Genomic DNA, 461,373 nt, shown 5'->3' on the forward strand with positions numbered 1-461,373 from the left:
AGTGAAGAAGGAATTAAACAATTACTTCAGAAAACCGAAAATCAATACATGCAGGATAACAAAAGAGAAATGCACAAGATTGATGAGGCATTGTATTTTGTTATTGAAGAAAAAAACAATCAGGTTGAATTGACCGATAACGGAATTAAATACCTTTCTGGAGATACTGATGCTGACTTTTTTGTACTTCCGGACATTGGAACTGAAATTGCCGCTATCGAAAAGAAAAAATTAGATAAAGACACTGAAGCCGAAGAAAAAGAACAATTGTTTCAAGATTTTGGAGTGAAAAGTGAGCGTATTCATACTTTGACACAACTTTTGAAAGCCTACGCTTTATTCGAAAAAGATGTTGAATATGTAATCATGGACAACAAAATCATGATTGTAGATGAGCAAACAGGTCGTATCATGGACGGTCGTCGTTATTCTGACGGATTGCACCAAGCGATTGAAGCCAAAGAAAATGTAAAAATCGAAGCTGCAACTCAAACATTTGCAACCGTTACGTTACAGAATTATTTCAGAATGTACAACAAACTGGGAGGAATGACTGGAACTGCAGTAACTGAAGCGGGTGAGTTATGGCAAATATATAAACTTGACGTTGTAGAAATTCCTACGAACAGAGGAATGGCCAGAAAAGATAAAGAGGATTTTATTTATAAAACTACTCGTGAAAAATTCAATGCCGTTATCGAAGACGTAACTGAATTATCTAATGCAGGAAGACCGGTTCTTATTGGTACAACTTCTGTAGAGATTTCAGAATTATTAAGCCGAATGTTGAAAATGAGAGGCGTTGCACACAATGTCTTGAATGCAAAAATGCACAAACAAGAAGCGCAAATTGTTGAAGAAGCCGGAAAACCTGGTGTAGTAACGATTGCAACCAACATGGCTGGTCGTGGTACCGATATTAAATTATCTGCCGAAGTAAAAGCTGCTGGTGGATTAGCAATTGTAGGAACAGAGCGTCATGATTCCCGTCGTGTTGACCGTCAGTTACGTGGTCGTGCAGGACGTCAAGGTGATCCTGGAAGTTCTCAGTTTTATGTTTCTCTTGAAGACAACCTAATGCGTTTGTTTGGTTCTGAAAGAGTGGCTAAAGTGATGGACAGAATGGGATTGCAGGAAGGTGAAGTGATTCAGCATTCTATGATGACTAAATCTATCGAACGTGCTCAGAAAAAAGTAGAAGAAAACAACTTTGGTGTTCGTAAACGTTTATTGGAATATGATGATGTAATGAACGCACAACGTGAAGTGGTTTACAAACGTCGTCGTCATGCATTGTTTGGAGAGCGTTTAAAATTAGATATTGCAAACATGCTTTACGATACTTGTGAATTGATCGTTGACCAAAACAAAGCATCAAATAATTTCAAAAACTTTGAATTCGAATTAATTCGCTATTTCTCAATCACATCGCCAGTTACTGAAAGTGAATTCAGTAAATTGAGTGAAATGGAATTAACCGGTAAAATATACAAAGCTACGCTGGAATATTATACAGAGAAAACCGAAAGAAGTGCCAGAGAAGCATTCCCAATCATAAAAAGTGTTTACGAAGATAAAAACAACCAATTTGAACGTATTGTAGTTCCTTTTACAGATGGAATTAAATCATTGAATGTGGTTACTGATTTGAAAAAAGCCTACGAAACTGAGGGAGCTCAACTTGTTGCTGATTTCGAAAAAAATATCACTTTATCTATTGTAGATGAAGCTTGGAAGAAACACTTACGTAAAATGGATGAGTTGAAACAATCGGTTCAACTTGCGGTTCACGAACAAAAAGATCCATTACTTATTTACAAACTGGAAGCATTCAATTTGTTTAGAGCAATGATTGACAATGTAAACAAGGAGGTGATTTCATTCTTGTTCAAAGGTGATTTACCGGCTCAAGAGAATCAACAAATTCAAGAAGCGAAAGAAGTTCGTCAACAAGAAGACTATAAATTAAGTAAAGACGAAATTCCAAATAGTGAAAGTGCTAATCGTGAAGCGGGAGAAACGCAACAACGACAAGTTACGGAAACTATCGTAAGAGATATGCCAAAAATTAATCGTAATGATAACGTAACGATTCAAAACGTGGCAAACGGACAAATACAAGAAATGAAATACAAAAAAGCCGAAAGCTTAATCGCTTCAGGACAATGGGTTATTGTTAACTAATAACCGTTTCAATTCCTTAAAATTAAATTCCCCAATTACAAAAGTAAGTTGGGGAATTTTTTTTATCCTGAATTTAATCCTGAATTTATTTCAGGATCTTTTTCAGGATCTTTTTAAGGAGCAATTCCCGCCCTACGCTGCAAGCTATTTGGTTTCAAACCCTTTTTCTAGCCGCTGTCAGGAGCTTCTCCCGAAGTGTCGGGATTCGCTCTGCCATCAGCAGAAAAAAGTGATTTTCAACCGGCATAGGCTTTCCGCTGCTGTCGGGGCTAGGGATTTTGTGATAAATAACTCTGTTTACGGTTTCCCGTAATGATCCTGTAATCAAAGAATACATCTTTGAGAATAAATAATCACTAATTCTTATTTATAAGATTTTTCAGCGATTTTATTTATATATTTGAAAATAAAATATTGTGTGATGTAACACACGCATATACAAGTTGTATCCATTTATGAAAAACATATTCTACACATTCATTTTAACATTCATTTCATATAACAATTATGCTCAAAATGAAATTGTCAATAATGATGATATCCCTAAACTAAATACAATTATTAAATCTTTGGAAAAAGAATACAGAGAAAGTAAAACTCAATCCTTTAAATCACTGCCACAAACATCGGCGAACTATTTTAAAATTATTACAAACAATCCTACTGATTTCCTAAAGTCCTTAAACAGTGCTGTAAATTTCGAACAGTTGGTTAAGGAAAATCCAAGCCTTCAAATTGATAGAGATGTACTAATTATTAAAAATGTATATTCCAATTACAACAAAGAAAAAAAAATTGAAGTCAAATCTTTTGAAATAGGTCAAAGTCGAAGTCATTTAATTGAAATAAAGTATAGTGATTCTATAAATAATAGTAATATTAAATTTCTATATTCAATACATAAAGAAACTTGGAGCAAGTACAAAGAAGCTTCAATCATTCAAGGATTTTATTTAATTAATGAATTTAAGTCGATTGACATTCCAGAAAAATATGTAGACTGGATAAACTATACAGATATTATCGTAAAACCAGAAACATCAATTTTTTATGACATCAAAGAAAAATCAAATGAATTATTAAGCTATAAAAAAACTATTATTGACTCTTTGATTAATTACTACGAAACTAAAACTAACAAACCACCTTATCAAAAAGAACAAGACTATATTACTCGCAGAAAGGAACAAGATGAATGGCAATCAAAAAAACAAACGTTTTCCGATAGTTTATATAAAACGGATAAACATTTTAAAAAGCTTTTAATTGAAGCCTTATCATATGCAGAAGTAAATAAAGTTTCAAATGGCGATTTGGAAGATTTTACATCTCAATTAATTTCTAAAAATAGAGCTTTAGAGTTAATGCGACAAAATCAACAAGTTGGTTCTTGCAGTTTTGATAATGGTCCAAATATCCAACAAAAAAGAATCGCTTCAATGGCAGCTCAAACTCAGAATTGGGATGTTTTTATAAAATCCTTCTTAAATGTTATGAATGATAACGTTTCAAGAATTGCAAATAGCAATATTGCATCTGAAGCAAGGGAAACCTACATAAATGAACTTGCAATATTAAATTTAGATATAGACAAAATTTTATTGGGTTCAAATTTAAGAGTTCACGATACTGTCAAAAAACACTATTTTTCTGACGGTAGTAAAATAGCAAAAGCTTATGCAAATTTAGACTCAAAAAACCAGCTATATTTTGAAAAAACAATCCTGAATATTATTCGTGACAAATCAATGGATCCTTTTAATAAACTTCACTTTTATAACACTTATAAATATTATCAATATTTTATAGAAGACAGCCTCAAAAAAAAGGATATAGATAAAAATATTGAAAAATTGATTCCTTTACTACCAATTGAAATAAAGTCAAGAATTGAAAACCCTAATAAGCAGCTTTGTGATTTACTCTATAAAGAAAAAAGTGAATTAGACAAATTTGAAATTAAATCTTCAATAATAGGCAGTATATACTCATACAGCTATGATGGTGATTGTTGGCAAGCGGAATTATCAGACAAAGGTTCAAATGGAAAAATAATTTATGATTTAACTATGGCACTTGGAGAAGAAGTGACACCTCTACAAAAATTTCTCGACAAAAAAGATGAATTGAAATCTCGTGTTAATAACCATTATTTTTTACAAGAAATCATTAATAAAAATAGTGAAAACAAATTGTATGTAAATTTTACAAACGACAAGTCATTTGCAAATTTCAAAAATAAGGTAACTAAAGAAATGCCAGAAGAATTAACTTCAAAGTTGGATTTCGATAATGCAATTTCTTTGTACGTATCATTCCCAAATCGAATGTATGTGCGCTTCATTTTGTTAAGCAATAATAACTTATTGACTTTAGATATCCCACAGGGTTTTGAATTACCAGGTTATAAATTTGAAGAATTAATGACTAAAAAGGAAAAAACTTTCTTAGAAACTTCATATAAAAGTTTTAAATTATTTGATGAAAAAGGAAAAATGTTGAATTAAAAAACTGCCCTCGCTCCGCAAAGTATCCCTGAAATCAAATGAATTTTTCGTAAATGCTGCGCAAATGTCTCTGACTTTACGCAATTTTTATAATTTGAGAGTATATTAAAACGTCATAAAGTAGTTGACCTTCATGAATCTCATAGAAAATCTAACGAAAAGAAAATGAGTATGGTAATAAGTCCAGAAAATAAAAAGATTATACTTTTATTAATTCTTCTATTTGGAGGAGTAATTCTTAAATGGTTGTGGTTCGAAATGAAACGTCGGCATAGACGTGATTATTACAGAAATACATATCTAAAATCAGATGTATGGCAACGAAAACGAGCAGTTGTTTTTAAAAGAGATGATTGGCGTTGTGTGTATTGTGGTGGAAAAGCTACTCAAGTTCATCACAAAAGATACGCAAAAAGGAATATCGGAAAAGAGCCAATAGAATGGTTAGTTTCAATTTGTAACTCTTGTCATGAAAAGCAACACAGATGAAAGAAAATACTAGATGTGATTGCTTTCGCCACGGCGAACAGGTCGTTCCTCGCAATGACTCAGCAAACCGTTACAATCTAATTTATGCGTTCGGTTACACTATCTTGGATTTTCTTCAAAATAGCGTGCTTCAATACGCTTGATGTCTTTAATGGAACTCTTCGCCCAAGCCAAACGTTTCTCCAAGATTTCATTTTCGGATAAATGCCAGTCAATTTCGGAATCGCGCAATCGATTCGTCAAGTTTTGAATGATGATTGCCGCCGAAACCGATATATTCAAACTCTCGGTAAAACCAACCATCGGGATTTTTAGAAAACCATCGGCGCGTTGTAAAATTTCTTCGGATAATCCGTCTCTTTCGGTTCCAAAAAATAAAGCACTCGGTTTAGAAATATCAAAATCTTCCATCAGACAATCATTCTCATGTGGCGTCGTGGCAATGATTTGGTAGCCTTTACTTTTTAATGTATCCACACAATTAGAAATACTGTCGAAGGTATTGATGTCAACCCATTTTTGAGCACCCATCGCAATTTCCTTATCGATACTTTTTCCGTAACGCTGCTCGATAACATTCAATTCCTGAATTCCAAAAATCTCACAACTGCGCATCACTGCGCTTGTATTGTGCATTTGAAAAATATCCTCAACAGCAATCGTAAAATGCTTGGTTCTGTTTTCCAATACTTTCAGGAATTTTTCTTTGCGGTTATCCGTTAAGATATTTTCAAGAAAATTAAGGTAATCGATATCAATCATTGTGGGTTATTTTTTTGGCAAAAATACTAAAAAAGAGTAGTTTTATTTTTTAATAAAAGCTAAAATAAAATAGAACACAGATTTAACGGATTTAACGGATTTTCACAAATCACTTTAAATAAATTTTAAAAAATCCGTTTTAATTTGTTTAATCCGTGTCATCTGTGTTCCTTAATATTTAAAAATAATGAAAAAGAAATTAGTGGTTTTGACTGGTGCCGGAATCAGTGCCGAAAGTGGTATAAAAACTTTCCGTGACAGTGACGGACTTTGGGAAGGCCATAACGTTATGGATGTTGCAACTCCCGAGGGCTGGCATAAAAACCCGGCTTTGGTGCTGGATTTTTACAATCAAAGACGAAAACAACTCAAGGAAGTAGCACCCAATTTGGGTCATCAAATTCTGGCTGAATTAGAAAATCATTTTGAGGTTTTTGTAATCACGCAAAATGTGGATGATTTACACGAACGCGCCGGAAGTACTAATGTGTTGCATTTGCACGGCGAATTATTAAAAGTGAGAAGTACCAAAAATCCAAATTACATTCTGGACTGGCAGGAGGATTTGAATTTTGGCGATTTCGATGAAAACAAAAATCAATTGCGTCCACATATTGTTTGGTTTGGTGAAGAAGTTCCTGCGCTTGATGAAGCAATAAAATTAACTCAAAGTGCGGATTATTTTGCCGTAATTGGAACTTCGTTACAAGTCTATCCTGCGGCAGGATTAATCGATTTTACAGCGCGAGAAACCCCTATTTTTTATATTGATCCAAAACCCATAAAAATCCCAAATCTTAGAAATCCATTGGAAGTAATTCCTGAAGTGGCTTCTGAAGGAATGAAAATACTAAAAAAGAAGCTTACAGCGTTTATTTAAAAACCATTCGTTTTCTAATTTGTCTCGAAAGGTTTATATTTGTGCCTTTCGAACAAACAACAAAACAATGACTACTTTAAACGAATTGAATGCTATATCGCCAATCGACGGAAGATATAGAAACAAGACTATTTCTCTGGCTCCATTTTTCTCTGAAGAAGCCTTAATCAAATACCGCGTATTGGTTGAAATTGAATATTTTATTGCTTTGTGCGAAGTGCCTTTGCCACAATTAAAAAACGTAAACCCAAATTTATTCGAAAGCTTACGTAACATCTATAAAAACTTCTCTACTGAAGATGCACTTTGGATAAAAGAAACAGAAAAAGTAACCAACCACGATGTAAAAGCGGTGGAATACTTTATAAAAGATGCTTTTGAAAAATTAGGTTTGTCAGAATACAAAGAGTTCATTCATTTTGGATTAACTTCCCAAGATATTAATAATACGGCGATTCCGCTATCTACAAAAGAAGCTTTCGAGAAAATATACATGCCTTCTTTGATTACTTTAACTTCAAAATTGAAAGATTTAAGTGTAGAGTGGAAAGACGTTCCAATGCTTGCCCGTACACATGGACAACCGGCTTCTCCAACGCGTTTGGGTAAAGAAATTGGGGTTTTTGTAGAACGTTTAGAAGAGCAAATGCGTTTGTTGTTTAATGTTCCTTTTGCGGCTAAATTTGGTGGCGCAACAGGAAATTATAATGCACATCACGTGGCGTATCCTCAAATTGACTGGAGAAAATTTGGAGGGAAATTTGTAGAGGAAAACCTTGGTTTACACCACTCCTTCCCTACTACGCAAATTGAACATTACGATCATTTCGCAGCCTTTTTTGATGCGTTGAAAAGAATAAATACGATCATCATTGATTTAGACCGAGATATTTGGACGTACGTTTCGATGGAATATTTCAAACAAAAAATCAAAGCTGGAGAAATAGGTTCTTCGGCAATGCCACACAAAGTAAACCCAATTGATTTTGAAAATTCAGAAGGAAATTTAGGAATTGCCAATGCGATTTTCGAACATTTATCTGCTAAATTACCATTGTCAAGATTACAACGTGATTTGACTGACAGTACGGTTTTGAGAAATATTGGCGTACCAATGGGACATACTTTAATCGCTTTTGAAGCTACTTTGAAAGGATTAAACAAATTGTTATTGAACGAACCAAAATTCCACGAAGATTTAGAGAAAAACTGGGCTGTAGTTGCGGAAGCGATTCAAACAATTTTACGTCGTGAAGGATATCCAAATCCGTATGAAGCGTTAAAAGGATTGACCAGAACCAATGAAGCGATTGATAAAAATGCAATTCACGGTTTTATTGCAACCTTAGAAGTTTCGGATGAAATTAAGGCTGAATTGATGCAAATCACACCAAGTAATTTCTTAGGAATATAAATTTTAAAAGATTATTCCATTTTATAAAATCCCGTTGAAAAGAATTCTTATTTCTTTTCAACGGGATTTTTATTGCTAAAAAAATCATAAAAAGCTGTATTCAGCTGCAATTATACTTCAAAAATTAAAGTTTTTTTATATCTTACCAATATACACAAAAACCTTAAAAATCAGTAAACGCCTATGAATACCGCAGAAACAGTAGCAAATGTATCACACCACTTACAACCTCTAATTAGTGATTTAGGATTAATCCTGATGACAGCTGCAGTGGCAGTTTTGTTATTTAAAAAAATAAAACAACCGCTGGTTCTGGGGTATTTAATTGCCGGATTTTTGGCAGGAAATCATTTTGATTTTTTCCCTTCCGTAAAAGATATTAAAAGTGTAGAAGTTTGGGCAGAGATTGGTGTAATCTTTTTATTATTTAGTTTGGGACTGGAATTCAGTTTTAAGAAACTGATGAAAGTGGGTGGAACCGCATCGATTACTGCTGTAACACAAATTATTGCGATGGTTTCCATCGGATATTTAGTGGGACAATGGATTGGCTGGAAACCGATGGACAGTATCTTTTTAGGAGTTATACTTTCGATTTCATCCACTACCATTATCTTAAAAACATTTGATGAATTGGGCGTAAAAACCCAAAAATTTGCGGGAATCGTTATTGGTTCACTTATCGTTCAAGATATAGTTGCCATTTTGATGATGGTATTGCTTTCTACAATTGCAGTAAGTCAACAATTTTCAGGAAGTGAATTGTTATTATCCGTTCTTAAACTAATCTTTTTCTTGACCATTTGGTTTGTTGGCGGTATCTTTTTTATTCCGACTTTACTTAAAAAAGCCAAAAATATATTAACGGACGAAATGCTGTTAATCATCTCACTTGCATTGTGTTTAATGATGGTTATTCTGGCTGCCAATGTTGGTTTTTCTCCTGCATTGGGCGCTTTCATAATGGGCTCCATCATTGCCGAAACAACTCAGGCGGAACACATAGAACATTTGGTAAAACCTGTTAAAGACCTTTTTGGTGCCGTTTTCTTTGTATCCGTTGGAATGTTGATCAATCCGGGAACTTTATATGAATATGCCTTGCCTGTTGCTATTCTGACGTTCGTAGTGATTATAGGACAATCTGTAAGTTCAACAATTGGAGCTTTACTTTCGGGACAACCACTAAAACAATCCGTACAAACTGGAATGAGTTTATCGCAAATTGGGGAATTTTCTTTTATTATTGCAACATTAGGAATGACACTCAATGTAACCAGTAATTTTCTATATCCAATTGTGGTGGCAGTGTCAGCAGTGACCACTTTTACGACTCCTTTTATGGTGAAATTTGCCACTCCTTTTTCAGAATATCTGGAGAAAAAACTACCTAGAAAATGGATTAAAAAAATTGAACGCTACAGTGCCAATGCACAATCCATAAAATTAGTAAGCAACTGGCAAATCGTTGTTCGCGCATTTCTGACTCAAGTAATTATCCATTCCGTGATTATAGTGGCCGTCATTTTACTTTCATCAAAATTCATTTTACCTTTAGTTCAAGGATCACAATTTGGAAACATATTCGCCGCATTAATTACATTAGTGATACTATCCCCTTTCTTATGGGCACTTTCTTTGCGTCGCATTGCAGTTAAACAAGTGGCTATTTTAAGGGAAGAGCGCAAATATCGAGGGCCAATACTAATGATGATTTTACTGCGAATGATATTGACCCTCATTTATATTGGATTTTTATTGAATATCTTTTTCTCTCCTGTAATCGCTTTTTTAGTACTGATTGCAGCTGTAGTAGTCTATTTTGTTTTTCCAAAAAAATTAAATGCACAGTACCACAAAATTGAAAATCACTTTTTGCAAAATTTAAACGCCCGAGAAATTAAAAAAGCGGTAAGAAGTCGTAGTGATTTGACACCTTGGGACGGACACATGACCACTTTTGAAATTGCTCCAACCTCAAATATTGCTGGAAAAACATTAGAAGAATTAAGTATTCGCGAGCAATTAGGAATTAATATCGCATTTGTTAAGCGAGGAGAAATCACGATTAATATTCCTAGTAGAAACGAAAGACTTTTTCCAGGCGATGAAATTTGTGTCATTGGTACTGATACCCAGGTGGCAGCATTTAAAAAATACTTGGACCAAAATGAGATTGATGTTTCACCATTGGAAACTGAATCTGATATTGTATTACAACAGTTAGAGCTCATCAACGAAGCATTTATTGGAAAAAGCATCCGTGATTCTGAATTACGTGAAAAAACTCGCGGCTTGATTGTTGGCTTGGAAAGAGGAGGAAAGAGAATACTCAACCCAGAATCAAAATTGATTTTAGAAAAAAATGATATTCTTTGGATTGTGGGCAGCAAAAAATTATTAGCCAATCTTTCCAAAAATTAAATAAGAGCATTTTTTTCACAATCCATTTTGATTGAATTAATACAATCCTGAATTATAGATTCTAAATACATCCCGTCTGAACGAAACTTTAGATTTTGTTTAGCGGGATTTTTTGTTTATCGTTAAAAAAAATATTTGAATGATAGTAAATTATTAAGATTAAGCAATATTTTATACCTTAGAGCAGTTTTATTTTCATAAAAACAGTGTAAATCAACACAATAATTCTTTTAAATAGTTAAAATAAATTTATGCCAAAAAATAAAATCTTAATCCTATTTTCACATCCGCTATTCGAGAAATCTCATGCGAATAAAGCTTTGGTGGAAAACATTCCCGATTCAGAAAACATCACTTTTCATGATTTGTATGAACATTATCCTGATTTTGATATTGATGTAAAATTCGAGCAAGATTTATTAAGTCAGCATGACATAATCATTTGGCACCATCCCATGTATTGGTATAGTTGTCCGCCATTAATGAAACAATGGATTGATATGGTACTGGAACATAACTGGGCTTATGGAAAAAAGGGAAAAGCATTACAGGATAAAATTATTTTTCAGGTGATAACTACTGGTGGCGACAAGGAAAATTATTGCGAAACGGGTAGTGATCGTTATAGTATTCTTGAATTATTGGAACCTTTTAATCAAACTGCAAAAGTGTGTAATATGATCTACTTACCTCCTTTTGTAGTACATGGAACACATAATATGACCGATGAAGATTATGAAAAAAATGGTTTGATTTATGGCTATTTTCTGGACTATTTAGAGAATCATGATATAGATACGGATGAAATTTTGCAACACCATTACTTGAATGAATGGTTTGCAACAATACTGACATAATATGGATACTAATTTTTTGCTTCAGGCAATCATTTATTTAACTGCTGCCGTAATTTGCGTACCAATTGCTAAAAAATTAGGCTTGAGTTCTATTTTAGGCTATTTATTGGCGGGCATAATCATTGGTCCTTTTGTACTTGGTTTTATTGGTCAGGAAGGTCAGGATATAATGCATTTTGCAGAATTTGGTGTGGTAATGATGCTTTTTTTAATTGGTCTTGAATTAGAACCAAGCAAGTTTTGGAAAATGCGGAAATTCATTCTTGGAATGGGCTCCATGCAATTAATTGGAACGACAATTATACTATTTCTAGGATGTCTCTTTTTTATGGACTGGAGATGGGAAACTACATTAGCGATTTCACTGGCGCTGGCATTATCTTCTACTGCTATTGTATTGCAAACCTTAAAAGAAAAAGGATTATCAAATACTTCAGTAGGGCGCTCCTCATTTGCAGTTTTACTTTTTCAAGATATTGCCGTAATCCCAATTTTAGCCTTTTTACCTCTTTTGTCAACCGTAAATCTTGAGGCTACAAATGATGCGCCACAATCATTAATTACAGGTTATGCGAGCTGGTTGCAAACGGTAATCGTAATCGGAATTATCTCGACAATTTATTTTGCAGGCCGTTTTTTGTTTGTTCCTTTATTGCATATAATCGCAAAAACCAGATTACAAGAATTGTTTACTGCTTCTGCATTACTCCTCGTCGTTGGTGTTTCGTATATGATGCAATTAATTGGATTAAGTCCTGCGTTAGGTGCTTTTATGGCTGGTGTCGTATTAGCCAACTCTGAATTTCGCCATGAATTAGAAGGCGATATTGCACCATTTAAAGGATTGCTTTTGGGATTGTTTTTTCTGGGCGTAGGTGCCTCAATAAACTTTCAATTAATTATTGACAATCCATTATTTATTTTTGCTTTTGGAGCGATTCTAACATTAGTGAAATTCATCGTTCTATTTTTTACCAGTCGGTATTATAAAAAGAAACTAGACCAAAATTTACTGTTTGCATTTGGTTTGAGTCAGGCTGGAGAATTTGGTTTTGTAATCATGAGTTTCTGCATGCAATTGAATATTATACCCAATATTTTAGCCAATCAAATTATGGCAGTCATAGCCATGAGTATGGTTGCAACTCCTTTTCTGTTACTAATAAATGAGCGAATAATATATCCAAACACCCGAATTCAGGAAAAAGAAATAAAAAAAGACAATGATTATATTGACGAGGATAACCCTGTTATTATAGCTGGTTTTGGGCATTTTGGAAGCACAGTCGGTCGATTATTGAGAGCTAATCAAATAAAATCAACTATTCTTGATTATGATTCAGACCGAATCGATTTATTACGAAAAATGGGTTTTAAAGTCTATTATGGAGATGCAACCCGATTGGAATTACTGAAAGCTGCCGGTTGTGAAAATGCTAAAGTTTTCATCGCTGCTATAGATAATCCAACCGTAAATCTTCAAGTCATAGAAACCTTAAAGAAGCACTTTCCAAATTTAAAAATTTTAACACGTGCCCGAAACCGAAATGACGCCTATGAATTAATCGATCATAAAGTGGAACATATTTACAGAGAAACTTTATACAGTGCTGTGAATATGGGTGTTGATGCATTAGTAGAATTAGGACTTAGAAAATATACGGCAACCAGACAAGGGCAACAATTTATAAAATACGATGAAATTACCACACGTAAATTAGCCGAAAAACGCCATGATAAAATGGCGTACCTGATTACAATTAAAGAAGAAATTGAATTACAGGAACAGTTATTAAAGAGTGATATTTATTCCCAAGTTGCAGCAACCAATCACAGTTGGGACAGCCAACATTTAAAAAACAATCTGGCTGACTTGTCTGACTCCTCTGAATTGCAGGACTAAAGTTTAAAGCAATAAAAAAGCATAATTAAAACCCTAAAACGGAATTAATTATGCTTTTTTTTTATGATTTTAAAACTATAAATTATCTAGAATAATTAGGAGCTTCTTTTGTAATAGTTACATTATGAGGATGACTTTCGTTGATTCCGCTTGCGGTAATACGAACAAAACGACCTGTATCTTGTAAAGTAGGAATATCTTTTGAGCCACAATATCCCATTCCGGCACGAAGACCACCAATGAATTGTTGCATGCTTTCGTTCAATTCTCCTTTATAAGGCACACGTCCTACAATTCCTTCCGGTACTAATTTCTTAACATCATCTTCCACATCTTGGAAATAACGGTCTTTTGAACCTTCTTGCATCGCTTCAACAGAACCCATTCCACGGTATGACTTGAATTTTCTTCCTTCGAAAATAATAGTTTCACCAGGAGATTCCATAGTACCAGCCAGTAATGAACCTAACATCACACAATCAGCACCTGCAGCAATCGCTTTAGGAATATCACCTGTGTAACGAATTCCACCATCAGCAATTACTGGAACGCCAGTACCTTTAATCGCTGCAGCAACTTCAAGTACTGCAGAAAATTGAGGAAAACCAACACCCGCAACAATACGAGTTGTACAGATAGAACCAGGTCCAATCCCTACTTTTACTCCATCTGCGCCATTTTCAACTAAATATTTAGCTGCTTCTGCAGTGGCAATGTTACCAACAATAACGTCTAAGTCAGGAAATTTAGCTTTCACTAATTTCAGTACATCTACCACTCCTTTTGTATGACCGTGAGCGGTATCGATTATAACTGCATCTACTCCGGCATTAACCAAAGCTGTAGCTCTTTCAACAGCATCTGCAGTAACACCTAATGCAGCAGCAACACGTAAACGTCCGTATTTGTCTTTGTTTGCATTTGGTTTTTGAGTCAATTTAGTGATGTCTCTGAACGTAATCAAACCCACTAATTTATAATCAGCATTTACTACTGGAAGTTTTTCAATTTTATGACCTTGCAAAACTACTTCTGCTTGTTCCAGAGAAGTACCTTCGGCAACAGTTACTAAGTTTTCACTGGTCATTACCTCAACAATAGGTCTTGAACTATTTTTTTCGAAACGCAAATCTCTATTGGTAACGATTCCTTTTAATATTTGGTTTTCGTCTACAATTGGAATACCTCCAATACCAAATTCTTTCATTGCACTTTTAGCATCTGCAACAGTAGAAGTCAGTGGCAAAGTAACCGGATCGATAATCATTCCAGACTCCGCACGTTTTACTTTTCTAACTTTCGCAGCTTGTTGCTCGATAGTCATATTTTTATGCAAAACACCAATTCCGCCTTCTTGCGCCATAGCAATTGCCATTGCACTTTCGGTAACTGTATCCATAGCAGCAGATACAATAGGAACATTAAGTGTAATATTTCTTGAAAATTTTGATTGAATACTCACTTCGCGAGGAAGCACATTTGAGTAGTTGGGAACTAATAGAACATCATCGTAAGTTAATCCTTCACCGATAATCTTAGAGTTGTGTGCGATCATTGCAATTGTAGTTGGAGTTTAATTGCGTGCAAATATAGACAATCTTATGCAAAAAAACGAGTAAATTTTATAATAAATGATTAAATTGCACTATGGAGTTTTCTCTAATCCAACTTCTTCCGTTTTTATAATCTGTGAAATTTGATTCATTTATTTTTTGCTATGAAAGAACCGCAACAACAAATAAAAGGACTTTCAAATGATGAAGTCTTGCAATCAAGAGCAAAACATGGAGCAAATTCCATAGCGCATCAGGACAAAAACAACTTCTTCACTTCTTTAATCGAAATGGTTAAAGAACCTATGTTTTTATTGCTTTTGACCGCTACCAGCATTTATTTTATCACAGGCGATTTTGGCAACGGAATTTTTATGGCTGTTGCTATTGTAATGGTTTCTACGATATCACTTTATCAGGAATCAAAAAGCAGAAATGCAATCGAAGCTTTAAAAAAACTATCTCAACCCAAAAGTAAAGTCATTCGCAATAGCGAAATTATAGAAATCCCAAGTGAGGAAATTGTCTTGGGTGATCTCATTCAAACCGAAGAAGGAACCTTTATCCCCGCAGATGGTATCATTATCAAGTCTAATGATTTTTCCATAAATGAATCCATTCTTACCGGTGAATCGCTGGCTGTCTTTAAAAATGAAACGTCTGAAAATAATCAGGTATATCTTGGAACAATTGTCACCAGCGGCTTAGCCATTTGTGAAGTAACAGCCATTGGGAACCAAACCCAATTAGGCAAAATAGGCAAAAGTCTGGAAACGATTATCGAAGAAAAAACGCCTTTGCAAATACAAATTGGGAACTTTGTAAAAAAGATGTCTTTTGTGGGACTGGCAATTTTTGGTATCGTCTGGATTATTAATTATTATAATTCCAAAGATGTTCTAGACAGTTTATTAAAAGCCTTGACCTTGGCAATGAGCATCATCCCTGAAGAAATTCCAGTAGCTTTTACCACTTTTATGGCACTTGGTGCTTGGCGCTTGATGAATATGGGAATTATTGTCAAACAAACGAAAACGGTAGAAACCTTGGGCAGTGCCACCGTAATTTGCACCGATAAAACAGGAACTATCACCGAAAACAAAATGAGTTTGGCGCAATGGTACACTTTTTCATCGAATGAAATATCTAATCCAAAGAAACAGCTAAGTAATGACGAACTCGAATTATTAACGCTTTCCATGTGGGCCAGTGAACCTATTCCGTTTGACGCCATGGAAATTGCATTACATGAAGCGTATTCAAAATTAGAAATTCCAGATGAACGAGCCCAATTCAAATTGACACATGAATATCCATTATGCGGAAAACCTCCCATGATGACCCATATTTTTGAAAACCAAAATGGAACCAAAATTATTGCTGCCAAAGGTGCGCCCGAAGCCTTAATTGCATGCTCTAATCTATCCGGAAAAGAAACGCAACAAGTACTTGCCGCAATGACAACTATGGCTCTGAAAGGGTTTCGCGTTTTGGGTGTTGGCGTTGCTGAATTTTCAGGAACAAATTATCCCGAAACGCAACAGGAATTTTCTTTTGATTTCAAAGGACTGGTCGCTTTTTATGACCCACCAAAAGAGAATATAAAAGCCGTTTTTGAAACATTTTATAAGGCAGGCATTCAAGTAAAAATAGTTACTGGTGACAATGCAGCGACAACAGCCACTATAGCCAAACAAATTGGTTTTCGAAACGTAGAAAAAACACTCAATGGAGATGAATTAATGGCGATGGACGATGCCACTTTGAAAGAAAAAGTAATGGAAACTGCCATTTTCACAAGAATGTTTCCTGAAGCCAAACTCAAAATCATAAAAGCGCTGAAAGATAACAATCAAATTGTAGCCATGACTGGTGATGGCGTAAACGACGGACCCGCATTAAAATCAGCGCACATAGGAATTGCTATGGGCAAAAAGGGAACCGAAATTGCCAAACAAGCCGCCAATCTTATCCTTATTGAGGATGATTTTTCAAAAATGATTGACGCTATTGCCATGGGCCGAAAAATATATAACAATCTAAAAAAAGCGATTCAATACATCATTTCGATTCACATTCCAATTATCATGATTGTCTTCATTCCTTTGGCTTTAGGATGGATTTATCCCAATATTTTCTCTCCGGTTCATGTCATTTTTCTGGAAATAATTATGGGACCTACCTGTTCTATAATTTATGAAAATGAACCTATGGAACGCAATTTGATGCTCCTAGAACCAAGACCATTTACCACGACCTTTTTTAAACTGAAAGAAATAACGATAAGTATTATTCAAGGGTTTGTCATCACTTTGGGACTTTTATTTGTCTACCAATATTGTGTTGCTGACAATTGCTCCGAAAGCGCCACAAGAACTGTTGTATTCCTCACTTTGATTGCCTCCAATATTTTCTTGACACTCACCAACCGCTCTTTTTACTATTCAATATTTACAACTTTACGTTATAAAAATAATTTAGTTCTAATGATTATTGGCGCAACCATTCTAATTACTGTTTTATTGCTATTTGTCCCCTTATTTGCTCATTTTTTCGAGTTCGAAAGGGTTTCTGGGTTACAAATTTGTCTGAGTATTTTAGTGGGATTTGTCTCGGTACTTTGGATAGAAATTTACAAAGGATTTAAACGACAAAGACTCAAATAAAAACCAATATTATTTTTTACTATCCTTAAAAATAACATTAAGACCTAGCTGAAAAGACAGACTATTGGCTTTAGTGACATCCCTATATTCCAAAAGATTATCGGCAAGAACATAGAAATTAACCGGTCCAAACATACTGGACAAACCCAATCCTATATTTTTATAGGAATAAGAATCTATGGTATAAGTTGCTTTCATTTGCAACGAATTGAAAATTTTTCTTCTGTAATAGGTCGTAAAAGCTACTAAAGGTGTTCTCGGGGTAGACATTACAAATAATTGAGCACCTACAGCACTTTTATAAATAGTTTCAGGATCATAATTAAGACAATTACAATCTTCGGAGACTTCTTCTTCGAATGAAAACTGAATGGAAGTATTGAGTTTTGTAGGTCGCCAAGTTGTATAATCAGCATACAAGGTGTCTAAAGGAACGGCATCCTTAAATTCTTGATAGCCATCTTCTGCTGAATTTCCAGAACTGAATTTGGGAATAACTCCTTCGTATTTATAAGTTCCTTTGAAAGTCAAACTTTCTACTTCATTAGTATGTTTTATAAAACCAAAATCTATCACACTTGCAGTAAATTGAATATTTTTCTTTGGATAATAAGTTAAACCGGCATCAAATCCCAAACCTAAATTACCGCCTAGAAGGGCTCTTTTAGTAATATCTTTTACCACATTTGGATCATAATCTTCATCATCATATTTAGCAACCCCTGATGTATTGAATTGCAAATCCGAATAAATCATTTGCTCATAAATACCTTGTGTGGAGGGAATTGTATAAATATATCCTGAATTATTAGTGGAGTTAACATTATAAATACTGGAATAAATCTTTCCTCGCGCTCCTAGAATTAATTTTTCATTTATCTTTTTATGAAATCCCAGATGAAAAACCGATAGCATTTCTGCTTTTAGATTCAAATCGCCTAAATTGAATACTTTTCCCAAATAATCTCTATTCCCGTCCAAAACCAAAATTGCAATATCTTTAGGAACATAGCTCATAAAATCAAATTCTTGGTACATACCAAAAGAAACATAGGAATCTCCTTGTTCTCCAGCTATTTTAAAACCGCCATTAAATAATTCTATTTGTTCGTTTATGGCCATTCTGTCTTTTCTTGTAGTGGAGAATACTACATTTCTCAGTTTCACATTAAAGTCGACTCCGTTATCTGCAAATAAATCATACGCCGAAAATCCACTGGAACCTACATTTATGGAAATACCAGACAACAAAGGAATCCCAAAATACCAATTGTACTTGACATCAGACCCAGGATTAGTCAGCAAAGACTGAGGCACTGAAGTGAAATTATATAGAATTTGTTTGTTCTGTGAAAAGCAACCTATTGTTAGAAATAGAGCAAAAATTAAAATTATTTTTCTCATTCTACTACAAAATAAGCGGTTACTCCTGAACGTAATTTTAAATTTCCTACACTGCTTTCGCTTAATGGAGGACCTGCTAACATGGTGAGCCTAAAAGTAATTTTAATTGTTCTTTTTAATAAATCCAGTGAAGCATTTTGAAATGTTTCATTTTTAGTAACTATATTTTCTGCACCGGAGTAAGCAGGTACGAAAAAATTTGAGGAATGAACTGGCTGATTATTTCTATCCAGAAACACTAAGTCTATTCTGTAACTTCTATTTATGGTATTGTTAATTTCAAAAAAAAGATCGATTCTATTTAACTTTTCCGTGAAAAATTTTTCGCTGAACACATCGACAGTTGGGGCATCAAAAATTACGTTTTGTTCTACTCCGCCAGTTACAAACTGATTTGCCTCAACATCAAAATAAGCTAAATTTGATATAATTACAGGTTCTAACTTTATATCATTTACTTGATTGTAATCTAAATCACTTGCGCATGAAGACGAAAATAAGATTAGAATTAGTACACTTAGGATTCTATGAATGGTCCGTAGTTGCATCATATTAGTCTATTAAAAGTAAATTGGGGAACTGTATAACTAACGTATCATTCATAAACTTATTATTTTCAAGATTAGAGTTCAAGTACAATTATCATTTTTTAATTTTAATGAAACTCACCAAATAACTTAGAAGCCTCATTGTAAGCACTTTCAAAACTCATAGGACTCATGTCTGTTTTTTCTTTTTGCGAAGTAAAATAAGATAATAACTTCTCCGTAGGCATATTACCCGTTAAATCATCTGTTGCCATCGGACATCCGCCAAAACCTTGAATAGCACCATCAAAACGACGGCAACCCGCTTTATAAGCCGCTTCAATTTTCTCAAACCATTTATCAGGCGTAGTATGAAGATGCGCACCAAATTCTATTTTGGGATATTTCGGAATTAGATTCGAAAACAAATACGAAATCACATCTGGTGTTGAACTTCCTACCGTATCCGAAAGTGACAAGATTTTAACTCCCATTAATGCTAATTTCTCAGTCCATTCGCCTACAATTTCAACGCTCCAAGGATCACCGTAAGGATTACCAAATCCCATAGAAAGATAGGCTACTACTTCCTTATTTGTCCTATCGGCAATTTCAAGGATTTCATTTAATGTAATTAACGATTCGGCAATCGTTTTATGGGTATTCCGCATTTGGAAATTCTCAGAAATCGAAAAAGGAAATCCTAAATACTGTATTTCGGGATGATTTGAAGCCAGAGTTGCTCCTTGCGTATTGGCAATAATTGCCAATAATTTGCTTTTGGTTTGAGATAAATCCAGTTGTGCCAATACCTCTGCTGTATCTTGCATTTGCGGAATCGCTTTAGGCGAAACAAAGCTTCCAAAATCTATGGTATCAAAACCTACACGTAACAAAGACTGGATGTAAGTCACTTTTCTTGCCGTAGGAATAAAAGGCTTTATGCCTTGCATGGCATCACGTGGACATTCTATAATTTTTATTGGCTCCATAGAAAGCCAAAGATAGAAAAACAATTAAGAATTTTTAAATGATGCGTTTCAAATTTTCTAAAATTGACATTATTACATATTTCGGTAATAAATTAAAATATTAGGCAATTTGGTAACAATTTGATATTAAACTTTTAGAATTAAACTTGATTTTTAAATTATAATTGAATTATCATACGTTTAATCAAAGGAGACATTATTAAATCTTGAAAAGTACCTTCAAAAATAAAATATTACAATCTTTCTAAAATCTTTTTGTTTATGGCTTTCACCAAAGCCGGACCTTCATAAATAAAACCAGTGTACAACTGAACTAAACTTGCTCCTGCATCTAATTTTTCTATTGCATCTTCCGCAGAATGAATTCCTCCTACTCCAATAATTGGGAAGGCTTTATTGCTTTTTTGAGATAAAAAACGGATGACTTCAGTAGAACGATGCGTTAATGGTTTACCAGACAAACCGCCCATTTCTGTTTTATTCTCGGATTGTAATCCTTCACGAGAAATGGTAGTATTTGTGGCAATAACGCCCGCAATTTTAGTTTCTTTGATAATATCAATAATATCAAGCAACTGTTCATCTGTCAAATCCGGAGCGATTTTTAAGAGGATTGGTTTTTGCTTTGGCTTAGCCAAATTCTTATTTTGTAAGGTTTGCAACAATTGTGTCAACGGTTCCTTGTCTTGTAACGCTCGAAGATTTGGCGTGTTTGGGGAACTTACATTCACCACAAAATAGTCCACATAATCATATAATGCATCAAAACAGATTTCATAATCCAAAGTGGCTTCTTCGTTTGGTGTCAACTTATTTTTACCAATATTCCCCCCTATTAAAACGCCTTTATTTTGTTTCAAACGTTCCACCGCTTCTTGAACACCGCCGTTATTGAACCCCATTCTATTAATGATTGCGCTATCTTCTTTCAGACGAAACAATCGTTTTTTAGGATTTCCTTCCTGACCTTTTGGAGTTAACGTTCCTATTTCAATAAAACCAAAACCAAAATTGGACAATTCTTTATACAGCCTGGCATCTTTATCAAACCCAGCAGCAAGTCCAACTGGATTTCTAAATTTTAAACCAAAAACTTCAGTTTCTAATCTTGAATCTTTTACTTCGTAAAGCAATCTAAAAAGGCTAGTAAAACCTGGAATTTTGGACAAAAATCGAATCAATGAAAAAGTAAAATAATGAACTTTTTCCGGATCAAACAAAAATAGAAATGGACGAATGAGTAATTTATACATGGTTGTAGTGTTGTTGGTGCAAAAATAGAACTATCTAATCGATAATTAAATATTTCGAAAAAAAATTATACAGCAACATTTGATTTGGCTTCAGCCAAAGAAGAAATAGTTAAAATAAACAGTAGTTAAATAAAGCACAAAAACTTTACACCAATAAAAAACAAACGATTGACTACTAGTGATTTAAAATTAAAAAATATTGACTCAACATCCTCAACACAAAATAAGAAATGATTTTTTCAATGATTTTTCTTATCTTGTAATAAATAAATTAGTGTTGAACATCAATTTTCATCAACTTAAAAACACATAGCCATGAATATAAAATTATTTCTCACTGTAGTATTGCTTTCTAGTTTTCAACTTTTCTTTGCTCAAGAAACTAAATCAGACACGATAAAGTTAGCCACAAAAACTACGATTACTACGGTTACAACAATCAAAGACACCATAAAAGTTGCTCCAGAAGTAGCAGCAAAATTAGCAACGACTGCCGAAAAAGAAGCATTAAAAAAAGAAGCTAAAGTACTCAAGGACAAAATGAAATTGGAGAAAAAAGCGCTAAGAGAAGCTAATAAAATTGAAAAAGAGCAGAAAGATTTTGAAAAAAAACAAAAAGCTTTTGATAAACGACAAGACAAAATTCTTTCGAGTGAGAAATCGATTAGTAAGATAAAAACAAAAATCTCAGATGAGGAAAGATATTTAATAAAACTCAAAGAAAAATTTGAACAGAGAAAATCAAAAGGTAAACTTAGTTCTACTGAAATTGAAAAAGAAAATATCAAAATCAGTAAGCGACAAATAAAAATAAATAAGCTGGAAGGCGATCTAGATAAAGCAGAAGAAAAACTGCATAAAATGAGAGATTAATTTGAACCACCTTCGGGTGGTTTTTTTATGTAAAAAAGTTGATTTTGACCCAAAAACAGCATTGTTTATTGCTGTTTATACAATGCAATTATTATTTTTAATTTGCAAGATTTAGTTGCTGATTAACTTCAAAAAGCTCCTGAAAAAATGTTTATATTTGCATTAAAACAAATTTAAAATGCAACATATAATTGACCGTTTCATCAGTTACGTAACTATTGATACTGAATCTGACCACAAATCAGAAAGTACGCCAAGTACAGCAAAACAATGGGATTTAGCCAATAAACTGGTTGAAGAACTTAAAACAATTGGATTGCAGGACGTAACAATTGATGAAAAAGCATATATCATGGCTACTTTGCCAAGTAATGTAAATCATGAAGTTCCTGTAATTGGATTTATTTCTCATTTTGACACTTCCCCTGATTTTACTGGAGCCAATGTAAAACCTCAAATTGTATCGAACTATGATGGTAAAGACATTGTATTAAATGCAGAAAAAAATATTGTGTTATCACCAAGTTATTTCAAAGATTTATTGCTTTACAAAGGGCAAACTTTAATAACTACTGACGGAACAACACTCTTGGGCGCTGATGACAAAGCCGGAATTACCGAGATTGTTACTGCAATGGAATTCCTTGTTAACAATCCTGAAATCAAACACGGAAAAATCAGAATTGGTTTTACACCTGATGAAGAAATTGGCCGTGGTGCGCATCATTTTGATGTAGAGAAATTTGGAGCGGATTGGGCGTATACAATGGACGGAAGTCAAATAGGCGAATTAGAATATGAAAATTTTAATGCGGCTGGCGCTAAAATCACTTTCAAAGGAAAAAGCGTGCATCCTGGCTATGCAAAAGGAAAAATGATCAATTCTATGTTGATTGCCAATGCTTTTATTAATGAACTTCCAGCAGGAGAAACTCCTGAAGAAACTAAAGGTTATGAAGGTTTCTTTCACGTACATCATCTGAATGGAAGTATTGAAGAAACCGTATTGGAATTAATCATCCGCGACCACAACAAGAAAAAATTTGAAAAGCGCAAAGAACTAATCGAGAAAATCGCTCGAAAAATCAATAAGAAATTTGCAAAACAATTTGGTGAAGACATCGTTATCACTGAGATTAAAGATCAATATTACAATATGAAAGAAAAGGTTTTACCTGTGAAACATATTGTGGATATTGCTGAAAAAGCAATGAAAGAAATAGGAATTAAACCGCTTATAAAACCTATTCGTGGTGGAACTGACGGTTCTCAATTATCCTATAAAGGGTTGCCTTGCCCAAATATTTTTGCCGGCGGACACAATTTTCATGGAAAATATGAATATGTTCCTGTAGAAAGTATGCAAAAAGCAGTTGAAGTAATTGTAAAAATTGCTGAATTGACAGCTACAGAAGATTCTTCTAAAAAATAATCTATTTGGAACCTTCAAAAACGACTCATATCTGGGATAGAAATAACAGTTGGTCAGAAGAATTAGAACTTCTAAAATCAGTTATTGTCAAAACGGAACTTGTGGAAACAACCAAATGGGGCGGTATTGTTTATGTCTTGAATGGTAAAAACGTACTCGGAATTGGAGGATTCAAAAATTACTTTGCGATTTGGTTTTTCAATGGTGTTTTATTGCATGATAAAAAAAAGGTTTTGGTTAATGCGCAAGAAGGCGTTACCAAATCATTGCGACAATGGCGATTTTCATCAAAAGAAGAAGTCAATGAAGCAGCAGTTTTAGATTACATTCATGAAGCGATTGCCAATGAAAAACAAGGAAAGAATAGTAAACCACAGAAAAAAGAACCTATCGTTTCTGAACTTCTTCAAAAGGAATTAGATGCAGATGCCAATTTAGCAGATGCTTTTCTAAAATTCTCTCCTTACAAACAATATGAATTTTTAGAATATATTGAAACTGCAAAACGAGAAGAAACCAAACGTTCCAGGATTGAAAAAATCAAACCGATGATAAAAGAAAATATTGGTTTGAATGATAAATACCGATAAAATTAAGTCCCAATTCTGAAACTCAGAGTTGGGACTTTTTTTTGTTCAAAATCATATTAGAATAGCTCTTTGTTCTCCCATAATCTTTTACACAATCTCTTTCTTTAAAAAAAGAAAACACTTCCTCCCTAGGTTACTATTTGTTGTAAAACAGAATAAATTAGCTAAATCGTTCTGAAAAACTTAACATTGACCAGTCTATTAAATCACTATATTTACTTACAACCACGTAACAATTTAGTAACACCAGAATAACTATTCGTTTAATTGCATAAAAACTAATACTATAAATTATGATACCAAAGAAAGAAGCGGAAACTGATCCAGTATCTCCGGCAAAACCTGAAATTGTTAAGCCAGTTAGAGCTCGAAGAACAAAAGTTGTTAAACCTGAAGTGGAACCCGCTGAAATTATAGTTCCTGTAATTGAAGAAATCATAACAGAAACTATAGAAATTTCGACTATTGATCTAGAAGACAATGATGATAGTGACGTTTCAAATCAGAAAAAAAGTAAAAACAAGATTAAAACCAAAGTAAAGATGAAAGATAAAGACAAGAAAAAGGCTAAAAAAGCCGACGCAAAAGAGAAAGCTAAGCAAAAAGCGAAAGCAAAAGTCAAAAAGGCAAAAAAAGCCAAAAAGGATAAAGCTAAGAAAGCAAAAGTTAAAGCCAAGATAAAAGCTAAAAAAGCCAAAGCAAAATCAAAAAAAGCGAAGAAGAATAAAAAGAATAAAAAATAAGGATATTTTTTATCCAAAAAAAAGTCCCAATCCGAATAATCGGTTGGGACTTTTTTAATTCATTAAAATGAGAATTATTTTTTGTTCAATACTGCACTCATTTCCATAGAAATAGCAGAACGCTCCATTTTCAATTTTCCTGACATCGTTTCAACAACAACAGTTGTATCCGCTAACTCAGAAACTTTTCCGTGAAGACCACTTTTTGTGATGATTTTATCACCTACTTTTAAGCTGCTTTCAAATTCTTTTTCATTTTTCGCTCTTTTCTGTTGTGGTCTGATCATGAAGAAATAGATTACCACAAACATTAATAAAAACGGTGCAAATTGAGTTAATTGTTCCATAATTTAAATTCTTTTTTTATTAGTTAATTATTACATTAAACCACGACCAGCTTTAATGATTCTTTTGCTGGCTTCCAGTTCTTTTACTAAATTGTCTAAAATTCCGTTGATAAAAATACTACTTTTTGGCGTAGAATATTCTTTGGCAACTTCTAAATATTCGTTAAGAGTTACTTTTACTGGTATAGATGGGAATTTCAAAAATTCACAGATTGCCATTTTAAGAATAATGGTGTCAATTTCGGCAATTCTTTCAGTATCCCAGTTTGGTGTTTTATCAAGGTATTCTTTGGCTAATTCCGTTTCGTTTAAGACCGTTTTTCTGAACAAATCTTTAACAAAATCCTTATCCTCATTGTCTTTATACAATTTTGGAACTCTGAAATTATCATCTTCACCAGACTTAATGGCTTTCAATTGCTTGATAATATGCGTATTCACTAATGGAATATCATCAACCCAAGTTAACTTATCATCCTCTAAATATTCGTATAATTTTTCATTTGGAACAATTACATCCATGAATAAATCAACGATAAATTGTCTGTCTTCTTCAAATGTACTCACTGAATTACTCATGTAATCCGCATACAATTTACTTGCTTTTACGTCATTCAAAAGCAGTAAAATATAATCGTCGTTTAAAGACCAATTATTGATTTTACGGTTTTCCAGCGCAATACTTAATGAATTGTTTTCGGCAAGGATTTGAAAGATTCTGTTTTTGATGAACTTTTCGTTGGGTTTACGTTCCTCAGGAGTTGCAAGATGTTTCAAACTAGATTTATGTAAAAAGACAGTCTCTGTTTTACAAATTTCAATCAGGGAAGAAAGCATTATAAGGTATAAATCTTGAATATTGTCGATACTGTAAAAAAGGAATTTTTCTTCTTTTTCCAGATTATCTGAACCGCTTTGATGCATCGCATAAATGGATTGCATTACTTTAACGCGAATGTGTCTTCTATTTACCACCTTGTAAGAACTTTTATTAATTAGTCTGCAAAAATAAGTATTTCATTTTTTAAAATAAAATATATAATCGCTTATTTTAAAGTTTTCAATCAGCAGCATTCAGTGAACGGCAATAAATTGCTCACTGAATACTGATAACTGAGTACTATTTTTTACTTTTTACTGTTTTCTATTTTTCTTTGATTGATGCGATTTTGAGCAATAGTCAAAGCAGCATGATGTGTTGTCATCTTGTTAGCAATGGCAAAATCAAATATTTCTAATGTAGTGTTATAGATATTTTCTGTTTTACGCATAATCTCCGCTTTGTCATAATGCGCTAATTCAGCATACACATTGATAATTCCACCTGCATTAATCAAGAAATCCGGAGCATAAAGAATGCCTCTTTCCTGTAGAATTGCACCATGAACATTCTCATCAGCCAATTGATTATTAGCAGCACCAGCAATTACTTTTGCTTTGATTTTATAAACTGTATTGTCATTTAATGTTGCTCCCATCGCACAAGGCGCATAAATATCAACATCTGCACTGTACAAATCTTCTCCTCTGAAAATTTCTGCATTGTACTTCGCTCCCACTTCATACAATCTATCTTCATTGATATCCGAAATGGTTACTATCGCTCCCTCTTTTGTCAAATAATCAACTAAAGTTTCGCCAACGTGACCAATTCCTTGAACCAAAACTTTCTTGCCACTCAAAACATCAGAACCAAATTGTTGTTTTGCAGCCGCTTTCATACCTAAATACACACCGTAAGCTGTAACAGGTGATGGATTCCCAGAACCACCTCTTGATTCAGAAATTCCGGTAACATAAGGCGTTACATCTCTAACGATATCCATATCTGCGGTTTCCATTCCTACATCTTCAGCCGTAATATATCTTCCGCTTAAAGAATGTACAAATTCACCAAACTTACGCATCAACTCAGGAGTTTTTTGCGTTTTAGCATCTCCAATAATCACTGCTTTTCCTCCACCAATATTCAATCCTGTAATCGCTGCCTTATAAGTCATACCGCGAGAAAGACGCAATACATCGTTCAATGCTTCCCATTCATTTGCATAATTATACATTCGAGTACCACCTAAAGCTGGTCCCATAACCGAATTATGAATACCAATAATTGCTTTTAAACCTGTATCTTTGTCGTTGCAAAATACAATTTGTTCGTGATCATCAAATGATAATTGACCAAAAACGGGATCCATTTTTTGAAGTTCCTTTCCAGTTGTGAAAGCTGCATTCATAGTGTAAGTTTTTATAGTGATAAATTACGAATTCGTCAAAAAGACAATCCAAATTTAAACAAAAAATGAATATGTATTGATTTTTTGTTTAAAAATTATCAAATCAATAATTTAGCTCGCTAGCAATTCAACATTAAAATTATTAAAAAATACAATTATTTTAAAAAATAAAATCATTTCAACATAGAATATCTTAAAAAATGAAAGAATTACGTTATTTAAATAAATATTTCGTCAAATACAAATACAGCTTCTTACTGGGAATTATTTTTACCATTATCGCACAAATATTCATGCTTTTCACACCCAAGTTGATTAGCAAATCATTCAAGGTCATTGAGGCTTTCGCCAAAGATAAAACCGTAGCCAAATCAGTTATTCACGAAGAATTAATTTCGAATATCCTATTGATTATTGCTACTACAATTATTGCCGGGTTTCTTACTTTCTTAATGAGACAAACTTTAATTGTGATGTCACGCCACATAGAATTTGATTTAAAAAACGAAGTATTCCGTCAATATGAGAATCTTTCGCAGAACTTCTACAAGCAAAATCGAACTGGAGATTTAATGAACCGAATCAGTGAGGACGTTTCTAAGGTAAGAATGTACGTTGGACCAGCCGTAATGTATACCATAAATACCGTCATTCGTTTTGCAATAGTAATTGTCTATATGTATAATGTATCGCCAATATTGACTTTATACACATTACTTCCTTTACCAATTTTATCATACGCTATTTTCAAACTGAGTTCCGAAATCAATGTAAGAAGCACCATTTTTCAACAATATTTATCTAAAGTTTCCAGTTTTTCACAAGAAATATTTTCAGGAATCCGAGTGATAAAAGCCTATTCATTAGAAAACCAACATCAAAATAATATGGTGAATTTAGCCAATGAAAGCAAAAGTAAAAGCTTGAATTTGGCCAAAGTGCAATCCTTATTTGGACCGTTAATGTTGGCACTGATAGGAATCAGTAACTTAGTTGTAATTTATTTTGGTGGTTTAATGTACATCAACGGCTCTATAAAAAGCATTGGAACAATTGCCGAATTTATTTTGTACGTCAATATGCTTACTTGGCCTGTAGCATCTTTAGGTTGGGTTTCTTCAATGGTTCAAGAGGCCGAAGCTTCTCAAAAAAGGTTGAATGAATTCCTTAAAATCGAACCGGAGATAAAAAATAAAAATCTGAATAAATCAGTGATTGAAGGTTCTATTTCTTTCGAAAATGTAAGCTATACTTACGAAGATACTAATATCAAAGCGTTGCAAAACATTTCTTTCACCGTAAAAAAAGGAGAAACTTTAGCTATTCTAGGAAAAACAGGCTCCGGAAAATCTACTATTTTATCCCTAATTTCCAGAATGTATGATGTAACAGATGGAAAAATAACCATTGACGGAAGCGAAATAAGCACCGTTAATCTTTTTGATTTGCGAAACAGCATTGGTATCGTTCCGCAAGATGCGTTCTTATTTTCAGACAGCATCAAGAATAATATCATGTTTGGCAAAGAGAATGCGACTATGCAAGAAGTGGAATCAGCCTCTAAAAGTGCCGTTGTCCATGACAATATTATGGGCTTTAATAAACAATACGAAACCATTCTTGGCGAAAGAGGAATTACACTTTCCGGAGGTCAAAAACAAAGGGTCTCTATTGCAAGAGCAATTATTAAGAATCCTCCTATTTTACTTTTTGACGATTGTTTATCTGCAGTAGATACAGAAACCGAAGAAACTATATTAAACAACTTGTATGAAATTTGCAAAGACAAAACAACTATAATTGTAAGCCATCGTGTCTCATCTGCTAAAAATGCCGATAGAATAATCATCATCGAAAAGGGTGAAATTATACAACAAGGTTCTCATAATCAATTGATAAATCAAGAAGGCTATTATGCCGCTTTGTATTTGAAACAACTTTCAGAAAAAGAAATGCTATAATTGTTGGATAATACATATATTTTTTAGATTTTTGGATACTACTTAACAACCATAAATTGATAGAAAGGATTATGAGAGAACATGACATGTTAGAAAAAGAAGAGATATTTTCTAAAGTTTTAAGAGCTGGAAGAAGAACTTATTTCTTTGATGTGAGAGCGACAAAAGCAGATGATTATTACATTACCATTACCGAAAGCAAAAAATTCACTGAAGAAGATGGATCATTCCATTTCAAAAAACATAAAATCTATTTATACAAAGAAGATTTTGCTGCTTTTGCAGAGATTCTTGGCGAAATGACTTCTTATGTTTTGAACCACAAAGGCGAAGAAGTAATTTCAGAAAGACACCAAAAAGATTTCAAAAAAGAATATGCATCTGAGAAATCAGATGATGAAATTATACCACAAACATCAACGTTCACTGATATTGAATTTGATGATATTTAATTTTTAGTTCCCTACTTACAAAAGTAAAAAGTCCAAAAGTCATTTGATTTTTGGACTTTTTTTGTACATTTAAAAAATAAATGATGCCAAATGAAAAACGTTTCTCTTTTTGTATTGCTGTTCTTTTTCGGGTTTACTATATCAGCTCAAAAACTAGAATATACAACACAAACCAATCTTCCTTATTACACAGAAGCCATCAATAAATCAGATGCATACATAAAAGAACGATGTGTACTAGACGTATATTACCCAAAAAATAGTCCGGGATTTGCAACCGTGATTTGGTTTCATGGCGGTGGATTAACTGGTGGAAACAAAGAACTTCCTGAAGGACTAAAAAACCAGGGAATAGCAGTTATTTCAGTCAATTATCGCTTGGGTCCAAAAGTAAGTGCCCCAAAATATATTGAGGATGCGGCAGCTGCTGTAGCTTGGGTTTTTAAAAATATCCCTGCATTTGGTGGAGATGAATCTTTGATTTTTGTATCCGGTCATTCTGCAGGTGGATATCTGGCAAGCATGATAGGTTTAGATAAAAAATGGCTGAACACTCAGGGAATCGATGCCAATAAAATAGCGGGTCTTATTCCTCTTAGCGGACAGGCAATTACTCATTTTTTAGTTCGAAAAGAACGCGGTATTGCAGATACGCAGCCGGTAATAGATGATTTAGCACCACTTTTTCACGTTCGCGCAGATGCTCCTCCTTTATTACTAATAACCGGAGATCGTGAATTAGAAATGTTAGGCCGTTATGAAGAAAACGCTTATTTAATGCGCATGATGAAAATTGCTGGACACAAAAACACGAAACTATATGAATTAGACGGATTTGGTCACAACATGACAGAACCCGCTTTTCCTTTATTGCTTAATGAAGTCCGAAGAATTACTAAGGAAAAGAAACACTAAAACAAATGACAGAACCAATCATAAGTGTCGCATGGCTTCAAGCTAATCTTAAAAATCCAAATGTAATAATCCTCGATGCCAGTTTAAAAGAGAATCAATCCAATTTAAAAACTGGCTTAGAAAATATCCAAATTAAAGGTGCCCGATTTTTTGACATAAAGAACACCTTCAGTGATACTGCCAACCCATTACCCAATACACTTCCGAGTCCCAAGCAGTTTGAAACAGAAGCTAAAAAACTAGGAATTAATAAGAACAGTACTATTGTAGTCTATGACAACTTGGGTATTTATTCGAGTCCAAGAGCTTGGTGGCTGTTTAAAATAATGGGACATCAAAATGTTGCTGTTTTAGATGGCGGGTTACCCGAATGGGTAAAAGAAAGTTATTCTGTTGAAGAAATACCGAAAAATCCAATCTATGCCCTTGGAGATTTTGAAGCCAAATTTATCCCAGAATTAGTAAAAAGTAAAGAACAAATTCTAGAAAACATACAAACCAAAGATGCGATTTTGATTGATGCACGTGCAGAAAACCGATTCAAAGGAATTGGCGATGAGCCCAGACCTGGATTACGAAGCGGTCATATTCCCGGTTCTATAAATATTCCGTACACACAGCTTTTACAAAACGGAAAATTTTTACCAAAAGAAGAATTAGTTACTATCCTAAAAACTGACGATAAACCGCTAATATTCACTTGCGGTTCCGGAGTTACAGCCTGTATTGATTTAATTGCCTACGAATTGATTGGTAAAAATCCGAAATCAGTCTATGATGGTTCTTGGACAGAATGGGGACAACTGGAGAATCTTCCAATAGAGAAATAGCCTAACTTTTTTAAAATATGGAACCAAAATTATTGATCCTAACAGGACTTGGAGATTCAGGAGAGAATCATTGGCAAAGTTATTGGCTGCGAAAATTTGACAACTCAACTAAGCTTATTCAGGATAATTGGGAAGAACCTCAACTTAATAACTGGCTTACTAATCTCAATAAAACAATCCAAAAATTAGACACTCCAACTGTTTTAGTAGCGCATAGTCTAGCGGTTTCAATGGTTGTACATTGGGCTTCCGCCAATAGTAATCAGAATATTATAGGCGCTTTGCTCGTTGCTCCTGCCGATGTTGATTCGGCTGAACATACACCTGAGGTAACTTGGAACTTTTCTCCTATACCAAAATCAAAACTTAATTTCCCTTCGATAGTCATCAGCAGCGAAAACGACCCTTATATTTCAATCGAAAGAGCCGGATATTTAGCCCAAAAATGGGGCAGTGATTTTATCAACGTAGGCCAAAAAGGACACATCAATTCTGAATCTAATTTAGAATATTGGGAAGAAGGACAGTTGATTTTGCAACAGTTACTAAATAAAACGAATTCCTAGTTTACCCAATTCGCAATCCATTTTCTATTTTAAAATCAGGAGCCAGCAAAATCACATCCCCTTCATCTCCTACTGCTCCCAACACCAAGCACTCGCTCATAAATTTTCCGATTTGTTTTTTAGGAAAATTGACTACGGCAACCATTTGTCTGTTGAGTAAATCTTCTTTTTGGTAACGTTTCGTTATTTGTGCAGATGTTTTTCGGATTCCGATTTCAGAACCAAAATCAATCGTCAATTGATACGCTGGCTTTCGGGCTTCAGGAAAATCATTAACTTCCAAAATAGTTCCTACACGCATTTCTACTCTTTCAAATTCAGACCAAGTTAGTTCCATAGATTTTATTTAGTGTTACATTTAACAATTTTAAAAAACTAAATTAAGGTTTTTAAAAATAATAAAACAGCCTTAACTTAAAAAACAAAGATTTTAAGGACACAAAACCGCATTAAATAAATTCACGGAAGAAAGTGTCATTCCTGAATTTTATTTAAAATTTGAACTTTTAGGAGTGATTGTAAATAATTTTAATACTTCAAGAGTCAAAAAAAACCTTAAAAACAACACGCCAATTTATTCGTAAAAAGACATCGAAAACTCTATTTTACACGGCAAAAAAAATCCCAAAACTTTCGTTTCAGGATTTTTTAATTTTATATGAATCGTTTAAACTATTTAACGTCCATTAACTCTACGTCAAAAATCAAAGTAGCATTTGGTGGAATTGCTCCTCCAGCACCACGAGATCCGTAACCCAAATGAGCCGGAATCACAAAACGTGCTTTGTCACCTACGCGTAACAAGGCAATCCCTTCGTCCCAACCTTCAATAACGTTACCTCTTCCTAATGGAAATTCAATTGGTTTTTTACGAGGATATGAACTGTCAAAAACTTTTCCGTCAGGAAGTTGCCCTGTATAATGTACAGAAACTGTTTTTCCGTTCTCTGCTTTTTTACCTTCACCTCTTTGGATGAATTGGTAACGCAAACCGCTTTCAGTTTTTTCAAAACCAGCAGCCAATTTTTCCATAGCCGCTTCAGCATCTGCTCTTAAAGCTGCATCACGCTTGTTACGAGCTCCTTTGAAAGTGATAAAAGCTTCGATTGCATTCCAATTTTTAGCTTCTTCTCCTACTCTAACAATCTCTAAAGACTCTAAAACATCCCCTTGAGCAACAGCATCAACAATATCTTGACCTTCTACCACGTGTCCAAAAACAGTATGTTTGTTATCCAACCATTCTGTTGGGATGTGTGTAATGTAGAATTGAGAACCGTTTGTTCCAGGCCCTGAATTAGCCATTGCCAAAACTCCCGGACGATCGTGTTTCAAACTTGGATGAAACTCATCATCAAATTTATACCCTGGATCTCCAGTTCCTGTTCCTTGTGGACAACCACCTTGAATCATGAAATCAGGAATTACTCTGTGGAATTTTAATCCGTCATAAAATTTAACCCCTTGTGGTTTTACTTTATTTTCTAAATTTCCTTCTGCCAATCCTACGAAATTCCCCACTGTACCAGGAGTCAAATCGTGTGTTAGTTTTACTAAAATAGCACCTTTAGAGGTGTTGAATTTAGCATATATTCCGTTTTCCATGTTTTTTAATTTTTATTGAAGGGCAAATTTACGAAATTAATTTTAAAAAGGGAATTGGGAGATTCGTTGATTTGACTATTTGAAAGTTTGCAAATTATTTAGACTTTTTTAGATAATTATAATCTTTTCCGCTACGCAAATTAGGTTCTTTAAATCTCCTAATTCCACTACATCCTAGCCCAGATTGAAACAACATCCTTTTCTTGCTTTCTTTAAGCAAGGAAAGATAGCGTGTAAAGCTGGAAATAGCTCCTGAACTAAATTCAGAATAAATCCTAAAAAAAAATGACATCCTTACGAATGTCATTTTAATTATTTATACCAAAATTTTATTATTTCACTAATAAACCCGCGTTTCTCAAATACGGTTCTATTTGCATGTCATGCCCAATAAAATCCTTGAAGGCTTTGTTTAAATCGACACTATTACCCACTGATAAAATGTATTTCCTGAAACGCTCACAATTGGCTCTTGTCATACCACCATTGGCCTGCATCCAATCGAAAGCATTATAATCTAATGTTTTTGACCAAGTATACGCATAATATCCTGCTGAATATCCTCCGCCCCAAATGTGGGCAAAATAAAGCGTGTGGTATCTTGTTGGAACTTCATTTACCAACAAACCGTATTTTTGCAACGCTTCTTTTTCGAAAACTAAAGTCGGTTTGAAATCCGATTCTTTTTCGACACTATGCCAAGCCATATCTAGCGTTGCCGCTGCTAAAAGCTCCGTTACTACGTATCCTTTATTAAAGGTATCGGCTTTTTTAATTTTATCAATTAACTCCTGAGGAATGGCTTGTTTGGTTTGATAATGTATTGCATAGTTTTTTAAAACCAAAGGATCCAATGCCGCATGCTCATTGATTTGGGAAGGAAACTCCACATAATCACGCGGTACAGATGTCCCTGAAAGCGTTACATACTGCTGGTTTGCAAACAATCCGTGTAAAGTATGTCCGAACTCATGAAACAGTGTAGTTACATCATCAAAACTAATCAAGGATGGATTTCCTCCGGCTGGTTTTGAGAAATTATAGACATTGACAATAACTGGTTTTTGCTTTAAATAATGCGACTGATTCACAAAATTACTCATCCAAGCACCACCGTTTTTATTGTCTCGGGTGTAAAAATCTAAATAATATATCGCAATTGATTTTCCGTCATTATCATATACTTCATACACTTTTACATCCGGATGATAGACCGGCAAATCATTCCTTTCTTTAAACGTGATGCCATACATTTGTTGTGCTGCGAAAAACACGCCTTTTTCTAAAACAGTACTAATTTCGAAATACGGTTTTATTTGGCTTTCATCTAAATCATATTTTGCTTTACGCACTTGCTCTGAATAAAAGTTCCAATCCCAAGGCTCTAATTTAAATCCTCCGTTTTGTGAATCAATCAAATCTTGAATTTCCTTGGCTTCTACTTTTGCTTTTACAACTGCCGGACCTGCAATTTTCGCCAATAAATCCATCGCTGGTGCTGGTGATTGCGCCATTTGATCTTGTAATTTCCATTCGGCGAAACTTTTCTTACCCATTAAATTTGCTTTTTGCAAACGCAATCTTGCCATTCGTTCTATTACTTCACGAGTATCACCATCATCATTTTTTTCGGCACGATTCCATGATGCCTTGAATATCTTTTCTCTTGTGGCTCTATTAGTAAGACTTTGCAATAATGGTTGCTGTGTCGTGTTTAACAATCCTATTAAATATTTTCCGTCTTGCCCCGCTTCTGTAGCTTTTGCTTTTGCAGCAGCGATTTCATCAGCACTTAAACCCGCTAAATCATTTACATTGTCAAATAAAACGGCTCCGTTTTTTCGGGCAATCAATAATTTATTACCAAAGAGCGTGCTCAAACTCGCTAACTCTTCATTGATTTTTTTCATTTTATCTTTATCCGTAGCTGATAAATTTGCTCCGGCTAATTCAAATTGTTGCAAATAATACTGTGTCAATTTTTTATCCTCTCCTTTTAAAGCTGCAATATTCAATGCCTTAAAACGATTGTACAGCTTACTGTTCAAATAAATTTTATCATTATGAGCCGAAAAAATTGGAGCGTATTCCTCATCAATCGCTTGTAATGTCGGGTTAGTATTAGACCCCGTTAAATTATAAAAAACACCTGTTGCTCTCCCTAAATCCACACCACTGGTTTCTAATGCCAATACTGTATTTTGAAAAGTTGGTTTCGCCGGATTGTTTGCAATCTTTTCAATTTCTTGATCATGAATTTTTAAACCATATTCAAAAGCAGGTTTAAAATGTTCGTCTTTGATTAAATCAAAAGTCGGTGCTTGATACTGCAACGTACTTTTTTGTAAAAGAGGATTTGTCATCTTAACAGATTTGTTTTGTGCATAGAGTGTTTCAGTTTGTATAGAAGCGACTAAAAACAAGGAACTAGCAACAATTATTTTCGAAAAAATTTGCATAATTAAGTGGTTTATTTTTAAGACATAAAAGTAGTTGAAAAAAGCATAGTATGAAATAGTGCACTAAAGAATTAATCCCTGTTAAAAGTATCATTAGCTCAGCAAAAAACTAAAATAGTGTCTAAAAAAGTTTAATCATTGATTTGGTTATTTGAAAACCTCTGCAACTTTGTACCTTTGCACCTTTCAATCTAAGATTCAAAATTATGCGCATCGATATTGTTACCGTCCTCCCAGAATTATTGCGAAGTCCGTTTGAGGCTTCAATCATGAAACGCGCTATTGACAAAGGTTTAGTAGAGGTTCATTTTCATAACTTACGGGATTACACCACAAACAGACAAAAAAGTGTAGATGATTATCCCTATGGCGGTGGTGCTGGAATGGTCATGACGGTGCAACCTATTGATGCTTGTATTACCCATTTGAAAAGTGAAAGAACCTACGACGAGATCATTTATATGTCGCCGGACGGGGAAACCCTGAACCAGAAAATGGCGAATACGATGTCAATGTATGAAAATATCATTATCCTTTGCGGACATTATAAAGGTGTGGACCAACGCGTACGCGATCATTTTATCACCAAAGAAATATCAATTGGTGATTATGTATTGAGCGGAGGTGAATTAGGAGCTTTGGTATTATCGGATGCATTAATCCGATTGATTCCTGGTGTTTTAAGCGATGAAACCTCAGCATTGACCGATAGTTTTCAGGATGGATTATTGTCAGGACCTATATATACAAGACCAGCTGATTACAATGGATGGAAAGTTCCGGAGGTTTTGACCAGTGGGAATTTTGCCAAAATTGATAAATGGCGTGAAGATATGGCGTACGAACATACAAAGAACAGACGACCTGATTTACTGGAGGAGTAAAAATTTGTTTAAAGTTTTAGGTTTAAAGTTGGTATTCAAGAACTTCTAAACTTTAAACTAGAAAAACTTTAAACTTTAAACTTTTTTATTTACTTTTGCGCCCACATTAGTTCAACCTCTGGCGAGATCCGTGAATGTTGATTTAATACAAACCATAATTAAAAAAATTATCATGGCAGATTTAATGAAATTCGTTCAAGACGAATTCGTAACAAGAAAAGAATTCCCAGTTTTTGCAGCTGGAGACACTATTACCGTTTACTACGAAATTAGAGAGGGTGAAAAAACTAGAACTCAGTTTTTCAAAGGAGTTGTTATTCAAAGAAGAGGTTCTGCTAATACAGAAACTTTTACTATCCGTAAAATGTCAGGAGCTATTGGAGTTGAGCGTATCTTCCCAGTAAATCTTCCTGCTTTACAAAAAATTGAAATCAATAAGAAAGGTGCTGTACGTAGAGCTAGAATTTTCTACTTCAGAGAACTTACTGGTAAAAAAGCTAAAATTAAAGATAAAAGAAGATAGTTTACTGTCTCTTTATTATAAAAGTCCCAACATTGTTGGGACTTTTTTTGTTTAATATTTTCCTTATAAATTCCTAATTTAGGATTATTGAACCCATAAAACTAACAATATAAGAATAACAAGTTAGTAATCTTAAAATTCGTATTTTTCTACATAAAATCCACCTTCTATTACATCTGATTTTCATATATTTGTCCGCCTTATTTTAAGTGAAATACCTTATATAAGCTACATTTAACCGTGATTCGATTATAAAAATAAAAAAATGACACAGAAATCAAAAATTTTTTACACACTTACTGATGAAGCGCCTTTATTGGCAACTTATTCATTTTTACCTATTGTACAAGCATTTACATCAACTTCTGACATTGAAATTGAAACTAGAGACATTTCTTTAGCCGGAAGAATTTTAGCAAATTTCCCTGAATTTTTGACAGACGATCAAAAAACAGGAGATGCTTTATTAGAACTTGGACAATTAGCTACAACCCCAGAAGCTAATATCATAAAATTACCAAATGTATCGGCATCTGTTCCTCAATTAAAAGCGGCTATTGCTGAATTACAATCTCATGGTTATAATTTACCAAACTTCCCTGAAGAACCGCAAAACGAAGCAGAGACAACCATCAAAGCTAAATACTCAAAAATATTAGGTTCAGCTGTAAACCCTGTTTTACGCGAAGGAAACTCTGATCGTAGAGCTCCAAAAGCAGTAAAAAACTACGCTAAAGCAAACCCACATTCTATGGGAGCTTGGTCTGCTGACTCAAAAACACACGTAGCCTCTATGGAAAGCGGTGATTTTTACGGAAGTGAAAAATCAATAACTCTTGCAGATGCAACTGATGTAAAAATCGAATTCGTTGCTAAAGATGGCTCAACAACCGTCTTAAAAGCGAGTACTCCACTAAAATCAGGTGAAATAATCGATAGTTCAGTAATGAACTTGAACGCTTTAAAAACGTTTATTACCAAAACAATTGCAGAAGCAAAAAAATTAAACGTTTTACTTTCGGTTCACCTGAAAGCTACTATGATGAAAGTTTCTGATCCTATTATTTTTGGAGCAATCGTAGAAGTATATTTCGCCGCTGTTTTCGAAAAATACGCTGCCTTATTTAATGAATTGAATATTGATACCAGAAACGGTTTGGGTGATGTATATGCAAAAATTGCAGGACAACCAATGCAGGCTGAAGTAGAAGCTGCATTAAACCAAGCAATAGCAAACGGACCAGCATTGGCCATGGTAAATTCAGAAAAAGGAATTACTAATCTTCATGTTCCTTCGGATGTGATTGTGGATGCTTCTATGCCTGCCATGATTCGTACTTCAGGACAGATGTTCAATAAAGACGGAAAACAACAAGATACCGTAGCTATTATACCAGACAGAAGTTATGCTGGTGTTTATACTGCAACTATTGATTTTTGTAAAAAACACGGCGCTTTTGACCCAACTACCATGGGAAGTGTACCAAACGTAGGTTTGATGGCACAAAAAGCAGAAGAATATGGTTCTCATGACAAAACTTTCCAAATGACTGCTGACGGAGTGGTGCGTGTTGTAGACACGAATGGAAACGTTTTAATGGAACAAGCTGTTGAAGCTAAAGATATTTTCAGAATGTGTCAGGCAAAAGATGCTCCAATTCAAGACTGGGTTAAATTGGCTGTAAACAGAGCGCGTTTATCTAATACTCCCGCTATTTTTTGGTTGGATAATAATAGAGCACACGATAGAGAACTTATTGAAAAAGTTACAAAATATTTAAAAGATCACGATACTACCGGTTTAGACATTCAAATCCTGAATCCTATTGAAGCAACAAACTTCACATTGGAAAGAATCGTAAAAGGACTGGATACTATTTCTGTAACAGGAAACGTATTACGTGATTATTTAACAGACTTATTCCCAATTTTAGAAGTGGGAACATCAGCAAAAATGCTATCAATTGTTCCATTAATGAATGGTGGTGGTTTGTTTGAAACTGGTGCAGGTGGATCAGCTCCAAAACACGTTGAGCAATTTACTGCTGAAGGATATTTACGTTGGGATTCTCTTGGTGAGTTTTTGGCTTTAGGTGCTTCATTAGAGCATTTAGGACAAACTTTAAACAATTCTAAAGCAATTGTTTTAGCGGAAACTCTTGATGTTGCAACGGAGAAATTCTTAGCAACTGATAAATCCCCAGCACGTAAACTAGGAGGAATTGACAACCGTGGTTCTCATTTTTACTTAGCAATGTATTGGGCAGAGGCTTTGGCAGCACAAGATAAAGAGGCTGGATTAAAAGCGATCTTTACTCCTATTGCAGCAGAATTTACTGCAAATGAAGCCAAAATTAACGCCGAGTTAATTGCAGCACAAGGGAAACCACAAGACATTGGTGGTCATTACCAACCAAATCCTGAATTAACAAGCAAAGCAATGCGTCCAAGCGAAACGTTCAATACAATATTGGCAAAAATCGCTTAATAATTGCTTTATAAGTAATACTATTGAAAAGACGACTGGAAACGGTCGTCTTTTTTTTATATTAGCAATACCTTAACATCTGTTATAATGCAATTGAATTTCTATTTAATGTAATTTGCATTTCTTCCTTTCGATAAAATTTAAACAATGACTCCAAAGAAAATTATTACCTTTTTAGTTGTATTATTATCCTCGTTCTTTTCTTTGCCCAAGAGAAATTTACGCTAAGCGGAACTATTATTGATGCCAACAGCAATGAAACTTTAATAGGTGTCAATGTTGTAATTCCAGAACTAAAAACAGGCGTAACCACCAATGAATATGGATTTTACTCCATCACTGTTCCTCAAGGAAAATATACTGTACAAATAAGCTATTTGGGATATCAGACCATCGAGGAATCAATAAATCTGAACCAAAACATAAAAAACAATTTCAATTTATACAGTAATGAAACAGCATTGAAAGAAGTTATCATTACCGATAATAAAACAAAAATAGACATCAAGAAACCCGAAATGAGCGTTAATAAACTTTCTATTTCAACCATCAAGAAAATGCCTGTTGTTTTGGGTGAAGTCGATGTTTTAAAATCTATTTTATTACTTCCCGGAGTTACTAATGCTGGCGAAGGTGCCTCTGGTTTCAATGTTCGTGGTGGTGGAGCCGACCAGAATTTGATTCTATTGGACGAAGCAACTATATTCAACTCTTCGCATGTTTTTGGTTTTTTCTCTGTTTTTAATCCAGATGCCATCAAAGATTTAAAATTATACAAAGGAGGAATTCCAGCGCGTTATGGAGGAAGAGCTTCATCTGTTTTGGATATTTATCAAAAAGACGGCAACAGCAAAGGATTTCATGTCAATGGCGGAATCGGATTGATTTCCAGCAGGATTTTGGCCGAAGGACCATTGGTAAAAGACAAAGGTTCATTCCTTATTGGCGGTAGAAGTTCCTATGCGCATTTATTCCTGAAATTATCCGAAGAACAAAAAAACAACTCGGCATATTTTTATGATTTGAATACCAAGTTGAGTTATAAATTGGATGCTAACAACAGCCTGTATTTATCCGGTTATTTTGGACGGGACGTTTTCAGCCTGAATAAAAGCTTCACCAACATTTACGGAAATGCGACTTTAAACCTTCGTTGGAACCACTTGTTTTCTGAAAGATTATTTTCGAATTTATCTTTAATTTACAGCGATTATTATTACGGCCTGGATTTGGATTTTGTAGGTTTCAAATGGGATTCTGGCATTAAAAACTACAATATCAAATACGATTTCAAGAATTATATTTCGGATAAATTCAAATTGAATTACGGGATAAACGGAATTTATTACGAGTTCAACCCGGGAACTATTCAGCCATCTGATGCTGACTCTGGAATAAATTTTGATCAATTGGATAAAAAATATGCTTTTGAACCGGCACTTTATATCAATGCCGATCACGAAATATCCAGTAAAATAACACTTTCCTACGGACTTCGCTATAGTATGTTTTATCGCTTAGGACAATCTACCGTGAATATTTATGAAAATGACAATCCGGTAATCTTCAATTCAGAATTACAGATTTATGAAAAAGCAACTCCAATTAGCACCAAGTTCTACAATAGAAATAAAGTTATTCAAAGCTATAATTACTTGGAACCGCGATTTTCATTGGCGTATCAAATCAATGAAGACCAATCTGTAAAAGCAAGCTACAACAGAATGGTACAGTATTTACAACTAATTTCGAATACCTCATCACCTACTCCGCTTGATGTCTGGACGCCAAGCGATAGTTTTATCAAACCACAAATTGCCGATCAAGTGGCTTTGGGCTACTTTAAAAATTTCGAAAATGATATGTATTCACTTGAAGTAGAAACGTATTATAAAGAAGTGCAAAACCGATTGGATTATATTGATGGTGCTGATTTGATTGCCAATAAAGCCATTGAACAAATAATCCTGAACGGTCAATTAAGATCCTATGGTTTAGAAATTATGTTCCGAAAAAATGAAGGGAAATTTAACGGCTGGATTTCGTATACGCTATCCAAATCAGAGCAACAAACTCCCGGAAGAACGTCAATAGAAACCGGAATCAACAACGGTCAATGGTACAATTCAGTATATGACAAACTGCATAATATTGCCATAACCACTTCTTACAATTGGAATGAAAAATGGTCTTTTGGAGCTAATTTCGCCCTGCAAACCGGACAACCGGTAACGTATCCCGTTGGGCAATATGAATACTTAGGAATCAATGTACCCAGTTACGGACTGAGAAACGAGAATCGTCTTCCGGCATACCATCATCTGGATATTGCCGCTACTCTGACTCCAAGAAAAAACAAAAACAGAGAATGGAAAGGAGAATGGGTTTTTAGCATTTACAATTTGTACAATCGGAAAAATGCAGCCTCTATCAATTTTAGACAAAACTCAGATACCGGAAGCAATGAAGCTGTAAAAACTTCGATTTTTGGTATTGTTCCTGCGGTGAGTTATAATTTCAAATTTTAAGCTTCGAATTCAATAAAGCAAAGAAATAAAAAATAAAATCATGAAAAAAATAACACTATATCTGGTACTTTTCATTGCTGTTTTTTCGGCGAGTTGTGAAGATGTTGTCGAAGTAGATTTAGACAATGCACCACCAAAACTGGTTATTGAAGCAGCAATCAATTGGAGAAAAGGAACTTCAGGAAGCCAACAGAAAATAAAACTAACCACTACCACCGGATTTTACAGCACTGAAATTCCAAAAGTTTCCGGAGCAACAGTTTCCATTAAAAACAGCGCTAATGTAGTTTTCAATTTTTCCGAAATCCAAAAAACAGGCGAATATACTTGTGCTACTTTTGTACCGGTAATCAACGAAACCTATACACTGACAGTGATCAGCAATGGCAATACCTACACTGCTACCGAAACGTTGAAACCCGTTACGCCCATAACAAAAATTGTTCAAAACAACCAAGGTGGTTTTACTGGCACAGATATAGAAATTAAAACATTTTATCAAGATCCAGCAGGTGAATCGAATTATTACCTCTACAAATATGTGTATTCAAACCAAGTAAAATCAAACTATTATGTAGACCAAGATGAGTTTTTTAACGGAAACGAATTCTTCAGTATCTCGCAAAATGATGATTTAAAAAAAGACGATAAAATCGAAATAAGCCATTTTGGGATTTCTAAAGCATATTACAATTACATGAGTGTTTTAGTAAGTATTGCCGGTAATAATGGCGGCGGACCGTTTCAATCTCCGCCAGCAACCGTTAGAGGAAACATCATCAACACCACTGATGCGGCTAATTATCCATTAGGCTATTTTTCCCTTAGTGAAGTCGATATTAGAAATTACACTATCGAATAAGTATATTTGCATGTAATTTTCAATTCATAATTCATAATTAACCATTCATGTCTTCACATCATATCGTTCGCGACGACCAAGAACCTGCTTTAATCATTGCCAACGGCGCTTCCTGCAACCCGGAACTATTGGGTCAATTACTGGAATGGTCGCCACTTGTGGTAGTATTAGATTCGGCTATGGTGCGTGTTATGGAATTAGACATAAAAGTCGATGTGCTTTTAGGCGATTTTGACAGAGGATTTGATCCTGAAATTTACAGAACATCTCAATTTCCAATCGAAATCATTCATACACCGGACCAAAATAAAACCGATTTAGAAAAAGCTTTTGACTATTTAATCGAAAGAAAAATTCCCGCAGTAAATGTGGTTTGGGCAACTGGACGAAGAGCCGATCATACCATTACCAATCTTACCAACATCACACGATACAGAAATCTATTGAAAATTGTGATTCTGGACGATCACTCGAAAGTGTTTTTATTGCCTAAGAAATTCGAAAAATGGTACACGGCAAACACTCCTATTTCTTTAATTCCCATCGGTCACGTTACTGGAATTCATTCGGATAATTTATTTTATCCTTTGAAAGATGATAGTCTGACCATTGGTTACAGAACCGGAAGCAGCAATCATGTCATCAAGGACGGCATCGTAACAATAGAACATGACGAAGGCGATTTATTGATGATGGAATGTCTGGATTAGGACTTATTGAATAGTCAACAAAGCATTTCTCACAATTTCATAATGACTCCACGGGATAAAATGATTCGCTTTTTCGATCGTTATTGTATCCATTGATTTTGCATTGACAAACTTTTTTTGAATAAAGGCAACATTACTGTACGGTACCAAAACATCTTTAGTTCCATGAATAACGGTAACATCGCTAGTAATGTTTTTCAGTTCTGGCTCTAAGCCTACTAAATCTTGTTTCAGCCACCACAACTCATCATTAGACGGGCGCAATGCTCCGGGAATCAAATACCGCAAAGGCGAAACCTTGATAACGGTTCTCCATTTTTCTGGGTTTTCAGCTTTTGGGTCCAATGATCCAGCCAGAATTACTAATCGTTTGTACCAAGTTGGATTATCTACAGCTAATTTAGCCACAACTGGTCCGCCAACGGAATGTCCTACCAAAATTAGCGGCTTTTTATTATCGATTTTTTTTATAAACTCCGAAATTCTTTTAGATTGTACACTTAAATTTTGAGCATCCCCAAAATCACTGTACCCAAAACCAGGTCGATCAATAGCAATCATTCGGTATTTTTTCAACAATAAAGTGTCTTTAAGATATTCTTTAAAGGCATTCCAACTTCCTGGCGAACCGTGTACAAAAAACAATGTCGGATTTTGCGCATTACCCGTTTCTACATAATGAATTTTATAGCCTTCAAAAGCAATTGTTTTATCCTGAAATTCTATTTTTGATGGCGTAAAAAAAGTGATGGTTTCTTTATTCGAAAATCGCATCATCATACAAGACTGACACATTATGATATAGAAAAACATAAAACTGTAAGCTATGTATCTCTTTTTGAATTTAAATGAAGCGGGCATAAAAGTCATACTATTTGTATTTTTTATAAAAGTAACCGTTTTTATGTCTCAAAAAAGCGGCAATATTCTAATTTTATGATTTATTTTTTATTCGTTTAATAGGTCAAAGTCGTCTTTATGCGTTTACAAAATAGTTATGCCTATCTTTGCATCGAAATATAGAAAATGAAACCGAAAACGATTACCGAAAAGACTAATTTACATCCCAGAAATCTTGACAGATTTGGATATAATTTTGAGCAATTAATAGAAAAATCTCCTGAACTGCAGCATTTTGTTTCTATCAACGAGCATAATATCGAGACTATTGATTTTAGTAATCCTGATGCTGTAAAATCACTCAACAAAGCGTTATTATTATCGCATTATGACATTCAAAACTGGGATATTCCTAAAAATTATCTTTGCCCTCCCATTCCCGGAAGAGCGGATTATATTCATTATATCGCCGATTTATTAGCTTCTGGCAACAACGGAATCATTCCTGAAGGAGAAACTGTTCAAGGTTTAGACATTGGTGTTGGTGCGAATTGCATTTATCCTATAATTGGTAATTCAGCGTATGGATGGAGTTTTGTAGGAACTGATATCGATTTACAAGCAATTGAAAATTGCAGCGCCATCATTGAAAACAATCCAAAATTGATTGATGCCATCAGTTTACAACAACAAACGGAATCTCGTTTTATTTTTAAAAACATAATCACTCCCGAAGACAAGTTTACATTCACCATTTGCAATCCTCCTTTTCATGCTTCACAAGATGAAGCCACAAAAAGCACCGTTCGCAAAATAAATAATTTAGAAAATACCAAAACTACAACCCGAGGCGCAGCCGAAAGAAGCGAAACTAAACCTGTTTTAAATTTTGGTGGTCATAATGCTGAATTGTGGTGTGAAGGCGGCGAATTAGGTTTCGTTACCCAAATGATTTACGAAAGTGCAAAATATCCGATGCAGTGTTTATGGTTCACGACTTTAGTGTCTAAAAAAGAAAATCTTTCCAGTCTTTACAAAACATTAAACAAGGTTAGTGCTGTCGAAGTTAAAACGATTGATATGGCTCAAGGCCAAAAAACAAGCCGAATTGTAGCTTGGACTTTCCTGAGTGAAGCACAACAAAAAGCCTGGAAGTTCGAATAAAACTCCTATTCCGTTTTAGTATTCTATCCCACAATCATTCTTGATAGTCGGGATAATCCATATATTCCAATACTTTTTCACATTATTTACCTTAAATTATTTATTTAAAATCAAGGCATTAAAAAAAACCTCCATTATTAAATCTATAATTAAACTTCTAAAAATTTATTTTCTCGAAAAAAAAATACGTCTATCTATAAATAGTTGTATTTCTTCCTATTTTAAAGAACAAAAATGAATTTTAACATAAATTTGCGTAAATTTGGTAAAGAAATCTTTAAATAATTAAAAAGAAATTTCTTTTACGATGCATCAAAAAGCTAACTGAAAATCGTAATTCTCAAACCAAAAAAGCGCTTAAAATAAGATACTAACACCCCATTATTATTCTTTTTTATTTTATTTTTTTGGCATTTAATATCAAAAATACGTGTATCAAAATTTCGCATAAAACCAATGAACTAATTCAAAACAAATTGTGAAAAAGCAACTCTTACATACCGAAATACTTGAGGACTCCACACTTTGGAACAGCCTGAAGGAAGGGAATGAAAATGCTTTTTCAATACTTTTTAAAAGACATTATTCTCATTTAGTGCGTTATGGAAATTCATTTCTTCCTTTTCCTGAAAAAGTACAAGACTGTGTTCAAGATGTTTTTACAGATATTTGGATTTACAGAGACAAACTGAGTGATAAAGTGGTTGTAAAAGCCTATTTACTGGCGTGCGTTCGCAAGCGAATTATAAGATCACAAGAACGAGATCGTATTTTTCGCCTCAGTACTTCTATAGATACTGTTGAATTTTTATTTGATTTCTCCATTGAACACAACCTTATCTCAGATGAAACGACAGCTTCTAAAGTTTCGCATCTCAATCATCTGATAAATGATTTACCTTCTCGACAAAAAGAAGCCTTATATCTTCGTTATTCCCAAGAACTTACCGTAGACCAAATTGCCGATACACTTGACATTAATTATCAATCAGCAAACAACCTTTTACACCGCGCTTTGTTGAGCTTACGCAAAGAATGGAAAGGAAATATCTTCCTTATTTTAGTGCTGTTTTCATTTGCATTTTAAGCTACAAAAAATAAATTCAAAAAAATTTACGTTTTAGTGAGTATCAATTAAAGAAATGGTCCTCTATATAATTGTAACCCCTTTTTTTGATGCAACACCGTAATAATTATACCGAGATAGAACACTTTTTAGCTGATGAATCATTCCGATTATGGGTGTGTTTCAAAGACGACCAACAAGAATGGGAAGAATGGACTTTAGAGAATTCTAGTCGTGCTAAATTGGTTGAAGAAGCCAGATTATGGTTGTTAGCAATGAAAGTCCCTGCTGATAATTTAGCTGCGGATGACGTTCAACATGCTTTGGAAGCTACTTGGGAAAAAATTGAAAGAGCAGAAGAAAATAAAAAAGACACCGAAAAACCAGTTCTTAAACTTTTGAGAAAAAAATGGTTTAACGGAGTTGCCGCAGTTTTGGTTTTAAGTCTTTTATCCGGCTGGTTGTACAATCAAAGTACCAGTTCTGAAAACTCCGCTTTAAGTTATAGTGAATTGATCAATGAAAATGAAGAAGGTCTGGTTGAGCAAACTAATAATTCAGACAAACCACAAATTATAACCCTATCCGATGGTAGTTCTGTTTTATTACAACCCAACAGTAAATTAAGTTATCCAAAAATATTTGTGGGCAATGAAAGAAAAGTATACCTCTCCGGTGAAGGCTTTTTCGAAATCAGTAAAGACCCTAAAAAACCGTTTTTTGTATTTGCAAATGAAATCGTTACTAAGGTAGTTGGAACCAGTTTTAAAATAAAAGCATACGCTAATCAACCAAATGTAGAAGTGGTAGTTCGAACTGGAAAAGTAAAAGTAAGATCTAATGAATTAATCTCAAATACAAAAGACGAATTGATTGTTTTATTACCGAATCAAGCCTTACGATTCGTTCGAAAAAACTTAAGTTTCAATAAAATTACGGATATAACGCAGGACGAATCATTGAGTCGTTCGACCAGCAATATAGAGCAATTGGGATTCGAATTCACCGATATTCCTGTGGCGCAAATTTTCAAAACTATTGAGCAGGCGTATTTAGTAAAAATTGATTTCCCTCAAACAAAATTAAAAGACTGCTATCTCACCACGTCTTTAAGCGATCAGCCTTTGCCTGAGAAACTAAAAATTATTTGTAAAAGTCTTGGAAACAATACGAGTTATGAAATGAATGGCAACCAAATTATTATTATATCAGATGGATGTAACTAACAGTAACTCGCCTATGAATTAAAGTATACCATAAAAAAGCGCCGAAAATGCTGTAACATTCCCGACGCCTTGAATAAAATCAATTCACTCTCTGTAAAGAGTAATTGCTGTGTTCTACCAATACCCTAACTAACGAATATTAATAAAAACAGACCAAAACTATGAAAAAAACCGTCCTTAAACAACGACTACTAATTCGAATTATGAAAATAACCTTATTTCAATTTGTTTTAGCCCTTGTCTTTTCAAGTGTAACAATAGCGAACAATATCAGAGGTCAAAAAAAGCTGGACACAAAGGTAACTATTACCGTGACCGACTTGAACTTAGATACTGCGCTGACTAAACTTGAAAAATTGGCACATGTGAAATTTTCGTATAATTCGAGAATGTCACAATTGAATCAAAAAGTGAGTGTCTATGCTAATAATGAAGCATTATCAAGCGTACTTACCCGCATTTTAAAACCACTAAAAATTAATTACACTGAAGTAAGCAATCAAATTATTTTACAAAAGGAAGGAATTGCCAAAACAGGAATTAATGGAGAAGTTTTCTCGACTTTAAATCAAAACGCAATGGCTGAAATTATTAAAGGCCGCGTAGTTGATGAAAAAGGAGAATCTTTACCTGGTGTAACGATTCTTGTAAAAGGAACTACAAAAGGTACAACAACTGATATCGATGGAAACTATACCATTAGTGCCGAGATTGGGGATGTTTTACAATTTTCTTATGTGGGACTTGAAACTAAATCGGTAACTGTAACTGGGACTACATTAAACGTTACTTTAACGGGAAGTGGAGAAACATTACAAGATGTTGTCGTGATTGGTTCCCGTAATCCTGCACGAACTGTAACAGAATCTGCTGTGCCTATTGATGTGATTTCTATGAAAGAAATTGCTTCACAAGGAGCTCAAGTAAACTTAAACCAAATTTTGAACATGGTTGCACCATCGTTTACATCAAACACTCAAACGGTTGCTGATGGAACGGATCACATTGACCCTGCACAATTAAGAGGTTTAGGACCGGATCAAGTATTGGTTTTAATAAATGGAAAAAGAAGACACACTTCTTCATTAGTAAATATTAACGGATCTCCAGGTAGAGGATCTGTAGGAACAGATTTAAATGCTATTCCTGCTTTTGCCATAGAAAAAATTGAAGTATTAAGAGACGGAGCTTCTGCTCAATATGGATCTGATGCTATTGCTGGTGTAATCAACATTAATGTTAAGAAAAACACGAACAAATTAGAAGTAAACCTTTTTGGAGGTGGAAATCTTTCTAAAGGTGCTAATGATCATGATGGTGGTTTCGATGGTGGTAACTATCAATTAGACTTAAACTACGGAACAAGTCTTGGTAAAGAAAAAAGTTTCATTAATGCTACTGGTAGTTTCCAATTGCGTGATGCTACAAGTAGAGCAAAAGATGTAACCGGAACTTTATTCAATGGGTACAATGCTGTTGAACAAAGAGCTGCTGAAGCTGGAACAAATATTAATGCATTGTTTGGAAACATAACAAATACTCCAAATACAGCTCAAATTCTTACTACAATAAAACAGTATGCTCCAGGCGTATCTTATTTTACAGGTGCACAGCAAACTGCAATACTTGGTGCAACTAGTATTTCTCAAATGCAAACAGCATTAAATTTTGATGCTACTGCAGGTGAATTAGCTTACAGAGGTCTTGAAAGAAAAGATTTTAATATGAGAGTGGGACAATCTTCCTTGCAAAGTGCCCAGTTCTTTTTGAATGCTGCTTATCCTATAAATGACAAATTAGAAGCATATGCTTTTGGTGGAACTAGTTACAGAAATGGTGAAGCCGCAGGTTTTTACAGAAGACCGAATCAAGCAAGATCATACACAGGATTATATTTAAACGGTTTTTTACCGGAAATTCATTCTACAATCAATGACGTCTCAGTTGCTGCTGGACTTAGAGGTATGCTATTCGAAAATTGGAATTTTGATTTAAGCAATACTTTTGGGAAAAATGCTTTTGATTACAATATTGAAAATACAGTAAACGCTTCTTTAAGAGAAAATTCAGCAACTGAATTTGATGCAGGTGGATTGGCTTTCGCCCAAAACACTACTAATTTTGACATGAATAGAAAATTTGATGTTCTGAAAGGATTGAACGTTGCTTTTGGTGCTGAATACCGTCATGAAAATTTCCAAATCAATGCAGGTGAGCCTGATTCTTACAATCAATACGACATTAATGGAGGTGTAGTAACAGGAACTACCGCTGCAAATATCAGAGTTACTGACTTTTTTGGAGCAGCAAGACCAGGAGGAGCTCAAGTCTTTCCAGGTTTCAGACCAGCAAATGCTATTGATAAAGACCGTAACAGTGTGGCTCTTTATACTGATTTAGAATTAGACGTTACTGACAAATGGTTATTAAACGGAGCAGTTCGTTTTGAGAATTATTCTGATTTCGGAAATACAACTAATTTCAAGTTGGCGACTCGTTATAAACTAACAGATAATATCAATTTACGTGGTGCAGTTTCAACTGGATTTAGAGCGCCATCATTACACCAAATCTATTTTAATTCAACCGCTACACAATTCGTAGGTGGTGTGCCATTTGAGGTAGGAACTTTCAGTAATGATTCACAAGCTGCACAATTATTAGGAATTCCTAAATTGAAACAAGAAGAATCTCAAAGTGCCAGTGTTGGTTTTACAGCTAAAATACCAGACGCCAATTTAACCTTGACTGCTGATGCTTACATTGTAAAAATAGACGACAGAGTGGTTCTTACTGATCAATTTTCTAGACCGGGTGGAACTCCTGCAGCTGGATCTCCAAATGCAGTTTTGAATGGATTATTTGATACAGCCGGAGCAACAGCAGCAACTTTCTTTGCTAATGCAATTGACACAGAATCAAAAGGAATTGATGTTGTAATAAGCCATAAAACAAGTTTTGGAAATAATATTTCTCTAAAAACAGATTTATCAGGAACTTTTTCTAAAACCTACAGAGTGGGCGAAATTCACGCTTCACCAGTATTAGAAGCTGCCGGTCAAATCAACAGATACTATTCTGAAGCAAGTAGAGTGTACTTACAAGAAGCAATTCCAAGAGTTAAAGCTAATTTAACCAACTCAGTTACTTACAAAAAATTCGATTTCTTCTTGAGAAACGTTTATTTCGGTAAAGTTACTGATCCAAATACTGCTGACGTAAATGGAGATGGAAGAGTTGAAGGTGTTATTGTAAATGGTCAAGCAGTAGAAATTGAGCACCCAATCTGGGGAGCTAAAATTATTACTGATTTGTCTGTTGGTTTCAAAATTACTAGTGCTGCAAAAATTGTTATTGGAGCTAATAATATTTTTGATATTTATCCAGATATGAATCTTGGAACGCAAACTGCAATCAGACCTAGATTAGTATCAGGAGCTATTGATTATACAGCTGCTCCAGCTACAATCGATTTATCAAATGCAAATCAATTTGTATATTCAAGAAACGTGTCACAATTTGGTCAAAACGGTCGTTTTGTTTTTGCCCGATTGAACTTCAGTTTCTAGAAAAACATTTTTATATTATGGAAAGCCATCAACAAAAAGTTGATGGCTTTTTTTTGGCTTAAACTTTGGTAAAAAAAGAATTCAAACTTTGTACCTTTGCAGTTCTAAAACTTTGCCCCTTAATTAAATGAATTTCCAAGTAGTATCCGATTACCAGCCCAAAGGCGACCAACCGCAAGCGATTGAAAAATTAGCTCAAGGAATTATTGATGGTGATAAATTCCAAACACTTTTAGGAGTTACCGGATCTGGAAAAACATTTACAGTGGCCAATGTGATTCAGGAAGTACAAAGACCAACTTTGGTTTTGGCACACAATAAGACTTTGGCAGCACAACTGTATTCGGAATTCAAGCAATTTTTTCCGAATAATGCCGTGGAATATTTCGTTTCGTACTACGATTATTATCAGCCTGAAGCGTTTATGCCCGTAACAGGCGTTTTTATCGAAAAGGATTTATCCATAAATGAAGAACTGGAAAAAATGCGAATGTCAACCACTGCTTCGTTGCTTTCCGGACGAAGAGATATTTTGGTTGTGGCATCGGTTTCCTGTTTGTACGGTATTGGAAATCCGATAGAATTTCAGAAAAACTTGATTCCGATTGAGAAAGGACAAATCATTTCCCGAACCAAATTATTGCATCAACTGGTGCAAAGTTTATATTCCAGAACTGAAGCCGATTTTAATCCCGGAAGTTTCAGAATAAAAGGCGATACAGTAGATGTTTATCCAAGTTATGCAGATGAAGCGTATAGAGTCCATTTTTTTGGTGATGAAATCGAGGAAATAGAAAGTTTTGATACGAAGAATTCTCAGGTCATCGAAAAATTTGACAGACTGACGATTTATCCTGCTAATATGTTCGTGACTTCTCCGGATGTTTTGCAAAATGCCATTTGGGAAATACAACAGGATTTAGTGAAACAAGTCGATTATTTCAAAGAAATTGGAAAACATTTAGAAGCAAAACGATTAGAAGAACGAACCAATTTTGATTTAGAAATGATTCGTGAACTTGGTTATTGCTCCGGTATTGAAAATTATTCCCGTTATCTAGATGGGCGTTTAGCTGGAACAAGGCCTTTTTGCTTGCTGGATTATTTCCCGAAAGATTATTTAATGGTGGTCGATGAAAGTCACGTGACACTTTCCCAAGTCAGCGCTATGTATGGCGGAGACAGAAGCCGAAAAGAAAACTTAGTGGAATATGGTTTTAGACTTCCGGCAGCAATGGACAATCGCCCTTTGAAGTTTGAAGAGTTTGAAGCCATGCAAAATCAAGTCATTTATGTTTCAGCAACACCCGCTGATTATGAATTACAAAAAACCGAAGGAGTTGTTGTGGAGCAAGTGATTCGTCCGACAGGATTATTGGATCCAATTATTGAAATCCGTCCAAGCTTAAATCAAATTGATGATTTAATTGAAGAAATTCAGGTTCGAGCCGAAATTGATGAACGTGTTTTGGTAACGACTTTAACCAAAAGAATGGCGGAAGAATTAGCCAAATATTTAACAAAAGTTAATATTCGTTGTCGCTATATTCACTCTGAAGTAGATACTTTGGAACGAATAGAAATCATGCAAGATTTACGAAAAGGAATTTTTGATGTGTTAATTGGTGTAAATTTACTTCGTGAAGGTTTGGATTTACCCGAAGTTTCATTGGTAGCAATTTTAGATGCAGACAAAGAAGGTTTTCTACGTAGTCACCGTTCGCTTACGCAAACAATTGGTCGTGCAGCGAGAAACCTTAACGGTAAAGCAATTATGTATGCGGATAAAATTACGGCAAGCATGCAAAAAACCATTGACGAGACGAATTACCGCAGAACCAAACAAATTAATTACAATACAGCCAATAATCTAGTTCCTCAAGCATTAAACAAAAAAATAGAAAGCGCCTTTACCAAAAATCCTTTAGCAGATTATGAATTAGGCTACACGCTATCAACTGCCGCCGAACCTATTACTGAATATTTATCAAAACCAGATATTGAGAAACGCATTCGAGAGAAACGAAAAAACATGGAAAAAGCGGCAAAAGAATTAGACTTTATGCAAGCTGCAAAATTACGTGATGAAATAAAAGCGTTGCAAGAGCAACTGTCATAAAAATTAACTACTATTCCTAATTCTTTCTTTAATATAGTTCCAACTCCTTAAGAAATAAGTGCTTTTAGAAATTTTGTATAAAGTATACTTCGTGCTAATCTAAAATCTATATAAAAGAAAAAGAGCTGCAAGATGTTTTTTGCAGCTCTTTTTAATGTTATTTTCCCTAATAAACGTTTACATTTATAAGGCAAAACAAAAATTTTATTCTACAATCAAAGGTTGAACTCTCCAAATATCAGTATAAGGATAAGAGTATGCTGATTGTTCTTGAGTTATGTTGTTTGAAGAAATTCTAGCAAAAACATTTCCTATTTTACTAGCCGCTTTGTCTGGTTGACGTGCACCAGCAGTAGAAGAAAAATATATGTTACCATCAACACCCCAAAATGGTTGAGTTTCATTAGAATCCCCACTTGTAATTTGAGTTAAAGAAGTACCATTTATTTTCATTACAAAAAGATGGCTAAATTTATCTTTTGTACCAATGTATACAATATGTTTACCGTTAGGAGAGTAAGCACCATTAGTAGAGTTTTGTTCGCCGGTAGTTATTTGAGTACTTTGAAATGATTTCAAGTCTAATTCAAATAACTGGAAAAAATCTCCAGAAAGTTTTGTGTAAAGTAACTTATCTCCTTTTGGGCTCCATTTTGGATTTATCCCTTCAGAAAGTACTGTAAAACTGCTTCCATCTTTATTCACAAGACAAATATTTCTTGTATCTTGAAGAGTAGTTGTCAATACAATTTTTTTATTATCAGGAGATAGACTAGCATCAGCATCGAAATCACCATAAGCATTTTGACCGATATAAGTTAACCCAAGTTTGTTTACACTTGTCACTGCAATAGTTGGTTTAGAAGCATAATAAGTAAAAATAAAATTCTCATTATCAGTCCATGACGGTCTATCTGTTTTATTACCAATTAATGGAGTAAAACCTGGTAACATTACATCGTTCTTTAATCTAATACTCCATTTACTGAATCCAGTATTTGCATCATCTCTAATTACGTATAATAATTTTTTACCATCAGGAGATAAACATGGCTGAAATTCAGGCACTACATCATCCGTTATTCTAACTAATTCTTTAGCACTTGCGGTAACTTGTGGCCCAGATAACTTTACTACTGGAGCTTTAGAAGCACACGAATAAAGTAAAAATAAACAACCTAAACCTGATAAAAGAGTAATTTTTTTCATAAGCATTTTATTTGTTGATTTACAAATATAAATGTTTTATTAAAAAAAAAAATGATAATGTTAAATTTTTGCAAAAATTTGAAATAAATAAGATTTTTATTTCAAATTATTTTTTAGAGAAATCCTAATTAATTAGTTCTTAATAAAAAAATTCAAATAACTAATAATCAGTGTAGTATATTTAATAAAAATTTAATTATGTTGTTCCTGAAAAACATTCAATAAAATCTCACCATCAATAATAGCATTTGGTGCTTCATTCATCAATTTAAGAATTCGTTTTGTCGCTATAGGATTAAGTCCCATATCAATTGCAATTTGCTGAATCGTAATCATTTCTTTTTCATGCAAAATCCCATCACAATACATTAACAACGCCAGTCTATAAAATTGTTGAATACGCAAAAACTCTGTTTTAATAGGCAATTGTGGTAATTCCTGATGAAACAAATCTTTAAAAACTGCTACATCAAAACTCAATTCCCTGGCAATAATTGCTAAAAAATCATATTCCCTCTTATGCAAATGTCCATCAACAGTGGAAAAAGCAATCATCTCTAAAAGTAAACTCCTCTTTTCTTCGAATGTATTCATCAAATTATTATTTTTAGCTAAAATATTGTTTTTAAATCAAAACACAAAAACTAATAATGATTCGACCACAGTTCCTACTACTAGTTTTCTTTTTTACAATAGCAAAAATTGCTGCTCAAGACTCTAACGAGTCAAAAAAAAGCACTGCTTCAAAACAAGTTTCCACTTTTACTATTGAAGCGCCACAACTGCAAATGACAAAGAAAATTTGGGTGTATTTGCCAGAAAATTATGCAACCTCCAAAAAGAAATTCTCAGTAATTTATATGCATGATGCTCAGAATTTATTTGATGCTAAAACTTCCTATTCGGGTGAATGGAATGTGGATGAAAAACTGGACAGCCTAAAAGCGCCTGTTATTGTAGTAGGAATCGAACATGGAAATGATAAACGAATCGATGAATTAACACCTTTCAAAAATGAGAAATATGGTGGTGGAAAAGCAGACAATTATTTAGAATTTATCGTAAAAACATTAAAACCACAAATCGACAAAACGTATCGAACAAAAGCTAAAAAGAAAAACACTATAATCATGGGAAGTTCCCTCGGTGGACTTACTTCTTATTATGCCATTTTAAAATACCCTGAAATATTTGGAAAAGCGGGTGTGTTTTCTCCTTCGTTTTGGTACAGTAAAGACATTTATGATTTGACTGAAAAATCTAAAAAGATAAAATCTAAAATCTATTTCCTATGTGGAGATCATGAAAGTGACGATATGGTTTCGGATTTGAATAAAATGGAATATTTATTAAATTCAAATCGATGTTATTGTCTTAATTTGAATGAAAAAAAAATTATAAAAGGCGGACAACACAATGAAAAACTCTGGCGTGATAATTTTGTAAAAGCAGTGTTATGGCTTGGTTATTAAATTTCCCGTTTAAAGAAACGTATTAATTTTAAGTGCAAAATCAGATTCAAATGAAACTAATATTAAGAGAATACAACCTCAAATTAAAACATACTTTCACGATCTCGAGAGAATCGATAGACTTTCAACCTTCTTTGATTGTAGAGTTGCAGCTTGACGGCTTTTCAGGTTTTGGCGAAGCAACTTCTAATCCGTATTACAAAACAACTGTTCCGATGATGATGCAGGATTTAGAAAAAATTAGAAGCATAATCGAAAACACTACAGATGAAACACCTGAAGAATTTTGGGCAAAAATTCATCCTTATTTAAAAGACGATATGTTTGCATTGTGCGCTTTGGATATGGCATATAATGATTTATACGCACGCAAAAAAGGAAAGAAATTGTACGAATTGTGGAATTATACTATCGATAAAAATCCATTGACCGATTATACAATTGGAATTGCATCCATTGAAAAAATGGTTGCAAAAATGAAGGAATTGCCTTGGCCGATTTATAAAATAAAATTGGGAACCAAAGAAGATATTGCCATTGTTACTGAACTTAGGAAACATACGAATGCCATTTTTCGAATTGATGCCAATTGTGGTTGGGGCGTAGAAGAAACCATAAATAATGCCGTTGAACTAAAAAAACTAGGAGTAGAATTCTTGGAACAACCCATGAAAGCAGATAATTGGGAAGGACACAAGGAAGTTTTCAAACACTCGGTTTTACCAATAATTGCTGATGAAAGTTGTATCATTGAAGAAGATGTCGCCAAATGTCACAACCATTTTCATGGTGTCAATGTAAAATTGGTAAAATGTGGCGGACTAACTCCTGGAAGACGAATGATTCAGGAAGCCAAAAAATTAGGTTTGAAAACCATGGTGGGTTGCATGACCGAATCAACTGTAGGGATTTCTGCGATTGCCCATTTATTGCCGCAACTGGATTATGTAGATATGGACGGCGCATTACTTTTGGCACAAGATATTGCAACTGGTGTAACCATAGATTTTGGAAAAATAAACTATTCTGACTTAAATGGAACCGGTGTAACTTTAATGTAGTTTTAAATGAAAGTCAGCCAATTTCCAGATCGAATAATTGAAATAGACAACGAAGAATACCTCTATTTTGGAGGGACGGCTTATTTGGGTTTACCAACGCATCCCGAATTTCAAAAACTGCTTATTAAAAATATTTTGCAATGGGGCACGGCTTATGGAAGTTCGAGAAGTGCCAATATTCAGCTAACCGCCTACGAAAAAGGTGAACAATTTTTAGCCAATTACATCAAAGCAGATGCTACACTTACCCTTTCTTCTGGTATGCTGGCGGGAAAATTAGTTATTGAAGCATTAACACCTGAAACCGATTGCTTTTTTCATTTTCCGGATACGCATACTGCCATCAAAGCACAAAACAGTCTTCCTTTTTTTATTGGAGAAAAATTAAATCCTCGTTTGCTGGATAACGCAACTGAAAAAATCACGATTCTTACAGATTCAGTTCCTTCATTTCATATTAAACCAATCGATCTTACTATAATAAATTCGATTCCGTACAATAAAGAAATTACTTTGGTTATTGATGAATCACATTCGCTTGGAATTTTGGGTATGAATGGTTGCGGAATTTTTTCGACTATCAATCTTCCCAATATTAAAAGAAAAATCATGGTATCCTCTTTAGGAAAAGCCTTTGGATTGACAGGAGGTGTAATTGCCAGTGATGCGGAATTTATTAATCAAATGACAACTCACGATACTTTTGTTTCCAGTGCCGGAATGAATGCTGCATTTGTACAGACAATCGCTGATGCGGACAATATTTATTTGCAACAGCATCAAAAACTAAAAGACAATCTTCAATATATAGATGTAAATTTGATTAAAAACAAAGCGATTCATTTTGATTCAAATTATCCTTTAATTTATCCCGAAATAGAAGGCTTAAATGAAATTTTTACAGCGAATAAAATTATCGTAACCAATTTTAAATACCCGACCGACAGTAAAAATCTAAATCGAATTGTAATTACTGCGAATCACCAAAAAGAAGATTTGGATACAATAATTCACATTCTGAACCAAAATCAATTCTAAATCTAAAATTGTGGTCCAATTGCTTTTAAACCGTACCTTTGTAAAAAATTAGAATATGATGACAAATAACGATATCTTTAAAAAACTTCGTGTGGCTTTAATGCTACGTGACGATCAAATAGTTGAAATATTAGAATTGGTGGATTTCAGAATCACCAAATCAGAATTGGGTGCTTTTTTCCGTGATGAAAAACATGAAAATTATATGGAATGTGGCGACCAAGTGTTGCGTAATTTCCTAAACGGATTAGTAATTCACTTGCGTGGAACAAAAGAAAATCCAAAAAACCCAAATGATGTTTTAGCCAAACACAAAGCTCAAATTCCTGTAAAAGAAGGCGCTTCTGAAAGAACTGAATTTAAAGCAAAGCCAAGAGACGAAGAGAAATCAAGAGGTGACGAAAGTCCTTCAAAATCGAAACCTGCTGCTAAGAAACCGTTCAAAAAGCAATTTACAAAAGGAACTCCAAAAGTTCAAGTTGTAGAGAAAGTGAAATTTAATTTCGGTAAGAATAAAAAATCGTAAATAGTAGCGAATCACTGCAGTGCATTGCTAAATAAGTCAAAAAAACCTGTTCGCCGTGGCAAACAGGTTTTTTTTTGTATATTTAATTCATCATTACTACTTTATCCCTTGAAAAATGAAATTTATTCTCACCTTCTCTCTATTATTTTTTACTACACTCTTTTTTGGACAAAACAATAAAACTGAAGAACCAGCCATGTTTTTTGATTCAACCTTACTTTCAATAAATACAATGGAATATATTGAGCCAAATGAAATTGAATCTATAAATGTTGTCAAAAAAGACACCATAATAAATGGTGTTTTGTATCGTGGCCAAATTAACATTACTTCCAAAAACCCTAAGAAATATGATTTTATAAGTTTGGAACAAATTAAATCTGAATTTACCAAAATCAAAAGTAACGATGTCATTTATATGGTAAATGGAGCATTTATAAAAGACAATATTGAAACTTTCAAATTAGATCGAAACTATATTTTAGAAGTTGAAATCACTAATTCAGAAGAATTTTATAACTTAAGAAAGAGCGATACCAAATTTGACATCATCAACATCTTAGGGAAAACCAAAGAAAATTTAGAAAATAAAAACAAGGTTTTATTAAGAGGTCATGAAGCAATAGGTGTTAAATAGATTCTGTTTTCAATAGTGTTTAAATCTAATTTAAGAACTACAGCTTAACATAGAACATCCCACTTTATCTCTCGCCCAATCGGGTCTTTTGGCAAACCATTTTTGCAAATTCGGTTGTTCGTCATAAGGATTTTTAAGCATTTCAAATAATTCGTTCAGCAACGAATAATCTCCCTTATCCGCGTCATCAATACACAACTGCGCCATGTAATTTCGCAATACATATTTTGGATTCACTGTATTCATTTGCTCTTTTCTTTCAGAATCAGAAAGTGTTTCTTCATTGATTCGAATAGTGTATTTCTCAAACCAATCGTGCCAATCTTTCAATATTGCTTCATTCAAATCCTTTTCATTATAGAAGGCGTCTTTTATGGTATTGAAAGCATTTATTACAATATCCGCTTTGGTAACAGTACTCAGGTTCCTAAAGAAAATAGTCATATCTGTTTCTACTCGTTCCAACAATTGAGTCAAACTCTGAATCAAAACTACATCTTGTTCTTTTTTGATTTGGAAACCAAGCTTATTTTGCATCATATTCAAATACTCCTTTTCGTACTCTACACTAAAAGCATCTAAAATAGTTTCCAGCGGTTTCGCTTCCTTTATCAAAGGATACAATGCATTTGCCAATTGATACAGATTCCAAAGCGCAATTTCAGGTTGATTGCCAAAACGGTATCTTTTATGCTGTATATCGGTTGTATTGGGCGTCCAGCTGGAGTTGTAATCGTCTAACCAACCGTAAGGACCGTAATCAATGGTGATGCCGTGAATAGACATATTATCGGTATTCATAACTCCATGAACAAAACCTACGCGTTGCCAATGAACAATCATCTTGAGTGTAGTTTGGGTAACTTCTTGAAAAAAAGCCAGGTATTTTTCGACACCTTCTTGTTGAATATGAGGAAAATGATGTTTAATGGTAAAATCCGCCAATAATTTGAGATTAATATGATCTTCCCGAGCTGCAAATAATTCAAAACTTCCAAAACGAATAAAAGAAGGAGCCACTCTACAAACAATAGCGCCTTTTTCATAGGCAGGATTTCCATTATACAAAACATCACGCAATACTTGATCTCCAGAAAGCATTAGCGAAAGCGAACGCGTTGTTGGAACTCCCAAATAATGCATTGCTTCGGCACACAAATATTCTCGAATGGAAGAACGCAATACGGCAAAACCATCTGCAGTTCGGGAATATGGTGTTGGCCCTGCTCCTTTTAGTTGCAAAGTGTATGTTTTATTATCATGAACTACTTCGGTAAGATTGATAGCACGACCATCTCCTAATTGTCCAGCCCAATTCCCAAATTGATGTCCGGCATAACACAAGGCAAAAGGTTTTGTTTCCGGAAAAACAGTACTTCCTGAAAAAGTATTTAAAAAATCAGCGGAAACAATATCTTCCTGAGAAAGACCAATAGCATTAGCCACTTCAATCGAAGCGTGAATCAGCGATGGATTTGAAGGCTTTTTTGGCAAAACAAACGAATAACAAGCTTGTTGCACTTGCCTTGGCATATTGATATCACTCGTATCAGCAGGTAACTCGGCTATAAAATTATTTTGCAAATGAAGTTTCATAATATTTAAAAAAGAATTTTTTACAATAGTAAAGGTAACGGTTGTAAGTCAGTATTATTTATACTTTTATTTATTTTTATGATTTTTAGGTCCTAAAAATTCTAGCTATAAAAAAACATGTCCCATAAAAATAGATTTCAAAAAACAAAAAATCTACAGGTAAAAACAAAAAAATCCTGAGCTTTCACTCAGGATTTTTTAAATATATATAACAATTTTCTAATTAAGAAAGTGCTGCTTTTACTTGGTCAGCTGCTTCTTGAAATTCAACAGCAGATAAAATTGGCATTCCCGAATTATCAATTAATTCTTTTGCGATAGCTGCATTTGTACCTTGTAAACGAACAATGATTGGTACTTTAATTGCGTCACCCATATTTTTGTAAGCATCAACAACTCCTTGCGCCACACGGTCACAACGAACGATTCCACCAAAAATATTAATCAAAATTGCTTTTACGTTTTGATCTTTTAAGATAATACGGAAAGCAGTTTCAACACGTTTTGCATCAGCAGTTCCACCTACGTCAAGGAAGTTAGCAGGCTCAAAACCAGCATACTTAATTAAATCCATAGTTGCCATAGCTAAACCAGCTCCGTTTACCATACATCCTACTGTACCGTCAAGATCTACATAGTTTAAACCTACTTCTTTTGCTTCAACTTCGATTGGGTTTTCCTCACGAACGTCACGCATGTCAGCATATTTCTTTTGTCTGTATAAAGCATTATCATCGATATTTACTTTAGCATCTACAGCCATAATTTTATTGTCAGATGTTTTTAAAACCGGGTTGATTTCAAACATCGAAGCATCAGATCCAATATAAGCATTGTATAAAGAATCGATGAATTTCACCATTTCTTTGAAAGCATTTCCAGAAAGACCTAAGTTAAAAGCAATTCTTCTTGCTTGAAAACCTTGTAATCCAACAGAAGGATCAACCTCTTCAGTAAAAATTAAATGTGGAGTGTGCTCCGCAACTTCTTCAATATCCATTCCACCTTCAGTAGAATACATAATCATGTTACGACCTGTAGCTCTATTCAATAAAACAGAAACATAAAACTCAGAAGTTTCACTTTCACCAGGATAATAAACATCTTCAGCGATTAAAACTTTGTGTACTTTTTTACCCTCAGCAGAAGTTTGAGGAGTTATCAATTGCATTCCGATGATTTGCTCTGAAATCTCTTCTACTTGTTGTAAATTTTTGGCAAGTTTAACTCCACCACCTTTTCCACGTCCACCTGCATGAACTTGGGCTTTTACAACATACCAACTTGTACCAGTTTCGGTAGTTAATTGTTTTGCAGCAGCAACCGCTTCTACTGGGCTATTAGCAACGATTCCGCGTTGAATGCGAACTCCGTAGCTAGCTAAAATCTCTTTTCCTTGATATTCGTGTATGTTCATAATATAGAATTTGTCTGGATTCTGAATTTATTTCAGAATAAAAGTGGCACAAAAATAGCAAAATTAAACTTAACTGTTATTTTTTTTTCAATTTAAATGGAGTCTAAATTTAGATATTTTAAACCTGGCAATAACAGGCATCAAATTATAAAAAATATAAAAATTAATTACTAATTTGTTATAAATATTGAAGAAAAACCATCAGTAAAATATTTCTCTCAAAATTCTGGGCTTTATGGCTCAAATTTCATTTTGTTTTTGTCGAAAAATCAAATCAGATGTCCTTAAATCTTATTATTGTGATTTATTTAACCTTTTTCTATTAGAACTGTAAAAACAAGGCGTTTTTAACTTTTAAGCCTGTTATATGTTACTAAATCTTTAATTTTGTAAAAAAAAATATTAAGCATGAAAGTTAAAGAACAAGGCCTTTATTTGCCCGAATTTGAACACGACAATTGCGGAGCAGGATTCATTTGTAATTTGAATGGAATTAAATCAAATGATATTATACACAAAGCACTGGACATTCTAATCAAATTAGAACATCGTGGTGCTGTGAGTTCAGATGGCAGAACTGGAGATGGAGCTGGAATATTATTTGATATCCCTCATGATTTTTTTAAGAAAGTATGTGATTTTGAAATCCCAGAAGCTAGACAATATGCAGTAGGAATGGTTTTTATGCCAAAAAGTCCCAACCAAGTAGCGTTTTGTAAAACAACTTTTGAAGCATCAATACGTGATCAAAATTTAGAAGTTTTAGGATGGAGAGATGTCCCTGTAGATGTTTCTAATTTGGGTCAAATTGCTGCCGAAAAGGAACCAACCGTTAAACAAGTATTTGTTGGTAAAAATGGATTAGACCTTACAGAACAACAATTTAACGCCAAAATGTTTGCGGGAAGAAAAATTGCTGAACATACAATCAGGAATTCACGAATTTCAGAAAGTTACAGATTCTATTTTTCAAGTTTCTCCACTACAACCATTATATACAAAGGTTTGTTGATGCCGGAAGACATCAGTAGATACTATACTGATTTGTTAGACGATGACTTGGTAACCAGATTAGCTTTGGTTCACCAACGTTTCTCTACCAATACATTTCCATCTTGGGAATTGGCACAACCTTTCCGTTACATGTGCCACAATGGTGAAATCAATACACTTCGCGGGAATATTAGCCGTATGCGTGCTCGTGAAGAACTTATGAAAAGTGATGTTTTTGGTGATGACATCAAAAAATTATTCCCAATTATTTTAGAAGGAAAATCAGATTCGGCTTCTATGGATATGGTAATTGAACTGTTATTGATGACAGGTCGTTCTCTACCGGAAGCAATGATGATGGTTGTTCCTGAAGCTTGGGAAAAACACCAAACCATGTCGGAAGACAAAAAAGCGTTTTACGAATACAATGCATGCATCATGGAACCATGGGACGGACCAGCTTCTATTCCTTTTACAGATGGTAACGTTATTGGTGCTTTATTGGATAGAAATGGATTACGTCCATCTCGTTATACATTGACTAAAAGTGGTTTTGTAATTATGTCTTCAGAGATTGGTGTTCTTGACATCAAACCCGAAGATGTGATTCAACACGGTCGTTTAGAACCCGGAAAAATGTTTTTGGTTGACATGAACGAAGGTCGTATCATTGAAGATGATGAGATTAAAAATGCGATTGTAACCAAACGTCCTTACAAACAATGGTTGGATGAAAATTTATTGCAATTAGCAAAAATCCCTTATACTGACAATCCAATCCCTACGGAAAATATTGATTTCGAAACAAGACAACGTTTGTTTGGTTACACAATAGAGGATTTAAAAACAATCATAAACCCAATGGGAGCTGAAGGTGCAGAAGCATTAAGTTCTATGGGTAATGATACTCCGCTAGCTGTTTTATCTGATCAGCCACAACTGTTATACAACTATTTCAAACAATTATTTGCTCAGGTTACCAATCCACCTTTGGATGGTATTCGTGAAGAAATCATTACTGATATTAGTTTAGCGATTGGTGGAGATTTTAATATTTTTGATATTGAGCCTAAGCATTGTAAAAAATTAAAAATACAAAATCCTGTAATTTCAAACGAGGATTTAGATAAAATAAGAAATATTGATCATGCTGATTTCAAATCAGTCACTATTTCTACATTATACGATATAAAAAAAGGAGTAAACGGGCTAGAACGCGCTTTGGAAAGAGCGGTTCAGGCGACTTTCAAAGCAGTTTCAGAAGGTTGCAACATTGTGATTCTTTCGGATAGAGGAGTAAGCGAAAAAATGGCTCCAATACCAATGTTATTGGCGTGTTCTTACATTCATCATTCGCTTAACATTCTGAAAGTTCGTTCTAAATTTGGAATTATAATCGAATCCGCAGAACCTCGCGAACCACATCATTTTGCCTTACTATTTGGTTATGGTGCCAGCGCAATCAATCCTTACATGGTAAATGAAATTATTCATGACCAAGTTAACCAAGGTTTTATCACTGGTGTAAAAGCAGATTATGCTATTAAAAACTATAATAAAGCTATTGCAAAAGGGATTCTGAAAATCATGAACAAAATTGGTATCTCTACTTTACATTCGTACAGAGCGGCACAAATTTTTGAAATTTTAGGATTAAACAAAACATTCACTTCTAAATATTTCCCCTACACTCCTTCCAGAATTGAAGGAATTGGGCTAATGGAAGTGGAAAAAGAAATCAAGAAAAGATACCAAAAAGCATTTCCAAATTCAAAAGTCAGCAATTTATTGCCTTTAGAAATTGGAGGTATTTACAGATGGAGAAGATCAGGAGAAAAACACATGTTTAATCCAACGACGATTTCAAAATTGCAACAAGCAGTACGTTTAAACAGTCCTGAAAGTTATAAAGAATACTCTAAAATGGTCAATGATCAAAGTGAAAACTTGATGACCATCAGAGGTTTATTTGAATTCAATAACTTAGATCCTATTTCAATTGAGGAAGTGGAGCCTTGGACAGAAATTGTAAAAAAATTCAAAACTGGCGCCATGTCTTATGGATCTATCAGCCAAGAAGCTCATGAAAATCTAGCGATTGCAATGAACAGAATTGGTGGAAAAAGTAATTCTGGAGAAGGTGGAGAAGATTCTAAACGTTTCCAAAAAGACTTAAATGGTGATTCTAGAAATAGTGCCATTAAACAAGTTGCTTCTGGAAGATTTGGGGTTTCTATCAACTATTTGACAAATGCCAAAGAGATTCAAATAAAAATGGCTCAGGGTGCAAAACCTGGAGAAGGTGGACAATTACCTGGCGAAAAAGTAGTGCCTTGGATTGCTGAAGTAAGAAATTCTACACCTTATGTTGGATTAATTTCACCTCCGCCACACCATGATATTTATTCTATTGAAGATTTATCACAGTTAATTTTTGATTTAAAAAATGCTAATCGTGAAGCTCGAATTAATGTAAAATTAGTTTCTGAAGTGGGTGTTGGAACAATCGCTGCCGGTGTTGCTAAAGCAAAAGCCGACGTGATTTTGATTTCAGGATACGACGGAGGAACTGGAGCTGCACCATTAACATCACTTCAACATACGGGTATTCCTTGGGAACTTGGATTAGCAGAAGCACAACAAACATTAATTCTAAATGATTTAAGAAGTCGTGTAGTTTTAGAATGTGACGGGCAATTGAAAACAGGACGTGATGTTGCTATCGCTGCATTACTTGGAGCTGAGGAATTTGGTTTTGCAACCGCTCCTTTAGTAGCATCTGGTTGTATTATGATGAGAGCGTGTCACTTGAATACGTGTCCTGTAGGTATTGCAACTCAAGATCCTGAATTGAGAAAAAATTTCAAAGGAACACCGGAACACATCATCAACTTCATGTATTTTATTGCTGAGGAGTTGAGAGAAATCATGGCACAACTTGGATTTAGAACATTAAAAGAAATGGTGGGACAATCTCAAAAATTGAATGTCAATAAAGCCATCAAGCATTATAAAGCAAGTGGATTAGATTTATCTACTATTCTATATAAACCAGAAAAAGCTAAAGAAGTTCCAAACCACAATACGACTACACAAGACCATGCTTTAGACCATGTACTTGATTTTGAAATTATAAAAGCGGCTATTCCTTCTATTTATAGAAAAGAAAAAACAAGAGTTACTTTTGATATCAAAAACACAGACCGTTCCGTTGGAGCTATATTGAGTAATGAAATTTCAAAAATATATGGTGCACAAGGTTTACCTGAGGACACAATATTAGTTGATTTTACAGGTTCTGCCGGACAAAGTTTTGGTGCTTTTGCAACAAATGGTCTTTCTTTTAAAATACATGGAAACTGTAATGATTATTTAGGAAAAGGACTTTCTGGAGGTAAATTAATTATAAAAGTCCCTCCTACTGCCACTTTCAAACCAGAAGAAAATATCATTATTGGTAACGTGGCACTTTATGGAGCAATCACTGGTGAAGCTTATATAAATGGTATGGCTGGAGAACGTTTTTGTGTGAGAAATTCTGGTGCAACAGCTGTTGTAGAAGGGATTGGAGATCATGGATGCGAATACATGACTGGAGGAACTGTAGTGGTTTTAGGAAAAACAGGAAGAAATTTTGCTGCAGGAATGAGCGGTGGTATTGCTTATGTTTTTGATCCAAATAAAAAATTCGATGCTACATTATGTAATATGGAAATGGTCGCTTTTGAAACATTGGAAGATGATGACTTTACCAAACTGAGACGTTTGATAAAAAATCATTCTATGTATACCAATAGTCCTTTGGCAAAAAGGATTTTAGAAGATTGGGAAAACCAACGCAACCATTTTATCAAAGTAATGCCTACTGATTACAAAAAAGCATTACAGAGATTGGCAGAAGAAAAAAAAATTGAAGAACTAATAGCACTATAGTCATGGGAAAGATAGGAGGATTTAAAGAATATACTAGAACCGACGAAAGTAATGTTGCTGTTCCAGAAAGAGTATCGAATTATGATGAATTTACAATTCCGTTAACCAAAGATAAAATCAAAGAACAAGGATCCAGATGTATGGATTGTGGGATTCCATTTTGCCACAGTGCCTGTCCATTAGGAAATTTGATACCAGATTTTAATGACATGGTACATCAGGAAGAATGGGAAAGTGCATTGAAAATATTGCAATCAACCAATAACTTTCCAGAATTCACAGGCCGTTTATGCCCTGCTCCATGTGAAAAATCATGTGTATTAGGAATTATAAGCGAGCCAGTAGCTATCGAGAATATTGAAAAAAATATTATCGAAAGAGGTTTCGCTGAAGGTTGGATTAAACCACAACCACCAGAAGTTAGAACAGGAAAAACAGTAGCTGTAATAGGCTCTGGCCCTGCTGGCTTAGCGGCTGCACAACAATTAAATCGTGCAGGACATACTGTTACGGTTTTTGAAAGAGACAATGCCATTGGTGGATTACTACGTTATGGGATTCCAAATTTCAAATTAGAAAAAGGAATTATCGACAGACGTGTTGCTGTTTTAGAAGCTGAAGGAATTACTTTTAAAACTAATGTAAATGTTGGCGTAAACTATAGTGTTGAAGAATTAAATTCTTTTGATTCTATCGTATTATGTGGTGGTGCAACCGAAAGACGAAGCTTGCCTACCAAAGGAATAGAAAGTAAAGGAGTTGTACAGGCAATGGACTTTTTAACGCAACAAACTAAAGTATTGTACGGAGAATCCATTCCAGATCAAATTAAAGCAACTGGTAAAGATGTTATCGTTATTGGTGGTGGAGATACAGGTTCAGATTGTATTGGAACTTCAAACAGACACGGTGCAAAATCAGTTACTAATTTTGAGATTTTACCAAAACCACCAGTTGGAAGAAGTGAAACTACTCCTTGGCCATTTTGGCCATTGCAATTAAAAACATCTTCTTCACATGAAGAAGGTTGTAATAGAAACTGGCTAATCAATACCAAAGAATTTATTTCTAATGAAAAAGGAGAACTTGTTGGTTTAAAAACCGTTGAAGTTGCTTGGAAAATGACACCTGGACAAAGACCTGAACTGATAGAAAAAGAAGGTTCTGAAAAAATTTGGCCTTGTGATTTAGCTTTATTGGCACTTGGATTTACAGGTCCGGAGAAAACTTTAAGCGATCAATTAGGATTAGAAATTGATATGAGAAGCAATTTTAAAGCGACTAATTATCAAACTAATGTTCCTCATATATTTACTGCTGGTGACATGCGAAGAGGACAATCTTTAATTGTATGGGCAATATCTGAAGGTCGTGAAGCTGCCAGAGAAGTTGATAAATACTTGATGGGTTATACCAATTTACCTACCAAAGGAAATGGTGATTTACCCAACTTATAGGTTTGAATAACATTTTATAACCCTTGATAGAAAAATTTGTCAAGGGTTATTTTTTTATAAAATTTCAAATAAATGTTTAATTTATAACTTTTTGTTAGAATTTGTTAGAATTCATCTATTAGCTTGTGGGACTAAATAAAGAATAATAAATTTGCTCAAAATTAATAATCATGCAATCAAAAGACTTACTACAATTAGCAGAACAATTTGGCAGTCCATTATACGTTTATGATGCCGAAAAAATACAATCTCAATACAACAGATTAACGAAAGCTTTTTCAAAGGTAGATAAGTTGCGCATCAATTATGCAATGAAGGCTTTGTCTAATGTTGCTATACTTCAATTATTGAAAGAAATGGGGTCAGGATTAGATACTGTTTCAATTCAAGAAGTATTATTAGGACTTCATGCCGGCTACGACCCAGACAAAATATTTTATACTCCAAATGGTGTTTCTCTTGAAGAAATTGAAGAAGTATCGGCGATGGGAGTTCAAATAAATATTGACAACTTATCCATATTAGAGCAATTTGGTACAAAATACCCAAATGTACCTGTATGTATCAGAATAAATCCGCACGTAATGGCTGGTGGAAATGCTAATATATCTGTTGGTCATATCGATAGTAAATTTGGTATTTCTGTTCACCAATTACCTCATTTAGTTCGTATTGTTGAAAATACTAAAATGAACATTGTCGGAATTCATATGCATACCGGCTCTGATATTTTAGATATCGAAGTATTTTTATATGCTGCCGAAATATTATTTGATGCCGCTAGAAACTTTAAAAACCTTGAATTCTTAGACTTTGGAAGTGGATTTAAAGTACCTTATAAAAAAGACGATATCGAAACTGACATTGAAGAATTAGGTAAAAAATTATCCAAAAGATTCAATGCCTTTTGTACTGAATACGGGAAAGAATTAACATTAATATTTGAACCTGGGAAATTTTTAGTAAGTGAAGCAGGTTTCTTTTTAGCTAAAGTAAATGTAGTTAAACAAACTACTTCGACTGTTTTTGCAGGAATAGATAGTGGTTTTAACCATTTGATCAGACCAATGTTTTATGGTTCACAACATCATATCGAAAACATATCACATCCAAAAGGGAAAGAACGTTTCTACTCTGTGGTAGGATATATTTGCGAAACCGATACTTTTGCTAATAACAGAAAAATTGCTGAAATAAAAGAAGGTGATATTTTATCTTTTAGAAATGCAGGAGCTTATTGTTTCTCTATGGCATCCAACTACAACTCTAGATACAAGCCAGCCGAAGTATTATGGATGAACGGTGAAGGTCATTTGATAAGAGCGCATGAAACCTTTGAGGATTTATTAAAAAATCAAATTCCGCTGCCAGTTGCAGCAACAACAGCATAAATAAAAAAATCCCATTCGCTAATGCAAATGGGATTTTTTGATAATACGCAATACTATTATTTCTTATCTAACAGCGTATCTAAAACTTCAGATTCAGTTCCATTAGGAAATGGAATTTTCAACATTTGTGAAAGGGTTGGTGCTATTTGAGTAATGAATTTTTTAGTGTGCAATTCTCCTTTTGGAACTTGCCATCCATAAAAAAGCAAAGGCACGTGTGTATCATAACTATTTGGTGAACCATGAGTAGTTCCTGTGGCTTGATATTGCATATAGCCTGTTTTATCAAGTATAACAATATCACCATTTTGTTTAGGATCATAGCCTTTAGAAATAAAACTTAAAAAATAGTCATCTCCTGACGAAGCTAAAATTTCTTCTTCAGTATACACTCTTTTAACTTGTTCTTGCGTCATCAAAAAATCTTTAAAACTTTGCTTCACTTTTGCTAATTCTAAACCTTTCTGTTTAATAATTTCTTTATTGAAAAAAAGATTAAAGTTAGAATAATCTAATATTAAATCAGCGCCGAAAGTTTCGTTAGAATGTTTTTTTAATGCCTCTACAATGTCTTTAGAAGGAATATTTTTCACATTATATTTATTATCTTTTAGATAATTTGGATTTTCAGCACCAGCGTGATCAGCAGTCAAAAAAAGCAAGTAATTATCCTTTCCAACCGTTTTATCTAAATAGTTTAAAAACTGAGCCATCGTCTGATCTAAACGCAAATAAGTATCCTGCAACTCCATTGAACGTGGTCCAAAAGTATGTCCAACATAATCCGTTGAAGAAAAACTAACCGTCAAAAAATCCGTAATTTCATCTTTGCCTAACTCTTCTTTTTCTATAGCTTTCATGGCCAATTCCGCCAAAATATCATTCCCAAAAGGGGTAGTTCTCAAAACATCTGCTCCTTTTTCTTTATACATTTTACTTAAATCGTAAGGAAAAACTGGCGCATTAGCTTTATCTAACTTTCCTTCATAAGGATTATCATCAGGAAGACTTTCATTATAAGTTGCTATGGGATTCAATAAATTCCATCCTTTATTAATGTAATTCATGTATCGTTTTTCTTGATTAAATTCAGTTACCCAATTCGGTAATGCTGAACCATAAAAAGTGCTTGAGATAAAAGCTCCAGTTTTACTGTACCAAAATGCCCAATTAGCAAAATGTCCCGCAGGCAAAATTGCTCCACGATCTTTGACACTCATCCCAATTACTTTCCCTTTAAAATTTGTCGCCATTCGCAACTCATCTGTAATGGTGGTGCTTAACAAATTTTTTGGAGACATTGCTCCCTCTTTTTCTGTTCCGTCACCTACTGTTTTAACTGAAGCATCATCAGTACAATACATATCTTTTCCAGTAGCTTTATTAAACCAATCATTCCCTACGATACCATGAGTAGACGGAGTAGTTCCAGTATAAATACTCGCGTGACCCGGTGCAGTATAAGTAGGTACATAATTATAATGCATATTGTGAAAAGTATAGCCATTATTCATTAATCTTTTAAAACCATTCGCAGAAAAGTCATCTGAAAAACGATATAGATATTCCATTTTCATTTGGTCTACCACTATACCTACCACTAATTTTGGGCGTTGTTGAGCTTGTGAGTTTAAAGACATAATAAATGTCAAAAACAAAATAATTCTTTTCATATTATATTTTTATATAGTTTAGCAAAAATACAATTTAATGTTTAAAAATTGTACGGAACAAAACTTAAAACCTATAAATTAATCTTCTCTTAACTCGGTTAAAACCAAATCTAAAAAAATATGAGCACTTAAAATATAAAGGCTCTTCAGATTAAATTATGACAGATTAAATTTTAAATTTGAATTAGTTTAAAATAAAGTAGTTATGGAAATGTATGACAATGAAAATACTGCACACAAATCATTTGATGAAAATTATTTATCCGAAGAGTTGTTGCAGGCTCAATGGGCTGAATTCATAGAACTAAAGAAAGTAATTACCGAAATATTCCTTAAAAAAGGAAGTCCAATAACCATCTTAGACATAGGAATTGGAAATGCAAGAATAGTAAAACATTTATATGCAATACCAGAAATGTGGGATATGATTGAATTCTATGACGGCACTGATAATGCCGAAACATGTGTTATTTTATCCCGCAACACAATAAAAGAATTAAATATTGAAGACAAAGTAAGTGTTTATTTTTTAGATGCAGTAAATTTAAATCAATTACAAAAGCATTATGATTTGATTATTACAACTTGGTTTACAGCAGGTAATTTTTATCCTGAAAACTTCCCTTTTGAAAATTATAATTTATTATCCAAAAAACTTGATTTATCAAAAAATGAAAAATTTGATACTATTTTCACCTTTGCCTATAAAATGCTGAATGTAAATGGAGAAATTTTAATTGGAGCCTGCTATATTGACAACGAGAATACAAGAAAAAAGCAAGAACTATCGTATCAGAAAATGGGAATGACAGTAATAACTGATGCAAAAGATAGTTTTACGGCTACTAAAGAAAGATTTTGGTCACAACGATTTACAAAAGGAAAAATACACAGCTATTTTCAATTTGTGAAACAGGAGAAAATATCATTTACACCACTTGATCCTTATAATTATGCCATGCAAATAAGGATAAAAAAATGATAACAATCCTCTAAATTCGAACATTACAATAATAAAATATTGATTTATAACAAAAAAATCCTCATCAAATAAATGATGAGGATTCTTCAAAGAAAGGCGACGACATACTCTCCCACATAACTGCAGTACCATCTGCGCAGGCGGGCTTAACTACTCTGTTCGGGATGGGAAGAGGTGAGCCCCGCCGCAATAACCACCTTAAGAGGTTATAATTGCTTTGGGCAATTATTGTAACAATTAAAAATTTATCATTGATAATTAATTACATAATATCTTAACATACTGAGATAAAGAAAATAAAAAGTATTAGAAAGTTTCTTCTCCCGTCCCGAAAGACGGGAGAAAAGCGTACATAAGCTTACGGGTTATTAGTACTACTCGACTATGACATTACTGCCTTTACATCTATAGCCTATCAACGTGGTCATCTCCCACGACCCTTAAAAGAAATCTCATCTTGTGGTGGGTTTCGCGCTTATATGCTTTCAGCGCTTATCCCTTCCAAACGTAGCTACTCTGCGATGCCACTGGCGTGACAACAGATACACTAGAGGTTTGTCCAATTCGGTCCTCTCGTACTAGAATCAGATCCACTCAAATTTCTTGCGCCCACAGTAGATAGAGACCGAACTGTCTCACGACGTTCTGAACCCAGCTCGCGTGCCACTTTAATGGGCGAACAGCCCAACCCTTGGGACCTTCTCCAGCCCCAGGATGTGACGAGCCGACATCGAGGTGCCAAACCCCCCCGTCGATATGAGCTCTTGGGGGAGATCAGCCTGTTATCCCCGGCGTACCTTTTATCCTTTGAGCGATGGCCCTTCCATGCGGAACCACCGGATCACTATGCTCTACTTTCGTACCTGATCGACCTGTATGTCTCTCAGTCAAGCTCCCTTATGCCATTGCACTCTACGCACGGTTACCAAGCGTACTGAGGGAACCTTTAGAAGCCTCCGTTACTCTTTTGGAGGCGACCACCCCAGTCAAACTACCCACCAAGCAATGTCCCCCGCATAACGGGGTTAGGCCTCAGATAAACAAAGGGTTGTATTTCAACAATGACTCCACAACGCCTAGCGACGCCACTTCACAGTCTCCAACCTATCCTACACATCATTTATCCAAGGTCAATACTAAGCTATAGTAAAGGTGCACAGGGTCTTTTCGTCCCACTGCGGGTAAGCGGCATCTTCACCGCTACTACAATTTCACCGAGCTCATGGCTGAGACAGTGTCCAGATCGTTACACCATTCGTGCAGGTCGGAACTTACCCGACAAGGAATTTCGCTACCTTAGGACCGTTATAGTTACGGCCGCCGTTTACTGGGGCTTCAATTCAATGCTTCTCCGAAGATAACATCTCCTCTTAACCTTCCAGCACCGGGCAGGTGTCAGGCCCTATACTTCATCTTACGATTTTGCAGAGCCCTGTGTTTTTGATAAACAGTCGCCTGGACCTCTTCACTGCGGCCAGCATTGCTGCTGGCGACCCTTCTCCCGAAGTTACGGGTCTATTTTGCCTAATTCCTTAGCCATGAATCTCTCGAGCACCTTAGGATTCTCTCCTCGACTACCTGTGTCGGTTTGCGGTACGGGTACTTATTACCTGAAGTTTAGAGGTTTTTCTTGGAAGCCCTTAGGCGCACTATCTCTTTGTCCGAAGACTCCGAGTACTATCGTATTTCCCCAAGCCGCGTGGATTTGCCTGCGCAGCTTATAGGTAGGTACTTCAACGAACTATTCCGTCAGTTCGCGGCGCTTTCATCACTCCGTCACCCCATCACAGTAATAACTAGTACGGGAATATTAACCCGTTGTCCATCGACTGTCCCTTTCGGGTTCGCCTTAGGTCCCGACTAACCCACAGCTGATTAGCATAGCTGTGGAAACCTTAGTCTTTCGGTGTGCGGGTTTCTTGCCCGCATTATCGTTACTTATGCCTACATTTTCTTTTCTAACCAGTCCAGCATGCCTTACGACACACCTTCTACCCTGTTAGAATGCTCCCCTACCACTTGTAATAAATTACAAATCCATAGCTTCGGTAATATGTTTATGCCCGATTATTATCCATGCTCGTCCGCTCGACTAGTGAGCTGTTACGCACTCTTTAAATGAATGGCTGCTTCCAAGCCAACATCCTAGCTGTCTGGGCAGACAAACCTCGTTCTTTCAACTTAACATATATTTGGGGACCTTAGCTGATGGTCTGGGTTCTTTCCCTCTCGGACTTGGACCTTAGCACCCAAGCCCTCACTGTTATGAAACATTATATAGCATTCGGAGTTTGTCAGGAATTGGTAGGCGGTGAAGCCCCCGCATCCAATCAGTAGCTCTACCTCTATATAACTTTACGCATAACGCTGCACCTAAATGCATTTCGGGGAGTACGAGCTATTTCCGAGTTTGATTGGCCTTTCACCCCTACCCACAGGTCATCCGAAGACTTTTCAACGTCAACCGGTTCGGACCTCCACACTGTGTTACCAGCGCTTCATCCTGCCCATGGGTAGATCACACGGTTTCGCGTCTAACACTACTGACTAAAGCGCCCTATTCAGACTCGCTTTCGCTACGGATCCGTGGCTTAACCACTTATCCTTGCCAGCAACGTTAACTCGTAGGCTCATTATGCAAAAGGCACGCCGTCACCCCACTAAAGGGCTCCGACCGCTTGTAAGCGTATGGTTTCAGGATCTATTTCACTCCGTTATTCACGGTTCTTTTCACCTTTCCCTCACGGTACTGGTTCACTATCGGTCTCTCAGGAGTATTTAGCCTTAGCGGATGGTCCCGCCAAATTCAGACAGGGTTTCACGTGCCCCGCCCTACTCAGGATACCACTATCGTTATCTTCTATTACTTATACAGGGCTATCACCTTCTTTGGCTCTACTTTCCAGTAGATTCTAATTCTATCCGCAACAAATAACGTGGTCCTACAACCCCAACATTGCCGTAACAACATTGGTTTGGGCTAATCCGCGTTCGCTCGCCACTACTTACGGAATCACTTTTGTTTTCTTCTCCTCCGCCTACTTAGATGTTTCAGTTCAGCGGGTTTGCCCACCTATCGGTGTACTATGTCTTCAACATAGTGGGTTGCCCCATTCAGGTATTTACGGATCGTATCGTGTGTGCCAATCCCCGTAACTTTTCGCAGCTTATCACGCCTTTCATCGCCTCTGAGAGCCAAGGCATCCCCCATACGCCCTTATTTTGCTTATTGTACCAATCTCGTTAATTAAAACGAGACCGTTTCTTTACTTGTCTAATGATAAACAAGTAAAAATGCTTTCTACTTTTTATTATTTTCTTATCTCAATATGTCAATGAACTTTTTTCTAGTGATTAGCCCTTAGTAATTAGTGATTAGTTTTTGACTAATTACTTTTTACTCTTTACTATTCACTCGAATAGTGGAGAATAACGGAGTCGAACCGTTGACCTCCTGCGTGCAAGGCAGGCGCTCTAGCCAGCTGAGCTAATCCCCCAATCTAATTATGAATTGTGAATTATGAATTATGAATTTATATTTCATAACTCCTCAACTCTAGAATTTCTTCTTTTATTTAAGTCTAAAATAGTTGTCTCGGACAGACTCGAACTGTCGACCCCTACATTATCAGTGTAGTACTCTAACCAGCTGAGCTACGAGACACTCTTATTCTTAAATGGTATTATTTGAACTAACAGCAAGAGTAATAAAACGTTGGGGTTTGCTTCCAACTTGAACTTTCGTCTTCTTTCTTTAGCGTGCATATAGCTAACACTAAAGCTCTAGAAAGGAGGTGTTCCAGCCGCACCTTCCGGTACGGCTACCTTGTTACGACTTAGCCCTAGTTACCAGTTTTACCCTAGGCAGCTCCTTGCGGTCACCGACTTCAGGCACCCCCAGCTTCCATGGCTTGACGGGCGGTGTGTACAAGGCCCGGGAACGTATTCACCGGATCATGGCTGATATCCGATTACTAGCGATTCCAGCTTCACGGAGTCGAGTTGCAGACTCCGATCCGAACTGTGACCGGCTTTGTAGATTCGCTCCTGGTCACCCAGTGGCTGCTCTCTGTACCGGCCATTGTAGCACGTGTGTAGCCCAAGGCGTAAGGGCCGTGATGATTTGACGTCATCCCCACCTTCCTCTCAGTTTGCACTGGCAGTCTCGTTAGAGTTCCCGACATGACTCGCTGGCAACTAACAACAGGGGTTGCGCTCGTTATAGGACTTAACCTGACACCTCACGGCACGAGCTGACGACAACCATGCAGCACCTTGTAAATTGTCTTGCGAAGGGTCTGTTTCCAAACCGGTCAATCTACATTTAAGCCTTGGTAAGGTTCCTCGCGTATCATCGAATTAAACCACATGCTCCACCGCTTGTGCGGGCCCCCGTCAATTCCTTTGAGTTTCATTCTTGCGAACGTACTCCCCAGGTGGGATACTTATCACTTTCGCTTAGCCACTGAGATTGCTCCCAACAGCTAGTATCCATCGTTTACGGCGTGGACTACCAGGGTATCTAATCCTGTTCGCTACCCACGCTTTCGTCCATCAGCGTCAATCCATTAGTAGTAACCTGCCTTCGCAATTGGTATTCCATGTAATCTCTAAGCATTTCACCGCTACACTACATATTCTAGTTACTTCCTAATAATTCAAGTCCTACAGTATCAATGGCCGTTTCCCCGTTGAGCGGGGAGATTTCACCACTGACTTATAAGACCGCCTACGGACCCTTTAAACCCAATGATTCCGGATAACGCTTGGATCCTCCGTATTACCGCGGCTGCTGGCACGGAGTTAGCCGATCCTTATTCTCACAGTACCGTCAAGACATTACACGTAATGTTGTTTCTTCCTGTGCAAAAGCAGTTTACAATCCATAGGACCGTCATCCTGCACGCGGCATGGCTGGATCAGGCTTGCGCCCATTGTCCAATATTCCTCACTGCTGCCTCCCGTAGGAGTCTGGTCCGTGTCTCAGTACCAGTGTGGGGGATCTCCCTCTCAGGACCCCTACCCATCGTTGCCTTGGTAAGCCGTTACCTTACCAACTAGCTAATGGGACGCATGCTCATCTTTCACCGTTGTGACTTTAATTATAAAGTGATGCCACTCTATAATACTATGAGGTATTAATCCAAATTTCTCTGGGCTATCCCTCTGTGAAAGGTAGATTGCATACGCGTTACGCACCCGTGCGCCGGTCTCTAGTTCCGAAGAACTATACCCCTCGACTTGCATGTGTTAAGCCTGCCGCTAGCGTTCATCCTGAGCCAGGATCAAACTCTTCATCGTATATTGTGTGAGATCAGATAAATCTTCTCTCTTTGTTTATTCGACTAAATTCTAGTGGTTTTTTCAAATCTCTCGATTCTATTACTCTCATTCTTTTGTTTTGAAATCTCTTTCAAAACGGCTGTCAATTCAATATGTCTAGGAACGTGTTCTTCTTTGTTTTTCCCTTCGTCAACACTACTTAAAGTGTTTCTCGAAGCGGGTGCAAAAGTACAACTTCTTTTTTAACTGGCAAGAAAATTTTGAAGTTTTTTTTGGAAATTTTTATCTCCGTTTTACTACCGTTTTCTTATCAGTTTGTCAAGGAACTTTGCGCGTTTTGCGGGGTGCAAATGTAATAAGCTCTTTCTAATCTCACAAGCTTTTCTGAATCTTTTTTTGAAAATAAATTTCCTCTCTCAATCCAGTTTACTTGTCAGTCTTCTAAAGAACGTCTGCGTCATTGCGGGTGCAAAAGTAGCACCTTTATTCGCTTTTACAAGCTTTTTTAAACCTTTTTTTTCATGTTTTCTTAACCCAATCTTTAACTCGCTGAAAACATGATTCTTGAATAGTAAAGTTTTTTATACTATTCAAAAGAAAAATCAAAAAACACACCAGATTCTCCTTTTATCAAGACTATACAATATATACGTACCCATAATCTTTATTCACTTTTTTAATTAACACCCCTAATTACTCCCTATTTCGGATGATTTAAGCAGGATACGACTAACCAAAACCACTCTCCTAGCCCCGATAGCAGTGAAAATCCTTTTCTCTCGTTTCTTTACGAGAGAAAAGATTACAACGAATAGCGGGAAACAGCTCCTAATTATAACACTCCTACTAAACTCATATGCTATAATAACTCTTCTTTTAGTTTTTAGACCTATTTATGATAACAAACCTTATATATATATTGTATGTATTTTTGTAATGGTCTATATTTGCATTCTTAAAATAATAAATGATGATTAAGATTACTTTGCCCGATGGGTCAGTTAAAGAGTTTGCTCCTGGGATTACTCCTATGGATGTAGCCAAGAGCATTAGTGAAGGATTTGCCAGAAATGTTATTTCGGCTTCTTTTGATGGTACAACTGTGGAAACAACAACTCCTTTGACGACGGACGGCAGTCTTATATTATATACTTGGAATGACGAAGGCGGAAAAAAAGCTTTTTGGCATTCTACTTCACACGTAATGGCACAAGTTCTTGAGGAAATGTTTCCTGGTATAAAATTAACTCTTGGACCAGCAATCTCTAATGGCTTTTATTACGATGTAGATTTTGAAGACCAAAAAATCACTGATGCTGACTTTAAAAAAATTGAAGATCGTGTTCTTGAAATTTCTAGAGGTAAGCATGAATTCAAACTACGTCCCGTTTCTAAAGCTGAAGCTTTAGAACTATATAAGGACAACGTTTACAAAACAGAGCTTATTAGCAATCTTGAGGACGGAACAATTACGTTTTGTGATCACGATACGTTTACTGATTTATGTCGTGGTGGGCATATTCCAAATACTGGAATAATCAAAGCGATGAAAATAATGAGCGTTGCAGGAGCATACTGGCGTGGTGACGAGAAAAACAAACAACTGACTCGTGTTTATGGAACTTCATTCCCTAAACAAAAGGATTTAACGGAATACTTAGAATTACTGGAAGAAGCAAAACGTCGTGACCATAGAAAACTAGGAAAAGAACTTGAACTTTTTGCTTTTTCTCAAAAGGTAGGCGCAGGTTTACCATTATGGTTGCCTAAAGGAGCCGCTTTAAGAGACAGACTAGAACAGTTTTTGAAAAAAGCACAGAAAAAAGGTGGATACGAGCAAGTGGTTACACCACATATTGGTCAAAAAGAATTGTATGTAACTTCAGGACATTATGCAAAATATGGCGCCGATAGTTTCCAACCTATAAGCACTCCAGCTGAAGGCGAAGAGTTTTTATTAAAACCTATGAACTGTCCTCATCACTGCGAAATATACAATGTACGTCCTTGGTCATACAAAGATTTACCAAAGCGTTATGCTGAATTTGGTACTGTTTACAGATACGAACAAAGTGGAGAATTACACGGTTTAACTCGTGTAAGAGGGTTTACTCAGGATGACGCGCACATTTTTTGCACTCCTGAACAACTAGACGAAGAGTTTAAGAAAGTAATTGACTTGGTACTTTATGTATTTGGTTCATTAGGATTCGAAAACTTTACCGCTCAGATTTCACTGAGAGATAAAGAAAACAGAGATAAGTATATAGGTACTGATGAAAACTGGGAAAAAGCGGAAAATGCAATTATTAACGCTGCAGCCGACAAAGGTCTAAATACTGTAGTAGAATATGGCGAAGCAGCTTTCTATGGTCCAAAATTGGATTTCATGGTAAAAGATGCCTTGGGAAGACAATGGCAATTAGGAACGATTCAGGTTGATTACAACCTTCCAGAACGTTTTGATTTAACCTACAAAGGATCTGATAACGAATTGCATAGACCAGTAATGATTCACAGAGCACCTTTTGGTTCAATGGAACGATTTATCGCTATTTTATTAGAACATACAGCAGGAAATTTCCCTCTTTGGCTGATGCCTGAACAAGCTATAATATTGTCTTTGAGCGAGAAATATGAAATATATGCGAAAAAAGTTTTAGATTTGCTAGAAAATCACGAAATTCGCGCCCTCATTGACAATAGAAACGAGACAATCGGGAAGAAAATTAGGGATGCAGAAATGCAAAAAACCCCATTTATGTTGATTGTAGGTGAGGAAGAAGAGAAAAATGGGACTATTTCTATCCGTCGTCATGGACAGGAAGGAAAAGGAAATATCAGCGTTACAATAGAAGAATTTGCTGCTATTGTAAACGAAGAGATCAATAAAACATTAAAAGTATTTACAGTTTAACTTAAATTATAAAGTCATAGCAATAAGAAGCAACAGAGGTTACCAACCTCGCGTAGAAAAAAAAGATGCCCACAGAATAAACAGCCTTATTCGTGGTGTACAAGAAGTAAGACTTGTAGGTGAAAATATTGAACCTGGAGTTTTTAAACTTTCGGAAGCTTTAAGATTAGCTGACCAATTTGAATTGGATTTAGTTGAGATTTCACCAAATGCAGATCCACCGGTTTGTAAAATCATGGATTATAAGAAATTTGTTTACGAGCAAAAGAAACGTGATAAAATCCTAAAAGCGAAATCTACACAAGTAGTCGTTAAGGAAATTCGTTTTGGACCTCAAACAGATGAGCATGATTACGAATTTAAGAGAAAGAATGCTGAGAAGTTCTTGAAAGAAGGTGCGAAATTGAAAGCATTTGTTTTCTTTAAAGGACGTTCGATTATCTATAAAGATCAAGGGCAAATCTTATTATTAAGATTAGCTACAGATCTTGAAGAATTTGGTAAAGTGGAAGCGATGCCAGTTCTAGAAGGAAAGAGAATGATAATGTTCATTGCCCCTAAGAAAAAGAAATAAGTCTTAAAGTCAAAAGTCTTAAAGTCAAAAGTTGAATACTTTTGACTTTAAGACTTTAAAAACTTTCTGACTAAAGAAGATAAGTAAGTAAGAATAAATTAAAACACTAGGAAAAAATGCCTAAAATGAAAACCAAATCTAGCGCCAAGAAACGTTTCAAAGTTACTGGTTCTGGAAAGATTAAAAGAAAGCATGCTTTTAAAAGTCACATCTTGACTAAAAAGTCTAAAAAACGTAAATTAGCTTTGACACATTCAGCGCTAGTTCACAAAACAGATATGAAAAGCATCAAACAACAATTAAGAATTATTTAATTAAGTCTTAAAGTTTCAAAGTCAAAGGTCTTAAAGACTTTCGACATTAGACTTTAAAAACTTTTGACTAAATAATCTTTAGGTTAAAACAATTTCAAATAACCTTGGAGTATGGCCATTAAGTGCTTTTGATTAAATTCAAGCCGCCTGCTACAAAAAAACAGTAAAATTATGCCAAGATCGGTAAATTCAGTTGCTAAAAGAGCAAGAAGAAAAAAAATAATGAAGCAAGCCAAAGGTTTCTTTGGTAGACGTAAAAACGTTTGGACAGTTGCTAAGAATGCGGTAGAGAAAGCAATGTGCTACGCTTACCGTGACAGAAAAGTGAATAAAAGAAATTTCCGTGCTTTATGGATTCAACGTATCAACGCTGGAGCTAGATTGGAAGGAATGTCTTATTCTCAATTCATCGGGAAATTAAAAGCTAACAATATCGAATTGAACCGTAAAGTTCTTGCCGATTTAGCAATGAATCACCCAGATGCTTTCAAAGCAATACTTAACAAAGTAAAATAAACGTTTTATAAACTCAATTTAGATTACTTACTTATATAGAAACCTCAATCGAAAGATTGGGGTTTTTTTGTTTTTAAAATTTATTCTAATTAAAAAACATGCAACTAATATCAAAATTTTATTCTATTTTCGTAAGGATTTTCAAAAAATCAGACGTGATTCCTATCATTTTTCATTAAACTCAAATACTATGACTAAATTGAAATCCACACTGCTTCTTTCTTTAGTGCTTTTATTTATTACAAGTTCTACATTCGCTCAAGAAAAAAACAATCGTAAGAAGAGAAACAAAAAAGAGATTGCAGCTGCAAAATCTGATAGTATTAAGAAGAAAAAAACTGCTACCGTTTCTATAAATGATAAAATAAAAAGCGCTAAAAAAATTGAAGGCTTGTTTACCATGTATCAGGATACCGTTACTGGAAACATGCAACTTTACATTAAGAAAAACCAACTGGATAAGGAATTTATTTATCAAAGCTATTCCATGAATGGACCAACGGCTTTGTTTTTAAATCAAAGTATGCATCGTGCAACAAGTGTTTTCAACATAAAGAAAGCCAATGACAAAATTGAATTTGGATTAGTAAACACCGCTTTTTATTACGACAAAACAAATGCTGTTAGTAAAACTGCGGGTACTGATATTTCGGAAGCAATTTTTCTGGCTGAGAAAATTGTAGCACAAGACAGTACTGGTTTCTTAATTGTTGCTGATGGACTTTTCTTGAGTGAAAAATTAGATCCAGTAAAACCTACGATGCCACCAGGAATACCTCCTGGAGCAATTTTCAACCTGGGTAATTTCAATTCAGCTAAGTCAAAATACCACAGCATCCGATCTTTTCCTAATAATACTGATGTAGTTGTAGATTTGGCTTATGATAATCCAGCACCTTTAAATGGCGGTGGAAATGACATTACTGATGCACGATATGTTCGTGTACGTATGCAACATACGTTTTTAGAAATTCCTGAAAATAATTTCAAATCCAGACAGGATGACCCTCGTATTGGATATTTTGGACAAACTATTAACGACCAAACCAGTATAAAACCAACACCTTATAAAGACATTATCAATCGATGGTATTTGACAAAAAAGGATCCTACGGCAGCTATCAGTGAACCTGTAGAACCCATTGTTTGGTGGGTTGAGAACACAACTCCCGTTGAATATCGTCAAACTATTGTTGAGGCAGGTAATCGTTGGAATCAAGCTTTTGAAAAAGCAGGTTTCAAAAATGCTGTTGTAATGAAAATACAACCAGACTCTGTTGATTGGGATGCAGGAGATGTGCGTTATAACGTTATCCGTTGGGTTGCTTCTGCTAATCCAAATTATGGTGCAATTGGCCCAAGTTTTGCCAATCCACGAACAGGACAAATTTTAGGTTCTGATATTACAGTGGAATGGAGTTCAGGAAGCAGATCTCCAATATATGATGAATTATTTTCGGCGAAAAGCATTCAAAATCAAAATAATCTCAACACCTATTTCCATTCAGATGGGCACCTTTGTACCATGGCAAGCGAACTAAAAAGTCAGTTTTTGACTGGTGCAACTATAGCAGAAGCTTATGATGAAGATCCAAAAACTATTTTAAAAGTTCATAAAGAATTTTTATATTATTTGATCTTACATGAAATGGGTCATACTTTGGGACTAAATCACAATATGAAAGCGAGTCAAATGTTAAGTCCTTCTGAACTTAATGATACATCTATTACAGAAAAAATTGGTTTAATTGGTTCAGTAATGGATTATCCTACTATTAATCTTTCATTGGATAGAACAAAACAAGGAAACTATTTTACAACAAAACCTGGACCATACGATCTTTGGGCCATTGAATATGGATACAAAGAATTCGATGAAAAACTGGAAGACAATGAGTTAAATAAAATTCTTAGCAGAAGTACTGAACCGGGTCTTGCTTTTGGTAATGATGCCGATGATATGAGAGCATCTGGAAAGGCGATTGATCCACATGTAATGGTTGAAGACTTAAGTAGTGATGCAATAGGATATGCCGAAGGCCGATTTAAATTAGTCAACACTGTAATGCCTAAACTTAAAGTAAAATATAGTAAAACTGGACAGAATTATGCAGAAATGCGTTCACGATATAGTATGCTAAATGGGCAAAGAAGAAACATGATTGCTGTGGTAAGCCGCTATGTTGGCGGAGTGTATGTTGACCGAAGTTATGTAGGCCAAAATACAACTGAAAAACCATTCACCCCTGTATCTGAAGCTGAGCAAAAAAGAGCTATTGAAGTATTGAATAAATATGCATTTGCACCAAATGCATTTGACGCTGATGCTTCTTTATATCCGTATTTACAATTGCAAAGACGTGGATTTGGATTTTTCTCTTCTACAGAAGATCCAAAATTGGGTGGTATCTATCTATCAATGCAAACTGATGGAGCGCTTTCACACATTCTCCACCCTACAACATTGCAACGAATTTCTAATACAAGTCTGTACGGCAATACGTATTCAGTAGCAGAGGTTATGAATGATTTAGTTAGCGGAATATTCAAAGCTGATTTAGTTGGAAAAGTGAATATGCAAAGACAATACCTTCAAACTTATTTTGTTAAACAAGCTGTAGAAATTTCGGATATAAATTCTTCCAGAAACTCTTATGATGATATTTCGAAAGCTGCCGCAAGACAAACATTGAAAAAAATTAAATCAATGCTGCTTACAGCAACTTCCATAGACGAAAGTACACGGGCACATCGAGGCAACCTCATTTTCTTAATCGATAATGCTCTTGCCATAAAATAATTTTTTTGAACCATAAAAAACTCTCATTTAGATTCTAAAAAATCGGAATGGGAGTTTTTTTTATGGGATAATTTAGCTTTAAATAATACTGTATAATTGGTTTTAATGGTTTCCCATATAAAGGATGGAATCCGGGATATGAAAATACTCCTAAAAATTAATCAAAATAATAAAACTAGAGTTTATAAACTATAAATTATTACTTTCGGGGAAAGTTATCTTTATGATGCGTTCCCCGATTTTTATATTCCTATTCTCGATATTTATCTATTCTTGTCAAAATGATTTAAAAAACGAATCAGCCTCCAATAAAGGAAATAATATCAGTAAAAATGCTATTCAGGCACGCGAACTATTAGATACAGGCGATAAGTTCTTAGCACTTCAAAAATTTGACAGTGCTTTTCATTACCATAACCGTTCAAAAATACTATATGAATTAGAAAAAGATAGTGCGTCAGTAACCTACAATTTAATTCAAATGGCGCATAGCCAACAAACCTCTGGTGATTATGTTGGAAGTGAAAAAAATTTAATTGAAGCTTTATCCTTTACAGAGCTAAACTCGACTTATAAATCAGCAGCATACAACCTTCTTGGCATTTCTTCAAAAGAACTGTTCAATTATGAAGATGCTTTGTATTATTACAATAAAGCCAAAACTGAAACTAATGATTCGATAGGAAGAATTACTTTTGAAAATAATATTGCTACGGTTTACATCAAAATGAAAAAATACGACTCTTCTATTAAGATATTAGAATCCATTTTGAAATCATCTTATTTAAACACGAACAATAAAAGAAAAGCCAGAGTTCTAGACAATCTAGGCTATTGTTACTTTAAAACAAAACGTAATTCAGAAGGATTACAATTGATGACAAAATCACTATTCATCAGAAAAAGCAATACAGATTTCTATGGAAGTATTGAAAGTAATTTACATTTAGCCGAGTACTATCAAGGAATAAATCCGCAATATGCTAAAACATACGCCAAAGAAGCCTATATAACTGCTACAAAACTCAACAGTATTGATGAAAGATTGAGATCATTGTCTTTTTTAATATCAAATAATTCTGAAAAAAGCACTACTAACTATGCTTTAGACTACATCAGACTTAATGATAGTATTATAAAAGTTCGTAATAATGCCAGAGATCAGTTTATAAAAATCAAATACGATAGTGATCAAAACAGAGAAGAAAATCTAAATCTAAAAACACAAAAGGCAGAAAATGCACTTCTGTTAGAACAACAAAAAAACAGAAATTTATTATTATACTTAGCCGTTGGAATTATAATAATGATAAGTGTTTTTGTCTATAATTATCTGGTAGCAAAAAATAAAAGAGAAAAAATAAAAACCTCTTACAATACTGAAACTCGTATTGCTAAGAAACTTCATGATGAATTAGCTAATGATGTATATCATACAATGGCATTTGCTGAAACTCAAGATTTATCTACCACCCAGAATAAAGAAATATTACTGACCAATCTGGATACTATTTATTCCCGAACACGCAATATATCCCGAGAAAACAGCACCATAGAAACAGGAACATTATTTGTATCTCATTTAAAAGAAATGATGTCCGGATTCATTACGGATAAGGTGAATGTTTTAACCAATGGAATGGATTCAATTGATTGGTTGGTAGTAGAAAGTAATAAAAAAATCATCATTTACCGTGTTATACAAGAATTGCTTGTCAACATGAAAAAGCATAGTCAATGTAGTTTAGTAGTACTGACTTTGAAACAAAATGGAAACAAATTACAGATAGACTACACAGATAACGGAGTTGGGGCAACATTAGAACAATTAAATTCAAAAAATGGACTTCAAAATATTAAAAACCGTATTGAGGCTATAAAAGGAATAATAACTTTTGACACTAAATCAAGTAAAGGATTTAAAGTGCAATTTATCATTCCAATATAGTATTCGGTTCTATGTTTCGTAAAGTTTTAACTAAATTAAAACAATGCAACCATTTAAAACACTGAGGATAATTTAATTGACACATCGAAACTGAAAACTCTAACTCTTCCTGTAAAACTATACTCTAAATTGCTTAGGAGATATATTCAGTATTTTAATTAATTTCTGTATTTTCGGGAAATGATAACAAAAAATCTATGCAAATATATTTCAGTACTAACTATCTTGATCTTCTTGCAATCTTGTGAGAAGAAACAAAATTCTTGGAAAAGATCAAAAGCAGATCGAGTCGAAACGGACAGATATATAGATGCAGGAGATAGCCTTTTAAAAAAATGGGATTACGATAAAGCCTATTACTATTATTCTAAAGCTAAATTATCTGCTGAATCAAAAAAAGACACTTCTCGAATGATTCTTTCATTAATAAATTTAGCAACAATCCATTATACCCAAACTGATTATAGTGGAGCTGAAACTGTAGTGATTGAAACTATTCCATTACTTGAAACAAAAAAAGATCACTCTTACAACTTTGACTTAAACCTAACTTTAGGAAATATTTATTCAAACACTTTCGATTATGAGAATGCTATATATTGTTATAATAAAGCATCACTTATCAAAACAACAACTCCTATTGAAAAATTAGTTTCTTTAAATAATATTGCAGTTGTATATCTACAAATGAAAGAATTTAAAAAAGCGATTACTATACTAGAGCCTTTAATTACTAAAAAAGAAATCTTGAATGACTCCTCTAACTATTCAAGAATTTTGACAAACTTAGGGTATTGTTATTTTAAAACAGGTAATGCTAAAGCGTTAAATTATTTAAACAAATCACTTCAAATAAGACTTAAAAGAAATGATATTGGTAAAATATCAAGCTACGCTTATCTATCCGAATATTACCAAAAAACGAATAAAAATTTAGCAAATGAATATGCATTATTAGCGTATGATGCTGCTACAAAATTAAAATGCCCAGATGACCGTCTTTACAGCTTAAAATTATTAATACAAAACAGTTCAGCAAATAAATCAAAAGAATATTCTCTAAAATACCTACATATTAATGACAGTATCACTAAAGTAAGACAAAAGGCTAAAAATCAATTTGCTAAAATCAAATACGATTCAAAAAAAGAAAAAGATGAAAATCTGAAATTAAAAGCCCAAAAAACACTTCAATTAGAACATCAAAAAAAGAGAAATCTAGTGTTATATACAGTTGTGGGAATCATTATTGCAATAAGTATTTTTATAACTAATCTCCTTTTAGCCAGAAATAAAAGAGAAAAAATTAAAGCTTCCTATACTACTGAAATTCGAATTGCTAAAAAACTTCACGATGAATTAGCAAATGATGTATATCATACCATGGCATTTGCTGAAACTCAAGATTTATCAACAACACATAATAAAGAAATATTAATTTCCAATCTAGACACCATTTATTCAAGAACTCGAAATATCTCCAGAGAAAACAATGCTATGGAAACTGGACCGTTATTTATATCTGATTTGAAAGAAATGATGTCCGGTTTTAATACTCAAGAAGTAAATGTGATAACTAATGGAATGGATTCTATCAATTGGATGAAAATAGAAAGTAACAAAAAAATCATCATTTATCGTGTTATCCAAGAATTGCTAGTCAACATGAAAAAACATAGTCAATGCAGTTTAGTTGTTCTAACTTTTAAAAAAATAGGAGACAAATTACAAATAGACTACACTGATAACGGGGTCGGAGCAACTATAAAACAATTAAATTCAAAAAATGGACTTCAAAATGTGGAAAACCGTATTCAGGCCATAAAAGGATTAATTAATTTTGACACTAAATCAAATAAAGGATTTAAAGTGCAATTTATTATTCCAATATAATACTCGATTCTATGTTCCATAAAGTTTTAATAGCCGAAGATTTAGACAGTATTAGTATAGCAGTTGTTCAAGCTCTGGAAGAAATTTCTATCTTAGAAATTAATCATGCCAAATACTGTGATGATGCTTTTTTAAAAATAAAAAAAGCACTTCATGACAATCAGCCCTATGACTTATTAATTAGTGATTTATCATTTAAACCTGACCATCGAGAAAACAGACTAAACTCAGGCGAAGAACTAATTGAGGCAGTAAAAAAAGCACAACCGGATATCAAGACTATAGTATTCTCCATAGAAGACAAATCTTTCAGAATAAAATCACTATTCAATAACTTGGGAATTAATGCCTATGTATCTAAAGGGAGAGACAGTATTCCTGAGCTAAAGAAAGCGATACAACGCATTTATAATAATGAAGAAATTAAACCTTCAGCTGAAATATCTCATGCATTAAGAGACAAATCGCTATTTGAAATTGAATCCTATGACATTTCACTATTAAAATCATTATCTAAAGGTTTGACTCTTGAAGATATTTCATCAGAATTTAAACATTCAGGAATCATCCCAAATGGTAGCAGCAGTCTCGAAAAACGAATCAACAGATTAAAAATATACTTCAAAGCCAGTAATAATGTGCATCTTATTGCTATTACCAAAGATTTAGGCTTAGTTTAAGCTAATTTTTCTCCAATAAAAACGGTGCAACAATCAATAAAATTCGTTAAAGAAAATCGCAATTTCAAATCTTAGAAATTGGATATCATTTAATTTTTTAAAATAATTACCTCTTTTACGGTTTCCCGTAAAGAAATGGTTTTTAAAGATATTAGGTTTGGCTAATAAAACTTTAAATCATATAAAATGGCAGATTTCACGAGAGAAGACTTAGCATTTACTGGATATTCACAAACTATAAATGCTGACGATTATCCTAAAACTATCGAAGTTCTTGATAGGATTTATGTTGATAAAACAGAAGAATTTGAAGTAATTCATTTCTGTAATCAGTTTCTAAAGAAATATAAAGTTCCTCAAACCAAAGCAAGTTTTCAAAAAGCAGAAAGCTTTTTACAACATCCCTCTTTGGAAAATGAAATCTACCGATCTCAATTATTAGACTGGATTGCAAGCAATTGGATAAAAATATAATAGCCGTTTATTTCAATGCACTAAATTCAGAATTTCAGAATATTTTATAAGCACGAGAGCTTATAAAGTATTGTGGTGTTTTTTTCAATGGTTTACGGGTTCCCGTAAGGTAATCTCTTTTATCAAACTTACTTTTGAGAAGATAAAAAATCCAAATCATTTTCAAAAAAATAATTTTTAGGTCATGACGAGAAACGAAACTATATCCATTCTGAACGTATCAGAAAAAAATAAAGAGGAATTAATTCTAGATAAATGGGATGAAAAACTAAATGACTATGATAATTATGTCAAAGAATATCTCATACATTATAAAAAATCTCTTAAAGGGAATATGGCTTCATTATCAAAATACCCTTATTTAAAAGTAAAATCTGAAAGTTTAAGCAAAAAATTGAATAAAGGAATCAAGAAAGAGTTATTGACGAAAAAGCAACTCACAAAGGTTTTTAAAATTCGAGAAAAAATCGTGAATGCATGTTGTAATTAATATAGTCTTTAAAAACAAATGAAAAAAATTATAATTCTAGGACTCTTGTTATTCATAGCATTATTCTCTTATACTTCAAAAAAACAACCCGAAAAACAAAGGAATACACAAAATAAATATGATGCTAATGAAAGGCAACTGATAATCAATAGAAGGGATTATCCATTAAATAAATTTGATGAGTCAATAAAAAGCACCATAGACATTTCTGCTAAAAAACATCCTGTAAAACATTTTTCCAGACATCGAAAAGGAAAAATTATCTACATAAAAAACCAAACAAAAACTCATACTATTGATATTAAATAAAGCGGTTTTTGTTTTTTATCTCAAATGAGGAAAACCGTAAAATAATATTTTTTTAAGCATGTAGTTTTAAACTAATAAAAATTAAATCAATGAAGTCATTACTTATTTTGAAATCTAATCTATTATACGCTGCACATATTGCAATAATTCTTTTTGGCTCTATATGCATCATCTATTTAGTCTACAAAATTTGGAAAAGGAGATAAGAATAAAAGAAATTTTATTTTTATCGTTAAGGTTTATAAAAGGAAGATTCATTAAATTGTAAATTTAAAAGCTTAAAATTACATAACAAAAATTTCAAAGTTATTTCACTATTTTTGCTATTAAATCAGTTTAGTCAGAAAGGTAATAAAGAGAAAAATCAAAGCAAAATATACTCTATTCATAATTTAATATGAGCTCCAACAATTGCTGACAGTTAATTTCGTTATTGTTTAACTAAATAACTTAAAAATACAATCCCCTAAAATTGAAATCCCTCTTTTCTCTACTACTATTTCTTATTTCAACCTTTTGTTTCTCACAAACCAAACTCCTTTCTTGGAACATAGAAAACCTTGGTAAATCTAAATCAGATGAAACGATAAACTATATCGCCAATACACTTCGTGATTACGATATCATTGCAATCCAAGAGGTTGTAGCGGGTTATGGCGGTGCTCAAGCAGTAGCGCGATTAGCAGATGAACTCAACCGCAAAGGAGCCAAATGGGATTATGTAATCAGCGACCCAACCAGTAGTAGTGCATACAAAACGGAACGCTATGCTTTTATATGGAAAACGAGCAAATTGAAAAAGATAGGTAGCGCTTGGCTCGAAAAAAAATACCATTTAGAGATTGATAGAGAACCGTATTTTTGCACCTTTCAATATGAAAACAAACAATTTACTGTCGTTAATTTTCATGCTATCACTAAAAATAGGCAACCTGAAACCGAAATAAGATACTTTAAGTTTTTACCCGATGAATATCCTAACTTGAATTTAATATTTGCAGGAGATTTCAATTGTCCGCAATCGCACACGGTTTTTAATCCTTTGAAAAAAATGGGGTATCAATCGATTTTAGTCAACCAGAAAACCTCTTTGAAACAAGAATGTAAAAATGGTAAATGTCTAGCATCTGAATTTGACAATATGTACTACAGAACTTCAAAAATTAATACTATAAATTCAGGAATTATCCCTTTTCATAAAAACTTTAATTCATTAAAAGAAGCTAGAATAATATCAGATCATATTCCTATTTGGTTTGAATTTTCTTTGAATTAAATTAATCGAAAACTTCAAAATTATCTCCGTCAAAACTGGCAAAAACCATACTAGGATGTGAATCCTGATGAAACATATTTCCCTTATTATCGATAGCAATTGCACCAGCAAAACCATCATAAGGCTTTAATTCATTGAATGTTTTAGTAAAGGCATCTTGCAATGTAAAACCATCAGTAACACGAGTCACGATTTTGGTAGCGGTGGCATTACTCACAATATCCTCTCCTACTCCTGTCAAGCTCACTCCACAAAATGCATTGGCATAATTTCCCGCTACTGTAGCCGAATCTGAAATGCGTCCCGGAATTTCAAAACCTTTACCTCCTGTGGAAGTAGCAACAGCAATTTTTCCATTAGTATCCAAAGCTACACAACCCACAGTCCCGGTTCCTAGAGATTTTAGCTTTGCTTCATATTCAGCTCGACGTTGTGGAATCTCAGTTGAAAAAGCTTTGAAACCATTCTCCCTTGCAAAATTCGTTGCTCCGCTTCCACCTAAAACCCTATCGTCATAATTCATCAATATTTGAGCAACCTGAACTGGATTTTTAACTTCTTCAATATTGATAACACCGCTCATTTTCTGAGTTACTCCATCCATAACAGCAGCGCTCATCCTGATTTTTCCGTCACTTTGAATTTGGGAACCAATTCCCGCATTAAACAATTCATCGTCTTCCAAAAGTGACACTGCATAAACAACCGTTTCCAATGCCGAATGTGTTTTTAAAAAATCGTACGAATCTTTTACAATTCGCTCTAATGCATTTTGTTTGGCAACTTTTGTTTCGTGATTGGTAGATGATTCCGAAAAAAAACCTCCGTGTATAATTAGTTTCATAATGTATCGGGTGCAGCTTCCAGATTTCGACAGTTATCTAAATACAGAAAGGCTTTCTTATTTATACGTAGTGTGAAGATTGAATGTGCATTTTATGCGTTTCGAGATTGTAAGTGTCAAATTTACTCATAACGTGCGTTACCAAATGTGAGATTGATATGGGCTGACCTAATTCAACTTTTGTCAAATTAGTGTCTTTTATTTCACGACCATCCACCAAAATAACTAATCCGGAACCTATAGCTTCCATTTGGGTATTATTGGTAATTAACAAACCAGTATCTTCTCCAAGTCCTATTCCCAATACTCTTGGATTACCAACAACAGCTTGAAAAAGCCTGCCAATTCTACCACGCTGTACAAAATGGGTATCGATAATAACACCATCAATTAAGCCTAATCCACTTGAAATTTTCACTTCGCCTTTCAATAAAGCTTCAGAACTGCTGCCTTGATAAATCATATTATTAGATGCCGCAGCTGCTCCTGCTGAAGTTCCTGCATAGATAAACTCTTCATTATGGTATTTATCCAGTAAAATATCATGAAATGGTGTTCCGCCAAGAATGGATGTCAATCGCAATTGATCGCCTCCGGTAAACATAACAATATCTGCAGCTTTTAATCGGGCTAAAACTTCCTCATCAGCTGCTTGTTCCCGTCTTTCTATAGTAAGTATATCTACATTTTTAGCATTCAAATATTCAAATGCCTTAACATATTCTGGACCTATTTCGCGCGGAATAATTGAAGCGGTTGTAATGACTTCTATTCGTGAATTCTCTTTGTGTTTTGACTCGTTTAATATCCTTTTTAAAATGCCTGCTTCAAAAAAGTTTAAATTGCTAGTTGCATTTTTATCTAAATCAGTTTCAGTAAAACTTCCTTTATCTACCGCACCTCCTATTATTATTAGTTTTCCTAGTATATTCATTTTGTAAAAATAACCAAAAAGATAAAAGAAGCTATTGAACTAAGCTTTTTTTTTAAATTATCACAAACTCAATATTTATTGTTTATTTTTAAGGTAATAAATTTTGATTCCTATTTTTAAAAAACTACTTTAGTTGGATTCTATACTTTTTTTTAAAAAAAATACCGTCTCAAATCAGCTCTTTTCCTAAGTTAGAATCTATTTCATTTAAAATTAAGTCATTACATATCCATTTTTTAGTTCAAAAATAATCTTTCCGTTTTATGAAAATAATTAAAGTACAAGCACTTCGTGGCCCCAATATTTGGAGTATCCAAAGAAAAAAATTAATCCAAATGCGATTGGATTTGGAAGAAATGGAACAGTTTCCTACTAATAAAATAGAAGGATTTAGAGAACGCATCGAAGCTATGTTTCCTACGATGATTGAGCACCGTTGTTCCGAAGGGTGTCGTGGCGGATTTTTTTCCAGAGTAGAACGAGGTACTTGGATGGGACATGTTATTGAGCATATTGCCCTTGAAATTCAGTCTTTAGCTGGCATGGAAACTGGTTTTGGAAGGACTCGTGAAACCAAAACTCCCGGAACCTATAATGTAGTCTTTAGTTATACCGAAGAAAATGTGGGGCTTTTTGCTGCAGAATCTTCTGTTGCTATTGCTGAAGCATTAATTGCCGGAACTGATTATGATTTGAATGCCGACTTACAGAAAATGCGTGAAATACGTGAACGCGTTAGACTAGGACCAAGTACAGGAAGTATTGTAGAAGAAGCCGTTTCCAGAAATATTCCTTGGATACGATTAGGAACAAATTCTTTGGTTCAATTAGGATATGGAATTAACCAAATGCGTTTTCAGGCAACAATCACCTGTAAAACAAGTAGTATTGCGGTTGATATTGCCTGCAATAAAGAACTTACCAAAAAAATGTTGGACATGGCATCCATTCCTGTTGCCAGCGGAAGTATATGTGTTGACGAAGACGACTTGGCTGAGACCATAAAAAAAATTGGTTACCCAATCGTGTTAAAACCATTGGATGGAAACCACGGAAAAGGTGCCTCAATCAATGTTACGAATTGGGAAGATGCCGTTTCAGGCTTGGCTTTCGCCAAAGAATACAGCAAACGAATCATTGTTGAGAAATTCATCACTGGCTTCGACTTTAGAATATTGGTAATTGATAATAAATTAGTTGCTGCTGCAAAACGAGTTCCTGCTCATGTAATTGGAAACGGAACGGATACTATTCAGCAATTAATTGAAACTACGAATCTGGATCCAAGAAGAGGTTACGGTCATGAAAATGTACTAACACAAATTGATGTCGATAGAGATACCGAAGATTTATTGGAAAAACTAGGCTACACATTAGAAACCATTCCTAGAATTGGTGAAATTGTATTCTTAAAATCTACAGCAAATTTAAGCACTGGCGGAACTTCTGTGGATGTTACCGATATGATGCACCCTGAAAATATATTTCTTGCCGAAAGAATTTCAAGAGTAATTGGACTCGATGTGTGTGGTGTCGATATTATGGCAGAAAATTTAACCCAACCATTAAAAGAAAATGGCGGTGTAATTCTGGAAGTCAATGCAGCTCCTGGATTTAGAATGCACCTTGCTCCTTCTGAAGGATTACCAAGAAACGTTGCCTTGCCCGTAATTGATATGTTATACCCACCGGGAAAATCCTGTCGCATTCCTATAATTGCTGTTACAGGAACCAATGGAAAAACGACCACTACCCGACTTTTGGCTCATATTGTAAAAAATAATGGATTCAAAGTAGGATTCACCACATCCGATGGGATTTATATTCAAAACCATATGATGGAAAAAGGTGATACTACCGGGCCTATCAGTGCTGAATATGTTTTGAGAGATCCAACTGTAGAATTTGCCGTTTTAGAAACCGCTCGAGGAGGAATCCTTCGTTCCGGTTTGGGTTTTAGCAGTTGTGATATTGGAATTATTACTAACATTCAAGAAGATCATTTGGGTTTAAGTGACATTCACACGTTAGATGATTTGGCAAGGGTAAAAGCTACGGTTGTCAAAAGCATCAAGAAAAATGGTTGGGCAGTTTTGAATGGAGACGATGAACATTGTGTGAAAATAGGTCAAGATTTAAATTGCAATGTCGCTTATTTTAGTTTGAGCGAAGACAGTGATTTTATCAAAAAACTTTCTGCCGAAGGTAAAACAGTTGCCGTATATGAAAATGGATACATTACCATCAAAAAAGGAGAATGGAAAATCCGAATTGAACGCGCCACTCATGTTCCATTAACATTAGGCGGAAAAGCAAAATTCATGATAGCCAATGTCCTTGCTGCCACTTTAGCGAGTTATTTGTGGGGATTTAAAACCGAAGATATCAGCCTGTCACTACAAACTTTTATTCCAAGTGCTGCACAAACTCCGGGTCGTATGAATATATTTGAGTTCAAAAAATTCAAAGTATTGATTGACTTTGCCCACAATGCTTCCGGTTATAAAGGTGTTGAAGAATATTTACAAAGTGTTGAAGCTACCAAAAAAATTGGAATTATTGCCGGTGTTGGAGACCGTCGCGACGAAGATATCAAAGAATGTGCTTCGATTGCCGCCCGAATGTTTGACCATATTATCATTCGACAAGAAAAATATCTGAGAGGAAGAACCGAAGATGAAATCATTAATTTAATCCTTGACGGAATTAAAAAATCAGGCAAAACTGTTACCTATGAAATTATCCCTAAAGAAACTGAAGCGATAAAACACGCCATAAATTGTGCCGAAGAAGGAAGTTTCATCACCGCATTAAGCGATGTTGTTACTAATGCCATCGACATTGTACAAGAATATTTAGACAAAGAAAACGAAAACGGAATCGTGTAGTTTTTTCAGGAGCTAATCCTGCTGTCCGTTATATCTTTCTCAGCCTAAAAAGGCAAAGAAAGGATGTCACTGCCATCAGGGCCTAAAAACACAAAAGCCAATCGATTACGATTGGCTTTTGTATTATACTACGTTTTCAATTTTTTCTTTCTCGCTGCAGGAAACAATACATTATTCAGAATCAAACGATATCCCGGCGAATTAGGATGCAAATCCAAAACCGTTGGTGGATCGCCCACTTGGTGCTGAAAATCTTCTGGGTCGTGACCACCATAAAAAGTGAACATTCCCTTCCCTTTTTGACCATGAATGTAACGTGCTTCACCATTAACCTCGCAAGTACCCATCACCAGAATATTCGATTTAATTAAAGGAATATCAAATGCGGTGGTTTGCCCCATGAACCCTTTTACGAGTTGGGTATGATTTTGACAAAGCATACTAGGAATTGGATCCCATTTTGCCGAAAATTCCATTAAAGTAAAATAATCTTTCTCCATAGGAACTCTTCGTTTCGAAGTCATATCAATATCTGAAAATTCATATTGTTCCGGTCTTCTTTCTAAAGTAAAATCTTTGAAAGCAAATGAATTACTGTAATTCATTTTTGATTGGTAATTTCCTTCACTCGGGTCTCCATCAAACATGGTTTCACAAATATCAACACCATCCGCTGCCAAAGCAATATCAAAACTATCCGTTGCAGAACACATGGCAAACATAAACCCACCACCTATGACAAAATCCCTGATTTTTTTAGCAACAGCTCCTTTTTCTTGAGACACTTTAGGAAATCCTAATTTACTTGCCAGTGTTTCTGAATCTTTCTTTTGCTCGATATACCAAGGTGCATTTTTATAAGCGCCATAAAACTTACCATATTGTCCCGTAAAATCCTCATGATGCAAGTGTAGCCAATCATATAGCAACAATTGATCACTCAAAACTTCTTCATCATAAATTGGAGTAAAAGGAATTTCGGCATAAGTCAGTACCATCGTAACTGCATCGTCCCAAGGTTGTTTTCCTTTTGGGGTATAAACAGCAATTTTAGGTGCTTTTTCCAGTACAACAGATTCCATATTTTGGGAAGGACTGGATATTTCATTCAGGATTGCCAATTCATCACCATCGGAAATAACCTCAAAACTCACTCCCCTAATTTGACATTCTTTGCGAATTTCCTCCGCATCAGGTAATAAAAAAGAGCCACCTCGATAGTTAAGCAACCAACTGGCTTTATAATTTTTATCCAAACACCAGTATGTAATTCCGTATGCTTTTAGATGATTCTGTTGACTCGTTTCATCCATTGGCAACAAAATAAAAGAGGCTTTTGCTGTTATACTCAGCAAAAAAATAAGAATATATAGAAATGGTTTCGACATCGATTTTTAATTTTTATACCTCAAAGATAGAAAGTAAGCTATTCAAATTCATGAAATTTAACGATTAAATCTATTCTAAAAATAAGTTTATAGACAAAACACGTAAAAATACGCATAGCCAAACAATTTCCTATTCCTAAATTCGCAGATATCCTATAATCAATGAAGATGAAAAATTTAACAATGAATTCTACCGAAAAAAATAGACCTGTCAATATTAAGAATCTTATAAAAAATGTCGCAATAGTATTTTTAATAATACTTATCATTACTTTCTATGTTTTGTGTTATCAGCTTATTTTCAATTAATATTTCTTTTAAGTTATAAATACAATACCCCATTATTGTGAAAAATTATTACACAACTTTATCAGAAGAAATTCTTTCTCTTGCAAAATCAGGGAAAGATACTGTCACCTTGCGGAGACAACTTTTTTACATCAGACAAGCAAAACTTGAAAAAAGTTTAAATACAGATGATTTAAAAAAGACTTTTTGGATAAATATCTATAATGCTTTTTACCTCATCAACTTAAAAGAAACAAAACAAGGAAAAGAAATTTTCAATCTGAAAAGAATCAAAATTGCACGCGCCATATTTTCATTAAATGATATTGAACACGGTATTTTAAGAAAATACAAATTTAGAATTGGTTTTGGATATATTACAAATCCATTCTACTCTGATTTTATAAAAACCTTAGCTGTAAACAAAGTCGATTACAGAATCCATTTTGCATTGAGAAGTATTAATTTGGAGAAAAAAACTATTGATTATTTCGATTGTGAAGAAATTGAGAAACAACTTACTATCGTTACCAAAGATTTTATTCGTCTGGAAACTGAATTTGATAATGAGTCTAAAACAATTAGAGCTTCCGATTTTTTATTGTCTTATTTGAGAGATTTTGGTGGAAAAAAATCTGTAAAAAAATTATTGGAAACAGTTTTCGAAAGGGATTTAAACGAATACAAACTACGATTTAAAACCTACAAAAGAACAGAAAAATTACAGAGGGTTTCTTGATACAAACATTGAAAAAAAGAAATTAACTTCACGATCCCTTTATAGAATTAATCGTTCAGCAACATCAATTCGTTCTGAACAGCATAAACCACTAAACCGGCAATGTTTCTGGATTCGGTTTTCAGCAACAAATTATTTCTATGTCCTTCTACTGTTCTCGGACTTATAAAAAGTTGTTCAGCAATTTCCACCGTACTTTTTTGAATACAAATAAGTTTAAGCACTTCAATCTCTCGTGGACTAAGAAAGTTGCTGTCAAAATTACTCTTGGTCTTCTTATTAGTCAATACATCAGCCTGAATTATTTTCATGACATAATCCGTGTAATAAAATCCCTTTGAGGTGACTTCTTTAATTGTAGTCAGCAATTCTTGTGGCGTTGCATTTTTTATCAAATACGAAACAGCTCCTACATCAATCATATTAGCCACAAAAGATTTAGAATCATAACTGGTCAGTGCGATGATTTTTAGTTCCGGAAATTCCTTTCGAATAATCTTAGTTGCCTCAACTCCATTTATTATTGGCATTTTTAAATCCATGATAATAATATCAGGATGATTATTTTTATTGTTTTGGAGAAAAGAAATCAATTCATCTCCATTAGAAGCTTCAAAAATAATCTCAATATTTGTTTCGCGTCCCAATAAAAAAGAGATTCCTTTTCTAAAAAGAATCTCGTCATCCACTAATATTATTTTTATAGTTTTGTTCATTCTTTAAAAATTAAAAACTACTGAAATACCTTTATTTATTGATGATTCCAAGGTCATTTTACCGTTTAAAAAAGCGATTCTGCTTTCTATATTTTTCATTCCCAGACCTTTCTGATTTTCATTGTTTTTCATTTCAAAACCAATTCCGTCATCCGTGTAAAAACACCAATTCTTTTCATTCTTATTTTCAAAAACAATCGAAATAAAGGATGCTTTTCCATGACGCAACGAATTGTTCATCAGCTCTTGTAAAATTCTAAATACATGTAAATGTTTATCATTGTCAGTAATATCAAAAGCAGTTTTATTTTCATAATTTACTTTTACAGCTTTGGAACTGCTAAATTCCAAACACAATTCTTCAACACCCGCATGCAATCCAAATTTTTCCAATACTGGAGGCAACAAACCGTGTGCAATTTTCCTTGAATTATCTAATGCTTTGGTCGTAAGATTAATAATATTGGTGGTGATTTCAGCTACCTCATTTTCGGTTAAATTAGGTGTGGTAAGCAAATGACTGTTCAAAGAAACTATATTCAGTTTAGAACTAATATCGTCATGCAAATCCTGGGCAATACGCTTGCGTTCCTCTTCCTGAGTAATAATTACAGCGCTCAAAAGTTCTTTTTGATACTGAATTTCTAAATCTTTTTTTTCTAATTCCTTTTGAATAATTTTCTTTCTTGAAAAATAGAAAAACAATATCAAAACAAATCCCATTAAAAGAAAAGCGACACAACTATAAATTACGATTTCAATTATTTCACTTTCTTGTAGTGTGTTTACTTTCATAAAGCGGTATTAATTTCCTTTTTATAAAAACTTTTTTTCCATTCTATTAAAATAAAAAATTGATTTATAATAATAAGCAAAGCATTCAATATCCAGGTGAACAAACTCATTTTTGGGCTTAAAATAGCTGTCAAATTGCCAACAAGAAATAAAATCGTGCTTCCTAATAAATATATCAGAAGTCCAACATTAACATAATAAAATTCCTTTTTTTCATTCAACATATTATAAAAATGAATGGTGGCATAAATGATTAGCAAAAAAGAGGTGATGAATATTTCGAATAAATTGAATTTAAAAAACAGGCTGGTATCATACGCATATTGTATAGATAAAGCCAATAATCCTATAACCAAACCCGCTTTCACCAGCTTCTTTTGAAACTCTTCTTTTAGAACCGTTATATAAAAAAAGCTCAATAAAATAAATTGGCCAATAAAATAGAAATGAGACAAGAATAAGTTGTTAGTATTCATTCTCATAAAGATATTCGATATGATTTGTATAGTAAAAACCACTCCCAAATACCAAGTGAAGATTTTATAAGCTTTACCTTGATTGGCAAAACCTTTTATAAATAGTATCAGATTAAAAAATAAAATTAAATAACCAATATTTACAAGTACATAATACATTTTAATTATACATTTAAAGGACTTTCAGGATCCCCCGCTGGTGGGCAAGGCGTTGAAAAATCATAAATATTATCTTCCTCGGCAGTCGCATTCCCTACCCCAACGGTAATCATGTCTACATAAATTTTTGTTACAGGATCGTATTTAGTACCTACGATCATCAATTTCTCTACATTATTATCATCTATCCCAATGTAAGCTCTAACGGCATCAACGCCTTCAGCCAATACTTCCAGTAAATCTACTTTTGGAATCAAAAAAGCATTAACATGATGGTGTTTGTTGTAATCTCCTTCTTTTTTAGTCCAACGTTTGGCCCATTTTTGTGCAGTTTTTAAAGGAATTGCATTTACAGTTTTTGTTTGTTTATGGTTTTCAGAAGTAGTTTCTTGTGACATAGGTTTTAGGTTTTGGTCAACACTATATTTAAAATAAAAATCGATAGCTAAACTACTACTTTTTATTGTTTTAACAAAATACATCCTATGTATTGCAAATTAAAAAGCCTAAATCATTCATTTGATTCAGGCTTTTTAATTTTATATTCTAAAAACAATATCTGACTTGTTTAATTTTCTAAAACGGAACGTCACTGTCATCATCCAAATCATTCAAATTACTTCCAAAAGCTTCATTAGCCGAAGGGAGATTTTTAGTGATAAAAGGATTATCTTCTTGGTTCATACTAGACGGTAAATCATCATAACCACCGCTGAAATCTTCCAGATTATCAAACTTACCTAAATGTCCAATAAACTTTAAACGAACGTTTTCAATACTACCATTACGGTGTTTAGCAATCATTATTTCTGCCTGTCCAGTTGTAGGGGAAGCTTCATCATCATCCCATTCATCAATTTTATAATATTCAGGACGGTATAAAAACGATACAATATCGGCATCCTGCTCAATCGCGCCCGATTCACGAAGGTCAGAAAGCAAAGGTCTTTTACTAGAACCACGGGTTTCCACCGCACGCGACAATTGAGAAAGAGCAATAACCGGAACATTTAATTCCTTTGCCAATGCTTTTAAGTTTCGGGAAATCGTGGAAATCTCCTGCTCTCTATTTCCCCCTCCTTTTCCGTTTCCTCCGGCAGTCATCAATTGCAAGTAATCGACAATGATAATTCGGATACCATGCTGTGAAACCAAACGTCGCGCTTTAGCCCTTAAATCGAAAATAGACAAGGAAGGCGTATCATCAATAAACAAAGGTGCTTTTTCTAAATTCTTAACTTTGGTACTCAATTGTTCCCATTCGTGTTTTTCCAGTTTTCCAGTACGCAATTTCTCAGAAGACAAACCAGTTTCAGAAGAAATCAAACGGGTAATCAACTGAACCGATGCCATCTCAAGAGAAAACAAAGCAACTGGCATTCCAAAATCAATTGCCATATTTCGTGCCATCGATAATACAAATGCGGTCTTACCCATCGCTGGCCTCGCTGCAATAATAATTAAATCACTTGGTTGCCAACCTGAGGTAATCTTATCTAATTTATCAAACCCTGTTGCAACACCACTCAGTCCTTCCTGACCTGCAATTTCCTCGATTCTTTTCTTGGCTTGCAATACTAAACTTTGGGCAGTTTCAGAACTACGCTTAATGTTTCCTTGCGTTACTTCGTATAATTTGGATTCAGCTCTATCCAATAAATCAAAAACATCTGTTGTTTCATCATAGGATTCTTCGATGATTTCTGAAGATATTCGAATCAAACTACGCTGAATAAATTTTTGTAAAATGATTCTGGAGTGAAATTCAATGTGTGCCGAAGAAGAAATCTTCTGCGTTAGTTGAATTAAGTAAAAATCACCACCTGCCAACTCTAATTTTGCATTTTTCTTAAGCTGGGCTGAAACGGTTAATAAGTCAATAGGCTGTGTTTCTGTAAACAGTTGAACGATAGCCTCAAAAATATGTTTGTGTGCATCTTTGTAAAAAGCATCAGGTTGTAAAATGTCAATCACATCATCAACCCCTTTTTTATCAATCATCATGGCACCCAGCACCGCCTCTTCTAAATCGAGAACCTGAGGAGGTAATTTCCCTTTTTCTAAGCTTATAATTGTTGTTTTATCCACCTTTACAGGGTTTATATTTCTGAAGTTTTCCATAGAGCGAAAGTAGCAAAAATTAAAAAATTATTATCAATGAGTTGTTACAAATAATTGTTCATAAGTAACTATTTTTTGTTTATAACCAAAAAAAAATCCGAAACGGTAAGGCTTCGGATTAAAGATTAATTTGTAAGATTTTACTCTTTATATTCGCCCATTTTACAGTATTTATCCATTCTTTGGGCTATTAATTCTTCTGTTGATAAGTCTTTCAATTCATTAAATCCTTTCATGATATACTGCTCCACTGTTTTGAAAGCAGTCTCTCTATCATAGTGTGCTCCACCTAAAGGTTCCGGAATGATATCATCCACTAATTTTTGTTTTTTCATGTCAGCAGAAGTCAATTTTAATGCTTCGGCAGCTTGTTCTTTGTATTCCCAGCTTTTCCATAAAATAGACGAACAAGATTCTGGTGAAATAACAGAATACCACGTGTTTTCCATCATGTATACTTTGTCACCCACACCTATTCCTAATGCTCCTCCAGAAGCTCCTTCACCAACAATTACTGTGATAATAGGCACTTTTAAACGAATCATTTCAAATATGTTTCTGGCAATCGCTTCACCTTGTCCACGTTCTTCTGCTTCCAATCCCGGATAAGCTCCCGGAGTGTCAATCAAAGTCAAAACAGGAATACCGAATTTCTCTGCCATTTTCATCAATCGCAATGCTTTTCTATATCCTTCAGGATTTGCCATTCCGAAATTACGGAACTGACGTGTCTTAGTGTTAAATCCTTTTTGTTGACCAACAATCATAAATGACTGTCCGTCAATTTTACCTAAACCGCCAATCATGGCTTTGTCATCTTTAAAACCTCTGTCACCGAAAAGCTCCAAGAAAGTATCACCGCATAAAGCACGCACATGATCCATTGTATAGGGACGGCTTGGATGCCTTGATAGCTGGACACGTTGCCAAGCTGTCAAGTTTTTATAAATATGTCTTTTAGTCTCTTCTAACTTTTTGTTGATTTGTTTGCAAGTATTCGTTACATCAACATCCGATTCTTGACCAATAATAAGACATTTGTCTAACTGTTCTTCTAGTTCTTTTATTGGAAGCTCAAAATCTAAATATTCCATAGGATTTTTGCGTTTTTGTTTTTATTTGGAACCGCAAATATAAAATTTTAAATCGTTCAAAAAGGTAAATTTTATATTTATGTGTAAAAGTTTGCTTCTCAAAACGTTGAGAAAGTTATTCTTATTTGTCCTTTTGATAGTGTTTTATAACTCCGTTCAGGATTACAGTGATTACAATTATTAGTGCTCCGATATAAAACTCAAAGCTCATTTTCTCTTTTCCGCCAAGGATAAAATAGGCCAAAACAATCCCGTAAACCGGCTCTAAATTTGTAGTCAGCATTACAGTGTAGGGCGTTAGTTTTCGCATTACTTTTACAGAAGCGGTAAACGCATAAGCCGTACAAATAGAAGCCAAAATAAGTATTAAAACCCAATTATTAGCTGCCAGTATAAAGAAGTCCGCAGTGAATTTTTGTTGGAACAAAAAGTAAATCGTAATAAAGAAAACGCCTGCCAGAAATTCGTAAAAAGCAATTACTGGAGGTTCGTGCTTTTCTATCAATTTTCCATTCATCAGCGTAAACAAAACACCTAATATAATCGATGCCAAGGCATATAGCATTCCGTCCAAATAGTTAATTTCGACTTTCATAATCAATGCCAGACCAGCAATAATAATAAGACCAAAAAATACTTCGTACCACAATACTTTTCGACCATAAAAAACAGGCTCTAAAATGGAAGCAAAAAACGCTCCCAGCGAAAAAACGGATAGAGTAATGGATACATTAGAAACATGAATGGCTTTGAAGAAGAAGATCCAATGCAAAGCAATCAGCAATCCCACAAAAATCAATTTCAAGAAGGATTTTAAAGGGATTTTAAATGATATCTTCTTGAATGCAATAAACAAAGCTAAAAACAGCCCTGCAAAAAACATGCGATACCAAACTAAAGCATCGGCGGTAATGGTGATTAAAGCTCCTAAAATGGCGGTAAAACCCCATATAAAAACTATCAAATGAAGATTTAAGTAACTCTTTAATTTATCGTTTTGCATTACGTAACAAATAAATGGCTAAAATTCCAAAAGCAATATTAGGCAACCAAACGGCTAACATGGGTGGAATACTCGATTTTTCGGCCAATACGCCAAAGATTTTATCAAAAAATACAAAGGCAAAAGCCAATGCAATTCCTATGGCTAAATTAGTTCCCATTCCTCCTCTTCGCTTCATGGCGGAAACGGCAACAGCAATAATGGTAAGAATAAATGCCGATACCGGAACACTATATTTTTTATACAAAACCACCAAATACACATTGATATTAGAGGAACCTCTTTCTCTTTCTTTTTTAATAAAGGCATTTAATTTCCCTAAACTCAAGGTTTCTGCAATGTAAACCACCGGTGTTAAATCCTCCAAATCAAAAGTGAAAACAGCGTCTTTTTGAGGTGCTTTTTCAATCTTATCATTCAGTTCACCCACCGTTCTTTTGGTATAATCATACATGGTGTAAGTGCTGTCCTTTTGATTCCATTTGATTCTGGTAGCGGTAATTTTATGGACTAACTTTTCGTTTTTAAACTTTTCAAGTGAAAAACTAAAAGCAGTTTTAGACTCCGCGTTAAAACTGTTTACATAGATAAACTCATCATCACTAATTTGTCTGTAAACGTCCGTATTATCGCCACGCATCGCTTCTTTTCCGCCACCTTTCAAGTACGTATATCTAAAATTATTGAATCCTTCACTGGCTGCAGGAACCACAAAGAAACCCATCAGCAATACAAAAACGGAAACAATGGAAGCGCCTATTATATAAGGCCTTAGAAAGCGCGTAAATGAAATCCCAGAACTTAAAATCGCGATAATCTCCGTGTCATTTGCCAGTTTTGAAGTAAACCAAATCACCGATAAAAACAAAAATATCGGGAAAAGGGAATTTGCAAAATAAATCGTAAAATTGTAATAGTAAAGTGCAATCTCTAAAAACGCAACTTTATTTTCGAGCATTTTATTGATCTTCTCCGATACATCAACAACAATTCCTATGGGGATAAACAACAACAGCATCACCGCAAATGTGGCTAAATATCTTTTTAGGATGTATTTGTCTATTATTGTAAGCATAGTAAAGTTTAATCGGTTATTTGTTTAATCGTTTAACCGAATTAACGATTAAACGATTAAACATTTTTAAAGTCTTTGGCTCATATTTTTCACCATCATTTCTTTCCAAGGTCTGAAATCGCCCGCTAAGATATGTTTTCTCGCTTCACGAACCAACCACATATAAAAACCAAGATTGTGTATCGTGGCAATTTGTTTTCCAAGATATTCATTGGCAGCAAAAAGGTGACGCAAATACGCTTTTGTATATTCGGTGTCCACGTAAGTGATTCCCATTTCGTCAATTGGCGAAAAATCATCTTCCCACTTTTTATTTTTTATATTTATTGTACCATTTGCTGTAAATAACATTCCGTTTCTGGCGTTACGCGTTGGCATCACACAATCAAACATATCGATTCCAAGAGCTATATTTTCTAGAATATTTATCGGAGTTCCCACGCCCATCAGGTAACGCGGTTTGTCTTCCGGTAAAATTTCACAAACCACTTCGGTCATGGCATACATTTCCTCCGCAGGTTCCCCTACTGAAAGTCCGCCAATCGCATTTCCTTGTTGGTTTGAATTCGCAATATATTCCGCTGATTGTTGGCGTAAATCTTTATAACAACTTCCCTGAACAATTGGGAAAAACGTTTGTTCGTATCCGTATTTAAAAGGCTGCGTGTCTAAATGATTGATGCAACGGTCTAACCAGCGATGCGTCATTTTCATCGAACGTTTTGCGTAGTTGTAATCACATGGATATGGCGTACACTCATCAAAAGCCATGATAATATCAGCACCAATAGTACGTTGAATTTCCATCACATTCTCTGGCGTAAAAAAGTGGTACGAACCGTCAATGTGCGATTTGAACTTTACTCCTTCTTCCTTAATTTTTCGGTTTGCCGAAAGGGAATACACTTGGTAACCTCCGGAATCCGTCAAAATATTACGATCCCAGTTCATGAATTTATGCAAACCACCCGCTTTCTCCAGGATTTCGGTTTGTGGTCTCAAGTATAAATGGTAAGTATTTCCCAAGATAATATCAGGGTTTATATCGTCTTTCAATTCGCGTTGATGCACCCCTTTTACAGAACCTACGGTTCCTACAGGCATAAAAATTGGGGTTTCAATCACACCGTGATCAGTGGTAACAGTTCCCGCTCTGGCTTTGGACTGCGGATCTTTTTTTAATAAATCAAACTTCATAGTAACGTATTTCACCCGATTGTTCGGCTGGCAAAGATAGGTTAATTTGAAAATTAGATAATTACATAATTTAAAAATTTATTTAAGATTTGGGAAAAACGTTTTTCAAGTTTCAAAAACAGCATTTAGAACCTAATTCCAATGTTTTTTTGGGGCGTGCCCAAGCCTTCACTAGCGTTACGACCTGGTCGGGCTATTCGTTATAATCTCCCGAAGAAAAATCGGGAGGATTTTCACTACTATCCCTCACGCAAATCAACTACAATGCAATTCCAAAAATCAATTTCAACTTCAAACCAAAGTCCGAATTTGTACTATTATTTTTATATATTTGAGAAATATAAATATGATATAAATCATACATATCTACCCAAATTGAGGATGCTTTATATGATTTTGTCATACATATATACAAGTTATGCACAACTTTAAAAGACAACCTGAGTAAATTCAACAACTTAATGGAAGAAATTATTTATAAAATTGACAATTGGACAATTGTGAAATTACTCGGTGGAACAGCCGTCATACTTACGAGTTGCTTTCTGTTTTTATCAAAGGGAATCTCTGCAAAAATTGAAAAAGCTATAACTCATAGTTATGATAAAAAAGTACTAAATATTAAAGGTGAAATTGATAAAAATAATAGCATCTTAAATTCTACGATTGAAAATTATTTTTCTTCATCACAAAAAATATTAGATAAGAGAATTTTAGCTTATGAATTAGTTTGGAATTCGATTTTAGAAATACGGAAAAAAATCCCTAGCGGTGTATTATTAATTCACCAAATAATGCTTGATAGTGAACTTGAAGATGTGAATGCTTTTGATAAATTAGATAAAAATTTAAAAATTGGGCCTTTACTTAGATCTTATGACAGCGGAGTAGAAGTTTTAAAAATGGTTAGTGATGATGAATTTTTAAAATACAAACCATATCTAAGTGATTTCACATATAAATTATTTTTCACTTACCGTTCTCTTCTTGGTAGAGTTACACATAGCTTTCTTTACAGTTACAGTAAAGGTGAAATATATCAATGGAAAAAAGATAAAAATTTAAAGCAAATATTGAATATAACTTTAACAAATGAAGAACTCGATTACATTTTTAAAATTAAAGTTGATTCACTTACAAATATTATTGATTTGATAGAATATAAGATTTTACAAGATTTCAGAAATAGTCTTAATATAAAAGAATCAACAAATGATTCAATTGATTATTTAAAAGATATAGAAAGAATTTTAAATATTCCAAAATAAACACAAAAAGCTGTGCATAACAGCCACTACAACGGATTTGGGCAATTGGCTTAATGGAAAAATGGTTTTGTATTTGGGATGATTTGGCAAATCCGAATAATGGGATTAATTCATTACCAAACTCGCTGTAGTATCAGAACGTTGGCGGTAATGCACAAGCAGAAATAAGAATGATGAATAAATTTTCAATTTTCAAAAAAACGAAAAAATTCTATTGGAGCGTCAATAAAATATATTATTGCAGTTTATTCTCTATTTTAGGTTTGGGCTACATTTCACAACAAATATTCAAACCAGTTGAATCTTTTTTCCAATGGCTTGCAATTATTGGAATGATAGTCGGGCTTATCTTCAAATTTAAAGGGATTACTCAAATCGAACCTTCAAGAGGTAAATTACAAGGATATTTAGTTTTTGAAAAAGAATCGATAAATATAGAAGGGAAATTATATTCGCTAGACGAAATTAACAAAGTTAAAATATCAAATGATGATTATATTGGAAAACTAATTAATACATCTAAAGGGAATATTGGCCCTGCTTTATCAAATGGGACTAATAATTCGATAATCATTTTTTTAAAGTCAAAAGAAACTATTCACGTTCAATTTGAATTAATAAATTCTAATGATTTTCAAAACATTAGACCAATTTTAATAAAATATTATTTGAAGGGGAAAATTGATTTTGACGAAATAAAGAATTTATTAGGAGCAAAAAGCTATTCTGAAATTAGAGAATTAAAAGACGAAATAGCAGAAATAAGCACTACCGCCAACAGCTAATACAATGAATTTGGGAAATTGGCTTAAAGGGAAATTGCTTTTGTATTTGGGATAATTTGCTTCGCCTGTTCGCTATCGCATTCTATGATGAAAAACAAGTAAAAATTGTTAAAACTACGATGCAAATTTATACGTGTTTATATATGAAGTTTCTCTGTTAATGACAGCAAAAACCCTGCTTATAAGTTTGCATCTAATATTGTTTAAAACAAGCATAGAATTTTTTCCTTCAGCCTTTTTCTTATTGTAATATTCTTTTAATTGAGGATCATACTTCAATGTGGTCATAGCGCACATTTGCAGCAAGGATTTTATTTTTTTATCAGCCATATGATTTACTTTAGTCCTGCCTTTTATACTAGAGCCGGAGCTGCATTCAAATGGGGCAACTCCAGAATAACAGGCAAATTGTCTCCAATTTTTAAAAGCCGTAAATCCTTTTGTGGCAATGATTAAATATATGCTGGTTTGTTCCCCTATTCCAGGAATGGTTCTGATGAGTTGAGTCTGTTTGTTCAACTGAGCATTTGCTTTGATGATTTCTTTCATCTTGGTTTCTATTTTGCGGATAGCATTTCTAATGGTTTTGGTTAAACTTTGATTGATTGATGATACTTCCTTGAAAACTTCTTTACTTGCAAAACCCTTATTTTCCTTAGTTGTTTCTAAAAGCAATAATGATTTAAGCATTTTTTCTCTTTCGGTATACAGAATTTTTAGTTTTTGAATGTCTATAGCTGTCAAAGTAAAAAGTTTGAGTTTGTCAATATTTCTATAGCTGTAATAGGCAATATCTTTAGCGTCTGATTTATCGGTTTTTCCTCTTGAAATCCCCTTTGATCTTTTTATTTCAACGGCTGGGACAATCCATAAATCTAACTTTAAATCCATTGAAGCAGACGAAAGATGATTGGTATAAACCCCTGTGTTTTCACAACAAAAAAGAGTTTGATTTATGTCAATCTTCTTGCTTAGATTTTTGACAAACAGACTAATGCTTTTTATGTTGTTTTCAACAACAAAATGTTCCGATTTCAAAGAAGAAACATCAAGAATAGTGATATCTAATTTTAGTTTTGAAATATCAATACCCACATAAAATAAATAGTTTTTCATAACTTTGGATTTAGGATAAACAAAAATGTTGAACTTCTTTAGAGCCTTTATTAGACCTTGATGTCTATCATTCTATTTGAAGCAATTCAACGGGTTCAAGGAGAAGGCAGAGGACTAATGCGATAGTTAAGTCTTAAGCTTAGCTCGGGTGAAAGTTCACCTCTGCTTTCCTTTGAATAAATTTAATGTTTTTTACTCTAACACAAAGTAAAGGCTCGGGTGGTAAATCCGAATAATGGGCTTGATTTATTACCAAACTAACGGTTGCAAGGAAAAGTTAGACAACATATTAACCGAAAAAAATCAAAATGAAAAAAATGAAAAAATTAACATTAGTACTTTTAATTTTTATTTCAGCGAAAGGTTTTTCACAAACAAAAAATTTCATTGACTTGCCATATATTGAAACTTCTGCAACAGCAGATACTTTGTTGTTGCCTAATAGGATTCATCTAAACATAATAGTATCTGAAAAAGATACAAAAGACAAATATTCCGTTGAAGAATTAGAAAATTTAATGGAACAAAAATTAAAAGGATTAGGAATTGACACATACAAAAATTTAAGTTTAAATGATATAGTGGAAAAACCAGTCAAATTGACCATCCTATTCCAGTGCAAATTGACCACCAGTTTCGGAGCAAACTGACCACCACTTTCCAGTTCAAATTGACCACCTAATTTTGGGGTACAATTGATCATCAAAAACTACTTACTTTTTCATGTTGTTAGCACCATACATTCGTTAAAAAAAGACGGATTATGGCAAACAAAATAACAGACATGAGTAAAATTAGAAAAGCAATTAAGTTCTACTGTAACGGAAAAAGTAAGTTATTCATAAGTAAGTACTTATCTCTTTCTAGAAATACGGTAAAGAAGTATATTTCTTTATTTGAAGTGCTAGGATTAAGTTTTGAAGTAATTAGTGAAAAAACTGATGCTGAGTTAGAACTTTTGTTCTCACACACTACCGTGGAATCAATCAGTCCCAAACTGCAGCTTCTTTATGATTTTTTTCCTAAAATGGAACGCGAACTAAAAAAAGTTGGCGTTACCATACAGCACATGTGGGAGCAATATATTGTCCTAAATCCTAATGGTTACCGAAGCTCGCAATTTGGACATCATTATAAAATATGGAGCAAACGAGTCAATCCAGTGATGCACATGAATCACAAAGCGGGTGATAAAATGTATGTGGATTATGCTGGAAAAACACTCTCCATCATTGATAAAGACACGGGAGAAATTAAAGAAGTACAATTTTTTGTAGCCATATTAGGAGCCAGTCAATACACCTATGCCGAAGCTTCCATGAGCCAACAAAAGGAAGATTTTGTTACATCGGTAGAAAATGCTATGCGTTTTTTTGAAGGTACTCCTGCGGCAATTGTTCCGGATAATTTAAAATCTGCAGTGATAAAAAGCAGTCGTTTTGAACCCACCATTAATGAAACCTTGGCTGATTTAGCCGAACATTACCAAACTACAATCTTGCCTGCCAGGGCTTATAAACCCCGAGACAAATCATTGGTTGAAGGAGCTGTTAAGATCTTGTATCGAAGGATTTATGTAAATCTAAAAGAAACTAAATTCTTTTCTCTGGAAGAATTAAACCAGCAAATATGGGATTTATTGGATGCTCATAACAGTCGAAAACTCACAGGACGTCCGTACTCTCGGATAGAATTATTTTTAGAAGATGAACAACAAAAACTAAGTCCATTACCACAAGAACGTTTTGAAATCAAATACCAATCCTTTGCAACAGTAATGCAAAATGGGCATGTTCAATTAAGTCAGGACAAAAATTACTATAGCGTTCCGTATCAATATGTCAAGAAAAAAGCGAAACTATTGTATACCAAATCAACGGTAGAGATCTATCACAAATACAATCGAATAGCCATCCATCCAAGGAATTACAAACCTTATATCTATACCACAATCCCGGAACATATGGCTAGCACGCATCAATTTGTAGCTCAGTGGAGTGCTGCCCGCTTCATTGATTGGGCCAGTAGTATTGACGAGTCAGTAGCAGAATATATTATGCAAATAATTGAAAGTAGAAACCATCCTGAACAGGCTTATAAAAGTTGTTTGGGAATATTAAACTTCGAGAAAAAGGTAGGGAAAGAGCGATTAATAAATGCCTGTAAGCGGGCACTTGATTTTAAAATTTACAATTTTAAGACCATTCAAAATATTTTAGAAAACAACTTAGATCATATCGAATTTGAACAAGAACCTGAGCAGGAACTTCCAATTCACGCTAACATAAGAGGAAAACAGTATTATAATTAAATTAAAACACAGTAATCATGAATGAATCCACAGTAACAAAAATGAAACAAATGAAGCTTTACGGCATGCACAATGCTTTTAAAACAGCCATTGAAAGCGGAAAAACAGACCATTACACGCTCGATCAGTTTGTATCGATGCTTATTGATGCCGAATGGGATGAAAGGCACAATCGGCGTATTGCCCGCAGTATCACCAACGCCCGATTCCATTACAAATCAAATATTGAAAGTATCAATTTTGACCAAACCCGTAATCTGGATCGAAATACCATACTGCGTCTGGCAGAATGTGAATTTGTCGAAAAAAATGAAAACATTTTAATAACGGGAAGCACTGGTGTAGGCAAAAGTTATTTAGGCACAGCATTAGGTTATCAAGCCTGTATCCAAGGTTTTAAAGTAAGTTATTTTAATACTTCGAAGCTGTTTGCTAAATTAAAAATGGCCAAAGCAGATGGTTCTTACCTGAGAGAATTGGCCAAAATAGAACGGCAAGATGTTATTATATTAGACGATTTTGGACTCCAAGCTTTGGATAGCAGTAACCGAATTACCCTTTTAGAGATCATTGAAGACAGGCATAATAACGGTTCTATCATTGTAACCTCACAAATCCCAGTGCAAGGCTGGTATGACATCATTGGAGAAAAAACCATAGCTGATGCAATTTTGGATAGGCTGATACATCAATCTCATCGACTCGAATTACATGGAGAATCTATGAGAAAAAAAAGAGGGATAAACAAAGGATAATATTTAAGTATATTTGAACACTAATTAACAGATGAAAAAGAGTAGTTTTTAATGAAAAATGGGGTGGTCATTTTGCCCCGGAATTGGGTGGTCATTTTGAATTGGAATCAGGTGCTCACTTTAAATTGGAATTGGGTGGTCAATATCACTGGAATTTGCAGTACAATACCGAACCCAAATCCGAAGAGCAAATGGTAGCAATTATTGCAAAAGGAAAAAGTGATTTTGAACCAAACAGCAAAGCAGATTATAGCAATTCAAATTATGTTTTGTTGAGTTATATTCTTCAAAAAGCATACAAAAAACCATACGCAGCTATTTTAAAAGATAAAATTACAAAGCCATTAGGCTTAAAAAATACTTACGTAGGAGATAAAATAAGCCTTCAAAACAACGAATCTAATTCTTATAAATTTTCAGAAAAATGGATAAAACAAACAGAAACGGATATGTCAATCCCAATGGGTGCTGGTTCAATTGTTTCTAATCCGACTGATTTGACCATTTTTATTGACCTTTTATTCTCGAATAAAATAATCAACGAAAGCAGTTTAAAACAAATGATCACTTTGCAAGACAACTACGGCATGGGGATTTTCCAAATTCCGTTTTATGATAAAAAAGGATTTGGCCATAATGGAGGAATTGATGAATTCAGATCTGTGTTGTATTATTTTACAGAGGACAAGATTTCCGTTGCATTAACATCAAACGGAAAAACATACGACAATAATGATATCATTATCGCTGCTTTAAGTAGTTACTTCAACAAGCCGTTTGTAATTCCTACTTTTAAAAATTTCGAACTCAAAACCGAAGACTTGGATCCTTATTTAGGAGAATATTCAGATGCTGGATTTCCCATGAAAATTACAATTACAAAAGATAATTTAAAACTTTTTGCACAAGCAACCGGACAATCAGCATTTCCGCTAGAAGCAACTGAGAAAGATAAATTTGAGTTTTTAGCCGCTGGAATACAACTAGAATTTAAGCCAAATGAAAAACAAATGATTATAAAACAAGGTGGTGGAGCATTTAAATTGACAAAAAAATAAAAAATGGAAAATTTAAAACCCAACGGCCAAAGAGCAAAAATTGCTATTATGCTATTATGGACTGTACTAACTGTCGAAATAATTTCACTCCTTTCTGATTATTTGCAATATGACTTATTAGAAACTGTTGCAAATGGTGGACAAATAACAACTGAAGCAGCCACTGATAATGATTTAAGACAAAAAATCATAGGCCTAATTTATTTGACAGTATATGTGATTTCGGGAATTACTTTTATACGATGGTTCAGGAGAGCCTACTACAATCTTCATATAAAAGCCGAAAGTTTATCCTTCACCGAAGGATGGGCCGCTGGTTGCTGGTTTGTACCAATCATTTCTCTTTATAGACCCAACCAAATCATGAAAGAGTTGTATCTGGAAACACAAAGTTTACTATCTAAAAAGGATGAAAATTATGCTCAAAATCTAACGACCCATTTCATTGGATGGTGGTGGGCATTATGGATTATTTCTTCATTTTTAGGGCAATTCATTTTTAGATATTCCATGAAGGCGGAGACACTTGAAGAGCTTACTACGACTACAATTGCCAGTATTGTTGCTTCAATAATTGGTATTCCTCTAGCCATAATTACTGTAAAAGTAATTAAGGATTATTCTGAAGTAGAACACTTACTTTATGAATTGAAGGATGAGGAAGAAGAAGTTAAACTTATACCTGATACTGACTTACAACCATTAGAAAATTAGTTTCCCATTAAAAGCCCAAATAACAACGCGAATGATTCCCGAAAACCTAATTGAGACTAAAGAGCTTGTATTTGACAAATGTGGTTTTGACCTCCGAAATCTTGAAATAGAAAAAGAAAGTGCCGAATATTGCGCCTGTAAATTTGACCTTGACACCATTAAAATACTCTTTCGTCTTGCAAAAATTACCCCTACAAAGATTGGGCAATTTGTCACTTTTTGGAAGAGAAGCGAAAATGGACCTATCGAGCCTTATGCGGTTTCAGACGATATTGATTTTTTTGTTATAAATACTAAAAGCAACGATAAATTTGGTCAATTTATATTTCCAAAGTCGGTACTTTGCCAACAAGGAATTATCAGTACCAACTTAAAAGAAGGAAAACGAGGAATTCGGGTGTATCCGCCGTGGGACTTGACAGAAAGCAAACAAGCGCAAAAAACCCAAAAATGGCAACTGGAATATTTCTTAGAAATTCCGTTGAATAAATCCGTAAATTTAGATAGAGCAAAACAGCTTTATGCTATCATAGATTAATAATCTTTAAAGAACAACAAAATGGAAGTAGCAAAAATAATTAAAGAAAAACTGGGAACCATAGTCGATGTACGTTCCTATGATGAGTTTATGGGCGGTCATGTTGCTGGTTCCATAAACATTCCTTTGAATGAGATACCACATAGAATGCAGGAAATACAAGAACTTAAAGCCCCATTAATTCTTTGTTGTGCATCGGGAAATAGAAGTGGACAGGCACAAGTGTTTCTAACGGCACATGGAATTGAATCTTATAATGGCGGTTCATGGCTGGATGTGAATTATCATCAGTCACAAACCACTTAAAAAGACAATCCAACGGCTATTCAAAACTAAAATCAGAACATTAATTTCTTTAAAAAATCATACATTTCGTATTTACAATTAGTTAATTAACAATTGATTACATTTTAATATGTTTAATTTTACCCTACTTGAAAATTAAATAATGAGTTTGTTTAAGAGAATATCATATTTAATATTTTTCATAAAAAATTAATCTTAAAAAACTAGTGTTATGAGAACTGAAATGGGTAAAAGCGAAAATAGTAAAGGAGCTGTACAAGCAAATGCAGCACATGGATTGAGAGATTTATTTGAAGTTGGATTGAAAGATATTTATTGGGCAGAGAAAGTGTTAACTAAAACATTGCCAAAAATGATGAAAAACGCATCATCACCAGAATTAGTTAACTCTTTAAAAAACCAATTGAATGAGACGCAAGAACACGTTTCACGTTTGGAAAAAATATTTGAAGCAACTGGTGTTGAAGCGACTGCCAAAAAATGCGAAGCAATGGGAGGCATATTGAAAGAAACAAATAGCTTGATCAGACAAACTGATATTGGCGTTGTTCGAGATGCCGGAATTATTGCAGCAGATCAAAAGGTAAAACATTATGAAATTGCAACTTATGGAACCCTCCATGCTTTTGCAAAAACTTTAGGAGAAGATAAAGCGGCAAATCTATTGGCGATGAGTCTTGATGAGGAGAAAAAAACAGATGCGGTATTAACTGGAATCGCATTAACTGCTATCAATAATCAAGCGCACAGAGCTGATGCAATTACGAACACTTAACTATAATTGTAATTGGAGAATATACAAATATTATATGTTTCTCCATTCACAAAAAAGCCCGCCAAATGCGGGCTTTTTTGTGAATTATGCAAACTTATGCCGGTAATTTTATTCAACTTAAATTCTAACGGAATCTTACATTAAATATTCCTAAAAACTTTTGCGGTAACCCTAAATAAAAATTACATTTGCAGCAGTTTAACTTTTACACACAAAATGAAGCCTAACACACAACAATTAAACGATTTAACAATCCAAGTCAGAAGAGATATTCTTCGAATGGTACACGCTGTCAATTCAGGTCACCCAGGTGGTTCTCTAGGTTGTACTGAATTTCTGGTAACCTTATACCAAAACATAATGGAACGCAAAGAAGGTTTTGATATGGACGGTATTGGAGAAGATCTTTTCTTCCTTTCAAACGGACATATTTCTCCTGTTTTCTACAGCGTTTTAGCGAGAAGCGGTTATTTCCCGGTATCGGAATTAGCAACTTTCCGTTTGATCAATTCAAGATTGCAAGGTCACCCAACTACTCATGATGGTTTACCTGGAGTGAGAATTGCGTCAGGTTCTCTTGGACAAGGATTATCAGTAGGAATTGGTGCTGCTCAAGCTAAAAAATTAAATGGTGACAATCATATAATTTACACGCTTCACGGAGATGGTGAATTACAAGAAGGTCAAAACTGGGAAGCAATCATGTATGCTTCTGCAAAAAAAGTAGACAATCTTATCGCTACAATCGATTTAAACGGAAAACAAATTGACGGAACAACTGATGAAGTTTTAGCAATGGGAAGTATCCGCGCTAAATTTGAAGCTTTTGATTGGGATGTTTTAGAAATTGAAAAAGGAAATGATATTGAAGCTATTATTGCTGGAATGAATGATGCAAAATCAAGAACTGGAAAAGGAAAACCAGTTTGTGTGTTGTTGCATACTGAAATGGGTAATGGTGTAGATTTTATGATGTACAGTCATGCTTGGCACGGTAAAGCGCCAAATGATACGCAACTTGAAATTGCTTTAGGTCAAAATTATACTGAAGGCGAAAGCGACTACTAGAAAGTGTTCAGAGCTCAGTAATTAGTGTTCTGTAGAATACTGCTAAAAATCTAAATTGAAAAATGAAAAAATATACAAATACAGGAAGTAAAGACACTCGTTCGGGTTTTGGAGCGGGAATGACTGAATTAGGTCAAAAGAATGAAAATGTGGTTGCACTTTGTGCGGATTTAATAGGTTCTTTAAAATTTGACGATTTCAAGAAAAATCACCCGGAACGTTTTTTCCAAATTGGGATTGCAGAAGCAAACATGATTGGAATAGCAGCTGGTTTAACTGTTGGTGGTAAAATTCCTTTTACAGGAACTTTCGCTAACTTTTCCACAGGAAGAGTGTATGATCAAATCCGTCAATCAGTGGCGTATTCTGAGAAAAACGTAAAAATTTGTGCTTCACACGCTGGATTGACATTAGGTGAAGACGGTGCTACACACCAAATTCTTGAAGATATTGGATTAATGAAAATGTTACCGGGAATGACTGTAATCAATACTTGTGATTACAATCAAACTAAAGCGGCTACTTTAGCATTAGCAGATCACCATGGCCCAGCTTACTTGCGTTTTGGTCGTCCGGTTGTGCCTAATTTCATGCCTGCTGATGAGCCTTTCGTAATAGGAAAAGCGATTGTTTTAAGCGAAGGTTCTGACGTAACAATTATTGCTACTGGACATTTAGTTTGGGAAGCGCTAATTGCTGCTGAAGCTTTGGAAGCAAAAGGTATTTCTGCTGAAGTAATCAATATCCATACGATCAAACCATTGGATGAAGAAGCGATTTTGAAATCATTGGCAAAAACAAAATGTATCGTTACTGCTGAAGAGCATAATATTCTTGGTGGTCTTGGCGAAAGCGTTTCCAGAGTCCTAGCATTGAACAGTCCAGCTCCACAAGAGTTTGTCGCGGTTAATGACAGTTTTGGAGAATCTGGAACACCAGAACAACTAATGGAAAAATACAAATTGAACAATCAAGCGATTGTTGAAGCTGTAGAAAGAGTAATGAAAAGAAAATAATATTTTCATTTTACACCAAAAAAAATCCAGTTCAATTGAACTGGATTTTTTTTTGAATTTATTTTTTAATTACACTTTACTAAGTGTCTTTTTACTCTAGCCGGATCAGTAGTATTACCATCACAACTCGGTATATCTGCAAAAGGAATTAAAACACCATTAGCTCCTGTAATTTCTGTTTTTGTACTAACTCCATCTCCATCATCGTCAGCATCTAAAAAGTTAGGAATACCATCTCCATCAGTATCATCAGGATTCACAACGCCTGTTGCCAAAATACGCATGTAACCGTCTCCGTTTACATCCTCTTGAAAGTTCATAATTCCATCATTATCAGAATCTAATCTGCTAATTGCAAATAATTTAAAACTAAAAACTAAAGGAGCATAAGCTGGAATACTGGCACTTCCTGAATTGTAATATCCAAGTCCTGAAGGAATAAACATAATTCCTGCTCCAAAATCATTATAAGAAACTGTACCGTCAGCATTAGAAGAATACGTTCCCACCTTAAACTCAGGAAAAGTTTCACCCCATCCTGTTATTGTACTAAATAAACTTAAAAATTGTTGTGGATTCTTAGCTTCTTCAAATTGGGTTGCCGTTAATGCCGTAACTTCAGATACCGTTTGACGATCTAAATAATCTCCTTTGTAAGCGGCTAACACACCATCAACATTAGAAGGTTTCTCTCCTACTCCTTCTCTTAACACTAAATAATACAACTTGTAAGTTATATCATGAAGTTTCACCTCTTTACTCAAAAGTTTAGGAAAAGTGGCACTATTCAAATAGGAATAAATAGAGGGTGCTGTTCCTCCTGTTGGAATTTTTGTAAAAGTAACATCTTGATCATCAGCAAAACCAGGATGATTAAGAACAGTTATAGAATAGGTTTTTAAATATTCTTCAATATCAGTTAAATCAGTAGCAAGTTGTGCTGCATAATCTCTAGGTGGTTCAATTTCAGCAGCATCATCCTTTGAACATGAAAATAAAGAGACGGTTGTAATTAATAGAATAAAATAATACTTAAATTTGTTCATTATAGCTAAATTTTTAAGTGCGCAAGATACAATATTGATTGATTTTTGTAAACTATTTAACTCCGATTTTAGAAAATTTATGAGAATAGATAAATATTTATGGTGCATGCGGTATTACAAAACCAGAAATATGGTTACCGAGGCCTGTAAAAAGAATCATGTGACTGTAAATGGTCTTGTTGCCAAGCCATCAAAAGAGGTTTTTCCTACTGACAAAATTACGTTCAGGAAAGACCAAATTACCCAAATCATCACCGTTCTGGATGTACCAGAGAATCGTGTTGGCGCTAAATTAGTTGATATCTACCGAAGAAATGATACTCCAGCAGAAGCCTACCAGCATTTAGAATTACTGAAATTATCAAAGGAGCATTACCGAAAAAATGGCACCGGAAGACCTACCAAAAAAGACCGAAGAGATATTGATGAATTTGGGAATGAAACAACCACCGATGAAGATGATGAGTAAGCCTAAAACGTTACTTGTTTAAGTTACCAAAATGATCCTTTGAATTTTAAACTGTAAATGGTTAAATAACAAACTAAAAATAATGAGCAAAAATATTATCTTAACGAATCAAGAAATCGAGCATAAAATAAAAAGAATTGCTTACCAAATCTATGAAACATTTGTAGATGAAGAAGAAATTGTAATTGCAGGAATTGCCTCTAACGGTTTTACATTTGCAAAAAAAATAGCTTCAATCTTAGAAACCATTTCTCCTCTCAAAGTTTCGCTTTGCGAAGTACAAATCAATAAGCAAAATCCCGAATTACCAATTCACACTTCCTTATCAAAAGAACAGTACGCTAATAAAGGCTTAGTTCTTGTTGATGATGTATTAAATTCAGGCACCACATTAATCTATGCAGTTAGGCATTTTATAGACGTTCCTTTGAAAAAGTTTAAAACCGCAGTACTTGTGGACCGAAACCACAAAAAATACCCTGTAAAAGCTGATTTCAAAGGCATCTCACTTTCTACATCATTATTAGAACACGTACAAGTCGTTTTTGATGAAAACAATGACAATTATGCTTATTTAAGCTAGAATTGCAACGATATCGAGTACCGTCTGATCGATTGTCTTATCATCAACATTCACTTTATATTGTGCTTGATTGTAATAAAAACTTCTATCAAAAAGATGTTTCGCAATAAACTCTTTCATCTCAGCGTCACTTTTATTTGCAATAAGAGGGCGCTTGCTTTTATTATGGCTCAATCTATTGAACAAAGTATCTATAGAAGCTTTAAGATAAACTGACACCACATTATCGCCTTTTAGCAACTCATGATTATTGGCATAACATGGAGTTCCTCCACCTAAACCGATGATTAATTGTTCAGGCGAATGCAATAATTCGATAAAAACTTCATGTTCTAACTTTCTAAAATAAATTTCTCCGTGCTTTTCAAAAATAGCATTTATAGATAAATTTACCTTCTCTTCAATCTTTTTATCTAAATCCACAAAAGGAATTCCGATAAGTTTTGACAATTTATTTGCAATTGTGGACTTACCACAGCCCATATAACCTAATAATATAATTTTTTTCATCTGAATAAAACCTTACAAATTAAGGTGTTGAGTGATTTTGTTAAAAAAAGACAAATTTATAATAAAATTGCTTGGAAAACTCCAAAATAAGTCCTTATATTTGCACCCGCATTCAAGGAAAGAATATGACTCGATAGCTCAGTTGGTAGAGCACATCACTTTTAATGATGGGGTCCTGGGTTCGAGCCCCAGTCGGGTCACAATTTTAGTGATCAACACATAATTTCCTTGAAGCATTGACTCGATAGCTCAGTTGGTAGAGCACATCACTTTTAATGATGGGGTCCTGGGTTCGAGCCCCAGTCGGGTCACAAAAGGTCGAGTAATTTATTACTTGACCTTTTCTTTTTTTAGGCCACGTGGAGAAACGGTAGACTTGCCAGCTTGAGGGGCTGGTGCTCGCAAGGGCGTGCGGGTTCAAATCCCGCCGTGGTCACGAATAAATAAAAATGCTTCAAAAATAATCAAGCTTACTTGGAATTATTTTTGAAGCATTTTTGTTTTCAAAGCTGGGCTTTGTTGGGAAAGGCAAAGTAAATCCGCTTTAGTTCCTTTTATTTTTCATCCTAACTCTTATTCATTATTTATATATCTAAAATCATAATTTAACAAGAACGATTCAGTGGCAATAAAAAGATGTTTTGCAAACAATAACACATTTACATTTAATCGAAAATTATACATCATAAAAAAAGCGCCTTGACATATTATCAAGGCGCTTTTTATTGTTTTAGAATACGTTTATTTCATTAACTGCTGCAAAGGCTTCAATTGCTCTAAATCAATATTAGATTGCTGTAAAACGCTCATCATAGTCATAACACTAGTAGGATTCATATCCTTGCCTAAAATTCGAACAACAGCAAAACCATTTTCCTTTTTATTCGCAAAAAAAACAAACTCTTCAATATGCTCATCAGTTCCTACGAAGCTCACCGAAGCACCTTCTTTACCAGAACCAAACTTCATAAGCTGTTGGTACTTTTTGTCTTTTAAAATCAAATTAACCTTAGCACGTTCAATTTCAAATTCCGCTTTATTCTTATCGTTTAATTTGAAAGCCAAAACATTCATCTTGTCAAAAGACTTTAAAGCATCACTCTGTGCAATTGACAATTTTGTTTTATCAACGTTCAGAATATTAGGTGACACATCAAGAGCGATAAAATTTTTGTTTTCGGTATTTTCCACAAAATACTTTTGCAAGGTCGGTTCCGAGTTACAGCTCACGAGAAACAAACTCAATAGCAGCGCTAATCCAAAAACTGTTTTCATCTTACTTTTTTCCTTTAGTTGCTTTCTTCAAATCTTCTCCACCAGGAATTTTCATCTTATTGGTAAGAACTGAAATTTCATTCAAATCGAAATTACCTTTCAAAGACATTAAAACCGTATCGTCATTTTTGGCACCTTCAATGAACATAAACAACTCTCTTATTTGAGAATCACTCGCTCCTGATTTTACTAGAATTTTAATGCTTCTGCCATCTTCATTCACACGCATCAGTTCTTCTAATCCTGCCGTTTTTATGTATTTATCAGCCACAACTTTCATTTCGCCTTCTATTCTGGCGCTTTTAGTGGTAAACACTTTCAAATCATCCAGTTTCTTTATCAAACTCAAGTACTGTTGTGTTTCTTTATCTGAAGCATCCATTTTTACTTTGCTCATCAAATCAAACATTTTTTTATTGACAATGATTGATTTTACGCCTTCTTGCCCGTCGAATTTATCAAAAATCGCTTGTGCAAAAAATGTGCTTGAAACTAATGTAAATACTAATGTTAGTATAAACTTTTTACTCTTATTAAAATTACTGTTCATTTTGTTATTATTGATTGTTGATTTCATTTTTTTAAATTGTTATGGTTTAAAATTATTTTTTTGTTTTTTACTGTTTACTCAAGGCAATTAAGAACCACCAGACTGTTTTTTAGTACTAATGAATATTTTGTCTTTTGTGGTTTGATATTCTTGAATATACAGTACACTTTCTATGCCAACATTTACATTATCTGATAATAATGATAATGCTTTTTGAGTTGCTCTGAAAGCCTCTTCAGGATCATCATACGTTCCTAAATCTTGGTTTTTGTTAACAACATCTGCACTATAATAAGCATAGGTTCCTATTCCCAGCAAAACAACAACCGAAGCCGCAATTGATATCCACGCAACATTACGTTTTTTATCCCGAGGCCTCGGGAGTATTGGAATTTCTGGCGTAAACTGATGCTCTTTTGCAAGAGAGAAATACCCAAATAAAGGTTTGTATTGTTCTAAATGCTGCGCAACATTCGATGAAGAAAAATAATTACGTAATTCATTTTCTTCTGCAATACTGGTTTCTCCCTGAAAGTATTTTTCTAATAAATCTTCTATTTTAACTAATTCCATAATTGTGTGTTTCTGTCATATAATCCCGTATCGTTTTCCTTGCTCTTGAAAGCGCCACCCGAATCGCACTCTCATTCATGTCGAGTATTTTTGCGATTTCTTCAAATTCGTATTGTTCAACATCCCGCATTTGAATAATTAATCTTTGTTGAACGGGCAATTTATCCATTATTTTCTCCACCCAATCCAAACTGTCTAAGTCTTCCATTTTCTTATCGAGACCCGGTTCTTTATCTACATAATTTGTATGAACGATTTTGAGGTTTCCTGTTCTTTTTGATTTTAGCTGATCCAAACAATAATTTTTGGTCATTGTCATTGCAAATGCTTCTACACTGCTGTACGCTGCTAAATTTCCATTTTTACTCCATAATTTGACCAAAATTTCCTGAGTTGCGTCTTCGGCTTCTTCAGTACTTACGAGCAATCGCTTAGCCAACCTAAAGACTTTGTCTTTAAAAGGAGTGACGAGTTGCACAAACTCATTTTGGTTCATAAAAAATTTGGTTTTTAAACTGGTTATATAATCTAGACGACTCATTTTTATTTTTGTAACAAAAAACATAAAATAAAACTAAAGTTACTATTTTTACGTTAATTATATTAAAACCTACATATGAGAACAAGTTTCAAAATTACGCTTTTATTATTTATAGCAGTTTTCACTTTCCAAAGCTGTCAAGATAATGATGATGTTGCCCCACCAGCCAGTTTAGACATACAAGATTTTATTTGGAAAGGGATGAACCAATATTACTTATGGCAGGCAGATGTTCCAAATTTATCAGATGATAAATTTGCAGACCAAACTGCATTAAATACGTTTCTAAGAGGATACCCTGTTCCTGAAGAGTTGTTTGACGCGCTTAGAGTTGACAAAACCATAGACCGTTTCAGTTGGATTGTGGATGATTATTTAGAGCTGGAAGGAACGCTTCAAGGAACAACTAAAAACAATGGTGTTGATTTTGGTTTAAGCAGAAAGCCCGGAAGCACTACTGAAATATTTGGTTATGTACGTTACATCATTGCAAATTCAGATGCGTCGAACAAGAACATCAAGCGTGGTGATTTTTTTACTGCCGTAAATGGAACTCAGCTTACTTTGAGTAATTATGAATCTCTATTATTTGGTTCAAACGAAACTTACACATTAAATCTGGCAGATTATAACGGAACTACTATTGTTGCCAACGGAAAATCAGTAGAGTTAACAAAAACCGTTTTATCCGAAAATCCAATTTTAATCAACAAAGTAATCACTTCCGGTTCACATAAAATAGGGTATTTGATGTACAATGGTTTTTATGCTAATTATGACACGCAATTGAATGAAGCTTTTGCTTCTTTAAAATCACAAGGAGTTACGGACTTAGTTTTGGATTTACGTTATAACGGAGGTGGTTCTGTGCAAACGGCTACACGTTTAGCGAGTATGATTACCGGACAATTTACTGGACAGGTATTTGCTAAACAACAATGGAATGCTAAAATCAACGCGTATTTCGAAACTAACAATCCCGGAGCTTTAATAAATAATTTTACTGACAAAATTGGGACTACCGCAATAAACAGTTTAAACTTGACTAAAGTCTATATATTGACTACTCAAAGCACAGCATCGGCAAGTGAATTAGTAATCAACGGATTAGAACCTCATATCAATGTAATACAAATTGGTGATGTAACTGTAGGGAAAAATGTTGGGTCAGTTACACTATATGACTCTGCTACTTTTGGTTCCGAAAACAGAAACCCAAATCACAGATACGCCATGCAGCCGATTGTATTGAAAATTGTGAATTCAACCGGTTTTGGAGATTATTTCAATGGACTACAACCTGATTATTTATTAAAAGAAACTATTAGCACTTATGGAGTTCTTGGAGACACTTCAGAACCTTTATTAAGTACCGCTATTGGAAAAATAACAGGAACAACCAGAATGTTGAAACAAAATACAGGAGTAGATTTTGAGTTTTTCAAAGATGCAAAATCAATCAAAGGAATCCAAAATCAAATGTATATTGACAAAGCTCCAGAAGGACTTTTGAAAGCATTGGAATAATATTAATTTCAAAAATTAAACTAAAAAGAGGCTTTCATTACTGATAGCCTCTTTTTTTTATCATTATAAATCAAAGAATCCGATTTTCTCCAACAAAAAACCCGCTCCAAATTAGGAACGGGAATTAAGACTAAAAACTAAAACATACTCTTTTAGAATAAGAAATTTAAACCTAATTTAAAGTTTCTTCCTCTTGTACTGTATCCGCGACTTTCAACAAAATCTTTATCCAAAATATTATCAACTGCACCAAAAACATTCAATCTGTTTTTGATCAATTCATAACGAGCATTGGCATTTACTAATTGATAGTCTTTCAAAATTTCTGAATTTAAAACAGGATCATAAGTTGGCTCCGGATAAGTCGTGTATTCTAAATATCTGTCTGATACAAACTGATACGCCAGATTAAAAGCAAGGCGTTCTGTTGCTTGCACATCCACAGAAGCATTAGCTTTATGTTTCGGGTTTAGAATGCGAGATTGTTTTTCTAACTCCGTAAAAGTATAATTGGCATTGAATTTTACTTTATCATTAAAAGCATAAGAAATCATTGTTTCAAGACCTTTGGCTTTGTTTTTACCATCTACATTAAAGTATTTATAAGTCATCAAATCAAACCCTATTGCATCTTCTTCTTCTCTTTGAAAAACAACAGCATTTAAAACCACTTTCTTATCTGCCAAACTTACTTCAAAACCAACTTCGGCAGTTGCATCTTTCTCTGGAGATAAATCCAAATCACCATACGGAGAGTACAATTGGTACAAACTTGGAGTAACAAATGCTGTGCTATAAGAAGCCAATACTTTCAATGATTCTGAAAAGCTATACGATGGATTAACATTATAAACTAAATTATTCCCGTATTTACTATGAATGTTATAACGTGCTCCTGCATTTAAGTTTAATCCAAAACTAGAATTATAAACTGCCGTTACATAAGGATCAATCATATTGAATTTTGCCATATCAGTTGTAATTGCATCATACTCGCTTAAGTTTGACATTTCGTGAAACTGAAATTGTGCTCCTGTAACCACAAATAGCTCAGATGAAATTTCATATTTATTAAAAGCATCAACATCAACACTTCTTGACTTTGCCTGGAATAAAGAGCCATAACTAAAGATGTCGCGATTGATTACATTTGCACCGGTATTGATTACCAATTCTCCTTTATTGTATTTGTATTTTGGAGAAAAACCAACTCTAAATTGCTCCGAAAGACTGAAATTTGTAAGATCATCTGAAAATGAACCTGCATCAAAACCGTTTTTCATTCGATCATAATTTGCAAAGAAATCAAATGATAATTTTTTAGTTGGCGTAAAGCCAATTTTTACCACCGAATTTAATCTTGAAAAATCATCGTTCTCAAATTTAGTATTTGAATTTAATGGTCTTGCCTCAGAAATCCCTGTAGTTTCAGTACTATTCAAAGAAGCAAAATAATTTACTTTTTCAAAACCACCGTTTACAGCAATTCCTTGACTGTAATCTTGTATGCTATAATTTGCATTTTTGGCAGCTGTTTGTGTACCAATATTCACGTATGCATTTCCAGCAATAGCTTTTTTACCTGCTTTTTTAAGTGTAATATTAATAACACCTGTAGCTGCTCCAGAACCGTACAAAGTACTTGAAGCACCTTTCATAATCTCAATACTTTCAATTTGCTCCACAGGAATCAATCTCAAATCATACGATAAGCTAATCCCGGAAGCATCCGTAACAGGAACCCCGTCAATCAAAATTAAAACCTGATGATTTCTTCCTCCACGAATGTAAAGTCCCAAATCCTTACCATTACGACTCTGATTCCCATTGATTTCAACACCAGCTACCGTACTTAAAATTGAAGCTACTGATTGTCCTGCTTTTTTCTTCAAATCTGCAGCAGTAATTTTCACGATAACTTTTCCTGATTTTTCTTTTGGCAAAGCAAATTTCGAATCGGAAACAACAACTTCATCAAGTTGTTTTGGTTCTTGTTCTTGTGCATACGTGTTCATTGCAAATAACAATGCAATCGCACTAAAGCGAATGAATTTTTTGTTCATTTTAAAAATGTAAAATTTAATAAATGGGGAGAAAAGCATAGAATGACCCATACCCAAACCTTTTTTCCCGAAAGTTTGATACTCGATGTAATAGGCAGGTCTCCTGGCTTGCGTCTTGTTGTTTACCTTCTCATTCGCTGCGGCGAACAATGGTTTTGTAGATAACAACAAGCTTGATAGCTTACAGTTGCGGGTACAGCTCAGGATTTTTGATTTAAGATTTAGGATTCTTGATTTAGGATTTAAATCCTGAAATCTGAAATCTAAAACTTGAAATCTATCACCTGATTCCCTTTTAATGTGGTTTGAAAAAAACAAACCTCAACCTCAATACGGCAGCAAAGATAAAATTATATTAAGTTAATAACCTAAATAATTGCGGATTTTATAATTCAATTTTAATTACAGCTCCAAAATCTACTTTATTCTGAAAAGCGTCTTTCAGCGGTAAATCCGAAATTTTACATAAAAAACTTCGTATCACTCCAGCATGGGCCACAATAATTACTGGTTTTGAATTCGTTCTTTGAAGTTCATTATGCATAAAATCAATTACTCGATTATGCAAATCCGTAAATGATTCACCGTTCGGCACACGAACATTTACAAAATCAGTCATCCAAGGTGTAAAATCATCAGGTGGAATTACATCCCAATTTTTCATTTCCCAATCGCCAAAATTCATTTCCATTAAACGGAAATCTTCGTTTACAGCAGTAATCTCTGAATTGTATTTGATATAATTTGCCAAAAGCACACAGCGAAGTAAAGGACTGGAATACAATATTGCATCTTGAGGCAATTGACCCAAAACAGACTGAAAAACAGCGTCATAAGGCTCCATGATTTTCACATCGGATTGTCCATAACAAATTCCTTTTTCGCAAACCGTTTCCGTGTGACGTACTAAATAAACTTCCATAATGCAATAACTGATATGTAAAAAACCACTTCGCAAACCTGTTGGGTTGCGCCCAAACAATCCCCTGTATATCCGTCAATCCATTTCTGAAAATAACGCGCCAAAAAGAATCGTGTCAGGAAAACAGGGATTAAAACCAACAGCATTTGCCACTGAAAATAAGACAAAATAACTAATGGAAGCAATCCAAAAAAGAACGCTCCTGCCACTTCTTTCCAAGAATAACTTTGTGCGATTGGTTTGCTTTTACTTGTAGCATCTTCTCGTGAATATTGATGGGTAAAAACAATTGAAATCGCTGCTAATCGACTGATGGAATGCGCAGAAACAAGAAGTAATAGAATTATAAATTGTGAATTATAAATTATAAATTTAGGATTATCCGAGACATCAATTAATTGAGTCAGCCCTTGAAATTTAAGCACTAACAACAGCACTAAACCAATCGCGCCATACGCACCAATGGCGCTGTCTTTCATAATCATTAGTATTTTTTCTTTGGTCCAACCGCCGCCAAAACCATCGCAAACATCAGCAAAACCATCTTCATGAAAAGCTCCGGTAACTAAAACGGAGGCAATCATAGAGAAGATTACCGCAATTTCAGGAGCAACTAAATAATTAAAAACACAATATACTCCAAAAGCCACACTGCCGACAATCCAACCAATCAATGGAAAATAACGGGACGCTTTATTCAAATAATCCGGATTATGATCGATGGTTGCAGGACACGGAATCCTGGTGTAAAACATTAATGCTGTAAAAAATATGTGTAGTTCTTTTTTCATTTTTGGAATTATTTTTTGTTTTATTTTCCTGTAGAGACGCACTGCAGTGCGTCTCTACAGGCGTCTCTACCGACCGCTAACCCCCGCAGATTCAAAACTCGCCATGTCATTCAAGAATGCTACAGCCGACTCAATTATAGGAAAAGCAATGGCGCAACCCGTGCCTTCACCCAACCGTAAATCGAGTCGCAACAGGGAACGAACTCCGAGGTAATCTAATATTTTTTGGTGCCCTTGCTCAGCGGAAGAATGGCAAAAAATAGCATTTTCAGTAATAGATGGATTCTTTTTAAAGGCAATTAAAAAAGCAACACTACAGATAAAGCCATCCACTAGAATCAACATATTTACTTCCTTAGCTTGAAGCATTCCACCTACCATTTGCATGATTTCAAATCCTCCGAAATAAGCTAATTTGCTCTCTAAATCATCTGAACCATTATAATTGGCAATGCATTTTTTAAGGATATTAATTTTTTGAATCAACTGTTCATCATTTACACCAGTGCCTTTTCCTACGCAATCTTCAATTTGCAATTCTAAAATAATGCTCATTAAAACCGAAGCTGTAGCCGTGTTACCAATGCCCATTTCGCCAAAACCAATACAATTACTGCCCGATTTTGCAATAGTGGTAACAATTTCGCTTCCTTTCATAAAACACAATTCAACTTCTGTTTTACTCATCGCAGGTCCTTGTAAAAAGGAGTTGGTTCCCTTCCCTACTTTAGCCGAAATCAAATCCGTATTCATAGGGAAATCATAATTCACACCTGCATCCACAATAGCTAATTGAATCTTATTTTGTTTACAAAACACATTGATAGCTGCGCCACCTATCAAAAAATTACTCACCATTTGTCTCGTTACATCCTGCGGATAAGCACTTACACCATGATTTGCAATTCCGTGATCCGCGGCAAAAACAACCAGATTAGGTTTTGTGATTTTTGGTTCCAAAGTTTGAAATACCATCCCGATTTGTTTGGCGAGTACTTCTAAAATTCCTAATGAACCCGTTGGTTTTGTTTTTTGGTCGATTTTATGTTGTAACGCATTTGCAAAAGCAGCAGCATCTATTTCTTTTTTAGCATCAAAAAATACTTTCTCCACCTTATTTTCATGCAAAACAGTGATTTCCTCAACTAGTGGAATTTCTTGCTTTTGTTTCCAATTCAGTTGTTGCAACATGGGTTGATTATCATAGTCAGTAGCTGGTTTTCCCACGCAAAAATACCCCAACGGCTCCATATTTTCAGGTAAACCTAATAATTGCTTGAACTGATAGTAATTCAAGATAGAAACCCATCCCATGGAATAGCCTTGCTCCGTTAAGGATAGCCAAATATTTTGCGCAGCACAAACAGAGCTGAACTTTACCGCTTCATTACTCCCGACAGTTCCAATCGTAAAATTATTTAAAACCGAGCGGTCATAACAAATGACCAATCCCAGCGGAGCTTCTTCTATAGCTTCTAACTTAAGGTCTTTGTACGCTTGTTTTTGTTGTTCATTATCAGTTAGCGAAATTGCTTTTTTATCATAATCTAAAAACAAATCTTTAATGGCTTTCTTCATTTCAGGCGACTTGATCAGATAATATTTTGTAGCATCAGTCAAACCCACTGAAGGCGCCCAATGTCCAGCTTGCAGTGCTTTTTCAAGAACAGCATCTGGTACTTGATCCTCCGTAAAATGACGGGTGTCACGACGGGATTTTAAAATTTCATCTAAATAAGTCATCTTAAAATAATTTTGTTTTTATACTTCTTCCCAAACGATGAAACAATAATTCTCATAGGTAATTCTGGTGAATTCAGGCAATTCAATCGCTCCAGAAAATAACGGACAGTTAATTACCAAAGTATGAAACTCCCCATTTTCACCACAAGGATCTATTCCTTTTTCATGTAATTCTTGTGCTAATTCTTTGGTCAAAATTTTACCCAGATAACGTTCTCCCATAATTGTATTGCAAGAAACAATCATCGTTACAATTCCGTTTTCAAGCATTTGATTTACCAAAGCAATTCGGTCTTGTTGCCACAAAGGTAAAATTGCTTTTAGCGATGCTGCGGCACATACTTTGTCTTCCCAATCTTTGTGCGGTTGCAAGTCAATGTCACCAAAAACGGCTGCTTCCAAATCATATTCAGCTTTTAGCATTTTCAAAACTGCTATAAACTTGGTTTCATAATCGCCCCAAGTTGCGGGAATACCTTGCAGAGGCAATCCCATTTTTTGAGCTTGTTGATTCAATATAGACAATGGCAAGCCATGAGAACGAGACACTTTCCCGTTTTCATTCATCATATTGAGTAACACTTTTGGAATAAATCCTTGCTGAATTGCTTGCATCATTGCATAACAACTGTCCTTTCCGCCACTCCAAGAAGTTACAAAATTCATATGTAGTTATTTATTGATTTTTAATTGAATATGTAATACGCTATGAGGCAATATTTCTTTGAATTTAATATTGTAAGATCATAGCCATTTCATTTTTTTTCTTTTATCGTTACAGGAATTCCAGAAACCATAAGCACAACGGTATCGGCAGTTGCAGCTATATATTGATTCATCCAACCTTGAAGTTCGGTAAATTTTCTACCAATATGAGTTTCGGCATGAATACCCATCCCTATTTCATTGGTTACAATAATAATTGTCGCATTTTCTTGATTGGCAATAGCATCAAATTCGGCTTTAGCTTCTTCTAAGCACAAGGGAACATCGTTTTTAGTATCCACGAAAAAGTTCGTTAACCAAAGCGTAACACAATCGACGATAGCTACTTTTCCCGAAAAATCAATTTCGCTCAAGTGTTTTTCTTTTTCAATATTAATCCATCGTTCGTCCCGATCTTTTTGATGGCGATCGATTCTCTTTTGGAAATCATCATCCCATTTTCGGGCTGTAGCCACATACATTGGTTTATCCGATAATTCTTTTGCTAAATTTTCGGCATAACTACTTTTACCGGAGCGTTCCCCGCCAGTTATTAAATATATCATTCTAATTGTAAATTATTAATTGTAAATTGTAGTAACATCTTTTATGCTAATTGAATAACTTATTTCTTGGTATCAACTTTTGCTTTAGTCGTTTTAATAATACTTGTTATAAGTTTTAATATTGATATTGCATCGTTATTTATATTTTCATATTCTTTCTCATTTAAATAATCCGTAGCTTTTAATAATTCTAACCAATAAACAACCTCATTAGCTTCTTTTTGTGCAATTGCAAACTTGTGAATAAAATCGTGCTTGCTCTCGGCATGTTCTGCTTCGCGAATCATAGCACCAATACTTGTCCCAGATCTTAATAGCTGCTTTGAAAGCACAAACTCTTTTTTATCACAACATAGATATTGATATAATCTAACTATTCGTACAGCAAAATCAAAACTCTTGGTTTTAACAATATTATCTTTCATCATTGATAATTTACAATTTATAATTATTTATACGGACAATGTCTACATCCATTGCCACAACAATTACCTCTTTTTAGATGAAACCAAGCTTTAAAAACATAGTTCCCATTTTCTAAATAATAGTCAATTCCTTCTATGAGATTCGTCGTTTTGGGTAAATCTTTGGCTTTATTATCCGTTGCAGTTTCAGAAGATAGTGTTGCAACATATTCGTCAATTTTAGTAGAGCAGGCAGTTGTAAAACAACTGGAACACAAGCAATCCACCACTTCTGACGGAGTAAAAATGGGTGGAAAATTGTTGCACCAGCATTTACTTCCTTCAGGTGTGTCCCCACAATTAAAAGGAGTTCCGCAAGTAGAACAGTTTTTGACTTTAATGCTATTCATTTCGTAAAGATAGTATTTGTTCAATTTTTTACTGCTAAAAATAAACAAGAAATTTTATAAATTTGGTATACCTTTGTCGCTATCGAAAAATTAAATCATGAAATTCACCTTTAAATTAATCCTTTTTGTTCTCTCTTTTTCAACTTTCGTTGGATGTAAAAAAAGCGAAAACCTAACCGTAAAAGAAAGTACTGATTCAAAAAATGCAATAGAATATGCCTCGGGACTTTCTATTAATAAATACGAAGGATATTCAGTAGTGACAGTTTCAAATCCTTGGCCTGAAGCCAATAAAAACTTCACTTATATATTAAAAGAAAAAAACGGCAGCATTCCTGATAGCCTGCAAAAATACACCACAATTTCAGTTCCTTTAGAATCAATCGTCGTTACCTCAACGACCAATATTCCTTTTTTGGAAATGCTGGGAGTTGAAAAATCACTGGTGGGTTTCCCTCATACCGATTATGTTTCTTCTGAAAAAACCAGAAAACTAATTGATGGTGGCGCTGTAAAAAACATAGGACAAAACGAAAAATTAAACATGGAGCAACTCATTGATTTGGTGCCTAATTTAATAGTAACTTTTGGCGTTGACAACAACAATCCGATGATTGATAATTTACAAAAAAGTGGTCTTAATGTACTCGTACAAGCGGACTGGATGGAACAAACTCCATTGGGTAAAGCAGAATGGATTAAGCTTTACGGTGCTTTATTTGGAAAAGAAAAAGAAGCCAAAACGCTTTTTGATGAAATCGTTAAAAATTACAATGACGCGATACAATTGGTTGCAACCCAAAAACCAACAGCAACCGTTTTGTATGGATCAATGTATCAAGAGCAATGGTATGTAGCAAGAGGAAATAGCTGGGTAGCCCAATTCATGAAAGATGCCAAAGCAAATTATTTGTGGGCAAATGTTAAAGGAACAGGAAGTCTTAGTTTGCCTTTTGAAAAAATATTAGAGAAAGCAAAAACGGCGCAATATTGGATTGCAACAGGTTCTTTTAAAAGTATTGCTGAATTCGAAAACAGTAATCCACATTACAGTCAGTTTGACGCTTCTAAATCTAAAAATGTGTATACTTTTGAAAGTAAATTAGGTGCAACAAGAGGAACTATTTATTATGAATTAGCACCAAGCAGACCCGATTTAGTCTTGAAAGATTACATTAAAATCTTCCATCCTGAACTGCTTCCAAATTATACTTTTACTTTTGCACAAAAACTAAATTAAATTGGCGAATCAAAAACGAAATACGATTCTATTTTTCTTGCTTACTTTAGGGCTTGTTCTATTGTTTTTTGTAAACATTAGTTTTGGTTCCATCACGATACCTTTTAAAGAAATTTATACTAGTTTAACTGGAGGTCAAGCGAGTAAATCCACCTGGGAATATATCATCATCAATTATCGTTTACCCAAAGCCATTACTGCAATTCTTGTTGGAATGGGATTATCTATAAGTGGTTTGCTGATGCAAACTCTGTTTCGAAATCCATTAGCAGGACCTTATGTTTTAGGGCTGAGTTCCGGTGCCAGTTTAGGCGTTGCTTTTGTACTATTAGGAGCGAGCTTACTTCCACCTTTTTTAAGTACCATTTTATTATCCTCTTATGGAGTGGTTTTAGCTTCAACTATAGGAAGTTCAGTTGTATTACTCGCTGTTTTGATGGTTTCCCAAAGGCTTCGCGATACAATGGCCATCTTAATTGTGGGATTGATGTTTGGTAGTTTTACCAGCGCAATAGTAGGCGTTCTTACGTATTTTAGTTCCGCTGAACAATTGCAGAAATTCACGTTTTGGTCTATGGGAAACTTAGGCAATTTGTCTTGGTCTTCTATATTAATTCTAACAATTTGTGTCGGGATTGGCTTATTATTAAGTCTATTTAGCATCAAGCCACTTAATGCATTGCTTTTGGGTGAAAATTATGCGCGTAGTTTAGGTTTGAATTTCAAAAAAACACGATTAATTATTATTTTTGCAACAAGCATTTTAGCAGGAAGCATCACGGCGTATGCAGGTCCAATTGCCTTTGTAGGACTGGCAGTTCCGCACATAGCAAAATTAGTGTTTCAAACCAGTAACCATTCGGTTTTGTATTGGAGTACCTTACTTTTAGGCGCTTCAATTATGCTTATTTGTGATGTAATTTCAGAATTGCCCGGATTGGAGATCACTTTACCAATCAATGCTGTAACTTCTATAATTGGAGCTCCAGTTGTGATTTGGCTATTGGTTAGTAAACGAAAAATGATTGCCTAATGGAAAACAAAATCATCTTACAAGCGTCTCAAATTAGCATTGGTTATTCTCATAAAAAAGAGAAAATCGTAGTGGCTTCGGATATTTCTATTGCTTTAAAAAAAGGAAAACTGATTGCTTTAATTGGTGCGAATGGCATTGGAAAATCAACGCTTTTAAAAACGATAACTGGAATCCAGAAACCACTTTCCGGTGCAGTTTTCTTGAATGAAAAGAAAATTACTGATTACGAACCTTTGAACTTGGCCCAAAACCTAAGTATCGTTTTAACCGAAAAATTGCCTCCCAGTAATTTAACCGTTTTTGAACTCATTGCTTTAGGAAGACAGCCCTACACCAATTGGATGGGAACTTTATCTGATATTGATATTGTTAAAGTTAACGAGGCCATGGCATTGACACAAATCAGTCATTTAGCCACAAAAAAACATTATGAAATTAGTGATGGGCAATTGCAAAAAGTATTAATTGCACGAGCTTTGGCACAGGATACTCCATTAATAATTTTGGACGAACCCACTACCCATTTGGATTTATTACATAAGGTGGCTTTATTCAAACTTTTGAAAAAGCTTACTCATGAAACCGGAAAATGCATTTTATTTTCTACTCATGATATTGATATGGCGATACAATTGAGTGACGAAATGATCATTATGACTCCAGAAACAGTGCTTCAAGACGAGCCTTGTAATTTTATTGCAAAAGGAAGTTTCAATACCTTATTCAAAGACGAACATATTGTTTTTGACGCTGAAAAAGGAAAATTCATGATTGTTTAGTTCCAACATTTTATTCCGTCCAAAATCGTACTAACCATTCCCTTTCAATAAATTTATACTCACTGTTGCAAGATTTGAGTCTGGGAATCTCCTAAAGAAATTAGCATCCGGATACAATCCCGCTTCAGCAGCGATTTTGTGCAAAACGGGAATTTCAACGATGTATTGATCCGAAAAACCATGCGTGGCATCATAAGCCGTAGCAGCCGTTTTGCCTAAATTAGCAGCAGTCAAATTTGGAGCAATCGTATGCAATTCAATCATTAATAACCCGAATTTCCGAACGTAAGGCGACCATTTGTTCAAATGTTCCAATAGATTATCTTCGACAAGACCATTACTGATTCGCTCTCCTCTATGCGCAAATGCTCCTGTTGAATGACTTACTCTGTCTTTGGTAACATGTTTTGGCATTTCCCAAATTCGGTTATGATCCAAGAAGGTTCTCACATTCAGTAAATCTTTCAAATCAATGTTATAATTTTCCAATAAGTCATTGGCTAACAAATCGGGTTGACCAATATCGCCCCAAATTACTTTGGCCCAAATATCGGCTTTGATTAAATTGGCTCGGGTTACTTTCAAGGCCGCCTGATTATAATCGGCACCAACCAAGAATAAAGGATAATCATCCAGCATTTTTCCGCGAAGGGTTTGTCGTTCGATTACATTATAAATATGTTCAATAAATGCTCCATTGCCACAACCCATATCGAGAATTCCTTTCGGCTGATCTTCTATTGGTAAATTGAATAATTTGATGATAATCTCATCTACGACTTTAAAATAAGTATCGTGCGCACCTCCGCTTCCCCAAACATTCATTTCTCGGTCCACATGAATTTCATCTTCGCCTTCAGCCACCGTTCGGAGTATATTTGGGTTACCAAAAATCAAATCCTCCATTTTACTAAATGTAGGCAAATAGGAAACCGTAACTCCATAAGCAGAAGCCCTTTTGGCAAAAAACAACCCCTTTTCCGTAAACTGGTAATTGCCTTTTTTTTGGGTAAACCAACCTAAATCTGCAAAGAAATCTAATATAATTTTGAAATTCTCGGGAGATTTATGAAATTCTTCAGGACGGAAGGAAATCTCCATAAAATACTTATGAAACATACCGCTCATACCCAGTCTTACTAATATTGGTCCAACCAAAGAACCTTCAATGTGCGTTAGAATCTGATGCTGAATTTCATTGGTCAGCGCATCATTCGAAAATGAAATTCCATAATTTTTTTTGTACAAATCGAAAATTAAACCCAATCGAACGAATGGAATATCGTCTAATAATCGCGTGCGAAATTGCATCGTGAAATGCAGTAAATCAAGCACGTCTTCATACAAATAGAACATAGGAAAAGCAATCGCGCTTTTTTCGTTTATGGCAAACGTAATTTGGTCTGTGGAAGTATTGATGTGATAATTCAGGAATCCTTGCGAACACAAAACACGCAAACCCACATTGAGATAACCTTCATTGGCTTTAAAGTGTTCCGAAAGTTCCGAAAGCGTGACTTCTTTTTTGTCAAGAATATAGGACAGTACCCCTTTTTCATACAAAACATGCGCAACGGGAGCGGTAACCAAACCGTCTAAATGTTTGAAAATGGTGCTTCTAAGAGTAATTTTATCAATCATAAAAAGTACGTTTTAAGGGAGAAAAAACACAATTAGATCCAGAATGACCTATTCAAATATATGAAATTTCAACCACAAAATAGCCTTACTTTTTTACAACTTTTAATTTACAATTCACAGTCTACTAGCTATTTGTCTTTTTGCTTCGCCAATGACAAACGCAACAGAATTTGCTATATTAAAACTTCTGATTAACGATGACATAGGAATTGTCAGATGGTTGGGGAATTCATTTAAAACAGCTTCACTCAAACCCTTACTTTCTTTTCCAAAAACCAACCAGTCTCCATCCTGAAAATCAGTCTCCAGATATGATTTTTTGGCATGGGAACTCATCAGGAAAACTCGGGATAAATCAGGAATTTGTGCTTTCCATTCGGCTACATTTTGATATTCAGTAACATCAAGATGCACCCAATAATCCAATCCGGAACGTTTCAGGTTTTTATCATTAATGACAAATCCAAAAGGATGAATTAAGTGCAAACGGCTTTCGGTGCCTACGCACAATCGGCCTATATTTCCGGTATTATTTGGGATTTCAGGTTCTACTAAAACGATGTTTAACATTGCAATTATTGTTATTTTTTATTGTTATTTTTCATTCGAATCGACTGCAAAATCAGATACTTCCAAAACTTCTCCTGCCTGTAAATCATTGAGATGTACGTTTCCTATTCGAACACGAACCAATCGTAACGTAGGGAAACCAACAGCGGCAGTCATTTTTCGGACTTGGCGAAACTTCCCTTCATTTACCGTTATCGAAGCCCAAGAAGTGGGACCGTGACGTTCATCGCGTATCTTTTTTCCTCTTGCGCCAAAAGCGGGAATTTCGTTTATCAAAAAAGCTTTACACCGTTTCGTGATGTATTTCGTGCCATTGAAACCTATTTCGACTCCTTTTTGCAATTGCTCAATGGCTTCCTGATTGATAATGCCATCGACTTGGACATAATATTCCTTGTCGACTTTTTTGCTTCGAATGATTTCGCTCATCATCCCGTCTGTGGTCAACAGCAACAATCCTTCGGAATCTTCGTCAAGACGCCCTATTGCCATCGTTCCTTTTGGGAAATCGTGCAATTCACCCAGCAGTTTCTTTTTTCTTTTTAATTCGTAAATAAACTGACTCAGATACCCGTAAGGCTTATGAATGATGAAATGAGAATGAGACATTTTAGTGTATTAGTTGTGCGTGCAAAGATAGTTTTGTTTTCTCTGGATTTAAAATAGTGTCGCCATACATTTATTGGTGTAAACCAAAAGCTATGTTAAATGATTGAATTCCTTCGTTTAAAAGGCGTAATCTTATATAAGCTAACAGTATTAGCTTTAAAATTAAAGAGTATGGAAAGCAATGATTTAGGTTCAAAAAAAACAAATAATAAGCAAAATATAAATGAAGGATTTAGCGGTCAGAATCTAGCCCAAAATACGAATCCTGAAGTATCACATTTAAAATCAGAAGTAGAAACTGATGCACATGGAAATCAAAAAATTGTCCAAAGAGCACGGAATATAGACGGAACTTTAGAACAAAATGAGGATAGTACTCCTATAAATTTAAGTTCTGATATTGCAAATGTCTCTGAAGAACAAGCTAAAAAAATGGTCGAAAATAAAGATCATAATTCTGATATCATTCCAAACCGTTATCCAAATTCCCATCCTGATAATAAGGAAGACCGAGGAAATATAAAACTGGATGAATAAAAGTTGATTATGTTGAAAAAGGCCAATACGAATCTAATTCCTATTGGCCTTTTTTATTTTCCCAATCCCTATGAATAAAGTTCCAAAAAAAAGAAAAGCCAGCAGCATAAAAAAACTGTTAATCAATACTTTGTCATAACCCAAAAGTATCACATCTATAAATGGATAGGGATAAAAACTAAAAAAAGCGCCCCGAATTAATGTGTAAACCAAATACACCGCAGGGAAAATTAACCACGGAAAAATGTCTTTGAATTCCAATGTTTTCTTAGGTACAAATAGAATCCAATAGAGTAAAACCAAAATTGGAATAACCAAATGCAACAACTCATCCACTACTTTTTGAGAACCCGTTGGCGCCCATAAAAATCTAAGAATTGCATTGTAAACAAGTCCTACAATGGTGATGTATAACGTAATTGCTGTTGTGTTTTTAGGTTTCGAAAAAAACAACCCCCATTTGGATTTTGGCTTCAGCCAAAGAAAAGTAAAACAAACTGCCACCAAAATATTCGTTTGAATGGTGAAAAAACTAAAAAACCGAACAATCGTTTCCGAAAGTGACACCACCCGATTGATAATGATAAGGTACAATTGTAATACAACCGCAAACCAACCGACAATAGCAATAATTGCAAAAAAACGAGAATTCAATTTTAAAGATTTATCCTGCATATTTTTTAAAGTATAAAAATTAATTGGCAACTAATTTTACAAATCCATGAATACTAAAACTTGAGATACTATTTTGATTTCCGAAAGGAAAGAAGGAAACTTTTGTTTATTTTTACAAACTTACAAAAAGAAATTTTATGTCAAATATGCTTCCGTTTTTATTGATTTTCATCGTTGCTCTCGCTATTGGTATTTTTATTGGCAAACTCATTTTCTCCGCCCGATTCCAATCGGAAAAAATCAGTTTAGAAGAAAAACTAATTGCTTTTACTTCCCAATTCAACCAACTAAAAGAGCAGATTGTCATTGATAAAACAACTTTTGAAAAGCAATTAGAAAATGCAAATGTCGAGAAAGAAAGCATTCGAAGTGAAAAAGACAGTTTGGCGATTCAGCTTTCTAAGAAAGAAGTTGATTTTGAGAATCTTTGGGAACGCAACAAAGAACAAAAAGAAGAAGTCGAGAAACTACAAGAAAAATTCACTAAAGAATTTGAGAATCTCGCCAACAAAATATTAGACGAAAAATCTAATAAATTTACGGAACAGAACAAGGAAAACATGAAAAATATCTTGTCACCTTTACAGGATAAAATTCAATTGTTCGAAAAGAAAGTCGAAGACACGCACAAAGAAAGCATTGATTATCATGCGGCTTTGCGCCAACAGATTCTGGGCTTACGAGAAATGAATATACAAATGAGCAAGGAAACCCTCAACTTGACCAAGGCTTTGAAAGGCGACAGCAAGATGCAAGGAAATTGGGGCGAATTGGTTTTGGAACGTGTTCTTGAAAAATCAGGATTAGAAAAAGGACGTGAATATGAAGTGCAACAAGCGTTCACTACCGAAGATGGAAATCGTGTTTTTCCTGACGTTGTCATCAATCTGCCGGACGGTAAAAAGATGATTGTCGATTCTAAAGTTTCTTTGACCGCTTATGAAAAATACATCAATGAAGAAGATGACGATGTAAAAGTTGGATTTTTAAAAGAACACGTTAACTCCATCAAACGCCACGTAGAGCAATTGGGCAATAAGAACTACCAAGATTTATATCAAATAGAAAGTCCTGACTTTGTCTTGTTATTTATTCCTATCGAACCGGCTTTTGCGATGGCTCTGAACGAGGATACGACTTTATACAACAAAGCATTCGAGAAAAACATAGTAATTGTTACTCCGGCGACATTATTAGCTACTTTGCGAACGATTGACAGCATGTGGACCAACCAAAAGCAGCAGGAAAACGCACTTGAAATTGCACGTCAAGCTGGTGCTTTGTATGACAAATTTGAAGGTTTTGTTGGGGATTTAATCCGAATTGGAAAGAAAATAGACGAAAGCAAAACTGAATACAGCGGCGCTATGAATAAACTCGTAGAAGGAAAAGGAAACTTAATCGTAAGTGTAGAGAAATTGAAAAAAATGGGAGCCAAAGCGAAAAAAGCACTTCCAGAAAGTATATTAAATAGAGCAGAAAAAGACGAAAATCAACTTTTAAACTAAACAAAAATGAGAAAATTTTTAATGGTTATAACTTTAATACTTATTGTATCAGTTGCCGGTTATTTCGCTTTTTTATACACTGCCACGTATAGCGAAGGAGTACGTTCAGGCGAATTAATAAAAGTGAGCCGCAAAGGAGTTGCATTCAAAACTTGGGAAGGTGAAATAAGTCAAGGGATTTCCGGGGCACAAATTTTCTCTTTTTCGGTATTGGACAGTGAGGAAAAAGTAATTACTGACTTACAAGAATTCGAAGGACAATATGTTCAGGTAGCTTATGTAGAACGCTACAGGACATTTCCTTGGTGGGGCGATACACGCTATTTTATAACAGAAGTCAAAAAAGTAAATTCTCCTTTTAAAATAAAATAAATGAACCGTACTTTTAAAACCGTTGCATCCTCAAATATTCGAATATCAGAATTGATGTTGCCGTCACACACTAATTTTAGCGGGAAAATTCATGGTGGTTATATTTTATCCTTATTAGATCAGATTGCATTTGCCTGTGCATCAAAATTTTCAGGAAATTATTGCGTAACAGCATCCGTGGATACGGTCAATTTCCTCAAACCAATAGAAGTAGGTGAACTCGTTACAATGAAAGCCTGCGTGAATTACGTAGGCAATAGTTCCATGATTATTGGCATTCGTGTAGAAGCAGAGAATATTCAAACGGGAAAAATTAAACATTGCAATTCTTCTTATTTTACGATGGTTGCCAAAGACAAAGAAGGCAATAGCATGCTTGTTCCCGGATTAATTTTATCTAATATGAGTGAAGTACGTCGTTTTTGCAATTGCATCAAACAAATCGCCTTGAAAAAGGAAAAAGACCTTCATGAAGAAAAGTTTGATTACACTTCAGAAGAATCATTAGAAAGCTTAAAAAAATACAACATAAAGTTAGAATTATAATTAAGTCAATCGATAACTAACACTTTTGTAAAAAATACTTTTCTACGAATATTACATTCCCAATTATACTTTAATTTCTGATTAAAAAAACCGAGAAAAATTAACTCATTTGGTGATTTTTTCAACCGTTCAATACTTTTATTTCATCGGTAAATTTCGTAACTTTAAGTAATTTAATTCATAAATCATTATGAAAAAAATTACTCTAATAGTACTACTCATTATTGCAATTAAATCTTTTGCACAAGATAAAATGGTGACTTATGGAGCAATCATACATTTTGAGGCTTCAATTCCCTTATTTGAAGAAGTAAAAGCAAGTAATGAAAAAACAACCTGTATTTTGATAACTAAAACAGGACAGATAGCCTGTTGGATGAACATTAAAGACTTCAAATTTCAAAGAAGCCTGATGGAAGAACATTTTAATGAAAACTACATGGAAAGCAAACGCTTTCCAAGAGCAGTTTTTAAAGGCAAAATTGAAAAATTTGATTTAAAAAACATCAATTCAGTTCCTAAACAATATCAAATCAACGGGAAAATCACCATTCATGGCAAAACAAAAAAAATAGGTATTAGTGGCATCCTAAAAAAAGTGGATAAGCGAATTGAACTTATCTCTGAGTTCCCCTTAAACACGGATGATTTTATGATTGAAATTCCTTTTATAGTTCGCAGCAAAATATCCAAAAGCGTCAACACACAACTCATTTGTGTCTTACAATAAATCTATTTTGTTAAACAATCCTTTAAAGCCTCTTCCAGATTTTTAAATTTAAATTGAAAACCCGTTTCTTCAATCTTATCAGAGGACACCCTTCTACCGGTCAAGACAATTACGGCCATTTCACCCATTACCAATTTTAATACCAAAGCAGGAACATTGGGCAACCAAATAGCATAGCCAAAAATACGAGCCAACGTTTTAGAAAAAATAGTATTGGTCGTATTATCATTTACTGCTGCGTTATATGCACCTTCCATATTAGGATTTAAAACCGCTTGAAGATAGATGTTACACAAATCATCTACATGAATCCATGGCATATATTGCTTACCAGAACCCAATGCAGAACCCAATCTAAACTTGAACAAGGGAATAAGTTTTTTTAAGAAACCATCATTTTTCCCTAATACTAATCCAGTACGGATTTTTACGGTACGAATGTTTAGGTTTTCTATAAAATCCAAAGCTCCTTCCCATTTCTGACAGGTATAACCCAAGAAATCATTTGCTGGTGGCGTGTTTTCTGAACAAATCTCTTCGCCATTTACGGCTCCATAAATACCTACAGCTGATGCTGAAATAAAAGCGTCCAGTTTTTTGTTGTTTTTTTTTATAACAGAATACAACAATTGAGTAGATTTTTCCCGGCTATCGATAATAGCTGCTTTACGTTTAACGGTCCATCTTTTTTCAGCGATATTTTCTCCTGCTAAGTGAATAATATAATCCGCGTTTAAAACGGCGCTTTCGTCAATAGTCTGATTTGCGACATCCCATTTGTAATAGAAAATGTCTCCTTTATTTTGTTTCTCACTTCTACTCAGGATAGATACTGAATACCCTTTCGCGATCAATAAACCTGTTAAATGGCTACCGATAAATCCCGAACCTCCGCTTATTAAAACATTTTTTTTCATGATAGTGTAAAGCTAATGATTTATAACGATATAAAATTATATTAAATTTTGTTTAACTTTATTAATATATAGTTAAACATTTCATACCTTTATACTTTAATTTGAAATATACTAAAAATGGCTGCTAAAAAAACAATACTAACAAAGGACAAAATAGTTTCACTTTATATGAACTATGTTCTCGATCATAGTGAAAAACCGAAATCCGTATATCATTTTGCAAAAATGAATGACTTTACGGAAGCGGAATTCTATTCATTTTTTGGAACAATAGAAAGCATCGAAAAAGAGATTTTTAAAATGTTTTTAGAAAAAACGGTAGAATTGCTCAACAAAAACAAGGAATATGAGATGTATGATATGAAAAGTAAAATGCTCAGCTTCTACTTTACTTTTTTTGAAATTCTAACTGCGAACAGAAGTTATGTCGTGCTCGTTTTAAAAGAACACAACAATCAATTAAAAAAACTGATGCAGCTTTCTGAACTTAGAAATAGTTTTAAAAATTATCTTATCGAAATAATCTCAGACGACTTTAGAACGCAACAAGAAAAAATTCAAAAATTCCAGGAGAAAGCGTTTCAGGAAACGTCATGGATTCAACTTTTATTGACGCTAAAATTCTGGTTGGATGATTCTTCACCAGCTTTTGAAAAAACTGATATCTATATTGAGAAGTCTGTAAAAGCCTCTTTTGAATTAATGAATATTGCACCGCTGGATAGCTTAATAGACTTTGGAAAATTTATTTTCAAAGAAAAAATATACAACAAGTAATGAAAACGATAGACTACATTCCTACCTCAAAAATTGAAAGGGCCACAAAACTGGTGCAAACCGGTGCAAAAGTTGGCGTCAATTATCTAAAATACTACGGAGAAAAAATGGTTAATTCTGATTTGACTCGTGATAAACTCAACGAAGATAATGCCGAAGATATTTATGACGGACTAAAAAGTTTGAAAGGAAGTGCGCTCAAAGTCGCACAAATGCTAAGTATGGACAAAAGTTTTTTGCCACAGGCTTATGTAGAAAAATTTTCATTGTCACAGTTTTCTGTTCCGCCACTTTCGGCTCCATTAGTATTGAAAACGTTCAAGACAAATTTTGGCAAAACACCGTATGAGATTTTTGATGAGTTCAACGCAAATTCCGTTAACGCCGCAAGTATCGGACAAGTTCATCTCGCAGTAAAAGACGGAAAAAAACTGGCTGTGAAAATTCAATATCCTGGCGTAGCCAATAGTATTTCATCTGATTTGGCTTTGGTAAAACCCATTGCAATCAGAATGTTTAACCTTCAAGGAAAAGATTCTGACAAGTATTTCAAGGAAGTGGAGGACAAATTGATTGAGGAAACCAATTATTTATTGGAATTAAAACAAAGCCAAGAAGTGGTTGAAGCCTGTAAAAAGATTGAGAATCTGGTTTTCCCAAATTACTATTCTGAATTTTCATCTGAGAAGATTATCACGATGGATTGGATGACAGGAATTCATCTATCGGAATTTACTAATAAAAATGACAATCAAGAAATCGCGGACAAAATTGGTCAGGCTTTATGGGATTTCTATATGTATCAGATTCATATTTTAAGAAAAGTACACGCTGATCCGCATCCTGGAAATTTCTTGGTAAACGATAAAAACCAATTAGTAGCATTGGATTTTGGTTGTATGAAACAAATTCCCAATGACTTTTATATTCCTTATTTCGAATTAATAAACAAAGAAGTGATTGACAACAAGAAACTTTTTAGTCAAAAATTATTCGAATTGGAAATCCTTAGAGCGGATGATTCCAAAGAGGAAGTGGAATATTTTACTCAAATGTTTTACGATTTGTTATCGCTGTTCACGAAACCTTTTCAAACCGAAACGTTTGATTTCTCGGACGCAGCATTCTTTGAAAGCATCGCACAATTGGGCGAACGATTTTCAAAAGATACCAATCTTAGAAAAATGAATGGCAATCGAGGTTCCAAACATTTCATTTATATGAACAGAACGTTCTTTGGGTTATACAATTTAATGTTTGATTTGAAAGCGACAATTGTTGTCAATGAATATCAAAAATACAACTAGTGAAAAAGGAAAATCTGCCTTCAAAAATGTGTTTGGTTTGTAACCGACCTTTTAGCTGGCGGAAAAAATGGGAAAAAGTTTGGAAGGAAGTCAAATATTGTAGCGAAAAATGCAAGAGAAACAAAAAGGGTTAGTTTGGTTTAGAAATGATCTCAGAGTCCATGATAATGAATCTTTGACAAATGCGATACAAGAAAATGACACAGTAATTGCCGTCTATTGTTTTGATCCAAGACACTTTGAACAAACAAGATTTGGTTTTAAAAAAACAGAAAAATTTCGAGCCAAATTTCTAATTGAGTCTGTGACAGTATTGAGACAAAATCTGGAAAAATTGAATATTCCTCTTTTGGTGTATCATCAAAAACCCGAAGATTCTATTCCGGAAATTGTAACTCAAAATGAAATCAATTCTGTTTACTTCCAAGAAGAATGGACGAGTGAAGAAATGGAAGTTTTATATAATATCAAATCGAAAATATCGGGTTCAGTATCGTTTAAAGCAACTTACAATCAGTTCTTATTTCATCCTGAAGACATTCCGTTTGAAATTCAATCGATTCCAAATGTTTTTACACAATTCAGAAATCAGTGTGAAAAATCGACAAAAGTCAGACCTGAATTTGCAGTTCAACAGATGTCTGAAGAAAATTGGATCGCAAATAAAACTGTAATTCCTACGATGGAAACATTAGGATTTACTGACTTTCAAATGGATTCCAGAACAGCTTTTCCTTTTCGTGGTGGTGAAAATGAAGCGTTACAAAGGTTGGAGCAATATTTTTGGGAAACCAAAAAACTAAGTGTTTATAAATTGACTCGCAACGGATTAATTGGCACTGATTTTAGTTCGAAATTTTCTCCTTGGTTGGCAAACGGTTCAATTTCGGCGAAAACCATTTATTGGGAGATTGTCAAATACGAGCAACAAATCGAGAAAAATGATTCTACGTATTGGTTGATTTTTGAACTGATTTGGAGAGATTATTTTAAATACGTTTCGATGAAAAACGGGAATTCGATTTTTAAAATTGGAGGGATTTTAGACAAAAAATACGATTGGAAAAACAATCCATTAGCGATAAAAAATTGGATTAACGGCACAACTGAAGAGCCTTTTGTAAATGCCAATATGATTGAATTGCAACAAACAGGCTGGATGAGCAATCGTGGCAGACAAAATGTAGGTTCCTATTTTGCAAAAAATCTCTTGTTAGATTGGCGCATAGGAGCGGCTTATTTTGAAGCGATGCTTATTGATTACGATGTACACAGCAATTACGGGAATTGGATGTATGTTTCAGGAGTTGGCAACGACCCAAGAGATAGAAAATTCAATATTAAGTTACAGGCCGAGAATTATGACGGGCAATCAAAATTCCAGAAATTATGGTTGCAACAACAATTATTTTAAAAATTAAATGAATACAAACAAGAAACATATCAATGTGGTTTGGTTTAAAAGAGACCTTCGTTTACAGGATAACGAAGCGATTTTTAATGCCCTAAAAACTAACACTCCTACTTTGTTGCTTTACGTATTCGAAAAATCTTTAGAAAATGATTCGCATTACAGCCCGAGACATTGGAATTTCATCAAACAATCGCTTGTAGATATCAACAAACAACTGGAACAATCGAATACACATGTTTTAGCGGTGTCTTCTGAAGTGCTTCCGGTTTTCAATACCCTACAAGAAATCTATAAAATAGACACGGTTTTTTCGCATCAGGAAACGGGACTAAAAATCACTTATGAAAGAGACAAAACCTTCAAACGTTTTTGTAAAAACAATCAAATAAATTGGGTTGAAAACACCAATAACGGAATTTTTAGAGCGTTAATAAACAGAACAAACTGGGTTTCAAAGTGGGAAAAATACATGAATGAACCACAATTCATTTTTGATTCGAAAGCAGAAAATTTCCTCGATACAGAAGCAATAACCGAACTCGAAAAAGCATTAGAAAAGACAAATTTAGAAACTGTTCCGGATACTATTTTTCAAAAGGGAGGTAGCACAATGGCTGGCAAATATTTACAAAACTTCTTTGACGAGCGCTATCATAATTATAGTTCGCATATTTCGAAACCTTTATTGGCTCGAAAAAGTTGCAGCAGATTATCCCCATACATTGCTTGGGGAAATCTATCATCCAGACAAGTTTTGCAAAAAGCAGCTACGTTCCGATTGACGTGCAGCCATAAAAAACAAATTGATTCTTTTATCTCCAGACTTACTTGGCAGGCACATTTCATTCAAAAATTTAAAATGGAAGAAATCATGGAGTTTGAAAGTGTCAATAAAGGTTTTCATTCGATGAAAAAGAAAGTCAATGAAAATTATATTGAAGCTTGGAAAACAGGAAAAACAGGATTTCCGTTAATCGATGCTTCCATGCGCTGCTTGAATGAAACCGGTTATTTGAACTTTAGAATGCGTGCCATGTTAGTATCGTTTTTTACACATAATCTATGGCAGCCTTGGCAAGAAGCCACACAACATTTATCACAAATGTTTTTGGATTTTGAACCTGGAATTCATTTTCCGCAGTTGCAAATGCAGGCTGGTGAAACCGGAATCAATATGTTACGTATATATAATCCAATAAAGAACAGTTACGAACACGATCCTGATGGTGAATTTATAAAAAAATGGGTGCCGGAATTACGCAATTTGCCACGAGGTTTTATACATGAACCATATAAAATGACCTATTTAGACCAGAAATTTAATGATTTCGAAATAGGCATCAGCTATCCGAAACCAATTGTAAATATGGAACGAACGAGGAAATTTGCCAGTGATTTTTTATGGAAAATGAAGAAAAATCCATTGGTAAAAGAGGAAAGTTCACGCATATTAAAATTACACACCATGGCCGATATTGGCGACAGTGAATAATTTTTCAAAAGCAATCTCAAAAACAAAAGCAATTTCAAATAAATAAAATATCGTGACTGTAAAAAAAGAACTTACCGATTTAGACAAAGACCGAATCATAGAAATGGCTTGGGAAGACCGAACCACTTTTGATGCGATTTTAATGCAATTTGGATTAAAAGAACAAGAAGTAATCGACCTGATGCGTACCGAAATGAAACCTTCGAGTTTTAGAATGTGGCGCGAAAGAGTGCAAGGCCGCAAAACAAAACATGAAAAATTGAGGGATTTTCGAGAAGGGCGTTTTAAATGTACGATGCAAAGACAAATTAACAACAACAAGATTTCTAAGCGATAAAAATTAGGGTTTAGCGAACCGTAATCTATTAAAACAACAACATATAAAAAATGAAAAACATAGTAATCATAGGTGGTAGTAAGGGAATTGGCAGTGCCATTTTGTTGCAACAATTAGAGACAAACATGGTGTACAACATCAGCCGAAACGCTCCAGATATCACACATCCCAATCTGAAACACTTTTCTGCAGATGTTTTGCAGGATGCACTTCCGGAAATTGAAACTATTGATACCTTGATTTACTGTCCGGGTTCTATCAATTTGAAACCCATCGGAAGTCTTAGTATCGATGATTTTAGAAATGATTTTGAAATTAATGTCATTGGCGCAGTAAAAGCCATTCAGAAATATTTACCTGTTTTAAAAAAGGGAACTAATCCATCGATTGTTTTGTTTAGCACCGTAGCCGCAAAATTAGGAATGCCGTTTCATGCTAGTATTGCTACCGCAAAAGCAGGAATTGAAGGATTAGTGAAATCGCTGGGAGCAGAATTGGCTTCGGTAGTACGCATCAATGCCATTGCTCCCACGATTACCGAAACATCACTTTCGGCAGGTATTTTAAGAAATGATCGAATGAAAGAAAATATGGTGGAACGCCACCCGATGAAAGGTTATTTGAAACCGGAAGAAGTAGCGAATATGGCAAACTTCCTGATTTCGGAAAATGCGAAATCAATCTCAGGTCAGATATTCGAGATGGATTACGGAATAGTGACTTTTAAAATCTAAAGAAGTTGTTATTTATCATCTAGAAAATAAGTTTTTAAACCATTAAGGAATTAAGTTTATTTAGAAAGTGTACTTAACTTTTCTTAATCTCTTAATGGTTTATAAAAAAAATTAAAAACATCCAATAAAATAATTAGCCAAACTTAATATTGAAAGACAGAACACCATGATAAAAGAAATGAAAAGTTACGAAAAAATCGAACAATACGATACTGAAATAACGGAAGCTTTAGCTGATAATTATAGAGTAATAATTGAAAATTTAGGAGAAGATGTAACTAGAGAAGGTCTTGAAAAAACACCGGAACGTGTTGCCAAAGCCATGCAATATTTAACTCATGGTTACGGATTAGATCCATTAGAGATATTAAAATCGGCAATGTTTACCGAAGACCATCAACAAATGATTGTGGTAAAGGACATCGAAGTTTACTCTATGTGTGAACACCATATGTTGCCGTTTTTTGGAAAAGCACATGTCGCTTATATTCCAAATGGAAAAATTGTAGGTTTAAGTAAAATACCAAGAGTCGTAGATGCTTTTGCCAGAAGAATGCAAGTACAAGAACGATTGACAGACCAGATTAAAAACTGTATTCAGGACGCTTTGAATCCACTTGGTGTAGCGGTTGTGATTGAAGCCCAACACATGTGTATGCAAATGCGAGGGATTCAAAAACAAAACTCAGTTACCACAACATCATCTTTCACCGGTGCTTTCGAAAAAGACAAAACCAGAAAAGAATTTATCAGTTTGGTTTCTAATAAACTGAGTTAATTTTTATCATTTAAACACAAAATCATGAAAATTCTCTTAACAGGCGCAACAGGTTATATCGGGAAGCGACTTTTGCCTTTGTTGGTGGCACAAGGACATGAAATAATCTGTTGTGTAAGAGATAAAAACAGGTTTTATTGTCCCATAGAATTTCAAAAAAGTGTTACCGTAATTGAAGTCGATTTTCTCAAACAAGAAACATTGACAGCCATTCCAGATGCAATTGATGCCGCTTATTATCTGATTCATTCCATGTCAGGATCCGCTAATAATTTTGATGAATTAGAAAGTGTATCAGCATTGAATTTTGTGCAACGATTGAATGAAACCAAAGCAAAACAAGTTATTTATTTGAGCGGCATTGTCAATGATAAATCGCTGTCCAAACATTTATCATCGAGAAAAAAAGTAGAAGAAATTTTAAATATTGGAACGTTTGCCACGACAACTTTACGAGCTGGAATTATTGTAGGTTCCGGAAGTGCATCGTTCGAAATCATTCGGGATTTAGTGAATAAATTACCCATTATGATTACTCCAAAGTGGCTCAATACAAAATGCCAGCCGATTGCAATTCCGGATGTTCTTGATTTTTTATCCAAATCTTTATTAAATCCGCTTACCTACAATCAGAGTTTTGACATTGGCGGACCGGATATTTTAACGTACAAAGAAATGCTTTTGGGTTTTGCAGAAGCAAAAAAACTAAAGCGATGGATTTTTACTGTCCCAATAATGACTCCAAAATTATCCTCTTATTGGTTGTATTTTGTAACCTCAACATCGTATAGACTCGCATCAGCACTGGTTAGCAGTATGAAAGTCGAAGTGGTTTGCAGTGATAACCGAATCAATGCTTTATTGAATGTTACACCTATGACTTACAAACAAGCGCTTTCCCGTGCTTTGATAAAAGTAGACGAAGACAAAGTAGCTTCAAGTTGGAAAGATTCCTTAATCAGCGGGCGTTTTAGCAGCAATATGTCGGAATATTTAAAAGTTCCAAAAAAAGATTGCTACATCGACCGCCGTAAAATGGAAATCATTGACCGCGATTTTACCATCAGCAGAATCTGGTCCATCGGTGGCGATTCGGGTTGGTATTATGGGGATTGGCTTTGGGATTTACGAGGTTTTATAGACAAATTATACGGTGGCGTGGGTTCCCGAAGAGGAAGAACGAATCGTCATGATATACATTCTGGTGATGCCTTAGATTTTTGGCGCGTTTTGTATGCCAATAAAGAAGAGGGAAAACTAATCTTATTTGCCGAAATGAAATTACCAGGTGAAGCTTGGTTAGAATTTAAAATTATCGGAAATACTTTGTATCAAGCGGCGACTTTCAGACCAAAAGGAATTTGGGGAAAATTATACTGGTATTCTGTTTTACCGTTTCATGGATTTATTTTCGAGGGAATGCTGAAGAAATTAATTCAATAGTAAACAAATATCCTTTTCTGTACCTACTGGAAAAAGGAAATACAAATTGAACAGGTTATCAATCTGTTCAATTTGTATCTTTTATTTTAAAATTCCGGCCTTGTAAGTTGCAATCGCTCTGTCTCTAGCCATGGCGTGTTCTACCATTGGTTTTCCATATCCTAAATCAAATTCTGGAATCCATTTTCGGATGTAGATTCCTTTTTCGTCGAATTTTTTTTGTTGAATTTCCGGATTAAAAACACGGAAATAAGGCGCAGCATCACAACCGGTTCCTGCTGCCCATTGCCAGTTTCCTACATTGGCAGACAATTCGTAATCCAATAGTTTTTGAGCAAAATAAGCCTCACCCCATTGCCACTGAATCAATAAATGCTTGCAGAGAAAACTCGCCACGACCATTCGGACTCTGTTGTGCATGTATCCTGTTTCATTGAGCTGACGCATTCCGGCATCAACCATAGGATATCCAGTTGTTCCCGAACACCATCGCTTGAAATCCTCTTCATCATTGCGCCACTGAATCCCATCATACGCTGATTTGAAGTTTTGCGTAACAACTTTTGGGAAACTGAATAAGATTTGCATGAAGAATTCTCTCCAAATCAATTCACTCAAAAAAACATCATTTTTATGAAATGCCCAATTGACTAATTTTCTGACGCTTACGGTTCCAAAACGCAGATGTGGCGAAAGATATGAGGTTTTGTCCAAGGCTGGAAAGTCCCTTATATCGTGATAATTTACAATGAATTTTAAATTGTGCGGCTTTACTTTTATTGGACTTTCTTCGAAACCTATTTGTTCCAATGTTGAAAAAGTAAAACTATTTTTATGAAAATTAGAAAACATATCCGTGGCATCGTATTCTGGAACCGGAGCCATTGATTTGTATTTTTCTAACCATTTATTTTTAAAAGGAGTATAAACCGTGTACGGCAATCCATCAGCTTTTGTGATTTCTTTCTCTTCGAAAATTACTTGGTCTTTAAAAGAATAAGTGATGGTATTGTTAGCTTCCAAAATCTCACAAATAACAATGTCTCGTTGTATTGCGTATGGCTCGTAATCTTTGTTGAAAAAGACTTCCTTAACATCAAATTCTTGAATCAGCGATTGCCAAACTTCCAGAGTTTTTCCCTTTTTTACCAAAAGAGAACTTCCTATTTCTTGTAATTGCGTGTTTATTTTCGAAAGTGATTCGTGGATGAAACCTACTCGAGCATCGTTTTTTGGTAAACTGTCTAAAATGGAATCATCAAAAATAAACAATGGAATAACCGGGCATTTGGATTTTAAAGCATGGAATAATCCAATATTATCTTCTAAACGCAAATCGCGTCTGAACCAAAAAAAAGATACTTCTTGTTTCACCATTATTTTGAGTTAAACATTTGATCTACCATAACACGTCTGTGATCAAAGATGGCTTTCAATTTATTCTTTACGATAAGTGTGTTCATAATGCGACCGATGAAACCCAAAGGCAACGCATAATGAACCAAATCAGTCATTTTCACTCCGTTTTCAGTAGCTTCAAAAAAATGTTTGTGATGCCACAGTGCGTAAGGTCCAAAACGTTGTTCGTCTATAAAATAACTATTCTCTTTTACGAATGTAATTTCAGTAACCCAAGGCAATTTCAATCCCAAAAGTGGTGACACTTTGTATTGTATTATTTGCCCTGCGTACATGGATTTATTATCGAAATCAGTGATTTCGAAACCCATCGTTTCTGGTGTGATTTTTTGAAGATTACGTGGACTGGAGAAAAAAGCCCAACATTCTTCTAAAGTTGCATTTACATGCTGAACGGTTTCTTTTTTATAGAGTTTCATCTAAAAATATTTAAGATTTTTGATTAACGATTCTTGATTTAAGATTTTCAAACGTGCTTTTAAGGATTTTCAGAAATCTGCTCCCGAAGCTTCAGGACAAAAATCATTAATCTTCATCCAAAAATCTCTTTAACTTTACGGAATTGTGCGTGAGGGATGGCAGTGGAGCTCTTTTTATAGGTGGTCTCGTTTTTTTGAACGAGACTACCTATAAAAAAGCGGGAACGTACAGCCCGACCAGCTTTTTCAGCGGGTCACGCCCAAATGGAATTGTTACATTTTATAATACTTGAAAGGCACAAATAACATTCCGAAACACTCGCCGTGTTCCTTACCCAAATGTTTGTGATGTACTTTGTGTGCTTTTCGCAAGCCTATTAAATACTTGTTATTGGTGTTTTTGAACCACTTAAATCGTTGGTGAATTAAGACGTCGTGAATCATGAAATAACAAAATCCATAAAATGTGATTCCGAGTCCAATGAAAAACAAATAATTCATTCCGCCTTGCACGCCAAAGTAGAAAAGAACGATGCTGGGAATGGCAAAAATCACAAAAAAAATGTCATTTCGTTCGAAAACATTGGCGTATTTAGGTTGGTGATGATCGGCATGAAAATACCACATCAAACCGTGCATAATGTACTTATGCGTAAGCCAGGTCACACATTCCATGAAAAGGAAAACACCCAAAAAGATTAAAAAGGAAATCATTGTTTTTTTATTTAATTAAAAATATACTTTTCAAAATTGGTATTATTTTATACCAATTTTAATTTATACGTCACAAAAGATTGCGCCAAAAGACCCGCTTTAGTATAATTAGAAACTCGAATTCTTGCATTTCCAATTTCATGACAAGGCGTGTTTTCTAATTTTTTCAATAGTTTTTTGTAATACACAAATGCGGTGTAAACGCCAAACTTAGCTTCAATTGGCAATTTCACAATTCCTTGATAGGCGACTTTAAAATCTTCTTCAATTTCATTGATGATTGCTGTTTTAGCTTTTTCATCGAATGAATTCAAGTCTACACCTGGAAAATAGTTTCGGTTCAAAACCAAATTATCATCTTTCAAATCTCTCAAAAAATTAACTTTCTGGAAAGCAGAACCCAATCGCATGGCTTCGTCTTTTAGTTGCTCATATCGATTATTATCACCGGCAACAAAAACCTTAAGACACATCAATCCAACCACATCAGCGGAACCATAAATATATTCATCATATTCGGCTTTGCTGTTGTAATCGGATTTGATTAAATCTAATTTCATACTTCTCAAGAAAGCTTGAATTAAATCATCCGAGATATTGTATTGTTTTACCGTTTGCTGAAAAGAATTCAAAATTGGATTCAGACTGATTCCTCTATCCATTGATTTGTAATACTCATCCTCAAACTCCGTGATTAAACTTTCTTTATCGAAACCGTGAAATGAATCTACAATTTCATCTGCAAAACGAACAAATCCATAAATACTATAAATGGCATCTCTTATACTTGGCGACAACATGTAAACCGCCATAGAGAAAGAGGTGCTATAGTTTTTTGTAACTAGCTTGCTACATTTAAAAGATACATCATCAAATAATTGCTTCATATTATTGCTCTGAAAATTGCTTATTAATTAATTCTGACACTAATTTTCCAGAAATTAATGCTGGCGGAACACCTGGTCCCGGAACGGTCAATTGACCTGTGAAATATAAATTCTTTACTTTTTTACTTTTTAATTTAGGCCTCAAAAAAGCGGTTTGCAATAATGTATTCGCCATTCCATATGCATTTCCTTTATAAGAATTGTACTCTGAAACAAAGTCGTTTTTGCAAAATGATTTTTTAAATATAATATTATTTTTCACGCTTTGCTGTGTTAACGTTTCAAAACGATCTATTATTTTTTCAAAATATTCTTCTCGTAATGCATCAGTATCATTGATTCCTGGAGCCAGAGGCACTAAGAAAAAGCCAGATTCCATTCCTTCGGGAGCAGCAGTTTTATCTGTCACTGATGGAAAATTGGCATAAAACAACGGTTCACTTGGCCATTGTGGTTCATCATAAATATCCTTGGCATGCTGATAAAAATCGACATCAAAAAACAACGCGTGATGCGAAATATTATCTATTTTTTTATTGAAACCAACATAAAACAATAATGACGAAGGTGCAAAAACTCTGCTGTTCCAATATTTCTCAGAATACGCACGATGTTCCTGATCCAATAATCTTTCAGTATGATGGTAATCGGCACCGCTCAAAATCAAATCAGATGCAATTGTTTTGCCATTTACCACTAAAGCCTTAGCTGTTTTATTCTCAACAATTATCTTTTCAATATTTGAATTCGTGTGAAACGTAACTCCTAATTCTCTTGCTAAACTTTCCATGGCACGAACCACATCAAACATTCCAGTTTTAGGATGCCAGGTTCCAAGACCAAAATCGGCATAATTCATAAAACTATAAAACGAAGGCGTATCGGATGGTTTTGCACCAAGAAACAAAACTGGGAATTCCAGAATTTGAATCAATCGTTCATTTTTAAATTTCTTTCGAACATCTTTACTGATGTTGCTGAAAAACTGTCCTACTTTTTTAGCCGTTTCAACGGTTATTAACTCCAGTGGAGAAACTCCCGGACGGTATACTAAATCCTTTATGGCAATGTCATAATTGCTTTTGGCCTCAGCCATAAAATCATTTAATATTTTTCCGCTACCTTTTTCAATCGCTTCAAAAGCAAATATTATATCGGTTAAATTATCCGCAATGGTAATGAAATCATCGATTCCGTAATACACACGATACGCCGGTGATAACTTTATTAACTCGTAATAATCAGAAGTTTTTTTATCAAAATCAGCAAAAAAACGATCGAACACATCTGGCATCCAGTACCAACTAGGCCCCATGTCAAACGTGAAACCCTCCATTTTTAATTGTCGTGCTCTTCCGCCAATTGTTGCATTTTTTTCATAAACGGTAACATCGTGACCGCTTTGCGCTAAATAACAGGAAGCAGCAAGCGAAGAAAACCCAGAACCTATAATTGTAATTTTTTTTATTTCTCTCATTTGTTTAGCAAATATACAAAAAGTTTAAACAAAAAATCAAATTTCATTCACTAATTCAGAAATGGAATTGAAAATTGATATTTTATCTGAAAGCCCTTCTTTGTTGATAAACTCCACCAAACGTCCAGTATACCATAACTCTGTATTCTCATCTAATAATTCATCTGCCATTTTTTGGATGTATTCATCCAAAATATCTCTTTCAGGTTGCACCGTGAAATACGAAATAAAAATAATTGAGTCAAAATGCTTTTTCAAATCTTTCAAATTACTGATAGGCATACTTTCACCCAGATAAATGGTTTTGTAACCCAGTAACAGAATTTCATAATTTAAATACATCAACCCAAGTTCATGAATTTCATTCATTGGCAGCGAAAGCACAAAAACTTTATCGTTTTTAGTTTGCTTCAAAACTTGAAGTTTCTCCGTATTAATGAGTAGTTTTTGCTTGATTAAATAGCTGATAAAATGCTCGTGGGCTGGTGTTATCGTATCAGATTGCCATAACAATCCCAGTTCATTCATCAAAGGGATGAAGACTTGAAGAAATACTTCTTTGAATGATTTTTCAGCAATCAACCAATTGTATGTATTGAAAAATAACTCTTGGTCAAAATTCATCATTGCCATCTTAAACTCACTGATAGCATGACTTTTGGCCGTTTTGTTCGAAATTATTTCTCGTACAAGAGAGGGTATTTTTTCTTGTGGATAAGTCGCTATTTTTGAAATTTTATAGCCATAGTCATGTAGCAAAGTAATGTTTAATAGTTTCTGCAAACTAGCCAAATCGTACAATCGGATGTTAGTATCAGTACGCATCGGTTGAAGAATATCGTATCTTTTCTCCCAGATTCGTATAGTGTGTGCTTTAATTCCTGAAAGATTTTCAAGATCTTTTATACTAAACACACTTTTTATATTGTTTATCATTTGTCTAAATTTAATAAACAAATGTAAAATAAATTTTATTATAAATTTGAAATAATTTGAAAACTATTGCATTAGTCTAAAGTGACGCTGTAAAAAGCATTTAATTTGTCTAAATCAAGAACTGTTTTTGAATTATCAGTACTTCGAGTGTACATAGGTTCAAATTTTGCTCCGTAGATAACTTCCTCAAAAGTATACGAAGTACGAATGGCAACCGTATTACTAAACATATCATCAAAGGTTTTTATAAAAACAAGGATTTCTCCATGGATACTATCAAAATCTTCTTTGGTTAAGTTATATAGCGGACTATTTTCGGTTATGGGATGAACCAAAGTCCAGCTTAAGGTTAATGCATTTATTCTTTCCAATTCTAAATCTAAAGAATAGAATTTATTTGTTTTTGCACCATTTTCTTCCACACTCATACCGAGTGTCATTTTGGCTTCAGCATCAGTAAAATTAGTGTTTTTAAAAGGTGTAATTCTTATCATTAAACCCTTTATTTCCCCATAAGGAGCAATCAGGGCATTGTGAGAAAATTTCAAAAAAGCGGTGGGCTTGCTAAAACGTCCAAAAAATAAACCGGTAGCAATGGCAAAACTCAGCAATCCTATCAAAGCCTCGGCAGCTGCTAATAAACTGGTCAAAAAACCGGAAGGACTAATGTGTCCGTATCCCACGGTTGTAAAAGTTTGCGCACTAAAAAAATAAGCCTGACCAAATTGAACCCAATTTGAACCTGAAGCATCAATCCCATTCAGATTTTCGATTCCAATGGCATAATACAGTAGCGCAAATAGAAAATTCATACCCACGTAGAACAACAAAAGAATCAACATGAATTTCCATCTTGGTAAATCAATCATGGTATGATACCAACTAATGCGATGCAAGAGATGCATGCCTCGTTTCTCTACATTAGCCGTTCCATTTTTATTCACAAAACGCCCACCATAGTTATTGGCATTTACTCCAAAACCAGTATTGGTATCTGCCTTAGCTTTTGAATTTATTTTCTTCATTGCAGTTATTGCTATTCATTTGTTGTGAGGTAAAAATAGCAAAAAAAACGCTTTGTAAATAAGAAGTAATTTTACCTTTCGTATATGTCATTCCTTAATCCAACTTGTTTTTATAACGCTATTCGTTCATTTGTACCCTCCTTTTTTTATTTATCACTAATGTTTCTTTTTAAGAACATTTTTTTGCATAACTGCTGTTTTTAATGCTAAAATATTTTTAAAACACAATTATAATTAATTGAAAATCAATACCTTTATGTGTGATTTATTCTTTCACACAAAACTTTAAGCTATGTTTGACGAGATCTTAAAAGATAGAATTGAGGCGGGTTTATTGCTTTCGGAAAAACTAAAAAAGTACCAGAATAGCAACACTATAGTACTTGCCGTTCCCAGAGGCGGAGTACCTGTGGGATATGTAATTGCTAAAAATTTGCACCTCCCTTTAGATATCGTTCTTTCAAAAAAAATAGGACATCCCAATAATAAAGAATTTGCGATTGGTGCCGTCTCTTCAGAATCTATGATTCTTGATGAACATCCAAATATCCCTAGAAAGTATATCGACAGTGAAATTATTCGGCTGCGGCAATTAATGAAACATAAATACGAGCTCTATATGGGCAATAGAAAACCGCTGGATGTAAAAGGTAAAAATATAATTTTAGTAGATGACGGCATCGCTACAGGAAATACTTTGCTTGCCAGCATAAATATGCTTCGAAAAAAAAATCCGGAAAAAATAATCGTGGCTACACCCGTAATACCCTATGAGAACGTGCCTGTATTTGAGAAAAATACCGATGAATTTATCTACCTGATAGCTTCGAAATATTTTACGGGTGTAGGCGGATTTTATGAAGTATTCAATCAAGTGGAAGATGCCGAAGTGATAGAATTGTTGCGACTTCCTATTAGCACAGAATAATGTCATTTTTAAAATACAGTTTCATATTTAAAACTTGAAATGATGGAAAAATTAGATTTAGACATTCCTTTATCATCTGTCACATTGAAGGGAGATTTGATAATTCCTGAAAACGCAAGAGGAATCGTTATTTTTTCTCATGGAAGTGGCAGCAGCAGATTCAGTTCCCGAAACAGAATGGTAGCTGAGTTGATACAAAAACAAAACATCGGCACATTCCTTTTTGACTTACTCACCGAGGAAGAAGATGAACTGTATGAGAACCGATTCAATATTGATTTATTAAGCGACCGATTAATCGAAACTACGCAATGGTTGATGGACTATAAAAGCACTACGGATTTACCAATTGGTTATTTTGGAGCCAGCACGGGAGCTGCATCGGCGTTGCGAGCAGCGGCTTATTTCAAGACAAAAATTAAAGCTGTCGTTTCCCGTGGCGGACGACCCGATTTAGCCATTATCGAATTGCCACAAGTAACCGCTCCCACTCTACTGATTGTAGGCGGTCTTGATGTTGCAGTTATCGGGATGAATAAAATAGCCTACGATCAATTAGAAACCGTAAAAGAAATGAAAATAATTCCCGGAGCCACCCATCTTTTTGAAGAACCCGGAAAATTACTTGAAGTAGCTGAATTAGCAATGGTTTGGTACAAAAGGTATTTAACAACAAAAGACGATTAATACCGATTATAAATTTGGAAAAAAATAAAGAAGCAAACAATCCTTTAAATAAAAAATATCATGGTAACAGTTAATACGTATATCACTTATAATGGGAATTGCGAAGAAGCATTCCTGTTTTACAAATCAGTTTTTGGTGGTGAATTTTCTTATTTTGGAAGATTCAAAGAAATGCCAATGTCAGAAGGCAAAACCTGCCCTCCCGGAGATGCTGAAAAAATAATGCATGTTTCTCTGCCTATTAGTGACGAAACAGCAATAATGGGAAGTGACAGCTTCGAATCTTTTGGGGCAAAAACTATTTACGGAAATAATTTTTCACTTTCCATCAATGCCGAAAGCAAAGACGAAGCCGATAAAATGTTCCAAGCCCTTTCAGCCGATGGAAAAGTCATCATGCCTATGGAAGATGCTTTTTGGGGTGGCTATTTTGGGACATTCACGGATAAATTTGGGGTAAACTGGATGATAAATTTTGAGAAAAATCAAGGGGAGTAAATCAATTCGTATACTGCAAGTAAAATTCCTTCATTGGGACTTTACTTGCTTTTTTTTCCTAAATTAGTTGAATCAAAATAAATGCTATGAAAAAACTAACCAAAGAAGATATCAGTCAGGAAGTATTTGACTTATACGATGATTACGCCCATAACAAAATTGAAAGAAGACAATTCGTCGAGAAACTATCCTTGTTTGCGGTAGGAACACTTACGCTACCGTCACTTCTGAGTTTTATGACACCCAATTATATCGATTCTATTTTGATAAAACCTGGTGACCCAAGGTTGAAATCAGAATTTATCACCTACGATTCTCCAAAAGGGGGAGGAAAAATAAAAGGACTTTTATCCCAACCCACAGGAACCAAAAAGAAATTACCGGGAATCATCGTCGTACATGAAAACCGTGGACTGAATCCGTATATTGAAGATGTAGGACGAAGAGCCGCTGTGGAAGGATTTATTACTTTGGCTCCTGATGCTTTATCGCCTTTGGGCGGTTATCCCGGAAATGATGATGCGGGAAGGGAATTACAAAAAAAACGTACTCGTGAGGAAATGCTCGAAGACTTTATTGCAGCATACGAATACCTAAAATCCCACAAAGATTGTAATGGCCGTATTGGCGTAGTAGGATTTTGTTTTGGCGGTTGGATTGCCAATATGATGGCGGTAAAAATCCCAGATTTATGTGCCGCAGTTCCCTATTACGGAGGACAACCCACTGCTGCCGAAGCCGAAAAAATAAAAACACCTATCCTAGCGCAGTATGCCAGTTTAGACACGCGCGTAAATGAAGGCTGGCCCGCTTTTGAAGCCATCCTTAAAAAGAACAAAGTAGAACATACCGCTTATTTCTATGAAGGAGTGAATCATGGTTTTCATAACAATACCACTCCCAGATATGATGAAAAAGCTGCTACTTTATCTTGGACAAGAACCATAGATTTTTTTAAGGAGAAATTGAAGAAGAAATAATTTCAGAATACTGCTATTTAAAAGTCCCGTGATTGGGGCTTTTTTTAGGTCTGGTGTTGAGTATTTTTTATATTGGTAATAAACCCGTTGGGGTTAATTAATAAATTGTTTAAAATATAACTTTTCAAGTTAAAATTACATCAAAATAGAAATAAAAATGTCAGTCTGAGCCTGTCGAAGACCAAAAAAGATACACTTCGACAAGCTCAGTGAGACAATCTTTATCAAATTGATCTTTAAAAAATAATTACACCCAACGGGTTTGGTAATAATTTTAAATTCAATAAAAATCCAATATCTTATTTGATTAAAAAATGTATATTTACATCTGATCAGTAAATAAAGCCCTATTTTAAAGGGTTTCTTATTTGACACTTATTTGACAATATGGAAGAAATCGAATTAAAATCATTAATAAAAGAGCTTGTAACCTTTTCTCAAGAAACCGAATGGGTTGAATTCAAGTTGAACTTTCATTCTAATGAAGAAATAGGAGAAAGAATTTCAGCCTTAGCAAATGGTGCTTGTTTAAATAATAAACAAAATGGGTTTTTAATTTTTGGAGTCGAAGACAAAACCCATACAATTAAGGGAACAACATTTAAAGTAAAATCGGCAACTCAAGGAAAAGAGGAACTTGAAAATTGGCTAATTCAACGTTTAGATCCCCGTATCGATTTTAAAACTTATGAATTTTTTTATTCGGAGAATATCCGAATTAGTATGTTTGTTATTCCTGCGTCTATTAATTGTCCCGTCAAGTTCCTTAATCAAGCTTACATTAGAATTGGTAGTTATACGAGATTACTTAAAGATTTTCCAGAAAAAGAAGCAAAAATTTGGAATAGAAAAACCAAAGATAAATTCGAGTTGCAATTAGCTAAAGAAAATATTGATGACGACACAATCATTTATTTACTTGATACTCAAACTTATTTTGATTTACTGAAACTTCCTTATCCATCTAATAGACAAGGAGTAATCGATAAATTCATTTCAGAAAACTTAATCATTAAGAAAACTACAAAATACTCAATTACAAATTTAGGTGCCATTTTATTCGCTAAAAACTTAGAAGACTTCCCGAATTTAAAAAGAAAAGCAATTAGAGTTATAGTTTACAAAAACAATAATAAGATTGAAACAATTCGTGAGCAAATTGGAGGAAAAGGATATGTATCAGGCTATCAAGGATTAATTGATTGGGTAAATAGTCAACTACCAGCAAATGAAGAAATAGGTAAAGCATTTCGAGATGATAAAAGAATGTATCCAGAAATTGCTGTGAGAGAATTATTAGCTAATGCAATAATCCACCAAGATTTTGAGGAAAAAGGATTTCCTATGGTTGAAATTTTCTCGGATAGGATAGAAATTACAAATCCCGGAATTCCCTTAATTACTCCAGAGAGATTTATTGATGAATACCAATCTAGAAATGATACCCTTGCAGATTTAATGAGACGATTAGGAATATGTGAGGAAAAAGGAAGTGGAATTGATAAAGTAATATCCTATAATGAAATTTATCAACTTCCGGCTCCAGAAATACTTATTCAAGAGAAGCATACCAAAGTAATTATGTATTCTTATAAAACTCTAAATCAAATGGATAAAAAAGATAAAGTAAGAGCTTGTTATCAGCATTGTTGTTTGAGATATGTTTCAAATGACAAAATGACTAACCAATCACTAAGAGATAGATTTAAAATTGAAGATAAAAATGCTGCAATAGCTTCTAGAATTATCAAAGAAGCTTTACTTGCAAAAGTTATCAAAGAAGATGATCCCGAAAGCAATTCAAGAAAATATAAAAAATACGTCCCTTTTTGGGCATAATTCTTATTTGATGGTTATTTGATAATTGATGACTTTAAAAATACAAACAACTGAAATTCAACAATTTTTTATTTGACATTTAACCCAACTTGCAGGGTTGAATGACGATAAAAGTTAATTAATTGTTAATTACATCATTTTAACAATCATTTCTGTAAGTTTTTATTTAAAAATTGGTATTTTTTGTATTCAAAACAGGTGTTTTTTAGGTAAATTCCGTTTTGTAGTCCCCAGCAAATCTTGTCTTTAATGGGGATATTTCCGATTTTTACTAAATGTATTTCAAATCTACTTTTCGTCGAAATCCTGAAACAGGCAAAATGGAATCCTACTACCGATTGGTAGAGAGTTTTCGTGATCAAAACGATATTGTTAGAAACAGAACTATTGTAACTGCTGGATTTATAGACCATTTAACGGCTGAGGAATTGAATTATATCCAGAAAAAATTGACTGAAAAACTCAATGGAAAAAACAGCTTGTTTGAAGATGATTTTCAAGAACATCTTTGGGAGTATATTGATGAATTGTATTCCAAAATACTAAAATCAAACAAAATAGATAATTCTCATTCTTCCCAAAAAGACATTCACAGTGTAGATTTGAACACACTAAAACACACTGAAGCACGTGAACTAGGAGGTGAATGGATGAGTTTGCAAACATTGAAGCAACTAAAAATAGACCAGTTTTTATTGGATAAAAATTGGCCGGAAGAACAAGTTCAATTGGCACTCACTCAAATTATAAGCAGAGCCGTTTATCCCGCGAGCGAAAACAGAACCAGTAAATGGATAAAAGAAAATTCGGCTATTTGTGAATTAACCGCTTATCCTATCAAAAAAATAACAAAGGATAAATTATATCAATCTGCCTTAAATTTGTATCAAGTTAAAGATGAGATGGAAAAATATTTGTCTCAAAAGACCAATGAATTATTTGATATTGAAGATAAATTTTATTTGTATGACCTAACCAATACCTATTTTGAAGGTCAGAAAAAGAACAGTGATTTAGCTCAGTACGGACGTAGCAAGGAAAAGCGAACCGATGCCAAACTAGTTGTTTTGGCAGCTGTTGTAAATGTAGAAGGCTTTTTGAAATATTCCAATATCTACCAAGGGAATATGGCCGATTGCAAGACCTTGTCCGATATGATTGATAGCCTTCGTGAGGCTACGAGTGAGTCCACAAAAAAGGCTTTGGTGATTATGGATGCTGGTATTGCCACTGACGAAAACTTGAAATTGGTGACAGAAAAAGGATATGATTATTTATGTGTAAGCCGTACTAAACCCAAAAAATATGCCTTAAAAAATGAAATCCCTACAATAGTTTATGACAAAAAAAATCAGAAAATAGAGCTGAATGAAATTGAAGGTGAAGAACAAAATCAGTGTGTTTTCAAGGTGAAAAGCGACATGAAAGCAATGAAAGAACGTTCAATGAATCGCAAATTTAAAACCCTTTATGAAGACACATTAACCAAACTTGCCAATGGATTAGCCAAAAAATCGGGGATAAAAAAGCAAGAAATTATAAATCAAAAAATAGGGCGATTGCAACAAAAATATCCCTCAATAGCCAAGCATTACCAAATTGATTTATTGGTTGACCAAAAAACGAGCAAGGTAACTTCTATGAAATGGGAGGTCAAAGAAAGTCAAATAAATCAGAAAAAAGAACATGGCGTTTATTTTATAAAAACGTCTCTAAAAGAAAGGGATGAGCAAACAATTTGGAGAATATACAATTGCATACGAGAAATTGAAAGTACTTTTAGAACGTTAAAAACAGACTTGGATTTACGACCTATTTATCATCAGAACGATGAGTCAACTATGGCACATTTAAACCTTGGATTGTTAGCCTATTGGATCGTAAATACGATTAGATATCAACTAAAAGTAAAAAAAATAAATCACGATTGGCAAGAAATTATGAGAATTGCAAATACTCAAAAGTTAGTTACAACAGAGATAAAAGATGTACTTGAAAACACAATCGAAATTAAGAAATGTTCAGAGCCAAGCCCTAAACTAAAGGAAATTTACTTAGCCCTAAACTATAAAAAATGTCCCTTTACCAGGAAAAAATTTGTAGTCCCCAAATCTGAAATCCTAAAACAAGATTTCCTTTTTAAACAAAGGTTTACAAGCTAAAGTCTGCAAGTTGGGTTAAAACTATTGACAAAATATAGAATTCGTTGGGATAAATGTCTCCGACTTTGACCCCGTAATTATTATCAAACAAGAAACACTATTCAACAAAAAAAGCCCCAAACGGGGCTTTTTCAATATATACATTCAAGTTTTATTTACTCAAATACATTTTTCTTCTGGAGTACAATTCGTAGAATTGATCGTCTTTCAAGTCATCAATAAACAAGATGCTTTCTCCTGTTGATTTCATTTCTGGTCCTAATGCTTTGTTTACATTTTGGAACTTGCTGAAAGAGAAAACTGGTTGCTTGATCGCATATCCTTTCAACTGTGGATTGAATTTGAAATCGGTTACTTTATTGTGACCTAACATTACTTTAGTAGCATAGTTTACATAAGGTTCTCCGTATGCTTTTGCAATAAATGGAACAGTTCTAGAAGCTCTAGGATTTGCCTCGATAATGTAAACCGTATCATCTTTTATAGCAAACTGAATATTGATTAGACCTACAGTTTTTAACGCTTTAGCAATTTTAACGGTATGATCTTTTATTTGTTGCATCACAAATTCTCCTAAGTTAAAAGGAGGCAAAGTAGCATTACTATCTCCAGAGTGTACTCCGCAAGGTTCGATGTGCTCCATAATTCCTATGATGTACACATTACCATCCGCATCACAAATTGCATCGGCTTCCGCTTCGATTGCTCCGGCCAAATAATGATCTAACAGCAATTTATTCCCTGGAATTGTTTTCAATAAATTGATAACATGCTCTTCCAACTCTTTCTTGTTGATTACGATTTTCATTCCCTGACCACCTAACACATACGAAGGACGAATCAATAATGGAAAGTCTAAAGTATCTGCTAAGGCAGAAGCTTCATCAGCTGTTTCAGCAATCCCGAATTGTGGGAAAGGAATATTCAGATCAGTTAACAATTCAGAGAAACGTCCTCTGTCTTCGGCTAAATCAAGTGCATCAAAGCTGGTTCCTATAATCTTTACTCCGTATTTAGAAAGCTTTTCAGCCAATTTCAAGGCTGTTTGTCCACCTAATTGAACGATTACACCTTCTGGTTTTTCATGCTGAATGATGTCGTAAATATGTTCCCAGAAAACGGGTTCGAAGTATAATTTATCAGCTGTATCAAAATCAGTCGAAACTGTTTCCGGATTACAGTTAATCATAATCGTCTCATAACCACATTCTTTTGCTGCCAAAACTCCGTGAACACAAGAATAATCAAACTCGATTCCTTGTCCAATTCTGTTTGGTCCTGAACCTAAAACAATGATTTTCTTTTTATCAGTTACAACACTTTCGTTATCTACATAACGTTCGCCGTTTGCTTTTTCGATTTCAGCCTCAAAAGTAGAGTAGTAATATGGTGTTTTAGCTTTGAATTCTGCGGCACAAGTATCAACCAATTTAAAGACGCGGTTGATGTTCTTATCCATACGCAACGTATGCACTTCACTTTCCAGACAGTTCATCATGTGAGCAATTTGTCTGTCAGCAAAACCTTTTTGTTTCGCTTCAAGCAACAATTCTTTTGGAAGATTCGAAACTTTATAGTTCGAAATTTCTTTCTCTAAAGTATAAAGTTCTTCGTATTGTTTCAAGAACCACATATCGATTTTAGTGATTTCATGAATACGGCTCAATGGAATTCCCATCGCGATAGCATCATAAATCACGAAAACACGGTCCCAACTTGCAAAAGTCAGTTTCTCGATAATTTGTTCGTAGTTAGTGTATCCTTTCCCGTCGGCACCCAAACCATTTCTTTTGATTTCCAATGATTGAGTCGCTTTGTGCAAGGCTTCTTGGAACGAACGTCCAATACCCATTACTTCACCTACGGATTTCATTTGAAGTCCTAACGTTCTGTCAGCTCCTTCAAATTTATCAAAGTTCCAACGTGGAATTTTAACAATCACATAATCCAAAGTCGGTTCGAATAAAGCCGAAGTCGATTTGGTAATTTGGTTTTGTAATTCATCTAAATTGTAACCTAAAGCCAGTTTAGAAGCAATTTTTGCAATAGGATAACCCGTTGCTTTTGATGCCAAAGCTGAGGAACGAGATACACGAGGATTGATTTCAATCGCTACGATATCTTCTTTATCATCTGGTGAAACGGCAAACTGCACGTTACAACCTCCTGCAAAATTTCCGATACTGCGCATCATCAAGATTGCCATATCACGCAACTTTTGAAAAGTCGTATCTGATAATGTCATTGCTGGTGCAACCGTGATGGAATCTCCGGTATGAATTCCCATTGGATCCATATTTTCGATAGAACAGATAATAACAACATTGTCATTTTTATCTCTCAATAATTCCAATTCGTATTCTTTCCAACCTATTAAAGCTTTATCAATTAAAACTTCATGAATGGGTGACATTTCTAATCCGTAGGTTAGTTTTTCGTCAAATTCTTCTTTGGTATGTACAAAAGCTGCTCCAGTTCCCCCAAGTGTAAACGAAGGACAAATTACTAACGGGAAACCAAATTCCTGTGCAATTTCTTTTCCTTCCAAGAAAGAAGTAGCCGTTTTTGCAGGTGCAGTTGGTACATTTATTTTTTGAAGCAATTGCTTAAATTGCTCTCTGTCTTCGGTAATATTAATGGCGTTTACATCAACCCCGATTAATCGTACTCCGAAATCTTCCCAAATTCCTTTTTCATCTGCCTCCAGACACAAGTTCAAAGCGGTTTGTCCACCCATTGTAGGTAAAACGGCATCGATTTGAGGATGTGCTTTAAGGATTTCAATAATTGACTTGGTCGTTAATGGCTTCAAATAAATATGATCGGCCATACTTGGGTCGGTCATAATCGTTGCCGGATTGGAGTTTATCAAAATAACTTCAATTCCTTCTTCACGAATAGAACGGGCAGATTGCGATCCCGCATAATCAAATTCGCACGCTTGACCAATAACAATAGGACCTGAACCTATTATTAAAACTGATTTTATAGATGTATCTTTTGGCATTGTATGGTATTATTGTGTTGTGTAGTTGTTGTCTTCAAAAGATTAAAGTTACTGAACTCAAACCCTTTAACTGTAAATCTTAAACTTTTTTTAACGAATAGGTATAAAAAAAGGCGATACTAAAAAAAGTAACGCCTTATTTATGTTTATAGAAACATTATTTTTTGTGTCTTGGTTCGCAAGAAACAGTCAATTTATGTCTTCCTTTAGCTCTTCTACGCGCAAGAACTTTTCTTCCATTTGCAGAAGCCATTCTGTCCATAAATCCGTGCTTATTTCTTCTTTTTCTTTTCGATGGTTGAAACGTTCTTTTGCTCATTGCTTTGTATCTTTAAAATCTTATTTATATGTCTTCCTATTTTTGAATAACTGTTATTCTAAAACCGAGTGCAAATATACAAAGACTTTTTTTTCTCACAAGCAGTTTTGTAAAAATATTTTCAATTCATTTTACTATATTTGTCATCTTAAAATAATCACACTATGTTTCACAGAAATATTAAACTTATTATCGCCGGACTAATTATCATTACTGGCATTTGGCAATTCACGGAAAGCAATATCGGTAATGGAATTTTCCTTATATTATTGAGTGCAATTCCTATTTTCCTTTACTTTAAAAACGAATTCATCTTATTAGCCTTCTTAAAATTAAGAAAACAAGATTTTGAAGGAGCCAAAAAATGGTTGGCTTACATCAAAAACCCGGAAACAGCTTTGGTAAGAAAACAACAAGGATACTTTAATTACCTACACGGAATCATGCTTTCGCAAACCAATATCAATCAAGCAGAGAAATTTTTCAAAAAAGCAATTGAACTGGGATTATCAATGGATATGGATTTGGCTGTAGCCAAATTAAACTTAGCCGGAGTTGCCATGACACGCAGAAGAAAATTAGAAGCTACTACGTTATTGAATGAAGCCAAAAAATTAGACAAACAAAACATGTTGAAAGATCAGATTGTCATGATGAAAGAACAAATGAAAAAAATATAATTTTTTTTATAATTATCGAAAAAGGGTCAAATGATACACATTTGACCCTTTTTTATTTGGTTATATCCTAAATTTTTGGAGAACAAAGCTACTCCCCATTTTTTATTAACCATATAAGAAATATAAGTTTTTACGTGGGTTATATTTCCTTAAATGCTTTATATAGTTTAAGAATAGTTAATATCCTTTTAACGGAATTTCGATTTGGTATTTTTTACCGGTATCATTTATTAGTTTCGTTTCTCTGAGCCAAGGGTTGTGAATTTTTAAAATCTTATAGTTAATCCCTTGCCCTTTTGCAAAATCAGCCAAATCTGTAATCGTACTGTCTATTTCGATTTTCTTGGTTGGTAACGTTGCATATAAATCTTCGGAAGCAATTGTAAATCCATATTTTACGGGATTCTCCATGATTTCTTTCAAGGCTAAAATCCTAAAAACATAGCGAGACGTTTCTTCGGTAAGCAACAAATCGTAATAATTCGTCACTTTTTGAATGTCAATTTGTTTATTGACACCCGTCATTCCTCCGTTATAAGAGGCTGCCGCCAAAGTCCAGCTTCCAAATTTTCCTTTGGCACTCAAAAAATAACTGCAAGCTGCTTGCGTTGATTTTTCTAAATCATAGCGCTGATCCACATTTTCATTGACTTCCATTCCGCGTTCTTTAGCCGTATCCGGCATGAACTGCCAAATTCCTCTTGCTCCTGCTGGGGAAACCACATTGACCAAGCCACTTTCTATAACTGCCAAATACTTAAAATCATCCGGAATTCCGTTCTTTTTTAAAATAGGCTCAATTACAGGAAAAGCACGATTCGCTCTTTTTATAGCCAAAATAGTAGAAGCATGCAGATTTACATTTACCAGCAATTCCCTATCCAAACGTTCTTTTACATCTGATATTTTTAAAGGTGTTTCCTCGCCTGCAAAATCTAATTTCACAGGAAAATCACCCGCTATTTCTTTTGCAACCTCTTTTTCCTCTGTCGGATTTTTAGCGGCAAAAATAAATACACTACTCGCAAAAATCACGGTAAGGATTATGGCAGCTTTATTAATCAATTTCATCTTTTCTTTTTTAGACCTTTCATATAGCTATAAAAGTGCGTTTACTTCTTTTCTGTTCCCAATATAATGGAAGGCAAATTTTCATTCAACCATTTGTACTTATTCAAAATCATAATGTGCGTCCCTCCTTTTACAACGACACAATTCTTGATATATTTTATAGGAAATACATCATCCATATCTCCATGGATGTGGATTACATTCTCGTCAACAACCGTTCTATCCCATAAAATCACCTGTTCCACTGCCCAATTCAAATAACGAATATCCCTAACCGAGAGAAATTTCTCGTATAGCTTGAGCCTTTGGTTTACTTTTTCGCCAAAGGAAAACTTAGCAAGACTTTCAATATTTGCTATCAGATTCATGGGAATTAATTTATAAGCTTTGGTAGTTTTAGCAATTTTCATTCTTCTGGGAAATTCCACATTACTTTTGACACTCGAAATAATAATTATTTTTCTGGCTTCGACATATTTAGCCATTTCCTGTACCAAAATACCTCCGAACGAAACCCCAATCAAAACCGGATTCGGATGCGTAATTTTATCTGCAATTCTCTTGGCATAATCCGTCAAAGACTCATTATTAAGAGGGATTTCCCACTCCAACAAGACTATTTCAAACATTTCTTCGGGAAGTGCAATTCGCTCAAAAATGGTTGTACTTGCCGCTAATCCCGGCATTAAATAAACTGCGATTTTACTCATAATTGTTTTAACTATTTTATAACAAAATTCAGTCTTTTTATGGCGAATTTTGTATAAAAATAATTTTTTTATTCAAACCCTATTCACTTTTCACTTTATATTATCAATAATTTATGACTACACAACTATTTAAATCAAATACAAGAGGCAAGGCCGATTTTGGATGGCTTAAAGCCAATTTTTCTTTTTCTTTCGGAAATTATTTCAATCCAGAACGCGTACAATTCGGAATGTTACGCGTTTTAAATGACGATACTATTGCGGGCGGATCAGGTTTTGGTACTCATGGCCATGCCAATATGGAAATCATCACTATTCCGCTCGAAGGCGGGCTGCAACATCGCGACAGTATGGGAAATGAAGGTGTAATTGGTTTTGGAGAAGTGCAGGTAATGAGTGCCGGATCTGGAGTAGAACATTCTGAAATGAATGCCAGCCAGAAAAACGAAGCAAAAACACTGCAATTATGGGTTTTTCCTGACACCGAAAACGTGGCTCCAAGATATGACCAAAAATCATTTGATATTGAAAATCAAATCAATACCTTTGTAAACATCGTTTCGCCAAAGGATAAAAATGACGGAAATGCACTTTGGGTTTACCAAAAAACCTTTTTCCATTTAGGCATTTTCGATAGCAATACCACCACTAAATATGAGGTTAAAATCCCTAAAAATGGTGTCTATTTATTTTTGATTGAGGGCGAAATAGAAGTGAATAATCAAACTTTGAAGGCAAGAGATGCCATGGGAATAACCGATTTTGATCAATTCGAAATTAAAATCAGTACCAAATCAAAAATACTATTGGTAGAAGTGCCAATGAATTAGCGTTAATTAGTATGGATACAGCAATCACTATGGAAATCAAAGACAATACTTTTTCAAGACAATTTGAAACTATAGTTGAAAAAGAATTAATCTCAGTTGAGTATTCTTTTCAGGAGAAAAAAATATTTCTGACAAAATTAAATGTACCGGAAACATTCAAAAACGAGGAATTCGTTTCTAATTTTCTAAAAAATATCATGGAAATTGCGATTGAACGAAAATTAAAAGTTGTTCCTATCCAGCCTAAAATAGTGGCGTTTTTCAAAAAAAATCCTGTCTACAAAGAGCTGTTGCCTCCTGGAATACGATTATAAAAAAAGGCTGTGTCATATAAAAACACAGCCTTTTTTATTTAATGAAAATTCAAAACCCGTATTAATTTCTATCCTTACCACGAGAAGGATTATTCGTTCTTTCCGGAGCCGATTTCTCCATAGGTCTTCTAGATGGAGCAGAACGAGCTCCTTCGTTTTGTTGACGACTTGACGGCGCATTGGATCGAGATGGACGTGCAGTTGCAGGATTATCTTGTCGGCTTCTTGGAGCCGGTTGGCGATTTGTTGGCGATGCAGGCCGAACAGGACGCGCTGATGAAGGGTTTTGTTGACGATTTTCTTCTATATTTTGACGTCTTGTAGGTCTCATGGGCTGATCCGAACGGGAGGTTCGAGGATTTACAGAACGGTCGCCTCTCATTTGTTCTCGAGTTCTAGGAAGAACTGTTCCTTGCGGTCTTGTAAAACTTCTTCCTTGATAGGTATCTCTATAAACATTATTGACTCTGTTTCTCCTTACCATCGGAGAACTGTTCCTTCTGGAATAATAATAGGAATACGCAAGCGGATATCGTACATATCCCACTCTGCGATAAAAATCATTTCTATAATAATGACGGTGGTAATCCCAATAATTATAGTAGTAAATGGGAGTCCATGCACGCCAATAAGACGGATAATAACCCCAACGCCACGGAGATATATAAACTACAAATGACGGAGAAAATAAATTGATTATTATTGGCCAATTGTTAACATATAAAACTCCATTCCAATAATTACCCGTGTACGTTCTTTCATAACCTAAATAGCCTGGATTTGGCGCATACCCATCCCCTGCTGAAGGTTCCAGAATATAATCTTCACCATACAATTCTTCATCGCCTATAATTTGAATAACAACCTTCCCGTATCTATTTTTATTGGCTTCTATAACGGCCACATCCTGATATTCAATTCTATTTACCGCTACGCGAAGGACTATTGAATAAGAATCGCCTTCTCTATAACTAACTACCTGAATATAATCGACATAGCCATCATTATTCAAATCAAGATTATTAACATTGGTATCTTTATCATTAATTGCTCTTTCAAATTCTTCTAAAGTTTTTGATTTTTGAAAAATATCTAATACAGCATAAAGATTAAGGTTATCACCCGGCATACCCAAAGCTACCGGTCTGTTGTCTATTTGTGAAAACAGAGGCACACTAAACAGCGTAGTAGCTAAAAAGACTAAGGATAAAATTAATTTTTTCATGACTAAAAATTTTATACATTGAAATTCAATTACTACACAAGGTACGAAAAATTTAAAATTAAATACTTAATAACAAGCACTTTAACCTTTTATATATAAAAAATTACATTCAAAAATCACTATCGTTTTACTGCAGAAAAACTACTCAAAAATTGACTTAAATAAAAACGGCATGCGTTATCCGCATGCCGTTTTAGTATTTATAAACTGTTCTTACCAAAGACTATTTTTCTATCTCTCGCATACTGTCCATTTTTTTATTTGCCAAGAAACCGGTAATATCTTCAAAATGCTCTACTACTCTTTTGTTTCCGAATTCGAAAACTTTAGTTGCCAATCCATCCAAGAAATCCCTGTCGTGAGAAACCAAAATTAATGTTCCGTCAAAATCACGCAACGCATCTTTGATAATATCTTTGGTTTTCATGTCCAAGTGATTCGAAGGCTCATCGAGAATCAATAAATTCACTGGTTCCAACAATAATTTAATCATTGCCAAACGCGTTTTCTCACCACCGGAAAGCACTTTCACTTTTTTGGTCACATCATCACCCTGAAACATGAAAGCCCCTAAAATATCTTTAATTTTAGTTCGAACATCCCCCACGGCAATATCATCAATAGTTTCAAAAATAGTAGCATTTTCGTCTAATAAAGAGGCTTGATTTTGGGCAAAATAACCAATTTGTGCATTATGACCAATCTCTAAACTTCCACCATTTATTTCGATTTCTTTCATAATGGCTTTGATCATCGTCGATTTTCCTTCCCCATTTTTCCCTACGAAAGCTACTTTTTCTCCTCTTTCGATAACCATATTTGCATTCGAAAAAACCACATGATCGCCATATGATTTTGACAAATCCTTTACAATTACCGGATATTGTCCGGAACGTGCAGCAGGCGGAAATTTTAGTTTCAAAGCCGAAGTATCCACCTCGTCAACCTGAACAATAACCAGCTTCTCTAACATCTTAACACGAGACTGAACGGCATCCGTTTTAGAAAATGTCCCTTTAAAACGATCAATAAAAGTCCTGTTATCAGCAATCATGCGTTGTTGCTCGTCATATGCTTTTTGTTGATGCACACGTCTGTCTTTTCTGAGTTCCAAATAATGAGAATATTTGGCTTTATAATCATAAATACGTCCCATTGTAACTTCGATGGTACGATTCGTAATATTATCTACAAAAGCCCTGTCGTGAGAAATTACCACAACAGCTTTGGCTGAATTAATCAAGAAATCCTCTAACCATTGAATACTTTCAATATCCATGTGGTTGGTAGGCTCATCCAGTAAAATTAAGTCTGGTTTTTGCAAAAGGATTTTGGCAAGTTCGATTCGCATTCTCCATCCTCCGGAAAACTCTGAAGTCTGACGGCTAAAATCTTCACGAACAAATCCCAAACCGATTAGAATTTTCTCTACTTCGGCTTCATAATTTATTTCTTCAATAGCATAAAATTTCTCGCTCAAGTCCGAAACTCTTTCGATCAATTTCATGTACGCATCACTTTCGTAATCAGTACGAATGGTTAGTTGCTCATTGATTTCATCGATTTCTGCTTTCATTGCAAAAACTTCTCCAAACGCTTTCGAAGTTTCTTCCATCACCGTCGCACCATCTGTAGTCAATAAATGCTGAGGCAAATAGGCCACAACAGCATCTTTTGGTGCCGAAATATTACCGGTTGAAGGCTTACTTTGACCCGCAATAATTTTTAGAAGCGTCGATTTTCCTGCTCCATTTTTACCCATAAGGGCAATTTTATCATTTTCATTTATAGCAAAAGAAACATCACTAAAAAGTGTCGTGCCACCAAACTGCACAGAAATATCGTTAACTGTAATCATTTAGATTTTTAGATTTTTAGACTGCTTAGATTATTAGACTTCTCAGCAAGTGTTTTTTAAAAGTGCAAAGATAGATTAATTCAGGAATTGGACAATTGAATAATTTATAACAATTTAAAATTTGAATAAAAGAAATATAAAATTTAAACAGCGCACAATAATAGTATTTTTTTATAGTTTTGCATTTGATAATTAGACGTTTAACTACAAAAAATATTTTCATTTGAAACAACATTAAATCTTAAAAACAACAAATCCCTAAATCATTATGAAAATAGTAATCCCTGTTTAAACAATGTAAAAACAGGAGAATGGTGTAGAAAATAAAACCGATGCGTAAACCGAAAACCTAACTTTTATAGGTTGAATGAAAATTTAAAAACTAGATCATGACAAAAACATTAACAATTATTCTCTTGTGCGCTTTCCAGTTTATTGCAGCCCAAAGCAATGAAGAAATTGTACAAAAAGCTTGCGAAGTACAAACAAAATGGGGCTTTAAAGCCAAAAATAAAAATATTATTACACTCATTGATTTTTCAAAATCAATCAACGAAGCAAGGCTCTACGTTATTGATTTAAAAAACAACAAAATACTTCTAACCAGTAATGTTGATCATGGTTCCGGCTCAGGAACAGGATTAACTCCCAGTTCTTTTAGCAATATTGAAGGAAGCAAAGCCACTTCATTAGGATGCTATCTTACATTACAGACCTATCAAGGGATGTGGGGATATTCTTTACGATTAGATGGGTTGGAAAATGATAAAAATTCGAATGCTTTGAAAAGAAATATCGTAGTCCATTCGTCAAAAAAGATGTTTAGTAAATTCAGTTGGGGATGTTTTTCAGTTCCGGACAATAATGCCAACACCTTGATTAACTTGATAAAAAATGGTTCGCTTATTTATGCCTATCAATAAAGGTTAACTTAAAATAAAAAGCCTCTATCAAGAGGCTTTTTTTATATCTAAAATGAGAAATTATTCTTTTCTCCACTTTTTTGATTCCTCAAAAACATGTTCAAGAATAGCGGCTTCTCTTTCGTCAAAATCTACGTTTCTACGACTCATCACTAATCGAGCCGTTTCAAAAGCTTTCTTGGTCACATAAGTGGTAAAACCAGAAGCGCCACCCCAAGAAAAGCTAGGCACAAAGTTGCGAGGAAATCCGCTGCCAAAGATATTAGCGCTTACGCCTACTACCGTTCCCGTATTGAACATGGTGTTAATGCCACATTTACTGTGGTCTCCCATCATCAATCCGCAAAACTGAAGTCCAGTTTTAGCAAAACCTTCCGTTTCATAACTCCACAATTTCACTTCTTCGTAATTATTCTTTAGATTAGAATTATTACTGTCGGCTCCAATATTACACCATTCGCCAAGAACAGAATCTCCTAAAAACCCATCATGCCCTTTATTTGAATATGCAAAAAGCACCACATTTTTTACTTCACCACCAATTCTGGAATAAGGTCCTACGGTTGTAGCACCATATACTTTTGAAGCCATTTTCACTTGTGCATTTTCGCACAAGGCAAAAGGTCCTCTGATTACGGAACCTTCCATGATTTCTGAATCTTTACCAATATAAATAGGACCTGCAGAAGCATTTAAAGTCACAAATTCTAACTTTGCCCCTTCTTCTATAAATATATTTTCAGGTGCAATGACATTGACACTTTTTGGTATTGGTTGTGATTTTCTATCCTCTGTCAGGTATTCAAAATCTTCTCGTATCGCAGCATCATTTTTAGAAAAAATATCCCAAGTATGCTCAACAGTCAAGCAATCATCAGTATATTCAATAATTTCATAGGTATCAAAATTTACTTCTTCCTGCTCATCATTGGTATAAAAAGCAATTACTTCGTCTCCTTTGAAAATAGCCTGATTGGGTTCCAGATTACTAACCATCTCTGCTAAAACATCATTAGGAAGAAAGGAAGCATTTATCATTACATTCTCTTCTAATTCTACCATTGGGAATTTCTCAGACAAATATTCCTCTGTCAATGTAGTTGTGGTAGAACCCAAACGCATTTCCCATTTTTGACGAATGGTCATGATTCCAATAAGAATATCCGCAACCGGACGCGTGAAAGTAAAAGGCAATAAAGCGTTTCTGGAAGGTCCGTCAAAAAGTATGTAATTCATAAAATTGTTTATTTGTTGATTCGGTTATTTGTTGATTCGAAAATTAATTTCATCAACCTGCCGTTTTAATAATATTGACACCAAAGTTACAAAGTTTTCAAATAGATAAAAATAAAAAAGCCTCCCAAAAAGGAAGGCTTAATTGTATTTGAAAACGAGTTAAAATTATTTAACGTGTTTAGCGTATTTAGTTTTGAATTTATCAATACGTCCTGCAGTATCAATAAGTTTAGATTTACCTGTGTAAAAAGGGTGAGAAGTTCTAGAGATCTCCATTTTCACAACTGGATATTCAACTCCGTCAACTGTTAATGTTTCTTTTGTATCTGCAGTAGATTTAGTGATAAAAACTTCGTCATTTGACATGTCTTTAAATGCAACTAATCTGTAATTTTCTGGGTGAATTCCTTTTTTCATCTTGTTAATCTTTTTTATTTGTTAATTATAATTAGTCTTGAAGCTTTTCTTCTAACAGAAAAGGTATAAACTCCTTATAACTTTTTGTTTTACAATATTATTTTGAGTTTGCAAATTTACAATTATTTTCCAATAAACAAATCTTTGTATCACTTTTTTTATATAATCGTAAAAAACGATTTTTAGCTACGAATATATTGGGAATTGTTATATTTGTGGATTAATTCTAAAACAACAACAATGATAAATGAAATTATTAAAAAGAATGGAATAACCTTTGGAGTAACAATTGGAATTGTTTCTGCATTAATTACTTCAACAATTTACGCTATTGATTTAAATTTGTTTACTTCTTGGTGGATTGGAGTTTTAAGTATTTTGGTTTATCTTACATTGGGAATTATTTTACTTTCGAAAACAAAAAAAGAGCTCAACAATGTTTTCTCTTTCAAAGATGCGTTTACAACTTACTTCATTGCTACACTAATAGGTATTTTAATTTCAACACTTTTTAATGTTCTTTTATTCAATTTTATTGATCCTTCTGCTAAAGAGACTTTAAGTGAATTAATGATTAAATATACTGTCAACATGATGCAAAAATTTGGTACACCAGCATCAGCCATTAACGACGCTATAGCAAAAATGAAAGAAAACAATCCTTATTCTACATTGGAATTACTAAAAGGATCTATTTTTAGTATTGTTTTTAGTTCAATTTTCGGATTAATTTTGGCAGCATTCTTTAAAAGTAAATCTACACAAGAATAAAAATTAATGAATTTATCTATACTCATACCGCTTCTTAATGAAGAGGAATCACTTAATGAACTATACACCTGGATCATCAAAGTGATGCAATCTCATAATTATACGTACGAAATCATTTTTCTGGATGATGGAAGTACTGATAATTCATGGACTATTATTGAAGGATTTGCACAAGAAAACCCTCATGTAAAAGGGGTTCGTTTCATGAAAAATTTTGGAAAATCACAAGCATTGCATGCTGGTTTTGCAAAAGCGCAAGGCGATGTAATTATTACTATGGATGCTGATTTGCAGGACAGTCCAGAGGAAATTCCGGGATTGTATGATATGATTACCAACGGTAAATATGATTTGGTTTCCGGATGGAAAAAGAAACGCTACGACTCCGTAGTGGCAAAAAACTTGCCTTCTAAATTATTCAACTGGGCTGCGAGAAAAACTTCGGGAGTTGAATTGAATGATTTCAATTGCGGACTGAAAGCGTACAAAAATGTTGTTGTAAAAAACATTGAAGTTTCGGGCGAAATGCACCGATACATTCCGGTTTTGGCAAAAAATGCCGGTTTTGGAAAAATTGGCGAAAAAGTAGTACAGCATCAAGCCAGAAAATACGGTGAGACCAAGTTTGGTATGGAACGTTTCATCAATGGTTTCTTGGATTTAATTACCATTTGGTTTCTTTCTCGTTTTGGAAAAAGACCGATGCATTTATTTGGTGCCATGGGATCGTTAATGTTTATTATCGGGTTTATGCTTGCCGGATATATTGGTATTTCAAAACTATATCATATGTATAATGACATGCGCTATAGTCTGGTAACAAATAATCCTTGGTTTTACATCGCACTTACGACAATGATTTTGGGAACACAATTATTTTTGGCCGGATTTCTTGGCGAAATAATTTTGCGAACAAAAAATAATGAAGAGCGTTATAAAGTGTCGAGTGAAGTTAATTTTTTATAAATTTAACTAAAACTAAATTTAAAGATAATAGTTATCGTTTACACTATAACTAGCCCTGATAACAGCGGCATCCTTTTTCTTTTTTTTCTTTAAAAAAAGAAAAAGATACAGCGAATAGCAGGATATAGCTCCTAAAACAAAACAACTGTATTTAAATTTTAATTACGAATTTAGAAACTAAAAACATATCGAATGGATATCAAACAAAACATTTTGGACGCAGTAAATGAGTGGCTTACGCCAACATTTGACACCGCTACGCAGGAAGCGATTAAAGAATTGATGACTACATCGCCTAAAGAACTGGAAGAGAGTTTTTATAAAAATCTTGAATTTGGAACTGGCGGAATGCGCGGAGTTATGGGTGTGGGAAACAATCGCATCAATAAATACACACTTGGAAAAAGCACGCAAGGACTTTCGGATTACTTGCATACTGCATTTCCTAACCAGCCTTTGAAAGCGGTTATTGCTTACGATTGTCGTCATAATAGTGATACGTTGGCCAAATTAGTTGCGGATGTTTTCTCGGCTAACGGAATTGAAGTGTATTTGTTTTCGGAATTGAGACCTACTCCAGAATTGTCATTTGCAGTGAAACATTTAGGCTGTCAGTGCGGAATTGTTCTTACGGCATCTCACAATCCACCGGAATATAACGGATACAAAGTGTACTGGCAAGATGGTGGACAAATTGTGCCGCCGGAAGATGAGGGAATCATCAATGTTATTGAAAATTTAAATTACAATCAAATCAAGTTTACTGCCAATGAAGATTTGATACACTATATTGATACAGAAGTTGATGAAGCTTTTATAAAATCGACTATCGAGAATGCGAGTTTTGGAACTTCGGCTGAAGCCAAAAAAAATCTGAATATTGTTTTCACTTCTTTGCACGGAACATCTATAAAATTAGTTCCTGATACTTTATCGCAAGCGGGTTATCCTAATGTGAATATTGTTGAAGAACAAAGAGTACCAAATGGTGATTTCCCAACCGTAAAATCTCCAAATCCTGAAGAGCCGGAAGCATTGACAATGGCATTGGCATTGGCAGACAAGACAAATTCGGATATCGTTATTGGGACTGATCCTGACTGTGACCGTTTAGGAATTGCCGTTAGAAATAACGATGGCAAAATGACGTTGCTTAACGGAAATCAAACCATGATTTTGATGACTGCATTTTTATTGGAACAATGGAAAAAAGCAGGTAAAATCAATGGCAAACAATTTGTGGGTTCTACAATCGTTTCTACTCCTATGATGATGGAATTAGCAACAAACTACGGTGTAGAATGCAAAGTTGGTTTGACTGGTTTCAAATGGATTGCCAAAATGATTAAGGATTTTCCTGAGTTGGAATTCATTGGTGGTGGCGAAGAAAGTTTTGGTTATATGGTAGGCGATGCCGTACGTGATAAAGATGCTGTTGCAGCTACTTTATTGATTTGCGAAGTTGCGGCTCAAGCCAAAGCAAAAGGAAGCACGGTTTACAAAGAATTACTGCAACTGTATGTTGATAACGGTTTTTACAAAGAATATTTAGTTTCATTGACCAAAAAAGGAATGGATGGCTTACAGGAAATTAATCAGATGATGATTGATTTGCGTGAAAATCCATTGAAAGAAATCAACGGACAAAGAGTTGTGATGGTAGAGGATTACCAATCTTCAATAGCTAAAAACTTGCTTACTGATGAGGAAACCAAAATGGAAATTCCAAAATCGAACGTATTGATTTATTATACCGAAGACGGTTCAAAAATTTGCGCCAGACCAAGTGGAACGGAGCCTAAAATAAAATTCTATATCAGTGTAAATACGGAATTGGATTCAGTTGAAGATTTCAACGAAGTAGAAAGCATTTTGGACAATAAAATAAAAAACATTATTACTTCAATGCAATTGAATTAATAAAAAAAAACAAAATTGATTTTTCAGACAGACCCGATAAGTTCTCCACTTATCGGGTCTTGATGATAAAAAAACAACTTAAATGGATTCAAATTTCAAAAAAATTATTCCTTTCACAAACCCGTACCGTTCTCATGTGGTTTGGAACGTAATATTCAATATTTTTTACGCACTCTTTAGCACCTTGTCTTTTATTGCATTAATCCCAATGATGGATGTCCTTTTTGGCACTACTGAAAAAGTCAATGAAAAACCTGTTTTAGAGTCAATTTTTGACATCATCAAATTTTCTAAAGAGTACTTATATTACAACATCACACTACTAACCGAAAAGAATGGTCCTGAATTTGCCTTACTGTTAGTTATTGCCATAGTGAGTATAACTTTCCTATTCAAAAATCTATTTAATTACTTAGCATCTAATCATTTGATGCATCTTAAAAATGGTGTATTGAAGGATTTAAGAAATTCAATGTATCACAAAATCATCAACTTACCTGTTTCCTACTATTCCGAAAAAAGAAAAGGTGATATTATGGCTCGAATGCTAGGTGATGTAAATGAGGTTCAAAATTCTTTTTTTTCTGTCTTAGAATTAATTGTTAAGGAGCCAATGACCATCATATTCACCCTCGTTGGTATGATTGCAATCAGTTTCAAGTTAACCTTGTTTGTCTTTATTTTCATCCCTCTTTCAGGACTATTAATATCAAAAATTGGTAAATCACTGCGCAGCAAATCCGAAAGAGTACAATATGAAAACGGTTATCTAATATCGATTGTAGAAGAATCGTTATCTGGACTAAAAGTTGTTAAAAGCTATAATGCCGAATCAAATTTTAAACAAAAATTTAATGATTCAGTTACCCGAGTTTTAAAATTGTCTAACAGTATAGGTAAAAAAAACAACTTGGCTACACCTTTAAGTGAGTTCTTAGGGATCATTACTATTTGCATATTACTTTGGTTTGGTGGAAAAATGGTACTTGTTGACAAATTACCTAATGGAAAAGCATTACTTGATGGAGCTAAATTCCTAGCTTACATGGGTCTTGCCTATAACATCTTAACTCCTGCCAAAGCCATTTCTAAAGCCTCTTATTCGGTAAAAAATGGACTAGCAGCAGCCCAACGTGTTTTTGAAGTTTTAGAAGTAAAAAATGAGATAACAGACAGCGAAAATGCAATTAAAAAATTAACTTTTGAAGACAGTATCGCAATTACGAATATTAATTTCAGATACGAGGACGAAAATGTTTTAAAAGACTTTTCGCTTCAAGTTAAGAAAGGACAAACTGTTGCTCTTGTAGGACAATCCGGTAGTGGAAAAAGTACGATTGCCAATTTATTGACTCGTTTTTATGATGTAAATGAAGGTACAATCGCTATTGATGGAATTGACATCAAAGACATGAACCTGCATTCCCTTCGTGATTTAATGGGATTAGTAACGCAAGACAGTATTTTGTTTAATGATACTATAAAAGCAAATATTGCTTTGGGAAAACATGATGCCACTGATACAGAAATCATTGAAGCCCTAAAAATTGCAAATGCTTACGAATTTGTGAAAGACTTGCCATTGGGAATTCATACAAATATTGGCGACAGCGGAAACAAACTTTCCGGTGGACAAAAACAACGATTATCCATTGCCAGAGCAGTTTTGAAAAATCCTCCAATTATGATTTTGGATGAAGCAACTTCAGCATTGGACACGGAAAGCGAAAAATTCGTTCAAGTAGCACTGGAAAACATGATGCAAAACAGAACTTCAATTGTTATTGCACACCGTCTTTCTACCATTCAAAAAGCCGATTTGATTGTGGTAATGCAAAAAGGAAAAATAGTGGAGCAAGGAAAACACGAGGAACTTATTGCAATGAATGGGACATATAATAAATTAGTTACCATGCAGTCTTTCGAGTAAGTTGCCATAAAATACACTTCAGACTGTTAAAATTACAGTTCAGTAAGAAATTTAAAAAAGGTTGAGTAACATCTAATATATTTACTCAACCTTTTTAATTTAATACTGAAAAATATGATTTTCAAAATTATCTTAACCATTCATATCATTTCCGGATTCACCGGATTACTGTTAGGAACGCTGCTTTTAATTCGCAAAAAAGGAGATGTCATTCATAAAAAACTTGGCAAAGTATTTACTTTAGCCATGGTTTCAACTGGTTTGTGCGCATTCTACCTTTCGTATGTACATCCTAACTTATTCCTTTTTATAGTAGGCGTGTTTACAATTTACCTGTCTATTTCAGGCTATCGAATGATTCATTTAAAAAAGGCTCATCTGGGTCAAAAACCTAAAATAGGCGATGCTTTTTTAACTATTCTAATGCTTATTTCCAGTATTATCTTCTTTTATATTGGGTTTAAATATATGTTAGCAAAACAAATTTTCGGGATAGTTTATATTCTGTTTGGAAGTATTAGTTTGCGATTATGTTCCGTTGAATACAAAGCTTACACCGGAAAAGTAACTGATAAATTATACGGATTAAAGAATCATATCGGTAGAATGACTGGAGCTTATATTGCAGCTTTTACAGCATTTCTTGTTATTAATAACACTTTTTTACCCGCAGTTTTAGCGTGGAGTTTACCAGGAATTATTGGTGGTATCTTCATCGGTCGAACATTACGAAAACTAAAATCTCAAAAATCAAATCAATACCAATGAGAAAAAATCTACTACTCTCAGTGCTCTTTTTAATATCTTTTTTAAGTAAAGCTCAATCTGTCAAAATTGATACAATTCCCTTTACTACTTCATCATCATTATTAGTTTTCAAGGGACAAATAAATGGTGTCGAAACTGATTTTGTGTTAGATACAGGTGCAGCTATTGGAGTTATTACATCTGCGAAAGCAAGTGATACTAAAATACGAATTGCTGGGAAAAAGAATATCACTGACAGCAATGAGAATGTAAACTCAATGTCAGAAGCCATGATTGAAACAGTAACAATTGGCTCTTTCGAAATTAAAAATATAAAAAGTGTCGTTTATGACATGCCGTTTTTGACTTGTAATAATTATTATTTATTAGGTGCAAATGCAATCAACAAGCTGAACTGGAAAATTGATTTTGAAAAAAAACTTTTATACGTCTCAAAATCAACTTTTGAATATTCAGACGAAATGCTCGAAATGCCCATTAATTATAAAAACAACCGACATTTCACTACTTTTAGCATCAATGAAACAGTATTCAAAAATTGCTTAGTAGACTTAGGATATAACGACTTTTTTGAAGTTTCTGAGAAAGAACCCTTTTTTAAAAAACTAAAACAAGAAAATCAAGATGCAATAATTTCTGGTTCGCGATTGACAATGAGTCTTTCAAATATGGAAATCAACAAGTACGAGACTTTAAGCTTTGATAATTTGATGATAGGCAACACAAGATTTGATGATTTAAAAATTGAAATCAGGGCCAATATTGAAAATAAAATCGGGCTCAAATTCTTTTCTCAATTATCCTCAATTATGATACTAAACAATGACAATTCTAAATATTATTTGAAACTTTCAAACAAACCTATTTCTTTACAAATGAGTTTTGATGCCGATTGTTTTTTGAAAAATGGCAAGTTAATAATAGTCGGTAAAAACAACAATTCTGAAAGTTCAGCAAAAGAATTAGCTACAGAAGAAGAAATAAAATCAATAAATGGTTTAACGGCAATTGATTTTAAAGACGAGTGTGATTTTTTATTGTGGAGAATTGAAAATCTTAAAAAAGACAGCTATGAAATAGAAAAGCTGAATGGACAAAAAATCATTATAAAAAAACAAGTCCTTAAATCATAATTCTAAAATAAATTGGTGAACTTTACGTGTCTTATTTACTTGTTGCCCCGACAATTTTTTAAATAATTTAAATGTACATCAATAATCAAAACATAAAACTACCTGAAGACCCAAATACTATTGTTTGGAAATATCTTGACTTATCTAAATTCTTAGATTTATTAATGTCTGAGAAGTTATTCATGTCGCGATCTGATAAATTTGAAGATCAATATGAAGGCACTTTTAGCGAACCCACTTTTGAGGAAATAAAAAAACTTTCCATTGACAATCCTGACTTTTTAAACTATTACAAAACACATCGGGAAAAAGTCGCGATTAGCAGCTGGCATATCAATGAATATGAATCGTTTGCTATGTGGCAGATTTTCACCCAAAATAGTGAAGGTTTGGCGATACAATCAACCATTGGCAGATTACAGGAATCTCTTATTCCGGAAACTAATTTCAATCAATATATTGGGGAAGTAAATTACATCGATTACAAAAAGGAACACATTCCGTTTGATGATATGTTTTTTCCTTTTTTATTCAAGCGAAAAAGTTTTCAATATGAAGGCGAAGTACGAATCATCACTGACATTGGTAAAAATGACATCAAAATCAATGAGGGACTTAAAATCAATGTAGATATCAATCAATTGATTGAAAAAATATACATTCATCCCAAATCTGAAAACTGGTATAAAAACCTGGTTATTCAATTAGTAAAGCAACTGGGATTTGATTTCACCATTGAAAAATCAGACTTGGAAAGTGATATTTTGATTTAGAATTAGTGTTACTAAACTGGCTCGTAACCAATAATTTTCCATTCCTTTTTTGACAAATCGATATAGTAGTAATTCACCACATCTTTCTTGTCAAACTCTCCGTTTTTATTAGTATCCTCAACGGTTCTGTAGTACAAACGATTTTTCGACCCTATCAATTTCCAATCTATTAATTCCTGAAAATCGGAAGATATTTTAGTGAATTTCTCCCCGCTGATTTCGCTTAAATACAATGCTTTTATATCACTTGTATCTAATTTTCCGTCTTTATTCGTATCCATGTCAACCATAGTATACACCATAATCTGGTTATTGGTTTTATCAGCAACCGATTTTAAATACGTAGCAGTTTGAATCAAAACAGGTTTGTCTGTCAATTTTCTGATGGAATCCGAATCAACTTTTTGAAATTTTAAATTCTGCAAAAAACCTGTGATTTCATATTCGCCATAATTAGATATAGTAAAACTCAAATCGTTCACACTGGAAGAACCATATCTCGATTTTATCCCTTTCTCGCGAATGCTTAAATCAGCTACGGGATGAATCAAATAATCCGTTCCTTCCATTTGAAGTGGCAAATCGGCAATTTGTATTTGGGTAGAATCCGCTTTGGCTAGTTCTTTAGCCCTACTCGCTCCATCGTAAGTAACTTTTGGTTTTTCAACCTCTTCTTTACAACTGGTTAAAAGCAGAATTGCGATTCCTAATATTGTGATATGTAGTTTTTTCATGTTGTTGTACTATTAAAATTCAAATGTAATCATTTTTAAAAATGGTAACGCCATTCAATACTTGATTTAACGAATTAAAATTGGGTTAAACTTTACCGCTTCTTAACGTTTATAACTTCGCAGTCAATTTTACATTAAAAACTCTGGTGGTCATATAATTAGGAATTGCATATTGATTTTTCGAATATACATCCCGAACCCAAGTATTCGTTATGGCATTTTGATTGTCAAAAAGATTAAAAATTTCTAATCCTATCGTCAACTCTTTAAAGTTTTTAAACCAACCCGTATTATTCTCTTTTTTTGTAGTATTATCTATAAAAACTTTGGAGAAACCAACATCTACACGGCGGTAATCATTCAATCGATTTTGGTATAAGTAAGGATCAGCATACGATGGCGAACCTCCCGGCAATCCAGTATTGTAAACCAAATTCAAGTACAATTTTATACTTGGAATATTAGGCATATAATCTTGAAACAAAAGCCCAAATTTCAATCTTTGATCCGTAGGTCTGGCAATATATCCTTTATCACTATTTTCTTCAGTTTTTAAATAACCAAAGCTAAACCAAGATTCTGTTCCGGGAACAAATTCCCCGTTCAAGCGAACATCTAATCCTTGAGCATAGGCTGTTGCATTATTATTGGCTGCGTAACGAATGCGAACATTGTCAATCGTGTACGTATTTACATCTGTCAGCGATTTATAATACAACTCCGAGACCAATTTAAAAGGACAATCCCACATCTTAAAACTATAATCATTCCCAAAAACAACATGCACCGATTGTTGCGCCTTAGTATTGGGTTGCACCATTCCATCCTCACCTCTCAATTCCCTGTAAAATGGCGGCTGATGGTATAATCCTCCTGAAAGTCTAAAAACCATATCTTTCTCCCAATCTGGTTTTATGGCAAACTGTGCTCTGGGACTAAAAGTAATTTGGGACTTTCCAGTTATAGCAGTACCTATAACTTCCCAATTGTGCATGCGCACGCCAGCATTATACCAAACTTCACTCGAACCAATATTCGATTTTAAACTCCATTGACCATAACCCGAAAATCTATTGATGGAGTTAAAATTAGTCGCTCGAATATTTTGATACGGAACAAGCGGTCCGGTGTAAGGCGAATACGGCTGATCATTTTTAGGCAAATCAATAATTGGTGGATTCAATGAAAAACCAGCCGAATCAATTACCTCCCACTCTATTATTCTGTCACGAATGGATTCCCGTGTATATTTAATTCCCCATTCAAATTGATTTTCTTTCCAATCGTGGAATCCTTTTATCTCGGTATTTACAATTAGTGCATCCAAATCATTTCTGGCATGACTCAGCTGCGAACCAATTCCTCTTGTAAAAGCGACTTCTCCAAAAGTTTCTGACCCAATACTGGAATCCACTTCGCCTAAACGGTATTGGGCGAAAATATCAAAATATTCTTGTTCTAAAGTATGAAAAACAGAACCGATGAATTTCAACGTAAAATTATCCGAAACATTGAATGTTGTTTTTAAAGCTCCAAAATAAGTATCGTATTTATCCTTTTCCTGACCTTCATAAAAAACAGTAAGTGCCATAGGATTATCTATGGTTCCAAAAGTAGTCTGTCTCGTCAATGGCTGATATTGGTATTTATTTTGAGAAATATTCCCCAAAAAACTCCACTGCCATTTAGCCGAAGCCTGATAATTTATATTGGTTTGAATATCTGCAAATGACGGCGTAAAATTCGTCTGCGTCTCTTGGCTTTTTACCAAAAGGCTGTTGTTTCGATATCGAACTCCCGTTACCGCAGACCATTTTTTATCTTTAGAAACCGCATCAACAGAAAGACTTCCACCAAGAAAACTCGCTTCAAGGCTTGCGCCAAATTTAACCGGTTTTCGATACGTAATATCTAAAACAGACGATAGTTTATCTCCAAATTTAGCTTGAAAACCTCCCGCCGAGAAATCCACATTTTGCACCAAATCCGTATTAGTGAAACTCAAACCTTCTTGCTGTCCCGAACGAATCAGGAACGGGCGATAAACTTCAATTTCGTTTACATAAACCAAATTCTCATCATAATTCCCACCGCGCACGGCATATTGTGTACTCAATTCGTTATTAGAGTTTACTCCCGGCAAGGTTTTTAAAATATTTTCGATACCGGCATTAGCTCCTGGAATTTTTCGGATAACCTCAGGCTCAATTGTAGAAATTCCTTGAATCAGCTTTCTATTATTGGACGTCACAATCACTTCCCCCATTTGTTCTTCCTGATCACTCATTACTGGGTTGAACTCCTTTTGCTCATTGGAATCCAAAGAAAAAGTTATTGTTATTTTTTTTAACGAAACATGCGTAAAAACAAGCGTTACTTTTTGGTTCGCAGGAACTTTTAGATCGTAAAATCCATTTTTATTGGATTGAGTGCCAATACTGGAATAAGAAACATTTACGTTACCTACGGGTTGATTGTTTTTGTCTAAAATAACTCCTTTTATTCTAGCCGTTTGAGCCAATAAAGATAGGCTTACGAAGAAGAAAAAGAAAACAAAAATTAATTTATTAGTACTCAAATGATTTGGTTTTTATTTTTTTTGGCTTCTAAAAAAACGAGTTTCAAAGGTAGTTGAATTTCCTACATTATCAATCACAACAACTTTTAAATCATTGGCACCTTCAGCAACAATTCCATCAGTAAAATAATGGGTTAGTTTTCTGGTTTTATTATCATATTCGAATAACACCCATTTTCCGTTTAAATAGCCATTGTATGATTTTATGCCAGACACGTCATCGTATATAGAAAGCTGAATTGTTTTTTGCTCGCTAATCCATTTCCCTTCAACAGGAACCGCCATAGTTATTTTTGGTGCAATAGTATCTGCAACCAAAGCATATTTACCTAAAATTTTAACCTTTGTGTTGAATATGCTGTCTTTTCTATAGGTTGGATTGTAATTTATTTTCTTTCCTTCTATTCTGCCAATGAACATTTTCTCTCTCTGCGCTTCAGTCGATTTTGTATCTTCAATTGAAACCGTAAAATTAGTGTGGGCAGGAACTGTATCGTCGTGTAAAAACAAAGTGTCATTTTTTACATCAAAATTCAAATCAAAATCTTCATAAAAAGTTCCCGCAGGAAAGAAAACCGACATATTTGCTAAAGCAAAATTGCTGTCTTTATTCGCTTTGACAAAATAGTTCGATTGAACTGGCTCAGGACTGATAGTTGTAGACAATAAATCATATTGAATAGGAATAGCTATTGTTTTTTTATTTCCAAAAAAATCCGAAACTTCAATACGATATAAAGATGCTAAATTTGGAGTTACCTGTAAAACTCCTTTATTTTCATCGGCTTGTATAATGCTCAGATTATACGGGTTTTTCATGAATAATTTCTGAACCCGTTGCTGCATTTTCTTATATCTCGAATAATCAATCAGCGCATTGATATAGCGCATTTCGTCAAATGAATAGGTATTGAATTCATAACCGAAATTTGGTTTTCCATTATAAAAAGACTGCACTTTATATACTCCGTTATTATTAAACGAAACATCATCAGTATCATAAGCCGATATACCAAAACCTATTGTACCGTTTGCAACTACTTTATCAGAAAGGTAAGTTCCATCTTTTTGCAAAGAAACATTTAGCAACAAAGGTCGTTTCGAGTGATTAACCGTAGTTTTCGAATCCAAAGGATACACATAAACTCCGGAAACGACAGGTTTCTTTGTATCTTTTAAAAATTTATCGTACCCAAAAAGCATCGGATTGATTATAAACTCTGTTTTAGTATCCCGAAATTCAAAATGTAAATGTGGCCCTTCTGAAGCTCCTGTATTACCGGAAAAAGCAATGATTTCTCCTTTTTTCACCACCATTTCATCAGGTTTAAAAAACATTTCGATTTCAAATGACGCTTCTTTATAATGCGTTTTCTTGATGTAGTTTTCTATTTCGCCATTGGCCATTTTTAAATGCCCATAAACTGATGTGTATCCATTGGGATGGTTGATGTAAATAGTTTTTCCGTTTCCAAAAGTTGAAATCTTTATTCTTGACACATAACCATCGGCCACTGCGTATACTTTTAATCCTTCTTTTTGTAGCGTTCTTAAATCAAAACCTGCATGAAAATGGTTGGGTCTCAATTCTCCAAAATTTCCTGATAATTGCATCGGAATATCTAAAGGAGATCTAAAATAATCTTTTGGATAGTCAACTTGTGCAAAAACAGAAGTACAAAAAAATAAAAAAAATACAGAAAATCTCATCGTTTACATTTTTGCTAAGATAAAAAAAGTATTCAAAACAGCGATAAAAAAAATGGTTAGTAACCATTTGTACAACTGATATTTAATTAATTTAATGCAAAAAAAATAATAAAATATTGCAAAATTAAAAAGGAATACTAACTTTGTATGATTATGTAATGAATAAGATATATAATGAGTGCAATTGCAGAAATTATTGATACTCTTGAAAGTAAGATTGAAAAACTTTTCACAAAAATGAAAGGTTTGGAGAAAAATAATCAAGATTTGAAAAACGAATTAACAAAAACTGCATCCATAATACAAACTCAGTCACAAGAGATTGAAGCGCTAAAAACGCAGTATGAAACACTCAAAGTAGCAAATACATTACTAGGCAGTGACGATAATAAAAGAGATACAAAGCTTAAAATAAATTCATTAATTCGCGAAATTGATTACTGTATAGCACAGCTATCAGATTAATAAAAGATATGGACGAAAAGCTTAAAATTAAAATATCAATCGCAGACAGAGTCTACCCGTTAACGGTTGATTTCTCTCAGGAAGAAGGCCTTAGAAGCGCTTCTAAAAAAATTGATACGATGATCAAGCAATTTGAAGAAAATTATGCTGTTCGTGACAAGCAAGATGTATTAGCCATGTGTGCTTTACAATTTGCCTCACAAACGGAACAAAAACAAATTGATAATGCGATAGATGGAGAAGCAACCATCGAAAGAATTAAAAAAATCAATGCGATTTTAGATCAATATCTCGACAAATAAACGTTCTTTACAAAAACTAAGATACTGCCTACATTAGTTCATATTTGGTAAACTCAACACTAACAATTTAGAATGAGCAAATCATCGTTACTATAGCAAGCCAATTCAGTTTGGAAGCTTGAACAACGAGTTAGCTCAAAACTTGTCTTTTCGAGTTTATACAAGCAATCTAATGTAGGCTTTTTTATATATAAATTTTAACAAACATGGACAACATATTAACGATTATTATTTCAGGAATTATAGGTATTGCGGGAGGTTTTGGGATCGCCAAATTGATTGAAAAAAGCAATATTTCAAACTTAATTAAAAACGCAAAAAAAGAAGCAGCATCCATATTAAAAGATGCAAATCTGGAAGCTGAAAACATAAAAAAAGATAAAATTCTTCAAGCAAAAGAAAAGTTTATTGAATTAAAATCAGAGCACGAACAAGTTATTTTATCCCGTGATAAAAAAGTTGCAGAAATAGAAAAAAGAGTTCGTGACAAAGAATCTCAAGTTTCTAATGAATTATCAAAAGCTAAAAAAGTAAATGATGATTTCGAATCTAAAACTTTAGAATACACCACTAAAATTGAAAACCTAGATAAGAAACAATCTGAAGTTGACAAATTGCATAAAAGTCAATTGCAACAATTGGAAGTTATCTCCGGTTTATCTGCTGAAGAAGCTAAAGATCAATTAGTAGAAGGATTGAAAGCTGAAGCAAAAAGCAAAGCGATGTCTCATATTCAAGATACTATTGAAGAGGCAAAATTGACAGCACAACAAGAAGCTAAAAAAATCATCATCAATACCATTCAAAGAGTTGGTACAGAAGAAGCAGTAGAAAACTGTGTTTCGGTATTTAACATTGAATCTGACGACGTAAAAGGTAGAATCATTGGTCGTGAAGGTAGAAACATACGGGCACTGGAAGCTGCGACTGGAGTAGAAATCATTGTAGATGATACACCAGAAGCAATTATCCTTTCTTGTTTTGACCCTGTACGTAGAGAAATTGCACGTTTGGCTTTACATAAATTAGTAACTGACGGAAGAATTCACCCAGCTCGTATTGAAGAAGTAGTTGCAAAAACTGCTAAACAAATTGACGATGAAATTATAGAAGTTGGTAAACGTACCGTTATTGATCTAGGAATTCACGGCTTACATCCTGAATTGATTAAAGTGGTAGGACGTATGAAATACCGTTCTTCTTATGGACAAAATTTATTGCAACACTCTCGTGAAGTTTCTAAACTTTGTGGAATCATGGCAGCTGAACTTGGCTTAAACGTAAAACTGGCTAAAAGAGCTGGTTTATTACACGATATTGGTAAGGTACCTGATGCTGAAAGTGATTTACCTCACGCATTATTAGGAATGCAATGGGCGGAGAAATATGGTGAAAAAGAAGAGGTTTGTAACGCTATTGGAGCACACCACGATGAGATTGAAATGAAATCATTATTATCTCCAATCATCCAGGTTTGTGATGCAATCTCAGGAGCAAGACCGGGAGCGAGAAGACAAGTATTGGATTCTTATATTCAACGTCTAAAAGATCTTGAAGAAGTAGCTTACGGATTCAGCGGTGTAAAAAACGCTTATGCAATTCAAGCTGGTAGAGAACTTCGTGTAATTGTGGAAAGCGAAAAAGTTTCTGATGAAAACGCAGCTAACTTATCTTTTGATATCTCTCAAAAAATCCAAACGGAGATGACGTATCCTGGACAAGTTAAAGTAACTGTAATTCGTGAAACAAGAGCGGTGAATATTGCTAAATAATTTATTTAAATTTACATATAAAAAAACTTCTCATCACTGAGAAGTTTTTTTTTGCATACTATATAGTTACTTTAAAAGATACTTTGTTATTTATCAACCCCAATTAACTAATCATTCAAACTGTCGTGAAAAACGATTTTAAAAGTAGTCCCTACTCCTACTTCACTTTCAACCGAAACAGTCCCTTTCATCGATTCTATTTGATTCTTCGTGATATGCAATCCTAATCCCCTAGCCTCTTCATGCTTGTGAAATGTTTTGTACATACCAAAAAGAGAATCTCCATATTTCTTCAAATCGATGCCTAATCCATTATCTGAAATCGATAAGGTCTTTTTACCATTTTCCAATGAGAACGAGTATTTTATCTCCACTGGTTTATTAGAATTCGAATATTTTATGGCATTTGTTGTAAAATTCAACAAAACACTTTCTAAGTATGCCGGATTAAAATCGACAGAAATACCTTCAGGAATCTCATTAATGATGGTAACTTGATTGTAATTTTTTAAATTCTTGATTAAGTCTAAAGTCTTATTTAAATAAAAATTCAAGTCTAATGATTTAATCGGAATGTTCGAATTACTTTGTATTAGCACCAATTGAGTCAAATTAGCAATTGTTTCGTTTAAATCATTCGAAACAGTGCGCAAATGAGCCAACATTTCTTTGTTACTCTCTAAATTATCATCCTCATCTATAATGTCTAATAGTGATTTAATATTTCCTGCTTGTGTATTTAAATTATGGGATACAATATGTGAAAAATTCAATAGTCGGCTATTTTGCTGACTAAACAATTCCATTGTTCGCACTAATTCTAGCTCTTTTTCTTTTTGCGAAGAAATATCAGTATGCGTGCCAATAACTCGCAATGGCTTCCCATCTTCATCACGCTCAATTACTTTTCCTCTGTCTAAAATCCATTTGTATTTCCCGCTGGAAGTTAAAACACGGTGGTAATTTTCATAAAAAGGTATTTTATTATCAAAATGATCATGGATTTCAGAGTAATATTTTTCTAAATCATCCGGATGCACAATTTCGTCCCAACGTTCCGGATTATCAAAAATATCCAAAGACTCTTGCTCCAGGATTTTCATCGATTGTGAGGAATAAAAAACTTTATTGGTCGTTAAATCCCAATCCCATACTCCTGCTGTAGAAGCTTCAAGAGCAAATTTAAATCGTTCTTCAGAAATTTTAAGCTTGATTTCCTGTTCTTTTAAGTCAGTTACATCTGAAATTCTTCCATAAAAAGCAATATTACCATCAGGATATAATTCTGGTTTTGATGAAACTTTAAGCCATCTCAATCCCTTTTCAGGTAATAAAACCCGAAACTCAAAATCCCATCTTGTAATATTCCTTTTTGCATTTACCAATGACTGAAAAAATGACAATCGGTCAGCTTCAAATATCCTGTTATAGATCACATATTTGTCACTGTCAACAAAATGATTTGAAGACAGCTCAAAAAAATCGTTTACCGATTTACTCACTAAAGGAAACAAATAGGTATTGTCAGGAGCAATCACAAATTCAAAAATTAAATCTGGAATCTCATTAAATAATTTACTGTAAAAATCATTTACCTCTTGGCAATTTCCGTTTTGGGGAAAATCAAAAACCATATTCTTTTATAACATTTAATACGTGAACAATTTAGATTATATTTTTTTATTTAACAGGCAAATTAACAATAAAATCCCACCAATTTGATGAGATTATAAACTGAATTTTCAGAAATTTAATTTTAGGCTTAATCCGTAAACCTTTTCTTTCTTAAATAATTCTAAATTTTAAATTATTAACAAAATGTTATTTTCTGGGATGAAATGAATTTAGAACTTGAGTCAGAAACGTTCTGTCAAGATGCACATATATTTCTGTCGTTGTTATCGATTCATGCCCAAGCATCAATTGTATAGAGCGCAAATCAGCCCCGTTTTCTAAAAGATGAGTAGCAAAAGAATGTCGTAAAGTATGCGGACTTATCGTTTTATTCAAATCTATTTTGACCGCTAAGTTTTTAATGATAGTAAAAATCATAGCTCTGGTTAACTGTTTCCCTCTTCTGTTTAAAAAGAGCGTATCCTCAAAACCTTTTTGAATAGTGATATGAGTTCTAATGGTATTCCTGTAAATTTGAATGTACTTCTGCGTTAAATCACTTATGGGTACAAAACGCTGTTTATTTCCTTTACCCGTTATTTTAACAAAACCTTCCTCAAAAAATAAATCCGAAATTTTCAAAGAAACTAATTCGGAAACCCGCAATCCACATCCATAAAGTGTTTCGAGCATGGCGCGATTGCGTTCGCCTTCGTTAGTGGTTAAGTCAATCGCAAAAATAAGACTATCAATCTCATCCACGGATAAAGTGTCCGGGAGTTTCCTGCCAGTTTTAGGAGTTTCAATAAGTTCTAATGGATTATCTACCCGATAATCTTCAAATATCAAATAACTAAAAAAACTTTTAAGCCCTGAAATGATTCTGGCTTGTGAACGTGGATTGACTTCCTTAGCTACACTATAAATAAATTGCTGAACTGTTTCTTCTCCAATTTTAATCGGTGAAACAACAATTTCATTTTTAGTCAAAAAAAGACACAACCGTTCAATATCGAAAGAATAATTATCTATAGTATTCTTAGACAAACCGCGTTCGATTTTCAAGTATGACTGATAGCTTTTGATACAGGAAATCCAATTCATAGTTACAAAGTAAAGCTTTTTTGAGCATAAAAAAAGCCTCCCAAATTGAGAGGCCTAAAATTATATATTTTTTAAAATATTAAAATTTGTATCCTAATGAAATTGACAACACACTGTTATTCAGCTTAGAATCATCACCAGAATCTGTTTTTGCGATATTAGATAAACCTAAATTATATCTTAAGCCAGCTGAGATATTATTTGTAAAGTCATATCCTGTACCAAAATTAAGTCCAAAATCTACCGATTCGAAACTATCTTTAACATCTTCTTCTCCCTCATTTCCATTTACCTCAGCTACTGTTTTTGCAGCTACTAAAAACCCAACTTGTGGTCCGATTTCTAGATTAAATTTTTCAGCAGCATAATATTTTAACATCAAAGGCACATTTATATAAGACAAATTAATCTTGGCTTCAGCTAAATAAACAGCATTATCAAATTCAAATTCAAACTCATCAATTTTTGTTCCTTGCATCGAATACAAAGCTTCTGGTTGAAATGTAAGTTTATCTGATAATTTAACCGCTACAAAAGCTCCAACATTAAATCCTGGCTTTAATTTTAGATCCAGACCATCAGTATCGCCCGTAAATGTAGAAAGATTTAATCCTCCTTTAAGCCCAAATTTTGCTTCTTGTGCATTTGCGAATCCAAATGCAAATACTGCTACTGCAGTTAAAATAATTTTTTTCATTTGATTGTTTTTTTTTTACAAACATAAGAAAAACCTCAAAATAAGTACTTTTTTCTTTAATAAAAAGTAAAAACTCATTGTAAGTTTATTTTGAAATATTTAATCAATTTTAATTAAATATATGAATTTCAATAATTTAATATCACTTCTCTCACGGAATTTAGTGAGTTTATTTTTTAAAACAATCCAATTAAATTTAACAATATAAAACTTATAAAAAAATAGATTGAAAGTTCATTTCAAGAAAATATCAATTTAATTACATAAAAAAACCTCCCAAATTGGGAGGCTTAGAATATAACTTTTTTAAAAATATTAAAATTTGTAACCTACTGAAATTTGAAAAACAGAATTTTTAGATTCATCTTCTCCAGGAAAAATTTCATCTTGCAAACGTGTCAAGCCTAAACTATAACGCACACCAATCATAAAGTTTGGCGTAATATCATATCCTGCACCAAAATTCAAACTTACATCGGTTGATTTAAGATCGTCCTTAACGTCCTCAGATTCTCCACCGGATTTAGCCTTGGCTGATACTAAAAATCCTATTTGAGGACCTAATTCAAGACTAAAAGCATCCGCTACATAATATTTAGCCATAACCGGAATAGTAATGTAATCTAATTTCAAATCTCCACTTATCCCCTCAAACTCTAATTCAGTTCCTTGCGCAGAGTACAAAACTTCAGGTTGAATCGCGAATTTATTACTAATCATAAATTCTCCAAAAAAACCAACATGAAATCCTACTAAAGATTTAGTATTTACTCCATCTACATCAGCATTAGTAATTGTGGAGATATTCAAACCTCCTTTAACCCCAAATGCCATATCTGCTTTTTCTTGAGCATTCACAAAACCAAAAGTGAACACCATAACTACCATTAAAATAATTTTTTTCATGATTCATCATTTAAAATTAATACTACCAAAGTTAAAAAAATCAAATAGGAGAAGGCTTATTTGAAAGAAAAACTCGTTGAGTATCAAATAAATCAGATTAAAAACAGTAAAAAATATATTTTATAACTATCTGACTATCATTATTTTATATTTTTAATAAATTTAAAAACATAAAAAACAAGTAAAAACAGAGCACTTAAAATTGCTTTTGTAATTTATTGGACTAATTTTTGCAAGAATTGGTTTTAAGAAAAATTAGACAATAATACTTAAACAAAATAGTTTTAAGTAAAAGTCCCAATTCAATTATTAATATAAAAAAACAAATTATGAAGAGAATAATTTTAGTAGCAGTAGTACTTCTTGCCGCGTCTGTAGACATGCAAGCTCAATTGGTCAAGTTTGGAATTAAAGCTGGTTTAAACTATGCCAATCAAACTGGAAGCGAAGTGACAATCAATTCGACAAATTACAATTCAACAGATGCTATCACCAGTTATCATGCTGGACTAGTAGCCGAGATTAAGTTAACCGATGGTTTTTCTGTTCAGCCCGAATTATTGTACTCTACTCAGGGTGCAACCTATAAGAATGCTGCTGAAGAATTCAAAAATGAATTAGGTTACCTGTCTATTCCTGTTTTAGCAAAATTTCATTTGAATAAAACAGTCAGTCTTGATCTTGGCCCACAAGCATCGTTTTTATTGAGCGAAAGAAATGATTTTGATATAGAAAACGCAGAAACTTTTGAGTTTGGTGTAGCAGGAGGATTAGGATTTAATATCACTAAAAACTTCTTTTTACAAGGTCGTTATGTACTAGGATTAACTGAAGCGTCAAAAGAGGCTGAAGTTAAAAACTCTGTGGTACAAATATCAGCTGGATTTACGTTCTAATTCCAATAAAAAAATTAAATTTATCAAAACCGTTCTTTAAATTAGAACGGTTTTTTTATTTTTACCAAAACTGGAATTATGAAAATTAGTATCATCAACGGACCAAATCTCAATCTTTTAGGAAAACGCGAACCAGAAGTTTATGGCAGCTTAACTTTTGAAGAATATTTTACGACTTTACAAATAAAATTTCCAACAATAGAATTCTCTTATTTTCAGAGTAATATTGAAGGAGAATTAATTGATAAAATTCAGGAATTTGGTTTCACCAACGATGGTATTATTCTAAATGCTGGCGCTTATACCCACACTTCCATTGGCATTGGTGACGCCATTAAAGCCATCACAACTCCAGTTGTTGAAGTCCATATTTCGAATACCTTTTCACGTGAAAGTTTCAGACATCAGTCCTACATTTCTGGAAATGCAAAAGGAGTAATCTTAGGTTTTGGTTTAAAAAGTTATGAATTGGCTATCCAATCTTTCGTGTAAGTCACATTTTAGAATAAAAATATTCTTATAAATGTTTAACAAATAATTAATAGCCTCTTTTTAAACTTCTTATATTTTTGTGAAAGAAAAAACTTTCATGAGAAAATACTACCTACTTCTAATTTCATTGGTATCGCTTACGAACCATGCACAAATAAAAGGAACCGTTTCTGACGAAAAAGGGAATCCCCTGCCTTTTGTGACTATTTTTCAAGAAGAAACCTATAATGGGACTACCTCAAATGAAGTTGGAAAATATGAGCTGAATTTGAAGAAAGCGGAAAAGCAAACAGTAGTATTCCAATTTTTAGGTTTTAAAACGCAAAGAATAACAATTCAAACGGATAAATTACCTTATTCATTTGACGTTAAAATGATTGAAGAAAGTTATTCTTTGAACGAAGTGGTTATTAACACTAAAATCAATCCTGCAATTGCTATCATAAAAAATGCGATTGCCAGTAAAAAAGAAAATACTGAAAAAACAGCACGTTTCAATGCTGATTTTTACTCCAGAGGAATTTTCAAACTAAAAAATGCCCCTAAAAAAATATTTGGTCAAAAAATTGGCGATCTGAATGGTTCTTTGGATTCTACAGGAACGGGAATTATTTCATTGTCTGAAACTTTTTCTAAAATTACTTTTGAGAAACCCAATAATTTAAGAGAAGTCGTAACTGCCTCCAAAGTAAGCGGAAGAGATAACGGCTACAGTTACAATACGGCCAGATCTTCGTTTTATGACTTCTATGATAATACAATTGACTTTGGGGTTAATATGATTTCTCCAATCGCAAATAATGCCTTCAATTATTATAAATATAAACTGGAGAGCACTTTTTATGATGCCAATAATCAAATGATTAATAAAATAAAAGTTACTGCAAAACGTGACAGCGAACCTGTTTTTGAAGGTTACATTTATATTGTTGAAGATTCTTGGGCCATATATGCCGTTGACTTGGATATTAAAGGTTATCGAATGAAAGAAGAATTTGTAGATGTAATGACCCTAAAACAAAACTTCAGTTACAACAAAAGCAACAAAATATGGGCAAAAAACACCCAAAGTCTCGATATTACAGCCGGAGCCTTTGGAATAAAATTCGATGGAAAATATACCTATGTCTATAGTAATTATGAATTTGTAAACTCATTTGCAAAAAAAACGTTTACAAATCAAATTACAAGTGTCGAAATAAATTCAAATAAAAAAGATTCTATTTTTTGGAATAGCAACAGACCCATTCCTTTAACCATTGAGGAAAGCAATGATTACATTCGAAAAGACAGTATTTATAAGGTTCGAAATTCTAAAAAATATTTAGATTCTATTGATGCAAAAGGGAATAAATTCAAACTGCTGAAAATCTTAACGGGTTATACTTATAGAAACAGTTCAGAGAAAAATTCCTTTAGTTATGAAGGATTACTAAATCTGGGTTCTCTAAGTTTCAATACTGTACAAGGATATAATTTTGATTCTGGATTTAGATACAACAATTGGAAAAATCAGGAAAACAAAGGAATATACACTTCTATAAGTACTAAACTCAACTACGGTTTCGCTGAAGATCGTTTGCGTATAACAGGACAATTTATCCATCGGTTCAACAACCAGAATTATGCCACTTTATACTTGACCGGAGGAAATACAGTGAAACAATTTAATGCAGAACAACCCATTAGTGCTACAATAAATTCGATAAGTTCATTGGCATTTAAGAACAATTATATGAAGCTGTATAACCTTGAATTTGCAACAATTGGCTATAGCCAAGATATTGCAAATGGCGTGAACCTAAATGGAAAAATAGAATACCAACAACGCAAACCATTATTCAACAATACTGATTTTTCTTTGTTCAGCAAGGACGATTTATATACTTCGAATAATCCTTTGGCACCGGATGATTTCACAACTCCAGCTTTTGAAAAACATCATTTGATGAAAGCGAATCTAAATGCAAGAATAAATTTTGGAAATAAATATTCTTCCCGTCCAGACGGAAAATATAATATTAGAAATGAAAAATATCCTACACTATTTTTAGGGTATGAAAAAGGCTTTGCTGCCAATGAAAAAAAATATGAATTTGACCACATAAATGCACGATTAACGTATGATTTAAAATTAGAAAATAAAGGAACTCTAGGAATGAATTTAAAAGCCGGGAAATTCCTGAATGCAGAAAATATCTCTTTTGTAGATTACAAACATTTCAATGGAAATCAAACACACATAGGTCAGACAGAACGCTACTTGAATGTTTTTAACTTATTGCCTTATTATTCTAACAGTACAAATGACCGTTATTTTGAAGCACACGCAGAATACAATGACGAAGGATATTTTATGAATAAAATTCCCTTGTTGAATAAATTAAAATCAACATTAATTCTAGGTGCTCATACACTTTCTACACCAAATGTTAAGCCATACACTGAGTTCACGGTAGGCTTAGACAATTTAGGATTTGGAAAATTTAAGATGCTAAGAATTGACTATGTACGTTCCTACCAAAATGGATTTCAAGGTGACGGAGTAGTTTTTGGACTTAAATTTTTAAATATTTTAGAGTAAAACTTCCACAAGAAAAAAAGGCACAAGAAGATTATTTCTTGTGCCTTTTTTAGCTTTTATAAATTTCAAAAATGAATTAAATTATAAAATTAATTCGGTTCTACATGAATTAAAACATGACCTAATTCAGGTATTTCCTCCCGCAACGTATCTTTCAATTTATGTGCTAAGTCATGCCCTTCTTTTACCGTAATATTCGAATCTACAATTGCATGCAAATCTACGTGATATTGCATTCCTGCTTTTCGAATAAAACACTTTTCGGTATCTATGATTCCGTCTACTTGAAGTGAAACTATTCTAATTTGCTCTATCAAATCATCGTATAAATGTTCATCCATGATTTCGCCCAAAGCGGGTCTAAAAATAAGATAACTGTTATAAAGAATGAATCCTGAAGCAAAAAGTGCTGCCCAATCATCGGCTGATTCGTATCCATTTCCTAAAATCAAAGCAATTGAAATCCCAAGAAATGCCGCTACAGATGTTATAGCATCGCTACGATGGTGCCAAGCATCAGCTCTCAAAGAGGAACTATTGGTTTGAATACTTCTTTTCATCACTACTCGAAAGGAATACTCTTTCCAAATAATTATTGCCCCTAGAACGATTAATGTCCATGGTTTTGGCAATTCATGTGGCGTACCAATATTGAGGATACTTTCATAAGCGATGATGGTAGCTGAAGTGATTAAGAAACCAACAACTAAAAAAGTGATTAAAGGCTCTGCCCTTCCATGTCCGTAAGGATGATTTTTATCTGCAGGTTTATTCGAATATTTTATTCCAAATAAAACTAAAAATGAAGCAAAAATATCCGTGGTAGATTCAATTGCGTCCGCTATTAAAGCATACGAATTTCCAAAAAAACCTGCCAGACCTTTAATAATGGCCAAAGATGTATTTCCAATAATACTAAAATAAGTGGCCTTTATCGCTGTTTGTTCCGTTGACATGCTCTTTTTCTAAAGATGAATTAAAATTAAAAACGTTTAAGTAAACCGTATTGAATGCTTAGATTCAAATCCTATTTGGTTTACTTAAACGATATTTTGTAATTATTTATTTGATTTATGCACGTACAATATTAGCTCCAATAGCTCTCAATCGTTCGTCAATGCGCTCGTACCCTCTGTCAATTTGTTCAATATTCTGAATGGTACTCGTTCCTTTTGCTGAAAGCGCTGCAATCAACAATGAGATTCCCGCACGAATATCTGGTGAAGACATTGTAGTGGCTTTCAATTGTGATTTGAAATCGTGCCCCATAACAACGGCACGATGTGGATCACACAACATGATTTTAGCCCCCATATCGATTAATTTATCCACAAAGAACAATCTGCTTTCAAACATTTTTTGATGAATCAATACATCACCTCTCGCTTGAGTGGCAACTACAAGAACAATACTCAATAAATCCGGAGTAAATCCAGGCCAAGGAGCATCTGCAATTGTTAAAATAGAACCGTCAATATCTGTTTTTACTTCATACCCATCTACGTGAGCAGGAATGTAAATATCATCTCCTTTACGCTCCAGGGTAATTCCAAGTTTTCTAAAAGTATTAGGAATTACTCCTAAGTTATCCCAACTTACATCTTTTATCGTAATTTCTGATTTTGTCATTGCAGCAAGACCAATCCAACTTCCTATTTCAATCATATCAGGAAGAATTCTATGCTCACAACCACCTAAACTTTCAACACCTTCAATAGTCAATAAGTTAGACCCAACACCTGTAATTTTAGCTCCCATGGAGTTTAACATCTTGCACAATTGTTGTAAATAAGGTTCACAAGCAGCATTATAAACTGTTGTTTTTCCTTTGGCCAAAACGGCAGCCATAACAATATTTGCTGTTCCGGTAACTGAAGCTTCGTCCAGTAACATATCGGCACCTTTCAATCCTTTAGGCGCTTCTACACCATAAAAATGATCTTCTCTGTTGTAACGGAATTTCGCTCCAAGATTTATAAATCCTTCAAAGTGAGTATCTAATCTTCTACGTCCAATTTTATCACCACCTGGTTTTGGAATATATCCTTTTCCAAATCGTGCCAAAAGTGGTCCAACAATCATAATAGAGCCACGAAGAGAACCGCCTTCTTTCTTGAATGCTTCAGTTTCTAAATACTGAATATTCACTTCATCAGCCTGAAAAGTATATGAGCCAGATCCTGTTTTTTGGATTTTAACTCCTAAGTTTCCTAAAAGTGTAATTAGTTTATTGATGTCAATAATATCAGGAATATTATTAATAATCACTTTTTCAGGGGTTAAAAGAACAGCACATAAAATTTGTAATGCTTCATTTTTGGCTCCTTGTGGCGTGATTTCTCCTTTAAGACTAATGCCGCCTTCTATTTTAAAAATTCCCATATTTTTTTACAATTATGAATTATGAATGAATAAACTATGAATTGATAAACTACGGTTTTTTAAACTCATAACTTATAATTGATACCTTATAACTAAATTTTACAACGGTTTTCTATTTTGATTTTTGTGAATCGGATTTGGTTTTCCAGTTTTTGTATTCTTATTACTTTGAATTTTTGGCGGACCAGCCGGTGAGATTTTATTAGAAACTCGCTTATTGGTTCGCAATAAATCAGTGGTATTAAGAAGCTCTTCGGTACTTTGAAGCAAATTCAATTTACCGCCTGACAATTCATATAAATGTTCGAAAATAACATCATCCTTAACAGTGTCTTTGTTCCAACTTAAATAGGATTTTTTCATGTGATTAGCAATAACTTTCACTAAAGCACTTTTCATTTCACCATCTTCCCATTTATTGGCTACATCAATCATGTATTTTATGTTGTTGCCATAATATCTGTATTTTGGAAAATTCTGAGGATAACTTAACACATCCGGTTTCAATTGTAATACTTCACGGGATGGAATTGGATATGGAGAATCAGCCACTAATTTAAAATCAGACATAATAAAAATCTGATCCCACAACTTGTGCTGAAAATCAGGAACATCACGCAAATGTGGATTCAAACTTCCCATAACCTGAATAATGTATTTTGCCGCTTTATTGCGTTCTACATCATCTTCAATTTTGGTCGCTTGATCAATTAGTTTTTGCAAATGGCGTCCATATTCTGGAATAATCAAATGCGATCTTTCCGCATTATATTCCAAATGATGCACCACATCGTTCGAGTTTTCTTTAATATATTTTGAATTCATATTCGAATGTATATTTTTTAATCTTACATGCTCTTTTTCGAAGATTTGCAATCATTCGATTGTATATGCATCAAAATTTAGTTTTATATCTAAAGAGAAATAATTCCCTTAATGGTAGAAACTTCTAGGTATTTATCTACTATTTCTTGTGAATCTTTCATGGTTACGTCAACAGATATACTGGTAAACTTACCCGTCTTAGATTTTGTCGTTTTTATGACCGCTCCCATACAATCAAAAGCCAGTTGAACACGTTCGATATTGTCCTCTTCAGTTGGCACAATAAACTTAAACAAGTATTCTGCAGGCCATGTATTGCTCATGTCCAACTCTACTTTTAATCTATCATAAAATTCTTGAGTGTTCTTATCCATTTTTCATTTAAAAATAAAGGCAAATATACTGTTTCAAACGTAAATTATGAATTTTGAATTATGATTTTTTACCTAATATTATTTTAACCGCAATCATTTTTTCAAATCCCAATAAGTTTAAGTAAATTTGCCCCTTATTTTTTAAAGGTGCAGAAAGAAATCATAGTTATCATTGGCGGTCCAGGAACAGGTAAAACAACTATCATCGATGGATTGATAGCCAAAGGACATTGTTGTTATCCCGAAATTTCACGGGAAGTAACTTTGGAAGCAAAAAAACAAGGAATTGAGCAATTATTCCTCGAAAAACCACTCTTATTCAGTGAATTACTCCTTGAAGGAAGAAAAAAACAATTTCATAATGCTTCCAAAGAGCCACATGAAATCGTTTTTATTGACCGAGGAATTCCAGATGTTTTGGCTTACATGCATTACATTGGCGATAGCTATCCTGCGTCTTTTGACATCGCTTGTCGCGAACATACGTACTCAAAAATCTTCATTCTTCCGCCTTGGGAAGAAATTTACATTAGCGATCATGAACGTTATGAAAACTTCGAACAAGCTAAACTTATTTATAATCACCTTACTGAAACATATCAAAGTTACGGTTACGAACTCATAGAAGTTCCTAAAAATACTCTGGATAACAGAATTCTTTTTATCTTAGATGAAATTTCTAAATAATTTTCGAGTTTAGAAGTTACAATTTGGGATTTTTTCTACGAATTGAAATCTGTAATCTATGCAAGAAGCGTTAGCTATTCTTCAAAAATATTGGAAACACGACAAATTCAGGTCGCTGCAAAAGGAAATTATTGATTCCGTTTTAAGTGGTCAAGACACCTTTGCATTGATGCCAACCGGAGGAGGAAAATCTATATGTTTCCAGATTCCGGCAATGATGAACGAGGGAATTTGCCTGGTAATTTCGCCATTAGTAGCGCTGATGAAAGATCAAGTTGCTAATTTGCAAAAGCGAAATATCAAAGCCATTGCATTAACTGGTGGCATCAGATCCGAAGAAATGATTGATTTGCTGGACAATTGCCAATTCGGTAATTATAAATTCCTCTATTTATCCCCGGAACGCTTACAGTCCGATTGGATTTTGGACCGAATAAAAAGCCTTCCCATAAACTTAATTACCATTGATGAAGCGCATTGCGTATCACAATGGGGACATGATTTCCGACCTGCTTATTTGAAGATTTCGGCATTAAAAAAACATTTCCCAAAAGTACCTTTCCTTGCATTAACGGCTACTGCAACTCCAAAAGTCAAAGAAGATATCATCACTGAACTTGGATTGCATGATGTACACGTTTTTGAGAAATCATTTGCAAGAGAAAATATTGCCTACATGGTTTTTGAAGTAGAAGACAAACTTTTCAGAATAGAACAAATCCTGAAGAAAAATCCAGAATCATCTATCATTTATGTTCGAAACAGAAAATCGTGTCTGGACATTTCGGCACAACTGAATTCGTTAGGATTTAAAGCAACGTATTATCACGGCGGACTTTCGTCCAAAGAAAAAGATAAAAACATGCAATCATGGATGAATGAAGACGTTCAGGTTATTGTGGCCACCAACGCCTTCGGGATGGGAATTGACAAAGCCAATGTAAAAACCGTAATCCACATTCAATTACCCGAAAATTTAGAAAATTATTACCAAGAAGCGGGACGCGCCGGAAGAAATGGAGAAAAAGCCTATGCCGTTTTACTAACAAGCCCTTCGGATATAATTCAGGCTGAAAACCAATTTATAAATATTCTTCCAGATAAAAAGTTCTTGAATCTCATGTATGTCAAACTCTGCAATTATTTTCAGATAGCTTACGGAGAAGGAATCAACGAGCAGTTTACATTCAATTTGAATCATTTTTGTTTAAAATATGAATTCCCCACATTGAAAACATACAATGCAATGCAATTTCTGGACAGACAAGGAATTATCAATTTGTCTCAAGAGTTTTCTGAAAAAATTACATTACAATTTCTTATTCCTTCCAAAGAAGTGATTCGGTATATGAGTTTGAATCCGAATGACGAAGAAATTATTTTGGCAATATTGCGAACCTATCCCGGGATTTATGAAATGCAAACCGCTTTCAACTTACAATTGATTGCCAAAAAATCAAATCATAAGGAAGCTGAAATACAAGCGGTCTTAAATAAATTGAAAGGAAAAGAAATTATTGAGTACCATTCGAAAAATAATGATTCCACATTAATTTTTAATGAAGTTAGGGAAGATGAAAGAACTATCAGCCGGGTTTCAAAATATTTAGAAAATCAAAATCAACTAAAGAAAGAACAACTTCAATCCGTTCTGAATTATATTACCGAAAAAAAGGTTTGTAAGAACAAGCTAATCTTGAATTATTTTGGAGAAAAAACGGATGTTGATTGTGGAATTTGTTCCTTTTGCATTACCAAGAAAAACAAGAAAAAAGACAACACGTCACTTTCTGCAGCAATCATAGCTTTATTACAGTCCGAAGATTTAAATTCGAGAGACATACAAAACAGAACTAAAAATAACCCTGACGAAGTTATCTTTGCACTTCAGAATTTATTAGAAAATAACACAATTTTGGTTAAACCAAATAATAAATATACTTTAAAATCATAATGGAAAAATTACGAATTGTTTTTATGGGAACGCCCGAATTTGCAGTGGGAATATTAGATACCATACTCAAAAACAACTACGAAGTTGTGGGTGTCATAACTGCCGCAGACAAACCTGCCGGTCGTGGACAAAAATTAAAATATTCAGCAGTAAAAGAATATGCGCTGGCTAATAATCTTATTTTATTACAGCCAGTAAATCTTAAAGACGAAACTTTTTTATCGGAATTGAAATCGTTGAATGCTAATTTACAAATCGTAGTTGCCTTTAGAATGTTACCAAAAGTAGTTTGGGAAATGCCAGCGTTAGGCACTTTCAATCTTCATGCCTCACTCCTACCGAATTATCGCGGAGCAGCGCCAATAAACTGGGCAATAATAAATGGAGAGACAAAAACGGGTGTGACTACTTTTTTTATTGATGACAAAATTGATACCGGTGCAATGATTTTAAGTGCCGAAACACCTATCAATGAAACCGAAAATGCAGGTCAATTGCATGACCGATTAATGGATCTTGGAAGCAAGACTGTTATTGATACTTTGGAGATGATTGAAAAAGGCAATGTATCCACAATTATTCAAAAAGACACTGCCGATATTAAAACGGCTTACAAACTTAATAAAGAGAATTGCAAAATTGACTGGACAAAACCAGCTTTAGAAATCAACAATTTAATTCGAGGTTTGAGTCCATATCCAGCAGCTTGGTGTTTCATTCAGGACAAAAATGAAGAATGGAATGTAAAAATATACGAAGCTAAAATTGTTTTAGAAGATCATAATTACAGCATTGGAAGTTTGATTTGTACCAAAAAAGAAATGAAGATTGCGGTAGAAAATGGATTTATTCAAGTGCTAAGTTTGCAGTTTCCAGGCAAAAAGAAGATGAATACGGCAGAATTACTTAATGGAATTGCATTTTCAGCTGAAGCAAAGGCTCATTAACATCAATAAAAACGGGCGTTTAATTGGTTTTAGTAAGAAATAACTTTCCAATTATTAACAAAAGAAATAAGTTATTAACAAAATAAACTAAAATCAAGCAAAACACTTGCAAGGAACGTATTTCCTACTAAATTTGTGTATTAACAATTTTTTTAACCAACAATTAATAACTAATTATTATGAACAAATCAGAATTAATCGATGCTATCGCTGCTGATGCAGGAATTACTAAAGCTGCAGCAAAATTGGCTTTAGAGTCGTTTTTAGGTAATGTAGGCGGAACTTTGAAAAAAGGTGGAAGAGTATCTTTAGTAGGTTTCGGATCATGGTCTGTTTCTGCTAGAGCTGCAAGAGACGGTAGAAATCCTCAAACAGGAAAAACTATTCAAATCGCTGCTAAAAATGTAGTAAAATTTAAAGCAGGTGCAGAATTAGAAGGTGCGGTAAACTAATTTTAGTTCCCCCAATATAATCAAAACCTTCCATCTGGAAGGTTTTTTTATGCGTTTCAACGATTTTATTTTGCATTATTATAATAAAAAACTTAAATTTAATAAAAAAACACATTCCGATGATTACAGATAAACTAAAGAAAGGATATTTGCTTATAGCAGAGCCTACGATAATTGGGGATCTATCATTCAACAGATCGGTGATTTTATTAGCTGATTACAACGAAGAAGGATCAGTTGGTTTTATAATTAACAAACCCTTGAAATATACTATACATGATTTAATTCCGGATATAGACGCGCGATTTAAGATTTATAATGGCGGTCCGGTAGAACAAGACAACCTCTATTTTATACATAACATTCCAGAATTGATTCCCAATAGCATCGAAATCTCTAATGGAATATACTGGGGAGGTGATTTTGAATCGACAAAGGAATTAATCAACAAAGGAGCCATTAACAACGATAACATCCGATTCTTTCTAGGTTATACAGGTTGGAATGAAAACCAACTAGAAAATGAAATGGAAAGTCATTCCTGGATTATTACCGCGAATAGCTACGAGAATAAAATAATTGGAAAATCAGCTACTCATTTCTGGAAAGAGCAAATCATGGAATTGGGAGGAGAATATATTATCTGGTCCAATACCCCTGAAAATCCATACTTAAATTAAATTGTACTGATCATTTCATTAAGTTTCGCTAACAATTCAACAGATACATTCGTACTGAATGCTTTTTTTCGGTATTGTGTTATCGGTTGAATTCCTTTTATGACATTTGTAATAAATAATTCATCTGCTTTTTGAAGGTCAAATGGTGAGATTACTTCCTCTACAACTTCTAAATTTCCTAGTTTTTTAGCCAAACTTAGAATTTGTTTTCTCATAACACCATTTAAGCATCCTTCAGAAACCGGAGGTGTAACTAATTTGCTACCCAATAGCATGAAGATATTACCCTGTAAAGCTTCTACAACATTTTTACTATCGTTCAACAGCAAACAATTATCTAGACCATTTTCATTTGCAAAAATGCTTCCTGTTATGTTTATAATTTTATTGGTTGTTTTAATAGACGAAAGCAATTGTTTTGTAATGTAAAAATCCTTGTATAAATCAACTTCATATTGCTTTTTTTCAATTGAATACAACGTATTTTCAAGCGCTATTGAATGAATAAGAAAAGATACCGAATTATTTTGCGGCAAATAATATCCACCGTCATTTCTATAAACGGTAATTCGAGCACGAGAAGAATTTAGCACTTGATTTTTTGCGACTAAAGAAAGTATTTGTTCTTCAAGGTATTCCATGGTGAAATTCATCGGAATTTCCATCCTAACAACACGCATTGAAGACATTAACCTAAAATAATGATCCTCGAGAAAAAGGATTTTATTGTTTACTATTTTAACCGTTTCAAAAACGGCATCGCCATATAAAAAAGCTCGGTTTTGTGTCAATATATTAGCATCCTCAGATACAATAGTTCCATTAAAATTAATCATAAAAAAAGCCCTAAATTTTATTCAGGGCAAATATAAGTTATAAAATACTATTTTACTATACGGAACCTATTAGATGTTTAAGGTCTGAGATTTGATTTTCCCACAATAATGTAGCCTCGTCAACCTCATCTTTCTCTGCAAAATCGACTACCATCAAAGAAACGTCTTTGGTAAGTTCATCCACTAAAATATGCAACTCAAAAAAGTATTCCGTGTCTTTACTATTCTCATCAACCCATTTGAATTTTACTTTTTCACCTGTTTTCTTTGAAGCAAGTCTAGCTTTCTCTTGGGAATCATTCCAAATGAAGGTAAAAAACTCACCACGAGAATTCACATTATCAGCAAACCATTCAGATAAACCTGACGGAGTCGATATATATTGATACAATAATTGAGGCGAAGAATTTATGGGAAACTCGATTTCGTAACGTACTTTTTGATCCATGAGCTACATTTATTTTTTTCGAAATATATAGAATATAACTCCGAAAAAAAAGCGTTTTTAAAAATATTTTTTTTTATTAAAAATATGCTTGCAAGCATTAATTTTATTTTTATATTTGCACCCGCATTCAGGGATGGTTATCCACCCGGAATCATGGCGAGATAGCTCAGTCGGTTAGAGCGCAGGATTCATAACCCTGAGGTCCCGAGTTCAAATCTCGGTCTCGCTACAGTCTTAAAGTCAAGGAAATCACGGATTAGTGTCAACTAATCCGTTTTTTTATGTCTAAACTTTTGTTACTTTTACTGGCAGTACACGATACAGTACACGATTTGCCAATGAAAACCAACTATTCTGAACCTAAAATCTTTACTGGAAAAGTCGATGTTTCCAAATGGAACAAACTTTCAAAACAAGAACAAAACGAGGCTATTTCGAAAGAATGGTACGTGTATTACTCATTCCGAAATCCTCAAACAGGAAAGTTGGAACGTCAAACTAATGTAAAATTAGAAGCCAACAGAATAAAAACTGCAAAAGAAAGGTTTGAGTATTTGAAAACGGTTCAAACTTATCTATCCGTTCTTTTGAAAAAAGGCTACAACCCTTTTCATGACAACTCTGAATTAACCAACAAATATTTCGGCAAAGTCAATCCAGTCAATACTGCTACTGAAGTCATTACAGAAAAAGAAATTATTCTCGAACAAGTATCAGTTGCTGTAAAAAAAGAACAAACCATCAGAGAAGCTTTTGAATTCGGTTTAAAAAACAAGATTAATGTTTTAGGAAAAGCTTCTTATAGCAATTATCAGGGAAGAATAAAACGATTTTTAGCTTGGTTAGACAATTATGAAATTACATCTAATAGTGGAATTTCAACATTGAATAAAAAGATACTGAATGAATATTTGAATTTTATCTTGGAGACTTCAAGAGCAACCAATCGGAATAACACTAGAGCCGATTTAAGTTCATTGATACAAGTTTTAGTTGATAATGAATTAATGAGTACTAATTTTGTAAAAAGTATTAGTATACTTAAAGCTACACCTGAGAGAAACAAAACTTATTCGGTAAAACAAGAAAGCGATATTCTAAATTATTTAAAATTAAACGATCCTATTCTACTTCTTTATACACAATTTATTATATATAATTTATTAAGGCCAATTGAAGTAAACAGGCTTAAAATCGATGATCTTGATATAGAAGGAAAAAAATTATTTGTGAGAGCAAAAAATAAAGCCGTTAAAGTTAAAATCATTCCACAAAAAATCATTGATTTATTGCCCGATTTTTCACAGATGAATAAAAACCATTATTTATTTACACCTACAAGAATTGGAGGAGAATGGGAAGCTGAAGAAAATAATCGAAGAGATTATTTTTCAAAAAGATTTAAAGTTGTTAAAGATCATTTTGGTTTAAATGATGATTACGGACTGTATAGTTTCAGACACACATCCATAACTAATTTGTACAAAGAATTCATCAAAACATTAACTCCTAATGAAACTAAAAGTAAATTAATGGAAATCACTGGGCATCAAACGATGCAAGCTCTAGAAAAATACCTCCGGGATATTGATGCAGCATTGCCAGAGGATTACTCCCATTTATTGAAATAAGAAGCCTTTTTAAAAGCCATTCTTTTATTTCCAAAATGAGGAAAGCCGTAAAGAAGTGTGTCAACAGATAACTACATTTGAAAACAGCAACAAATAGTCAGATAAATAGTATTGTCCTGATTGTAGTTGTCCTTTTTATATAGTAAGTTTGATAACTAAGAATTCTGAAATAAACTCATGAATACAATACTTCTAGAACCTCGTAAAGCACTGAACAAAGCTTTTCTTAAAATCAAACCAAACCGTACTCACATCGAGAGTTTTAAAACGAATTTGATACAGATTTTAGATTCAATCAATGAAAAGGAAAGCGAAGAGTTCCATAAAAACTTAGTGATTGATTTCTTGAAGAAAACTTATTACGATCCCAGCTATTCTGTGAATACAAAAGGACGTAATGATTTAGTGATTCACAACGGGAAAGATGCCAAAACGAATGTTGGAGTAATCATTGAAGCCAAAAGTCCTGTCAACAAAACAGAGATGATAACTGTTGCAAACCTAAACGGAAAAGCCTTACAAGAGCTGGTTTTGTATTACATGCGGGAACGCATCACACATAAAAACACGGAATTAAAACATCTGGTGGTCACTAATATTCACGAATGGTTTGTTTTTGACGCCCAACTCTTCAACAAATTATTTGCAGAAAACAAAGCTTTTACAAAACAATTTGTTGATTTTGAAGAAGGGCGATTATCTGGTAAAACAACGGATTATTTTTATAAAGAAATCGCAAAGCCTTTTATTGAAAACGTACAAAACACGATAGAATTTGCTCATTTTGACATTCGGAAATATGATAAACCGTTGCGAAATGTAGACAAGGAAGATGATAAACTCTTAGTAGCTCTTTTCAAATTACTTTCTCCGGAGCATTTATTGAAGTTATCTTTTGCGAATGACAGCAATTCACTGGACAAGAACTTTTATAGTGAGTTACTGCATATCATTGGTTTAACCGAAGTAAAAGAAGGAGGCAAAAAACTAATTGAACGCCACAAACAAGGAAAAAGAAACTCCGGTTCCTTACTTGAAAATGCTATTGAGCAACTGGATAGTCTGGATAAAATATCCAGATTACAAAACCCAAAACAATACGGAGATAATAATGAAGAACGGCTTTTTACCGTGGCATTGGAACTAACTATTACATGGGTGAATCGGATTTTGTTTTTAAAATTATTGGAAGCGCAACTGATTACCTACCACAAAGGAGACAAAAGTTATTCTTTTTTGAATTCCCATTTAATAAAAGACTACGACAACCTTAATAGTTTATTCTTTCAAGTTTTGGCAAAAAAACCAAAAGACCGAAACGAAAGAGTATTCACTGATTTTGCAAAAGTACCATACTTAAACAGTTCTCTGTTTGAACCAACAGATTTAGAGCATGAAACCTTGTTTATTTCACAACTGGAAGACAACAACACCTTGCCTCTACTCCCAGCAACAGTCATAAAAGACAATCAGGGTAAAAAAAATACAGGCACTAAAAGGGCTTTAGATTATTTTTTCTCCTTCCTTGATGCTTATGACTTTGCCAGTGAAGGAAGTGAGGACATACAGGAAGACAATAAAACCCTGATTAATGCCTCAGTCTTAGGATTGATTTTTGAAAAAATCAACGGCTACAAAGACGGTTCGTTCTTCACTCCTAGTTTCATTACGATGTATATGTGTAAAGAAACGATTCGTAGAGCCGTGGTACAAAAGTTCAATGAAACCAAAAATTGGGATTGCAACGATTTTGATTCCCTTTATGATAAAATTGAGGACAGAAGAGAAGCTAACAAAATTATTAACACCATCAAAATATGTGATCCTGCAGTAGGGTCCGGACACTTCTTAGTTTCAGCTTTGAATGAAATCATTGCTATTAAAAATGATTTACGGGTTTTGCAAGACCATAATGGCAACCGACTGAAAGAATACCATTTTGAAGTAGTCAATGATGAATTGATTGTTACTGACGAAGATGCCATTCCTTTCTCCTACAATCCTAAGAATAAAGAAAGCCAACGCATACAGGAAACTTTGTTTCACGAGAAGCAAACCATTATTGAAAACTGTTTGTTTGGCGTGGATATTAACCCAAACTCGGTAAAAATTTGCCGTTTGCGATTGTGGATTGAGTTATTGAAAAATGCATATTATAAAACCAATTCCAATGAACTGGAGACATTACCTAACATTGACATTAATATTAAATGTGGGAACTCTTTAATTTCTCGTTTTGGATTGGATGCTGATTTGAAGGAAGCTTTAAAAAAGAGTAAATTCTCTATTGATGTTTATAAAAATGCAGTAAACACATATCGCAATGCTGATAGTAAGGAACAAAAGCGAGAAATGGTAGAATTAATTGGCGAAATAAAAACCAATTTTAGAAGTGAGATTAATGCCAATGACCCAAAACTAATTAAACTTTATAAACTTAAGGGAGAATATCTTGTTCTTACCTCTCAAACAGGACTGTTTGAACTTAGTAAAAAAGAAGAGACAGAACGAAATAAAAAAGTAAAGGTTACAATAGAGGAAATAAAAAAAATTGAAATTGAAATTGAAGAAATAAAATCTAATAAAATTTATGATTACGCTTTTGAATGGCGTTTTGAGTTTCCAGATGTGCTCGATGATGATGGTGAGTTTGTAGGTTTTGATGTTATTATTGGAAACCCTCCTTATGTACAGCTACAAAAAATGGGAGAACACAGTAATAACTTAGAAAAAATGGGATATTCTACCTATGCAAAAACGGGGGATATCTATAGTTTATTCTATGAACTAGGGTTTAATATACTTCGAAAAGATGGAATTTTGACTTTTATTACTTCAAATAAATGGATGCGTGCTGCTTATGGTGAAAGTCTAAGGAAATATTTAGTAGAAAAGACCAATCCTATTATATTAATTGATTTTGGTGGAGTACAGGTTTTCGATACTGCCACAGTAGATACAAATATTTTAATGGGATTAAAATCTAATTATATTAATGAAACTCAAGCTTGTGTCTTTAATAAAGATTTTAATTCAACTTCCATAAATGATTTTATAAATGAGAATTCAACACAAACATTTTTTAAGAATGATAGTTGGGTAGTTTTATCTGCTATTGAAAAACAAATAAAAGATAAGATTGAAAAAATAGGAACTCCATTAAAAAACTGGGATGTTCAAATAAATTATGGTATCAAAACAGGTTACAATGAAGCTTTTATTATTGATGGAAAGAAAAAAGAGGAGTTAATAAAGGAAGATGCAAAAAGTGCTGAGATTATTAGACCGATTTTACGTGGCAGGGACATAAAAAAATATAGTTATGAATTTGCAGATTTATGGTTAATAAATACGCATAATGGTGTTAAAGAAAAAGATATAAAACCAGTCAAACATAAACGAATATCCTTCTATAAAGAAACATTTAGATTTATACTTGTCTCAATTAGAAAAAAGACAAGATAAGGGAGATACAATGGCTACAATTTAAGAAACTGTGCCTATACCGAGGATTTTTCTAAACAGAAAATTAATATATCCGGATATTACTCGAGAATGCCAAGTCAAGTTAACTTGCTTCAAAATTATCCCTACTTCTATTTAGATGCAGAAAATTTTTATGCTGAAGCCACAAATTTTATAATGACTGGAGCGAATATTGATTTAATATATTTATTTCTTTCTTCTGAATTAGGTTTTTTTGCATTCTCTAAATTTTATACTGGACCACAATTTGATGCTACTGGTTTTCGTTATAAAAAAGCATATTTAGATGAGACATATGTTCCGAAACTCAATAATCTACAAACATTAGCATTAAGAAACGTTCTTAATAATTTGAATAAAAAAGATATTGATCAAGAAATAAGTAAGGTATGGGCAAAAATAATTGGCTTGGATGATGAGGAAATCGCATTTATTAATTCCTATAAAAAAAACCTACTAATATCTTCCCGTTAAAAAGCATATATTAGTCTATTAGATTTAACGCAAGTTATTTAGAAACATAATTTCTTGTTCTGTAAAACCATAAATATTGTTTACAAATTCATTAATTTTAGATTGACCTAATAATGATGTTGCGGTCAATTCATTGTTGATTTCACTGCTTATAATTTTTGATTTATATCCATCTAATTTTGGAATTGGTAATAATTCCACATACTGCCTTAGCCATCTCCAACCGGTCTCGTCTAGACGTGTTGAAATCATATCTAGGTAAAATAAAACAGCTTTGCTATTCAAGAAAGCTAATAGATTATTGTACTCGGCGCTGGCTTCCGTGTTTCCATTCACCGTTAAAGCATATCCTGTATTACTTAACATATACCCTTTTTTGTCCAATGTGAAAGCATTTCCACTTCGAGCAATTTCTGCCCAAACAATTTTCGGTTTAGAAAAATCCTCGGTATAGGCACAGTTTCTTAAATTGTAGATTGTATCTCCCTTATCTTGTCTTTTTTCTAATTGAGACAAGTATAAATCTAAATGTTTCTTTATAGAAGGATATTCGTTTATGTTTACTGGTTTTATATCTTTTTCTTTAACACCATTATGCGTATTTATTAACCATAAATCTGCAAATTCATAACTATATTTTTTTATGTCCCTGCCACGTAAAATCGGTCATATAAAATACCCTATTTTTACCAATAAAATGATATACGGATACATTAGAGTAAGTACTGACAAACAGACTGTCGAAAACCAAAGATTTGAAATAAATCAATTTGCAATAAAAAACAATTTAGTTATAGAAAAATGGATTGAAGAGACTATTTCAGGAACAAAAGAAGTAGATAAAAGAACGCTTGGAAAGCTTTTGAAAAAAACAAAAAAAGATGATATTTTAATTTGTTCAGAATTATCAAGATTAGGACGTTCTCTCTTTATGATAATGGAAGTTTTAAACTTCTGCATGAAAAGAGAAGTTAAAATCTGGACAATAAAGGATAATTATAGATTGGGTGAAGACATTCAATCCAAAGTTTTAGCTTTTGCTTTTGGTCTTTCGGCTGAAATTGAACGAAATCTAATCTCCCAAAGAACAAAAGAAGCATTAGCTAGAAAAAAAGCCGAAGGAGTTATTTTAGGAAGACCTATTGGCAGTAAATCTACAAAAGTTAAATTGTCAGGCAAAGAATTACAAGTTCAGAAACTATTAAATAAAAATGTTTCTTATAGTGCAATTGGTAGGATTTTAGGAGTTAATAGAATTACAGTTACTAAATTTGCAAAAGAAAGAGTGTTAATAAATTGAACTAAAAAATTTATATATTTTTTTAAAAATTCTATTCTTCAATCAATAATATAATCCAAATTACCGCACCATGAAAAACCATTATCAAAGATTTTGCAATAATCAATCAATTCTTGTTTTCCCGCTATTTACATTATTCCTTCTCATTTCATCAAAATAGATTGCTCAAGAGAGTTTTCTACATGTTTATACTTTAACAGTTTTCAACTCCAAATTTTTTGATACAAACATTTTCCATTTTTCTTATTAACATTATTATCAGTAAAAAAGAAACCTGATAGTTACCGCTATCAGGTTATTATTTTATTTTGACGTATATAAATTAAATAATGCAAATATGATTTTTGATGAAAATTAAATGATGTCATATTCAAATTATTCTACTCTATATTCAATTAAGTAGTCAAGAAATAATTCATTAATATTTATAAGATGCTTTAAAAACGGTGTATTATCGAACAAGGTTTTATTAAAATCATTTAATTTTTTATTGAATAATTTTCCATTATCAAATTCTGAAAACATTAAATTCATTTGGAATCTAATATCGTTCAATTCATTTGTTTGACTTGCAAAGTTTGGTTCATTTGAGGCATCATCATTAGTTGCTTCTGCAAATTCAAAAGAAGCTAGTTTTATTGGTCGAAGTTCTTCTAGAAATGACTCAGCTTTTTCGATAAAAAATCCAGTTAGTTTCATAAATCTTTTAATTTGGTTGTTGTTTGACTGACTTAATTCTCCATATTAAGTTTTCATAAAAGTAATCTCTTTCTGCTATTTGCGAAAAACAAGTTACTAACATTTTTCCGTACGTTGTCTTTATTGTATTAATAATCTTAAATTGCATGAGTTAATATAAATTAACTGTAAAATGAAACCTGAACTAAAATATATTGGTAAACAGATTACGATAAAAACTCTGAAAGATTATATAGTTGATTGTAAATTAGAAGATAAGGTTATATTATTGAACAGTCAAAATTTTGACACCATCGTTTTGGAATATCGTGATTTTTATAATGAAAGCATGGAAATACCATATTCTATCATAGGAATCTTAATTACTGAAGATAACACCAAAAAAGTTCCACTTGATAGAATAGGATTAATAAATGATGATAATTTTGACCCTCAAAATCATATTCATGAAGAAACGTATGACTTATATGATGGTGAAGAAGCGCATCGTTGCGGATTTTGCGGTAATATCGTTGATGAAAACGGAAATGAATTGTATGACGAAGAACGAGCACGAATTATTAGATCCATTGAAAATTTTGAAAATCCAATTGTCAGCAAATCGCATGGAAAATGTTGTAGAGACGAGTGGTAATATTCTTTAATTAACTATTGGTACATTCAAGTATATAGGTATCTAAAATTATATAAATTGATTGGAGTGATATGAAATGACAATACTAATTTATTTTAATCAGAGAAAGAAAATCTACCGCTAAAAAAAATAGTAATATAATGGATACTAAACTAATATCAAGAATAGCTTACAGTGATATATTTAACAAATCTGAAAATATAAAATCCGTAATAAATAAAATAAACCCGGAAAAAGCAATAGTTTTATTAGCAATTATAAATAAATACCATCATGAAATACATAAAGGATTTAACTCTGAGTTAAAATTTATTTTAAATGAATGGCTTGTAAATTCCGATAAAGATTTAAAGTCAAAAGTGATTAATAGTTACTCAAAACTTGTTGAAAAAAGAGATATTAAAAATTATAACGAGATAGACCTATCATCTATTAACATTATTAATAGAATTGCTACTTTAAGAACTATTGAGCTATTAGTTTCTCAATCAGATTTAAATAGCGATGGTAATGATTATGAATCAATCACTTTAGAAAACGTATTTAAATTATACTTACTTGTTAATGATGAACTATCAGACAGACAGGAGAAGTTATTTCAAAAATGGTTACCCAACATTCACGAAAAAACAAAAGAAATTAGATTTCATTTATACTTGGGTTTATCACATGTTGATTTAACTTCAGAATCAATATCTAAAAAATTAATGTCAGAGGTATTAAAATTTGTTCAGTTTGAAAAATGGCTCAAAAGACAAAACGTACATCAAGATATTGTTAATACATACCTTAAAAATTTAGAGTCAAATGATTGGTATGATTTGTTTTCTAAAGTATTCCAATTAAACAAAATTGCAATAAATAATCATATAGTTTCTAAAGAAATGTATCCAGAATTATGGATAATATTAGAATATTTTTCATCTCATGAAGAAACTAGTAAAGAATGGAATGAATTGACAAATATTAGAAAAAAGCCACTATATAAATTAAAAAATCAGGACTATATAATTATAGATTTTAGTTTTTTACTAGATAAATTTTTCTCAGGAATTTATCATGATTTAATTGAGCTTTCAAAAAAAACTTATATAAACAATTTTCATCTGGATTACAGTAAAAACTTCGTAGAAGGTGTTCTATTAGTAAACTCTTTAAAATCAGTATTTGGAAAATCTTATATACAATATTCAGAGAATAGGATAAAATTAAATATTAAAAAAGGTATTGAAAATCTTGCCCTCCCAGATTATTATATTAGAAATGGTAGTAAAATATTTATATTTGAATGTAAAAACTCATTTCTATCAAATATCAATAAAATAAATCTTGATTGTGATCTTATTGAAAATGAAATAAAAGATAAATTTTTTGAAAGTTTAGGTAAAAAAAAAGCTATCAAACAATTATTAAATTTCATCAATCTTTCTGAAGATAAACAATATACTTTTTTTGACAATCTTAAAAAACACTCAAATCTCAAATATTATCCTGTTTTAGTTGTAACAGATAACACATTAACTTCAATCGGATTTAATAAACTTTTTCATGAATACTTTCAAAATGCATCATCTAATGTGAAATCAGATTTAGTCTCTAGAATAAAACCGTTAACAATAATCCATATTAATGATTTTTTATACTACAATGAATCTTTGAAAAAATTAGATGTAATAATTCAAGAATTCCATAAATATACCTCCAATAAAAATGCAATAGATGGAATGTTATCATTCAGTAATTTTATTGATTTTTTCAAATTTCCTGGCAAAAGAAAAATAAAAAGAGAAAGTATTGATCATATTTTAAAAGATTCATTACTACCATCTGAACACAAAAAATCGCTCTAAAAAGTTACATATCTGAAAGTTTGACAGAGAATTACAGATACTATTGAAAATGCAGGACGGTAAAATTTATTAGATGAATCTTAAGGACTGAGTAATCGAGTCGATTACAAAAGAAATGATAAAAGAGTTATTATTTTAAAAATAAATTTATGTTAGAAAAATCATATTTCACTAATGTTTTTTGTAAAATTTTCCAATGATTTCTAATCTGTTTTTTAATTTCAGGAGCGTTCATTTCCTCAGATGCACGGTAAACATATCGAATGTAATTACCTCTATATTTTTTTTCAAATTTTGAAACTACTAATTCCTGATTTTTAAATTCTGATTTTTTGGAAGATAATAATCTACTCTTACAACCTTTAAAGCTATATAAACGATAAATTTTTCTTTTAAATAAAGGAGATTTATCTAAAAGTAAATTTTCATTAATCTTACCTACTCTTTTATGCTTTCTTTTAATTGTATTTTTCATACGTCTATAAAATCCAGCAAGATTTTTTGATTTTATCAAAGTCTTATTTCCATAAAATTCAAAACCCAAATAATTCAAAGGCATATTTTTAATTAAATTATCGCCATCAATTTTGAATGATTGAAGTACATTATTATCTGTTTTAAATAGTGTTTTTTCAGTTTTCTCAAAAGAAATTACTAATTTAATTTTTTCAATTTGTTCCTTAACAAAATTTTCAATTTTTTCAACCTTATTTTCCTCACAAATAACAATTATATCATCGGAATACCTTCTATAAAAAACATTTTCCTTTTCAGTCAATTCTTCAATAATAGCCTCGTCAAATGGTAACATATAAATATTAGCCAATAATGCACTTATAGGAAGTCCCTGAGGTATACCAACCAACTTTCCTTTCTTATGTTTTTGATTTTTATGAATTACAATATTAGCTTCTAAAAGTTCTGTAATACTTTCAAAAAAGGTGTTTCTTCCAGTTTTTCGATATTTTGATAATTTTTTTTCATCAAAATGATTTTTTATAGTTTTCAAATCATTAAGTTTTACATATGAAAAATGAGTTGTTGTTTTAAAGATATTGTAATGATCTTTAGGTAATGACTTAAATCCCATCACTCTTGCCCAAATCATTTTTAATAGTCTATGATTTAAGCTAGGAAAGAAATTTTCAATATCATACGCAAGTACCACACAATCCCCCCTTCTTTTTACTTCATCAAATATATCCTTAGCAAAATGAACGTTATTTTTAAATTTCAAATTATCATCGGTCGATATTTGCCTGTAAGCAGAAACTGAATTAGATAGATTTGAATTACTATTTAATAATTTTTCATATTCAGGAGTGATTATTTTTTGAGAATAGTAAGAAAAAATATGCGCGTCCAAATGCGTTGCATAAAGTATTTCTCTAATTTTAGTATTAGAAACAATCTTAGTAGATTTTTTTTGTTTTTTATGAGAATGTCTTATTATACCATTTATTAAACTAGACTTATATCTTCGTTGCTTAATCTCTTTAAAAATTAATGGTAAGAATGAATGTTTAGCTACTTTAAACTTATTAGACACATAAATCTCACAATCTTTTCTGACTGATAAAGGAGTTTTATTAGAAAAATGAGGATAACCTCGGTCTTTAAACCAATCTTTTTGCTTCATAAGAAAATAAGAGTAAGAGAAGTCCTAGCGCGGATTTATAACGAAATAAAACTTACATCTCAATCTGAGATCAAACCATTAGCCGAGTTCTCGACTCCCGCTGTAATTGTACGTAGATTTGCCACTGGACAAAGAACTAATAATATATATAATCAACACCGTAATTATGGTCTTAAACACACACACTAGCCTTAGAAGGAAGCATGAAATATCTAAATGGTACGATACTATACTTAAATTTCTGAAATTAACAATAATTAAATCGATTTCTTTATTGTTAATGAAGAAATTGTTCAAATTTACTAATCCACATATTTTATTTATTCCCCGAAGGTCTGGACTAATTGAAACAAAATGTTCACAATAGTTTAACAAATGTTCTATTTCTTTAACTAAAACTTTCTTACTCTTGACAAATGTAGTAATTATTTTATACTTTTATTGAAATTTAAAAATATGCCGCAATTAATTAATGAATTCAAAGTAGGAGATATTGTCACACTTAAAACACATCCTCTTTTGAGCGATTTTTACATAAAGGGGGATGGGAAATATGTTCCGCCTTTAATGATGATTAAAGAAGTTTTCTTTGAAAACAAGCAGAAAAAGACATTTGACGAAACTTGTGGTAAAGAAATAGCTGAAAGAATAAAATATATTTGTGTATATTTTGACGACAATAAAAGTGAATTTGTAGAAGCTCATTTATATGAAAAAATGCTTCAAAATTTTTCGAATCTTAAAATTGCAAGTTTAAGTAGTAAAACCATTGACAATAATATTGATGTTATTACTGAGGTAACTAACTACCCTTTAAAACCACAATGTAACTATGGAGAAATTTTATATTTTAAAACAAAAAAATTAGAAATTTTAAAGAAAAGATCCTCTGTAAAAATCACAAAAGACAAGAAAAAAGAGACACTGGATGATATAAAGGAAATAATTCAATACGTTGTCAATTATGCGACACCAGACTTTATAGCTTGTGGCTTTAAAATAGAAGACCATAAGGATTTATTTTATAGTGACGGGGAAAACAAAAGACTCGTTTCAACTGAATCCATTAAGATTAAATGGTTTAATCCAATACAACAGAAATTCAGTGAACATTACTTACCTTCAGAATTCCTCACAGATATAGGACCGTTTAATTAACGTTTAATTTAAATAATAATTTAGAAAATCAATTTTTTATTTTTTGAAAAATGGCCGAATTTATTACCGATAAACAATTAGATGACAAACTAACTGACATCATCTGGAATGCAAAAAAAGAACTTATTATTCTTTCACCTTTTATAAGACTAGACGATTATTGCAAAAATGTAGTTTTCAAAAACCTTAAAAATAATCCTGAACTTGAAATCATAATCGTTTTTGGTAAAAATGAAGGAGAAACTCAGAGAAGTTTAACCCCTGCCGATTTAGAAATATTTAAAGAATTTAGTAATATATCAATAATTTATTGCAAAAATTTACACGCAAAATATTATGCTAATGAAAACGAAGCATTACTAACATCATTGAACCTTCTTGGAAAATCAATGACCGAAAATGTAGAGTATGGAATTTATTTTCAGAACTCAAAACTTAATTTAGAAAAATTATACACCGATTCCATTAGCTATACAAATCAAGTTATTACTGATAATCCTTGTGTTTATATTAAACGTTCTGTTTTTAAGAAAACAAACTTTGGTTTGACAAAAAAATACATCGAGTCTAAAGTTTTATATGACGTAACGGATTCACTTTATAAAAATAGAGATTTCGATAAAAAATACTATAATGATTTTGAATATGACATTCTAGAAACAGATATCAAACCAACAAGAGAGGAATACGTTCCTGAAATCAAAAATATAACACAACCACAGCACTATATAGCCAGTAGATATAAAGAAACCGAATTTGTTAGGGAAGAAACTGAAAATAAAAAATATTCAAATTCTAGATATAACCGGAATCAAAATGAAGAATATGGATATTGCATAAGAACAGGGATAAAAATACCATTTGACCCACAAAAACTATTTTCTTATGAAGCATATCAAACTTGGGCAATATTCGAAAACTGGAATTATAGAGAAAATTATTGTCATAAAACGGGCAGAGAATCTAATGGAAGAACTTCTATGGCAAAACCAGTACTTTAATGAAAATAGTAAAATGAAATATTTAAATTATTATAAAAATGAAATATTTTGGAATATTTGATCCTAAAATACTAGAATTATCAGATATAGAGATTGAAAATTTGATGTTAGAAAAAGGATTGCTTGTAAAAAATTTAGTTGGAACAGCAATAAGTATTGAGAATAATGTTTTGAACATGACTGTTCCTGACACTATTCATATCAATCCTAGTAAGGAACTAATAGATGAATACTATAAATTTATTATTGATTTATATCAGTCAGAAATTTTAGAAATAAAACTCCCCTTTTTTAAAATATTTAATGACGAGATTTATGGATTAGAACTAAAGGAGCAAAAAGAAAAAGCTCTGAAATATTACAAGGAAATTTATAATACCATTTATAAAGATGTTATGACAATTTATGACAAAAAAGTAAGTGATGACGGAATTATTCATACCCATAATTTTAACAAATTAAAAATGCTTTATTATCAATTGGAAGCAAATAAAAGCAATCTTTCCGATACAAGAACAAGTTTACATTATTTAATTGGGGACAGAAAATCTTATATAGATAGCAATTTTGTTGAAAATGAACTTGTTTCAGAAGTTTTGGAATTTGAGGCCTCGAAACAAATTGTTGTAGAACTCAATAGTCGTTTTGGTTTTGAAGAAGATTATTACTTTACCAATAAATTTCAAGATGATGTAAATTTTCAAAAATATAATAAAATTTTTAAAAAATTAAAATCGTATCAGTTCACAAACATTAAAATAAAAAATTTTAAGGATGATGAAAAAGCAAAAAGTGTTAGCTTATATCAGGTTCTAGTAGATAAGGATTTAATAACAAATAATAAAGACCAATTTAAGCGATTTATGAAAGTGGAATATGGTTATTCCCCATCGGAAATTGTTACTTATCAAAAAAATACTAATAGAACTCACGACGAAAGAGTTGCTAAATTTACTGAGGATTGGGAAAAATTTGACACGGAAAATTAGTCAAAATTGAAATTCGACATATCTGATCAATTTTCCGACATACATTTAATGATTTCCGACATACATCCGACATGTATTTAACTTGCTGTTAATTAGTTTATTACGTTTATTACTAACGTAATATTAAACAAAATTAATTATGACACAGCCACAATTTTTACAATCATTTGAGAATCTCAAAACAGAGGTTCAAGAACTCAAAACACTTCAACAAAGAGTTCTACTTTATTTAGAAAATCATAATGGTAGCCAAACAGAAATTCCTTTATTAATAGAGGAACGAATTTCTATAAAGGAAACTTGTCAAATTCTAGGCTGTTCCGAAGTCACACTCTGGAAACTCCGGAAAGATGGAACCTTACCCTACTCTCAACATAAAAGAACCATCCGTTTCAAAAAAATTGACATTCTTAATTATCTAAACCAAAAACGATAATTATGAAATCATATATTTTAAACGTGCGTATTCCTGAAAAATTGAGGAATATGCTAATCGATGACTCAGATCAAAAAGGTGTATCGTTATCCGACAATGTAAGAGACATCTTAACGACATATAGTGAGGAACTCCAAAGTGAAGAAATTGATAATCAAACTTTATTCGATAACAACTATCCAAATTCAAATGAATTCATATATCTAATCTCTTGGATATATGAAAAAAGTAGAGATCCTTACAACTGGGGATTAAAAAATGATTTGGAAGATCTAAAAAAAATTGTACTAGAGGTCATTAAGAATGATTGCTTTCCAAATGATCTAAAGCGAGAATTCGAAAAAGTACTTCTGGATATCCTACGATTGATAAGTGAATTTGGTACCGGAAACAATCAGTTTCGATTTTGCGAATTGTGTTCTAACGATGCTTTTGACTATGTAATCTTAAGGGACTACATCAATAACAGGGCATTTGAAAATAGAATTTACGTGTAATACACTTTGTGTTACAGATTGTATGACAAAACGTATTACACTTTGTCATACAATCTTTAACACAATAAAATAACCAACCAAAATGAGCACAAAAATCATAAATACATCAGATCATACAGCAGTATTGAAGTCAGAACTTGAAGCCGATTTAAAAATTAATTCTAACAATGTAAAGGTTAACAATTCTTCTGCCAGCAACTGCTTCAACATAAAACCAATGAATGAATGGATCGATGATGCTAAAAATCGTCCTATACCTAAAATGCTCTTTAGCGAGTTTTGGTATGAAAACGAAATCTGTATTTTATTTGCTGACACCAACCTAGGAAAATCAATATTGGCTCTTCAAATGTCTAATGCATTAAGTAAAGGAATTAGCATTGAAGGTTTCAAAATGGAGATATTGGCTCAAAAAGTATTGTATTTTGATTTTGAGCTATCAGATAAACAAGTAGAAAACAGATATTCTAATCAATTTTCTGAACATTATGTGTTCAGCCCAAATTTATTGCGAGTTGAAATAAATCCTGAACAAGAAATTCCTGCGGAATTTAAAGATTTTGATTCTTTTTTATGCCATTCCTTAGAACTAGCTGCAATAGAAAATGATATCAAAATTATTGTTATAGACAATTTAACGTATTTAAAAACAGACACCGAAAAAGCGAAAGATGCTTTGCCTTTAATGAAATTTTTAAATAGTATAAAGAAAAAATACAATTTATCAATATTAGTCTTAGCACATACTCCGAAACGGGATGCCTCCAAACCTTTAACTAAAAATGACTTATCTGGAAGTAAGATGCTAATGAACTTTTGCGACAGCTGCTTTGCTATAGGCGAAAGCGCACAAGGAACAGGATTGCGCTATATCAAGCAAATTAAACAACGAAATACAGAATTGATATACGATACACAAAATGTAATTGTATGCAAAATCGAAAAAAAAAGTAACTTTTTAGAATTTGTTTTTATTGGATACGAAAATGAACTTGACCATTTGAAGCCTAGAAACAATGAAGATCGGTTAAATGAAATTTTAGAACTTAAAAAACAAAATATTCCAAATACACAGATTGCTGAAAGACTTAGAATCAGTGAGGGAACTGTTAGAAATATTTTAAAAAAAGGAGAAAATAATTAATGACGGCAAATCTAGCATATCAAATAATAATGTCGCTCCCTGAAAACGAGCGTGAATTGCTATTTGAGATGATAGATCCCCACATGAAGAAATTTGACTTAGAGGAATTGCTTTCAGATGAGATCCCAAAAAAAATTTCAGAAAAAGAAATGATGTTGCGACTGATTGAAACTTGTTTTAGTAAAGTTAAAAACTCGTAACACTCGTAATATTCGTAACCTCTACGAAAATTACGAGTGTTACGAATTAAAAAATAAAATAAAAAAATGTATAAATATTCTCTTGATAAATCCAGTAAAAAATTTATCTGCCCAAATTGTAGTAAAAAAAAATTTGTGAAATATGTCGACAATGAAAGCAATGCGTATTTAGAAGACGGATCCGGTAGATGTGACAATGATAGCAGCTGTAAGCATCATCAATACCCTAATAAAAATTGTGTGATTTCAGAATTTATAAAACCAATAATCACAAGACAAGCCTCTACTTTACAATCTGATTTATTGGTTTTATGCGGCAGGAATTTTAATGAAAATAATTTGGTTCAATTTTTGAAAATTTATTTTTCAGAAGAAGAGGTTCAGTCAGTCATTTTACAATACAGACTTGGAACATCAAAGCACTGGCTTGGTTCAACAATTTTTTGGCAAATCAATCCTCACAATAAAATAATGACAGGGAAAGTGATGCTTTTTAATATTAAAACAGGCAAAAGAATAAAAACACCTTTCAACCATATTCACTGGGTTCATAGTCTTTTAAAGTTAAATGATTATGTCTTACAGCAGTGTCTATTTGGTTTGCATTTAATCAACGAATCGACGAAAAATAAAATTGCCATAGTAGAGTCAGAAAAGACGGCTTTGATCATGAGCTTATTTTTGCCAGATTATATTTGGATGGCAACAGGCAGTAAAAGTAATTTTAAAAAAGAATTATTAGAGCCTATTAAGAATTTCAAAATCATAGTCTACCCCGATAAATCGGAATATAATGATTGGAATAAAAAAGCTACACAACTAAATAAAGAAGGTTACCAGATAAGATGTAGTGATTATGTTGAAAAAAAGGACGTACCAGAAGGAACAGACCTTGCAGATATTTATTTTGAATCTAAAACTTCAGAAATAGTTGAAATTAAATATACAAAAACAGAAATTGAAGTAAATAGACTAGCGAAAATTAACCCTGCAATTATTAATCTTATTAGAACTTTTGACTTGCTAGATGTTGATCATAATGGGATTAGGAATATTGATTGAATAATTTCTGTAAAATTATTCCTTTTTAGTTTTGTAAGTCAACTGCAGTCAACGGTTTCTATGATCCTATTACTACAAGCGAATTATAACCTGCATTCTTTAATGAATAATCAGTAGAAGCAAGTAAATAGCTAAGTTTTGATGAAAATGTACTTTCAGAGAGACCTTGGTTGAACAATTGTAAAGGCAAAATCAGCCTTTTTGGCTTTATCACTTGAAGCAATAAATTTTGATTAATCAACTTTTGTGCGACTTATTATATTCGTTTTAAATAAGTGTTTGTTTGTATTCCAAACTTGGAATTTGACGGCATGTATTCAAACTTCATAAACTTCACTAACTGAAACCCCATGACTAGCTCCTCCTGAACTTATATGACACCCTTTTTTATTCAATAATAAGGGGTTCCACCTGTTCAATTTTTAAACTGGTCTATTCGCAGAACTCCCCCTATCCTTACAAACTTATTTTCGAGCTGGTTCCGTTCTGATTGTTAGCACCAATCGAATTCTATATCGATAAATGTTTTGTGTGTCCATCGCCATCGGGTCGAGTTTAAGCTCTTAGTAACTTTTTAGATTTAATAGCTTTTATTAAAATATAAATTCCCAAACGATTCCTTATTTCCGCTAAAACCGCACTAGTAACAATTCATTAACAATATCGTGTCTATTTGATAGTATTGAAAACTAGGGGTATTTCTCTTATTTTGACTCTTATTAGTAAAGGGAAATATTTATGTTGAAATTGAATAGAAAAGAGAAAAAATGTGTGAAATATCTCGTCAACGAAATGTCAAAAGCAGAGCGATCTGTATTTGAAATTGAAATGACTATAGATGATGAACTTCGTGCTGTTTTTGAAAATTATAAAATGATTTGGGTAAGTTATCCCGAATCCAAATTACCAATCCAAGGTAATTCTTTTAATCAAATTAAAAACCAGTATAGAAAACTGAATCACTCCACAAAGTCCACTTCATTTCTTTTCAGAAAACAGGCGGTTTTTTCTGTTGTAATCATTTTACTGATTGGTCTCGGTTTTTATTTTACCAAATCTACAAGCCAGGGATATGTTAATCATAAAATTGCTAAAGTTGGAGAACGTCTTACCGTTTTATTGCCAGATAGCAGTACAGTTGTTTTAAATTCAGGTAGTAATGTCAAGTTTTTCAGTGATTTCGGAAATACAAGGGAAGTTTGGTTGGTTGGAGAAGCCTTTTTTAAAGTAACACCAAATGAAAATTCTCCTTTTATAGTTCATACAGATGCTTATGATGTTAAAGTATTGGGAACGGAATTTAATGTCAATAATAATTCCATTAATAAAATTGTTTCCCTGGAAAAAGGGAAAGTAAAGGTATTGCTTAAAGAGAGTAACGACGAAATCAATCTATTACCAAGTGAAGAGTTGGTCTGGAATTCAAAGACTAAAGTAGTTACCAAAAGAAATTTTGACGTTAGTGAAATTTCAGCCTGGAAAGACAATATTCTGCTTTTAGATGATATAAAGCTTGAAGATGCTCTACCTAAAATAAATCAATTCTACGGGGTGAATTTTGTTATCAATGATAATGACATTGCAAATCAGCATATTAAAGGTGCTTTTAAAGATCAAAAAATTGATGAATTCATAACTTCATTAGAGTTTATATCTAATGTGAATATAGTCAAAACCAAGGTAAACACCTTTGAAATAACAAAGTATCATGAAAATTAACCAAATAAAAATCGGTTTTAGCGACAATGTTTCAGATGACTATTTATTTCAGCAAATACGAAATGGTCAGCAAGAGGCGATGGAACTATTCTTCAATAGATATTACACCCGATTGTGTCGTTTTGGACTAGGCTATGAATCGGATTCATGCCTTGTGGAGGAAAAAGTAGCTGATGCTTTTATTGAATTGTGGAATAACAGAAATACTCTTGATAAAATTAGAAACCCTAAATCATATATATATGTAGTAGTAAAAAATAGTTTGAAAAAAGTACAGAGATTTGAGTTATTTCATCAACAAATTGATGAAATAAAAGTAATTGATAGTGTAAGTATACCAAGTATAGAGGAAGAGATTATTGACGATGAGCAAAAGGAATTTATTAAGAATATGATTCGCGAAATATTAGATGTTATTCCAAAAAAGTCACGTCAAGTCTTCGAACTCAGTAGGATCGACGGGTTAAAGTACAAAGAGATTTCGGAAATTCTAAACGTCACTCCCAAAACGGTTGAAAATCATATTGGACTTGCTCTTAAATACATTAGTAAGGCTTTGATATCTTATAAAAAAAGAGGACTGCTTAACTCTATCTAATAATTAGTAGAAAAACTATCTTTTTTAAGGTCAGTTTTGGATGTTAAAAATTTTAAAAAAAATAATCACAGATAAAATGAGAAACAAAATTATAGTAACCTTATCCTTGTTACTTCAGTTCGGAATTGGTACTACTTATTCCAATACTCCAAAAGAACCTGAAGCGGTAGAAAATATAGCTAAAAATGAGAAGATCCGTTTAAATCTTAAAGACGTTTCGATACAGAAAATATTTACACTTATAGAACAACAAATAAACAACAAGTTTATTTACATGTCAGACCAAAAATTTCTTCAAAATAAAATATCCATTACCATTAATAATCAAGATTTAAATCAAGTATTAACTGTTTTAAAAACGAAAGTTAATCTTGATTTTAAGATAACTAATAATGGTATTCTAGTAAAAGAACTTATTAAAACTGTTCAAAAAACTACTCAAATAAAGGCTCAAGATACGAGAAAAATTGTAGGCGTCGTTTTAGATGAATCCAATTTACCTATTCCCGGAGCTTCTGTTTTTGTAGCAAGAACAGCCGTAGCAACCACTACTGATTTTAATGGAAAATTTACTATTAATGTTCCTGCAAATACAACGATTTTATCTGTTAGTTATGTAGGATTTGGGACGAAAGAAATCAATATTGAAAACAAGACGGAAATTAAAGTAGTACTTGTTCAAGACGAAACAGCTCTTAAAGAGGTGGTCGTGACAGCTTTGGGTATAAAACGTGAAGAAAAGTCACTAGGATACTCAGCTCAATCTCTTGGTGAAAATGCCGTAAAAGATGCCAAATCAAATAACTGGGTAAATTCTCTTTCTGGTAAAGTTGCAGGTTTAAATGTGCAGGGAACTGGATCGGGTCCAATGGGTTCTTCCAGAATAACTCTTCGCGGAGAATCATCACTTAACCTTGATAACAATCAAGCTTTGATTGTTTTGGATGGAGTGCCTGTAAGCAGTAAGATCACCGGTACCGGATTTTCCTCTCACCTTTCTCAGGATAGTCCAGTTGACTTCGGCTCAACATTATCTGATATTAATCCGGAAGATATTGAAAAAGTTACTGTATTAAAAGGTGCTGGTGCAACTGCTTTATATGGAGCTAGAGCAGCTGGTGGTGCAATTATTATTACTACCAAGTCGGGCAAAACTAAAGATAAAGGAATTGGTGTGACAATAAGCAGTAATTTTAGTTTTGATCAAGTGAATCGTTGGCCAGATTACCAATTTGAATATGGAGAGGGACGAACAGATAAATATTATTCGTACCTAGATAGTGCTGATGGACCAAATACAAGTACAAATGTAGCTGCAGGAAGGGCATGGGGGCCAAAATTTGATGGACAGTCTTATTTTCAATATAATCCTAACGCTGTAGATGGTAAACCTACTGAACGTACGCCATGGGTTTCTAATAAAAATTATATTTCTGGATTTTTTAGAACAGGTACTACACAATCAAATAGTATAGCTTTGGAAGGGGGAAATGAACAGGGGTCTACCCGCTTATCGATTACTCATCTTAAAAATGATTGGATTCTTCCTAATACTGGTTTTGAAAGATTAAATGCTTCCTTATCCGTAAATCAAAAAATCTCTGAGAAGCTTAAGATAAATGGTAAGGTGAATTATACTAATAAGAAAAGTGATAATCTTCCAGCAGCAGGATACAACAATCAATCTATCATGTATTTTCTTATGATAGGTACAGCTCCAAATATTAAACCGGAATGGTTTAAACCATATTGGCAGCCTGGACTTATTGGTGTCAAACAAAAAAACCCTTTCAACACGGGACCTGACAATCCTTATCTTGACCTGTATGAAATGCTCAACAAAATGAATAAACATGGGGTGATAGGAAACTTGTCAGCAACATATCAGTTTAATGACAAACTTGAATTTATGGTGCGTTCTGGTCTGGACATGTCAAATGAGTTCAGATCACAACAACGTCCTTTTAGTATGACTAAATATGCTCGCGGAATGTATAGAGAACAAAATGTATTTAGTTATGAAATAAATACGGATGCATTGCTAACCTATAAAAATGCACTAAATAATAATATCAATTATAACATTACTGCAGGTGCAAATTCAATGAGGCAAAACTATGATTTTGCAGGACTTTATGCGGATCAGTTATCTCAGCCAGGAATTTACCAAATATCAAATAGCTTAGATCAAGCAGTTGCAGATCCTCTAAAAACAAAGAAAGCGATTAATAGCTTTTATGGTTTAGCACAATTGTCTTATCAAGAAAAAATATTTTTAGATTTTACTGGACGTAATGACTGGTCAAGCACTTTGCCTTACGGTAACAATTCATTTTTCTATCCTTCGATTAGTACTAGTTTCCTAATCCACGAAATAACGAGCTTACCGACTGTTTTTTCTTTTGCTAAATTTAGATTATCGTGGGCACAGGTTGGTAACGACACAAGACCTTACCAAACAGATAAATATTATGACAGGATATATAGTAATAGCTTTACCAATACTTCAATATTATTCAATGCTAATTTAAAACCCGAGATAACTTCTAGTATAGAAACGGGTATTGATCTTAGAATGTTTAAAAACCGCTTATCAATTGATATCGCTTATTACAATAATAATAGTCGCAATCAGATTCTAGCAATTCCTCTAGATCCCGTTTCAGGATACTCAAATGCAATGGTAAATGCAGGTTTAATAAACAGTAAAGGAATGGAACTTGCTTTATCAGGAAAATTAATAGCAAAAAATAAATTCAAATGGAATAGCACCCTCACCTGGAGCAGAAATAGAAGTTATGTTAAAGAATTGGCTCCAGGCATAACAAACCAGGTTATTTACAGTCATGGAAGTAATGTTAGCATTGAAGCAAGAGTTGGTGGCAGAATGGGAGATATGTATAGTAGAGGTTTTCAGAGATCTCCTGACGGACAGATCATTTATACTTCAGCTGGTTTACCTGCTACATTGGATCCTGAGATGAAAAAAAGAGGAAATGCATTTGCTGACTGGAAAGCAGGACTGATGAATGAGTTTACAATCGGAAAAGTAAGACTGAGTGTACTTCTTGACGGACAAAAAGGAGGAAGTATATATTCACAAACTAATCATAAGAATAATACATTAGGAAAAACCAAAGTAACACTTCCAGGTCGTGATGGTGGGATTATAGGGCAAGGAGTCGTTTTACAATCAGACGGAACTTATCTCCCCAATACTGTTAAAGTAGCAGCAAGCTCCTACTATGATAATTATTACACAATCGGAAATGGGGAAACTAATATTTTTGACGCTTCTTATATTAAACTTAGAGAAGTTCGAATTGAATTTAATTTACCGAACAGCCTCTTGAAAAAGATAGGAATGAAATCTGCAAGTCTTGCTTTATATGGAAGAGACTTATTTAATTTTACTAAGTTCCCTGGTTTTGATCCTGAAGGAGGAAATCTAGATAATGGTACACTAACTCCTGGAGTAGAATTAGCTCAATTTCCTTCTACAAGAACTATAGGAACCAATCTTACTCTAAAATTTTAAATTTAAATTAATAGATCATGATAAAAATGAATAAAAAATATAGTTTTCTCCTTTTGGTTGTATTTCTTATATCCTCTTGTACAAAAGATTTTGAAGAGATTAATACGGATCCAAACCGTCCAAAACAAATAACTCCAGGAGTTATGTTGGGTCAGTTGCAGTATAGAATTGTAAATTCAAGTATAACTGCTTCTCGAAATTTCACACATCAGCTAATGCAGGTTGATGCGCCACGTTCAAGTCCTTCAGGAGAGGGACTACATAGATATGTAGTTAATCCAGGTTCGGCAGTTTGGTCTAACTTCTACGGTTACATGGCTGACATTGAAGATATATACAAAACCTCCGAAACTTTAGGGGAAGATAACTACAAAGCAATCTCTTTAATATATAAATGTTGGGCCTATTCTATTCTTACTGATTTGTATGGAGACGTTCCGTATTCAGAAGCAATTAAAGCATCTGAAGGCAACTTTAAACCTGCATTCGATAAACAAAAGGATATTTATATTAAAATTCTCAGTGATTTAGAAGAGGCAAATGCATTGCTTAATCCATCCAAAGCCTTGACTTATGGAGGAGATCTTTTATACAATTCCAATAGCCTTTCGGGAGGTACAAATCCTGGAATTGTTAAATGGAAAAAATTTTCCAATTCATTAAGACTTAGGTTACTGCTCAGATTGTCAAAACGGAATGGAGAAATCAATATCAATGAACAAATTACGGCGATTCTGGCTAATCCTGTAAAATACCCTGTATTTACAAGTAATGCTGATGATGCTATTTTTAAATATACGGGAACATTCCCCTATTACAACCCTTATTATAATCAAAGACAGCTGGAATGGAGAGATGGCACCTATGTTACCAAATTCTTTATTAACAAAATGAATACAGATAATGATCCTAGGCGAAACTTATGGTTTACTCCAATAAGTGTAGGGGGAGTAAATGTTTATCAGGGAATTGAAAGCGGATATCCAGTTACTACAGAATATCAAGTTGGGAAAAATACCAGTTATAATGATGGTTTGAAAACCCTACCACAATTGGGTATTATGATGACCTGGTCAGAGCTAGAGTTTATTAAAGCAGAACTTGCTTTAAAAGGTTTTAATACAGGTAAAAACCCAAAACAGCATTATGATACGGCAATTTCAGCTTCTATGGTACAATGGGGTGTAACAATGCCTACAAATTATCTAGCTCAGGAAGGTGTATTTTATGATCCCAACACCTCAACAGAAACTCAATTAGAAAGAATAATTACACAGAAATATTATGCTTCATTTTTTGTTGACTATCAATCGTGGTTTGAAAAAAGAAGAACTGGATATCCAATTTTACCAAGAGGATCTGGAATACCTGCTGAAAATGCATTTCCAAATCGTGTACCTTACCCAACATATCTACAATCGCTTAATCCTGAAAATCTTGCATTAGCTACAGCTTCAATTGGAGGGGATAACAGTAATACCAAAGTATGGTGGGATAAATAATCAATTCTAAAGTAAAAAAAATTAGACCCAATAAGGATAAAACTCAAAAACAGGAACGAGAAAATGCATGTTCAAGCCTGTCAGATTTTCAAATATTCAAGTTGGGTTAAATTAAAATTAAAACACAATCATTCTATTATGAAAATATCAAATAAAAGCTTCTTTATTTTATTATTGACTTTGCTTTTTGCAAATGCCATTTCAGCACAAACGGTCAGTAATAAATCTAATATTCGAACATTAATAGTATTCTTTGATGGCCTAAGACCGGATTATATAACTCCTGAATTAATGCCGAATTTATATTTATTCAGTAAAAAAGGAAGCTATGGTAAACAACATCACAGTATTTTTCCAACTGTAACCAGGGTAAATGCATCCTCATTATCTACAGGATGTTATCCAGGAAGTCATGGACTAATGGGAAACACGGTCTATTTTCCTCAAATAAAAGAGACAGCTGGTCTAAACACAGGTGATGCCGAGGAATTAAATAAAATCGCTGAAGCCACAGACAATCATTTATTGACTGCAGTTTCGCTAGGAGAGGTTTTAGAACAAAATGGTTCAAGATTATTCGTTTTTAGTTCAGGATCAACTGGACAAGCTTTAATGCAAAATCATAAAGTCAGTGGAGGAGCAATCATTAATACCACAATGATTCTTCCAGAGTCTATGAAAACTAAAATACTTGGTGAAATTGGCGCAGTTCCAGCCGGACTTGGAAAGCATAGATGGTTGACGGATGCAGTAATAAAATATGGTTTGACATTAGATGGTCCATTAGTAAGTACACTATGGTATGGTGACCCAGATGGAGCTGCTCATAAAAATGGAATAGGATCACCTGAAGCAGTTGAGTCTATAAAATATGTTGATGAACAGTTCGGAAGGATAATTAAATCACTGCAATTAAAGGGACTTGATAAAAATTTTAACATCGTTATTTCTTCTGATCATGGTTTTGTGACTCATGTTGGAAAACAAGGACTTGCAGATTTTTTAATTAGCAAAGGATTTAAAAAAGACAAGGAATCGACTGATGTAGTTGTAGCAGAAGGGGCCATATATGTGAAGAATCATGATTCACAGATTATAAAAAATATTGTTGCTGCATTGCAAGGACAGGACTGGGTAGGCGGAATTTACACAAAAAACCAAGATAATACAAATATCAAAGGTTCTGTTGAAGGTACCTTGTCATTTGAAACAATACGTTGGGATCATCCAGGACGATCAGGAGATATACTAGTTGATATGAACTGGAATGATAATAAAAATGGAGCTGGGTATGCAGGCACGAGTTTTGCAAGAGGTGTTGCAGGTCACGGTGGTTTTAGTCCGTATGAAATTCATATTGCATTACTAGCTTCTGGTCCAAGTTTCAAGAAAAAATTTAATGGTAACTTACCCACATCTAATATAGATATAATTCCTACTGTTTTACACCTCCATAATTTGACCATTCCCCAGCAAATGGATGGTCGGGTGATGTACGAATTGCTTAAAGGAAAAGCTCCAAAGGGCACCCCGAATAAGGCCAAATTAGAACTACTAAAAACAGAAGTAAATTTACCTTGGGGAGTTTACAAACTAGAATTAGAAAGATCTGTTTTAGGAAAATATAACTATCCAAATTATACAAAAGTAGTTCGGGACGGAAAAAAATAATAGCCACTACGATACAAAAGTAAAGATGGTGTCCTGGATTTAAGGACACCATCTTTTTTTTTCAAGTAAACAGCTTTAAAAAATAGGTGATATTTGTTTCGGATATCTCAAATTAAGTTTCTTACCGATGATCAAGGATTCAACTTGTAAATATTTCAAGTCACTGCAATGTCAGATTCCTTTTCCACTTGCTAAGTCGTTAGGCATTTTACTCCAGTATCTTCTTACGATTTTTAACTATCTAGTGATTTGACAGCAAATCTTTCCAATAATACCTCACATGTCTTTTGGGTAAATAAACAGCTTTATATTTTCTTCATAATTAGATTATAAATATTAATTAATTTTCATTAATTTAGCTTCAAATTTTAATATTAACCGTGCACGAATCCGTACACGATTACTTAATTTTCAAGTCCTGTAACAGCACATAAATAGGAATTTATTTGGTAAAAAATAAAATTCATAACCCTGAGGTCCCGAGTTCAAATCTCGGTCTCGCTACCAAAGCAAAAACCCTAACATCAATATGTTAGGGTTTTTTTATGCTTAAAATTTGAAATATTCTTCAGACCTCAACCCTAGGAGTGACGAAAAGGAGTGACGCTTATGTTCCTAAAACAGAAATTTTCAATGCCCCTTCTTCAATTACAGTTAAAATAGCTGGGTCAATATAATACCTTTCGAGTATCTCATAAGTTGAATGTGATGACAAAATACCCGTGTCTTTGTTCATTACTGCATTCACCCAAGATAAATAAGTCCTCCTTAAATTCTTAAAACTTACTTTTTATTAATATTTGCCATATTTTTATAATTAGTAAAGCCTTCAGACAAGTCGTTCATTATAATGTTTATCAATACCTCCCTCTCTGGAAAAAGTATAAAATCATTCGTTTGTTTTTTATCATTAAGGCACATCGTTTTTGGTTAAAATTAATTATCTTAAAAAATGCTACTTCAATTATAAAGAAACAATTGAACAGAGTGTAGTAAATTATTATGGAAAGGTAAAAAGCCAAACAATTTATTGTTAAATACTAACAACGAATTTTATTCTGAAGTAATTTTGCAAAATGAAATCAAGAAATTAGGTGCGCAAAGATTCATCAGCTTAGTAACAAGAATTAATCTAGCTGCCGTTTGTTTGTTTTTCAAGAGCATTGCCTCTTACGAATCATTATATCAATAAAATATTTGTTTGCATTATATCATCTACATAAACTAAATTCATGGATTCAGATACATTTATTTTCTGCCTCGAAGCCGTTCCCGATATAGAAACTGACACCGTTACTGAAGTAGTCAAAAACCTGGAGCAATTAGCCTTTGAACAAGGCATTACAAGTATTTATAAAACCTGTGATACTATTGAAGGACTAGAAGAAAGCTTAAATACATTGCTTTATGACGACCATAATTTTACCAATTATGAAATAATCTACTTAGTGATGCAAGGTGAAGGAAACAATATTTGCCTCAATGAATATTACTACAGTTTAGAAGAAATAGCCGAGCTTTTTGAAGGAAAAATGAAAGGAAAAATTTTACATTTTGCCAATGCAAAAGTATTGGACTTGAGCCAGGAAGAAGCACAATATTTTTTAGATATTACAGGAGCACGTGCTGTTTCCGGTTATGGGGCAAAATTCAATGCATTAACCAGCAGTAATCTTGACAAAGCTTTCTTTAGTTTATTTGAAGAACTAGATGATGTTGTTGAAATTGTAGAAGAATTATATCAAAAACATTATGCGCTGTGCAAACTACTTGATTTCAGGTTGTATTATTAAAATGAATCGTTTCTAAAATATATACTTTCCTATACTATCTACTGTAGTTAAAACAAATTCAATACAATAGCTTATATTGCAATACTTATAAATTCTGTCGCGATGAAAGATTTAAAAAAATACAGTAATAAAACAAAAGCCGCTTTTGTTTTACTGATTGTTATGTTTATCATCTTATTGAGTAATTTCAATACACTTCAAAACTCTAAAAAAACGAATGAGGATATCAATACGATCTATAATGACCGATTAGTTGTGGCTCGTTATATTTTTCAGTATGCAAATGAGCTTTATTTCATAAAAGCTAACGCAGTAGAAGCAAAACTAAATGATACTCAAAAAAAGAAACAAATCACGGCCGCTTTAAAAAACATTCAAAACATAGATAAATTATACCTGAAAACTGTTTTAACTCCCAAAGAAAAAACATCTTTAGTTGCATTTCTGGCTTCTTGTTCTGCGATTAATAAAGAGGCTCAAAATAAAAACTGGAATCAAGTAAATTACTCCAGTAATCAAGCTTTACAAACACTGGAACTGTTGTCGCAAATTCAAAGTAAAGAGGGTAAGTCTAAATTGACACACTCAAATACCTTGCACAACGACAATAATCTTCTTGGTCAACTTCAAATTGCTTTATTGGTTATTTTAGGCGGAATCACCTTATATTTATTGATGGCCAAGAAAAATAAGATAAATATCAAAATACCCGAACCACAAAGCATGAATTAACTATTGGCAAAAGTATTTTGATGCTAATCTAAAAACTATAAGATGAGAAGTATCATCCAGTCCTACTTCATCTTTATTACTATGACACCATTAGCACCTTGAGCTCCATAAATAGAAGCCGCAGCATCTTTTAATACACTTACACTTTTTACATTATTAGGAGAGATATAGTCTATACTTGATACAATAACGCCATCAACTACAAATAATGGATCTTCAATATTCCGAATGGAACTCACTCCTCTAATCGTAATTCTATTATCCCTTGTTACAGTAACTCCAGCTAAACGCCCTCTTATAAGGTCATATATAGTATTATAAATACTTGAATTTTTATCGTTTTGAGCATCTAAACTTTGTGCTGTATTAACTTTGTACTGTTTATCCACATCAGAATATCCGATAGAAATCTTATCTCCATTTTTAGCTCGATCTTTTATCGATTTTTGCGATTCCAAAAACATGAAATTCATTACATTTTCATTATTGAATTTAGAGGACAACAAACCATATTTATATGAGTACACGTTAATAACAGTAACTTTTTCAGGAAGTAAAACTTCAAAACCCCCTTTACTATTCGTAGTAACATTTGAATAAATGGAATCTAAATATATCCTGGCATTTGCCACTGGTTTATTCTTGTAATCCATAACCTTTCCGGTCAACTTATTTTGTGCATGACCAAAACCAACAAATACTAAGAATACAACTACCAATGTCCTGGAAATTTTCATAATGTCATAATTTATAAATTTTATTAAATATACTAAAAAAGTAATCTCAAAAATTTTTTTTCTAAAATAACTATTTAAATGAGTCGGTAAGTAATCATTAAATAACAGATTAAAACAATAAAGAATAAAAACTCAACTTATTTACTTTTGTTAAAATAATAAAACACACCAATAAAAAACAACTAATTCATTCTCAATAATCAGAGAATTTATTTTTCAGAAGGATAGAATATAATTTTATTTACAGCCATTTTAACTTATCACAAATCTATCAACAATAAATTAAATCTAAATTAAAGAAGACTATGTAACTATTTGTTAAGATTATCCTGAATAAAAAACTAAAAAAATGCATAATAATCTATTATAAAAAAGAAATTTTAATAATATAAATACCGCTTATATTCATTTTCATGATATTTTCATAATCGGTAAATGAAACAGAAAATCCGATAAACTACAGAAAATTATAACATTTCACCAACAAAATGTTGTTTCATAAAAAACAAACTAGTAGTTTTATTCCCTAAATATATTACTAGAAAATTTATGTCCCAAAATTACTTTTCAAGAAACACCGATTCTCTTAAATTTACAACAAATTCTCATCCTCTTTCCTTCCTTACTAATACAAAAGAAAAACAGCATAAAACCAAAACTTTATTTACTTTTTTAAGTCTGTTCCTTGTGCTATTCTTGGAAGGAAATTTGTCTGCACAAACCACTCTTTTTAGTTCAGGTTTTGAGACAACAGATACTGCATTTACATCAAGCATAACTACAGGTACAATTACACAACCATTTACAGGAAATGCATACACGGGTACAAAATCTGGGCAGATTACAAGTCCTTCAGGAGATACATATAGCGGTTCCATTATAACTCCAACTATAAATTTTGTTAACGGGAGATGGTATACAATTACTGTATGGGCTAATGTTATCCAATGGCAAGGAATATTGAGAATTGTTAAATCAACAAGTAATACAAATACATCAATGACAAGTGCTACTGGGGGAGACCAATTGCTTTGGCCAATTTCAAACAATGTTACCTCTGGCACATATAATCAGTATTCTGTTACTTTTCAAGCTACAGCTACAGAAACTAAATATATTGGCTTTTATATGAGTACAACATCTTCTGGTAATAATAAATTTGGAAAAATGAACATCGATGACATTAGTATTATTGAGAACACTACCCTCCCTATAACTTATTGCGCCCCCTCTGTAAGTAGCGGTCTCGAAACAACCAAATATATTTCAAAAATAAGCTTTATTGGCACGCTGAATGATGTAACAAATCAATCAACCTTCTCATCCATTACTCCAGGTTATCAAGATTTTACTAATCTATCCAACAAAGCTATACAAGCCCAAGGTGAGGGAATCAATGTGTTTTTTCAAAGTCCTAACTCTCAAAATATTGTTGCCTGGGTAGACTGGAACAAAGACGGAGACTTCTATGATACAGGAGAAAAAGTATATTCTTGTGATGCTTCCGGCTCAACTATTTATACTGCCTCTACAACTTTTGGGTTCGTTATCCCACAAACAACTGCTTCTGGTGATTATAGAATTAGAATAAGATGCGTTGCATACAATTCAACACTAACTGTCACTCCTTGTGGCAACATCAATACTAACGGGGAAACAGAAGATTATTTATTTACTGTAATTCCAAGTTGTTCCGCAACAATTACAAGTATAACAAATGGATTTAATTGCGGGACAGGGTCAGTTACATTAGGCGCAACAGCAACTACTGGTAGTACACAATACCGTTGGTATGATGCCCAAACAGGAGGAACATTAGTAGAAACTACAGCGTCAACCACATGGTCAACGCCTACTATTGCTGCCACAACAACTTATTATGTAACGGCATTTAATGGGAGTTGCGAATCTTTATTCAGAACCCCAGTCGTCGCAACTATAAAACCGGTACCAGCTTTAACTTTTGCAAATGCCAACCCTGAAGTTTGCGGCGAAAATAGCATTATATCACTACAAGCAACCGGAAGTAGTGAACAAGTTTACCTAATTGACGAAAATTTTGAAAGCGGTTCTTTAGGATCATTTTCAAACAACAATATTATATCAAACAGCGCATCTATTAACAATAGCTCAGCTTGGCAAATTAAATCCAGTACATTTGTTCCTGGGTATCCACCTTTTTATGTTTGGTTTCCTGCAATATCCTCTGGCTTTGGAACAAATAAGTTTGCAATGGCTGCTTCGGATGTTGGAGGTTCTCCAATACACAATGAACTACGTTCTACAACTATCAATGCTAGCAACTTTTTAAATTTAACACTTTCTTTACGAATTTATTTCTCAAGATACACCCCAGACAACACAAGCACAGCTTCTGAATATGTTGGCTTAGAAATTTCAGATGATAATGGTGCTTCTTGGGCTGCCATTAATCCTAATTACACTACCGACTTAGGAATCGGAACACGTTTTGACACCAAAACATATGTCTTAAACAGTTATGCTGGAAAATCAAATTTAAGAGTTAGGATTATATATTATGCTAATGGATGGTTTGATGGAGTAGCGATTGATGATATCAAATTATTTGGTGACAGACCATTATCCCCTTCATTCGAGTGGACAAGTGCTCTTCCTATCGATGCTTATACTAATGCCGCTTGTACTTTGCCTTATACTACCGGCACACCAGCATCAATTGTTTATGTAAAACCAACATTAGCACAACTGGAACAAAGTACCTATTCATTTACTGCAAAAGCAAATTTAGCAAATGGCTGTTCTACAAGTGCAATCATAAACGTAACTAACAAATCTAAAGTTTGGCAAAACTTAACCACCGACTGGAATAATGCAAACAACTGGAAACCAGTTGGAATTCCTACGGCAGATAATTGTGTTATTATTCCAAGTACGTCAATCATCCCAATTATTCCTAATCCTGGCGCTTTAGCAAAAAATTTAACAGTTAAATCAACCGGTAACCTAGAACTCTCAATTGGCAGTAATCTTACCGTTACGGATTTTGTAAAAGTGGAAACTAACGGCATTTTCAACATAAAAAACAAAGCCAGCTTGATTCAAAAAAATGAAACTAATACCAATACGGGAACCATTAACGTAGAAAAAACAACTTCACCTTTTGAAAAATATGATTATACCTATTGGTCAACACCGGTAACTTCTACAACTATCAGCACAACATTTCCTACATGGAGAACCGATTATGCTTTTGAATTTAAACCATCAAATTTTCTTGATGAATATGATTCTGAAACGGGTGCTAAAACACCTGACGGTTTTGATGATGATGAAAATGATTGGTTATATGCAGCCACAATGACTAGCGGTAAAGGATATATAATTATGGGACCAACTACAGGAACTTTTCCAAAAAGCGAATCTGTAGTTTTCAATGGAGTTGTGAATAATGGCGTTGTAAACACAAAAATTTTTAATACCCCTGGTACACCTACAGATGACGACTGGAATTTGGTAGGAAATCCGTATCCTTCAGCTATTTCTGCCGATGCTTTTATAAATGCCAATTCAAATAGTATTGATGCGACCTTATATTTTTGGACGCACAAGCAAGATATTTCCATAAGTAATCCAGGACCTGATTTATTAAATTTTTCATCAGATGATTATGCAATGTATAATTTGTCTGGAGGAATAGGAACATCGGGAAGTTTCATAGGTACTACAGAACAGTTAAATAAGCCATCAGGCAACATTGCATCTTGCCAAAGTTTTTTTGTAGAATCTAAAGTAGACAATGTTGATTTAATTTTTAACAACACAATGAGGTTAGGAACAACCAACACACAATTTTACAAAACATTACCAATCAATATCAAAGACGAGGAAAGAGACCGCTTATGGTTGAATATGGAAAACAGCGATGGGATATTTAGTCAACAATTGATTGGGTATTTTACAAATACGACAAATGACTATGACAATGGTTATGATGGATTGTTAAATGACGGAGGGAATTATGTTAATTTTTATTCGTTCATCAATGAAGACTCATATAAAATACAAGGACGAGAAACTTTCAATAATAATGATCAAGTCCGTTTGGGTTATTTTAGTGCTGTTGCTGGCAGTTTTAATATCAATATCGACTCCAAAGAAGGTGTTTTTAAGGATTCAAAAACAAATATCTATTTAGAAGATAAAGAACTGAACATAATTCATGATTTAAAAAAAGCACCTTATGTATTCAATACAGAAATAGGGGAATTCAAGGATCGTTTCTCCTTACGCTATACGGATAAAACTCTTGGTGTAAAAGATGTAATTTATGAGAATAGTATTCAAGTAGTCTTTACTCGTTCTAATAATGTTTTGAATATTACAAATGGATCAAATGAGAATACAGTAGTTAACGTGTCACTTTTCAACATTCAAGGAAAATTAATGTCTAAATGGGATGTTTCTGAAAAGGAGCAAACCAGCATTAAAATCCCAATTCAAAACAAAACATCAGGAGTTTATATTGTAAAATTAAAAACTACTAAAGGAAATATCAATAAAAAAATTATTATCAAATAATTTAAAATAATCCAACTTAAAAAAAGACTTCCCACAAACGGGAAGTCTTTTTTTTTATACTAAAATCAGTAAAAATAAATTTAACTAAAATTATAAATATGGAATTAAGAAATGTTCTTATTCAGGATTGAATTTTTTGGAAAAGTAAATACTATTCAAAAAACAAACCTATTTTTCCTTCATAATATTTTCATGAAATTTTTATAAAAAAATAACAATTAAATACTAATAAACTTACAATATTTAAATAAATACGTATTTTATCGGTTTTATTTGTCCTTAAGCTGACTAATCGCAATAATAAATTTAAATTTACGGAAACAATAAAAAAACTATCAAATACATTTCTACAAAAGATAAAAAACTGAACCATAATTAAATACAGTAATTAAAATATGAAAAAAATTACTTTAGCGAATAAAAAATTAGTTTTTACCATTAGCCTTTTTTTTATAACATTCTTTGGAATTTCACAAACTACGCAAACCTATAGCACTTCAGGCACTTTTACTGTTCCTGCAGGAGTGACCTCGCTACAAGTCGAAGCTTGGGGAGGGGGCGGAAAAGGTGGTAAAAAAACTAGTGGTAATAGCGCCTATGGTGGCGGTGGTGGCGGTGCTTATGCAAAAAAATTAATAACTGTTACACCAGGAACAACTTATACAGTTTCAGTTGGTATAGGAAGCATTACTCAAACCACTACTGCTGCTAGTGATTCATGGTTTGATAACAATACATTAATTCTAGCCAAAGGGGGTAATAGTGTATTAGATAATTCCACTTCAGGAGCTTCTGGTGGTTTATCTTCAAGCTGTATTGGAGATGTTCGCTTTAGCGGTGGTAATGGTGCAAATGGCGCAACTAACGGTGGTGGTGGTGGATCTTCTGCTGGAACTGCTTTAAATGGAACAGCAGCTACAAATTCAAACGGAGCAATTGCACCAAGTGGCGGTGGAAATGGTTCTTCTGGTTCTTCTGGTTCAGCTACTATTAGTGGTTCTTCTCCTGGAGGAGGTGGAGGAGGTGGTAAAAACACTGACGATGGAGCTTTTGGCGGAGCTGGTAAAATAAACATCACATGGACATGCCCAGTTTATAGCATAAGCACAACAACTGTTGCAACACCAATATGCTCAACCAACAGCGCAACAGTATTCGTTACTTCGTCAGCTACAGATTTACCAGTAGGAACTTATATTGTAACTTATAATTTATCTACTCCCAATACCGCAACAGGAAATACCTCAACTATGACAGTAACAAGTGCTGGAAACGGAAGTTTTACCACAAGCACATTAGCAAATTCCGGATCAACTACAATAACAATTACAAATCTGGCAAGTGGCGGAACTTCTCCAAATAATTGTAGTTCTTCAATCAGCATCAATAATTCAACAAACGTAACTGTAAATGCAACTCCAACAATTACGAGTACGGCTCCTGGTTCTAGAATTGGTTCTGGAACAGTTGTGTTGGGAGCTACAGCCTCTGCGGGAACAATTTCTTGGTTTGCATCATCAACTGGTGGAAGCGCCTTAGCTACAGGGACAAGTTTTACGACTCCCACTATTTCAACAACTACAACGTATTATGTTGAAACCACTAATGCTTCTTGTACTTCTTCAAGAACTGCGGTAACAGCTACCGTAAATACGCCAGAAATAAACATGCTTGGAAATGCGATTTCTATCATTGATGGTGATACCACGCCAAGTACCACCGATTGGACAAATTTTGGCTCAATGGAAACCAGTACGGGAATCATCACAAAAACGTTCACGATTCAAAATACTGGAAATGCACCATTAACTATAGGAGCGATAACTATTTCTGGCACTAACGCTGTCGATTTCATAGTTGCCACTAGCCCTAGTGCATCAATTGCTACGGGAGGCAGCTCTACATTTTCTGTTAGCTTTAATCCTAGCACCTTAGGTGTAAAAAACGCTTCAATTTCAATTGTAAACAATGACTCCAATGAAAATCCTTATGATTTTTCCATTCAGGGAACAGGAATCCAAACCTTTTTTGATAGCGATGGAGACGGAGTTTATGACAACTTTGACATTGATGATGATAACGACGGTATCTTAGATGCCACTGAGGAATTAAATTGTAACAACGCAAATGGCCGTAAAGTAGATTATAAATTTTTAAATGAAACCTTTGGAACAGGAGGAAAAACGTCCAGTTTTACTGCTGCCTATAATGCAACAACAACCTATTGTTATGAAGACGGAATTGTAGGTACTAATACAACCGAATGTCCTAGTCAATCAACTTGGATACTAGACGATGGTGAATACACGGTAGTCTCTAAAATAACAGGAACAGTTGCTAGCGATCCTGAAAATATTCATGGGGATTTAGCATGGTATAATGGCGAAGATCATACAACTGGGGATACTAATGGCAGGATGGCCGTTTTTAATGCCAGTTTTACTCCCGGCACATTTTATGAAACTACCATTACTGGAATCCTTTCAAATCTACCCATAACCTATAGTTTCTGGGTATTAAATATTATGGCACCCTCTACTTTCCCCGGTTCAATTTTACCAAATGTGACAGTAGAGTTTTATGATTTATCAAACAATCTTCTTACGACTTTCAACACGGGTGATATTGGCAGATGTTCTGGAAGCACCACTGATAATACATGCACTCAAGGAGTTTGGAAACAATTCACCACAAGTGTCAACTTAGGAAATGTAAATGCGTTTACCATTCGTTTTAAGAATAATGCTCCTGGTGGTGGTGGTAATGACCTTGCATTGGATGATATCCTAATTTCACAAACTTTATGCGATTTAGACAATGATGGTGTTGCTGATATGTTTGATTTAGATGCCGATAATGATGGTATTGAAGACGTTATTGAAGCTGGTTTAGGAAGTTTGAGTAATGCCAAAGGAAAAATTGATGTAAGTTGGGTCGATACTAACGGAAATGGGCTTCATGACAGTGGTGAATCAGTAGCAGCATTACCAGCATTAGATTCTGATGGTGATGGTGTTCCGAATTATATTGATTTAGATAGCGATAATGACAGTCTTTTTGATGTTGATGAGTCTGGAGCCGGAAATACAAATGCAGTTTCAGGATATCAAAATGGCGATGGGGATATCAATGGCGATGGTGTTGGTGATGGACCGGAATCAGAAACATTTAGAAGTAAAGACATCAATGGAGACGGAATAACGGAAGGTTTTGGAGACGGAATATTAGATCTTTATGATTATGGTATCGGAGCAACATTTAATACTCAATATGGAAATTCAGGACAAGGAATTGCAACTGCAAATCCTGCCACAACTTATTTAAAAGACACAGATGCAGATGGAATCCCTGATTATTTAGATCTCATGTCCAATGGAAGTACATTTGATATTGCTAACACATTATTAATCTATGATTACAAAACTTTAGACACTAATAATAATGGAATTATTGACGGTACAACGGACATTGATAAAGACGGAATACTAGACATTTTTGATACTAATACGGCTTCTTTTGGTTCACCAAGAGACATCCGCACAAAATTATTTCTAGATTTTGACGGACGAAATGATTATGGTCAAAGTACAGCAATTCTTGGTGGTTTAGCCAATGCATCACTCATGGCATGGATTAATTTAAACCCTGCATTTTCATCGGAAGGAGTAATAGTGGGACAAAATAATTTCCAACTACGAATTACTGCCAGCAAGAAATTAGAAGCTGTTGTTAATGGAACATCAGTTCTTTTTAACACCACTTTAAATGTATCACAGTGGTACAATGTTGGCGTAATCTATGATGGATCAAATATTAAACTCTATTTAAATGGTGCTTTGGTGACAAGTCAAGCTAAAACAGGAAGTATTCCAGCTGATGCATCACTCTTTACTTTAGGAAAAGATCCTAGCAGTAATACAAAATATTTTAAAGGAAAAATAGATGAAGTAAGAGTATTTAATTTGGCTTTGACCGAATCTCAATTACAAAGAATGGTCTACCAAGAAATTCAAGATGTTAGTTCACAAATTAGAGGTATGATAGTTCCAAAAAACGTAGCCTCCTCTCCTATTTCTTTGCCTTTTACTAATTTGCTTCGTTATTACAGAATGGATAATTACAAGGATGATATCATTGATGACCTAACAACTCCTGCAATTGATATCATTGGAACAAAAATATACAACCATAAAAACATTCATGTTCAGCAAGCCCCAATGCCATTTTTAACGGAACGAAATGGAAGTTTTGCAACAGCGGTAAACAGCCCTACAAAAGAAATAAGAGGTGAAGATATCATGGAACAAGACTGGTCGATTGTTCATGTAAAACACGACATAACAGAAACGGCTAACAATATTGATTTAGGAATGCTGGTAGATGCAGGGAAAAATATCATAATGAACAATGATACCAAAATACAAAATGATTGGTACTTAAAATTAGATGGAAAAATTGATCTAGTTGGGATGTCACAATTGGTGCAAACTGTAGAAAGTGATTTAGACGTTACAAGCTCTGGACATATCGAAAGAGATCAAAAAGGGCAATCTAATATATACAATTATAATTATTGGAGCTCTCCGGTAAGTCCAATAAATACGACAACAAATAACACTAACTATACCGTTTCAGGCAGCTTGAAAGACGGAACAAATCCTCTGGCACCAATAGCAATAAACTGGATTGGTGGCTATGACGGAGCTCCTACATTTCCTGTAAGCTTAGCCAGATATTGGCTTTATAAATTTGATGATTATACCAATGCTTATGCTAATTGGGTACAAATAACTGAAAATGATCCGATACGAGTAGGGCAAGGATTCACTTTAAAAGGAAGTGGTGGTGCATTAGGAACTCAAAACTATACTTTCATTGGAAAACCAAATAATGGATCAATAACAACAAATACTGTAGGTGATGATCAACTGTTATTAACCGGTAACCCTTATCCATCGGCACTGGATGCCGAAGCTTTCATAACAGCCAATATAAATTCAAATCCCTCCACAGATGGAACATTATATTTTTGGGAACATTATGACAGCAACAACACCCATACTTTACGTGATTACCAAGGAGGTTATGCCGTTAGAAATTTAACAGGAGGATTAGCCCCATCAGCGGCTGGTGTTGATTTTATCAGCCAGTCAGGAACTCCGTCAAGAGGTATTCCTAACCGCTATATTCCGGTTGGGCAAGGCTTTTTTGTAAATGGAAAAATTGGTTCTGGAGGAACGGTTATTTTCAACAATAGTCAAAGGGGTTTTCATAAAGAAAATGACGCTTTGAACTCAAATGTGATGTACAAAACTACATCCAGTAAAGAGAAAGCCTGGAATAACAATGATAATGATGTAGTAATAAATGATACTTATAAAAAAATTCGATTGGGATTCAATTCCCATAATGACCATCACAGACAGGTATTGTTAGGATTTATGGATGAAAAAGCGACCAGTGAAATGGATCACGGTTATGACGGTTTAAATATCGATGACTTTCCAAATGATATGTATTTTTTGAATGGGGAAAATCAACTGGTAATTCAAGGTGAAGGATTTTTTGACCTAGATGCTTCCTACCCTATCGGTGTAAAAACAGATGCTGCAGGGAAAGTAAAATTCATGATTGATGCTTTAGAAAACTTTGATGCAAACCAGCCTATTTTTCTATACGATGATGAGACTAAAATATACCATAATATCCGAAATGAAGCTTTTGAAATCAACCTTGCAAATGGCGAGCACCATTCTCGTTTTTCATTACGATTCAAAGACAAAACATTAGGTCTTAATGATGGAACTAGTATTGATGATGAAATAAAAATAGCCCATTCACAAAGTAAAAATACCATAATAATCAGTAATAAAGCAATAGACACAACTGTTGAAGAAGTGACTTTATTCAATATTATTGGACAATCAATCACCACTTGGAAAATTGAAAATCAAGGGCAGTATGACATACAGCTTCCAATCAAAAAAATAAGCTCAGGAGTGTATATTGTAAAACTAAAAACTTCCAAAGGAACGCTTAACAAAAAAATAATTATCAAATAATTTCTAGTTTAATAAACTTCAAAAAGAGAAAACTGTCTGCAAAGGCAGTTTTTTTTATATCTAAATCAATCCTGAAATAAGAAAAAAAGTAAACCTCGGAAATTATTTTTTTAAAACAAGTAGTTTATCGGGAGATAAAATCCTTTTATCGAAAAAAGGATTCTTTTCGACAAAAGACCATTATAAATACTTAATTTTAAGATTATTAAGTATCGGAAACCAAAAAAAACAATATATCTAATCCGAATAAAATCATAGCTGTTGTCATTTTTGAATATCAATTCTAAAATAAAACATAAAGAATAACAACAGCTTGATTCATTTTTTCATTGCAAATAATACCACTACAATAAACTTTATTTAACTTCTGTAAACGTCATAGATAATTTTCTAAATCCGGTTTACAAAATCATTAATTGTTTGATTAAAAAGTGTGCCTATTATGAAAAAAAACTACTCTAGATTCAATATAAATTCATTTTTTGTATTAATAAATTCGAAAACTTCTCTTTTGTTTTTTCTGATTGCTTTTCTGTTCTGTATTGATAGTTCTGCCCAATCCATATCGAGTTTTAATCCAATTAACGCCTGTAATAATTCTGGCGATTCAGTTATCATAACTGGAAATAATTTTACCGGAGCGACTTCGGTCACCTTTAATGGTGTGACTGCGACTTCTTTTACTATCGATAATGACTCCCAAATAACTGCAATACTGAGCGCAAGTGCCTCAACTGGATTTATTTCAGTAGTTACCCTTTTAGGAACCGCTACGAGTACTGGTGTTTTTACAGTAGATTCACCACCAACTGCAACTGCTGGTGGAACACAAACTATTTGTTCGAATGCAACGGCAACCGTAAGTGGTGCTTCTGCTACAAACGGAACAATCCTATGGACTGAAAACGGAGCAGGAACTATTACCGCAGGCGCTACAACACTAACGCCAACTTATACACCAACTGCTGCCGATGCGGGAACCTCTGTTACTTTGACAATGACTGTAACCAGCAACAATGCCTGCGCGCCACAAACTCAAACGGCAACATACACAATACTTGTAAATCCGTTACCAATAGCAATTGCCGGAGGATCACAAACCATTTGTTCGAATGCAACGGCAACCATAAGTGGTGCTTCAGCTACAAACGGAACAATCCTATGGACTGAAAACGGGGCAGGAACTATAACTGCAGGAGCTACAACACTAACGCCAACTTATACACCAACTGCTGCCGATGCAGGAAATTCTGTTACTTTGACAATGACTGTAACCAGCAACAATACCTGCTCACCACAAACTCAAACGGCAACATATACAGTAATTGTAAATCCGTTACCAACTGCAACTGCTGGTGGAACACAAACTATTTGTTCGAATGCAACGGCAACCGTAAGTGGTGCTTCTGCTACAAACGGAACAATCCTATGGACTGAAAACGGGGCAGGAACAATTACCGCAGGAGCTACAACACTAACGCCCACTTATACACCAACTGCTACCGATGCAGGAACTTCTGTTACTTTGACAATGACGGTAACTAGTAATAATGCCTGCGCACCACAAACTCAAACGGCAACATACACCGTAATTGTGAATCCGTTACCAACTGCAACTGCTGGTGGAACACAAACTATTTGTTCGAATGCAACGGCAACCGTAAGCGGTGCTTCTGCTACAAACGGAACAATCCTATGGACTGAAAACGGAGCAGGAACTATAACCGCAGGAGCTACAACACTAACGCCAACTTATACCCCAACTGCTGCCGATGCGGGAACCTCTGTTACTTTGACAATGACGGTAACCAGCAACAATGCCTGCGCACCACAAACTCAAACGGCAACATACACAGTAATTGTGAATCCGTTACCAACTGCAACTGCTGGTGGAACACAAACCATTTGTTCGAATGCAACGGCAACCGTAAGTGGTGCTTCTGCTACAAACGGAACAATAGCATGGACTGAAAACGGAGCAGGAACAATTACCGCAGGCGCTACAACACTAACTCCTACTTATACACCAACTGCTGCCGATGCGGGAACTTCTGTTACTTTGACAATGACGGTAACCAGCAACAATGCCTGCGCACCACAAACTCAAACGGCAACATACACAGTAATTGTGAATCCGTTACCAACTGCAATTGCCGGTGGAACACAAACTATTTGTTCGAATGCAACTGCAACGGTAAGTGGTGCTTCCGCAACAAACGGAACAATTGCATGGACTGAAAACGGAGCAGGAACTATTACCGCAGGCGCTACAACACTAACTCCTACTTATACCCCAACTGCTGCCGATGCAGGAACTTCTGTTACTTTGACAATGACGGTAACCAGCAACAATGCCTGCGCACCACAAACTCAAACGGTAACATATACAGTAATTGTGAATCCTTTACCAACTGTATCAATTGCAGTAAATCCGGGAAATAACATTTGCGCAGGTACCTCAGTTACTTTTACAGCTACTCCAGTTAATGGTGGAGCTACTCCTTCTTATCAATGGAAAGTAAATGGTATAAACGTTGGAACCAATATTCCAACATTTACTTCTACATCCCTTATGAATACCGATAAAGTAACCGTCGTGCTAACTTCAAGTACTGCTTGCACTTCTCCAGTTACCAGTAATTTAATTACAATGACTGTAAATGATGTTGTTGTACCATCTGTTAGCATATCAGCTTCCGCTACAACAATTTGCCCAGGCAACTCGGTAACTTTTTCTGCTTTGGCAACAAATGGAGGTACAACTCCTTCTTATCAATGGATGATTAATGGTATTAATACTGGCACAAATAGTCCTAGTTTTTCTACTTCATTACTTGCTGATGGTGATATAGTAACTGTTAGACTAACATCAAATGCTATTTGCGTATCGCCAATAACTGATATAAGCAACAGTATTCCAATTACAGTTAATCCCGCTACACCAGCAACTCCTGGAGTAATCTCAGGAACATCAACGGTGTGTCCTGGCATTTCAGGATTAACGTATAGCGTTGTTGCAGTAACCAACGCAACAAGTTATACTTGGTCAATTCCGACTGGATGGTCAATAACTGCAGGCGCAGGAACAAATTCTGTTACTGTGACATCTGGAAGCGCAGGACAGAATGGAAACATAAGTGTTACCGCTGGAAATAGTTGCGGTACAAGTGCTTCTGCCTCTTTAGCAGTTACTGTAAGTCCAGCAACACCCGCAACGCCAGGAGCAATAACGGGAACTGTTACACAATGTCCCGCATTAACAGGACAAATATATAGTATAACAGCAGTTCCTAATACTACAACTTATACTTGGACAGTTCCAACAGGATGGTCAATTACAGCAGGTGCAGGGACAAATTCAATAACAGTAACATCCGGTAATACAGGTCAAAACGGAAACATTAGCGTCACTGCAACAAATAGCTGTGGAACAAGTTCAGCAAGAACTTTGGCTGTAACTGTAAGTCCGGCAGCACCTGCAGCACCAGGAGTAATAACCGGAACTGGAACACAATGTCCGGCATTAACAGGGCAAACTTATAGTATTATTGCAGTAGCAAATGCTACAACGTATAACTGGACAGTACCAACTGGATGGTCTATAACTGCAGGTACAGGAACAAATTCTATTACTGTAACATCTGGTAGTACAGGCCAAAATGGAACTATTAGTGTTACTGCAACAAATAGTTGTGGAACGAGTTCAGCTAGTTCTCTTGGAGTAACCGTAAGTCCGGCAACACCAGTAACACCGGGATTAATTGCTGGAACACCGACTGTATGTCCGGCAATTATTGGATTAACATATAGTATAACAGCAGTTACTAATGCTACAAGTTATACTTGGACAGTTCCAACTGGATGGTCAATTACTGCAGGCACAGGAACAAATTCAATAACTGTAACATCAGGTAATACGGGCCAGAATGGAACTATCAGCGTTACTGCAACAAATAGCTGTGGAACAAGTTCAGCAAGAACTTTGGCTGTAACCGTAAGTCCAGCAACACCGGCAACACCAGGAGCAATATCAGGAACTGTTACACAATGTCCTGCATTAACAGGACAAACATATAGTATTGCTACTGTTGCAAATGCTTCATCGTATACTTGGACAGTACCAACTGGATGGACAATAACTGGAGGTGCAGCAACAAATACTATTACTGTAACATCTGGTACTGCGGGTCAAAATGGAACTATTAGTGTCACAGCAACAAATAGCTGCGGAACAAGTTTAGCTAATACTCTTGGAGTAACCGTAAGTCCGGCAACACCAGTAACACCAGGATTAATTGCTGGAACACCGACTGTATGTCCGGCAATTATGGGATTAACGTATAGTATAACAGCCGTTCCTAATGCGACGACTTATACTTGGACAGTTCCAACTGGATGGTCAATAACTGCAGGTGCTGGAACAAATTCAATAACTGTAACATCAGGTAGTACAGGCCAAAATGGAACTATTAGTGTTACTGCAACAAATAGCTGCGGAACGAGTTTAGCAAGAACTCTGGCTGTAACCGTAAGTCCAGCAGCACCAGCAATGCCGGGAGCAATAAGTGGCTCTATAGAACAATGTATAAGCAGAACAGGGCTTGTTTATAGTATATCCGCTGTTGCAAATGCTTCATCGTATACATGGACTTTACCGTCAGGTTGGAATATTACATCAGGTACAAATACAAATACAATTACTGTTTCAACATCAGGATCTGCGGTTGCTGGAAATATTACTGTGACTGCTAATAATTCATGCGGAACAAGTGGTGCTCAAACTTTTGCAGTTTCTGTAAATACTGCAATCCCAGCTACACCTGGACTTATTAATGGAGTAACCGTAATCTGTCCAACTAAAACACTAACATACTCAATAGCTGCCGTTTCTAATGCCAACAGTTATGTTTGGACTGTACCAACAAACTGGAGCATAACAAGTGGTCAAGGAACGACTTCAATAATAGTACAAGTACCTAATAATGCATCAAGTGGTTTTGTCTCAGTAATTGCTACCAATGTTTGCGGAAATAGCTCTCCAAGTATCTTGCAAGTAGATGTCAATACTAATGGAGGAGTATCTGCAGGAATTGACCGAATAGTTTGTTCAGGAACACCTCCAATAACTTTAGAAGGTTTAATTAGTGGTGTAATTAATAACCAAAATGAATGGGATTGGGTAGTTACTACCGGTACTATTAATTCGCCTAACTCATTGTCAAGTACTTACACGCTACCTCCAGGTTTCACCTCTGGAAACATTACAATAAGAATTGTTAGTAATCAAACAACTGTTGATTGCCCGGTAGTATCAGATGAAATGATTATCACAGTTCTTCCTAATCCTACAGCCAACATTAGTGTAACTGGAGCAAATCCAATTTGTAATGGATCTACATCTAATATAACATTCAATGCAACTCCTAATACAACTCTAACTTATACCGTTTCGGGTGTTGCCGGTTCATCAACAATAAATATTGGAGCAAGTGGAACAGCTACATTGACAACAGCGGCATTGACTTCAAACACAATATATACATTAACAAGTGTTTCCTATTCTTCAACTCCAACATGTATCCAAACTGTTTCAGGAACTGCAACTGTCACTGTAAATACAGCTCCAACCGTAAATGCTGGTGGGACTAATGTGGTTTGTCAATCACCTTCTCCTTCACCTATTACATTATCCGGAGCAACTCTTGGCGGAGGGGCCACAACTGGAGCATGGTCTATAACCTCAGGTGGCGGATTATTAAGTAGTACAGCACAAACCGCAACTCCCGCAACCGTTACCTATACTCCTGCTGCAAATTTCAGCGGAACAGTTATCTTGACTCTTACTACAAATGCACCAACAGCATGTTCTCCAGTAAGCGCAACAAGAACTATTACCGTGAATGCAACTCCAACGGTAAATGCTGGAGGAGCTGATATTGTTTGTCAATCAGCTACACCATCAGCCATTACATTAACTGGAGCAACTATTGGTGGCGGAGCTACAACTGGGGCATGGTCTATTACTTCAGGAGGTGGATCATTAAGCAGTACCCTCCAAACTGCAACTCCTGCAACAGTTACCTATACACCTGCCTCGAATTTCAGTGGGGTGGTAACATTGACCCTTACCACAAATGCACCAACTGCATGTTCTCCAGTAAGTACAACTAGAACCATCACTATAAATGCTGCTCCAACGGTAAATGCTGGAAGTCCTGATATTGTTTGTCAATCTCCAACACCATCTGCAATTACATTAACTGGTGCAACTGTTGGCGGAGGTGCCACAACTGGAGCATGGTCTATTACTTCTGGTGGAGGAACTTTAAGCAGTACCCTTCAAACTGCGACTCCTGCAACTGTTACCTATACTCCTGCAGCAAATTTTAGCGGAACCGTTACCTTGACTCTTACCACAAATGCACTTACTGCATGTTCTGCTATAAGTACAACTAGAACTATAACTGTCAATGCTACGCCAACTGTGAACGCTGGAGGCCCTAATACTGTTTGCCAATCGGGAACACCATCAGCAATTACACTAATTGGTGCAACCGTTGGTGGTGGAGCTACAACCGGAGCATGGTCTATCACTTCGGGAGGTGGATTATTAACCCAACTTGCAGGGTTGAATGACGATAAAAGTTAATTAATTGTTAATTACATCATTTTAACAATCATTTCTGTAAGTTTTTATTTAAAAATTGGTATTTTTTGTATTCAAAACAGGTGTTTTTTAGGTAAATTCCGTTTTGTAGTCCCCAGCAAATCTTGTCTTTAATGGGGATATTTCCGATTTTTACTAAATGTATTTCAAATCTACTTTTCGTCGAAATCCTGAAACAGGCAAAATGGAATCCTACTACCGATTGGTAGAGAGTTTTCGTGATCAAAACGATATTGTTAGAAACAGAACTATTGTAACTGCTGGATTTATAGACCATTTAACGGCTGAGGAATTGAATTATATCCAGAAAAAATTGACTGAAAAACTCAATGGAAAAAACAGCTTGTTTGAAGATGATTTTCAAGAACATCTTTGGGAGTATATTGATGAATTGTATTCCAAAATACTAAAATCAAACAAAATAGATAATTCTCATTCTTCCCAAAAAGACATTCACAGTGTAGATTTGAACACACTAAAACACACTGAAGCACGTGAACTAGGAGGTGAATGGATGAGTTTGCAAACATTGAAGCAACTAAAAATAGACCAGTTTTTATTGGATAAAAATTGGCCGGAAGAACAAGTTCAATTGGCACTCACTCAAATTATAAGCAGAGCCGTTTATCCCGCGAGCGAAAACAGAACCAGTAAATGGATAAAAGAAAATTCGGCTATTTGTGAATTAACCGCTTATCCTATCAAAAAAATAACAAAGGATAAATTATATCAATCTGCCTTAAATTTGTATCAAGTTAAAGATGAGATGGAAAAATATTTGTCTCAAAAGACCAATGAATTATTTGATATTGAAGATAAATTTTATTTGTATGACCTAACCAATACCTATTTTGAAGGTCAGAAAAAGAACAGTGATTTAGCTCAGTACGGACGTAGCAAGGAAAAGCGAACCGATGCCAAACTAGTTGTTTTGGCAGCTGTTGTAAATGTAGAAGGCTTTTTGAAATATTCCAATATCTACCAAGGGAATATGGCCGATTGCAAGACCTTGTCCGATATGATTGATAGCCTTCGTGAGGCTACGAGTGAGTCCACAAAAAAGGCTTTGGTGATTATGGATGCTGGTATTGCCACTGACGAAAACTTGAAATTGGTGACAGAAAAAGGATATGATTATTTATGTGTAAGCCGTACTAAACCCAAAAAATATGCCTTAAAAAATGAAATCCCTACAATAGTTTATGACAAAAAAAATCAGAAAATAGAGCTGAATGAAATTGAAGGTGAAGAACAAAATCAGTGTGTTTTCAAGGTGAAAAGCGACATGAAAGCAATGAAAGAACGTTCAATGAATCGCAAATTTAAAACCCTTTATGAAGACACATTAACCAAACTTGCCAATGGATTAGCCAAAAAATCGGGGATAAAAAAGCAAGAAATTATAAATCAAAAAATAGGGCGATTGCAACAAAAATATCCCTCAATAGCCAAGCATTACCAAATTGATTTATTGGTTGACCAAAAAACGAGCAAGGTAACTTCTATGAAATGGGAGGTCAAAGAAAGTCAAATAAATCAGAAAAAAGAACATGGCGTTTATTTTATAAAAACGTCTCTAAAAGAAAGGGATGAGCAAACAATTTGGAGAATATACAATTGCATACGAGAAATTGAAAGTACTTTTAGAACGTTAAAAACAGACTTGGATTTACGACCTATTTATCATCAGAACGATGAGTCAACTATGGCACATTTAAACCTTGGATTGTTAGCCTATTGGATCGTAAATACGATTAGATATCAACTAAAAGTAAAAAAAATAAATCACGATTGGCAAGAAATTATGAGAATTGCAAATACTCAAAAGTTAGTTACAACAGAGATAAAAGATGTACTTGAAAACACAATCGAAATTAAGAAATGTTCAGAGCCAAGCCCTAAACTAAAGGAAATTTACTTAGCCCTAAACTATAAAAAATGTCCCTTTACCAGGAAAAAATTTGTAGTCCCCAAATCTGAAATCCTAAAACAAGATTTCCTTTTTAAACAAAGGTTTACAAGCTAAAGTCTGCAAGTTGGGTTAAGTAGTACAGCCCAAACTGCGACTCCTGCGACTGTTACTTACACTCCTGCTGCAAATTTCAGCGGTACAGTCACGTTGACTCTTACTACAAATGCTCCAACTGGGTGTTCTGTAATAAGTGCAACCAGAACCATCACTATAAATACCGCTCCAACGGTAAATGCTGGAAGTCCTGATATTGTTTGTCAATCTCCAACACCGTCTGCGATTACATTATCGGGTGCAAGTATTGGTGGCGGAGCTACAACTGGAGCATGGTCTATTACTTCGGGAGGTGGGTCATTGAGCGATACAGCCCAAACTACTACTCCTTCGACTGTTACTTATACTCCCGCGGCAAATTTCAGTGGAACTGTCACTCTAACTCTTACTACAAATGCTCTAAGTGGCTGTTCAGTCATAAGTGCTATAAAAACCATTACTATAAATGCTGCTCCAACTGTAAATGCTGGAGGAACTGTAACTGTTTGTCAATCAACAATACCGTCTGCGATTACACTTTCTGGTGCAAGTATCGGTGGTGGAGCTACAACCGGAGCATGGTCAATCACTTCCGGAGGAGGGACTTTAAGCAGTACAGCTCAAACGGTAAATCCTGCGGCCATTACTTATACTCCTGCTGCTAATTTCAGTGGAACTGTTACGTTGACACTTACCACAAATGCATTAACTGCCTGTACAATCGTAAGTGCTACTAGAACCATTACTGTGAATGAAGCTTCAACCGTAAGTGCTGGAATAAATCAAACTATCTGCTCAAATACTACAGCTACAATGGCGGGTTCATTTGGAGGTGGTGCTTCTTCGGCTACTTGGAGTACAAGCGGAAGTGGTACATTTAATAACAATACACCAACTGCAATTTATAGCCCAAGTGCAACTGATATTAATTCAGGCACAGTTACTTTAACGTATTCTACTAATGACCCGGCTGGTCCATGTACAGCAATAACCGCAAATATCATTTTAACTATTAAAAAAGCAGTTGCAATTACAAATCAACCTTCGAATACAAGTATATGTGCCAGTTTTCCTGCAAGTCTAAGTGTAGTTGCCATTGGTGATGGCTTAACGTATCAATGGTATAAAGGCGCTGCTCCTACTGGTACAGCAATAGTTAATTCAGCTAATATCTCGGGTGCGCAATCTGCTAATCTTAATTTCAACCAAGCAAGTTTAAGCGATGATGGTAGTTATTATGTAGTTATTAACGGAGCATCTCCTTGTGCTGCAGTTACTTCAGCACAAAGAACATTGAATGTAGATCAAGCGATTATAGTATCTTCTCAACCTGTTTCACAATCACTATGCAATGGTTCTAATGTTACATTTACCGTAGTTGCTGATGCAAACGGAGATCCTTTATCGTATCAATGGAGAAAAAATGGTTCAAATATTATTGGACAAACAGCTTCAACTTTAACAATCAATTCTATTGCATCAGGAGATGCTGCAAACTACGATGTAGTAATTTCAGGGCCAGCTGGTTATACATGCTCCTCTGTACAATCAGCAATAGCAACATTAATGGTAACACAAATTCCGACAGTATCAATTAGTTATACAGGAAATCCATTTTGTAAAAATAATACCGTTGCTCAACCTGTAACAAGAACAGGAACAAATGCCTTCACTGGAGGTACTTACTCCTACTCAGCTGTTTCTGGGGGACCAACATTAAGTTTAGATACCTCAACTGGAGCAATAACTCCTAGTACAAGTAGCGCAGGTACTTATACTATAACATATACAACCCCTGTTACTGGAATTTGTGCGCCTGTAACGGCGACTACAACAGTTACCATAACTCCAATTCCGACGGCAACTATCAGTTATACCGGAACTCCTTTTTGTAATTCATCAAGTAGTGCTCAAGCGGTAAATTTAAGTGGCACAAATGCCTATACCGGAGGAACCTATTCTGCTCCAAGTGGATTATCAATTAACGCAACTACTGGAGCAATTATTCCTAGTACAAGCACAGCAGGGACATATACAATAACGTACACTGGTCCTGCCACTGGAGGTTGTACGCCAGCTTCAGCAACTACAAGTGTGACGATAACTCCAATTCCAACGGCAACTATCAGTTATACAGGAACACCTTTTTGTAATTCATTAAGTAGTGCTCAAGCAGTAAATTTAACTGGAACAAATGCCTATACTGGGGGAACTTATTCTGCTCCAAGTGGATTATCCATTAATACAACTACTGGAGCAATAACTCCTAGTACAAGTACGGCTGGAACTTATACTGTAACTTACACCGGCCCTACTATTGGAGGTTGTGCTCCAGTTTCAACAACTACAAGTGTTACAATAACTCCAATTCCAACGACATCTATCAGCTATACAGGAACTCCTTTTTGCAATTCGATAAATAGCGCACAAGCAGTAAATTTAACGGGAACAAATGCCTATACCGGAGGAACCTATTCTGCTCCAAGTGGACTAACAATTAATGCGACTACAGGAGCAATAACACCTAGTACTAGTACTCCAGGTACTTATACTGTAACCTATCGAATTCCAGCTTCTGGAGGTTGCGCTATCATAGCAGTTACAACATCGGTTACTATTAATCCGCTTCCTGTTGCTACGTTCAATTATGGTTCTGCAACTTTTTGCAAGAGTGCTACGAATCCATTGCTAACTTATACGGGAGGTGGAGTTGCAGGAGTATTTAGCGCGACACCTGCAGGATTGTCTATTAATTCCTCAACAGGAGCAATCAATTTGGCGGCAAGTACAGCAGGAACATATACAGTTACCAATACCATTGCAGCATCTGGTGGTTGTGTAGCGGTAACACATTCTCAAGTAATAACAATTCATCCGGTAACGATTGGTGGTTCAATAACTGGTTATTTTAGTGCTACTCCCACAATAATAAGCAATTTAATTACTGCCTGCCACTTAGGTAGTGGTACACTTACTTTAAGTGGTTTTGTTGGGAATATAGTACGATGGGAATACACTACTAATGGAGGCGTAACATGGGTGCCTATTGCAAACATAAGTGCTACAAATAATTTTACGAATATCAGCCAAACAACATTGTACAGAGCAGTACTTGATAGTGGAGCTTGTGGCTTGGCATATTCAGCTATAGCATATGTAAATGTCATTCCGCCAAATATCAAACCAGATCCTGTATCGGCATCACCTTCAACTTTATGCTTAGGAAGTTCCTCTTTATTTACATCCCAAAGTAGTTATGGTACAGGCCAATTTTTGCAAGGCGGAGATTTTCAAACAGGGCAATTGAATACGCAAGATCCTAGAGGATGGTTAGTAGATGGTTCTCCTGGAGGTTATACTGCATCTGCCAATAATACAAGTTCTAACCATTGGGCTGGTACAAACCCACATCCTTTTCCAGGCGGAATAATTTATGATTCTGGTGATCCAAAATTTGCAATTGCGAATGGTCCATTAACCACAACCTTACAAACACCTATATTTAATTCATTAGGTTTAACAACCTTTTCATTTGGATTTGACCAGGCCTATAAATTATTGGCTGGAGACCGCATACTCATTGAACTATCACTGAACGGTGGTGCAAGTTACACTGTTACATTACAAGATATTACCGGACCGGCTCAATCGGCCCTCTTTAATACCTTTGCGAATGACAATACTTCTTTCGATTTACAAAATTATATAGGTCAAACACAATTGAGAGTAAAATTCACTTTTATAGGTGCCAATACAAATAGTGCTTGGGCTTTAGATAATTTTAAATTTCCGGATGCACCACCAAATCAAACCATTGAATGGACTGATGAAGACGGAAATATAATTTCAACAATAAATACGGTGAATATAACACCTGTTTCACCAGGAGTTCAAGTTTATGGTGTTACAACTTTAATTAATGGATGTAGAAGTTCAGGAATAGACGGAACTGAATTTGTAACAGTTAATGTAAACTTTGCTTATGCTGGGAAAGATCTTGCAATTCCAGCTACAGATTGTGGAAATAATACGGTCACTCTTAATGCTTATGACAATAGACTTACCGCTGCACAAAATATAGCAAAAGGAGCTTGGGACAATAATTATGTAACCGATACTGCTATAGGTACTGGTGCCACTGGAAAATGGACCATTAAATCCAGTACTGCAATAAGCCCTTGTAATATAGCAACCTTTTTTCCAAATGATACTGATCCTAATGCTACGTTTACCGGTGATGCTGGAACTTATGTATTAACTTGGACTGCTGCCGGGTGTTCAGATGATGTTACTGTTGTTTTAACTGATTGCTCTACAATTAATTTCGATGGTACAAATGACAATATAACCTTCAAAGATAATTATGATTTTACTGCTCCATTTAGTATCGAAGTTTGGGTAAAACCCAATTCAGTAACTGGAACACAAACCATCTTTTCTAAACGCGATTCTAATAATCTGGCTACAGGTTATGATTTGAAATTGATAGGAGACAAAATTTCATTTAATTGGAATGGAACAGGAACAGTTGCCTCTAATTATGGCATTAGTACAAGCAGATGGTATCATATTGCAGTTACTTTGAGTGGTACAACGTATCGATTATATATTGATGGTGTTGAAGTGAAAAATGCATCAGGATCATTACCAGCAACTAATGACTTTGATTGTATTTTAGGAGCGATGAATAAATCTGGAAGCCAACCTATAAGCTATTTTAATGGATGGATGGATGAACTCCGAATTTGGAATAAAGCATTAACTCCAGAACAATTGCACCAAATTATGAATCAGGAAATTAAAAGCAACGGAGCTACCGTTGCAGGAGTAATCGTTCCTGTAGATGTAAACGGATTATCATGGACAGCCGATTTATTAGGCTATTACCAAATGAGCTCCATTAGTTGTGGTTATCTCAATCCAACAAAAGGAACTGCCATAGGTAAGTTAAGAAATATTACCAGCATACAAGATCAAACCGCTCCAATACCATATACTTCAAGAGTTAGTGGTCAAGATTGGAGTACTGATACTACTTGGACACACTTTAATGTTTGGGATGCACCAAATAGCTTAGGAGTTGATAATAGTACTCCAATTGATTGGAATATTGTACAAATATCACATAACATTAATTCTGGAAATAAAGACATTACAGTATTAGGTTTACTTTCAACTGCCGGAAAATTAACAATGGCTGATCCTGTTGTAACTAATCCAATTGAAAATAATGACGGTCAAGGTTTATGGATTACCCTTTATTTATTATTGAACGGTAATATTGATCTTGTAGGTCAATCACAACTGGTACAAAAGAGATATTCAGCATCCCAATACGATGACAGTATTTTAGATGAAGCTAGTTCAGGATATATTGAACGAGATCAACAAGGTCAAAAAAATAGTTTCAATTACAACTATTGGTCATCACCGGTAAGTATTCAAGGAGGTTTAAATAATTCACCATATGCAATTGCAAATATTCTAAAAGATGGAACGGATTCTTTAATTCCGAATAGTATCAATTTTGATGACGGTGCATTTTTTGCAGATGTAGTTTCAAGTCCTATAAAAATTAGTAACCGCTGGTTATGGTCTTACAACTCACAAACACTAAATTCGAATACAGATTTAAATGATTATCATCAATGGAAATATGTTGGCAGTACCGGTCTGATAAAAACTGGAGAAGCGTATACTATGAAAGGAACCGGTGGTATTGCTCCAATCACAGCACTACAAAACTATGTCTTTGTAGGAAAACCTAATTCAGGGACTATTACATTATCTTTACCTTATGACCAAACGTACTTAGTAGGAAATCCTTACCCATCAGCGCTTGACGCCGACGAATTCATAAGAGACAACTTAGCTGCTAGAAATGCACTAGGCAAAAATGTTTTTAATGGCGCACTTTATTTTTGGGATCATTTTGGTTTGTCAAACAATCACTATTTAGCTGAATATGAAGGTGGTTATGCTACCTATACATTAATGGGAGGAGTTGCCGGTATTGCTGACAGTTCTTTGACTGGAACTGGAGCTGGTACAAAAGTACCGGAACGATACATCCCCGTAGCACAAGGATTTTTTGTTGATGCCTATTTAGACTCTGACCTTTCAGGGACGATGATTCCAACAACAGTTGATGGTGGCAATTTAATTTTTAAAAATAGTCAACGAGTATTTGTCAAAGAAAGTGCAGGAAACTCGCTCTTTATGAAAACGATTGGAACAACAAAATCAAGTGCAAAAGATTCAGATGTTGAAACTGAAACGAGATCAAAAATCAGACTCGGTTTTGACTCTTCAATTGGTGCGCATCGACAACTATTACTTGGAGCCGATAGTAACACAACCGCAATGTTCGACATCGGTTATGATGCTCCAATGTTTGATTTGAGTGTAAATGATATGTTTTGGGAAATTAATAATATTGAATATGTGATTCAAGCCGTTACTGATTTTAATGAAAATCAAGTAATCCCTTTAGGACTTACTGTAGGAACCGAAGGCAAAATCAAAATAAAAATTGATGCTCTTGAAAACATATCTGGTACAACTCAAATTTACATCCATGATAACATAACGGGCATTTATCATGACATTCGTACTAGTGATTTTACAATTTCATTAGCCGTTGGCGACTACAGAAACCGTTTCTCACTTCGATTTACAAACAAAACACTTGATGTTGATGAGAATAATTTAAATGACGGACTTATAGTTTTATATTCCAATAATTATAAAGTCTTAATTATTCAAAATAAAGCTCTTGATTCAACCGTGAACGAGGTGCGTCTCTTCAATATATTAGGACAAGCTGTGGCAAATTGGGATGTGAAAAATGAAATTCAAACCAGAATTCAAATTCCAATCAAAAGTTTAAGTTCAGGAGTATACATCGTAAAACTGAAAACTTCAAAAGGAGATTACAGTAAAAAAATCATAATCAAATAAAATGTATGTTCCCAGTATTAGAATACTATTCAATTAAGTGAATATTAATCTGAATTTTAATAAATTGGTTTAAATTATTATTTATATTTGAATTATAATTTTGGATTTATATCCAAATAAAAAATGAAAACCATTTAAATTTATACAAATGAAAAAGATAATAGCATGTATAGCAATCGCATTTCTAACTGTGAATCTTAGTGCGCAAGAAAGTAAAACCGCTACAAAAGAAAAAGCAAAAAAAGAATCCTGTTGTGCTAAAAAAGATTCTAAATCAAAAGCGATGAGTGCTGATGAAATAGAAAAATGCCAAGCAAAATGTAAGGCTGAAGGAAAAAAGTGTGATGCATCAGCAAAAGCAAGTGGCAAAAAATGCTAGTCTAAACAATATAAATTTTAATTTCCTATAAAAAAACGCCTCTAGATTTAGAGGCGTTTTTCTATTTTTAGAAACAAACTACGTGTTTTTATTTGGCTCTTACACTCCATTCAAAATCCATTTCAGACACTTGAACTCCTTTTTCATCTGTTCCAATAGACTTCATCCAGAAGGTTTGTCCTTCTCCGGTAGCAATTGTTTTTTCAATTGCTTCTTCAATTAAATGACCATCTATACAGGTAAAAGTGATTCTACCAGTTGCCTTTTTGGTAAAATTTCCTTTATTGTTTGCAACAAGCATTGATATTTTTCTGCCGCTTTTTTGGATTTGAAACATCACCAAAGCTCCTGTAGAAAGCTCAGCAGCCATTGCTTGCACTGCAAAATACATGGAATTAAACGGATTTTGATTAATCCAGCGGTGTTTTACTGATACCACACATTTGTTTTCATCAATCTCTTTTACACGTACACCACAGATAAATGCCGACGGTAATTTAAAGAAGAGAAATTTATTAAGTTTTGACGCTGTAAGTTTCATATATAGCTAGGTTTTTTGCTAAAATACAAAAAAATACTATGCGTACATATTAAATTAATTTGTTAATTTTATGTTAATATTTGGTACTATGCGAAACAAGATACTGTCTTTTAGACATATATTTGCATAAGAAATTACTATATACTTTTAATCATGGAAACAACTACCGAAAAAAACACCGCAACATTTACTCATTTGAGTGCATTGACTCAATATTTTATTCCTTTTGGAAATTATATTTTTCCAATAATACTTTGGACTTCAAAAAAGGAAAGTTCAGAATTTGTGGATCACCACGGAAAACAAGTACTTAATTTTCAGTTAAGTTTACTATTGTATTCTTTAGTGTTGATACTAATTGCAGTTCCAACATTTTTAATTACACTGTTTAAAAATGTTCCTTTCGAAGCTGTAGTAAATGACCACGATTTTGTTTTTAGAAATTTTAACTTTGAAGGAAACATCGGAATGTTAACAGTAGGTTTAGTTGCTGTTTTAATTTTTGGACTTTTAAAAGTGGCTGAATTCTTTTTAATCATTTATGCTTCCATCAAAACATCAAATGGTGAAAAATACAAATATCCAATAACGATTCCGTTTATTAAGTAGGAGAAATAAAATGGATTAAAAGCGAACAAACGTAATAAATAAAGCGAACCAAACAGCAAGAAACAATTGCTTCATTCCTCGCAAAAACAAATCAATCATCAATCAAAAAATGAACCGTTTAATCAACACAAAATCAAAAAAAAGAAATTATGAACATTGAAAACACAAAAGCCCAGATGCGTAAAGGTGTTCTCGAGTTTTGCATCTTATCCGTATTAAAAGAAAAAGATGCATACACATCGGAAATATTGGACACATTAAAAAACGCAAAATTATTAGTTGTAGAGGGAACTATTTACCCGCTGCTAACCCGATTGAAAAATGATGGATTGCTCAACTATCGTTGGGAAGAATCCACATCAGGACCACCAAGAAAATATTATGGTCTAACAGAAATAGGACAAACATTTTTAAAAGAACTTAGTGGCACATGGACTGAATTATCCGATGCCGTAAACCTTATAACCAACCAAAAACAATAGTCATGAACAAAACTGTAAATATAAATCTAGGCGGAATGTTCTTTCATATAGATGAAGATGCATACCAAAAATTAACTCGATATTTTGATGCCATAAAACGATCTTTATCTAATTCATCTGGACATGATGAAATCATAAAAGATATCGAAATGCGTGTTTCAGAATTATTGAATGAAAAACAAATAAGCGACAAACATGTTGTGGGTTTAAAAGATGTAGATGAGGTTATTGCCGTAATGGGACAACCGGAAGATTACATTATTGAAGATGAGTTGAAAGGTTCTCAAACCTTTAGTGACAGTTCAAACAGAAGAACAAAAAAATTATACCGTGATAAAGAAAAAGGTATGATTGGCGGTGTTGCAGCTGGATTGGGTCATTATTTTGGAATTGATGCCGTATGGATCAGAATCGTTCTAATCCTATTAGTTTTTGCTGGATTTGGAACTGGAATCTTGGCTTATATCATTCTTTGGATTGTAACGCCTGAAGCCGTAACCACATCAGAAAAACTTGAAATGACCGGGGAACCGGTAAATATTTCGAATATCGAAAAAAAAGTACGTGAAGAGTTTGAAAGCGTTTCTGGCAAAATAAAAAATGTGGATTACGACAAATATGGCAATCAAATAAAAACGGGTGCCGGGAAAATAGGAAGCTCTTTTGGTGATTTTATCATGACTGTTTTCAAGATTTTCGCAAAGTTTTTAGGAGTAATTTTAATCATCACAGGAATTGCAACATTAGTTTCATTACTAATTGCTGTTTTCACTTTAGGCTCTTCAGATTTTATTGATGTGCCATGGCAGAGTTTCATTGAAGCAGGAAATTTCACGGATTACCCAATATGGTCTTTTGGATTGTTAATGTTCTTTGCAGTTGGAATTCCGTTCTTTTTCTTGACACTTTTAGGTTTCAAATTATTGTCACCAAGCATGAAATCAATTGGAAATATTGCTAAATACACATTATTGGCACTTTGGATTATTGCCATAACGATATTAATTTCAATAGGAATAAAACAAGCGTCAGAAGTGGCTTACGAAGGAAAAACAGTTCAGAAAGAAACGATTAATGTATTGCCAAATGACACTTTGTTTGTAAAATTCAGATACAATGAGTATTACACTAAAGACATTGATGACAGAGAAAGCTTCAAGTTTGTTCAGGATTCAGCTAACACTCAATTGATTTATTCCAATAATGTAAGTTTAGAAATTTTACGTACAGATGAGAAATTACCTTTCATCCAAATTGAAAAAATAGCAAGAGGTAAATCATTTCAAGATGCAAAACAAAGAGCTGAAAAAATAAAATACGCTATCAAAATTGAAGGAAATCAGTTAATTCTAGACAACTATTTATTGACAGAAGTAGCTAATAAATTCCGTGACCAGGAAGTGGAAATATTTTTATACGTACCAGAAGGAATTCTATTGAAACCTGATACTTCAGTACAAAATTTCGACAGATCTGACGATTCATTCTTCAACTTGCACTACAGTTCAGACAATTACATTTACAAAGTAGAAAATTCTCAAATAAAATGTTTAAATTGTCCTGCTGATGAAAATGAATATAATGATGTTGATGTAAATGAAAATGGTGATAATGTAGAAGTAAATATTACTGGAAAAGTAACAGAAAATGACAGTATTACAACTACTACTGTAAAAGTAAACGGAGAAACGGTTACAGTAAATGAAGCTGGAACCAAAAAAGGCTTATCAGTAAGCAAAAACGGTGTAATCATTAAAAATTAAAGCTATGTTAAAAATCATCACATTAATTACAAAATTTATTCTGGTTGCCTTAACTGCATTACTATTCGCATCGTGTAACCATTCCATTAATTTGAATTCAATTGAAGGAAGCGGAAATGTCACCACCGAAAGAAGAAATGTGGAAGGTGATTTCAAAAGCATAGAAGTTAGTAATGCCATCGATCTTGTCATTGAACAATCAGACGTAACCGAAATAGTAGTTGAGGCTGATGATAATTTGCAGAAGCACATCTTTACCAAAGTTGAAAATGGCACACTCGTTATTTATTGCGATAAAAATTCTTTTATCAATACGAAATCTAAAAAAGTAACCGTAAAAATGCCAGTTATTGAGCAATTAGAAGCAAATAGCAGCGCATCCATCACAAGCACAAACACTATAAAAGGAGAAAATATTACACTAAACACATCTAGTGCCGGAACTATTGACCTGAATATAGAAGCAGATGATATTACTTGTGATTCAAGCAGCGGAAGCAGCATCACCATTAATGGAATGGGATTAAAAATGAAAGCAAATGCATCAAGTGGAAGCGGAATTGACGCCAAAAACTTATTAGCAAATGAAGTTAATGCCGAAGCTTCCAGTGGAGCTACCATCAACATTCATCCAATTGTCAGTTTAGACGCCGAAGCCTCTAGCGGAGGAAGTATAAGCTATAGTAAAGTTCCGAAATCAATTCGAAAAGAAACCAATTCCGGAGGAAGTGTTCATCAAGAACAATAAATCATTGTACTAAAATCAAAAAATCATCCATCACAAGTGGATGATTTTTTTATATTTGTGTAGACTCTAATCCAAATGACTATGAAAAAACATACTGCTATACTCCTGCTCCTTTTATCAACTACATTGTTATTTGCACAGAAAAAAGAAAAAATAAAAGGCTCAAAAACAGTAACTGTGGAACAAAGGAAAGTTGGGGCTTTTGAGTCGCTTACTGTTGAAGACAATCTCGAAGTATACTTGGAAAGAGGCGAGCGAACAGAACTGAAAATTGAAGCCGACGAAAACTTACACGATATTATTTCTTTGGATTTAAGTGATAATCTATTGCGCATTTATACCACAAAACAAGCCACCAATTATAAGAAACTGATTGTTAGAGTAACCTATACAAATGATTTAAATATGGTTACGTCAAAAAATGAAACGACTGTAAATGCAATTCAGGAAATTTTAGTGAATGACCTCACACTTAAAGCACACGATGCATCCAAACTATTTTTGAATGTGAATGCCAAAAACTTCGTATTACAATCTGATGATAAATCAAAAACAGAACTCAATTTAAAATCAGAAAATACTACGATTGAATTAAGTAAAAACGCCTCTCTAAAAGCCTTAGTCACCACTACAGATTTAAAAGTGGATATGTATCAAAAATCAGATGCTACTATCGAAGGGGACGCAGCTAATGCCATCATTCGGTTGGATAATAACTCGAGCTTGACAGGAAATAAATTAACTGTAAAAAATGTTGACGTAACCACAGAAAGTTATTCCAATTGTAGTGTAAATGCGGTAACAACCGTTATTATAGACGCTGCTAATAAATCAGAAATCCAACTTGTGGGTGCTCCAAAAATTGAAATCAGAAAATTTGCTGATGAGGCTAAATTGATAAAAAAGTTGAAATAGAAATCCTCTAACCAACAAAAAGTCCCACTTGCTAAGGCAAATGGGACTTTTTTTATATTGAAATTTTATTACTGGTATTATTCTTTAGAAGCCAAATATCTTTCGGCATCAAGAGCGGCCATACAACCTGTTCCAGCTGCAGTTATCGCTTGACGATACACATGATCCGCTGCATCACCCGCTACAAAAACGCCTTCAACATTTGTTTTTGAGGTTCCAGGAGTATTGATAATATATCCCGTTTCGTCTAATGTGATATAATCTTTGAAAATATCAGTATTTGGTTTGTGACCAATAGCCACGAAGAAACCAGTTGCAGGAATATCAAAAACGTCATTTGTTTTTTTATTCAAAGCCTTTACCCCAGTAACCACTTGCTCATCTCCTAATACTTCAACAGTATCGTGATTCATTAATATGGTAATGTTCTCTGTTTTGCGAACGCGTTCTTCCATGATTTTAGAAGCTCTGAATTTTTCGCTACGCACTAACATGGTTACTTTTTTACAAAGTTTTGACAAATAGTGTGCTTCTTCACAAGCTGAATCTCCTGCTCCTACAATTACTACTTCTTGATTTCTATAGAAAAAACCGTCACAAACAGCACAAGCCGAAACTCCACCACCCATTTTCAAATAGTGTTGTTCTGATGGCATCCCTAAATATTTAGCTGATGCTCCAGTAGAAATAATTACTGTTTCGCAATGCAATTCTATGGTATCATTGATCCAAACTTTATGAACATCTCCTGAGAAATCAACTTTAGTTGCCCAACCATCACGTACATCAGTACCAAAACGTTGTGCTTGTGCTTGCAATCCTACCATCATTTCGGGACCAGTAATTCCTTCAGGATTACCAGGCCAATTTTCTACTTCATTAGTAGTTGTCAGTTGACCACCAGGTTGCATTCCTTGGTATAAAACAGGGTTCATATTTGCTCTGGCGGCATATATTGCTGCAGTATAACCTGCTGGACCAGAACCTATAATAAGACATTTAATTTTTTCGATTGTATCAGACATAGTAAGGTATATTATAATTTTTTAACAGCACAAAAATAAGTCATAATTACTGTATTATAGAACCTGAATAATCAGTTTTTGTTATTATACAATAAAAAAATCCCTTCTGTAGAGACAGAAAGGATTTTTAGTCGGGGTGGCAGGATTCGAACCTGCGGCCTCCTGCTCCCAAAGCAGGCGCGATAACCGAGCTACGCTACACCCCGAAAGCGGGTGCAAATATAGTACTATTTTTGGCTTATGCAAAACTATTTCAGAAATAAGGACTAAATTTATTTGGTTCGAAAATTAGTGTGGAAATCTAAAATAAATTTGTTTTTCCACAGCATTATTCAACCACTACTGCCCTAGCCCAGATGGTAGTGAAAAGCTTCGACGAGCTGCTCTTGATTTTTTCTTGACAGAAAAGAGCGACCAAAGGAAGCTCCTTTTATGGCTTTAGAAAAAACCGAGAGTAGCTCAAGTCCCGAACTATCGGGATTGAAGCGCACAGCTGGAATAGCTCTTGTAAAATGAAATCTGTTTTGAAAATGGGAATTGTCAAATAGCGACTAATCAAGCTTTAACAAATGTTAACAAAATAGATTTTTAGAAACCATAAATAATTGTATTTTTACGGTTCAAAATTTAGAAAAATAAATGGGCAAAATCATCGCGATTGCTAATCAAAAAGGTGGAGTTGGAAAGACGACAACGTCAGTTAATCTTGCTGCTTCACTGGGTGTTTTAGAAAAAAAAGTATTACTTATTGATGCTGATCCACAGGCAAATGCCTCTTCAGGATTGGGAATTGATGTTGAATCTGTTGAGATAGGTACGTATCAAATTCTGGAACATAGTCATACGCCAAAAGAGGCCATTATAAAATGTTCTGCTCCAAATGTGGACGTAATCCCATCTCATATTGACCTTGTTGCTATTGAAATCGAATTAGTCGATAAAGAAAACAGGGAATATATGCTTAAAAAAGCATTGGAAAGCATCAAGGACGAGTACGATTATATCATCATCGATTGTGCGCCATCTCTTGGTTTGCTTACGTTGAATGCTTTGACTGCTGCTGACTCTGTGATTATTCCTATTCAATGTGAGTATTTTGCACTAGAAGGTTTAGGAAAATTATTGAATACGATAAAAAGCATCCAAAAAATTCACAATCCGGATTTAGACATCGAAGGGTTATTATTGACCATGTTTGACTCGAGATTGCGTTTATCAAACCAAGTGGTTGAAGAGGTTCAAAAACATTTCAACGACATGGTTTTTGATACCATTATTCAAAGAAATGTAAAACTGAGCGAAGCGCCAAGCTTTGGAGAAAGTATAATAAACTACGATGCAACAAGCAAAGGAGCTACCAATTACTTACATCTTGCTCAAGAAGTTATAAAGAAAAACAGTAAATAGTTTTATGGCAAAAGCAATAAAAAAACAAGCCTTAGGAAGAGGATTATCTGCGTTATTGAAAGATCCGGAAAACGATATAAAATCCGTTGACGATAAAAATGCCGATAAAGTTGTAGGAAATATTATTGAGCTTGAAATTGAAGCAATTGAAATAAATCCGTTTCAGCCCAGAAGTAATTTCAATGAGGAATCATTGAGAGAATTAGCGACTTCTATTAAAGAATTAGGTGTTATTCAACCTATTACCGTACGTAAATTAGACTTCAATAAATACCAATTGATTTCGGGTGAGCGTCGTCTTCGTGCGTCAACTCTTGTGGGATTGAAAACAGTTCCTGCTTACATTCGTATTGCAAATGACAATGAATCATTGGTTATGGCATTGGTTGAAAATATCCAGCGTCATGATTTAGATCCAATTGAGATTGCACTTTCGTACCAACGTTTGATTGATGAAATTCAATTGACTCAGGAACAAATGAGTGAGCGTGTAGGAAAAAAACGTTCTACTATCGCTAATTATTTGAGACTTTTAAAACTGGATCCGATTATCCAAACCGGAATTCGTGATGGTTTTATCAGTATGGGTCATGGTCGTGCAATAATCAATATTGAAGACCAAGACATTCAAGCCGATATTTATCAAAAAATCGTGAGCCAAAATTTATCGGTTCGTGATACGGAAACTTTGGTGAAAAACTATCAGGAAAGTTTAAAACCAAAACCTGCCGGTAAACCAAAAGCAGCCTCATTTGAAATTGCAGATGCCCATAAAAGCGCTTTTACAAATTATTTCGGAACTAAAGTCGATGTGAAAGTAGCTGGAAACGGTAAAGGAAAAATCACTATTCCATTTCATTCTGAAGAAGACTTCAACAGAATCATTAAACTAATAAACGAGTAGTGCATAAAATCATTTTCATAGGTCTATTCCTTTTTATTGCAGGAAACACTACTGTTTTTGCCCAAACGAAAACAGAAGCGGTGCTTGTAGCTAAAGATACTTTGAAATCAAATGACATTGATCCGTTGACTCCTGCAAAAGCAGCTTTTTTTTCAGCAATTTTGCCGGGTTTAGGTCAGGCTTACAACAAGAAATACTGGAAAATACCACTCGTTTACGGAGCACTGGGAACCAGCGTTTACTTCTATATTGACAACAACAGGAAATACCATCAATACAGAGATGCTTACAAAAGCAGATTAGAAGGATACACTACCGATGATTTGGCTTTCTTAGATAACAATCGATTGATTGCCGGACAAAAATTTTATCAACGAAATCGAGATTTATCAGCTTTGGTAACTTTGGCATTCTATGCATTAAACATCATAGATGCTAATGTCGATGCCGCTTTAATACAATTCAATGTGGATGAAAACTTATCAGTAAGACCAGTTCTTTATCCAAATGATGTAACATTAAAGACTAATGTAGGACTAACATTTAATTATAATTTTTAGATCGAAAACAGATTGCTCGATTCATCTTTAAATTTTAATTTATAAATATAAAAAACAAATGAAAATTGCGCTTTTAGGATACGGGAAAATGGGTCAGGTAATTGAAAGAATTGCACTGGAAAGAGGACATGAAATCGTTTTGAAAAAAGATGAAAACAATACTTTTGATGGTCTTTCAAATGCTGATGTGGCTATTGATTTCAGTGTTCCAACAGCAGCAGTCAGTAATATCTCCAGTTGCTTCAATGCTAATGTCCCTGTAATTTCAGGAACAACAGGCTGGTTAGAACATTATGATGAAATGGCAGCACTTTGCACAGCAAAAAACGGTGGTTTTATCTCCAGTTCTAACTTTAGTTTAGGTGTAAATATTTTCTTCGAACTCAATGAATATTTGGCAAAAATCATGTCAAAATTTGACAGTTACTCAGTTGACATGGAAGAAATTCATCATACCCAGAAACTAGATGCGCCAAGTGGCACAGCAATTTCATTAGCCAAAGGAGTAATTGAAAACAGTTCATATACCAATTGGACATTGGAAAAACCAGAAACCAATCAAATTCATATCGAAGCAAAAAGAATAGGAACTGTTCCGGGAACACACACGGTGACTTACAATTCTGTTGTTGATGCTATCGAAATAAAACACACGGCACACAATCGTGAAGGTTTTGCTCTAGGTGCTGTAATTGCTGCAGAATGGATTGTAGGGAAACAAGGAATTTTCACAATGAAGGATGTTTTAAATTTAAAATAAATGTTATCCAGTTTATGATTACTCATTTGGCAATCATAAGCTCTAAACCTTAAACAAAAAATTATGTCAGTATATCAATGGTTTATATTTTTTCTGCTTGTACAAATAGTTCACTTTTTAGGAACCTGGAAACTATATGAAAGTGCAGGAAGGAAACGTTGGGAAGCCGCTATTCCAGTATACAATGCTATTGTCTTGATGAAAATAATAGGACGACCTACCTGGTGGACCATTTTACTTTTCATTCCAATTATCAATTTGATTATGTTTCCAGTAATCTGGGTAGAAACATTGAGAAGTTTTGGAAAACGATCTGGATTAGATACTTTTTTAGGAATTGTAACTCTTGGTTTTTACATCTATTATGTCAATTATACCCAAAAATTAAATTACATAGCTGACAGAAGTTTAAGTCCCGAAAACAAAGCTGCTGATACCGTTAGCTCATTGCTTTTTGCAGTTATAGTAGCTACTTTGGTTCACACCTATTTAATCCAACCGTACACGATTCCTACCTCTTCATTGGAAAAATCCTTATTGGTAGGTGACTTTTTATTTGTGAGTAAAATGAATTATGGTGCAAGAATCCCAATGACAACAGTAGCGTTGCCAATGGTTCACGATTCGATACCTTTACTTCAAAAAAAATCATACTTAACTTGGCCACAATTACCTTATTTAAGATTGCCGGGAATTCAGAATATAAACAGAACAGACATCGTTGTATTTAACTGGCCTGTTGATACCGTTTACAGGTTTTTTGACACTTCAAACAGACGTGCTTTAAAACCGATAGACAAGAAATCGAATTACGTAAAAAGATGTGTTGGAATCCCTGGAGATCACTTGTCTATAAAAGACGGTATGGTTTACATTGATGGCAAACTATTGGAATTACCAGAAAGAGCAAAACCACAATTCTCCTATAAAGTAGCATTAGACGGAAAAACGCCAATCGATTTTGAGCATTTACTTAAAGAGATGGACGTAACTGACCCTGTAATGGTTACTGATGAAACTCGAAGAGACACATTAATCTTTAGTGCTTTGACAGCTGCGGGAGCAGAAAGATTGAAAAACGTACCTGGTGTAACTGCTGTAATCAGACAAATATCTAGAGATGTAGATCAAGCAAATAATGGAAAAGGTGTTTTTCCGCACATTAATAAATGGAACAGTGATAATTACGGTCCAATCTATGTTCCAGAAAAAGGAAAAACTGTCGCTTTAACAACCGAATCATTGCCATTTTATAAAACCATAATTACTGATTATGAAACAAATGAAAATGGAGATAAAAACGACCTTAAAGTAACAGGAAACGAAATAAGAATAAACGGAAAAGTAGTTAAAGATTACACTTTCCAACAAAATTATTACTGGATGATGGGTGACAACCGTCACAACTCTGAAGACAGCCGTTACTGGGGATTTGTTCCTGAAAATCATATTGTAGGGAAACCTATTTTTATTTGGTTAAGTTGGGATACTAACGGTAAAGGTTTGAATAAAATACGTTGGGACAGGGTTTTCACAACTGTTAGCGGTGAAGGTCAACCTCAATCTTATTTTAAATATTTCCTAATTGCTTTAGCCGCATTTTTTATTGGAGATTATTTTTGGAAGAAAAGAAAAGAGGCAAAAAATTAGTCAAAAGTTTCAAGGTCTAAAGTCATAAAGTTGCTATTTAATCCAGCTTTATGACTTTCGACTTTATGACTTTAAAAACTTTAGACAATATGAACATTCTCATCCATCCTACCTATTTTCCATCGATTAGCCATTTTGCAGCGATTGTACAATCGGAAAATATTACCTTTGAAGTAGAAGATAATTTTCAGAAACAAACCAATCGCAACCGCGCTTATATTTATAGTCCAAACGGAATTCAGCTATTGAATATTCCTGTAAAACATTCTAAAGAAAATCATCAAAAAACAAAAGATATCAAAATTGAAACCGATTTTGATTGGCAAAAACAACATTTCAAATCATTAGAAGCTGGATACCGAAGTTCTCCTTTTTTTGAATTTTTCGAAGATGATATCAGACCCATTTTCGAGAAAAAATACACCTTTTTATTGGATCTAAATTTTGAGGTTTTTACCATTCTATCAAAATGTTTTCGTCTGAAACTGGATTACACGACCACAACAGAATACTTTCACGAAGTGAATACAAATACAATTACAGATTTCAGGGGTTTGGTAAACGGAAAAAAAGACCTTTCTGTATTCGAAAGTTACACGCAGGTTTTTGATGATAAACATGGTTTTATCAACAATCTTAGCGTTCTGGATTTGCTTTTTAATGAGGGGAAATATGCCATGGATTATTTAAAAAAACAAGAACTGATTTTAAAATAAAATTCCAAATTAGATTTTATTCCAAAGACAATCTTGCCATAATAGGAAAATGATCTGAGTTAATAAATTTTGGAAAATTCTCAAATTTCTTTACTTTCATTTTTTCGTCAGCAAAAATATAATCAATTCTGGCGGGATAATACCTGAATTTATAGGTCTCTCCAAAACCTTTTCCTACTTCTTCAAAGCTATCTTTCAATTTTCCTTTAATGCTACGGTACACATAAGAAAAAGCGCTATTATTCATGTCTCCGCAAATGATAATTGGATACGTACATTTCATTTTATGCTCCTTAAAAATCTCCGCTTGCTGTTGTTGTTGTTTGAATGCTTTACTGATCCTGATGAATAACATTTGTGATTTCTGCTGATTAATCGCATCGATATTTTCATCAATTTCATTGACATCAGGAGAAATTTTGATGGACTGTATGTGCATATTGTAAACCCTGATGATGTCTTTTCCCTTTTTTACATCCGCAAAAACAACATTATTACTGGAATTTGGAAAAACAATATTTCCTTGGTCAATAATCGGGAATTTAGAAAAAATCGCCTGGCCGGTTTTAATTTGGTTTCCATCAGTGAAAATATATCGGTGCGGATACACTTTCAAATCTATGTTAGCAGAAGATGAGTATTCCTGAAGACACAATATATCTGGGTTTTTATCATTAATGAAGGTAAGAATATCCGAAGGAACATCGTCTCTGTCAATCCATTTAAAAACATTAAACAGACGAACATTATAACTCATTACGGTAAAATCTTTTTCTTCTATTGGAAATTCAGGAGAAGAGAATTTATAAAATTTATTTATAAAAGTAATCCCTATCAATAAAACCAAACCCGAAACTATCAATTGCTTTTTGAATTGTATGGCCCAATACACAAAAAACAAGCCATTCAAGATAAAAAAAAGCGGCATAAAAAGTGTCAAAACAGACAAAAGAGGGAAAGATTTTGGCGCCAAAAAGGGCAAAACATAGGCTATAAAAGTCACAATAGTAAGGACTATATTCAAAAAAAACATTCCTTTATTAAACCATGAAAGATTTTTCATTTTCTATATTTTTTATTAAAACAATAGCTAAAATCTCATTGAAACTTATTTCCCTACTTTGAATAAGAATTCTTTTTCTTCTTTTGTCAAGCTATCATAACCTGACTGACTGATTTTATCTAAAATTTCATCTATCTGCTGCTGCGATTTATCTTTAGTAACTATTTTTGAAACACTTTTTTCCAAAGGCTTACTGTAATTTTTATGCACTTTCTTGAATGGTGTTGATGTATTTTTTTTGAACAAATTTGCAAAAAAATCTATAATACGAGTAACAACAGTACTTAAATCGGTTCCATTTTGAAGCAATTTAATAAAAATAAAACCAAAAAAAGCTCCAGAAAGATGAGAAATATGTCCACCCATATTTTCTGAACGCAATTGCATTAAATCAACTATTACAATTACGGCGGTTATATGCCACAACTTGACATTCCCAATAATCAACAAACGAAGATCCATCAAAGGATGATACGTAGTTGTAGCAACCAAAATAGCCATAATAGCGGCAGAGGCACCTACAATTGGAGCATTAATATTTAAAACGTAAAATACCAAAATATAACTAATTCCAGCAAAAATGGCACTCAATACATACAAACCCAATAATTGCTTAGACGTAAAATACGTCATAAATAGTCTGCCAGCAAAGTTCAAAACAATCATATTAAAAATAATATGCATGATTCCGCTGTGAAAAAAAGCATACGAAAGCAACGACCAAGGTTTCCAAAGCAAATGTGCCGGATTAGAAGATAAACTCACATAATGAATATAATCAATATTGACACCCAACAAAGATAAAAGTGCAAAAAGCAACCACGGAAGAACAAACAAAGCGGCATTCCAAAAAATTAGTCTGGTGACTATTCCTCCTATCTTGTATTGTAATTTCAGGTCGTCAATGATATTCATAATTTAATTGGGATTTAAGATCTGATATTTAGGTCGTACCACTTAAAAGTATTGCGTTTTTAATTCCAACGGTTTTTATTGAACTGATTTTTCTTCCAATACCACATAATAATAAAACCGAACAAAGCACCACCAACGTGTGCAAAATGGGCAATTCCACCACCACCAAAAATTGATTTTCCAGAAATACCTAAATACAAGTCAACCAAAACTAAACCTGGTACAAAATATTTTGCTTTTATGGGCACAGGAATAAACATCAAAGCCAATTCAGCATTAGGAAACATAAAAGCAAACGCCACTATCGTTCCGTAAATAGCCCCAGAAGCTCCAACTGCAGTACCAATATAAGCACCTGTGAAATTTTGAAAATCAGAAACAGATATAAATTGTTGCCATCTAGTATCTATTTTGCCTTCATTTAAAAGTTGTAAAATCTCTTGTTTAGGAAATCCATTAGCAATCAAAGTATTTAAACTATCTTGGAAATAGTAATAATTAACTCCAGTATGCAATAACGCAGCGCCTAAGCCACAGGAAATATAGAAAAATAAGAATTTCTTGCTTCCCCACATTTGCTCTAAAGCAGATCCAAAAGAATACAAAGCAAACATATTGAAAAAAATATGCATAAAGCCTCCATGCATAAACATGTGCGTCAACGGTTGCCACAATTGAAAATCAGGATTTTCCGGAAAATATAAGGCTAATATTCTATACGCTGGATTTGTGGGATTAAAATCCCCTAAAGCAAGTGTACCTACAAAAAACAATATATTTATAATAATTAATTGTTTTACTGTCTCAGTTACGTTTCTCATAATGCAAATTTTTTATCTAAATCTTCCACACGCATCGTGATGAAAGTGGGTTTATGAAATGGGGAAACATTGGGGTCTTTACAGGCAAAAAGTCCGTTGACCAAATTTTCCTGCTCTTTTTCTGTAAGGTGCGTTCCTGTTTTCACCGCTAAACTTTTGGCCATTGATTTGGCAATCGTATCATTCTGACTGAAACTGCTTTCAGGAATTCCGTCCTGCAAATCACTCAATAATTGTTCTAAAACCAATGAAACTTCGCTCTCCGTTACATTTACCGGTATTCCCGAAATAACAATATGATCGGTGTTATTTTCTTCAAAAACAAATCCGGTATTCATCAACGAAAGTTGTAGCTCAGCGATAAGATTCATTTCGCTTGACGAAAAAAACAAGTTCAAAGGAAATAATAACTGCTGGCTTGATGCCTGGTTCACTGTCATATTTACTAAAAACTGCTCATACAAAACACGTTGATGTGCGCGTTGCTGATCGACAATCACCATTCCTGATTTGATTGACGAAACAATGTATTTTTTATGAATTTGATAGGTTTTATGAACAGAATGCTCTACTTCTTCATCATTAAATAAAGAGGAAGTCACTTCTTCATTTTCGAAAGTCATCTGCCCTATTTCATCCGTATCTTGTTTTAAACCTACGTATAAACTTTCCCAATTAGCTGTTGCTTCCGGTTTTCTATAACTGGAAAATTGCTTGCTGGGTTTTTCTTCAGAGAAAGGATTAAAGTTGCCATCGACTTGAATGGTGGGCGTAGCGCCTTCTAAATCTTTATAATGATACGGCGTATCTAAATTAGAATCCCGATCAAAATCTAAAACTGGGGCTACATTAAATTGTCCCAAACTATGTTTTATGGAAGCTCTTAAAATAGCATATAAAGCATGTTCATCATCAAACTTAATCTCCGTTTTAGTGGGATGAATATTGATGTCAATAGTATTTGGCGGCACCGATAAATATAAAAAATAACTCGGTTGCGCACCATCTTTCAAGATCCCGTCATAGGCGGCCATAACCGCATGATGCAAATAACCACTTTTTATAAAACGATCATTGACAAAGAAAAACTGTTCTCCACGATTTTTTTTGGCAAACTCAGGTTTGCTCACAAATCCTTGAATCGTCACTATTTCTGTTTCTTCCTGAACAGGAACTAATTTTTCATTGGTTTTACCTGAGAAAATATTGACAATTCGTTGTCGCAAAGTAGATGGCGGCAAATTAAACATTTCGCTGCCATTGTGATAAAAGGTAAAATGTATTTTTGGATGAGCCAAAGCAACACGTTGAAATTCATCAATAATATGGCGGTATTCCACCGTATCCGATTTCAGGAAATTACGTCGCGCCGGAATATTAAAAAATAAATTTTTGACAGCAAATGAAGTTCCTTTTGGCAAAACAGCAACATCTTGTGACATAAACTTACTGCCTTCAATGACAATGTGCGTTCCTAGTTCTTCTTGATCTTGCCTGGTTTTCATTTCCATATGGGCAATCGCCGCAATAGATGCTAGTGCTTCCCCACGAAATCCTTTGGTATGCAAAGAAAATAAATCTTCGGCCTGACGAATTTTGGAAGTGGCGTGACGTTCAAAACACAAACGTGCATCGGTAACGCTCATTCCCAAACCATTATCAATCACTTGTACTAATGCCTTCCCTGCATCTTTAAGAATTAATTTTATATCTGTTGCTCTGGCATCAACTGCGTTTTCAAGCAACTCTTTGACAACTGAAGCTGGTCTTTGAACGACTTCTCCAGCAGCAATTTGATTGGCAACATGATCAGGAAGTAATTGAATTATACTCGACATTAAAAAAATGTTGTTTAAAGTTTAAGGTTTAAATTTTTTAAAACCAAGATGTACAAATTTAATGAATTTCTATTGGGAATGGTAGCTTATTTAATCATAAAAAAAACAAAAAACCTATACTATTTATGAGACAGTATAGGTTTAATAATTAGTGTTTTTATTATTTATTCCTTCAACTCTAAAGGTGTCCCTTCTTCTAATTGAATAGCTCCGGCAGACAATAAATGTTGGTTATCGATTTGATGTGACAACGAAGCCTGTTGACGAATATAGGCCATTTTGATAGCCGCAATAGCTGCTTCAGTACCTTTGTTACCGTGAATTCCTCCACTTCTATCAATAGATTGTTGCATGGTATTATCAGTCAAAACACAAAAAATAACCGGAATATCCGTTTGAACATTCAGGTCTTTAATTCCTTGAGTTACTCCTTCACACACAAAATCAAAATGTTTAGTTTGCCCTTGAATTACACATCCAATAGCAATGACAGCATCAACATTTTGTGTTTGCAACATTTTCTTTGAACCATATATAAGTTCAAAGCTTCCAGGAACATTCCAGCGAATAATATGCTGAGCTGGAACTTGGTTTTCTAAAAGGGCTTCAATAGCACCTCTATAAAGTCCTTCAGTTATAGCATCATTCCATTCTGAAACAACAATCCCAAAGCGAAAATCTTTCGCGTTTGGGATTGAATTTTTATCGTACTCGGATAAGTTTTTATTTACGGTAGCCATTTGATTTTAGAATTTTGATTTTAAAATTTTGATTTCAGATATTAAAGATAGCATTTTGAAATCAAAATTCCACAATCTTAAATCACCAATCTTATATCATTTTTTACTATTGTGCTAATCCTATCAAAACGTCAACTGAAGCAGCCTCTGGAGTTCCTTCAAAATTGTCTTTAATATCTGTAAAATATTTCAAAGCATCTGCTTTATTTCCTAAAGCCAAAGCTGTTTTTCCGGCTTTCAATAAGAAACGTGGCGTAGTGAAATCATTTTTATTTGATTCAGCAGCTTTTATGTAATTTTCTAAAGCTTCTTTCGGTTGGTTCTTTTGAGAATAAGCATCTCCAATTGCTCCTTTTGCCAAAGCTCCTAAAACAATATCATCTGATTTAAATTTACTTAAATAATCAATCGCCTCAGTATATTTTCCTGTGTTCAAATACGCAATTCCAGCATAATAATTAGCTAAATTTCCTGCATCAGTTCCAGAATATTCATCAGCAATTTTCAAGAATCCAAATTTACCTTCAGAACCATTCAAAGACAATTTATATAATGAGTCACTTGCTACTCCATCAGTTGCTTTTTGAAAATTTTGTTGTGCTACAAACATTTCATTTGCTGCTTCCTCTTGTTGTGGTGCAGCAACGAATCTTTGGTATCCTAAATAACCAATTGTAAAAATAGCGGCAGCGGCAACTAAACCAATAATAACTTTTTGGTTTTTAGCTACCCAATCCTCAGTTTTTGAAGCTGTTTCGTCTAATGTTGAAAAAACACCAGCTGTTGTGCTGTCTTTTTCATCAATTTGTACTGCTTCAACCGCGTCATTTACTTCTTTTTCTTTTGGTGCTTTATATCCTCTTTTACTGTAAGTAGCCATTTATTTTTAATTTAGTGAGTCGCAAAAATAAAATTTTTATTCAAATCTAAAAGCCATTTTTATCGATATTTTTCAATAATTTGCACCCACTTTGAAAAACCCGTTTAAAAACATCAAAGTTCTCAATACCAGCAAGCCTTACAGATGTATTTAAAAAAGATTTCATTATTCAATTATAAGAATTTTTCGGAAGCAAATTTCGATTTTGACAGCAAAATAAATTGTTTTGTAGGCAAGAATGGTATTGGAAAGACAAATGTGCTTGATGCAATCTACCATTTATCGTACGGAAAAAGCTATTTCAATCCATTAGCGGTTCAGAATATTAAACACGGAGAAGAATTCTTTGTGATTGATGCTGAATTTGAAAAAAACGAAAGAAATGAACAAATTCTTTGCAGCCTAAAAAAAGGGCAAAAAAAGATATTGAAACGCAACGGAAAAGCCTACGACAAATTCTCAGATCACATTGGTTTTATTCCTTTGGTAATCATTTCTCCTGCCGACAGGGACTTAATTGTAGAAGGCAGCGAAACCAGAAGAAAATTTATGGACAGCGTGATTTCGCAACTGGATTCCCATTATTTACAACAACTCATTCAATATCAAAAAGTAATGAGTCAGCGTAATGCTTTGTTAAAATATTTTGCATTGAACCATGTTTTTGACAATGATACACTCTCTATATATAATGAGCAACTTAATGGTTTTGGAGATTATATTTTTAAAAAAAGAAAAGAATTTATAAGTGAGTTCATTCCTATTTTCAACACACATCATCAAGCCATAACCGGTTCACAAGAAACGGTTCAACTGGTATATGAAAGTCATTTATTCGAAAAAGACTTATTGACTTTGTTACAGGAAAACATCAACAAAGACAGAGCTTTACATTATACAAGTGTAGGAATTCACAAAGACGATTTAGCATTTGAAATAGACCAACATCCAATTAAGAAATTTGGCTCTCAAGGACAGCAAAAATCATTTCTAATCGCTTTAAAACTAGCTCAATTTGAGTTTCTAAAAAAGCAAAGCGGTGTGAAACCCATTTTACTTTTTGATGATATCTTTGATAAATTAGACGAAAGTCGCGTTTCCAAAATCATAGAAATGGTAAACAGTGATACTTTTGGTCAACTTTTTATTTCAGATACACATCCGGAACGTACTGAAGCTATTGTAAAATCGACACATCAGACGTATAAAATTTTCAACTTATAACTTTTATTTAGTAATTTATACGGTTCGAAAATTGAAAAATTACCTATTTTAGCGTATTCAATTTTAAACTCGATTACAATGAAATTTCATTCAATATTCTTGGCAATAATATGCTTTGTTGTTTTATCCTGCAACGGGCAAAATTCTAAAGAAATCAAAACTATTGGTTCAAAAGCTTTTGCCGAAAAGATAGCTACAACTCAAAATCCACAAATTTTGGATGTACGAACTCCTGAAGAATTCACTTCTGACCATATTGACAATGCTAAAAATATAAATTGGCTTGGAACTACTTTTGTTGCCAATGTAGAAAAACTGGACAAATCACAACCCGTTTTTGTGTATTGCAAAAGTGGCGGGAGAAGTCAGAAAGCGGCTGAAAAACTAAATGAATTAGGTTTTAAAACTATTTATCAACTAGACGGAGGAATGTTAAAATGGGATGCTGCCGGTCTTTCAAAACCAAGTGCTACAATTATAGGTCTATCCGTTCCGGAATACAACAAATTATTAAATTCAGATAAAAAAGTATTGATTAATTTTTATGCTGAATGGTGTGCTCCCTGCAAAAAAATGACTCCTTATGTTTTGCAAATGCAAAAAGATTTAGCAGACAAAGTGACTATCATTCGATTGGATGCCGATAAAAATAAAACCTTAATTTCTCAAATGAAAATCAGCGAACTTCCTACTTTATTATTGTATGACAAGGCAGCAGTAAAATGGAAACATTCTGGTTTTATAAGTGAGGACGATTTAAAAAAACAACTACAATAGCTACAAGATGCTTTCAAAAGATACACTACAATTTCTGGATGATTTAAAAGCCAACAATAATAGAGATTGGTTTTTGGAAAATAAAAAACGCTACGAAGCAGTCAAGAAAGATTACCAACAATTAGTTGGGGATTTTCTAGATACCATGAAACCGCTCGATCCATCGCTGGAAATGTTGGAAGTAAAAAATTGCACTTTTAGAATCAATCGTGACATTCGATTTTCTAAGGATAAAACTCCTTATAAATCGCATTTAGGCGTTTGGCTTTCTTCGGGAGCAAAAGGCATGAATCGCTCTGGTTATTACCTTCATTTAGAAAAAGGAGCCAGTTTTATTGCCGGTGGATTGTATTGCCCCGAAGCGCCAGATTTGAAAAAAATGCGTAAAGAAATTGCCTATTTCCATGATGATTTAGAAGCTATTCTTAACGAAAAAGATTTCAAAAGGGAATTTAAAGATTTTGATAGAAATGAAAAGGATACGCTAAAGAATCCGCCACGAGGATACGAAAAAGAACATCCTGCTATTGAATTTTTAAAATTGAAAAGTTTCGAATGTTCTCAAAGAATTGATATCTCCGAAGTAACAAAAAAGGATTTTGTTGCTACAATGAGTAAAAAATTGATTGCGCTTAAACCATTGAACGATTTTATAAATCGAGCTTTAACTTCTGAGTAATTATAATTTTCACTGATGAAAAAAAAGAAAATACTTTTTCTGGGAGAATCCTACAGAGCCGATGCCATCACTTGGATGAACGGTCTGAAGGAATTTGGTAATTTTGAAATCATTACTTGGGAATTAAAAACACCCAGCAATTGTATTCATAACCGAATTTTAAGGATTTTCGAATTCGAATTGGCTATTTTTAAAATCAAGAAAATAATAAAAACCCAACAACCGGATATGGTAATTGCGGAAAGAACCACCAGTTATGGTTTTCTTGCTGCATTATCCGGTGTAAAACCTGTTGCAATTGCACAACAAGGCAAAACCGATTTATGGCCTGAAAAATCAATTTCATTACCCTTAAAAAGACTCATTCAGAATTACGCTTTCAAAAAAGCAGATTTAATTCATGCTTGGGGACCCGTGATGACTATTTCTATGCTGGAAGCCAATGTAGATATGAATAAAGTTTTGGTTTTACCAAAAGGAATTGATCTGACTAAATTTGGGAATCAAAACAAGGCCAATCCAGAAAAAATTTGTGCCATAGTCACTCGTTCTTTATTACCGGAATACCGTCATGCTATTATTTTAAAATCGTTTGCAATTTTAAACCAAAAGGGAATAGATTTCGTACTTACCATTATAGGGGACGGATCCCAACTTTCGAAATTAAAAGATTTAGCAAAAGATTTAGGTATTGAAGACAAAGTCAACTTTACCGGAAGAATCCCAAATACTGAATTACCAAAATTATTGCAACAATCTAATATTTACATTAGTATGCCAATAACTGAAGGTGTTTCGGCGTCATTATTTGAAGCTATGGCTACGAATTGTTATCCAATTGTAACAGATATTGCAGGAAATCAGAGTTGGATTAAGCACCGCGAAAACGGACAATTAGTTACCGTTGATGATTACAAAATGCTGGCAGATGAATTAATCTGGGCATTTGAAAACAATAAACATCGAAACGAAGCCGTTTTAAAAAATAGAATATTTTTAGAAAAGAATGCAGATTACAACATAAATATGAAAATTATTGCCAATAAATACCACGAATTAATTAACACAAATAGCCCCAATTAACTATGTGTGGAATTAATGGAATGTTGCACTTACAATCACAAAAAAAAATTGACGAACGCGTTCTTGTAAAAATGCGTGATTCGCTGGAACATCGAGGCCCTGATGATAAAGGATTGTTTATAGAAAATAATATTGGCTTAGGACACCGAAGACTTTCAATTCTAGATGTTTCACTTGCCGGACACCAACCTTTCCTATCAGAAGACGGAAGATATGTACTAGTTTATAATGGCGAAATCTACAATTTCAGAGAATTTTATCCCGAGTTAAAAAGCAATGGATTTGACATCAGAACCACTTCGGACACTGAGGTTTTGATGAAATTATTTCAATTACATGGTTTAAAAATGCTCAACCGCCTCAACGGTATGTTTGCGTTTGCTATTTGGGATAAATTAGAGAAAAAACTAACTGTTGTTCGTGACAGAATGGGTGTTAAACCGTTATATTATTCTTTTTATAACGAAACTTTTTATTTCGCATCCGAGCAAAAAGCACTTTTCACAGCTGGAGTTCCTCTCAAAATGGCACAAGACGGGCTGGAAGAATATATTTTTAACCGATTTGTTGCTGGTGAAAACACCTTGTATCAAAACGTAAAAAAAGTTTTACCCGGACACATCATGACCATTCATGAAGGCGGAAAAACCACTAACAATAACTGGTGGAGTTTAAAAACCGAAATTCAAAACCAACCCGAAATAAAAAATCCGGTAGAATGGTTTCGAGAAACGTTTGATGATTCTATAAAAATGCGAATGGTAAGTGACGTTCCTGTGGGCGTTATGCTAAGTGGCGGCCTGGATTCTTCCTCAATTTTGGCTTCGTTACACCACCAAAATTACAAAGACATACAAACTTTTAATATTGGTTTTAAAGAGAAAGAACATAACGAAGCACATCTAGCTAAAATGATGGCAGAGAAGTTCGATTATGGGTTTCAAACCATGCAATTAGAGGATAAAAATCTTTATGACCAATTAATAAATGCTACTTATTTTCAGGATGAACCAATCATGCATTTAAGCGAACCGCACCTTTTAGCGGTTTCACAAATGGCAAAACCTTCCGTCAAAGTGTTACTTTCCGGTGAAGGCGCCGATGAGTTGATGGGTGGTTATGTGCGCTACAAAGCCTTACAATATCCATCTTTATTGAATTCCATCGCTTCCATTGGGAATCTGGATGTTTTTACAAAACAACCACGGTACGAAAAATTAACACGTTACGCCCAAATCAATAAAAAATCTGATTTAGTAATCTATAATGGCTCCAATATTTTTCCAAATGATATTGCGGAGACTTTTGGAATTAACACACCTCCAAACAACGAATACAGAAAAAAAATCTATAAAGAAGCAAAGTCATTGTATCCTGATAATTTACGCCGACAAGCACTTTATTTTGACCAACACACCTATTTATGTTCGCTTCTGGACAGGAATGACCGCTGTACAATGGGCGCATCCATAGAATGCAGGGAACCCTTTTTGGACCCGAGATTAATTGTTGGATTAGGATCATTAGAAGACAAATGGCTTTTTACAGGAAAAAAATGGAAATTCATTCTAAAAAAAGCAATGGAAGAACGTTTGCCAGATGAAATTCTAAAATTCAGAAAAGTAGGTTTAAGCGCACCTTGGGGAGATTACATTACAAAAAGTCCCGCTTTTAAAGACGAATTAGAATCTTTCTCGAAAAGTGATTTATTTCAAATACCTTATTTTGAACACATAAACATTCAAAAACTTGTTCAGAATTTACAAAAAGGGGAAGCTACGATGACTCCATACATTATGCCATTGTTTATGATGCATATCTGGATGAAAACGTATGCAACTAAATTTTAATCGTTACTTTTGGTGCGGAATAAAACAATTCAAAAAGCACTTTCTTTTATGGAAATAGTACCTAATTTCTCTTTAAAAAAATACAATACTTTTGGCATTGAAGCCAAAGCAAAACAGTTTGTTGCCGTTCATTCTGTGCCGGATTTAAAAACTATTTTACAAGAAAATAAATCACAGAAAAAATTTATTTTAGGCGGCGGAAGCAATATGCTTTTGACAAAAGATATTGATGCCCTTGTTATTCACATCGATTTGAAAGGCAAAAAAATCATTGAAGAAAATGATGATTTTGTCTGGGTCGAAAGTCAGGCTGGTGAAAGCTGGCATGAATTTGTGCTTTGGACCATCGACCAAAATTTTGGTGGCTTGGAAAACATGTCACTGATTCCTGGAAACGTTGGAACTACGCCAGTCCAAAACATTGGAGCTTATGGTACGGAAATTAAAGACACTTTTGTTTCCTGTGAAGCAATGACGATAGAAAATCAGGAAATGAAAACGTTCACAAAGGATGAATGTCATTTTGGATACCGAGAAAGCGTTTTTAAAAATGAAGTTAAAAATCAATATATTATTACATCCGTTGTTTTTAAACTGACAAAAACGAATCATAAAATCAATACTTCTTACGGAGATATTTCATCAGAATTAGCCAAAAACAACATCACAAATCCTACTTTGAAGGACGTAAGCAATGCTGTAATTGCCATTCGACAAAGCAAGTTACCCGACCCAAAAGAATTGGGAAATAGCGGTAGCTTCTTTAAAAATCCAATTTTATTGAAATCGGATTTTGAGAAAATTCATCAGCAATTTCCTGAAATGAAATATTTCGATATTTCAGAAACCGAAGTAAAAGTTCCTGCAGGTTGGCTAATTGAACAAGCCGGTTTCAAAGGAAAACGTTTTGGTGATGCCGGAATCCATAAAAATCAAGCTTTGGTTTTAGTGAATTATGGCAATGCTACAGGACAGGAAATTTTGAATGTTTCTAAGGATATTCAGGAGACTATTTTTAAAAGGTTTGGCATTCATATTGAAGCCGAAGTGAATGTGATTTAGATTTTAGCTGACAGTGTTCAGTCGCAGTTTTCAGTTTAAAAAAAATCGGAATTACATATTAATTTCAGATTGTCAACAACAAAATAGTATTTCAAAACTCCTAAATCCTAATTTTTAAATTAAAGATGTACACTCCAGAAATCTACAAAAACGAAAATCAAGAAGAGATCAAAAAATTTCTTCAAGAGAATAGCTTTGGTATTTTAATCAATCAAACCAATGGGAAATTATGCGCCACACATATTCCTTTGGAACTGGACACTAATAAAGAAGGCAAGGATGTTTTATACGGGCACATTTCCAAAGAAAACCCACAATGGAATGGCTTCATAGACAATGACCAAATTTTAGCAGTATTTTCAGGACCTCACAATTATATTTCTTCCTCTTGGTACGATCATGAAAATGTACCAACATGGAACTACATTGCCGTTCATGTGTATGGAAAAATCAAAACTATCGAAGGAGAAGCCGTCATCGAATCCTTAAAAAAGCTAGTTGATAAGTACGAACAAAATTCTGAAAACCCAGCTCGCGTAGAAGATTTATCTAAGAAAACCATGATGCAAACTCGTGGCATTGTAGCATTTGAAATTGAAATCACTGAAATCCAAGCTACGAAAAAATTATCTCAAAACAGGGACGGAAAAAATTATCAAAACATCATTTCTGAGTTAGAAAAAGCGAACACAAATCAGTCCGTCGCTATTGCGAATGAGATGAAGAAATGTCCAATATAAATTCTTTCGAAATTCACAGATTGTATTTAACAATTCACAATTCTATTCATACCTTTGCACTCGATTTAAAAACTCATTAAACTCAGATGCTTATACTAATTCTTTACTTTTTTATTTTTATTGTTGTTGTTCAAATTTCGTACTATCTAGGTGTTTTTGGAAAATTTGCTTTCGCCAAAGCGCAGAAAACAACCCCAAAAAGAATCCCGATTTCGGTGATTGTCTGCGCCAAAAATGAAGAAGAAAATGTAGCTAATTTTATTCCTCTGCTTGCGGAACAAAACTATCCTGATTTCGAAATTGTTCTGATTGACGATGCTTCAAGTGACGCTACTTTGGATGTTTTTGAAGGTTTTGAAAAGCAATATCCTAATGTTCGTCTGGTAAAAGTGGAGAACAACGAAGCCTTTTGGGGAAACAAAAAATACGCATTGACTCTAGGAATAAAAGCCGCCAAAAAAGAGTATTTATTATTCACAGATGCTGATTGTTATCCAACTTCAAAAGAATGGATAACAGCAATGAGCTCTCAATTTACCATGCAAAAGACAATTGTTTTGGGTTATGGTAAGTATGAAAAAATTCCTAATTCATTGCTGAATAAAATAATTCGTTTTGAAACTTTATTGACGGCTATTCAATATTTTTCATGGGCAAAAATTGGACATCCTTATATGGGCGTGGGTAGAAATTTAGCCTATAAAAAAGAGGAATTTTTCAATGTAAATGGATTCATCGAACACATGCAGATTCGTTCTGGTGATGATGATTTATTTATAAACCAAGCCGCAAAAGCTAAAAACACAACTATTGCCTACACAGCGGAAAGTTTTACACTTTCTAAACCAAAAACCACCTACAAAGACTGGTTGACCCAAAAAAGAAGGCATATTGCTACGGCAAATTATTACAAACCTCTTGACAAATTACAGTTAGGAGCATTCTATTGTTCACAATTACTATTTATTATATTACCAATCATATTGTTAGCCTTCCAGTTTCAATGGATATTAGTTTTAAGCTTAATCGCGTTACGTTATCTTGTGGCATGGATTGTGGTAGGATTTTCGGCAGGTAAACTTAAAGAAAATGATATTAAATTCTGGTTTCCTATCGTTGAAATAGTACTTATCTTAACACAAATCAATATCTTTATAACTAATATATTCTCAAAACCGGTACATTGGAAATAAACAAACAAATAGAAAAAGCAAAACAAGGTGATCAGGTTGCCTTCACTTTTCTATTGGATTATTATTGGAATGAAGTGTATGGTTTTATGCTCAAACGCACCGAAAATGAAACTAATGCCGAGGACATTACCATTGAAACATTCTCTAAAGCGTTCGATAAAATAGCCACATACAACTCGGAATTCCAGTTTAATACTTGGCTTATTGCTATTGCAAAAAACGTACACATCGATTTATTACGAAAAAAAAAATCAAGTCTTTTTGTCGAAATTACCGATGAACAAGATCAGCAAGCCTACAATATTGCTGACACTACTCCATCAGCAGAAGATGAATTGATTACCGAGCAAAATCTTTCTCAGTTATTGCAATTCATCAAAGAATTGAAACCACATTATCAAGAAGTGATTCAGTTGCGCTATTTTCAGGAAATGAGTTACCAGGAAATTGCCAATAAAATTGATGAACCTTTGAGCAATGTTAAGATTAAATTGCTTCGCGCCAAAAAACTTCTGGCAGAAATCATTCAGAATAAAAGGTAGCTTTATTTTAAACTACATAACAAATCCCTTAGAAGTCAATCATTATATGTTTTATGCACACCAGCATAAGGAAATCCATTTCAAATACAAATTGGATTTAAATATGCTTTTTAAATCCTACTAACAGAATTATTTAATACAAGAACAAAGCGCATTCATTGATTTGGATGCGCTTTTTTTATGAATTAACCCAATTTTAAGGATTAACCAGATAAATCAATCAACGTTCTCGTTAAATAAATAAACATAAAACTAAATAAATCAAAAATAATTATTAAATTTATATACTAAAATTCTTATTTTACACGTTATAAAAATAAAACACCTATGCTTATGATTTAATTACTACTTAACCACTAAATCCATAAATTATGTCAAAACTAAGCATTTACGAGACCGGTTGGATTAACCTTGTTTTCCAAGACCGAAACAAAGAATATGGAGCGTATCAATTACGTCAGGAAAGTACTAAAACATCATTAACGGCACTTTTTATGGGTGTATTATTTTTATCGGGGGCTTTAAGTATTCCCGTAATCATTTCCTATCTGAATCCCAATAAAGGAATCACGATGGGTATTCCTGAACTTACGAATACTGTTGTCCAACTTACTGACATAATTCCGAATCAGCTTGAAGAAAAAAAGACTCTTCCTGAGATAAAAACTAAAGCTGTTGAAGTCCCAGTTACAAGCGAAAAACTTGTTAATCCTGTAATTGTTCAGGCTTCACAAGCAAATCAGGACATTGCAAAAAACACCGACAATACTAGCGTAACAAATACAAGCACTGAAGGAACTGGAACTATTGGTATAAACCCAACTTCTTCCTCGGGAACTGGAACTGAAAGCGTAACGCCCGTTGATTTGGGAAATACTATTGTAAACAGCGTTGCTTTGGATAAACTTCCTGAGTTCCCAGGTGGAATTAATAAGTTCTATACTTATGTGGGTAATAATTTTGAAAAACAAGAAATAGACGGTAGCGGTTCGATTCGGGTATATGTTTCTTTTGTAATTGAAAGAGACGGAAGCATGACTGACATTCAGGTAAAAAGAGATCCTGGTTATGGCTTGGGAAAAGAAGCCGTTCGTGTGTTGAAATCCTTGAAAACAAAATGGTCACCTGGAATGATTGATGGAAAAGCAGTACGAACTGCCTATAACCTTCCCATTACGGTACAGATGAATTAAATATAAAAAGAAAAGCTTCAATTAATTTTGAAGCTTTTCTTTTTAATACCTTTTTATTTTTTTTTACATTTTTTCCAAAACAACAAAAATTCTAATGTAGCCCTGATTACTTCACAAAACCTTTATTTAATTTAGGAGTTTAGTGAATTACACTTGCAGCGGTATCACATGCTCATTGCGAGAAACGCAGCGATTAGTGTGAATATAACGAAAAGCAGGAAGACTATTTCCTAAAAACAAGCAAATAGTATACTCCTAAAACATCCATTTCTCTTTCTTCAAATAAACAAATAAAGGAATCCACAAATAAACTACATTCCTTATCTTTGTGCTCTGAAAATTGATATATGGAAACTGTTTTAGAAAATACTTTACCTGTGGGGAAACCGAAATGGTTGAAGGTAAAACTCCCAATAGGCCAAAAATATACAGAGCTTCGCGGCTTAGTTGATAAATATAGTTTGAACACGATTTGTACTTCGGGAAGCTGCCCAAATATGGGTGAATGCTGGGGCGAAGGAACGGCTACATTTATGATTTTAGGAAATGTATGTACGCGTTCTTGTGGTTTTTGTGGTGTAAAAACCGGAAGACCAGAAACGGTGGACTGGGATGAACCTGAAAAAGTGGCGCGTTCTATCAAAATCATGAATATTAAACATGCCGTAATCACCAGCGTTGACAGAGATGACTTGAAAGATGGAGGCTCCATTATTTGGATTGAAACCGTGAAAGCTATCCGAAGAATGAACCCAAACACAACACTGGAAACTCTGATTCCTGATTTTCAAGGTATCGAAAGAAATATTGATAGAATCGTAGAAGCGAATCCTGAAGTGGTTTCTCATAATGTGGAAACGGTTCGCAGATTGACACGTGAAGTGCGCATTCAGGCCAAATACGACCGAAGTCTGGAAGTGTTGCGCTACTTGAAAGAAAAAGGAATCAACAGAACAAAGTCTGGAATTATGTTGGGCCTTGGCGAACAAGAAGAGGAAGTTTATCAAACGATGCGAGATTTGCGTGAAGCCAATGTTGATATTGTAACGATAGGCCAATACTTGCAACCGAGTAAAAAACACTTACCGGTAAAAGAATTTATAACACCAGAACAATTTGCAAAATACGAGCAATTTGGTTTGGAATTAGGTTTCCGCCATGTAGAAAGCGGGCCGTTAGTTCGTTCATCTTACAAAGCACAAAAACATATTTTATAAATAGTTTATTCGTTTATTTGTTTAATCGGTTAACCAAATAAACGAATAAACGAATAAACGAATCCATTTGAAAACAAGAATTGCCATAAATGGTTTTGGAAGAATCGGCAGGAATTTATTCCGATTACTTTTAAACCATACTTCTATAGAAGTTGTTGCCATAAATGATATTGCCGATAAAAAGACAATGGCGCATTTAGTAAAATACGACAGTATTCACGGTGTGTTACCATTCGCAGTCAGCGATGATGAAAAAGGAATTCTGGTCGATGGAAATCATTTTTTGTTTTTCCATGAAAAAAGCATTTCAAACCTGGATTGGAAAAGTTTAGATATTGATTACGTAGTTGAATCTACCGGTAAATACAAAACTTTTGAAGAACTGAATTCCCATATTATTTCTGGCGCCAAAAAAGTGATTCTTTCTGCACCTTCGGAAGTAGACACTATAAAAACGGTAGTGCTCGGTGTAAATGATTTTATTCTTGACGGCACTGAAACTATCATTTCGAATGCCAGTTGTACCACGAATAATGCAGCACCGATGATTAAAGTGATCAATGAGCTTTGCGGTATAGAACAAGCGTACATCACTACCATACATTCCTACACGACAGACCAAAGTTTGCACGATCAACCTCATAAAGATTTACGTCGCGCTCGCGGGGCAAGTCAGTCCATCGTACCCACAACAACTGGAGCGGCAAAAGCATTGACAAAAATTTTTCCTGAGTTTGAAGGTAAAATTGGCGGTTGCGGTATACGAGTACCCGTTCCTGATGGTTCTTTGACTGATATTACTTTCAATGTAAAACGAGCGGTGACTATAAATGAGATTAACAACGCGTTCAAAATTGCGGCACAAACAAATTTAAAAGGGATATTGGATTATACTGAAGACCCAATTGTTTCTGTTGATGTGATTGGCAATAAAAATTCATGTATATTTGATGCACAACTAACTTCTGTTATTGATAAAATGGTAAAAGTTGTTGGGTGGTATGATAATGAAATAGGTTATTTGTCCAGGATTATTGATTTAATTCTTTTAACAAAAAAATAAAATAACCCCAAGAAAAAATTCAGTTGTAAATGAAGTATTTTTTTGCTTTTATTGTTTTTTTTTACTCTTCATTGTATTCTCAACCCAATGAGGAAACAGACAGCACAGCATATTACAGCAGTTTAAGCAATTCCAATATTCAGACAAATAATTATAAAGAGGCGTTATTGCATACTCAAAAAGCAATAGATTACGCTGAAAAAAACAAGAATATTAAAGACCAAGCGCAGCAAACTTTTAATCTTGGAAAAATTTATTTTGATTTAAAAAAATACGATGATGCAATAGAAACGTTACTGAAAAGTGCTGCATTATTTTCGAATTTTGAACCCAGTTTAGAGCGTTCTGCAACCTACTATCATATTGGTTTGTGCTACATGCAAAAGCAAAATTATGACAGAGCTTCAATATATTTTGAGAGAGCAAAATCTATCAATGATAAATTACGAGTTCCTGATACTGCTGAATTATTTAACCTTCAAAAAGGGCTCATTTACAAATCAAAGAATAAAATAGATTTAGCATTATCTTCTTTTAAATTTATAATTGCAAAGCCTGACAATGCAGCTTTGACAAACACTAAAGCAGAAGCCACTTATCAAATAGGAAAAATTGAAGCCATTAGAAATAGGAACAACTTAGCTTTAAACTATCTGAATAAAGCATTAGAATTAAACAGTAAATCTGAAAATCTAGAACAGAAATCAAATATTTTGCTTGCCTTGAGTGATGTTTATGAAAAAACGTTAGATAAAAATAACGCCTATTTCTATTTAAAACAACATCTCAATTTAAAAGAAAATATAACAATTCTGAACAACGAAAGACTTGGTATAGATGATTACCAAAAGTTCAAAGAAACAGAAAAATTAAAAGAAATTGCACAAGCCAATTATGAAAATAAGGAGCAGGAAAAGGCCAATAAATTTTCTAAACTAATCAGTATTTTCGCCATTGCCTTAATTTCAATTTTATCTTTATTAAGTCTATCCTTGTACAAAAATAACATCATTAGAAATCAGTCTAATTTATTGTTGCAAGAAAAAAATAAAGAATTAGAAATTGCTAAAGACAAAGCAGAAAAAGCATCCAAAGCGAGATCTGAATTTCTATCAACTGTAAGCCATGAACTTCGAACTCCATTGAATGCCATCAACGGTATCACTCACTTATTATTGGAAGAAAACCCAAAGAAAAATCAATTGGACTACTTATCTTCCTTAAAATTTTCAGGAGATTATTTGACAAAATTCATCAATGAAATTTTAGAAATTAATAAAATTGATTCTCACAAATCAGAAATTGAATACACCAGTTTTAATCTGAAAAAATTATTGGAAGACATCAAACATTCTTTGAAAGAATTGGCTGTGGTGAACAACAACGATTTTAAACTTGAAGTTGATGCTGCTATTCCGGATTATTTAATTGGTGATCCAACAAAATTATCACAGATAATAATGAACTTGATCAACAATGCCCTAAAGTTCACAAAAAATGGAAACGTTACCGTTATCACCCATCTTGAAACATTAGAGGATAAAAAAGCTACTTTGTATTTTGAAATAACCGACACAGGAATAGGAATACCAGAAGACAAATTAAGTAGTGTTTTTGATAGTTTTTCGCAAGGCTCCATAGAAGTGAATCGCAAATATGGTGGCACCGGTTTAGGATTGACTATCGTAAAAAAATTAATCAAAATCCTTGGTGGACATATCAAACTTAAAAGTGTGGTAGGCGAAGGTTCTACATTTTCATTTAACTTAGAATTCCAAATAAGTCCGCAACAGGAATCTCAAATTGAGAAAAAACCAATGATAAAATACGATGCCGCTAAATTAGTAAATAAGAAAATCCTATTGGTTGAAGATAATAAAATCAACCAAATGATTACCCAGAAAATGTTGGATAATAAAGGAATTATCTGCGAAATAATTGACAACGGTGAGGAAGCAATCGATTTATTAAAAACTAATACATTCGATTTAGTTCTTATGGATGTTCACTTACCTGGCATAAACGGAACAATTGCAACGGAAACAATACGAACATTTGACAAGGTTACTCCTATCATTGCGCTTACTGCAATCTCATTACATGAAAACCGCGAAATGCTTTTATCGTTCGGAATGAATGAAGTAATCACTAAACCATTTGTGCCTGAGGAATTTTACAGTGTAATCGCTGAATATATTTAGATTTCTAATAGTTTAAAATCAATTCTTTAATAAGACTTCTTACTTTTGGCTCTGCATTTTTCGCTGCTTCCAATACTTCGTCATGTGAAATAGTCCCAATACTTTCTTCATTTCCCATATCAGTAATTACTGAAATACCAAATGTTTCCAAATCCATATGTCGCGCCACAATCACTTCGGGAACAGTTGACATTCCTACACAATCTGCACCAAGAATTTTTACCATTTTATATTCAGCCAAGGTTTCAAAAGTTGGTCCTTGTAAACCCAGATAAATTCCTTCATGAACTTCGATGTTCAATACTTTAGCCAGTTCAGTAGCTTTGGTAATCATTTTTCTCGAATACGGTTCACACATATTTACAAAACGAGGTCCAAAACGTTCGTCATTTTTTCCACGCAAAGGATGTTCAGGTGTCATATTGATATGATCTGTAATCATGACAATAGAACCCACTTTGTAACTTGGATTTACACCACCCGAAGCATTTGAAACTATTAATTTCTCAACTCCTAAAAATTTCATCACTCGCACCGGAAAAGTAACTTCAGTCATAGAATATCCTTCATAGAAATGAAATTGTCCTTGCATAGCAACAACTTTTTTATCTCCTATTGTTCCAAAAACCAATGCCCCTTTATGACCTTGCACTGTCGAAACAGGAAAGTTTAGAATTTCATGATAAGGCAACGTATACTCTACTTTCATTTCATCTGTAAAACTCCCCAAACCTGAACCTAAAATCACACCATATTCTGGTGTAAAATTGATTTTTCCTTTAATCTGACTTACCGTTTCTTGTACTTGTTCCCACATAATCTATAATTGTTTTATCAAAATTTTCACTTCCCGAAACGAAAGAACTTTGTATTGGTAAATAAAAAAGTTGTTCGCTTGGCAAACTTCCTTTTAATCGTACATAATCTTTTTCGGTAGTGATAATAATGTTATTTTGAGCTAAATTTTTAATTTCTAAAATGTCTTTATCGGTAAAATTATGATGGTCCGGAAAAGACAAACAGACATCATTGGTATCTTGCAAATAGGCAAAAAACGGTTCCGGTTTTGCAATTCCTGCCACCAGTAATTTAGCCGCCGATTGAATTTCATTTACATTTATCTTCCTATTCTCTGCGTAAATAAAATCTTCGTATGCAATAAAAGTAAAGTACAATTCCTGATCTTCAGAAACTTTTAATCTGTTCTTAATATCATACTGTTGTTCGAGCGAAAGATTAAAAGGACATTTGGTTACAATAATAACGTTCGCTCTTTTTGCTCCGCTTCGGCTTTCGCGCAAATTTCCGGTTGGCAACATAAAATCATCCGAATACAAATCACCGTAAGAAGTGAGTAAAATATAAAAACCCGCTTTTACTTTTCGATGTTGAAAAGCGTCATCAAGCAGAATCACTTCTGGTTTTTCTTGTTGCGAAAGCAATTGTTCAATTCCATTTTTCCTATCGGCATCAACTGCAACTTGGATAGTTGCAAATTTTTTATAGAACTGAAAAGGTTCATCGCCAAGAATGGCTGCATTTGAACTGGCTTCCGCCAAAATAAAACCTTTAGATTGCCTTTTATACCCGCGACTTAACGTAGCAATTTTATATTTATCCGTAAGCAAGCGAATCAAATATTCAATTTGTGGTGTTTTTCCGGTTCCGCCAACACTAAGATTTCCAACAGCAATAATGGGTAAATCAAAAGAATAGGATTTTAAAATCCCTTTATCGAAAAGAAAATTCCGAATACTCGTTATCAAACCATACAAAATGGCAAACGGAAACAGTAATTTTCGCAGTAAATTCATTATACGAAAGTAGAATATTTTATTTTAAAGTTGATTTGTTTATTCGTTAATTTGTTTATTCGAAATTCCAGAATTAAACAATCAAGAATCTGATGTTATGAAATCGAAGATTATTGCATCCGTTAGCCTTTTAGGCTAGGGTCACAAATACTAAAAAACTAAACGATGAGTAAAATCAAAGAAATAATTTCCGTACTCGAAGAAATGGCACCACTCGCCTATGCTGAAGATTTTGACAATGTGGGATTATTGGTAGGAGACCAAGAATCTGAAGCAACTGGAATTCTGGTTTGCCATGATGCTTTAGAAAATATAATTGAAGAAGCGATTGCAAAAAATTGCAATATGGTGGTTTGTTTTCATCCCATATTATTTTCAGGTTTAAAAAAAATAACGGGAAAAAATTATGTGGAGCGAGCCGTAATTAAAGCCATAAAAAATGATATTGCCATTTATGCCGTTCACACCGCTCTAGACAATCATCAAGAAGGCGTGAATAAAATATTCAGTGACGCATTAGGATTGATAAATACTAAAATCCTGATTCCGAAGGAAAATTTCATTCGGAAATTAGTGACATATACAATTCCTGAAAATGCAGAAGAGGTGCGAAATGCATTATTTGATGCTGGAGCGGGAACTATTGGAAATTATGAAAATTGCAGTTTTAATTCGAAAGGAATTGGAACCTACATGGGAAACGAACATAGCAATCCACAAGTTGGAGAACGATTTGAGTTTGTACAAGGCGACGAAATTAAAATCGAAGTCACTTTCGAAAAACATTTGGAAAACAAAATCCTAAAAGCATTATTCAAAAGTCACGCGTATGAAGAAGTGGCGTATGAAGTTTATGAGTTGCAAAACAAGCATCAAAATATTGGTTTGGGAATGATTGGCGAATTAAAAAATCCCATGAGTGAAAAAGAGTTTCTCCTTTTTACAAAAGAAAAAATGGAATGCGGTGGCATTCGACATTCTAACTTCACAGGAAAAGAAATAAAAAAAGTAGCCGTTCTTGGCGGAGCAGGAAGTTTTGCAATAAAAAATGCGATTCAGGCTGGAGCAGATGCGTATTTGACTGCTGATTTAAAATATCATCAGTTTTATGAAGCCGAAAATCAACTACTATTAGCTGATATTGGACATTTTGAAAGCGAACGCTATACAAAAAATTATATTGTTGAGTATCTTCGGAAAAAAATCCTTAATTTTGCAGTTATTTTATCAGAAGAAAATTCAAATCCAGTTAAGTACTTATAGAATATGGCGAATACGAAAGAATTAAGTGTTGAGGACAAGTTAAGAGCAATTTACGATTTACAACTTATTGACTCTAGAATTGACGAAATCAGAAACGTAAGAGGAGAACTTCCTTTAGAAGTGGAAGATTTAGAAGATGAAGTGGCTGGTTTAAGCACACGTTCAGAAAAATTGAAAAGTGAACTTGAAGTTATCGAAGATCTTATCAAGGTAAAAAAGAATGCAATTGATGAGCACAAAGAGGCTATCAAAAAATATACGAAACAACAAGAAACGGTTCGTAACAACAGAGAATTTAATTCGTTGACTAAAGAAGTTGAGTTTCAAGAATTAGAAATTCAATTGTCTGAAAAACAAATTAAAGAAATGAAAGCTTCTATCGAACACAAGAAAGAAGTAATTTCAAATTCAAAAGAAAGATTAGAAGCAAAATCTAATCACTTGAAGCATAAAAAATCAGAATTAGACGCTATCATGGCAGAAACTGCTAAAGAAGAAGCATTCTTATCTGAAAAATCAGCTGAATACCAAGGACTAATCGAAGAAAGATTATTAGCTGCTTACACTAGAATCAGAACTAGCGTTCGTAATGGTTTAGCAGTAGTTTCTATTGAAAGAGGTGCATCTGCAGGATCATTCTTTACTATTCCCCCTCAGACACAAGTAGAAATTGCTTCAAGAAAAAAAATCATTACTGATGAACATTCAGGAAGAATATTAGTAGACAGCGTATTAGCTGACGAAGAAAAAGAGAAAATGGAACAGTTGTTTTCTAAATTCTAATTACATTTAAGTCCCGATACACATCGGGACTTTTTTTTATGAAAAAAATATTATTTTTTATATTCACTAAATCTATTGGGATATACATTAACCTTTTGAGTTTTGTATTTCCAAAAAAAGCTTCGCAACTTGCGTATGCCTTTTTTAGTGAACCTCGAGATGGCAAATTATCAAAAACCAGTCTTCCGGAAATTCTACAAGAAGCACAATCTGAAACGTTTCACAATGGAGAACATTCCTTTCACACTTATACTTGGAAAGGGAATGACACCGTAATACTTTTAGTTCACGGCTGGGAAAGCAATGCTTCTCGATGGGGAAACTTGCTTCCGTATCTAAAAAAATCAGGAAGTACCATTATTGCAATTGACGGTCCTGCTCATGGATTATCCAGCGGAAAAGAATTTAGCATTCCTAAATATGCGGAATTTATTCATATTGCTGTCGAAAAATTCAAACCTCAATATCTTATCGGTCATTCTATTGGCGGAAAAACCTGTTTGTATTACCAATCTGTTTATCAAAATGACTCCCTAAAAAAAATGGTGATTCTAGGATCTCCTAGTGATTTCAATATCATATTAAACAATTACATTACGTTATTGAGTTTAAATGCTAAAATTTCAAAATCTTTAGAAGATCATTATCTAAATAATTTCAAACTCAGTCTGGAACAATTTTCAGGTAAATTATTTGCTTCTAAAATAAGTATAAAAGGACTAATTGCCCATGATATTGACGACACGGTAGTTTTATTCGAAGAAGGAAAAAAAATTGCCGGAGCATGGGAAAATGCAGTTTTTATTGAAACCAAAGGCTTAGGACACAGTATGCATGACGCCGAATTGTATCAAAAAGTATCTGATTTTTTATTTGAATCGGATAACTAAATAAAACATCTGCGAAATTTTTTACATATTTCCTGTTTTTACAAATAAACAAATAACCGCATAAACGATTAAACAATTTAGTACTACTTTTGCAGTATGGAAGAAAATTTAAAACGCCTCAATAAATTCATAGGAGAAACTGGGTATTGTTCCCGTCGCGAAGCTGATAAAATCATTGAAGAAGGTCGTGTGACCATCAATGGTGTCGTTCCCGAATTAGGCACAAAAGTTTCCCCAAATGACGAAGTGCGTATTGACGGTAAACTAATCCGTGAGAAAAATGAGAAACCAGTTTATCTTGCTTTCTATAAACCTGTAGGAATCGAGTGTACCACAAACCTTGATGTTCGTAATAATATTGTGGATTACATCAATTATCCCAAACGTATTTTCCCTATCGGAAGATTGGATAAAGCCAGTGAAGGCTTGATTTTCATGACTAATGACGGTGATATCGTCAATAAAATATTACGCGCGAGAAACAATCACGAAAAAGAATATACGGTAACTGTAAACAAACCTATCACCGATCGTTTTATCGAGAGAATGGGAAATGGAGTTCCTATTTTGGACACCGTTACCAGAAAATGTAAAGTGGAACAAATTAGTAAATTCACTTTCAAAATTATCTTGACACAAGGTTTAAACCGTCAAATTCGTAGAATGACAGAATATTTAGGATATGATGTTACGGCTCTAAAACGCATCCGAATTATAAATATTTCACTTGATGTTCCTGTGGGACGTTACCGTGATTTGACCGATGCTGAAATCAAAGAATTAAACGAATTGATTGAACCTTCAAGCAAAACTGAAGAAGCGAGTTTACCCAAAACGGAAGCGCCAAAAAGAAGGACTGAATTCATAAAAAGAGATGATCCCAGATTTAAAAAAAGAGGCGATTATTAAAAATATAAAAATCCCATCCGCCGCAGCTGATGGGATTTTTTTTTATTTATTAGTTTCCAAAAACTCAAAATAGAGCGATCTCGACAAAATTGTCTCATTTTGAACACGCGCTACTTGCCCTTCTTTATAATCATATTTATCTTCCACATTTTCCGGATGGAGTTTAAAATAATCATAATAGGCTTTATGATTAAAATTCAAACTTCTCAGAAAACGTTGTTCAACACCTTTGTTTACCGAAATATTATAATTGGTAATCAGATTTCCCCAGTTGACAAAACTGCATAGTAAGATTGTTCCGTAGAAATACCAAATCATTTGATTGAAAAGAAAAGCATTTGTTTTTTGCTTGGTGATTTTTATAAAAGAAATAACCAATCCAATTATGGCTAGAATCAAGAATGCATAAACACCCAATCTTTTATAAGTCAATCCGAAAAACGAAACGTATTCTGAATTTTTGATGATGGCACATAGTATTAAAATTCCGTTTAAAAGAATCCAAATCTTAGCTAATTTTTTAAGATTTTTTGCTTTTTCATCAAAATTAAATCCTCCTTTAAAATAGAATAAAATAACACCAACTGCCATTATAATTGAAAGAATAACGGCAGTAACTCTTTCATGTGTATCAGAACTTAATTTAGATTTTTTGACCACTTCAAAAAACTGTTCGTAATTATAAGTTGCAATGAAAATCAAAAGCAACGCATTTAAAAGAAACAACGTAATCTCACCACTTCTTCTTTCAAAATCAATATCCAGAAATGAAAATGAATTTTGATTTTGTGTTTTGGCTTCTTCCTTAAAATCATTGTCCAGTAAATCATTCTTTTCATAACAAACCTCAGGAATCCAATAATTCCAGAAAGTGAACGAAATAAAAAATCCTAAAGCGGTAAGTACAAATGCTTGCCACGCATCAAGATCTAAATAATAACCAGTAAACAAAGACGAAAAATGATCGCTTCCAAAAGAATATACGATTAAAAACAACCCAAGAAATAGGATTGGAATAACAAAATAAGCAATCAGTTTTTTAGCAAAACCGTTATTGACTTTTCGCTTAGGAAGATATTGACTGAACATCAATATGCGACCTAACGAAGCGATTCCGTTGATAAACACCAAAGGAAAAGCCTGTAACAATTTAAGTTTTGGCTCCTGGGTTTTGAATTGTAAAAAGATAATCGACAAAGCCATAGCTAAAAAGGATGGAAAATCAGCATACCAGGCAAACGCAAAACAAGACAGAACCGATGTAACCACTAAAACCAAATGCAACCTACTGGTAAATTTCTCTTGGAAGAAATAACATATTAAGGCGGTTTGCAACATCCCGAAAATGGCCCAATTAAGACCCAAATCTTCGTTGTAAAAAAGCAGTGTAAAAACCAAACTGCTGGCTAAAATAAAGTGTAGTTTTTTCATAATAAAAAATTTAAAAGTACTTTGCATTTCAAAGTATAAAGTTAAAAAAAAGGGTTATTTCGATTTGATTAATTTTTCTAGACTATTTAAGTGGGAAACAAAAGCTGCTCTACCCATATTGGTAACACGATACGAGGTTTTTGGTTTTTTACCTACAAACTCCTTTTTTACTTCTATATATCCTGATTTTTCCAATGCAGAAGAATGACTTGCTAAATTACCATCGGTAATATTCAATAAAGATTTCATTTCAGTAAAATCAATCCAATCGTTAACCATCAAAACAGACATAATGCCTAATCTGACTCGACTTTCGAAATCTTTATTTAATTTATCAATGATACTCATTTCTATTTGTATTTTTTGAACACAATTATTCCGTAAAGGATATGCAAAATTCCAAATCCTATTGCCCAAAAAACAAGTCCAAACCCAAGATAAAAAAGGGAAATACAACCTAAAATAATCTCACATGCACCTAAATATCTAATATCCGAAAAAGTATATTTACCAGCATTAATAAGTGCTAAACCATAAAACAATAAAGTGACAGGAGCAATAAGAGCAAATAACTGGTGGTACAAAAGTGCCATGCAAAACACGCCTCCAACCAATAAAGGAATCGCTAGATTCAGTAACATTTTTTTAGTAGTGTTAGTCCAAACCGGTAAATCAAACTTTTTACTTTTTCTCAAAGTAAAAAATATACCCGATCCTAATGCTAAGACCAAAATTGCCAAAGCAATGAATGCCAGTTCGATTATTAAATCATAACTGTAGCTTTTTTGCTTACCATCAAAATATTCAATGCCATTATACTTAAACAGCTGATAGGCATAAATTGACCCAGCCAATGCAAATAACCCGGCAAATACTCCTGAAAGGCCACTTAACGAAATAAATCTTGAAGAGCGCTCCATCATGGAACGAATATGTGATAAATCTTCTTGAAGCTTTTGACTCATAAATAAAGTACTTTGAATTACAAAGTTATTTATTATTTTTAGATTTCAAAATAGAAAGGGAATTATTTTTAATAAATATTTATTAAAAATAATTCCCTTTCTATTTAAAAGAAAAGATTGGTGTAAAAGATTCGTTTGCTCAGAATCTATTTTGAGCCTGCTTCCCAACCTCTTTGAATCTCACCAATAGTAGAATCCCAGTCGTAAATTGTCAGTATGATAAAAAGCGTAGCAAATCCTAAGAAAAACATTAGTACGTCTCTGTTTGAAATTTTCATTTTTATACTATTTAATTATTTGTTTAAATATAAAATTAATTAAAACAAAAACCGAAAAAAGTAAGATTATTATTAATTAAAAATCAAAACCATCTTTTTCTTTTGAACAAAAACACACCAAAAGCAGATAACAAAACGGATACAGAAATGACAATCCATATTCCATAGCGGTTATCTTCTAAATCATTAGGGACATTCATTCCATACAAACTGGCAATCAATGTTGGAATCATCAGAATTATCGAGATTGAAGTCATCTGCTTCATAATCGTATTCATATTATTAGAAATCACAGAAGCATACGCATCCATAGTTCCCGTCAAGATGTCGCTGTAAATATTAGTAGTTTCTTGTGCCTGACGCAATTCAATTTCAACATCTTCCAATAAATCCAGATCAAAATGTTCTTTTTGAGATTTTATATTCTTGATTCGATGCAACAAAATATCATTTCCTTTCAAGGAAGTCATGAAGAATACCAAACATTTTTCTATTTGTAGTAAAGCCTGCAATTCTTCATTCTTAATTGACTTTTCTAGATTGTCCTCGGCTAATTTTATTTTTTGGTTGACTTGCTTTAAATATTTCAGAAACCAAACACTGGAAGAAAGCAATAACTTCAACACTAAATCGAAGTTATCTTTAATGTTGATATTCTTGCGTTTTGTATATGTAACGAAATCCGTAAGCATTTCCGTTTTATGAAAACTGATAGTCATACAAACTTCTCCTTTAAAAACAACTCCGACAGGAATTGTATGAAAAGGTAATTTTACATCATTACTTTTCACAGGAATTCGCATGATTATCAAAGTCCAACCATTTTCAATTTCTATCCTTGGTCTTTCGTCAATATCTTCAATATCATTATAAAATGCTTCGGGAATTTGTAAGTCTTCGAGTAAATATTTTTTTTCTGCTTCGGTAGGACATTCAATATTTATCCAGCAGTTTGGAGTCCATTCTGTAGTGGCAATTAATCCGTTATTGTTTTTGTAAAAAGTTCTCATTTCAAAATTCTATAGGTTTATTTACAGCATCTTGAAAATAGTTCAAGAGCTATATTAGTTCAACATTTCCGAATAATAATCGTCCATTTTAAAGGTCTTTTTTTTAAGTGGTGCAAAAGTATTCTTTAAATTCCGTTTTAACATCAATTATCAGAATTTTATACATTTTAAAATAAAAAAAGCCTTAAACGTATGTTTAAGGCTATCAATTAAAAACTATTTTTTTATTTATTTCTTTTCATTTCCCTTGCCAAAAGCGTGTTTTTCAACAACATTGCAATGGTCATAGGCCCTACTCCACCTGGAACTGGAGTGATAAAAGATGATTTTTTACTTACATTTTCAAAATCAACATCACCCGTGATTACATATCCTTTTGGGTGTGAGGCATCTTCTACTCTGGTAATACCAACGTCAATTACTACCACTCCCTCTTTTACCATATCGGCTTTCAAATAATTCGGAACACCAAGAGCGGTGATAATAATATCAGCATTTTTGGTGTATTCTTCAATATTTTTGGTTCTACTATGCGTAAGTGTTACCGTTGAATCACCAGGATATCCTTTGCGACTCATCAAGATACTCATGGGACAACCCACAATATGACTTCGTCCAATAACTACGGTATGTTTGCCAGCAGTTTCTACTTTGTAACGCTCTAACAATTCCATTATTCCATAAGGAGTTGCGGGCAAAAAGGTTTCCATTTCCAAAGCCATTTTTCCGAAATTGGCAGGATGAAAACCATCAACATCTTTATCAGGATCAATAGCCATCAGGATTTTCTGCTCGTCAATGTGTTTGGGCAACGGCAATTGAACGATATAACCATCTAAATCACTATCTTCATTTAGTTCTTTTATTTTTGAAAGCAACTCTGTTTCAGTAATCGTTTCTGGCAATGCCACTAAAGTAGATTCAAAACCAATTTGCTGACAAGACCGCACTTTACTGCCAACATAAGTTAAGCTGGCTCCATTAGTACCAACAATAACGGCTGCTAAATGAGGTACTTTATCCCCATTGTCTTTCATTTTTTGTACTTCTGCAGCGATTTCAGTCTTAATATCTTCCGCTGTTTTTTTTCCGTCTAGTAGTTGCATTTTAATTTAGTTTATAGTTTTAAAGCCGAAAGTCTTAAAGTCATTACAACCTTAAGACTTTCGACTTTTGACTCATTTTTATCTCATTCCCGGCATTCCGCCTTTCATGCCGCCCATCATCTTCATGAGGTTTTTTCCTCCTGGGCCTTGCATCATTTTCATCATCTTGCTCATTTGTTCGAACTGCTTCATCAATTGATTTACCTGCTCAATTTTGGTTCCTGAACCTTTGGCAATTCGAGCTTTTCTTTTTACATCAATCAAAGCCGGCTTGCTTCTTTCTATTGGAGTCATCGAATGAATGATAGCTTCAATATGTTTGAAAGCATCGTCTTCAATCTCAACATCTTTCATGGCTTTTGAAGCACCTGGTATCATTCCAACCAAGTCTTTCATATTACCCATTTTCTTTACTTGTTGAATTTGAGAAAGGAAATCATCAAAACCGAATTCGTTTTTAGCAATTTTCTTTTGGATTTTTCTTGCTTCTTCTTCGTCAAATTGCTCTTGGGCTCTTTCTACCAAAGACACAACGTCTCCCATCCCCAATATTCTTTCGGCCATACGAATTGGATAGAACACATCAATTGCATCCATCTTTTCCCCAGTACCTACAAACTTGATTGGTTTATTAACAACCGATTTAATCGAAATTGCTGCTCCACCGCGCGTATCACCATCTAATTTGGTTAAAATAACACCATCAAAATTTAATCTTTCATTGAAGGCTTTTGCCGTATTTACTGCATCTTGACCTGTCATTGCATCAACAACAAACAAAGTTTCATTAGGTTGAATCGCTTTATGAACGCGTTCAATTTCGTTCATCATTTCCTCATCAACTGCTAAACGACCCGCAGTATCAACAATCACTACATTGAATCCATTTGCTTTAGCATGCTTGATTGCATTTTGAGCAATTTCTACTGGATTTTTATTTTCTGGTTCTGAATAAACCTCTACTCCTATTGAATCTCCAACAACATATAATTGTTGAATCGCCGCAGGACGGTAAATATCACACGCAACCAATAATGGTTTTTTATTCTTTTTTGTTAAAAGATAATTTGCCAATTTTCCTGAGAAAGTAGTTTTCCCAGAACCTTGCAAACCTGACATCAAAATAATCGATGGATTCCCTGAAAGATTGATTCCGGCAACATCACCACCCATTAATTCTGTCAATTCATCTTTCACTAACTTCACCAATAATTGTCCTGGTTGAAGGGTAGTCAATACATCCTGACCTATTGCTTTTTCTTTTACTTTAGTGGTAAAATCTTTGGCAATTTTAAAATTGACATCGGCGTCAAGCAAGGCACGACGAACTTCTTTTAGCGTTTCGGCTACATTTACTTCGGTGATTTTTCCATGACCTTTAAGTATATGAAAGGCTTTATCTAGTTTATCGCTTAAATTATCGAACATAGTATTGATTTATTTTGAGATGCAAATTTAAGCATTTGATTTTGAAGTTGTATTCATAATATTATAAAAAAAACAGCCTTTTTTGAGACTGTTTCTAAAGTTTTAGTAAATCGTTAAACGATATAAATTTATTTTTTTTCGAAAGTCAAATAATTGATTCCATCAACATTGCCAGATTTACTTTTTAACCGAACCTTAGTTTCCGTAATTTCAGTAACATCCCAATGCTGCGTTAACTCAATTAATTTATCCGGACTTGAAAACGAAATGGCAAAATCCAAATCATTATCTGGATTATCATCAATACTATTCGATTTTACAACGGACCAATTTCCAGTAAAAATATTTTCACCATTGCTGGAAGTCAAAATTTCATTCGTTCCAAAAGTAAAATTATATCCTAAATATTCACTGGTCATATTGCTATTTTTATCAAGAAAATAGCTCACTTTCCAATTTCCTTGACTTAGTATACTGTTTACCTGTGCCAGATTATTCTTTTCAACAGATACTACTTCGGGATCATCAGCACAGCATGTTCCGGCTACATTCAGCAAAAACAGACCAAACAAAAGCGGGTAAAAAAATATCTTTTTCATGATCAAAATATTTATTTGATACTAAATGTACCAAAAAAATATTATTTTCACAATGAATGCCTTAAAAAAATATTACATTCTCTCCGGAACGTTAATTCCTAACAATCTAAATGAGGCTGCAATAGTATCTGCTACTTTTTTAGACAATTGAACTCTGAAAATTTTCTTCTCTAAATCCTCTTCTCCAAGAATAGGAACAGCTTGATAGAACGAATTGTATTCACGAACTAAATCATAAGTGAAATTTGCAAGCAAAGCAGGACTGTGATGCTGCGCTGCATTTTGAATAACTTCAGGGAACAATTCTAACTGTTTTACTAGTTCTTTTTCTTTTTCATGAAGCACAGTCATTTTTGATTTATTCGAAAAGTCAAAATTTGCTTTACGAATAATCGATTGAATTCTGGCGTACGTATATTGAATAAACGGCCCAGTATTTCCAGCAAAATCTACCGATTCTTCCGGATTAAAAAGGATTCGTTTTTTAGGATCCACTTTTAAAATATAATACTTCAAAGCGCCTAAACCAATCGTGTTGTATAATTTTGCTTTTTCTTCTGGAGAATAGGAGTCTAATTTCCCTAAATCTTCTGCAATTTTTTGTGCTGTATCTGCCATTTCCTGCATCAAATCATCGGCATCAACAACAGTTCCTTCACGACTTTTCATTTTCCCCGAAGGCAAATCTACCATTCCGTAAGACAAATGGAATAAATTTTTAGACCAGTCAAAACCTAATTTTTTCAAGATAAGAAACAACACTTTAAAGTGATAATCCTGCTCATTTCCTACCGTATACACCATTCCGCCAACATCTGGATAATCTTTCACACGCTGAATCGCCGTTCCAATATCCTGCGTCATGTAAACCGCAGTACCATCTGAACGCAATACAATTTTACGATCTAAACCTTCTTCCGTCAAATCTATCCAAACCGAACCGTCAGGATCTTTTTCGAAAACGCCTCTGTCCAAACCAATCTGAACGACATCTTTCCCTAATAAATAGGTGTTACTTTCGTAATAAAAACAATCGAAATCAACACCAAGATTTTTATAGGTTTTAGCAAAACCATCATAAACCCATTGATTCATGGTTTTCCACAGTGAAATAACGGCTTCATCCCCAGCTTCCCATTTCAACAACATTTCCTGTGCTTCCAGAATGATTGGCGCTTGTTTCTTGGCTTCTTCTTCCGTTTTGCCTGCGCTCATTAATTGCGCTATTTCTTCTTTGTATGCTTTATCAAAAGCTACGTAATAATTTCCAACTAATTTATCTCCTTTTAAACCTGTACTTTCCGGCGTTTGTCCGTTTCCGAATTTTTGCCAAGCCAACATCGATTTACAAATATGGATTCCTCTATCATTAATGATTTGAGTTTTATACACTTTTTTACCCGAAGCTTTGATAATTTCCGCTACTGAATATCCCAAAAGATTATTACGTACGTGACCTAAATGCAAGGGTTTATTAGTGTTTGGCGAAGAATATTCCACCATTACCGCTTTGTCTTCTGTCCCGAAGCTTCGGGATGGAGTAACGAAACCAAATTTAAAATCATCTTTTATTTCTCCGAAGAAATCCAAATAGTAGTCATCTGAAATAACAATATTCAAAAATCCGGAAACCACATTAAAACGACTTACCTCAGCTACATTTTCAACTAAATAGTTTCCTATTTTATTTCCCAATTCTACTGGATTACTTTTAACAACTTTCAACAATGGAAAAATAACCATTGTAATATCCCCTTCAAATTCCTTGCGTGTAGTTTGAAATTCAACTTTATCAATAGTAACGTCGAACAAGACTTTTACAGCTTTTTCAATAGAGGGCGTAAGAATTTGTGGTAATGTCATTTCGTGTATTGGTTTTAAGGCTGCAAAGATAGTCATATTGCAGTAATTTGAAAATTGGAAAACAAGATAATTTACACCTAAAAATGAAGTCTTTAACCTTGTTCAAGGTAGAAATCCATATTTTTTTCAAAAATCGATGTAACAAAATCCATGTTCAGAAGTCTATTAAGTAAATTTTAATATTTCGTATTTGTTAAAAAATGTTAAATATTATTAAAAAAGGTATTATGTTTAACATAGTATTATATAAAAGAATATATTTGCATCATCAATCAATTAAATCAAACTCAATCATGAAACTTAAATTACTTTTAATCTGCTTTTTCGGAACGTTGTTTTCGATGCAGGCCCAAACTTCGGTCAAACCGACAATTCTGGAAAACTCTGGAATTATCTCTGGAAAAATCACTGACAAAAAGACTAACGAACCATTACCATATGTAAATATTGTGGTAAAGGAAAATGATAAAGTCATCACTGGCGGCATTACATCTGACAAGGGAACTTTTCAAATAAAAAATTTAGCTTTAAAAGATTACACCGTTGAAATCCAATTTATAGGTTACAAAACAATCTCAAAATCGGCAAAATTATCAGAAGATAATAGCATCAATTTTAATACAATTGCACTAGAAGAAGATGCCGTACAACTAAAAGGTGTAGAAATTGTAGCTGAACGTTCTACTATTGAACAAAAAATTGACAGAAAAGTAATCAATGTTGGAAAAGACTTGACTACTGCTGGTGCAACTGCATCCGAAATCATGAATAACATCCCTTCTGTAAATGTAGATCAGGACGGAAAATTATCCTTACGCGGCAACGAAAACGTACGTGTTTTAGTAGATGGACGTCCTAGCAATATTGAAGCTTCACAATTATTGAAACAAATTCCATCCACTTCTATTAAAAAAATTGAATTAATCACTAATCCAAGTGCCAAATACAATCCTGAAGGAATGTCTGGAATTATCAATATCGTTTTACATAAAAATGCAAATGACGGATTTAATGCCAGTGTTAATACGGGTCTAACATTTGCACAAACACCAAAGATTAGCAACTCGATTAACATGAATTATAGAACCGGTAAAGTGAACTTTTTCTCCACTTATGGGAATAATTTTGGTAAACGATTCAATGAAGGACAAATCTCAAGACTTGACGACAAATCTAATCAAATGTTTGATATTGTGAATGATAACAAATCTCATTTATTCAAAATTGGTATGGATTATTACATCAATGACAAAAACACTATTTCTGCCTATACTAATCAAAACATATTTGTTGGAGATGGTATTGTGGATGTGAACATTGTAAATCCTGATGCCTCACAAAATTTGCTACTGAATTCTAAATACTTTTCAGATAATACGGACGGTACTTATAATTTAGTTTACAAACATTTAACCAAAAAAGAGGGAGAAACGCTGGATTTAGAAATAAACCACAGTATCTATTCTGAAAATCAAAATGCTGACTTTAGAACTACTTTTAATAATCCAAGTATTCCTACTAGCTCTTATACCGATAATCTTGACGAAAAAAGAAGAAATTCTACTATCAATTTAGATTATGTAAATCCGCTAAATGACAAGACTAAGCTAGAATTGGGTGCCGAAAGCAGAATTGTAAGAACCGAAAATAATTACATCACCAACAACAGTTCTTTATCCAATTCTGATTACACCTATGATTTAGATATTTATTCGGCTTATGCTACCTTTGGACAGAAATTCAAAAAAATAGGATACCAATTGGGTGCTCGTTTTGAAAGTTACAAGGTAAGTGCAATGTTAAACGGCGCTACTGCTTACAAGGACGATTACTTCACTGTATATCCTTCGGCTTCGATGACTTATTCTCCAACCGACAAAAATCAGTTTCAAATCAGTTTCAGCCGCCGTGTAGACAGACCTAGCTTAGACCAAACTAAACCCATCAGAGAATTCAGCACACCAAGAGTAACCTCAATAGGAAATCCTGAATTAGATCCACAATTTACCAATTCGATTGAATTAAATTATACTAAGACAATTACTAAAGGATCATTCACCACAGGTCTTTTTGTACGAAGCATCAATAACGAAATCAACAGAATTCTCTATCCAGATCCACAAAATCAGGACCAACAAATTATGAGTTTTGATAACTTCGACAACAACACAGCCTATGGTTTTGAAGTTTCTTTAAACTACAAAATCAATAGTTGGTGGGACATCCAACCGGCAATAGATTTTTCTAGTATCAACCAAAAAGGATTGGTTTCAGTATTTAATTCAACAAGCAATTCATTTGATTTGGTTTCCAAAGAAGTTACTGCGTCAGCTTTCAATGCCCGTTTCAACAGTAATTTCAAAGCAACTAAAAGCCTTCGTTTTCTTTTATTCGGATTCTACAGATCTGGGGTTGACGGTGTGCAATTTAACGGTAAAGAAATGTATAAAATTGATGCTGGCGGACGTTATTCATTCCTAAAAGACAAAGCCACGTTAAGTTTTCGTTTCAATGATGTTTTCGACACTATGAAAGCTGGTTTTGATGGACAAAACCCTTATCCGCAAGTAGGTCAATTTACTTGGGAAAGCCAATCGGTTTATGTTGGTTTCAACTACATCTTTGGTGCAGGAAAAAACAAAAGTTTACAACGTAAACAAAGAGACAACAATACCAAACAAGACGGTGGAGGATTGTTTTAAACGAGAAATATAATGCTTATAAAAATTAGTTTTAATATTTTGTTGTAGCAAGAAAAACCCGGAGTATGCCAACTCCGGGTTTTTCGATTTAAAGAATTACTCTTTTACAATTATTGCAAATTAGCTTTCAACGCTTTTACTTCATTATCATTTGCTATTTCACTTGAGTCCGTTATAGCAGAGGAATGATAAAAAACAGCTTTCGTTTTTTCTTTTAATACTCCAATATTCGTGGAACGCAAACCCCCACCCGGCATGATGGTAATCCTATCATTTGCCTTTTCTTTTAATGTTGCCAATACATCAATTCCTTCAGTCACATTTGTTTCTACTCCAGAAGTCAAAATGGTTTTAAAATCACATTCAATTAGAGATTCTAGAGCTTGAAATTTATTTTTAATTCCATCAAAAGCACGATGAAACGTACACGGAAGTGGATTTGCCAACGCTACTAATTCTGCATTTTGTTCTTTATTAAGTCTACCGTCTTCTTTTAAAATTCCAAAAACAAAACCATCAACTTTTAGTTTTTTAAACTGCTGAATTTCAGTTTTCATTTGTTCAAATTCAAAATCAGAATAAACAAAATTTCCACCACGAGGCCGAATCATCACATTCAAATCGATAGACAGAATATCACGGACAGCTTTAGTTATTTCAAAATCTGGCGTTGTTCCTCCTTCTTTCATATTGGCACACAATTCTACTCTATCGGCACCATTTTCTTGAGCTATCCTAGCCGATTCAAGATTAAAACACGCTATCTCCAGTCTCCCTTTTTTCATTTATTTCAAAAAATAATCGGCATCAATTAATCGGTTTCCCGTTGCATCATTAACGGCGTAGTTAAAACCTCCTTGAATGCAATAGGAACCATATTCCCCTTTTTTATTCAAGGCGATGAAACCAACTTGAATGTCTTTTAGTTCTTTATTTCTATTCTTTGTTAATTTTACAATTCTGGCAACCGCTTCTTCACAAGCTTTTTGTGGCGATTTCCCCTGACGCATCAATTCGACAACCAAGTGGCAACCCGAAATACGTATCACTTCTTCTCCGTGACCAGTGGCAGTGGCAGCGCCAATTTCATTATCAACATACAAACCAGCTCCTATAATTGGTGAATCTCCTAAACGTCCATGCATCTTAAAAGCCATTCCACTTGTAGTACACGCACCGGAAAGATTTCCTTCAGCATCCAAAGCAATCATCCCGATAGTATCGTGATTTTCTATATTGGCAATCGGTTTATATTGACTGGTTTTCAACCATTCTTTCCATTCTTTTTCAGAATCTTCGACCAATAAATTTTCTTTTACAAAACCTTGGGATAATGCAAACTGTAACGCTCCATCACCCACTAACATTACGTGTGGCGTCTTTTCCATCACCGCTCGAGCCACAGCAATAGGATGTTTTATAAATTCTAAACACCCAACTGATCCAATATTTGCATTTTCATCCATAATACATGCATCAAGTGTAACACGACCATCTCTATCCGGTCTTCCGCCATATCCTACACTTCGTTCTTTTGGATCACCTTCGGGAACTTTAACTCCTGCTTCTACAGCATCTAAAGCTCTTCCATTATTTTTTAAAACTTCCCAAGCGGCTGCATTGGCTTGTATTCCAAAATTCCATGTAGAAAGTACAATGGGTTTACTCCCCTTTTTTGATGAAAAATCATTTTCTTCTTCTGGTTTCCCTTTAAATGAATTTAATGCTACAGCTGCAGAAGCAATCGCCGCTGTTCGTATAAAATTTCTACGGTTTGTCATATTTTAGATTTTATATTAGTTCTTTCTACTTTAATTTGGTTCCTCAAATCTAAAACATCATATTCAAATAAAAAAGTCTGCACAATGGATTGTGCAGACTTTGAATATTTTTATAAGAACAGTACTATTGAAATACTATTTTGTCACCGTTATTTACCATTTAATAATAGCACTTCCCCATGTAAAACCACTTCCAAATGCTGCCAGAACAACAGTATCACCTGATTTTATTTTTCCTTTTTCCCAAGCTTCAGTTAAAGCAATTGGAATAGAAGCTGCAGTCGTATTTCCATATTTTTGAATATTATTATACACCTGGTCGTCTGTCAAGTTAAATTTCTTTTGGATAAACTGTGAAATTCTCAAATTTGCCTGATGCGGAATTAACATATCAATATCCGAAACCTGTAAATTATTCGCTTGCAGTCCCTCATTAATAACTTCACTGAAACGAACTACTGCATTTTTAAATACAAATTGTCCATTCATATATGGAAAATAACTTTCGTCATCCGGATTATTGTCTGCCAAAATATCAGTCACCCAACGCCCTCCCATTCCTGGAGCTTTTACAATTAATTCTTCGGCATGTTGCCCTTCAGAATGTAAATGCGTAGATAAAATTCCCTTTGTCAAATCTTCTTCTCTACTCAAAACAGCTGCTCCTGCCCCATCTCCAAAAATTACCGAAACACCACGTCCACGAGTTGTCATATCCAATCCTGTAGAATGAACCTCAGACCCAATAACCAATATGTTTTTATACATTCCGGTCTTGATATATTGATCCGCAACAGATAAAGCATAAATAAATCCAGAACATTGATTTCTTACATCTAATGCGCCAACGGTTCTTAAACCTAAATCACGTTGTACTAAAACTCCTGGCCCAGGGAAATAAAAATCAGGACTTAATGTTGCAAAAACTACAAAATCAATATCCGCCGCAGCAACACCTGAACGTTCAATCGCAATTTTAGCCGCTTTCACGCCCATAGAAGTTGTTGTATCTTCTCCTTTTATAATGTGTCTACGTTCTTGAATTCCTGTTCGTTCCTGAATCCATTCGTCATTGGTGTCAATGATTTTCGATAAATCATCATTAGTCACCACGTTTTCGGGAACATAATAACCTAATCCTGCTATTTTTGAATGATACATACTATTGTTATTTTATTAAAATAAAGTTGCAAATTTAAACATACTAAAAAATATGAGCCCACAAATTACTACTTTTTTGTCAATTTACAAGTTTTACAATGTTAACAGCTGTTTCAAGCTATTCATTAGAAATAAAACTAATCATAAAGTACCCTTTTCAACATTATAAGCAAGCAGAAAAGAATTTTTGTGAAAATTTTGGCCAGCCAGAAACGTTAAAAAGTAATTTTTGTTTTCAATTGTAACAACATTCAATTAATTTAGACCAACAATTAAACATATTTAAACTAACCCAAAATATTTCTATCCATGAAATTAAAAGTCACACTATTTGTGTTTCTATGTATCGGTTTCAATGCCTTTGCCCAAGAAAATTTAAACTATCAAAAACCTTCCAAATCAATCGCTGATTTAGCTGATTATGAAAGAGCGCCTTCGGTATCAATGGACACCAAAAAAGAGTACATGCTGCTTACGTATAGAAACACGTATAAATCACTGGACGATTTAAACCAAGATGAATTGCGTTTAGGAGGATTGAGAATTAATCCAGTCACTAATATTTCGAGTACCGTTACGTATATCAACAACCTTAAATTACGTAAAATAAAAGAAAAAGAAGAAGTACAGGTTGCAGGTTTGCCAACAAATCCTCGTATCAGTAATATCTCTTGGTCGCCAAATGATAAAAAAATCTTGTTCTCACACACTACAGCTACTGGAGTTGAGCTTTGGTTTATCGACGTAGTTTCAGCGAAAGCTACCAAATTAACAGCCGCTACAGTAAATGCTAATCTTGGCAATCCATTCAGTTGGATGAATGACAACGAAACTATTTTGGTAAAAATGTTACCAAAAAACAGAGCAGCACTTTTGGATGCCAAAAAAGATTTGCCAACCGGTCCGATAATTTCGAATGCCGATGGTGCTAAATCTCAAAACAGAACGTATCCTGATATGTTGAAAAACAAGAATGACGAAATCAATTTTGAGAATATCATCACGTCTGAATTGTATAAAATAAACTTGAACGGAACGGCAACTTTGTTCAAAAATGCAGATATGTATGCCGGAGAAAGTTTCTCTCCTGATGGAAATTACATCATGCTGACAACCATTCAAAAACCATTTTCATACATCGTTCCATTGAACCGTTTTCCTTCAAAATCAGTAGTCTATGACAAAGCTGGAAACGAAGTAAAAGTTGTGAATGAAGTGCCACTGACTGAAATTATTCCTAAAGGTTTCATGGCTGTTCGCAAAGGAAAAAGAAACATGAGCTGGAGAGCAGACAAACCTGCAACATTAGTTTTTGCTGAAGCTTTAGACGCTGGAGACCCAGCAAATAAAGTAGAATTCAGAGACGAAGTTTTTCTTTGGAACGCTCCATTTGATGCAGCAGCAACTTCATTGGTGAAAACTCCGCAACGCTACAGCCGAATGATTTGGGGGAACGACAACGTTGCGATTGTTTCAGATGAATGGTATGATACACGTAATACTAAAACGTATTTAATCAATCCATCGAATCCTGGTCAGGCTCCAAAAGTAATTTCCGACAGAAACTCCCAGGATGTATATTCCGATCCAGGAAATTTTGAAACCAGAAAAAACCAATACAACAGATATGTTTTGGCTATCGAAAATGACAATGCGTATCTTATTGGGGATGGATTTACTAAAAACGGACAATTTCCTTTTATCAGTGAATTTAATTTGAAAACTTTACAGTCAAATCGTCTGTACACATCGACTTACACCGATAAAAAAGAAGATTTATTAGAGATTGAAGACTTCAAAAAAGGAACTGTTTTAGTACAAATCCAGTCTAAAAATGAGTACCCAAATTATTACCTTAGAAACATCAAACAAAAAAACAAGCTGACGCCAATCACAGCATTCAAAAATCCATTTGAAAGTATCAAAAACGTGAGTAAAGAAGTGATTAAATACAAACGTAAAGATGGTGTTGAATTATCTGGAACGTTGTATTTACCGGTTGGTTACGACAAGGCTAAAAAAGAAAAAATGCCATTGTTGATTTGGGCGTATCCAGCAGAATACAAAGACAAAAATTCAGCGGGACAAAGCACACAAAACCCGAATGAATTCACATTTCCTAGTTATGGTTCTTTCGTATATTGGGTAACCAAAGGATATGTAGTTCTTGATGACGCTGCTTTTCCTATTATTGGTGAAGGAACAACAGAACCTAATGATAATTTCATGACGCAATTAGTTGACAATGCAGAAGCTGCAATTAATGCGGTAGATGCTTTGGGATACATCAACAGAAAAAAAGTAGCCGTTGGTGGTCACTCGTATGGTGCTTTTATGACGGCAAATTTATTGACACATTCTAATCTTTTTGCTTGCGGAATTGCTCGAAGCGGTGCATACAACAGAACATTGACTCCGTTTGGTTTCCAAACTGAACAACGCAACTACTGGGAAACTCCTGAAGTGTACAATACAATGTCGCCATTCATGAATGCTGATAAAATGAAAACACCAATGCTTTTAGTGCACGGTGAAGCCGATAATAATCCAGGAACATTTACTTTGCAAACGGAACGTTATTTTCAAGCTCTGAAAGGTTTAGGTGCTCCGGCAAGAATGGTGATTCTTCCAAAAGAAGCACACAGTTATGTAGCCAAAGAAAATATTCTGCATTTGCTTTGGGAACAAGATCAGTTCTTAGAAAAGTATTTGAAGAATTAACTTCGAAAGTAGTGATCCGTGATCAGCTATAAGTGATCAGAAAGCAGAACATAGCACAAAACCCCGAAACCATATTGATTTCGGGGTTTTGTTTTTTTACGACAATACTGTTATAAAAGTTGAAAACGGCTTCGAATTCAGATAATTATCAGAAGTGGAAATCACTGATTACTGAACACTTGTTCTCAGGACAACATCAAGTACACTTCCTGATTGAATTCTAATTCCGAATCGTGTTCAAAGAAAATAGCTCGTCTCTCAAAAGCTGCTTTGACTAAATAATGGCTTCCTTTGAAATAGCATTGTTTCACAACTGCTTTCATTATAGCGTTGTCCACCACTTTCAATTGATGCGGATACAATAAAAGTGCTGCGTCTTCGTCATTCTCAAGGTCTATTAATTGAGATAATTTCAACTCATTCACTTCTCCAAAAAGAGAAGCAATGTATTTATTAGCCGGATTTTCATACAAGGCTTTTGAGTCGCCTTTTGCAACTACTTTTCCGTTTTGAACCACAATCGTTTCGTCAGAGAAAGACAAAGCATCCGTACTGTCATGCGTGGCAATAATACAGGTAACACCTTTGTCTTTTAAGTAACGGAATAAATTGCGACGCAAAGAATTCTTTCTGAAAGAATCAATTTGACTGAACGGTTCATCCAGCAAGATAATTTCAGGTTCCAAAGCCAAAACCCTTGCCAAAGCCACTCGTTGTTGCTGTCCGCCACTTAGGAATTTCGCTTTTACTTTTGCGAAAGCGGTCATTTCGACCATGTCCAATAACTCTTGAACACGGGCTTTCTTCTCCTCAGGATACATATTCGACAGGAACTTGCCTACATTTTCTTCGACAGTTATGTAGGGCATCAAATCGAAATCCTGTGCTAAATATTTAATGTAATCTTCTCCTGGAACGAGATTGTACTTGGGACCTAAAATAGGGTTTTCATTATAGGTAATTGCTCCGCTATCTAAATCATATAATCCGTATATGAGTTTTAGCAACGTACTTTTACCGCAACCGCTTTCGCCAATAATAGCGGTGTTTTGACCTTTGGCAATAGTAAAACTTACATTTTCAATAATGGGTTTGTCAATGTAAGTGAAGGAAATATCTTTTATCTCGAGCATCATCTGTATTTAAGAGTGCAAATTTACAATGTTTAATTCAAATTTAGGCACAAAAAAAGGCTGCTTCTTGACGAAACAGCCTTTGTTTATATAGTATTTTTTGCTTAGTTTTTCACTTCAGCTTCGGCATCTTTAATCATTTTCTCATTTGCTGTAATAGCAAATTCAACACGACGGTTTTGGCTTCTACCCTCAACTGTTTCATTTGAAGCAATTGGATCAGCAATTCCTAAACCAGTAACTTGAAATCTACTAGAAGACACCCCTTTACTAGCTAAATAATTTCTAACTGACGCTGCTCTTTCTCCTGAAAGTTTTAAGTTATAATCCGCTGGACCAGTACTGTCTGTATATCCGTAAATTGTGATATTAGTATCTGGATATTCTCCAAAAACAGGAACCAATTTATCTAAATTTGCTTTTGCAGTAGCAGTCAAAGATGATTTATTAGTATCAAAACGCACAGCATTTTCATTCAAAACTAATTTAATACCTTCTCCTACACGAACTACTTCGGCTCCTGGAAGTGCAGCATCGATTTCTCTTGCTTGTTTGTCCATTTTGTTACCAATAACTCCACCGGCAACTCCACCTACAACTCCACCTAATACAGCTCCTAGTGCGCCGTTACCACCTTTACCAAGATTGTTCCCAAGAACACCTCCAAGAACGGCTCCTGCAACAGCACCTATTCCTGCTCCTCTTTGTGTTTTATTCGTGTTTTTTACTGCTTCACAGCTCGTAAACATTGAACCTATAATCATTATTGTTGCCATTGCAACTATTGAAATCTTTTTCATATCTAAATTTTTTATTAATTAACTTTTTGAAATTGGTACACTACATTCGTCATTTTCCCTCCAACATCGATTTTATCAATCAATTGAAAAGAAGATTCTGTTTGATTCGCTACATATAAAATATAACCATCTCTCACTTTTCTTGCTTTTTCACCTGCATCAAGAATTTTTAAGATAAACTGACCATCATTATTAACAAACCAAGTAATTGGTGAGCTAAATGATACACAATTTGCTTTTGTCAAAGCCATATTTCCTTTATTGTTATTAGAAACAAATTTCCATGTACTTCCTACAAAACATTCCGAATCTGCAAGTTGAAAACTATTCACTTTAATATATTGTGAACCTGGATATGTTACAGAGCTGATTGTCCAATTTCCTTTCATAGCAACTTGAGCCTTTCTATCTGTATTCGTACTTGTCACTGATGTTGACTTACATGCGAACATCAAAACAGCTAACGTGCATACTAAAATTATTTTTCTCATTTTTTTAAAATTTAATGAATTAATACTTACACAAAGATACGATGCAAGAAAAAGAAAATTGTTTCAAAATTAAATTATTTTGTATCATAATTAACGCCTACGACAATTTGTCACTTCAATTGTAATTGGTATTCTATTTGAAAGAATCATATCCATTAAAATAAACTTAAAATTCAAAATATGACAACAGGTAAAATTAATGTTTCGGTAGAGAACATCTTTCCCTTAATCAAGAAATTCCTATACAGTGATCACGAAATTTTCTTGCGTGAATTAATTTCTAATGGAACGGATGCAACACTTAAATTAAAACATTTAACAAGCATTGGCGAAGCCAAAGTAGAATACGGAAACCCAATTATCGAAGTAAAAATTGATAAGGATGGTAAAAAATTACACATCATTGACCAAGGTCTTGGAATGACTGCCGATGAAGTGGAGAAATACATCAACCAAGTGGCATTTTCTGGAGCTGAGGAGTTTTTGGACAAATACAAAGATTCAGCTAAAGATTCAGGAATTATTGGACATTTTGGTCTTGGATTTTATTCTGCTTTTATGGTTGCCGAAAAAGTGGAAATCATCACTAAATCTTTCAAAGATGAACCAGCTGCACACTGGACTTGCGACGGAAGCCCGGAATTCACATTAGAACCAGCTGACAAAACTTCTCGTGGAACAGAAATCATTTTGCATATCGCCGAAGATTCTTTGGAATTCTTGGAAGAATACAAAATCAAGGAACTGTTGAACAAGTACAATAAGTTCATGCCTATTCCAATTAAATTTGGAACCAAAACAGAAAAAATAGAGCAAAAAAAGGGTGAAGAAGTTGCTGAAGAAGATAAAGACAAAACTTTCACTGAAGTTGAAGTAGACAACATCATCAACAACCCAAATCCGGCTTGGACGAAACAACCAACTGAATTATCAGCGGAGGATTACAAGAATTTCTACCATGAATTGTATCCAATGCAGTTTGAAGAACCGTTATTCCACATTCATTTAAATGTAGATTATCCGTTTAACTTGACCGGTATTTTGTATTTTCCAAAATTAGGTTCCGATTTACAGATTCAGAAAGATAAAATCCAATTGTACCAAAATCAAGTGTACGTAACGGATAATGTAGAAGGGATTGTTCCTGAATTTTTAATGATGCTGAAAGGTGTTGTTGATTCTCCGGACATTCCATTGAATGTATCGCGTTCTGGATTGCAAGCGGATGCTGCAGTGAAGAAAATCTCCAATTATATCACGCGTAAAGTAGCCGATAAATTAAAATCGTTATTTACTGAAAACCGTGAAGATTTTGAACAAAAATGGAACGACATCAAAATCGTTTTGGAGTACGGAATGCTTTCTGAAGATAAATTCTACGAAAAAGCAGGCGCGTTTGTTTTGTATCCAACAGTTGACGGTAAATTTTTCACATTAGAAGAATTAAAAGAAAATCTTGCTGCGAACCAAACCGATAAAGACGGAAAATTAGTGGTTTTATATGCTGGAAATAAAGAAGCACAACACTCTTATATCGAAATTGCAAAAGATAAAGGATATGAAGTATTATTGCTTGATTCTCCAATTATCTCGCATTTAATTCAAAAAATTGAAGGCGATAACAGTAACATGACTTTTGTACGTGTCGATTCAGATCATATTGATAATTTAATCAAGAAAGAGGAAACTACCATTTCTAAATTATCAGAAGAAGAACAAACCAACTTAAAAACCGTTCTGGAAGCTATTGTTCCTAAACAAACGTATTCTGTACAACTAGAAGCTTTAGACAGTAACGCTTCGCCATTTATCATCACGCAACCGGAATTTATGCGTAGAATGAAAGAAATGAGTCAGTCAGGCGGCGGTGGAATGTTCGGGATGGGAAATATGCCGGAAATGTACAATTTAGTGGTAAACACTAATTCTGAATTGGCGACAAGCATTCTAAATAACAAAGATAAATCAGCTCAGGAAAGTTTGGTAAAACAAGCCTTAGACTTAGCTAAATTATCACAAAACCTATTAAAAGGAGAAGCCTTAACGGCTTTCGTGAAAAGAAGTTTTGAGATGATTAAATAAGATTTTTTAGACTTTTAGATCGTTAGATTATTAGACTAAACCTGCAAGCATCAACTTGCAGGTTTTTTTTGTTGTAAATAAATGAATGTTGTAAAAAGATAACGACCTTTGAAACTCAATTGAATCCTACTTTTATGATTTTACAAATAGAAACTCCGGCATTACTTTTTGGCGCAACTTCGTTGATTTTATTGGCATATACGAATCGATTTTTGACTATTGCCACTATAGTAAGAGGATTAAAAAAAACCTACAAGGAAAAGCAAAACGATATGATTTTATTGGAAATCAAAAACCTGAACTTGCGTTTAACACTGATTCGCAATATGCAAATGGCAGGCGTAATGAGTCTGTTTTTATCCGTTTTCGCCATGCTTTTATTATTCTTAGAACAGCAAACCGCCGGAATTTATCTTTTTGGGCTGAGTTTATTAGGATTATTGATTTCATTGGGATTGTCATTTTGGGAAATCAGTATTTCAGTAAATGCGTTGCGATTGCATTTGAGCGATTTAGTCGATAAAGAAGTGAAATAAAATTAACTTTCAATTGAACGATTCTTTAGATTTATCTATAATTCCCTCATTGCGAAGCAAAATCAAACCAGAATAACAGCCTCAAATATTAAGTCCTATTTTATACCTCATAACTAGGAACTAAACCCTATCTTTGCCCGCTTTTTAAAATTGAAAAAATGATAAAGAATAGTGTATTAAAAGGAGTTTTCTTGGTAGGTCTTGGTGCAACAAGTTATGGAATGCTGGCTACTTTTGTAAAAATAGCCTATGGCGAAGGGTTCACCACACCTGAAGTTACCATTGCACAATTTGTATATGGAATCACGGGAATGCTGCTGATTAATCTGTTTCAAAAAGCTAAAAAAGGAAATGACGTTGTAAAAGCATCCAAGAAAAACATAACTCAATTAATGCTTGCCGGAACTTCTCTGGGAATGACGAGTATTTTTTATTACTTGGCAGTAAAATATATTCCTGTTTCTATTGCTATCGTTTTATTGATGCAAACCGTTTGGATGGGCGTTTTATTCGAAATGATTTTAGAAAAGAAAAGACCTTCTGATCAAAAAATAGTTTCGGTAGTTATTGTACTAATTGGTACGGCACTTGCCACAAATCTTATTCAAAGCAAAGTAGAATTAGACTGGCGCGGTATCGTTTTAGGGCTTTTATCTGCTGCTTCCTTTACCACAACTATGTTTACCGCTAATCGTGTGGCAACACATGTTTCTTCGGCGCAACGAAGTCTGTTTATGTTACTTGGTGGCGCAATAATCGTATTTGGATTTGCAATTGCGACACAAACAACTCCTTTCAATTTTGAGATTTTCATGAAATGGGGAATCATACTGGCTCTTTTTGGAACTATAATTCCACCTTTATTGTTCAATGCTGGGTTTCCACTTACAGGAATCGGGTTAGGAAGTATTGTATCTGCGCTGGAACTTCCCGTATCCGTACTGATGGCGTACTTTCTTTTGAATGAAAACGTGACTCTAATACAATGGATTGGAATTATTTTAATCATTCTGGCAATTGTGATTATGAATGTCAACTTCAAGAAAAGGACTTAATTTCTATTTAAAGACATTTGTACTCATTTCATTAAAATTTTTATAAATTCGTGATAAATAACTTTATTATGAATTTACCTTGGCATTTATATGTGATGGCTTTTGTTTACTTTATCGCAGGATTAAACCATTTCAGAAACCCGAGACTGTACCTAAAAATCATTCCTCCTTATTTTCCGAATCCAAAATTATTAAACCACATCAGCGGTTTAGCAGAAATATTTCTGGGAATTGCACTCTGTATTCCGCTACTTTCAAACTATGCTGCTTGGGGAGTTATTGCCCTATTGATGGCTATTTTCCCAACGCATCTCTATATGTATTTCGATGAAAAAGCAAGAATGGGTTTGCCAAAATGGGTTTTGCTTTTGCGAATGCCATTACAATTAGTTCTCATTTTCTGGGCTTACCAATACACATAATCCATTGAAATCACTGTTTCAATCTACATCCGACCCCATATTCCTTGACTTGCCAGACGCTGAAATCATCTATTATCCTCAGTTCTTTGACAAAGAGCAAGCCGATATTATTTTTGCAGAATTGGTAAAAGAAATTCCTTGGCAACAAGATGATATTCGGGTGTACGGAAAAACTCATCCGCAACCTCGCCTGACCGCTTTATTTGGAAACGAAGGAAAACCCTATTCGTATTCGAATATAACCATGCAACCACATCCTTGGAATTTGCTTTTGCAAAAGCTAAAAACGGAAATCGAAAATATTGCTGATGTAAATTTCACAACCGTTTTACTCAATCAGTATCGTGATGGAAAAGACAGCAACGGCTGGCACGCCGATAACGAAAAAGAATTAGGAATAAATCCTGTAATTGCTTCGTTGAGTTTTGGTGCGGAGCGTACGTTTCAACTGAAACATAATTTAGACAAAGACCTAAAAAAAAGTATCGTTCTGCAACACGGAAGTTTATTAATAATGAAAGGAACAACGCAGCACTATTGGAAACATCAAATTCCAAAAACGGCAAAACCCATTGGTCCAAGAATAAATGGTACCTTTCGGGTAATCAAATAATTATTTTCAATAAAAATTATTAAATTTGAAATAAATACTCCAATTATGAATGATATTATTGCCTATTTTTCTACCATTCCATCATCACACCGAAGCTTAATTCTTGTGGGTGGAATCACTTTTTTTTGGTTAATAGAAAATGCTTTTCCACTTTTTAACTTCACGTATAAAAAATGGCATCATGCGGGTATTAATATCTTTATGACGTTTACCACAATAGTAGTCAACTTTTGTTTGGCATTTATTTTATTAAAATCAGCCGATTGGACAATTGCCAATAATTTTGGAATTTTACAATGGCTACCAGAAATGCCTTTATGGCTTTACGCATTAGTTGGATTGCTTTTATTGGATTTAATTGGTGCTTATCTGGTACATTTAGTGGAACATAAAACTAAATTTTTATGGCGTTTTCATTTGATACATCACACCGATACTTGGATTGACACCACAACTGCAAACAGGCATCATCCGGGTGAAAGTGTAATCCGTTTTACGTTTACAGCAATGGGTGTTTTAATTATTGGAAGTCCCATGTGGATGGTTTTCCTGTACCAAACGTTATCCGTTGTGGCTACGCAATTCAATCATGCTAATATTTCGCTTCCAAAAAGAGTAGACACTATATTGAGTTATTTTATCGTTTCTCCAGATATGCATAAAGTACACCATCACTATGTTTTGCCGTATACGGATAGTAATTATGGAAATATATTTTCAATTTGGGACAGGCTTTTCGGAACCTTCATGACGCTTCCAAAAGAAGAAATCATTTATGGAATCGACACGCATCCGAAGCCTGAAGAGCACAATGAATTAAAAAATTTATTAAAAATACCCTTTCAAAAACAACCTTTGAAGGAAAATAGTTAAAAAGTATAAAAAAAATGGCCTTTTGAGAAAAAGTAATTATTTTTTTTCTTAATATTGGATGTAATTAAAAATGCAATTTATTAATCATTAACAACTTATTTGAATTAATTTTCACGTGATGAAAAAGAGTAACCGTAAAGAATTGAACTGGGAGCAAACAGAAAAACTTGTTACATTGGCTTTAGAAGAAAAAAATCCTTTTGAAATCATCAAAAAAGAATTTGGTTTAGCCGAAAAAGAGGTTCTTGAAATCATGAAAAAGAAAATGCCCGCAGAAAAATTTGAAATGTGGAAAAAGAAAGCGACTGCAAATAAACCAAAACCAAAACCCGTTAAGATTGATGATTTTGATGAAGATTTGGATGGAAAATATTATATAAAAAATAAATTAGACTAAAAACAAAACTCCTGATATTCGGGAGTTTTTGTTTTTATATCAATTAACTTTCACAAACTCAGCAATGGTTTCAGTAACATCAAACGAAAACGAATTTATTTTTGACATTCTCCGAAGTCATAAATTTTGGGCTTTTGAAAATAAAATTAAAGTACCGAAAGATAAAATAATCCGAGCGTATCAAAGCAACGATGAATTTACCTTTTGGATTGGTTGGAAAATGCCAGGCACCCAATTGCCATGGGTTATCACTGCTGGAACTTATATAAAAAAAGGGAAACGCAATTTTTGGGATGTTTGCAATAAAAAAAATGCAATTATTGTCGAACTCAAAGATTCCTATTACAATAAACTAATTATCGAAGTTGAAAATCCGGAAGTAGTAATGAAAGAATTAAACGCAAAATAAAATTTCTTTTATTCTCAAATCAGTTTTAAAAAATAAAAAATTTAAAAGTAGTTTCTAGTCCTTATAAATTGTAACAATTCTACAATTTGAAAGACTAACACTTAAAATAAAATAACACAATAATGAAAAGAATATTTTTTACACTAGCATTTGCATCGGTTCTTTTGAGCTGTAAAACTGCCAGTACTGCTACAAATGACTCAAAATCCGTTACTGATATAGTAAAAGTTGCAATTAATTTGAATGATGTAAAAGAGGACAAAGTGCTTGTCACGATTACTTCCCCAAAAATCAGTATAGATGAAGTAACCTACAGCATTCCTAAAATTGTTCCCGGAACCTATTCTGTAGATGATTATGGAAAATATATTGAGGATTTTAAAGCATTTGACAGTAAAGGAAGTGTATTGCCTGTTACTAAAACAGATGACAACACTTGGAATATTAAAAATGCAAAAACGTTAGTAAAAATAACTTATTTGGTAAACGACACATTTGACACCGAAAAAGGCGGTGGTTTTGGTCAAAATGATATTTTTTCTCCAGCAGGAACAAACATTGATGCAGGGAAAAACTTTATGCTGAACATGCACGGTTTTGCAGGTTATTTTCAAGATAAAAAAGATCTTCCGTACACTGTAAGCATTTCGCATCCGGAAATGCTTTGGGGAGCAACCTCAATGACAGATCAAGATGCAAGCACAACTAATGATGTATTTACAACTCCTCGTTATGCTGAATTAGTTGAAAATCCTATCATGTATGCTAAACCGGACTATACTACTTTTACGGTTGACGGAATGGAAATACTGATTGGCGTATATTCCCCTACAGGAAAAGTGACTGCAGAAAGCATCACTCCGGAGATGAAAACGATGATGACTGCTCAAAAAACATTTTTAGGAAAAATCAATGCTACAAAAAAATACAGCGTTTTATTATATTTATCAAGCATGACACCTACTGATGCTAAAGGATTTGGAGCATTAGAACACCCTACCGCAACAACTGTTGTTTTACCAGAAATGATGCCAAAAGAAGAATTAGTTAAATCAATGAAAGATGTGGTTTCGCATGAATTCTTTCATATTGTAACACCGCTTACGATTCATTCTAAAGAGATTCACTATTTTGATTACAACACGCCTAAAATGTCAGAACATTTATGGATGTACGAAGGGGTGACGGAATATTTCGCCAATCTTTTTCAGATCAATCAAGGGTTAATTTCAGAAGAAGAGTTTTACACGCGTATGTCAGAAAAAATTGAACATGCAAATGCCATGAATGACACAATGCCTTTCACTACCATGAGTGCTAATGTATTGACAGAACCATACAAAGCTCAATACTTGAACGTATATGAAAAAGGAGCGCTTATTGGAATGTGTTTGGATATTATAATAAGAGAAAAAAGTAATGGCGAAAGAGGAATTCTTGATTTGATGCAAAAATTATCCAATGAATATGGTGCATCAAAACCATTTAATGACAATGAACTTTTTGCAAAAATAACTTCGTTTACCTATCCTGAAGTTGGCGCTTTCTTGACTACTTATGTATCTGGCGCAACTCCAATTCCTTACGAAACTTATTTGGCTAAAGTTGGCGTTACTAAATCCATAGAGAAAGTACCCGGAAATGTGTTCATTAAAGGGCAATCACCATACATCACCGTGAATCAGCAAACTAAAGAAATCATTGTGATTCCAAACATGGAATTGAATGTTTTTTATACAAATTTAGGGCTTAAAGGAGGAGATATTTTGGTGTCTATCAATGAAAAACCATATTCATTGGATAACATTTATGACATGATCACGGAGAGCCAAAACTGGAAAGAAAACGATGCTATTACCGTAAAAATAAAACGTGACGGTAAGGAACAAATAATAAAAGGAAAGGTGAAATTCCCTTATGAAGACAAAGAAGGTCTTAAGGCTACAGATGCAACCAAAACTGCTTTGAAAGAAGCTTGGTTGAAATCATAATTTCAAAAATAATTCAGAAAATCCCAATTTAGAAATAGATTGGGATTTTTTTTGTGAAATTTGAATGCGTTAACAAAATCATTCCAACAATTTTCTTTATTTTGCGCCAAAATATAAACAGTAAAGAAATCGTCACGATTCAATCCTCATCCCGAAGTTTCGAGACGGGAGAAATCATAAAAATGACGATACCATGGTCCAAAAAAACAAATTTTAACTTCACATGAAAAAATCAATTATTGCATTCGTTACGCTTATCCTATTGGCATCTTGTAACAAGAATGAGTCAAAAACTAATTTACACATTACCGGAAATATCAAAGGATTAAAAAAAGGAACTTTGTATATCCAAAGAGTTGTTGACACTACACTAGTAGCTATTGACACTATCAACATCGATGGAAGCTCTTCATTTGAAAGTAATTTGGACCTAAAGTCTCCTGAAATGCTTTATTTATTCTTAGACAGAGGCGTGAGCAATTCTTTAGACAATAATTTACCATTCTTTGCTGAGCCAGGAAACATAACTATTGAAACTAGTTTAGATCGTTATTTGTCTGACGCCAAAATTAAAGGATCAAAAAATCAGGAAATATTTGAAGAATATAAAAAAATCAACACCCGTTTCACAGATGAAAATCTTTCTTTGATTGAGCAAAAATTTAATGCTATCAAAAGTCAAAACACACAAAAAGTAGATAGTTTAAGTGCTAGACAGGATTCTAACATTAAAAGAAAATATTTGTTTGCTACTAATTTTGCACTAAACAACAGAAAATTTGAGGTGGCGCCTTACATAGCGTTATCTGAAATCTATGATATTAATATCAAATATTTAGATACGATTCAAAAATCAATGTCTCCTAAAGTCGCACAATCGCTTTACGGCAAAAAATTAACGGAATACATTACCAGCATCAAGAACCAAAAATAAACAGTTCTAAAAGCTACATGCTGTTCCATAATTAAAATAAAAAAAATCATCTTGTTGTACAGCAAGATGATTTTTTTTTGTTCTATGAAGAAGTAAAATAACGATGAGCCTAACTGAACGAAACATCATCGTTATCAGATATAAAAGCTATTTAAGCATTATTAAAAGCCATTCCGCCAACAATCATTCCTACAAACATTAAAAGATACAGAGAGAAAATAACCAGAGTCATAATCCCAATAAATTTGTAATGTGATTTCAGATATCTTAAAGAAGTAGTTAAAGTTTCAGAATCGTTGTTATTAAACGCTGCTTTGGCATTAGATGCAAATTTATTCAAGTAATACACCGGAAAGAAATAAAGTGCCGCAATAAGCAAATAAACGACTGCCATCACTATTCCAAAAGATGAACCCATCATTCCCATTGCTGGATTCATTTTCCCCATAGTAGAAAATAATGTACCAGCAAATAAAGCTGCAAAAACTATAAAACCAATTCCTATGTAACCAAGAATTGATAAAAAATAAGCCCATTTTGCCGCTTCTTTCAAAAAGTCTTTTGCAGACTCATTTAATTTCATTTCAAAATTTTCAATAACTGAATGCTCTTCCATAATTTAATGTTTAGGTTAGATACCAAATTTAACAAAAAAATTATTACGTACCATTAAAACGGAATTCAATTCACATTTTTACCAAAAACAAAAAACCACTTAACAAAAGTTAAGTGGTTTTATTAAAGAGCCGGCGGAGGGACTCGAACCCACGACCTGCTGATTACAAATCAGCTGCTCTAGCCAACTGAGCTACGCTGGCGACTCATTACGGGTGCAAATATAAGTCTGAATTTCTATTTTCCAAAACAAATTCAAACTTTTTTCGCTTTTTTTTTGACTACAATTCGTTGATTTTAGCAATCAATTGATTTGCAGTTTGTTCCAATTCAACATTGATTTGTTTGAAGTGTGCTTTTTTATTTTCTACTTTTTTTGCATTCACTTTAGTGATTAAAGCGTCAAAAGCAGCGATAGCTTCATCAATTAAATCATTAGTTTCAGTTGTTGGTTTTCCTGTTGTAGAAATTTCGAACAAGTAAACTGCTTCAATAATATCTCCTAAAACGTAGTTGATGTCTTTTTTTAAATTCTTAACGTTTGCCATTTTTATTTTTTTAAAATTTGAATTTTAATTTGCGTCTGCAAAAGTACACATAATCTTTCTATTACCGACTATGAAATGTAAATTTCTAAAATTGAAGCTTTTCCGCTGAGAATGAATGCATTCAAAGCGGCAGGAATCAAAACAGTATCTCCTTTTTTATATTGCAATTTTGAATTATTGTATTCCAGTTCAAATGTTCCCTCTGTACACATATATACAGTAAATGTTTTTCCTGATTTAGAAACCGAAATTTCTCCGTCTAACGGAATAAAATTAGTCGTAAAATAAGGACAGTCAACAATTTCGTTTGAATCGTTTATGTTCTTTGTGTACTCTTTTTTAGTTTCTACTTTGTTATAATTAATGGCGTCCAAAGCCAAATCAACATGTAATTCTCTTGTGTTACCATTAGCATCTACCCTATCAAAATCATAGAGACGATACGTAATATCCGAAGTTTGTTGAATCTCAGCAACTACCAATCCGGCACCAATTGCGTGAACCGTTCCAGTTTCTAAAAAGAAAACATCTCCTGATTTTACTTTTACATCATCCAGAATAGAAAGCAAGGTTTTGTTTTTTAGATTTTTCAAATAGTCATTGGCATTCGATTTTTCCTTGAAACCCACAATAATTCTGGCATCATCATCTGCTTGCATGATGTACCACATTTCGGTTTTACCAAAAGAATTATGGCGTTTTTTAGCCAACTCATCATTAGGATGTACTTGTATGGACAAGTCTTCACGAGCATCTAAATACTTGAAAAGCAACGGAAATTGTTTTCCAAATCTGGCATGAACTTCCGTTCCTAATATTTCATCTGGAGAATCATTGATAATTTCAGTCAATGATTTCCCTTTCCATTCTCCGTTCGCAACAACACTTATATCTCCTTCAACTGTAGACAATTCCCAACTTTCCCCTGTAATTGTTGACGTAATTGGTTTGTTAAGTAATGTTTTAAGTTTTTCACCTCCCCAAATTCTTTCTTTTAAAATGGGTTCAAATTGTAATGGATAAAATTTCATTTAAGTGTGTGTTTTTGAATTACAGATGTATAAAATCAATATTTTTTTGCCAAACTACGCTACTGTTTAATCCTTTGAGAAGATTTATGACCGTGAAATAGCAACTGAATGCAAATTAAGATAAAACAAATGTATAATACAAAATCTATGATACTAATTTCTTGATGGATTGAAGGGCTTTCGGAATGTGTTTGGTAGCTAACACACTATCAAATATCATTTGAATGACTCCATTTTTATCCGTTACATACGTAACTCGTCCAGGAAGTAATCCAAACAATCCAGAAGGAACTCCAAAAAGAGCTTTGATTTTTTTATCATTGTCTGACAAAAGAATAAAAGGCAGTTTATACAGTTCACTGAACTGTTGATGTGAACTGACGCTATCACTACTGATTCCTATTACCTCAGCGCCTAAATCTTTGAAATCTTCATATTGATCTCTAAAACTGCATGCCTCAGCAGTGCATCCCGGAGTATTATCTTTTGGATAAAAATAAATAACGAGAGGTTTTTTCCCCACAATGTTCTGACTATCAAAATCATTGCCGTTTGCATCTTTTGCTTTGAAATTGGGGATGACATCACCTACTTTTAGTCCCATTATTGACCTTTATACGTTACAAAATTTCGTGGTGTTTCATAAAGAACAACTTCCAATTCAAATTCTGGCTTGATTCTTTTTCTGATTTTATTCCAAATTACTACAACAATATTTTCGGCTGTTGGATTCAAATCCTGAAATTCAGGCACGTCAATATTTAGGTTTTTATGATCAAATTGATCCTCAACATCCTCTTTAATAATATCACTCAAGAATTTCACATCCATCACATAACCCGTTTCCGGATCAATTTCGCCGGTTACACTCACTATCAATTCATAGTTATGGCCGTGAAAATTAGGATTATTGCACTTTCCAAAAATAGCATCGTTTTGCTCGAAAGTCCAATCTTTCCTGTATAATCTGTGTGCCGCATTAAAATGGGCTTTTCGTGAAATGGTAACTTTCATAATTTCAGATTTTAGTCCCGAAGCTTCGGGATCAGATTTCTCAAAGTGACGAAATCTAAAGTCTTTTAATGTTACTATATTTTTGAACTATTTTTTACAATTCTATATTTTGTGTTCCTCAAGAAAATGATAAAACTCGTCGAAAATAATCTTGAACCAAACGGTATATAACTCTGGATGCACTTCCATATCTTCTTTAACAGCGTCAATTTTCATCCACTTCCAGTCTTCTACTTCTTCCAAGTTGATTTTCGGCGCATCATTATAATAACCAATCATGACATGATCCAGCTCGTGCTCAGTCAAACCATTATCAAAAGGAGCCTTGTATATAAAATGAAAAAGTTCTTTGAGCTCTGTTTTGAAACCCATTTCTTCAAATAACCTGCGGCTTCCTGCTTGAATATTTGTTTCGCCCTCGCGCTGATGACTACAACAGGTATTGGTCCAAAGCAAAGGAGAATGGTATTTTTGATGCGCCCGCTGCTGCAACATGATTTCATTTTTACTGTTTAAAACAAAAACTGAAAAAGCACGGTGCAAAACCGCTTTTTCATGTGCTTCAAGCTTAGGCATCAATCCTATTTGCTCATCATTTTGGTTAACTAATATTACATTTTCTTCTAACATATAAATCTATTACTTGTCAAAAATACAAAAAAGATAATTAGGGACGGGGGCTTTAACGTTCTGTTTCGATTTGTTGAAGCGGAATTATTTTAAGGCTGTCCAAATAAAATTGACGCCCTCCTTTTAAAGATTCTTTTGTATTTTTATGACAAATTATAAATAACAAAATGCAAACTATAACCATCCGAAAAGCTCATCCAAACGATTTAGAAAAACTCCTTGAATTCGAACAGGGAATTATTACTGCCGAACGTCCATTTGACCCTACTTTAAAAGCAGAAAAAACACATTATTATGATATTGAAAAAATGATTTCAGCACCACATATAGAAGTATTGGTTGCCGAAATTGATTCGGAGCTTATAGGTTCCGGATATGCGCGAATAGAGACTGCAAAGCCTTATTTGAATCACCTGAACTACGCCTATTTAGGTTTCATGTACACTGATGCTAATCACAGAGGAAAAGGAGTAAATGCTAAAATTATTGAAGGGCTCAAAAACTGGTGTAATCTTCAGGACGTATTCGAAATCAGGCTGGATGTATACAATGACAATGCTTCCGCGATTAAGGCGTATGAGAAAGCAGGCTTCAAAAAACACCTTATCAACATGCGAATGATTTCATAATAATAAGGTTTTGTTAATTCTAAATCCAGAACTGTCTTTTACCCGTAAATAACGATAGTTAAATAACTATTAATTTGCAATGTAGACGACATTTTTTGATTCAAAAGCGCTTTACATTTGTACTATAAAAAGAAAATTATGAGAACAACAAGCCGTATTTTAAGCATATTATTTTTGCTCCCTTTATTTATGTTCACTGCCTGTGGACAAACGACAAACAAAAAAGACAGCACAAAAAAATCTATAGCAATGGGCAATTTTATCAACAAACCCGGAAATCCGTATTATTCCAATACAGACACGACAAAACTTAATGTTAGTGATGCCGAATGGAAAAAGGTTTTACCGGAAGACGTCTATGAAGTAACCCGTAATGCTGACACGGAGAGACCTTTTACAGGGAAGTATTGGGACACAGATGAAAAAGGAACCTATTATTGTGCCGCCTGTGGCAATAAATTATTTCGTTCTGGCGCCAAATTTTCAAGCAACTGTGGTTGGCCAAGCTTTTTTGAACAAGACAACAAGAGCAGTGTTATTTATAAAACCGACAATTCTCTTGGAATGGAAAGAATTGAAGCCCTTTGCGGAAGATGCAATGGTCATTTAGGGCATCTTTTTGACGATGGACCTGCTCCAACGGGAAAAAGATATTGTATGAATTCTATCGCACTTGACTTTATTCCTGATACTAAATAAAAATAAATCTAATCTACATATGAAAAATATATTTTTAATAGTGCTATTGACTTCATTTGGCATGTTTGGACAAAACAACACAATTGATAAAACCAAAAAACAATCCAATTTTGAAACTATTACATTAGCCGGCGGTTGTTACTGGTGTGTTGAAGCCGTTTATGAAAATCTAATTGGAGTAAAATCGGCGGTATCAGGATACGCAGGCGGCAAAATCGCAAATCCTACTTATGAGGATGTTTCTACCGGAAGATCCGGTTATGCCGAAGTAGTTCAGGTTACCTACGATAAAAAAGTAACAAATCTGGATGAGATTTTCAAAGTTTTCTTTACAGTTCATGACCCAACCACATTAAACCGACAAGGAGCCGATGTAGGAACCCAGTATCGTTCGGCGATTTTTTATAAAAATGAAGCACAGAAAAAAGCAGCGCAAACAATCATCGCTGCAATGAAAAAAGCTGGAATTTATGACAGTCCGATAGTTACAACATTGGAACCGTTGACTAAATTTTACAAAGCCGAAGACTACCATCAGAATTATTACGTCAACAATAAAAGCCAACCGTATTGTCAAATGGTAATTCAACCCAAAATGGAAAAATTTGAAAAGCTTTTTAAAAGCCGATTAAAGAAGAAAAAATAAATTATCAAACTATCGCCTTGTTACTGCAAACAAGGCGATTTTTTTTTAACATCTTACTTAAAGCAAGATACTTTGCACACTATTTTAAAATTACTGCAAGGCAAAATATTTTTGCTATATTTGTTTTGACTGACCGTATTTACCTCTAAAATAGCTTGAATTTCATTTGAAATAATTGCTATTATGAAACCAAACCTTACAACACAACTAATGAAAAAAAATATTCTTTTTACAGGATTACTTACTTTTTCCATTTTTGCTTCTGCGCAAAATGCAGCACTAAAAGCTAAGATTGCTCAAAAGGCAGCTTCTTTAGAATCCAAAGTTATTACTTGGCGAAGAGACTTTCACCAAAATCCAGAATTAGGAAACAGAGAATTTAAAACTGCCGAAAAAATAGCGGTACACCTGCGTTCTCTTGGGATTGAGGTACAAACCGGAGTAGGAAAAACTGGAGTTGTTGGTATTCTAAAAGGAGGAAAACCAGGTCCGGTTGTTGCCCTAAGAGCTGATATTGATGCACTACCTGTAAAAGAACGAGTAGACATTCCTTTTGCTTCCAAAGCAGAAGGGGAATACAATGGCAAAGTAGTTCCTATCATGCATGCTTGTGGGCACGATACACATATTGCAATTTTAATGGGAACAGCCGAAATTTTAGCATCTATAAAAAGCGACTTAAAAGGAACCGTTAAATTCATTTTTCAACCTGCCGAAGAGGGACCTCCAGAAGGCGAAGAAGGAGGAGCAGAATTGATGATAAAAGAAGGCGTTCTTACTAATCCCAAAGTAGATGTTATTTTCGGATTACATATTAATGCCCAGACAGAAGTTGGCACAATAAAGTACCGTCCAAAAGGTACAATGGCAGCATCCGATTGGTTTAAAATAAAAATAATGGGTAAACAAACGCATGGTGCTTATCCGTGGCTTGGTATTGACCCAATTGTTACCGCTTCTCAGATTATAATGGGATTACAAACCATTGTTAGCCGAAATGTAAACATAACAGAATCAGCTGCAGTTGTAAGCGTTGGACAAATAAATGCAGGGGTACGAAGCAATGTCATTCCGGAGGAACTTACAATGAATGGTACCATTCGTTCTCTGGACAGCAAAGTACAGCAAATGGTTCATTCCAGAATAAAACAAATTGCAACGGCAATAGCCGAAAGTGCCGGGGCCACTGCCGATGTGAGTATAACCAACAAAACTGCTATTACCTACAACGACCCATCATTGACCGAAAAAATGGTCCCAACATTAGAAGCTCTTGCTGGCAAAGAGAATGTTCTACTGACTCCTGCGGTTACAGGTGCCGAAGATTTTTCATTTTATCAGGAAAAAATACCGGGCCTTTATTTCTTTTTGGGAGGTGCTCCTAAAGGCAAGCCGACATCCGAAACTGCTCCACATCATACTCCTGATTTTTATATTGATGAAAGCGGTTTTGTGTTAGGAATGAAAGCAATGTCTGACTTGACTATAGATTATATGGAAATGAACACTAAAAAAAATAAGTAATTATATAAGCAAATGCACTAACAAGGTATTCCAATTGATAATCAATAACAAAATAAGAAAAATAGAAAAAACGCCTCACATAATGAGGCGTTTTTTTAATGGAATTACTTGAATTACCGTGCTGAAATTCATATATTTATATTGATTTTCAACAACTTAAAAACAACACCATGTATAACGGACATCATTTCGGTGGAATGCATTTTTTCTGGTGGATTTTTTGGATCATCCTCCTCATTTGGGTATTTGCATCTCCTTATAACTTTCTTGATCAGCGAACAAAAAAGGAAACTTCATTGGATATTCTGAAAAAAAGATTTGCCAAAGGAGAAATTACAAAAGAAGAGTTTGAAGAAAAAAAGAAATTTCTTGAAGAAAATTGAAACAAAAAATAAAGTTCTTTATGCCTTTTTAAACACATCGATTGTTGCAAGTATCATCCCTTCTTATTCTAAAATAATATTTTATAAAAAATGAAAGCACTTAAAACATATTTTAGTAAACGAAAAAGTGCCATAAACCTTATTTTAGAAAAATCTACAAAATCCTATATTCCGGAGACCTTTCATAGCCTTCGAGTAGAAATCAAGAAAATGAATGCTTTATTTGATTTATTAAACTATTGCTCTAAAAAATTTAAACGCAAAAAAAACTACTCCCCTTTTAAACTTATTTTTAAACAGGCGGGAAAAATCAGAGAACTTCAAATAGAACAATCCTTACTTGCTGAACAACCTAATTCTCATTTGCTGCAAGCTTACTACAAGCATTTAAAAAAACTCGAAACTAAAGAACTGAAACGTTTCTTCGCAATTGCGAATAAGAGCTTCATAGTTAAATTTAGAAAAAAGTACCGCAAAATAATTCCCTTACTTACTCAAGCAAGTAAAAAAAAGGTTAACCGCTATATGGATAAAAAGAGAAGGGAAATTAAAAAATTAATGTGCAAAACCAAGTTTAAAAAAACGCAAATGCACACTTTTCGCAAACGATTAAAAACATACCAATACAATGAAAAAATCCTAAGCTGCGAATCACAAAACCAATCGTTGCAAAACAAAAATATTTTATCGGATTTACTTGGAGAATGGCATGATTACGAAGTGGTCATCAATCATTTAAAAAAAGGAATTAAGTCAAATGAGACAATTTCAAGCGAAACGAAACAACTTCAAGTAACTAAAGCACTATTAACTTCAAAAAGAGAATTGTTATTCGATAAAATAAATGCAACTTTACCCTATCAGACTCTTTTATAAATAATTGAGATCAATAAAAACTAAAAACCATACTTAATAACTGTAGGAATCGTGTGTTCCTCCTAAACTATTTTGAACATTATGAAACAAACCATTACGTTATTATTCTTATTTATTCTAGTAGGTTGCGGCAGTAATTCCACATATAAATCCGAAACAAAAAGCAAGGATTGGGCGATGCTCAACTTTGTAAAAGTAGACAGCCTTAACCCTATTTTAGAACCGCAATTAAATCAAGTTTTTCAATCTCCAATAAGTAACAAAGAAGTACACTGGGAAGAACGAAATGTCCTAAATCCATCAGCGATTGTCAAAGACGGAAAAGTATATCTTATCTACAGAGCACAAGACAAAGACATGACGTCAAGATTAGGGCTGGCTATCAGCGAAGACGGATTGCACTTTAAAAAACAACCCGCGCCAATATTTTATCCGGACAATGATACTATGAAACAGTATGAATGGAAAGGTGGCGTTGAGGATCCAAGAATCATAGAAAGCGAGAAAGGAACTTATATCATGACTTATACCTCCTATGATGGTAAAACAGCACGCCTTTGTTTAGCCAGCTCAAAAGATTTAAAAACGTGGACAAAACACGGTCTAGTTTTAAATGAAGAAAAACACAAAGATTTGTGGTCAAAATCTGGAGCTATCGTTTGTAAATTAGCCGGCGATAAAATCATAGCTACAAAAATCAAAGGCAAATACTGGATGTATTTTGGGGACACTGATTTGTATCTGGCAACTTCTGAAGATCTTATCCATTGGAAAGTAGCCGAAAATGAAGAAAGCAAAAAAATGATTACCGTTTTACATCCTCGAATGGGATATTTTGATAGTCGTTTAGTAGAACCCGGTCCTTTTGCTTTACTCCAAAAAGAAGGTATTCTACTGATTTACAACGGAAGTAATGCGGCTAATTATAATGATTCGAGTTTACCTAAATTTACGTACGCAGCAAGTCAAGCGCTATTTGATAAAGAAAAGCCCTATAAATTAATAGACCGAATGGAAGATTATTTTATTCATCCGGACAAACCTTATGAAAAAACCGGAGAGGTAAATGAAGTTTGCTTTGTAGAAGGATTGGTTTATTTTAAAAAACAATGGTTTCTGTATTATGGAACTGCCGATTCAAAAATTGCTGTAGCGGTTAAAAAATAAAAACAAAACAAGCATTTGATATTCCAAAACCAATTAGAAACCTAACGACTCAAAATAAATTCTTATGAAACAAAACAGATTCAAATTTCATTTCTTTCTAAATCTAATTCTTGCTTTAGTACTTTTCAATACTGCAACTGCACAAGAAAAAAAAGTAGCATCAACATCCGCAGCACTATATAAGGAAATCGAACAAATGGACGAGATTATGTTCGAAGCGTTCAACAAAAAAGATTTCGAAAAATTCAAATCTTTATTTACTGAGGATTTAGAATGGTTTCAAGACAATGGCGGATTGCTTTCGCATGAAACCGTTTTTAAAAATTTTTCGAATATGTTTAAAAATGAAAACAAACTAACCCGAAAACTAGTCAAAGGAACGCTGGAAGTCCATCCTATCAAAGACTATGGAGCAATTGAAATTGGTGTACACGAATTCAGACATATGGAAAACGGAAAAGAAGAAATTGGAACGTTTAAATTTCTTATGATTTGGAAGAAAAAAGACAATCAATGGAAAATATCCAGAGTAATCAGTTACGACCATTAAGTCCAAATCATGAATTTTGTTTTCTTTCTTTGTAATAAAAACCGACGCGATTCCTGTTGCATTAAGAACAAAATAAAAAAATAACACTTCGCTTTAATACCTATAGAAAATCCGTTTTTAAAAATTTAAAAACGGATTTTTTTGTTTTCTTTAGAATCATAAACATTTAATTTTCAGCGATTTAACTTAAAATAAAAACCCCAAATTCGATATTTTATCTATTTATTTTGTAAATTAGTGGTTCCCCAAAAGCCATTTATCGCGCTTCGATAGTTCAAATGAATTGCTAAGCAAGAGTTAGCACCATCCTGAAAAATTGACATTACTTTTTTAATCGAACTGCATAGAAAATAAATTAAAAAAACATTAGTTAAAGTGTCGCCAAATTCCTTATTTCTAATTAAAAATGGTGTGTTAGCAGAAGTCTATATGCATCCAGAATGAAGCTGAAATATTTTTTTTAATGGACAACAAAATAGTGTCCAACTTAGTCTAATCAATAAAAAATGAAATAAAATGAAAGCAATTAAAATGATTTCGATGTCTTTGCTCATTGGATTATTCCTAATAATGAGTTCAAATGTGTATGCACAAGACCCAATGAAAGCAGGTCCAAAAGTGTATAAAAAAATCCTCCTTGAAAATGATAAAGTGAGGGTCATGTCTGCAGAATTTGCCCCAGGCGCAACAATGCCGTGGCATAGCCATCCACATCACACCGTGTATGCTTTGACCGGTGGTAAAATTAAAATAACAGAAAAAGGTAAACCTGCAACTAATGCAGATATCAAAGCAGGAGACGTATTATATTTCCCTCCCGTAACCCACATGGCAAAAAACACAGGAACTACCACATTCAAGATTGTGGTGACAGAAATAAAACCTGCCAAGAAAAAATAATCTAATCCTATAAAAACATTAAAAAGCAGCCCTAATAAGGCTGCTTTTTTTTAAAATAAAATTATATCACTTAAAAAATTAATTTCCTATAGACTCTTTTATCATCAATGCACATTTCTCACCATCAATAGCAGCAGATATAATTCCGCCGGCATAACCTGCGCCTTCTCCACAAGGGTACAACCCTTTTATTTGAACGTGCTCATAAGTCAATGGATCTCTGGGAATACGCACTGGCGAAGACGTTCTTGATTCTGGTGCATGAAGTATGGCTTCATTTGTTAAATATCCACGCATCGATTTTCCAAATTCAGTGAATCCTTCTCTCAATATTTGCGTTAAAAATCCAGGGAAAACCTGTCCCATTTCTACTGAAGTTGTTCCTGGAACATAAGACGTTTTAGGAATATCCGATGAAACTCTGTTTTGTGTAAAATCAATCATACGCTGTGCAGGAACTTTTTGGCTTTCTCCTGCCAAGTGCCAAGCACGTTGCTCGATGCTTTTTTGGAATTCCATTCCGGCCAAAGCACCAAATTTAGCAAAAGGCTTAAAATCTTCCAGTTGCAATTCGATTACAATTCCGGAATTGGCGGTAGCCTGATCCCTTTTGGATGGCGACCAACCATTGGTGACCACTTCGCCAGGACTTGTAGCACAAGGTGCAATCACGCCACCGGGACACATACAAAAAGAATACATTCCCCTTCCTCCTACTTGCTTCACGATAGAATATGGAGCCGGAGGTAAAAATTCTCCCCGATAATCACAACTGTATTGAATACTGTCAATCAAAGATTGAGGATGCTCTGCCCTAACGCCCAAGGCAAAAGGTTTCGCTTCGATAAAAATCTTTTTTCTATCCAATAATTCAAAAATATCACGAGCCGAATGTCCTGTGGCTAAAATAAGTTTATTAGCAAGAATCGTATCCCCTTTTTGAGTAACGATACCCTGCACTTCATTGTTTTTTATTAAAATATCAGTCAGTCTGGTTTCAAACAAAACTTGTCCTCCACATTCAATAATTTTTTCTCGAATGTCCTGAATGATTTGAGGTAATTTATTGGTACCAATATGTGGATGCGCCTCAATAAGAATATCGGCTGAAGCTCCAAAAGCAACAAACAATTCCAAAACGCGTGTTACATCACCTCTTTTTTTAGAACGCGTGTATAACTTCCCATCTGAATAGGTTCCTGCACCACCTTCTCCAAAACAATAATTAGAATCTTCATTTACAAAATGATCCACATTGATGGCTTTCAAATCTCTTCTTCTGCCTCTTACGTCTTTTCCACGCTCAATAACTATAGGCTTCAAACCCAATTCTATCAATTGCAAGGCAGCAAAAAGTCCCGCAGGTCCTGCGCCAACAACGATTACTTCTTGAGCTGTAGCCACATTCCCATAATCCGGAAGTTGTATTTTTTGCTCCTGAAAAGGCTCTCCTTTTAAATAGATTAAAACCTTAAGATTGATTTTTATAGCTTTTTGACGGGCATCAATAGATCTTTTTAGGATAGAAACGTGCTGAATTTCATTTACGGAAATCTTAATTTGTTTCGATAAATGATTTTTCAACAACAAATCATTTGCTGCAATTTCTGGAGATACTTGTAATAAGAGTTCTTGAGGCATTTTTTTAGATTATTCGATTTTTAGATTATTTGACTTTTAAAAATGTCTAAAATAATCCAGGTACAAAAGTAGTATTTTGTATTGACTTCTTGTTATTGAAAGGAAAATGCATTTTTCAAATTTTCAAATTGCCTAATTTTCGAATTAGACTTTGTAACTTTGCAATTCAAAAATAGTAAAACGATAACTCCTCAACCGATTAAACAATTAAGAATAAAATTAATATTTGATTTTCGAGGAACACTGATTACTGAACACTGATTACTGAACTTTTGTACCTCATAAAAAATGTCTAGACAAATAAAACTGATATGGGATTTTCGTGGTCCGGCAGCTGCAAAAACAGCGGAACATCACGAAATTCATTTAAAAGAATACATCACAATTGAAAAATTACCATTGAATATAACGGGTTTTGAAATTCAAGGTGAAATGCAAGCCATTGCTTTTATGGTAGTAACGGATGAAAACATGATTCAGGTTCGAGATGCTTTGAAACCGCATCGTGGGGAGCTTTTTTAGTTTGCAGTAATCAGTATTCAGATTGCAGAACACTGACCACTGACCACTTTTCTTAATTAGCAACCTCGCTGATGAATTTAATTCGCATCAAGCGCAATTCATCAATATCATAATCCCCATCAAATTCTTTGAGTGCATTTTCTATATTATCGGATTCAGATTCCATAAAATATTCATGAATTTCTTCCTGCTGATCATCGTCAAGCATATCATCAATCCAATATTTTATATTCAGTTTAGTTCCTGAATACACAATTTGCTCCATTTCTTTAATCAATGCATCCATATTGATGCCTTTGGCGGAAGCAATATCATCAAGGGATAGTTTCCTGTCGATATTTTGGATAATATAAAGTTTGTTTACGGAATTTACTCCTGTAGATTTCACCACTAAATCTTCCGGACGGATGATGTCGTTATCTTGTACATATCGACTGATTAATTCTAAAAATTCCTTTCCATATTTTTTAGCTTTCCCTTCTCCAACACCATGAATATTAATCAATTCCTCTTGAGAAACAGGATATTTCAAAGCCATATCTTCCAATGATGGATCTTGGAAAACCACAAATGGAGGAACGCCTAATTTCTTAGCCACTTTTTTACGCAAATCACGCAACATACCCATCAATAATTCATCGGCAGTTCCTGTAGATTTAGAAGCAGTTACTATGGCTTCATCTTCAGATTCGTTGTATTCATGATCTTCAGACATCATAAAGGATTCCCGGTTTTTAATAAAATCCAATCCTTTCTTAGTGATTTTTACAATGCCATAGGTTTCAATATCTTTCGATAAAAATCCTGCAACAAGAACTTGTCGCAACAAGGCCATCCAGTATTTTTCATCATGATCTGAACCACATCCAAAAAAGGACTGTGTATCTGTTCTATGTGCTTTGATGACAGCATTGACGCGGCCAATCAAGGTAAAAACAACTTCTTTTGATTTGTATAAATGCTTCGTATCTCGAACCACTTCCAACAGTTTCACAACTTGATCTATGGCTTCGACTTTTGTTTTTGGATTTCGAACATTGTCATCCATATCAGCGCCTTCCCCATTAACATCATCAAATTCTTCACCGAAATAATGAAGCAGAAATCTTCTTCTGGACATAGACGTTTCGGCGTAAGCCACAACTTCCTGCAACAAAGCAAATCCAATTTCTTGTTCTGCCACTGGTTTACCAGACATGAATTTTTCTAACTTCTCTACATCTTTATAGGAGTAATAGGCCAGACAATGGCCTTCTCCACCGTCACGACCTGCGCGACCGGTTTCCTGATAGTAACTTTCCAGTGATTTTGGAATATCGTGATGAATCACAAAACGCACATCCGGTTTGTCAATTCCCATCCCAAAAGCGATGGTTGCCACCACCACATCTACATCTTCCATAAGGAACATATCTTGGTGTTTGGCACGGGTTTTAGCATCTAATCCCGCATGATAAGGCACGGCACTTATTCCGTTTACTTGCAAAACTTCGGCAATAGCCTCTACTTTTTTGCGGCTTAAACAGTAAATAATTCCTGATTTGCCTTTATGTTGTTTTATAAAACGAATAATATCCGATTCTATATTTTTAGTTTTAGTACGTACTTCGTAATACAGATTGGGTCTGTTAAATGATGCTTTAAAAGTGGTAGCATCAGACATATCTAAGTTTTTCAGAATATCTTCCTGTACTTTTGGCGTAGCTGTTGCAGTAAGCCCAATAATAGGAACATCGCCTAATTGCTTGATGATGTGCTTTAAATTCCTGTATTCCGGTCTAAAATCATGTCCCCACTCCGAAATACAATGCGCTTCATCGATAGCTACAAAAGATATGGTAACATTTTTCAGAAAGCTCACATATTCTTCCTTTGTTAAAGATTCAGGTGCAACATATAATAACTTCGTCAATCCTGAAGTAATATCTTTTTTTACCTGAGTAATTTCGGTTTTAGTAAGAGAGGAATTTAAAACATGGGCAACGCCATTTTCAGAAGATAAACTTCTGATGGCATCCACTTGATTTTTCATTAAAGCAATAAGGGGCGAGACTACGATAGCAGTTCCCTCTTGAATCAAAGCAGGTAATTGATAACAAAGTGATTTTCCTCCTCCTGTGGGCATTATCACAAATGTATTCTGTTGGTTTAGGATACTTTTTATGACTTGTTCCTGCAACCCCTTAAATTGGCTGAAGCCAAAATATTTCTTTAATTCTTTGTGTATGTCAATTTCGTTTGAATTCATTCTTTATTATGTGGTATTTTGTATAAATTTGCAACACCTAAAGGTACAAATTTCTTTTACACATACAAATTTTAATTATTCTGTTTTGATATCTAAAGAAAATATATTGGCTAGCGCCAAAAAAACTATTTTATCGGAAAGCCAATCTATTGCTAAACTAACTGATTTTCTTGATGAAAACTTCATTGAAGCGACACAAAATATCTATAATTCCAAAGGAAGACTAGTGGTTACAGGGATAGGAAAAAGTGCTATTATTGCCCAAAAAATGGTAGCTACTTTTAATTCTACTGGAACGCCATCGCTATTTCTGCATGCCTCAGAGGCTATTCACGGTGATTTAGGAATGATACAAAATGATGATAGTATCATTTGTATTTCTAAAAGTGGCAACAGTCCTGAGATAAAGGTTTTAGTGCCACTCTTAAAACGTTTTAGAAATACATTGATTGCAATAACTGGAAATACTGCTTCTTTTCTTGCTAAAGGTTCTGATTTTGTTTTGAACACCACTGTAGATGCCGAAGCTTGTCCTAATAACCTTGCTCCAACTAACAGTACAACCGCTCAATTAGTCATGGGCGATGCGCTTGCCATTTGTCTTATGGAAATGCGTGATTTCAAACCGGAAGATTTTGCTGTTTATCATCCCGGAGGCGCATTGGGCAAGAAATTGCTATTGCGTGTAAAAGACATGCTAGAACACACCTTAAAACCTATGGTATCACCTGATGCATCTATAAAAAAAGTGATTTTCGAGATTTCTGAAAAACGTCTTGGTGTAACTGCGGTTGTCGATGAAGATAAAGTTATCGGTATTATTACCGATGGTGATATTCGAAGAATGTTAAACGACAGAGATTCTTTCGTTGATTTGACTGCCAGAGACATTATGACAAAAAACCCAAAATTAATACCATCTACTGCTATGGTTGTAGATGCATTGAACATCTTGGAAGACTTCTCCATTACACAATTAGTTGTGGTTGACAATGGAGAATACAAAGGAGTATTACATTTACACGATATTTTAAAAGAAGGAATAATATAATGGCGAAAAAAAACTTAAACGAAATGTCGTTTTTAGATCATCTTGAAGAATTAAGATGGTTATTGGTTCGAAGCACAATTGCAATATTAATTTTGGCTACCATCACTTTTTTCATCAGTGATTATATTTTTGATGTCATCATTTTTGGCCCCACAAATGCTAATTTTATAACCTATCGCTTTTTTTGCGACCTCTCAAATCAATTGGGCTTTGCCGAAAGTATTTGCGTAACCGAAATGCCTTTCATCATCCAAAACACAAACATGGAAGGACAAATCAACGTTTTGATTTGGACCTGTATAACTGCCGGATTTATTCTTGGTTTTCCATTCATCTTATGGGAAGTATGGAAATTCATCAGTCCTGCATTATATGATACTGAGAAAAAACATGCGAGACTTTTTATCGTGTCATCCTCATTACTTTTCTTTCTGGGTGTATTGTTTGGCTACTTTGTAATTGTACCTATGTCAGTAAACTTTTTTGCCACTTTCACCATCAGTGAAGTAGTAAAAAACCAGTTTAGCATTGATTCATATATTGGCTTGGTAAAAACAAGTGTTATTGCTTGTGGATTGTTTTTTGAATTACCTATAATCATTTATTTCCTAACCAAATTAGGTTTGGTTACACCAGTTTTCTTGAGAAAATATTGGAAATATGCCGTAATCATCATCCTTATTGTCGCAGCAATTGTAACCCCTCCAGATGTGGTGAGTCAAATAATTGTAACCATTCCGATGTTGTTAATCTATGAAGCGAGTATCTTAATTTCAAAAATAGTAGTAAAAAATCAAAAAAAATTAAATGGCTGATATAATCGAAGAATTCAACGAGTACCGTTCTAAAATGAACGAAAAATTATTGGCAGACAATAATAAAATTGTAAAACGAATTTTCAATCTAGACACTAATGCGTATGCGGCGGGAGCATTAGACGTAAAAACTAAAGAGCTTCTGGGATTGGTAGCTTCGGCAGTTTTACGTTGTGATGATTGTGTAAAATACCATTTGGAAACCAGCCATAAAGAAGGTGTAACCAAAGAGGAAATGATGGAAGCGATGGGAATTGCAACGCTTGTTGGCGGCACTATCGTGGTACCTCACTTAAGGAGAGCATACGAATTCTGGGAAGCACTGGAAGAAACTGCTGTGAAATAATTGTTAAGAAGCAAAATCGTTTAATTGTTTATTCGTTTATTTGAACGATTAAACAGTTAAACAATCCAACGATTAAACTAAAAAAATGAAATTAAGAGCCGAAAATCTAATCAAAACCTATAAAGGACGAAGTGTTGTAAAAGGCATTTCGGTAGAAGTAAATCAAGGCGAAATCGTAGGGCTTTTGGGACCTAATGGTGCCGGAAAAACTACGTCTTTTTATATGATTGTAGGATTGGTTAAGCCAAATTCGGGCAATATATTTCTGGATGATTTGAATATTACTGATTATCCAATGTACAAAAGAGCACAACAGGGAATTGGTTATTTAGCGCAAGAAGCTTCTGTTTTTAGAAAATTGAGCATTGAAGACAATATACTAAGCGTACTGCAACTGACAAAACTATCCAAGGCGGAACAAGAGGCTAAGATGGAAAGCTTAATCGAAGAATTTAGCTTAGAACACATTCGTACGAATCGTGGCGACTTACTTTCCGGTGGGGAACGCCGTCGTACCGAAATTGCACGTTGTCTTGCCACAGATCCAAAATTCATTTTATTAGATGAGCCATTTGCGGGTGTCGATCCAGTTGCCGTTGAAGACATTCAGAGAATTGTAGCTCAGTTAAAAAATAAAAATATTGGTATTCTTATTACAGACCACAACGTACAGGAAACCTTAGCTATTACGGATAAAACCTATCTTATGTTTGAAGGTGGAATCCTAAAAGCGGGAATGCCAGAAGAATTAGTAGAAGATGAAATGGTACGTCGCGTATATCTTGGACAAAATTTCGAATTAAGAAAGAAAAAATTGGAGTTTTAAAGAAAGTGGTCAGTATTCAGTAGCAGTGATCAGTTAAAAAAAAGAACAACATGAAATTCCAAGACTTATTAGCGTATCAGAAATCATTTTCATTAGCTATGAAAATCTTTGAAATAACAAAATCATTCCCAAAAGAAGAAATGTATTCCTTAACCGACCAAATCAGACGTTCTTCTAGAAGTGTACCGGCTAATATTGCAGAAGCCTATAGAAAAAGAGTTTATCCTAAACATTTTCATAGTAAATTAACTGATTCCGATGCTGAAAACTCAGAGACTCAAGTTTGGATAGAGTTTTCACTTAAATGCAACTATATAAATGAAAGTATTTATAACGAATTATTAAATGAAAGCAATGAAGTTGGTAAGCTAATAAATTACATGATTTTAAATCCTCAAAAGTTCGGAGTATCCATTTAGGAGTATCAACTGATTACTGAACACTGATCACTGAACACTAACTCATTGAACACTGATAACTGATTACTAAAAACTATTCCACTGTGATATACCGCAACTGCTGTAAATCTCCATTGTATATATTTATGTCTACATAACCTTTAATGCCAGGAACTGATGCCTTTTCGGTGAATTGCCAAAACAACCAATCTTCGGCTATTTCTTCTCTGTAAAAGTTATAATTAGCAATCCAAAAAAGATAATCACTGAATTCTTCTTTTAAAAAATCATCATAGTAGCGTTCGCCGGTATAGATAATCGGCTTCACACCATAATGTGACTCTACAGCATTTAACCATCTTTTCAAACCTAACTTAAGATTTTCAATCGACTGATTTTTAGGCAGTTTTTCAATGTCTAAAACGGGTGGTAAATCTCCTTTTTGAAGGGTTACTGTTTTTATAAAAAGTTCGGCTTGCTCCATTGAATTTTCGTTGGGACGATAATAATGATAGGCACCGCGAATCATTTTATTTTCTTTGGCGCCAAGCCAATTCTTATTAAACTGGCGGTCTTTCCTGTCTTTTCCAACAGTAGCACGGATAAACACAAAATGCAGCGGATATTTTTGTTCTAAAGTATCTACATAAGTCCATCGGATTTTTCCTTGATATTCTGAAACATCCAAACCAATACTTTTTCCTTCGTGTTTTTCTAAAACCTGATAATTACGAACATCAGAAATGCGCTTGGCTTCTGTTTCTTCTCTTAGAATTTTATCTGATTTAAAACTAAAATAGTAGGCTAAACCATCTCTATAATGATAGCCAACCGCAACAATCAGCAAAACAAAAAAAGCAACAATAGAATAACGCAAAACCTTCCCTGAGAAAACAGTTGCTTTCTTTTTGGGTTTACGAACTGCCGTAGTTTTTCTTCTGACCGTTTTTCTTTTCATCCAAAAAACTACTTTTTCAGCATTTTATTATTTATCACTGATAACAAAACATAGAAAAGAATGACCAAAGGAATTCCTAAATATTGGAGAAAAATTAATAACAAAAGGGAGCAAATCAAAAACACAATTTGAAGCGCATTATCCTTGAAATTGAACTTCTTGATTTTTAAGGAGAACAAAGGAATTTCAGCGTTCAAGATATAAGCGCTCAATACCGTTATTGCCAGTAAAACCCATTGATTTGTCAATATCTCAATAACAAATAAAGAGTCGGTGTATTTTAAAACCAAAGGCAGACTTAAAATAAACAGCGTATTGGCAGGAGTTGGCAAACCAATAAAAGAATCAGTTTGACGGGTATCAATATTAAAATTTGCCAATCGGTAACAAGATCCTAAGGCAATCAAAAACCCTAAATAAGGAAAAATTTGCAAATGATCAACCGCCGCAGTTGACGAATTGTCGATCATCATTTGAGACATCACTAAACCCGGCACAACTCCACTGGTAACCATATCTGCCAAAGAATCCAACTGCAATCCAAGCGGGCTCGATACTTTGAATAATCGGGCAAAAAAACCATCAAAAAAGTCCAGGAATATACCCAAGCAAACAAAATAAAATGCCATTTCAAAATCTTGGTTAAAAGCAAAAACCAAAGCGATACAACCGCAAAAAAGATTTAGTAAAGTAATAATATTGGGGATATGCTTTTTAATAGTCATAGTTATAAAATTTAGTGAACCACAGTTGGCAAATTTAGTATAATAAGTCAAGGAGAAGTACGTTTTTTAATAGAGTTTTTTCAACAGTGATTTCTTGTTTGGATATATTTACCCAAAGGAAGAAATAAGCTCGGTAAAAAATTATATTTTTGATAAAAATTAAACAGACTTTTAGTTTGTAAAAATGACCCCATTGAAAAAAAGCTTCCTATTAGCAGCGGTTTTGGTTAGTACGCTAAATTACAGTCAAGCCGTCAGAAAATACTCGAATGAGTTTATGAATATCGGCGTGGATGCGGCTGCATTAGGTATGTCTAATACTGTTGTGGCTACTACGAGTGATGTTAATTCGGGGTATTGGAATCCTGCAGGACTGATTCATCTGGAAGACCATCAGGTATCCTTAATGCATGCTAATTATTTTGCCAATATAGCCCAATACGATTATTTGGCATACGCAAGTCCTATAGATGACCGGAGCGCTTGGGGAATTTCATTAATTCGTTTTGGTGTCGATGATATTTTAAACACTACTGAACTTATTGACAGCCAAGGAAATATTGACTACAACAGAATCAGTCTTTTCTCAACGGCCGATTATGGTTTCACTTTTTCTTATGCTCGAAAACTCCCTGTTCCCGGATTTCAATATGGCGTAAACGCAAAAGTTATCCGACGAATCATCGGCAAATTTGCCAATTCTTGGGGCTTTGGTTTTGATGTCGGATTACAATTCGAAAAGAACAACTGGCAATTTGGATTAATGCTTCGGGATATAACCACCACGTATAACGTATGGAATATTGATGAAGATGAATATCAGAAAATTGCCAATTCCATTCCCGGAGAAAACCAGGAATTACCGGAGAGTACTGAGATTACAGCTCCAAAAGCACAATTAGGAATCGCTAAAAAGTTCATCATTCGATACAATTATAGCATTTTGGCTGCTGCCAATATGAATATGCGATTTGCAAAAACGAATGATCTTATCTCCACCGATTTTGTCAGTATCGATCCGGCTTTAGGTCTTGAATTTGGCTATACTGATTTGGTTTTTGTACGTGCAGGTGTGGGTAATTTTCAGAATGTACAACAACTGGACAACTCCGAAAAAGTGGGTTTTCAGCCTAATATCGGTTTGGGGTTCAAATACAAAGGCATCCAGATTGATTATGCGTTGACTGATTTAGGCGATCAAAGTACAGCTTTGTATTCCAATATTTTTTCAGTTAAAGTAGATTTGGGAATGTTTAGAAATTAATTTAAAAACAACAATACCACAACAAATGGATATAGCTTCTTTAAAAAAAATAGTTCTTTTCATACTCTTGTTTTCAACTGCAAACTATAGTTTCGGACAAAGCATCCAATTATCAAAAAACACACAAGTCAGCGTGCTTACTTGCGGAACGGGAAATGAATCCTATTCTCTTTTTGGACACACTGCAATTCGAGTACACGATACGGTCAACGGAATTGATGTGGTATACAATTATGGGGCATTTGATTTTAACACCCCTAATTTTGTCATGAAATTCATAAAAGGCGACTTACAATATTTTGCCGTAGCGCACTCCTATCCTGATTTCATCAATCAATATCAATATGAAAAAAGGTCTGTTTATGAGCAGGAATTAAACATCCCTTCATCCTTGAAACAAAAACTATTTGACAATCTGAACACTTCCTTGGCCTCAGGCGAAAGTCATTACACATACAAGTTTATTGATAAAAACTGCACATCGATGGTTGTTGACATCATCAATAAAACATTAGACACCACCGCAATTGTAAAAAACGAAGATACCGACATCACTTACAGAACGATACTTTATCCGTATTTTGACAATCACTTTTACGAAAAATTAGGGACAAGCATCATCTTTGGTAAAAAAGTAGATGGTTTGGGAACGCAACTATTTTTGCCTTTTGAACTGCAAAAAAGCCTGAAGAAAGTTACTTTTCAGAATCATCCGCTGGTGCAGAAAAACAAGACACTACTAGAATTCGAGAATGAAGCTCCTGGCTCTTGGTGGAATAACATCTATACCTATATTCTTTTTCTTGGGTTTGTGGTACTGATAAATAAGAAAAGTATCGATTTATTTTACCTCATCCTGATAGCGGTAATGGGCATGTTCTTTACGTTTGTCGGATTTTATTCGTCGCACTTGGAATTAGGATACAACTATAATATTTTACTTTTCAATCCAACTTTAGTAGGGTTACTTTATTTTTATTGGACAAAAAACAAAAAAGGAATTTACAATCTGGCATTATTTAATATCCTGTCGTTAGTAATCTATTTCTTTGTAGTAATCAACAAAGCTCATTTTTTACTGGTATTGCCATTAATAATTACCAACGGAATTATTTTGGTCAGAATGGCAATGCAGAATAAAAAACGGATTCCAATTATCATTTAATTTTTTTAAATAATAATAATAATAATAATAATAATAATAATAATAATAATAATACTATTGCCCCCTATAAAACAAAACGGTGGTAATTGTTTTAAAAGCAATGTTTAAATCCAGAAAAATACTTCTGTGTTTGATATAATACAAGTCGTATTGAAGCTTTATCAAACTGTCATCAATTGTTGCTCCATAAGCATAGTTTACTTGAGCCCATCCAGTAAGACCAGGCTTTATAATATGTCTTGTTTCATAGAAAGGCATAACTTCAGCGATTTCCTTTACAAAAAAAGGACGTTCCGGACGAGGACCAATAACGGCCATATCCCCTTTTAGGATATTTATAAATTGCGGAAATTCATCAATCCTGGTTTTTCGTAAAAATTTACCAAATACAGTCACTCGAGAATCATTTGTAGTGGTAAAAACAGCCCCGTTAGATTCGGCATTACTGACCATGGTGGAAAAACCAGTCAAATTGACCATCCTATTCCAGTGCAAATTGACCACCAGTTTCGGAGCAAACTGACCACCACTTTCCAGTTCAAATTGACCACCTAATTTTGGGGTACAATTGATCATCAAAAACTACTTACTTTTTCATGTTGTTAGCACCATACATTCGTTAAAAAAAGACGGATTATGGCAAACAAAATAACAGACATGAGTAAAATTAGAAAAGCAATTAAGTTCTACTGTAACGGAAAAAGTAAGTTATTCATAAGTAAGTACTTATCTCTTTCTAGAAATACGGTAAAGAAGTATATTTCTTTATTTGAAGTGCTAGGATTAAGTTTTGAAGTAATTAGTGAAAAAACTGATGCTGAGTTAGAACTTTTGTTCTCACACACTACCGTGGAATCAATCAGTCCCAAACTGCAGCTTCTTTATGATTTTTTTCCTAAAATGGAACGCGAACTAAAAAAAGTTGGCGTTACCATACAGCACATGTGGGAGCAATATATTGTCCTAAATCCTAATGGTTACCGAAGCTCGCAATTTGGACATCATTATAAAATATGGAGCAAACGAGTCAATCCAGTGATGCACATGAATCACAAAGCGGGTGATAAAATGTATGTGGATTATGCTGGAAAAACACTCTCCATCATTGATAAAGACACGGGAGAAATTAAAGAAGTACAATTTTTTGTAGCCATATTAGGAGCCAGTCAATACACCTATGCCGAAGCTTCCATGAGCCAACAAAAGGAAGATTTTGTTACATCGGTAGAAAATGCTATGCGTTTTTTTGAAGGTACTCCTGCGGCAATTGTTCCGGATAATTTAAAATCTGCAGTGATAAAAAGCAGTCGTTTTGAACCCACCATTAATGAAACCTTGGCTGATTTAGCCGAACATTACCAAACTACAATCTTGCCTGCCAGGGCTTATAAACCCCGAGACAAATCATTGGTTGAAGGAGCTGTTAAGATCTTGTATCGAAGGATTTATGTAAATCTAAAAGAAACTAAATTCTTTTCTCTGGAAGAATTAAACCAGCAAATATGGGATTTATTGGATGCTCATAACAGTCGAAAACTCACAGGACGTCCGTACTCTCGGATAGAATTATTTTTAGAAGATGAACAACAAAAACTAAGTCCATTACCACAAGAACGTTTTGAAATCAAATACCAATCCTTTGCAACAGTAATGCAAAATGGGCATGTTCAATTAAGTCAGGACAAAAATTACTATAGCGTTCCGTATCAATATGTCAAGAAAAAAGCGAAACTATTGTATACCAAATCAACGGTAGAGATCTATCACAAATACAATCGAATAGCCATCCATCCAAGGAATTACAAACCTTATATCTATACCACAATCCCGGAACATATGGCTAGCACGCATCAATTTGTAGCTCAGTGGAGTGCTGCCCGCTTCATTGATTGGGCCAGTAGTATTGACGAGTCAGTAGCAGAATATATTATGCAAATAATTGAAAGTAGAAACCATCCTGAACAGGCTTATAAAAGTTGTTTGGGAATATTAAACTTCGAGAAAAAGGTAGGGAAAGAGCGATTAATAAATGCCTGTAAGCGGGCACTTGATTTTAAAATTTACAATTTTAAGACCATTCAAAATATTTTAGAAAACAACTTAGATCATATCGAATTTGAACAAGAACCTGAGCAGGAACTTCCAATTCACGCTAACATAAGAGGAAAACAGTATTATAATTAAATTAAAACACAGTAATCATGAATGAATCCACAGTAACAAAAATGAAACAAATGAAGCTTTACGGCATGCACAATGCTTTTAAAACAGCCATTGAAAGCGGAAAAACAGACCATTACACGCTCGATCAGTTTGTATCGATGCTTATTGATGCCGAATGGGATGAAAGGCACAATCGGCGTATTGCCCGCAGTATCACCAACGCCCGATTCCATTACAAATCAAATATTGAAAGTATCAATTTTGACCAAACCCGTAATCTGGATCGAAATACCATACTGCGTCTGGCAGAATGTGAATTTGTCGAAAAAAATGAAAACATTTTAATAACGGGAAGCACTGGTGTAGGCAAAAGTTATTTAGGCACAGCATTAGGTTATCAAGCCTGTATCCAAGGTTTTAAAGTAAGTTATTTTAATACTTCGAAGCTGTTTGCTAAATTAAAAATGGCCAAAGCAGATGGTTCTTACCTGAGAGAATTGGCCAAAATAGAACGGCAAGATGTTATTATATTAGACGATTTTGGACTCCAAGCTTTGGATAGCAGTAACCGAATTACCCTTTTAGAGATCATTGAAGACAGGCATAATAACGGTTCTATCATTGTAACCTCACAAATCCCAGTGCAAGGCTGGTATGACATCATTGGAGAAAAAACCATAGCTGATGCAATTTTGGATAGGCTGATACATCAATCTCATCGACTCGAATTACATGGAGAATCTATGAGAAAAAAAAGAGGGATAAACAAAGGATAATATTTAAGTATATTTGAACACTAATTAACAGATGAAAAAGAGTAGTTTTTAATGAAAAATGGGGTGGTCATTTTGCCCCGGAATTGGGTGGTCATTTTGAATTGGAATCAGGTGCTCACTTTAAATTGGAATTGGGTGGTCAATATCACTGGAATTTGCAAAAGACGATAGATAACCCGCAAAAATTAAAATATGGCAAAAGTAACAGCACCCTTTCTGATAAAAGGAACTATAGATGACATAAACTTTGTAGTGACAGCAGATGGGGAAAATTATGCCCGTATGAGAGGAAAAACGGGAATAACAGCTGAAGAGTTCAAGAACAACCCTATCTTCGACAGAATACGCAATCAGGGAATGGAATTCGGACAATGCGTAAAAAAAGCTGCCGTATTTAGACAACTTGCCGAACGTTTTAATAGCTTAGCAAAAGACGGAAGTGTTGCAGGAAGGACTAATAAACTCCTGTTAGAAATACTTCAGGAAGACATGATTAATCCGCAAGGAAAAAGAACACTTACGGAAGGATTAAAAACTAGTGAGGGTAAGGAATGTTTATTGCTATTTGAAAGCAACAAACTAAGACCTTTGAGGAAAGTCCTTAAAATAAAAGAACTATATAATCCAGAAAATCAAACCCTGACATTGAATGATTTCTTGGCTGAGGAACATTTAGATTGGCCGGAAGAAGCAACTAATGTTATTTTAGCAACAGCGACCACCAATTGGGACTTTGAAAACGATACATTCCAAACCTCCTACAGCACTGAACTAATTTTGGATAAAGAATCTGAAAAACAGACTATAAAGATAACCACTGAAAAGCCTAAAGGAAGTCAACTCCATCTAACTTTCCTTTTCGTAGGGTTTCTGAAACAAGATCGTAAGAAACAAGTATTCTTGCATAGAAGACACAACACAAATACGGTAATTGCATATCATACTCCGAACTCTGAAACAATCAAAAATAGAGAAGCCCAATAGAGTATAATTGGATTCCATTTACTGTCAATAAAAAAGTACTGTCAAAGCCAATTGTAGAACACGATCGGCTAGATCCACAATAAAAATACCTGCAATGATTTTTGAAAAAAATTCAGGCTTGAAATCAAAGATGCATGAATACAAAAAACAATAATAACCATGAATATTTTTTTCTTACTTTTTTCATCAAGACAAATCGAACATTTAGCCACCCGAGCGAAACGAACAGGCAAAGCAAACATAACTTATAATAAAAGTTAAGTGAGATAAAAAAGTAAAGATTTTTCATCATTAACAAAAATAGAATAGCAAAAATAAACTTGCTATTATACCCCTTCAGATTGCCCTTATATTTTTGAACCAAAAAATCACGGTAAGAATTTAAGCGTTGGCAGAAGGGAGTGACCCTCGAGTCGAGTGTGAAACACGAGCGGCTGGGGTCAGGATAGGAAAATACGTCCGATGATTTTTGGGATAAAAATATTCAGGCTTGAAATCGAAGATTCATGAATACCAAAAAACAATAATAACCCATGAATATTTTTTGTTTCTTTTGTATCAAGACAAAAGAAAAGAAACACTTAATAAACAAAAAACGTGTAACAACAGTACAGACTTGAAATCGAAGATTCATAAATACCAAAAAAACAATAATAACCTATGAACCTTTTTTGTCTTTTTCCATTAAGGAACTGTAAAGATAAATCCAACGGAACGTGCTTCTTAAATACGCACTACGATAAAGTTTAAAGATTAAACTCCACTTCAATTTTTGTTCCTTCTCCAATTTTTGAAGTAATGCTAAATTGACCTTTTAAAGAATTAGCTCTTTCTTTCATATTATTTAATCCAATACCCCCTTTTATATTTTTAACATCAAATCCTTGTCCGTCATCAGTAATACTCAGTTTTAAAATGTCGTTTTCTTTTTTCTGAATTTCCACGATACAATTTTTTGCATTAGCATATTTATTAACATTTAAAATAGCCTCCTGAATAATACGGTATAAATTGATCTTGTATATATTTTGAACAGTAGCCCATTCTAATATTTCATTATTTACATATTTAAAATGGGTACTACTAAACTCTTTTTGATTCTCGACCAAACTTGTCAACAACACATTAAAATCATTCCCGTCAAAAAAAGAGCCTCGACTTAAGTCATGCGATATCGTCCTGAGCTCACCCTCAATATTTTGCAATTCAGATATATATATTTTTCTTTTCTCAATTGTTTCCTCGTCTGTTAAAGAATTAAAAAAACCTAAATTCATTCGGACACCATAAATTTTATTCATGATACCATCATGCAATTCCCTTGCTATTCTGGACTTCTCATTAAATTTTGCAATATCAATTTTTTTATTTTGTTCGGTTAACAGTTCGTATATTTCTTCATTAGCACTTTGCTGTTTCTTAAAAAACTGTAACTCTTTATTTCTATATTTTAAATACCGTAAAACAATAATTACAATCAGTATTAAAACCAGCACAAATGAAATAATTAAAATGTAAAAATTATTCTTGGTCAAAACTTTATTTTCATCCTCGATCCTGGATGTTTCATATTCTATTCTGGCATACTTATTATGAGCATTTTTTTGAACCAGATTAATACTGTCACTTACTTTAATGTATTCATTTGCATAAAACAATTGGTTTTTCTTATCTAATTGAGATAACAATTTCAGTGAAGCTAAAATTTCGTTACTATTCTTAATTTCAATAGCTAATTGTTTCGCTTCTTTTAAATTTTGAATTGATTTGCTGGTATCTTTCTGAGTTAAAAAATACTCCCCTAAATGTATTTTTTTATATAAAATATCCGAAGTAAGCCCTATACTGTCAACAATGCGTAAGGATTCAAAAAGCATGGATTCAACATTTTCATATTCCCCGTTTTTCATCTTAGAGTAAGCCAAATTACTTAAAGCATTCGCGTATAATCTGGGAGATTTCTTTTTTAAATCTTCGAAACGCAAACTTTGTAATTTTTCTATAGATTTGGAAAATTCCCCTTTTAAATCATACAAATTACAGATATTAATAACAGAAATTAAGTTGTAATTATGTATTAGATCTTTGTCTTCACCACTACTTCTCAATTTCTCTAAATCCAGTAAGGCTAAATTATGATAGCGTAAGGCTTCATCATAATTAACAAATTTCTCTAAACAATTACCCATTAACGTATGACAAGAATAAATCAAACGGTGATTGGTAGAATTTTTCAAATACTGTAATGCTTTAGAAATTTCAACTTCACATTCTACATAATTTCCGTCATAAAATAAAACATAGGCTTTATTGAATAGCATTCGCGCTATACCATCATAATCATTCATTTTATGGTATAATTTTTCTGCTTGTAAATAGTAAAAGTAAGCGCTGTCACTTTTTGAGTTTTGATAACAATCGCCCACATAATATAATGCCTTCGAAATTCTGACACTATCGTTAGCCTGCTTGGATAGTTGTAAAGCCTTTAGACTAAAAGATAAAGATTTTTCTAAATTATTGATGTAGTAATATTCCGTTGCGACTTTTAAGTGGGTCTCTCTAACAATGGAATCATTTTCTTTGGACTCTAATAAATCACCTATTGAGTCTAAGTATGGCTCTTTTTTATTTTTTTCTAAAGCGTCAAAAAAACTTTTGTTAAATAAAATAGTATTGTTTTTTGCATAGGCATCTGAATCATTCTTTTGGCATGAAAAAAAAAGAACAGTGGAAGCAAACAGATTATTTTAGTAAGAGTACTCAAAATGCAATTATTATTTTATAACGTCAAATATACTATATTTTAAAACAAGAAAACCACATAGCTTATGTAAACCATATGGTATTCTTGTTTCAATTAGGCATGTCTTAAACTATCTTGGCCTTGGAGGTATCGGATTAATTGGATCACCATCTAACTCCGTGGAGCCCAATTTTACTGTAGTGGAATCAATGTTTTTTATCGGCAAGTCGTTTTTCAAAACAGACTGGGGAATCGTTTTAAAATCTCTGGCTTGAACCTCTAAACGCTCCTCATCATTTGAACAGGAATAAGTTAGTAAAGAAATCAAAACAAGTCCGGTGATGGATAATTTTTTCATATAAACGTAGGTTAAGTTAAACAATCATTTGATACAAATAAACATCTTTGCATTCTTTAAATATTACGGTTATACCGTAATATTTAATTAATTTTGCAATAAATTCGATAAAATGAAGACGCCCCTTACTATTTTAATCGTTGATGATCACCCGATGACAGTTGACAGCTATAGTAATATATTGTCTGTAAGCAACTTCCAAGAAAGAACACCTAATTTCATAAGGAGTTATAATTGTGAAGAGGCGTATAACAAAATATTTTTTTATCTAAATCAAAATACAACTATTGATTTGGCATTATTAGATATAAGCCTTCCTCCTTATATAAAGTTTAATATTGAAAATGGTGTAGACCTCGCTTCACTAATCAGGAAAAAATTCCCAAATTGCAAAATCGTCTTGCTTACCATGCATGGTGAACCCTTGGCTGTCGATAAAATAATAAAAGACATAAACCCGGAAGGTTTCGTTTCTAAAAATGATATTAATTTTGAATTATTCCCTATTATTTGTAAAAAAATTATAAATGGGGAAATGTACAAAAGCCGAACTATTATAGAATCGCAGAAAGAACTGTTGGATAGAAATATTAATTGGGATAAGCATGATAGCCAGATTTTAATCCTAATTTCAAAAGGTATTAAAACGGTGAATCTTCCCAACTATATTCCGCTTTCCATGAGTGCCATAGAAAAAAGAAAAGCAAATATAAAAGGACAGCTATTAATGGGAAAAGGCAGCGACAGCGACCTAATAAGTATAGCTAAAAAATTAGGACTAATATAAATGCAACACGCACGTCCAACTCCTTGAACAAGCAATGAAACGCATTCTCAGGAAAGATTTATTCGGAAAAATCAAGGGCAAAATCGAAAATTCAAAACAGAAGCCATTATTACGTTAATCAAAACTAAAAATCGTAGAAGCAATTATTCCAAAATATGATATCCTATTGTTTTTTTGAATTCATGGCTTTCTAATTCCCTGATTCATGCTCTCTTCACAACTAAGGTACCGGCAAAATAAGCCATAGGAATATAAGCTCCTACTAGATCAACAACAGTAAACCAAGTGGGCGAAGGAAGCATAAAAACACTGGCAATACCTCCCAGCAGGAAAAAGATTCCAACGCTGAATGCAAATTTCATTTTATGGGTTGCTGCAATCAGAGCAGCCAGAAATGCACCTGCAAAAGTCCCAACTGCATGAGCTAAAAACGGAAAAATAAAATGCTTGGGTTGGAATAAATGCATGGATGCTTTTAGACCTTCAGTAGTGGTAACATCAGCGCCGTCTGGTGGCGCAATAATTGAACCGCTAATCATGATAATTCCCATGTTTACTGAACTCCCAATGACAATTCCAACTAGGACTGCCAAAATGTTTTTAATCATTGGATTCATGCTCGTTTTTTTAGTTATTAAATGGACTTGGAAACGAAGTTAAATATAACTTTCTGTTATCATTTAACTTCCAAAATACAAAACCATTCTCCTGTAAGTCGTCAATTATGATAATCCCGTATTGTAACTATTACTCTAATCATTACCTAATAATAGCTTTCTTAGATGCCTTTGTTTTAAAAGAATACAATTGTGCTATTCAACATAATACTCCGCATTTTCAGCATTTACAATGTCAATTGGTAAAAGAATCATTTCCGGAATTTCTTTTTGAAAGAGAAAATATTCCACTAAAGAGGTTATCCCAAGATACGCCTGTCTTTTCTGATTTTGATGGATTATAAAATCGATTACGCCTTGATTCAAATAACTAACATTTTCATCAATCAAATCATACCCAACCACTCTAATTTTTTTATTTTTAAAGTCACTAATTATCTTAGCGATTTGATACGATTTAGAGGTGGTAATAAAGATACCTGACAAATCAGGATTTTCATTTAGGAAAGTATTAAAACTAATTTCAACATTTGGATTTTTTAATTTCAGAGTGGTAATCGTGTATGCTGAATTTTCTTTCTCATCAAAATAATTTCTAAAACCCCGTTCCTTTTCCTGCATGTGAATTGCATTTTTGTAGGTTTCATCAATATGAACAATAGCAATTTGACCATTATCAGTAATTGAATCTAATAATTTTGCTGCTACTCGCCCACTTCTGAATAAATCCTGACCAACGAAGCTTTTTACAAAACTGGATTCGACCTGGTTATTGAAAGTATTCACAATGATATTCAAGGAATGGTATTTTTCTATAACATCTACGGTCTCTTTATGGAATAAAGGGGCTAATAAAACGGCATCAGGTGATAATTCTAATACGGCTTCATTCGCTTTTAAAAAGGATTTCTTTTTTTCCGGATTAAAATAAAAGGTTTCAATAACCAAATTATAGGCTTTAAATTCTTTTACAGCATCATCAATACCATTAAGACATGGACGCCAATAGGGATCAATTTCAGGATCAGGAAGTAGAATACAAATACGATAAATTTTATTGTTTTTTAAATTCCTGGCAATAAGATTTGGTTCATAGTCTATTACTTTTAAAACTTCGTTAACTTTATCCAAAGCAGCCGGTGACACTTTCCCTCTTTTATGCAAGACCCTGTCAACAGTTCCTTTTGAAACGCCAGCTAATTTAGCAATATCCTTTATTGTGTATTTTTTATCCATAATAAGCAAATATATAAAAACTTTGGTTTGTTTTTTTTGTAAGACTTAATTATCAAAAGAGAACTTAGTTCAAAAGCAACATCGTTTTATTTTGAATCACAATCTATTTTCAACTATTTATTTTTATATAATTTACAAATGTGCTCGACAACATAAATAAAGTGTGTTCGAGCACATTTATTGTTTTTTACTTGTTTTATTAGAATTTAATCTATAGTTTCGTAAAGTCAAAACGAATTAAAGAGTTAGCATTACAAATAAAATTTGCTGTAAAATTCAGTATTACAGCGTTTTAAAACCTATAAAAAGTGAAAGAAATTATATCATTAGCTCCTGGACGAACATGCCTCTTTGGAGATCATCAAGATTATTTAGGTTTACCGGTGATTGCATGTGCGATTAATAGAAACATAAAATTAACCGCAGTGCAAAATGACACTGCAGTTTTTAGACTAAACATGGTTGATATAAATGAAGTTAGGCTCATTGATATTCATGCTACCTTTTCGGAATTAGCGCCTCGCGATTATTTTGCCTCTTCTCTGAGAGTGTTGAGAAGACAGGGTTGCATCCCAACTGTAGGATACGACATCACCATAAAAGGAGACATTCCTATCAATTCCGGAACCTCAAGTTCATCCGCTTTGCTATTAGCTTGGATTAATTTTTTGATTACAGCTTTTGGAGTTGATGCCGAAGTAACCCCTGAATTTATTGCAAAAATTGGGTATGCATCTGAAGTTTTAGAACATGGAGAACCAGGCGGAATGATGGATCATTACAGCATCGGAGTGGGTAATATTGTTCACATCAATACCAAAGATCCTTTTTCATACACCATCATTGGAACCGAACTAAAAGGACTGATAACCGGAGTTTCAGGTGTACCCAAAGAAACGATTGGTTTGATTGGAGAATTAAAAGGAAATGCCTTAATAGCAATTGATACTATCAAACAAAATTTTACAGATTTTGATTTAAATACATCCGAAATAGAAGATTTAGATAAATACCATAATTATTTACCGGACCGATTAATCCCTTATTTTGAAGCGGCCATCAAGAATTACCATTATACCAAAGAGGCTTTAAAAGAATTTGAAAAACCAACTCCAGACTTAAAGAAGATTGGTGCTTTAATGAATCAACATCACGCTGTTTTAAGAGATTTATTAAAAATAACAGTCCCGAAAATTGACGCGATGATCAATGCCGCATTGAAAGCTGGGGCGTATGGGGCAAAAATAGTGGGTTCAGGTGGCGGAGGAAGTATTGTAGTGCTGGCTGAACCGGGAAATGAAGCTCCTGTAGTAGCAGCAATACTGGCAGCAGGCGCAATAGAAGCCTACACCGTAACCGTTGATCCTGGCGTGAGAATACTAGAAAACAGTAAAATTTTAAAGAATTAAATATGCATGATAATCTAATTATTTTGGCTGGTGGCGCTTCTTCCAGAATGAAAAAACAAGTTGCAGTTGATAATTTGAGTGAAGAAGAAATTGCGCAGGCAAATGAAAGAAGTAAAGGATTAATTGGCGTTGGACCAAACGGAAGACCATTATTGGATTACCTTTTATTAAATGCTAAAAAAGCAGGATATAAAAACATCTATATTATTATTGGGGAACAAGGAGACTTATTCAAAGAGTTTTATGGAAGCGAAAATTGCAACAATGATTTCAATGGCTTAACAATTTCCTTTGCAACGCAATACATTCCTGAAGGAAGAATAAAGCCATTTGGTACCGCTGATGCTTTATTTCAAGCAATGGAGCAATATCCGGATTTGAATTCTAAAGAATATACGGTTTGCAATAGCGATAACTTATATTCTACCGAAGCCTTATATGCGCTAAGGGAAACCTTTAGCCCAAATGCATTTATCAGTTATAATCGCGATGCATTGGAGTTTCCGTTAGAGCGAATTTCTCGTTTTGCCATTGCTAAACTTAGTGAAAACAATCAGTTATTAGATATTCTTGAAAAACCAACTGCCGAAGTTTTAGAAAGCTACAAAGATGCCGAAGGAAAATTGAGAGTGAGTATGAACGCTTTTAAATTTAACGGAGCGCTTTTATATCCGTATCTGAAAAACTGTCCCGTTCATCCTGAAAGAGACGAAAAAGAATTACCAACGGTACTTTTGAACGCTCAAAAAGAGCATCCTGATACCACATTAGGAATTCCGTTTTCGGAACATGTTCCAGATTTAACAGCAAAAGAAGACATCGCGGAGGTAAAAGCCTATTTAAAAAAACACTATCCAGTACTCAACTGGGAATAGTAAAACCTATAAACAAATAACATGTCACAAAGTAAAAGCACCATAAATAATAAACCCGGGAATACATTAATTCCGATGGTTATTCTAACCTCATTATTTTTCATTTTAGGATTCGTAACTTGGTTGAATGGCCCACTAATTCCATTTTTTGAATTAGCGTGCGAGTTGTCTCAATCTCAGGCTTATTTTGTGGCTTTTGCCTTTTACATTGCTTATTTTGTAATGGCGATTCCTTCCTCTTGGGTCATAGAAAAAGTAGGCTATAAAAATGGCGTTTCGGTAGGATTAGTGGTAATTGCTTTTGGAGCATTTATGTTTTACCCTGCAGCCGAAGCACGCACTTTTCTCCTGTTTCTGGTAGCTTTATTTGTTATGGGAACTGGTTTGGCAATTTTGCAAACGGCAGCAAATCCTTATGTAGTTGTTATTGGTCCCAGAGAAAGTGCGGCAGCACGAATTAGTGTGTTAGGGATTGCCAATAAATTAGCAGGATTTATTGCACCGCTGGTGTTGACAGCTTTAGTACTGTCAAACATGCAGGAGTATACGGCCGATAAAATTGCCGTACTGGATTTCGCCACTAAATCTGCCGTATTAGATTCCCTAGCGCTACAATTACAAACTCCGTATTTGTATATGGGAGCTATTATTCTTGTCTTGGCCGCTTTAGTCAAACTGTCTCCGTTGCCGGAAATTGATCTGGATGAAGATGGAAAAGTATTAAATCAAAGCGTTTTTAAACAGATTGTAAATGCTTTTAAATATCCTCAATTAGTTTTAGGTGTAATCACCTTGATGTTATACTTGGCTGCCGAAGTTTTAGCAGGAGATTCAATTGGTGGCTTCGGAAAACAACTAGGCGTTTATGGAGAACAAGGTAATTTTTATTTAAAACTAACTTCATTTACCATGACAGCAATGGTAATAGGATATATTTTAGGAATCACATTAATTCCTAAATATATTTCCCAAGTTATTGCACTAAAAGCTTCCGGTATTCTGGGATTAATTTTAGTGATTTTGATTGTGTTAATATCCCCAACTATAATGATTCAATTGCCTGGTATTCCAGCTTTGCCTCTGGTTATTATTTTAGTCGCACTATTGGGACTTGCCAATGCACTTTGTTGGCCTGCAATATGGCCGATGGCACTTCAGGATTTGGGAGGATATACTAAAATAGCCAGCGCAATATTGATTATGGGTATCATTGGAGGTGCAATTTTCCCATTGTTTTATGGTTATTTAGTGCAAACCATCAACTTAACTAACGAAGCCAATGGAGTTGCAGAAACAGCAAAAAGTGGGAATCAAATTGCGTATTTAATTTTAGTGCCTTCTTATTTGATGATTATATTTTATGCTTTTAAAGGACACAAATACCGAAGCTGGTCCAGAAAATAATACTCGATTACGATTATAAAATAAATTAAAAATAAAACTGACAATGTTAAAAAGTAGTATAGATAAGGCGACAGGTTTCGAAAAAAGATTCGAGAATATAGGTACCATAGTTTTTGAAAATTCAACCGAAGCATCCAAAGCGGTTGCACAACAAATAGCAACACTTATCAAGTCAAAACAAGAGAATCAGGAATCCTGCATATTAGGCTTGGCAACAGGGTCTTCGCCCAAAGGATTGTATGCTGAATTAGTGCGCCTGCACAAAGAAGAAGGGCTAAGTTTCAAAAATGTAATTACATTCAACTTAGATGAATATTACCCAATGGAACCGGATTCTATAAACAGCTATGTACGATTTATGAAAGAATTACTGTTGGATCAAGTGGATATCCTACCAGAAAATTATCATATTCCGGATGGAACATTGTCCAAAGAAGAAATTGCGGATTATTGTGCTAATTATGAAGCGAAAATAGAAGCTTTAGGTGGAATTGATTTGCAAATACTTGGAATTGGAGGAAACGGTCACATCGGATTTAACGAATCGGGTTCTTTACAAAATTCAAAAACAAGATTGGTAGCATTAGATCACATCACCAGAGTCGCGGCAAGTGGCGATTTTTCTGGATTGAGCAATACACCAAGAACTGCAATCACGCTCGGTGTTAAAAAAATAATGGAAGCCAAACAAGTGATTTTAATGGCTTGGGGCGAAGGAAAATCGAACATCATTAAAGCTTCTGTTGAAGGAACCGTAACCAATCAAATTCCTGCTTCCTTTTTGCAAGAGCATAATAATGCTGTTTTTGTTTTAGATAAAGAAGCTTCTTCAAAACTAACACGAATTAATACACCTTGGTTAGTGGAGAAGATTGTTTGGACAGATCGATTGACCAGAAAAGCGGTATTAGGGTTGGCACTTGATTTAAAAAAACCTATTTTAATGCTTACCGATGCGGATTATATAGAGAACGGAATGAGCGATTTATTGGCTGATTCAGGACCAGCGTACGACATCAACATCAAAATATTTAATAAATTACAAAATACAATTACCGGATGGCCGGGAGGAAAACCAAATGCGGAGGACTCCAATAGACCTGAAAGAGCGGAACCGGCTAGAAAAAGAGTGCTGATTTTTAGTCCGCATCCAGATGATGATATTATCAGTATGGGAGGAACTTTTATGCGATTGCAACAACAAGGACATGAAGTGCATGTGGCATATCAAACTTCGGGAAATATTGCTGTTGCTGATGATGAGGCACTACGATTTGCCAGATTTGTTTGTGACTACAATGAAAAATTTGGAATAAAAAGTAGAGAAGCAGAGGATATTTATATAAAATCGATAGCATTTCTTAAAAACAAAAAAGCGAGTGAAATAGACATTCCCGAAGTGCGCTATTTGAAAGGATTGATTCGAAAAGGAGAAGCGCGATCCACCAGTAATTTTGTTGGTTTACCAGATGAGCAAATTCACTTTATGGAACTGCCTTTCTATGAAACAGGAACGATTGAGAAAAAACCTTTAGGAGAAATAGACATTCAGTTGACCATGGATCTTATCGAGAAAATACAACCGCATCAAATATATGCCGCAGGTGATTTGGCTGATCCGCATGGAACGCATAAAGTATGTTTGGATGCCATTTTTGAAGCTGTAAAACGATTAAAAACAAAAGATTTCATGAAGGATTGCTGGGTTTGGTTGTATAGAGGCGCTTGGCAGGAATGGGGCATCGATGAAGTTGAAATGGCTGTACCCATGAGTCCGGATCAGGTATTAGATAAAAGACACGGGATTTTCAAGCACCAATCTCAAAAAGACGGTGTTGTATTTCAAGGGTCTGATGCCAGAGAATTTTGGCAAAGAGCAGAAGATAGAAATAGAGAAACTTCAGAATTATATGTACAATTAGGATTGTCTAATTATGCAGCAATGGAGGCTTTTGTCAGATGGCATTATTAAAAACAGATTAATCACTGCTACTCTCGCAAAATTTTGAAACGCTCCAAAGAACAACAAATTTAAAAGGGAAAAATGAATACTTTAAAAAACCAAATGAAATCATCCTGCTTCGGAGCTTCTTTTTTACTCCTTTTTTAATAGTACAGAAACTGGCGATGTATAAAAAGAGGCTGCCTTTTCGGACAGCCTCTTTTTATTTAACATATTTAGTCTAAAACATTAACCTGTTGGGTGTAATTATTATTCCTTTTCTTTAAAATAATTAGCGCCCCACATATCATATCTTTTTTTCATCGTCTCAATTTTAGTTTGAAAAGCAGGCCAATTTTTATTTTCCTTTGGCGACCATAATACTTCACTAAGGGCACTCAAACGTGGGAATATCATATATTCTACTTTGGATGGATTAGTCATATATTCTGTCCACACATTTCCTTGGGCACCTAGTACATATTTAGCTTGTTGCGCATTCAATTCTTTAGGAATAGGCTCATAACTGTATATTTTTTCCAATGAGGTAAAACCTCCAATGGTAACTTCTTTTTCATTTTTTGTTTGGGAATGATCCAGATAAACGTGGCTTCCCGGGGTCATAATCACCTGATGATTTTCTTTGGCTGCCGCTATTCCGCCAGCTTCTCCTCTCCAGCTCATAACAATTGCATTTGGAGCCAAACCACCTTCTAATATTTCGTCCCAACCTATTAAGGTTCTTCCGTTTTTATTAATGTATTTTTCCATGCGTTGGATAAAATAACTTTGAAGTTCATGTTCGTCCTTCAGCCCTTTTTCTTTTATCAACTGCTGACAAAATTCGCTTCTTTTCCAGGCATCTTTAGGAGATTCATCCCCACCAACATGGATATATTTTGAAGGAAACAACGCCATTACCTCATCAAGAACGTCTTCAAGAAAGTTGAAAGTATATTCGGTTGGAGCATACACATCGGTAAAAACACCCCAAGTTTCCTGAACCAGTTTTATCCTGCCATTTGCTAATTCCTGCTTGCTTTTTTCAGAAATCATAGCATCTGGTATAACTGTTTTTTCATTTGGAAAACAACTCAACATCGGATAAGCGGCAATAGCGGCACTACTATGTCCCGGCATTTCAATTTCTGGAATTACCGTTACAAATCGGTCTGAAGCATACTTCACAATATCTTTTACTTCCTCTTGGGTATAAAAACCTTCTTCGGGTGTATTGTCACTTCCTTTGCCTGGATACCTTCCTATGATAGATCCATTTCTTTTAGAACCTATTTCAGTAAGTCTGGGATATTTTTTTATTTCGATTCTCCAACCTTGATCTTCGGTCAGGTGCCAATGGAAATAATTCATTTTATGTAAGGCTAAATAATCAATATACTTTTTAACGAATGAAACCGGGAAAAAATGACGACTAACATCCAACATCGAACCTCTATAGGCAAAACGTGGTTCATCTTTTACTTGTACCGAAGCAATCGTTAGACTATTGCTTTTCTCTGTAGGAAGCAATTGAATTAGCGTTTGCATTCCATAAAAAGTTCCTTGATTTGAATTCCCTTCAATCAATACGCCGTCCTTGTCCGATTTTAAACTATAACCTTCCCCTTTAATACCATCAATATTTTGAAGACTTTTCAGTACAATACTGTTTTTAGAGGCTTTTTGAACTACTGCTAATTCAAATCCATAATACTCCAATAAATATGTATTAAAGAAAGCTGCCGAAGCTTTATCTCCTTTGTTGGAAACCACCAGGCTTGTTTTAGGGCTAATAACAAAACTGCCCGTATTAGTAATAACTTCAGCTGGCTGAGGAATAATTTTTACTTCTTGAGCAAATGAGAATGCGCTACATAAAAGAAGCGAAAAGAAAAATGACTTTATCATATTTACGTTTTTATTAATTAATTATTCATTTTAATTATTTCAAATTTCACACAGTCCCAATCTGTTTGAGACTAATTTAGATTATTGCTGATAAAATAGCAAAAACTAGGTGAATATTTTTTTTCAACCAACACGGTCCATGATACAATACTATACGTTTGTCCAATTTCCATTTTAAAACAGTTCTATATTTATCCTGAACTCCTTCTGAAGGTTTATATAAACCAATCCAGGTAGAAAACTGATTATTTTAAGAGGCAAAAAAACTTTGACTCCAAACTATTTGATTTTAATAGTTACAAAAGAAGTGCTTAATCCTTCACTTTCTGCTTTTACTTTAAATTGCCCCTTTTGTCCTTTCTTTGCTTTTACAATTACCAAAGCCATCCCGTTATAAGCTTGTCGTTCGTGACTTTGAAAAGGAACAAAACTCGTGGCATCACCATTGTCTGTCGCTACAATTTCTCCAGCTCCTTCTATGGAAAATTTAATTAACGAATTCGAACGAGGAATCATTAATCCGTCTTTATCGGTGACTTTAATGGTAATGAAAGACAAATCACTTCCATCGTCCGTGATAACAGAACGGTCAGCAGAAGCATTAAGTTGTGCAGCCTTGCCCGTAGTTTTCACCATATCAGTTGCCCATTCTTTTCCATTTTTATAACAAACCACTTTCAATTCACCCGGCGTATATACAACATCGTTCCATATCAAGCGAAAATCAATCCCAGGAGTTTTTACTTTTCTGCCAAGACTTTTTCCGTTCAAAAACAATTCAGCTTCATCTCCCGAAGTATACACATGCACTGGAGTCACTAATCCAATTCGTTCCTTCCAATTCCAATGTGGAAAAATATGAGCTACCGGCAATTCAGGTCTCCACTTTGATTGATAACTATAGAAACGGTCTTTTGGGAATCCCGCCAAATCAATAATTCCGAAATAACTACTTCTGGATGGCGGATTTGATTTTCTCAGTTCTTCTAATTTCTTCTCTAACTCTGCTATTTTCGAAGGATCGGATCTAAAATTAAGTAAGTTCGTTTCATCCGAATTATAAGGAGTTGGTTCTCCCAAATAATCAAATCCAGTCCAAACGTATTCCCCTAACATATTTGGAAATTTAGCATTCGTTCGAAACTGTTCGTCTGGTGTACAGCCCCAACCCGGATGAGCAGTATCGTAAGAGGAAATTTGCCAATTTTCGTATTCCTTACCAAAGAAATATTCGCCGCGTGAACTCACTGTTGAGGCCGTTTCGCTTCCCAAAGTAGGCATATTTGCGTAACGGGGATCGGCATCCCATTGGGCTTGTTTACTGAAAAAATAATTCACTCCCATCACATCCATTGCCTGTGCTGCTCCGCTTCCACGACCACCATCTGGGTCGTTATACCCATTAGAAACTGGTCTTGTTGGGTCTTCTTTTCGAACAATATCAGCCAACTGTTTCGTTAATGCTACATTTTGTTGATCTGGCACTTCATTACCGATTGACCAAATAAATACCGAAGGATGATTGCGATCGCGGTGAATCATTGCATTCAAATCCTTTTTATGCCACTCATCAAAAATCTTGTTATAATCGTTTTTCTTCTTCCCTACTTTCCAGGTATCAAAAGCTTCATCCCAAACCAAGAATCCCATTTGATCTGCCAGTTCCAATAACTCCGGCGCGGGTACATTGTGTGACGTACGCAAGGAGTTACAGCCCATATCCTGCAACATTTTGAGCTGTCTTTTTAATCCACTGGTATTGATGGCTGCACCCAATGCGCCTAAATCATGGTGATTGCAAGTCCCTTTAATTTCAACTTTTTGACCATTCAACAAGAAACCTTTTGTTGCTGAAAATTCTATAGTTCGAATTCCAAAAGGAGTATTGTAAGTATCCACCACTTTACCGTTCATACTAATCGTGGTTTGCGCCACATAACGATTAGGACTTTTAATATCCCAACGTTTAGGATTCGCAATAGTTGCTTGTGATTCCAATACCGCAGAAGCTCCGGCTTTCAGCTCTAGAACCGATTCTTTGGTAGCTGCCGCTTTCGACTTAGGCGTGTTGTTTTTGTCTAATTCAAATAATACGGTGCGCACCTTTGCAGTCACATTTTTTTTGGTCGCATTATCAACTGTTACAGCCAGTTGTACCGTAGCACTTTTAGCTGTTATTTTTGGAGTTGTGATATACGTTCCCCAATGCCCTACATGTACCGGATTTGTTTTTACTAACCACACATGTCGGTAGATACCGCCTCCTGGATACCATCTTGAATCCCAACTTTCAGTGTCAAGACGTACCGCTATTATATTTTTCTGTCCCGGTTTGATAAAGGGTGTTAAATCCATTCTAAAGGAATTATAACCATAAGGCCAAGTGCCAACGTATTTCCCGTTAAGCCAGATTTTGGCGTAAGCCATAGCTCCGTCAAAATCAACAAAAATTTGTTTGCCGGCATCAGTTGCAGGAATCGTGAAATGTTTGCGGTACCAGCCAATCCCTTTCCAAGGCAACTTTCCGGTTTCTCCAGTCAAGTCAATCCGAAATGGTCCTGTGATAGCCCAATCGTGTGGTAAATCCAGTTTTTGCCAAGAGGTATCATTGTAGTTCTCACTCTCTAAATTTTTCGGTTCTTCTTTTCTGGAACCATCAGACTGCAAACCATAACGGGAAAATAACCAATTTTCATCAAAAGATTGGGTATCTGTTGCGCCCATTCTGACTATGGATTTATTTTGTGCAAACAGTGTTGGAACAATCATTAGGTTTAACATAAAAAGGAAGGGTATTCCAAGAAAAATAGAACGTTTCATAATCATATTCATTACACTAAGTACTTTCATAATTATCCTTTTTTACTCTCTTTATTAAAATACAATCCTATTTCAGACAATGCCGGTTTTAATCGCGATGATACAATACGAAATCGCACTTTAGATGCAGTTATAGTTGGAAATTCCAACAGGCGTTTGAAACCAATTGTAGTCCCTTCCGTAGCTTTTTTCCATTCGGTATTGTCCCAATATTCAAGTACAAATTTTTCCACTCTTTGTCCGATGGTAATGTTTTCCTGAAGCAATAAAACGTTGAATGTTTTTTCCTCGTTCAAATCCATTTCAACGGTGTTTTTATTTCCTTTCATCGGAAATAAATAATGGGTAGCGTCATTATCGTCCAACAAAGGTTTTATTTTTTTTACCGCTCCAACTGCTTTTGCCTCTTTCAAAAGATTTACGGCAAAAATATGATCCAACTTTTCTCTCCAGCCTTTTAATGCTGAAACATCAAAGTCCGTAAGCAATCCTCTTTTATCTGGTGGAATATTCAATAGCAAGACTCCATTTCTTCCTACTGAATTAAAATAAATTTCCTTCAGATATTCTGGTGTTTTCACTTTTTTATCTTCTGATTCATGATAAAACCATCCCGGACGAATGGAGACATCGGTTTCTGCAGGATACCATTTTAATGCATCTCCATCTTTCAACTGGGCACGACTTCCTAAAACCTGACCCGTCATGTCACCTGCAGGCGCTTCATCTGCTTTGGTTTGAGAACCGGCTGTTAACACATTCCTTTTTCCCATTGGCACAACACTCCATTCCTCCTCACGTCCATGTCCGGTCTCAGTTCCAACCCAACGCACATCTGGTCCGGAAACAGCAATCACTGTTTGTGGCTGTAATTTTCGAATATGGGCATACCATCTTTCAAAATCATAAACCTGTTTTTTTCCATTGGGACCTTCCCCATTGGCTCCGTCAAACCATACCTCATCCACTTTTCCGTATTGGGTAAGCAATTCCGTCAACTGATTGATAAAAAAATCATTGTATGCCTCTGTTCCATAAGAAGCATTATTCATATCCCAAGGAGACAGATACACTCCAAAACCTACACCCATTTCCCTACAGGCATCGGCCACTTCTTTTACAACATCACCTTTTCCGTTTTTCCAAGGGCTGTTTTTAACAGAATGTTCTGTAGTTTTAGTTGGCCACAAGCAAAAACCATCGTGATGCTTGGCGGTCAGAATTACTTGTTTGATACCGGCTTCTTTACAGACTTTTACCCATTGTATTGCATCTAATTCGGTAGGATTAAATATTTTAGGGTCTTCTTTCCCATTTCCCCATTCACGACCGGTAAACGTGTTGATGCCAAAATGAATGAATCCCGTCAACTCCAAACGTTGCCAGCGCAACTGCTGTCGTGAAGGCACAATATTAGCTGCAATTTTCACCAACTCTTTCTCCGAGATTGATTTATTGATTACGGCAAAGTTCTTATGCTGTGAATACCCTGTCAGGTTAATTGAAATAAAAACCAGTCCGAATAGCAATTTATGGAGACGCTTATACAGTATATTTTTATGGTTTCGGTTTAATTCCATCATATCTATTTTATTTTATATAGTAACTCTTTCCTTTTTTAGTTGCAAACCAAACGACACTGTTTCCCTCCGATTTTACATTTACTTTAGTGCCATTTGAAGCGTAAACTGTCATCCCTGAAGGAAGTTTAACATAACAATTATTTCCTGTCACAGAAATGATTGCTGCCTTTTTTAGCTTGCCATCAGTCCAATCAAAATGTACTTCAAAACCATTTCTGGCACGCAGTCCTTTTACATTTCCTTTGCTCCAATCAGCGCTGGTTGGCAAAGCGGGTAATAAACGAATTACGGAATTCTTCCCGTTGCTTTGCAAAAGCATTTCAGCTATGGCTGCAGTTCCTCCAAAATTTCCATCGATTTGAAAAGGTGGATGAGCACAAAAAAGGTTCGGATAAGTACCTGCACCTTTAGCTGTATAATTAGAACCCTCCTCATTGAAAGCAGGTGCCAGCAACCCTTTTAGAACTTTCAATGCGTGGTCACCATCTTCTAGCCTTGCCCAAAAATTAATCTTCCAAGCTCTTGACCAACCTGTACCTTCATCGCCTCTTCTTAACAATGTTTGACGTGCAGCATCAAGCATCAAAGGCGTTTCCGCAGCATTAATTTCATCGTAAGGATAAAGTCCATACAGTTGTGAAACGTGACGATGCGTTGGTTCTGTTTCATCATAATCGCGAATCCATTCTTGAACTCTACCTGTTTTTTCACTGATTTGATTTGGAACCAAACGGCCTTTTAATTGTTCTAAAGTATCCGCAAAAGCTTCATCGATACCAAGCAATCTGGCTGCTGTAATGGTATTAGTAAATAACTCTCGTCCTATTTGCATATCCATCGTAGGTCCCATAGTTGTCTGTCCTACAAATCCATCTTCGGTTTTATAGGAGTTCTCAGGTGAGTTGGAAGGAGCCGTAACCAGCCATTTGGTTTTTGGATCTTCTATTAAAATGTCTTTATAGAATTGGGAAGCGCCTCTTAAAACAGGATAAATTTCTTTTAAAACAGCCACATCGGGATTGTACATATAATGCTGCCACAAATGTTCGCACAACCAAGCTCCACCAGATAAGGTTGAGCCCCAGTCTGTCCCTTCACCAGGCGCGGTAAATTTCCAAGGATTTGTAATTACGTGTGCTACCCAACCATCTGAATTATAATAAGCCTTAGCCGTTTTGTTCCCAGATTGCACTAATTGCTTGGTAAACTCAATTAATGGCTTATGGCAATCAGCTAAATTCGTGACTTCCGCAGGCCAATAATTCATTTGCAAATTAATATTCAAATGATAATCCCCGTTCCACGGCGTTTGATATTCTTCAGCCCAAAGTCCTTGCAAATTAGCCGGTAATCCACCTGGACGGGAAGACGAAATCAATAAATATCTTCCAAAATTAAAGTACAATAAAGGCAAGTTTGCATCGCTTTCCCCTTTAGAAAAACGAACTAAACGCTGCGCTGTAGACAGATTTGAGATAGCTTGATTTTGTTGAGTTGTAAACTGTACTTTAGAACGATTATAATACGACTGATAATCAGCTATATGCTTATTTTTTAAAACAGTCCAAGAAATTTTACTGGCTGATTTTACTGCTTTTTGAACCACAGGCAAAGGATCTTCTCCGCGTTTTTCAACCGTTGGCCAGTTCAAATCTGTTGCGGCACTTAGCACAATAATACATTCGGTAGCACCCGAAACTGTCAAACGATTATTTTCAGAAATCACTTTTCCGTCGGCAGTATTGGCTTGGACATATCCGGCAAAACGAATACCCAAATCACTATTTCCGCCCGGCAATTGTCCGGTCATCGTAATCGCGCTGCCATTGGACACAAATTTTGCATTTTCTTTCCTATCCAATGCTAGTTTAAAATGCAATGCTTTGGTTTTGTTTGAACTCAAACGAATGATGATTGCATTGTGAGGAGCACTTGCAAATACTTCCTCTTTATACGTAACTCCGCCTAATTTCCACTCGGTCATGGCCAATGCTTTATCCAAATGCAAGGTTCTATTGTACTCTGAAACTGTTCCCTGCGTATCTTTCCAGTTAATCAATAAGTCTCCAAAAATTTGATAGCAACCAAACTTTGCATTGGCACCATTCCCATAAGCAGAACCTTGACCGGCACTGACAAAATATTTTTGCAGCAATTGTTGGGCTTCTTTGTTTTTTCCTTCTTTTAGCAATCGCTGAATTTCCGGTAAATGTTGTGAAGCATCTTCTCTGTTCGGATTTTCAATTCCGCCGGACCACATCGAGTTTTCGTTTATTACAATTCGTTCTTTAACAGGATTTCCATAAACCATAGCGCCCAAGTGGCCATTCCCCAATGGAATCGATTGGGTAAAATGAGTTGCCGGCCGATCAAACTTAATTTCCTGATCGGTTTGTGCCTGCATATATAATAAAGGCACAAAAAAAGACAGTACTAAATGAATTGCATTTTTCATAACAGTCCTTATATTTTTTTCAATCGAAACAATTTTGTCTCATGAGGGAGTACCTTACCGGTCCATTTTTTACCTTTCCCTATCACTTTATGTTGCCATAAATCTTTTATTTGATATGCATCATTCAGTCCCAATTCAGCAAAACTAATTTTAGAATTTTGGGCGGTTTCGGAACGGTTCAAAATTGCAACTGCAAAATCACCATTAGCTAATGGCCTTACAAAACCACTCCACAACTCATTCTTTATTTTACAAACCGCTTGCTTTCCTAAAGCATCCTGGTTTATGGCTATCACCTCTTCATTTAACAAAATACGTTTGGTTTCGGCATTCATTGTTCGGACATCATTGGTTGCTGCCAAAGGCGAATTCATGATACTCCAAAGGCTCATTTGACTCTGGTATTCCGTATCGGTACAACCAACACCACCTAAATCTCCCGAAGGTCCTTTTTTACCATAAAGTCCTACTACAAGCATATCCATATCATTCCAATATCCAGGTTTTGCATAAGCAGCATAATCTTGTGAAAAATCTACAATATCTATTATTCCGGCGCCTACTGAATGTAATTCTTTAGCAGTCTTAACCGTTTCAAGGCTTTTCCATTTATCCCTTACATCTGCGGTGGTGCGCCATAATTGACCGCCAACTTGCTGCCCCCAGAGCCATGGTTTGCGATCTCCCCATTCACAAATACCCAAGGCAATGTCACGTCCGCTTTTGCGTAAAGCATCTGCCATTTTTTTATAACGGGTTTTAGCAATTTCCGTATCATCCGGAGCACCGCAGTAATCGTATTTCAAATAATCAATTCCCCAACTGGCAAACGTTTTGGCATCCTGATCTTCAAAATTCAAACTGGCCGTATAACCCGCACAAGTAAGCGGTGCTGCATCCGAATAAATCCCTAATTTTAATCCTTTGCTATGCACGTAATCAGCAAGTGCTTTTATTCCAGACGGAAATTTCATTGGATCCGCAATAATAGTATTTCTGTTGTCTCTTCCGCCCTGCCAACCATCATCAATGAATACATGATCATAACCGGCTTTTAACATGCCTGTACTTACAATGGCATCTGCCATTTCGCGTATGTCTTTTTCATTAATAGCATCAGCAAAATAATTCCAAGTCATCCAACCCATTGGCGGTGTCGGTGCCAATAAAGAACCGTTTGTTATTTGTGTTTGAGCAGTTCCGTTACTCAGGCAGAGCAGAATCACAATAAGGCTAAGAATTTGTTTTTTCATTATTTAAACTATTTTTTAGAGGAATCTCTTTTCCATTTTTAAATCAAAAGTACTGCTGATTCAGTTCCTTTTTTCGACACAAATACATTACTCAAATTTTATCCAATAACTATAATTGTAATTTTCAAACGGAATCCTGTATTTTTTCATTGGCCACGATCCCCAACTGTCCATTCCCTGTAAACCAGTTTGCTGCAAGTCCATGTGGAGGTAGATTTCGTCTCTTTTATTAAGTTCACCGCTATGGTATTGTTTCTTTTGTGCCTCAGGATCTAAATCATCCAATTGATAAGGCAAAGCAGAAAAACTCAATAAATTATTTATAAATGCGAACTGTACTTTTCTTCCTTTTGCATTACTGAAACTTACCCAACGCACTTCCGTTTTATTACCACTTTCCTGCGGTCTTGCGTAAGGATAATATTGTTCCTCCACGGATTGCTGGAATTGACCAATGAAAGTGTTTGTCTTTCTGTCCCAATAACTTTCTCCCGGACCACGACCGTACCAATTGATTTTATTAAAACTTTTATTGATAACCAAATCATTTCCTGCTCGCAACAACAACGGATTTTTTCCTTTTAAAGCTGTGAATTCATTATCTACTTTGATTTTTCCATCACCGTAAACCGTGAATATTTGTTGATGAGATGCATCGCCATCAACTAATTTCTTTGCTAATTTCACCTGAATTGAACCGTCCTTGTTTTTTAGTACCGAAGATTGCAATTCGCTGCCGTTTTCATACGCATTTCTCCATTTCCTTAAACTGGTATTAAAACCGGCTCCAATGTCGTTATCCGTTGGTGCTCTCCAGAAAGAAGGCATCGGTCCTTGTGTTATAAATTCCTCTCCTTTGACGCTGTAGCCCGAAAGTATTCCTTTTTTTAAATCGAAAATAACGTCAAAATTATTACCTGAAATAGTATAAAACTCTTTTGTTTCTTTCAATTGTAACGCTTTTTTTGAACTAAATACAGCAGTTGTGGCAGGCAACGTTTTCAACAAAAGCTGATCAGCGGCAATTTCATATTGTTTAGGCAAGAAAGGCTCTTCTGACTTCAATACGTAATACACATTCAACTGATATTCTTTATTGGCTTTTTGAATGGTTTTTATCGCAAGCTTAAAATTATTTTCTTCTTGTGGCAGTAATGAAATAGTATTTAGAACACCTTTTTCTTTTGCAACGCCATTTTCCTGTAATACCCAACGCAGCATCACGTTATCCAGATTCTTAAAGAAAAAACTGTTTTTAATCGAGATGGTATTATCATCAATATAATTTGTTTTGATGTTTTGATACACATGTTTTACTTCCAGAGCCATTGGCGTAATCTCACGATAAGCGGTAACCACCCCTTTTACACAAAAATTATTGTCACTTAAATTTTCATCAACCGGACCTTCCAACGGAAAATCTCCTCCATAAGCTTTTATACGTTTACCATTTTTAAGGGTATCAATGGACTGATCAATCCATTCCCAGATAAAACCACCTTGCAGCTTTGGATTATTTTCTACTATATCCCAATAATCCTTGAAATTCCCTAAGCTATTCCCCATAATATGGGCATACTCACTTTGGATATTTGGAATTTTAGCATCACTTTTGGAATAAGCCAATAGATCGTCAGGAGACATATATTGCGGACAAAAAATCTCAGAGAAATGAGTATCATTAGGAGCACCATAATTAATGTCCCTTTCATACTGGATAGGCAAATCTGTTTTTTGTCTCAACCAATCGTAAGCTGCATAAAAATTGCTGCCATCCCCCGCTTCATTTCCTAAAGACCAAGTAATCACACTAGCATGATTCTTGTCTCTTTCATACATGCGCTGGATACGCTGCAAATGAGCTTCTTTCCAAAGCGGCTTATTACCCAAAGTCACATCTAAATCATAACCCAATCCATGCGATTCAATATTGGCTTCATCTACAACATACAAACCATATTCGTCACAAAGTTCCATCCAATAAGGATCCGGAGTATAATGAGAATGACGAACCGCATTGATGTTCAATTTCTTCATCATCTCCATATCTTTACGCATATCCTCCTTGCTGAGCGCATGCCCGTTTGTTGGATGATGCTCATGGCGGTTCACTCCTTTTATGAAAACTCTCTTGCCATTTACCAAAAAGTCAGCTCCATTGATTTCTATTTTTTTAAACCCTACACGAAGTGGTACCACTTGCAATACTGCTCCTTTTACATCTTTTAGAGTAATGTATAGTCTGTACAGATAAGGTGTTTCGGCAGTCCATTTTTCAACATTTTTTAGGGTTGTCTGGAATTCAATATTGGTCTTGTATTTTCCAAGAACCGTTCTAAAATCTTTTGTTTTATCTTGATAAACAACATTTCCTTTGGCATCTTCCAAGCTTACTTCAACCGTCAGACTGTCTTTCTTGCTGTAGGTTCCATTCTCTCTTTTATAATTGTCAATCTCAGTGTTGATAGAAAACAAACCATTAGTATAAGTCGCATCCAGTGTACTGACAATCTTCGTGTCTCGAATATCCAACTTTTCTGTTGCATATAAAAAAACATCTCTTTCTATTCCTGAAAAACGGAACATATCCTGACATTCCAAATAACTGGCATCACTCCATCTATAAATCTGGAAAGCAATCAGATTCTCCCCTTCTTTCAAAAAATCGGTGATATCAAATTCGGCAGCCAATTTACTGTCTTCGCTATAGCCTACTTTTTTTCCATTTACCCATACAAACAGACACGATTTTGCGTTCCCAACATGAATAAAAACCTGTTTTCCTCTCCAATTGGCAGGCAGATTTATTTTTTTACGATATGACCCTACCGGATTATTGTTGGCCGGGATATCGAAAGGCGGATTCATTTTGGAGTAACGCAAATTATGACCTGCAAAATCATACGGCTGATTCACATAAATAGGCAAGCCATATCCGTTTACTTCCCAACTGGCCGGTATTCGAAAATCAGTCCATTTGGTATCATCATAACTAAGCTCTTGAAAATTTTGAGGGCGTTGGTTGGGGTCTTGCACCCAATTGAATTTCCAACTGCCGTTTAATGACAAGAAATTTGCTGACTTTTCCCTGTCATACTGCTTTGCTTTCTCCATGTTTTCAAAACCAAAAGCATTATTACGCATCGGCATCCGGTTTATGGAAATAATTTCAGGATTTAACAATTCAGCAGGTAGTTGAGCAAAGATAGTAGTCGATAGCAGCAACATAAATACTGTCATCACAATGTGTTTTATACTTCCCACCTCAGTACTTTTAATAAGGCTTTGTTGTTCTGTAAAATCCATACAATTCATTATAATTAGTTTCTTCATTTCAATTTTATCAATTGATTAAAAAATTTGATTGCATCCCTCTTTCTTAATCCATAACTTTTAGACATTCATTTCCTCGATGAATTACAATTAATCAATTTTAAAAGTCAAATAAAACCGATTGTAAAATGACTTAATCTATAATCTATTTCAATCAATGACTATTTATTATTTTTTTCTTCGCTGAAAAACCATTGAAATAGCCAAATCAAAATTTCACTATACACCTATAAGCCACGAAACTATATATTATATTTATAGTAAACAAGGAAAATACAAAAAAATGTGCTCGAACACAAAAAAAATACGCAAAGTGTTTTTTATAGTACAATTTCGCTAATAGTATTACCTTTTTTAAAGAAAAACATGTAATAATCTATTAAATTACTATAATGAAATTTGTTGTTTTTTTAAATTTGATGGTCGTTATATCCTGCCTGAAATCCATATTCCTATAAAATTGTCAATAAATATTAAATAGGTATTTAAACAGGCAATAATAAACAAAAGCCCTTCATTTTATATAGAAAGAAAATCTATTCTTTCATCAAAATTTTTTTCGCATCCTGGTCATCATACTGGCTAATTAACTTATGAAGTTGAATATTCATAGCCTCAGTGATTTTTTTATAACTCTTTTGTCCGTAAACATTATTCATTTCATTCGGGTCTTTTTGTAAATCATAAAGCTCCCAAGAGCTTACCCTTTTGTAAAAACGAACTAATTTATAGCGTTTGGTTCGTACTCCAAAATGTGGGGATACAGAATGTTCTCCATTTTCATAATAATGATAATACATAGCCTCACGTCCTTTTGCCTTTCTGTCTTTGAACAATGGCAACATTGATTGTCCCTGTTCATCTTTTGGTATGACAACTCCAGCCGCATCCAGCATCGTAGGAGCAATATCCAAATTCATTACAAAATCATTCAATACTGTGCCAGGCTTGACCACTCCGGGATAGCGCATCATCATAGGGGTTCTAAAAGATTCTTCATAAATAAAACGTTTGTCAAACCAGCCATGCTCTCCCAAATAAAATCCTTGATCCGAAAGATAAATCACAATGGTATTTTTTGTCAAATCATTTTTGTCTAAATAATCCAGCGTACGACCTATATTTCTGTCTAAAGAAACCGCAGTGCTAAGATAATCTCTCATGTACCGTTGGTATTTCCATTCGATCAGCTCCTTGCCGCTCAAGTTTCTTTTTTTCAGATCTACTGCAATAGGATCATAATAAGCATCGAATTTTTGTCGCTGTTCCTGATTCATTCGTGCAATATTTCCCTCTTTGTTGGCTTCATTTACATCATCAAAAACCTTCAAATCATATCCCATCCTCATAGTTTTAGAGATGGACATATCCTGCACTTTAGCTGCTTCGCGATTCTTATATTCATCATAAAAATTAGCAGGCAAAGGGAATGTAACGGGATCAAATTTTCCCATATCTTGTCCATCCGGTGTCCATGTTCGGTGTGTAGCCTTATGCCCAATTACCAAACAAAAAGGCTTATCCTGATCGCGATTGTCCAGCCAATTTTCTGAAACACCCTCAATAACATCAGACACATAACCGTCACTTTGTTTCTTAGTACCATCCATCATATAAAAATCCGGATTGTAATATTGTCCCTGTCCGGGTAATATTTGCCAAAAATCAAAACCTTGAGGTTGTGTTTCCAAATGCCATTTCCCAATCCACGCAGTCTGATAACCGGAAGCCTTCAACTGTTTTATAAAAGAGTCCTGACTGCCGTCAAAACTGGAATTCTCATTATCCTTAAAGCCATTTTTGTGACTGTATTTACCAGTCAAAATAACCGCACGACTGGGGCCGCAGATAGAATTGGTTACATATCCTTTAGTAAACAAAACTCCTTCTTTGGCAATACGGTCAATGTTTGGAGTTTGCATCAACTTATTTCCATAGGCACTAATGGCCTGATAAGCATGATCATCTGAAACTATAATAATAATATTGGGTCTTTTTTTGGAGCTGTCAGCCTTATCTTGAGCCGATAAATTTGACGTCAAGCCGCAACATATAGCGACTAGAATAACCGAGTTTATAATTACGTTCATTATTAATTTTTTTATGATTATGGCAACGGTAGTATATTCTCTATGCATCAACAAAAATGTTTTCTGGTTTTAAATAGACACTACTTATTCAGCATCTGCAACACATCTAAAACCGGTGTGTTCTAATCCCGTATCGGGAGACGATTTCATCCGTGACGTAACCCGATACCCTTTACAATAGGAAGCGTTGCAAAGAAACGAACCGCCTCGCACGACTTTTTTGGGAACAGTGGGTTCCATAGGATCATAACTTTTAGCAGGACCTTGCGGATTAGCCGAAAGACTTCTACTCAATTCCTTGTAATATTCTGGGGTGTACCAATCACTACACCATTCCCAAACATTTCCGGCCATATCATACAATCCAAATTTGTTAGGCACAAAAGATTTCACTGGAGCGGCTCTTTTAAACCTATCTATGGACGTATTCAAATAGGGGAATTTTCCTTGCCAGATATTTGCTTTTGATTTCCCTTTTTCAGGATCTTCATTTCCCCAAAAATACTTCTTATCAACTAAACCGCCACGTGCAGCATATTCCCATTCGGCTTCTGTTGGTAATCTTTTTCCACACCATTTGGCATACGCCTGGGCATCATACCATGAAATATGTACTACTGGATAAGCATCTTTTCCTGCGATAGTACTCGACGGTCCTTGTGGATGTTTCCAACTGGCTCCTTTGCTCCAGCTCCACCATTGTGAGGCATCATTTAAATCGACCGCAGTGGCAGTTGGTTTAAAAACTAATGAGGCTGCCACCAATAATGCCTCATCCGGTCTTGGTGTTCCCGGCGTCAATTGTTTCTTAATCTCTTCCCAATCCGGTTTTATCTCCGCAGTGGTAACATAGCCAGTAGCGTCAACAAATTTTTTGAATTGTGTATTGGTCACTTCGGTGGCATCCATCCAAAAACTTTTTATTTTCACCTTATGTTGTGGATATTCATCGGCTCTTCCTTCATTATCAGAAGCGCCCATTAAAAATTCACCTCCAGGTATTTGTACCATTCCATCGTAAGAAACCAACTTCGATGTGTTGCCTCTGGTAATATCTTTTGTGATTGAAAAACGGGATGGCAATGCCGATTCGCAGGAAATCGCACTATCATGAATCACACTAGAATTTTTGCTTGGTTTATTAGTACAAGCTGTTAGTGAAACTATTAGTAATCCAAGAATGATCGTTTTATATTTCATTTTAATATTTTATGGTATCCAATACAGTATCTCTAAATAAAATTCTTTGTTTTCAGAATGGTAAAAAATGAAAACTATTATTTTTGTAAATCAAATGATGGACACGTTATTATTCCTTTTCAGAAAATTTAGGAACTATAAATTCCCAATCTCTTATATGTGATGGCTGATGCTCTTTCTTCAATATCGCCTCAAACTTCTTTGCAAGTTCCGGATTCTCAGAGGCAACGTCAGTCGTTTCTTTTTCATCCGAAGCAAGGTTATAAATTTCCCAAGGGGCATTTTTATCTTTCTTCATATTGCTTTTCACCCCTTTCCAATTCCCAACACGAACAGCAACCTGCCCGCCTTTTTCAGGGAATTCAAAATAAAGGTACTCGTGCTTCTTTTGCTTATTATCATTCCCAAGCAAAGTTGGTAAAAACGAAATCCCATCATTATCCAAAGCCTTTACCCCTGTTATTTCAGATAAAGTGGCCATCAAATCATATTGTGCAGAAATATGATTATTTACTTTGCCTGAAGGAATTTTACCCGGCCAGCGTGCAATAAAAGGCTCACGAATACCTCCTTCATATAAATCCTGTTTTCTCCCTCTTAACCCTCCTGCACTATTAAAAAATTCAACATCAGTGCCACCTGCTTTAAAAGTTGGACCGTTATCACTGGAGAACATCACTATTGTATTTTCATCCAATCCGAGTTCCTTCAACAATTTCATAATTTCTCCCACTTGTTTATCCATATAAGTAATCATGGCCGCATAAGTAGCTCTTGGATAAAGTGTAGAAGCATAGCCGTTTTCCCCATAATAAGGATGCTCTTCAAATTGTCCAAGATACTCTCTTATCGCTTCATCTGGAGCCTGAAGCGATACGTGGGGGCCTGTGTATGGCAAGTACAAAAAGAATGGTTTCTTTCTGTTTTCTTTGATAAACTCCACTGTTTTTTCAGCCATTTTTGTCACTGAATAGGCTGTCCCTTTAAAATAATCGAATGCACTATCCTGTGCATCTTTTGCTAAAGGTTTATGCACTTGGATATGTGAATTATTCAATGTATCCAATTTCCCATTTTCCCAAAGATGTGTAGGATAAAAATTATGTGCCTGCTTCTGACAGAGGTAGCCATAGAAATAATCAAAACCCTGTTTGTTAGGATCACCGGTGGTGTTGCTCATTCCTAATCCCCATTTACCAATAGCTCCTGTAGTATAACCTGCCTGTTTCATCAACTTTGCAATTGTAAAAGTACCTTCCGGTAGTGGCATTTGCCCTCCTTCGTTCTCATCTTCAAAGCCTCCTAATTCATAATTCCCTCGAATATATGAATGTCCACTATTCTTTCCCGTCATTAACATACAACGGGAAGGGGCACAAACTGGAGCACTTGCATAATGCTGCGTAAATTTCATCCCTTCCTTGGTAATTTTATCTAAATGAGGTGTCTTTATTTTTTGTTGACCATAAGAGCCTAATTCCCCATACCCCATATCATCGGCATAGATGTAGATGATATTTGGCTTTTGCTGAGCAAATACCAAACTTGTAATCAAACAGACAAAGAGTGTTTTCCAAATTTTATACATACTGTTATTTTTTTTTTAGATTACTTCAACCTGTTAAGTACTATTTTCTATTATAAACCATCAAAAAAAAATCGTTGATGAAGTAAGAATACTCTCTTTCTACTTCTAAAGAATTTCATTGGTAACTATTTAAAATATTGAATTGAAATAGTTGAAACATTCAAACGGATAGAAAAGTATTTATTCAACGTACAAAAAAGGGTAATACATAGTGTATCACCCTCTTTTTTTTAGCTAATTGGTATTTATTTCTTATTTAGAAAACTCTAATCCTTTTAATTTTTGCCAACCTCCACGAGTGAAATCAGGAATCTCAACTGGTGCAGAATTGTTATCCAAAGAAATTTCTGTAAGAGGAGCTAGACAGGACCATTCTGCCAAATCATACACATCCATATCCAATGGAAGTCCGTTTTGTAAACAATAAATCAAACGGTAATCCATTATAAAATCCATACCACCATGACCGCCAACTTTTTTGGCTTTTTCTTCTATTCCCACCACAATCGGGTGTTTGTACTTTTCCATCAAAGCTTTTTTCACATCAGCAGGGACAAAACTGTGGGCATTCAATTTTTCATGATTGGGTGTAATATCTGAACCTACAGATTTAGAATCCAAGGCATAACCCTCTAAAGGATATTTATTGGCAAACCCTTTTGTTCCGCTAAGTTGATACATACGACTGTAAGGACGTGGTGAAGTCACATCATGTTGAATTTGGATTGTTTTTCCTTTTTCGGTACGAATCATAGTCATTGTGTGGTCTCCGTTTCTAAAATCTGTCACTTCTATTCCTGATTTTTCTTTAATGTAAGCAGGATTACCAACGGCTTTAGTATCCATAGAAACTAAAAAATTCATTTTGTCACCACGGTGAATATTCAATGCTTGACACGCTGGTCCCATTCCATGGGTTGCATAAATATCACCACGGTGTTTTCTATTGTAATCCATACGCCAGTTATTCCAGTACTCGCCCCAGAACGGTTGAAGTCCGTGAATATAAGCACCTTCAGCATGCATAATTTCTCCAAACAATCCTTGTTGAGCCATATTTAATGTCGTCAATTCGAAGAAGTCATACACACAATTCTCCAATTGCATACAGTGCTTACGTGTTTTTTCGGAAGTATTAATCAGATCCCAAATTTCCTCCATAGTCATGGCTCCAGGAACTTCTATGGCTACGTTTTTACCATCTTTCATAGCTTGAACGCCAATTTTTGCATGGTTTTTCCAATCAGTTGCAACATACACAAGATCTACATTAGGAAGTGCTGTTACTTTTCTCCAAGCATTTTCATCCCCAAAAAATTCTTTTGCTTTAGGAAGTCCTGCTTTAGTAAGAATTTCGTTTGCTGATTTCGTGTTGGTTTCTAACATATCGCACAATGCAACAATCTCCACTCCCGGAATATGGGTCATACGCTCTACTGCTCCAGGACCACGCATCCCTAAACCGATGAACGCAATACGAACAGTAGGGATTGGAGCTGTAGCAAGACGCAAAACATCCGTTTGTCCTTTAGCACGTTTTGGAGCAGGAGTCTTTATCATTTGGGCAGACGACCCTACCCATCCTAAAAGGCAACAAATAATTAGTAGTGATTTAAAAATTGTAGTTTTCATAATTTAATTTATTTATTTAAAAAAAGGAAGATAATCAAGCTGTAGATTACCCATTCTGCAATACTTTAGTATTATTTTTAGCTTAAACTGTGAGTACTCTTTACGGTAATGCGTTAAAATCAATATCCGGTTTTTTTTGATGTAACGGTCTTGTAAAAACGCTTTGCGCTTTGGTAAAATTATTAAAAAAGCCCCCGTTTTTCAAATAGAATGATTCGTTATTTAGCAGGCCACCGGAATAATCCATACGGTATCCTATAGTGCCCGTATTGTCAGTTGTGAATTTTGCGGAGTTTATCTCTGTCCAATTCCCTTTAGCGTCACAATACCATTGATTATTGAATAACACTTCGCGAGATTTATTCCCTTGTTCCGGAGAAAAATTTTCTAAAAACGAATGAAATCGTTTTAAATAAGTATTGGTTTCCGGACGGTTAAAGCTGGCTATTAATTGCCATTGGTTTAATTCGGGTGCAAAAAAGTAAGCGGTATAGGTTGTTGAATTATCGTTTTGAGGAATTCCACGGAGTAAAAACTGATACGTATTTCCTGCAATCCAATTGTACTTCAAATAACTTTGTCCACCGGAACCTTCATTGCCAAATTCTCCTGTTGTTACTCCTGCTCCTTTTTTAAGGAGTTTAATTTTTTTAGAATCTGGAATAGTTGCTGGATCATCCGTTACAAATGGGCTCCAAACAGAGAATAATACTCTGCGCTCTGTATCCGAATTAACTTGAATACCAAAATAGCCTTCTGCGAAACCATTTGCCATATAATAAGAACCTATAATATCCTGCCCTTTTGGCACCGTAACTTCGTTGTAATACCATTCGATAGTTGCATCTGTTGGTACTTGATAATTTAAGTGTACGGAAGGCCCTCTTCTTCCCCAATGATAAAAACTACCTTCGTCATTTTGAACAAATGCAATTTTGTCTTTAGCAATCGAGCTGTTAATTGTTACACTTGAAATAGAAGGAAAATTACTTTTATTGTTGCTGATTCCTTTTATTTTTAAAGCAACATAACCCGGTTCAGTAATTTCCCAACGTCCTATTTGGTAAGAATCTTTTTTGGTGTCGTTGAATTCTACTCTCTTAGATTCATTGTTAATGGTGAATTCTAAAGTTGATTTACCAAGAACAACCAATGACTCCTTATTTATGGAGAATTGGAAAACTCCCGGTTCAGAAATTCGAAAATAAGCAGTAAAATATTCTTCAGAATTGGTCCAATACTCGATTCCATTTTTTGTAATGGTTTCAACTTTCGCTAAGGGAGTTGAACTAAAAGCATTTCCACCAAGAGGCAAAGAAAATTCAGTTATCATTTTAGAATTGTCCTCACCAATAGCGCCAGTTCTTTCACCACCGCTGCAAGAAGTAAATGGAATCAATAATACGATTGCTAATAGTTTTGTAAAGAATCTTTTTTTCATCTCTAATTTTTTTATACTTATTTCTATTCAGGAATTTACCTTTTCTGACACCTTTTATTCTTAACCAAATGGACGTTTTAACAACATTATTCTAACCTTTTTATTATTGATTTTGGGTTAGCGTTCCGGGATAAGCATTTATTTCTGATTGAGGAATGTATTGTATCACGCGTAAACTTGATGCAGGAATATCTTCCATTGCACGGTGTGGTCCTGGATAATGACGCGTCATAGTTTGTCCGTTTCTATATACATCGTAGCCTCTATGTGCTTCGAAGGCTAATTCTAATTGACGCTCTTCATCAATTAGTTGAATAGCATTGGCACTAGTTAATGTAGTATATCCTCCTCCTACAATTGCTCTTTCTCTAACAACATTTAAATTGATACGTGCATTTGTGTAATCTCCTTTTTTCGCATAGGCTTCTGCCATATTCAAATACATTTCTGATAATCTTGAAATGATTGGAGAATGAAGATGCGAATCATTATCCTGTAAAGAACATTTAGTGATATAGTACATTGGATATACGCGGTTTAACAACATCATAAAATCTTTTTCACCAACATACGTTTTTCCTTTATAAACAATAGAATAGCTATTCTCCGCAGCATCAACTTCTGTCAGATCATATTTATCTGTTCCAATATTGATATAGAATGTACCATCAGCATTACGTTTCAATGGTTGTTGCAGATAGTTATACCCCGTTTGTACTCCGCTGGCATTATAAGAATCATGTACAAAACGGAATGCTTCTGTTTTATTATTTGACGCATCAACTGAATATTGAGGTTCAATAAATGCCCAACGAGCATCATTTTTCTTACCTGACTTACGTAGTAAATCTAAATATTTAGCGCTAGCATACATTTCGCCCCAACCTTGTCCTTGTATATTAGCATACATACCACCAATACCATAATAATGATCAAAACCGGAAAACTCTGAAGCCACACGTTTAACAGCAAAAATTGTTTCAGTCTGTCCGGCAGCATCAGGAGCAAACGTGTTGTATTTCATAAAATCAGCTCTGCTAAGCAAATTGTAATTACCACTTGCAATTACTTTAGTAGCATATTCTATAGAAAGAGAAGCATAATCTTGATTTGGATTTTGGTAGGTACCGCTCATATACAAATACACTCTGGACAGCATTGCTTGTGCAGCTTCTTTGGTTGCATAAGTAGCACTACGTTTTATGGTCATTAGTGTCTCTGCTTTTTTCAAATCATTAATAGCCTGCTCGTAAGTTTGTTTAACTGTAGCTCTATCCGGCAATTGAATGTTATCAATATCATCAGGCATTCCGTTTACAATGGGCACTCCCAAATTAGTTTCTGGAGATTGAGAATAAGGTCTGCCATATGTTCTGCATAAATAAAAGTAAATCATTCCTCTTAAATAATACGCTTCTCCTAATTGTTGGTCAATTTGCGCATTTTCACCTTCTGGAATAATTTTTATTAAATCACTTGATTGTGAAATAATTTTATAGCTGTTGTTCCAAAAAGTAGATAATCGACCATTATTTGGAATATGTTGGTACGAAATAAAAGAATAGAATGAATCTGTAGAAGTTCCTCTTATCATCATATTGTCTCCGGGATACTCCCCTACTCTGTGCATAACGTCAGACCAACCCTTAAGTTGTGCATAACATCCATTCAAAAGCACTTCGATAGAAGCTTCTTTATCAGCAAGGATTTTATCCTCGGTGTACGAATTAAATGGCTCTCTCTCTAGCTCACAAGAGTATAAGAAACTAATTGTAATGAATAATATAAATATCTTTTTCATGATTTATTTTTTTAAAGAGTAAGATTAAGACCTAATACAAATTTGCGTGTCTGAGGATATACTGATGTTGCAACTCCTGTTATTTGACCATTACTAGGTGGTATCTCAGGATCAACTCCAGAGAAGTGAGAAATTGTAAATAAGTTTTCTGCAGATACAAATAATCTAAGATTAGAAATATTCAAACGCTCCACATTTAAGTTATATCCTAAAGAAAGGCTTCTCATTTTTAGATAGGTTCCAGTTTCTAAGAAACGAGACGAAGCTTTATTTGAGTTACTTTGATTGTTATAACTCGCTTGAGGATGAGTCGCAATATCTCCCGGTTTTTCCCATCGGCTCCATCCGCTGTGAAGATTCATTTGGTTACGATCAGTATATGCTCCATCTGAATCAAATTCTGCTCTGGCATAATTATAAATTTCACCTCCTACAGAATAGGTAAATATGGCTGATAAATCAAAACTCTTATAATCTAAATTTGTTGAAAATCCACCAAAAAACGAAGGAGTATAGGCTCCCATAGCAATCGGTGTTTTTGAAGCATTACTATAACTAAACGTTTTTACGCGTTCCCCGTTTGCATTGGTTTCAAACCATTGTGGTCTTCCGGTCTCTGGATCTACACCAGCCCATTCCGTAAGGTACCACGTATCTACGTCTTTCCCTGGAGTCAATAATTTAGAAGCTGAACCGGCAATTCCAGAACCATCGCCCACGATGATTTGCTTTCTTTCACCATAAAGACTGGTTACTTTGTTTTTATTCACGCCAATATTAGCATCAACAGCCCATCTCCAATCTTCGTTTTTAACGATTTCAACATTAAGTGCAGCTTCAAAACCTTTGTTGCTTACTGCCCCAACGTTTTTCCAAATGCTGGTAACTCCAATAACTCCTGGCAAAGGAACTTGATACAATAAACCAGAAGTGTCTTTATCATAATAATCTAAAGTAAGGTTGAATCGTTTTAAAAAACTAATGTCTAAACCAACTCCGGCTGTATATGTTTTTTCCCAACTTAAATCAGGATTTGCAATTTGAGAAATTAGGGCTCCTGGATTTTCGTTGTAACCTGTCGTTAAAGAATACAAGGCATAATGTGGATAAAGACTGTTTGGTCTATTTCCTACTGATCCGTAACTGGCTCTAAGTTTTAAGTTTGTAATATAATCCGCTTTAAAAAAGTCTTCTTTATGAATATTCCATCCACCACTTACTGAGAAAAAATTTCCATATTGTGAATTAACCCCAAAATTTGAAGCTCCGTCACGTCTAAGCGAAACTTGCGCTAAGTATTTATTATCATAGGTATAATTTACATTCGATAGTAAAGATTGTACAGCCCATTGTGCTCTGCTTCCTTTTACTTTTTCAGGAATCGAAGCTACATCACCAACTATAAATCCCGGAGCAAATCCAGTAGCAATTCCTACCGTACTTTTTGAGTTAAACTCATTCCATTCATATCCGGCAATGGCATTAAAGTCGTGCTTTCCGTATGATTTATTGAATTTAAATAATTGATTAGTATACACTCTATTATAAGAACTCATGTAATCCTCAATTCTACCTTTTACTGCTAATCCGCTGGAAGATCGTGGATCTGAATAAGCCATAGAATTTGAATTTGAAAAAATATAGTTGTTTACTGATGCAAATGTTAACCAATCCGTAAGTTTTATATCAAAATCAAAATTACTTCTAACATCGTATGCTTCAGATTCGCTGTAGTCCCATTGTAAATCATACAAATAGTTCGATCCAGTTGTATTTACCCAAGTAGGATTTGGTTGATTCCCCACCAAAGTACCGTCTGCTAAATAAGGGTTATCCCAAGGCATATTGCCATACATAGCGCCTACAGAATGTTGTCTGTCTAATACATCTCTGCGTGTAGCATTAATTTGTGGACGGACTGTCAACCAATTATTTACTTTGTAACTAAATTTCAAAAGGGCATTATAACGCGTGTAATCATATCCTCTTATAGCGGCTGTTTCATCATAAACACCAAGAGAAATATAGCTTTTTAGACTTTCATTACCACCACTTATAGAAAGATTATGATCCGTAGCTAAGCCTGTTCTGGTAGCATTGTCCCACCAATCAAAATTTTTATTTCTTAATTCGGGAGTCCACCACCATGCATTTGAAAAATCCTGTTTATTCGAAAAAGAATCATACAAGTCATATAATTCTGCTCCATTCATCAAGTTGAAATTACCGGTATTTAAAGTTGTCGCAGCCATTTTAGTGGAGAAATTAATGGTTGCTTTACCTGATTTTCCACTTTTTGTGGTAACAACAATAACTCCGTTTGCACCTTGCGAACCATATACCGCAGTTGAAGCTGCGTCTTTAAGTATCGTCATAGTTTCAATATCCGAAGGATTAATACTACCGGCACTACTTCCTACGATAACTCCATCAACTACCCATAAAGGATCAGTGCTTCCGTTTACTGTTGTTTTTCCTCTAATAATTATTTTTCCGGCTTCACCTGGTTGTCCAGATCCAGAGTTTACATAAACTCCTGTAGCTTTTCCTGCTAATAAATTTTCAACAGAAGGTGTTGTCGCATCTGTAAGCTTCTTGTTATTAATTGTTTGTAATGAACCGGTAAGACTCTCTTTTTTGACCGTACTGTAACCTACAATAACTACTTCATTTAATTTTTGACCTGTTTCTTTTAAAACAATTTTTAATGGGCCTACACCAATGGCAACTTCTTGCTCTTCCATTCCAATAAACGAAACGACCAAAGTGTTACTATTTTCCAATACTTCAATAGAAAAATTACCGTCAGCATCTGTCTGTACTCCTATCGTAGTTCCTTTGATAAGTACATTCGCTCCAGGAAGAGGCGCACCACTTTCATCGGTTACTTTTCCTTTTACAACTTTCTGAACTAATGATAAATTAATATCGTATGACGCAACCGTTTTTATTGTCGAAGCTGTGGAAACTTGAAAAGTTAAAGCTAATAAAGAAAGAAGTGTTAGTTTGATTTCTTTGTGGGACAGATTGTTAATCACTAAATCCCTAGGTTTTTTTTGGGTTAATAATTTCATACTCTTGAAATGGTTTTTAGTTAATAATTGTTTGTTGGTTTATTCTGTTTTAAGTGTCGTATGTCTATTTTTAAATTAAGAAAAATGAACTCTAAAAAATTTGATTTATAATTTTTTAACGGAGTTAGTTTTTACCTAAATCTGCCATCTTTTTTTAATGCACATTTCTAAATTTATGTTCTTATATAATCTTCAAAAACATCAAATTTTGACCTAATAAAAGAGATGTTATTTTTTAACATGTGACGAAACTATAGATTAAATTTTTATTAAACAAGGAAAAACACAAAAAATGTGCTCGAACACATGTTATTTGTGTTCTCGAGCACATAAATATTGCGTGAAACGTTTTTTTAATAATAAAATTCTAATTTTTTAATAATCGAGTGCAGCTCAATTCCATCTCTTTTTTTTAAGTAAAACAGGACATACTAATTAAATTATAAGAAATTCGGAATTTTTAAATCTAAAAATTAAAAATTCAACAGTAGTTCTATATAATTGAATTTACTTTTAATCTAAATTTCCCGTTATTTGGTATTGAATTCAACACAAAACAGATGCATCTAAGTCTTCAAATTAGGTTAGGAGAAAAGAAAAAAATTGACAAAGAGATTCATTGAAATTTCTTTTAACTATATTTCGAAAAAATTTGTTCAAAAACCGTTTTATAGAAACACTAAATGCCGCATAAAATGATTCCAGAAATGAAAGAATATGAAGTACAATTAATCAAAAACAAACAACTGACTATCTCCGGAAATGGAGATGATACAGCATGGGATAATGCCCAGATTTTGACTGATTTTTGTTCCCCATGGAATAACAAAAAAGGAACGGAAATAACATTTAAAGCACTTTGGGATAGAGAAAAATTATTTTTTAATTTCACAGTGTTTGATACTACAATCCACATAGAAAAAAAAGAGGATAGTTTTGAGAGTATTGGAAACTCCGATAGAGTTGAGCTCTTTTTCAGAACCGATGATGCACTGAACCCCTATTATTGTTTAGAGATAGACACTACTGGTCGAATAATGGATTTTATAGCGTATCCTAATAAGAATTTTGATTTCGATTGGAACTGGCCCAAAAATGATTTAGTAGTAAAATCATCTGTAAATACTGGCTCTTTTATCGTTGAGGGATCAATTAGCATTGAATCTTTAAAAAGTTTTAATCTGTTAAAAAACAATAGGATAGAAACTGGTGTTTTTCGAGCTAAGTATATAAAGACCCAAAATGAATGTTTTGAACCTAACTGGATTACTTGGATAAACCCAAATACAGAAAGTCCAAATTTCCATGTTGCATCTTCCTTCGGTTTGTTTATCTTAAAAGAATAGAAAAATACTACTCTATCGAAAACTCTGAATCATCAACATTTACAGCATCAATAAGTAAAAGAATTATTTTCTAAACACTCAAAACTGAACAACGATTACTCAAAACCGAACACTTTTTATTAACTTTGCAGTATGTTAACATTCTTCAAATCAAAACCCATACTTAGAGATTTAATTCCAGATTACCATATTGATATCCACTCTCATTTATTACCGGGTATTGATGATGGCGCAAGAACTTTTGGAGATACCCTAAGGCTAACTCAGGCGCTTCAGGAAATAGGAATTTCAGAGTTTATTACAACACCGCACATTATTCAACATGTTTGGGACAACACTCATGAGCAAATTCTGAAAAAGAAAGCCACTACGGTTTTAGAACTGGAAAAGAACAGCATTACAGTTCCATTTAAAGCGGCTGCCGAATATCTTATGGATGATCAGTTTGTAAAACTTTTTGAATCACATGATTTATTGACTTTAAAAGACAACTACGTTCTGGTAGAAATGTCATATATCAACCCGCCAATTCAGTTGTATTCTATCCTATTTGATTTACAGGTGGCAGGTTATATTCCTGTATTGGCGCATCCGGAACGGTACTTATTTTATCATAATAATTTCAACGAATACCTTAAGCTAAAAAGAGCCGGTTGTTTATTCCAGCTGAATTTATTATCGGTAGTTGGATATTATGGCGCTGGAATAACTAAAATTACAGAGCAATTATTACAAAAAGGAATGTACACCTATGTAGGTTCTGATGTACACCATGACAATCATATTACCGCTTTCAAACAAAAAGTAAATCTAAAAGATTTAGCACCACTTAAAGAAGCGATAGCCAACAATCAATTTTTCAAATTAGGATAATCGTTGTTTTATAAATAAAAAAAAGAGCCCAAAGTAATACTACTTTGGGCTCTTTTTTTAATCTATTAAATGCTTTGGCTACTTATCCAACAATTCAAAAGTTGAATTCATACTTTTAAACTCAGGTACAATTTGTTTCATTTTTAATACAATTTGGTCGTTATCAAAATGATTTGCAATATTTATAAGTTCCTCAATATCTGTACTTAAAACCTCAAACTCGTCTAAAATCTCTTCAGAAATCATAATTTTTTCATGATAGGTGGGAAGTGTTTTTGAGGTGTCATTTAGTAATTCTTCATATAGTTTTTCCCCGGGTCTCAATCCGACAATTTGTATTTTTATATCCTTATCGGGGATAAAACCAGCTAGCTTAATCATCTTTCTAGCCAAATCAATAATTTTAACGGGTTTACCCATGTCAAAAATATAAATCTCTCCTCCATTACCCATTGCTCCGGCTTCTAAAACTAATTGACAAGCCTCAGGTATAGTCATAAAATACCTTATGATATCCGGATGTGTAATCGTAATCGGTCCACCATTAGCAATTTGCTTGGTAAACAAAGGAACAACAGATCCATTAGATCCTAAAACATTTCCAAAACGAGTGGTAATAAATTTAGTAGCATTCTTTTCACCGTTATTCTTGTTTTTCAATTGTAAGGATTGCACATACTTTTCAGCAATTCTTTTACTGGCTCCCATTACATTACTTGGATTTACTGCTTTATCAGTAGAAACCATTACAAATTTTTTGACTTTATAAAAGCACGACAAATCAGCAATAATTTTAGTGCCCTCTATATTGGTAAGAATAGCTTGAGAAGGATTTTCTTCCATCAAGGGGACATGCTTGTAGGCTGCTGCATGAAAAACTACTTGAGGTTGATGCATTTTAAAAACATTATCCATAGCTTCTTTATTCCTTACATCGGCAATTATAGTGTACATTTCAGAATTAGAATTCAAATCTTTCATTTCCAAATACATATGATGCAAGGGTGTTTCTGCCTGATCTAAAATAAGGACAGTTTTAGGATTGAAATTTAATACCTGACGTACAATTTCGCTGCCTATCGATCCTGCAGCTCCGGTAATTAAAACGGTTTTATCTTTGAGTTGTTTGGATATCGATTTGTTATCTAATACTATGGGTTTTCGTTCCAGTAAATCTTCAATTTGAATATTTTTTACTTTTTGGGAAATCTCTTTTTGATTCTCCCAGTCAGAAATTAATGGTACTGTAAACACATTATAATTAAATTCCAAACATTGGTCTACAATAATTAATTGCTCCTCTTTTGACAGGCTTTTATCAGCAATGATAACCGCTTGAGCGTTTACGGAGCGCATTAATGGTGGTAATTTTTTCTTTTTAACCAAAATTGGCAAATCCAGCATACGCTTCGTTGCATTTTGATTGTTTTTATCGACAAAACCAACAATTTTAAATCGGGATGGGGTTTCAAATTTTAAAGCATTCGCTACCGATATGGCATTGGCATCCGTGCCGTAAATGATCGTTCTGATTAATTTGTTAGTTCCTTGTTCAGAAAAATAGATTTCAAAAGTTTGTTTGATGATTACCCGATATAAAAATAACCCACAAAAAGAAAGTACAATATTGATAAAAAAAGCAGTATTCAAAAATGCCTTCTCTCCATGTAATAACTCGTACCCAAAATTAAAAAAAAGAAACAGTACCAAAACTGCCATTTGGGAAAACAAAAGTTTGACGGCATCTATATAGGAAGAGTGCCTGATAATACCGGAATAAGTTCTAAACAGCCAGAAAAAGAAAACATTTACACTAAATAAAGCGGCTATAAATGTAAAGCTATTTGGCGTAATGATGTAATCCAATCCCGTTCCCTTAAAGATAAGAATGGTAAAAAAAAACGATAGTACCAAAACCGAAAAATCCATCATAATAATGATCCATCTGGGAAGATAGCTCAAATTATGAATGCTGAATTTCAAGTTCTCCCTTGAAAAAAAATTAGGGTTGGCTGATGGTGAATCCGTATTTTTAGTAGTACCCAAAGTATTTTTTTTTAAAGATTATTTCCTTTCAATGCCCCAAAAATAACATTTAATGAATGGAAAAAAAAATCTTATTGATTCAATTTGATTTAAAATTCGAATAAATAAAAAAAGAGAGGCAGTACATCCCTTAGCATCAGCCAAAATTCTCATTAAATCCCAAAAATAAAATAGTTGAATCCTTTGGGTGCAATTAGTTTTTTTACAATAAATTTTCGTCAGTTCGTCCCGACACTTCGTCCCGATACTTCGGGATTCTGTGGAGTAAAACACAACAAAAAATGATTGAGGACCGTTTTTTAATAATCACACCTTTAATCATATAGTATAGTGATTCGATATTTTGTCTCATCGAGCGCAGTCGAGATGCTATAAAGGTTTTCAACAAACCTGTCTTGAGCGAAGTCGAAAGACTCGAACTGGCAAATTAGAGCTAATCTATAAACAATAGATGGTATTACACTGAACCGGCTGCTTTTTTATTTCCTGAATAATTTCAAAATAACGGATTTTATCCTGCTTCGATCCTCTTCTGAAAGATTACACCCAGAAGGCAAACACAACCCAGTATCAAAAAGCGTCTCGGCAATAGTATTGCCATAATAAGGATAGTTACAAAAAATTGGTTGCAAGTGCATTGGTTTCCACAACGGTCTGGATTCAATATTTGCTGCCTCTAGTGCCAATCTTAGTACTTCCCGAGTAATTCCATTAGTTTCTGACGGATGTATTAAAATAGTACTCAACCAATAATTTGCAAAAAAATTCGCATTCGGTACTTCAAAAACGGTAACTCCTTTTATATCCTTGAATAATTCTGCATAAAAATCATGCATCGCTCTTTTTAAACCGATATGATGACCCAACACTTCCATTTGCCCGCGCCCAATACCAGCACAAATATTGCTCATCCTATAATTATAACCAATTTCACTATGCTGATAATGAGGTGCATCATCTTTGGCTTGTGTCGCTAAAAAAATAGCTCTATTTTTTAGTGCTGCGGAATTAGTTATAATAGCTCCACCTCCCGAAGTAGTTATAATTTTACTCCCGTTAAAAGAGAAGACACCAATATCTCCAAAAGTACCGCACTTTCGACTCATGTAGCTGCTCCCTAAAGCTTCCGCACTATCCTCCAGAATAGGAATGGAATATTTATCGGCAACCGTTCTGACTTCATCTATTTTATAGGGAACACCATATAAATGTACTGCTATTATTGCCTTTGGTGTTGCGCCTTTAGCCATACGGTCAATAATCGCTTCTTCCAATGCCATTGGACATAAATTCCAAGTTTCAGGTTCACTATCTATAAAAATTGGAATAGCTCCTTGATATAAAATTGGATTTGCCGAAGCTGAAAAGGTCATACTCTGACAAAGCACAGTATCACCAGCCTGAACTCCTAGCAAAATCAGACCTAGATGAATAGCCGCTGTACCAGAATTTAAAGCAGCAACATGGCCCGAACCTAAATACGTTTCCAAATCGTGTTCAAAACAATCGATATGAGCCCCAACCGGAGCAATCCAATTAGAATCAAATGCTTCTTGAATGTATTTTTGTTCGTTACCCCCCAAATGAGGAGCCGAAAGCCAAATTTTGTTTGTATGCATCCTTAAAAATTAAAAAAAACACAGAAAGTGCATGAAGCTAAAAGTAAGAATAATTTAACCTATTAGTGTAGCAGTCCAATATTTTATCTCATCGAGCGAAGTCGAGATGTAATGAAGGTATCCATGAAATAAAACATAGAGTATACAAATTGACACGAACAAAAAATTTGTAAAAATTTGTGGCAAAAATTAACGAAGCAGAGCTTTGAGGAATTAAACCCAAAGATATTAAAAAATGAATTAGAAATTACTCAAGACTATTTTACGAGTAACGAAATTTCGAACAAGTAAATAAATAAAGGTCAGTAGCAGTAAAAATCCAACCATAAAAAATAGAGTTAGGTAGCCATTGATGTCCATGTAAATAACCAATCCGTTAATTCCTAATTGAAATCCAGCATAAATAAAAGCAACTAAAATATGGGAATAGCCCATTTCATTAGCCAAATATTGGTACAAATGGGAGCGGTGTGGCTGAAATATATTTTCTTTTTTAAACAACCTGGTGATAATGGTGATAATAGCATCAATTCCATAAACCGAAAAGAAAAGAATGTATCCAAATTGTCCTGAATCTATAATAGTTTTTATCATAAAATACCCTAAAAAAAGGGCCATACTGATACTGCCCACATTGCCCGCAAAGGTTTTTGCTTTTTTCCGAACGTTAAATATCCCAAAAGCCAAACAAGACAATCCCATTGTAATCAACAATGGTAAGCTGGCTTCGTTGATTGGTAAAAAAGAAAAAGTAACTATAGCTGTTAAGGCATATAGAACAGTTATTCCATTAATACCATCCATAAAGTTAAAGGCATTTACCCATCCAATCAGCAACACAAAAACAATCGGAAGCATCCATAAAGGTTCATAAAACAACTGCAACTCATAAAAAACCAAGCCTACAGCTATAATATGCGAAACAAACCGAGGCAATTGAGACAAGGGTTTGATATCATCAATAAAACTGACTACCGCAACCAATACCACAGCAAGTGTTACAGGCCAAGAAACGTATCCCAATAAAAAAGCAATACCAATCGCTATTGGAAAAATAATTCCGCCACCTCGTAAAGTAATGGAAGTATGGGACGATCTGCTATTGGGTTTATCGATGATATTGTATCTATCCGCTATTTTAAAATAAAAAAGTTCAATTCCAATCAATAGAAATAATAATGCAATATATATCATATTTTAAACGCTAAATAATAATCTGAAAACTAAATACTGATCATTGAACACTAGAATCTGATTACCGAACACTGATCACTGATGACTGATGACTGATGACTAATGACTAATGACTAAAACTTACAGCTTATGTTTCAACAATCCCAAAAGATACTCCCCATAACCCGATTTTTTTAAAGGTTCGGCCAGTTCTTTCAATTGCTGTTCTGTAATAAAACCTTGCCTCCAGGCAATTTCTTCAATACAGCCCACTTTCAGCCCTTGACGCTCTTCGATAACCTGAACAAATTGTCCGGCTTGTATTAAGCTGTTAAAAGTTCCGGTATCCAACCAAGCGGTTCCTCTGCTTAAAATACCCACTTTTAGTTTTCCTTTTTCCAAGTACACTTTGTTCACATCGGTGATTTCATATTCTCCTCTTGCACTGGGTTTGATATTTTTAGCTATTTCCACCACCGAATTATCATAAAAATACAAACCGGGTACCGCATAATTTGATTTGGGCTCCAAAGGTTTTTCTTCAATAGAAAGTGCTTTAAAATTAGAATCAAATTCAACTACACCATAGCGTTCCGGATCCGAAACATGGTAAGCAAAAACAACACCTCCTTCCGGATTGGTATTGGATTGCAACAATTCATCCATATTCGAACCAAAGAAAATGTTATCTCCTAAAACTAGTGCTACGCTATCCTTCCCAATGAACTCTTCTCCAATGACAAAAGCTTGAGCTAAACCGTTAGGAGTAGCTTGTTCTGCATAACTGAATTGGCACCCAATTGCCGATCCGTCTCCCAACAGTTTTTTAAAATTAGGCAAATCATGTGGGGTAGAGATAATTAATATTTCATGGATTCCCGCCATCATCAAAGTAGACAATGGATAATAAATCATGGGTTTGTCATAAACCGGCATCATTTGCTTGCTCATAGCAAGCGTTAACGGATGCAAACGGGTTCCAGATCCTCCGGCTAGTATAATTCCTTTCATATTTTTTTTGACTTTATAACTTTCGACATTTGACTTTCGACTAACGATATTGTTTCTCGTAATAACTGGCATATTCCCCTGAAGTAATATTATGCAACCAGACTTGATTTTCCAAATACCAATTTACGGTTTTTTTTAATCCCTGTTCAAAAGTAACTGAAGGCTTCCATCCCAATTCTTTATTGATCTTAGACGCATCGATGGCATATCTCAAGTCATGGCCTGGCCGGTCTTTTACATAGGAAATCAATTGTTCCGATGAACCTGCTGCACGGCCTAATTTTTCATCCATTATTTTGCAAAGCAATTTAACCAAATCGATATTTTGCCATTCATTAAAACCACCAATATTATAGGTATCATGATTTTTGCCTTCATGGAAAACCAAATCGATGGCAACTGCATGATCTTCAACAAATAGCCAATCGCGCGTATATTTCCCATCGCCATAAACAGGCAAAGGTTTGTTTTGAATAATATTATTGATAAACAAAGGGATTAATTTTTCCGGAAAATGGTAAGGACCATAATTATTGGAACAATTCGTCAATACATAAGGCAAACCATATGTTTCTCCATAAGCACGAACAAAATGATCAGAACTCGCTTTTGAAGCCGAGTAAGGAGAATTAGGATCATAAGCAGTGGTCTCAGTGAATAATCCTTCTGCACCCAAACTACCATAAACCTCATCAGTGCTGATGTGGTAAAAACGTTTGTCCACATAATTCCCTTGCCAGATAGCCTTAGCCGCATTCAATAAATTCATGGTTCCGATAACATTGGTCTTTACAAACGATAAAGGATCCGTTATCGAACGATCCACATGTGACTCAGCAGCCAAATGCAAAACCCCATCAAATCGATGTTCCGCAAATAATTGGTCTATAAACGGCGCATCAACGATATCACCTTTGATAAAAGTATAATTCGGCGCTGCCACTATATCCGCAATATTTTCCAGATTTCCGGCGTAGGTCAGCGCATCTAAATTAAAGATTTGATACTGAGGATACTTCTTCACAAAAAGTCGCACCACATGAGACCCTATAAAACCGGCTCCACCGGTAATTAATATTTTTTTCATTTTATTATTTTTTATTTAAACACAAAAAGTGAACCCACAAAAACCACAAAGTTTCCAGCAAAGAACAAAGAATTATACACGGAATACCTGAACACTTTTACTGAACACTGACCACTTCGCATTTCACCCACTATTCACTTTCACCATTCACTGTCATTTCGAGCGTCGTCGAGAAACAAAATTATGTCCTGAATTTTCGGCTTCCGCCGCGGCGGATTGGGGTAAAACGAAAATTGTAAACCTGTTCTCATCTCACTAAAACCCATATCTAAAACTCCTAGCCCGCCCTTAAATAAAAAGCATAAAAAAACAACGAAAAAGTAAAGTGGCAGCAGTCCGCGAGTTGAGGACGAAGGACGAACGGCTCGGGCTGCGGAACGGCACTTTGAGGTAGTTTTTAAGCTTTTTATTTACAGGCTTGAAATCGAAGATTCATGAATACAAAAAAACAATAATAACCCATGAATATTTTTTTGTTTCTTTTTTGATCAAAAAAAAAAGAAAATTAGTAAACCCTATTTTTTTACTTTCAATAAAACGTCATTGGTAGTGGTTTTTAAAGTGAATAAATCTTTATTTTATAAAAATACATCGAGGATACTTCTCACCACTCACTATTTCTCAATCCCCAACAACCTCATACATCTCCTCAAACTGGTTATATACTCAGGAACCACCACCCCATAAACAGATTTAATCTTACTTTTATCCAATAACGAATATTGCGGACGCTTAGCTGGTGTAGGATAAGCCGATGTTGGAATTCCATTGATTTCACAATCAAAACCAGCAATTTCCTGTATCGCCAAGGCAAATTCATACCAACTAACTTCCCCCTCATTAGAAAAATGATAAATCCCCGCCTGCCAATTATCATGTGTTAGTATGGTCATAATAGCCTGCGCCAAATCTGCGGCATAAGTAGGACTCCCTATTTGATCATTCACCACATTCAAACTGTCCCTTTCTTGCATCAGTCTCGACATGGTTTTCACAAAATTGGCTCCAAAACTCGAATAAACCCAGGAAGTACGGATAATAATTGAATCCGGATTGTACTTTATACAAGCCTTTTCCCCAGCCAACTTAGTTACACCATACACATTAATCGGATTAGGCTGGGCAGTTTCTGTTAAAGCAGTAGCCGCTGTTCCATCAAAAACATAATCGGTGGAAACATGAATCAATTGACAATCATTCACATTACTCCATTTGGCCAGTACCGCAACAGCTTGATGGTTCAACACATCCGACAATTCAAACTCAGCTTCGGCTTTATCAACCGCGGTATGTGCCGCACAATTGATAATAATCTGTGGGTTAATTTTAGTTAATTCCGTTTCTAATTTTTCCAGATTACACAAATCTAATTCCTGATAATCTGTAAAAATCCATTCAAACTGGGTATACACTTTTGACAAAAGCCTTAATTCAGACCCAAGCTGTCCATTCCCTCCTGTAATTAGTATTTTTTTCATTTATTTTTTAATCTTTTCAATTTTCAAGACACGAATACTTTTCTCTACTAACTATTCACTTCTCACTGTCATCCTGAGCGAAGTAGAAGGACACTACTACCCTTTGTGTCGATACAAATTTACGTTCTGAATTTTCGGCTTCCGCCGTGGCGGATCGGGGTAAAACGAAAATTATTCACAACAACTTTAAACGGTAAACTCTTTTTAACGAACTGGGGACCCATTACCGATTCGACAAACTACTCCTTTTGTTCTTTATTTTTAGCATCCAAAACCTGTCTTGCATTCAATCCTGTTACTACCTTTTTACCTGTTCTAGCTTCTAATTCTTGAAGTGCTACTTTGGCTACATTGCCTCCTTGCTGAGCTACTTTTTGACTCTCTTCGAAACTTTCGGGATTCACAGCTTGAGAAATGTCTTTCGTAGAAGCTTCAGCCAACATATTTAGAATTAATTCCGTATTCGTCATGTTATCCCTAAGATTTTCTTTCTTCAGCCCTTTCAACACTTTATACTCTTTAGTCGTTTTGTCTGACCAGGCTTTGGAGATAATATCAGTCAATGTAGCAAATTGGATTCCTTCTTTCAATCCCCTGCTTTTCCATTCGTCAGTTAACTCTTTTCGAACCTCAATACTTTTTAAACGTTGATTGATCCAATTTTGAGAATAGCCCAATTGTAGATATTGTTCCAATGCGCGATCGATGGTCAGTTCTGGGTCTTGCATTTCATCCAAGCGCTCCGAAGCTATTTGTGCCAGCCAAAGTTTAAAAGGTTCAGCTTTTGGCGAAGGTATGGATTGTATTAACCTAAACAATTGTTCCGTATCGGCTACATCGGTCTTATAATACTTCCCATCGGCAGATTGCATTTTCAGTTGACTACAATTTGTAGTCAACTGACTCCCTTCCTTTTTTAAACGCATTTTCAGAACACTCCAATATTTTCTGGCATTAGGGGTTTCACTCAAAACTGCAATTGTATCTACAATAGAAAAATACCATTTTTCTTGATCGGCATCCCATAGAGTCCGCACTTTTTTATTTTCAAACAACTGTAAGGACTGACTTTGTTTCATACACAATAGTATCTTAAATCATTTATACTTGACCCGTCGAGACAAATTTACGTTCTGAATTTTCGGCTCCCTTTAGGGCTGGGGCAAAACGAAAATTTTACACCTACTCACTTTTCACCATTCACAACTTAAAACTGACTGTTACAATTAGCAAAATTAGGCAATATTAAATCCTTTTCAGATACAATCGCATCCACTAAATCCATACCCCAATCAATATTCAAAGCTGGATCGTCAAATCTTATGCCTCCTTCACTTTGTTTATTATAAAACTGATCACACTTATAGAGTACAACAGCTGTTTCACTCAACACCGAAAAACCATGTGCAAAACCTTGTGGCACCAACAATTGCTTTTTGTTTTCTGCTGATAAAAGTATTGAAAAATGTTTTCCATAAGTAGGGGAATCCTTCCGTAAATCAACTGCAACATCCATAATTTCTCCTTGAAGTACACGAACTAACTTGGCTTGTGCAAAAGGTGGATTTTGATAATGCAACCCTCTCAATGTTCCTTTTTTGGAAAAAGATTGATTGTCCTGCACAAAATCGTTAGTAATCCCTAAATCTCTAAATTTACTTTTGCTATAGGCCTCAAAAAAACACCCTCTGGAATCCTCATGAACCGTTGGAGTAACAAGTACCAAATCCTTAATCGCAGTTTTCTCAATTGTCATATCGTAAATCTATTTTTATATCCTTTATGTTTGTATAACACCCCATGCAAAAATATTATATTATTGTTTAGTCTGGTATACAATTACGGAATAGAATTTCATAATTGTACCTGTTTTTTAATATATTTTATCCTTTAACCTATAAATACTATTAGAATCTATTTAGCTTAGGACAACTAAAAAAAATCTACACAAATCCTCGATTCCATGAGCTGTATGATCACTAAATCTTACCACGCTAAGATCTAAAAAAATGCCATCTGAATTGTCTCCAAATAAAAATGGGATAAAGAAGAATTTTTCTTCTTTATCCCATCAAGTGACTGATTTTCCTTTTCAAAACCTCTGGCAGGCTCAACGATTCCAAGACTAAATAATAAACTGATTTTTTTGTAAGAACTAGAAACTGTCAACCGAGAACCCATAACCAGCCTCTCATCATTCACTTTTCACTTTTTACTTTTTACTTCTCACTATTCTCTACCTCACTACTCAACAAAAAAACCTTTCACTACCACTGCAATCCGTTCCCTTTCCATATCGGTAAGATTAGAACCGGAAGGCAAACACAAACCATAGTCAAATAAAGCCTCTGCTACTTTTCCCCCATAATACGGATATTTCTCAAAAACTGGCTGTAAGTGCATAGGTTTCCATAAAGGACGAGATTCAATATTAGCAGCTTCAAAAGCCAAACGCATGGTTTCACGGTCTATTCCTTTCTCTACATTGGGTTTAATTACAATAGTGCTTAACCAATAATTGGCAAAATAATCATCATCTGGAGCTGTAAAAACGGTAACTGCTACAATATCCTTGAACAAATCAACATAAAAAGCATTCATTTTTCTTCGTAAAGCGACATGATCGTCTAAAACTTCCATTTGTCCGCGTCCAATTCCCGCACAAATATTACTCATTCTGTAATTATACCCTATTTCGCTGTGCTGGTAATGGGGCACATTATCTCGGGATTGTGTAGCATAAAAAATAGCTTTGTCTTTTAGTTCTTTGGATTGGGAAACAATCGCTCCACCACTCGAAGTCGTAATGATTTTATTACCGTTGAATGAAAAAATTCCAAAATCACCAAAAGTTCCACATTTTCTCCCTTTATAAGAACTTCCTAAAGCTTCAGCACTATCCTCTATAATTGGAATGCTATATTTGTTAGCAACAGTCCTAATGTCTTCGATTTTGTAAGGAACTCCGTATAAATGAACAGCAATTATTGCCTTTGGCGTTTTACCTTTACCAATTCGGTCTACTATCGCTTCTTCTAAAGCAATCGGACATAAATTCCAAGTATCAATTTCGCTGTCAATAAAAATAGGAGTTGCGCCTTGATATAAAATTGGATTTGCCGAAGCTGAAAAGGTCATACTTTGGCAAATTATTTCATCACCAACCTGAACTCCTAATAAAATTAATGCTAAGTGAATAGCAGAAGTTCCAGAATTCAAAGCGCATACATGAACCTCATTCCTTAAATGATTTTCCAAGTCTTTTTCAAAAGCATCAACATTGGGACCGCCAGATGTAATCCAATTACTGGATAAAGCTTCCCGAATATATTTCATCTCGCAACCTACTTCATGGGCTAATGACAGAAAAATCCTTTTATCATCCATCTATTATCCACATATTAATATCAAATCTTACATCATCTTCAGAAGTTCGATTAAGAGGCAAAGTCGAAAAAGATATCAATTTAGATCCTACTTCCAACGATTGAATAGCATTGGCATAGCCATCGGGAATATGAACAATCTTGCTCTCTGAAGCGGAAACAAAAATGGTTTCTATTGTTAAATCTTTCGATGGATTTTCCCAATCATCGATTTTTACAAAATGAATTTTGAAAGAACCGCTAATACAATAAAAATTTTTTGCATCTAATTTATGCCCATGCCAAGCACGAATTGGATTTTCATCAGAATTGCTGATAATGTAAAATCTTTCAATAGCTGCAAAGCTAAAATCATTTACATACGAAATAGTTCCGCGATGATCTGAAAAATTGCCTCCTTGAATTATTTTTGGAATCATTAACTTAACTTTAAATTACTTCTCTTTAATAAAAAAAATTTCAAAGTATATATAAGCAGCAAAGGAGTAATTACAATTGCAAACAAAACTAGATCTTGTTTTTTTTGATATAGGCAAATAACCAACGCTGAAACTATAATTTGAGCAATTGCATAATACAAAGAAACAACTCTATGCTGAATTTTATACTCGTTACTCAAAATTTGATAAAAATGCAAACGATGTGCTTCGAAGATATTTTGTCTTAAATACATTCTATGGATAATAGTACAAATTGCATCAACTCCGTAAACAGCCAAAAACAATAGCCATATTAAAGAATTGGTTCTTAGAATAAGTTCCAAAACCAAATAAATTACCCAAAATGCAATCGCTATACTCCCTACATCACCTGCAAAACATTTTGCTCTTTTTCTATAATTAAAAAAAAGAAAAACTAAGCTCGCAATCATTCCATACTTTATAAAACTGCTATCTGTAAAAAGTTGAATTTCTTCATTAATGTACAAGAGTGATCCCATAACAACCAAAGTATAAAGACCTGTTATACCATTTATTCCATCCATAAAATTATAGGCATTAATCAAGCCTATTGCTAAAACATAAGCAGTTATAATTCCAAATACAGGAACTAAACTAAAAACCCCAATTTCAAAAAAAATCAAAGAAATAGCTAAAAACTGAATCGACATTCTAATTTTATTGGACAGACTTTGAATATCATCCCAAAAACTAACTAAACTAACTAACGTAATTCCGACAAAGAAATAGTAATTATCCTGAACGTGTTGAACAAAATAAAGCAAAGCAGAAAACCAAAAAATAATCCCTCCGCCTCTTAAAGTTATTTCAGTATGCGAACTTCTTTGATTTGGTTTATCAATAATATTGTAACGATCAGCTACTTTAAAATAAAGCAACATTAAAATCATTAAAAAAATTCCTAGAATTGTGTATTCCATTATTTGTTTATAAAACTTTTGATTGTTTTTTCTAATCCTTGTTTGGCAGTATATACCATCTTTTCAATTCCAATTGCAGTCTTAATCCTTGACACTCTTTCAAAACCTGAACAAATTGTCTCGCCATCAAGCTATTATATGTTTTATTACTATCATACAACTTTTTCTAAAACATTATCACTTTATTTTCATCATTACAAGAGACTCTATCAGTATTTTATTAAAAATCTCTACCCCTTTTTGATTTAAATGATTTTCATCATAAAAATGCAAGGAGTCATTTAGTTCAATCATCGAATTATAATTATGATAGTCACCGTAAGTTCTCATCTTTTTACTGAATTCATCATTATTTGAATACGATATGTAGAATGATTTTGTTAAAGGAGCTTGAACGAATATCATTCTAATTTTACTCTTCTTTACAATTTTCAATATATTTTCGAATGAAGAAAACTGCTCTTCATTTGTCTTCCATTTATTTGTAGCATGTTTAATGTGTTTATAATATTTAAGTTTTTTTTGTACATACCCTCCCGGAATATAATTATCATCATCATTTAAAACACTTCCTTTATATATTATATTCTTATTAAATAAATCTCTGTAAAATGAATAAACAAGTGTGTTATACACTTTTACATTATTCAGTTTTATGGCCATTTTGATTGAATTAATATCATTAATATCATTAGAAATAATATCTAATGAAGATTCGATACCGTCAATTGAAAATGTTTGTGGATAAACTTCATAAACAATTAATTTTGGATTTAGTCTATCTAGATATCTCTTTAGAAGAACTTCTGTTTCAATTGGAGTTTGAGAACTAGACCCTAAATTAAAAGAAGTGAATCCTGCATTCTTAAAAATTCTAGTATCAAATCCACGATAGGCATGAGATGATCCCAAAAAAAGTATATCAACATCTTTTACATCCTTAACCTCTTGAAGCCTCGTAAAAGTATTACCCCCAATTACATACTTTAAATTTTTTTTAAAAATATCCGGAAAATAATCTCCCAAAATACAAATCATCAAAACATAGAAAAACAAAGTAAATACACTAAAACTCAATAGTGATTTTAAAAATTCATTTATTTCTTTTCTCAAAATTATAGATTAAAATTGAAAATAAATAAATGGACTTTCTTCTGTTTGCATATACATACCTATCAAAAAAATAATTATTGAGTATATAATCCATCTTATTTTCTTTTCTGATTTAATGCCAAATTCTGCAATCGCATATTGCTGTTCTCTTCCCATCCATTCAATAATAACAAAAATAATAACAAGTAAGATAATTACTAAAGCATCCCTCATTTCTTCAAAATTAGGAAATCTAAATAAAGATTGTGAAAATATACCTGAAATATAATTAAACGCATGATCCAAATTCTCTGCTCTAAAGAAAATCCAAGCAAACACAGTCAAACTAAAGGTTATAACAATTGAAAACAATTCTTTCAAGGTTGGCAGATATTTTCCTTGTGCCACTATGTCTAGATTATTCCTATTCGTATTAAAAATAATTGAAGGCATAATGTATAATGCATTTAAAAATCCCCAGATAATGAAAGTCCAATTCGCACCATGCCAAAAACCGCTTACCAAAAAAACAACAAAAGTATTTCTAATTTTTATCCATATTGTTCCTTTACTACCACCTAAAGGAATATACAAATAATCTCTAAACCAAGTAGATAGTGAAATATGCCAACGCCTCCAAAATTCAGATATATCTCTTGAAAAATAAGGAAATGCAAAATTTCTTAATAGATCAATTCCAAAAAGCCTTGCAGTTCCTAAAGCAATATCAGAATATCCAGAGAAATCACCATAAATTTGAAAAGTAAAGAATACTGCTCCTAAAAGTAATGTACTACCTGAATAATTATCCGAATTATCAAATATTAAATTAGCAAACTTTGCACAATTATCAGCTATAACAACTTTTTTGAATAAACCCCATAATATTTGTTTTAACCCATCTACAGCTTTTGCATAGTAAAAAATTCTTTTTTTCTGAATCTGAGGTAAAAGGTGGGTAGCACGTTCAATTGGCCCTGCAACTAGCAAAGGAAAGAAACTAACAAAAACTGAATAGTCTATAAAATTCTTTTCTGCTTTTATTCTGTCTTTGTATATATCAATTACATAAGACAACCCATGAAAAGTGTAAAAAGAAATGCCAACGGGTAAAATTACTTTTAATGTCCAAGGGTTTATATGTAAACCTAAATTAGAAATTGCTATTGCAAAAGATTCTGCAAAAAAATTATAGTATTTAAAAATACTCAAAAACCCTATATTAACAGATATACTGAGCAAAAACCAAATTTTTTTTCTCTTCTGACTTTTAGCATCAACCATTTTTATGCCCGTGTAGTAGTCTAAAAAAGTGGAAAAAACAAGTAAAAATAAAAATCTCCAATCCCAACAAGCATAGAAAAAATAGCTTGAAACTAAAAGTAATATGTTTTGAGATTTTAAACTTTTATTAAATATGAACCAATAGAGTATAAAAACTATTGGCAAAAACACTGCAAAGTTAACTGAGTTAAAAAGCATATTATCAGTCTGATGACATCTAGTTATTGATTAAAAAAAACATAATTCTTATTACTAACATTATACATTTTGGGATAAAAAACTACATTCCAATTTATCAAACAACATTACTTTAGAAAAATTATTTTTATAATATGATTTTGAATTATATTCCATTTCTTGTTTTCTTTCTACAGTTAATTTTTTTAACTCCAAAGCTTTTTCTCCTAATGAAATATAATCTCCCGCTGAAACTGCAAAACCACATTTACTCTCGTTAATTAATTTATTCCCTTCTCCATTAAGTGTCCCTAAAATAATTTTACCAGAAGCCATATACGCCTGAATTTTAGCCGGAACAGTAAGGGCAAATACAGGCTCATCTTTTAAAGACACTAACATAACATCCGCTTTGCTAAAAAAATAAGGCATTGTATCTATATCATGACGTCCAAGTAAATGGACATTACTTAAATTTTTATTTTTTATTTCACTTTTAACCCAATCCATTTTTCGCCCGTCTCCCACTATAATCCAATTAACATTTTCGCTTTTAGTTAATTCGGCTGCTTTTAATATAGTCTCAAAATCTTGAGATTCGCCTACATTACCTGCAAACATGATATTGAACCCAGACGGAAGATTAGGGACAAAAATGTCTTTTTGTAAAGCTTGTGTAAAAACGTCTTCTGCCCAATTTGGAAAATAAATAATTTCTTTATTTTTATCAATCAATTTTTCAACTATCGATTCTTCAAAATATTTTGAACTTATCAAAATTACATCCGAATTGTTATAAATATATTTTACTAACCTATCAATAAACTGAACGATTTTACCATTTTTAAAATTACTAGCCGCCAAAATACTTTCTGGCCATAAATCCAAAACCCATAAATAAAGCGGAGTCTTGTGTCTTTTCTTTAACCATAACCCAGGCAAAGCCATTGTTACTGGAGATAACTGTTGAACAAAAATCACGTCAAATTTTCCTTTTACTCTAAACATACAAGTAAAATAGGAAAAAAAAATAAAAGACATATAATTTAAGATTAAGTGAATTCCTTTTCCATTTTGCCTAGGATAAATTGGAGATCTTATAATTTTTGCACCTTGTATAATTTCTTCTCTTTTATTAAAGAAAGAATAACCGTCAAAAAAAAATCCATTTGGATAATTCGGTTTTGCCGTCACTACAGTAACTTCATGTCCCCTTTTTACAAAATCAAAAACTAGGTCATTCCCTTTAAAAGTTTCAGGGTAAAAATATTGAGAAACAAATAGTATTTTCATTCAATTAATTTATTTCACTCCAAACCACTCTCTTCACATAATCCGTATAACTTATAATAATACGAACTATTTTTTCGGAAACATTGGGCATAGAATAATCGGCTACAGCTCTAAAATTGCGTTCAGCTCCTCTTTTTTGCGTTTGTAATTGAACCAATCCCTGCATTATTCTTTCGGGATTCAATCCTACCATCATTACCGATGCTTCTTCCATCGCTTCTGGACGTTCATGTGCATCACGGATATTCAAAGCTGGAAAGTTTAATGTAGATGCCTCTTCTGAAATAGTACCGCTATCCGATAGAACAGCAAAAGATTTCATTTGTAATGCATTGTAATCATTAAATCCCATAGGCTTCAGGAATTGCACTTCAGGACGCATAGAAATTTGCTTGGAGTCAATCATCTTTTGAGTTCGTGGATGAGTGCTTACAATAATAGGATAGCCATATTTTTCAGCTATTAAATTCAAACTATCCATCAAACCTTTGAAATTCTTATCACTATTGATATTTTCTTCTCTATGAGCCGATACTACAAAGTATTTATTCTCTTTTAAGTTTAATTTGTCCAAAATAGCAGAAGCATTAATTTCTGGTAAATAATGATTCAAAACTTCAAACATCGGTGAACCTGTTTTGATAATTCGGTCTGCAGGCAAACCTTCTCGAAGCAAGTATTCTCGTGCTATATCGCTATACGTTAAATTCACATCAGAGACATGATCCACAATTTTACGATTGGTTTCTTCTGGAACTCTTTGGTCAAAACAACGGTTTCCTGCTTCCATGTGAAAAATAGGAATATGGCGTTTCTTTGCAGGAATAGCACACAAACAACTGTTTGTATCTCCTAATACCAAAAAAGCATCTGGTTTTTCACTTTCTAATAAAGGATCAATTTTAATCAAAATCTGACCTATGGTTTCAACCGCAGAAACTCCAGCAGCATTCAAGAAAAAATCTGGCTTACGAATTCCTAAATCGTCAAAGAAAATTTGGTTTAATTCGTAATCATAATTCTGACCGGTGTGCACTATTATATGTTCAATAGCCTCCGAAGCATCTAAGGCTGCCATTACTCTCGATAATCGTATAATTTCTGGTCGTGTACCAACCACGGTCATTACTTTTAATTGTGCTTTCATTTTTTATTTTTCTATCTGAAAATTTATTCTAAATCAATATTCTAGGGAGTTTCTTTAAGAATCTTGTCAAGTCGAGCGCAGTCGAGACCATTTGTTGAGTCTCGACTCGCTCGACTTGAGACTTGACACCAATAATAACTTATTATTTTAAAGAAACACCACTAAGTTTATATTATACGTTCTCAAAATACGTATCTGGATCATTGGGATCATAAAACTCATTAATCCAAAAATTGGTATATAACTCTTCGTCTCCTATGTTCTTAATATTATGTGTGTACCAGATTGGCATATCAACATAAGCTGGTTCATTTCCATCCAATTCAAAATTTAAAACTTTATCGGTTCCTATTTGGCGCAATTGGATTAATGCTTTCCCTTTAATCACGGCAAAACGTTCTATTTTCCGCGTATGATAATGGTTACCTCTTGTAATACCTGGAACGGTAGTGGAGAAAGAAACTTGGCCTCCTACGTTCAATCGAATAATTTCTACAAAAGTGCCTCTTGGATCTGTATTTTTAGCAAATTTCACTGGAAAATGATTGGCTATATCCATGTAACAACGAAAAGTATTGAATAAATTCAATTCGAATGTATTATTAATAGCTGGAATTATCCCACTATCCTGGTATTGTGTTTTATAAGATTCTAATAACAATAGCAATTGAGAAACTTTAGATTCTGATGTATGTTCTACAACTATTTCAGACTTTCCTTTTCCATTTCTAATTTCAGAAAGAATAGCATTGACGAGTTCCCCAACATAAATCAGCTTCATATCTCCATCCACATCAATTGTTGGAGTTTCATTATGTGCTAATTTATGGCTAAAAGTTGCTATTACCGAATTATAATTAGGATGCCCAAAAGGTCCAAAAACATTAGGAATAATCATTCCTGTGAATTCCCCTCCAGCCGTTTTCGCCCAATCAATCATTAACTCACGACCCTCTTTTTTAGATTTTCCATACAAATTATCTCTTTCTTCTTGGGTAGAAGAGGAAAATAAAACATGGGCTTTAGAATTTGTTATTTGGAGTGACTTAATTAGTTTTTGAACTAAATCAATATTGGTATCATAAATAACTTGTGGGTCATTATGACGGTTCATTGCTGCTAAATGAACAATAACATCACATTGAGCAACAAATTCATTCAGTTTAGTTGAGTCAGCAAAATATTCTTTCCTGAAATCAATTCTTTGAAATTCATCTGAAAATAAACCTAAAGTATTGTATAAATGCGTCCCGACAAAACCTGCCTGGCCTGTTATTCCTATTTTAATCATAATTATGTTTTCTAATTGATTTCACGTTGATAATACCTTATCTAGCTACATACTGATTCTTACTAATTTCAAAAAATTAAAAAAATCTGGGTGAAACTTTATTTATTTAAAGTAATCAATATCAAATCGATATTCATCTTGAATGGTTCCTAACAAATAATCTGCCATCACCAACAATTTAGCTCCTTCTTTGAGTGCTTGAATACTAGTTAAGTATCCTTGAGGAACATGGAGAACATCAAGCGTTTCAGCATTTATGATAAAAGAGAGTAATTTTAACTCTTTAGAAGGATTCTCCCAATTATCAATGGCAATCAATTCAATTTTAAAACTACCTTGCAAAACGGAAAACCACCGTTGCTCTATGCGGTGTCCTTGCCACCCACGAACAAATGTGGTCTCGTTATTTTCTATGAGATAAATTCTTTTTATAGCCGTTGCATCAAAAGAATTATTAAATCGAACTGTACCTCTAGTATCAGAATGACTTCCTCCATTTATTATTCTCGGAACCATATTATTTTCGATTGATAATTATTGCCAATGTCTACCATCTGAAATTTGTTGCCAAATTACTGAACACTAAAAACTGACTACTGACCAGATTCTATCCTGGCATTTGAACCACATCTTCTCCAAACACCTCTTTTTGGATTAAAGGTAGTGTAGCCAATAACTTTTTCATTCCTTCTACATCTTGTTGCTCTGTATTATGCGAATGGTAGTCTTCTATAACCGAAACATCTTGCTCTCCTTCTGAAAAATATTGTGCATAATTCAAATCCCTGTTATCAGCCGGAATTCTATAAAAATCACCCATATCCTCTGCTTTTACCATTTCCTCACGGGTACACAAGGTTTCATATAATTTTTCTCCATGGCGAGTACCAATAATTTTAATTTCAGTATCAGCCTTACACAATTCTTTCAAGGCTTGTGCCAAATCTCCAATAGTCCCCGCAGGGGCTTTATTTACAAATAAATCCCCTGGATTACCATGCTCGAAGGCAAATAATACCAACTCTACTGCTTCATCCAATGACATCAAAAAACGGGTCATATTCGGATCCGTAATCGTGATTGGATTCCCTTCTTTAATTTGTTTTAAAAACAAAGGAATTACAGAACCTCTGGAAGCCATTACATTTCCATATCTTGTCAAACAAACTGTAGTATCTCTCAAATTTCTTGATGCGGCTACAGCCACTTTTTCCATCAATGCCTTAGAAATCCCCATAGCATTGATAGGATAAGCGGCTTTGTCAGTACTTAAACAAATTACTTTATTTACTTTATTGGCTCCGGCTGCATCTATTACATTCTGTGTTCCAAAAACATTGGTTTTGGTAGCTTCTAATGGGAAAAACTCACAAGAAGGCACCTGTTTTAAAGCTGCTGCATGGAAAACATAATCCACACCACGCATGGCTCGTTCTACGCTGTTGTAATCCCGTACATCACCAATATAAAACTTGAGTTTATCATTTTTTAATTGGTTGCGCATATCGTCCTGTTTCTTCTCATCACGAGAAAAAATCCTGATTTCGCTAAAATGGTCGGTATGCAAAAAACGGTTTAATACGGCGTTACCGAAAGAACCGGTACCACCTGTTATGAGAAGGGTTTTATTTTGTATTTCCATTATGGTTTTATTTTAAACATCTTATTTTTTTCTAACTGTGTTGGATAGTTAATTAATACCGCTTTATAAGGCCCTTTAAATACAAATAAACTTCCGGCAGCCACTCCTATCACACCGTGTTGATCAATCACTTTTTCAATATCATCCAAAGAACCCGCACCACCTAACACAGTCATAGGAAGCGAAATCTTCTCACGGACTTTAGCGATTAAATCCAAATCGTAGCCTTTCATCACTCCATCTTTATCGATGGAATTAATCACGATTTCTCCTGCACCCAATTTTTGAGCTTCTTCAACGAATTTAAAAGGATTGATTCCAGTCGCTTTTTTACCGTTATGAGTATATACTTCGTACCCACCAAGTATTTTTTTCTTAACATCCAAAACCACAATAACGCTTTGTGCTCCTACTCGATCTGAAATTTCGGTAATTAATTTTGGGTTATGCAAAACTGCCGAACTCAAAGCAATTTTTTCAATACCAAGACTAAAAATGCGCTGTGCCTGTTCTACTGTTTTAACGCCACCTCCATAACATAGAGGCATCATCGACTGACTGGCCAATCGCTCGATGAGACTGTAATTGGGCTCTTTTCCTAATACGGTCGCATCTATATCAAAAATCGCTAATTCATCTACTTCTTTTTCGTTAAAAATTTTAACGGCATTAATAGGATCACCAACATATTTTGGATTTTTAAAATTGACTGTTTTCACCAAGCCATTATCATGAATTAAAAGGCTCGGTATAATTCTTGGTCTAAGCATACTTATAATTTTGCAAAATTATGTAACAAGGTTTCTCCATAATGATGGCTTTTCTCGGGGTGAAATTGAATCCCATACACATTTTCATGATGGGCTGCACAAGTAAATTGCCTTCCATACTCTGAAGTAGCTAAAATATCATCTGTGTTATTACACTCAAAATAATAGGAATGTAGAAAATAAAATAAAGCCTCTTTTTCCAATCCTTCAAATAGTTGATTTGAAACTACAGGTTGTACATCATTCCATCCCATGTGCGGAAGTCTTGTAACTTGCTGAATTTTGGTCACGTCAAATTTCTTTACAGAAGCATCAATCCACTTTAATCCTTCTAATACCCCTTCATCACTTGAATTTCCCATCATCTGCATGCCCACACAAATTCCAATAACAGGAATTTTTTCTATCATAACCAACTCGTCTAATTTTTCCCGCATACCCGATTTTATCAATTCCGACATCGCATGATCAAAATGACCAACTCCTGGTAAAATTAATTTTTGGGCTCCCTCCAAATCGGCGGCAGTTTTGGCAATTTTGACAGGTACGTTTACCCTTTTGTATACATTAACAAAGGCATTGATATTACCCACACCGTAATCAATAATTGTTATCATCTGAATAATCTCTTTTCTAAACCTAAAATAGACATTGCTTTTGCACCTAATCTAATTAACTTTATTTTATTTTTATAATCGTGAAATGTTTTATTTTCTCCTTCGAATATCGCTTGTAATTCCGTAACGGTAAGATCTAGTTTATCCGCAACATATTCAAATTCCTTTTGCAAAAAATCTTCATTTAACTCTGACCTAGAAACCCTGTCCAAAGCCTCTTCTCTTGTCATTTGTCCCGTCAGAATCAAACTGGAGAAATGAGCACGTCTCTTCTGGTAACCAAATTTTTTTGGCAACCAATAATCCTCATAAAAACGAGTGAATCGTGATTCGTGGTGTTTGTGTTGAAAAGGTTCCCAACCAAATTTTTCGAATAAAAGTACCTCAACATCCTTTTTGTTATAAGGCAATAAGTTCAAAGGCTTAAATACCTGCATTCCGAGTACATAGCGGTAATAAATCTTGTAAGTCAAAATATCCACTAAAGGAAATGTTTTAAGTGGACGTTTCCCAAACTTCGAATGAATGTCCTTCACCAACATCGTGTCAATTCCCGGAAAACCACCCCATTCTTCGGGTTCTCTGCAACATTCTGTAGAGAAATTTCCACCGGTTAAAACGTACTTAATTTTATTTTTCTTGGCAAATTTATATAAGCCAGAAAAGAAAGCATAATCCTGTGGTAAATCTTGATCAGCTATTTGGGATTTTAAGAAAGCAACTTGTAAGTCTTTCATTTCTTCCCAATTGATAACATCTGTATATAAATCCAATCCCAAACCATTGCACAATTTCTCAATATTCCCGACCGCTTTATCGGTATTCCAGCCTGCATCCACGTGAAACAACAAAGGTCGTAATCCCATAATTTCTTTGGCTACATAAGCCACATAAGAACTATCCAAACCACCGCTTAGACCAATAATACAATCAAAGTCTTTTCCTTTCCCTTCTTTTTTAATTTTCTGTGCCACTTGCATCAATTCGACATACCCTTTTTCATCGGTATGCCAATTCGGTAAGATTACATTTTGAAAATTATGGTAGTAATCCGATATTCCGTTTGCATCAAAAACAATATTTGGATCTGTAGTATCCATGATAGTTTTGGTGCATATTTGATAGGGTCTTTTATTCATTACTATTTATTGAATTTTAATGTATTATTTATTAAGTGATTCCAGTCTAAGTATTTTTCAGTCGTTCTTTTTGTTGCAAGCTTCATTTTTGTGAATTTTTCTTCATCAAACACTATAGATTCAATACTTTTTTTAATGTTTTCTACAGTTATTTCATTATTTTTCAATTCAATTATTGCACCAAATTCATTCAAATAAGCAACTGACTGTTCCCCTGTATCTCCAACAACAAGCGGCAATCCCGAAACTAAGGCTTGTTGCCAAACTATCGATTGACTTGCAGGAAACACCGCTAAATCTGCCGCCGAAAGATGCTCATAAACACCTTTATTATTAAGCCAGCCAATGTAATGAACATTTTGATTTCCTTGAGTTAACTCCAGAAGCTTTTTTTTATATTCTTTATTTTGTGCATCGGCATCTCCAATGATGAATAAATGCAAACGCTCGTTATTAATTTCATGAAACGCCTTTAAGAGTAAATCTGTTTTTTTAACAGGGGTTAATTTTCCTCCTGTGAAGATAACAATATCTTCTTTTTTAACACCATGTTTTGCTCTGATTTCATTCCTAATCCCTGTATTTTGTATTTCTTCAACTAAATCGACATCAGCTCCAAGTGGTAATATTTCCAAATCTTTTAAAGGAATTTTATATACCTCATTAAGAAATTTAGTACTACCCGGAACAACAGGATAAAATCGTTCTATATGTTTTCTAATGGGATCCATATAGATTTTTTTACGCAAAATTTTATGCAGAACATTCAAAGATAACCAACCATACGCTGAATTACTGTAATCGGCATGATAATCCATAATCATCTTGACGTGTGGATTCCTTTTTTTATAGTCAAGCATTTCAGTCATGTTGGGCATGACATCATGAATATATAGCAAATCTGGTTTTTCATCCTCAACAATGTTTTTAATCGAAATATATTTCTTTATTTTTCCAAGAAAATTAAATTTAAAAGGAAGTTTTATGATTTTTGCACCATGATCAAAATATATTTTTGAGGGTATCTTATTATCATGTTTGTTATTGTAGTAGTCGAAAACTGACTCATAAGTTGACGTTATTACTGTAACTTCGTGACCGTGCTTACGGTAATATTTCACAAGAAGATTCTCTTGATATTCAAGAGTTTCATTATAAAATTCGCAAAGCATTAAAATTTTCATAGAACTATTTTTTTTTCAATTTTAAAAAATTTTTCTCGATAAAAAACCAAGAAAAAGCAGCCAAGAGAATAGTAAATACAAATGTTAAAATAAAATATTTTATATCTTTAATTAATCCTCGCTGCACAAAAAAGTTGATGACCAACATGTGGTATATATATACTCCATACGAAATGTCGTTATGTTTAATCAATTTGTTACTCAAGTTATTAAACGAAAAGGCAAAAGATAAAACAAGACCTGCTAAAAGTATATTAGTAAAAAAATGGAAGAAACTGTACAAGAAATAAGAATTTAAATCCATACCCAAATAACTTCCGAAGAAACTGATATAAATTAAATAAGCTGTAGCCCAATAAATAAACTTACCTTCTATAATTTTTTTAATTTTATCCCAATATAAATAAGCAGCCACTCCAAAGAGAAAATTATACAGATAAGTAAAAACTACAACCCCTCCTAGTTTGTACTGAATATTTTCTTCATCGAATTGACCAATGTAAAAATTGAACAATAACGAAATTAAAGCAACAATTAGTATTGGAATTAACTTCATTTTGAAAAACTTCTGAGTAAAATAATAGATTATTGGAACTAAAACATAAAATTGAATCTCTACTATTATTGTCCACAGACTTCCGTTTGGAGTACCTACACCCCAATACCTCAAAATATCCGGGGTCCAAAACTGGAAGAATGTCAATTGTCCTATTATCCAGACATGAAAGCTTTTATCTGCTAACAATTGAAAAATGTTATTATGATAATCAATTAAAAGCAAGCAAAAAGTAATAACCAAACAAAGCCAAAGTGCGGGAAATAATCTTAAAAATCTATTCTTAAAATACTTAACGAGCTCGGTAGAATTTCTATCAAACGACCAGAAAATTAAAAAACCGCTTACTGTAAAAAAGATAGGCACACCAGGAAAATAAAACAAAAAATAACGTCCGAATTTTTCCAGAAAACCTCCATTTAACTCAAAATGATGTTGAGAATGAGTGTAAACGACTTCTAACGCTGCCAAAAGCCTGATTAGGTCAAAATTATTAATTCTATTTATTTGTTTGCTTTTTTCAATCATCTTCTCTAATTATTCTTGGGCTTTATTAATAATATTTCCACTATTGTTTATCAAAAGTATAAAAAATAGCAAACCACCAGAAATTAAAGTCGTAAACAGTGACACATTCATCAAAGCCACTGCTGAGCTTGCTATTAACAAAATCGATAAAAGTCTGTTTTTTTTATTTGCTGAAGAATCAAATAAAAAAAACACAATCGCACATAACAAACCCATCAAAGGGATTCCTAACAACCCTATGGAAGACAATCCGTCGGTAATAAAAAAATTGGCATTGGCATTATAATTATCAAATTTGGTAAAATAGCTTCCAACTTCTACACCAATTTGGTTTTTGTAAGGATAATCAACAAATTTATTAATCCCACTAATATGTGAAAAATAAAGGTAAGGATGGTTTTCAAAAAAAATATTATAATATACTGACATGAATGTACTGGTGTATACTGTTCGCAATAAGAATATTCCTGAAATTGAAAATAATACTAACGAAAAATCTTTCAATGTTTGAGAATAGACTAATAGTATTGTTGGAATAAGGAGTCCTAAAAGAAAATAAGTGATTACACGTTGGGACTTCATTCTAAAAAGCCGATAAATAAGAATCATAAATAGGATAACAAATAAAAACTGTTTATTGGCCATAGTCATATACAGCAGTACCAATCCTACAATCCCGATTATTAATTTTACACGGTCTTTATTCACTAGTCCCACAGCAATGAGAAAAGGAAACAAAGCGTTACTTAACCACATAATAAAATGTCCCGCTATTACTGATTGATTTTCGATTTCCTGCCCTGAAAAACGAGTATCATAAACAGCATCCGAAGAGAATAAATCGGCAAAAGTCAAATTATCTCTAAAAAGAAATAAAACATACAAAAACATCGAAAAAGTAACCAGATAATAAAAAAGCCAAAAATACTTTGCCTGAATATTTTTGTTTCCAAAATCAACTAATTTGAATTGATAGGAAGCTCCTAACAATTTAAAACCTACTAGATAGGCAATACTAATATAAATACGTTCACTCGTTTCAAACTTACTTTCTAATCCAGAACCAACAATCATAGGAATATAGGTCAGAAAATACAAAATCCAGTAAGCAAACATTGAGGGTCTTATTATTTTTATTGGCATCCAAAAAACAGGCAACAAACAGAAAACAGCAACCATCAATTTTATCTCAATACTCAATTCTGTATATTCAATGCCAAAATAACCCCACCAAGGAACCAAATAAACAATAAACCCCCACATAACTGCAATGATATAAACTAAAGTAAGTATTATCAAAGTTATACGTGAATCATTAGTATAAGATACTTTTGGGTTATTTATCATAATTATTCTTTTTCTTCATTTTTCGAAATGGAATAAGTGAAAAATATAAATATAAAATTGAATAACAACGCATTGATACAAAAAAGAGCCAACGACCAATAGGGACTGTTAAAAAATTTATATCCAATATAAATCATTAAAGCTCCAAAAATAGTGTTAAGTAATTGAAGTTTCATAAATATTTTTTGCTTCGACATGATGTAAAACAAACTATTAAGCGGTGTTGCCACAAATTCCACTAATAGTAAAACAGATAGAATTCTTGCAAAATAGCCTGCTTGTAACCAGTTATCACCAAAAAAAAACACAAACAACATTGGAGAAAAAATAAAAACCAATATATAAATAGGTAATGACATGACAATCAATTTCTTAAATGTAGATACATACAATTGACTACAATTGCCTTTAATTCTAATTTCATCGATGGCTTCATTCCTGAAAACATTGGCAATAGAGCTTGTTAAAACAATATTAGGCAAGCGTATCATCCTGTTGGCCAACGAATAATAACCTACTATAATTGTACTGAACAAGCCAGAGAAGATAATGGGAATAAATTGTTGACCGGTTGTAAGAGATAAATCGGACAAAATCATATATTTTGGAAAAGACTTAAACTCTTTGGCTACCTCTTTTACATCATCATACCGAAAAATAAAATCAGCTTTATTAAAATCTTTAAGTAAAAAAAAAGAACTCATCATAATTCCTAACACGAGAGCTATAATCATTCCTAATTCCACATATCCAAAATATCCGAATAATAGACTGAATAATGTAGCTAAAATCACTTGCAAAGCATTCGAAATAGTGATTTTTTTATATTTTTTTTGTCTTTGATTCCAGTAAATCAAACCGGAATACACGGCTATAAAGAAGGTGTAAATGGGCGCAATATAAATCCAATTATTAAGAAATAATCCCGAAACTCCTTTGTAATGTACAATCTCTTTCATTACAAGAATCACAAAGAAATAAAGAATAGAAACCAATAAACCAATAGCAATAATTAATCGCAATATATTCTTAGCGCTTTCATCCTTTTCGGGTAAACCCATTGACAACTCATATCTTCCTGTAGTTATAACACCAAAAATTACAGTAATGCTGGTAAATAACGAAAGAACACCAAAAGACTCTACGGTAAACAGTCTTGTTAATATAGGCGATGTTCCCACCACTATAATCTGACTTATTATAGTACCGAAAGCAAGTGTAGAAACGTTTCTAAGAAAAGGATTGTTTTTTATTTTGTTAAAAAAAATCAAACTAATTATTTTTCTTCAATTCATAAATTCTTTCAATAATATCAACCACTTTCATTCCTTCTAAAGCATTCGTAGAGATACTATCCGTACCTGCAATCACATTTGCAATATTCTCATACACATAATGATGATTGGCTGCTGATCCTTTGTATTGTCCATAATCATTTGGTGGATTACTTTCGGCAAGAACTGGCATTACATAATCTTTGATATGGCAGTATTCTACTTCATTCATATATTGTCCGCCTACTTTTACAGATCCGTTTTCGGCTACTATGGTTATAGAACTTTCTAAATTTTTATCCCAAACCGCTGTTGAATAATTCAAATTACCGATTCCTCCTTCTACAAAATCAAACGTTACAAAACCTGAATCTTCAAAATCGGTACTATTTTCGTGTGTAAAATCATTTAATCTTGCATTAATATTCGTTACATCACCAAAATACCAATACAACAAATCAATAAAATGAGAGAATTGCGTAAATAAAGTCCCTCCATCCAAGTCTTTTTTACCATGCCAAGAAGTTGGCTTACCAGTTTTAGGGTCCGGTTTGTAATAGCGATCATCTCTGTTCCAGTAACAATTAATTTGAACCATAAAAATCTTACCCAAAATTCCTGCTTCAAGAACTTCTTTTAACCAAACTGATGGCGGAGAATAACGATTTTGCATGACGCAAAACACTTGTTTGTGTTTTTGAAGTGCCTTAAATATAATTTGCTCACAACCTGCTTTGGTCAATGCCATCGGTTTCTCTATTACAACATGGCAATTATTTTCTAATACTTGTAACCCCTGTTCTTGGTGATATCCATTAGGTGTTGCTATTGCTACCGCATCAACTTCTATCCCGGAATCAAATAAAGCATCCAGCGAATTGAAAAACTTCGCATTTTGATAATTTTCCAACCCTAACTCTTCCCTTTTTTTGATATCACATAGTGCAACCAACTCGAAATTCGAATTGCCAAGTATCATACTTGCGTGTCTTTTACCGATATAACCACATCCAATCACTGCAAATTTTATCTTACTCATCTTCAATTAACTTATTTTGATTACTGAATTATTTTCTAATTTATATTCCTGTTTACTTTCATGACAAATAGCTATACCCTCTTCATTAAAATCCAAACGATGCCCGTACTCTCCTACCCATCCAATTTGCTTAGCAGGATTGCCGACTACAAGCGCAAAAGGAGGGACATTTTTGGTCACAACGGCTCCAGCTCCTATAAAAGCATATTCACCAATATCATGTCCACAAACTATAGTTGCATTAGCCCCTATACTGGCTCCTTTACCCACATGAGTTTTGGCATATTGTTCCCTTCTAATTATGGCACTACGAGGATTAATTATATTAGTAAAAACCATTGATGGTCCTAAAAAAACATCGTCATCACAAGTTACTCCTGTATAAATGGAAACATTATTTTGGACTTTAACATTATTCCCTAATATAACTTCTGGTGATATAACCACATTTTGACCAATATTACACTTCTCTCCAAGTATACAATTAGACATAATGTGCGAAAAATGCCATATTTTAGTTCCATTCCCAATTGTACAACCTACATCAATTAATGCTGTTTCGTGTGCGAAAAAATCTTGCATATTTTAGTTATTAAAAAATGATTTTACCTGATTACAAACATACTCCATTGACTCCAATTCCATTTCGGTATGAACCGGTAATGAAATCACTTCATCACATAAAGATTCTGTAATTGGTAATTTAAAATCTGAATCCACAAATTGCTGAAATGCCTCTTGCTTGTATAACGGAAGAGGGTAATAAATCATACTAGGAATTCCTTTTTCAGAAAGAAACTTTTGTAATTCATCTCGTTTATCATTTTTTACTTTCATCGTATATTGATGAAAAACATGAGTACTGTTGAATTGTCTAACCGGCACTTGTAACTCTTTAATTCCTGCAAAAACAGTATCGTAATGCGATGCCATTTTATTGCGAGCCTGACTATAATTATCTAAATGCCTTAATTTAATATTAAGTATGGTGGCTTGCAATGTATCCAATCTGGAATTACAACCTAAAACCTTATGATAATATTTTTTTTCTTGTCCGTGATTGGCAATCATCCTCATTTTTTGAGCCAATTCATCATCATTTGTCATTAACGCACCTCCGTCTCCATAGCACCCTAAATTTTTTGAAGGAAAAAAAGAGGTACTTCCAATATGTCCTATAGTACCCGTTTTAGCAGTGCGCCCATCCGAAAAAGTATAAGTAGCTCCAATCGCTTGAGCATTGTCTTCAATAACAAACAAATTGTACTTTTCAGACAATTTCATAATCGGTTCCATATCACAAGACTGTCCATATAAATGAACTGGCACAATTGCTTTAGTCTTTGGCGTTATTGCTTTTTCTATAATCTCGGCAGTTATATTGAAAGTGTTTTCATCAACTTCAACCATCACAGGAATCAAACCAAGTAACCCTATAACTTCTGCCGTAGCTACATAAGTAAATGAAGGGCAAATTACTTCATCACCTCTTTCAAGCCCTAATGCCATCATAGCAATTTGCAAAGAATCGGTTCCATTAGCACAAGGTATAACATGCTTTACATCTAGATATTTTTCTAATCCAGATTGAAATTCTTTAACTGCTGGCCCATTAATAAAAGTTGTACTACTTATACAATCAATTACAGCTTGGTCTATTTCTTTTTTTATGTGGTGGTATTGTGTTTTTAAATCCACCATTTGAATGGGTTCCTTCATAACTTAATTATATTTTTTTAATGCCAGAGAAGCTATACTTTCTCCAATTGCTAAAGATGATGTTGCTGCAGGCGAAGGTGCATTACACACATTAATTATAGTATTATCTTCAAAAATTAAGAAATCATCCGAAAGATTTCCTTTGCTATCACAGGCTTGTGCGCGAACTCCTGCGCCACCCATTTCTAAATCTCCTTTTTGTATTTCCGGAATTAATCTTTGCAAAGCTTTTGTAAATGCTGTTTTAGAGTAGGAGCGATACATTTCATACATACCGTCTTTCCAATATTTTAATGCCACTTTTTGAAAACCAGAATGGCCTAAAGTTTCAAAAAGCTCTTTCCAATTAATTGTTTTATTGGTATATCCTTCTCTTGCAAAAGCTAATACAGCATTAGGCCCTGCTTCAACACCGCCATGAACCATTCGCGTAAAATGTACTCCTAAAAAAGGAAAATTAGGGTTGGGCACCGGATAAATTAAATTTTTAACTAAATATTCTTTTTCTTTTTTAATGTTAAAATATTCTCCTCTAAAAGGCAAAATTTGAACATCAAGAGTTGCATTTGTCATTTTCGCTACCTTATCCGAGTACAATCCAGCGCAGTTGATAATCCATTTCGTTTCAAAACGATTATTTTTCGTTTGTATTTCAGAACTATTTCCAATAGACTTGATTTCTTGAACATTTTGTTCAAATAGAATTTCACCTCCTAGTTGTACAAATAAATCAGCATATTTTTGAGAAACTTCTGTATAATCTATAATTCCAGTTTGAGGTACCCAAATCCCTTCTATCCCAGTACAATGTGGTTCAATTTCTTTGATCTCTTGTGCATTAATTTTCTTTATTCCCAAAAGTCCGTTGGCAACCCCTCTATCATAAATTCCTGCCATTATAGGCAATTCTTCTTTCTCGGTTGCTACAATTATTTTACCGCAAAGATCATATTTAATTTCATTTTCGTTACAAAATTGGATCAATTGGTCATACCCTTTTCTGCAATTTATAGCTTTTAAACTGCCCGGTTTATAATAAATTCCCGAATGTATCACGCCACTATTATGTCCTGTTTGGTGCAAAGCAATTTTAGGTTCTTTTTCTAAAACAACAACATTTAATTTTGGATTTTTCTTTTTTAAATGATACGCTGTTGATAACCCTACGATACCTGCACCTACAATGATGAAATCTGTTTTCAAATTGACTACTTTAAATTACAACCTCCAATAATTCTTAAATTCTTTAGGATTCTTCATTCCTTTTATATCAAACATATAAATTTCATCCTTCGATAATTTTTGAAAATCTTCTGGCTTCATTTGTATATATTCATTATGTCCTACAGCCAATACAATAATATCATATAAACCCATAGGTTCTTCAATCAAGGTAATACCGTATTCGTGTGCTAATTCGTTTGGAGACCCATGTGGGTCTATCACATGAACATGAATAGAATAATCCATTAGCTCCTTTACTAAATCAACAACTTTAGAATTTCGAATATCGGCCACATCTTCTTTAAAAGTGATTCCCATTACAAGAACTTTGGATTTCCCAGGGTTTTTATCCTGCTCTATTAAAGCTTGAACAATTCTTTTGGCAATAAAGCTTGGTATAAAATCATTTACGCGTCTCCCAGCTGCAATAACCTGAGGATCTATTCCTAATTGTTTGGCTTTGTGCATCAAATAAAAAGGATCAACGCTGATACAATGCCCTCCTACTAAACCCGGTTGATATTTATGGAAATTCCATTTGGTACCAGCTGCTTCAATTACAGCTTTAGTATCAATGCCCATTTTATCAAAAATGATTGCCAACTCATTCATCAGTGAAATATTGATATCCCTTTGCGTATTTTCGATAACTTTTGCCGCTTCCGCGACTTTTATAGATTCAGCTTTGTGCAATCCAGCTTTTATGATAGTACTATATACCTCTGAAATCATTTCTAAAGCCTCTTCGTCATTACCTGAAACAATTTTCAAGATATTAGTCAGAGTTTTTACCTTATCTCCAGGAACAATTCGTTCTGGACTGTATCCAAATTTAAAATCTACACCAGCTTTCAAACCTGAAATATTCTCTAATATTGGCACACAATCTTCTTCTGTACAACCAGGATAAACCGTTGATTCATAAACTACATAATCGCCTTTTTTTAATGCAGAAGCAACACTTCTGGAGGCACCTAACAATGGGTTCAAATTAGGGACTTTATTTTCATCGATATCTGTTGGAACGCCTACTATATGAAAATTAGCTTGTTTCAAATCAGCAACATCGGATGTAAAAGTAATATCACATCCCTCAAAAGCGTTAGAATCTAACTCTTTTGACGGATCAATCCCTTTTCTCATCAATTCAACTCGGGCTACATTAATATCAAAACCGATAACTTTAAAATGCTTAGCAAACTCTAAAGCTAATGGTAAACCAACATACCCTAAGCCAGTAACGGAAATAATTTTTTCCTTATTTAAATACGAATCGAATAATTTTGACATAATAGTTATATATATTCTTTAATTTATTTTTGAATAATTTTGTTTTCTATTTAAAATGGAAAATAGTTATCCCAAATTAATTGCCCTAAATACTCTTCTAAATACTACCCCAAGTATTGTTAAAAAACTAAAAAGGAAACCTCCCATCAAAATTCCTTTGGCTTTCCCAAACTTTTCTTTTTTTAAAGGTAAAATAGGCCGATCAATTACCTGAATTAAAGGAGTTTCCTTACGCAAAGTTACTTTAGCCAATTCCGTTTGCTTAACCAATTCAGTCAGTATAGCAGTATTCGCCTGCACATCTACCTGTCTTCGAGCCGAAGGGGCACGACGCACATTCATGGCAGGATTCAAAGCAAAAGTATTGTCATTGGCAACCGCCACACCAGTAATGGCTCCGTTGAGTTCGCCACGAATAGAATCCGTTTGCCGTTCCAGTATATCCATATTCATGCGTGCCTTCTTGCTTTTGGTAGTGACATAAAAGTCGGATACTTGTTTGGCTAAGGCTTCGGTGAAATATTTGGCAAACAATTCATCAGTAGAGTTAACATCTATGTTAATAATAGCAATCTTTTTGTCTTTTTGTGCTACAGCCAATCCGGTTTTAGACAAATCTTGATATACCACGCCCAAGATACTGTCGTGCGCCCGGGTGAAATATTTCCGTTTGATATCGGGTAAAAACTGGATAGCCTTAAATTTTGGTTTGTCATTCCATTGGTCTCTCCATCCCTGATTTTGAATATACATCTCCGCCAAAGAAATGGTCTTTCCATCTACAACAACAGGACTCATCAGGGTCTGTTCAACCATCGATCGGGACTTGAACAATTCAGTTAAATTGGAACCGGTAAAAATACTCCCGCCACCGCCTCCTATGTCTATACCAAACGAACTCGCCAAACCTAAAGCACCTCCCAATCCGCCGCCGCCTTTCTCGTCTTCTAATGCAAAAGATAAAGTAGCCGTATACACTGGCTTTTTACTAAAAGAATAAGCCAAGCCTAAACCTGCCCCTATAATTCCTGCTAAAACAATAATTTTCCATTGCGATAGCAAATAAGAATACCATTCCTTTCCCTTCTCAATTAATTCTTTTAACGATATTTCGTCATTAGGTATTTGTTCGTTCATTTTTATCAAGATTTTACGCTTGTCTTTTATTTATTATTGAAATGTGTATTCTAAACGGTGTCGACAAAAACCGGTTGTCTGTTTTCATTTGTCTCCCTTTAGGGTCGGGGTAAAACAAATGAAGTCCACTATCTGTCATCTGAACCTAAAAACTGATTACCATTCACTCCTAACTACTTACCGCCATCCTGAGCGAAGTCGAAGGACACTTCTCATCCTTTCACTTCTCACTAATCACTATTACCTAATAAGTGCAATCACAATCCCTGCCAAACTCGCCAATACTCCGGCTATACTGACAAATTCTCCCGTACTCATTTTTTTAGTTTCTGGTTTTTCAGGAACTATAATTTGAGAACCTGGTTTCACTTTGGGGTAGGATCTAATGAATAGGAAAGAACTGGCTACAGCTGCTTTACCATTAGGATAAATAATATAGGCCTTTTTCTTCCAGCCTTTCGCATCTACTCCTCCTACGGCATCCAAATAATAACCAAATGACTTTCCTTTATCGTAAGGAATTTCAGAAGTCAACAATACATTCCCAGTCACTTTAACGCCTTCATTAAAAGTCGCCACTTCAATTTCGTCACCGGGGAACAAAGTTACATTGGTGCTGCTATTTTGATTTTTAACAATCGATTTCCAATCTATAGGGATGATAGCAAATTTTAAATCTTCTTTCAATTTTTTAGAGAGCTTGTTTTGAATACTGTCTTTGGTACCCAAATTCAAATCTACGCTTTCTACAGCTTCAATTTGTTTCGCTTGAATAGGTCTTTTTATTTTAACACCTTCTACATTTGCCAATGAAGTCAATCCTCCAGCTCTTTGCACAACATCATATACTTTGTCTTTCTTATGTGCCAATACATATTTACCAGCATAATGCACCGCTCCGTTTACAGATACCATTTCAGGTTTGTCATAGACAGCCATTTTACGAATATTAACCACATCAAATGGTTGCAATTCAAAGTTTTTTAATTGCTCGTTGTTATTGGCCGTAATTTCTATGTTAAACAATTCCGCTTTATTAGGATTAAGGTCATCAATTTCTTCGGATTGAATCATTCGCGCAACTTCCACTCTTTTAGAAGCAGAACCCGTTAATCCGCCAGCCTGTACCAATAAATCATTTAAAGTAAGATTCTCATGATACTCATAAACCCCGGGTTTTTTAATTTCACCGTCAATCGTTATTTTATAGTCTTCAACGAAATCTAAAATCGAATACACCGTTACAACATCTTCTTTATGCAAGGCAATATCAGCTTCTAAATCTCCTTCTAAGGCTTTCGCCAAATTCACGTTGACGATTTCCGTAGTCAAGTCTGATTGCAATCGAATGATTCTGGCTCTATTGCTATAAGCATCTTCTTTTAACCCTTCGGCTTTTGAAATCAAATCAGAGATGCGCATGCCTTGATAAAAAGAATAGGTATCAGGTCTAAAAACGGCACCGTCAATTTTGATACGATTTTCGAAACGGTTTAATATTTTTGACACTCGGAACACATCTCCTGAAAGTGGTTTATAAGAATTAAATTCTGTCGATTTTATGTCTCGCACTTTAAATTCTTTATCCGTTTTTTGCAATACATTGACGGATGCTGTATAAGCAAATTCATTGAAACCAGAAGCAAATGACAATAAATCATTAAACGTCTCCCCCTTTTTCATCTCAAAAACACCCGGACGCTTAACCTGTCCTTCAAGGGTAACCCTCTGATTATAGGCTGGAATCCGAATAACATCATTGTCTTTCAACCCAACATTATCAGATTGATCTCCATTGACTAAAAAATTATAAATATCTACTGTAGTAAACACTTTATTGTTTCGAATCAATTCAATATTTCTATAACTGCCATTTTTCCCGGGTCCACCGCCTAAAAACAACGCATTATAAACCGTTGCCAAAGAAGAAATAGAATAGTTCCCTGGTTGCTTACTGCCTATCAAAGTTACTTTAATTGTTCTGATACGAGTAAGATTAACAGTTACCTGTGATTGCCCTGAACGTACAGTGCTATAAACACCCGCTATAGCATTTCTAATTTTTTGGGTGGCAGCCTCGATGGTCATTCCCGAAACCGGAATCTGACCCACATATTGAATCGTTACTTTTCCTTCAACACTCACAGGAATGCTGGCGTTAAATTCCTGCACACCATAAACACTGACTTGTAATTCATCACCGGGTCCTAAAATGTAATTAACAGGGGTGGCCAATTTTAGATTAGGTTCAAAATTCAAAGTGGGATTATCAAACAGTTCCGACCCAAAAATTAAGGCATTTAGTGTGTCTTTTACTTTGGTATTGACTATTTTATCTTGTTTTCTGCTTAATTCCTCCTCAGATGCTGTACCATTTTTTGTAGTCTCTGTATTTGTGCCCTGCGCTCCCAATCTGGCTTTTAATTTTGCGAATTCGGTGGCAGACATCCCTTTAGCCAAAGCCATAGGCTCAGCCTGTTCAATAGTCATATTATTACTTTGCAACTGTGCTTTTATTTTAGCTACATCACCATCAGTTAAATAATCTACTTTTAACGTACTTAAATCAGTGCTTTTTAACAAATCCTGCGCCAACAAAGTGGAGGACTGAAAAAGTGCAATAAACAATAAAGTGACTGTAATTATTTTTCTCATATCTATTCTAAAATTTAAATTCTTCAAATCTACAATTTGTTAGTCCTATTGTAGTGCAATGTATTATATGGCAATAAAAATAGCAACAAGCCCCAATGGCTTCGCCATGCTAAGTCCCCATTGGGCTTTACCAGATTTTCTTTTCGTCAGCAAATTTAGTTTAAAAATTTTAACTCGCTATTTATTAAACGAAAAATATACATAAGATATATTTCATCTTATTCTTACAAAATATTAAAAACCAATCCATTAAACAAGCAAGTAATTTTACAAAAAATTAAAATTTTAAATTAATGTTTTTTTTGCCTCTTTTTATTCTCTTTTAAGACACATTAAATAATTTTGATTTTGAAATTTTCCCTTCTCGCTTTTCGACACTTCTCAATACCCAAAACCTAAAACCCACCGTCATCCTGAGCGAAGTCGAAGGACACATTCACTCATTTTATTTCAATCCAACAAATCTGGATTTTCTCTTTCCAACTGATTATATATATTCTTGACATCTTGAGAACTATCTTTTTGCAAAATTAAATTAGCCGTTTCCGTGTAAACAAAAATAGTATTTTTCAATCCCACAAAAGCGGTATAATTATCAGTCCCAATAACCATGTTTCCATTTTTATCAACAGAATGCCCCGTAGAAACCAGATAGTCATAAACGGACTCAAAAGAACCTAAATCAGACCAAATAAATGTAGAGGGTACTACTTTTATTTTTTTACTTCTTTCCATAACTGCATAATCAATACTGATGGAAGGAATTTCGAGAGACAATTGTAAATCTAAAGTGCCATTGCTATTACTATCCCATGCAATTTTAGACTTTTCATATACATCTGGTTGAAAGGATTGTAGTTCATCTAAAAATACACCCGCTTTAAAACAAAACATACCACTGTTCCACAGAAAATTCCCTTTGGCAATAAAATCCTTTGCAGTTACTTGGTTTGGTTTTTCTCGAAAAGAAATCACGTCATCTCCTTTTCTTTCAATATAACCATATCCTATTTCTGGCTTAGTGGGTACAATTCCGAAAGTTACAATATAGCCTTTGGAAGCTTTTTCTACCGCTTCATTAATTGCTGCTTCATAATTTTCCATTGCATCAATAATGTGATCCGAAGGCGTAACAATTAAAATATCGTCCGGATGCGAGGCAAAAGCGGCAAAAGCTATTGCAGCAGCTGTATTTCTTGGAGTGGATTCAATGATATCTAAATAGGGAGTATTTGATTTTTCCATCACTTTTCTACTTAGGTGACAATTATCAATATTACCTACAACCATAATTTTATTCGCAACATTACGATTGCGCTCCACAGTCATCTCAAATAATGATTTACCATCAAACAAATCTAGATATTGTTTAGGTTGGCTTTTACGGGACAAAGGCCATAATCTGCTGCCTACTCCGCCAGTAAGAATGACATGTGTAATTGAAGGCTTATTTTCCATGCTGAACTTTTATTGCTATTTTAATTTTATCCATTTTTATTATAATGGTATTCTATAACCGCCCATCAACTGCATCACCCAAAACCCCTTTTACATCATACAACAAACTAGTTGCATTTTGTAATGTTGACAAGTCTAAATCTAAAAATTGATGGTGGGCAACTCCTAAAATTACGGCATCAAATTTTCGAGTTGGGATTAAATTTGTCGTAACCAAGTTATATTCTTTTTTTACTTCTAATGGATTAGCAAGAGGATCATACGTCGTTACTGTAATTCCGTAATCCGTTAAAGCAGCTATTACATCCACAATTTTTGTATTACGAACATCCGGACAGTTCTCTTTGAAGGTAATTCCTAGCATCAAAAGGGTAGCTCCATTAACCGAAATTCCTTTTTTAATCATCAACTTCACTACTTGAGAAGCTACATATTCGCCCATACTGTCATTCAATCTCCTTCCGGCTAAAATAATTTCAGGGTGATAACCAAATTCTTGTGCTCGTTGAGCCAAGTAATAAGGATCTACCCCAATGCAATGACCTCCAACTAAACCGGGTTTAAAAGGCAGAAAATTCCATTTGGTTCTCGCTGCTTCTAAAACGGCTTGCGTATCAATATTCATCAAATTGAATATTTTAGCTAACTCGTTTACAAAAGCTATATTGATGTCTCGCTGAGAGTTTTCGATTACTTTGGCAGCTTCGGCAACCTTGATAGATGGTGCCAAATGTGTACCTGCAGTAATAACGGACTTATATAATTCATTTACTTTTTGGCCAATCTCGAAAGTTGAACCTGAAGTGATTTTTAAAATTTTCTCAACTGTATGTTCTTTGTCTCCCGGATTAATTCTTTCAGGAGAATAACCCGCGAAAAAATCTACATTAAATTTCAATCCAGAAATACGCTCTAAAACAGGTACACATTCTTCCTCGGTTACCCCAGGATAAACGGTAGATTCATAAATAACGACATCTCCTTTTTTTAAAACTGAACCAACAGTTTCGCTGGATTTATATAATGGAGTTAAATCTGGGCGGTTATTTTTATCAACCGGAGTAGGCACCGTAACAATATAATAATTACAATCTGCGATATCATTAACATCAGTTGTGCAGTATAAACCAATAGCATCACTTGGGTGCTCCAATAACACTTTTTGCAAGGTAACGTCATCTACTTCAAATGTGGTATCAGTACCTGATTTTAATGAACTAACCCTAGATTGATTGATGTCAAATCCAACAACAGCATGTTTGGTTGCAAACAATCTTGCCAATGGCAAACCTACATATCCCAAACCAATTACAGCTATTTTTGTATTAGAATTCATTTTTAAACAATTATTAAGTAACTATCGTTAACTTTATTACACTGCTTCGCATTTCACACTCACAGAAATGAGCTGAAAACAGAATAATTTAAGAGGGCAAATATAGGTACAATATGCCGATTTTTCATCTATTATTTACCTCTCAAAATACTACTATGCTTTCACAAAAACCAAGCACAAACACAAACAACTAAAAACCAGCAATAAACACTTTAAAAACCAATTAAACTACCTCAAAAAAATCACCTAAATAGGTGATAAAACACACACAAAAGAGATCTTAAACTAACCCTTATAAAATCGAAACTAATAGTGACATTTATAAGACTGAAAGTGCAATAAATTATTTAAATATAAAAATGCATCAATTATATTTTTTTGCTATCCAGAACAAATAGATATAAAGCTATTTTAATTTTTATTTAAAATCACTTCTAATTTCGAATCCATGTTCATTTGAAAAATGCGAAAGCCTAACTCAATTGAGTTAGGCTTTCGCATTTTTCAAAATTATAGACACATTAAATAGGGCATCGAATATCAATTACTCAAAAATTGTGATAAAGGATATTATTTATGCTTCATTTTTAAGACACAACCCAACGATTCCAAAACCAATACATAATGAGTATTAGTAACCTCTTGAACAATTGCTTTTTGATTTGAAAATGGTCCGGAATCTAATTGTATAGCATCTCCAATTTGAAAAGAAAGTACTGAAACATCATTACCCTCAGAAGGATCCAGCCATTTCTTTATAGTACTGATCTCTTCATCACGAACTATAGCTGGTTTTCCTAACCAAAACAAATAACGCACCACTCCAACAGATTGAAATACTGCATTTCTTTCCGAATCTGGCAGTTGAACAAAAACATAGGAATTAAAAAGCGGGACTTCTACTTTTTTCTTTCTATCTGACCATTGCCTAACTTGTGTAATCAAAGGACAATAGCACTCTATTCCTTTATTTCTTAATTGTTCTGCAACTTTTTTCTCCCATTTGGGCTTTGTGTAAACTACATACCAATTCATCTTATATTTTGTATTACACTAATAGTTTTAGTGTCATTGATCGAAATAAACTTCTACAAGAGACAATACATTTCTACTTGATTCATAATAACACTCTAATCTTGTCTCTTTGTTATTTTTACCTCTTAATAATCTATTTTTTTTTACGAACCTATAGCCTGATATACAAAACCAATAGCCCTTAATTCTGATGCATTCAACAAGTTTCTTCCATCAAAAACAAAAGCAGGTTTTTGCATGGAATCATATATCTTTTGCCAATCATAATTAATAAATTCATCCCATTCGGTAAGTACCGCTATTGCATGAGCATTATGGCATGCCTCATATGGATTATCAAAAGAACTAACACTATTCGTATTTAACTCAGCGCTTCTGGTTTCTAAATAATTTAAATCGTTAATGATCTTTTTATTAGATACCTTAGGGTCGTACACAGCAATTTTTGCATGTTCATTTATTAAATCATCTGCAACATAAATAGCAGCAGATTCTCTAGTGTCATTCGTGTCTTTTTTGAAAGCCCAACCAAGAAAGGTTATTTTTTTATCAGAAACCGTATTGTAAAGTGTTTGAATTATATTGTTCGAAAAACGCCTTTTCTGATGATCATTCATTATAATTACCTGCTCCCAATAATCAGCAACTTCATGTAGTCCATAAGATTTGGCGATGTAAACCAAATTTAATATATCTTTTTGAAAACAAGAACCTCCAAATCCAACCGAAGCTTTCAGGAATTTTGATCCTATTCTGCTATCCATTCCTATAGCTTTTGCCACTTCATTTACATCTGCCCCAGTTTTTTCACAAAGCTCAGACATTGCATTAATCGACGAAATTCTTTGTGCCAAAAATGCATTCGCTGTCAGTTTTGATAACTCTGATGACCATAAATTAGTAGTTAATATTTTCTCAGACGCGACCCAATTCGAATACACATCAACAAGTGCCTGTATCGCTTTTTGACCTTCTTCCGAAGGATCTCCTCCAATTAAAATTCTATCCGGATTCAATAAATCCTGAACAGCAGTCCCTTCAGCCAAAAACTCTGGGTTAGAAAGAATTTGAAACTGAACACCATTTCCAGTATTGTCTAAAATACTTTTTATTGCTTCAGCTGTTCTAACAGGAAGTGTCGATTTTTCAACTACAATTTTGTTGTCTTTAGCTACTCTGGCAATTTGTCTCGCACACAATTCAATATATTTCAAATCAGCTGCCATGCCTTTTCCTTTTCCATAGGTTTTTGTAGGTGTATTAACAGATATAAAAATGATTTGGGCTTCGTCTATCGCTTTTTCTACATGGGTCGAAAAAAACAAGTTTCTCCCTCTGGCTTCGGCAACAATTTCGCTTAAACCTGGTTCATAAATGGGTATATTGTCTACATTTTCATCATTCCATGCAGTAATTCGCTCTTCATTTAAGTCTACTACCGTAACTTGTATTTGTGGGCATTTTTGAGCAATAACTGCCATCGTCGGTCCCCCAACATATCCCGCTCCTATACAACAAATCTTTGTAATCTTCATTCTTTTATTATTTTTCCAATATCTATTTCCCTCTAACTACTCATTTCTAACTATTCACTTCTCACGCAGGTTCTCCCAATACCATTCGACAGCTTCTTGCAATCCTTCTTGCATCGAATATTTTGGATTATAACCCAATAACAATTTAGCTTTCTCAATACTTGCCAAAGAATGTGGAATATCACCAGCTCTATTAGGCCCGTATTCTACGGCAACTGCAGCAATTTTTTCATCGTAAACACTTAAAAATTCTTTTAAATAAGCTACTAAATTATTCAATGTATTTCGGTCTCCATAAGCAGTATTATAAACCGTATTTATAGCTTCTGGATTTTTTGTCAGCATAGCCAACTCATTCATTTGAATCACATTATCAATATAGGTAAAATCACGGGAATAGTTCCCATCCCCATTTATTTTTGGACTTTCTAATTGCATCAACTGCATTACAAATTTAGGAATGACCGCCGCATATGCTCCGTTAGGATCTTGCTTTCGACCAAAAACATTAAAATAACGCAACCCGATTGTCTCTAAACCATAGGTTCTGCTAAAAATTTCAGCATAGAGCTCATTTACATATTTTGTAATTGCATATGGAGACAGCGGCTTTCCAATTACCGCTTCAACTTTAGGCAAAGCTTCTGAGTCACCATAGGTAGAAGAACTTGCCGCGTAAATAAATCGTTTAACTTTTGCATCCCTTGACGCCACTAACATGTTCAAAAAACCGGAGACATTTACATCATTTGTAGTAACTGGATCATTAATAGATCTAGGTACAGAACCCAAAGCAGCCTGATGTAAAACATAATCTACTCCTTGTACTGCATTTTGACATTCAATAGCATTACGAATATCGCCTTCTATTAAACGAAAATTCGGATGATTTATAAAGTCTTTTAAATTATGTCTATATCCAGTTGCAAAATTATCAAAACAAACAACCTCATACTCTTTAGACAAAAAATATTCACAAAGATTAGAACCGATAAATCCTGCACCTCCTGTAATTAAAACGGAACTTTTTGTTTCTGCTTGCATCTGTTTTTATTTTAAAACAATCAATTACTTAATTTGTTTTTTCAAAATTTTCTGTGCTATTCTTTGATAAATACTTTTAGTTTTACCTTCTTCATAGTATCCATTTGCATACGTACCATAGCCATAGCCGTATCCATAACCGTACCCATAACCAGTACCATATTTTGCTTTATTCTCTAAACCATTCAAAATAATACTGGTATTATTCAACTCTCCGCGTTTCACTCTGTTGTTTAACAGCGTAATCATATCTTTTTTAGTAAAATTCTGTCTTACTATATATAAGGTAACATCACAATATTGGGCTAACTCCAAAGCATCTGACACCAAACCAACTGGAGGCGTATCCAAAACAATATAATCGTATTTTTTCTTTAACTCTCCTATCAATTCTCCCATTCCTTCACTCATTATCATTTCAGCAGGATTTGGAGGAATTGGCCCTGACAAAATAACATCTAGAAAAGGTATGTGTGTATGATTTATGATTTCGTCAATCGTTTTTTGTTTAATCAGATAATTTACTACCCCAACTTCATTCGACAAATTAAATTCAGTAGAGAGTTTTGGTTTTCTTAAATCTAAACCAATAACCACTGTTTTTTTCTCGCTAAGTGCAAATACCGTAGCGATATTTATAGAACAAAATGTTTTCCCTTCACCACTCACCGAAGAGGTGATCATTAGTGTCTTTGCTCCATCTAAATTTTGTTGCTTATAGAGAAACTGAAGAGAAGAACGAATGGCTCTAAAGGACTCAGATAAAGCTGATTTTGGCTTATCATAAACAGCTAAATTGGTATTCTCTTTATTGACTCCAACAACACCTAATAAAGGAATTTTTGTCATCTTACTAATATCCTCAGCATTCTGAATCGAATTATTGATAAAGAAAACTGCAAATACAAAAACTAACGGAAAAAGTATCCCCAGAAATAAAGCCAATACATAATTAACTGATGTTTTTGGTCCTATAAGTCCTCCGCCAACATCCTTAGCGGGATCTATAAAATGAACATCTGATAAATTTGCCGCCTTAACAATGTCTGCTTCGCTTCTTTTTTGAAGAAAAGTGCTGTAAATATTATCACTTAAATCATATTTTCTTTTAATTTTAATAAGCTCTTGCTGATCCTCTGGAAGTTGCTTTATTGTACTTTCAGTTTCATTTATTTTGCTGCTCACCATAGCTAAATCATACTGAAGAGAAGTCTTTGCTGTTGCTATATTCTCTAATAAAACATTTTTGACAGCCTCCATTTGATTGTCAAAATCCTTAAATATTTTATCACTCTTTACAGCATAAGCCATTTCAGATCTTTGTGTAGACAATGCAATTAATTTTGAAACATTTACTACAATATTTGGATCTTCTATTCCTGCAACCGAAGGTGCGGGAAGTTTAGCATAGTTTACACTGTTTTTTAAATATGCTTTCAAAGAATTATAATATGCCATTTTGCGATTAACCTCGTCTTTTTTGACATCAAATTCTAAAATCTTTTCAGAAAATTTAGCTCCACCTTCTTCTATATCGTATATATTCTTACCTTTTCTAAAGCTTTTTAGCTCATTCCCAGTTTCCTTAAGTTGGGATTCCATCGTTACTAATGTACTATCTATAAAGGCAATAGTATTGGTCGCAAACTGGTTTTTACTATCTAACTGCCTTTTGATAAGCATTTTAACAGTTGCATTCAAATACTCAACCATTCTCGCTTTATTAGTTCCCTGCATACCTAAGGTAATTATAGAACCGCCTTTATCATCTGACCTTACGCTTATTCCTTTATACCCTGATACTGTTCCGTTAAAATCATTAAACTGCACAAAGTATTCATTTCCTTTATAGAAACCTGGATTTTCATTTATTTGCAACTTCCAATTTAAAAAGGGCAAAGAAACTTTTTCGCCAACCTTATACCTTTTTACAAAATCTCCTGTTGCTACTGCTGTATTACTGTATGAATTATCAGAATACGTAATTATAGAAACATTTTGGCTCTGAAACGGAATTCTAATTTCATATGTGTTTTCACTTATAAACTTAATACCTATTAAAGTTCCTGCCAGTTGCCCTTTCGATTTATCAATATTTACATAAAAAGGAACTGATCCATAAGCATCTACCAAATTATATTCACCTTGAACTAAGTAATTAATATAATATTGTAATTTATCAACAACCAGCTCATTGTGAGATCTGGACTGCAAAGTCGTTGATATGGTCTGAACCTGATCTGAAGTTCCTCCCCAATTAAAGACCAAGCTGGTATTTGAGGTAAAAAGCGGATTGCTTTCTTCTTTTACAGAAATAAGTGTTTCCATACCGTAAATTTTTTCTTTACGAATATTCACCTGATAAGCAATCGTGAAAGTGATTAATAAACTTATTAAAAACCACTTCCAATAACTTCCGATTTTTATTAAGAAACCCTTGAAGTCAAAGCTTACTTGGTTTTCAAAAATCGAAAAATCTTTTATATCTAACATTTTTTGAGCGCTGTTTTAATTTTTTAATAGTAAAAAAGTGGTTGTAGCTAAAGACAACAATGTAATGATTGTCCCCAAAGATTCTATCCCTGTCTTTCCGGTTCCCCAAGTTTTTTGCTTCAATGGTTTTACATAAATATAATCATTTGGCTGTAAATAAAAATAAGGTGATTGCATCACATTTATATCGGTAAGATCTAAATCATGCATTTGAACTCCAGTTGGTGTTTTTCGCATAATTGTAACTGCCTTTCTATCTCCAGTAATAGTAATATCTCCAGAATTAGCAATAGCTTCCATAATGGTTACCTGCTCTTGAAACAAAGTTTTAGTTCCTGTACTCCCAATTTCTCCATTAATAACATATCTAAAACCTGCTAATTTAACCGTTACAAAAATATTAGCCTCCTTATTAAAATACTCTGCTAATAATTGCTTTTCAACTCTAACCCTAATTTCATCCAGCGTATAACCGATGACATTTAGTTCTCCCAAAACAGGAATTCTTATATTTCCATGATCATCCACTGTAAAACCGTCAAAATACAATCCTGACTCTGATTTACCTCCAGCACCTCCATCATTTGAAGGACTAAAAATAGCAACTAATTTAGGATCTATTGCTTTTATGGTAATACTCAAAACGTCATTAGTTTGCAATCGGTATGGTTTTGACTCAACTGCCGCAATCATAGTTTCACCATCTGAATTATTCTTTTTCTGAAGGTAAATTAAATCTTGAGTTGAAATACAAGAAGAAAACAACACACTAATAAACAACAACAAATAGAGTACGGACTTGCTCATTTTCAATATTTTTAACGACAAATATAGCTTTTCATTTACTATTTAAAAAGCATCGCTATTCATTAAATGGATTAATTATTTTTAAAAGACTTTTCAAAAGGCACTCTTTGCAAAATACTTCTTCCCAAGGTAACTTCATCAGCATATTCCAGCTCATCTCCTACAGAAATCCCTCTTGCAATTGTTGACATGATTATTTCACAATCAGCGATTTGTTTATAGATATAAAAATTGGTGGTATCGCCCTCCATTGTAGAGCTTAACGCAAAAATTATTTCGTTGACACTACCTGATTTTACTTTATCGACCAATGTAGTAATGTTCAACTGACTGGGACCAACACCATCAATAGGGGAAATTTTACCTCCCAAAACATGATAAATACCTCTAAACTGACCTGTATTTTCAATTGCCATAACATCCCGAATATCCTCAACAATACAAATGATTTGGTGATTTCTACTCTGATTAGCACAAATTTCACACAGTATACTATCCGAAATATTATGACAACTATTGCAATATTTAATATCCTCACGCATAGCAACTAGGGCTTGAGATAAAAAACCTGTTTGCTCTTTTGGCTGTTTTAGCAAATGCAATACCAATCGCAGCGCAGTTCGTTTACCAATTCCCGGCAACTGAGACATTTCGTTAACTGCTTTTTCTATAAGTTTTGAAGAAAATTCCATAACAGCAAAAGTAGTTAATTTGTCCCGAACGTTCGGGATAGATAATTTGAAAATTTGAAGATTATTTATGTAATTTGGTCCAAACAATTTTTATACAAAATGACTCCCAGCACCATTCTAATACTTATAATCGTTTATTTTGGAATTTTATTTTACATCTCTCATGCTGTAAGCAAAAAAGACAGCGGAAACGATGCTTTTTTTAAAGCCAATAAAAACTCCAAATGGTACTTAGTTGCTTTTGGAATGATTGGAACGGCACTTTCCGGAGTGACTTTTATTTCAGTACCGGGAGAAGTTGGCTCTCCAAATGGGGAACAATTCAAGTATTTTCAGTTCGTACTAGGCAATGCTATTGGTTTCGTCATTATTGCAAAAGTACTGCTACCACTATATTATCGGATGAATCTAACTTCGATTTATGGTTATATCGAACATCGACTAGGGATTTATTCCTATAAAACCGCCGCAACTATTTTCTTGATTAGCCGAACCATTGGATCTGCATTCAGATTGTATCTTGTTGTGATTGTTTTGCAACGTTTTGTTTTTGACTTTTACGGAGTTCCATTTGCAGTAACGGTTTTAATTTCGCTGGCTTTGATATTTGCTTATACCTATCGAGGCGGATTGAAAACCATTATTATTACTGACACTTTGCAAACTTTTTTCTTGGTCACTTCGGTTTTCTTGACAATTTTCTTTATTTGCAGAAGTTTAAACCTTAATATTTTTGAAGCTTTTGAAGAAGTAAAAAATAGTAATTATTCAAAAGTATTTTTCTTTGAAGATTTCATATCGAGTAAGTTTCATTTTGTAAAACAAATTCTGGGAGGAATTTTTGTTACTATTGCCATGGTAGGTTTGGATCAGGATTTAATGCAGAAAAACCTGAGTTGTAAGAACATTGGCGAAGCTCAAAAAAACATGTTTACGTTCACTGGAATATTTGTACTTATCAATATTTTTTTCCTCAGCGTAGGTGCTTTACTTTATATTTATGCCACTAAAAACGGAATTGAAGTTCCAACTGATTTAGTTACCGGAAAACCCAGAACCGATTTGCTATTTCCCGAAATAGCCTTTAACCATTTAACACTAATTCCATCCGTTATTTTCTTGTTGGGATTAACGGCCGCAACTTTTGCCACAACGGATTCCGCGTTAACAGCGCTAACAACTTCGTTTTGTGTGGATTTTTTAGGAATGGATAAAGTAGAAAATCTAGCGAAACCAAATGTAGTACGAACTAGACATTTTGTTCATATTGCCTTTTCGTTCCTAATGTTTCTGGTGATTATTTTCTTTAATGCCATCAATGACAGCTCTGTTGTAGGAATGATTTTTAGGGTTGCATCCTATACGTATGGTCCACTTTTAGGGTTGTATTGTTTTGGATTGTTTGTAAAATCAAAAACAGTCAAAGACAAATTTGTTCCGATTATATGCTTATTATCTCCGGCAGTAACTTACTTTATCAGTGAAAATTCTAAAGCATTATTTTTTGGATATGTTTTCGATAACGAATTGATTATCGTAAACGGGCTAATCACTTTTCTTGGATTGTTAATGATTAGCAAGAAAGCGACTTCTGGAACACGATTTTAGTTTTAGCCCAGATAGAAGTGAAAATCCTTTTATAAAGCTGGAAGCCTTTTGAAAGCTTCCAGCTTTATAAAAGATTGCAACGGATAGCTGGAATAGCTCCAAAAAAACTAATATTGATTTGTTGCCAACATAACCAATGTACACCCTATCTCGACTTTGATGTCATTTAATTTCAACAATTGATAGAACTCAGGATTCTCAGTTCCTGGATTAAAAATAACACGTTTTGGTTGTGCCTCAACGATATAATTATAGTAATCACGCTGACGCAAAGGATTTAGGTACAGCGTAACCGTATCGATATTTTTTAGTGGAATAGCTTTGGTCTGGATTTTTATTCCGGCTACTTCACCCGCGTTTTGACCGATAGCAAGAACTGAATGTCCTTTATCAACCAGTTTTTCAATCGCTATGAAAGAATATCTAGCAGGTTTTGTTGAAGCTCCAAGAACTAGCGTTTTTTTATTTTTTATCATTTTCTGTAATTATATTTTGCAAAAGTAATGAAAAAAGACCCATGAGTTTAGCAATTATCAGGTTTAGTTATAAAAGTAAGAAAAAACATTACGCTAACATTAAAAAGTAAAAAAAGAGTACTTTTACACTATCAAAAAACAAAATATGGATCTATTTATTTATCTGTTTGTCGCACTTTTTTCGGTATTAAATCCTATTGGAACCGTTCCTATCTTTGTAGGACTGACCCAAAATGACACTAAAAAGGAGCGTTCCAGAATTTCTTTATGGACGGCGATAAATGTATTTATCATCCTTATCGTCTCGTTTTTTATTGGACAATATGTATTACTTTTTTTTGGAATCAGTATTGATGCACTAAGAATTGCTGGCGGAATTATTATTGTGAGTTCTGGATTTTCCTTGCTTTCAGGAAAGTTTAATAAAAAGAGAGGTATCAATAAAAAGGCAGAAACTGATGCACAAAAAAGGAATGATATTGCCTTGACTCCGCTTGCAATCCCTATGCTTGCAGGTCCTGGTTCTATTTCTTTACTTATCGCATTTTATCAGGAACACAATACAAGTATGGAGATCATCATTTCTTCAATTGCTATTCTTGCCATTGCAGTTGCTATTTTTATCATCCTAAAAAGCGCCCATTATTTAGCAAAAATACTTGGAGCATCTGGAATTGTTGCGATATCCAGAATTGTAGGTTTCATTGTAATTGCGATAGGAATACAATATATCGTGAGTGCAATTATCAATATTATAAAAGGGAATCTATCCTAAATTAAAACCAAAAAAAAAAAAACGGATAAGATTCAGAATCTTATCCGGTTTTTTTTTAATTTCTAGGCAAGAAAATTTCTGCCATCATACATCTGGCGCTTCCTCCGCCACAAGCTTCAATTGTATCTAAACTTGAACTCAAAATTTCAGCATGTTTTTCTAATTGTTCCATTTGTTTTGGAGTCAAACTTTGATGTGCAGCTGCGCTCATAACTAAATACCGTTTGTCATTTGCTCCACGAACTTCAAGCATATTACCCGCAAAATTATTCATTTGGGCCTCAGTAATCAAAATGATTTCTTTTCCGTTTTCTTTTAGATTATCCAAAACCATTTTGCGTTCTTTTTTATCATCGATACAATCTGCACAAATGACTGCAAAAGTTTCTCCCAAGCACATCATCACATTGGTATGGTAAATCAGTTTTCGTTCTGAATCAACAGTTTGAAAAGCTTCAAAAATTACTGGTGCATAATCAAAATCTTCACAGAATTCGATAAATAATTCTTCATCGGCTCTGGGAGATAATGCGCAGTACGCTTTTGCGTTGGCTCTGTCCAAAAGCAAACTTCCTGTTCCTTCCAAGAAAAAACCATCTTCCTCAGCCGATGTATAATCTACAATATTGTTAATCACGAAACCTTTATCTTCCAAGATATCCAGAATATCTTCGCGACGTTCCTGCCTTCTGTTTTCTGCAAACATTGGATATAAAGCCACATCTCCATTCTCATGAAAAGAAATCCAGTTGTTCGGAAAAATACTGTCCGGCGTATCTGGATTCAATGTATCATCAACAACAGTAACATCAACACCTGCTGCTGTAAGTTTTTCGACAAAAGCATCAAATTCTTGTTGCGCTTTAGCATTTACAGTTGCAGGCAAAAGTCCGTCTAATACTTTTTGGTAATAATTATTAACTGCCGTTTGTTCGTTCATTCTAAACGCAACCGGGCGAATCATCAATATGGAATTTGTTGTTTGTTTCATATTATTTTTAGTTTAATGTTTAACAGTTTAAAGTTTAATGTTGGGCAACGTTAAACTTTAAACCCTAAACAAATATTTAATCTCTAATTAAAGGTAAGGTAGAACACCGTAATAATCCTTCTTGTTTTGCAATTTCTGCGTATGGAATCTCTTCGACTACAAAACCGTTTGCACGCAACCAATTGTTAAGCCTGGTAAAATTTCTTTCTGAAACGACAACATTTGTATCAATAGAAAAAACATTGGAATTCATATTGTACATTTCTTCTCTGGTAATATGAAATAGGTTTTCTTTTCCAAAAAGATTTACCAAAAACAAATAATCTGCTTCTTCACGGAATCCATTTTTGTAGATAATCCCTTTATCGTTACCTACCGGCTGAAAACAACAATCTAAATGCAATGCATTGTCGCGGGCTTCAATTTTAGATTTTACCAAATCAAATTCTTTAACAATTTTATTTGGGAACAAATCCTTAATATATTGCACTCCTTGCACATTCGTTCGTGCAGTAATATAATCTTTGTAATCACTGCCTTTATAGGTTCCAATAAAAATATAATCGTTCCACAACATCACATCACCACCTTCTATGTGAACTTCCTCTGGAGGTCGCACCACTTTTTTAGGATTAATTTGGTCAATTATATATTGAATAGCATCTAATTCTCGCTCTCTATCCGGCAAAATATTTGATTTCACAAAAACATCATCAATTACAAAACCAATATCTCTTGTAAATATCTGATTGTAATTTTCAATCATTTCCGGACGATAAACGGTCACGTTATATTTTTTCAGCACAGTATTGAATGCTTCCATTTCGTTTACCATGTCTTTCTCCTGCGGATAAGTGCCTGCTAAAATATGTTCTAATGATTTTGGATCATAGGCATCTTCAACCTTTGGCGTAGGTCCATTATTGACTGCTGAACCCAGAACTACGGCTCTAAGTCTCGAAGTTTCATTCTTTATATTTAACTCTAACATGTATTTTAGCTTTTGGCAAATATAAAAAAAGCTTCACTAATTAGTGAAGCTTTTTAAACTGATTTTATCTTTTATCTGTTGGTACAAAATCCCTCAAAGGGTGACCCGTATAAACTTGCCTTGGCCTTCCGATAGGCTCCTTATTTTCACGCATTTCTTTCCATTGTGCGATCCAACCCGGTAAACGTCCTATTGCAAACATTACAGTAAACATATCGGTAGGAATTCCTAAAGCTCTATAAATAATTCCAGAATAGAAATCTACATTAGGATATAAATTTCTTGATTTGAAATACTCATCTTCTAAAGCTGATTCTTCTAGTTTCTTAGCAATTGCAAGAATTGGATCTTCAACTCCTAAAGTTGATAAAACTTCATTAGCTGCTTTTTTGATGATTTTTGCTCTTGGATCAAAATTTTTGTAGACTCTATGACCAAAGCCCATCAATCTGAAAGGGTCATTCTTGTCTTTGGCTTTAGCCATATATTTATCAGCATCTCCACCATTTCTATGGATTTCTTCTAACATTTCAAGAACTGCTTGATTTGCTCCTCCGTGTAATGGACCCCAAAGCGCAGAAACTCCAGCAGATATTGAAGCAAATAATCCTGCATGAGAAGAACCAACCATTCTAACTGTAGATGTAGAACAGTTTTGTTCATGATCTCCGTGAAGAATAAATAATTTATCTAATGCATCAATTACTACAGGATTTGCAGTGTAAGGTTCTGTAGGCAATTCAAACATTAAACGCATGAAGTTCTCTACATAACCTTTAGTATTATCGTAATAATTCAAAGGATAGCCCATGCTTTTTCTATACGTCCAAGTTGCTATAACAAGGAATTTACCCATAGTTTTACACACAGCCTCATACATTTCTTTTTCGTTCTCAACATTTACCGACTTTGGGTTGAATGCTGTTAATGCACTTGTCAACGCAGCTAAAACACCCATTGGATGAGCTGTTTTAGGAAAACCATCAATGATGTTTTTCATTTCTTCATTGACCAAAGTGTATTTTCTAATATCAGTTTCAAATTGTGCTAACTGATCAACAGTAGGCAACTCCCCGAAAATTAAAAGGTATGATACTTCTAGAAAATCTGCTTTTTCAGCTAAATCCTCAATTGAATATCCTCTATAACGAAGGATTCCAAGCTCTCCATCTAAAAAAGTAATATCACTTTTACAAGAACCTGAATTTTTATAACCTGGATCAAGTGTAATTACACCTGATAAATCACGTAATTTGTTAATATCAATGGCAACTTCATTTTCACTTCCTACAATGATCGGCAGTTCAAATTTTTTACCATCAATTTCTAATGTTGCTATTTTTGACATAATATAATTGAAAATAAACTTTTAAAATAATAATTTATCAAATCTAGGGAATTAAACACTAATTAAAAAGAGAATAACACAATGAAATTGTTAAATATTATAAAAAAAAGCCACTCACAAAACGTGAATGGCTTTAAATAA

The 461,373-nt window shown here is 34.2% G+C and carries 386 protein-coding genes, 8 tRNA genes, 3 rRNA genes, 1 other RNA gene, 1 pseudogene and 1 riboswitch (1 of these 400 cut by a window edge); of the genes and pseudogenes, 214 read left to right on the top strand and 185 right to left on the bottom strand.

The window, feature by feature from the left end; all coding sequences use genetic code 11:
- From secA to Q1W72_RS03545, 3 genes are all read left to right on the top strand, one after another.
- Positions 1 to 2,184, top strand: partial view of a preprotein translocase subunit SecA gene (gene secA, locus Q1W72_RS03535; protein ID WP_302137397.1) — the 3' portion only. It extends 1,158 nt beyond the left edge of the window; 2,184 of the gene's 3,342 nt are visible here — the last part of the coding sequence; the start codon falls outside the window, past its left edge; its stop codon occupies positions 2,182 to 2,184.
- Between the two features lie 455 nt (positions 2,185 to 2,639).
- A complete protein-coding gene (locus tag Q1W72_RS03540; RefSeq protein WP_302137398.1) occupies positions 2,640 to 4,691 on the top strand; it encodes a hypothetical protein in 2,052 nt (683 codons plus the stop codon).
- A gap of 165 nt (positions 4,692 to 4,856) precedes the next feature.
- Complete coding sequence (locus tag Q1W72_RS03545) at positions 4,857 to 5,180, top strand: HNH endonuclease (RefSeq protein ID WP_302137399.1); 324 nt, start codon at positions 4,857 to 4,859, stop codon at positions 5,178 to 5,180.
- Between the two features lie 99 nt (positions 5,181 to 5,279).
- Here the strand turns inward: Q1W72_RS03545 and Q1W72_RS03550 are convergent, their stop codons facing one another.
- Complete coding sequence (locus Q1W72_RS03550) at positions 5,280 to 5,942, bottom strand: RNA methyltransferase (RefSeq protein WP_302137400.1); 663 nt, start codon at positions 5,940 to 5,942, stop codon at positions 5,280 to 5,282.
- Between the two features lie 187 nt (positions 5,943 to 6,129).
- On the opposite strand from Q1W72_RS03550, the gene Q1W72_RS03555 reads away from it, so the two are divergent.
- From Q1W72_RS03555 to Q1W72_RS03575, 5 genes are all read left to right on the top strand, one after another.
- A complete protein-coding gene (locus Q1W72_RS03555; protein WP_302137401.1) occupies positions 6,130 to 6,822 on the top strand; it encodes an NAD-dependent deacylase in 693 nt (230 codons plus the stop codon).
- 67 nt (positions 6,823 to 6,889) lie between these two features.
- Positions 6,890 to 8,236 carry an adenylosuccinate lyase gene (gene purB, locus Q1W72_RS03560; protein WP_302137402.1) on the top strand — a complete coding sequence of 449 codons (1,347 nt, stop codon included), beginning with the start codon at positions 6,890 to 6,892 and terminating at the stop codon, positions 8,234 to 8,236.
- Positions 8,237 to 8,419: 183 nt separating this feature from the next.
- A complete protein-coding gene (locus Q1W72_RS03565) occupies positions 8,420 to 10,660 on the top strand; it encodes a cation:proton antiporter (RefSeq protein ID WP_282744280.1) in 2,241 nt (746 codons plus the stop codon).
- Between the two features lie 251 nt (positions 10,661 to 10,911).
- Positions 10,912 to 11,517, top strand: a complete 606-nt coding sequence (locus tag Q1W72_RS03570) for an NAD(P)H-dependent oxidoreductase (RefSeq protein ID WP_099715963.1) — start codon at positions 10,912 to 10,914, stop codon at positions 11,515 to 11,517.
- Position 11,518: 1 nt separating this feature from the next.
- Positions 11,519 to 13,420, top strand: coding sequence for a monovalent cation:proton antiporter-2 (CPA2) family protein (locus tag Q1W72_RS03575; protein ID WP_121341468.1), 1,902 nt, complete (start codon positions 11,519 to 11,521; stop codon positions 13,418 to 13,420).
- Between the two features lie 82 nt (positions 13,421 to 13,502).
- On the opposite strand, the gene guaB is transcribed toward Q1W72_RS03575, so the two are convergent.
- Positions 13,503 to 14,975, bottom strand: a complete 1,473-nt coding sequence (guaB, locus tag Q1W72_RS03580) for an IMP dehydrogenase (protein WP_099715965.1) — start codon at positions 14,973 to 14,975, stop codon at positions 13,503 to 13,505.
- 162 nt (positions 14,976 to 15,137) lie between these two features.
- Here guaB and Q1W72_RS03585 point away from each other — a divergent pair, with 162 nt between their 5' ends.
- Positions 15,138 to 17,639, top strand: a complete 2,502-nt coding sequence (locus Q1W72_RS03585) for a cation-translocating P-type ATPase (protein WP_302137403.1) — start codon at positions 15,138 to 15,140, stop codon at positions 17,637 to 17,639.
- A gap of 9 nt (positions 17,640 to 17,648) precedes the next feature.
- Here the strand turns inward: Q1W72_RS03585 and Q1W72_RS03590 are convergent, their stop codons facing one another.
- From Q1W72_RS03590 to Q1W72_RS03605, 4 genes are all read right to left on the bottom strand, one after another.
- On the bottom strand, positions 17,649 to 19,043 hold the full coding sequence (locus Q1W72_RS03590; RefSeq protein WP_302137404.1) for a DUF5723 family protein: 1,395 nt from the start codon (positions 19,041 to 19,043) through the stop codon (positions 17,649 to 17,651).
- A complete protein-coding gene (locus Q1W72_RS03595; RefSeq protein ID WP_302137405.1) occupies positions 19,040 to 19,594 on the bottom strand; it encodes a hypothetical protein in 555 nt (184 codons plus the stop codon). The genes Q1W72_RS03590 and Q1W72_RS03595 overlap by 4 nt, the downstream gene beginning before the upstream one ends.
- A 104-nt stretch (positions 19,595 to 19,698) precedes the next feature.
- The gene (locus tag Q1W72_RS03600) at positions 19,699 to 20,562 is read right to left on the bottom strand and encodes a hydroxymethylglutaryl-CoA lyase (protein WP_302137915.1); all 864 of its coding nucleotides are present in this window, start codon (positions 20,560 to 20,562) and stop codon (positions 19,699 to 19,701) included.
- Between the two features lie 233 nt (positions 20,563 to 20,795).
- The gene (locus Q1W72_RS03605; RefSeq protein ID WP_121341458.1) at positions 20,796 to 21,815 is read right to left on the bottom strand and encodes a quinone-dependent dihydroorotate dehydrogenase; all 1,020 of its coding nucleotides are present in this window, start codon (positions 21,813 to 21,815) and stop codon (positions 20,796 to 20,798) included.
- A 315-nt stretch (positions 21,816 to 22,130) separates the two neighbouring features.
- Here Q1W72_RS03605 and Q1W72_RS03610 point away from each other — a divergent pair, with 315 nt between their 5' ends.
- The 4 genes from Q1W72_RS03610 to Q1W72_RS03625 all read left to right on the top strand — a co-directional run bounded on the left by Q1W72_RS03610 (position 22,131) and on the right by Q1W72_RS03625 (position 25,453).
- The gene (locus Q1W72_RS03610; protein WP_099715970.1) at positions 22,131 to 22,688 is read left to right on the top strand and encodes a hypothetical protein; all 558 of its coding nucleotides are present in this window, start codon (positions 22,131 to 22,133) and stop codon (positions 22,686 to 22,688) included.
- Positions 22,689 to 22,866: 178 nt separating this feature from the next.
- Positions 22,867 to 24,120 carry a peptidase T gene (gene pepT / locus Q1W72_RS03615; RefSeq protein ID WP_302137406.1) on the top strand — a complete coding sequence of 418 codons (1,254 nt, stop codon included), beginning with the start codon at positions 22,867 to 22,869 and terminating at the stop codon, positions 24,118 to 24,120.
- A gap of 5 nt (positions 24,121 to 24,125) precedes the next feature.
- Positions 24,126 to 24,710, top strand: coding sequence for a YdeI family protein (locus tag Q1W72_RS03620; protein ID WP_099715972.1), 585 nt, complete (start codon positions 24,126 to 24,128; stop codon positions 24,708 to 24,710).
- 293 nt (positions 24,711 to 25,003) lie between these two features.
- Entirely contained in the window at positions 25,004 to 25,453 is a 450-nt protein-coding gene (locus tag Q1W72_RS03625; RefSeq protein ID WP_302137407.1) for a hypothetical protein, read from the top strand.
- Between the two features lie 74 nt (positions 25,454 to 25,527).
- Here the strand turns inward: Q1W72_RS03625 and yajC are convergent, their stop codons facing one another.
- The 3 genes from yajC to Q1W72_RS03640 all read right to left on the bottom strand — a co-directional run bounded on the left by yajC (position 25,528) and on the right by Q1W72_RS03640 (position 28,034).
- Positions 25,528 to 25,800, bottom strand: coding sequence for a preprotein translocase subunit YajC (gene yajC, locus Q1W72_RS03630; protein ID WP_099715973.1), 273 nt, complete (start codon positions 25,798 to 25,800; stop codon positions 25,528 to 25,530).
- A 30-nt stretch (positions 25,801 to 25,830) separates the two neighbouring features.
- Positions 25,831 to 26,742, bottom strand: a complete 912-nt coding sequence (gene nusB, locus Q1W72_RS03635) for a transcription antitermination factor NusB (protein ID WP_302137916.1) — start codon at positions 26,740 to 26,742, stop codon at positions 25,831 to 25,833.
- Positions 26,743 to 26,927: 185 nt separating this feature from the next.
- A complete protein-coding gene (locus tag Q1W72_RS03640) occupies positions 26,928 to 28,034 on the bottom strand; it encodes a Glu/Leu/Phe/Val dehydrogenase (protein ID WP_099715974.1) in 1,107 nt (368 codons plus the stop codon).
- 200 nt (positions 28,035 to 28,234) lie between these two features.
- On the opposite strand from Q1W72_RS03640, the gene Q1W72_RS03645 reads away from it, so the two are divergent.
- From Q1W72_RS03645 to Q1W72_RS03665, 5 genes are all read left to right on the top strand, one after another.
- Entirely contained in the window at positions 28,235 to 29,995 is a 1,761-nt protein-coding gene (locus tag Q1W72_RS03645; RefSeq protein WP_302137408.1) for an ABC transporter ATP-binding protein, read from the top strand.
- Positions 29,996 to 30,066: 71 nt separating this feature from the next.
- The gene (locus tag Q1W72_RS03650) at positions 30,067 to 30,447 is read left to right on the top strand and encodes a PUR family DNA/RNA-binding protein (protein WP_099715976.1); all 381 of its coding nucleotides are present in this window, start codon (positions 30,067 to 30,069) and stop codon (positions 30,445 to 30,447) included.
- Between the two features lie 90 nt (positions 30,448 to 30,537).
- Positions 30,538 to 31,362, top strand: a complete 825-nt coding sequence (locus Q1W72_RS03655) for an alpha/beta hydrolase (protein WP_302137409.1) — start codon at positions 30,538 to 30,540, stop codon at positions 31,360 to 31,362.
- A 5-nt stretch (positions 31,363 to 31,367) separates the two neighbouring features.
- On the top strand, positions 31,368 to 32,192 hold the full coding sequence (locus tag Q1W72_RS03660; protein ID WP_302137410.1) for a sulfurtransferase: 825 nt from the start codon (positions 31,368 to 31,370) through the stop codon (positions 32,190 to 32,192).
- Between the two features lie 17 nt (positions 32,193 to 32,209).
- Complete coding sequence (locus tag Q1W72_RS03665) at positions 32,210 to 32,758, top strand: alpha/beta hydrolase (protein WP_302137411.1); 549 nt, start codon at positions 32,210 to 32,212, stop codon at positions 32,756 to 32,758.
- 1 nt (position 32,759) lies between these two features.
- On the opposite strand, the gene Q1W72_RS03670 is transcribed toward Q1W72_RS03665, so the two are convergent.
- The 3 genes from Q1W72_RS03670 to Q1W72_RS03680 all read right to left on the bottom strand — a co-directional run bounded on the left by Q1W72_RS03670 (position 32,760) and on the right by Q1W72_RS03680 (position 36,822).
- Complete coding sequence (locus Q1W72_RS03670) at positions 32,760 to 33,095, bottom strand: tRNA-binding protein (protein ID WP_099715980.1); 336 nt, start codon at positions 33,093 to 33,095, stop codon at positions 32,760 to 32,762.
- Positions 33,096 to 33,430: 335 nt separating this feature from the next.
- On the bottom strand, positions 33,431 to 34,363 hold the full coding sequence (locus Q1W72_RS03675) for a peptidylprolyl isomerase (protein ID WP_302137412.1): 933 nt from the start codon (positions 34,361 to 34,363) through the stop codon (positions 33,431 to 33,433).
- 332 nt (positions 34,364 to 34,695) lie between these two features.
- Complete coding sequence (locus Q1W72_RS03680; protein ID WP_302137413.1) at positions 34,696 to 36,822, bottom strand: M3 family metallopeptidase; 2,127 nt, start codon at positions 36,820 to 36,822, stop codon at positions 34,696 to 34,698.
- Positions 36,823 to 37,028: 206 nt separating this feature from the next.
- On the opposite strand from Q1W72_RS03680, the gene trmD reads away from it, so the two are divergent.
- The 6 genes from trmD (at position 37,029) to Q1W72_RS03710 (ending at position 44,817) form a co-directional block, all read left to right on the top strand.
- Positions 37,029 to 37,706 carry a tRNA (guanosine(37)-N1)-methyltransferase TrmD gene (trmD, locus tag Q1W72_RS03685; RefSeq protein WP_074723946.1) on the top strand — a complete coding sequence of 226 codons (678 nt, stop codon included), beginning with the start codon at positions 37,029 to 37,031 and terminating at the stop codon, positions 37,704 to 37,706.
- A 172-nt stretch (positions 37,707 to 37,878) separates the two neighbouring features.
- The gene (rplS, locus tag Q1W72_RS03690; RefSeq protein WP_073354306.1) at positions 37,879 to 38,229 is read left to right on the top strand and encodes a 50S ribosomal protein L19; all 351 of its coding nucleotides are present in this window, start codon (positions 37,879 to 37,881) and stop codon (positions 38,227 to 38,229) included.
- Positions 38,230 to 38,494: 265 nt separating this feature from the next.
- Entirely contained in the window at positions 38,495 to 40,717 is a 2,223-nt protein-coding gene (locus Q1W72_RS03695) for an NADP-dependent isocitrate dehydrogenase (RefSeq protein WP_302137414.1), read from the top strand.
- Between the two features lie 182 nt (positions 40,718 to 40,899).
- Entirely contained in the window at positions 40,900 to 43,245 is a 2,346-nt protein-coding gene (locus tag Q1W72_RS03700; protein WP_302137917.1) for a TonB-dependent receptor, read from the top strand.
- A gap of 40 nt (positions 43,246 to 43,285) precedes the next feature.
- Entirely contained in the window at positions 43,286 to 44,107 is an 822-nt protein-coding gene (locus Q1W72_RS03705) for a DUF4249 domain-containing protein (RefSeq protein WP_302137415.1), read from the top strand.
- Positions 44,108 to 44,154: 47 nt separating this feature from the next.
- A complete protein-coding gene (locus tag Q1W72_RS03710; protein WP_099715986.1) occupies positions 44,155 to 44,817 on the top strand; it encodes a thiamine diphosphokinase in 663 nt (220 codons plus the stop codon).
- A gap of 3 nt (positions 44,818 to 44,820) precedes the next feature.
- On the opposite strand, the gene Q1W72_RS03715 is transcribed toward Q1W72_RS03710, so the two are convergent.
- Positions 44,821 to 45,687: an alpha/beta fold hydrolase gene (locus Q1W72_RS03715; protein WP_302137416.1), complete on the bottom strand. Its 867-nt coding sequence runs from the start codon at positions 45,685 to 45,687 to the stop codon at positions 44,821 to 44,823.
- A gap of 156 nt (positions 45,688 to 45,843) precedes the next feature.
- Between Q1W72_RS03715 and rlmF the strand changes: the two genes are divergently transcribed.
- From rlmF to uvrB, 5 genes are all read left to right on the top strand, one after another.
- Complete coding sequence (gene rlmF / locus Q1W72_RS03720) at positions 45,844 to 46,821, top strand: 23S rRNA (adenine(1618)-N(6))-methyltransferase RlmF (protein ID WP_302137417.1); 978 nt, start codon at positions 45,844 to 45,846, stop codon at positions 46,819 to 46,821.
- A gap of 478 nt (positions 46,822 to 47,299) precedes the next feature.
- The gene (locus Q1W72_RS03725) at positions 47,300 to 47,908 is read left to right on the top strand and encodes an RNA polymerase sigma factor (protein WP_302137418.1); all 609 of its coding nucleotides are present in this window, start codon (positions 47,300 to 47,302) and stop codon (positions 47,906 to 47,908) included.
- 89 nt (positions 47,909 to 47,997) lie between these two features.
- Complete coding sequence (locus tag Q1W72_RS03730) at positions 47,998 to 49,113, top strand: FecR family protein (RefSeq protein ID WP_302137419.1); 1,116 nt, start codon at positions 47,998 to 48,000, stop codon at positions 49,111 to 49,113.
- Between the two features lie 578 nt (positions 49,114 to 49,691).
- Positions 49,692 to 52,682 (top strand): TonB-dependent receptor, encoded by a 2,991-nt coding sequence (locus tag Q1W72_RS03735; protein ID WP_302137918.1) that lies wholly within the window; start codon positions 49,692 to 49,694, stop codon positions 52,680 to 52,682.
- Between the two features lie 127 nt (positions 52,683 to 52,809).
- Positions 52,810 to 54,801, top strand: a complete 1,992-nt coding sequence (gene uvrB / locus Q1W72_RS03740; RefSeq protein ID WP_302137420.1) for an excinuclease ABC subunit UvrB — start codon at positions 52,810 to 52,812, stop codon at positions 54,799 to 54,801.
- Positions 54,802 to 55,005: 204 nt separating this feature from the next.
- Here the strand turns inward: uvrB and Q1W72_RS03745 are convergent, their stop codons facing one another.
- Both Q1W72_RS03745 and Q1W72_RS03750 read right to left on the bottom strand, forming a co-directional pair.
- Complete coding sequence (locus tag Q1W72_RS03745) at positions 55,006 to 56,010, bottom strand: PD40 domain-containing protein (protein WP_158589730.1); 1,005 nt, start codon at positions 56,008 to 56,010, stop codon at positions 55,006 to 55,008.
- Between the two features lie 192 nt (positions 56,011 to 56,202).
- The gene (locus Q1W72_RS03750; protein ID WP_282744494.1) at positions 56,203 to 56,604 is read right to left on the bottom strand and encodes an excinuclease ABC subunit B; all 402 of its coding nucleotides are present in this window, start codon (positions 56,602 to 56,604) and stop codon (positions 56,203 to 56,205) included.
- A gap of 56 nt (positions 56,605 to 56,660) precedes the next feature.
- Here Q1W72_RS03750 and Q1W72_RS03755 point away from each other — a divergent pair, with 56 nt between their 5' ends.
- The 5 genes from Q1W72_RS03755 (at position 56,661) to Q1W72_RS03775 (ending at position 60,744) form a co-directional block, all read left to right on the top strand.
- Positions 56,661 to 57,482 (top strand): alpha/beta hydrolase, encoded by an 822-nt coding sequence (locus tag Q1W72_RS03755; RefSeq protein WP_302137421.1) that lies wholly within the window; start codon positions 56,661 to 56,663, stop codon positions 57,480 to 57,482.
- A 50-nt stretch (positions 57,483 to 57,532) separates the two neighbouring features.
- Positions 57,533 to 58,543 (top strand): dipeptide epimerase, encoded by a 1,011-nt coding sequence (locus Q1W72_RS03760; protein ID WP_302137422.1) that lies wholly within the window; start codon positions 57,533 to 57,535, stop codon positions 58,541 to 58,543.
- A 6-nt stretch (positions 58,544 to 58,549) separates the two neighbouring features.
- Positions 58,550 to 59,581 (top strand): aminotransferase class I/II-fold pyridoxal phosphate-dependent enzyme, encoded by a 1,032-nt coding sequence (locus tag Q1W72_RS03765; protein WP_302137423.1) that lies wholly within the window; start codon positions 58,550 to 58,552, stop codon positions 59,579 to 59,581.
- Positions 59,582 to 59,639: 58 nt separating this feature from the next.
- Complete coding sequence (locus Q1W72_RS03770; RefSeq protein ID WP_099715997.1) at positions 59,640 to 60,107, top strand: DUF1456 family protein; 468 nt, start codon at positions 59,640 to 59,642, stop codon at positions 60,105 to 60,107.
- Positions 60,108 to 60,222: 115 nt separating this feature from the next.
- A complete protein-coding gene (locus Q1W72_RS03775; protein WP_099715998.1) occupies positions 60,223 to 60,744 on the top strand; it encodes a hypothetical protein in 522 nt (173 codons plus the stop codon).
- A 30-nt stretch (positions 60,745 to 60,774) separates the two neighbouring features.
- On the opposite strand, the gene Q1W72_RS03780 is transcribed toward Q1W72_RS03775, so the two are convergent.
- Both Q1W72_RS03780 and sucC read right to left on the bottom strand, forming a co-directional pair.
- On the bottom strand, positions 60,775 to 62,343 hold the full coding sequence (locus Q1W72_RS03780) for a YdiU family protein (RefSeq protein WP_199074835.1): 1,569 nt from the start codon (positions 62,341 to 62,343) through the stop codon (positions 60,775 to 60,777).
- Between the two features lie 220 nt (positions 62,344 to 62,563).
- Positions 62,564 to 63,757 carry an ADP-forming succinate--CoA ligase subunit beta gene (gene sucC, locus Q1W72_RS03785; RefSeq protein WP_099716000.1) on the bottom strand — a complete coding sequence of 398 codons (1,194 nt, stop codon included), beginning with the start codon at positions 63,755 to 63,757 and terminating at the stop codon, positions 62,564 to 62,566.
- A 408-nt stretch (positions 63,758 to 64,165) separates the two neighbouring features.
- Between sucC and gltB the strand changes: the two genes are divergently transcribed.
- The 3 genes from gltB (at position 64,166) to lysA (ending at position 71,531) form a co-directional block, all read left to right on the top strand.
- Entirely contained in the window at positions 64,166 to 68,683 is a 4,518-nt protein-coding gene (gene gltB, locus Q1W72_RS03790) for a glutamate synthase large subunit (protein ID WP_302137424.1), read from the top strand.
- Between the two features lie 2 nt (positions 68,684 to 68,685).
- Complete coding sequence (locus Q1W72_RS03795; protein ID WP_099716002.1) at positions 68,686 to 70,140, top strand: glutamate synthase subunit beta; 1,455 nt, start codon at positions 68,686 to 68,688, stop codon at positions 70,138 to 70,140.
- 170 nt (positions 70,141 to 70,310) lie between these two features.
- Positions 70,311 to 71,531 (top strand): diaminopimelate decarboxylase, encoded by a 1,221-nt coding sequence (lysA, locus tag Q1W72_RS03800; protein WP_099716003.1) that lies wholly within the window; start codon positions 70,311 to 70,313, stop codon positions 71,529 to 71,531.
- Positions 71,532 to 71,587: 56 nt separating this feature from the next.
- On the opposite strand, the gene pafA is transcribed toward lysA, so the two are convergent.
- Positions 71,588 to 73,204, bottom strand: coding sequence for an alkaline phosphatase PafA (gene pafA, locus Q1W72_RS03805; protein WP_099716004.1), 1,617 nt, complete (start codon positions 73,202 to 73,204; stop codon positions 71,588 to 71,590).
- Positions 73,205 to 73,409: 205 nt separating this feature from the next.
- Here pafA and Q1W72_RS03810 point away from each other — a divergent pair, with 205 nt between their 5' ends.
- Entirely contained in the window at positions 73,410 to 74,186 is a 777-nt protein-coding gene (locus Q1W72_RS03810; protein WP_099716005.1) for a hypothetical protein, read from the top strand.
- A gap of 91 nt (positions 74,187 to 74,277) precedes the next feature.
- Here Q1W72_RS03810 and rrf read toward each other — a convergent pair.
- From rrf to Q1W72_RS03835, 5 genes are all read right to left on the bottom strand, one after another.
- A 5S ribosomal RNA gene (gene rrf, locus Q1W72_RS03815) occupies positions 74,278 to 74,387 on the bottom strand.
- 147 nt (positions 74,388 to 74,534) lie between these two features.
- A 23S ribosomal RNA gene (locus Q1W72_RS03820) occupies positions 74,535 to 77,418 on the bottom strand.
- Positions 77,419 to 77,609: 191 nt separating this feature from the next.
- A tRNA-Ala gene (locus Q1W72_RS03825) sits at positions 77,610 to 77,683 on the bottom strand.
- A gap of 93 nt (positions 77,684 to 77,776) precedes the next feature.
- Positions 77,777 to 77,850: transfer RNA gene (locus tag Q1W72_RS03830), tRNA-Ile, on the bottom strand.
- 123 nt (positions 77,851 to 77,973) lie between these two features.
- Positions 77,974 to 79,487 (bottom strand): 16S ribosomal RNA (locus Q1W72_RS03835).
- Together the 16S, 23S and 5S rRNA genes with 2 tRNA genes alongside form the textbook arrangement of a ribosomal RNA operon.
- Before the next feature lie 952 nt (positions 79,488 to 80,439).
- Between Q1W72_RS03835 and thrS the strand changes: the two genes are divergently transcribed.
- From thrS to Q1W72_RS03895, 12 genes are all read left to right on the top strand, one after another.
- Positions 80,440 to 82,386: a threonine--tRNA ligase gene (gene thrS, locus Q1W72_RS03840; RefSeq protein ID WP_099716006.1), complete on the top strand. Its 1,947-nt coding sequence runs from the start codon at positions 80,440 to 80,442 to the stop codon at positions 82,384 to 82,386.
- A gap of 76 nt (positions 82,387 to 82,462) precedes the next feature.
- Positions 82,463 to 82,960: a translation initiation factor IF-3 gene (gene infC / locus Q1W72_RS03845; protein ID WP_199074837.1), complete on the top strand. Its 498-nt coding sequence runs from the start codon at positions 82,463 to 82,465 to the stop codon at positions 82,958 to 82,960.
- 116 nt (positions 82,961 to 83,076) lie between these two features.
- Complete coding sequence (rpmI, locus tag Q1W72_RS03850) at positions 83,077 to 83,274, top strand: 50S ribosomal protein L35 (RefSeq protein ID WP_022827375.1); 198 nt, start codon at positions 83,077 to 83,079, stop codon at positions 83,272 to 83,274.
- Between the two features lie 171 nt (positions 83,275 to 83,445).
- Positions 83,446 to 83,790, top strand: a complete 345-nt coding sequence (rplT, locus tag Q1W72_RS03855) for a 50S ribosomal protein L20 (protein ID WP_099716008.1) — start codon at positions 83,446 to 83,448, stop codon at positions 83,788 to 83,790.
- Positions 83,791 to 83,980: 190 nt separating this feature from the next.
- Positions 83,981 to 86,590 carry a zinc-dependent metalloprotease gene (locus Q1W72_RS03860; protein WP_099716009.1) on the top strand — a complete coding sequence of 870 codons (2,610 nt, stop codon included), beginning with the start codon at positions 83,981 to 83,983 and terminating at the stop codon, positions 86,588 to 86,590.
- A gap of 223 nt (positions 86,591 to 86,813) precedes the next feature.
- Positions 86,814 to 88,538, top strand: coding sequence for a tetratricopeptide repeat-containing sensor histidine kinase (locus Q1W72_RS03865; protein ID WP_143394901.1), 1,725 nt, complete (start codon positions 86,814 to 86,816; stop codon positions 88,536 to 88,538).
- 180 nt (positions 88,539 to 88,718) lie between these two features.
- Positions 88,719 to 90,431 carry a tetratricopeptide repeat-containing sensor histidine kinase gene (locus Q1W72_RS03870; RefSeq protein WP_143394902.1) on the top strand — a complete coding sequence of 571 codons (1,713 nt, stop codon included), beginning with the start codon at positions 88,719 to 88,721 and terminating at the stop codon, positions 90,429 to 90,431.
- Between the two features lie 11 nt (positions 90,432 to 90,442).
- Positions 90,443 to 91,111 (top strand): response regulator transcription factor, encoded by a 669-nt coding sequence (locus tag Q1W72_RS03875; protein ID WP_099716012.1) that lies wholly within the window; start codon positions 90,443 to 90,445, stop codon positions 91,109 to 91,111.
- A 186-nt stretch (positions 91,112 to 91,297) separates the two neighbouring features.
- Positions 91,298 to 91,585, top strand: a complete 288-nt coding sequence (locus Q1W72_RS03880) for a hypothetical protein (protein WP_099716013.1) — start codon at positions 91,298 to 91,300, stop codon at positions 91,583 to 91,585.
- Between the two features lie 184 nt (positions 91,586 to 91,769).
- The gene (locus tag Q1W72_RS03885) at positions 91,770 to 92,075 is read left to right on the top strand and encodes a hypothetical protein (RefSeq protein WP_302137425.1); all 306 of its coding nucleotides are present in this window, start codon (positions 91,770 to 91,772) and stop codon (positions 92,073 to 92,075) included.
- Between the two features lie 18 nt (positions 92,076 to 92,093).
- Positions 92,094 to 92,384: a hypothetical protein gene (locus Q1W72_RS03890; protein ID WP_302137426.1), complete on the top strand. Its 291-nt coding sequence runs from the start codon at positions 92,094 to 92,096 to the stop codon at positions 92,382 to 92,384.
- 472 nt (positions 92,385 to 92,856) lie between these two features.
- Positions 92,857 to 93,660, top strand: coding sequence for an endonuclease/exonuclease/phosphatase family protein (locus Q1W72_RS03895; RefSeq protein WP_302137427.1), 804 nt, complete (start codon positions 92,857 to 92,859; stop codon positions 93,658 to 93,660).
- A gap of 1 nt (position 93,661) precedes the next feature.
- Here Q1W72_RS03895 and Q1W72_RS03900 read toward each other — a convergent pair whose 3' ends face one another.
- Positions 93,662 to 94,504 carry an isoaspartyl peptidase/L-asparaginase gene (locus Q1W72_RS03900; protein ID WP_302137428.1) on the bottom strand — a complete coding sequence of 281 codons (843 nt, stop codon included), beginning with the start codon at positions 94,502 to 94,504 and terminating at the stop codon, positions 93,662 to 93,664.
- Between the two features lie 61 nt (positions 94,505 to 94,565).
- Positions 94,566 to 95,438, bottom strand: coding sequence for a cyanophycinase (locus Q1W72_RS03905; RefSeq protein WP_099716018.1), 873 nt, complete (start codon positions 95,436 to 95,438; stop codon positions 94,566 to 94,568).
- A 263-nt stretch (positions 95,439 to 95,701) separates the two neighbouring features.
- On the opposite strand from Q1W72_RS03905, the gene cphA reads away from it, so the two are divergent.
- Positions 95,702 to 98,326, top strand: coding sequence for a cyanophycin synthetase (gene cphA / locus Q1W72_RS03910; protein WP_302137429.1), 2,625 nt, complete (start codon positions 95,702 to 95,704; stop codon positions 98,324 to 98,326).
- 128 nt (positions 98,327 to 98,454) lie between these two features.
- Here the strand turns inward: cphA and Q1W72_RS03915 are convergent, their stop codons facing one another.
- The gene (locus Q1W72_RS03915; protein WP_099716020.1) at positions 98,455 to 99,714 is read right to left on the bottom strand and encodes an asparagine synthetase B; all 1,260 of its coding nucleotides are present in this window, start codon (positions 99,712 to 99,714) and stop codon (positions 98,455 to 98,457) included.
- A 346-nt stretch (positions 99,715 to 100,060) separates the two neighbouring features.
- Here Q1W72_RS03915 and Q1W72_RS03920 point away from each other — a divergent pair, with 346 nt between their 5' ends.
- The gene (locus Q1W72_RS03920; protein WP_158589729.1) at positions 100,061 to 100,741 is read left to right on the top strand and encodes a DUF547 domain-containing protein; all 681 of its coding nucleotides are present in this window, start codon (positions 100,061 to 100,063) and stop codon (positions 100,739 to 100,741) included.
- A 47-nt stretch (positions 100,742 to 100,788) separates the two neighbouring features.
- On the opposite strand, the gene Q1W72_RS03925 is transcribed toward Q1W72_RS03920, so the two are convergent.
- The 9 genes from Q1W72_RS03925 to tgt all read right to left on the bottom strand — a co-directional run bounded on the left by Q1W72_RS03925 (position 100,789) and on the right by tgt (position 109,377).
- On the bottom strand, positions 100,789 to 101,457 hold the full coding sequence (locus Q1W72_RS03925; RefSeq protein ID WP_302137430.1) for a response regulator transcription factor: 669 nt from the start codon (positions 101,455 to 101,457) through the stop codon (positions 100,789 to 100,791).
- A gap of 3 nt (positions 101,458 to 101,460) precedes the next feature.
- Complete coding sequence (locus tag Q1W72_RS03930; RefSeq protein ID WP_099716023.1) at positions 101,461 to 102,252, bottom strand: sensor histidine kinase; 792 nt, start codon at positions 102,250 to 102,252, stop codon at positions 101,461 to 101,463.
- Positions 102,249 to 102,887: a hypothetical protein gene (locus Q1W72_RS03935; protein ID WP_302137431.1), complete on the bottom strand. Its 639-nt coding sequence runs from the start codon at positions 102,885 to 102,887 to the stop codon at positions 102,249 to 102,251. Before Q1W72_RS03935 ends, Q1W72_RS03930 begins: the two co-directional genes overlap by 4 nt.
- A 5-nt stretch (positions 102,888 to 102,892) precedes the next feature.
- Complete coding sequence (locus Q1W72_RS03940) at positions 102,893 to 103,285, bottom strand: hypothetical protein (RefSeq protein ID WP_099716025.1); 393 nt, start codon at positions 103,283 to 103,285, stop codon at positions 102,893 to 102,895.
- 178 nt (positions 103,286 to 103,463) lie between these two features.
- Positions 103,464 to 105,008 carry a replicative DNA helicase gene (dnaB, locus tag Q1W72_RS03945; protein WP_099716026.1) on the bottom strand — a complete coding sequence of 515 codons (1,545 nt, stop codon included), beginning with the start codon at positions 105,006 to 105,008 and terminating at the stop codon, positions 103,464 to 103,466.
- Between the two features lie 140 nt (positions 105,009 to 105,148).
- Positions 105,149 to 106,102, bottom strand: coding sequence for an acetyl-CoA carboxylase carboxyltransferase subunit alpha (locus Q1W72_RS03950; RefSeq protein ID WP_099716027.1), 954 nt, complete (start codon positions 106,100 to 106,102; stop codon positions 105,149 to 105,151).
- A gap of 121 nt (positions 106,103 to 106,223) precedes the next feature.
- A complete protein-coding gene (locus Q1W72_RS03955; RefSeq protein WP_302137432.1) occupies positions 106,224 to 107,105 on the bottom strand; it encodes a DMT family transporter in 882 nt (293 codons plus the stop codon).
- Positions 107,092 to 108,180, bottom strand: coding sequence for an LptF/LptG family permease (locus tag Q1W72_RS03960; RefSeq protein ID WP_099716029.1), 1,089 nt, complete (start codon positions 108,178 to 108,180; stop codon positions 107,092 to 107,094). The genes Q1W72_RS03955 and Q1W72_RS03960 overlap by 14 nt, the downstream gene beginning before the upstream one ends.
- Positions 108,181 to 108,246: 66 nt before the next feature.
- Positions 108,247 to 109,377 (bottom strand): tRNA guanosine(34) transglycosylase Tgt, encoded by a 1,131-nt coding sequence (gene tgt / locus Q1W72_RS03965; RefSeq protein ID WP_099716030.1) that lies wholly within the window; start codon positions 109,375 to 109,377, stop codon positions 108,247 to 108,249.
- Between the two features lie 461 nt (positions 109,378 to 109,838).
- On the opposite strand from tgt, the gene Q1W72_RS03970 reads away from it, so the two are divergent.
- Positions 109,839 to 110,645 carry a hypothetical protein gene (locus Q1W72_RS03970; RefSeq protein WP_302137433.1) on the top strand — a complete coding sequence of 269 codons (807 nt, stop codon included), beginning with the start codon at positions 109,839 to 109,841 and terminating at the stop codon, positions 110,643 to 110,645.
- A gap of 170 nt (positions 110,646 to 110,815) precedes the next feature.
- On the top strand, positions 110,816 to 111,430 hold the full coding sequence (locus Q1W72_RS03975) for a hypothetical protein (protein ID WP_302137434.1): 615 nt from the start codon (positions 110,816 to 110,818) through the stop codon (positions 111,428 to 111,430).
- A 114-nt stretch (positions 111,431 to 111,544) separates the two neighbouring features.
- Here Q1W72_RS03975 and Q1W72_RS03980 read toward each other — a convergent pair whose 3' ends face one another.
- Entirely contained in the window at positions 111,545 to 112,546 is a 1,002-nt protein-coding gene (locus Q1W72_RS03980) for a transposase (protein WP_099714043.1), read from the bottom strand.
- Positions 112,547 to 112,863: 317 nt separating this feature from the next.
- Here Q1W72_RS03980 and Q1W72_RS03985 point away from each other — a divergent pair, with 317 nt between their 5' ends.
- The 10 genes from Q1W72_RS03985 to Q1W72_RS04030 all read left to right on the top strand — a co-directional run bounded on the left by Q1W72_RS03985 (position 112,864) and on the right by Q1W72_RS04030 (position 121,087).
- Entirely contained in the window at positions 112,864 to 113,196 is a 333-nt protein-coding gene (locus tag Q1W72_RS03985) for a hypothetical protein (protein WP_302137435.1), read from the top strand.
- A gap of 113 nt (positions 113,197 to 113,309) precedes the next feature.
- On the top strand, positions 113,310 to 114,857 hold the full coding sequence (gene istA / locus Q1W72_RS03990) for an IS21 family transposase (protein ID WP_158730039.1): 1,548 nt from the start codon (positions 113,310 to 113,312) through the stop codon (positions 114,855 to 114,857).
- A 17-nt stretch (positions 114,858 to 114,874) separates the two neighbouring features.
- Entirely contained in the window at positions 114,875 to 115,612 is a 738-nt protein-coding gene (gene istB / locus Q1W72_RS03995; RefSeq protein WP_113667236.1) for an IS21-like element helper ATPase IstB, read from the top strand.
- A 155-nt stretch (positions 115,613 to 115,767) separates the two neighbouring features.
- On the top strand, positions 115,768 to 116,670 hold the full coding sequence (locus tag Q1W72_RS04000) for a serine hydrolase (protein WP_302137436.1): 903 nt from the start codon (positions 115,768 to 115,770) through the stop codon (positions 116,668 to 116,670).
- A 3-nt stretch (positions 116,671 to 116,673) separates the two neighbouring features.
- Positions 116,674 to 117,384: a DUF4328 domain-containing protein gene (locus Q1W72_RS04005; protein ID WP_302137437.1), complete on the top strand. Its 711-nt coding sequence runs from the start codon at positions 116,674 to 116,676 to the stop codon at positions 117,382 to 117,384.
- Positions 117,385 to 117,415: 31 nt separating this feature from the next.
- Positions 117,416 to 117,922, top strand: coding sequence for a MepB family protein (locus Q1W72_RS04010; RefSeq protein ID WP_302137438.1), 507 nt, complete (start codon positions 117,416 to 117,418; stop codon positions 117,920 to 117,922).
- 21 nt (positions 117,923 to 117,943) lie between these two features.
- A complete protein-coding gene (locus tag Q1W72_RS04015; protein ID WP_099716039.1) occupies positions 117,944 to 118,228 on the top strand; it encodes a rhodanese-like domain-containing protein in 285 nt (94 codons plus the stop codon).
- A 211-nt stretch (positions 118,229 to 118,439) separates the two neighbouring features.
- The gene (locus Q1W72_RS04020; protein ID WP_233206921.1) at positions 118,440 to 119,003 is read left to right on the top strand and encodes a ferritin-like domain-containing protein; all 564 of its coding nucleotides are present in this window, start codon (positions 118,440 to 118,442) and stop codon (positions 119,001 to 119,003) included.
- Between the two features lie 216 nt (positions 119,004 to 119,219).
- A complete protein-coding gene (locus Q1W72_RS04025) occupies positions 119,220 to 120,071 on the top strand; it encodes a transketolase (protein WP_099716040.1) in 852 nt (283 codons plus the stop codon).
- A gap of 62 nt (positions 120,072 to 120,133) precedes the next feature.
- A complete protein-coding gene (locus Q1W72_RS04030; RefSeq protein WP_282733504.1) occupies positions 120,134 to 121,087 on the top strand; it encodes a transketolase family protein in 954 nt (317 codons plus the stop codon).
- A gap of 65 nt (positions 121,088 to 121,152) precedes the next feature.
- Here Q1W72_RS04030 and Q1W72_RS04035 read toward each other — a convergent pair whose 3' ends face one another.
- A complete protein-coding gene (locus tag Q1W72_RS04035) occupies positions 121,153 to 122,133 on the bottom strand; it encodes an FKBP-type peptidyl-prolyl cis-trans isomerase (RefSeq protein ID WP_099716375.1) in 981 nt (326 codons plus the stop codon).
- Between the two features lie 79 nt (positions 122,134 to 122,212).
- On the opposite strand from Q1W72_RS04035, the gene Q1W72_RS04040 reads away from it, so the two are divergent.
- A complete protein-coding gene (locus tag Q1W72_RS04040) occupies positions 122,213 to 122,602 on the top strand; it encodes an RNA-binding S4 domain-containing protein (protein ID WP_099716042.1) in 390 nt (129 codons plus the stop codon).
- A gap of 82 nt (positions 122,603 to 122,684) precedes the next feature.
- A complete protein-coding gene (locus Q1W72_RS04045; RefSeq protein ID WP_099716043.1) occupies positions 122,685 to 123,185 on the top strand; it encodes a phosphoribosyltransferase domain-containing protein in 501 nt (166 codons plus the stop codon).
- Here the strand turns inward: Q1W72_RS04045 and Q1W72_RS04050 are convergent.
- On the bottom strand, positions 123,177 to 123,695 hold the full coding sequence (locus Q1W72_RS04050; protein WP_099716044.1) for a shikimate kinase: 519 nt from the start codon (positions 123,693 to 123,695) through the stop codon (positions 123,177 to 123,179). The two genes, Q1W72_RS04045 and Q1W72_RS04050, sit on opposite strands and share 9 nt — an antisense overlap.
- Before the next feature lie 127 nt (positions 123,696 to 123,822).
- Here Q1W72_RS04050 and Q1W72_RS04055 point away from each other — a divergent pair.
- The 3 genes from Q1W72_RS04055 to Q1W72_RS04065 all read left to right on the top strand — a co-directional run bounded on the left by Q1W72_RS04055 (position 123,823) and on the right by Q1W72_RS04065 (position 124,131).
- Positions 123,823 to 123,895, top strand: a tRNA-Lys gene (locus tag Q1W72_RS04055).
- Positions 123,896 to 123,933: 38 nt separating this feature from the next.
- Positions 123,934 to 124,006 (top strand) — tRNA-Lys (locus tag Q1W72_RS04060).
- Between the two features lie 42 nt (positions 124,007 to 124,048).
- Positions 124,049 to 124,131 (top strand) — tRNA-Leu (locus Q1W72_RS04065).
- Positions 124,132 to 124,436: 305 nt separating this feature from the next.
- Here the strand turns inward: Q1W72_RS04065 and Q1W72_RS04070 are convergent.
- From Q1W72_RS04070 to Q1W72_RS04085, 4 genes are read right to left on the bottom strand one after another with little or no spacing between them, the layout of a single operon-like run.
- Positions 124,437 to 124,970, bottom strand: coding sequence for a DUF4252 domain-containing protein (locus tag Q1W72_RS04070; protein WP_099716045.1), 534 nt, complete (start codon positions 124,968 to 124,970; stop codon positions 124,437 to 124,439).
- 1 nt (position 124,971) lies between these two features.
- The gene (locus Q1W72_RS04075; protein ID WP_233206922.1) at positions 124,972 to 125,547 is read right to left on the bottom strand and encodes a DUF4252 domain-containing protein; all 576 of its coding nucleotides are present in this window, start codon (positions 125,545 to 125,547) and stop codon (positions 124,972 to 124,974) included.
- Between the two features lie 60 nt (positions 125,548 to 125,607).
- On the bottom strand, positions 125,608 to 126,093 hold the full coding sequence (locus tag Q1W72_RS04080; protein WP_099716046.1) for a hypothetical protein: 486 nt from the start codon (positions 126,091 to 126,093) through the stop codon (positions 125,608 to 125,610).
- Positions 126,080 to 126,589, bottom strand: a complete 510-nt coding sequence (locus tag Q1W72_RS04085) for an RNA polymerase sigma factor (RefSeq protein ID WP_302137439.1) — start codon at positions 126,587 to 126,589, stop codon at positions 126,080 to 126,082. Before Q1W72_RS04085 ends, Q1W72_RS04080 begins: the two co-directional genes overlap by 14 nt.
- Before the next feature lie 120 nt (positions 126,590 to 126,709).
- On the opposite strand from Q1W72_RS04085, the gene Q1W72_RS04090 reads away from it, so the two are divergent.
- On the top strand, positions 126,710 to 128,161 hold the full coding sequence (locus tag Q1W72_RS04090) for a S41 family peptidase (RefSeq protein ID WP_099716047.1): 1,452 nt from the start codon (positions 126,710 to 126,712) through the stop codon (positions 128,159 to 128,161).
- A gap of 152 nt (positions 128,162 to 128,313) precedes the next feature.
- Here Q1W72_RS04090 and Q1W72_RS04095 read toward each other — a convergent pair whose 3' ends face one another.
- The 8 genes from Q1W72_RS04095 to Q1W72_RS04130 form a co-directional block, all read right to left on the bottom strand.
- Positions 128,314 to 130,224 (bottom strand): TonB-dependent siderophore receptor, encoded by a 1,911-nt coding sequence (locus tag Q1W72_RS04095; protein WP_099716378.1) that lies wholly within the window; start codon positions 130,222 to 130,224, stop codon positions 128,314 to 128,316.
- A gap of 75 nt (positions 130,225 to 130,299) precedes the next feature.
- Positions 130,300 to 130,563: riboswitch (cobalamin riboswitch) on the bottom strand.
- Between the two features lie 46 nt (positions 130,564 to 130,609).
- Positions 130,610 to 131,146, bottom strand: coding sequence for an alpha-ribazole phosphatase (cobC, locus tag Q1W72_RS04100; protein WP_099716048.1), 537 nt, complete (start codon positions 131,144 to 131,146; stop codon positions 130,610 to 130,612).
- Positions 131,131 to 131,937: an adenosylcobinamide-GDP ribazoletransferase gene (locus tag Q1W72_RS04105; RefSeq protein WP_302137440.1), complete on the bottom strand. Its 807-nt coding sequence runs from the start codon at positions 131,935 to 131,937 to the stop codon at positions 131,131 to 131,133. Before Q1W72_RS04105 ends, cobC begins: the two co-directional genes overlap by 16 nt.
- 66 nt (positions 131,938 to 132,003) lie before the next feature.
- Positions 132,004 to 133,680, bottom strand: coding sequence for a nicotinate-nucleotide--dimethylbenzimidazole phosphoribosyltransferase (cobT, locus tag Q1W72_RS04110; protein ID WP_302137441.1), 1,677 nt, complete (start codon positions 133,678 to 133,680; stop codon positions 132,004 to 132,006).
- A gap of 18 nt (positions 133,681 to 133,698) precedes the next feature.
- Entirely contained in the window at positions 133,699 to 134,346 is a 648-nt protein-coding gene (locus tag Q1W72_RS04115) for a diphthine--ammonia ligase (RefSeq protein WP_099716051.1), read from the bottom strand.
- An 89-nt stretch (positions 134,347 to 134,435) separates the two neighbouring features.
- Positions 134,436 to 134,951, bottom strand: a complete 516-nt coding sequence (gene cobU, locus Q1W72_RS04120) for a bifunctional adenosylcobinamide kinase/adenosylcobinamide-phosphate guanylyltransferase (RefSeq protein ID WP_099716052.1) — start codon at positions 134,949 to 134,951, stop codon at positions 134,436 to 134,438.
- Between the two features lie 59 nt (positions 134,952 to 135,010).
- Positions 135,011 to 135,376, bottom strand: a complete 366-nt coding sequence (locus Q1W72_RS04125) for a four helix bundle protein (protein ID WP_121341306.1) — start codon at positions 135,374 to 135,376, stop codon at positions 135,011 to 135,013.
- Between the two features lie 23 nt (positions 135,377 to 135,399).
- A complete protein-coding gene (locus Q1W72_RS04130; RefSeq protein WP_233206936.1) occupies positions 135,400 to 135,594 on the bottom strand; it encodes a DUF5522 domain-containing protein in 195 nt (64 codons plus the stop codon).
- Here Q1W72_RS04130 and Q1W72_RS04135 point away from each other — a divergent pair.
- The 4 genes from Q1W72_RS04135 to Q1W72_RS04150 all read left to right on the top strand — a co-directional run bounded on the left by Q1W72_RS04135 (position 135,512) and on the right by Q1W72_RS04150 (position 138,820).
- The gene (locus Q1W72_RS04135) at positions 135,512 to 135,772 is read left to right on the top strand and encodes a hypothetical protein (protein WP_233206937.1); all 261 of its coding nucleotides are present in this window, start codon (positions 135,512 to 135,514) and stop codon (positions 135,770 to 135,772) included. The two genes, Q1W72_RS04130 and Q1W72_RS04135, sit on opposite strands and share 83 nt — an antisense overlap.
- A gap of 90 nt (positions 135,773 to 135,862) precedes the next feature.
- Positions 135,863 to 137,005 carry an ABC transporter substrate-binding protein gene (locus tag Q1W72_RS04140; RefSeq protein ID WP_099716055.1) on the top strand — a complete coding sequence of 381 codons (1,143 nt, stop codon included), beginning with the start codon at positions 135,863 to 135,865 and terminating at the stop codon, positions 137,003 to 137,005.
- Between the two features lies 1 nt (position 137,006).
- A complete protein-coding gene (locus tag Q1W72_RS04145) occupies positions 137,007 to 138,038 on the top strand; it encodes an iron ABC transporter permease (protein WP_099716056.1) in 1,032 nt (343 codons plus the stop codon).
- On the top strand, positions 138,038 to 138,820 hold the full coding sequence (locus tag Q1W72_RS04150; RefSeq protein WP_099716057.1) for an ABC transporter ATP-binding protein: 783 nt from the start codon (positions 138,038 to 138,040) through the stop codon (positions 138,818 to 138,820). The genes Q1W72_RS04145 and Q1W72_RS04150 overlap by 1 nt, the downstream gene beginning before the upstream one ends.
- Before the next feature lie 30 nt (positions 138,821 to 138,850).
- Here the strand turns inward: Q1W72_RS04150 and Q1W72_RS04155 are convergent, their stop codons facing one another.
- The 3 genes from Q1W72_RS04155 to Q1W72_RS04165 form a co-directional block, all read right to left on the bottom strand.
- A complete protein-coding gene (locus Q1W72_RS04155) occupies positions 138,851 to 140,461 on the bottom strand; it encodes a class I SAM-dependent methyltransferase (RefSeq protein WP_099716058.1) in 1,611 nt (536 codons plus the stop codon).
- A 114-nt stretch (positions 140,462 to 140,575) separates the two neighbouring features.
- Positions 140,576 to 141,031, bottom strand: coding sequence for a tRNA (cytidine(34)-2'-O)-methyltransferase (locus Q1W72_RS04160; protein ID WP_099716059.1), 456 nt, complete (start codon positions 141,029 to 141,031; stop codon positions 140,576 to 140,578).
- Between the two features lie 24 nt (positions 141,032 to 141,055).
- The gene (locus Q1W72_RS04165) at positions 141,056 to 141,640 is read right to left on the bottom strand and encodes a pseudouridine synthase (RefSeq protein WP_099716060.1); all 585 of its coding nucleotides are present in this window, start codon (positions 141,638 to 141,640) and stop codon (positions 141,056 to 141,058) included.
- A 99-nt stretch (positions 141,641 to 141,739) separates the two neighbouring features.
- Here Q1W72_RS04165 and Q1W72_RS04170 point away from each other — a divergent pair, with 99 nt between their 5' ends.
- Positions 141,740 to 142,177, top strand: coding sequence for a hypothetical protein (locus Q1W72_RS04170; RefSeq protein WP_233206923.1), 438 nt, complete (start codon positions 141,740 to 141,742; stop codon positions 142,175 to 142,177).
- 33 nt (positions 142,178 to 142,210) lie between these two features.
- Here Q1W72_RS04170 and Q1W72_RS04175 read toward each other — a convergent pair whose 3' ends face one another.
- Positions 142,211 to 142,852 (bottom strand): Pr6Pr family membrane protein, encoded by a 642-nt coding sequence (locus tag Q1W72_RS04175; protein WP_099716380.1) that lies wholly within the window; start codon positions 142,850 to 142,852, stop codon positions 142,211 to 142,213.
- A 137-nt stretch (positions 142,853 to 142,989) separates the two neighbouring features.
- Between Q1W72_RS04175 and rmuC the strand changes: the two genes are divergently transcribed.
- The 4 genes from rmuC (at position 142,990) to Q1W72_RS04195 (ending at position 146,008) form a co-directional block, all read left to right on the top strand.
- Positions 142,990 to 144,360: a DNA recombination protein RmuC gene (gene rmuC / locus Q1W72_RS04180; RefSeq protein WP_099716061.1), complete on the top strand. Its 1,371-nt coding sequence runs from the start codon at positions 142,990 to 142,992 to the stop codon at positions 144,358 to 144,360.
- A gap of 6 nt (positions 144,361 to 144,366) precedes the next feature.
- On the top strand, positions 144,367 to 144,732 hold the full coding sequence (locus tag Q1W72_RS04185) for a 6-phosphogluconate dehydrogenase (protein WP_099716062.1): 366 nt from the start codon (positions 144,367 to 144,369) through the stop codon (positions 144,730 to 144,732).
- On the top strand, positions 144,733 to 145,278 hold the full coding sequence (locus tag Q1W72_RS04190) for an acyl-CoA thioesterase (RefSeq protein ID WP_099716063.1): 546 nt from the start codon (positions 144,733 to 144,735) through the stop codon (positions 145,276 to 145,278).
- 190 nt (positions 145,279 to 145,468) lie between these two features.
- Complete coding sequence (locus Q1W72_RS04195; protein WP_099716064.1) at positions 145,469 to 146,008, top strand: YceI family protein; 540 nt, start codon at positions 145,469 to 145,471, stop codon at positions 146,006 to 146,008.
- A 2-nt stretch (positions 146,009 to 146,010) separates the two neighbouring features.
- Here the strand turns inward: Q1W72_RS04195 and Q1W72_RS04200 are convergent, their stop codons facing one another.
- Complete coding sequence (locus tag Q1W72_RS04200; RefSeq protein WP_302137442.1) at positions 146,011 to 146,925, bottom strand: TIGR01777 family oxidoreductase; 915 nt, start codon at positions 146,923 to 146,925, stop codon at positions 146,011 to 146,013.
- Between the two features lie 117 nt (positions 146,926 to 147,042).
- On the opposite strand from Q1W72_RS04200, the gene Q1W72_RS04205 reads away from it, so the two are divergent.
- From Q1W72_RS04205 to Q1W72_RS04245, 9 genes are all read left to right on the top strand, one after another.
- A complete protein-coding gene (locus Q1W72_RS04205) occupies positions 147,043 to 147,702 on the top strand; it encodes a TetR family transcriptional regulator C-terminal domain-containing protein (RefSeq protein ID WP_121341273.1) in 660 nt (219 codons plus the stop codon).
- Positions 147,702 to 149,009: an AarF/ABC1/UbiB kinase family protein gene (locus tag Q1W72_RS04210; protein ID WP_099716067.1), complete on the top strand. Its 1,308-nt coding sequence runs from the start codon at positions 147,702 to 147,704 to the stop codon at positions 149,007 to 149,009. The genes Q1W72_RS04205 and Q1W72_RS04210 overlap by 1 nt, the downstream gene beginning before the upstream one ends.
- Positions 149,009 to 149,143, top strand: coding sequence for a DUF2256 domain-containing protein (locus tag Q1W72_RS04215; protein ID WP_099716068.1), 135 nt, complete (start codon positions 149,009 to 149,011; stop codon positions 149,141 to 149,143). The genes Q1W72_RS04210 and Q1W72_RS04215 overlap by 1 nt, the downstream gene beginning before the upstream one ends.
- Positions 149,119 to 150,423, top strand: coding sequence for a DASH family cryptochrome (locus Q1W72_RS04220; RefSeq protein WP_099716069.1), 1,305 nt, complete (start codon positions 149,119 to 149,121; stop codon positions 150,421 to 150,423). Before Q1W72_RS04215 ends, Q1W72_RS04220 begins: the two co-directional genes overlap by 25 nt.
- 7 nt (positions 150,424 to 150,430) lie before the next feature.
- Positions 150,431 to 151,915 (top strand): cryptochrome/deoxyribodipyrimidine photo-lyase family protein, encoded by a 1,485-nt coding sequence (locus Q1W72_RS04225; RefSeq protein ID WP_099716070.1) that lies wholly within the window; start codon positions 150,431 to 150,433, stop codon positions 151,913 to 151,915.
- Between the two features lie 103 nt (positions 151,916 to 152,018).
- A complete protein-coding gene (locus Q1W72_RS04230; RefSeq protein WP_099716381.1) occupies positions 152,019 to 152,252 on the top strand; it encodes a TIGR03643 family protein in 234 nt (77 codons plus the stop codon).
- Positions 152,253 to 152,302: 50 nt separating this feature from the next.
- On the top strand, positions 152,303 to 152,986 hold the full coding sequence (locus Q1W72_RS04235) for an SDR family NAD(P)-dependent oxidoreductase (protein WP_099716071.1): 684 nt from the start codon (positions 152,303 to 152,305) through the stop codon (positions 152,984 to 152,986).
- Positions 152,987 to 153,152: 166 nt separating this feature from the next.
- Positions 153,153 to 153,764, top strand: a complete 612-nt coding sequence (gene folE / locus Q1W72_RS04240; protein WP_233550004.1) for a GTP cyclohydrolase I FolE — start codon at positions 153,153 to 153,155, stop codon at positions 153,762 to 153,764.
- A 24-nt stretch (positions 153,765 to 153,788) separates the two neighbouring features.
- Positions 153,789 to 155,207 (top strand): SDR family oxidoreductase, encoded by a 1,419-nt coding sequence (locus Q1W72_RS04245; protein ID WP_099716072.1) that lies wholly within the window; start codon positions 153,789 to 153,791, stop codon positions 155,205 to 155,207.
- An 81-nt stretch (positions 155,208 to 155,288) separates the two neighbouring features.
- Here the strand turns inward: Q1W72_RS04245 and Q1W72_RS04250 are convergent, their stop codons facing one another.
- The 7 genes from Q1W72_RS04250 to Q1W72_RS04280 all read right to left on the bottom strand — a co-directional run bounded on the left by Q1W72_RS04250 (position 155,289) and on the right by Q1W72_RS04280 (position 162,093).
- Positions 155,289 to 156,584, bottom strand: coding sequence for a deoxyribodipyrimidine photo-lyase (locus Q1W72_RS04250; RefSeq protein ID WP_099716073.1), 1,296 nt, complete (start codon positions 156,582 to 156,584; stop codon positions 155,289 to 155,291).
- A complete protein-coding gene (locus tag Q1W72_RS04255) occupies positions 156,584 to 157,045 on the bottom strand; it encodes an SRPBCC family protein (RefSeq protein WP_099716074.1) in 462 nt (153 codons plus the stop codon). The genes Q1W72_RS04250 and Q1W72_RS04255 overlap by 1 nt, the downstream gene beginning before the upstream one ends.
- A 273-nt stretch (positions 157,046 to 157,318) precedes the next feature.
- Positions 157,319 to 157,759 carry a sterol desaturase family protein gene (locus tag Q1W72_RS04260; protein WP_099716075.1) on the bottom strand — a complete coding sequence of 147 codons (441 nt, stop codon included), beginning with the start codon at positions 157,757 to 157,759 and terminating at the stop codon, positions 157,319 to 157,321.
- Positions 157,760 to 157,806: 47 nt separating this feature from the next.
- Complete coding sequence (locus tag Q1W72_RS04265) at positions 157,807 to 158,646, bottom strand: phytoene/squalene synthase family protein (protein WP_099716076.1); 840 nt, start codon at positions 158,644 to 158,646, stop codon at positions 157,807 to 157,809.
- A 1-nt stretch (position 158,647) separates the two neighbouring features.
- Positions 158,648 to 160,123, bottom strand: a complete 1,476-nt coding sequence (locus Q1W72_RS04270) for an NAD(P)/FAD-dependent oxidoreductase (protein ID WP_302137443.1) — start codon at positions 160,121 to 160,123, stop codon at positions 158,648 to 158,650.
- Positions 160,124 to 160,159: 36 nt separating this feature from the next.
- Complete coding sequence (locus tag Q1W72_RS04275; RefSeq protein WP_199074811.1) at positions 160,160 to 161,059, bottom strand: MerR family transcriptional regulator; 900 nt, start codon at positions 161,057 to 161,059, stop codon at positions 160,160 to 160,162.
- A 71-nt stretch (positions 161,060 to 161,130) separates the two neighbouring features.
- Positions 161,131 to 162,093, bottom strand: coding sequence for an ion channel (locus Q1W72_RS04280; RefSeq protein WP_099716078.1), 963 nt, complete (start codon positions 162,091 to 162,093; stop codon positions 161,131 to 161,133).
- Positions 162,094 to 162,376: 283 nt separating this feature from the next.
- Between Q1W72_RS04280 and Q1W72_RS04285 the strand changes: the two genes are divergently transcribed.
- The 6 genes from Q1W72_RS04285 to Q1W72_RS04310 all read left to right on the top strand — a co-directional run bounded on the left by Q1W72_RS04285 (position 162,377) and on the right by Q1W72_RS04310 (position 169,178).
- Positions 162,377 to 163,012 (top strand): phosphoribosyltransferase, encoded by a 636-nt coding sequence (locus Q1W72_RS04285; protein ID WP_302137444.1) that lies wholly within the window; start codon positions 162,377 to 162,379, stop codon positions 163,010 to 163,012.
- Positions 163,013 to 163,051: 39 nt separating this feature from the next.
- Positions 163,052 to 163,699, top strand: coding sequence for a dienelactone hydrolase family protein (locus tag Q1W72_RS04290; RefSeq protein ID WP_302137445.1), 648 nt, complete (start codon positions 163,052 to 163,054; stop codon positions 163,697 to 163,699).
- 60 nt (positions 163,700 to 163,759) lie between these two features.
- Positions 163,760 to 164,197 (top strand): VOC family protein, encoded by a 438-nt coding sequence (locus Q1W72_RS04295; protein ID WP_302137446.1) that lies wholly within the window; start codon positions 163,760 to 163,762, stop codon positions 164,195 to 164,197.
- Between the two features lie 86 nt (positions 164,198 to 164,283).
- A complete protein-coding gene (locus Q1W72_RS04300; RefSeq protein WP_099716082.1) occupies positions 164,284 to 165,177 on the top strand; it encodes a dienelactone hydrolase family protein in 894 nt (297 codons plus the stop codon).
- A gap of 387 nt (positions 165,178 to 165,564) precedes the next feature.
- Complete coding sequence (locus tag Q1W72_RS04305; RefSeq protein WP_302137447.1) at positions 165,565 to 167,016, top strand: ATP-binding protein; 1,452 nt, start codon at positions 165,565 to 165,567, stop codon at positions 167,014 to 167,016.
- A gap of 275 nt (positions 167,017 to 167,291) precedes the next feature.
- Positions 167,292 to 169,178 carry an IS1634 family transposase gene (locus Q1W72_RS04310; protein WP_302134830.1) on the top strand — a complete coding sequence of 629 codons (1,887 nt, stop codon included), beginning with the start codon at positions 167,292 to 167,294 and terminating at the stop codon, positions 169,176 to 169,178.
- A gap of 151 nt (positions 169,179 to 169,329) precedes the next feature.
- Here the strand turns inward: Q1W72_RS04310 and carB are convergent, their stop codons facing one another.
- Both carB and rpmH read right to left on the bottom strand, forming a co-directional pair.
- A complete protein-coding gene (gene carB / locus Q1W72_RS04315) occupies positions 169,330 to 172,185 on the bottom strand; it encodes a carbamoyl-phosphate synthase large subunit (protein WP_302137448.1) in 2,856 nt (951 codons plus the stop codon).
- 157 nt (positions 172,186 to 172,342) lie between these two features.
- Positions 172,343 to 172,504 (bottom strand): 50S ribosomal protein L34, encoded by a 162-nt coding sequence (rpmH, locus tag Q1W72_RS04320; RefSeq protein WP_007136275.1) that lies wholly within the window; start codon positions 172,502 to 172,504, stop codon positions 172,343 to 172,345.
- Between the two features lie 164 nt (positions 172,505 to 172,668).
- On the opposite strand from rpmH, the gene Q1W72_RS04325 reads away from it, so the two are divergent.
- Positions 172,669 to 173,184, top strand: coding sequence for a hypothetical protein (locus tag Q1W72_RS04325; RefSeq protein WP_099716085.1), 516 nt, complete (start codon positions 172,669 to 172,671; stop codon positions 173,182 to 173,184).
- Between the two features lie 177 nt (positions 173,185 to 173,361).
- Here Q1W72_RS04325 and Q1W72_RS04330 read toward each other — a convergent pair whose 3' ends face one another.
- Positions 173,362 to 174,255: a lytic transglycosylase domain-containing protein gene (locus Q1W72_RS04330; protein ID WP_099716086.1), complete on the bottom strand. Its 894-nt coding sequence runs from the start codon at positions 174,253 to 174,255 to the stop codon at positions 173,362 to 173,364.
- Positions 174,256 to 174,296: 41 nt separating this feature from the next.
- A complete protein-coding gene (locus Q1W72_RS04335; protein WP_099716087.1) occupies positions 174,297 to 174,965 on the bottom strand; it encodes an alpha/beta hydrolase in 669 nt (222 codons plus the stop codon).
- A 113-nt stretch (positions 174,966 to 175,078) separates the two neighbouring features.
- On the opposite strand from Q1W72_RS04335, the gene Q1W72_RS04340 reads away from it, so the two are divergent.
- Positions 175,079 to 175,795, top strand: a complete 717-nt coding sequence (locus tag Q1W72_RS04340; protein ID WP_302137449.1) for a pirin family protein — start codon at positions 175,079 to 175,081, stop codon at positions 175,793 to 175,795.
- 29 nt (positions 175,796 to 175,824) lie between these two features.
- Positions 175,825 to 176,109 (top strand): GNAT family N-acetyltransferase, encoded by a 285-nt coding sequence (locus tag Q1W72_RS04345; RefSeq protein WP_099716384.1) that lies wholly within the window; start codon positions 175,825 to 175,827, stop codon positions 176,107 to 176,109.
- Between the two features lie 61 nt (positions 176,110 to 176,170).
- Here Q1W72_RS04345 and Q1W72_RS04350 read toward each other — a convergent pair whose 3' ends face one another.
- Positions 176,171 to 177,334 (bottom strand): hypothetical protein, encoded by a 1,164-nt coding sequence (locus Q1W72_RS04350; RefSeq protein WP_302137450.1) that lies wholly within the window; start codon positions 177,332 to 177,334, stop codon positions 176,171 to 176,173.
- Between the two features lie 223 nt (positions 177,335 to 177,557).
- A complete protein-coding gene (locus tag Q1W72_RS04355) occupies positions 177,558 to 179,192 on the bottom strand; it encodes an ABC-F family ATP-binding cassette domain-containing protein (RefSeq protein WP_099716090.1) in 1,635 nt (544 codons plus the stop codon).
- Positions 179,193 to 179,581: 389 nt separating this feature from the next.
- Here Q1W72_RS04355 and Q1W72_RS04360 point away from each other — a divergent pair, with 389 nt between their 5' ends.
- Complete coding sequence (locus tag Q1W72_RS04360; RefSeq protein ID WP_099716091.1) at positions 179,582 to 180,115, top strand: murein L,D-transpeptidase catalytic domain family protein; 534 nt, start codon at positions 179,582 to 179,584, stop codon at positions 180,113 to 180,115.
- A gap of 60 nt (positions 180,116 to 180,175) precedes the next feature.
- Here Q1W72_RS04360 and Q1W72_RS04365 read toward each other — a convergent pair whose 3' ends face one another.
- A complete protein-coding gene (locus Q1W72_RS04365; RefSeq protein WP_302137451.1) occupies positions 180,176 to 181,351 on the bottom strand; it encodes a GlmU family protein in 1,176 nt (391 codons plus the stop codon).
- A gap of 165 nt (positions 181,352 to 181,516) precedes the next feature.
- Positions 181,517 to 181,768 (bottom strand): type B 50S ribosomal protein L31, encoded by a 252-nt coding sequence (locus Q1W72_RS04370; RefSeq protein ID WP_099716093.1) that lies wholly within the window; start codon positions 181,766 to 181,768, stop codon positions 181,517 to 181,519.
- A 240-nt stretch (positions 181,769 to 182,008) separates the two neighbouring features.
- Between Q1W72_RS04370 and Q1W72_RS04375 the strand changes: the two genes are divergently transcribed.
- The 7 genes from Q1W72_RS04375 to Q1W72_RS04405 all read left to right on the top strand — a co-directional run bounded on the left by Q1W72_RS04375 (position 182,009) and on the right by Q1W72_RS04405 (position 190,029).
- The gene (locus Q1W72_RS04375) at positions 182,009 to 182,539 is read left to right on the top strand and encodes a DUF4199 domain-containing protein (protein ID WP_099716094.1); all 531 of its coding nucleotides are present in this window, start codon (positions 182,009 to 182,011) and stop codon (positions 182,537 to 182,539) included.
- Positions 182,540 to 182,545: 6 nt separating this feature from the next.
- Positions 182,546 to 183,505, top strand: a complete 960-nt coding sequence (locus Q1W72_RS04380; protein ID WP_302137452.1) for a glycosyltransferase family 2 protein — start codon at positions 182,546 to 182,548, stop codon at positions 183,503 to 183,505.
- A gap of 192 nt (positions 183,506 to 183,697) precedes the next feature.
- A complete protein-coding gene (locus tag Q1W72_RS04385; RefSeq protein ID WP_302137453.1) occupies positions 183,698 to 185,425 on the top strand; it encodes a phospho-sugar mutase in 1,728 nt (575 codons plus the stop codon).
- Positions 185,426 to 185,507: 82 nt separating this feature from the next.
- Positions 185,508 to 187,355: an ABC transporter ATP-binding protein gene (locus Q1W72_RS04390; RefSeq protein ID WP_099716097.1), complete on the top strand. Its 1,848-nt coding sequence runs from the start codon at positions 185,508 to 185,510 to the stop codon at positions 187,353 to 187,355.
- 114 nt (positions 187,356 to 187,469) lie between these two features.
- Entirely contained in the window at positions 187,470 to 188,123 is a 654-nt protein-coding gene (locus tag Q1W72_RS04395) for a hypothetical protein (protein WP_099716098.1), read from the top strand.
- Entirely contained in the window at positions 188,120 to 189,256 is a 1,137-nt protein-coding gene (locus Q1W72_RS04400) for a retropepsin-like aspartic protease (RefSeq protein WP_302137454.1), read from the top strand. The genes Q1W72_RS04395 and Q1W72_RS04400 overlap by 4 nt, the downstream gene beginning before the upstream one ends.
- Before the next feature lie 71 nt (positions 189,257 to 189,327).
- Positions 189,328 to 190,029, top strand: a complete 702-nt coding sequence (locus Q1W72_RS04405) for a hypothetical protein (protein WP_302137455.1) — start codon at positions 189,328 to 189,330, stop codon at positions 190,027 to 190,029.
- Between the two features lie 11 nt (positions 190,030 to 190,040).
- Here the strand turns inward: Q1W72_RS04405 and Q1W72_RS04410 are convergent, their stop codons facing one another.
- The 3 genes from Q1W72_RS04410 to Q1W72_RS04420 all read right to left on the bottom strand — a co-directional run bounded on the left by Q1W72_RS04410 (position 190,041) and on the right by Q1W72_RS04420 (position 195,051).
- The gene (locus Q1W72_RS04410) at positions 190,041 to 190,763 is read right to left on the bottom strand and encodes a hypothetical protein (RefSeq protein WP_099716101.1); all 723 of its coding nucleotides are present in this window, start codon (positions 190,761 to 190,763) and stop codon (positions 190,041 to 190,043) included.
- A gap of 109 nt (positions 190,764 to 190,872) precedes the next feature.
- The gene (locus tag Q1W72_RS04415; RefSeq protein WP_302137456.1) at positions 190,873 to 193,341 is read right to left on the bottom strand and encodes a TonB-dependent receptor; all 2,469 of its coding nucleotides are present in this window, start codon (positions 193,339 to 193,341) and stop codon (positions 190,873 to 190,875) included.
- 12 nt (positions 193,342 to 193,353) lie between these two features.
- The gene (locus tag Q1W72_RS04420; protein ID WP_302137457.1) at positions 193,354 to 195,051 is read right to left on the bottom strand and encodes a M23 family metallopeptidase; all 1,698 of its coding nucleotides are present in this window, start codon (positions 195,049 to 195,051) and stop codon (positions 193,354 to 193,356) included.
- 174 nt (positions 195,052 to 195,225) lie between these two features.
- On the opposite strand from Q1W72_RS04420, the gene Q1W72_RS04425 reads away from it, so the two are divergent.
- The 4 genes from Q1W72_RS04425 to rny all read left to right on the top strand — a co-directional run bounded on the left by Q1W72_RS04425 (position 195,226) and on the right by rny (position 197,590).
- Positions 195,226 to 195,516, top strand: coding sequence for a hypothetical protein (locus Q1W72_RS04425; RefSeq protein WP_099716104.1), 291 nt, complete (start codon positions 195,226 to 195,228; stop codon positions 195,514 to 195,516).
- A gap of 8 nt (positions 195,517 to 195,524) precedes the next feature.
- The gene (locus Q1W72_RS04430; protein WP_099716105.1) at positions 195,525 to 195,818 is read left to right on the top strand and encodes a cell division protein ZapA; all 294 of its coding nucleotides are present in this window, start codon (positions 195,525 to 195,527) and stop codon (positions 195,816 to 195,818) included.
- 51 nt (positions 195,819 to 195,869) lie between these two features.
- A non-coding RNA gene (ssrS, locus tag Q1W72_RS04435) (6S RNA) lies at positions 195,870 to 195,976 on the top strand.
- Positions 195,977 to 196,024: 48 nt separating this feature from the next.
- Complete coding sequence (gene rny / locus Q1W72_RS04440; protein ID WP_099716106.1) at positions 196,025 to 197,590, top strand: ribonuclease Y; 1,566 nt, start codon at positions 196,025 to 196,027, stop codon at positions 197,588 to 197,590.
- 107 nt (positions 197,591 to 197,697) lie between these two features.
- Here rny and Q1W72_RS04445 read toward each other — a convergent pair whose 3' ends face one another.
- The 4 genes from Q1W72_RS04445 to Q1W72_RS04460 all read right to left on the bottom strand — a co-directional run bounded on the left by Q1W72_RS04445 (position 197,698) and on the right by Q1W72_RS04460 (position 201,911).
- On the bottom strand, positions 197,698 to 199,224 hold the full coding sequence (locus Q1W72_RS04445) for a PAS domain-containing protein (RefSeq protein WP_302137458.1): 1,527 nt from the start codon (positions 199,222 to 199,224) through the stop codon (positions 197,698 to 197,700).
- Positions 199,225 to 199,411: 187 nt separating this feature from the next.
- Positions 199,412 to 200,308, bottom strand: a complete 897-nt coding sequence (gene xerD, locus Q1W72_RS04450; protein WP_099716108.1) for a site-specific tyrosine recombinase XerD — start codon at positions 200,306 to 200,308, stop codon at positions 199,412 to 199,414.
- 79 nt (positions 200,309 to 200,387) lie between these two features.
- On the bottom strand, positions 200,388 to 201,005 hold the full coding sequence (locus Q1W72_RS04455) for a porin family protein (protein ID WP_302137459.1): 618 nt from the start codon (positions 201,003 to 201,005) through the stop codon (positions 200,388 to 200,390).
- Between the two features lie 315 nt (positions 201,006 to 201,320).
- The gene (locus tag Q1W72_RS04460; protein ID WP_302137460.1) at positions 201,321 to 201,911 is read right to left on the bottom strand and encodes a porin family protein; all 591 of its coding nucleotides are present in this window, start codon (positions 201,909 to 201,911) and stop codon (positions 201,321 to 201,323) included.
- 329 nt (positions 201,912 to 202,240) lie between these two features.
- Here Q1W72_RS04460 and Q1W72_RS04465 point away from each other — a divergent pair, with 329 nt between their 5' ends.
- The 3 genes from Q1W72_RS04465 to Q1W72_RS04475 all read left to right on the top strand — a co-directional run bounded on the left by Q1W72_RS04465 (position 202,241) and on the right by Q1W72_RS04475 (position 205,883).
- The gene (locus Q1W72_RS04465; RefSeq protein ID WP_099716110.1) at positions 202,241 to 202,807 is read left to right on the top strand and encodes a porin family protein; all 567 of its coding nucleotides are present in this window, start codon (positions 202,241 to 202,243) and stop codon (positions 202,805 to 202,807) included.
- A 78-nt stretch (positions 202,808 to 202,885) separates the two neighbouring features.
- The gene (aroQ, locus tag Q1W72_RS04470; RefSeq protein ID WP_302137461.1) at positions 202,886 to 203,299 is read left to right on the top strand and encodes a type II 3-dehydroquinate dehydratase; all 414 of its coding nucleotides are present in this window, start codon (positions 202,886 to 202,888) and stop codon (positions 203,297 to 203,299) included.
- 97 nt (positions 203,300 to 203,396) lie between these two features.
- Entirely contained in the window at positions 203,397 to 205,883 is a 2,487-nt protein-coding gene (locus tag Q1W72_RS04475; protein ID WP_302137462.1) for a DUF5686 and carboxypeptidase regulatory-like domain-containing protein, read from the top strand.
- Between the two features lie 89 nt (positions 205,884 to 205,972).
- Here Q1W72_RS04475 and Q1W72_RS04480 read toward each other — a convergent pair whose 3' ends face one another.
- From Q1W72_RS04480 to Q1W72_RS04495, 4 genes are all read right to left on the bottom strand, one after another.
- Positions 205,973 to 206,839, bottom strand: coding sequence for a cation diffusion facilitator family transporter (locus tag Q1W72_RS04480; protein ID WP_302137463.1), 867 nt, complete (start codon positions 206,837 to 206,839; stop codon positions 205,973 to 205,975).
- Positions 206,840 to 206,954: 115 nt separating this feature from the next.
- Entirely contained in the window at positions 206,955 to 208,265 is a 1,311-nt protein-coding gene (gene murA, locus Q1W72_RS04485) for a UDP-N-acetylglucosamine 1-carboxyvinyltransferase (protein ID WP_099716114.1), read from the bottom strand.
- 99 nt (positions 208,266 to 208,364) lie between these two features.
- Positions 208,365 to 209,090, bottom strand: a complete 726-nt coding sequence (locus tag Q1W72_RS04490; protein ID WP_099716386.1) for a DUF4290 domain-containing protein — start codon at positions 209,088 to 209,090, stop codon at positions 208,365 to 208,367.
- Positions 209,091 to 209,179: 89 nt separating this feature from the next.
- Positions 209,180 to 209,464: a DUF493 family protein gene (locus Q1W72_RS04495; protein WP_099716115.1), complete on the bottom strand. Its 285-nt coding sequence runs from the start codon at positions 209,462 to 209,464 to the stop codon at positions 209,180 to 209,182.
- Between the two features lie 147 nt (positions 209,465 to 209,611).
- On the opposite strand from Q1W72_RS04495, the gene Q1W72_RS04500 reads away from it, so the two are divergent.
- From Q1W72_RS04500 to Q1W72_RS04520, 5 genes are all read left to right on the top strand, one after another.
- The gene (locus Q1W72_RS04500; protein ID WP_099716116.1) at positions 209,612 to 210,151 is read left to right on the top strand and encodes an AAA family ATPase; all 540 of its coding nucleotides are present in this window, start codon (positions 209,612 to 209,614) and stop codon (positions 210,149 to 210,151) included.
- Positions 210,152 to 210,209: 58 nt separating this feature from the next.
- A complete protein-coding gene (locus tag Q1W72_RS04505) occupies positions 210,210 to 212,105 on the top strand; it encodes an ATP-dependent DNA helicase RecQ (RefSeq protein ID WP_099716117.1) in 1,896 nt (631 codons plus the stop codon).
- Entirely contained in the window at positions 212,105 to 213,052 is a 948-nt protein-coding gene (fmt, locus tag Q1W72_RS04510; RefSeq protein WP_099716118.1) for a methionyl-tRNA formyltransferase, read from the top strand. Before Q1W72_RS04505 ends, fmt begins: the two co-directional genes overlap by 1 nt.
- A gap of 179 nt (positions 213,053 to 213,231) precedes the next feature.
- Positions 213,232 to 213,504 carry an HU family DNA-binding protein gene (locus Q1W72_RS04515; RefSeq protein ID WP_073017033.1) on the top strand — a complete coding sequence of 91 codons (273 nt, stop codon included), beginning with the start codon at positions 213,232 to 213,234 and terminating at the stop codon, positions 213,502 to 213,504.
- Positions 213,505 to 213,623: 119 nt separating this feature from the next.
- Positions 213,624 to 214,184, top strand: coding sequence for a YqgE/AlgH family protein (locus tag Q1W72_RS04520; RefSeq protein WP_099716119.1), 561 nt, complete (start codon positions 213,624 to 213,626; stop codon positions 214,182 to 214,184).
- On the opposite strand, the gene Q1W72_RS04525 is transcribed toward Q1W72_RS04520, so the two are convergent.
- The gene (locus tag Q1W72_RS04525) at positions 214,181 to 215,020 is read right to left on the bottom strand and encodes an aminotransferase class IV (RefSeq protein ID WP_099716120.1); all 840 of its coding nucleotides are present in this window, start codon (positions 215,018 to 215,020) and stop codon (positions 214,181 to 214,183) included. The genes Q1W72_RS04520 and Q1W72_RS04525 overlap by 4 nt on opposite strands.
- 55 nt (positions 215,021 to 215,075) lie before the next feature.
- Entirely contained in the window at positions 215,076 to 215,468 is a 393-nt protein-coding gene (locus Q1W72_RS04530) for an START-like domain-containing protein (protein WP_099716121.1), read from the bottom strand.
- A 155-nt stretch (positions 215,469 to 215,623) separates the two neighbouring features.
- Here Q1W72_RS04530 and Q1W72_RS04535 point away from each other — a divergent pair.
- From Q1W72_RS04535 to Q1W72_RS04550, 4 genes are all read left to right on the top strand, one after another.
- Positions 215,624 to 215,697: transfer RNA gene (locus Q1W72_RS04535), tRNA-Met, on the top strand.
- Between the two features lie 52 nt (positions 215,698 to 215,749).
- Complete coding sequence (locus Q1W72_RS04540; protein ID WP_302137464.1) at positions 215,750 to 217,099, top strand: tyrosine-type recombinase/integrase; 1,350 nt, start codon at positions 215,750 to 215,752, stop codon at positions 217,097 to 217,099.
- Positions 217,100 to 217,276: 177 nt separating this feature from the next.
- Entirely contained in the window at positions 217,277 to 220,564 is a 3,288-nt protein-coding gene (locus Q1W72_RS04545) for an Eco57I restriction-modification methylase domain-containing protein (RefSeq protein ID WP_302137465.1), read from the top strand.
- Positions 220,565 to 220,654: 90 nt separating this feature from the next.
- On the top strand, positions 220,655 to 221,059 hold the full coding sequence (locus tag Q1W72_RS04550) for a hypothetical protein (protein ID WP_302137466.1): 405 nt from the start codon (positions 220,655 to 220,657) through the stop codon (positions 221,057 to 221,059).
- Positions 221,060 to 221,083: 24 nt separating this feature from the next.
- Here the strand turns inward: Q1W72_RS04550 and Q1W72_RS04555 are convergent, their stop codons facing one another.
- On the bottom strand, positions 221,084 to 221,722 hold the full coding sequence (locus Q1W72_RS04555) for a TaqI-like C-terminal specificity domain-containing protein (RefSeq protein ID WP_367881680.1): 639 nt from the start codon (positions 221,720 to 221,722) through the stop codon (positions 221,084 to 221,086).
- Positions 221,723 to 221,756: 34 nt separating this feature from the next.
- Here Q1W72_RS04555 and Q1W72_RS04560 point away from each other — a divergent pair, with 34 nt between their 5' ends.
- A complete protein-coding gene (locus Q1W72_RS04560; protein WP_302137467.1) occupies positions 221,757 to 222,359 on the top strand; it encodes a master DNA invertase Mpi family serine-type recombinase in 603 nt (200 codons plus the stop codon).
- Positions 222,360 to 222,734: 375 nt separating this feature from the next.
- On the opposite strand, the gene Q1W72_RS04565 is transcribed toward Q1W72_RS04560, so the two are convergent.
- Positions 222,735 to 223,058 (bottom strand): hypothetical protein, encoded by a 324-nt coding sequence (locus Q1W72_RS04565; RefSeq protein ID WP_302137468.1) that lies wholly within the window; start codon positions 223,056 to 223,058, stop codon positions 222,735 to 222,737.
- Between the two features lie 172 nt (positions 223,059 to 223,230).
- On the opposite strand from Q1W72_RS04565, the gene Q1W72_RS04570 reads away from it, so the two are divergent.
- Positions 223,231 to 223,692: a hypothetical protein gene (locus Q1W72_RS04570; RefSeq protein ID WP_302137469.1), complete on the top strand. Its 462-nt coding sequence runs from the start codon at positions 223,231 to 223,233 to the stop codon at positions 223,690 to 223,692.
- Positions 223,693 to 223,832: 140 nt separating this feature from the next.
- Positions 223,833 to 225,542 (top strand): hypothetical protein, encoded by a 1,710-nt coding sequence (locus Q1W72_RS04575; RefSeq protein ID WP_302137470.1) that lies wholly within the window; start codon positions 223,833 to 223,835, stop codon positions 225,540 to 225,542.
- A 130-nt stretch (positions 225,543 to 225,672) separates the two neighbouring features.
- Here the strand turns inward: Q1W72_RS04575 and Q1W72_RS04580 are convergent, their stop codons facing one another.
- Complete coding sequence (locus Q1W72_RS04580) at positions 225,673 to 227,181, bottom strand: reverse transcriptase domain-containing protein (protein ID WP_302137471.1); 1,509 nt, start codon at positions 227,179 to 227,181, stop codon at positions 225,673 to 225,675.
- Between the two features lie 456 nt (positions 227,182 to 227,637).
- Here Q1W72_RS04580 and Q1W72_RS04585 point away from each other — a divergent pair, with 456 nt between their 5' ends.
- From Q1W72_RS04585 to Q1W72_RS04655, 15 genes are all read left to right on the top strand, one after another.
- The gene (locus tag Q1W72_RS04585) at positions 227,638 to 228,339 is read left to right on the top strand and encodes a hypothetical protein (protein WP_302137472.1); all 702 of its coding nucleotides are present in this window, start codon (positions 227,638 to 227,640) and stop codon (positions 228,337 to 228,339) included.
- Positions 228,340 to 228,389: 50 nt separating this feature from the next.
- Positions 228,390 to 229,340 (top strand): phospholipase D family protein, encoded by a 951-nt coding sequence (locus Q1W72_RS04590; protein ID WP_302137473.1) that lies wholly within the window; start codon positions 228,390 to 228,392, stop codon positions 229,338 to 229,340.
- A gap of 38 nt (positions 229,341 to 229,378) precedes the next feature.
- The gene (locus Q1W72_RS04595) at positions 229,379 to 230,329 is read left to right on the top strand and encodes a hypothetical protein (protein ID WP_302137474.1); all 951 of its coding nucleotides are present in this window, start codon (positions 229,379 to 229,381) and stop codon (positions 230,327 to 230,329) included.
- 139 nt (positions 230,330 to 230,468) lie between these two features.
- Positions 230,469 to 230,765: a helix-turn-helix domain-containing protein gene (locus Q1W72_RS04600; protein WP_302137475.1), complete on the top strand. Its 297-nt coding sequence runs from the start codon at positions 230,469 to 230,471 to the stop codon at positions 230,763 to 230,765.
- A 2-nt stretch (positions 230,766 to 230,767) separates the two neighbouring features.
- Complete coding sequence (locus Q1W72_RS04605; RefSeq protein WP_302137476.1) at positions 230,768 to 231,262, top strand: hypothetical protein; 495 nt, start codon at positions 230,768 to 230,770, stop codon at positions 231,260 to 231,262.
- 82 nt (positions 231,263 to 231,344) lie between these two features.
- Entirely contained in the window at positions 231,345 to 232,406 is a 1,062-nt protein-coding gene (locus Q1W72_RS04610) for an AAA family ATPase (RefSeq protein WP_302137477.1), read from the top strand.
- Positions 232,406 to 232,606, top strand: a complete 201-nt coding sequence (locus Q1W72_RS04615; RefSeq protein ID WP_302137478.1) for a hypothetical protein — start codon at positions 232,406 to 232,408, stop codon at positions 232,604 to 232,606. Before Q1W72_RS04610 ends, Q1W72_RS04615 begins: the two co-directional genes overlap by 1 nt.
- Before the next feature lie 66 nt (positions 232,607 to 232,672).
- Complete coding sequence (locus Q1W72_RS04620; protein ID WP_302137479.1) at positions 232,673 to 233,668, top strand: DUF6371 domain-containing protein; 996 nt, start codon at positions 232,673 to 232,675, stop codon at positions 233,666 to 233,668.
- A 738-nt stretch (positions 233,669 to 234,406) separates the two neighbouring features.
- Positions 234,407 to 235,387, top strand: a complete 981-nt coding sequence (locus Q1W72_RS04625; protein ID WP_302137480.1) for a FecR family protein — start codon at positions 234,407 to 234,409, stop codon at positions 235,385 to 235,387.
- Positions 235,377 to 235,985, top strand: a complete 609-nt coding sequence (locus Q1W72_RS04630) for a sigma-70 family RNA polymerase sigma factor (protein WP_302137481.1) — start codon at positions 235,377 to 235,379, stop codon at positions 235,983 to 235,985. The genes Q1W72_RS04625 and Q1W72_RS04630 overlap by 11 nt, the downstream gene beginning before the upstream one ends.
- Before the next feature lie 40 nt (positions 235,986 to 236,025).
- Entirely contained in the window at positions 236,026 to 239,523 is a 3,498-nt protein-coding gene (locus Q1W72_RS04635; RefSeq protein ID WP_302137482.1) for a SusC/RagA family TonB-linked outer membrane protein, read from the top strand.
- Between the two features lie 26 nt (positions 239,524 to 239,549).
- Positions 239,550 to 241,025, top strand: a complete 1,476-nt coding sequence (locus Q1W72_RS04640; RefSeq protein ID WP_302137483.1) for a SusD/RagB family nutrient-binding outer membrane lipoprotein — start codon at positions 239,550 to 239,552, stop codon at positions 241,023 to 241,025.
- Positions 241,026 to 241,316: 291 nt separating this feature from the next.
- Complete coding sequence (locus Q1W72_RS04645) at positions 241,317 to 242,696, top strand: alkaline phosphatase family protein (RefSeq protein ID WP_302137484.1); 1,380 nt, start codon at positions 241,317 to 241,319, stop codon at positions 242,694 to 242,696.
- A gap of 1,232 nt (positions 242,697 to 243,928) precedes the next feature.
- Complete coding sequence (locus tag Q1W72_RS04650) at positions 243,929 to 244,489, top strand: DUF6642 family protein (protein WP_121341144.1); 561 nt, start codon at positions 243,929 to 243,931, stop codon at positions 244,487 to 244,489.
- A 102-nt stretch (positions 244,490 to 244,591) separates the two neighbouring features.
- Entirely contained in the window at positions 244,592 to 245,221 is a 630-nt protein-coding gene (locus Q1W72_RS04655) for an MCP four helix bundle domain-containing protein (RefSeq protein WP_302137485.1), read from the top strand.
- A gap of 62 nt (positions 245,222 to 245,283) precedes the next feature.
- On the opposite strand, the gene Q1W72_RS04660 is transcribed toward Q1W72_RS04655, so the two are convergent.
- Positions 245,284 to 245,889 carry a TonB-dependent receptor plug domain-containing protein gene (locus tag Q1W72_RS04660; RefSeq protein ID WP_302137486.1) on the bottom strand — a complete coding sequence of 202 codons (606 nt, stop codon included), beginning with the start codon at positions 245,887 to 245,889 and terminating at the stop codon, positions 245,284 to 245,286.
- Between the two features lie 618 nt (positions 245,890 to 246,507).
- Between Q1W72_RS04660 and Q1W72_RS04665 the strand changes: the two genes are divergently transcribed.
- From Q1W72_RS04665 to Q1W72_RS04690, 6 genes are all read left to right on the top strand, one after another.
- Positions 246,508 to 250,518: a GEVED domain-containing protein gene (locus Q1W72_RS04665; protein ID WP_302137487.1), complete on the top strand. Its 4,011-nt coding sequence runs from the start codon at positions 246,508 to 246,510 to the stop codon at positions 250,516 to 250,518.
- Positions 250,519 to 250,913: 395 nt separating this feature from the next.
- Positions 250,914 to 256,580, top strand: a complete 5,667-nt coding sequence (locus Q1W72_RS04670; protein WP_302137488.1) for a LamG-like jellyroll fold domain-containing protein — start codon at positions 250,914 to 250,916, stop codon at positions 256,578 to 256,580.
- Positions 256,581 to 257,022: 442 nt separating this feature from the next.
- A complete protein-coding gene (locus tag Q1W72_RS04675; RefSeq protein ID WP_302137489.1) occupies positions 257,023 to 263,229 on the top strand; it encodes a hypothetical protein in 6,207 nt (2,068 codons plus the stop codon).
- Between the two features lie 157 nt (positions 263,230 to 263,386).
- Positions 263,387 to 265,273 carry an IS1634 family transposase gene (locus Q1W72_RS04680; protein ID WP_302134830.1) on the top strand — a complete coding sequence of 629 codons (1,887 nt, stop codon included), beginning with the start codon at positions 263,387 to 263,389 and terminating at the stop codon, positions 265,271 to 265,273.
- Positions 265,274 to 265,366: 93 nt separating this feature from the next.
- On the top strand, positions 265,367 to 272,212 hold the full coding sequence (locus Q1W72_RS04685) for a LamG-like jellyroll fold domain-containing protein (protein WP_302137490.1): 6,846 nt from the start codon (positions 265,367 to 265,369) through the stop codon (positions 272,210 to 272,212).
- Positions 272,213 to 272,360: 148 nt separating this feature from the next.
- A complete protein-coding gene (locus Q1W72_RS04690) occupies positions 272,361 to 272,591 on the top strand; it encodes a hypothetical protein (protein ID WP_099713264.1) in 231 nt (76 codons plus the stop codon).
- An 88-nt stretch (positions 272,592 to 272,679) separates the two neighbouring features.
- Here the strand turns inward: Q1W72_RS04690 and Q1W72_RS04695 are convergent, their stop codons facing one another.
- Entirely contained in the window at positions 272,680 to 273,132 is a 453-nt protein-coding gene (locus tag Q1W72_RS04695) for a DUF4442 domain-containing protein (protein WP_302137491.1), read from the bottom strand.
- A 153-nt stretch (positions 273,133 to 273,285) separates the two neighbouring features.
- Here Q1W72_RS04695 and Q1W72_RS04700 point away from each other — a divergent pair, with 153 nt between their 5' ends.
- The 5 genes from Q1W72_RS04700 (at position 273,286) to Q1W72_RS04720 (ending at position 277,649) form a co-directional block, all read left to right on the top strand.
- Positions 273,286 to 273,741: a DUF4870 domain-containing protein gene (locus tag Q1W72_RS04700; RefSeq protein ID WP_099713266.1), complete on the top strand. Its 456-nt coding sequence runs from the start codon at positions 273,286 to 273,288 to the stop codon at positions 273,739 to 273,741.
- A gap of 149 nt (positions 273,742 to 273,890) precedes the next feature.
- The gene (locus Q1W72_RS04705) at positions 273,891 to 274,223 is read left to right on the top strand and encodes a PadR family transcriptional regulator (protein ID WP_099713267.1); all 333 of its coding nucleotides are present in this window, start codon (positions 273,891 to 273,893) and stop codon (positions 274,221 to 274,223) included.
- Between the two features lie 2 nt (positions 274,224 to 274,225).
- Positions 274,226 to 275,986: a PspC domain-containing protein gene (locus Q1W72_RS04710; protein ID WP_302137492.1), complete on the top strand. Its 1,761-nt coding sequence runs from the start codon at positions 274,226 to 274,228 to the stop codon at positions 275,984 to 275,986.
- Positions 275,987 to 275,990: 4 nt separating this feature from the next.
- Positions 275,991 to 276,734: a head GIN domain-containing protein gene (locus Q1W72_RS04715; RefSeq protein ID WP_302137493.1), complete on the top strand. Its 744-nt coding sequence runs from the start codon at positions 275,991 to 275,993 to the stop codon at positions 276,732 to 276,734.
- Between the two features lie 81 nt (positions 276,735 to 276,815).
- Positions 276,816 to 277,649: a DUF2807 domain-containing protein gene (locus tag Q1W72_RS04720; protein WP_302137494.1), complete on the top strand. Its 834-nt coding sequence runs from the start codon at positions 276,816 to 276,818 to the stop codon at positions 277,647 to 277,649.
- A 77-nt stretch (positions 277,650 to 277,726) separates the two neighbouring features.
- Here Q1W72_RS04720 and trxB read toward each other — a convergent pair whose 3' ends face one another.
- Positions 277,727 to 278,674, bottom strand: coding sequence for a thioredoxin-disulfide reductase (gene trxB / locus Q1W72_RS04725; protein ID WP_302137495.1), 948 nt, complete (start codon positions 278,672 to 278,674; stop codon positions 277,727 to 277,729).
- A 131-nt stretch (positions 278,675 to 278,805) separates the two neighbouring features.
- Positions 278,806 to 278,880: transfer RNA gene (locus Q1W72_RS04730), tRNA-Pro, on the bottom strand.
- 433 nt (positions 278,881 to 279,313) lie between these two features.
- On the opposite strand from Q1W72_RS04730, the gene Q1W72_RS04735 reads away from it, so the two are divergent.
- The 6 genes from Q1W72_RS04735 to Q1W72_RS04760 all read left to right on the top strand — a co-directional run bounded on the left by Q1W72_RS04735 (position 279,314) and on the right by Q1W72_RS04760 (position 284,671).
- Positions 279,314 to 280,081, top strand: coding sequence for a ParA family protein (locus Q1W72_RS04735; protein ID WP_035667779.1), 768 nt, complete (start codon positions 279,314 to 279,316; stop codon positions 280,079 to 280,081).
- Positions 280,082 to 280,085: 4 nt separating this feature from the next.
- Positions 280,086 to 280,985: a ParB/RepB/Spo0J family partition protein gene (locus Q1W72_RS04740; RefSeq protein WP_121341117.1), complete on the top strand. Its 900-nt coding sequence runs from the start codon at positions 280,086 to 280,088 to the stop codon at positions 280,983 to 280,985.
- Positions 280,985 to 281,545 (top strand): DUF5683 domain-containing protein, encoded by a 561-nt coding sequence (locus Q1W72_RS04745; protein ID WP_099713273.1) that lies wholly within the window; start codon positions 280,985 to 280,987, stop codon positions 281,543 to 281,545. The genes Q1W72_RS04740 and Q1W72_RS04745 overlap by 1 nt, the downstream gene beginning before the upstream one ends.
- A 58-nt stretch (positions 281,546 to 281,603) precedes the next feature.
- Positions 281,604 to 282,305, top strand: coding sequence for a 4-hydroxy-tetrahydrodipicolinate reductase (gene dapB / locus Q1W72_RS04750; protein ID WP_302137496.1), 702 nt, complete (start codon positions 281,604 to 281,606; stop codon positions 282,303 to 282,305).
- A gap of 63 nt (positions 282,306 to 282,368) precedes the next feature.
- On the top strand, positions 282,369 to 283,955 hold the full coding sequence (gene lepB / locus Q1W72_RS04755) for a signal peptidase I (RefSeq protein WP_302137497.1): 1,587 nt from the start codon (positions 282,369 to 282,371) through the stop codon (positions 283,953 to 283,955).
- An 89-nt stretch (positions 283,956 to 284,044) separates the two neighbouring features.
- A complete protein-coding gene (locus Q1W72_RS04760; RefSeq protein ID WP_302137498.1) occupies positions 284,045 to 284,671 on the top strand; it encodes a WbqC family protein in 627 nt (208 codons plus the stop codon).
- A 16-nt stretch (positions 284,672 to 284,687) separates the two neighbouring features.
- Here the strand turns inward: Q1W72_RS04760 and Q1W72_RS04765 are convergent, their stop codons facing one another.
- From Q1W72_RS04765 to Q1W72_RS04790, 6 genes are all read right to left on the bottom strand, one after another.
- Complete coding sequence (locus tag Q1W72_RS04765; protein ID WP_302137499.1) at positions 284,688 to 285,734, bottom strand: endonuclease/exonuclease/phosphatase family protein; 1,047 nt, start codon at positions 285,732 to 285,734, stop codon at positions 284,688 to 284,690.
- A gap of 45 nt (positions 285,735 to 285,779) precedes the next feature.
- Positions 285,780 to 286,649, bottom strand: coding sequence for a rhomboid family intramembrane serine protease (locus Q1W72_RS04770; protein WP_302137500.1), 870 nt, complete (start codon positions 286,647 to 286,649; stop codon positions 285,780 to 285,782).
- A 59-nt stretch (positions 286,650 to 286,708) separates the two neighbouring features.
- A complete protein-coding gene (locus tag Q1W72_RS04775) occupies positions 286,709 to 287,470 on the bottom strand; it encodes a rhomboid family intramembrane serine protease (RefSeq protein WP_099713278.1) in 762 nt (253 codons plus the stop codon).
- Positions 287,467 to 289,308: a DNA mismatch repair endonuclease MutL gene (gene mutL, locus Q1W72_RS04780; RefSeq protein WP_302137501.1), complete on the bottom strand. Its 1,842-nt coding sequence runs from the start codon at positions 289,306 to 289,308 to the stop codon at positions 287,467 to 287,469. The genes Q1W72_RS04775 and mutL overlap by 4 nt, the downstream gene beginning before the upstream one ends.
- A gap of 164 nt (positions 289,309 to 289,472) precedes the next feature.
- The gene (gene ribH, locus Q1W72_RS04785) at positions 289,473 to 290,048 is read right to left on the bottom strand and encodes a 6,7-dimethyl-8-ribityllumazine synthase (RefSeq protein WP_099713280.1); all 576 of its coding nucleotides are present in this window, start codon (positions 290,046 to 290,048) and stop codon (positions 289,473 to 289,475) included.
- 106 nt (positions 290,049 to 290,154) lie between these two features.
- Positions 290,155 to 290,928, bottom strand: a complete 774-nt coding sequence (locus Q1W72_RS04790) for a tetratricopeptide repeat protein (RefSeq protein WP_121341101.1) — start codon at positions 290,926 to 290,928, stop codon at positions 290,155 to 290,157.
- 144 nt (positions 290,929 to 291,072) lie between these two features.
- On the opposite strand from Q1W72_RS04790, the gene Q1W72_RS04795 reads away from it, so the two are divergent.
- The 13 genes from Q1W72_RS04795 to Q1W72_RS04855 all read left to right on the top strand — a co-directional run bounded on the left by Q1W72_RS04795 (position 291,073) and on the right by Q1W72_RS04855 (position 305,752).
- A complete protein-coding gene (locus Q1W72_RS04795; protein ID WP_121341099.1) occupies positions 291,073 to 292,152 on the top strand; it encodes a DNA replication/repair protein RecF in 1,080 nt (359 codons plus the stop codon).
- A 78-nt stretch (positions 292,153 to 292,230) separates the two neighbouring features.
- Positions 292,231 to 292,929, top strand: coding sequence for a thioredoxin domain-containing protein (locus tag Q1W72_RS04800; RefSeq protein ID WP_302137502.1), 699 nt, complete (start codon positions 292,231 to 292,233; stop codon positions 292,927 to 292,929).
- Between the two features lie 7 nt (positions 292,930 to 292,936).
- Positions 292,937 to 293,608, top strand: coding sequence for a DUF2461 domain-containing protein (locus Q1W72_RS04805; RefSeq protein ID WP_282711526.1), 672 nt, complete (start codon positions 292,937 to 292,939; stop codon positions 293,606 to 293,608).
- 15 nt (positions 293,609 to 293,623) lie between these two features.
- Positions 293,624 to 294,691, top strand: a complete 1,068-nt coding sequence (locus Q1W72_RS04810; protein ID WP_302137503.1) for a glycosyltransferase — start codon at positions 293,624 to 293,626, stop codon at positions 294,689 to 294,691.
- Positions 294,692 to 294,693: 2 nt separating this feature from the next.
- The gene (asnB, locus tag Q1W72_RS04815) at positions 294,694 to 296,541 is read left to right on the top strand and encodes an asparagine synthase (glutamine-hydrolyzing) (protein ID WP_302137504.1); all 1,848 of its coding nucleotides are present in this window, start codon (positions 294,694 to 294,696) and stop codon (positions 296,539 to 296,541) included.
- Positions 296,542 to 296,589: 48 nt separating this feature from the next.
- A complete protein-coding gene (murB, locus tag Q1W72_RS04820) occupies positions 296,590 to 297,603 on the top strand; it encodes a UDP-N-acetylmuramate dehydrogenase (protein ID WP_302137505.1) in 1,014 nt (337 codons plus the stop codon).
- A gap of 125 nt (positions 297,604 to 297,728) precedes the next feature.
- Complete coding sequence (locus Q1W72_RS04825) at positions 297,729 to 298,343, top strand: FMN-binding negative transcriptional regulator (protein WP_302137506.1); 615 nt, start codon at positions 297,729 to 297,731, stop codon at positions 298,341 to 298,343.
- Positions 298,344 to 298,429: 86 nt separating this feature from the next.
- Entirely contained in the window at positions 298,430 to 299,536 is a 1,107-nt protein-coding gene (locus Q1W72_RS04830; RefSeq protein ID WP_302137507.1) for a glycosyltransferase, read from the top strand.
- Complete coding sequence (locus Q1W72_RS04835) at positions 299,527 to 300,078, top strand: RNA polymerase sigma factor (RefSeq protein WP_121341089.1); 552 nt, start codon at positions 299,527 to 299,529, stop codon at positions 300,076 to 300,078. Before Q1W72_RS04830 ends, Q1W72_RS04835 begins: the two co-directional genes overlap by 10 nt.
- A 371-nt stretch (positions 300,079 to 300,449) precedes the next feature.
- Positions 300,450 to 301,271 (top strand): energy transducer TonB, encoded by an 822-nt coding sequence (locus Q1W72_RS04840; RefSeq protein WP_302137508.1) that lies wholly within the window; start codon positions 300,450 to 300,452, stop codon positions 301,269 to 301,271.
- 347 nt (positions 301,272 to 301,618) lie between these two features.
- Positions 301,619 to 302,488 (top strand): lipoyl synthase, encoded by an 870-nt coding sequence (gene lipA / locus Q1W72_RS04845; RefSeq protein ID WP_091171698.1) that lies wholly within the window; start codon positions 301,619 to 301,621, stop codon positions 302,486 to 302,488.
- 67 nt (positions 302,489 to 302,555) lie between these two features.
- Positions 302,556 to 303,551 carry a type I glyceraldehyde-3-phosphate dehydrogenase gene (gap, locus tag Q1W72_RS04850; RefSeq protein ID WP_302137509.1) on the top strand — a complete coding sequence of 332 codons (996 nt, stop codon included), beginning with the start codon at positions 302,556 to 302,558 and terminating at the stop codon, positions 303,549 to 303,551.
- A 29-nt stretch (positions 303,552 to 303,580) separates the two neighbouring features.
- Positions 303,581 to 305,752 (top strand): ATP-binding protein, encoded by a 2,172-nt coding sequence (locus Q1W72_RS04855; protein WP_302137510.1) that lies wholly within the window; start codon positions 303,581 to 303,583, stop codon positions 305,750 to 305,752.
- A 4-nt stretch (positions 305,753 to 305,756) separates the two neighbouring features.
- Here the strand turns inward: Q1W72_RS04855 and Q1W72_RS04860 are convergent, their stop codons facing one another.
- Together Q1W72_RS04860 and lpxK are read right to left on the bottom strand one after the other, a co-directional pair.
- Complete coding sequence (locus Q1W72_RS04860) at positions 305,757 to 306,569, bottom strand: purine-nucleoside phosphorylase (protein ID WP_302137511.1); 813 nt, start codon at positions 306,567 to 306,569, stop codon at positions 305,757 to 305,759.
- Positions 306,532 to 307,566 (bottom strand): tetraacyldisaccharide 4'-kinase, encoded by a 1,035-nt coding sequence (gene lpxK / locus Q1W72_RS04865; RefSeq protein WP_099713296.1) that lies wholly within the window; start codon positions 307,564 to 307,566, stop codon positions 306,532 to 306,534. Before lpxK ends, Q1W72_RS04860 begins: the two co-directional genes overlap by 38 nt.
- Before the next feature lie 165 nt (positions 307,567 to 307,731).
- On the opposite strand from lpxK, the gene Q1W72_RS04870 reads away from it, so the two are divergent.
- The 4 genes from Q1W72_RS04870 (at position 307,732) to rluF (ending at position 311,411) form a co-directional block, all read left to right on the top strand.
- Complete coding sequence (locus Q1W72_RS04870; protein ID WP_302137512.1) at positions 307,732 to 308,829, top strand: Nif3-like dinuclear metal center hexameric protein; 1,098 nt, start codon at positions 307,732 to 307,734, stop codon at positions 308,827 to 308,829.
- Between the two features lie 3 nt (positions 308,830 to 308,832).
- Positions 308,833 to 309,612, top strand: a complete 780-nt coding sequence (locus tag Q1W72_RS04875) for a zinc ribbon domain-containing protein (protein WP_099713298.1) — start codon at positions 308,833 to 308,835, stop codon at positions 309,610 to 309,612.
- A gap of 38 nt (positions 309,613 to 309,650) precedes the next feature.
- On the top strand, positions 309,651 to 310,502 hold the full coding sequence (locus tag Q1W72_RS04880; RefSeq protein ID WP_302137513.1) for an alpha/beta fold hydrolase: 852 nt from the start codon (positions 309,651 to 309,653) through the stop codon (positions 310,500 to 310,502).
- Positions 310,503 to 310,598: 96 nt separating this feature from the next.
- The gene (gene rluF, locus Q1W72_RS04885; RefSeq protein ID WP_099713300.1) at positions 310,599 to 311,411 is read left to right on the top strand and encodes a 23S rRNA pseudouridine(2604) synthase RluF; all 813 of its coding nucleotides are present in this window, start codon (positions 310,599 to 310,601) and stop codon (positions 311,409 to 311,411) included.
- A 42-nt stretch (positions 311,412 to 311,453) separates the two neighbouring features.
- Here the strand turns inward: rluF and Q1W72_RS04890 are convergent, their stop codons facing one another.
- The 8 genes from Q1W72_RS04890 to argS all read right to left on the bottom strand — a co-directional run bounded on the left by Q1W72_RS04890 (position 311,454) and on the right by argS (position 320,091).
- Entirely contained in the window at positions 311,454 to 312,842 is a 1,389-nt protein-coding gene (locus tag Q1W72_RS04890) for a DUF4153 domain-containing protein (RefSeq protein ID WP_302137514.1), read from the bottom strand.
- A gap of 54 nt (positions 312,843 to 312,896) precedes the next feature.
- Positions 312,897 to 313,190, bottom strand: coding sequence for a transcriptional regulator (locus Q1W72_RS04895; RefSeq protein WP_099713301.1), 294 nt, complete (start codon positions 313,188 to 313,190; stop codon positions 312,897 to 312,899).
- 2 nt (positions 313,191 to 313,192) lie between these two features.
- A complete protein-coding gene (locus Q1W72_RS04900; RefSeq protein WP_099713302.1) occupies positions 313,193 to 313,807 on the bottom strand; it encodes a hypothetical protein in 615 nt (204 codons plus the stop codon).
- A gap of 361 nt (positions 313,808 to 314,168) precedes the next feature.
- Entirely contained in the window at positions 314,169 to 315,095 is a 927-nt protein-coding gene (locus Q1W72_RS04905) for a magnesium transporter CorA family protein (protein ID WP_099713303.1), read from the bottom strand.
- A gap of 224 nt (positions 315,096 to 315,319) precedes the next feature.
- Positions 315,320 to 316,201, bottom strand: coding sequence for a bifunctional 5,10-methylenetetrahydrofolate dehydrogenase/5,10-methenyltetrahydrofolate cyclohydrolase (locus Q1W72_RS04910; protein ID WP_302137515.1), 882 nt, complete (start codon positions 316,199 to 316,201; stop codon positions 315,320 to 315,322).
- Positions 316,202 to 316,279: 78 nt separating this feature from the next.
- On the bottom strand, positions 316,280 to 317,629 hold the full coding sequence (gene ffh / locus Q1W72_RS04915) for a signal recognition particle protein (RefSeq protein WP_099713305.1): 1,350 nt from the start codon (positions 317,627 to 317,629) through the stop codon (positions 316,280 to 316,282).
- A 128-nt stretch (positions 317,630 to 317,757) separates the two neighbouring features.
- The gene (locus Q1W72_RS04920; protein ID WP_099713306.1) at positions 317,758 to 318,228 is read right to left on the bottom strand and encodes a hypothetical protein; all 471 of its coding nucleotides are present in this window, start codon (positions 318,226 to 318,228) and stop codon (positions 317,758 to 317,760) included.
- A gap of 72 nt (positions 318,229 to 318,300) precedes the next feature.
- Entirely contained in the window at positions 318,301 to 320,091 is a 1,791-nt protein-coding gene (argS, locus tag Q1W72_RS04925; protein ID WP_099716161.1) for an arginine--tRNA ligase, read from the bottom strand.
- A gap of 293 nt (positions 320,092 to 320,384) precedes the next feature.
- Here argS and Q1W72_RS04930 point away from each other — a divergent pair, with 293 nt between their 5' ends.
- Entirely contained in the window at positions 320,385 to 322,793 is a 2,409-nt protein-coding gene (locus Q1W72_RS04930) for a TonB-dependent receptor (RefSeq protein ID WP_121341078.1), read from the top strand.
- Between the two features lie 110 nt (positions 322,794 to 322,903).
- On the opposite strand, the gene Q1W72_RS04935 is transcribed toward Q1W72_RS04930, so the two are convergent.
- The 3 genes from Q1W72_RS04935 to Q1W72_RS04945 all read right to left on the bottom strand — a co-directional run bounded on the left by Q1W72_RS04935 (position 322,904) and on the right by Q1W72_RS04945 (position 325,735).
- Positions 322,904 to 323,578, bottom strand: a complete 675-nt coding sequence (locus Q1W72_RS04935) for a copper homeostasis protein CutC (protein ID WP_302137516.1) — start codon at positions 323,576 to 323,578, stop codon at positions 322,904 to 322,906.
- The gene (locus Q1W72_RS04940; RefSeq protein WP_302137517.1) at positions 323,579 to 324,574 is read right to left on the bottom strand and encodes an isoaspartyl peptidase/L-asparaginase family protein; all 996 of its coding nucleotides are present in this window, start codon (positions 324,572 to 324,574) and stop codon (positions 323,579 to 323,581) included.
- 153 nt (positions 324,575 to 324,727) lie between these two features.
- On the bottom strand, positions 324,728 to 325,735 hold the full coding sequence (locus Q1W72_RS04945; protein ID WP_302137518.1) for a 3-oxoacyl-ACP synthase III family protein: 1,008 nt from the start codon (positions 325,733 to 325,735) through the stop codon (positions 324,728 to 324,730).
- 309 nt (positions 325,736 to 326,044) lie between these two features.
- On the opposite strand from Q1W72_RS04945, the gene Q1W72_RS04950 reads away from it, so the two are divergent.
- The gene (locus Q1W72_RS04950) at positions 326,045 to 328,456 is read left to right on the top strand and encodes a S9 family peptidase (protein WP_302137519.1); all 2,412 of its coding nucleotides are present in this window, start codon (positions 326,045 to 326,047) and stop codon (positions 328,454 to 328,456) included.
- A gap of 185 nt (positions 328,457 to 328,641) precedes the next feature.
- Here Q1W72_RS04950 and Q1W72_RS04955 read toward each other — a convergent pair whose 3' ends face one another.
- The 3 genes from Q1W72_RS04955 to Q1W72_RS04965 all read right to left on the bottom strand — a co-directional run bounded on the left by Q1W72_RS04955 (position 328,642) and on the right by Q1W72_RS04965 (position 330,880).
- Positions 328,642 to 329,589, bottom strand: a complete 948-nt coding sequence (locus Q1W72_RS04955; protein ID WP_302137921.1) for an ABC transporter ATP-binding protein — start codon at positions 329,587 to 329,589, stop codon at positions 328,642 to 328,644.
- A 104-nt stretch (positions 329,590 to 329,693) separates the two neighbouring features.
- A complete protein-coding gene (locus Q1W72_RS04960) occupies positions 329,694 to 330,389 on the bottom strand; it encodes an OmpA family protein (RefSeq protein ID WP_099713312.1) in 696 nt (231 codons plus the stop codon).
- A 14-nt stretch (positions 330,390 to 330,403) separates the two neighbouring features.
- A complete protein-coding gene (locus tag Q1W72_RS04965; protein ID WP_121341071.1) occupies positions 330,404 to 330,880 on the bottom strand; it encodes a lipocalin family protein in 477 nt (158 codons plus the stop codon).
- A 180-nt stretch (positions 330,881 to 331,060) separates the two neighbouring features.
- Here Q1W72_RS04965 and htpG point away from each other — a divergent pair, with 180 nt between their 5' ends.
- The 10 genes from htpG (at position 331,061) to Q1W72_RS05015 (ending at position 340,192) form a co-directional block, all read left to right on the top strand.
- Complete coding sequence (gene htpG / locus Q1W72_RS04970; RefSeq protein WP_282711557.1) at positions 331,061 to 332,962, top strand: molecular chaperone HtpG; 1,902 nt, start codon at positions 331,061 to 331,063, stop codon at positions 332,960 to 332,962.
- A gap of 134 nt (positions 332,963 to 333,096) precedes the next feature.
- The gene (locus Q1W72_RS04975; protein WP_099713315.1) at positions 333,097 to 333,498 is read left to right on the top strand and encodes a DUF2721 domain-containing protein; all 402 of its coding nucleotides are present in this window, start codon (positions 333,097 to 333,099) and stop codon (positions 333,496 to 333,498) included.
- Between the two features lie 158 nt (positions 333,499 to 333,656).
- Positions 333,657 to 334,553, top strand: coding sequence for an EamA family transporter (locus Q1W72_RS04980; RefSeq protein WP_302137520.1), 897 nt, complete (start codon positions 333,657 to 333,659; stop codon positions 334,551 to 334,553).
- Positions 334,554 to 334,621: 68 nt separating this feature from the next.
- The gene (locus Q1W72_RS04985) at positions 334,622 to 334,975 is read left to right on the top strand and encodes a DoxX family protein (protein WP_099713317.1); all 354 of its coding nucleotides are present in this window, start codon (positions 334,622 to 334,624) and stop codon (positions 334,973 to 334,975) included.
- Between the two features lie 4 nt (positions 334,976 to 334,979).
- Positions 334,980 to 335,588, top strand: a complete 609-nt coding sequence (locus tag Q1W72_RS04990; protein ID WP_302137521.1) for an alpha-ketoglutarate-dependent dioxygenase AlkB — start codon at positions 334,980 to 334,982, stop codon at positions 335,586 to 335,588.
- 45 nt (positions 335,589 to 335,633) lie between these two features.
- Positions 335,634 to 336,461 (top strand): sterol desaturase family protein, encoded by an 828-nt coding sequence (locus tag Q1W72_RS04995; protein WP_099713319.1) that lies wholly within the window; start codon positions 335,634 to 335,636, stop codon positions 336,459 to 336,461.
- Between the two features lie 118 nt (positions 336,462 to 336,579).
- Complete coding sequence (locus Q1W72_RS05000; protein ID WP_035670363.1) at positions 336,580 to 336,858, top strand: DUF2805 domain-containing protein; 279 nt, start codon at positions 336,580 to 336,582, stop codon at positions 336,856 to 336,858.
- A 64-nt stretch (positions 336,859 to 336,922) separates the two neighbouring features.
- Complete coding sequence (locus tag Q1W72_RS05005) at positions 336,923 to 337,267, top strand: hypothetical protein (protein ID WP_099713320.1); 345 nt, start codon at positions 336,923 to 336,925, stop codon at positions 337,265 to 337,267.
- 122 nt (positions 337,268 to 337,389) lie between these two features.
- Positions 337,390 to 339,258, top strand: coding sequence for a peptidase M61 (locus Q1W72_RS05010; RefSeq protein ID WP_302137522.1), 1,869 nt, complete (start codon positions 337,390 to 337,392; stop codon positions 339,256 to 339,258).
- 223 nt (positions 339,259 to 339,481) lie between these two features.
- Positions 339,482 to 340,192: a DUF4369 domain-containing protein gene (locus Q1W72_RS05015; protein WP_121341065.1), complete on the top strand. Its 711-nt coding sequence runs from the start codon at positions 339,482 to 339,484 to the stop codon at positions 340,190 to 340,192.
- 151 nt (positions 340,193 to 340,343) lie between these two features.
- Here the strand turns inward: Q1W72_RS05015 and Q1W72_RS05020 are convergent, their stop codons facing one another.
- From Q1W72_RS05020 to idi, 7 genes are all read right to left on the bottom strand, one after another.
- Positions 340,344 to 340,808, bottom strand: coding sequence for a hypothetical protein (locus Q1W72_RS05020; RefSeq protein ID WP_282742928.1), 465 nt, complete (start codon positions 340,806 to 340,808; stop codon positions 340,344 to 340,346).
- A 128-nt stretch (positions 340,809 to 340,936) separates the two neighbouring features.
- Positions 340,937 to 341,010, bottom strand: a tRNA-Thr gene (locus Q1W72_RS05025).
- A 78-nt stretch (positions 341,011 to 341,088) separates the two neighbouring features.
- Positions 341,089 to 341,355 (bottom strand): hypothetical protein, encoded by a 267-nt coding sequence (locus Q1W72_RS05030; RefSeq protein WP_099713324.1) that lies wholly within the window; start codon positions 341,353 to 341,355, stop codon positions 341,089 to 341,091.
- 68 nt (positions 341,356 to 341,423) lie between these two features.
- Positions 341,424 to 342,386, bottom strand: a complete 963-nt coding sequence (locus Q1W72_RS05035) for a type I phosphomannose isomerase catalytic subunit (RefSeq protein WP_302137523.1) — start codon at positions 342,384 to 342,386, stop codon at positions 341,424 to 341,426.
- 145 nt (positions 342,387 to 342,531) lie between these two features.
- On the bottom strand, positions 342,532 to 342,990 hold the full coding sequence (locus tag Q1W72_RS05040) for a peroxiredoxin (protein ID WP_302137524.1): 459 nt from the start codon (positions 342,988 to 342,990) through the stop codon (positions 342,532 to 342,534).
- Positions 342,990 to 343,400, bottom strand: a complete 411-nt coding sequence (locus tag Q1W72_RS05045) for a 6-carboxytetrahydropterin synthase (protein ID WP_099713327.1) — start codon at positions 343,398 to 343,400, stop codon at positions 342,990 to 342,992. The genes Q1W72_RS05040 and Q1W72_RS05045 overlap by 1 nt, the downstream gene beginning before the upstream one ends.
- A 102-nt stretch (positions 343,401 to 343,502) precedes the next feature.
- Positions 343,503 to 344,030, bottom strand: a complete 528-nt coding sequence (gene idi, locus Q1W72_RS05050; protein WP_099713328.1) for an isopentenyl-diphosphate Delta-isomerase — start codon at positions 344,028 to 344,030, stop codon at positions 343,503 to 343,505.
- 167 nt (positions 344,031 to 344,197) lie between these two features.
- Here idi and Q1W72_RS05055 point away from each other — a divergent pair, with 167 nt between their 5' ends.
- The 9 genes from Q1W72_RS05055 to Q1W72_RS05095 all read left to right on the top strand — a co-directional run bounded on the left by Q1W72_RS05055 (position 344,198) and on the right by Q1W72_RS05095 (position 351,404).
- A complete protein-coding gene (locus Q1W72_RS05055; RefSeq protein ID WP_302137525.1) occupies positions 344,198 to 344,659 on the top strand; it encodes a GNAT family N-acetyltransferase in 462 nt (153 codons plus the stop codon).
- A 138-nt stretch (positions 344,660 to 344,797) separates the two neighbouring features.
- Positions 344,798 to 345,358, top strand: coding sequence for a peptide-methionine (R)-S-oxide reductase MsrB (gene msrB / locus Q1W72_RS05060; RefSeq protein ID WP_302137526.1), 561 nt, complete (start codon positions 344,798 to 344,800; stop codon positions 345,356 to 345,358).
- Between the two features lie 19 nt (positions 345,359 to 345,377).
- Positions 345,378 to 346,004, top strand: coding sequence for a peptide-methionine (S)-S-oxide reductase MsrA (gene msrA / locus Q1W72_RS05065; protein ID WP_302137527.1), 627 nt, complete (start codon positions 345,378 to 345,380; stop codon positions 346,002 to 346,004).
- 210 nt (positions 346,005 to 346,214) lie between these two features.
- Complete coding sequence (locus Q1W72_RS05070) at positions 346,215 to 347,528, top strand: amidohydrolase (protein WP_302137528.1); 1,314 nt, start codon at positions 346,215 to 346,217, stop codon at positions 347,526 to 347,528.
- Between the two features lie 170 nt (positions 347,529 to 347,698).
- On the top strand, positions 347,699 to 347,911 hold the full coding sequence (locus Q1W72_RS05075) for an SHOCT domain-containing protein (RefSeq protein WP_302137529.1): 213 nt from the start codon (positions 347,699 to 347,701) through the stop codon (positions 347,909 to 347,911).
- A 210-nt stretch (positions 347,912 to 348,121) separates the two neighbouring features.
- Complete coding sequence (locus Q1W72_RS05080; protein ID WP_302137530.1) at positions 348,122 to 348,787, top strand: CHAD domain-containing protein; 666 nt, start codon at positions 348,122 to 348,124, stop codon at positions 348,785 to 348,787.
- Between the two features lie 81 nt (positions 348,788 to 348,868).
- Complete coding sequence (locus Q1W72_RS05085; protein WP_302137531.1) at positions 348,869 to 349,954, top strand: glycoside hydrolase family 130 protein; 1,086 nt, start codon at positions 348,869 to 348,871, stop codon at positions 349,952 to 349,954.
- Between the two features lie 64 nt (positions 349,955 to 350,018).
- Complete coding sequence (locus tag Q1W72_RS05090) at positions 350,019 to 350,504, top strand: nuclear transport factor 2 family protein (RefSeq protein ID WP_302137532.1); 486 nt, start codon at positions 350,019 to 350,021, stop codon at positions 350,502 to 350,504.
- A 516-nt stretch (positions 350,505 to 351,020) separates the two neighbouring features.
- Positions 351,021 to 351,404, top strand: a complete 384-nt coding sequence (locus Q1W72_RS05095) for a cupin domain-containing protein (RefSeq protein WP_099713336.1) — start codon at positions 351,021 to 351,023, stop codon at positions 351,402 to 351,404.
- Between the two features lie 78 nt (positions 351,405 to 351,482).
- Here the strand turns inward: Q1W72_RS05095 and Q1W72_RS05100 are convergent, their stop codons facing one another.
- Positions 351,483 to 353,045 (bottom strand): NAD(P)/FAD-dependent oxidoreductase, encoded by a 1,563-nt coding sequence (locus Q1W72_RS05100; protein ID WP_282711583.1) that lies wholly within the window; start codon positions 353,043 to 353,045, stop codon positions 351,483 to 351,485.
- Between the two features lie 288 nt (positions 353,046 to 353,333).
- Between Q1W72_RS05100 and Q1W72_RS05105 the strand changes: the two genes are divergently transcribed.
- Positions 353,334 to 353,567, top strand: a complete 234-nt coding sequence (locus tag Q1W72_RS05105) for a hypothetical protein (RefSeq protein WP_099713338.1) — start codon at positions 353,334 to 353,336, stop codon at positions 353,565 to 353,567.
- Positions 353,568 to 353,619: 52 nt separating this feature from the next.
- On the opposite strand, the gene recQ is transcribed toward Q1W72_RS05105, so the two are convergent.
- Positions 353,620 to 355,815 carry a DNA helicase RecQ gene (gene recQ / locus Q1W72_RS05110; RefSeq protein WP_099713339.1) on the bottom strand — a complete coding sequence of 732 codons (2,196 nt, stop codon included), beginning with the start codon at positions 355,813 to 355,815 and terminating at the stop codon, positions 353,620 to 353,622.
- 85 nt (positions 355,816 to 355,900) lie between these two features.
- Between recQ and Q1W72_RS05115 the strand changes: the two genes are divergently transcribed.
- From Q1W72_RS05115 to Q1W72_RS05135, 5 genes are all read left to right on the top strand, one after another.
- Positions 355,901 to 356,866: an SIS domain-containing protein gene (locus Q1W72_RS05115; protein ID WP_302137533.1), complete on the top strand. Its 966-nt coding sequence runs from the start codon at positions 355,901 to 355,903 to the stop codon at positions 356,864 to 356,866.
- Positions 356,866 to 357,681, top strand: a complete 816-nt coding sequence (tatC, locus tag Q1W72_RS05120) for a twin-arginine translocase subunit TatC (RefSeq protein ID WP_099713340.1) — start codon at positions 356,866 to 356,868, stop codon at positions 357,679 to 357,681. The genes Q1W72_RS05115 and tatC overlap by 1 nt, the downstream gene beginning before the upstream one ends.
- The gene (locus Q1W72_RS05125) at positions 357,674 to 358,027 is read left to right on the top strand and encodes a carboxymuconolactone decarboxylase family protein (protein ID WP_099713341.1); all 354 of its coding nucleotides are present in this window, start codon (positions 357,674 to 357,676) and stop codon (positions 358,025 to 358,027) included. The genes tatC and Q1W72_RS05125 overlap by 8 nt, the downstream gene beginning before the upstream one ends.
- 85 nt (positions 358,028 to 358,112) lie before the next feature.
- Complete coding sequence (lptB, locus tag Q1W72_RS05130; RefSeq protein ID WP_099713342.1) at positions 358,113 to 358,853, top strand: LPS export ABC transporter ATP-binding protein; 741 nt, start codon at positions 358,113 to 358,115, stop codon at positions 358,851 to 358,853.
- Positions 358,854 to 358,903: 50 nt separating this feature from the next.
- On the top strand, positions 358,904 to 359,272 hold the full coding sequence (locus tag Q1W72_RS05135) for a four helix bundle protein (RefSeq protein WP_302137534.1): 369 nt from the start codon (positions 358,904 to 358,906) through the stop codon (positions 359,270 to 359,272).
- Between the two features lie 73 nt (positions 359,273 to 359,345).
- Here the strand turns inward: Q1W72_RS05135 and Q1W72_RS05140 are convergent, their stop codons facing one another.
- Positions 359,346 to 360,209 carry a glycoside hydrolase family 25 protein gene (locus Q1W72_RS05140; protein ID WP_302137535.1) on the bottom strand — a complete coding sequence of 288 codons (864 nt, stop codon included), beginning with the start codon at positions 360,207 to 360,209 and terminating at the stop codon, positions 359,346 to 359,348.
- An 8-nt stretch (positions 360,210 to 360,217) separates the two neighbouring features.
- Complete coding sequence (locus tag Q1W72_RS05145) at positions 360,218 to 360,934, bottom strand: phosphatidylcholine/phosphatidylserine synthase (protein WP_302137536.1); 717 nt, start codon at positions 360,932 to 360,934, stop codon at positions 360,218 to 360,220.
- 277 nt (positions 360,935 to 361,211) lie between these two features.
- Between Q1W72_RS05145 and Q1W72_RS05150 the strand changes: the two genes are divergently transcribed.
- Complete coding sequence (locus Q1W72_RS05150) at positions 361,212 to 362,198, top strand: PorV/PorQ family protein (RefSeq protein ID WP_367881681.1); 987 nt, start codon at positions 361,212 to 361,214, stop codon at positions 362,196 to 362,198.
- Positions 362,199 to 362,223: 25 nt separating this feature from the next.
- Entirely contained in the window at positions 362,224 to 363,363 is a 1,140-nt protein-coding gene (locus Q1W72_RS05155; protein WP_302137538.1) for a DUF4105 domain-containing protein, read from the top strand.
- Positions 363,364 to 363,417: 54 nt separating this feature from the next.
- Here the strand turns inward: Q1W72_RS05155 and Q1W72_RS05160 are convergent.
- Positions 363,418 to 363,819, bottom strand: a pseudogene (locus Q1W72_RS05160) (sugar transferase); the annotation flags it as partial.
- 180 nt (positions 363,820 to 363,999) lie between these two features.
- On the opposite strand from Q1W72_RS05160, the gene istA (Q1W72_RS05165) reads away from it, so the two are divergent.
- The 3 genes from istA (Q1W72_RS05165) (at position 364,000) to Q1W72_RS05175 (ending at position 367,286) form a co-directional block, all read left to right on the top strand.
- A complete protein-coding gene (gene istA, locus Q1W72_RS05165) occupies positions 364,000 to 365,547 on the top strand; it encodes an IS21 family transposase (protein WP_158730039.1) in 1,548 nt (515 codons plus the stop codon).
- Between the two features lie 17 nt (positions 365,548 to 365,564).
- Positions 365,565 to 366,302, top strand: a complete 738-nt coding sequence (istB, locus tag Q1W72_RS05170; RefSeq protein WP_113667236.1) for an IS21-like element helper ATPase IstB — start codon at positions 365,565 to 365,567, stop codon at positions 366,300 to 366,302.
- A gap of 192 nt (positions 366,303 to 366,494) precedes the next feature.
- Complete coding sequence (locus tag Q1W72_RS05175; protein ID WP_302137539.1) at positions 366,495 to 367,286, top strand: hypothetical protein; 792 nt, start codon at positions 366,495 to 366,497, stop codon at positions 367,284 to 367,286.
- Positions 367,287 to 368,032: 746 nt separating this feature from the next.
- Here Q1W72_RS05175 and Q1W72_RS05180 read toward each other — a convergent pair.
- Both Q1W72_RS05180 and Q1W72_RS05185 read right to left on the bottom strand, forming a co-directional pair.
- Positions 368,033 to 369,634: a tetratricopeptide repeat-containing sensor histidine kinase gene (locus Q1W72_RS05180; protein WP_302137540.1), complete on the bottom strand. Its 1,602-nt coding sequence runs from the start codon at positions 369,632 to 369,634 to the stop codon at positions 368,033 to 368,035.
- 528 nt (positions 369,635 to 370,162) lie between these two features.
- On the bottom strand, positions 370,163 to 370,390 hold the full coding sequence (locus tag Q1W72_RS05185) for a hypothetical protein (protein ID WP_302137541.1): 228 nt from the start codon (positions 370,388 to 370,390) through the stop codon (positions 370,163 to 370,165).
- 112 nt (positions 370,391 to 370,502) lie between these two features.
- Between Q1W72_RS05185 and Q1W72_RS05190 the strand changes: the two genes are divergently transcribed.
- The gene (locus tag Q1W72_RS05190; protein WP_302137542.1) at positions 370,503 to 371,177 is read left to right on the top strand and encodes a response regulator; all 675 of its coding nucleotides are present in this window, start codon (positions 370,503 to 370,505) and stop codon (positions 371,175 to 371,177) included.
- A 203-nt stretch (positions 371,178 to 371,380) separates the two neighbouring features.
- Here Q1W72_RS05190 and Q1W72_RS05195 read toward each other — a convergent pair whose 3' ends face one another.
- Together Q1W72_RS05195 and Q1W72_RS05200 are read right to left on the bottom strand one after the other, a co-directional pair.
- On the bottom strand, positions 371,381 to 371,794 hold the full coding sequence (locus Q1W72_RS05195) for a hypothetical protein (protein ID WP_302137543.1): 414 nt from the start codon (positions 371,792 to 371,794) through the stop codon (positions 371,381 to 371,383).
- A 195-nt stretch (positions 371,795 to 371,989) separates the two neighbouring features.
- Positions 371,990 to 373,030 (bottom strand): substrate-binding domain-containing protein, encoded by a 1,041-nt coding sequence (locus tag Q1W72_RS05200; protein ID WP_302137544.1) that lies wholly within the window; start codon positions 373,028 to 373,030, stop codon positions 371,990 to 371,992.
- A 308-nt stretch (positions 373,031 to 373,338) separates the two neighbouring features.
- Here Q1W72_RS05200 and Q1W72_RS05205 point away from each other — a divergent pair, with 308 nt between their 5' ends.
- Genes Q1W72_RS05205 through nagB form a run of 4 tightly spaced genes read left to right on the top strand, consistent with a single transcriptional unit; the run spans position 373,339 to position 378,690 of the window.
- Entirely contained in the window at positions 373,339 to 374,439 is a 1,101-nt protein-coding gene (locus tag Q1W72_RS05205; protein WP_302137545.1) for a mevalonate kinase, read from the top strand.
- A gap of 2 nt (positions 374,440 to 374,441) precedes the next feature.
- Positions 374,442 to 375,314: a sugar phosphate nucleotidyltransferase gene (locus Q1W72_RS05210; RefSeq protein ID WP_302137546.1), complete on the top strand. Its 873-nt coding sequence runs from the start codon at positions 374,442 to 374,444 to the stop codon at positions 375,312 to 375,314.
- A 21-nt stretch (positions 375,315 to 375,335) separates the two neighbouring features.
- Positions 375,336 to 376,718 carry a sugar MFS transporter gene (locus Q1W72_RS05215; protein ID WP_302137547.1) on the top strand — a complete coding sequence of 461 codons (1,383 nt, stop codon included), beginning with the start codon at positions 375,336 to 375,338 and terminating at the stop codon, positions 376,716 to 376,718.
- Positions 376,719 to 376,761: 43 nt separating this feature from the next.
- Positions 376,762 to 378,690: a glucosamine-6-phosphate deaminase gene (gene nagB / locus Q1W72_RS05220; RefSeq protein WP_302137548.1), complete on the top strand. Its 1,929-nt coding sequence runs from the start codon at positions 376,762 to 376,764 to the stop codon at positions 378,688 to 378,690.
- 240 nt (positions 378,691 to 378,930) lie between these two features.
- On the opposite strand, the gene Q1W72_RS05225 is transcribed toward nagB, so the two are convergent.
- The 13 genes from Q1W72_RS05225 to Q1W72_RS05285 form a co-directional block, all read right to left on the bottom strand.
- Positions 378,931 to 380,568 (bottom strand): beta-N-acetylhexosaminidase, encoded by a 1,638-nt coding sequence (locus Q1W72_RS05225; protein ID WP_302137549.1) that lies wholly within the window; start codon positions 380,566 to 380,568, stop codon positions 378,931 to 378,933.
- A 279-nt stretch (positions 380,569 to 380,847) separates the two neighbouring features.
- Positions 380,848 to 383,418, bottom strand: coding sequence for a beta-galactosidase GalB (gene galB / locus Q1W72_RS05230; RefSeq protein ID WP_302137550.1), 2,571 nt, complete (start codon positions 383,416 to 383,418; stop codon positions 380,848 to 380,850).
- A 2-nt stretch (positions 383,419 to 383,420) separates the two neighbouring features.
- Complete coding sequence (locus Q1W72_RS05235) at positions 383,421 to 384,971, bottom strand: alpha-L-fucosidase (protein ID WP_302137551.1); 1,551 nt, start codon at positions 384,969 to 384,971, stop codon at positions 383,421 to 383,423.
- Between the two features lie 7 nt (positions 384,972 to 384,978).
- The gene (locus tag Q1W72_RS05240) at positions 384,979 to 387,426 is read right to left on the bottom strand and encodes a glycoside hydrolase family 95 protein (protein ID WP_302137552.1); all 2,448 of its coding nucleotides are present in this window, start codon (positions 387,424 to 387,426) and stop codon (positions 384,979 to 384,981) included.
- Positions 387,427 to 387,434: 8 nt separating this feature from the next.
- On the bottom strand, positions 387,435 to 388,679 hold the full coding sequence (locus tag Q1W72_RS05245) for a glycoside hydrolase family 27 protein (protein ID WP_302137553.1): 1,245 nt from the start codon (positions 388,677 to 388,679) through the stop codon (positions 387,435 to 387,437).
- 87 nt (positions 388,680 to 388,766) lie between these two features.
- Positions 388,767 to 392,012 carry a glycoside hydrolase family 2 TIM barrel-domain containing protein gene (locus Q1W72_RS05250; RefSeq protein ID WP_302137554.1) on the bottom strand — a complete coding sequence of 1,082 codons (3,246 nt, stop codon included), beginning with the start codon at positions 392,010 to 392,012 and terminating at the stop codon, positions 388,767 to 388,769.
- A 536-nt stretch (positions 392,013 to 392,548) separates the two neighbouring features.
- A complete protein-coding gene (locus Q1W72_RS05255) occupies positions 392,549 to 394,102 on the bottom strand; it encodes a sulfatase (RefSeq protein WP_302137555.1) in 1,554 nt (517 codons plus the stop codon).
- Positions 394,103 to 394,186: 84 nt separating this feature from the next.
- On the bottom strand, positions 394,187 to 395,302 hold the full coding sequence (locus Q1W72_RS05260; protein ID WP_302137556.1) for a formylglycine-generating enzyme family protein: 1,116 nt from the start codon (positions 395,300 to 395,302) through the stop codon (positions 394,187 to 394,189).
- A 109-nt stretch (positions 395,303 to 395,411) separates the two neighbouring features.
- Positions 395,412 to 396,890: an arylsulfatase gene (locus Q1W72_RS05265; protein ID WP_302137557.1), complete on the bottom strand. Its 1,479-nt coding sequence runs from the start codon at positions 396,888 to 396,890 to the stop codon at positions 395,412 to 395,414.
- Positions 396,891 to 397,142: 252 nt separating this feature from the next.
- Complete coding sequence (locus Q1W72_RS05270; RefSeq protein WP_302137558.1) at positions 397,143 to 398,522, bottom strand: Gfo/Idh/MocA family protein; 1,380 nt, start codon at positions 398,520 to 398,522, stop codon at positions 397,143 to 397,145.
- Between the two features lie 100 nt (positions 398,523 to 398,622).
- Positions 398,623 to 399,963 (bottom strand): DUF3472 domain-containing protein, encoded by a 1,341-nt coding sequence (locus Q1W72_RS05275; RefSeq protein WP_302137559.1) that lies wholly within the window; start codon positions 399,961 to 399,963, stop codon positions 398,623 to 398,625.
- 103 nt (positions 399,964 to 400,066) lie between these two features.
- Entirely contained in the window at positions 400,067 to 401,764 is a 1,698-nt protein-coding gene (locus Q1W72_RS05280) for a RagB/SusD family nutrient uptake outer membrane protein (protein WP_302137560.1), read from the bottom strand.
- A gap of 11 nt (positions 401,765 to 401,775) precedes the next feature.
- Complete coding sequence (locus Q1W72_RS05285) at positions 401,776 to 404,838, bottom strand: TonB-dependent receptor (RefSeq protein WP_099713403.1); 3,063 nt, start codon at positions 404,836 to 404,838, stop codon at positions 401,776 to 401,778.
- 695 nt (positions 404,839 to 405,533) lie between these two features.
- Between Q1W72_RS05285 and Q1W72_RS05290 the strand changes: the two genes are divergently transcribed.
- Together Q1W72_RS05290 and Q1W72_RS05295 are read left to right on the top strand one after the other, a co-directional pair.
- Positions 405,534 to 406,184 (top strand): sugar-binding protein, encoded by a 651-nt coding sequence (locus Q1W72_RS05290; RefSeq protein WP_302137561.1) that lies wholly within the window; start codon positions 405,534 to 405,536, stop codon positions 406,182 to 406,184.
- Between the two features lie 132 nt (positions 406,185 to 406,316).
- The gene (locus Q1W72_RS05295; protein ID WP_302137562.1) at positions 406,317 to 407,057 is read left to right on the top strand and encodes a tyrosine-protein phosphatase; all 741 of its coding nucleotides are present in this window, start codon (positions 406,317 to 406,319) and stop codon (positions 407,055 to 407,057) included.
- A 78-nt stretch (positions 407,058 to 407,135) separates the two neighbouring features.
- Here Q1W72_RS05295 and Q1W72_RS05300 read toward each other — a convergent pair whose 3' ends face one another.
- The 40 genes from Q1W72_RS05300 to recR form a co-directional block, all read right to left on the bottom strand.
- Positions 407,136 to 409,103: a polysaccharide biosynthesis protein gene (locus Q1W72_RS05300; protein ID WP_367881675.1), complete on the bottom strand. Its 1,968-nt coding sequence runs from the start codon at positions 409,101 to 409,103 to the stop codon at positions 407,136 to 407,138.
- Positions 409,104 to 409,582: 479 nt separating this feature from the next.
- Positions 409,583 to 410,722, bottom strand: a complete 1,140-nt coding sequence (locus tag Q1W72_RS05305) for a DegT/DnrJ/EryC1/StrS aminotransferase family protein (protein WP_302137563.1) — start codon at positions 410,720 to 410,722, stop codon at positions 409,583 to 409,585.
- Positions 410,723 to 410,962: 240 nt separating this feature from the next.
- Positions 410,963 to 411,916 carry a UDP-GlcNAc--UDP-phosphate GlcNAc-1-phosphate transferase gene (locus Q1W72_RS05310; RefSeq protein WP_302137564.1) on the bottom strand — a complete coding sequence of 318 codons (954 nt, stop codon included), beginning with the start codon at positions 411,914 to 411,916 and terminating at the stop codon, positions 410,963 to 410,965.
- Between the two features lie 120 nt (positions 411,917 to 412,036).
- A complete protein-coding gene (gene rfbA, locus Q1W72_RS05315) occupies positions 412,037 to 412,906 on the bottom strand; it encodes a glucose-1-phosphate thymidylyltransferase RfbA (protein WP_302137565.1) in 870 nt (289 codons plus the stop codon).
- 40 nt (positions 412,907 to 412,946) lie between these two features.
- Positions 412,947 to 413,993 (bottom strand): dTDP-glucose 4,6-dehydratase, encoded by a 1,047-nt coding sequence (rfbB, locus tag Q1W72_RS05320; protein WP_302137566.1) that lies wholly within the window; start codon positions 413,991 to 413,993, stop codon positions 412,947 to 412,949.
- A gap of 614 nt (positions 413,994 to 414,607) precedes the next feature.
- Complete coding sequence (gene rfbD, locus Q1W72_RS05325) at positions 414,608 to 415,471, bottom strand: dTDP-4-dehydrorhamnose reductase (RefSeq protein ID WP_302137567.1); 864 nt, start codon at positions 415,469 to 415,471, stop codon at positions 414,608 to 414,610.
- Positions 415,472 to 415,710: 239 nt separating this feature from the next.
- Positions 415,711 to 416,550, bottom strand: a complete 840-nt coding sequence (locus Q1W72_RS05330) for a Bro-N domain-containing protein (RefSeq protein ID WP_099713407.1) — start codon at positions 416,548 to 416,550, stop codon at positions 415,711 to 415,713.
- 128 nt (positions 416,551 to 416,678) lie between these two features.
- Positions 416,679 to 417,227: a dTDP-4-dehydrorhamnose 3,5-epimerase gene (gene rfbC, locus Q1W72_RS05335; RefSeq protein WP_302137568.1), complete on the bottom strand. Its 549-nt coding sequence runs from the start codon at positions 417,225 to 417,227 to the stop codon at positions 416,679 to 416,681.
- 488 nt (positions 417,228 to 417,715) lie between these two features.
- Positions 417,716 to 418,858: a DegT/DnrJ/EryC1/StrS aminotransferase family protein gene (locus Q1W72_RS05340; RefSeq protein WP_302137569.1), complete on the bottom strand. Its 1,143-nt coding sequence runs from the start codon at positions 418,856 to 418,858 to the stop codon at positions 417,716 to 417,718.
- On the bottom strand, positions 418,851 to 419,276 hold the full coding sequence (locus tag Q1W72_RS05345; protein ID WP_302137570.1) for a WxcM-like domain-containing protein: 426 nt from the start codon (positions 419,274 to 419,276) through the stop codon (positions 418,851 to 418,853). The genes Q1W72_RS05340 and Q1W72_RS05345 overlap by 8 nt, the downstream gene beginning before the upstream one ends.
- On the bottom strand, positions 419,276 to 420,238 hold the full coding sequence (locus Q1W72_RS05350) for a glycosyltransferase family 4 protein (protein WP_302137571.1): 963 nt from the start codon (positions 420,236 to 420,238) through the stop codon (positions 419,276 to 419,278). The genes Q1W72_RS05345 and Q1W72_RS05350 overlap by 1 nt, the downstream gene beginning before the upstream one ends.
- A 177-nt stretch (positions 420,239 to 420,415) precedes the next feature.
- Entirely contained in the window at positions 420,416 to 421,351 is a 936-nt protein-coding gene (locus Q1W72_RS05355) for a hypothetical protein (protein ID WP_302137572.1), read from the bottom strand.
- A 9-nt stretch (positions 421,352 to 421,360) separates the two neighbouring features.
- Positions 421,361 to 422,812 (bottom strand): MBOAT family protein, encoded by a 1,452-nt coding sequence (locus tag Q1W72_RS05360; RefSeq protein ID WP_302137573.1) that lies wholly within the window; start codon positions 422,810 to 422,812, stop codon positions 421,361 to 421,363.
- Positions 422,813 to 422,872: 60 nt separating this feature from the next.
- A complete protein-coding gene (locus Q1W72_RS05365) occupies positions 422,873 to 424,084 on the bottom strand; it encodes a glycosyltransferase family 4 protein (protein WP_302137574.1) in 1,212 nt (403 codons plus the stop codon).
- Positions 424,085 to 424,088: 4 nt separating this feature from the next.
- Complete coding sequence (gene wecB, locus Q1W72_RS05370; protein WP_302137575.1) at positions 424,089 to 425,231, bottom strand: non-hydrolyzing UDP-N-acetylglucosamine 2-epimerase; 1,143 nt, start codon at positions 425,229 to 425,231, stop codon at positions 424,089 to 424,091.
- A gap of 172 nt (positions 425,232 to 425,403) precedes the next feature.
- The gene (locus Q1W72_RS05375; protein ID WP_302137576.1) at positions 425,404 to 426,522 is read right to left on the bottom strand and encodes an NAD-dependent epimerase/dehydratase family protein; all 1,119 of its coding nucleotides are present in this window, start codon (positions 426,520 to 426,522) and stop codon (positions 425,404 to 425,406) included.
- 102 nt (positions 426,523 to 426,624) lie between these two features.
- Positions 426,625 to 427,038 (bottom strand): WxcM-like domain-containing protein, encoded by a 414-nt coding sequence (locus Q1W72_RS05380; RefSeq protein WP_302137577.1) that lies wholly within the window; start codon positions 427,036 to 427,038, stop codon positions 426,625 to 426,627.
- Positions 427,039 to 427,129: 91 nt separating this feature from the next.
- Positions 427,130 to 428,164, bottom strand: coding sequence for a polysaccharide biosynthesis protein (locus Q1W72_RS05385; protein WP_302137578.1), 1,035 nt, complete (start codon positions 428,162 to 428,164; stop codon positions 427,130 to 427,132).
- Positions 428,164 to 428,934: an AglZ/HisF2 family acetamidino modification protein gene (locus Q1W72_RS05390; protein ID WP_302137579.1), complete on the bottom strand. Its 771-nt coding sequence runs from the start codon at positions 428,932 to 428,934 to the stop codon at positions 428,164 to 428,166. Before Q1W72_RS05390 ends, Q1W72_RS05385 begins: the two co-directional genes overlap by 1 nt.
- A gap of 2 nt (positions 428,935 to 428,936) precedes the next feature.
- The gene (gene hisH, locus Q1W72_RS05395; protein ID WP_302137580.1) at positions 428,937 to 429,551 is read right to left on the bottom strand and encodes an imidazole glycerol phosphate synthase subunit HisH; all 615 of its coding nucleotides are present in this window, start codon (positions 429,549 to 429,551) and stop codon (positions 428,937 to 428,939) included.
- Positions 429,548 to 430,651: an N-acetyl sugar amidotransferase gene (locus Q1W72_RS05400; RefSeq protein ID WP_302137581.1), complete on the bottom strand. Its 1,104-nt coding sequence runs from the start codon at positions 430,649 to 430,651 to the stop codon at positions 429,548 to 429,550. Before Q1W72_RS05400 ends, hisH begins: the two co-directional genes overlap by 4 nt.
- A 41-nt stretch (positions 430,652 to 430,692) precedes the next feature.
- Complete coding sequence (locus Q1W72_RS05405; protein WP_302137582.1) at positions 430,693 to 431,874, bottom strand: glycosyltransferase family 4 protein; 1,182 nt, start codon at positions 431,872 to 431,874, stop codon at positions 430,693 to 430,695.
- A gap of 4 nt (positions 431,875 to 431,878) precedes the next feature.
- On the bottom strand, positions 431,879 to 432,958 hold the full coding sequence (locus Q1W72_RS05410; RefSeq protein WP_302137583.1) for an acyltransferase: 1,080 nt from the start codon (positions 432,956 to 432,958) through the stop codon (positions 431,879 to 431,881).
- A gap of 9 nt (positions 432,959 to 432,967) precedes the next feature.
- A complete protein-coding gene (locus Q1W72_RS05415) occupies positions 432,968 to 434,305 on the bottom strand; it encodes a hypothetical protein (protein ID WP_302137584.1) in 1,338 nt (445 codons plus the stop codon).
- Positions 434,306 to 434,307: 2 nt separating this feature from the next.
- Positions 434,308 to 435,576: a lipopolysaccharide biosynthesis protein gene (locus tag Q1W72_RS05420; RefSeq protein ID WP_302137585.1), complete on the bottom strand. Its 1,269-nt coding sequence runs from the start codon at positions 435,574 to 435,576 to the stop codon at positions 434,308 to 434,310.
- A gap of 1 nt (position 435,577) precedes the next feature.
- Entirely contained in the window at positions 435,578 to 436,618 is a 1,041-nt protein-coding gene (locus tag Q1W72_RS05425) for a Gfo/Idh/MocA family protein (RefSeq protein ID WP_302137586.1), read from the bottom strand.
- A gap of 6 nt (positions 436,619 to 436,624) precedes the next feature.
- Positions 436,625 to 437,200: an acyltransferase gene (locus Q1W72_RS05430; RefSeq protein ID WP_302137587.1), complete on the bottom strand. Its 576-nt coding sequence runs from the start codon at positions 437,198 to 437,200 to the stop codon at positions 436,625 to 436,627.
- Between the two features lie 3 nt (positions 437,201 to 437,203).
- A complete protein-coding gene (locus tag Q1W72_RS05435; RefSeq protein WP_302137588.1) occupies positions 437,204 to 438,337 on the bottom strand; it encodes a DegT/DnrJ/EryC1/StrS aminotransferase family protein in 1,134 nt (377 codons plus the stop codon).
- Positions 438,338 to 438,340: 3 nt separating this feature from the next.
- Entirely contained in the window at positions 438,341 to 439,540 is a 1,200-nt protein-coding gene (lhgO, locus tag Q1W72_RS05440) for an L-2-hydroxyglutarate oxidase (protein ID WP_302137589.1), read from the bottom strand.
- A gap of 15 nt (positions 439,541 to 439,555) precedes the next feature.
- Positions 439,556 to 440,851, bottom strand: a complete 1,296-nt coding sequence (locus tag Q1W72_RS05445) for a nucleotide sugar dehydrogenase (protein ID WP_302137590.1) — start codon at positions 440,849 to 440,851, stop codon at positions 439,556 to 439,558.
- Between the two features lie 66 nt (positions 440,852 to 440,917).
- Entirely contained in the window at positions 440,918 to 441,988 is a 1,071-nt protein-coding gene (locus tag Q1W72_RS05450) for a Wzz/FepE/Etk N-terminal domain-containing protein (RefSeq protein WP_302137591.1), read from the bottom strand.
- Positions 441,989 to 442,228: 240 nt separating this feature from the next.
- Positions 442,229 to 444,643, bottom strand: a complete 2,415-nt coding sequence (locus tag Q1W72_RS05455; protein WP_302137592.1) for an SLBB domain-containing protein — start codon at positions 444,641 to 444,643, stop codon at positions 442,229 to 442,231.
- Between the two features lie 450 nt (positions 444,644 to 445,093).
- Positions 445,094 to 446,101 carry a mannose-1-phosphate guanylyltransferase gene (locus Q1W72_RS05460; RefSeq protein WP_302137593.1) on the bottom strand — a complete coding sequence of 336 codons (1,008 nt, stop codon included), beginning with the start codon at positions 446,099 to 446,101 and terminating at the stop codon, positions 445,094 to 445,096.
- Between the two features lie 52 nt (positions 446,102 to 446,153).
- Positions 446,154 to 447,437 (bottom strand): nucleotide sugar dehydrogenase, encoded by a 1,284-nt coding sequence (locus Q1W72_RS05465; RefSeq protein WP_302137594.1) that lies wholly within the window; start codon positions 447,435 to 447,437, stop codon positions 446,154 to 446,156.
- A 570-nt stretch (positions 447,438 to 448,007) separates the two neighbouring features.
- Positions 448,008 to 448,472: a UpxY family transcription antiterminator gene (locus Q1W72_RS05470; protein WP_302137595.1), complete on the bottom strand. Its 465-nt coding sequence runs from the start codon at positions 448,470 to 448,472 to the stop codon at positions 448,008 to 448,010.
- A 143-nt stretch (positions 448,473 to 448,615) separates the two neighbouring features.
- Complete coding sequence (locus Q1W72_RS05475; RefSeq protein ID WP_302137596.1) at positions 448,616 to 450,007, bottom strand: UDP-glucose 6-dehydrogenase; 1,392 nt, start codon at positions 450,005 to 450,007, stop codon at positions 448,616 to 448,618.
- A gap of 54 nt (positions 450,008 to 450,061) precedes the next feature.
- On the bottom strand, positions 450,062 to 451,051 hold the full coding sequence (locus Q1W72_RS05480) for an SDR family oxidoreductase (protein WP_302137597.1): 990 nt from the start codon (positions 451,049 to 451,051) through the stop codon (positions 450,062 to 450,064).
- A gap of 24 nt (positions 451,052 to 451,075) precedes the next feature.
- Entirely contained in the window at positions 451,076 to 453,544 is a 2,469-nt protein-coding gene (locus tag Q1W72_RS05485) for a polysaccharide biosynthesis tyrosine autokinase (protein ID WP_099713430.1), read from the bottom strand.
- Positions 453,545 to 453,559: 15 nt separating this feature from the next.
- Entirely contained in the window at positions 453,560 to 454,351 is a 792-nt protein-coding gene (locus tag Q1W72_RS05490) for a polysaccharide biosynthesis/export family protein (protein WP_099713431.1), read from the bottom strand.
- Between the two features lie 71 nt (positions 454,352 to 454,422).
- The gene (gene recR / locus Q1W72_RS05495) at positions 454,423 to 455,043 is read right to left on the bottom strand and encodes a recombination mediator RecR (RefSeq protein WP_099716183.1); all 621 of its coding nucleotides are present in this window, start codon (positions 455,041 to 455,043) and stop codon (positions 454,423 to 454,425) included.
- Positions 455,044 to 455,142: 99 nt separating this feature from the next.
- Here recR and Q1W72_RS05500 point away from each other — a divergent pair, with 99 nt between their 5' ends.
- On the top strand, positions 455,143 to 456,651 hold the full coding sequence (locus Q1W72_RS05500) for a sodium:solute symporter (RefSeq protein ID WP_099716184.1): 1,509 nt from the start codon (positions 455,143 to 455,145) through the stop codon (positions 456,649 to 456,651).
- Between the two features lie 107 nt (positions 456,652 to 456,758).
- Here Q1W72_RS05500 and Q1W72_RS05505 read toward each other — a convergent pair whose 3' ends face one another.
- Positions 456,759 to 457,124, bottom strand: a complete 366-nt coding sequence (locus tag Q1W72_RS05505; RefSeq protein ID WP_099716185.1) for a CoA-binding protein — start codon at positions 457,122 to 457,124, stop codon at positions 456,759 to 456,761.
- A gap of 148 nt (positions 457,125 to 457,272) precedes the next feature.
- On the opposite strand from Q1W72_RS05505, the gene Q1W72_RS05510 reads away from it, so the two are divergent.
- Positions 457,273 to 457,902, top strand: a complete 630-nt coding sequence (locus Q1W72_RS05510; RefSeq protein WP_099713432.1) for a MarC family NAAT transporter — start codon at positions 457,273 to 457,275, stop codon at positions 457,900 to 457,902.
- A 55-nt stretch (positions 457,903 to 457,957) separates the two neighbouring features.
- On the opposite strand, the gene ctlX is transcribed toward Q1W72_RS05510, so the two are convergent.
- The 3 genes from ctlX to Q1W72_RS05525 all read right to left on the bottom strand — a co-directional run bounded on the left by ctlX (position 457,958) and on the right by Q1W72_RS05525 (position 461,232).
- The gene (ctlX, locus tag Q1W72_RS05515; protein WP_099713433.1) at positions 457,958 to 458,893 is read right to left on the bottom strand and encodes a citrulline utilization hydrolase CtlX; all 936 of its coding nucleotides are present in this window, start codon (positions 458,891 to 458,893) and stop codon (positions 457,958 to 457,960) included.
- 76 nt (positions 458,894 to 458,969) lie between these two features.
- Positions 458,970 to 459,884 carry a dimethylarginine dimethylaminohydrolase family protein gene (locus tag Q1W72_RS05520; RefSeq protein ID WP_099713434.1) on the bottom strand — a complete coding sequence of 305 codons (915 nt, stop codon included), beginning with the start codon at positions 459,882 to 459,884 and terminating at the stop codon, positions 458,970 to 458,972.
- 64 nt (positions 459,885 to 459,948) lie between these two features.
- Positions 459,949 to 461,232, bottom strand: coding sequence for a citrate synthase (locus tag Q1W72_RS05525; protein WP_099713435.1), 1,284 nt, complete (start codon positions 461,230 to 461,232; stop codon positions 459,949 to 459,951).
- Positions 461,233 to 461,373: the final 141 nt, after the last annotated feature.

The organism is Flavobacterium sp. ZE23DGlu08 (genome assembly GCF_030505335.1).
Lineage (GTDB): Bacteria > Bacteroidota > Bacteroidia > Flavobacteriales > Flavobacteriaceae > Flavobacterium > Flavobacterium algoritolerans.

Bases quoted from the DNA above. Each gene is read 5' to 3' on its own strand.
- Q1W72_RS03540 (WP_302137398.1), top strand. From the start codon at position 2,640: ATGAAAAACATATTCTACACATTCATTTTAACATTCATTTCATATAAC.
- Q1W72_RS03545 (WP_302137399.1), top strand. From the start codon at position 4,857: ATGAGTATGGTAATAAGTCCAGAAAATAAAAAGATTATACTTTTATTA.
- Q1W72_RS03550 (WP_302137400.1), bottom strand. From the start codon at position 5,942: ATGATTGATATCGATTACCTTAATTTTCTTGAAAATATCTTAACGGAT.
- Q1W72_RS03555 (WP_302137401.1), top strand. From the start codon at position 6,130: ATGAAAAAGAAATTAGTGGTTTTGACTGGTGCCGGAATCAGTGCCGAA.
- purB (WP_302137402.1), top strand. From the start codon at position 6,890: ATGACTACTTTAAACGAATTGAATGCTATATCGCCAATCGACGGAAGA.
- Q1W72_RS03565 (WP_282744280.1), top strand. From the start codon at position 8,420: ATGAATACCGCAGAAACAGTAGCAAATGTATCACACCACTTACAACCT.
- Q1W72_RS03570 (WP_099715963.1), top strand. From the start codon at position 10,912: ATGCCAAAAAATAAAATCTTAATCCTATTTTCACATCCGCTATTCGAG.
- Q1W72_RS03575 (WP_121341468.1), top strand. From the start codon at position 11,519: ATGGATACTAATTTTTTGCTTCAGGCAATCATTTATTTAACTGCTGCC.
- guaB (WP_099715965.1), bottom strand. From the start codon at position 14,975: ATGATCGCACACAACTCTAAGATTATCGGTGAAGGATTAACTTACGAT.
- Q1W72_RS03585 (WP_302137403.1), top strand. From the start codon at position 15,138: ATGAAAGAACCGCAACAACAAATAAAAGGACTTTCAAATGATGAAGTC.
- Q1W72_RS03590 (WP_302137404.1), bottom strand. From the start codon at position 19,043: ATGAGAAAAATAATTTTAATTTTTGCTCTATTTCTAACAATAGGTTGC.
- Q1W72_RS03595 (WP_302137405.1), bottom strand. From the start codon at position 19,594: ATGATGCAACTACGGACCATTCATAGAATCCTAAGTGTACTAATTCTA.
- Q1W72_RS03600 (WP_302137915.1), bottom strand. From the start codon at position 20,562: ATGGAGCCAATAAAAATTATAGAATGTCCACGTGATGCCATGCAAGGC.
- Q1W72_RS03605 (WP_121341458.1), bottom strand. From the start codon at position 21,815: ATGTATAAATTACTCATTCGTCCATTTCTATTTTTGTTTGATCCGGAA.
- Q1W72_RS03610 (WP_099715970.1), top strand. From the start codon at position 22,131: ATGAATATAAAATTATTTCTCACTGTAGTATTGCTTTCTAGTTTTCAA.
- pepT (WP_302137406.1), top strand. From the start codon at position 22,867: ATGCAACATATAATTGACCGTTTCATCAGTTACGTAACTATTGATACT.
- Q1W72_RS03625 (WP_302137407.1), top strand. From the start codon at position 25,004: ATGATACCAAAGAAAGAAGCGGAAACTGATCCAGTATCTCCGGCAAAA.
- yajC (WP_099715973.1), bottom strand. From the start codon at position 25,800: ATGGAACAATTAACTCAATTTGCACCGTTTTTATTAATGTTTGTGGTA.
- nusB (WP_302137916.1), bottom strand. From the start codon at position 26,742: ATGCAATCCATTTATGCGATGCATCAAAGCGGTTCAGATAATCTGGAA.
- Q1W72_RS03640 (WP_099715974.1), bottom strand. From the start codon at position 28,034: ATGAATGCAGCTTTCACAACTGGAAAGGAACTTCAAAAAATGGATCCC.
- Q1W72_RS03645 (WP_302137408.1), top strand. From the start codon at position 28,235: ATGAAAGAATTACGTTATTTAAATAAATATTTCGTCAAATACAAATAC.
- Q1W72_RS03650 (WP_099715976.1), top strand. From the start codon at position 30,067: ATGAGAGAACATGACATGTTAGAAAAAGAAGAGATATTTTCTAAAGTT.
- Q1W72_RS03655 (WP_302137409.1), top strand. From the start codon at position 30,538: ATGAAAAACGTTTCTCTTTTTGTATTGCTGTTCTTTTTCGGGTTTACT.
- Q1W72_RS03660 (WP_302137410.1), top strand. From the start codon at position 31,368: ATGACAGAACCAATCATAAGTGTCGCATGGCTTCAAGCTAATCTTAAA.
- Q1W72_RS03665 (WP_302137411.1), top strand. From the start codon at position 32,210: ATGGAACCAAAATTATTGATCCTAACAGGACTTGGAGATTCAGGAGAG.
- Q1W72_RS03670 (WP_099715980.1), bottom strand. From the start codon at position 33,095: ATGGAACTAACTTGGTCTGAATTTGAAAGAGTAGAAATGCGTGTAGGA.
- Q1W72_RS03675 (WP_302137412.1), bottom strand. From the start codon at position 34,363: ATGGAAAACGGAATATATGCTAAATTCAACACCTCTAAAGGTGCTATT.
- Q1W72_RS03680 (WP_302137413.1), bottom strand. From the start codon at position 36,822: ATGCAAATTTTTTCGAAAATAATTGTTGCTAGTTCCTTGTTTTTAGTC.
- trmD (WP_074723946.1), top strand. From the start codon at position 37,029: ATGCGCATCGATATTGTTACCGTCCTCCCAGAATTATTGCGAAGTCCG.
- rplS (WP_073354306.1), top strand. From the start codon at position 37,879: ATGGCAGATTTAATGAAATTCGTTCAAGACGAATTCGTAACAAGAAAA.
- Q1W72_RS03695 (WP_302137414.1), top strand. From the start codon at position 38,495: ATGACACAGAAATCAAAAATTTTTTACACACTTACTGATGAAGCGCCT.
- Q1W72_RS03705 (WP_302137415.1), top strand. From the start codon at position 43,286: ATGAAAAAAATAACACTATATCTGGTACTTTTCATTGCTGTTTTTTCG.
- Q1W72_RS03710 (WP_099715986.1), top strand. From the start codon at position 44,155: ATGTCTTCACATCATATCGTTCGCGACGACCAAGAACCTGCTTTAATC.
- Q1W72_RS03715 (WP_302137416.1), bottom strand. From the start codon at position 45,687: ATGACTTTTATGCCCGCTTCATTTAAATTCAAAAAGAGATACATAGCT.
- rlmF (WP_302137417.1), top strand. From the start codon at position 45,844: ATGAAACCGAAAACGATTACCGAAAAGACTAATTTACATCCCAGAAAT.
- Q1W72_RS03730 (WP_302137419.1), top strand. From the start codon at position 47,998: ATGCAACACCGTAATAATTATACCGAGATAGAACACTTTTTAGCTGAT.
- Q1W72_RS03735 (WP_302137918.1), top strand. From the start codon at position 49,692: ATGGCTGAAATTATTAAAGGCCGCGTAGTTGATGAAAAAGGAGAATCT.
- uvrB (WP_302137420.1), top strand. From the start codon at position 52,810: ATGAATTTCCAAGTAGTATCCGATTACCAGCCCAAAGGCGACCAACCG.
- Q1W72_RS03745 (WP_158589730.1), bottom strand. From the start codon at position 56,010: ATGAAAAAAATTACTCTTTTATCAGGTTTAGGTTGTTTATTTTTACTT.
- Q1W72_RS03750 (WP_282744494.1), bottom strand. From the start codon at position 56,604: ATGAATACATTCGAAGAAAAGAGGAGTTTACTTTTAGAGATGATTGCT.
- Q1W72_RS03755 (WP_302137421.1), top strand. From the start codon at position 56,661: ATGATTCGACCACAGTTCCTACTACTAGTTTTCTTTTTTACAATAGCA.
- Q1W72_RS03760 (WP_302137422.1), top strand. From the start codon at position 57,533: ATGAAACTAATATTAAGAGAATACAACCTCAAATTAAAACATACTTTC.
- Q1W72_RS03765 (WP_302137423.1), top strand. From the start codon at position 58,550: ATGAAAGTCAGCCAATTTCCAGATCGAATAATTGAAATAGACAACGAA.
- Q1W72_RS03770 (WP_099715997.1), top strand. From the start codon at position 59,640: ATGACAAATAACGATATCTTTAAAAAACTTCGTGTGGCTTTAATGCTA.
- Q1W72_RS03775 (WP_099715998.1), top strand. From the start codon at position 60,223: ATGAAATTTATTCTCACCTTCTCTCTATTATTTTTTACTACACTCTTT.
- sucC (WP_099716000.1), bottom strand. From the start codon at position 63,757: ATGAACATACACGAATATCAAGGAAAAGAGATTTTAGCTAGCTACGGA.
- gltB (WP_302137424.1), top strand. From the start codon at position 64,166: ATGAAAGTTAAAGAACAAGGCCTTTATTTGCCCGAATTTGAACACGAC.
- Q1W72_RS03795 (WP_099716002.1), top strand. From the start codon at position 68,686: ATGGGAAAGATAGGAGGATTTAAAGAATATACTAGAACCGACGAAAGT.
- lysA (WP_099716003.1), top strand. From the start codon at position 70,311: ATGCAATCAAAAGACTTACTACAATTAGCAGAACAATTTGGCAGTCCA.
- pafA (WP_099716004.1), bottom strand. From the start codon at position 73,204: ATGAAAAGAATTATTTTGTTTTTGACATTTATTATGTCTTTAAACTCA.
- Q1W72_RS03810 (WP_099716005.1), top strand. From the start codon at position 73,410: ATGGAAATGTATGACAATGAAAATACTGCACACAAATCATTTGATGAA.
- thrS (WP_099716006.1), top strand. From the start codon at position 80,440: ATGATTAAGATTACTTTGCCCGATGGGTCAGTTAAAGAGTTTGCTCCT.
- rpmI (WP_022827375.1), top strand. From the start codon at position 83,077: ATGCCTAAAATGAAAACCAAATCTAGCGCCAAGAAACGTTTCAAAGTT.
- rplT (WP_099716008.1), top strand. From the start codon at position 83,446: ATGCCAAGATCGGTAAATTCAGTTGCTAAAAGAGCAAGAAGAAAAAAA.
- Q1W72_RS03860 (WP_099716009.1), top strand. From the start codon at position 83,981: ATGACTAAATTGAAATCCACACTGCTTCTTTCTTTAGTGCTTTTATTT.
- Q1W72_RS03865 (WP_143394901.1), top strand. From the start codon at position 86,814: ATGATGCGTTCCCCGATTTTTATATTCCTATTCTCGATATTTATCTAT.
- Q1W72_RS03870 (WP_143394902.1), top strand. From the start codon at position 88,719: ATGATAACAAAAAATCTATGCAAATATATTTCAGTACTAACTATCTTG.
- Q1W72_RS03875 (WP_099716012.1), top strand. From the start codon at position 90,443: ATGTTCCATAAAGTTTTAATAGCCGAAGATTTAGACAGTATTAGTATA.
- Q1W72_RS03880 (WP_099716013.1), top strand. From the start codon at position 91,298: ATGGCAGATTTCACGAGAGAAGACTTAGCATTTACTGGATATTCACAA.
- Q1W72_RS03885 (WP_302137425.1), top strand. From the start codon at position 91,770: ATGACGAGAAACGAAACTATATCCATTCTGAACGTATCAGAAAAAAAT.
- Q1W72_RS03890 (WP_302137426.1), top strand. From the start codon at position 92,094: ATGAAAAAAATTATAATTCTAGGACTCTTGTTATTCATAGCATTATTC.
- Q1W72_RS03900 (WP_302137428.1), bottom strand. From the start codon at position 94,504: ATGAAACTAATTATACACGGAGGTTTTTTTTCGGAATCATCTACCAAT.
- Q1W72_RS03905 (WP_099716018.1), bottom strand. From the start codon at position 95,438: ATGAATATACTAGGAAAACTAATAATAATAGGAGGTGCGGTAGATAAA.
- cphA (WP_302137429.1), top strand. From the start codon at position 95,702: ATGAAAATAATTAAAGTACAAGCACTTCGTGGCCCCAATATTTGGAGT.
- Q1W72_RS03915 (WP_099716020.1), bottom strand. From the start codon at position 99,714: ATGTCGAAACCATTTCTATATATTCTTATTTTTTTGCTGAGTATAACA.
- Q1W72_RS03925 (WP_302137430.1), bottom strand. From the start codon at position 101,457: ATGAACAAAACTATAAAAATAATATTAGTGGATGACGAGATTCTTTTT.
- Q1W72_RS03930 (WP_099716023.1), bottom strand. From the start codon at position 102,252: ATGAAAGTAAACACACTACAAGAAAGTGAAATAATTGAAATCGTAATT.
- Q1W72_RS03935 (WP_302137431.1), bottom strand. From the start codon at position 102,887: ATGTATTATGTACTTGTAAATATTGGTTATTTAATTTTATTTTTTAAT.
- Q1W72_RS03940 (WP_099716025.1), bottom strand. From the start codon at position 103,285: ATGTCACAAGAAACTACTTCTGAAAACCATAAACAAACAAAAACTGTA.
- dnaB (WP_099716026.1), bottom strand. From the start codon at position 105,008: ATGGAAAACTTCAGAAATATAAACCCTGTAAAGGTGGATAAAACAACA.
- Q1W72_RS03950 (WP_099716027.1), bottom strand. From the start codon at position 106,102: ATGGAATATTTAGATTTTGAGCTTCCAATAAAAGAACTAGAAGAACAG.
- Q1W72_RS03955 (WP_302137432.1), bottom strand. From the start codon at position 107,105: ATGCAAAACGATAAATTAAAGAGTTACTTAAATCTTCATTTGATAGTT.
- Q1W72_RS03960 (WP_099716029.1), bottom strand. From the start codon at position 108,180: ATGCTTACAATAATAGACAAATACATCCTAAAAAGATATTTAGCCACA.
- tgt (WP_099716030.1), bottom strand. From the start codon at position 109,377: ATGAAGTTTGATTTATTAAAAAAAGATCCGCAGTCCAAAGCCAGAGCG.
- Q1W72_RS03970 (WP_302137433.1), top strand. From the start codon at position 109,839: ATGGAAGAAATTATTTATAAAATTGACAATTGGACAATTGTGAAATTA.
- Q1W72_RS03975 (WP_302137434.1), top strand. From the start codon at position 110,816: ATGATGAATAAATTTTCAATTTTCAAAAAAACGAAAAAATTCTATTGG.
- Q1W72_RS03980 (WP_099714043.1), bottom strand. From the start codon at position 112,546: ATGAAAAACTATTTATTTTATGTGGGTATTGATATTTCAAAACTAAAA.
- Q1W72_RS03985 (WP_302137435.1), top strand. From the start codon at position 112,864: ATGAAAAAATTAACATTAGTACTTTTAATTTTTATTTCAGCGAAAGGT.
- istA (WP_158730039.1), top strand. From the start codon at position 113,310: ATGGCAAACAAAATAACAGACATGAGTAAAATTAGAAAAGCAATTAAG.
- istB (WP_113667236.1), top strand. From the start codon at position 114,875: ATGAATGAATCCACAGTAACAAAAATGAAACAAATGAAGCTTTACGGC.
- Q1W72_RS04005 (WP_302137437.1), top strand. From the start codon at position 116,674: ATGGAAAATTTAAAACCCAACGGCCAAAGAGCAAAAATTGCTATTATG.
- Q1W72_RS04010 (WP_302137438.1), top strand. From the start codon at position 117,416: ATGATTCCCGAAAACCTAATTGAGACTAAAGAGCTTGTATTTGACAAA.
- Q1W72_RS04015 (WP_099716039.1), top strand. From the start codon at position 117,944: ATGGAAGTAGCAAAAATAATTAAAGAAAAACTGGGAACCATAGTCGAT.
- Q1W72_RS04020 (WP_233206921.1), top strand. From the start codon at position 118,440: ATGAGAACTGAAATGGGTAAAAGCGAAAATAGTAAAGGAGCTGTACAA.
- Q1W72_RS04025 (WP_099716040.1), top strand. From the start codon at position 119,220: ATGAAGCCTAACACACAACAATTAAACGATTTAACAATCCAAGTCAGA.
- Q1W72_RS04030 (WP_282733504.1), top strand. From the start codon at position 120,134: ATGAAAAAATATACAAATACAGGAAGTAAAGACACTCGTTCGGGTTTT.
- Q1W72_RS04035 (WP_099716375.1), bottom strand. From the start codon at position 122,133: ATGAACAAATTTAAGTATTATTTTATTCTATTAATTACAACCGTCTCT.
- Q1W72_RS04040 (WP_099716042.1), top strand. From the start codon at position 122,213: ATGAGAATAGATAAATATTTATGGTGCATGCGGTATTACAAAACCAGA.
- Q1W72_RS04045 (WP_099716043.1), top strand. From the start codon at position 122,685: ATGAGCAAAAATATTATCTTAACGAATCAAGAAATCGAGCATAAAATA.
- Q1W72_RS04050 (WP_099716044.1), bottom strand. From the start codon at position 123,695: ATGAAAAAAATTATATTATTAGGTTATATGGGCTGTGGTAAGTCCACA.
- Q1W72_RS04070 (WP_099716045.1), bottom strand. From the start codon at position 124,970: ATGAAAACAGTTTTTGGATTAGCGCTGCTATTGAGTTTGTTTCTCGTG.
- Q1W72_RS04075 (WP_233206922.1), bottom strand. From the start codon at position 125,547: ATGAAATCAACAATCAATAATAACAAAATGAACAGTAATTTTAATAAG.
- Q1W72_RS04080 (WP_099716046.1), bottom strand. From the start codon at position 126,093: ATGGAATTAGTTAAAATAGAAGATTTATTAGAAAAATACTTTCAGGGA.
- Q1W72_RS04085 (WP_302137439.1), bottom strand. From the start codon at position 126,589: ATGAACCAAAATGAGTTTGTGCAACTCGTCACTCCTTTTAAAGACAAA.
- Q1W72_RS04090 (WP_099716047.1), top strand. From the start codon at position 126,710: ATGAGAACAAGTTTCAAAATTACGCTTTTATTATTTATAGCAGTTTTC.
- Q1W72_RS04095 (WP_099716378.1), bottom strand. From the start codon at position 130,224: ATGAACAAAAAATTCATTCGCTTTAGTGCGATTGCATTGTTATTTGCA.
- cobC (WP_099716048.1), bottom strand. From the start codon at position 131,146: ATGGAAGTTTATTTAGTACGTCACACGGAAACGGTTTGCGAAAAAGGA.
- Q1W72_RS04105 (WP_302137440.1), bottom strand. From the start codon at position 131,937: ATGAAAAAAGAACTACACATATTTTTTACAGCATTAATGTTTTACACC.
- cobT (WP_302137441.1), bottom strand. From the start codon at position 133,680: ATGACTTATTTAGATGAAATTTTAAAATCCCGTCGTGACACCCGTCAT.
- Q1W72_RS04115 (WP_099716051.1), bottom strand. From the start codon at position 134,346: ATGAATTTTGTAACTTCTTGGAGTGGCGGAAAGGACAGTTGTTATGCA.
- cobU (WP_099716052.1), bottom strand. From the start codon at position 134,951: ATGATATATTTAATAACTGGCGGGGAACGCTCCGGTAAAAGTAGTTAT.
- Q1W72_RS04125 (WP_121341306.1), bottom strand. From the start codon at position 135,376: ATGAAAGATAATATTGTTAAAACCAAGAGTTTTGATTTTGCTGTACGA.
- Q1W72_RS04135 (WP_233206937.1), top strand. From the start codon at position 135,512: ATGAGATTCGTCGTTTTGGGTAAATCTTTGGCTTTATTATCCGTTGCA.
- Q1W72_RS04140 (WP_099716055.1), top strand. From the start codon at position 135,863: ATGAAATTCACCTTTAAATTAATCCTTTTTGTTCTCTCTTTTTCAACT.
- Q1W72_RS04150 (WP_099716057.1), top strand. From the start codon at position 138,038: ATGGAAAACAAAATCATCTTACAAGCGTCTCAAATTAGCATTGGTTAT.
- Q1W72_RS04155 (WP_099716058.1), bottom strand. From the start codon at position 140,461: ATGATTGATAAAATTACTCTTAGAAGCACCATTTTCAAACATTTAGAC.
- Q1W72_RS04160 (WP_099716059.1), bottom strand. From the start codon at position 141,031: ATGTTAAACATCGTTTTAGTAGAACCTGAAATCCCAAATAATACCGGA.
- Q1W72_RS04165 (WP_099716060.1), bottom strand. From the start codon at position 141,640: ATGTCTCATTCTCATTTCATCATTCATAAGCCTTACGGGTATCTGAGT.
- Q1W72_RS04170 (WP_233206923.1), top strand. From the start codon at position 141,740: ATGATTGAATTCCTTCGTTTAAAAGGCGTAATCTTATATAAGCTAACA.
- Q1W72_RS04175 (WP_099716380.1), bottom strand. From the start codon at position 142,852: ATGCAGGATAAATCTTTAAAATTGAATTCTCGTTTTTTTGCAATTATT.
- rmuC (WP_099716061.1), top strand. From the start codon at position 142,990: ATGTCAAATATGCTTCCGTTTTTATTGATTTTCATCGTTGCTCTCGCT.
- Q1W72_RS04185 (WP_099716062.1), top strand. From the start codon at position 144,367: ATGAGAAAATTTTTAATGGTTATAACTTTAATACTTATTGTATCAGTT.
- Q1W72_RS04190 (WP_099716063.1), top strand. From the start codon at position 144,733: ATGAACCGTACTTTTAAAACCGTTGCATCCTCAAATATTCGAATATCA.
- Q1W72_RS04195 (WP_099716064.1), top strand. From the start codon at position 145,469: ATGAAAAAAATTACTCTAATAGTACTACTCATTATTGCAATTAAATCT.
- Q1W72_RS04200 (WP_302137442.1), bottom strand. From the start codon at position 146,925: ATGAAAAAAAATGTTTTAATAAGCGGAGGTTCGGGATTTATCGGTAGC.
- Q1W72_RS04205 (WP_121341273.1), top strand. From the start codon at position 147,043: ATGGCTGCTAAAAAAACAATACTAACAAAGGACAAAATAGTTTCACTT.
- Q1W72_RS04210 (WP_099716067.1), top strand. From the start codon at position 147,702: ATGAAAACGATAGACTACATTCCTACCTCAAAAATTGAAAGGGCCACA.
- Q1W72_RS04220 (WP_099716069.1), top strand. From the start codon at position 149,119: ATGCAAGAGAAACAAAAAGGGTTAGTTTGGTTTAGAAATGATCTCAGA.
- Q1W72_RS04225 (WP_099716070.1), top strand. From the start codon at position 150,431: ATGAATACAAACAAGAAACATATCAATGTGGTTTGGTTTAAAAGAGAC.
- Q1W72_RS04230 (WP_099716381.1), top strand. From the start codon at position 152,019: ATGGCTTGGGAAGACCGAACCACTTTTGATGCGATTTTAATGCAATTT.
- Q1W72_RS04235 (WP_099716071.1), top strand. From the start codon at position 152,303: ATGAAAAACATAGTAATCATAGGTGGTAGTAAGGGAATTGGCAGTGCC.
- folE (WP_233550004.1), top strand. From the start codon at position 153,153: ATGATAAAAGAAATGAAAAGTTACGAAAAAATCGAACAATACGATACT.
- Q1W72_RS04245 (WP_099716072.1), top strand. From the start codon at position 153,789: ATGAAAATTCTCTTAACAGGCGCAACAGGTTATATCGGGAAGCGACTT.
- Q1W72_RS04250 (WP_099716073.1), bottom strand. From the start codon at position 156,584: ATGGTGAAACAAGAAGTATCTTTTTTTTGGTTCAGACGCGATTTGCGT.
- Q1W72_RS04255 (WP_099716074.1), bottom strand. From the start codon at position 157,045: ATGAAACTCTATAAAAAAGAAACCGTTCAGCATGTAAATGCAACTTTA.
- Q1W72_RS04260 (WP_099716075.1), bottom strand. From the start codon at position 157,759: ATGATTTCCTTTTTAATCTTTTTGGGTGTTTTCCTTTTCATGGAATGT.
- Q1W72_RS04265 (WP_099716076.1), bottom strand. From the start codon at position 158,646: ATGAAGCAATTATTTGATGATGTATCTTTTAAATGTAGCAAGCTAGTT.
- Q1W72_RS04270 (WP_302137443.1), bottom strand. From the start codon at position 160,123: ATGAGAGAAATAAAAAAAATTACAATTATAGGTTCTGGGTTTTCTTCG.
- Q1W72_RS04275 (WP_199074811.1), bottom strand. From the start codon at position 161,059: ATGATAAACAATATAAAAAGTGTGTTTAGTATAAAAGATCTTGAAAAT.
- Q1W72_RS04285 (WP_302137444.1), top strand. From the start codon at position 162,377: ATGTTTGACGAGATCTTAAAAGATAGAATTGAGGCGGGTTTATTGCTT.
- Q1W72_RS04290 (WP_302137445.1), top strand. From the start codon at position 163,052: ATGATGGAAAAATTAGATTTAGACATTCCTTTATCATCTGTCACATTG.
- Q1W72_RS04295 (WP_302137446.1), top strand. From the start codon at position 163,760: ATGGTAACAGTTAATACGTATATCACTTATAATGGGAATTGCGAAGAA.
- Q1W72_RS04300 (WP_099716082.1), top strand. From the start codon at position 164,284: ATGAAAAAACTAACCAAAGAAGATATCAGTCAGGAAGTATTTGACTTA.
- Q1W72_RS04305 (WP_302137447.1), top strand. From the start codon at position 165,565: ATGGAAGAAATCGAATTAAAATCATTAATAAAAGAGCTTGTAACCTTT.
- Q1W72_RS04310 (WP_302134830.1), top strand. From the start codon at position 167,292: ATGTATTTCAAATCTACTTTTCGTCGAAATCCTGAAACAGGCAAAATG.
- carB (WP_302137448.1), bottom strand. From the start codon at position 172,185: ATGCCAAAAGATACATCTATAAAATCAGTTTTAATAATAGGTTCAGGT.
- rpmH (WP_007136275.1), bottom strand. From the start codon at position 172,504: ATGAGCAAAAGAACGTTTCAACCATCGAAAAGAAAAAGAAGAAATAAG.
- Q1W72_RS04325 (WP_099716085.1), top strand. From the start codon at position 172,669: ATGTTTCACAGAAATATTAAACTTATTATCGCCGGACTAATTATCATT.
- Q1W72_RS04330 (WP_099716086.1), bottom strand. From the start codon at position 174,255: ATGAAATTGATTAATAAAGCTGCCATAATCCTTACCGTGATTTTTGCG.
- Q1W72_RS04335 (WP_099716087.1), bottom strand. From the start codon at position 174,965: ATGAGTAAAATCGCAGTTTATTTAATGCCGGGATTAGCGGCAAGTACA.
- Q1W72_RS04340 (WP_302137449.1), top strand. From the start codon at position 175,079: ATGACTACACAACTATTTAAATCAAATACAAGAGGCAAGGCCGATTTT.
- Q1W72_RS04345 (WP_099716384.1), top strand. From the start codon at position 175,825: ATGGAAATCAAAGACAATACTTTTTCAAGACAATTTGAAACTATAGTT.
- Q1W72_RS04350 (WP_302137450.1), bottom strand. From the start codon at position 177,334: ATGAAAAAATTAATTTTATCCTTAGTCTTTTTAGCTACTACGCTGTTT.
- Q1W72_RS04355 (WP_099716090.1), bottom strand. From the start codon at position 179,192: ATGATTACAGTTAACGATATTTCTGTGCAGTTTGGTGGCACGACACTT.
- Q1W72_RS04360 (WP_099716091.1), top strand. From the start codon at position 179,582: ATGACAAAAACATTAACAATTATTCTCTTGTGCGCTTTCCAGTTTATT.
- Q1W72_RS04365 (WP_302137451.1), bottom strand. From the start codon at position 181,351: ATGAATTACATACTTTTTGACGGACCTTCCAGAAACGCTTTATTGCCT.
- Q1W72_RS04370 (WP_099716093.1), bottom strand. From the start codon at position 181,768: ATGAAAAAAGGAATTCACCCAGAAAATTACAGATTAGTTGCATTTAAA.
- Q1W72_RS04375 (WP_099716094.1), top strand. From the start codon at position 182,009: ATGATAAATGAAATTATTAAAAAGAATGGAATAACCTTTGGAGTAACA.
- Q1W72_RS04380 (WP_302137452.1), top strand. From the start codon at position 182,546: ATGAATTTATCTATACTCATACCGCTTCTTAATGAAGAGGAATCACTT.
- Q1W72_RS04385 (WP_302137453.1), top strand. From the start codon at position 183,698: ATGGATATCAAACAAAACATTTTGGACGCAGTAAATGAGTGGCTTACG.
- Q1W72_RS04390 (WP_099716097.1), top strand. From the start codon at position 185,508: ATGGATTCAAATTTCAAAAAAATTATTCCTTTCACAAACCCGTACCGT.
- Q1W72_RS04395 (WP_099716098.1), top strand. From the start codon at position 187,470: ATGATTTTCAAAATTATCTTAACCATTCATATCATTTCCGGATTCACC.
- Q1W72_RS04400 (WP_302137454.1), top strand. From the start codon at position 188,120: ATGAGAAAAAATCTACTACTCTCAGTGCTCTTTTTAATATCTTTTTTA.
- Q1W72_RS04405 (WP_302137455.1), top strand. From the start codon at position 189,328: ATGTACATCAATAATCAAAACATAAAACTACCTGAAGACCCAAATACT.
- Q1W72_RS04410 (WP_099716101.1), bottom strand. From the start codon at position 190,763: ATGAAAAAACTACATATCACAATATTAGGAATCGCAATTCTGCTTTTA.
- Q1W72_RS04420 (WP_302137457.1), bottom strand. From the start codon at position 195,051: ATGAGATTTTCTGTATTTTTTTTATTTTTTTGTACTTCTGTTTTTGCA.
- Q1W72_RS04425 (WP_099716104.1), top strand. From the start codon at position 195,226: ATGAGTGCAATTGCAGAAATTATTGATACTCTTGAAAGTAAGATTGAA.
- Q1W72_RS04430 (WP_099716105.1), top strand. From the start codon at position 195,525: ATGGACGAAAAGCTTAAAATTAAAATATCAATCGCAGACAGAGTCTAC.
- rny (WP_099716106.1), top strand. From the start codon at position 196,025: ATGGACAACATATTAACGATTATTATTTCAGGAATTATAGGTATTGCG.
- Q1W72_RS04445 (WP_302137458.1), bottom strand. From the start codon at position 199,224: ATGGTTTTTGATTTTCCCCAAAACGGAAATTGCCAAGAGGTAAATGAT.
- xerD (WP_099716108.1), bottom strand. From the start codon at position 200,308: ATGAATTGGATTTCCTGTATCAAAAGCTATCAGTCATACTTGAAAATC.
- Q1W72_RS04455 (WP_302137459.1), bottom strand. From the start codon at position 201,005: ATGAAAAAAATTATTTTAACTGCAGTAGCAGTATTTGCATTTGGATTC.
- Q1W72_RS04460 (WP_302137460.1), bottom strand. From the start codon at position 201,911: ATGAAAAAAATTATTTTAATGGTAGTTATGGTGTTCACTTTTGGTTTT.
- Q1W72_RS04465 (WP_099716110.1), top strand. From the start codon at position 202,241: ATGAAGAGAATAATTTTAGTAGCAGTAGTACTTCTTGCCGCGTCTGTA.
- aroQ (WP_302137461.1), top strand. From the start codon at position 202,886: ATGAAAATTAGTATCATCAACGGACCAAATCTCAATCTTTTAGGAAAA.
- Q1W72_RS04475 (WP_302137462.1), top strand. From the start codon at position 203,397: ATGAGAAAATACTACCTACTTCTAATTTCATTGGTATCGCTTACGAAC.
- Q1W72_RS04480 (WP_302137463.1), bottom strand. From the start codon at position 206,839: ATGTCAACGGAACAAACAGCGATAAAGGCCACTTATTTTAGTATTATT.
- murA (WP_099716114.1), bottom strand. From the start codon at position 208,265: ATGGGAATTTTTAAAATAGAAGGCGGCATTAGTCTTAAAGGAGAAATC.
- Q1W72_RS04490 (WP_099716386.1), bottom strand. From the start codon at position 209,090: ATGAATTCAAAATATATTAAAGAAAACTCGAACGATGTGGTGCATCAT.
- Q1W72_RS04495 (WP_099716115.1), bottom strand. From the start codon at position 209,464: ATGGATAAGAACACTCAAGAATTTTATGATAGATTAAAAGTAGAGTTG.
- Q1W72_RS04505 (WP_099716117.1), top strand. From the start codon at position 210,210: ATGCAAGAAGCGTTAGCTATTCTTCAAAAATATTGGAAACACGACAAA.
- fmt (WP_099716118.1), top strand. From the start codon at position 212,105: ATGGAAAAATTACGAATTGTTTTTATGGGAACGCCCGAATTTGCAGTG.
- Q1W72_RS04515 (WP_073017033.1), top strand. From the start codon at position 213,232: ATGAACAAATCAGAATTAATCGATGCTATCGCTGCTGATGCAGGAATT.
- Q1W72_RS04520 (WP_099716119.1), top strand. From the start codon at position 213,624: ATGATTACAGATAAACTAAAGAAAGGATATTTGCTTATAGCAGAGCCT.
- Q1W72_RS04525 (WP_099716120.1), bottom strand. From the start codon at position 215,020: ATGATTAATTTTAATGGAACTATTGTATCTGAGGATGCTAATATATTG.
- Q1W72_RS04530 (WP_099716121.1), bottom strand. From the start codon at position 215,468: ATGGATCAAAAAGTACGTTACGAAATCGAGTTTCCCATAAATTCTTCG.
- Q1W72_RS04540 (WP_302137464.1), top strand. From the start codon at position 215,750: ATGTCTAAACTTTTGTTACTTTTACTGGCAGTACACGATACAGTACAC.
- Q1W72_RS04545 (WP_302137465.1), top strand. From the start codon at position 217,277: ATGAATACAATACTTCTAGAACCTCGTAAAGCACTGAACAAAGCTTTT.
- Q1W72_RS04550 (WP_302137466.1), top strand. From the start codon at position 220,655: ATGCCAAGTCAAGTTAACTTGCTTCAAAATTATCCCTACTTCTATTTA.
- Q1W72_RS04560 (WP_302137467.1), top strand. From the start codon at position 221,757: ATGATATACGGATACATTAGAGTAAGTACTGACAAACAGACTGTCGAA.
- Q1W72_RS04565 (WP_302137468.1), bottom strand. From the start codon at position 223,058: ATGAAACTAACTGGATTTTTTATCGAAAAAGCTGAGTCATTTCTAGAA.
- Q1W72_RS04570 (WP_302137469.1), top strand. From the start codon at position 223,231: ATGAAACCTGAACTAAAATATATTGGTAAACAGATTACGATAAAAACT.
- Q1W72_RS04575 (WP_302137470.1), top strand. From the start codon at position 223,833: ATGGATACTAAACTAATATCAAGAATAGCTTACAGTGATATATTTAAC.
- Q1W72_RS04580 (WP_302137471.1), bottom strand. From the start codon at position 227,181: ATGAAGCAAAAAGATTGGTTTAAAGACCGAGGTTATCCTCATTTTTCT.
- Q1W72_RS04585 (WP_302137472.1), top strand. From the start codon at position 227,638: ATGCCGCAATTAATTAATGAATTCAAAGTAGGAGATATTGTCACACTT.
- Q1W72_RS04590 (WP_302137473.1), top strand. From the start codon at position 228,390: ATGGCCGAATTTATTACCGATAAACAATTAGATGACAAACTAACTGAC.
- Q1W72_RS04595 (WP_302137474.1), top strand. From the start codon at position 229,379: ATGAAATATTTTGGAATATTTGATCCTAAAATACTAGAATTATCAGAT.
- Q1W72_RS04600 (WP_302137475.1), top strand. From the start codon at position 230,469: ATGACACAGCCACAATTTTTACAATCATTTGAGAATCTCAAAACAGAG.
- Q1W72_RS04605 (WP_302137476.1), top strand. From the start codon at position 230,768: ATGAAATCATATATTTTAAACGTGCGTATTCCTGAAAAATTGAGGAAT.
- Q1W72_RS04610 (WP_302137477.1), top strand. From the start codon at position 231,345: ATGAGCACAAAAATCATAAATACATCAGATCATACAGCAGTATTGAAG.
- Q1W72_RS04615 (WP_302137478.1), top strand. From the start codon at position 232,406: ATGACGGCAAATCTAGCATATCAAATAATAATGTCGCTCCCTGAAAAC.
- Q1W72_RS04620 (WP_302137479.1), top strand. From the start codon at position 232,673: ATGTATAAATATTCTCTTGATAAATCCAGTAAAAAATTTATCTGCCCA.
- Q1W72_RS04625 (WP_302137480.1), top strand. From the start codon at position 234,407: ATGTTGAAATTGAATAGAAAAGAGAAAAAATGTGTGAAATATCTCGTC.
- Q1W72_RS04630 (WP_302137481.1), top strand. From the start codon at position 235,377: ATGAAAATTAACCAAATAAAAATCGGTTTTAGCGACAATGTTTCAGAT.
- Q1W72_RS04635 (WP_302137482.1), top strand. From the start codon at position 236,026: ATGTTAAAAATTTTAAAAAAAATAATCACAGATAAAATGAGAAACAAA.
- Q1W72_RS04640 (WP_302137483.1), top strand. From the start codon at position 239,550: ATGAATAAAAAATATAGTTTTCTCCTTTTGGTTGTATTTCTTATATCC.
- Q1W72_RS04645 (WP_302137484.1), top strand. From the start codon at position 241,317: ATGCCGAATTTATATTTATTCAGTAAAAAAGGAAGCTATGGTAAACAA.
- Q1W72_RS04650 (WP_121341144.1), top strand. From the start codon at position 243,929: ATGGATTCAGATACATTTATTTTCTGCCTCGAAGCCGTTCCCGATATA.
- Q1W72_RS04655 (WP_302137485.1), top strand. From the start codon at position 244,592: ATGAAAGATTTAAAAAAATACAGTAATAAAACAAAAGCCGCTTTTGTT.
- Q1W72_RS04665 (WP_302137487.1), top strand. From the start codon at position 246,508: ATGTCCCAAAATTACTTTTCAAGAAACACCGATTCTCTTAAATTTACA.
- Q1W72_RS04670 (WP_302137488.1), top strand. From the start codon at position 250,914: ATGAAAAAAATTACTTTAGCGAATAAAAAATTAGTTTTTACCATTAGC.
- Q1W72_RS04675 (WP_302137489.1), top strand. From the start codon at position 257,023: ATGAAAAAAAACTACTCTAGATTCAATATAAATTCATTTTTTGTATTA.
- Q1W72_RS04680 (WP_302134830.1), top strand. From the start codon at position 263,387: ATGTATTTCAAATCTACTTTTCGTCGAAATCCTGAAACAGGCAAAATG.
- Q1W72_RS04690 (WP_099713264.1), top strand. From the start codon at position 272,361: ATGAAAAAGATAATAGCATGTATAGCAATCGCATTTCTAACTGTGAAT.
- Q1W72_RS04695 (WP_302137491.1), bottom strand. From the start codon at position 273,132: ATGAAACTTACAGCGTCAAAACTTAATAAATTTCTCTTCTTTAAATTA.
- Q1W72_RS04700 (WP_099713266.1), top strand. From the start codon at position 273,286: ATGGAAACAACTACCGAAAAAAACACCGCAACATTTACTCATTTGAGT.
- Q1W72_RS04705 (WP_099713267.1), top strand. From the start codon at position 273,891: ATGAACATTGAAAACACAAAAGCCCAGATGCGTAAAGGTGTTCTCGAG.
- Q1W72_RS04710 (WP_302137492.1), top strand. From the start codon at position 274,226: ATGAACAAAACTGTAAATATAAATCTAGGCGGAATGTTCTTTCATATA.
- Q1W72_RS04715 (WP_302137493.1), top strand. From the start codon at position 275,991: ATGTTAAAAATCATCACATTAATTACAAAATTTATTCTGGTTGCCTTA.
- Q1W72_RS04720 (WP_302137494.1), top strand. From the start codon at position 276,816: ATGAAAAAACATACTGCTATACTCCTGCTCCTTTTATCAACTACATTG.
- trxB (WP_302137495.1), bottom strand. From the start codon at position 278,674: ATGTCTGATACAATCGAAAAAATTAAATGTCTTATTATAGGTTCTGGT.
- Q1W72_RS04735 (WP_035667779.1), top strand. From the start codon at position 279,314: ATGGGCAAAATCATCGCGATTGCTAATCAAAAAGGTGGAGTTGGAAAG.
- Q1W72_RS04740 (WP_121341117.1), top strand. From the start codon at position 280,086: ATGGCAAAAGCAATAAAAAAACAAGCCTTAGGAAGAGGATTATCTGCG.
- dapB (WP_302137496.1), top strand. From the start codon at position 281,604: ATGAAAATTGCGCTTTTAGGATACGGGAAAATGGGTCAGGTAATTGAA.
- lepB (WP_302137497.1), top strand. From the start codon at position 282,369: ATGTCAGTATATCAATGGTTTATATTTTTTCTGCTTGTACAAATAGTT.
- Q1W72_RS04760 (WP_302137498.1), top strand. From the start codon at position 284,045: ATGAACATTCTCATCCATCCTACCTATTTTCCATCGATTAGCCATTTT.
- Q1W72_RS04765 (WP_302137499.1), bottom strand. From the start codon at position 285,734: ATGAAAAATCTTTCATGGTTTAATAAAGGAATGTTTTTTTTGAATATA.
- Q1W72_RS04770 (WP_302137500.1), bottom strand. From the start codon at position 286,649: ATGAATATCATTGACGACCTGAAATTACAATACAAGATAGGAGGAATA.
- Q1W72_RS04775 (WP_099713278.1), bottom strand. From the start codon at position 287,470: ATGAGAAACGTAACTGAGACAGTAAAACAATTAATTATTATAAATATA.
- mutL (WP_302137501.1), bottom strand. From the start codon at position 289,308: ATGTCGAGTATAATTCAATTACTTCCTGATCATGTTGCCAATCAAATT.
- ribH (WP_099713280.1), bottom strand. From the start codon at position 290,048: ATGGCTACCGTAAATAAAAACTTATCCGAGTACGATAAAAATTCAATC.
- Q1W72_RS04790 (WP_121341101.1), bottom strand. From the start codon at position 290,928: ATGGCTACTTACAGTAAAAGAGGATATAAAGCACCAAAAGAAAAAGAA.
- Q1W72_RS04795 (WP_121341099.1), top strand. From the start codon at position 291,073: ATGTATTTAAAAAAGATTTCATTATTCAATTATAAGAATTTTTCGGAA.
- Q1W72_RS04800 (WP_302137502.1), top strand. From the start codon at position 292,231: ATGAAATTTCATTCAATATTCTTGGCAATAATATGCTTTGTTGTTTTA.
- Q1W72_RS04805 (WP_282711526.1), top strand. From the start codon at position 292,937: ATGCTTTCAAAAGATACACTACAATTTCTGGATGATTTAAAAGCCAAC.
- Q1W72_RS04810 (WP_302137503.1), top strand. From the start codon at position 293,624: ATGAAAAAAAAGAAAATACTTTTTCTGGGAGAATCCTACAGAGCCGAT.
- asnB (WP_302137504.1), top strand. From the start codon at position 294,694: ATGTGTGGAATTAATGGAATGTTGCACTTACAATCACAAAAAAAAATT.
- murB (WP_302137505.1), top strand. From the start codon at position 296,590: ATGGAAATAGTACCTAATTTCTCTTTAAAAAAATACAATACTTTTGGC.
- Q1W72_RS04825 (WP_302137506.1), top strand. From the start codon at position 297,729: ATGTACACTCCAGAAATCTACAAAAACGAAAATCAAGAAGAGATCAAA.
- Q1W72_RS04830 (WP_302137507.1), top strand. From the start codon at position 298,430: ATGCTTATACTAATTCTTTACTTTTTTATTTTTATTGTTGTTGTTCAA.
- Q1W72_RS04840 (WP_302137508.1), top strand. From the start codon at position 300,450: ATGTCAAAACTAAGCATTTACGAGACCGGTTGGATTAACCTTGTTTTC.
- lipA (WP_091171698.1), top strand. From the start codon at position 301,619: ATGGAAACTGTTTTAGAAAATACTTTACCTGTGGGGAAACCGAAATGG.
- Q1W72_RS04855 (WP_302137510.1), top strand. From the start codon at position 303,581: ATGAAGTATTTTTTTGCTTTTATTGTTTTTTTTTACTCTTCATTGTAT.
- Q1W72_RS04860 (WP_302137511.1), bottom strand. From the start codon at position 306,569: ATGTGGGAACAAGTACAAGAAACGGTAAGTCAGATTAAAGGAAAAATC.
- lpxK (WP_099713296.1), bottom strand. From the start codon at position 307,566: ATGAATTTACTGCGAAAATTACTGTTTCCGTTTGCCATTTTGTATGGT.
- Q1W72_RS04870 (WP_302137512.1), top strand. From the start codon at position 307,732: ATGAGTAAAATCAAAGAAATAATTTCCGTACTCGAAGAAATGGCACCA.
- Q1W72_RS04875 (WP_099713298.1), top strand. From the start codon at position 308,833: ATGGCGAATACGAAAGAATTAAGTGTTGAGGACAAGTTAAGAGCAATT.
- Q1W72_RS04880 (WP_302137513.1), top strand. From the start codon at position 309,651: ATGAAAAAAATATTATTTTTTATATTCACTAAATCTATTGGGATATAC.
- rluF (WP_099713300.1), top strand. From the start codon at position 310,599: ATGGAAGAAAATTTAAAACGCCTCAATAAATTCATAGGAGAAACTGGG.
- Q1W72_RS04890 (WP_302137514.1), bottom strand. From the start codon at position 312,842: ATGAAAAAACTACACTTTATTTTAGCCAGCAGTTTGGTTTTTACACTG.
- Q1W72_RS04895 (WP_099713301.1), bottom strand. From the start codon at position 313,190: ATGAGTATCATTGATAAATTAAATAAAGATTTCGAAAGTCGAGTCAGA.
- Q1W72_RS04900 (WP_099713302.1), bottom strand. From the start codon at position 313,807: ATGAGTCAAAAGCTTCAAGAAGATTTATCACATATTCGTTCCATGATG.
- Q1W72_RS04905 (WP_099713303.1), bottom strand. From the start codon at position 315,095: ATGAGAACTTTTTACAAAAACAATAACGGATTAATTGCCACTACAGAA.
- Q1W72_RS04910 (WP_302137515.1), bottom strand. From the start codon at position 316,201: ATGCAACTACTAGACGGAAAAAAAACAGCGGAAGATATTAAGACTGAA.
- ffh (WP_099713305.1), bottom strand. From the start codon at position 317,629: ATGTTCGATAATTTAAGCGATAAACTAGATAAAGCCTTTCATATACTT.
- Q1W72_RS04920 (WP_099713306.1), bottom strand. From the start codon at position 318,228: ATGAAAAAGATATTTTTTTACCCGCTTTTGTTTGGTCTGTTTTTGCTG.
- argS (WP_099716161.1), bottom strand. From the start codon at position 320,091: ATGACATTACCACAAATTCTTACGCCCTCTATTGAAAAAGCTGTAAAA.
- Q1W72_RS04930 (WP_121341078.1), top strand. From the start codon at position 320,385: ATGAAACTTAAATTACTTTTAATCTGCTTTTTCGGAACGTTGTTTTCG.
- Q1W72_RS04935 (WP_302137516.1), bottom strand. From the start codon at position 323,578: ATGAAAAAAGGGAGACTGGAGATAGCGTGTTTTAATCTTGAATCGGCT.
- Q1W72_RS04940 (WP_302137517.1), bottom strand. From the start codon at position 324,574: ATGACAAACCGTAGAAATTTTATACGAACAGCGGCGATTGCTTCTGCA.
- Q1W72_RS04945 (WP_302137518.1), bottom strand. From the start codon at position 325,735: ATGTATCATTCAAAAATAGCAGGATTAGGTTATTATGTTCCCGAAAAC.
- Q1W72_RS04950 (WP_302137519.1), top strand. From the start codon at position 326,045: ATGAAATTAAAAGTCACACTATTTGTGTTTCTATGTATCGGTTTCAAT.
- Q1W72_RS04955 (WP_302137921.1), bottom strand. From the start codon at position 329,589: ATGCTCGAGATAAAAGATATTTCCTTCACTTACATTGACAAACCCATT.
- Q1W72_RS04960 (WP_099713312.1), bottom strand. From the start codon at position 330,389: ATGAAAAAGATTTCAATAGTTGCAATGGCAACAATAATGATTATAGGT.
- Q1W72_RS04965 (WP_121341071.1), bottom strand. From the start codon at position 330,880: ATGAGAAAAATAATTTTAGTATGCACGTTAGCTGTTTTGATGTTCGCA.
- htpG (WP_282711557.1), top strand. From the start codon at position 331,061: ATGACAACAGGTAAAATTAATGTTTCGGTAGAGAACATCTTTCCCTTA.
- Q1W72_RS04975 (WP_099713315.1), top strand. From the start codon at position 333,097: ATGATTTTACAAATAGAAACTCCGGCATTACTTTTTGGCGCAACTTCG.
- Q1W72_RS04980 (WP_302137520.1), top strand. From the start codon at position 333,657: ATGATAAAGAATAGTGTATTAAAAGGAGTTTTCTTGGTAGGTCTTGGT.
- Q1W72_RS04985 (WP_099713317.1), top strand. From the start codon at position 334,622: ATGAATTTACCTTGGCATTTATATGTGATGGCTTTTGTTTACTTTATC.
- Q1W72_RS04995 (WP_099713319.1), top strand. From the start codon at position 335,634: ATGAATGATATTATTGCCTATTTTTCTACCATTCCATCATCACACCGA.
- Q1W72_RS05000 (WP_035670363.1), top strand. From the start codon at position 336,580: ATGAAAAAGAGTAACCGTAAAGAATTGAACTGGGAGCAAACAGAAAAA.
- Q1W72_RS05005 (WP_099713320.1), top strand. From the start codon at position 336,923: ATGGTTTCAGTAACATCAAACGAAAACGAATTTATTTTTGACATTCTC.
- Q1W72_RS05010 (WP_302137522.1), top strand. From the start codon at position 337,390: ATGAAAAGAATATTTTTTACACTAGCATTTGCATCGGTTCTTTTGAGC.
- Q1W72_RS05015 (WP_121341065.1), top strand. From the start codon at position 339,482: ATGAAAAAATCAATTATTGCATTCGTTACGCTTATCCTATTGGCATCT.
- Q1W72_RS05020 (WP_282742928.1), bottom strand. From the start codon at position 340,808: ATGGAAGAGCATTCAGTTATTGAAAATTTTGAAATGAAATTAAATGAG.
- Q1W72_RS05030 (WP_099713324.1), bottom strand. From the start codon at position 341,355: ATGGCAAACGTTAAGAATTTAAAAAAAGACATCAACTACGTTTTAGGA.
- Q1W72_RS05035 (WP_302137523.1), bottom strand. From the start codon at position 342,386: ATGAAATTTTATCCATTACAATTTGAACCCATTTTAAAAGAAAGAATT.
- Q1W72_RS05040 (WP_302137524.1), bottom strand. From the start codon at position 342,990: ATGGGACTAAAAGTAGGTGATGTCATCCCCAATTTCAAAGCAAAAGAT.
- Q1W72_RS05045 (WP_099713327.1), bottom strand. From the start codon at position 343,400: ATGAAAGTTACCATTTCACGAAAAGCCCATTTTAATGCGGCACACAGA.
- idi (WP_099713328.1), bottom strand. From the start codon at position 344,030: ATGTTAGAAGAAAATGTAATATTAGTTAACCAAAATGATGAGCAAATA.
- Q1W72_RS05055 (WP_302137525.1), top strand. From the start codon at position 344,198: ATGCAAACTATAACCATCCGAAAAGCTCATCCAAACGATTTAGAAAAA.
- msrB (WP_302137526.1), top strand. From the start codon at position 344,798: ATGAGAACAACAAGCCGTATTTTAAGCATATTATTTTTGCTCCCTTTA.
- msrA (WP_302137527.1), top strand. From the start codon at position 345,378: ATGAAAAATATATTTTTAATAGTGCTATTGACTTCATTTGGCATGTTT.
- Q1W72_RS05070 (WP_302137528.1), top strand. From the start codon at position 346,215: ATGAAAAAAAATATTCTTTTTACAGGATTACTTACTTTTTCCATTTTT.
- Q1W72_RS05075 (WP_302137529.1), top strand. From the start codon at position 347,699: ATGTATAACGGACATCATTTCGGTGGAATGCATTTTTTCTGGTGGATT.
- Q1W72_RS05080 (WP_302137530.1), top strand. From the start codon at position 348,122: ATGAATGCTTTATTTGATTTATTAAACTATTGCTCTAAAAAATTTAAA.
- Q1W72_RS05085 (WP_302137531.1), top strand. From the start codon at position 348,869: ATGAAACAAACCATTACGTTATTATTCTTATTTATTCTAGTAGGTTGC.
- Q1W72_RS05090 (WP_302137532.1), top strand. From the start codon at position 350,019: ATGAAACAAAACAGATTCAAATTTCATTTCTTTCTAAATCTAATTCTT.
- Q1W72_RS05095 (WP_099713336.1), top strand. From the start codon at position 351,021: ATGAAAGCAATTAAAATGATTTCGATGTCTTTGCTCATTGGATTATTC.
- Q1W72_RS05100 (WP_282711583.1), bottom strand. From the start codon at position 353,045: ATGCCTCAAGAACTCTTATTACAAGTATCTCCAGAAATTGCAGCAAAT.
- Q1W72_RS05105 (WP_099713338.1), top strand. From the start codon at position 353,334: ATGTCTAGACAAATAAAACTGATATGGGATTTTCGTGGTCCGGCAGCT.
- recQ (WP_099713339.1), bottom strand. From the start codon at position 355,815: ATGAATTCAAACGAAATTGACATACACAAAGAATTAAAGAAATATTTT.
- tatC (WP_099713340.1), top strand. From the start codon at position 356,866: ATGGCGAAAAAAAACTTAAACGAAATGTCGTTTTTAGATCATCTTGAA.
- Q1W72_RS05125 (WP_099713341.1), top strand. From the start codon at position 357,674: ATGGCTGATATAATCGAAGAATTCAACGAGTACCGTTCTAAAATGAAC.
- lptB (WP_099713342.1), top strand. From the start codon at position 358,113: ATGAAATTAAGAGCCGAAAATCTAATCAAAACCTATAAAGGACGAAGT.
- Q1W72_RS05135 (WP_302137534.1), top strand. From the start codon at position 358,904: ATGAAATTCCAAGACTTATTAGCGTATCAGAAATCATTTTCATTAGCT.
- Q1W72_RS05140 (WP_302137535.1), bottom strand. From the start codon at position 360,209: ATGAAAAGAAAAACGGTCAGAAGAAAAACTACGGCAGTTCGTAAACCC.
- Q1W72_RS05145 (WP_302137536.1), bottom strand. From the start codon at position 360,934: ATGACTATTAAAAAGCATATCCCCAATATTATTACTTTACTAAATCTT.
- Q1W72_RS05150 (WP_367881681.1), top strand. From the start codon at position 361,212: ATGAATATCGGCGTGGATGCGGCTGCATTAGGTATGTCTAATACTGTT.
- Q1W72_RS05155 (WP_302137538.1), top strand. From the start codon at position 362,224: ATGGATATAGCTTCTTTAAAAAAAATAGTTCTTTTCATACTCTTGTTT.
- istA (WP_158730039.1), top strand. From the start codon at position 364,000: ATGGCAAACAAAATAACAGACATGAGTAAAATTAGAAAAGCAATTAAG.
- istB (WP_113667236.1), top strand. From the start codon at position 365,565: ATGAATGAATCCACAGTAACAAAAATGAAACAAATGAAGCTTTACGGC.
- Q1W72_RS05175 (WP_302137539.1), top strand. From the start codon at position 366,495: ATGGCAAAAGTAACAGCACCCTTTCTGATAAAAGGAACTATAGATGAC.
- Q1W72_RS05180 (WP_302137540.1), bottom strand. From the start codon at position 369,634: ATGAATGATTATGATGGTATAGCGCGAATGCTATTCAATAAAGCCTAT.
- Q1W72_RS05185 (WP_302137541.1), bottom strand. From the start codon at position 370,390: ATGAAAAAATTATCCATCACCGGACTTGTTTTGATTTCTTTACTAACT.
- Q1W72_RS05190 (WP_302137542.1), top strand. From the start codon at position 370,503: ATGAAGACGCCCCTTACTATTTTAATCGTTGATGATCACCCGATGACA.
- Q1W72_RS05195 (WP_302137543.1), bottom strand. From the start codon at position 371,794: ATGAATCCAATGATTAAAAACATTTTGGCAGTCCTAGTTGGAATTGTC.
- Q1W72_RS05200 (WP_302137544.1), bottom strand. From the start codon at position 373,030: ATGGATAAAAAATACACAATAAAGGATATTGCTAAATTAGCTGGCGTT.
- Q1W72_RS05210 (WP_302137546.1), top strand. From the start codon at position 374,442: ATGCATGATAATCTAATTATTTTGGCTGGTGGCGCTTCTTCCAGAATG.
- Q1W72_RS05215 (WP_302137547.1), top strand. From the start codon at position 375,336: ATGTCACAAAGTAAAAGCACCATAAATAATAAACCCGGGAATACATTA.
- nagB (WP_302137548.1), top strand. From the start codon at position 376,762: ATGTTAAAAAGTAGTATAGATAAGGCGACAGGTTTCGAAAAAAGATTC.
- Q1W72_RS05225 (WP_302137549.1), bottom strand. From the start codon at position 380,568: ATGATAAAGTCATTTTTCTTTTCGCTTCTTTTATGTAGCGCATTCTCA.
- galB (WP_302137550.1), bottom strand. From the start codon at position 383,418: ATGAAAGTACTTAGTGTAATGAATATGATTATGAAACGTTCTATTTTT.
- Q1W72_RS05235 (WP_302137551.1), bottom strand. From the start codon at position 384,971: ATGATGGAATTAAACCGAAACCATAAAAATATACTGTATAAGCGTCTC.
- Q1W72_RS05240 (WP_302137552.1), bottom strand. From the start codon at position 387,426: ATGAAAAATGCAATTCATTTAGTACTGTCTTTTTTTGTGCCTTTATTA.
- Q1W72_RS05245 (WP_302137553.1), bottom strand. From the start codon at position 388,679: ATGAAAAAACAAATTCTTAGCCTTATTGTGATTCTGCTCTGCCTGAGT.
- Q1W72_RS05250 (WP_302137554.1), bottom strand. From the start codon at position 392,012: ATGAAGAAACTAATTATAATGAATTGTATGGATTTTACAGAACAACAA.
- Q1W72_RS05255 (WP_302137555.1), bottom strand. From the start codon at position 394,102: ATGAACGTAATTATAAACTCGGTTATTCTAGTCGCTATATGTTGCGGC.
- Q1W72_RS05260 (WP_302137556.1), bottom strand. From the start codon at position 395,302: ATGAAATATAAAACGATCATTCTTGGATTACTAATAGTTTCACTAACA.
- Q1W72_RS05265 (WP_302137557.1), bottom strand. From the start codon at position 396,890: ATGTATAAAATTTGGAAAACACTCTTTGTCTGTTTGATTACAAGTTTG.
- Q1W72_RS05270 (WP_302137558.1), bottom strand. From the start codon at position 398,522: ATGAAAACTACAATTTTTAAATCACTACTAATTATTTGTTGCCTTTTA.
- Q1W72_RS05275 (WP_302137559.1), bottom strand. From the start codon at position 399,963: ATGAAAAAAAGATTCTTTACAAAACTATTAGCAATCGTATTATTGATT.
- Q1W72_RS05280 (WP_302137560.1), bottom strand. From the start codon at position 401,764: ATGAAAAAGATATTTATATTATTCATTACAATTAGTTTCTTATACTCT.
- Q1W72_RS05285 (WP_099713403.1), bottom strand. From the start codon at position 404,838: ATGAAATTATTAACCCAAAAAAAACCTAGGGATTTAGTGATTAACAAT.
- Q1W72_RS05290 (WP_302137561.1), top strand. From the start codon at position 405,534: ATGATTCCAGAAATGAAAGAATATGAAGTACAATTAATCAAAAACAAA.
- Q1W72_RS05295 (WP_302137562.1), top strand. From the start codon at position 406,317: ATGTTAACATTCTTCAAATCAAAACCCATACTTAGAGATTTAATTCCA.
- Q1W72_RS05305 (WP_302137563.1), bottom strand. From the start codon at position 410,722: ATGCATACAAACAAAATTTGGCTTTCGGCTCCTCATTTGGGGGGTAAC.
- Q1W72_RS05310 (WP_302137564.1), bottom strand. From the start codon at position 411,916: ATGATATATATTGCATTATTATTTCTATTGATTGGAATTGAACTTTTT.
- rfbA (WP_302137565.1), bottom strand. From the start codon at position 412,906: ATGAAAGGAATTATACTAGCCGGAGGATCTGGAACCCGTTTGCATCCG.
- rfbB (WP_302137566.1), bottom strand. From the start codon at position 413,993: ATGAAAAAAATATTAATTACCGGTGGAGCCGGTTTTATAGGGTCTCAT.
- rfbD (WP_302137567.1), bottom strand. From the start codon at position 415,471: ATGAAAAAAATACTAATTACAGGAGGGAATGGACAGCTTGGGTCTGAA.
- Q1W72_RS05330 (WP_099713407.1), bottom strand. From the start codon at position 416,550: ATGAAACAAAGTCAGTCCTTACAGTTGTTTGAAAATAAAAAAGTGCGG.
- rfbC (WP_302137568.1), bottom strand. From the start codon at position 417,227: ATGACAATTGAGAAAACTGCGATTAAGGATTTGGTACTTGTTACTCCA.
- Q1W72_RS05340 (WP_302137569.1), bottom strand. From the start codon at position 418,858: ATGGATGATAAAAGGATTTTTCTGTCATTAGCCCATGAAGTAGGTTGC.
- Q1W72_RS05345 (WP_302137570.1), bottom strand. From the start codon at position 419,276: ATGATTCCAAAAATAATTCAAGGAGGCAATTTTTCAGATCATCGCGGA.
- Q1W72_RS05350 (WP_302137571.1), bottom strand. From the start codon at position 420,238: ATGGAATACACAATTCTAGGAATTTTTTTAATGATTTTAATGTTGCTT.
- Q1W72_RS05360 (WP_302137573.1), bottom strand. From the start codon at position 422,812: ATGCTTTTTAACTCAGTTAACTTTGCAGTGTTTTTGCCAATAGTTTTT.
- Q1W72_RS05365 (WP_302137574.1), bottom strand. From the start codon at position 424,084: ATGAAAATACTATTTGTTTCTCAATATTTTTACCCTGAAACTTTTAAA.
- wecB (WP_302137575.1), bottom strand. From the start codon at position 425,231: ATGAAAGCACAATTAAAAGTAATGACCGTGGTTGGTACACGACCAGAA.
- Q1W72_RS05375 (WP_302137576.1), bottom strand. From the start codon at position 426,522: ATGATTAAAATAGGAATAACAGGCCAGGCAGGTTTTGTCGGGACGCAT.
- Q1W72_RS05380 (WP_302137577.1), bottom strand. From the start codon at position 427,038: ATGGTTCCGAGAATAATAAATGGAGGAAGTCATTCTGATACTAGAGGT.
- Q1W72_RS05385 (WP_302137578.1), bottom strand. From the start codon at position 428,164: ATGGAAATACAAAATAAAACCCTTCTCATAACAGGTGGTACCGGTTCT.
- Q1W72_RS05390 (WP_302137579.1), bottom strand. From the start codon at position 428,934: ATGCTTAGACCAAGAATTATACCGAGCCTTTTAATTCATGATAATGGC.
- hisH (WP_302137580.1), bottom strand. From the start codon at position 429,551: ATGATAACAATTATTGATTACGGTGTGGGTAATATCAATGCCTTTGTT.
- Q1W72_RS05400 (WP_302137581.1), bottom strand. From the start codon at position 430,651: ATGGATACTACAGATCCAAATATTGTTTTTGATGCAAACGGAATATCG.
- Q1W72_RS05405 (WP_302137582.1), bottom strand. From the start codon at position 431,874: ATGAAAATTTTAATGCTTTGCGAATTTTATAATGAAACTCTTGAATAT.
- Q1W72_RS05410 (WP_302137583.1), bottom strand. From the start codon at position 432,958: ATGATTGAAAAAAGCAAACAAATAAATAGAATTAATAATTTTGACCTA.
- Q1W72_RS05415 (WP_302137584.1), bottom strand. From the start codon at position 434,305: ATGATAAATAACCCAAAAGTATCTTATACTAATGATTCACGTATAACT.
- Q1W72_RS05425 (WP_302137586.1), bottom strand. From the start codon at position 436,618: ATGAGTAAGATAAAATTTGCAGTGATTGGATGTGGTTATATCGGTAAA.
- Q1W72_RS05430 (WP_302137587.1), bottom strand. From the start codon at position 437,200: ATGCAAGATTTTTTCGCACACGAAACAGCATTAATTGATGTAGGTTGT.
- Q1W72_RS05435 (WP_302137588.1), bottom strand. From the start codon at position 438,337: ATGAAGGAACCCATTCAAATGGTGGATTTAAAAACACAATACCACCAC.
- Q1W72_RS05445 (WP_302137590.1), bottom strand. From the start codon at position 440,851: ATGTCAAAATTATTCGATTCGTATTTAAATAAGGAAAAAATTATTTCC.
- Q1W72_RS05450 (WP_302137591.1), bottom strand. From the start codon at position 441,988: ATGAACGAACAAATACCTAATGACGAAATATCGTTAAAAGAATTAATT.
- Q1W72_RS05455 (WP_302137592.1), bottom strand. From the start codon at position 444,643: ATGAGAAAAATAATTACAGTCACTTTATTGTTTATTGCACTTTTTCAG.
- Q1W72_RS05460 (WP_302137593.1), bottom strand. From the start codon at position 446,101: ATGGAAAATAAGCCTTCAATTACACATGTCATTCTTACTGGCGGAGTA.
- Q1W72_RS05465 (WP_302137594.1), bottom strand. From the start codon at position 447,437: ATGAATTCTAATACAAAAATAGCTGTAATTGGTTTGGGATATGTAGGT.
- Q1W72_RS05470 (WP_302137595.1), bottom strand. From the start codon at position 448,472: ATGAATTGGTATGTAGTTTACACAAAGCCCAAATGGGAGAAAAAAGTT.
- Q1W72_RS05475 (WP_302137596.1), bottom strand. From the start codon at position 450,007: ATGAAGATTACAAAGATTTGTTGTATAGGAGCGGGATATGTTGGGGGA.
- Q1W72_RS05480 (WP_302137597.1), bottom strand. From the start codon at position 451,051: ATGCAAGCAGAAACAAAAAGTTCCGTTTTAATTACAGGAGGTGCAGGA.
- Q1W72_RS05485 (WP_099713430.1), bottom strand. From the start codon at position 453,544: ATGTTAGATATAAAAGATTTTTCGATTTTTGAAAACCAAGTAAGCTTT.
- Q1W72_RS05490 (WP_099713431.1), bottom strand. From the start codon at position 454,351: ATGAGCAAGTCCGTACTCTATTTGTTGTTGTTTATTAGTGTGTTGTTT.
- recR (WP_099716183.1), bottom strand. From the start codon at position 455,043: ATGGAATTTTCTTCAAAACTTATAGAAAAAGCAGTTAACGAAATGTCT.
- Q1W72_RS05500 (WP_099716184.1), top strand. From the start codon at position 455,143: ATGACTCCCAGCACCATTCTAATACTTATAATCGTTTATTTTGGAATT.
- Q1W72_RS05510 (WP_099713432.1), top strand. From the start codon at position 457,273: ATGGATCTATTTATTTATCTGTTTGTCGCACTTTTTTCGGTATTAAAT.
- ctlX (WP_099713433.1), bottom strand. From the start codon at position 458,893: ATGAAACAAACAACAAATTCCATATTGATGATTCGCCCGGTTGCGTTT.
- Q1W72_RS05520 (WP_099713434.1), bottom strand. From the start codon at position 459,884: ATGTTAGAGTTAAATATAAAGAATGAAACTTCGAGACTTAGAGCCGTA.
- Q1W72_RS05525 (WP_099713435.1), bottom strand. From the start codon at position 461,232: ATGTCAAAAATAGCAACATTAGAAATTGATGGTAAAAAATTTGAACTG.